Annotated in this window: 434 protein-coding genes, 11 tRNA genes, 1 other RNA gene, 3 pseudogenes and 2 riboswitches (2 of these 451 only partly in view); of the genes and pseudogenes, 168 read left to right on the plus strand and 281 right to left on the minus strand. The window is 70.6% G+C overall.

The features are described from left to right. The 4 genes from ABD663_RS03040 to ABD663_RS03055 form a co-directional block, all read right to left on the minus strand. On the minus strand, window positions 1-270 hold the 5' portion of the coding sequence (locus tag ABD663_RS03040) for an ATP-dependent Clp protease proteolytic subunit (protein WP_344736379.1). The gene continues 405 nt to the left of window position 1, outside the view; 270 of the gene's 675 nt are visible here — the first part of the coding sequence; it begins with the start codon at window positions 268-270; the stop codon falls past the left edge of the window. Between the two features lie 29 nt (window positions 271-299). Next, window positions 300-884: an ATP-dependent Clp protease proteolytic subunit gene (locus ABD663_RS03045; protein ID WP_344736380.1), complete on the minus strand. Its 585-nt coding sequence runs from the start codon at window positions 882-884 to the stop codon at window positions 300-302. 136 nt (window positions 885-1020) lie between these two features. Next, a complete protein-coding gene (gene tig / locus ABD663_RS03050; protein ID WP_344736381.1) occupies window positions 1021-2484 on the minus strand; it encodes a trigger factor in 1464 nt (487 codons plus the stop codon). Window positions 2485-2552: 68 nt separating this feature from the next. Continuing rightward, a tRNA-Pro gene (locus ABD663_RS03055) sits at window positions 2553-2626 on the minus strand. Window positions 2627-2822: 196 nt separating this feature from the next. Between ABD663_RS03055 and ABD663_RS03060 the strand changes: the two genes are divergently transcribed. Further along, window positions 2823-2896: transfer RNA gene (locus ABD663_RS03060), tRNA-Gly, on the plus strand. A 260-nt stretch (window positions 2897-3156) separates the two neighbouring features. On the opposite strand, the gene ABD663_RS03065 is transcribed toward ABD663_RS03060, so the two are convergent. Beyond that, window positions 3157-3687, minus strand: a complete 531-nt coding sequence (locus ABD663_RS03065) for a gamma carbonic anhydrase family protein (protein ID WP_344736382.1) — start codon at window positions 3685-3687, stop codon at window positions 3157-3159. A 9-nt stretch (window positions 3688-3696) separates the two neighbouring features. Then, the gene (locus tag ABD663_RS03070; RefSeq protein WP_344736383.1) at window positions 3697-5847 is read right to left on the minus strand and encodes an acyltransferase family protein; all 2151 of its coding nucleotides are present in this window, start codon (window positions 5845-5847) and stop codon (window positions 3697-3699) included. 165 nt (window positions 5848-6012) lie between these two features. Between ABD663_RS03070 and ABD663_RS03075 the strand changes: the two genes are divergently transcribed. Further along, the gene (locus ABD663_RS03075) at window positions 6013-6498 is read left to right on the plus strand and encodes a Dps family protein (protein ID WP_344736384.1); all 486 of its coding nucleotides are present in this window, start codon (window positions 6013-6015) and stop codon (window positions 6496-6498) included. A gap of 12 nt (window positions 6499-6510) precedes the next feature. On the opposite strand, the gene ABD663_RS03080 is transcribed toward ABD663_RS03075, so the two are convergent. The 6 genes from ABD663_RS03080 to ABD663_RS03105 form a co-directional block, all read right to left on the minus strand. Continuing rightward, on the minus strand, window positions 6511-7173 hold the full coding sequence (locus tag ABD663_RS03080; RefSeq protein WP_344736385.1) for a response regulator transcription factor: 663 nt from the start codon (window positions 7171-7173) through the stop codon (window positions 6511-6513). A gap of 20 nt (window positions 7174-7193) precedes the next feature. Next, the gene (locus tag ABD663_RS03085; RefSeq protein ID WP_344736386.1) at window positions 7194-8555 is read right to left on the minus strand and encodes a sensor histidine kinase; all 1362 of its coding nucleotides are present in this window, start codon (window positions 8553-8555) and stop codon (window positions 7194-7196) included. 96 nt (window positions 8556-8651) lie between these two features. Beyond that, the gene (locus ABD663_RS03090; protein WP_344736387.1) at window positions 8652-10139 is read right to left on the minus strand and encodes an amidohydrolase; all 1488 of its coding nucleotides are present in this window, start codon (window positions 10137-10139) and stop codon (window positions 8652-8654) included. Beyond that, on the minus strand, window positions 10136-10774 hold the full coding sequence (locus ABD663_RS03095) for an FMN-binding negative transcriptional regulator (RefSeq protein WP_344736388.1): 639 nt from the start codon (window positions 10772-10774) through the stop codon (window positions 10136-10138). Before ABD663_RS03095 ends, ABD663_RS03090 begins: the two co-directional genes overlap by 4 nt. A gap of 36 nt (window positions 10775-10810) precedes the next feature. Continuing rightward, on the minus strand, window positions 10811-11809 hold the full coding sequence (locus tag ABD663_RS03100; RefSeq protein WP_344736389.1) for an Fpg/Nei family DNA glycosylase: 999 nt from the start codon (window positions 11807-11809) through the stop codon (window positions 10811-10813). Window positions 11810-11817: 8 nt separating this feature from the next. Further along, window positions 11818-12363 (minus strand): ribose-5-phosphate isomerase, encoded by a 546-nt coding sequence (locus ABD663_RS03105; RefSeq protein WP_344736390.1) that lies wholly within the window; start codon window positions 12361-12363, stop codon window positions 11818-11820. Window positions 12364-12532: 169 nt separating this feature from the next. On the opposite strand from ABD663_RS03105, the gene pepN reads away from it, so the two are divergent. The 4 genes from pepN (at window position 12533) to ABD663_RS03125 (ending at window position 18304) form a co-directional block, all read left to right on the plus strand. Further along, entirely contained in the window at window positions 12533-15079 is a 2547-nt protein-coding gene (gene pepN / locus ABD663_RS03110; RefSeq protein ID WP_344736391.1) for an aminopeptidase N, read from the plus strand. A gap of 66 nt (window positions 15080-15145) precedes the next feature. Further along, a complete protein-coding gene (locus ABD663_RS03115; protein ID WP_344736392.1) occupies window positions 15146-16225 on the plus strand; it encodes a mechanosensitive ion channel family protein in 1080 nt (359 codons plus the stop codon). Beyond that, a complete protein-coding gene (locus ABD663_RS03120) occupies window positions 16222-16617 on the plus strand; it encodes a globin (protein ID WP_344736393.1) in 396 nt (131 codons plus the stop codon). The genes ABD663_RS03115 and ABD663_RS03120 overlap by 4 nt, the downstream gene beginning before the upstream one ends. 16 nt (window positions 16618-16633) lie before the next feature. Next, window positions 16634-18304, plus strand: coding sequence for an FAD-binding dehydrogenase (locus ABD663_RS03125; protein ID WP_344736394.1), 1671 nt, complete (start codon window positions 16634-16636; stop codon window positions 18302-18304). Here ABD663_RS03125 and ABD663_RS03130 read toward each other — a convergent pair whose 3' ends face one another. Further along, complete coding sequence (locus tag ABD663_RS03130; protein ID WP_344736395.1) at window positions 18305-18973, minus strand: DUF8185 domain-containing protein; 669 nt, start codon at window positions 18971-18973, stop codon at window positions 18305-18307. Between the two features lie 106 nt (window positions 18974-19079). Here ABD663_RS03130 and ABD663_RS03135 point away from each other — a divergent pair, with 106 nt between their 5' ends. Beyond that, window positions 19080-19937, plus strand: a complete 858-nt coding sequence (locus ABD663_RS03135) for an acyl-CoA thioesterase (RefSeq protein ID WP_344736917.1) — start codon at window positions 19080-19082, stop codon at window positions 19935-19937. On the opposite strand, the gene ABD663_RS03140 is transcribed toward ABD663_RS03135, so the two are convergent. The 4 genes from ABD663_RS03140 to ssb all read right to left on the minus strand — a co-directional run bounded on the left by ABD663_RS03140 (window position 19921) and on the right by ssb (window position 23201). Then, window positions 19921-20412 carry an acyl-CoA thioesterase gene (locus tag ABD663_RS03140; protein WP_344736396.1) on the minus strand — a complete coding sequence of 164 codons (492 nt, stop codon included), beginning with the start codon at window positions 20410-20412 and terminating at the stop codon, window positions 19921-19923. The genes ABD663_RS03135 and ABD663_RS03140 overlap by 17 nt on opposite strands. Then, window positions 20405-22084, minus strand: coding sequence for an energy-dependent translational throttle protein EttA (gene ettA / locus ABD663_RS03145; protein WP_344736397.1), 1680 nt, complete (start codon window positions 22082-22084; stop codon window positions 20405-20407). The genes ABD663_RS03140 and ettA overlap by 8 nt, the downstream gene beginning before the upstream one ends. An 85-nt stretch (window positions 22085-22169) precedes the next feature. Further along, on the minus strand, window positions 22170-22685 hold the full coding sequence (locus tag ABD663_RS03150; protein WP_344736398.1) for a DUF6993 domain-containing protein: 516 nt from the start codon (window positions 22683-22685) through the stop codon (window positions 22170-22172). Between the two features lie 24 nt (window positions 22686-22709). Beyond that, window positions 22710-23201 carry a single-stranded DNA-binding protein gene (ssb, locus tag ABD663_RS03155; RefSeq protein ID WP_344736399.1) on the minus strand — a complete coding sequence of 164 codons (492 nt, stop codon included), beginning with the start codon at window positions 23199-23201 and terminating at the stop codon, window positions 22710-22712. A 220-nt stretch (window positions 23202-23421) separates the two neighbouring features. Here ssb and ABD663_RS03160 point away from each other — a divergent pair, with 220 nt between their 5' ends. Beyond that, a complete protein-coding gene (locus ABD663_RS03160; RefSeq protein ID WP_344736400.1) occupies window positions 23422-23664 on the plus strand; it encodes a hypothetical protein in 243 nt (80 codons plus the stop codon). Between the two features lies 1 nt (window position 23665). Here the strand turns inward: ABD663_RS03160 and yczR are convergent, their stop codons facing one another. Next, entirely contained in the window at window positions 23666-25090 is a 1425-nt protein-coding gene (yczR, locus tag ABD663_RS03165) for a MocR-like transcription factor YczR (protein ID WP_344736401.1), read from the minus strand. 61 nt (window positions 25091-25151) lie between these two features. On the opposite strand from yczR, the gene yczE reads away from it, so the two are divergent. The 7 genes from yczE (at window position 25152) to ABD663_RS03200 (ending at window position 28024) form a co-directional block, all read left to right on the plus strand. Continuing rightward, entirely contained in the window at window positions 25152-25850 is a 699-nt protein-coding gene (yczE, locus tag ABD663_RS03170; RefSeq protein ID WP_344736402.1) for a membrane protein YczE, read from the plus strand. Between the two features lie 184 nt (window positions 25851-26034). Further along, a tRNA-Arg gene (locus ABD663_RS03175) sits at window positions 26035-26107 on the plus strand. A 43-nt stretch (window positions 26108-26150) separates the two neighbouring features. Then, window positions 26151-26777 carry an oligoribonuclease gene (gene orn, locus ABD663_RS03180; RefSeq protein ID WP_344736403.1) on the plus strand — a complete coding sequence of 209 codons (627 nt, stop codon included), beginning with the start codon at window positions 26151-26153 and terminating at the stop codon, window positions 26775-26777. A gap of 35 nt (window positions 26778-26812) precedes the next feature. Then, window positions 26813-26885, plus strand: a tRNA-His gene (locus tag ABD663_RS03185). Window positions 26886-26901: 16 nt separating this feature from the next. Beyond that, window positions 26902-27243, plus strand: coding sequence for a metallopeptidase family protein (locus tag ABD663_RS03190; protein ID WP_344736404.1), 342 nt, complete (start codon window positions 26902-26904; stop codon window positions 27241-27243). Further along, on the plus strand, window positions 27243-27536 hold the full coding sequence (gene clpS, locus ABD663_RS03195; RefSeq protein WP_344736405.1) for an ATP-dependent Clp protease adapter ClpS: 294 nt from the start codon (window positions 27243-27245) through the stop codon (window positions 27534-27536). Before ABD663_RS03190 ends, clpS begins: the two co-directional genes overlap by 1 nt. After that, complete coding sequence (locus ABD663_RS03200; RefSeq protein WP_344736406.1) at window positions 27533-28024, plus strand: DUF2017 family protein; 492 nt, start codon at window positions 27533-27535, stop codon at window positions 28022-28024. Before clpS ends, ABD663_RS03200 begins: the two co-directional genes overlap by 4 nt. A 9-nt stretch (window positions 28025-28033) precedes the next feature. Here the strand turns inward: ABD663_RS03200 and ABD663_RS03205 are convergent, their stop codons facing one another. The 6 genes from ABD663_RS03205 to gatC are packed head-to-tail and all read right to left on the minus strand — an operon-like array spanning window position 28034 to window position 33602. Beyond that, window positions 28034-28627 (minus strand): nucleoside/nucleotide kinase family protein, encoded by a 594-nt coding sequence (locus ABD663_RS03205; RefSeq protein ID WP_344736407.1) that lies wholly within the window; start codon window positions 28625-28627, stop codon window positions 28034-28036. Further along, window positions 28602-28922, minus strand: a complete 321-nt coding sequence (locus ABD663_RS03210) for a hypothetical protein (RefSeq protein WP_344736408.1) — start codon at window positions 28920-28922, stop codon at window positions 28602-28604. Before ABD663_RS03210 ends, ABD663_RS03205 begins: the two co-directional genes overlap by 26 nt. Window positions 28923-28960: 38 nt before the next feature. Further along, complete coding sequence (gene dinB / locus ABD663_RS03215) at window positions 28961-30217, minus strand: DNA polymerase IV (protein ID WP_344736409.1); 1257 nt, start codon at window positions 30215-30217, stop codon at window positions 28961-28963. A 50-nt stretch (window positions 30218-30267) separates the two neighbouring features. Next, complete coding sequence (gene gatB, locus ABD663_RS03220) at window positions 30268-31782, minus strand: Asp-tRNA(Asn)/Glu-tRNA(Gln) amidotransferase subunit GatB (RefSeq protein ID WP_344736410.1); 1515 nt, start codon at window positions 31780-31782, stop codon at window positions 30268-30270. Then, window positions 31782-33293 carry an Asp-tRNA(Asn)/Glu-tRNA(Gln) amidotransferase subunit GatA gene (gatA, locus tag ABD663_RS03225; RefSeq protein ID WP_344736411.1) on the minus strand — a complete coding sequence of 504 codons (1512 nt, stop codon included), beginning with the start codon at window positions 33291-33293 and terminating at the stop codon, window positions 31782-31784. Before gatA ends, gatB begins: the two co-directional genes overlap by 1 nt. A 9-nt stretch (window positions 33294-33302) precedes the next feature. Further along, window positions 33303-33602 (minus strand): Asp-tRNA(Asn)/Glu-tRNA(Gln) amidotransferase subunit GatC, encoded by a 300-nt coding sequence (gene gatC, locus ABD663_RS03230; protein ID WP_344736412.1) that lies wholly within the window; start codon window positions 33600-33602, stop codon window positions 33303-33305. Window positions 33603-33667: 65 nt separating this feature from the next. On the opposite strand from gatC, the gene ABD663_RS03235 reads away from it, so the two are divergent. Beyond that, entirely contained in the window at window positions 33668-35371 is a 1704-nt protein-coding gene (locus ABD663_RS03235; RefSeq protein ID WP_344736413.1) for a long-chain-fatty-acid--CoA ligase, read from the plus strand. Between the two features lie 37 nt (window positions 35372-35408). On the opposite strand, the gene ABD663_RS03240 is transcribed toward ABD663_RS03235, so the two are convergent. The 4 genes from ABD663_RS03240 to ABD663_RS03255 form a co-directional block, all read right to left on the minus strand. Further along, the gene (locus ABD663_RS03240) at window positions 35409-35990 is read right to left on the minus strand and encodes a hypothetical protein (RefSeq protein WP_344736414.1); all 582 of its coding nucleotides are present in this window, start codon (window positions 35988-35990) and stop codon (window positions 35409-35411) included. A gap of 63 nt (window positions 35991-36053) precedes the next feature. Then, window positions 36054-38321 carry an NAD-dependent DNA ligase LigA gene (gene ligA, locus ABD663_RS03245; protein ID WP_344736415.1) on the minus strand — a complete coding sequence of 756 codons (2268 nt, stop codon included), beginning with the start codon at window positions 38319-38321 and terminating at the stop codon, window positions 36054-36056. Between the two features lie 39 nt (window positions 38322-38360). Further along, window positions 38361-39458: a tRNA 2-thiouridine(34) synthase MnmA gene (gene mnmA, locus ABD663_RS03250; protein ID WP_344736416.1), complete on the minus strand. Its 1098-nt coding sequence runs from the start codon at window positions 39456-39458 to the stop codon at window positions 38361-38363. A gap of 10 nt (window positions 39459-39468) precedes the next feature. After that, the gene (locus ABD663_RS03255; RefSeq protein ID WP_344736417.1) at window positions 39469-40662 is read right to left on the minus strand and encodes a cysteine desulfurase family protein; all 1194 of its coding nucleotides are present in this window, start codon (window positions 40660-40662) and stop codon (window positions 39469-39471) included. Window positions 40663-40713: 51 nt separating this feature from the next. Between ABD663_RS03255 and glgX (ABD663_RS03260) the strand changes: the two genes are divergently transcribed. The 3 genes from glgX (ABD663_RS03260) to glgB are packed head-to-tail and all read left to right on the plus strand — an operon-like array spanning window position 40714 to window position 47086. Then, window positions 40714-42789 carry a glycogen debranching protein GlgX gene (gene glgX, locus ABD663_RS03260; RefSeq protein WP_344736418.1) on the plus strand — a complete coding sequence of 692 codons (2076 nt, stop codon included), beginning with the start codon at window positions 40714-40716 and terminating at the stop codon, window positions 42787-42789. Window positions 42790-42842: 53 nt separating this feature from the next. Next, complete coding sequence (locus tag ABD663_RS03265) at window positions 42843-44924, plus strand: alpha-1,4-glucan--maltose-1-phosphate maltosyltransferase (protein ID WP_425561748.1); 2082 nt, start codon at window positions 42843-42845, stop codon at window positions 44922-44924. Next, window positions 44921-47086, plus strand: coding sequence for a 1,4-alpha-glucan branching protein GlgB (glgB, locus tag ABD663_RS03270; protein ID WP_344736419.1), 2166 nt, complete (start codon window positions 44921-44923; stop codon window positions 47084-47086). The genes ABD663_RS03265 and glgB overlap by 4 nt, the downstream gene beginning before the upstream one ends. 47 nt (window positions 47087-47133) lie before the next feature. Here glgB and ABD663_RS03275 read toward each other — a convergent pair whose 3' ends face one another. Next, entirely contained in the window at window positions 47134-48075 is a 942-nt protein-coding gene (locus tag ABD663_RS03275; protein ID WP_344736420.1) for a tetratricopeptide repeat protein, read from the minus strand. Further along, complete coding sequence (locus tag ABD663_RS03280; RefSeq protein WP_344736421.1) at window positions 48072-49886, minus strand: DUF8094 domain-containing protein; 1815 nt, start codon at window positions 49884-49886, stop codon at window positions 48072-48074. Before ABD663_RS03280 ends, ABD663_RS03275 begins: the two co-directional genes overlap by 4 nt. Window positions 49887-50063: 177 nt before the next feature. On the opposite strand from ABD663_RS03280, the gene ABD663_RS03285 reads away from it, so the two are divergent. Then, window positions 50064-51122, plus strand: a complete 1059-nt coding sequence (locus ABD663_RS03285; RefSeq protein ID WP_344736422.1) for an AI-2E family transporter — start codon at window positions 50064-50066, stop codon at window positions 51120-51122. Between the two features lie 6 nt (window positions 51123-51128). Here the strand turns inward: ABD663_RS03285 and ABD663_RS03290 are convergent, their stop codons facing one another. From ABD663_RS03290 to rpsB, 9 genes are all read right to left on the minus strand, one after another. Further along, entirely contained in the window at window positions 51129-51845 is a 717-nt protein-coding gene (locus tag ABD663_RS03290; protein ID WP_344736423.1) for an alpha/beta hydrolase, read from the minus strand. Further along, a complete protein-coding gene (locus ABD663_RS03295) occupies window positions 51845-52129 on the minus strand; it encodes a hypothetical protein (protein ID WP_344736424.1) in 285 nt (94 codons plus the stop codon). Before ABD663_RS03295 ends, ABD663_RS03290 begins: the two co-directional genes overlap by 1 nt. 3 nt (window positions 52130-52132) lie before the next feature. Beyond that, window positions 52133-52876 (minus strand): aggregation-promoting factor C-terminal-like domain-containing protein, encoded by a 744-nt coding sequence (locus tag ABD663_RS03300; protein ID WP_344736425.1) that lies wholly within the window; start codon window positions 52874-52876, stop codon window positions 52133-52135. Window positions 52877-52942: 66 nt separating this feature from the next. Next, window positions 52943-53506, minus strand: coding sequence for a DivIVA domain-containing protein (locus ABD663_RS03305; RefSeq protein ID WP_344736426.1), 564 nt, complete (start codon window positions 53504-53506; stop codon window positions 52943-52945). Continuing rightward, window positions 53503-54549 carry a phosphatidate cytidylyltransferase gene (locus ABD663_RS03310; protein WP_344736427.1) on the minus strand — a complete coding sequence of 349 codons (1047 nt, stop codon included), beginning with the start codon at window positions 54547-54549 and terminating at the stop codon, window positions 53503-53505. Before ABD663_RS03310 ends, ABD663_RS03305 begins: the two co-directional genes overlap by 4 nt. A 9-nt stretch (window positions 54550-54558) precedes the next feature. Continuing rightward, window positions 54559-55113 carry a ribosome recycling factor gene (gene frr, locus ABD663_RS03315; protein ID WP_344736429.1) on the minus strand — a complete coding sequence of 185 codons (555 nt, stop codon included), beginning with the start codon at window positions 55111-55113 and terminating at the stop codon, window positions 54559-54561. A 52-nt stretch (window positions 55114-55165) separates the two neighbouring features. After that, window positions 55166-55885 carry a UMP kinase gene (gene pyrH / locus ABD663_RS03320; protein ID WP_344736430.1) on the minus strand — a complete coding sequence of 240 codons (720 nt, stop codon included), beginning with the start codon at window positions 55883-55885 and terminating at the stop codon, window positions 55166-55168. 81 nt (window positions 55886-55966) lie between these two features. After that, window positions 55967-56794, minus strand: a complete 828-nt coding sequence (gene tsf / locus ABD663_RS03325; protein WP_344736431.1) for a translation elongation factor Ts — start codon at window positions 56792-56794, stop codon at window positions 55967-55969. A gap of 89 nt (window positions 56795-56883) precedes the next feature. Continuing rightward, window positions 56884-57867 carry a 30S ribosomal protein S2 gene (gene rpsB, locus ABD663_RS03330; protein WP_344736432.1) on the minus strand — a complete coding sequence of 328 codons (984 nt, stop codon included), beginning with the start codon at window positions 57865-57867 and terminating at the stop codon, window positions 56884-56886. A 301-nt stretch (window positions 57868-58168) separates the two neighbouring features. On the opposite strand from rpsB, the gene ABD663_RS03335 reads away from it, so the two are divergent. Further along, window positions 58169-58702: a murein hydrolase activator EnvC family protein gene (locus ABD663_RS03335; RefSeq protein WP_344736433.1), complete on the plus strand. Its 534-nt coding sequence runs from the start codon at window positions 58169-58171 to the stop codon at window positions 58700-58702. Here ABD663_RS03335 and ABD663_RS03340 read toward each other — a convergent pair whose 3' ends face one another. The 10 genes from ABD663_RS03340 to ABD663_RS03385 all read right to left on the minus strand — a co-directional run bounded on the left by ABD663_RS03340 (window position 58703) and on the right by ABD663_RS03385 (window position 66299). Continuing rightward, window positions 58703-59185, minus strand: coding sequence for a hypothetical protein (locus ABD663_RS03340; protein WP_344736434.1), 483 nt, complete (start codon window positions 59183-59185; stop codon window positions 58703-58705). It abuts the gene before it with no gap. Between the two features lie 63 nt (window positions 59186-59248). After that, window positions 59249-60151 (minus strand): tyrosine recombinase XerC, encoded by a 903-nt coding sequence (locus tag ABD663_RS03345; RefSeq protein ID WP_344736435.1) that lies wholly within the window; start codon window positions 60149-60151, stop codon window positions 59249-59251. 51 nt (window positions 60152-60202) lie between these two features. Next, window positions 60203-61372 carry a DNA-processing protein DprA gene (gene dprA / locus ABD663_RS03350; RefSeq protein ID WP_344736437.1) on the minus strand — a complete coding sequence of 390 codons (1170 nt, stop codon included), beginning with the start codon at window positions 61370-61372 and terminating at the stop codon, window positions 60203-60205. Beyond that, window positions 61369-62898, minus strand: coding sequence for a YifB family Mg chelatase-like AAA ATPase (locus ABD663_RS03355; protein ID WP_344736438.1), 1530 nt, complete (start codon window positions 62896-62898; stop codon window positions 61369-61371). The genes dprA and ABD663_RS03355 overlap by 4 nt, the downstream gene beginning before the upstream one ends. Next, the gene (locus tag ABD663_RS03360; protein WP_344736439.1) at window positions 62895-63263 is read right to left on the minus strand and encodes a YraN family protein; all 369 of its coding nucleotides are present in this window, start codon (window positions 63261-63263) and stop codon (window positions 62895-62897) included. The genes ABD663_RS03355 and ABD663_RS03360 overlap by 4 nt, the downstream gene beginning before the upstream one ends. Window positions 63264-63365: 102 nt before the next feature. Beyond that, window positions 63366-63686 (minus strand): DUF2469 family protein, encoded by a 321-nt coding sequence (locus ABD663_RS03365; protein WP_344736440.1) that lies wholly within the window; start codon window positions 63684-63686, stop codon window positions 63366-63368. 33 nt (window positions 63687-63719) lie between these two features. After that, window positions 63720-64379: a ribonuclease HII gene (locus ABD663_RS03370; RefSeq protein ID WP_344736441.1), complete on the minus strand. Its 660-nt coding sequence runs from the start codon at window positions 64377-64379 to the stop codon at window positions 63720-63722. After that, window positions 64376-65143: a signal peptidase I gene (gene lepB, locus ABD663_RS03375; RefSeq protein WP_344736442.1), complete on the minus strand. Its 768-nt coding sequence runs from the start codon at window positions 65141-65143 to the stop codon at window positions 64376-64378. Before lepB ends, ABD663_RS03370 begins: the two co-directional genes overlap by 4 nt. 139 nt (window positions 65144-65282) lie before the next feature. Next, a complete protein-coding gene (gene rplS / locus ABD663_RS03380) occupies window positions 65283-65630 on the minus strand; it encodes a 50S ribosomal protein L19 (RefSeq protein WP_344736443.1) in 348 nt (115 codons plus the stop codon). 174 nt (window positions 65631-65804) lie between these two features. Next, on the minus strand, window positions 65805-66299 hold the full coding sequence (locus ABD663_RS03385; protein WP_344736444.1) for an MFS transporter permease: 495 nt from the start codon (window positions 66297-66299) through the stop codon (window positions 65805-65807). 115 nt (window positions 66300-66414) lie between these two features. Here ABD663_RS03385 and map point away from each other — a divergent pair, with 115 nt between their 5' ends. Further along, window positions 66415-67197 (plus strand): type I methionyl aminopeptidase, encoded by a 783-nt coding sequence (gene map / locus ABD663_RS03390; RefSeq protein ID WP_344736445.1) that lies wholly within the window; start codon window positions 66415-66417, stop codon window positions 67195-67197. Here map and pyk read toward each other — a convergent pair whose 3' ends face one another. From pyk to rpsP, 8 genes are read right to left on the minus strand one after another with little or no spacing between them, the layout of a single operon-like run. Then, a complete protein-coding gene (gene pyk / locus ABD663_RS03395) occupies window positions 67198-68619 on the minus strand; it encodes a pyruvate kinase (protein ID WP_344736446.1) in 1422 nt (473 codons plus the stop codon). Window positions 68620-68672: 53 nt separating this feature from the next. Next, window positions 68673-70427, minus strand: coding sequence for a malto-oligosyltrehalose trehalohydrolase (gene treZ, locus ABD663_RS03400; protein WP_344736447.1), 1755 nt, complete (start codon window positions 70425-70427; stop codon window positions 68673-68675). After that, on the minus strand, window positions 70424-72748 hold the full coding sequence (treY, locus tag ABD663_RS03405; protein WP_344736448.1) for a malto-oligosyltrehalose synthase: 2325 nt from the start codon (window positions 72746-72748) through the stop codon (window positions 70424-70426). Before treY ends, treZ begins: the two co-directional genes overlap by 4 nt. A 5-nt stretch (window positions 72749-72753) precedes the next feature. Beyond that, window positions 72754-74967: a glycogen debranching protein GlgX gene (gene glgX / locus ABD663_RS03410; protein WP_344736449.1), complete on the minus strand. Its 2214-nt coding sequence runs from the start codon at window positions 74965-74967 to the stop codon at window positions 72754-72756. A 54-nt stretch (window positions 74968-75021) separates the two neighbouring features. Then, on the minus strand, window positions 75022-75708 hold the full coding sequence (trmD, locus tag ABD663_RS03415) for a tRNA (guanosine(37)-N1)-methyltransferase TrmD (protein WP_344736450.1): 687 nt from the start codon (window positions 75706-75708) through the stop codon (window positions 75022-75024). A gap of 1 nt (window position 75709) precedes the next feature. Continuing rightward, window positions 75710-76336, minus strand: coding sequence for a ribosome maturation factor RimM (gene rimM / locus ABD663_RS03420; RefSeq protein ID WP_344736451.1), 627 nt, complete (start codon window positions 76334-76336; stop codon window positions 75710-75712). Then, window positions 76336-76566 (minus strand): RNA-binding protein, encoded by a 231-nt coding sequence (locus ABD663_RS03425; protein ID WP_344736452.1) that lies wholly within the window; start codon window positions 76564-76566, stop codon window positions 76336-76338. Before ABD663_RS03425 ends, rimM begins: the two co-directional genes overlap by 1 nt. A 4-nt stretch (window positions 76567-76570) precedes the next feature. Beyond that, entirely contained in the window at window positions 76571-77008 is a 438-nt protein-coding gene (gene rpsP, locus ABD663_RS03430; protein ID WP_344736453.1) for a 30S ribosomal protein S16, read from the minus strand. Window positions 77009-77195: 187 nt separating this feature from the next. Here rpsP and ABD663_RS03435 point away from each other — a divergent pair. Next, a pseudogene (locus tag ABD663_RS03435) lies at window positions 77196-78357 on the plus strand (glutamate--cysteine ligase). A 15-nt stretch (window positions 78358-78372) separates the two neighbouring features. On the opposite strand, the gene ffh reads toward ABD663_RS03435, so the two are convergent. After that, complete coding sequence (gene ffh, locus ABD663_RS03440; protein WP_344736454.1) at window positions 78373-79950, minus strand: signal recognition particle protein; 1578 nt, start codon at window positions 79948-79950, stop codon at window positions 78373-78375. 12 nt (window positions 79951-79962) lie between these two features. Further along, window positions 79963-80964, minus strand: a complete 1002-nt coding sequence (locus tag ABD663_RS03445) for a TetR family transcriptional regulator (RefSeq protein ID WP_344736455.1) — start codon at window positions 80962-80964, stop codon at window positions 79963-79965. Between the two features lie 97 nt (window positions 80965-81061). Here ABD663_RS03445 and lipB point away from each other — a divergent pair, with 97 nt between their 5' ends. Further along, window positions 81062-81700 (plus strand): lipoyl(octanoyl) transferase LipB, encoded by a 639-nt coding sequence (lipB, locus tag ABD663_RS03450; RefSeq protein WP_344736457.1) that lies wholly within the window; start codon window positions 81062-81064, stop codon window positions 81698-81700. Further along, window positions 81697-82713: a lipoyl synthase gene (lipA, locus tag ABD663_RS03455; protein WP_344736459.1), complete on the plus strand. Its 1017-nt coding sequence runs from the start codon at window positions 81697-81699 to the stop codon at window positions 82711-82713. Before lipB ends, lipA begins: the two co-directional genes overlap by 4 nt. Before the next feature lie 89 nt (window positions 82714-82802). On the opposite strand, the gene ABD663_RS03460 is transcribed toward lipA, so the two are convergent. From ABD663_RS03460 to smc, 3 genes are all read right to left on the minus strand, one after another. Continuing rightward, on the minus strand, window positions 82803-83303 hold the full coding sequence (locus ABD663_RS03460) for a DUF2004 domain-containing protein (protein ID WP_344736460.1): 501 nt from the start codon (window positions 83301-83303) through the stop codon (window positions 82803-82805). Window positions 83304-83374: 71 nt separating this feature from the next. Then, window positions 83375-84247: a signal recognition particle-docking protein FtsY gene (gene ftsY, locus ABD663_RS03465; RefSeq protein WP_344736461.1), complete on the minus strand. Its 873-nt coding sequence runs from the start codon at window positions 84245-84247 to the stop codon at window positions 83375-83377. A gap of 20 nt (window positions 84248-84267) precedes the next feature. After that, window positions 84268-87780 (minus strand): chromosome segregation protein SMC, encoded by a 3513-nt coding sequence (gene smc, locus ABD663_RS03470; RefSeq protein ID WP_344736462.1) that lies wholly within the window; start codon window positions 87778-87780, stop codon window positions 84268-84270. Window positions 87781-88263: 483 nt separating this feature from the next. On the opposite strand from smc, the gene ABD663_RS03475 reads away from it, so the two are divergent. Next, complete coding sequence (locus tag ABD663_RS03475; RefSeq protein WP_344736463.1) at window positions 88264-88509, plus strand: hypothetical protein; 246 nt, start codon at window positions 88264-88266, stop codon at window positions 88507-88509. Window positions 88510-88601: 92 nt separating this feature from the next. Continuing rightward, entirely contained in the window at window positions 88602-89684 is a 1083-nt protein-coding gene (locus tag ABD663_RS03480; RefSeq protein WP_344736464.1) for a GNAT family N-acetyltransferase, read from the plus strand. A 32-nt stretch (window positions 89685-89716) separates the two neighbouring features. On the opposite strand, the gene ABD663_RS03485 is transcribed toward ABD663_RS03480, so the two are convergent. The 7 genes from ABD663_RS03485 to ABD663_RS03515 all read right to left on the minus strand — a co-directional run bounded on the left by ABD663_RS03485 (window position 89717) and on the right by ABD663_RS03515 (window position 95416). Next, window positions 89717-90223 (minus strand): hypothetical protein, encoded by a 507-nt coding sequence (locus tag ABD663_RS03485; protein ID WP_344736465.1) that lies wholly within the window; start codon window positions 90221-90223, stop codon window positions 89717-89719. Window positions 90224-90267: 44 nt separating this feature from the next. Continuing rightward, window positions 90268-91188: a bifunctional DNA-formamidopyrimidine glycosylase/DNA-(apurinic or apyrimidinic site) lyase gene (mutM, locus tag ABD663_RS03490; RefSeq protein WP_344736466.1), complete on the minus strand. Its 921-nt coding sequence runs from the start codon at window positions 91186-91188 to the stop codon at window positions 90268-90270. Beyond that, a complete protein-coding gene (rnc, locus tag ABD663_RS03495; protein ID WP_344736467.1) occupies window positions 91181-91897 on the minus strand; it encodes a ribonuclease III in 717 nt (238 codons plus the stop codon). Before rnc ends, mutM begins: the two co-directional genes overlap by 8 nt. 19 nt (window positions 91898-91916) lie before the next feature. Then, window positions 91917-92126 (minus strand): 50S ribosomal protein L32, encoded by a 210-nt coding sequence (gene rpmF, locus ABD663_RS03500; RefSeq protein WP_050721097.1) that lies wholly within the window; start codon window positions 92124-92126, stop codon window positions 91917-91919. A gap of 2 nt (window positions 92127-92128) precedes the next feature. Beyond that, complete coding sequence (locus ABD663_RS03505) at window positions 92129-92626, minus strand: YceD family protein (protein ID WP_344736919.1); 498 nt, start codon at window positions 92624-92626, stop codon at window positions 92129-92131. A gap of 107 nt (window positions 92627-92733) precedes the next feature. After that, on the minus strand, window positions 92734-93231 hold the full coding sequence (gene coaD, locus ABD663_RS03510; RefSeq protein ID WP_344736468.1) for a pantetheine-phosphate adenylyltransferase: 498 nt from the start codon (window positions 93229-93231) through the stop codon (window positions 92734-92736). 28 nt (window positions 93232-93259) lie between these two features. Next, a complete protein-coding gene (locus tag ABD663_RS03515) occupies window positions 93260-95416 on the minus strand; it encodes an ATP-dependent DNA helicase RecG (protein ID WP_344736469.1) in 2157 nt (718 codons plus the stop codon). Between the two features lie 83 nt (window positions 95417-95499). Between ABD663_RS03515 and ABD663_RS03520 the strand changes: the two genes are divergently transcribed. Together ABD663_RS03520 and rsmD are read left to right on the plus strand one after the other, a co-directional pair. Next, on the plus strand, window positions 95500-96084 hold the full coding sequence (locus ABD663_RS03520; RefSeq protein ID WP_344736470.1) for a 1-acyl-sn-glycerol-3-phosphate acyltransferase: 585 nt from the start codon (window positions 95500-95502) through the stop codon (window positions 96082-96084). Window positions 96085-96115: 31 nt separating this feature from the next. After that, entirely contained in the window at window positions 96116-96676 is a 561-nt protein-coding gene (gene rsmD, locus ABD663_RS03525) for a 16S rRNA (guanine(966)-N(2))-methyltransferase RsmD (RefSeq protein WP_344736471.1), read from the plus strand. Between the two features lie 3 nt (window positions 96677-96679). Here the strand turns inward: rsmD and thiL are convergent, their stop codons facing one another. After that, window positions 96680-97678 carry a thiamine-phosphate kinase gene (gene thiL, locus ABD663_RS03530; RefSeq protein WP_344736472.1) on the minus strand — a complete coding sequence of 333 codons (999 nt, stop codon included), beginning with the start codon at window positions 97676-97678 and terminating at the stop codon, window positions 96680-96682. 56 nt (window positions 97679-97734) lie between these two features. Between thiL and ABD663_RS03535 the strand changes: the two genes are divergently transcribed. Beyond that, window positions 97735-98196: a DUF3515 family protein gene (locus ABD663_RS03535; RefSeq protein ID WP_344736473.1), complete on the plus strand. Its 462-nt coding sequence runs from the start codon at window positions 97735-97737 to the stop codon at window positions 98194-98196. 1 nt (window position 98197) lies between these two features. Here the strand turns inward: ABD663_RS03535 and ABD663_RS03540 are convergent, their stop codons facing one another. The 7 genes from ABD663_RS03540 to ABD663_RS03570 form a co-directional block, all read right to left on the minus strand. Next, window positions 98198-99280: a D-alanine--D-alanine ligase family protein gene (locus ABD663_RS03540; protein WP_344736474.1), complete on the minus strand. Its 1083-nt coding sequence runs from the start codon at window positions 99278-99280 to the stop codon at window positions 98198-98200. Next, window positions 99180-100316, minus strand: a complete 1137-nt coding sequence (locus tag ABD663_RS03545) for an NAD(P)H-dependent glycerol-3-phosphate dehydrogenase (protein ID WP_344736475.1) — start codon at window positions 100314-100316, stop codon at window positions 99180-99182. Before ABD663_RS03545 ends, ABD663_RS03540 begins: the two co-directional genes overlap by 101 nt. Further along, window positions 100306-101070, minus strand: coding sequence for a lysophospholipid acyltransferase family protein (locus ABD663_RS03550; RefSeq protein ID WP_344736476.1), 765 nt, complete (start codon window positions 101068-101070; stop codon window positions 100306-100308). The genes ABD663_RS03545 and ABD663_RS03550 overlap by 11 nt, the downstream gene beginning before the upstream one ends. Before the next feature lie 9 nt (window positions 101071-101079). Next, the gene (gene murA, locus ABD663_RS03555; protein ID WP_344736477.1) at window positions 101080-102450 is read right to left on the minus strand and encodes a UDP-N-acetylglucosamine 1-carboxyvinyltransferase; all 1371 of its coding nucleotides are present in this window, start codon (window positions 102448-102450) and stop codon (window positions 101080-101082) included. A 63-nt stretch (window positions 102451-102513) separates the two neighbouring features. Next, window positions 102514-103110, minus strand: coding sequence for a 3-isopropylmalate dehydratase small subunit (gene leuD / locus ABD663_RS03560; protein ID WP_344736478.1), 597 nt, complete (start codon window positions 103108-103110; stop codon window positions 102514-102516). A 1-nt stretch (window position 103111) separates the two neighbouring features. Continuing rightward, window positions 103112-104593 (minus strand): 3-isopropylmalate dehydratase large subunit, encoded by a 1482-nt coding sequence (leuC, locus tag ABD663_RS03565; protein WP_344736479.1) that lies wholly within the window; start codon window positions 104591-104593, stop codon window positions 103112-103114. 149 nt (window positions 104594-104742) lie between these two features. Further along, window positions 104743-105813: a TerC family protein gene (locus ABD663_RS03570; RefSeq protein ID WP_344736480.1), complete on the minus strand. Its 1071-nt coding sequence runs from the start codon at window positions 105811-105813 to the stop codon at window positions 104743-104745. A gap of 279 nt (window positions 105814-106092) precedes the next feature. On the opposite strand from ABD663_RS03570, the gene ABD663_RS03575 reads away from it, so the two are divergent. After that, on the plus strand, window positions 106093-106647 hold the full coding sequence (locus ABD663_RS03575; protein WP_344736481.1) for an RNA polymerase sigma factor: 555 nt from the start codon (window positions 106093-106095) through the stop codon (window positions 106645-106647). Continuing rightward, window positions 106644-107753 (plus strand): DUF4349 domain-containing protein, encoded by a 1110-nt coding sequence (locus ABD663_RS03580; protein ID WP_344736482.1) that lies wholly within the window; start codon window positions 106644-106646, stop codon window positions 107751-107753. Before ABD663_RS03575 ends, ABD663_RS03580 begins: the two co-directional genes overlap by 4 nt. Window positions 107754-107824: 71 nt before the next feature. Here the strand turns inward: ABD663_RS03580 and ABD663_RS03585 are convergent. Then, window positions 107825-107900 (minus strand) — tRNA-Glu (locus tag ABD663_RS03585). Window positions 107901-108007: 107 nt separating this feature from the next. Here ABD663_RS03585 and ABD663_RS03590 point away from each other — a divergent pair. Next, entirely contained in the window at window positions 108008-108646 is a 639-nt protein-coding gene (locus ABD663_RS03590; RefSeq protein WP_344736483.1) for an MBL fold metallo-hydrolase, read from the plus strand. A gap of 72 nt (window positions 108647-108718) precedes the next feature. On the opposite strand, the gene ABD663_RS03595 is transcribed toward ABD663_RS03590, so the two are convergent. Genes ABD663_RS03595 through ABD663_RS03610 form a run of 4 tightly spaced genes read right to left on the minus strand, consistent with a single transcriptional unit; the run spans window position 108719 to window position 112811 of the window. After that, a complete protein-coding gene (locus ABD663_RS03595; RefSeq protein WP_344736484.1) occupies window positions 108719-108988 on the minus strand; it encodes an HPr family phosphocarrier protein in 270 nt (89 codons plus the stop codon). Window positions 108989-109013: 25 nt separating this feature from the next. Further along, on the minus strand, window positions 109014-111053 hold the full coding sequence (locus tag ABD663_RS03600) for a PTS fructose transporter subunit IIABC (RefSeq protein ID WP_344736485.1): 2040 nt from the start codon (window positions 111051-111053) through the stop codon (window positions 109014-109016). 37 nt (window positions 111054-111090) lie between these two features. After that, on the minus strand, window positions 111091-112035 hold the full coding sequence (locus ABD663_RS03605; RefSeq protein WP_344736486.1) for a 1-phosphofructokinase: 945 nt from the start codon (window positions 112033-112035) through the stop codon (window positions 111091-111093). Then, a complete protein-coding gene (locus tag ABD663_RS03610) occupies window positions 112032-112811 on the minus strand; it encodes a DeoR/GlpR family DNA-binding transcription regulator (protein ID WP_344736487.1) in 780 nt (259 codons plus the stop codon). Before ABD663_RS03610 ends, ABD663_RS03605 begins: the two co-directional genes overlap by 4 nt. Before the next feature lie 88 nt (window positions 112812-112899). On the opposite strand from ABD663_RS03610, the gene ABD663_RS03615 reads away from it, so the two are divergent. Continuing rightward, entirely contained in the window at window positions 112900-113808 is a 909-nt protein-coding gene (locus ABD663_RS03615; RefSeq protein WP_344736488.1) for a phosphotransferase, read from the plus strand. Here the strand turns inward: ABD663_RS03615 and ABD663_RS03620 are convergent. The 8 genes from ABD663_RS03620 to ABD663_RS03655 all read right to left on the minus strand — a co-directional run bounded on the left by ABD663_RS03620 (window position 113805) and on the right by ABD663_RS03655 (window position 122266). Further along, window positions 113805-114596, minus strand: coding sequence for a hypothetical protein (locus ABD663_RS03620; protein ID WP_344736489.1), 792 nt, complete (start codon window positions 114594-114596; stop codon window positions 113805-113807). The genes ABD663_RS03615 and ABD663_RS03620 overlap by 4 nt on opposite strands. Window positions 114597-114702: 106 nt before the next feature. Then, window positions 114703-114774 (minus strand) — tRNA-Gln (locus ABD663_RS03625). A 74-nt stretch (window positions 114775-114848) separates the two neighbouring features. After that, window positions 114849-116363: a glutamate--tRNA ligase gene (gltX, locus tag ABD663_RS03630; RefSeq protein WP_344736490.1), complete on the minus strand. Its 1515-nt coding sequence runs from the start codon at window positions 116361-116363 to the stop codon at window positions 114849-114851. Window positions 116364-116374: 11 nt separating this feature from the next. Then, window positions 116375-117646, minus strand: a complete 1272-nt coding sequence (locus tag ABD663_RS03635) for an MFS transporter (RefSeq protein WP_425561749.1) — start codon at window positions 117644-117646, stop codon at window positions 116375-116377. After that, complete coding sequence (locus tag ABD663_RS03640) at window positions 117624-118406, minus strand: fumarylacetoacetate hydrolase family protein (protein WP_344736492.1); 783 nt, start codon at window positions 118404-118406, stop codon at window positions 117624-117626. Before ABD663_RS03640 ends, ABD663_RS03635 begins: the two co-directional genes overlap by 23 nt. Window positions 118407-118477: 71 nt before the next feature. Beyond that, window positions 118478-119590 (minus strand): branched-chain amino acid aminotransferase, encoded by a 1113-nt coding sequence (locus ABD663_RS03645; RefSeq protein WP_344736493.1) that lies wholly within the window; start codon window positions 119588-119590, stop codon window positions 118478-118480. A 48-nt stretch (window positions 119591-119638) separates the two neighbouring features. Then, window positions 119639-120691 carry a 3-isopropylmalate dehydrogenase gene (locus ABD663_RS03650; protein WP_344736494.1) on the minus strand — a complete coding sequence of 351 codons (1053 nt, stop codon included), beginning with the start codon at window positions 120689-120691 and terminating at the stop codon, window positions 119639-119641. Window positions 120692-120718: 27 nt separating this feature from the next. Then, window positions 120719-122266 carry an MFS transporter gene (locus tag ABD663_RS03655; protein ID WP_344736495.1) on the minus strand — a complete coding sequence of 516 codons (1548 nt, stop codon included), beginning with the start codon at window positions 122264-122266 and terminating at the stop codon, window positions 120719-120721. Window positions 122267-122342: 76 nt separating this feature from the next. On the opposite strand from ABD663_RS03655, the gene ABD663_RS03660 reads away from it, so the two are divergent. Beyond that, window positions 122343-122888 carry a TetR/AcrR family transcriptional regulator gene (locus ABD663_RS03660; protein ID WP_344736497.1) on the plus strand — a complete coding sequence of 182 codons (546 nt, stop codon included), beginning with the start codon at window positions 122343-122345 and terminating at the stop codon, window positions 122886-122888. Window positions 122889-122897: 9 nt separating this feature from the next. Here ABD663_RS03660 and serA read toward each other — a convergent pair whose 3' ends face one another. The 4 genes from serA to ABD663_RS03680 all read right to left on the minus strand — a co-directional run bounded on the left by serA (window position 122898) and on the right by ABD663_RS03680 (window position 126003). Beyond that, window positions 122898-124502: a phosphoglycerate dehydrogenase gene (gene serA, locus ABD663_RS03665; RefSeq protein WP_344736498.1), complete on the minus strand. Its 1605-nt coding sequence runs from the start codon at window positions 124500-124502 to the stop codon at window positions 122898-122900. Between the two features lie 131 nt (window positions 124503-124633). Beyond that, window positions 124634-125002: a bacitracin resistance protein gene (locus ABD663_RS03670; protein ID WP_344736499.1), complete on the minus strand. Its 369-nt coding sequence runs from the start codon at window positions 125000-125002 to the stop codon at window positions 124634-124636. Continuing rightward, window positions 124999-125544 carry a DNA polymerase III subunit gamma/tau gene (locus ABD663_RS03675; RefSeq protein WP_344736500.1) on the minus strand — a complete coding sequence of 182 codons (546 nt, stop codon included), beginning with the start codon at window positions 125542-125544 and terminating at the stop codon, window positions 124999-125001. The genes ABD663_RS03670 and ABD663_RS03675 overlap by 4 nt, the downstream gene beginning before the upstream one ends. 66 nt (window positions 125545-125610) lie before the next feature. Next, complete coding sequence (locus ABD663_RS03680; protein ID WP_344736501.1) at window positions 125611-126003, minus strand: hypothetical protein; 393 nt, start codon at window positions 126001-126003, stop codon at window positions 125611-125613. A gap of 144 nt (window positions 126004-126147) precedes the next feature. Between ABD663_RS03680 and ABD663_RS03685 the strand changes: the two genes are divergently transcribed. From ABD663_RS03685 to ABD663_RS03695, 3 genes are read left to right on the plus strand one after another with little or no spacing between them, the layout of a single operon-like run. Continuing rightward, window positions 126148-130359, plus strand: a complete 4212-nt coding sequence (locus ABD663_RS03685; protein ID WP_344736502.1) for an nSTAND1 domain-containing NTPase — start codon at window positions 126148-126150, stop codon at window positions 130357-130359. A gap of 58 nt (window positions 130360-130417) precedes the next feature. After that, the gene (locus ABD663_RS03690; protein ID WP_344736504.1) at window positions 130418-130930 is read left to right on the plus strand and encodes a hypothetical protein; all 513 of its coding nucleotides are present in this window, start codon (window positions 130418-130420) and stop codon (window positions 130928-130930) included. 43 nt (window positions 130931-130973) lie between these two features. Beyond that, the gene (locus tag ABD663_RS03695; protein ID WP_344736505.1) at window positions 130974-134315 is read left to right on the plus strand and encodes an AfsR/SARP family transcriptional regulator; all 3342 of its coding nucleotides are present in this window, start codon (window positions 130974-130976) and stop codon (window positions 134313-134315) included. 166 nt (window positions 134316-134481) lie between these two features. Here the strand turns inward: ABD663_RS03695 and ilvC are convergent, their stop codons facing one another. The 6 genes from ilvC to ABD663_RS03725 all read right to left on the minus strand — a co-directional run bounded on the left by ilvC (window position 134482) and on the right by ABD663_RS03725 (window position 141862). Further along, on the minus strand, window positions 134482-135507 hold the full coding sequence (gene ilvC, locus ABD663_RS03700; protein ID WP_344736506.1) for a ketol-acid reductoisomerase: 1026 nt from the start codon (window positions 135505-135507) through the stop codon (window positions 134482-134484). An 89-nt stretch (window positions 135508-135596) separates the two neighbouring features. After that, window positions 135597-136106 carry an acetolactate synthase small subunit gene (gene ilvN, locus ABD663_RS03705; RefSeq protein ID WP_344736507.1) on the minus strand — a complete coding sequence of 170 codons (510 nt, stop codon included), beginning with the start codon at window positions 136104-136106 and terminating at the stop codon, window positions 135597-135599. A gap of 1 nt (window position 136107) precedes the next feature. Continuing rightward, a complete protein-coding gene (locus ABD663_RS03710; protein WP_344736508.1) occupies window positions 136108-137910 on the minus strand; it encodes an acetolactate synthase large subunit in 1803 nt (600 codons plus the stop codon). Window positions 137911-137945: 35 nt separating this feature from the next. Then, a complete protein-coding gene (gene ilvD, locus ABD663_RS03715; RefSeq protein ID WP_344736509.1) occupies window positions 137946-139652 on the minus strand; it encodes a dihydroxy-acid dehydratase in 1707 nt (568 codons plus the stop codon). Between the two features lie 9 nt (window positions 139653-139661). After that, window positions 139662-140438, minus strand: a complete 777-nt coding sequence (gene otsB, locus ABD663_RS03720) for a trehalose-phosphatase (RefSeq protein WP_344736510.1) — start codon at window positions 140436-140438, stop codon at window positions 139662-139664. Beyond that, window positions 140435-141862, minus strand: a complete 1428-nt coding sequence (locus ABD663_RS03725; RefSeq protein ID WP_344736511.1) for an alpha,alpha-trehalose-phosphate synthase (UDP-forming) — start codon at window positions 141860-141862, stop codon at window positions 140435-140437. The genes otsB and ABD663_RS03725 overlap by 4 nt, the downstream gene beginning before the upstream one ends. 79 nt (window positions 141863-141941) lie before the next feature. Here ABD663_RS03725 and ABD663_RS03730 point away from each other — a divergent pair, with 79 nt between their 5' ends. Continuing rightward, complete coding sequence (locus ABD663_RS03730; protein WP_344736513.1) at window positions 141942-142202, plus strand: cytochrome c-type biogenesis protein; 261 nt, start codon at window positions 141942-141944, stop codon at window positions 142200-142202. 31 nt (window positions 142203-142233) lie between these two features. Here the strand turns inward: ABD663_RS03730 and ABD663_RS03735 are convergent, their stop codons facing one another. The 4 genes from ABD663_RS03735 to ABD663_RS03750 all read right to left on the minus strand — a co-directional run bounded on the left by ABD663_RS03735 (window position 142234) and on the right by ABD663_RS03750 (window position 145380). Continuing rightward, entirely contained in the window at window positions 142234-142677 is a 444-nt protein-coding gene (locus ABD663_RS03735; protein WP_344736515.1) for a GNAT family N-acetyltransferase, read from the minus strand. A 99-nt stretch (window positions 142678-142776) separates the two neighbouring features. Next, on the minus strand, window positions 142777-143961 hold the full coding sequence (locus ABD663_RS03740; RefSeq protein ID WP_344736516.1) for an acetyl-CoA C-acetyltransferase: 1185 nt from the start codon (window positions 143959-143961) through the stop codon (window positions 142777-142779). Beyond that, window positions 143958-144602, minus strand: coding sequence for a 3-oxoacid CoA-transferase subunit B (locus tag ABD663_RS03745; RefSeq protein WP_344736517.1), 645 nt, complete (start codon window positions 144600-144602; stop codon window positions 143958-143960). The genes ABD663_RS03740 and ABD663_RS03745 overlap by 4 nt, the downstream gene beginning before the upstream one ends. Window position 144603: 1 nt before the next feature. Beyond that, window positions 144604-145380, minus strand: coding sequence for a CoA transferase subunit A (locus tag ABD663_RS03750; protein WP_344736518.1), 777 nt, complete (start codon window positions 145378-145380; stop codon window positions 144604-144606). A 112-nt stretch (window positions 145381-145492) separates the two neighbouring features. Here ABD663_RS03750 and ABD663_RS03755 point away from each other — a divergent pair, with 112 nt between their 5' ends. Together ABD663_RS03755 and ABD663_RS03760 are read left to right on the plus strand one after the other, a co-directional pair. Then, a complete protein-coding gene (locus ABD663_RS03755; protein ID WP_344736519.1) occupies window positions 145493-146275 on the plus strand; it encodes an IclR family transcriptional regulator in 783 nt (260 codons plus the stop codon). Window positions 146276-146390: 115 nt separating this feature from the next. Beyond that, entirely contained in the window at window positions 146391-147263 is an 873-nt protein-coding gene (locus tag ABD663_RS03760) for an alpha/beta fold hydrolase (protein ID WP_344736521.1), read from the plus strand. A gap of 4 nt (window positions 147264-147267) precedes the next feature. Here ABD663_RS03760 and ABD663_RS03765 read toward each other — a convergent pair whose 3' ends face one another. The 10 genes from ABD663_RS03765 to ABD663_RS03810 all read right to left on the minus strand — a co-directional run bounded on the left by ABD663_RS03765 (window position 147268) and on the right by ABD663_RS03810 (window position 156146). Further along, window positions 147268-148173, minus strand: coding sequence for an alpha/beta fold hydrolase (locus ABD663_RS03765; protein ID WP_344736522.1), 906 nt, complete (start codon window positions 148171-148173; stop codon window positions 147268-147270). After that, a complete protein-coding gene (locus tag ABD663_RS03770; protein ID WP_344736523.1) occupies window positions 148170-148922 on the minus strand; it encodes a 3-hydroxybutyrate dehydrogenase in 753 nt (250 codons plus the stop codon). The genes ABD663_RS03765 and ABD663_RS03770 overlap by 4 nt, the downstream gene beginning before the upstream one ends. After that, a complete protein-coding gene (locus tag ABD663_RS03775) occupies window positions 148919-149605 on the minus strand; it encodes a TetR/AcrR family transcriptional regulator (protein ID WP_344736525.1) in 687 nt (228 codons plus the stop codon). Before ABD663_RS03775 ends, ABD663_RS03770 begins: the two co-directional genes overlap by 4 nt. Further along, on the minus strand, window positions 149589-151154 hold the full coding sequence (locus ABD663_RS03780) for a class I adenylate-forming enzyme family protein (RefSeq protein ID WP_344736526.1): 1566 nt from the start codon (window positions 151152-151154) through the stop codon (window positions 149589-149591). The genes ABD663_RS03775 and ABD663_RS03780 overlap by 17 nt, the downstream gene beginning before the upstream one ends. After that, window positions 151151-152275, minus strand: a complete 1125-nt coding sequence (locus ABD663_RS03785) for a branched-chain amino acid ABC transporter permease (protein WP_344736527.1) — start codon at window positions 152273-152275, stop codon at window positions 151151-151153. Before ABD663_RS03785 ends, ABD663_RS03780 begins: the two co-directional genes overlap by 4 nt. Further along, the gene (locus ABD663_RS03790) at window positions 152272-153147 is read right to left on the minus strand and encodes a branched-chain amino acid ABC transporter permease (protein ID WP_344736528.1); all 876 of its coding nucleotides are present in this window, start codon (window positions 153145-153147) and stop codon (window positions 152272-152274) included. The genes ABD663_RS03785 and ABD663_RS03790 overlap by 4 nt, the downstream gene beginning before the upstream one ends. Beyond that, on the minus strand, window positions 153144-153860 hold the full coding sequence (locus tag ABD663_RS03795; RefSeq protein WP_344736529.1) for an ABC transporter ATP-binding protein: 717 nt from the start codon (window positions 153858-153860) through the stop codon (window positions 153144-153146). Before ABD663_RS03795 ends, ABD663_RS03790 begins: the two co-directional genes overlap by 4 nt. Next, window positions 153857-154651 (minus strand): ABC transporter ATP-binding protein, encoded by a 795-nt coding sequence (locus ABD663_RS03800; protein WP_344736530.1) that lies wholly within the window; start codon window positions 154649-154651, stop codon window positions 153857-153859. The genes ABD663_RS03795 and ABD663_RS03800 overlap by 4 nt, the downstream gene beginning before the upstream one ends. A 14-nt stretch (window positions 154652-154665) precedes the next feature. Beyond that, window positions 154666-155868 (minus strand): substrate-binding domain-containing protein, encoded by a 1203-nt coding sequence (locus ABD663_RS03805; RefSeq protein ID WP_344736532.1) that lies wholly within the window; start codon window positions 155866-155868, stop codon window positions 154666-154668. A 202-nt stretch (window positions 155869-156070) separates the two neighbouring features. Continuing rightward, window positions 156071-156146: transfer RNA gene (locus ABD663_RS03810), tRNA-Lys, on the minus strand. A gap of 93 nt (window positions 156147-156239) precedes the next feature. Here ABD663_RS03810 and ABD663_RS03815 point away from each other — a divergent pair. Both ABD663_RS03815 and ABD663_RS03820 read left to right on the plus strand, forming a co-directional pair. After that, entirely contained in the window at window positions 156240-157076 is an 837-nt protein-coding gene (locus ABD663_RS03815) for an inositol monophosphatase family protein (RefSeq protein ID WP_344736533.1), read from the plus strand. Window positions 157077-157093: 17 nt separating this feature from the next. Beyond that, complete coding sequence (locus ABD663_RS03820; RefSeq protein WP_344736534.1) at window positions 157094-157675, plus strand: hypothetical protein; 582 nt, start codon at window positions 157094-157096, stop codon at window positions 157673-157675. Window positions 157676-157712: 37 nt separating this feature from the next. Here the strand turns inward: ABD663_RS03820 and ABD663_RS03825 are convergent, their stop codons facing one another. Continuing rightward, window positions 157713-157928 carry a hypothetical protein gene (locus ABD663_RS03825; RefSeq protein ID WP_344736535.1) on the minus strand — a complete coding sequence of 72 codons (216 nt, stop codon included), beginning with the start codon at window positions 157926-157928 and terminating at the stop codon, window positions 157713-157715. Between the two features lie 29 nt (window positions 157929-157957). Then, a complete protein-coding gene (locus ABD663_RS03830; RefSeq protein WP_344736536.1) occupies window positions 157958-159265 on the minus strand; it encodes a M23 family metallopeptidase in 1308 nt (435 codons plus the stop codon). A gap of 216 nt (window positions 159266-159481) precedes the next feature. Between ABD663_RS03830 and ABD663_RS03835 the strand changes: the two genes are divergently transcribed. Together ABD663_RS03835 and ABD663_RS03840 are read left to right on the plus strand one after the other, a co-directional pair. Next, the gene (locus tag ABD663_RS03835; protein ID WP_344736537.1) at window positions 159482-160183 is read left to right on the plus strand and encodes a hypothetical protein; all 702 of its coding nucleotides are present in this window, start codon (window positions 159482-159484) and stop codon (window positions 160181-160183) included. Then, entirely contained in the window at window positions 160180-160410 is a 231-nt protein-coding gene (locus tag ABD663_RS03840; protein ID WP_344736539.1) for a helix-turn-helix domain-containing protein, read from the plus strand. The genes ABD663_RS03835 and ABD663_RS03840 overlap by 4 nt, the downstream gene beginning before the upstream one ends. 27 nt (window positions 160411-160437) lie before the next feature. On the opposite strand, the gene ABD663_RS03845 is transcribed toward ABD663_RS03840, so the two are convergent. After that, entirely contained in the window at window positions 160438-161292 is an 855-nt protein-coding gene (locus tag ABD663_RS03845; RefSeq protein ID WP_344736540.1) for a sulfurtransferase, read from the minus strand. A gap of 259 nt (window positions 161293-161551) precedes the next feature. On the opposite strand from ABD663_RS03845, the gene ABD663_RS03850 reads away from it, so the two are divergent. Both ABD663_RS03850 and ABD663_RS03855 read left to right on the plus strand, forming a co-directional pair. After that, window positions 161552-162613, plus strand: coding sequence for a hypothetical protein (locus tag ABD663_RS03850; RefSeq protein ID WP_344736541.1), 1062 nt, complete (start codon window positions 161552-161554; stop codon window positions 162611-162613). Between the two features lie 56 nt (window positions 162614-162669). Beyond that, a complete protein-coding gene (locus ABD663_RS03855) occupies window positions 162670-163095 on the plus strand; it encodes a hypothetical protein (protein ID WP_344736542.1) in 426 nt (141 codons plus the stop codon). Between the two features lie 49 nt (window positions 163096-163144). Here the strand turns inward: ABD663_RS03855 and ABD663_RS03860 are convergent, their stop codons facing one another. The 5 genes and pseudogenes from ABD663_RS03860 to ssrA all read right to left on the minus strand — a co-directional run bounded on the left by ABD663_RS03860 (window position 163145) and on the right by ssrA (window position 165169). Then, on the minus strand, window positions 163145-163366 hold the full coding sequence (locus ABD663_RS03860) for a hypothetical protein (RefSeq protein WP_344736543.1): 222 nt from the start codon (window positions 163364-163366) through the stop codon (window positions 163145-163147). 8 nt (window positions 163367-163374) lie between these two features. Further along, entirely contained in the window at window positions 163375-164178 is an 804-nt protein-coding gene (locus tag ABD663_RS03865) for a nuclease-related domain-containing protein (RefSeq protein ID WP_344736920.1), read from the minus strand. A gap of 79 nt (window positions 164179-164257) precedes the next feature. Continuing rightward, window positions 164258-164521 (minus strand): OST-HTH/LOTUS domain-containing protein, encoded by a 264-nt coding sequence (locus ABD663_RS03870; RefSeq protein ID WP_344736544.1) that lies wholly within the window; start codon window positions 164519-164521, stop codon window positions 164258-164260. Between the two features lie 75 nt (window positions 164522-164596). After that, window positions 164597-164794 (minus strand): annotated as a pseudogene (locus tag ABD663_RS15615) (NYN domain-containing protein); the annotation flags it as partial. 4 nt (window positions 164795-164798) lie between these two features. Further along, window positions 164799-165169, minus strand: a transfer-messenger RNA (tmRNA) gene (ssrA, locus tag ABD663_RS03875). A 142-nt stretch (window positions 165170-165311) separates the two neighbouring features. Between ssrA and ABD663_RS03880 the strand changes: the two genes are divergently transcribed. Together ABD663_RS03880 and ABD663_RS03885 are read left to right on the plus strand one after the other, a co-directional pair. Next, the gene (locus ABD663_RS03880; RefSeq protein WP_344736545.1) at window positions 165312-165980 is read left to right on the plus strand and encodes an SIMPL domain-containing protein; all 669 of its coding nucleotides are present in this window, start codon (window positions 165312-165314) and stop codon (window positions 165978-165980) included. Between the two features lie 123 nt (window positions 165981-166103). Further along, window positions 166104-167438, plus strand: coding sequence for an HNH endonuclease signature motif containing protein (locus tag ABD663_RS03885; RefSeq protein ID WP_344736546.1), 1335 nt, complete (start codon window positions 166104-166106; stop codon window positions 167436-167438). Window positions 167439-167488: 50 nt separating this feature from the next. Here the strand turns inward: ABD663_RS03885 and smpB are convergent, their stop codons facing one another. From smpB to prfB, 5 genes are all read right to left on the minus strand, one after another. Continuing rightward, complete coding sequence (smpB, locus tag ABD663_RS03890; protein WP_344736548.1) at window positions 167489-167965, minus strand: SsrA-binding protein SmpB; 477 nt, start codon at window positions 167963-167965, stop codon at window positions 167489-167491. 71 nt (window positions 167966-168036) lie between these two features. Next, the gene (locus tag ABD663_RS03895; protein WP_344736549.1) at window positions 168037-168375 is read right to left on the minus strand and encodes a hypothetical protein; all 339 of its coding nucleotides are present in this window, start codon (window positions 168373-168375) and stop codon (window positions 168037-168039) included. A 96-nt stretch (window positions 168376-168471) separates the two neighbouring features. After that, window positions 168472-169386, minus strand: coding sequence for a permease-like cell division protein FtsX (gene ftsX / locus ABD663_RS03900; RefSeq protein ID WP_344736550.1), 915 nt, complete (start codon window positions 169384-169386; stop codon window positions 168472-168474). Beyond that, a complete protein-coding gene (ftsE, locus tag ABD663_RS03905) occupies window positions 169383-170570 on the minus strand; it encodes a cell division ATP-binding protein FtsE (protein ID WP_344736552.1) in 1188 nt (395 codons plus the stop codon). The genes ftsX and ftsE overlap by 4 nt, the downstream gene beginning before the upstream one ends. A 70-nt stretch (window positions 170571-170640) precedes the next feature. After that, entirely contained in the window at window positions 170641-171753 is a 1113-nt protein-coding gene (prfB, locus tag ABD663_RS03910; protein ID WP_344736554.1) for a peptide chain release factor 2, read from the minus strand. Window positions 171754-171835: 82 nt separating this feature from the next. Here prfB and ABD663_RS03915 point away from each other — a divergent pair, with 82 nt between their 5' ends. After that, on the plus strand, window positions 171836-173065 hold the full coding sequence (locus ABD663_RS03915) for an MFS transporter (RefSeq protein ID WP_344736921.1): 1230 nt from the start codon (window positions 171836-171838) through the stop codon (window positions 173063-173065). Further along, the gene (locus tag ABD663_RS03920; protein ID WP_344736555.1) at window positions 173062-173388 is read left to right on the plus strand and encodes a hypothetical protein; all 327 of its coding nucleotides are present in this window, start codon (window positions 173062-173064) and stop codon (window positions 173386-173388) included. Before ABD663_RS03915 ends, ABD663_RS03920 begins: the two co-directional genes overlap by 4 nt. A 21-nt stretch (window positions 173389-173409) precedes the next feature. Here the strand turns inward: ABD663_RS03920 and ABD663_RS03925 are convergent, their stop codons facing one another. Next, window positions 173410-173781, minus strand: a complete 372-nt coding sequence (locus ABD663_RS03925) for a rhodanese-like domain-containing protein (protein ID WP_344736556.1) — start codon at window positions 173779-173781, stop codon at window positions 173410-173412. Window positions 173782-173838: 57 nt separating this feature from the next. On the opposite strand from ABD663_RS03925, the gene ABD663_RS03930 reads away from it, so the two are divergent. Together ABD663_RS03930 and trxA are read left to right on the plus strand one after the other, a co-directional pair. Beyond that, window positions 173839-174183: a hypothetical protein gene (locus tag ABD663_RS03930; protein WP_344736557.1), complete on the plus strand. Its 345-nt coding sequence runs from the start codon at window positions 173839-173841 to the stop codon at window positions 174181-174183. Beyond that, on the plus strand, window positions 174180-174569 hold the full coding sequence (trxA, locus tag ABD663_RS03935) for a thioredoxin (RefSeq protein ID WP_344736558.1): 390 nt from the start codon (window positions 174180-174182) through the stop codon (window positions 174567-174569). The genes ABD663_RS03930 and trxA overlap by 4 nt, the downstream gene beginning before the upstream one ends. Before the next feature lie 176 nt (window positions 174570-174745). Here trxA and ABD663_RS03940 read toward each other — a convergent pair whose 3' ends face one another. The 7 genes from ABD663_RS03940 to ABD663_RS03970 are packed head-to-tail and all read right to left on the minus strand — an operon-like array spanning window position 174746 to window position 179142. Further along, complete coding sequence (locus tag ABD663_RS03940; RefSeq protein ID WP_344736922.1) at window positions 174746-175183, minus strand: pilus assembly protein TadG-related protein; 438 nt, start codon at window positions 175181-175183, stop codon at window positions 174746-174748. 8 nt (window positions 175184-175191) lie between these two features. Next, on the minus strand, window positions 175192-175671 hold the full coding sequence (locus ABD663_RS03945) for a TadE family protein (protein WP_344736559.1): 480 nt from the start codon (window positions 175669-175671) through the stop codon (window positions 175192-175194). After that, complete coding sequence (locus ABD663_RS03950; RefSeq protein ID WP_344736560.1) at window positions 175637-176038, minus strand: TadE family protein; 402 nt, start codon at window positions 176036-176038, stop codon at window positions 175637-175639. Before ABD663_RS03950 ends, ABD663_RS03945 begins: the two co-directional genes overlap by 35 nt. A gap of 4 nt (window positions 176039-176042) precedes the next feature. Continuing rightward, a complete protein-coding gene (locus ABD663_RS03955) occupies window positions 176043-176246 on the minus strand; it encodes a hypothetical protein (RefSeq protein ID WP_344736561.1) in 204 nt (67 codons plus the stop codon). A gap of 12 nt (window positions 176247-176258) precedes the next feature. After that, a complete protein-coding gene (locus ABD663_RS03960; RefSeq protein WP_344736562.1) occupies window positions 176259-177167 on the minus strand; it encodes a type II secretion system F family protein in 909 nt (302 codons plus the stop codon). After that, on the minus strand, window positions 177164-177994 hold the full coding sequence (locus ABD663_RS03965; RefSeq protein ID WP_344736563.1) for a type II secretion system F family protein: 831 nt from the start codon (window positions 177992-177994) through the stop codon (window positions 177164-177166). The genes ABD663_RS03960 and ABD663_RS03965 overlap by 4 nt, the downstream gene beginning before the upstream one ends. Beyond that, entirely contained in the window at window positions 177991-179142 is a 1152-nt protein-coding gene (locus tag ABD663_RS03970) for a TadA family conjugal transfer-associated ATPase (protein ID WP_344736564.1), read from the minus strand. The genes ABD663_RS03965 and ABD663_RS03970 overlap by 4 nt, the downstream gene beginning before the upstream one ends. Before the next feature lie 115 nt (window positions 179143-179257). Here ABD663_RS03970 and ABD663_RS03975 point away from each other — a divergent pair, with 115 nt between their 5' ends. The 3 genes from ABD663_RS03975 (at window position 179258) to ABD663_RS03985 (ending at window position 180457) form a co-directional block, all read left to right on the plus strand. Further along, window positions 179258-179470, plus strand: a complete 213-nt coding sequence (locus ABD663_RS03975) for a PLDc N-terminal domain-containing protein (RefSeq protein WP_344736566.1) — start codon at window positions 179258-179260, stop codon at window positions 179468-179470. 72 nt (window positions 179471-179542) lie between these two features. Then, window positions 179543-179624, plus strand: a tRNA-Leu gene (locus ABD663_RS03980). A 44-nt stretch (window positions 179625-179668) separates the two neighbouring features. Further along, window positions 179669-180457, plus strand: coding sequence for a DedA family protein (locus tag ABD663_RS03985; RefSeq protein ID WP_344736567.1), 789 nt, complete (start codon window positions 179669-179671; stop codon window positions 180455-180457). 26 nt (window positions 180458-180483) lie between these two features. Here ABD663_RS03985 and ABD663_RS03990 read toward each other — a convergent pair whose 3' ends face one another. Together ABD663_RS03990 and ku are read right to left on the minus strand one after the other, a co-directional pair. After that, window positions 180484-180858 carry a VOC family protein gene (locus ABD663_RS03990; protein WP_344736569.1) on the minus strand — a complete coding sequence of 125 codons (375 nt, stop codon included), beginning with the start codon at window positions 180856-180858 and terminating at the stop codon, window positions 180484-180486. Next, window positions 180855-181748, minus strand: a complete 894-nt coding sequence (ku, locus tag ABD663_RS03995) for a non-homologous end joining protein Ku (RefSeq protein ID WP_344736570.1) — start codon at window positions 181746-181748, stop codon at window positions 180855-180857. Before ku ends, ABD663_RS03990 begins: the two co-directional genes overlap by 4 nt. 69 nt (window positions 181749-181817) lie before the next feature. On the opposite strand from ku, the gene ABD663_RS04000 reads away from it, so the two are divergent. Continuing rightward, a complete protein-coding gene (locus tag ABD663_RS04000; protein ID WP_344736571.1) occupies window positions 181818-184301 on the plus strand; it encodes an ATP-dependent DNA ligase in 2484 nt (827 codons plus the stop codon). Window positions 184302-184304: 3 nt separating this feature from the next. Here the strand turns inward: ABD663_RS04000 and ABD663_RS04005 are convergent, their stop codons facing one another. From ABD663_RS04005 to murI, 4 genes are all read right to left on the minus strand, one after another. Continuing rightward, the gene (locus ABD663_RS04005) at window positions 184305-185225 is read right to left on the minus strand and encodes a cation diffusion facilitator family transporter (protein WP_344736572.1); all 921 of its coding nucleotides are present in this window, start codon (window positions 185223-185225) and stop codon (window positions 184305-184307) included. 82 nt (window positions 185226-185307) lie between these two features. Next, entirely contained in the window at window positions 185308-185907 is a 600-nt protein-coding gene (gene rdgB / locus ABD663_RS04010; protein ID WP_344736575.1) for an RdgB/HAM1 family non-canonical purine NTP pyrophosphatase, read from the minus strand. Between the two features lie 5 nt (window positions 185908-185912). Beyond that, window positions 185913-186650, minus strand: a complete 738-nt coding sequence (gene rph / locus ABD663_RS04015; protein ID WP_344736576.1) for a ribonuclease PH — start codon at window positions 186648-186650, stop codon at window positions 185913-185915. A 7-nt stretch (window positions 186651-186657) separates the two neighbouring features. Further along, window positions 186658-187485: a glutamate racemase gene (gene murI / locus ABD663_RS04020; protein ID WP_344736577.1), complete on the minus strand. Its 828-nt coding sequence runs from the start codon at window positions 187483-187485 to the stop codon at window positions 186658-186660. Between the two features lie 38 nt (window positions 187486-187523). On the opposite strand from murI, the gene ABD663_RS04025 reads away from it, so the two are divergent. Further along, window positions 187524-188876, plus strand: a complete 1353-nt coding sequence (locus ABD663_RS04025; protein WP_344736578.1) for a nicotinate phosphoribosyltransferase — start codon at window positions 187524-187526, stop codon at window positions 188874-188876. Here ABD663_RS04025 and ABD663_RS04030 read toward each other — a convergent pair. From ABD663_RS04030 to ABD663_RS04040, 3 genes are read right to left on the minus strand one after another with little or no spacing between them, the layout of a single operon-like run. Then, window positions 188858-189124: a DUF3039 domain-containing protein gene (locus tag ABD663_RS04030; RefSeq protein ID WP_344736580.1), complete on the minus strand. Its 267-nt coding sequence runs from the start codon at window positions 189122-189124 to the stop codon at window positions 188858-188860. The two genes, ABD663_RS04025 and ABD663_RS04030, sit on opposite strands and share 19 nt — an antisense overlap. 41 nt (window positions 189125-189165) lie before the next feature. Then, window positions 189166-190701, minus strand: a complete 1536-nt coding sequence (locus tag ABD663_RS04035) for a hypothetical protein (RefSeq protein ID WP_344736581.1) — start codon at window positions 190699-190701, stop codon at window positions 189166-189168. 8 nt (window positions 190702-190709) lie between these two features. Further along, a complete protein-coding gene (locus tag ABD663_RS04040) occupies window positions 190710-192110 on the minus strand; it encodes an ABC transporter ATP-binding protein (protein WP_344736582.1) in 1401 nt (466 codons plus the stop codon). A 194-nt stretch (window positions 192111-192304) separates the two neighbouring features. On the opposite strand from ABD663_RS04040, the gene ABD663_RS04045 reads away from it, so the two are divergent. The 3 genes from ABD663_RS04045 (at window position 192305) to ABD663_RS04055 (ending at window position 195425) form a co-directional block, all read left to right on the plus strand. Then, window positions 192305-192997 carry a phosphocholine cytidylyltransferase family protein gene (locus ABD663_RS04045; RefSeq protein WP_344736583.1) on the plus strand — a complete coding sequence of 231 codons (693 nt, stop codon included), beginning with the start codon at window positions 192305-192307 and terminating at the stop codon, window positions 192995-192997. 82 nt (window positions 192998-193079) lie between these two features. Further along, entirely contained in the window at window positions 193080-194039 is a 960-nt protein-coding gene (locus ABD663_RS04050) for a hypothetical protein (RefSeq protein WP_344736584.1), read from the plus strand. A gap of 33 nt (window positions 194040-194072) precedes the next feature. After that, complete coding sequence (locus ABD663_RS04055) at window positions 194073-195425, plus strand: maltokinase N-terminal cap-like domain-containing protein (protein WP_344736585.1); 1353 nt, start codon at window positions 194073-194075, stop codon at window positions 195423-195425. Here ABD663_RS04055 and ABD663_RS04060 read toward each other — a convergent pair whose 3' ends face one another. Then, on the minus strand, window positions 195426-196706 hold the full coding sequence (locus tag ABD663_RS04060; protein ID WP_344736586.1) for a CDP-glycerol glycerophosphotransferase family protein: 1281 nt from the start codon (window positions 196704-196706) through the stop codon (window positions 195426-195428). It abuts the gene before it with no gap. 40 nt (window positions 196707-196746) lie between these two features. Here ABD663_RS04060 and ABD663_RS04065 point away from each other — a divergent pair, with 40 nt between their 5' ends. Continuing rightward, a complete protein-coding gene (locus tag ABD663_RS04065) occupies window positions 196747-197841 on the plus strand; it encodes a glycosyltransferase (protein WP_486341540.1) in 1095 nt (364 codons plus the stop codon). A 4-nt stretch (window positions 197842-197845) separates the two neighbouring features. On the opposite strand, the gene ABD663_RS04070 is transcribed toward ABD663_RS04065, so the two are convergent. The 3 genes from ABD663_RS04070 to ABD663_RS04080 are packed head-to-tail and all read right to left on the minus strand — an operon-like array spanning window position 197846 to window position 202087. Next, a complete protein-coding gene (locus tag ABD663_RS04070) occupies window positions 197846-199294 on the minus strand; it encodes a CDP-glycerol glycerophosphotransferase family protein (protein WP_344736587.1) in 1449 nt (482 codons plus the stop codon). After that, window positions 199291-200562: a CDP-glycerol glycerophosphotransferase family protein gene (locus tag ABD663_RS04075; protein ID WP_344736588.1), complete on the minus strand. Its 1272-nt coding sequence runs from the start codon at window positions 200560-200562 to the stop codon at window positions 199291-199293. The genes ABD663_RS04070 and ABD663_RS04075 overlap by 4 nt, the downstream gene beginning before the upstream one ends. A 46-nt stretch (window positions 200563-200608) precedes the next feature. Then, the gene (locus ABD663_RS04080; protein ID WP_344736589.1) at window positions 200609-202087 is read right to left on the minus strand and encodes a S1C family serine protease; all 1479 of its coding nucleotides are present in this window, start codon (window positions 202085-202087) and stop codon (window positions 200609-200611) included. Window positions 202088-202203: 116 nt separating this feature from the next. Here ABD663_RS04080 and ABD663_RS04085 point away from each other — a divergent pair, with 116 nt between their 5' ends. Beyond that, on the plus strand, window positions 202204-203403 hold the full coding sequence (locus ABD663_RS04085; RefSeq protein WP_344736590.1) for an aminotransferase class I/II-fold pyridoxal phosphate-dependent enzyme: 1200 nt from the start codon (window positions 202204-202206) through the stop codon (window positions 203401-203403). A gap of 1 nt (window position 203404) precedes the next feature. Here the strand turns inward: ABD663_RS04085 and ABD663_RS04090 are convergent, their stop codons facing one another. After that, on the minus strand, window positions 203405-204214 hold the full coding sequence (locus ABD663_RS04090; RefSeq protein WP_344736591.1) for a carbon-nitrogen hydrolase family protein: 810 nt from the start codon (window positions 204212-204214) through the stop codon (window positions 203405-203407). After that, entirely contained in the window at window positions 204211-204717 is a 507-nt protein-coding gene (locus tag ABD663_RS04095; RefSeq protein ID WP_344736592.1) for a DUF6328 family protein, read from the minus strand. The genes ABD663_RS04090 and ABD663_RS04095 overlap by 4 nt, the downstream gene beginning before the upstream one ends. A 92-nt stretch (window positions 204718-204809) precedes the next feature. Between ABD663_RS04095 and ABD663_RS04100 the strand changes: the two genes are divergently transcribed. Further along, a tRNA-Met gene (locus tag ABD663_RS04100) sits at window positions 204810-204883 on the plus strand. Between the two features lie 52 nt (window positions 204884-204935). Here ABD663_RS04100 and ABD663_RS04105 read toward each other — a convergent pair. Continuing rightward, window positions 204936-205424, minus strand: a complete 489-nt coding sequence (locus ABD663_RS04105) for a MarR family winged helix-turn-helix transcriptional regulator (protein WP_344736593.1) — start codon at window positions 205422-205424, stop codon at window positions 204936-204938. Window positions 205425-205499: 75 nt separating this feature from the next. Between ABD663_RS04105 and idi the strand changes: the two genes are divergently transcribed. The 7 genes from idi to ABD663_RS04140 are packed head-to-tail and all read left to right on the plus strand — an operon-like array spanning window position 205500 to window position 211057. Further along, on the plus strand, window positions 205500-206051 hold the full coding sequence (idi, locus tag ABD663_RS04110) for an isopentenyl-diphosphate Delta-isomerase (protein ID WP_344736594.1): 552 nt from the start codon (window positions 205500-205502) through the stop codon (window positions 206049-206051). Next, entirely contained in the window at window positions 206048-207097 is a 1050-nt protein-coding gene (locus ABD663_RS04115; protein ID WP_344736595.1) for a polyprenyl synthetase family protein, read from the plus strand. Before idi ends, ABD663_RS04115 begins: the two co-directional genes overlap by 4 nt. Beyond that, on the plus strand, window positions 207094-207969 hold the full coding sequence (locus tag ABD663_RS04120) for a phytoene/squalene synthase family protein (protein ID WP_344736596.1): 876 nt from the start codon (window positions 207094-207096) through the stop codon (window positions 207967-207969). The genes ABD663_RS04115 and ABD663_RS04120 overlap by 4 nt, the downstream gene beginning before the upstream one ends. Beyond that, window positions 207966-209522 carry a phytoene desaturase family protein gene (gene crtI / locus ABD663_RS04125; RefSeq protein WP_344736597.1) on the plus strand — a complete coding sequence of 519 codons (1557 nt, stop codon included), beginning with the start codon at window positions 207966-207968 and terminating at the stop codon, window positions 209520-209522. The genes ABD663_RS04120 and crtI overlap by 4 nt, the downstream gene beginning before the upstream one ends. A gap of 1 nt (window position 209523) precedes the next feature. After that, window positions 209524-209865: a lycopene cyclase domain-containing protein gene (locus ABD663_RS04130; RefSeq protein WP_344736598.1), complete on the plus strand. Its 342-nt coding sequence runs from the start codon at window positions 209524-209526 to the stop codon at window positions 209863-209865. Continuing rightward, a complete protein-coding gene (locus tag ABD663_RS04135; RefSeq protein WP_344736599.1) occupies window positions 209862-210170 on the plus strand; it encodes a lycopene cyclase domain-containing protein in 309 nt (102 codons plus the stop codon). The genes ABD663_RS04130 and ABD663_RS04135 overlap by 4 nt, the downstream gene beginning before the upstream one ends. Further along, complete coding sequence (locus ABD663_RS04140) at window positions 210167-211057, plus strand: prenyltransferase (RefSeq protein WP_344736600.1); 891 nt, start codon at window positions 210167-210169, stop codon at window positions 211055-211057. Before ABD663_RS04135 ends, ABD663_RS04140 begins: the two co-directional genes overlap by 4 nt. A 32-nt stretch (window positions 211058-211089) precedes the next feature. Here ABD663_RS04140 and ABD663_RS04145 read toward each other — a convergent pair whose 3' ends face one another. Then, the gene (locus ABD663_RS04145) at window positions 211090-214014 is read right to left on the minus strand and encodes a UPF0182 family membrane protein (protein ID WP_344736601.1); all 2925 of its coding nucleotides are present in this window, start codon (window positions 214012-214014) and stop codon (window positions 211090-211092) included. Between the two features lie 106 nt (window positions 214015-214120). Further along, window positions 214121-215242 (minus strand): YlbL family protein, encoded by a 1122-nt coding sequence (locus tag ABD663_RS04150; protein ID WP_425561750.1) that lies wholly within the window; start codon window positions 215240-215242, stop codon window positions 214121-214123. A gap of 125 nt (window positions 215243-215367) precedes the next feature. On the opposite strand from ABD663_RS04150, the gene ABD663_RS04155 reads away from it, so the two are divergent. Further along, window positions 215368-216756 (plus strand): zinc-dependent metalloprotease, encoded by a 1389-nt coding sequence (locus tag ABD663_RS04155; protein ID WP_344736604.1) that lies wholly within the window; start codon window positions 215368-215370, stop codon window positions 216754-216756. A gap of 84 nt (window positions 216757-216840) precedes the next feature. Further along, window positions 216841-217590 (plus strand): hypothetical protein, encoded by a 750-nt coding sequence (locus ABD663_RS04160; protein ID WP_344736605.1) that lies wholly within the window; start codon window positions 216841-216843, stop codon window positions 217588-217590. Here the strand turns inward: ABD663_RS04160 and ABD663_RS04165 are convergent. Next, a complete protein-coding gene (locus tag ABD663_RS04165) occupies window positions 217484-219232 on the minus strand; it encodes an ATP-dependent helicase (RefSeq protein ID WP_425561762.1) in 1749 nt (582 codons plus the stop codon). The two genes, ABD663_RS04160 and ABD663_RS04165, sit on opposite strands and share 107 nt — an antisense overlap. Continuing rightward, window positions 219229-220125 carry an NAD(+) diphosphatase gene (gene nudC, locus ABD663_RS04170; protein ID WP_344736607.1) on the minus strand — a complete coding sequence of 299 codons (897 nt, stop codon included), beginning with the start codon at window positions 220123-220125 and terminating at the stop codon, window positions 219229-219231. Before nudC ends, ABD663_RS04165 begins: the two co-directional genes overlap by 4 nt. Before the next feature lie 76 nt (window positions 220126-220201). On the opposite strand from nudC, the pseudogene ABD663_RS04175 reads away from it, so the two are divergent. Further along, window positions 220202-220963 (plus strand): annotated as a pseudogene (locus ABD663_RS04175) (phosphotransferase); the annotation flags it as partial. A gap of 263 nt (window positions 220964-221226) precedes the next feature. Here the strand turns inward: ABD663_RS04175 and ABD663_RS04180 are convergent. Both ABD663_RS04180 and ABD663_RS04185 read right to left on the minus strand, forming a co-directional pair. Continuing rightward, window positions 221227-224880, minus strand: a complete 3654-nt coding sequence (locus ABD663_RS04180; protein ID WP_344736609.1) for an ATP-dependent helicase — start codon at window positions 224878-224880, stop codon at window positions 221227-221229. Beyond that, window positions 224877-228131, minus strand: coding sequence for an ATP-dependent helicase (locus ABD663_RS04185; RefSeq protein ID WP_344736610.1), 3255 nt, complete (start codon window positions 228129-228131; stop codon window positions 224877-224879). Before ABD663_RS04185 ends, ABD663_RS04180 begins: the two co-directional genes overlap by 4 nt. Window positions 228132-228258: 127 nt before the next feature. Between ABD663_RS04185 and ABD663_RS04190 the strand changes: the two genes are divergently transcribed. Continuing rightward, window positions 228259-228483 (plus strand): DUF3107 domain-containing protein, encoded by a 225-nt coding sequence (locus ABD663_RS04190; protein WP_344736924.1) that lies wholly within the window; start codon window positions 228259-228261, stop codon window positions 228481-228483. 11 nt (window positions 228484-228494) lie between these two features. Then, window positions 228495-228785, plus strand: a complete 291-nt coding sequence (locus ABD663_RS04195) for a hypothetical protein (protein ID WP_344736611.1) — start codon at window positions 228495-228497, stop codon at window positions 228783-228785. A gap of 9 nt (window positions 228786-228794) precedes the next feature. Here the strand turns inward: ABD663_RS04195 and ABD663_RS04200 are convergent, their stop codons facing one another. Further along, complete coding sequence (locus ABD663_RS04200) at window positions 228795-229511, minus strand: ferritin-like fold-containing protein (protein WP_344736612.1); 717 nt, start codon at window positions 229509-229511, stop codon at window positions 228795-228797. 172 nt (window positions 229512-229683) lie between these two features. On the opposite strand from ABD663_RS04200, the gene ABD663_RS04205 reads away from it, so the two are divergent. Continuing rightward, a complete protein-coding gene (locus tag ABD663_RS04205) occupies window positions 229684-231120 on the plus strand; it encodes a DEAD/DEAH box helicase (RefSeq protein ID WP_344736613.1) in 1437 nt (478 codons plus the stop codon). Window positions 231121-231184: 64 nt separating this feature from the next. Next, complete coding sequence (locus tag ABD663_RS04210) at window positions 231185-231607, plus strand: SHOCT domain-containing protein (protein WP_344736614.1); 423 nt, start codon at window positions 231185-231187, stop codon at window positions 231605-231607. Between the two features lie 60 nt (window positions 231608-231667). Here the strand turns inward: ABD663_RS04210 and ABD663_RS04215 are convergent, their stop codons facing one another. Further along, window positions 231668-232531: a PHP domain-containing protein gene (locus tag ABD663_RS04215; protein ID WP_344736615.1), complete on the minus strand. Its 864-nt coding sequence runs from the start codon at window positions 232529-232531 to the stop codon at window positions 231668-231670. A gap of 63 nt (window positions 232532-232594) precedes the next feature. On the opposite strand from ABD663_RS04215, the gene ABD663_RS04220 reads away from it, so the two are divergent. From ABD663_RS04220 to ABD663_RS04260, 9 genes are all read left to right on the plus strand, one after another. Continuing rightward, window positions 232595-233617, plus strand: a complete 1023-nt coding sequence (locus tag ABD663_RS04220; protein ID WP_344736616.1) for an endonuclease/exonuclease/phosphatase family protein — start codon at window positions 232595-232597, stop codon at window positions 233615-233617. Between the two features lie 33 nt (window positions 233618-233650). Next, window positions 233651-235066 carry an aminopeptidase P family protein gene (locus ABD663_RS04225; protein ID WP_344736617.1) on the plus strand — a complete coding sequence of 472 codons (1416 nt, stop codon included), beginning with the start codon at window positions 233651-233653 and terminating at the stop codon, window positions 235064-235066. Window positions 235067-235071: 5 nt separating this feature from the next. Beyond that, entirely contained in the window at window positions 235072-236844 is a 1773-nt protein-coding gene (locus ABD663_RS04230; RefSeq protein ID WP_344736618.1) for a gamma-glutamyltransferase family protein, read from the plus strand. A gap of 53 nt (window positions 236845-236897) precedes the next feature. After that, window positions 236898-237680, plus strand: coding sequence for a prolipoprotein diacylglyceryl transferase (locus ABD663_RS04235; protein WP_344736619.1), 783 nt, complete (start codon window positions 236898-236900; stop codon window positions 237678-237680). Further along, window positions 237673-238041, plus strand: a complete 369-nt coding sequence (locus ABD663_RS04240; protein WP_344736620.1) for a hypothetical protein — start codon at window positions 237673-237675, stop codon at window positions 238039-238041. Before ABD663_RS04235 ends, ABD663_RS04240 begins: the two co-directional genes overlap by 8 nt. Then, the gene (locus ABD663_RS04245) at window positions 238038-239681 is read left to right on the plus strand and encodes a radical SAM protein (RefSeq protein WP_344736621.1); all 1644 of its coding nucleotides are present in this window, start codon (window positions 238038-238040) and stop codon (window positions 239679-239681) included. Before ABD663_RS04240 ends, ABD663_RS04245 begins: the two co-directional genes overlap by 4 nt. Further along, complete coding sequence (locus tag ABD663_RS04250) at window positions 239678-240034, plus strand: hypothetical protein (RefSeq protein WP_344736622.1); 357 nt, start codon at window positions 239678-239680, stop codon at window positions 240032-240034. Before ABD663_RS04245 ends, ABD663_RS04250 begins: the two co-directional genes overlap by 4 nt. Window positions 240035-240128: 94 nt before the next feature. Beyond that, window positions 240129-240494, plus strand: coding sequence for a YciI family protein (locus ABD663_RS04255; RefSeq protein ID WP_344736623.1), 366 nt, complete (start codon window positions 240129-240131; stop codon window positions 240492-240494). Further along, window positions 240491-241729 (plus strand): RNA polymerase sigma factor, encoded by a 1239-nt coding sequence (locus tag ABD663_RS04260; RefSeq protein ID WP_344736624.1) that lies wholly within the window; start codon window positions 240491-240493, stop codon window positions 241727-241729. Before ABD663_RS04255 ends, ABD663_RS04260 begins: the two co-directional genes overlap by 4 nt. On the opposite strand, the gene ABD663_RS04265 is transcribed toward ABD663_RS04260, so the two are convergent. Together ABD663_RS04265 and ABD663_RS04270 are read right to left on the minus strand one after the other, a co-directional pair. Then, window positions 241726-242418 (minus strand): alpha/beta hydrolase family protein, encoded by a 693-nt coding sequence (locus ABD663_RS04265; protein WP_344736625.1) that lies wholly within the window; start codon window positions 242416-242418, stop codon window positions 241726-241728. The genes ABD663_RS04260 and ABD663_RS04265 overlap by 4 nt on opposite strands. Further along, window positions 242415-243077: a YflT domain-containing protein gene (locus tag ABD663_RS04270; RefSeq protein ID WP_425561763.1), complete on the minus strand. Its 663-nt coding sequence runs from the start codon at window positions 243075-243077 to the stop codon at window positions 242415-242417. The genes ABD663_RS04265 and ABD663_RS04270 overlap by 4 nt, the downstream gene beginning before the upstream one ends. Window positions 243078-243123: 46 nt before the next feature. On the opposite strand from ABD663_RS04270, the gene ABD663_RS04275 reads away from it, so the two are divergent. The 3 genes from ABD663_RS04275 to ABD663_RS04285 are packed head-to-tail and all read left to right on the plus strand — an operon-like array spanning window position 243124 to window position 246061. After that, window positions 243124-244404, plus strand: coding sequence for a magnesium transporter MgtE N-terminal domain-containing protein (locus tag ABD663_RS04275; RefSeq protein WP_344736627.1), 1281 nt, complete (start codon window positions 243124-243126; stop codon window positions 244402-244404). Next, complete coding sequence (locus tag ABD663_RS04280; RefSeq protein WP_344736628.1) at window positions 244404-244934, plus strand: DUF1003 domain-containing protein; 531 nt, start codon at window positions 244404-244406, stop codon at window positions 244932-244934. The genes ABD663_RS04275 and ABD663_RS04280 overlap by 1 nt, the downstream gene beginning before the upstream one ends. Continuing rightward, a complete protein-coding gene (locus ABD663_RS04285; RefSeq protein WP_344736631.1) occupies window positions 244931-246061 on the plus strand; it encodes an Mrp/NBP35 family ATP-binding protein in 1131 nt (376 codons plus the stop codon). Before ABD663_RS04280 ends, ABD663_RS04285 begins: the two co-directional genes overlap by 4 nt. 77 nt (window positions 246062-246138) lie before the next feature. Here the strand turns inward: ABD663_RS04285 and ABD663_RS04290 are convergent, their stop codons facing one another. Further along, window positions 246139-246510, minus strand: coding sequence for a twin-arginine translocase TatA/TatE family subunit (locus tag ABD663_RS04290; RefSeq protein ID WP_344736633.1), 372 nt, complete (start codon window positions 246508-246510; stop codon window positions 246139-246141). A 74-nt stretch (window positions 246511-246584) separates the two neighbouring features. On the opposite strand from ABD663_RS04290, the gene ABD663_RS04295 reads away from it, so the two are divergent. Continuing rightward, window positions 246585-247220, plus strand: coding sequence for an O-methyltransferase (locus ABD663_RS04295; RefSeq protein ID WP_344736634.1), 636 nt, complete (start codon window positions 246585-246587; stop codon window positions 247218-247220). 58 nt (window positions 247221-247278) lie between these two features. Here the strand turns inward: ABD663_RS04295 and ABD663_RS04300 are convergent, their stop codons facing one another. From ABD663_RS04300 to dapE, 3 genes are all read right to left on the minus strand, one after another. Further along, on the minus strand, window positions 247279-247452 hold the full coding sequence (locus ABD663_RS04300) for a DUF3117 domain-containing protein (protein WP_067875042.1): 174 nt from the start codon (window positions 247450-247452) through the stop codon (window positions 247279-247281). Between the two features lie 71 nt (window positions 247453-247523). After that, window positions 247524-248753: a hypothetical protein gene (locus tag ABD663_RS04305; protein WP_344736635.1), complete on the minus strand. Its 1230-nt coding sequence runs from the start codon at window positions 248751-248753 to the stop codon at window positions 247524-247526. After that, the gene (gene dapE, locus ABD663_RS04310; protein ID WP_344736637.1) at window positions 248735-249811 is read right to left on the minus strand and encodes a succinyl-diaminopimelate desuccinylase; all 1077 of its coding nucleotides are present in this window, start codon (window positions 249809-249811) and stop codon (window positions 248735-248737) included. Before dapE ends, ABD663_RS04305 begins: the two co-directional genes overlap by 19 nt. Before the next feature lie 43 nt (window positions 249812-249854). Here dapE and dapD point away from each other — a divergent pair, with 43 nt between their 5' ends. Next, window positions 249855-250811, plus strand: a complete 957-nt coding sequence (gene dapD / locus ABD663_RS04315) for a 2,3,4,5-tetrahydropyridine-2,6-dicarboxylate N-succinyltransferase (RefSeq protein WP_344736638.1) — start codon at window positions 249855-249857, stop codon at window positions 250809-250811. Window positions 250812-250846: 35 nt separating this feature from the next. Then, window positions 250847-251659, plus strand: coding sequence for a polyphosphate kinase 2 (ppk2, locus tag ABD663_RS04320; RefSeq protein ID WP_344736639.1), 813 nt, complete (start codon window positions 250847-250849; stop codon window positions 251657-251659). Window positions 251660-251665: 6 nt separating this feature from the next. Here the strand turns inward: ppk2 and ddaH are convergent, their stop codons facing one another. The 13 genes from ddaH to ABD663_RS04385 all read right to left on the minus strand — a co-directional run bounded on the left by ddaH (window position 251666) and on the right by ABD663_RS04385 (window position 267677). Continuing rightward, window positions 251666-252427 carry a dimethylargininase gene (ddaH, locus tag ABD663_RS04325; protein WP_344736640.1) on the minus strand — a complete coding sequence of 254 codons (762 nt, stop codon included), beginning with the start codon at window positions 252425-252427 and terminating at the stop codon, window positions 251666-251668. 5 nt (window positions 252428-252432) lie between these two features. Next, complete coding sequence (locus ABD663_RS04330) at window positions 252433-253731, minus strand: citrate synthase (protein ID WP_344736641.1); 1299 nt, start codon at window positions 253729-253731, stop codon at window positions 252433-252435. 201 nt (window positions 253732-253932) lie between these two features. Next, on the minus strand, window positions 253933-255045 hold the full coding sequence (gene dapC, locus ABD663_RS04335; RefSeq protein ID WP_344736642.1) for a succinyldiaminopimelate transaminase: 1113 nt from the start codon (window positions 255043-255045) through the stop codon (window positions 253933-253935). Between the two features lie 30 nt (window positions 255046-255075). Next, window positions 255076-255396 (minus strand): ferredoxin, encoded by a 321-nt coding sequence (fdxA, locus tag ABD663_RS04340; protein ID WP_344736643.1) that lies wholly within the window; start codon window positions 255394-255396, stop codon window positions 255076-255078. Continuing rightward, window positions 255393-255785 (minus strand): DUF6113 family protein, encoded by a 393-nt coding sequence (locus tag ABD663_RS04345; RefSeq protein ID WP_344736645.1) that lies wholly within the window; start codon window positions 255783-255785, stop codon window positions 255393-255395. The genes fdxA and ABD663_RS04345 overlap by 4 nt, the downstream gene beginning before the upstream one ends. Before the next feature lie 26 nt (window positions 255786-255811). Further along, on the minus strand, window positions 255812-256126 hold the full coding sequence (locus tag ABD663_RS04350) for an AzlD domain-containing protein (RefSeq protein WP_344736646.1): 315 nt from the start codon (window positions 256124-256126) through the stop codon (window positions 255812-255814). Continuing rightward, the gene (locus ABD663_RS04355; RefSeq protein WP_344736647.1) at window positions 256123-256884 is read right to left on the minus strand and encodes an AzlC family ABC transporter permease; all 762 of its coding nucleotides are present in this window, start codon (window positions 256882-256884) and stop codon (window positions 256123-256125) included. Before ABD663_RS04355 ends, ABD663_RS04350 begins: the two co-directional genes overlap by 4 nt. Window positions 256885-256915: 31 nt before the next feature. Further along, entirely contained in the window at window positions 256916-258829 is a 1914-nt protein-coding gene (gene typA / locus ABD663_RS04360) for a translational GTPase TypA (protein ID WP_344736648.1), read from the minus strand. 50 nt (window positions 258830-258879) lie between these two features. After that, a complete protein-coding gene (locus ABD663_RS04365; protein ID WP_344736649.1) occupies window positions 258880-259572 on the minus strand; it encodes an ABC transporter ATP-binding protein in 693 nt (230 codons plus the stop codon). After that, on the minus strand, window positions 259565-260563 hold the full coding sequence (locus tag ABD663_RS04370) for an ABC transporter ATP-binding protein (protein WP_344736650.1): 999 nt from the start codon (window positions 260561-260563) through the stop codon (window positions 259565-259567). The genes ABD663_RS04365 and ABD663_RS04370 overlap by 8 nt, the downstream gene beginning before the upstream one ends. Further along, window positions 260563-263280: an FtsX-like permease family protein gene (locus ABD663_RS04375; protein ID WP_344736652.1), complete on the minus strand. Its 2718-nt coding sequence runs from the start codon at window positions 263278-263280 to the stop codon at window positions 260563-260565. Before ABD663_RS04375 ends, ABD663_RS04370 begins: the two co-directional genes overlap by 1 nt. Beyond that, window positions 263277-265970, minus strand: coding sequence for an FtsX-like permease family protein (locus tag ABD663_RS04380; protein WP_344736653.1), 2694 nt, complete (start codon window positions 265968-265970; stop codon window positions 263277-263279). The genes ABD663_RS04375 and ABD663_RS04380 overlap by 4 nt, the downstream gene beginning before the upstream one ends. A 33-nt stretch (window positions 265971-266003) precedes the next feature. Then, a complete protein-coding gene (locus tag ABD663_RS04385) occupies window positions 266004-267677 on the minus strand; it encodes an ABC transporter ATP-binding protein (RefSeq protein ID WP_344736654.1) in 1674 nt (557 codons plus the stop codon). Window positions 267678-267725: 48 nt separating this feature from the next. Between ABD663_RS04385 and ABD663_RS04390 the strand changes: the two genes are divergently transcribed. Next, the gene (locus ABD663_RS04390) at window positions 267726-268322 is read left to right on the plus strand and encodes a PH domain-containing protein (RefSeq protein WP_344736655.1); all 597 of its coding nucleotides are present in this window, start codon (window positions 267726-267728) and stop codon (window positions 268320-268322) included. 11 nt (window positions 268323-268333) lie between these two features. Here ABD663_RS04390 and ABD663_RS04395 read toward each other — a convergent pair whose 3' ends face one another. From ABD663_RS04395 to ABD663_RS04405, 3 genes are all read right to left on the minus strand, one after another. Then, window positions 268334-269428 carry an ABC transporter permease gene (locus tag ABD663_RS04395; RefSeq protein WP_344736926.1) on the minus strand — a complete coding sequence of 365 codons (1095 nt, stop codon included), beginning with the start codon at window positions 269426-269428 and terminating at the stop codon, window positions 268334-268336. Window positions 269429-269543: 115 nt separating this feature from the next. Then, window positions 269544-271091: an ABC transporter permease subunit gene (locus ABD663_RS04400; RefSeq protein ID WP_344736656.1), complete on the minus strand. Its 1548-nt coding sequence runs from the start codon at window positions 271089-271091 to the stop codon at window positions 269544-269546. An 80-nt stretch (window positions 271092-271171) separates the two neighbouring features. Continuing rightward, complete coding sequence (locus tag ABD663_RS04405; protein WP_344736657.1) at window positions 271172-272962, minus strand: ABC transporter family substrate-binding protein; 1791 nt, start codon at window positions 272960-272962, stop codon at window positions 271172-271174. A gap of 169 nt (window positions 272963-273131) precedes the next feature. Between ABD663_RS04405 and ABD663_RS04410 the strand changes: the two genes are divergently transcribed. Together ABD663_RS04410 and ABD663_RS04415 are read left to right on the plus strand one after the other, a co-directional pair. Beyond that, window positions 273132-273959 (plus strand): CPBP family intramembrane glutamic endopeptidase, encoded by an 828-nt coding sequence (locus ABD663_RS04410; RefSeq protein WP_344736658.1) that lies wholly within the window; start codon window positions 273132-273134, stop codon window positions 273957-273959. A 192-nt stretch (window positions 273960-274151) separates the two neighbouring features. Continuing rightward, on the plus strand, window positions 274152-275099 hold the full coding sequence (locus ABD663_RS04415; RefSeq protein ID WP_344736659.1) for a hypothetical protein: 948 nt from the start codon (window positions 274152-274154) through the stop codon (window positions 275097-275099). A gap of 101 nt (window positions 275100-275200) precedes the next feature. On the opposite strand, the gene gcvP is transcribed toward ABD663_RS04415, so the two are convergent. From gcvP to ABD663_RS04435, 4 genes are all read right to left on the minus strand, one after another. Further along, window positions 275201-278038: an aminomethyl-transferring glycine dehydrogenase gene (gene gcvP / locus ABD663_RS04420; protein ID WP_425561764.1), complete on the minus strand. Its 2838-nt coding sequence runs from the start codon at window positions 278036-278038 to the stop codon at window positions 275201-275203. Window positions 278039-278091: 53 nt separating this feature from the next. Next, on the minus strand, window positions 278092-278475 hold the full coding sequence (gcvH, locus tag ABD663_RS04425) for a glycine cleavage system protein GcvH (protein WP_344736661.1): 384 nt from the start codon (window positions 278473-278475) through the stop codon (window positions 278092-278094). Beyond that, window positions 278472-279605: a glycine cleavage system aminomethyltransferase GcvT gene (gene gcvT / locus ABD663_RS04430; RefSeq protein WP_344736662.1), complete on the minus strand. Its 1134-nt coding sequence runs from the start codon at window positions 279603-279605 to the stop codon at window positions 278472-278474. The genes gcvH and gcvT overlap by 4 nt, the downstream gene beginning before the upstream one ends. 45 nt (window positions 279606-279650) lie before the next feature. Further along, a riboswitch (glycine riboswitch) is annotated at window positions 279651-279766 on the minus strand. A 1-nt stretch (window position 279767) separates the two neighbouring features. Then, window positions 279768-279861, minus strand: a riboswitch (glycine riboswitch). A 67-nt stretch (window positions 279862-279928) separates the two neighbouring features. Continuing rightward, window positions 279929-281101: a MarP family serine protease gene (locus ABD663_RS04435; protein WP_344736663.1), complete on the minus strand. Its 1173-nt coding sequence runs from the start codon at window positions 281099-281101 to the stop codon at window positions 279929-279931. 137 nt (window positions 281102-281238) lie between these two features. Between ABD663_RS04435 and ABD663_RS04440 the strand changes: the two genes are divergently transcribed. The 6 genes from ABD663_RS04440 to ABD663_RS04465 are packed head-to-tail and all read left to right on the plus strand — an operon-like array spanning window position 281239 to window position 287952. Further along, entirely contained in the window at window positions 281239-281967 is a 729-nt protein-coding gene (locus tag ABD663_RS04440) for an NUDIX hydrolase (protein WP_344736664.1), read from the plus strand. 5 nt (window positions 281968-281972) lie between these two features. Further along, window positions 281973-283325, plus strand: a complete 1353-nt coding sequence (gene nadA, locus ABD663_RS04445; protein WP_344736665.1) for a quinolinate synthase NadA — start codon at window positions 281973-281975, stop codon at window positions 283323-283325. Beyond that, window positions 283322-284968: an L-aspartate oxidase gene (nadB, locus tag ABD663_RS04450; RefSeq protein WP_344736666.1), complete on the plus strand. Its 1647-nt coding sequence runs from the start codon at window positions 283322-283324 to the stop codon at window positions 284966-284968. Before nadA ends, nadB begins: the two co-directional genes overlap by 4 nt. After that, complete coding sequence (gene nadC, locus ABD663_RS04455; protein WP_344736667.1) at window positions 284962-285822, plus strand: carboxylating nicotinate-nucleotide diphosphorylase; 861 nt, start codon at window positions 284962-284964, stop codon at window positions 285820-285822. The genes nadB and nadC overlap by 7 nt, the downstream gene beginning before the upstream one ends. Window positions 285823-285835: 13 nt before the next feature. Then, window positions 285836-286978 carry a cysteine desulfurase family protein gene (locus tag ABD663_RS04460; RefSeq protein WP_344736668.1) on the plus strand — a complete coding sequence of 381 codons (1143 nt, stop codon included), beginning with the start codon at window positions 285836-285838 and terminating at the stop codon, window positions 286976-286978. Beyond that, the gene (locus ABD663_RS04465; protein WP_344736669.1) at window positions 286975-287952 is read left to right on the plus strand and encodes a glycosyltransferase family 2 protein; all 978 of its coding nucleotides are present in this window, start codon (window positions 286975-286977) and stop codon (window positions 287950-287952) included. Before ABD663_RS04460 ends, ABD663_RS04465 begins: the two co-directional genes overlap by 4 nt. Window positions 287953-287962: 10 nt before the next feature. On the opposite strand, the gene ABD663_RS04470 is transcribed toward ABD663_RS04465, so the two are convergent. Then, window positions 287963-289867, minus strand: coding sequence for an ABC transporter ATP-binding protein (locus tag ABD663_RS04470; RefSeq protein WP_344736670.1), 1905 nt, complete (start codon window positions 289865-289867; stop codon window positions 287963-287965). A gap of 118 nt (window positions 289868-289985) precedes the next feature. Here ABD663_RS04470 and ABD663_RS04475 point away from each other — a divergent pair, with 118 nt between their 5' ends. Continuing rightward, window positions 289986-291500, plus strand: coding sequence for a DHA2 family efflux MFS transporter permease subunit (locus ABD663_RS04475; RefSeq protein WP_344736672.1), 1515 nt, complete (start codon window positions 289986-289988; stop codon window positions 291498-291500). Window positions 291501-291519: 19 nt separating this feature from the next. Here the strand turns inward: ABD663_RS04475 and ABD663_RS04480 are convergent, their stop codons facing one another. After that, window positions 291520-292332: a DNA-formamidopyrimidine glycosylase family protein gene (locus tag ABD663_RS04480; RefSeq protein WP_344736674.1), complete on the minus strand. Its 813-nt coding sequence runs from the start codon at window positions 292330-292332 to the stop codon at window positions 291520-291522. Between the two features lie 94 nt (window positions 292333-292426). On the opposite strand from ABD663_RS04480, the gene ABD663_RS04485 reads away from it, so the two are divergent. Further along, window positions 292427-292975, plus strand: a complete 549-nt coding sequence (locus ABD663_RS04485) for a type 1 glutamine amidotransferase domain-containing protein (protein WP_344736675.1) — start codon at window positions 292427-292429, stop codon at window positions 292973-292975. Window positions 292976-293041: 66 nt separating this feature from the next. After that, the gene (locus tag ABD663_RS04490) at window positions 293042-293509 is read left to right on the plus strand and encodes a CinA family protein (RefSeq protein WP_344736676.1); all 468 of its coding nucleotides are present in this window, start codon (window positions 293042-293044) and stop codon (window positions 293507-293509) included. Here ABD663_RS04490 and ABD663_RS04495 read toward each other — a convergent pair. Together ABD663_RS04495 and ABD663_RS04500 are read right to left on the minus strand one after the other, a co-directional pair. Beyond that, the gene (locus tag ABD663_RS04495; protein ID WP_344736677.1) at window positions 293499-293909 is read right to left on the minus strand and encodes an MmcQ/YjbR family DNA-binding protein; all 411 of its coding nucleotides are present in this window, start codon (window positions 293907-293909) and stop codon (window positions 293499-293501) included. The genes ABD663_RS04490 and ABD663_RS04495 overlap by 11 nt on opposite strands. A gap of 49 nt (window positions 293910-293958) precedes the next feature. Further along, window positions 293959-294525, minus strand: coding sequence for an alpha/beta fold hydrolase (locus ABD663_RS04500; RefSeq protein WP_344736678.1), 567 nt, complete (start codon window positions 294523-294525; stop codon window positions 293959-293961). 184 nt (window positions 294526-294709) lie between these two features. On the opposite strand from ABD663_RS04500, the gene ABD663_RS04505 reads away from it, so the two are divergent. After that, window positions 294710-295666 carry a class II glutamine amidotransferase gene (locus ABD663_RS04505; protein ID WP_344736679.1) on the plus strand — a complete coding sequence of 319 codons (957 nt, stop codon included), beginning with the start codon at window positions 294710-294712 and terminating at the stop codon, window positions 295664-295666. Between the two features lie 93 nt (window positions 295667-295759). Here the strand turns inward: ABD663_RS04505 and ychF are convergent, their stop codons facing one another. Together ychF and ABD663_RS04515 are read right to left on the minus strand one after the other, a co-directional pair. Beyond that, complete coding sequence (ychF, locus tag ABD663_RS04510) at window positions 295760-296833, minus strand: redox-regulated ATPase YchF (RefSeq protein WP_344736681.1); 1074 nt, start codon at window positions 296831-296833, stop codon at window positions 295760-295762. A 179-nt stretch (window positions 296834-297012) separates the two neighbouring features. After that, entirely contained in the window at window positions 297013-297762 is a 750-nt protein-coding gene (locus ABD663_RS04515) for a class I SAM-dependent methyltransferase (protein WP_344736682.1), read from the minus strand. An 84-nt stretch (window positions 297763-297846) separates the two neighbouring features. Here ABD663_RS04515 and ABD663_RS04520 point away from each other — a divergent pair, with 84 nt between their 5' ends. Both ABD663_RS04520 and ABD663_RS04525 read left to right on the plus strand, forming a co-directional pair. After that, entirely contained in the window at window positions 297847-298476 is a 630-nt protein-coding gene (locus ABD663_RS04520; protein WP_344736683.1) for an exonuclease domain-containing protein, read from the plus strand. Window positions 298477-298528: 52 nt separating this feature from the next. After that, entirely contained in the window at window positions 298529-299806 is a 1278-nt protein-coding gene (locus ABD663_RS04525; protein ID WP_344736684.1) for a DNA recombination protein RmuC, read from the plus strand. 27 nt (window positions 299807-299833) lie between these two features. Here the strand turns inward: ABD663_RS04525 and ABD663_RS04530 are convergent, their stop codons facing one another. Together ABD663_RS04530 and glpX are read right to left on the minus strand one after the other, a co-directional pair. Further along, window positions 299834-300055, minus strand: coding sequence for a UDP-N-acetylmuramyl pentapeptide phosphotransferase (locus ABD663_RS04530; RefSeq protein WP_344736685.1), 222 nt, complete (start codon window positions 300053-300055; stop codon window positions 299834-299836). Window positions 300056-300221: 166 nt separating this feature from the next. Continuing rightward, window positions 300222-301211 carry a class II fructose-bisphosphatase gene (gene glpX / locus ABD663_RS04535; RefSeq protein ID WP_344736686.1) on the minus strand — a complete coding sequence of 330 codons (990 nt, stop codon included), beginning with the start codon at window positions 301209-301211 and terminating at the stop codon, window positions 300222-300224. A gap of 88 nt (window positions 301212-301299) precedes the next feature. Between glpX and fbaA the strand changes: the two genes are divergently transcribed. Then, window positions 301300-302331 (plus strand): class II fructose-bisphosphate aldolase, encoded by a 1032-nt coding sequence (gene fbaA / locus ABD663_RS04540; RefSeq protein WP_344736687.1) that lies wholly within the window; start codon window positions 301300-301302, stop codon window positions 302329-302331. A 37-nt stretch (window positions 302332-302368) separates the two neighbouring features. Here the strand turns inward: fbaA and ABD663_RS04545 are convergent, their stop codons facing one another. After that, window positions 302369-302938 (minus strand): DUF6264 family protein, encoded by a 570-nt coding sequence (locus ABD663_RS04545; RefSeq protein ID WP_344736688.1) that lies wholly within the window; start codon window positions 302936-302938, stop codon window positions 302369-302371. Next, window positions 302935-303975 carry a 4-hydroxy-3-methylbut-2-enyl diphosphate reductase gene (locus tag ABD663_RS04550; protein WP_344736928.1) on the minus strand — a complete coding sequence of 347 codons (1041 nt, stop codon included), beginning with the start codon at window positions 303973-303975 and terminating at the stop codon, window positions 302935-302937. The genes ABD663_RS04545 and ABD663_RS04550 overlap by 4 nt, the downstream gene beginning before the upstream one ends. A gap of 80 nt (window positions 303976-304055) precedes the next feature. On the opposite strand from ABD663_RS04550, the gene xseA reads away from it, so the two are divergent. The 7 genes from xseA to ABD663_RS04585 are packed head-to-tail and all read left to right on the plus strand — an operon-like array spanning window position 304056 to window position 310483. Next, a complete protein-coding gene (gene xseA, locus ABD663_RS04555; protein WP_344736689.1) occupies window positions 304056-305351 on the plus strand; it encodes an exodeoxyribonuclease VII large subunit in 1296 nt (431 codons plus the stop codon). A gap of 1 nt (window position 305352) precedes the next feature. After that, the gene (locus ABD663_RS04560) at window positions 305353-305583 is read left to right on the plus strand and encodes an exodeoxyribonuclease VII small subunit (protein ID WP_425561751.1); all 231 of its coding nucleotides are present in this window, start codon (window positions 305353-305355) and stop codon (window positions 305581-305583) included. Further along, window positions 305583-306218: a DUF4245 family protein gene (locus tag ABD663_RS04565; RefSeq protein ID WP_344736691.1), complete on the plus strand. Its 636-nt coding sequence runs from the start codon at window positions 305583-305585 to the stop codon at window positions 306216-306218. Before ABD663_RS04560 ends, ABD663_RS04565 begins: the two co-directional genes overlap by 1 nt. Next, the gene (locus ABD663_RS04570; protein WP_344736692.1) at window positions 306215-306856 is read left to right on the plus strand and encodes a carbonic anhydrase; all 642 of its coding nucleotides are present in this window, start codon (window positions 306215-306217) and stop codon (window positions 306854-306856) included. Before ABD663_RS04565 ends, ABD663_RS04570 begins: the two co-directional genes overlap by 4 nt. Before the next feature lie 30 nt (window positions 306857-306886). Continuing rightward, window positions 306887-308281 carry a class II fumarate hydratase gene (locus tag ABD663_RS04575; RefSeq protein ID WP_344736693.1) on the plus strand — a complete coding sequence of 465 codons (1395 nt, stop codon included), beginning with the start codon at window positions 306887-306889 and terminating at the stop codon, window positions 308279-308281. A 46-nt stretch (window positions 308282-308327) separates the two neighbouring features. Further along, window positions 308328-309830, plus strand: a complete 1503-nt coding sequence (locus ABD663_RS04580) for a sensor histidine kinase (RefSeq protein WP_344736694.1) — start codon at window positions 308328-308330, stop codon at window positions 309828-309830. Next, window positions 309827-310483: a response regulator transcription factor gene (locus ABD663_RS04585; RefSeq protein WP_344736695.1), complete on the plus strand. Its 657-nt coding sequence runs from the start codon at window positions 309827-309829 to the stop codon at window positions 310481-310483. The genes ABD663_RS04580 and ABD663_RS04585 overlap by 4 nt, the downstream gene beginning before the upstream one ends. 117 nt (window positions 310484-310600) lie before the next feature. On the opposite strand, the gene ABD663_RS04590 is transcribed toward ABD663_RS04585, so the two are convergent. The 4 genes from ABD663_RS04590 to ABD663_RS04605 all read right to left on the minus strand — a co-directional run bounded on the left by ABD663_RS04590 (window position 310601) and on the right by ABD663_RS04605 (window position 314939). Then, entirely contained in the window at window positions 310601-311323 is a 723-nt protein-coding gene (locus tag ABD663_RS04590) for a hypothetical protein (RefSeq protein WP_344736696.1), read from the minus strand. Between the two features lie 119 nt (window positions 311324-311442). Continuing rightward, window positions 311443-312798 (minus strand): RNA 5'-3' helicase PhoH2, encoded by a 1356-nt coding sequence (phoH2, locus tag ABD663_RS04595; RefSeq protein WP_425561752.1) that lies wholly within the window; start codon window positions 312796-312798, stop codon window positions 311443-311445. A 178-nt stretch (window positions 312799-312976) separates the two neighbouring features. Next, window positions 312977-314098 (minus strand): aminotransferase class V-fold PLP-dependent enzyme, encoded by a 1122-nt coding sequence (locus tag ABD663_RS04600; RefSeq protein WP_344736697.1) that lies wholly within the window; start codon window positions 314096-314098, stop codon window positions 312977-312979. 55 nt (window positions 314099-314153) lie between these two features. Then, the gene (locus ABD663_RS04605) at window positions 314154-314939 is read right to left on the minus strand and encodes an isoprenyl transferase (RefSeq protein ID WP_344736698.1); all 786 of its coding nucleotides are present in this window, start codon (window positions 314937-314939) and stop codon (window positions 314154-314156) included. Between the two features lie 113 nt (window positions 314940-315052). On the opposite strand from ABD663_RS04605, the gene trhA reads away from it, so the two are divergent. Next, the gene (trhA, locus tag ABD663_RS04610; RefSeq protein WP_344736699.1) at window positions 315053-315796 is read left to right on the plus strand and encodes a PAQR family membrane homeostasis protein TrhA; all 744 of its coding nucleotides are present in this window, start codon (window positions 315053-315055) and stop codon (window positions 315794-315796) included. A 1-nt stretch (window position 315797) separates the two neighbouring features. Here the strand turns inward: trhA and ABD663_RS04615 are convergent, their stop codons facing one another. Continuing rightward, a complete protein-coding gene (locus ABD663_RS04615) occupies window positions 315798-316121 on the minus strand; it encodes a hypothetical protein (protein WP_344736700.1) in 324 nt (107 codons plus the stop codon). 67 nt (window positions 316122-316188) lie between these two features. On the opposite strand from ABD663_RS04615, the gene ABD663_RS04620 reads away from it, so the two are divergent. Together ABD663_RS04620 and greA are read left to right on the plus strand one after the other, a co-directional pair. Beyond that, a complete protein-coding gene (locus tag ABD663_RS04620; RefSeq protein ID WP_344736701.1) occupies window positions 316189-316584 on the plus strand; it encodes a DUF4307 domain-containing protein in 396 nt (131 codons plus the stop codon). A gap of 76 nt (window positions 316585-316660) precedes the next feature. Further along, entirely contained in the window at window positions 316661-317149 is a 489-nt protein-coding gene (greA, locus tag ABD663_RS04625; RefSeq protein WP_344736702.1) for a transcription elongation factor GreA, read from the plus strand. A 3-nt stretch (window positions 317150-317152) separates the two neighbouring features. Here the strand turns inward: greA and ilvA are convergent, their stop codons facing one another. After that, window positions 317153-318400 (minus strand): threonine ammonia-lyase, encoded by a 1248-nt coding sequence (ilvA, locus tag ABD663_RS04630; RefSeq protein WP_344736703.1) that lies wholly within the window; start codon window positions 318398-318400, stop codon window positions 317153-317155. Beyond that, window positions 318397-319590 (minus strand): AI-2E family transporter, encoded by a 1194-nt coding sequence (locus ABD663_RS04635; protein WP_344736704.1) that lies wholly within the window; start codon window positions 319588-319590, stop codon window positions 318397-318399. The genes ilvA and ABD663_RS04635 overlap by 4 nt, the downstream gene beginning before the upstream one ends. Before the next feature lie 79 nt (window positions 319591-319669). Between ABD663_RS04635 and ABD663_RS04640 the strand changes: the two genes are divergently transcribed. Together ABD663_RS04640 and ABD663_RS04645 are read left to right on the plus strand one after the other, a co-directional pair. After that, on the plus strand, window positions 319670-320947 hold the full coding sequence (locus ABD663_RS04640; protein ID WP_425561753.1) for a winged helix-turn-helix domain-containing protein: 1278 nt from the start codon (window positions 319670-319672) through the stop codon (window positions 320945-320947). Window positions 320948-320956: 9 nt separating this feature from the next. Continuing rightward, on the plus strand, window positions 320957-321865 hold the full coding sequence (locus ABD663_RS04645) for a hypothetical protein (protein ID WP_344736705.1): 909 nt from the start codon (window positions 320957-320959) through the stop codon (window positions 321863-321865). On the opposite strand, the gene ABD663_RS04650 is transcribed toward ABD663_RS04645, so the two are convergent. From ABD663_RS04650 to ABD663_RS04735, 18 genes are all read right to left on the minus strand, one after another. Continuing rightward, a complete protein-coding gene (locus ABD663_RS04650; protein ID WP_344736706.1) occupies window positions 321866-322945 on the minus strand; it encodes a DNA glycosylase AlkZ-like family protein in 1080 nt (359 codons plus the stop codon). An 8-nt stretch (window positions 322946-322953) separates the two neighbouring features. Continuing rightward, complete coding sequence (locus ABD663_RS04655) at window positions 322954-323844, minus strand: M48 family metalloprotease (protein WP_344736707.1); 891 nt, start codon at window positions 323842-323844, stop codon at window positions 322954-322956. A 101-nt stretch (window positions 323845-323945) separates the two neighbouring features. Beyond that, window positions 323946-324512: a LemA family protein gene (locus tag ABD663_RS04660; protein WP_344736708.1), complete on the minus strand. Its 567-nt coding sequence runs from the start codon at window positions 324510-324512 to the stop codon at window positions 323946-323948. A gap of 82 nt (window positions 324513-324594) precedes the next feature. Then, window positions 324595-325908, minus strand: coding sequence for a D-arabinono-1,4-lactone oxidase (locus tag ABD663_RS04665; protein WP_344736710.1), 1314 nt, complete (start codon window positions 325906-325908; stop codon window positions 324595-324597). After that, window positions 325905-327134 (minus strand): alanine racemase, encoded by a 1230-nt coding sequence (locus tag ABD663_RS04670; RefSeq protein WP_344736711.1) that lies wholly within the window; start codon window positions 327132-327134, stop codon window positions 325905-325907. Before ABD663_RS04670 ends, ABD663_RS04665 begins: the two co-directional genes overlap by 4 nt. A 66-nt stretch (window positions 327135-327200) precedes the next feature. Further along, a tRNA-Leu gene (locus ABD663_RS04675) sits at window positions 327201-327274 on the minus strand. Window positions 327275-327305: 31 nt separating this feature from the next. Then, on the minus strand, window positions 327306-328691 hold the full coding sequence (locus ABD663_RS04680; protein WP_344736933.1) for an NAD(P)/FAD-dependent oxidoreductase: 1386 nt from the start codon (window positions 328689-328691) through the stop codon (window positions 327306-327308). Between the two features lie 34 nt (window positions 328692-328725). Next, window positions 328726-330000: a S8 family serine peptidase gene (locus ABD663_RS04685; protein WP_344736712.1), complete on the minus strand. Its 1275-nt coding sequence runs from the start codon at window positions 329998-330000 to the stop codon at window positions 328726-328728. After that, entirely contained in the window at window positions 329997-330515 is a 519-nt protein-coding gene (locus ABD663_RS04690; RefSeq protein ID WP_344736713.1) for a DUF501 domain-containing protein, read from the minus strand. The genes ABD663_RS04685 and ABD663_RS04690 overlap by 4 nt, the downstream gene beginning before the upstream one ends. Window positions 330516-330553: 38 nt before the next feature. After that, the gene (locus tag ABD663_RS04695) at window positions 330554-331081 is read right to left on the minus strand and encodes an FtsB family cell division protein (RefSeq protein WP_344736715.1); all 528 of its coding nucleotides are present in this window, start codon (window positions 331079-331081) and stop codon (window positions 330554-330556) included. Between the two features lie 23 nt (window positions 331082-331104). Beyond that, window positions 331105-332385: a phosphopyruvate hydratase gene (gene eno, locus ABD663_RS04700; protein WP_344736716.1), complete on the minus strand. Its 1281-nt coding sequence runs from the start codon at window positions 332383-332385 to the stop codon at window positions 331105-331107. Window positions 332386-332504: 119 nt separating this feature from the next. Then, window positions 332505-333173 carry an O-methyltransferase gene (locus tag ABD663_RS04705; RefSeq protein WP_344736717.1) on the minus strand — a complete coding sequence of 223 codons (669 nt, stop codon included), beginning with the start codon at window positions 333171-333173 and terminating at the stop codon, window positions 332505-332507. 31 nt (window positions 333174-333204) lie between these two features. Continuing rightward, a complete protein-coding gene (locus tag ABD663_RS04710; RefSeq protein ID WP_344736718.1) occupies window positions 333205-334200 on the minus strand; it encodes a DUF1648 domain-containing protein in 996 nt (331 codons plus the stop codon). After that, window positions 334197-335177: a CPBP family intramembrane glutamic endopeptidase gene (locus ABD663_RS04715; protein WP_344736719.1), complete on the minus strand. Its 981-nt coding sequence runs from the start codon at window positions 335175-335177 to the stop codon at window positions 334197-334199. Before ABD663_RS04715 ends, ABD663_RS04710 begins: the two co-directional genes overlap by 4 nt. Next, entirely contained in the window at window positions 335167-335523 is a 357-nt protein-coding gene (locus tag ABD663_RS04720; protein WP_344736720.1) for a GntR family transcriptional regulator, read from the minus strand. Before ABD663_RS04720 ends, ABD663_RS04715 begins: the two co-directional genes overlap by 11 nt. 92 nt (window positions 335524-335615) lie before the next feature. Beyond that, window positions 335616-335783, minus strand: coding sequence for a methionine/alanine import family NSS transporter small subunit (locus ABD663_RS04725; RefSeq protein ID WP_344736721.1), 168 nt, complete (start codon window positions 335781-335783; stop codon window positions 335616-335618). Then, on the minus strand, window positions 335780-337387 hold the full coding sequence (locus ABD663_RS04730) for a sodium-dependent transporter (RefSeq protein ID WP_344736722.1): 1608 nt from the start codon (window positions 337385-337387) through the stop codon (window positions 335780-335782). The genes ABD663_RS04725 and ABD663_RS04730 overlap by 4 nt, the downstream gene beginning before the upstream one ends. Window positions 337388-337448: 61 nt before the next feature. Further along, window positions 337449-338234, minus strand: a complete 786-nt coding sequence (locus ABD663_RS04735) for an SGNH/GDSL hydrolase family protein (RefSeq protein ID WP_425561754.1) — start codon at window positions 338232-338234, stop codon at window positions 337449-337451. Window positions 338235-338329: 95 nt separating this feature from the next. Between ABD663_RS04735 and ABD663_RS04740 the strand changes: the two genes are divergently transcribed. After that, window positions 338330-339568 (plus strand): APC family permease, encoded by a 1239-nt coding sequence (locus ABD663_RS04740; protein WP_344736937.1) that lies wholly within the window; start codon window positions 338330-338332, stop codon window positions 339566-339568. On the opposite strand, the gene ABD663_RS04745 is transcribed toward ABD663_RS04740, so the two are convergent. The 3 genes from ABD663_RS04745 to nhaA form a co-directional block, all read right to left on the minus strand. Continuing rightward, window positions 339552-340805: a histidine--tRNA ligase gene (locus tag ABD663_RS04745; RefSeq protein WP_344736939.1), complete on the minus strand. Its 1254-nt coding sequence runs from the start codon at window positions 340803-340805 to the stop codon at window positions 339552-339554. The genes ABD663_RS04740 and ABD663_RS04745 overlap by 17 nt on opposite strands. Before the next feature lie 136 nt (window positions 340806-340941). After that, on the minus strand, window positions 340942-341538 hold the full coding sequence (locus ABD663_RS04750) for a nucleoside triphosphate pyrophosphohydrolase (RefSeq protein WP_344736940.1): 597 nt from the start codon (window positions 341536-341538) through the stop codon (window positions 340942-340944). 35 nt (window positions 341539-341573) lie between these two features. Next, a complete protein-coding gene (gene nhaA / locus ABD663_RS04755; RefSeq protein WP_344736723.1) occupies window positions 341574-342731 on the minus strand; it encodes a Na+/H+ antiporter NhaA in 1158 nt (385 codons plus the stop codon). Between the two features lie 134 nt (window positions 342732-342865). Between nhaA and ABD663_RS04760 the strand changes: the two genes are divergently transcribed. Continuing rightward, a complete protein-coding gene (locus ABD663_RS04760; protein WP_344736724.1) occupies window positions 342866-345535 on the plus strand; it encodes a phosphoenolpyruvate carboxylase in 2670 nt (889 codons plus the stop codon). A gap of 3 nt (window positions 345536-345538) precedes the next feature. Here ABD663_RS04760 and ABD663_RS04765 read toward each other — a convergent pair whose 3' ends face one another. Genes ABD663_RS04765 through mfd form a run of 3 tightly spaced genes read right to left on the minus strand, consistent with a single transcriptional unit; the run spans window position 345539 to window position 350517 of the window. Further along, a complete protein-coding gene (locus ABD663_RS04765) occupies window positions 345539-346138 on the minus strand; it encodes a gamma carbonic anhydrase family protein (RefSeq protein WP_344736725.1) in 600 nt (199 codons plus the stop codon). A 49-nt stretch (window positions 346139-346187) separates the two neighbouring features. Next, window positions 346188-346895: a nucleotidyltransferase domain-containing protein gene (locus ABD663_RS04770; protein ID WP_344736726.1), complete on the minus strand. Its 708-nt coding sequence runs from the start codon at window positions 346893-346895 to the stop codon at window positions 346188-346190. Window positions 346896-346905: 10 nt separating this feature from the next. Beyond that, window positions 346906-350517: a transcription-repair coupling factor gene (mfd, locus tag ABD663_RS04775; protein WP_344736727.1), complete on the minus strand. Its 3612-nt coding sequence runs from the start codon at window positions 350515-350517 to the stop codon at window positions 346906-346908. Window positions 350518-350568: 51 nt separating this feature from the next. Here mfd and ABD663_RS04780 point away from each other — a divergent pair, with 51 nt between their 5' ends. Continuing rightward, a complete protein-coding gene (locus tag ABD663_RS04780) occupies window positions 350569-351102 on the plus strand; it encodes a hypothetical protein (protein WP_344736728.1) in 534 nt (177 codons plus the stop codon). A gap of 1 nt (window position 351103) precedes the next feature. Here the strand turns inward: ABD663_RS04780 and pth are convergent, their stop codons facing one another. Together pth and ABD663_RS04790 are read right to left on the minus strand one after the other, a co-directional pair. Beyond that, the gene (gene pth / locus ABD663_RS04785) at window positions 351104-351688 is read right to left on the minus strand and encodes an aminoacyl-tRNA hydrolase (protein WP_344736729.1); all 585 of its coding nucleotides are present in this window, start codon (window positions 351686-351688) and stop codon (window positions 351104-351106) included. A 129-nt stretch (window positions 351689-351817) separates the two neighbouring features. Beyond that, a complete protein-coding gene (locus tag ABD663_RS04790) occupies window positions 351818-352459 on the minus strand; it encodes a 50S ribosomal protein L25/general stress protein Ctc (RefSeq protein WP_344736730.1) in 642 nt (213 codons plus the stop codon). Window positions 352460-352677: 218 nt separating this feature from the next. Here ABD663_RS04790 and ABD663_RS04795 point away from each other — a divergent pair, with 218 nt between their 5' ends. After that, window positions 352678-352800, plus strand: coding sequence for a hypothetical protein (locus ABD663_RS04795; protein ID WP_344736731.1), 123 nt, complete (start codon window positions 352678-352680; stop codon window positions 352798-352800). A 67-nt stretch (window positions 352801-352867) separates the two neighbouring features. Continuing rightward, complete coding sequence (gndA, locus tag ABD663_RS04800) at window positions 352868-354316, plus strand: NADP-dependent phosphogluconate dehydrogenase (protein ID WP_344736732.1); 1449 nt, start codon at window positions 352868-352870, stop codon at window positions 354314-354316. Between the two features lie 11 nt (window positions 354317-354327). Here gndA and ABD663_RS04805 read toward each other — a convergent pair whose 3' ends face one another. Further along, entirely contained in the window at window positions 354328-355677 is a 1350-nt protein-coding gene (locus ABD663_RS04805; protein ID WP_344736733.1) for an FAD-binding oxidoreductase, read from the minus strand. 65 nt (window positions 355678-355742) lie between these two features. On the opposite strand from ABD663_RS04805, the gene ABD663_RS04810 reads away from it, so the two are divergent. After that, window positions 355743-356735: an SDR family oxidoreductase gene (locus ABD663_RS04810; protein ID WP_344736734.1), complete on the plus strand. Its 993-nt coding sequence runs from the start codon at window positions 355743-355745 to the stop codon at window positions 356733-356735. Between the two features lie 101 nt (window positions 356736-356836). Here the strand turns inward: ABD663_RS04810 and ABD663_RS04815 are convergent, their stop codons facing one another. Next, window positions 356837-357613, minus strand: a complete 777-nt coding sequence (locus tag ABD663_RS04815) for an ABC transporter ATP-binding protein (protein ID WP_425561755.1) — start codon at window positions 357611-357613, stop codon at window positions 356837-356839. Further along, window positions 357610-359094 (minus strand): ABC transporter permease, encoded by a 1485-nt coding sequence (locus tag ABD663_RS04820; RefSeq protein WP_344736735.1) that lies wholly within the window; start codon window positions 359092-359094, stop codon window positions 357610-357612. Before ABD663_RS04820 ends, ABD663_RS04815 begins: the two co-directional genes overlap by 4 nt. A gap of 171 nt (window positions 359095-359265) precedes the next feature. Between ABD663_RS04820 and ABD663_RS04825 the strand changes: the two genes are divergently transcribed. Both ABD663_RS04825 and ABD663_RS04830 read left to right on the plus strand, forming a co-directional pair. Further along, complete coding sequence (locus ABD663_RS04825) at window positions 359266-360006, plus strand: response regulator transcription factor (protein ID WP_344736736.1); 741 nt, start codon at window positions 359266-359268, stop codon at window positions 360004-360006. After that, window positions 360003-361547: a sensor histidine kinase gene (locus tag ABD663_RS04830; RefSeq protein WP_344736737.1), complete on the plus strand. Its 1545-nt coding sequence runs from the start codon at window positions 360003-360005 to the stop codon at window positions 361545-361547. The genes ABD663_RS04825 and ABD663_RS04830 overlap by 4 nt, the downstream gene beginning before the upstream one ends. Here ABD663_RS04830 and ABD663_RS04835 read toward each other — a convergent pair. The 6 genes from ABD663_RS04835 to ABD663_RS04860 form a co-directional block, all read right to left on the minus strand. Continuing rightward, a complete protein-coding gene (locus ABD663_RS04835) occupies window positions 361541-363106 on the minus strand; it encodes an FAD-dependent oxidoreductase (RefSeq protein ID WP_344736739.1) in 1566 nt (521 codons plus the stop codon). The genes ABD663_RS04830 and ABD663_RS04835 overlap by 7 nt on opposite strands. After that, window positions 363103-363972: an FAD:protein FMN transferase gene (locus tag ABD663_RS04840; RefSeq protein ID WP_344736740.1), complete on the minus strand. Its 870-nt coding sequence runs from the start codon at window positions 363970-363972 to the stop codon at window positions 363103-363105. Before ABD663_RS04840 ends, ABD663_RS04835 begins: the two co-directional genes overlap by 4 nt. Further along, window positions 363969-364415 carry an FMN-binding protein gene (locus ABD663_RS04845; protein ID WP_344736741.1) on the minus strand — a complete coding sequence of 149 codons (447 nt, stop codon included), beginning with the start codon at window positions 364413-364415 and terminating at the stop codon, window positions 363969-363971. Before ABD663_RS04845 ends, ABD663_RS04840 begins: the two co-directional genes overlap by 4 nt. Window positions 364416-364491: 76 nt before the next feature. Then, entirely contained in the window at window positions 364492-365526 is a 1035-nt protein-coding gene (locus ABD663_RS04850) for a ribose-phosphate diphosphokinase (protein ID WP_344736742.1), read from the minus strand. Then, complete coding sequence (gene glmU / locus ABD663_RS04855) at window positions 365501-366967, minus strand: bifunctional UDP-N-acetylglucosamine diphosphorylase/glucosamine-1-phosphate N-acetyltransferase GlmU (protein WP_344736743.1); 1467 nt, start codon at window positions 366965-366967, stop codon at window positions 365501-365503. The genes ABD663_RS04850 and glmU overlap by 26 nt, the downstream gene beginning before the upstream one ends. 1 nt (window position 366968) lies before the next feature. Beyond that, window positions 366969-367040: transfer RNA gene (locus ABD663_RS04860), tRNA-Gln, on the minus strand. 64 nt (window positions 367041-367104) lie between these two features. Between ABD663_RS04860 and ABD663_RS04865 the strand changes: the two genes are divergently transcribed. Further along, a complete protein-coding gene (locus tag ABD663_RS04865; protein WP_344736744.1) occupies window positions 367105-367602 on the plus strand; it encodes a MarR family winged helix-turn-helix transcriptional regulator in 498 nt (165 codons plus the stop codon). A gap of 4 nt (window positions 367603-367606) precedes the next feature. Here ABD663_RS04865 and ABD663_RS04870 read toward each other — a convergent pair whose 3' ends face one another. Then, window positions 367607-369433 (minus strand): ABC-F family ATP-binding cassette domain-containing protein, encoded by a 1827-nt coding sequence (locus ABD663_RS04870; protein WP_344736745.1) that lies wholly within the window; start codon window positions 369431-369433, stop codon window positions 367607-367609. Window positions 369434-369547: 114 nt separating this feature from the next. On the opposite strand from ABD663_RS04870, the gene ABD663_RS04875 reads away from it, so the two are divergent. Genes ABD663_RS04875 through ABD663_RS04885 form a run of 3 tightly spaced genes read left to right on the plus strand, consistent with a single transcriptional unit; the run spans window position 369548 to window position 371711 of the window. After that, a complete protein-coding gene (locus ABD663_RS04875; RefSeq protein WP_344736746.1) occupies window positions 369548-371236 on the plus strand; it encodes an FAD-dependent oxidoreductase in 1689 nt (562 codons plus the stop codon). Then, window positions 371230-371520 (plus strand): metal-sensitive transcriptional regulator, encoded by a 291-nt coding sequence (locus ABD663_RS04880; protein WP_344736747.1) that lies wholly within the window; start codon window positions 371230-371232, stop codon window positions 371518-371520. Before ABD663_RS04875 ends, ABD663_RS04880 begins: the two co-directional genes overlap by 7 nt. Before the next feature lie 32 nt (window positions 371521-371552). Continuing rightward, window positions 371553-371711: a hypothetical protein gene (locus tag ABD663_RS04885; protein WP_344736748.1), complete on the plus strand. Its 159-nt coding sequence runs from the start codon at window positions 371553-371555 to the stop codon at window positions 371709-371711. 59 nt (window positions 371712-371770) lie between these two features. Here ABD663_RS04885 and ABD663_RS04890 read toward each other — a convergent pair whose 3' ends face one another. From ABD663_RS04890 to rsmA, 8 genes are all read right to left on the minus strand, one after another. Next, window positions 371771-372691, minus strand: coding sequence for an ABC transporter substrate-binding protein (locus ABD663_RS04890; RefSeq protein ID WP_344736749.1), 921 nt, complete (start codon window positions 372689-372691; stop codon window positions 371771-371773). A 38-nt stretch (window positions 372692-372729) separates the two neighbouring features. Then, entirely contained in the window at window positions 372730-373458 is a 729-nt protein-coding gene (locus tag ABD663_RS04895) for an ABC transporter permease (protein ID WP_344736750.1), read from the minus strand. After that, window positions 373455-374138, minus strand: a complete 684-nt coding sequence (locus ABD663_RS04900) for an ABC transporter permease (RefSeq protein ID WP_344736751.1) — start codon at window positions 374136-374138, stop codon at window positions 373455-373457. Before ABD663_RS04900 ends, ABD663_RS04895 begins: the two co-directional genes overlap by 4 nt. Further along, window positions 374135-374965, minus strand: a complete 831-nt coding sequence (locus tag ABD663_RS04905) for an ABC transporter ATP-binding protein (protein WP_344736753.1) — start codon at window positions 374963-374965, stop codon at window positions 374135-374137. Before ABD663_RS04905 ends, ABD663_RS04900 begins: the two co-directional genes overlap by 4 nt. Window positions 374966-375082: 117 nt before the next feature. Continuing rightward, window positions 375083-376429 (minus strand): GNAT family N-acetyltransferase, encoded by a 1347-nt coding sequence (locus tag ABD663_RS04910; protein ID WP_344736754.1) that lies wholly within the window; start codon window positions 376427-376429, stop codon window positions 375083-375085. Window positions 376430-376451: 22 nt separating this feature from the next. Further along, window positions 376452-377378: a 4-(cytidine 5'-diphospho)-2-C-methyl-D-erythritol kinase gene (locus ABD663_RS04915; protein WP_344736755.1), complete on the minus strand. Its 927-nt coding sequence runs from the start codon at window positions 377376-377378 to the stop codon at window positions 376452-376454. Next, the gene (mgrA, locus tag ABD663_RS04920) at window positions 377375-378439 is read right to left on the minus strand and encodes an L-glyceraldehyde 3-phosphate reductase (protein WP_344736756.1); all 1065 of its coding nucleotides are present in this window, start codon (window positions 378437-378439) and stop codon (window positions 377375-377377) included. The genes ABD663_RS04915 and mgrA overlap by 4 nt, the downstream gene beginning before the upstream one ends. Window positions 378440-378481: 42 nt before the next feature. After that, window positions 378482-379324, minus strand: coding sequence for a 16S rRNA (adenine(1518)-N(6)/adenine(1519)-N(6))-dimethyltransferase RsmA (gene rsmA / locus ABD663_RS04925; protein ID WP_344736757.1), 843 nt, complete (start codon window positions 379322-379324; stop codon window positions 378482-378484). A 115-nt stretch (window positions 379325-379439) separates the two neighbouring features. Here rsmA and ABD663_RS04930 point away from each other — a divergent pair, with 115 nt between their 5' ends. After that, on the plus strand, window positions 379440-380879 hold the full coding sequence (locus ABD663_RS04930) for a sugar porter family MFS transporter (RefSeq protein ID WP_344736758.1): 1440 nt from the start codon (window positions 379440-379442) through the stop codon (window positions 380877-380879). Window positions 380880-380933: 54 nt separating this feature from the next. On the opposite strand, the gene ABD663_RS04935 is transcribed toward ABD663_RS04930, so the two are convergent. Together ABD663_RS04935 and ABD663_RS04940 are read right to left on the minus strand one after the other, a co-directional pair. Further along, the gene (locus tag ABD663_RS04935) at window positions 380934-381284 is read right to left on the minus strand and encodes a YciI family protein (protein ID WP_344736759.1); all 351 of its coding nucleotides are present in this window, start codon (window positions 381282-381284) and stop codon (window positions 380934-380936) included. An 11-nt stretch (window positions 381285-381295) separates the two neighbouring features. Then, entirely contained in the window at window positions 381296-382630 is a 1335-nt protein-coding gene (locus tag ABD663_RS04940; RefSeq protein WP_344736760.1) for an RNA polymerase sigma factor, read from the minus strand. 277 nt (window positions 382631-382907) lie between these two features. Between ABD663_RS04940 and ABD663_RS04945 the strand changes: the two genes are divergently transcribed. Further along, on the plus strand, window positions 382908-383081 hold the full coding sequence (locus ABD663_RS04945) for a hypothetical protein (RefSeq protein ID WP_344736761.1): 174 nt from the start codon (window positions 382908-382910) through the stop codon (window positions 383079-383081). 58 nt (window positions 383082-383139) lie between these two features. Next, window positions 383140-384450 carry an MFS transporter gene (locus ABD663_RS04950; RefSeq protein WP_344736762.1) on the plus strand — a complete coding sequence of 437 codons (1311 nt, stop codon included), beginning with the start codon at window positions 383140-383142 and terminating at the stop codon, window positions 384448-384450. A 13-nt stretch (window positions 384451-384463) separates the two neighbouring features. On the opposite strand, the gene ABD663_RS04955 is transcribed toward ABD663_RS04950, so the two are convergent. From ABD663_RS04955 to rsmI, 3 genes are read right to left on the minus strand one after another with little or no spacing between them, the layout of a single operon-like run. Then, on the minus strand, window positions 384464-385357 hold the full coding sequence (locus ABD663_RS04955; RefSeq protein ID WP_344736763.1) for a TatD family hydrolase: 894 nt from the start codon (window positions 385355-385357) through the stop codon (window positions 384464-384466). Then, complete coding sequence (metG, locus tag ABD663_RS04960) at window positions 385350-386927, minus strand: methionine--tRNA ligase (RefSeq protein WP_344736764.1); 1578 nt, start codon at window positions 386925-386927, stop codon at window positions 385350-385352. Before metG ends, ABD663_RS04955 begins: the two co-directional genes overlap by 8 nt. A 9-nt stretch (window positions 386928-386936) precedes the next feature. Then, window positions 386937-387788, minus strand: a complete 852-nt coding sequence (gene rsmI / locus ABD663_RS04965) for a 16S rRNA (cytidine(1402)-2'-O)-methyltransferase (protein WP_344736765.1) — start codon at window positions 387786-387788, stop codon at window positions 386937-386939. A gap of 23 nt (window positions 387789-387811) precedes the next feature. On the opposite strand from rsmI, the gene ABD663_RS04970 reads away from it, so the two are divergent. Continuing rightward, window positions 387812-389410 (plus strand): dolichyl-phosphate-mannose--protein mannosyltransferase, encoded by a 1599-nt coding sequence (locus ABD663_RS04970; protein WP_344736766.1) that lies wholly within the window; start codon window positions 387812-387814, stop codon window positions 389408-389410. 1 nt (window position 389411) lies between these two features. Here the strand turns inward: ABD663_RS04970 and ABD663_RS04975 are convergent, their stop codons facing one another. The 3 genes from ABD663_RS04975 to ABD663_RS04985 are packed head-to-tail and all read right to left on the minus strand — an operon-like array spanning window position 389412 to window position 392470. Next, window positions 389412-391250, minus strand: a complete 1839-nt coding sequence (locus ABD663_RS04975; RefSeq protein ID WP_344736767.1) for a thioredoxin domain-containing protein — start codon at window positions 391248-391250, stop codon at window positions 389412-389414. Window positions 391251-391259: 9 nt separating this feature from the next. Further along, window positions 391260-392096, minus strand: a complete 837-nt coding sequence (locus ABD663_RS04980; RefSeq protein WP_344736768.1) for an aldo/keto reductase — start codon at window positions 392094-392096, stop codon at window positions 391260-391262. 20 nt (window positions 392097-392116) lie between these two features. After that, entirely contained in the window at window positions 392117-392470 is a 354-nt protein-coding gene (locus tag ABD663_RS04985) for a nuclear transport factor 2 family protein (protein WP_344736769.1), read from the minus strand. A gap of 72 nt (window positions 392471-392542) precedes the next feature. Between ABD663_RS04985 and hrpA the strand changes: the two genes are divergently transcribed. Beyond that, window positions 392543-396418 carry an ATP-dependent RNA helicase HrpA gene (gene hrpA / locus ABD663_RS04990; RefSeq protein ID WP_344736770.1) on the plus strand — a complete coding sequence of 1292 codons (3876 nt, stop codon included), beginning with the start codon at window positions 392543-392545 and terminating at the stop codon, window positions 396416-396418. Window positions 396419-396530: 112 nt separating this feature from the next. Further along, complete coding sequence (locus ABD663_RS04995) at window positions 396531-397472, plus strand: quinone oxidoreductase family protein (protein ID WP_344736771.1); 942 nt, start codon at window positions 396531-396533, stop codon at window positions 397470-397472. Between the two features lie 7 nt (window positions 397473-397479). On the opposite strand, the gene ABD663_RS05000 is transcribed toward ABD663_RS04995, so the two are convergent. Next, window positions 397480-398811, minus strand: coding sequence for a M20/M25/M40 family metallo-hydrolase (locus ABD663_RS05000; RefSeq protein ID WP_344736773.1), 1332 nt, complete (start codon window positions 398809-398811; stop codon window positions 397480-397482). A 57-nt stretch (window positions 398812-398868) separates the two neighbouring features. Here ABD663_RS05000 and ABD663_RS05005 point away from each other — a divergent pair, with 57 nt between their 5' ends. The 9 genes from ABD663_RS05005 to ABD663_RS05045 all read left to right on the plus strand — a co-directional run bounded on the left by ABD663_RS05005 (window position 398869) and on the right by ABD663_RS05045 (window position 408555). Then, on the plus strand, window positions 398869-399852 hold the full coding sequence (locus tag ABD663_RS05005) for a Gfo/Idh/MocA family protein (RefSeq protein ID WP_344736774.1): 984 nt from the start codon (window positions 398869-398871) through the stop codon (window positions 399850-399852). A gap of 1 nt (window position 399853) precedes the next feature. Continuing rightward, window positions 399854-400726, plus strand: coding sequence for an NYN domain-containing protein (locus tag ABD663_RS05010; RefSeq protein WP_344736775.1), 873 nt, complete (start codon window positions 399854-399856; stop codon window positions 400724-400726). A gap of 74 nt (window positions 400727-400800) precedes the next feature. Beyond that, window positions 400801-401988 carry an ROK family transcriptional regulator gene (locus ABD663_RS05015; RefSeq protein WP_344736776.1) on the plus strand — a complete coding sequence of 396 codons (1188 nt, stop codon included), beginning with the start codon at window positions 400801-400803 and terminating at the stop codon, window positions 401986-401988. Between the two features lie 17 nt (window positions 401989-402005). Continuing rightward, window positions 402006-403082 carry a sugar ABC transporter substrate-binding protein gene (locus tag ABD663_RS05020; protein ID WP_344736777.1) on the plus strand — a complete coding sequence of 359 codons (1077 nt, stop codon included), beginning with the start codon at window positions 402006-402008 and terminating at the stop codon, window positions 403080-403082. Window positions 403083-403095: 13 nt separating this feature from the next. Beyond that, the gene (locus ABD663_RS05025; RefSeq protein ID WP_344736778.1) at window positions 403096-403974 is read left to right on the plus strand and encodes an ATP-binding cassette domain-containing protein; all 879 of its coding nucleotides are present in this window, start codon (window positions 403096-403098) and stop codon (window positions 403972-403974) included. After that, window positions 403971-405173 carry a sugar ABC transporter permease gene (locus ABD663_RS05030; protein ID WP_344736779.1) on the plus strand — a complete coding sequence of 401 codons (1203 nt, stop codon included), beginning with the start codon at window positions 403971-403973 and terminating at the stop codon, window positions 405171-405173. The genes ABD663_RS05025 and ABD663_RS05030 overlap by 4 nt, the downstream gene beginning before the upstream one ends. A gap of 139 nt (window positions 405174-405312) precedes the next feature. Beyond that, a complete protein-coding gene (locus tag ABD663_RS05035) occupies window positions 405313-406398 on the plus strand; it encodes a substrate-binding domain-containing protein (RefSeq protein WP_344736780.1) in 1086 nt (361 codons plus the stop codon). Window positions 406399-406495: 97 nt separating this feature from the next. Next, window positions 406496-407284 carry an ATP-binding cassette domain-containing protein gene (locus ABD663_RS05040; RefSeq protein WP_344736781.1) on the plus strand — a complete coding sequence of 263 codons (789 nt, stop codon included), beginning with the start codon at window positions 406496-406498 and terminating at the stop codon, window positions 407282-407284. Then, window positions 407281-408555, plus strand: a complete 1275-nt coding sequence (locus tag ABD663_RS05045) for a sugar ABC transporter permease (RefSeq protein ID WP_344736782.1) — start codon at window positions 407281-407283, stop codon at window positions 408553-408555. Before ABD663_RS05040 ends, ABD663_RS05045 begins: the two co-directional genes overlap by 4 nt. Window positions 408556-408680: 125 nt before the next feature. Here ABD663_RS05045 and ABD663_RS05050 read toward each other — a convergent pair whose 3' ends face one another. The 6 genes from ABD663_RS05050 to ABD663_RS05075 all read right to left on the minus strand — a co-directional run bounded on the left by ABD663_RS05050 (window position 408681) and on the right by ABD663_RS05075 (window position 413727). Further along, window positions 408681-409376, minus strand: a complete 696-nt coding sequence (locus tag ABD663_RS05050) for an NAD-dependent deacylase (protein WP_344736783.1) — start codon at window positions 409374-409376, stop codon at window positions 408681-408683. Further along, complete coding sequence (locus ABD663_RS05055; RefSeq protein ID WP_344736942.1) at window positions 409373-410893, minus strand: ATP-dependent DNA ligase; 1521 nt, start codon at window positions 410891-410893, stop codon at window positions 409373-409375. The genes ABD663_RS05050 and ABD663_RS05055 overlap by 4 nt, the downstream gene beginning before the upstream one ends. Before the next feature lie 150 nt (window positions 410894-411043). Continuing rightward, a complete protein-coding gene (locus ABD663_RS05060; protein WP_344736784.1) occupies window positions 411044-411769 on the minus strand; it encodes a sulfate/molybdate ABC transporter ATP-binding protein in 726 nt (241 codons plus the stop codon). Beyond that, window positions 411766-412572, minus strand: a complete 807-nt coding sequence (gene modB, locus ABD663_RS05065) for a molybdate ABC transporter permease subunit (RefSeq protein WP_344736785.1) — start codon at window positions 412570-412572, stop codon at window positions 411766-411768. Before modB ends, ABD663_RS05060 begins: the two co-directional genes overlap by 4 nt. Next, a complete protein-coding gene (modA, locus tag ABD663_RS05070; protein ID WP_344736786.1) occupies window positions 412562-413305 on the minus strand; it encodes a molybdate ABC transporter substrate-binding protein in 744 nt (247 codons plus the stop codon). The genes modB and modA overlap by 11 nt, the downstream gene beginning before the upstream one ends. Before the next feature lie 8 nt (window positions 413306-413313). Beyond that, complete coding sequence (locus tag ABD663_RS05075; RefSeq protein WP_344736787.1) at window positions 413314-413727, minus strand: TOBE domain-containing protein; 414 nt, start codon at window positions 413725-413727, stop codon at window positions 413314-413316. Window positions 413728-413904: 177 nt separating this feature from the next. Between ABD663_RS05075 and ABD663_RS05080 the strand changes: the two genes are divergently transcribed. Genes ABD663_RS05080 through ABD663_RS05090 form a run of 3 tightly spaced genes read left to right on the plus strand, consistent with a single transcriptional unit; the run spans window position 413905 to window position 416414 of the window. Then, window positions 413905-414984, plus strand: a complete 1080-nt coding sequence (locus ABD663_RS05080) for a ThiF family adenylyltransferase (RefSeq protein WP_344736788.1) — start codon at window positions 413905-413907, stop codon at window positions 414982-414984. 7 nt (window positions 414985-414991) lie between these two features. After that, window positions 414992-415981: a bifunctional molybdenum cofactor biosynthesis protein MoaC/MoaB gene (gene moaCB / locus ABD663_RS05085; protein WP_344736789.1), complete on the plus strand. Its 990-nt coding sequence runs from the start codon at window positions 414992-414994 to the stop codon at window positions 415979-415981. Next, window positions 415974-416414, plus strand: a complete 441-nt coding sequence (locus tag ABD663_RS05090) for a molybdenum cofactor biosynthesis protein MoaE (protein ID WP_344736790.1) — start codon at window positions 415974-415976, stop codon at window positions 416412-416414. Before moaCB ends, ABD663_RS05090 begins: the two co-directional genes overlap by 8 nt. A 4-nt stretch (window positions 416415-416418) precedes the next feature. Here ABD663_RS05090 and ABD663_RS05095 read toward each other — a convergent pair whose 3' ends face one another. Both ABD663_RS05095 and moaA read right to left on the minus strand, forming a co-directional pair. Beyond that, entirely contained in the window at window positions 416419-416664 is a 246-nt protein-coding gene (locus tag ABD663_RS05095; protein ID WP_344736791.1) for a MoaD/ThiS family protein, read from the minus strand. Then, complete coding sequence (moaA, locus tag ABD663_RS05100; RefSeq protein WP_344736792.1) at window positions 416657-417724, minus strand: GTP 3',8-cyclase MoaA; 1068 nt, start codon at window positions 417722-417724, stop codon at window positions 416657-416659. Before moaA ends, ABD663_RS05095 begins: the two co-directional genes overlap by 8 nt. Window positions 417725-417814: 90 nt before the next feature. Between moaA and ABD663_RS05105 the strand changes: the two genes are divergently transcribed. From ABD663_RS05105 to ABD663_RS05125, 5 genes are read left to right on the plus strand one after another with little or no spacing between them, the layout of a single operon-like run. Further along, window positions 417815-418405: a molybdopterin-dependent oxidoreductase gene (locus tag ABD663_RS05105; protein ID WP_344736793.1), complete on the plus strand. Its 591-nt coding sequence runs from the start codon at window positions 417815-417817 to the stop codon at window positions 418403-418405. Beyond that, window positions 418402-419136, plus strand: coding sequence for an FAD-binding oxidoreductase (locus ABD663_RS05110; protein ID WP_344736795.1), 735 nt, complete (start codon window positions 418402-418404; stop codon window positions 419134-419136). Before ABD663_RS05105 ends, ABD663_RS05110 begins: the two co-directional genes overlap by 4 nt. Further along, window positions 419136-419408 (plus strand): DUF6510 family protein, encoded by a 273-nt coding sequence (locus ABD663_RS05115; protein ID WP_344736796.1) that lies wholly within the window; start codon window positions 419136-419138, stop codon window positions 419406-419408. Before ABD663_RS05110 ends, ABD663_RS05115 begins: the two co-directional genes overlap by 1 nt. A gap of 46 nt (window positions 419409-419454) precedes the next feature. Continuing rightward, window positions 419455-420273, plus strand: coding sequence for an MTAP family purine nucleoside phosphorylase (locus ABD663_RS05120; protein WP_344736797.1), 819 nt, complete (start codon window positions 419455-419457; stop codon window positions 420271-420273). Next, window positions 420270-421316 carry an NAD-dependent epimerase/dehydratase family protein gene (locus ABD663_RS05125; protein WP_344736798.1) on the plus strand — a complete coding sequence of 349 codons (1047 nt, stop codon included), beginning with the start codon at window positions 420270-420272 and terminating at the stop codon, window positions 421314-421316. Before ABD663_RS05120 ends, ABD663_RS05125 begins: the two co-directional genes overlap by 4 nt. Here ABD663_RS05125 and ABD663_RS05130 read toward each other — a convergent pair whose 3' ends face one another. Both ABD663_RS05130 and ABD663_RS05135 read right to left on the minus strand, forming a co-directional pair. Further along, a complete protein-coding gene (locus tag ABD663_RS05130) occupies window positions 421317-422495 on the minus strand; it encodes a sensor histidine kinase (RefSeq protein WP_344736800.1) in 1179 nt (392 codons plus the stop codon). It abuts the gene before it with no gap. Next, window positions 422482-423222, minus strand: a complete 741-nt coding sequence (locus tag ABD663_RS05135) for a response regulator transcription factor (RefSeq protein WP_425561756.1) — start codon at window positions 423220-423222, stop codon at window positions 422482-422484. Before ABD663_RS05135 ends, ABD663_RS05130 begins: the two co-directional genes overlap by 14 nt. 112 nt (window positions 423223-423334) lie before the next feature. Between ABD663_RS05135 and ABD663_RS05140 the strand changes: the two genes are divergently transcribed. From ABD663_RS05140 to ABD663_RS05150, 3 genes are read left to right on the plus strand one after another with little or no spacing between them, the layout of a single operon-like run. Continuing rightward, the gene (locus ABD663_RS05140; RefSeq protein WP_344736801.1) at window positions 423335-423994 is read left to right on the plus strand and encodes a glycosyltransferase family 2 protein; all 660 of its coding nucleotides are present in this window, start codon (window positions 423335-423337) and stop codon (window positions 423992-423994) included. Further along, entirely contained in the window at window positions 423991-424602 is a 612-nt protein-coding gene (locus ABD663_RS05145) for a TIGR04282 family arsenosugar biosynthesis glycosyltransferase (protein WP_344736803.1), read from the plus strand. The genes ABD663_RS05140 and ABD663_RS05145 overlap by 4 nt, the downstream gene beginning before the upstream one ends. After that, window positions 424599-425261 carry a class I SAM-dependent methyltransferase gene (locus ABD663_RS05150; protein ID WP_344736804.1) on the plus strand — a complete coding sequence of 221 codons (663 nt, stop codon included), beginning with the start codon at window positions 424599-424601 and terminating at the stop codon, window positions 425259-425261. Before ABD663_RS05145 ends, ABD663_RS05150 begins: the two co-directional genes overlap by 4 nt. On the opposite strand, the gene ABD663_RS05155 is transcribed toward ABD663_RS05150, so the two are convergent. The 8 genes from ABD663_RS05155 to ABD663_RS05190 form a co-directional block, all read right to left on the minus strand. Continuing rightward, window positions 425252-425713, minus strand: coding sequence for a hypothetical protein (locus ABD663_RS05155; protein ID WP_344736805.1), 462 nt, complete (start codon window positions 425711-425713; stop codon window positions 425252-425254). The genes ABD663_RS05150 and ABD663_RS05155 overlap by 10 nt on opposite strands. Beyond that, complete coding sequence (locus ABD663_RS05160) at window positions 425710-426999, minus strand: molybdopterin-dependent oxidoreductase (protein WP_344736806.1); 1290 nt, start codon at window positions 426997-426999, stop codon at window positions 425710-425712. Before ABD663_RS05160 ends, ABD663_RS05155 begins: the two co-directional genes overlap by 4 nt. Before the next feature lie 83 nt (window positions 427000-427082). Beyond that, window positions 427083-427868 carry an LLM class flavin-dependent oxidoreductase gene (locus ABD663_RS05165; RefSeq protein WP_344736807.1) on the minus strand — a complete coding sequence of 262 codons (786 nt, stop codon included), beginning with the start codon at window positions 427866-427868 and terminating at the stop codon, window positions 427083-427085. Further along, the gene (locus tag ABD663_RS05170; RefSeq protein ID WP_344736808.1) at window positions 427865-428746 is read right to left on the minus strand and encodes an LLM class flavin-dependent oxidoreductase; all 882 of its coding nucleotides are present in this window, start codon (window positions 428744-428746) and stop codon (window positions 427865-427867) included. Before ABD663_RS05170 ends, ABD663_RS05165 begins: the two co-directional genes overlap by 4 nt. 19 nt (window positions 428747-428765) lie before the next feature. Beyond that, the gene (locus ABD663_RS05175; RefSeq protein ID WP_344736809.1) at window positions 428766-431303 is read right to left on the minus strand and encodes an ATP-dependent Clp protease ATP-binding subunit; all 2538 of its coding nucleotides are present in this window, start codon (window positions 431301-431303) and stop codon (window positions 428766-428768) included. A gap of 102 nt (window positions 431304-431405) precedes the next feature. After that, window positions 431406-431870, minus strand: a complete 465-nt coding sequence (locus ABD663_RS05180) for a DUF3817 domain-containing protein (protein WP_344736810.1) — start codon at window positions 431868-431870, stop codon at window positions 431406-431408. Window positions 431871-431922: 52 nt separating this feature from the next. Further along, the gene (locus ABD663_RS05185) at window positions 431923-432303 is read right to left on the minus strand and encodes a DoxX family protein (RefSeq protein WP_344736811.1); all 381 of its coding nucleotides are present in this window, start codon (window positions 432301-432303) and stop codon (window positions 431923-431925) included. An 11-nt stretch (window positions 432304-432314) separates the two neighbouring features. Next, window positions 432315-432929, minus strand: coding sequence for a hypothetical protein (locus ABD663_RS05190; protein WP_344736813.1), 615 nt, complete (start codon window positions 432927-432929; stop codon window positions 432315-432317). 68 nt (window positions 432930-432997) lie between these two features. On the opposite strand from ABD663_RS05190, the gene ABD663_RS05195 reads away from it, so the two are divergent. Both ABD663_RS05195 and ABD663_RS05200 read left to right on the plus strand, forming a co-directional pair. Continuing rightward, on the plus strand, window positions 432998-433297 hold the full coding sequence (locus ABD663_RS05195) for a hypothetical protein (protein ID WP_344736815.1): 300 nt from the start codon (window positions 432998-433000) through the stop codon (window positions 433295-433297). Window positions 433298-433452: 155 nt separating this feature from the next. Then, window positions 433453-434676, plus strand: coding sequence for an alpha/beta hydrolase family protein (locus ABD663_RS05200; RefSeq protein ID WP_344736816.1), 1224 nt, complete (start codon window positions 433453-433455; stop codon window positions 434674-434676). Window positions 434677-434698: 22 nt separating this feature from the next. Here ABD663_RS05200 and nrdF read toward each other — a convergent pair whose 3' ends face one another. The 4 genes from nrdF to nrdH are packed head-to-tail and all read right to left on the minus strand — an operon-like array spanning window position 434699 to window position 438551. Beyond that, on the minus strand, window positions 434699-435673 hold the full coding sequence (nrdF, locus tag ABD663_RS05205; RefSeq protein ID WP_344736817.1) for a class 1b ribonucleoside-diphosphate reductase subunit beta: 975 nt from the start codon (window positions 435671-435673) through the stop codon (window positions 434699-434701). Between the two features lie 37 nt (window positions 435674-435710). Further along, on the minus strand, window positions 435711-437867 hold the full coding sequence (nrdE, locus tag ABD663_RS05210) for a class 1b ribonucleoside-diphosphate reductase subunit alpha (protein ID WP_344736818.1): 2157 nt from the start codon (window positions 437865-437867) through the stop codon (window positions 435711-435713). After that, window positions 437849-438310 carry a class Ib ribonucleoside-diphosphate reductase assembly flavoprotein NrdI gene (nrdI, locus tag ABD663_RS05215; protein WP_344736819.1) on the minus strand — a complete coding sequence of 154 codons (462 nt, stop codon included), beginning with the start codon at window positions 438308-438310 and terminating at the stop codon, window positions 437849-437851. Before nrdI ends, nrdE begins: the two co-directional genes overlap by 19 nt. A 7-nt stretch (window positions 438311-438317) precedes the next feature. Next, window positions 438318-438551, minus strand: a complete 234-nt coding sequence (nrdH, locus tag ABD663_RS05220) for a glutaredoxin-like protein NrdH (protein ID WP_344736821.1) — start codon at window positions 438549-438551, stop codon at window positions 438318-438320. Window positions 438552-438912: 361 nt separating this feature from the next. Here nrdH and ABD663_RS05225 point away from each other — a divergent pair, with 361 nt between their 5' ends. After that, on the plus strand, window positions 438913-440118 hold the full coding sequence (locus ABD663_RS05225; protein ID WP_344736822.1) for an MFS transporter: 1206 nt from the start codon (window positions 438913-438915) through the stop codon (window positions 440116-440118). 121 nt (window positions 440119-440239) lie between these two features. Here the strand turns inward: ABD663_RS05225 and ABD663_RS05230 are convergent, their stop codons facing one another. Continuing rightward, window positions 440240-440644 (minus strand): pilus assembly protein CpaE, encoded by a 405-nt coding sequence (locus tag ABD663_RS05230; RefSeq protein WP_344736823.1) that lies wholly within the window; start codon window positions 440642-440644, stop codon window positions 440240-440242. 48 nt (window positions 440645-440692) lie between these two features. Here ABD663_RS05230 and ABD663_RS05235 point away from each other — a divergent pair, with 48 nt between their 5' ends. After that, entirely contained in the window at window positions 440693-441859 is a 1167-nt protein-coding gene (locus ABD663_RS05235; protein ID WP_344736824.1) for an acyl-CoA dehydrogenase family protein, read from the plus strand. A gap of 48 nt (window positions 441860-441907) precedes the next feature. Here ABD663_RS05235 and ABD663_RS05240 read toward each other — a convergent pair whose 3' ends face one another. After that, the gene (locus ABD663_RS05240) at window positions 441908-443029 is read right to left on the minus strand and encodes a serine hydrolase domain-containing protein (RefSeq protein WP_344736825.1); all 1122 of its coding nucleotides are present in this window, start codon (window positions 443027-443029) and stop codon (window positions 441908-441910) included. Window positions 443030-443082: 53 nt separating this feature from the next. Here ABD663_RS05240 and ABD663_RS05245 point away from each other — a divergent pair, with 53 nt between their 5' ends. The 5 genes from ABD663_RS05245 to ABD663_RS05265 are packed head-to-tail and all read left to right on the plus strand — an operon-like array spanning window position 443083 to window position 446725. Beyond that, the gene (locus ABD663_RS05245) at window positions 443083-443646 is read left to right on the plus strand and encodes a PadR family transcriptional regulator (protein WP_344736826.1); all 564 of its coding nucleotides are present in this window, start codon (window positions 443083-443085) and stop codon (window positions 443644-443646) included. A gap of 4 nt (window positions 443647-443650) precedes the next feature. Beyond that, window positions 443651-444922, plus strand: a complete 1272-nt coding sequence (locus tag ABD663_RS05250) for a DUF445 domain-containing protein (RefSeq protein WP_344736827.1) — start codon at window positions 443651-443653, stop codon at window positions 444920-444922. Between the two features lie 54 nt (window positions 444923-444976). Beyond that, on the plus strand, window positions 444977-445318 hold the full coding sequence (locus ABD663_RS05255) for a gamma-glutamylcyclotransferase family protein (protein ID WP_344736828.1): 342 nt from the start codon (window positions 444977-444979) through the stop codon (window positions 445316-445318). 46 nt (window positions 445319-445364) lie between these two features. Then, window positions 445365-446258 (plus strand): arginase family protein, encoded by an 894-nt coding sequence (locus ABD663_RS05260; RefSeq protein WP_344736829.1) that lies wholly within the window; start codon window positions 445365-445367, stop codon window positions 446256-446258. Further along, on the plus strand, window positions 446255-446725 hold the full coding sequence (locus ABD663_RS05265) for a SixA phosphatase family protein (protein WP_344736830.1): 471 nt from the start codon (window positions 446255-446257) through the stop codon (window positions 446723-446725). Before ABD663_RS05260 ends, ABD663_RS05265 begins: the two co-directional genes overlap by 4 nt. A gap of 52 nt (window positions 446726-446777) precedes the next feature. Here the strand turns inward: ABD663_RS05265 and hutI are convergent, their stop codons facing one another. Next, window positions 446778-447947, minus strand: coding sequence for an imidazolonepropionase (gene hutI / locus ABD663_RS05270; RefSeq protein WP_344736831.1), 1170 nt, complete (start codon window positions 447945-447947; stop codon window positions 446778-446780). Continuing rightward, window positions 447944-449187: the 3' portion of a urocanate hydratase gene (gene hutU, locus ABD663_RS05275; RefSeq protein ID WP_344736832.1), read on the minus strand. The gene runs 412 nt beyond the window's last position; the window shows 1244 of its 1656 coding nt (coding positions 413-1656); the start codon falls outside the window, past its right edge; its stop codon occupies window positions 447944-447946. The genes hutI and hutU overlap by 4 nt, the downstream gene beginning before the upstream one ends.

A 449187-nucleotide genomic window follows, 5' to 3' on the forward strand; every position in this document is an offset into this window, starting at 1 on the left:
CGAGCCGCCGGGCGAGTTGATGTACATGATGATGTCGCGGTCGGGATCCTGCGACTCGAGCACGAGCAGCTGCGCCATGACGTCGTCGGCCGATGCGTCGTCGACCTGCACGCCGAGGAAGATCACGCGGTCTTCGAAGAGCTTGTTGTAGGGATCCTGACGCTTGTAGCCGTAGGCCGTGCGCTCCTCGAACTGCGGCAGGATGTAGCGGCTGCCGGGCATCTGCAGACCCTGCGGGGCGTTCGGGATGCCGAAAGTCGGGGTGTTCATTCGGGTTTCGCTCTCTTCTCTCGCCGCCGTCAGTTCGCCGTGCCGCCGCCGCCGACGACGTCGGTCGCCGATTCGCGGATGTGGTCCACGAAGCCGTACTCGAGCGCCTCGTCAGCCGAGAACCAGCGGTCGCGGTCACCGTCGGCGTTGATCTGCTCGACGCTCTTGCCGGTCTGCGCGGCCGTAATCTCGGCGAGGCGCTTCTTCATGTCCAGGATCAGCTGCGCCTGGGTCTGGATGTCGCTCGCGGTGCCGCCGAAGCCGCCGTGCGGCTGATGCAGCAGCACACGGGCGTTGGGGGTGATGTATCGCTTGCCCTTCGTGCCCGCCGTCAGTAGGAGCTGACCCATCGACGCGGCCATGCCGATGCCGACGGTGACGATGTCGTTGGGCACGAACTGCATCGTGTCGTAGATCGCCATGCCGGCCGTGATCGAGCCGCCGGGCGAGTTGATGTAGAGGTAGATGTCCTTCTGCGAGTCCTCGGCGGCCAGCAGCAGGATCTTGGCGCAGATCTCGTTCGCGTTCTCATCGCGCACCTCCGACCCGAGCCAGATGATGCGGTCCTTCAGCAGCCTGTCGAAGACGCTCGTCGCGACAAGTGGTTCGGCCATGTGACACTCCTGATTCCGTGTTCGTCGCACACGAATCTACCGGCGCGTCATCGCCGACCCGGCCGTGTTCGCCCTGGGCAGAGAGAACGGGGTGGATGCCGTGGCATCCACCCCGTTCGAAATCCGATCGAGCGCTCTACTCGGAGGCCTTCTTCTTCGCAGGGGCCTTCCTCTTGGGCTTCTCATCGGCGTCGGCGGCGGCGTTCGCGATCTCCTCCGCCTCCTCGACGACCTCCTCCTCGGCCTCGGCTTCGGCGTCGGCCGCGGCGTCCGCGATCTCCTCCGCCTCCTCGACGACCTCCTCCTCGGCGGCGGCCTCGTCCTCAGAGGCGATGAAGCCCGTGAGGTCGACCGGCTTGCCGGCGGTGTCGACGACGGTGACCTTGCCGAGCGCGACGGCGAGGGCCTTGTTGCGGGCGACCTCTCCGACCATCGCGGGCAGCTGGTTGTTCTCCTGCAGGGCGTTGACGAAGTCCTGCGGCGCCATGCCGTACTGCGACGCAGACTGCACCAGGTACTGTGTCAGCTCGTCCTGCGAGACCTGCACCTCGAACTTCTCCACGATCGCGTCGAGCACCATCTGCGTGCGGAACTGCTTCTCGCTCGCCTCGGCGACCTCGGCGCGGTGCTCGTCGTCCTCGAGTCGGCCTTCGGACTCGAGGTGATTGTGCACCTCGTCCTCGATGAGCTGGGGCGGCACGGGGATGTCGGCACCGTCGACCAGCTGCTCGACGAGCTTGTCGCGCGCGGCGGATGCCTGCGTGAACACCGACTGCTGGCCGACGCGGTCGCTCAGGCTCTCACGCAGCTCGGCGATCGTGTCGAACTCGCTCGCGATCTGTGCGAAGTCGTCGTCGGCGTCAGGAAGCTCGCGCTCCTTCACGGCCTTGACGGTGACGGCCACCTCGGCCTCGCTGCCGGCGTTGTCGCCGCCGATGAGCTTCGAGCGGAAGGTGGTGTCCTCACCGGCCGTCAGCGACTCGATCGCCTCGTCGATTCCCTCGAGCAGCTCGCCCGAGCCGATCTCGTACGAGACGCCGTCGGCGCGGTCGACCTCGGCACCGTCGATCGTCGCGACGAGGTCGAGCTCGACGAAGTCGCCGGTCGTCGCCGGACGCTCGACGGTCACGAGCGTGCCGAAGCGACCGCGCAGCTTGTCGAGCTCCTCGTCGATCGCGGCCTCGTCGACCTCGATCGCGTCGACCTCGATCGTGGTGCCCTCGAACGAGGGAAGCTCGAAGTCGGGGCGCACGTCGACCTCGATGTCGACCTCGAGGTCGCCGGTGAAGTCCTTCTCGCTCGGCCACTCGACGACCTCGGCGCTCGGGCGGCCGATGACGCGGAGTTCGTTCTGCTCGACAGCCGAACGGTAGAAGCCGTCGAGTCCGTCGCTGACGGCGTGCTCGAGCACGGCGACGCGGCCGATGCGCTGATCGATGATCGGCGCCGGGACCTTGCCCTTGCGGAAGCCCGGGATCTGCACGTCCTTCGCGATGTGCTCGTACGCGTGGGTGATGCTCGGCTTCAGCTCATCGGGGCTGACCGTGATGTGCAGCTTCACCCGCGTCGGGCTGAGCTTCTCGACGGTGCTGTTGACCATGCCTGCGTGTCTCCTCGTCGTTTCCGCGCGCACTCTCGCGCGGGGTGTGGTCGGTGGGGGCCGTGGCGTCGGGGCGACAGGATTTGAACCTGCGGCCTCCCGCTCCCAAAGCGGGCGCTCTACCAAGCTGAGCTACGCCCCGGGCGGGTGCGCACGCGCGCGTACGCCGATTCGGCCCTGAGAAGTCTAGCCGACGCTCGCCCCAGACGACGGATCGAGGCTCGGCGGGGGTTGCGCGGCACTTTCCTGCGACCGCTGCGTCGTTGGCGACAGCGCTCGCAGGAAACTGCAGCGCTCCCGTTCCACTACACTTGGGCGAGGCCGCGGCTCGCCGCTGCGGGGGCGTAGCTCAATGGTAGAGTCCCAGTCTTCCAAACTGGTTGTGCGGGTTCGATTCCCGTCGCCCCCTCCACTTCCCTTCCGTCACGCCCCCGGCGCCCTCCCGCCGGCACTACCAGGCGCGCAGATACCGGGTCAAGAGGCATCTTCACGGTCACCGTCGCCGTACCGTGGGATCACAACAACAGGTGAGCGACACAGGTCGAGCGAAGCGACGTTTCGGGTCGTCGACTTCACTCCCGACGCTCAGGATGGGTCCGGTCTCGGGTTCACCGGCACTCATCCGCCCCCGTCGACGGATCCCCCAGTCCCTCGGCGGGGGCTACTGGTGTGTCAGAGCGCCGAGCGGTGCTCCGCCGTGTGCCGGCGATACGCGTCGGCGTTGGCCCGGAGCTTCGCGCGCTCCTCGTCGGTGAGCGCCCGGCGCACCTTCGCCGGCACCCCGGCGACCAGGGATCCGTCCGGAACCTCGGTGCCCTCCAGCACGACGGCCCCCGCCGCCACGAGGCATCCGCCGCCGATCCGCGCACCGTTGAGGATGACCGCGCCCATGCCGATCAGCGAGCCGTCCCCGATCGTGCAGCCGTGAACGACGGCGTTGTGGCCGATCGAGACCTCCCGGCCGACGAGGACCGGCGACCCGCGGTCGACGTGGATCGACGCGCTGTCCTGCACATTGCTGTCGGCGCCGATCGTGATGGAGTCCCCGTCGGCCCGCAGCACCGCGTTGTACCACACGCTCGCGCCGGCACCGAGGGTGACCGCGCCGATCACGCGGGCGCCGGTCGCGACGAACGCCCCGTCGCCGAGCACCGGAGTGCGTCCGTTCAGGGAGAGGATCGAGGCACCGTCGGCGATCGTCATGTCCCGACCCTACGGTGTCCCGTCGGTCGCGCGCCCGAGGGCCTGCTCGACCGCTTCGGCGTACCAGGGTGCGAGGGTGTTCGCGAACGTGACCGTCACATGGTCCTGGTCCCGGTAGATGTTGGCACCGCCGACGACGGTGCGGCACTCCTCGACGCCGCAGTAGACATCGGTGAAGTCCAGCAGCGTCACCCGCTCCTGCGCCGCCGCGGCATCCCGCACCGGGTCGTCGGCCACGAGCACCTCGGAGCGAGGCCCGTCGCAGGTCGCCGCGTCACGCGTGCGCAGGCACTTGTTCGGGTCGGTCTCCCACACCGGATTGTCGACGACGGTGATCACCGGGATGCCCCGGTCGGTGACCTGAGCCCACGCGTCGCGGTAGCCGGCCACGGCGGCGTCGTGCGTGGAATCGAATCCCGCCGCCGAGTACGGCGTCGTCGCGAGCGACGCCGCGAACACCGCGTCGATGTCGGTGTCTGCCATCGCCTCCTCGACGGCGCCGCGCCACTCGGTGCACGCCTGCCCGAAGGCTCCGGGGGTCGACAGCGGCGTCGTGCTCCACGGGCACGCCCCCTTGAACCACGTCACCAGCCGCCATCCGTTCTGATCGGCGATGCGCTCGAAGGTCGACAGGAGCTGGTACGCGTGGCTGTCGCCGACCAGCGCGACGACGGGTGCGTCATCGGCGTCCGACCCGAAGGTGCATGACACCGGCCGCGCATCGTTCAGCTGCACGAAGCACTCCGGATGCTCCGGCCTGTCGGCGCCCGCGAAGCCTGGCGCGGGCAGGACGTCGGCGGTGTCGGTGCCGGCGCAGTCCGGCGACAGGATCGCCTCGGCGCCGAAGCACGGCGGGGCGGAATCGCGCAGCTCGACCAGCTGCCGCTCCCCCTCGGCGTAGGCCGGTGCGTTGATCAGCCACGCTCCGCCGGCGGTCGCGGCGACGACGAGCATCGCGCCGAGCGACGACCACAGCGTCACGCGCGGCGGCCGCGAGGTGAGGACCTTCCAGCTGCGCACCGGGTCTTCGACCAGACGCTTGGTGATCCACGCGAGCACGAAGCACAGGACCAGCAGCGCCACACGATGGTAGATCGTGAGACCCCAGAACGGCACCGACGGCGCGATGATGATCAACGGCCAGTGCCACAGGTAGAGCGAATACGAGATGTCGCCGACGAACTGAGCCGGCCTCAGCGACAGGATCCGCGTCGGATACCACCAACGGGCTGTGTTCGACGCGGCGATGACGGCGGCCGCGCCGAGCGTCGGCAGCGCCGCCGCGTAGCCGGGGAACGGCGTCTGCGCGTCGTAGGCGAACGCGGTGTAGACGAGCGCGGCGATGCCGGCCCAGCCGAGCACGAAGCTGCCGACGGCGTTGCGCACCTGAAGCAGCGGGATGAGGGCGATCATCGCGCCGACGCCGAACTGCCACATCCGCCCGAACGTGACGAAGTAGGCGGGCGCCGGGTCGGTGATCGTGAAGGCGACGCAGAAGACGAAGGATGCCACGGCCACGACGCCGAGCACGACGATCACGACCCGGCGGACGGAGCCGTGGAACCACCGCACGGCGATCCATGCCGCCAGCAGCATGATGAGCGGCCAGAGCACGTAGAACTGCTCTTCGAGCGACAGCGACCAATAGTGCTGCACCGTCGTGGGATCACCGGAGTGATTGAGGTAGTCGGCCGACGTGAGCGCGAGGTACCAGTTCTCGACGTAGAACGTGCTCGCGACGATCTCGCTCAGCTCGTTGGGCAGTGCCGACAGCGGCATGAGGTAGGGCGAACCGGCTACGACCGCGCAGAAGAGCAGGACCAGCAGCGCCGCAGGCAGCAGTCGCCGCGCTCGGCGCGCCCAGAACTGGCCGAGACGGACGCCACCGGTCGCCGTCAGCTCGCGCAGGAGATGACCGGTGATCAGGAAGCCCGAGATCACGAAGAAGACATCGACGCCGACGTAGCCACCGGGAAGTCGACCGGGCCAGAAGTGATACAGCACCACGAGCAGGACGGCGATCGCCCGCAGTCCCTGGACGTGCGGCAGGAAGCGGGACGGCTCTGCGTGCTCGGGCGAGCGATCGGCGGGCTGACGCGTCACGACACGGGGCGGAGATCCGAGATTCTGCGGCCCCAGATCGTGGTCGGCGGATGGCACGACACGACGTTAGCCCGGGTCGAGCCGAAACGGCGAAGCCGCGCGCCGGGGCACGGGTAAGCCGAGCCTGGGCTTGCTTGCGGAATATCGACGCGCGAGTAGCGTTGTAGGCGCATGGCGGGCCACCGCCCCCGTGCAGAAACCCCCGAACCGGAGGCGATTCAGATGACGAAGACCCAGACCACGCAGGCCACCGCGGCCGACCCCACCGCCGCCGCCGGTGCGGCGCAGTTCCTCACCCCCGTCGTCATCGGGCTCCAGGCGCTCGCCGTCAACGGCAAGCAGGCCCACTGGAACGTCCGGGGCGCGAACTTCATCGCGATCCACGAGCTTCTCGACACGATCGTCGACCACGCCGCTGCGGGTGCCGACCAGGCCGCCGAACGGATCGTCGCACTCGGCCTGCCGATCGACGCCCGTGTCGCGACGGTCGCAGAGAAGGCGACCGCGACGAAGGTGCCCGCCGGGTTCACCCCGTGGGACGACATCGTGCGCGACGTCATCGCCGACATGGACGCGGTCATCGCCGACGTCCAGGCCGCCATCGACGGCCTCGATGAGATCGACCTCACGAGCCAGGACGTCGCAATCGCGATCAAGGAGTCGCTCGAGAAGGACCGCTGGTTCCTCTTCGCGCACCTCGCCGAGTAGTCGCCGACGCGGTCACGACCGCTGCAGCCACGCGAGTACCGCCAGCACCCGGCGGTGCTCGGAACCGGAATCATCGAGCCCGAGCTTCACGAAGATCGAGCCGATGTTCTTCTCGACGGCGCCGACCCCGATGAACAGCCGCTCGGCGATGCTCGAGTTGCTGCGTCCCTCGGCCATCAGCTCAAGAGTGTCGCGTTCGCGCGGTGTGAGCGATGCCAGCGGATCCGGGCGCGCGGCGAGGAGCTCGCGCACGACGTCCGGGTCGAGCACCGTCCCGCCGGCGTGCACGCGGCGCACCGCGTCGGTGAACTCATCGAGGGATGCCACCCGGTCCTTGAGCAGGTAGCCGAGCCCGCCACCCCCGGCGAGCAGCTCTCGAGCATAGACGCCTTCGACGTACTGACTCAGCACCAGGATGCCGATCTTCGGCCGATGCGCGCGAAGGTCGAGCGCCGCCCGGATCCCCTCGTCGCGGTACCCGGGTGGCAGCCGTACATCGAGGACGACGATGTCGGCGTCGGCCGCGTCGACCCGGGCGACGAGATCCTCGGCATCGTCGAAGGCACCGACGGTGACATGGCCCGCCTCCTGGAAGAGGCGGACCAATCCCTCGCGCAGCAGCACCGAGTCCTCGACGAGCACGATGCGCAGCGGCCGGTGGGACGGATCGGGCATGGCGCCAGGATAAGGCCCGCTCACCGGTCCGACAGCGGGATGTGCACCGCGACCGTCGTCGGGCCCCCCGCGGGGCTGTCGACCTCCAGCACGCCTCGCAGCCCCGCAACGCGTGCACGCAGGCCCTCCAGACCATGTCCCTCGCGCAGCTGGGCTCCCCCACGACCGTTGTCGACCACCCAGAGATCGAGCATCCGGTCGGGGGCGGATCGCAGCGACACCGTGAGGTTCGCACCGGTCGCCTGGGCGTGCTTGACGACGTTCGTGAGCAGCTCGGCGGCGATGAAGTAGACCGTGCGCGCGACCTCTGAACTCGCGGCCGCGTCGACGGCCGGATCGACGTCGACCCCGACCACGAGGGGCGTGCCCGCCGCGAGGGCCGAGAGGGCCGCAGCGAGCCCGCGGTCCTGCAGGAGGGGCGGAGCGACGCCGCTCGACAGCGCGCGCAGTTCGTCGAGCGCCGCCTTGGCGTGCACCATCGCCTCGCGCGAGATCTCGACGGCGCCTTCGTTGTCGCCGGCTTCCGCGCGCCGCTCGACCGCGGCGAGGTCGAGCTGAAGGCGCACCAACCGCTGCTGCGGGCCGTCGTGGATATCGCGCTCGAGCCGACGCAGCGCCGCGTCCTCGGCCTGCACGGCCGCGCCGCGGGCCGCCGCTTCGGCTTTCACCTCGGTCGCGAGGTCGTCGGAGCGCCAGCGACCCAGCATCCCACGCGCGATGCCGTGGTGGGCGCGGGCGAGTCCGTGCATGACCCATGGCAGCGTGAACGCGAACACGACGCCCGCGACGAGGAAGAGCACGACCTCGACGGTCTCCGAGGCCCACCCGCCGAATATGCGGGGCATCGCGTCGGCGACGTAGTGGCCCCAGCGCCCGCCGTTCCCGCTCGGCAGGAAAGCGCTCCAGAACCAGTACGTGAGGCCTCCGAGGCTGAGGCTCAGCCAGACCGTCGTCAGCGCGAAGGTCACGGTCGCCACGATCGGGCTCACGATCATCCCGTGCACGAGGTAGAGCCAGTAGTGGGCGCCCCTCAACGGTCGCGACAGCGTGTACCAGAGGCTGGTGCGGGTCGGATCGTCGTGGTCCCACTCGGGTTCGGCGATGTCGGCGAGCCCGGTCAGGCGCAGCAGGTAGCGGTCCGCGACGCCGAATCCGCGCGCGACGATCAGGGTGACGACGATCAGCGGGACTCCCACGATCAGGATCAGCAGACCCACGCCCGCCCAGAACATGGCCGCGAGCACGCTCACGGCGGTCATGGCGAGCGCGAACGCGACGATCAGATAGGCGGCGCTGCCGGGCGTGTGCTTCCACAGCTTCCCGTAGGACGCCCAGAATCCGCTCGGCTGTGCGGGGGTCACGGTGGTCTCCTCGATGTCCATGGTCCCAGCCTGGCCACGCGCGTCCGCGAGCGGCATCCGATCCGCTCCCGGAGCCGTCGGGGGGCTGTCCCCCCGCTTCTCCATCGGGCGGCCTCCTCAGCCCGCGTGTGTGACCCGGCCGCCGAGCAACGTCGCCGACACCGCCATCGAACGCAGGCCGGCCTCCGTCGCGCCGAACGGGTCCGACCCGCAGAGGACGAGATCAGCGGTCGCACCCGGCTCGATGGCCGCGCTCGCCCCCCGATGGGACGAAGCGGTGAGCGCCGTGAGGACGTCGACCGTCTCCTCGGGATGCCACGGCTCGCGGCCGTCGCGGGTGCGGTGCACGGCGGCGGCGATCGCCGCCCACGGATCGAGGGGCGATACGGGGGCGTCCGACCCGAAGAGCACCGTGGCACCCGCGTCGACGAGCGAGCGCAGCGGGTAGGCGAGAGCGGTCTGGAACCGCCAGAGCCGATCGGTGAGATCCCGGTCGTCCACGGCGTGCTCGGGCTGGATGCTCGCGGCGACGCCGAGACGGGCGAACCGCGGGATGTCGGCATGCGCGATCAGTTGAGCGTGCTCGATCCGACCCCACGCTCCGCTGGCGGCGAAGGCGTCGAGGGCGTGCGCGTTGGCGACGTCGCCGATGGCGTGGATCGCGCATTCGATGCCCGCGCCCGCCGCACGGGTCATCCATGCGGTGAGGTCGGCGGGGTCGACGGTGAGCATCCCGAGGTCGTGCGGATCGCCGGGATACGGGTGGGAGCAGGCGGCGGTGCGCGTTCCGAGCGAGCCGTCGGTGATGACCTTCAGCGGGCCGACGTGGACGAGGTCCCCATCGGTGCCGTCGAGAGTCTGCCCCGAGCGCAACCCCTCGTCGACGGCACGGTCGAGGAGGTCCGGATAGATCCCGAACTCCACCCGCAATGCGTCGAACCCGGCAGCGAGTCGTCGCCGCCACGACTCGGCGTTCCATGCCATGTCGAGGTCGACGATGCCGACGACCCCGCGCGCGGCAGCCTCGTGCGCCATCTGCGCCACCAGCGCGTCGCCGGTCAGCGCATCGACGAGGTTCAGCCGGCGTGAGACCTCGAAGGCGGGGGTCTCGCGCAGCAACCCGTTCGTCGAGCGCATCCCCTCCCGCCGCAGCGCGGCCGAGTTCAGCCAGACGCTGTGCACATCCGCGTTGATGAGGTAGGTGGGGACGTCGCCGGTCTGCCGGTCGAGCAGGTCGAGCGACGGCGTGTCCGGCCAGAGCGCATCGCGGAAGCCCGTGCCCACGCGTCGGCCATCGCCGAGCACAGCGGCCCGCCCCATGATCGCGGCCGCCTCGGCGGCCGATTCCGCTGCGCCCAGCGGCTCGCGCTGGGTGACGAGCGCCCACTGCAGCACATGGACGTGGTGGTCCCACAGCCCGGGGACGAGCCAGCCGCCACCGGCATCGAGAACGAGTCCGCGGCGCGGAAGGGCGCCCGCGGGTGCGACGTCGAGCACGCGGCCATCCCCCAGATGCACATCGACGACTTCGGCCGCGCCGAGGCCTCCGGGCCCGGCGACGCGCACATCTGCGACGACGTCGATCCGGTCGCCGCGGGCGGTCACCGCTCGGCTCCGCGCGCGTCGAGTGCGCGCTGCATCTCTGCCGCCAGTTCGGGCTGCGCGTACGGTCCGCCCCCGGACAGCTCGCCGATGATGCGCTCGACGACGTCGGCCGACTTGTTCTGACTGAGTTTGCGCTTGGCGACCACGCGCGTGGGAGTGAGGCGGAATCCGACCGTGCCACGTGCGAGTCGCTCGATGTACGCCTCGTCGTTGGGTCGCTCCCACATCAGCCGCGGCTCGGTCAGGCGCGACTCGAAGTGTGCGACAAGGCGGTCGAGGACCCGCAGGTTCTCGTCGGGAGAGAGCAGCTCGGGGATGCCGGTGAGGTGCGCCGACACGAAGTTCCACGTGGGCACCGACGCCACATCGCCGTACCAGCCCGGCGAGATGTATCCGTGCGGTCCCTGCACGACGACGAGCAGTTCGCGTTCGCCGAGGCCGTGGATCAGGTCGTCGGGCTTTCCGACGTGCCCGACGATCGTGAGGTCGTCGCGCTCGTCGTCGAGCAGCACGGCGTAGTGGGATGCCACCGGACCGTCGTCGGCGGAGCTCACCAGCGTGGCCCACGGATTGCGGTCGACCAGTCGGCGGAGCTCTGACACATCCGTCATGGCGAAGCTGGGGTTCTGACGCACGGACTCAGCCTAGGACCGATGCTGCCCCGAGCCGCGTCAGGCTTGGCAGGACGGACACCAGTAGAGCTTTCGGGTCGCCATCTCCTCGACGACGATCGCGGTGCCGCACACGCGACACGGCAGGCCGGCGCGGTGGTAGACCCAGTGCCGATCGTCGCGGTGGGCCATCGCCCGCCGGTACGCCTCGGGGTCGAGGTCGTCCATCGTCATCATCTGACCGGTTTCGACGCCGATCCGCAGCAGGTCGACCCAGTCGCGCCAGATGCCGCGCACCGTCTCGCGGGGCACGTCCCGTCCCGGGGTGTGCGGGTTCTGACGCGCCCGGAACAGCAGTTCAGCGCGGTAGACGTTGCCGATTCCGCTGACCACTGCGGGGTCCATGAGCAGCTTGCCGATCGGCGTCGCTGTGCGGCCGACGGCGGTCGCGAACCGCTCCTCACCGTCTGTCGGATCGTCGACGAGCGGATCGGGGCCGAGCGCGGCGATCGTGGCCGCGACCTCGTCGGGTGTCTGCAGCACGCACGCCGTCGGCCCGCGCAGGTCCGCGCACGTCGACTCGGTGAGCAAGCGCAGCCGCACCTGGCCGACGACCGGCGGTGGCCACTGCTCGTCGTCGGCTGCGAGGCCCGTGGTCTGCTCCGACATCCGCACGTGCACACGCGCCCTGCGCGGCGCCCCGATCGAGGTCAGCGAGTTCTCGCCGGCGGCGTCGTACACCGCGTCGTCCAGATCGGTGCCGCGTTGATTGGTCTGCCCCATGCGACCGTTCGCCGAGGCGATCGTGGGGTCGACGAGGATCTCTCCGGCGAAGTCCCACGCACCGTACATGCCCAGGTGCACCCGCAGCCAGAGACCATCGTCGAACTCGAGGAACATCTGCTTGCCGACGGCACGCACCTCGGTGACGGTGCGACCGTCCAGCGCGGCGGCACCCTCGACGAAACGACCCTGCGGGCTGGAGGCTGCGACGACGCGACCGACGAAGTTGCGCTCGAACTGGCGGGCGATGCGATGGACGGAGTGGCCTTCGGGCATTCCTCGACTCAGCCGGCCTCGGGATCGAACGCGCTGTCGTCTGCAGCGAGCACATCGGGCGTCGTGCCGCCGGCGCGCGGGTCGGGCACGAGCGAACCGTCGTCCTCGAACGCGGCGATCTGCCCGATGCGCCGAACGTGGCGCTCTTCCCCCGAGAAGGGCGTCTCGATGAACCGGTCGATGAAGGCCGACGCTTCTTCGAACGTGTGCTGGCGTGCGCCGATGGCGATGACGTTCGCATCGTTGTGCTCGCGCGCGAGCTCGGCCGTGGCGAGGTTCCACACCAGCGCCGCGCGGATGCCGCGCACCTTGTTCGCCGAGATCTGCTCGCCGTTCCCCGATCCGCCGAAGACGACGCCCAGCGACTCGACGCCGTTCTGCCGGTCGGCGATCACACCCTGAGCGGCACGGATGCAGAACGCGGGATAGTCGTCCAGCGGCTCGTACTCGACGGGGCCGTGGTCCACGACGTCGTGTCCCTGTTCAGCGAGGTGATGCTGCAGACGGGTCGAGAACTCGAGCCCCGCGTGGTCGGTGGCGATGTGGATGCGCATGGCCCTCATCCTAAGAGCGCTGTGCGGCCGTTTCGCCTGTGCCGTCCCGTGCGCTGTGGACCGTGACGGGCCTGCGCGGGCCACACGACGTAAGCTTGCAGGGTTGTCAGCGGCGCCGACCGCGCCGTGACGATGCCCCACCCACCCAGCATCCACGGGAGACAGTTCAGTGCCTGGAGAGAATCTCACCCGCGTCGAGGCGCAGGAGCGCCGTGCGATCGTCGACACCCACTCGTACGAGGTCGAGCTCGACCTGACGAAGGGCGCCGAGGTGTTCGGCTCGCGCACGATCGTCCGCTTCGCGGCCACGCCCGGCGCCGCCACGTTCATCGATCTCATCGCCCGAGAGGTGCACGAGATCACGCTCAACGGCCGGTCCCTCGATCCCGCCGCGGTGTTCGACGACTCCCGCATCCAGCTCGACGACCTCGAGGTCGAGAACGAACTGGTCGTCGTCGCCGATGCGCTCTACACCAACACCGGCGAAGGTCTGCACCGCTTCGTCGACCCGGTGGACGGCGAGGTCTACCTGTATTCGCAGTTCGAGGTGCCCGACTCGCGCCGTGTGTACGCCGTCTTCGAGCAGCCCGACCTCAAGGCCACCTTCCAGTTCACCGTCACCGCACCCTCGGCGTGGAAGGTCGTCTCGAACTCGCCGACGCCCGAACCCAACGACCACGGCGACGGCGTGTCGACGTGGCGGTTCGAGCCGACACCCCGTATCTCGTCGTACATCACCGCGCTCATCGCGGGACCCTATGAGGCGACGTTCTCCGAGCTGACGAGCGCGTCGGGGCGGGTGGTCCCGCTCGGCGTCTACGGCCGCAAGAGTCTGTGGCAGCACCTCGACGCCGACTACATCTTCGACAAGACACGGCAGGGCTTCGCCTACTTCGAGGAGAAGTTCGACTATCCCTACCCGTTCGCGAAGTACGACCAGCTGTTCGTGCCCGAGTTCAACGCGGGCGCCATGGAGAACGCCGGGGCGGTGACCTTCACCGAGACCTATGTGTTCCGCAGCAAGGTCACCGACGCCGTCAAGGAGCGCCGCGTCGTCACGATCCTGCACGAGCTCGCGCACATGTGGTTCGGCGACCTCGTCACGATGAAGTGGTGGAACGACCTCTGGCTCAACGAGTCGTTCGCCGAGTGGGCGTCGACCATCGCCACGGCGGAAGCCACCGAGTGGACCGAGGCGTGGACGACGTTCAACGCGATGGAGAAGACGTGGGCCTACCGCCAGGACCAGCTTCCCTCGACCCATCCCGTCGTCGCGCAGATCAATGATCTCGAAGACGTGCAGGTCAACTTCGACGGCATCACCTACGCCAAGGGCGGGTCCGTGCTCAAGCAGCTGGCCGCGTGGGTGGGCGTCGAAGCGTTCTTCGCCGGCGTCTCGGCCTACTTCGCCAAGCACGAGTGGGGCAACACCGAACTCGTCGATCTGCTGACCGAGCTCGAGACGACCAGCGGACGCGAGCTTGCGACGTGGTCGAAGAAGTGGCTCGAGACGGCCGGGGTCAACACGCTCTCGCCCGACATCCGCACCGACGACGACGGCGTCATCACGCGGTTCGCGATCGTGCAGACGGCCCCCGCCGACTATCCGACCATCCGCCCGCATCGCCTCGGCGTCGGGTTCTACCGGCTCGAGGGCGATGCCCTCGTGCGCGTGCATCACGTCGAGCTCGACGTCGACGGCGACCTCACGGAGGTGCCGCAGCTGAAGGGCCGCGCGCGGCCCGACCTGGTGCTGCTCAACGACAACGATCTCGCGTATGCGAAGATCCGCCTCGACGACCGCTCGCTGCAGACCGCGATCGAGCACCTCGCCAAGATCAGCGATCCTCTCGCTCGCTCGCTCGTCTGGGGTGCGGCATGGGACCAGACCCGCGACGCGGAAGCCTCCGCCTCCGACTACGTCGATCTCGTGCTCGGCAACATCGGATCCGAGACCGAGTCGACCACGGTGCGGACGACACTCGCCCAGCTGCAGCTCGCCGCGAACTCGTACGTCGCGCCCGAACGCCGCGAGCAGACGCGCGTCAAGGTCGCCGACGCGCTGTGGGCGCTCGCACAGAGTGCCGCGGCGGGCAGCGACAGCCAGCTGCAGTTCACCACCGCGTTCGCCACGGCAGCGGCCACAGCGCAGCACTGGGAGACCGTGCGCGGCCTGCGCGACGGAGAGGTGACACTCGAGGGTCTCGAGATCGACACCGATCTGTCGTGGCAGCTGCTCGTCTCTCTCGCGGCCGGCGGGGTCGTCTCCGCCGCAGACATCGATGCCGCGCTCGCCGCCGACAACACGGCGAAGGGCGGCGAGTTCGCCGCCCAGGCGAAGGCCGCCCTGCCGACCGCCGAGGCCAAGCGCGCCGCCTGGGATTCCCTGGTCTCGAAGGCCGACCTGCCGAACACGATCGTGCGGACGACGAGCCTCGGCTTCGTGCATCCCGCGGGCGTCGAGCTGCTCGGCGAGTTCGTCGGGCCGTACTTCGACATGCTGCTGCCGGTGTGGGAGTCGCGGACGTACAAGATCGCCGAGTACCTCGTGCTCGGCCTGTATCCCGCGCCGCTGGCCAGCACCGACCTGCGCGACGCGACGCGCCGCTGGCTGGCCGACCACGCCGACGCCGCTCCCGCGCTGCGCCGCATGGTCGCCGAGAACCTCGCCGGCGTCGAGCGCGCCCTCGCCGTGCAGGAACGCGACGCCCAGTAGAGCCTCCACCGACGCCCCGGTCCGCGCTCAGGCGCGGCCGGGGCGACGGTGGTTAGGATCATGCCGATGAGCACCCTGCCGTTCGACGCCGACCCGGCCACCGAGCCGACCGCGCCGACGTGGTGGCAGCCGGTCACCGCGTGGCTCATCGAGGTCGGCCTCGACCTGATCACGGTCGGGATCATCCTCGTCGTCGCCTTCCTGCTGGCGTGGATCCTGCGTCTGGTGATACGCCGTGTCGTCAACCGCATCGTCAACGGCGCGAAGTCGAAGGCGAACGTCGTCGACACCCAGGCTCTCGAGCGTTCGCCGTTGGCTTCGGTGCGCGTCGTGCAGCGCACCCGCACCCTGGGATCCATCCTCCAGAACGTCGTCAACGTCGCGCTGGTGATCATCGTCATCCTGCTCGTCGTCAATGTGTTCGCGCCCAACGCCCTCGGTTCGCTGACGCTGCTCACCGCGGCCATCGGCGCGGGTCTCGGCTTCGGCGCCCAGAACATCGTCAAGGACGTGCTCAACGGCATCTTCATCGTCGCCGAGGACCAAGTGGGAATCGGCGACGTCGTCGACCTCGGCCTGGCCGCCGGCATCGTCGAGTACGTGAGCGTCCGGGTCACCCATGTCCGGGACGTCAACGGGACGCTGTGGTACGTCCGCAACGGCGAGATCACCCGCATCGGCAACCTCTCGCAGGGGTGGTCGCGGGTCATCGTCGACCTCGCCGTGGCGCTCGATGCCGATCTCGACCGGGTCGAGACGACGCTGATGGACACCGCGATCGCCCTCTCGGAGGATCCGAAGTGGCGCACCCGCGTCATCGAGAAGCCCGAGGTCTGGGGGCTCGAGTCGGTCTCGGGAGACGCGCTCATCGTCCGTGTCGTCATGAAGACGCGGGCAGGGGCGAAGGACGACGTCGCGCAGGAGCTGCGGCGCCGAGTGAAGACGGCGATGGACGAGGCCGGCATCCGGCTGCCGCAGCTGTCGACCGTCACGCTGTCGGGCCTCGAGGGCGCGCAGCGGGTGCGAGGCGCGAATCCTCCGAAGACCAAACCCAATCCGCTGGCGCCCGACACCGACGAAGTCCCCGCCCGGCCCGTGTGGCGTCCCAAGCGCGACAAGCCCGACACTCCGGAGGACTCCCCGTGACGACCGAACCCGTCTCGTTCTACGACGAGGTCGGCGGCGCCGATGTCTTCGACCGCCTCGTCGCCGGCTTCTACCGACGCGTCGCCGACGACGACGTGCTTCGTCCGATGTACCCCGAGGAGGACCTCGGGCCCGCCGCGGAGCGCCTGCGGATGTTCTTGGTTCAGTACTGGGGTGGGCCGATCGACTACAGCGCACAGCGTGGCCACCCCCGGCTGCGGATGCGGCATGCCGCGTTCCACGTCGACCCCGATGCGCGCGATCGCTGGCTCGCACACATGCGCGCCTCCCTCGACGACCTCGGGCTTCCGCCCCTGCACGACGCGACGCTGTGGGATTACCTGCAGCGCGCCGCCTACGCCATGGTGAACACCTTCGAGCCCCGCCCCTGACCGATCGGAGACACCGATGTCCGCCACGACCACCGCACGCACGACCGACGTCCTGGTCATCGGCTGGGGGCTGGCGGGACTCGTCGCCGCCTCAGAGGCGGTGGCGGCCGGCAAGAGCGTCGTGATCGTCGACCAGGAGCCGCGCACGAACCTCGGCGGCCAGGCGTGGTGGTCGTTCGGCGGCCTGTTCTTCATCGACTCGCCGGAACAGCGGCGCATGGGCATCCGCGACTCCCTCGACCTGGCGCGGCAGGACTGGTTCGGCACCGCGGGGTTCGACCGCGACGAGGACGCATGGCCGCGCCGCTGGGCCGAGGCGTACCTCGACTTCGCGCACACCGAGAAGCGGGCATGGCTGCGCGAGAAGGGCGTCGGCTTCTTCCCCGTCGTCGGCTGGGCCGAGCGCGGTGGCTACGGGGCGACCGGCCCCGGCAACTCCGTGCCTCGATTCCACGTCACCTGGGGAACAGGACCCGGGCTCGTCGCGCCGTTCCAGGCCGCCGTGGAAGCCGGCGAAGCAGCCGGCCGCGTCAGGATCCTCGCCCGTCATCGCGTGACGCAGCTGACCGTGCACGACGGCGTCGTCGTCGGCGCGAGCGGCGACGTGCTGGCACCATCGGGAGCGACTCGTGGCGTCGCGTCGTCACGCGAGGTCGTCGGCGCCTTCGAGGTGACCGCCGGCGCGACCATCGTCTCGTCGGGCGGGATCGGCGCGAATCACGACCTGGTCCGCCGCAACTGGCCGACGCGGCTCGGGACGGCACCGAAGACCATGGTCACCGGCGTTCCCGCGTACGTCGACGGCGCAATGCTCGCCGTCACCGAGAACGCCGGAGCCCGTCTGATCAACACCGACCGCATGTGGCACTACGTGGAGGGAATCCAGAACTGGGACCCGATCTGGCCGGGGCACGGAATCCGCATCCTCCCCGGCCCGTCGTCTCTCTGGCTCGACGCCACCGGTCGTCGGCTGCCCGTGCCGCTCTACCCCGGGTTCGACACCCTCGGAACACTCGCGCACCTGCGCGCGACCGGTCACGATCACTCGTGGTTCGTCTTGTCGCACCGCATCGTCGAGAAGGAGTTCACGCTGTCGGGCAGCGAGCAGAATCCGGATCTCACCGGCAAGGACGTTCCGCTGCTCGTTCGCTCGCGGCTCGGCAAGGGCGCGGCCGGCCCGGTGCAGGCCTTCCTGGACCACGGCGCCGATTTCGTCGTCCGCGACGATCTGGACTCGCTGCTGGAAGGGATGCGGGCACTCCCCGGCGGCGACCTCCTCGATCCCGACCTGGTCCGCGCCGAACTCGACGGACGCGACCGCGAGATCGGCAACGACTTCACCAAGGACGCGCAGATCGCGATGCTCCGCTCGGCGCGGGCCTATCGCGGTGACCGCCTTGTGCGCACGGCACCTCCGCACCGCATCCAGGATCCGAAGGCCGGGCCCCTCATCGCCGTCAAGCTGCACGTGCTCACACGCAAGTCGCTCGGCGGGATCGAGACCGATCTGGGCTCGCGCGCCCTGGGGGCCGACGGCCACCCGGTGCCGGGCCTCTACGCCGCCGGCGAGGCCAGCGGCTTCGGCGGCGGGGGCGTCCACGGCTATCGGGCGCTCGAGGGCACCTTCGTGGGCGGATGCCTCTTCTCGGGTCGCGCGGCTGGACGTTCGGCGGCAGCCGCGGTCTGACTAGGCGCCCGTCTCCCGCACCGCAGTGAGGCCCGACCGCACGGGTCCGCGCAGCAACACATGACCGCGCGCGAGACTGAGACGGGTCCACGGGCCGGCCGTACGGACGATCGCGCGCTCCTCGCCGCCGATGAACCCGAAGGCGAAAGCCGCGAACGCGACGCCGAGGGGAAGACCGCCGAGATCGTCGTCGCCCGGTGACCACACCGACGCCCGCAGCGCGCGGACCGCGTCCTCGCCGGGGTCCCGCGGCATGCCCTCGGCGACGGAGGCGATACCCCACTGCGCCCGAGCCGCGAGCGTCGCGGCGTCGATGGTGCCGGCATCGACCCATCCGCTGCGCGGCGGGGACACCCCCGCCCACGAAGCGGACACCGCGGTCTCGGGCAGCACGACCGCGCACGGATCGGCGGCGTCGACCGTCAGTTCCGCGGCCGTGACCACGACGTCTGTGACCAACTCCGGATCGACCGGCATCGCGCGCAACCCCAGGACGGTCGGCGTCGAGTCGAACAGGCCTCGCGGCGCGAGGGCGGCACCGGTGACGACGAGCGTGCCGGCATCGGCGCGCAGCCGGACGGCGCCGTCCGAGAGGGATGCCGTCCGCCCCGCGAACAGGACGAGGTCGGCGGCGGTCTCGGCGTCCGCGAAGAGGAGGCGGTGTGGCATCCGCCCTAGACTACCGAGCGAGCGGCACCCGACCCGAGACGGAGATCCTGTGACCGATGCCAGCCCGCGTCCCACCGAGGATGAGCGCCCCGATCCGGTGACCGCGATGCTGACCGTGCTGGACCTGGCCGCGTCGGAGGCCCGCACGTCGGAGGACATCTTCACGGGCATCTCGCACGCGATGCCCCTCGGCCGCGTCTACGGCGGGCAGGTGCTGGCGCAGTCCATCGTTGCCGCCGACCGCACGACGCCCGACGACCGGCACCTGCACTCCACACACGGCTACTTCCTGCGCCCCGGCGATGCGAGCAAGGGCATCACCTTCGCGGTCGACCGCATCCACGACGGGCGATCGTTCTCGACGCGCCGCACCCAGGCGTTCCAGGAGGGTGTGCCGATCTTCTCGATGATCGCATCGTTCCAGGACACCGATCCGGGGATCGAGCACCAGGCGGCGATGCCCACGGACATCCCCTCCCCCGAGGACCTCCCCGATGTCGAGCAGGCGATCGTCGCCGCCCACCCCGCCTCCAAGCGGCTGTTCCTCGACCGTCCGGTCGAACTGCGGCACGTGCCGTCGCCGATCTACCTCGCCGTCGATTCCGGGCACGTCGCGCATCAGGCCGTGTGGGTGCGCACGCGTCGCCGGATCGGCGACGATCCGCGGCTGCACCAAGCCGTCATGGCCTACCTGAGCGATCTGACGATCCAGGAGCCGATCCTTCGCGCCCACGGGCTGGCATGGTCGACGCCCGGGCTGAAGGTCGCGAGTCTCGACCACGCGATGTGGTGGCACCGGCCCGGTCGCGTCGACGAGTGGATCCTGTACGTACAGGAGTCGCCGAGTGCGCGGGGCGGACGCGGCCTCGGTCAGGGCCGCATCTACAGCCGCGAGGGCGTGCTGCTGGCGAGCGTGGCGCAGGAGATCATGGTGCGCGTACCCGATCTCATCGGCGGTAGGTGAGAGGATCTCCCACGAACGGGGCCCATACCGCCTTCTCGTCGTCGCTCAGACGCGTCGGGCGACCGGTGGCCGTGTCGACCAGCACCACCACGGCGGACGAGCGGGCATACAGAATCTGCGGGTCGTCGCCGACGGGGCTGTACACCTCGTAGCAGACCTCGATGCTGGAGCCGCCGATCCTTCCGATCCACATCTGCACGTCCAGCGGCCGGTGACCGTACGGCACCGGCCGCCGGTACTCGATCTCCTGGCGGGCGATGAGTGTCGCACGCTGGCCGCCGCCTTCGAGCACGGTCATATCGAACACGGCCGTCGGCGCGGCTTCCGATCCGTCCTCGGGCTTCCAGAACGCCCGCAGCCGCGCCTCTTCGAGGAGCTTGAGCATCGATGTGTTGTTCACGTGCCCGAGCGCGTCGAGGTCGCCCCATCGCAGCGGGATGGGAACGTGGAGGCGCTGCCCGCCCGTGTCAGTCACGCGTGAGCTTGCGGTACGTCGAGCGGTGCGGGGTCGCCGCGTCAGGTCCGAGGCGGTCGATCTTGTTCTCCTCGTAGGCTTCGAAGTTGCCCTCGAACCAGTACCACTTGTCCGGGTCGTCGTCGGTGCCCTCGTACGCGAGGATGTGCGTCGCGATGCGGTCGAGGAACCACCGGTCGTGGGTGATCACGACCGCGCATCCCGGGAACTCCAGGAGCGCGTTCTCGAGCGACTGCAGTGTCTCCACGTCGAGGTCGTTCGTGGGCTCGTCGAGCAGCAGCAGGTTGCCGCCCTCCTTGAGGGTCAGAGCCAGGTTGAGCCGGTTGCGCTCGCCGCCCGAAAGGACGCCGGCCTTCTTCTGCTGGTCCGGGCCTTTGAAGCCGAACTTCGAGACATAGGCCCGGCTCGGGATCTCGGTCTTGCCCACCGTGATGATGTCGAGCCCGTCAGACACGACCTCCCACAGCGACTTGTCGGGATCGATGTTCGAGCGCGACTGGTCGACGTAGCTGATCTTGACCGTCTCGCCGATCTTGAGCTGACCTCCGTCGAGCGGCTCGAGGCCGACGATCGTCTTGAAGAGGGTGGTCTTTCCCACGCCGTTCGGGCCGATCACACCCACGATTCCGTTGGGCGGCAGGCTGAAGCTCAGACCGTCGATCAGCGTGCGCCCGTCGAACCCCTTCTTGAGGTTCTTCGCCTCGATCACGATGCTGCCCAGTCGCGGGCCCGCGGGGATCTGGATCTCTTCGAAGTCCAGCTTGCGCGTCCGCTCCGCTTCGGACGCCATCTCCTCGTAGCGCGCCAGACGGGCCTTCGACTTCGCCTGTCGGCCCTTCTGGTTCGAGCGCACCCACTCGAGCTCGTCGGCCAGGCGTTTGGCGAGCTTGGCGTCCTTCTTGCCCTGGATCGCGAGGCGCTCGCGCTTCTTCTCGAGGTAGGTGGAGTAGTTGCCTTCGTAGCCGATGAGGCGGCCGCGGTCGACTTCGGCGATCCACTCGGCGACGTTGTCGAGGAAGTACCGGTCGTGCGTGATCGCGATCACCGCGCCCGCGTACTTCTGAAGGTGCTGCTCGAGCCAGAGCACGCTTTCGGCATCGAGGTGGTTGGTCGGCTCGTCGAGCAGAAGCAGATCGGGCTTCTGCAGCAGCAGGCGGGTGAGCGCCACCCGGCGCCGTTCCCCGCCCGACAGGTTGACCACCGGCGCGTCGCCGGGAGGCGTGCGCAACGCGTCCATGGCCTGCTCGAGCTGCGAGTCGAGGTCCCAGGCGTCGGCGGCCTCGATCTCCTCCTGCAGCGTGCCCATCTCGGACAGCAGCGCGTCGAAGTCGGCGTCGGGTTCGGACATGAGCCCCGAGATCTCGTTGAAGCGGTCGACCTTCGCCTTGATGGCGATGCCGTCCTCGATGTTCTCGAGCACGGTCTTGCTGTCGTCGAGCTCGGGCTCCTGCATGAGGATGCCGACGCTGAAGCCCGGCGAGAGCGTCGCCTCGCCGTTGGACGGCTGGTCGAGGCCGGCCATGATCTTGAGGATCGTCGACTTTCCGGCGCCGTTCGGGCCGACCATGCCGATCTTGGCACCGGGCAGGAACGCCATCGTGACGTCATCGAGGATCAGCTTCTCGCCTACTGCCTTGCGTGCACGGACCATCTGGTAGATGTACTCGGCCACCGGTGTTGCTCTCCTCGAAGTCGCGGACGTCAGCGTCCCAGCCTACCCGCGCGACGGCGGCACGCGATGCGCGCACGGTCGGTCGTCATTGCTCGATCTCGACGGTCGCCCCGATGAGACACCTGCCCTCGTCGAGGAGGGGTGCGACGATCGTCACCGGGGCCTCGAAGCCGGGGCCGACCTGACCGATCAGGCACTCCCCCGCCCACTGCACCGAGAACTGGATGCTCTCCGCCGGCGCCCCCACTGTGCTGAGGTCCGCCGTGCGCTCCATGTCGACCCTGCGGAAACCCGCCGCCACGAGGGCCTCGACGTACGCACCTCCGCGCAGGCGCGCATCCGAATCCCACACCGTGTCGACCGCCGCGGCGAACACCGGCAGGTTGTCGGCGGCGCTCCCCTCGGGCATCAGCACCACGACCGGTGGAGCGCTGGGCGCACCCGGCGACGCAGAGGAGACCACCGTCGGCGAGGCATCCGCCGTCGTGGGCGTGAGCGCCCCGTCTCCGACGCAGCCTGTCAGGGACGACACCGCGGCGAGAGCGACGACGGTGAGGCCCACCTGCCCGGCGCGCAGGGCGGCGGGGAGGCGACTCGACACACCGTGAGTCTAGGTCGGCGCCCGTCAGAACGGCGCGTCGGCGGGCTCGCCCGGCGACGTCGGAGTCGGCGCCTCCGCCGGGGAATCCGGCGACGGCGCAGCAGCCTCGCCCGGCACGGCCCAGGTGGTGGCCGCCGCAGCCGCCGGTCTCGCGGCCTTCTCGAACGTCGATGTGCCCCACCGCAGATCGTGGCCGATCGCATCGGCCTCGACCTCGGCCGCCGTCCCCGACGTCGTCCCGCTCTCCCACTTGCGCAGCTGAAGACGACCCGCCAGCACGACCCGGTCGCCTCGGTGGAGGGAGCGCAGGACGTGATCGCCGAGTCCACGGAAAGCGGAGACGGCGTAGAAGCTGGTCTCCCTGTCGACCCAGGCGTTCTGTGCGCGGTCGTAGTACCGCGAGGTGCACGCGAGCCGGAACGAGGCGATCGTCGCCCCGCTGCCGGTCGTACGGTGCTCGGGTTCGTTGGCGACGTTCCCGATGAGGGTGATGGCGGTCTCGTTCGCTGCGTTCATCGCGGCTCCTCTCGTGTGCCGGGCGGATTCCCGGATGCACCGGCGGCCCCGTGCCCGTTCGGGCCGCCGGTGCGTGATCAGGATGCCGCGGCGACTCGCCCGACCGAACCGGATCCGTCGTGCTGTGGACGACCACGGCGGAATCCGCCCCTGGGGAGGAGTCGGTGCGATCGGTCGATGTCCGAAGTCGTAGCTATGTTCGAACGCGAGAGGAAGCGACATGACCACCATCACCCCGAAGCTCCGCCCCAGCGCGAGTGCGCGGCTCGCTCCCGCAGCGCCATCCCTGTGGCGGGTCATCGATGCCGGCGGTCGGGTCATCGGCCACGTCCAGGCACGCGCCGACCGTCGCGGCACACGGTTCCGCGCGAGGCGCTATCACCCGCCGACACGGGCCTTCCGAGATCTCGGCGACTTCTGGTCAGCCGACGACGCCGTCGACTGTCTGCGCTTCTCGCGCTGAGTCAGACCAGGGCGCCGTCCATGACCGGGGCCGTCCGCGGGGCGGCATCCTTCACACGCGCCCACGAATCGGCGAGCCGATCGACCGCGACGGCGAGCCGTTCGGGAGAGGTGGTGAACGGCAGTCGCAGATGACGGTCGTACCCACCGTCGACGCCGAAACGCGCGCCCGCCGAGAGCAGCACGCCTCGTGCGCGCGCGTCCATCACCAGAGCAGCGCTGAAGGGAGCATCGAGCTCGATCCACAGGGCGACTCCGCCGTCGGGGCACGGAACACGCCATTCGGGAATGCGCGCGGTCACGCACTCGCGCAACGCGTCGCGCGATGCGCCGAGGACGTGCGCGCGCTGCGCGAGCACGTCGCCGAATCGCTCCAGTACGGTCGCGGCGACGGCCTGCTCGAAGTCAGGGCTGCCGAGGTCCCGCACCGGCCGTGCGGCCATGAGTCGGCGTACCAGAGGCTCCTCGCAGCGGATCCATCCCAGGCGCAATCCGCCCCACACCGACTTGCCGAGCGATCCGACCCGCACCACTCCGGTGCGGCGGACCGGGTCGAACGCGTGCCCGGGGCTCGCGCGGTCGATGTCGAGATCCGCCGTGGTCTCGTCGAGCACCAGGATGGAGCCGGTGCGGCGTGCGGCTGCGTCGATGCGCGCCGCATCGGCGGCGGTCATCGTACGGCCGGTGGGGTTCTGGAAGTCGGGCATGAGGTAGGCGAGGACGGGCAGCCCACGCGCGAATGCCTGCTCCGCACGATCGAGGTCCCACCCGTCGGAGGTGGTGACGGGAACGCCGATCAGCCGCCCGCCCGCGGCGCGCATCGCCTCGGCGGCGTGCGGGTACGTCGGGGTCTCGACCAGCACTCGGTCGCCCCTCCCGACGAGCACGGCGGCGAGCAGGTGCAGAGCGCTCTGCGCGCCGTTGGTGATGAGCACTTCGTCCGGTCGCGTCGGGAGCCCACGAGCGGTGTAGCGGTCGGCGATGTGCGATCGAAGGGTCGTCGAGCCGTGCATGTCGTAGCCGGTACCCGCGACCAGCGTCGCGGCGCTCTGCGCGACCTCGGTGAACACCCCCGCCAATCCCGGCCACGCGGGTGGACTCGCCTGCTGCAGGTCGATCGCGTCCGGCGCTCCCGACGTCAGACCGGGATCGTGCCTGCGCAACGGCAGCGTCACGCTTCCCGACCCACGCAGGCTTCGGATGTGGGCTGATCCACGCAGACTCTCGTACGCCGCAGCCACCGTGCTGCGGCTCAGGCCGAGCGCTGCGGCCAGCTCGCGCTCCGCCGGCAGCGTCGTGCCCGGCGCGAGGCGGTTGTCCACGCACAGGACGCGGATGCCGTCGGCCAGCGCCTCGTACGCGGGCTCACGGGTACGCCACCCCCCGAGCGCCGATGTGAGGGCACGTGCGGAGACGCGGGAGTCCATCCGGCCACCATAGTGATATTGGACTGCGCATACCAGTCCACTTGTCGGATTGGATGGTCACATGTCCCGTCGCGTCCTCCAGTTGCTCTTCGGACTCATCCTCTACGGCGTCGGCTGCGCCCTCACCGTCGAGGCGGGCCTCGGGGTCGACCCGTGGACGGTCCTCGCCGAGGGCATCTCGCTGCACACCGGGATCGGGATCGGATGGGTGACCAACCTGATCGGATTCGCGGTACTCCTCCTGTGGATCCCCCTGCGCCAGCGCCCTGGCGCCGGAACGCTCGCGAACATCCTGCTCGTCGGCACCGCGATGCAGTTCGCGTTGTGGATCATCCCGCCCCTGTCGGGCACCATCCTGCAGTTCGCCGTGCTCCTCGGCGGCATCGCCCTGGTCGCGATCGCCTCGGGCCTCTACATCGGCGCCCACTTCGGACCCGGCCCGCGCGACGGCCTCATGACAGGGCTCCACAGCCGGCTCGGCTGGCCGATCTGGGTGTGCCGCGCCGTCGTGGAGCTCATCGTGCTCGCCGCCGGATGGCTGCTGGGTGGCACGGTGGGCATCGGCACCGTGCTGTTCGCGGCGCTCATCGGTCCGGGTGTCCACCTCGCGCTGCCGCTGCTGGACACCCGGCGCGAGAAGGTCAGTGCTCGCGGAACTGCGGCCAGTCGCTCCCCGGCGTCATATGCGCATGGAGCGCCTTCTTCGCCACGTCCATGGACGGATACGTTCCGGTCGCGGCATCGGCACCCGCCATCGTGACGGTGTAGCCGTCCTCCGACTTTCGGATGCTGCCGACCACGCCCGACGGCGAGTAGGCCACCCAGAGGGGGTGGTGCGTTTCGGTGGTGCTCATGATCACAACTCCTTCCGTCACCACCGACGCTACGCCCGCCGGCCCCCGGACACCAGAGCCTTTCGGGTGCACGCGATACCCTGAGGGCGACCCCCAGTAGCTCAGTGGATAGAGCAGCGGCCTTCTAATCCGCCGGTCGCACGTTCGAATCGTGCCTGGGGGACGCGTCCCGAGGGCCGTGTCGCCCTCGCAACTAGGATGGTCGCATGGTGGGGTCCTCCGAGAACGACAGACTCGTCTGGATCGACTGCGAGATGACGGGTCTCGACCTCTCGGTCGATGAACTCGTCGAGATCGCCGTCGTGGTGACGGACTTCGAACTGCGCCCGCTCGATGCGGGTTTCTCCATCGTCATCAAGCCGGATGCCTCCGCGCTCGAGAACATGAACGAGTTCGTGACGGGAATGCACCGCTCGAGCGGCCTGCTCGACGAGATCCCCCACGGAGTGAGCCTCGCCGACGCCGAGTTCCAGGCCCTCGAATACATCCAGCGCTTCGTGCCGCAGGAGGGCAAGGCGCCGCTGGCCGGCAACACCATCGGCACAGATCGTATGTTCCTCGCGAAGTACATGCCGCGCATCGACCGCTGGCTGCACTACCGCAACGTCGATGTGTCGAGCATCAAGGAACTGTCGCGCCGCTGGTACCCCCGCGCCTACATCCACGCACCCTCGAAAGACGGTGGGCACCGCGCCCTGGCCGACATCCTCGAATCGATCCGCGAGCTCGCCTACTACCGCCAGGCCGTATTCGTCGCCGAGCCCGGTCCGTCCAGCGACGACGCGCGCACCGTGGCGGCATCCGTCGTGTCGTCGTTCACCTCCGACGTGTGAGAGAATCGTACGGTTGCCCGCTCCGGCGGGTCACGGTGGGTATAGCTCAGTCGGTAGAGCACCTGGTTGTGGTCCAGGGGGTCGCGGGTTCAAGTCCCGTTACTCACCCCGAATGATGCGCGACATGGACGTGGACTCCTTCGAGCAGCTCGTCACCGACGAGCTCGACCGTCTCCCCGACGAGATGGTCGACGGCCTCGACAACGTGGTCTTCGTGGTCGAAGACCGTCCCGAGGACGGCAGCCTCGATCTGTTCGGTCTGTACGACGGGCACGCGCTCACCGAGCGCGATCGCTACGGAGGCGGCGAGCTGCCCGACCGCATCATCGTGTACCGCGAGCCCCACCTGGCCGCGTGCGAGGACGAAGACGAGCTGCGCGCCGAGGTGCACACGACCCTCGTGCACGAGATCGCGCACTTCTACGGCATCGACGACGACCGCCTGCACGAGCTCGGGTGGGCGTGATGGCGCTGCTGTCCGCCCCCGACCTCGATGAGGTGCGCGACGTCGCCCGCGCGCCCGAGGGCCCGTGGCAGACGGTGGTCTGGAACGACCCCGTCAATCTCATGAGCTACGTCACCCACGTGTTCAAGGAGTACTTCGGGTTCCCACAGGCGACGGCCGAGAAGCTCATGCTCGCCGTCCATCACGAGGGGCACGCCGTGGTGGCAGAGGGCGCGCGCGAGCAGATGGAGCTGCACGTGCGCGCGATGCACGACTACGGTCTGTGGGCGACGCTGAGACGGGAACCGAGATGACCGGGAGTCCCGTCGTGATCGACCTCGCTCGTGTCGAGGCCGCGCACCTCGACGCCCTCGTCGCGCAATTCGTCGAGGTGCTCGATGCGACCGGATCCACCGCGGGCACCGATCCGGCCGTGGCCCGCCTCGTCCCCGATGCGTATCGCGACGACGCCGACGCTGCCGCGGAGTTCCGCTCGCTGACCGAGGCCGATCTGCTGGGGCGGAGGCGAGAGGATGCCGCCTCGGTGCGCGCGTCGCTGCGAGGTCTCACCGACCTCCCCGACGACGTCGGCGACCCGACGCTCGCGGAGGTGATGATCGTCGAACTCGACTTCGATCAGGCGCAAGCCTGGCTGCGCACCCTCGCCGCGATCCGCCTCGTACTCGCGTCCCGTCTCGGAATCGTCGAGGAGGACTCCCACGACGAGGACGATCCCCGTTTCGCGATCTACGACTGGCTCGGCTACCGACTGCAGAGCCTCGTCGAGACCATGGAGCACTGACCGACGCGCTCAGGGCACCGGATACACGTGCGTCGCGTGCCGACGCGGTTCGTCCCTGACGACGTGGCGTTCCTCCTGCCGCGCCCAGCGCTCCCAGTGCGGTGCGTAGAGGTCACCGTCGCGATCGAGCGCGCGACGCTTGCGCGACGGCTCGGGCGAGTCCAGCCAGACCCGGAGGTCGGCGAGCGGGGCGGTCGAGCCGTCGACGATGCCCGAGCCTTCCACGATGAGCGGAAGGCCGGGGTCGACGGCGTGCGCCTCAGCCGGCGCCTCCGTCTCCCAGTCCCATCGCTGCCACACGCCGATCAGCCCACGCGCGTGCGGCTTCAGGATCTGCTCCCGCGCCGTCTCGACACCGGCATCCAGCCCGTCCCACCCGGGGTACAGCGCGTCCAGAGCGACGACCTGCACCCGGCCGCGCAACGGCCAGCGGCGCACGAGCTCGCGTGCGAGACTCGTCTTTCCCGCGCCGCTGCGACCGTCCAGCAGCACGACCGGGTTTCCCGCGCCGAGACCGGGGAGCGCGGCGACGATGCCGTCCGCGGCAGCCGCGATCGAATCGGCGACGGGATCGCGGCTACTTCTTGAGGATGCGGATGACACGGCTGAGCGCGCGGCCGGCGACCCACACGAACGGAATCGCGACCGCCAGCAGAGCGACGATGTTGGGCTCGAAGCGCAGGTCGTCACCGCGGCGCACATAGGCACCCACCGGGATCGCGTAGCCGCCCCCGCCCCCGCCGCCGTTGCCCGAGTCATCCTCGCCGCCGCCGAAGCCCGACCACGTCACCGCGACCGGCACGAGGCGGACGCCGTCGACGTCCTGCTGCTCGCCGTACGCGCTCGTGACGCCGAACGTGGATGCCTGCTTGCCGAGTTCCAGTGCGATGTTGGGCATGGTGCCACGCTACCCCGCCGACGCGGATGTTCCCAGAGTCAGTCACGCGGCGGGAGGGGCTTCGAGGGCAATGCCCCGCCAGCGCGCGATCGCCCGATCAGCGCGGCCCGCGTCACGGCGCCCGCACCGAACCGCGCCGCCGCACCATCGACGGCCGAGTCGACCTGGCGCCACTCGGCGTCGTCGTCCCACAGTGCGGTCACCGACGATCCGGCGGGACGCAGGTTCTCGGCGCGCACACCGACCAGGCGCACCGGCATGCGCAGGTCGAGGGCGTCGAACAGATCGAGGGCCGCGTCGCCGACCCGTTGACTGACGGCAGTGGGCTCCGCGAGCGTCTGGGATCGTGTGATGGTCGCGAAGTCGGCGAAGCGCACCTTGATCGCGACGGTCGACGCCTCCCACCCGTGTGCGCGCAGCCGTGCACCGACACGGTCGGCGAGTCGTCGGAGCTCGGCGCGCAGGATCTCGGGCGCGGCGATGTCGGTGTGGAAGGTCTCTTCGTGACCGACGCTCTTCTCGACCCGCTGGGTGTGCACCTCTCGTTCGTCGATCCCGCGGGCCAGATGCCAGATGCGGTCGCCCATCGCCGGCCCCAGCGCACGGTCGAGCACCGGCCTCGGGGTCTCGCGCACATCGGCGACCGTGCGGATGCCGCGCGCTTCCAGCGACTCGGCGGCCTTCGGCCCGATGCCCCACAGCGCACGCACGGGGCGCGGTGCCAGGAACGCCTCGGTGTCGGACGCCGCCACGATGAGAAGGCCGTCCGGCTTGCTGATCGTCGAGGCCATCTTGGCGACGTGCTTGGTCGCCGCCGCGCCGATGCTGCAGGTCAGACCCGTCTCGTCGCGGACCCGACGCCGCAGATCGCGCGCGATCCTTCCCGGACTCCCCCACAGCCGGCCGGCGCCGCGCACGTCGAGGAACGCCTCGTCGATGGAGAGCGGTTCGACCAGCGGCGTGACGTCACGGAAGAGCGCCATGACCTTCGCAGACTCCTCGAGGAACCGTCCGAACTCGGGAGCGACCACGATCGCGGAGGGACACAGGCGCAGCGCTTGCCCGACCGGCATCGCCGACCGCACGCCGAACCGGCGGGCTTCGTACGAGGCGCTCGAGACGACACTCCGACCCTCGGGTGCCCCGACGATGATCGGCTTGCCGCGCAACGACGGATCGTCGAGCTGGGCGACCGATGCATAGAACGCGTCCATGTCGACGTGCAGGATGCCCGCACCGGTGTCGTCCGCGCCGTCGGGCGAGACCAGACGTCCTGTGCCGTCCGTGCGTCCCATGCCGCCATTGTCCCCCGACCGACCGACAGTCGGCCGGGAGGAGAGCACCGCTAGGAGCCGGCCCGCTCGAGGATGAGTTCGCGCACGCGTGCGGCATCCGCCTGCCCGCGCATCGCCTTCATGACCGCGCCGATGATCGCGCCGGCTGCCTGCACCTTGCCGTCACGGATCTTCTCGAGCACGTCGGGCTGTGCCGCCAGCGCTTGGTCGATCGCCGCGATGAGCGCCGAATCGTCGGAGACCACGGCGAGCCCACGCGCATCTACGATCTCCTGGGGCGATCCCTCGCCCGCGATCATGCCCTCCAGAACCTGACGGGCGAGCTTGTCCGTCAGCGTCCCCTCATCGACCAGCGCCTGCAGCGCGGCGACATCGCCGGGAGACACGAGATCGGCGGGGTCGCGGTCGGTCGCGTTGGCGATGCGTGCGATCTCGCCCGTCCACCACTTCCGCGCGGCAGCAGGAGATGCGCCTTCGGCGATCGTCGCCTCGACCTCGCCGAGCACGCCGCCGTTGACGATGCCCTGGAAGTCGATGTCGCCGAATCCCCACTCCGCCTTCAGACGACGCCGATGTGCGGAGGGTGCCTCGGGAAGAGTCGCGCGCAGCTCGTCGATCAGCGCGAGCGACGGCTCGACGGGCAGCAGGTCGGGCTCGGGGAAGTAGCGGTAGTCGTCGGCATCCGACTTGGGTCGCCCGGGAGAGGTCGTGCCGGTGTCCTCGTGCCAGTGGCGCGTCTCCTGCACGATCGCTCCGCCTGCGGCGAGGATCGCCGCCTGGCGCTGGATCTCGTACCGCACCGCGCGCTCGACGGAGCGCATCGAGTTCACGTTCTTCGTCTCGGTTCGCGTGCCGAGCTTCTCCTGCCCGCGCGGTCGCAGCGACACGTTGGCGTCGCACCGCAGATTGCCCCGTTCCATGCGGGCCTCGGAGATCCCGAGCGCGCGCACGATGTCGCGGATGGTCTGCACGTAGTACTTGGCGATCTCGGGTGCGCGATGCTCTGCGCCGAAGATCGGCTTGGTGACGATCTCGACCAGCGGCACCCCCGCACGGTTGTAGTCGACGAGCGAGTACTCCGCACCCTGGATGCGTCCGGTCGACCCTCCCACGTGCGTCAGCTTGCCGGCGTCTTCCTCCATGTGGGCGCGCTCGATCGGCACATCGACGATGGTGCCGTCCGACAATTCGACCTCGACACGGCCCTCGAAGGCGATCGGCTCGTCGTACTGCGAGATCTGGTAGTTCTTGCCGAGGTCGGGGTAGAAGTAGTTCTTGCGCGCGAACCGGCTCGACGGCGCGATCTCGCACCCGAGAGCGAGACCCAGGCTGATCGATGACCTGATCGCCTCACCGTTGACGACGGGCAGCGAACCGGGCAGTCCCATGTCCACCGGAGCGACGAGCGTGTTCGGTGCGGCGTCGTGGTGATCACGGTGCGCGGGGTTCGGCGCGGCCGAGAACATCTTCGTGTTCGTGTTCAGCTCGACGTGGACCTCGAAGCCGAGCACCGGCTCGAACATCTCGAGGGCGCGGTCGAAGTCCATCAATGCGTCGGCGGCCATCAGCGACCCCCTCCCCTCACCGGGGCGCGGTCCAGCAGCGGCCCGCCCCATTCGTCGACCAGGAGCGCCTCGAGCGCGGCGCCGACACGATAGAGGCGCGCGTCTTCGCGCGCGGGCGCGAGGAACTGGATGCCCACCGGCAGCCCGTCCTCGTCGGCGAGGCCCGACGGGATGGAGATGCCCGGGACGCCCGCGAGGTTCGCGGGAATCGTCGTGACGTCGTTGAGGTACATCTGCATCGGGTCGTCGAGCTGCTCTCCGAGGCGGAACGCCGTCGTCGGCGCGCTCGGAGTCGCGATCACATCCACGCGCGCGAACGCCTCAGCGAAGTCACGCTGGATGAGCGTGCGCACCTTCTGGGCCGATCCGTAGTATGCGTCGTAGTAACCGGCGCTCAGCGCGTAGGTGCCGAGGATGATGCGACGCTTGACCTCATCGCCGAAGCCCGCCTCGCGCGTGGCGGCCATGACGTCCTCGACGGTGCCACCGGCCACGTCAACGCGCAGGCCGAAGCGCACCGAGTCGAACTTGGCGAGATTGCTGGACGCCTCCGCGGGCAGGATCAGGTAGTAGGCGGCGACGCCGTACTCGAAGTGCGGTGCGCTCACCTCGACGATCTCGGCACCGTGCGCTTCGAGGGTCGCCAGGGCGGCACGGAACGACGCGGACACACCCGCCTGGAATCCGTCGTCGCCGAGCTCGCGGATGACACCCACCTTCAGCCCACGCAGCACCTCGCCGGATGCGCCCTCGCGCGCGGCCGCGGCGAACGACGGCCACCGGTCTGGCAGCGACGTGGAGTCGTGCGGATCGTGCCCGCCGATGACGTCATGCAGCAGACCGGCGTCGAGCACGGTGCGGGTGACGGGACCGACCTGGTCGAGACTCGAGGCCAGCGCGATCGCGCCGTAGCGGCTCACGGCGCCGTAGGTGGGCTTCAGACCGACCGTGCCCGTCACGTGGGCCGGCTGGCGGATCGATCCGCCGGTGTCCGAGCCGAGCGCGAGCGGAGCCTGGAAGGCCGCGACTGCCGCCGCCGAGCCACCGCCTGAGCCACCGGGGATCCGATCCAGATCCCACGGGTTGCGCGTCGGACCGTACGCGGAGTGCTCGGTCGATGATCCCATGGCGAACTCGTCCATGTTGGTCTTGCCGAGCGGAACCAGACCCGCGGCGCGGGCACGCGCCACGACGGTCGCGTCGTACGGTGACATGTAGCCCTCGAGGATGCGCGAGCCGCTCGTCGACGGCATGTCGGTCGTGACCAGCACGTCCTTGACCGCGAGCGGCACGCCGGCCAACGGACCGAGGGGGTCACCGGCCGCGCGCCGCCGGTCGATGTCGGCGGCGACGTCGAGCGCATCGCGGTTGACGTGGAGGAAGGCGTGGATGTCGCCGTCCGTGTCCTCGATGCGGTCGAGGTGGGCGCGCGTGGCGTCGACGCTGGAGACCTCGCCGGCGGCGAGGAGATCGGCGAGCGCAGCGGCGCTCAGCTTCGTGAGGTCGGTCACGGGCGGCCCTTACTGCTCTTCGCCGAGGATGGCGGTCACGCGGAAACGGCCGTCGGCGGCGTCCGGCGCGTTCTGCAGGACCTGCTCGGGCGACAGGCGCTCGGTCTCGTCGTCGGCGCGGAAGACGTTGCTCATCGCGATCGGGTGACTGGTGGCCGCGACCTCGGGCGTGGCGACCTGGGACACCTTCGCGATGTTGTCGACGATCACGTCCAGCTGGCCGGTGAGTCGCTGCACCTCCTCGTCGTCGAGCTGGATCCGGGCGAGCACACCGAGATGGCGCACGAGTTCGGGGGTGATTTCAGACACGTCCCCATTCTAGGCGGGCGGTGCCGCGCCCCAGCCGTCATGGCCGGCCGCGTAGGCTGTGCGGCGTGACCGCGTACGACCCGCCCCGTCCCTGGATCGCAAGCTACCCCGAGGGGGTGCCCGACGACCTCGCCCCCGTCGAAGGCTCCCTCGTCGACATCGTCTCGGCATCGGCGCGGGACTATCCCGACGCACCGGCGCTGCAGTTCTTCGGCCGCACCACGACGTACCGACAGCTCGAGGCGCAGATCGCCCGTGCCGCCGCAGGGCTGCGCGAACTCGGCGTCGGCGCAGGGGATCCGGTCGCCATCGTGCTGCCCAACTGCCCGCAGCACATCGTCGCCTTCTACGCGATCCTGCGCCTGGGGGCGGTCGTGGTCGAGCACAATCCGCTCTACACGCCGCGCGAGCTGCGAAAGCAGTTCGAGGACCACGGCGCCAAGCACGCGATCGTGTGGTCGAAGGTGGTGCGAACCGTGCAGGAGTTCCCGGCCGACCTGCGCGTCGACACGCTCGTGTCGATCGACATCACCAAGGCGATGCCACTGGGCACGCGGCTCGCGCTGACGTTGCCGATCGCCAAAGCGCGCGAGGCCCGCGAATCGCTGCACGAGAAGGTGTCGGGCACCGTGCGGTGGGAGGACGTGCTGCGCTCGGATCCGCTGCCGGCCACCTTCCCCGCGCCCGATACCGACGACCTCGCCCTGATCCAGTACACGAGCGGGACGACCGGCACCCCCAAAGGCGCGTCACTGACCCATCGGAACCTGCTCTCCAACGCCGCGCAGGCCAGGGCGTGGGTTCCGGCCATCACCCGTGGTGACGGATGCGTCGTCTACGCCGTGCTGCCGATGTTCCACGCCTACGGACTGACGCTGTGCCTCACCTTCGCGATGTCGATGGGTGCGCGGCTGGTGCTGTTCCCGCGTTTCGACCCCGACATGGTGCTCGAGGTCACCCGGAAGCATCCGGCCACCTTCCTGCCGCTCGTGCCGCCGATCGCCGACCGACTGCTGAAGGCCGCGAACGAGAAGGGCGTCTCCCTGGTCGGCACCGAAGTCGCGATCTCGGGCGCGATGGCGCTGCCGCATGAGCTGGTCGTCCCGTTCGAAGCGGCATCCGGCGGGTACCTCGTCGAGGGATACGGGCTGTCGGAGTGCTCGCCGGTGCTGATGGCGAACCCCGTTGCGGACAACCGCGTCGCGGGCACGATCGGTCTGCCGTTGCCCGGTACGGAGTGCCGCGTCGTCGATCCCGACGATCCGACCGAGGACGTTCCCGCCGGCGCGCCGGGCGAGCTCGTTGTGCGCGGGCCTCAGGTGTTCGGCGGCTACTACGGCAAACCGGAGGAGACCGAAGCGGTGTTCACGGACGGCTGGTTCCGCACCGGCGACATCGTGACGATCGACGAGCGCGGCTTCGTGCGCATCGTCGACCGGATCAAGGAGCTCATCATCACCGGCGGCTTCAATGTCGCGCCGACCGAGGTGGAGAACGCGTTGCGGCAGCATCCCGACGTCGAGGACGCCGCCGTGGTCGGTCTGCCCAGCGACCACTCGGGCGAGGAGGTGGTCGCGGCGATCGTGCTGGCGGAGGACGTCGATGACGTGGACGTCGAGGACGTCCGCGAGTTCGCCCGCGGCATCCTGACCCCGTACAAGGTGCCGCGCCGCGTGTTCGTCGTCGATGAGCTGCCCAAGTCGCTGATCGGCAAGGTGCTGCGGCGCCAGGTCCGCGACAAGCTCGTCGCGCTGACCTCCGGGGACTGAGCTCGCTCGGCGAGCAGAATGCGTCGAGAGAGCGTCGTCAGATGATGACCGTCGCGGTCGGAGTGTCAGCCGCCTGAGGTGACGCGGCCCACCAACCGACGGCGATCGGCGCGACCGTCGCGTTCGGCGTCGACGAGTCCCGCGCGGGGATCCGGAATTGGAGTGTCGGCGTCGAGCCCGACGACACGAGCACGCCGACCCACGTGAAGGTGTAGGTCGTCCCCGCCGCCGTCGCGGAGACCGCCGACGCCGTCCACCCGGCACCGCTGACGGACACCTGCCCGATGTCCGCCGTCATCGGGGCGGGTGCGGGGAACGTCAGCTTGAGCTCGAGCGCGAGCACCTGGGTCTGGCTCGCCTGCCACACGTTCTGGATCTGTGTCTTGCCTCGCGCGCCTGAAAAGATGTCCTGGGTCCACGGTGGCTGGGGCAGACTCACGACATCGATCACCCGTTGGACGGTCGTGTTGTTGTAGACGATCTGCGCCTCGCCGCGCGAGGCCGCGTACGCAGGCACCGGTGCCGCGAGCGCGATCGCGGGAACGGTCCACGCGGCCGCCTTCAGCGCGGATCTGCGCGATGGATTCCGCCTCTGACACTGCTCTGGCTCGCTTGCCATCTGTTCCCCCACATCGGATACGCCAGCCGCCAGCGTAGCCGTGATTCGTCTCGCGACCTGCACTCAGTTGTCGCCGAGAGCCGCCGGACCCTCGGTCACGAGCACGTGGAACTGTGCGGCATCGAGGATGCGCACACCGAGCTCTTCCGCCTTGTCGAGCTTCGAGCCGGCGCCCGGGCCGGCGGCGACGAAGTCGGTCTTCTTCGAGACGCTCGATGCCGCCTTTCCGCCCGCGCGGATGATGGCGTCCTTCGCGCCCTCTCGCGTGTAGCCGTCGAGGCTGCCGGTCGCGACGACCGTGAGGCCATCGAGCACACCCCCCGCAGCCACCGCCGCCCCGGGTCCTGGATGCCCGGGAGTGGCGAGTTGCGCACCGGCAGCCTGCCATCGCTCGACGATCTCGCGGTGCCAGTCGACCTCGAACCAGTCGAGCAGCGAATCGGCGATGATGCCGCCGACGCCCTCGACCGCGGCGAGCTCGTCGCGGTCGGCAGCGCGGATCGCCTCGACCGAACCGAACCATTGCGCCAGCGCACGGGCCGCGACCGGTCCGACGTGCCGGATGTTGAACGAGACGAGGAACCGCCACAGCTCCTTGGTCTTGGCGAGCTCCAGATTGGCGAGCAGCTCCTCTGCCGACTTCGACAGGATCGCCGACTCATCACCGTCGAACGGCCCCTCGGGGTCGAACGCACGGTCGGTCTTCCTGCGCTGCCGACGGAACGGCGACCGCGTGTCGGGCGTGCCGTCCTCGAGCAGTCGCGCCAACCCGGTCTCGGCATCGCGAACGACCACGTCGATGCCGAAGAGATCCTCTGCGGTCAGCTCGAACAGAGCTGCTTCGGTGACCAGAGGCGGGACATCCGGACGGACGGGCTGGGTCAGTGCGGCAGCCGACACCTCGCCGAGACCCTCGATGTCGAGCCCGCCTCGCGATCCGATGTGCTCGACGCGACCGCGCACCTGCGCCGGACACGACCGCGCGTTGGGACAGCGCAGGTCGATGTCACCCTCCTTGGCCGGCGCGAGGGGGAAACCGCACTCGGGGCAGTGCTGCGGCATGACGAACGCACGCTCGGTGCCGTCTCGCAGCTCGACGACGGGACCGAGCACCTCGGGGATCACGTCACCCGCTTTGCGCAGCACGACGGTGTCGCCGATGAGCACTCCCTTGGCCTTGACGACGTCCTGGTTGTGAAGCGTGGCCTGCCGCACGACCGACCCCGCGACCCGCGTGGGCTCCATCACGGCGAACGGGGTCGCGCGACCCGTGCGCCCGACAGACACGACGATGTCGAGCAGCTTGGTGTTCACCTGCTCAGGCGGATACTTGTAGGCGATCGCCCATCGCGGCGCGCGACTGGTCGCCCCCAGCTCATCGTGCAGGGCGAGCTCGTCGACCTTCACGACGATGCCGTCGATCTCGTGCTCGACGTCGTGGCGATGTTCGCCGTAATGACGGATGAAGTCATCGGCGCCGGCGCCCGAGTCGACCACACGGAAGTACGGACTCGTCGGAAGCCCCCATGCGTGCAGCAGGCCGTAGACCTCGCTCTGCGTCTCGACCGGCGGATCGACCCATGCTCCGATGCCGTGGACGGTGAGCCGCAGCCGCGACAGCCGCTCGTCCATCGCGCGCAGCTGCCGTTCGTTCTTGCCCTCGCTCTTCTGGCGCAGCGAGCCCGATGCCGCGTTGCGCGGATTGGCGAACAGGCGGTCGCCGTGCTCCTGCTGGAACGCGTTGAGCGAAGCGAAGTCCGCAACGGTGAAGAACACCTCGCCGCGCACTTCCACGAGGTCGGGATGACCGGAGCCTTCGAGCACATGGGGGATCCCCGCGATCCGCAGCACGTTCTCGGTCACGTCCTCGCCGACACGGCCATCGCCGCGCGTGGCCGCGGTCACCAGTCTTCCGCGTTCATAGCGCAGCGAGAGGGCGAGCCCGTCGATCTTGAGCTCGCACAGGTAGTGCGGCGCGCGGCCCGCATCGCGCTCGACCCGCGCCGTCCAGGCGAGGAACTCGTCGTCGCTGAACACGTTGTCCAGACTCAGCATCCGCTCGGCGTGCTCGACCGGTGCGAACAGCGTCCCCGAGGCGGCGCCGACGGTGAGGGTCGGCGAGTCCTGTCCCTGCACCTCGGGATGCAGCCGCTCCAGCGCCTCGAGGCGATGCATCCATCCGTCGTACGTCGCATCGTCGACGACCTCGGCGTCGGCGCCGTAGTACGCGTCGCGTGCCGCGAGGATCCGTTCGGTGAGCCGCTGCGCCTCGGAGCGGGCGTCGTCGAGACTCAGCGCCTCGAGGTCGTCGGTCGATTCGACTGCTGCCACCACGTCAGTCTAGAAGCGGCATGCGACACCGCCAGACGGTCAGACGCCGACGGGAACGGCCGAGACGGTGCGGTCGATCGTGAACTGGCCGATGACGCGCGTGCCGTCGTAGAGCACCGCCGTCTGACCCGGAGCCACCCCGTCGAACGGCTCGTTCGGACGAACGGTGACGACCCCGTCGCTCAGCGTCGCATCGGCGGGTACCGGGTCGGCGTGCGCGCGGATCTGCACGTCGCACACGAACGCACCCTCCGCCGGTGCGCGCCCTGCCCACGTATGACGCTGCCCCGCGATCTCGGCCGTCGCGAGCGCCTCCTTCGGCCCGACGACGACGGTGTTCGACACGGGTCGCACTTCGAGGACGAAGCGCGGCTTGCCGTCCGGCGCCGGGACGCCCAGCGACAGCCCCCGCCGCTGACCCACCGTGAACGCGTGCGCACCCTCGTGGGTTCCGACGACCGCGCCCGAGCGGTCGACGACCTCGCCGTGCTGCGCGCCCACCTTCTCGGCCAGCCAGCCGCGAGTGTCACCGTCGGGGATGAAGCAGATGTCGTGGCTGTCGGGCTTGCTCGCAACGGTGAAACCGCGCTGCTCGGCCTCGGCGCGCACGAGCGCCTTCGACGGCGTCGCCCCGAGCGGAAAGAGCGTGTGCGCGAGCTGCTCCGCCGTGAGGACACCCAGCACGTACGACTGGTCCTTCGCGGCATCCGAGGCCCGGTGCAGCTCGCGGCCGTCGGGCGTGTCGACGAGACTCGCGTAGTGACCGGTGCAGACCGCGTCGAAACCCAGCTCGATCGCGCGCTCGAGCAAGGCGGCGAACTTGATCTTCTCGTTGCACCGCATGCACGGGTTGGGTGTGCGGCCGGCCCGGTACTCGGCGACGAAGTCGTCGATGACATCGTCGCGGAACCGCTCGGAGAAGTCCCACACGTAGAAGGGGATGCCCAGGCGGTCGGCGACGCGCCGGGCATCCATGGCGTCCTCGATCGTGCAGCATCCGCGGCTGCCGGTGCGCAGCGTGCCGCCCGCGCGGGAGAGCGCCAGGTGCACGCCGACGACGTCGTGACCCGCGTCGACCGCGCGCGCCGCGGCCACCGCGGAGTCGACTCCGCCGCTCATCGCCGCCAGAACACGCATGCACACGATTCTACGAGCGCGCGCCTGGACGGCGCCCGGACGCCGCGCGCGCCCTCTCGACCGCGGGTCCGATCGCCGCGACGGCCGCGTCGACGTCTGCTGTCGTCGACGTGCGTCCCAGCGTGATCCGGAGCACCTGCGACGCTTCCCGTGTCGATCGACCCATCGCCAGCACCACATGCGACGGCTCGGCCACGCCCGCCTGACACGCCGACCCGGTCGACACCGCGATCCCCGCGGTGTCGAGCAGGAACAGCAGCGTCTCCCCCCGCGCGCCGGGGAAGAGGAGGTGAGCGTTGCCCGGCAGCCGGTCGGCAGGGTCTCCGAGCAGCTCGGCGTCGGGCACGGCCGCGCGCACTCCGGCGACGAGCCTGTCGCGCAGGGTGGCGACGCGGACGCTCTCGGCCGCGCGCTCCGACTCGGCCAGCTCCGCCGCCACCGCGAACGCCGCGGCCCCGGCGACGTCCTGCGTACCCGACCGCAGCCCGCGCTGCTGCCCGCCGCCATGGAGCACCGCCTGCAATTCGGCGTCGCGCGAGACGACGAGTGCTCCGACCCCGGCGGGGCCGCCGACCTTGTGAGACGAGACGCTCAGCGCCACCAGTCCTGCGGATCCCGATGCCGCACCCCGCAGCGTGCGGAACGACAGTGGCAGGTGCCCCAACGCGCCCACCGCGTCGACGTGCGCCGGAACGCCGGCCTCGGCGGCAGCCGCGACGGCCTCGGCGAACGGCTGCACCGTACCCACCTCGTTGTTCGCCGCCAGCAGGGTTGCCGCGACCACCCCGGGCCGCGCGAGCGCCGCCGTCCACGCCTCGAGGTCCATTCGCCCGACGCCGTCGAGGGGCACCGCGCGCACCTCGGCCCGTCCGGCCCGCTCGAGCCACGCGAGCGTGTCGACCGTGGCGTGGTGCTCGCCGTCGGGAACGACGACGCCGTGGCCGCGGGCGCCCGCTGCCGCGAGCATCCCCTGCAGCGCCAGGTTCACCGACTCGGTGCCGCCCGAGGTCAGAACGATCTCGATCGGATCGCAATCGAGCACGCCGGCCAACCGCTCGCGCGCGTCTTCGAGCAATCGCCGCGCGGTGCGCCCAGGACCGTGGATCGATGAGGGGTTGCCGAGCGACGCGGAGGCCTCCAGCCACGCGTCACGGGCCTGGGACCGCAGCGGCTCGGTGGCGGCGTTGTCGAGATAGACCGTCATCGCACCCCCTGCCGTCACGAGTCGGTCCGCGGCGTCACTACTCTAGAGCGCATGCCCAGCGCTCCCACCCCCGTCCTGGCGGGACTGCATGATCCGGCTCTCGACGGACTCGGGGTCAGCCTGGGGGTCGACGGTGGCACGATCCGAGTCTGGTCGGGCGCGGCCGACGCGATGGAACTCGTCGTGTTCGACGATGCCGACCTCGACTGGGCCGTCGAGACCCTGCCGATGCAGCAAGTCGGCGGCGGGGTCTGGCAGGCGACGAGCCCGCTGCTGCGGGCGGGAACCCGCTACGCCGTGCGGGTGGACGGACCGCACGGCGCGGGCAACACCTTCAATCGCGGGTCGCTCCTGGTCGAACCGTACTCACGAGGACTCGCCGGCGATGGTATCTCGGACTGGCGGTCGGTCGTCGTCGACGGTGGCTTCGACTGGGGCGGCGTCGCCAAGCCTGCCGTCCCACTCGACCGCACGGTGCTCTACGAGGGCCATGTCAAAGGCATGACCAAGCGGCATCCCGGGGTTCCCCCCGCCCTGCACGGCACCTACGCGGGTCTGGCGCACCCCGCCATGATCGAGCACTTCCTCGACCTCGGCGTCACCAGCATCGAGCTGCTGCCCGTCCACGCGTTCGCGAGCGAGCCGAGGCTGCTCCAGCTGGGACTGACCAACTACTGGGGCTACAACACCGTGAACTTCTTCACGCCGCACGCCCCGTACGCCACCGAAGCCAGTCGGCGCGAGGGTCCCGCGGCCGTCCTGCGCGAGTTCAAGGGCATGGTGCGGCTCCTGCACGAGGCGGGCCTGGAGGTCATCCTCGACGTCGTCTACAACCACACCGCGGAAGCCGAGATCGGCGGCCCGCGGACGAGCCTGCGCGGTCTCGACAACCGGGCGTACTACCGTCAGACGGCCGACGGCACCTACATCGACGTGACCGGGTGCGGCAACGCGGTGAACACGACGTCGGATGCCGCAGCCCGGCTCGTGCTCGACTCTCTGCGCTATTGGGCGCGAGACGTCCAGGTCGACGGCTTCCGCTTCGACCTCGCCGCGACGCTCGGCCGTGACGGCGAGCACACCTTCGACCCCGAGCATCCGCTGCTGCGCGCCATCATCGACGATCCCGAACTCGCCGACGTCAAGAAGATCGCCGAGCCCTGGGACGTGGGAATGGGCGGCTGGCAGACCGGCAACTTCGGGGACGGGTGGCTGGAGTGGAACGACCGTTATCGCGACCGGGTCCGCAACTTCTGGCTGAGCGACGTGGACTACGCCCGCCGCGCCGGGGTCTCGCCCGTGGGCATCGGCGGCTTCGCGACGCGTCTGGCCGGATCGTCCAACACGTTCTCGGAGGAGCGCGGTCCGCTGGCGGGGGTGAACTTCGTGACCGCCCACGACGGCTTCACGTTGCGCGACCTGGTCTCGTACGACGTGAAGCACAACCTCGGCAACGGCGAGCACAACCGGGACGGCGCCGACACCAACCGGTCCTTCAACCATGGCGCCGAGGGCCCCACCGACGACGAACGGATCCTGGCGACGCGTCGCCGGGCGATGCGGAATCTGCTCGGAACGCTGCTGCTGTCGGCCGGCGTGCCCATGCTGACCGCCGGCGATGAGTTCGCCCGGACGCAGCGCGGGAACAACAACGCCTACTGCCACGACTCGCCCCTCACCTGGCTGTCATGGGAGCACACGCCGAGCCAGCAGCAGCTGTACGCGCACGTCCGACGGCTCATCGCCCTGCGCGCGGCGAATCCGGCGCTGCGTCCGCGGCGGTTCGCCCGGCTCGGCGAGCGCACGCCGTCCGCGTCCGAAATGGAGTGGTACGACGAGCGCGGCCACACCATGTCCGGTCAGCGGTGGACCGATCCCACGCACCGCACGCTGCAGTACGTCGCGTCGTCGACCCCCGAGACCGAGGAGCCCAACCGCATCCTGCTCATCGTCCACGGCGACGAACGCCCGATCGACGTGACACTGCCCGTGCTCGAAGGCGTCCGCCGATACGTCCGGCTCTGGAGCAGCGAGGACGAGGAGCCGCTCTCCGACGAGACGATGCACCGTCCCGGAGAGATCCTGACCGCGGCGGGTACGACGATGCACCTGTACCGGGCCGAGTGAGTCGACGCGCGCGGCGCCTGTCGTCGCTTCCGGTCGCGCGATAGGTTCGAAACGTGGTCACGTCGTCTCGTTCCGCTTCCCGCCCCTGGCGCAGCGCGTCATCGATTCCGGTGCGCGATGCGCGGCCGTTCCAACCGGATCGCGACACCACGGCAACACGCATCCCGCTGTCGGAGCCGGCGCCGACCGTGCCTTTCGGCGCCTACCGCCCCAAGGCGTTCGCGGGCGAGGCGGTGCCGTTCCGCGTCACCGCGTTCCGTGAGGGCCACGACATCATCGGAGTGCACGTGCGGCTCACCGCGCCGTCGGGCGACGTCTCGCTGCACCGCCTGCGCGCGCTCGGTGATGGTCTCGACCACTGGCAGACACTGGTCGCCCCCCTCGAGGAGGGTGACTGGTCGTTCCGGTTCGAATCGTTCGCAGACGACTTCGCGACGTGGCAGCACGCCGCCGACCTGAAGATCGCAGCGGGCGTCGATGCGCCGCTCATGCGCGAAGCGGGTGCCCGGCTCTTCGAGCAGGCCGCCCGAGAGCGTTCGCGCCCCGTCGCGCACAAGCGCACTCTGAAGGGCGCCGCCGAGGCGCTGCGCGATGAGACGGTGCCGGATGCCGCGGCCCTCGACATCGTGCGCGACGACGCGATCGCCCACGGGTTCGCCGAGCGGCCGCTGATGTCGCTGGTGACGATCGGCGAGCAGCAGACGCTTCGCGTCGAGCGCGAGCGAGCCGGGGTGGGCGCGTGGTACGAGTTCTTCCCGAGGTCGGAGGGGGCGCGTCGACTCAAGGACGGCACCATCCGCCCCGGCACCTTCCGCAGCGCGATCAAGCGGCTGCCCGCCGTCGCCGAGATGGGCTTCCAGGTGCTCTACCTGCCGCCCATCCACCCGATCGGCCGGCGCAACCGCAAGGGTCGCAACAACACCCTCGATGCCCGCCCGGAGGATCCCGGGTCGCCGTGGGCGATCGGCTCGGCCGAAGGCGGCCATGACACCGTGCACCCGGATCTCGGTTCGATGGCCGACTTCCGCGCCTTCGTCCGCGCCGCCCGTGACGCCGGGATCGAGGTCGCACTCGACCTCGCCCTGCAGGCCGCCCCCGACCATCCGTGGGTGGCCGAGCATCCCGAGTGGTTCACGACCCTGCCCGACGGCTCGATCGCCTACGCCGAGAACCCGCCGAAGAAGTACCAGGACATCTATCCGGTCAACTTCGACAACGACCCCGAAGGCATCCGCGCCGAGGTGCTGCGCATCGTGCTGCTGTGGATCTCGCAAGGGGTGAAGATCTTCCGGGTGGACAACCCGCACACCAAGCCGCTCCAGTTCTGGGAGTGGTTGATCCGCACGGTGAACGCGGCGCACCCCGAGGTCGTCTTCCTGGCCGAGGCCTTCACGCGCCCCGCGCCGCTGCTGTCGCTCGCGGCCGCGGGCTTCCAGCAGAGCTACTCCTACTTCACGTGGCGCAACACCAAGGCGCAGCTCGAGGAGTTCCTCGCATGGATCTCGGGCGACATCGCCGACTACATGCGTCCGAACCTCTTCGTCAACACGCCCGACATCCTCACCGAGTACCTGCAGTTCGGCGGCCGGCCCGCCTACCGTGTCCGGGCCGCCCTCGCAGCGACGGCAGGCGGCTCGTACGGGGTCTACGCAGGGTACGAGCTGTACGAGAACGTCGCCCGGCCGGGGTCGGAAGAGAACATCGACAACGAGAAGTACGAGTACAAGGTGCGCGACTGGGCCGGCGCGATCGAGCGCGGCGACTCCCTCGCTCCGTTCCTCACACGCCTCAACGAGATCCGCGCCGCGCACCCCGCTCTGCGGCAGCTGCGCAATCTCGCGATCCACTGGAGCGACGACGACGCCATCCTCGTCTACTCGAAGCACCTCGACGCGGCGTTGTCGCCGACGGGCCGCAACGACACCATCATCGTGGTGGCCAACGTCGACCCGCACTCGGTGCGCGAGACGATGGTGCACCTCGACACGCGCATCTGGGGCGTGGAACCGGGTACGCCCTTCGAGGTGCGCGATCTGGTCACGGGGGCGGAGTGGACCTGGTCGGATCACAACTTCGTCCGCCTCGACTCCTTCCACGAGCCCGTCCACATCCTGCACGTCAAGGAGTCGCAATGACGCATCCGCCCGACACCCTGCTCGACACCGTCGCGGCCGGTGCCCATCACGACCCGCACGGCGTGCTCGGCATCCACGAGGGCACCGACCGCGAGGGCGCGGTCGAGTGGACCGTCCGTGCCCGTCGTCCGCTCGCCAAGAGCGTCACCGCCGTGTTCTCAGACGGCACCCGCGTTCCCCTCGAGCACGTGCGATCGGGGATCTGGGAGGGCACGCGCGGCGGCGAGCCCGGCGCCTACGAACTCGTCACGACCTACGACGACGGCCCCGACTACGTCGCCGACGATCCCTACCGGCACTCGCCGACCGTCGGCGAGCTCGATCTGCACCTGATCACCGAGGGACGCCACGAGCAGCTGTGGAACGTGCTCGGCTCGCATGTGCGCGAGCACGGCGGATCGCACGGCACGTCGTTCGCCGTGTGGGCGCCGAATGCGCGCGCGGTCCGCGTGATCGGAGACTTCAACGGCTGGGACGGCCAGGCCCACGCGCTGCGATCGATGGGTGCCAGCGGCGTCTGGGAGCTGTTCGTGCCGGGACTCGGCGCCGGTACCGCGTACAAGTATCAGCTGCTCACGCGAGGCGGAGAATGGGTCGTGAAGGCCGACCCGATGGCGCGGGAGGCCGAGGTGCCCCCGGCCACCGCGTCGATCGTGACCGAGTCCGCGTACACGTGGTCGGACCGCGCGTGGATGAGCCGGAGGGCCGCGAGCACGCCGGTATCGCAGCCGATGTCGGCCTACGAGCTGCACCTCGGCTCGTGGCGCCCGGGGCTCTCCTACCGCGAGGCCGCCGATCAGCTCGTCGATTACGTGAGCGCCCAGGGATTCACCCACGTCGAGTTCATGCCGCTCGCCGAGCATCCGTTCGGCGGGTCGTGGGGGTACCAGGTGACCGGCTACTACGCCCCGACGAGCCGATTCGGACATCCCGACGACCTCAGGTATCTCATCGACCGACTGCATCAGGCCGACATCGGCGTGATCATGGACTGGGTGCCGGGCCACTTCCCCAAGGACGAGTTCGCCCTTGCGAAGTTCGACGGCGAGCCGCTCTACGAGCATCCCGACCCACGCCGCGGCGAGCACCGGGATTGGGGAACGTACATCTTCGACTACGGCCGCAACGAGGTGCGCAACTTCCTCGTGGCCAACGCGCTGTACTGGCTCGAGGAATTCCATGTCGACGGGCTGCGCGTCGACGCCGTCGCCTCGATGCTGTACCTCGACTACTCGCGCGAAGAGGGTGAGTGGGCGCCCAACGTGCACGGCGGCCGCGAGAACCTCGAGGCGATCCGCTTCCTGCAGGAGGTGAACGCCACCGCCTACAAGCGGTATCCGGGCATCGCGATGATCGCTGAGGAGTCGACGAGCTTCCCCGGCGTCACCGCACCCACAGACCGGGCCGGCCTCGGCTTCGGCTTCAAGTGGAACATGGGCTGGATGAACGACTCCCTGCAGTACATCAAGCGTGACCCGATGTACCGCTCACACCACGAGGGCGAACTGTCGTTCTCGTTCGTGTACGCCTTCAGCGAGAACTACGTGCTGCCCATCAGCCATGACGAGGTCGTGCACGGCAAGGGGAGCCTCTTCGGACGCATGCCCGGCGACCACTGGCAGAAGCTGGCGAACATGCGCGCCTTCCTCGCCTACATGTGGGGGCACCCCGGCAAGCAGCTCCTGTTCATGGGCCAGGAGTTCGGGCAGATGTCGGAGTGGTCCGAGGCGCGCAGCCTCGACTGGTGGCTGCTCGACCAGCCCTCGCACGCGCAGCTGCAGTCCTTCGTCGCCGCGATGAACGGGGTGTATCGTGCGCACTCGGCGCTCTGGGCCCGAGATGCCGACGGCCGGGCGTTCACGCGCCTGGGCGCACCCACGTGGAATCCGAACGTCATCGCGATGACCCGTCGCGACTGGCACGGCAACACCGTCGTCGTGGTCGCGAACTTCTCCGGCGTCCCCCTGCACGGGTACGAACTGGATCTGCCCGAGAAGGGCGTCTGGCAGGAGATCCTCAACACGGATGCCACCGACTACGGCGGCTCGGGAGTCGGCAACTTCGGCTCGGTCCTCGCGAACGAATCCGGACGGTCCACTCTCGTGCTGCCCCCGCTGGGCGTGCTCTGGCTCGCCCACGACCGCGCGGCGTCGGCCCGCTAGCTCAACCTGACTGCCAGGTTCAGCTAGCTCGCGGGGGGTGGGGCGCGTCAGAACAGAAGCGATGCGAGCCGCCCGCGAGCGGCGAGCACGCGGGGGTCGGCGTCGCCGATGAGGCCGAACAGCTCGAGCAGCCGCTCGCGCACCGGAGCCCGCTCGTCCGAGGGCAGCGCTTGGAACAGATCGAGCAGGCGCGCGAACGCATCCTCGACGTGCCCCCCGGCGACGTCGAGGTCGGCGACGGCGAACTGGGCGTCGACGTCCGTGGGCGCGGCAGCGGCGGCATCCCGGGCCGCCTGCAGATCGGCGTCTTTGACACGCTCGAGAAGGCGCACCTGCGCGAGGCCCGCTCTCGCGTCTTCGTCGCGGGGGTTCTCGGCGATGGCGCGCTCGTAGGCGGCGATCGCCGTCGGGTAGTCGCCGGCCTCGATCGCCGCGAACGCCTCGGCGTGGTGCGGCGGCAGCGGCGGCTCGGTCGACTCGTCCTCGGCAGGCGCGTCGTCGGACGGGCCGACCGGCACGGTGCCGGTCACACCGTTCTGCGCCGCGAGCTGCAGCAGCTGCGCGAAGACCTCGCGGATCTGCTGCTCGGGAACGGCGCCGGTGAACAGCGGAACCGGCTGCCCCGCCACCAGCGCGACGACCATCGGAATCGACTGCGCGCGGAACGCCTGCGAGAGCTGCGGGTTCGCGTCGACGTCGACCTTGGCGAGCACGAGACGACCCTCGAGTTCGCGGACGACCTTCTCGAGCGCGGGGCTCAGCTGCTTGCACGGCCCGCACCACTCCGCCCACAGGTCGACGACGACGGGCACGGTGCGCGACAGCTCGAGGACCGTCGGGAACGACTCGTCCGTCGCGTCGAAGACCAGCGGCGCCCCTGCACCGTCCGCGGTCGCGCCAGGTGTCGGCGCCGACTCGGCAGGGCGGTTGCGCAGCGAAGACAGGTCGACGGCGCCGCGCAGCGTGGCGGGGAGGGTGGGGTCGGTCACTTGATCACCTTCGCACTGAGGATGTCGGACGAGTAGCCGAGCAGGCGGATCTTCTCGGTGGATCCCTGCCCCGGCACGTAGAAGAAGAGCTGGTCGCCGAACGTCGTCGTGAATCCGCTCGCGGACTCCTCGGCGCCGGAGAGCGTCTTCGCGGTCGGATTGCCCGACAGCTTGATGACGGCGTCCTCGTTCGTCGGCTTCACCGTGTCGATCTCGTTCATGCTCACGGCGACGATCGCGCCGCTTTCGAGCGTGGCCAGCGCCACCGGGTCGTAGGCGCCCGCCGCCGACGAGAAGCTCAGGCTTCCGGTCTTCGAGCCGGTCTCGTTGAACTCCTCGAGACGACGCTTCCGGTCGGCCTCCACGCTCGCGCGGAACTCGTCGCCCTCAGCCTCGAACATGGCGGCGTACTCGCTGTCCTCGCCGTTGTCGAGTACGTCGGCGTAGGCAGCCGCGACCTCTTCCGGCGGCATGATGAGGAACGGCGAGTCGGGCGCGACGCCGGTCGCGCCGATGTACCACGGGGCCAAGGCGGGCATCGCCGTGTCGGCTTCGAGGTTCCCCTGATAGGTGAGCTTGTACTCCGACCACGGATCCTGCTGGGTCATCACCATGATCGACGACGTCTTCGCCTCGCTGTCGTCGACGACGGCCATCACCGTGCGCGGCCAGCCGTCGAACGCCTGCGGGAGGGTGATCTCAAGCGGGTCGGTCAGCACCGGCGCCGGTGCGGCGTAGTCGTCGATGGCACCGCGAAGCTTGTAGTTGGTCGCGCGCGCCGCGAGCATCGCTCCGTCGAGCCGTGTGGCCGCGAGGTCGCCGTCGCGCGCCTCGTCGGCCTCGGCGACGACCGCGGCGATGCGGTCGAGGATGCGCTCGGCCTGCGCTTTGGTCACCGCCGGCGCCTGCTGACCCTCGGGTGCGACGACGGTCTCAGTCGGGGTGGGGGTCGGGGATGCCGCGAACTGCGGCCAGGCGTCGGATGTGCAGCCGGTGAACAGCAGCGCCGAGACCGCGACGGCGGGCACGACGATGAAACCTCGACGACCGCCGCTGAGCGCGCGCCGGGTGGGAGCTGCGCTGATGACGCCCTTGTCCTCGCCTTCGACGCTCAGGTCGATCGGCTCGGTCGGCGGCACGGGCAGGCCCTTGCGACGCGGGCCGCGCGAGCGACGGACGTGGCGGAACCCCAGGATGTAGAGGAAGACCCCTACGGCCATGAGGATGCCTCCTCCGACGATCAGCGGTCCCGCCCACGGGGTCGCGTTCGTGATCGGCCAGGTGACGGTGACCCGCGACGGCGCCGCTGCGGTGCCGTCGGTGGCGACCAGGACGCTCATGTCGTCGGGCAGCTGCAGCGGCGCGATGAGGATGTCGCTCTGCTGGAACTCGTCGAGCCACAGGTCGGAGCCGACGGGGCTGCGACCTTCGACGACCTCGTCGTCGCTCGCATCGTCTGCGGCGTCCGCGTTCTCATCGCCCTCCGCAGGCTCGTCCGGCACGATCTCGGGCTCGACGTACGCGGTGTCGAGAACACCCTCGCCTGCGGCCGTCACGCGATTGTAGGAAGCATCCGACAGCCACGCCTCGACATCCATCGTGCGTCCGTAGGCGGCGAAGATCTCGCCCTCGCCCTGGGCGCGCAGCGTCTGCGTTCCGGGCAGGCTGTTGAGTACGGCTCCGTCGATCAGCAGGTACGGCGCGTCCTGCTCCGTCGAGATCTCGACCGTCTCGCTGCGGGGTCCCTGGAAGACCGTCCGCTGGGCGATGCCCGCACCGATCATCAATGCGGCCAGCACGAACGCAGCCACAGCCCACACGAAACGCAACGAAACACCTCTCCTGGCCCGCCCGATTGATGCGGCGAGCCGACGACTCGACGTTTCAGACTAGCGAAGAACACCTGAAAGGCGCCCGGGAGGCGCCATTGCGCAGATCGAGAGGTGGCAATGCGTATCCTGACCTGAACGGCACACATCAGGAGTCGCATGAAGATCCACAACCCGTTCCGGGTCGCGTTCGTCGCCACGCTCGGTGTGGGTCTGGGCATCCTCGTGATCACGAGTGTCCAGACGCTGTCGACGATCCTGCTGTACGTCGGGACGGCGCTGTTCCTCTCGCTCGGTCTCGACCCGATCATCTCGTGGCTGGAGCGGCGTCGGCTGCCGCGCTGGGCGGCCGTGCTGATCACGATCCTCGCGCTGCTGGCGGCGTTCGCGGGCATCATCCTGATGGTGGTGCCCATCATCGTCGGGCAGGTGACACAGCTGGTCACGACCATCCAGGAGCTCGTCGAGGACGGGACGTGGGACCCGGTGAGCGAGCTGCGCGATTGGCTCCACGCGACCTTCCCGCTCCTGGACGTCGAGCAGCTCTTCGCGTACCTCCAGGAATGGGTCGACTCCCTCGACCTCGGGGCGATCGGCGGCAGCCTGATCGCGATCGGCGGCTCGATCCTCGCGGGACTCGGCGGAGCATTCATCGTGCTCATCCTCACGATCTACTTCACCGCGTCGACCACATCGCTCAAGAAGGCCATCTACCAGATGGTTCCCGCCTCGAAGCGTCCGCGGTTCATCGACCTCTCGGAGCAGATCACCGACTCGGTGGGCTTCTACGTCATCGGCCAGGTCAGCCTGGGTGTGATCAACGGCGTACTCAGCGCGATCTTCCTCACGATCATCCAGGCGCCGTTCCCCGCGGTCCTCGCGGTCATCGCGTTCTTCTTCTCGCTGATCCCGCTGGTGGGAACCCTCACCGGCTCGACGATCATCGTGCTGACCTGTCTGATCCCGGGGCTCGGCTCGCCGACGACCGCGCTCATCGCCGCGATCTACTACCTGGTGTACATGCAGATCGAGGCGTACGTCATCTCGCCGCGCATCATGGGTCGCGCGGTCTCGGTGCCGGGCGCCGTCATCGTGATCGCCGCCCTCGCCGGTGGTTCGCTGCTCGGCCTGCTGGGCGCCCTCGTCGCCATCCCGGTGGCAGCCAGCGTGCTGATCATCTACCGCCAGGTGCTGATCCCCCGTCAGAACGAGAGGTGATCACCGTCAGGCGTGCCCGTGCCATTCGGTGGGCAGGGGCAGGGCGTCGGGGTTGACCGCGGCGACGATCTCGGTGAGCACGCGGCGGGTCTGATTCTCACCGACCCAGAGGTGCTTGCCGCCCTCGACGGGGATCAGCACGGCATCGGGCACGACCGAGAACCGCTCGCGGGCGGCATCCGGCTTCAGATAGTCGTCGAACTCGGGCACGAGCACGATCAGCGCGCGGTCGTCGTCGGCCCAAGCGGCCAGCTCGTCGTCGGTGGTCCGATGCAGCGGCGGCGAAAGCAGCACGGCGCCCTCGACATCATGGTCGCGCCCGTACTTGAGTGCGAGTTCGGTGCCGAAGGACCAGCCGACCAGCCACGGCCGCGGCAGGCCCCGCTCGTGCACGAAGTCCATGGCGGCTGCGACGTCGAACGCCTCCGCGCGGCCGCCGTCGAAGGCGCCGTCGCTCGTACCTCGCGGCGACGTCGTGCCGCGTGTGTTGAAGCGCAGGACCGCGAGGTCGGCCAGCGCGGGCAGCCGGCCCGCGGCCTTGCGCAGGATGTGCGAATCCATGAAGCCGCCGGCGGTGGGCAGCGGGTGCAGTGTCACCAGCGTCGCGACCGGTTCGCGCTCGAGCGGCAGGGCCAACTCACCGACGAGTGTGAGGTCGTCGAGCGTCGTCAGCTCGATGTCCTGCCGTCGCGCGGGCAGCTGCATCGGTCCACGGATCTCCATCAGCCGATCCTCCAGCAGTGGGTGTGCCAGTGGCGACGCGCGGCGAGATCGGCGTGGTCGCCGAGCACGCCGTCGGCACGCCAGGCCACCACATGGGCGACGCCTTGATCGATCGTGCCGCCGCAGCCGGGACACGTGTACGCCTTCACGGCGCGTTCGGCACCCACCGGCTGAACGCTCCATTCGACGCCCCGTCTGATTTCGGTGCGCTTCCACCCGGCGAGCAGGCGCTCGAACGAGTCGTCACCTGCCGCTTCGGGGCGACGTCGATGGGAACGCGGCATCCGTCAATACCAGCCGACGCGCACCGAATGATCCCACGCACCGCAGGGGGTGCCGTACCGCGCCCCGATGTAGCCGAGACCCCACGTGATCTGCGTGGCGGGGTTCGTCTCCCAATCGGCACCCGCGGAGGCCATCTTGCTGCCGGGCAGGGATTGCGGGATGCCGTACGCACCGCTCGAGGCGTTGTACGCGTTGACACGCCATCCCGACTCCTTGTTCCACAGCGCCACCAGACACGCGAACTGGTCGTCTCCCCATCCGCGGGCCTTCACCATGCCGTACGCGATCGACTGAGCGGTGCCGGGGTCGGGCGTGACGAACGGCGGGCGCCATCCCGACGACGACGACGAGGAGGAGGACGCCGAGACGACGACGGGCGTCGGTGTCGGCGTCGGCTTGGGGGTGACGTACACCGTGTATCCGTCGCGGTCGAGCTCGGTCGGTTCAGCCGGGTCTGCGCCGGCGACGACGGTGTGCGACTGGATGTCGCCCAGCGAGCTGGCGTAGAGCGAGATCGGCGCGGCGACTTCGGCCTTGGCCTCGGGAGTCGACAGGCCGGTGGGGCCGATCCACGCGGCGGCGAAGGCGACGGCCGCGAAGCCGGCGAAGACCGCGAGCACACCCCGTCGGCGCGACCACCGGGGCTGGGCGGCCGGGGTCGGCGCGCGGCGGGCACGCGAACTCGGCACGGCGGCCACCTCGGCGGAGGCGCGGCGCGCGAGAGTCTGGTCGTCACCGGAGTTCACGATGCGCCCGAGTCTACCGGCCGCCTGCTGAGCGTGCCATCCGAGGGACGGCAGACGACGCGCCGGTCACGTGACCGCCAGCATCACCTCGACCACGGCGTCGAGCACGGCGTCGACCTGCGCCTCGCGATACCCTCCGCGCTCCATGCGAAACGCCACCGAGCGGACCTGCGCGACCGTGACAGACTCCCCCGTCTCGAGGTAGCGCGCGATCTTGTCGGCGACCAGATCGACCTCATCGACGCGATAGCCGTACCGCAGTGCTCCGACACGATCGAACCGCTGCTTGGCGGGGCGCGACAGCCGGTCGAGGATCTCCTGCGCGCTGGCACGTGTCTGCTCGACCCACGCATGCGTGCCGCTGCCGTCGAGCGCCCGCTCGCGCTCCTTGGCGGCGAACGCGTCCTCGATGCGGCCGAGCGCCGCATCGACCGCCGCGATCGCGTAGCCGTGGCGCACCAGCCGGAAGCCGACGCGACGCACGTCCTCGGCGGTCATCTCGGTCGCCCCGGCTTCGAAGGCCGCACGGGCCCGCAGCAGGAAGTCGTCGACGGATGCCTTGTCGTAGCCCTTCTCACGCCCCCGGGTCGTGGGGAACGGGGCGAGCGGTGCGGTGTCTGCGGTGGTCACGATGCGGTCAGGGGGGTCAGCAGATAGAACAGGGCGAGCGCGGCCACCGCGGACGGGAGGATCGAATCCAGCCGGTCGAGGACCCCGCCGTGTCCGGGCAACCACGAACTCATGTCCTTGATGCCCAGGTCGCGCTTGATCATCGATTCTCCCAGGTCGCCGATCGTGGCGGTGATCATGATGACGCCGCCGATGATCAGTCCCGCCCACCAGGGCAACCCGAGCATGAACAGTGCGAGCAGCACGCCCGCGAGCAGGGCGACGACGACGGCGCCGGCGAAACCCTCCCACGTCTTGTTCGGACTGATGCGCGGCGCCATGGGGTGCCGACCGAACGACACCCCGGCCGCGTACGCGCCGGTGTCGGCGGCGACGGCGACGATGACGAAGGCGAGCACCCACCACTCGCCGCCGTCCTGACGCACCAGCACGACCGTCATGCTCGCGAGGAACGGCACGTACAGCTGGACGAGCCCTCCGACGAGCACGTCGGAGAGCACGTCCGCGTAGGTACGACCGTCCGCGACGATCATCTGGGCGACCAGGCGCCACACCAGCACAAGCGCCACGGCGACGAACAGCGCGACCCAGTGCAGCCACAGGTCGAGGAAGTAGCCGGTCAGGACGATGATCGCACCCGCGACGAGCTGGGGAACGAGGTCGATCCGCCGGCCCGAGGCGCCCAGGGCACGCGAGAACTCGAAGACTCCCAGCAGCGTCGCGCCGAGCGCGAACAGCACGAACACCCACTTGACGAAGACGAGCGAGGCGACGACGACGACACCGATCGCGACGCCGATCAGGATCGCGAGGATGAGGTCACGACCGGTGCGCTCTTTGATGCGCTCGTTGACCTCTTCGAACTCCGCGCGCGCATGCGCGACCTGGCCCTGCAACTCGGAGCGCGCGGCACGCAGGTTCGCCTGGAACACCGCCGTGGGGTCGGCCGCACTCGCGGCACGACGCGCCGCGGCGTCCCGCCGGGTCAGTGGGGCGTCCGACGCGGTCGGGTCCTGCGGCTCGCCCCCGGATGCATCGGACATCGGTGGGCCTCAGACTTCGAGCAGTTCTGCCTCTTTGCGCTTGAGCGCCTCGTCGATCGCATCGACGTGAGCGCGCGTGAGCGCATCGAGTTCCTTCTCGGCCCGAACCAGTTCGTCCTCGCCGACATCGCCCTTGAGGGCGTCGAGGTCGTCCTTCGACTTCCGGCGGATGCCGCGCACGTGCACTCGCGCATCCTCGCCCTTGGCCCGCACGAGCTTGACGAACTCCTTGCGACGCTCCTCGGTGAGCTCGGGAAGCGTGACACGCACGATGGTGCCGTCGTTCGTCGGATTCGCACCGAGGTTCGGCGTGTCGCGGATGGCCTGCTCGATCGCCTTCAAGGCGGACTTGTCGTACGGCGTGATCACGAGGGAGCGCGCCTCCGCGTTGTTCAGCGACGCGAGCTGGGCCAGCGGCGTCGGCGAACCGTAGTAGTCCACGAGGATCTTCTGGAACAGCTGCGGGTTGGCGCGGCCGGTGCGAACGGTCGCGAAGTCGTCCTTCGCGGCCTCCACGGCGCGGTCCATGCGCTCTTCGGCATCGGCCAGGACGTCGGCGATCACGGTGTCTCCTTCGCGTTGGTCAGCGTCGACAAGTCTATCGGCGCGGTGTCGGTCACGCCGTGACCAGCGTGCCGATCGATTCGCCGAGCAGCGCCCGGGTCACATTCCCGTCGGGCTCCATGCCGAACACGCGCATGTCCATACGGTTGTCCATGCACAGGCTGAACGCCGTCGAATCGACGACCTTGAGTCCGCGCTGCAACGCATCGAGGTACGTGATCTCGTCGATCTTGGTGGCGGAGGCATCCGTCTTCGGGTCGGCGGTGTAGACGCCGTCGACGCCGTTCTTGGCCACGAGCACCTGGTGCGCCCCGATCTCGAGCGCCCGCTGCGCGGCGACCGTGTCGGTCGAGAAGTACGGCAGACCGGCGCCGGCACCGAAGATCACGATGCGTCCCTTGGCCATGTGCCGCTCGGCACGACGTGGGATGTAGGGCTCGGCGACCTGGGTCATCGAGATCGCGGACTGCACCCGGGTGGCGGCTCCGGCCTGCTCGAGGAAGTCCTGGAGCGCCAGCGCGTTCATCACGGTGCCGAGCATGCCCATGTAATCCGCGCGGCCTCGGTCCATGCCGCGCTGGCTGAGCTCAGCGCCGCGGAAGAAGTTGCCTCCGCCGACGACCACCGCGATCTCGACCTGGTCGACCGCCGCCGCGATCTCGCGGGCGATCTGGCTGACCACATCGGGGTTGACCCCGAGCTGGCCGCCTCCGAACGCCTCACCCGACAGCTTCAACAGGACGCGGCGGCGCCCGGTGGCTTCCTTGATCACGGTGTTCCTCTCTGCGCACAACCTATCGAAGAGCATGACGAGAGGCCCGCATCGACGAGCGATGCGGGCCTCTGCGTCATGTCAGGCGCCGACCTTGAACCGGGCGAAGCCGGTGAGTGTCAGTCCTGCGTCCTGGGCGACCTTGGCGACGGACTGCTTGTTGTCCTTCGCATAGTCCTGATCGAGGAGCGAGACCTGCTTGAAGTAGGCGTTCACGCGACCCTCGACGATCTTCGGCAGCGCCGCCTCGGGCTTGCCCTCGTTGCGGGAGATCTCTGTGACGATCTCGCGCTCGCGGTCGACATCGGCCTCGGGGACCTGGTCGCGCGTGAGGTACGACGGATTCGCAAAGGAGATGTGCTGGGCGATGCTGCGGGCGGTCTCGGCGTCGGCACCCTCGTAGGCGAGCACCACGCCGACCTGCGGCGGCAGATCCTTGTTGGTCTTGTGCAGGTAGACCTCGAACGACGCGCCGGTGACGGTGCGCACGCGGCGCAGCTCGACCTTCTCGCCGATGATCGCGGCTTCATCCGAGATGAGCTGCTCGACAGTGACGCCGCCGGCATCCGCCGCGAGAGCGGCCTCGACGGTGTCGGCCTTCACGGCGGCGGCCGCGTCGACGACCTTGTCGGCCAGAGCGATGAAACGGTCGTTCTTCGCCACGAAGTCGGTCTCGCACGCGAGCTCGATCATCGTGACGGCGCCGTCGCTCTCACGCGCGGCGATGAGGCCCTCGCTCGTCGAGCGGTCGGCTCGCTTCGCGTTGCCCTTCGCGCCCTTCAGACGCAGGATCTCGACGGCCTTCTCGACGTCGCCGTCGGCCTCTTCGAGCGCCTTCTTGGTGTCGACCATGCCGGTGCCCAGCTGCTCGCGCAGGGCCTTGATGTCGGCGATCGTGAAGTTTGCCATGGGTGGCGGCTCCTTGCCTTGGATGGGTTCTCGTGGATGCCCCGGCGGGGCCGTCCAGGGACGGCCGCGCCGGGGCGACAGGGTGGAGGTTACTTGTCGGCTGCCTCGGCGGCGGCCACCTCGTCGGCGGTCTCGCCCGCGGCGGCCGCGATCGCCTCGTCGTGCGCAGCGGCACCGGCCTCGTCGGCGGCGGACTCCGTGGCGGTCTCACCCTCGGACGCCTGCTCGGCGGCGACGATCTCGTCGGCTTCGGCGGCGGCCTCGGCGACGTCGGCGACCTTCTCGGTCTCGGCCGACGACTGCTCGGGGGTGGCCTGCTCGAGCAGTTCGCGCTCCCACTCGGCGAGGGGCTCGGCTTCTTCGGCCTTGTCGTCAGCCGGCTGGTGGCGCTGGATCAGGCCCTCGGCCGCGGCATCGGCGACGATGCGGGTGAGCAGGCTCACCGAGCGGATCGCGTCGTCGTTCCCGGGGATCGGGTACTGGAACTCGTCCGGGTCGGCGTTGGTGTCGAGGATGCCGATCACCGGGATGCCGAGCTTGGTCGCTTCGTCGACCGCGAGGTGCTCGCGCTTGGCGTCGACGACCCAGATCGCCGACGGCGTCTTCTGCAGGTTGCGGATACCACCGAGCGACTTGTGCAGCTTGTCGAGCTCGCGCTTCTTGATCAGCAGCTCCTTCTTGGTGAAGCCGCTGGCAGCCGGGTCGTCGTAGTCGAGCTCCTCGAGCTCCTTCATACGGGCCAGGCGCTTGCTGACGGTGGCGAAGTTGGTGAGGAGTCCGCCCAACCAGCGCTGGTTCACGTAGGGCTGGCCGACGCGAGTCGCCTGCTCGGCGATGACTTCCTGAGCCTGCTTCTTGGTACCGACGAAGAGGATGGTGCCGCCGTGGGCGACGGTCTCCTTGACGAACTCGTAGGCCTTGTCGATGTAGGCCAGCGACTGCTGCAGGTCGATGATGTGGATGCCCGAGCGCTCGGTGAGGATGAAGCGCTTGACTTTCGGGTTCCACCGACGGGTCTGGTGCCCGAAGTGCACGCCGCTGTCGAGCAGCTGGCGGATGGTGACGACGGCCATGGCCGTTCTCCTGTTCTGGCGCTCTCGCGCCTGTTGCGGTTGTGTTCGCGCCGACGAAGCCGGCGAGCCTGGTGCCCGGCGCACACCCGCCCGTACAACGGGACCGATGGGAGTGGATGCCGCGCAGCGGGGATCTGCGATCCCGCCGCGCTCTGGGCACGCGTAGTCATCCCGTCTGCACGGGATGCGACCACAAGTGTACCAGTCGGCGGCTCCTCCCCAGCCGCCGCGGCGACCCCATCCGTGCACCGATCACCGCGGAGGCGCCCGGAGCGACGGGCCGCGGTGCGAGTCTGTCCGGGTGACCACCGAGGGGACGACGCGTGCGGCAGGGGCGTTCGCCCTTCTCGCGCTCGTCGGCTTCGCTCTCACCAGCCCGCCCGCGCGGGCGCAGCCCGCACCTGCCGATGACGAGGGCTCCGGGCGGGCGACCTGGGCGTGGCCGCTGGATGACGCCGCGCTCGCGGCCCCGTTCGTGGCTCCCGCTCATGAGTACGCACCGGGGCATCGCGGCGTGGACCTCGCGTCGGCGAGCGGCGTCACCGTCGTGCGCGCTCCCGACGACGGTGTGGTCGCGTTCGTCGGCACCGTGGGCGATCGAGAGGTCGTCACCATCGACCACGGCGTCGGGGTGGTGTCCACGCTCGAACCGGTGCGGCCGGTCGTCGTCGCAGGTGATCGCGTCGGTCGCGGTGACGTGGTCGGCGAACTGTCGCTCGGCGGTCACGCGCCGCCGGGCACGCTCCATCTCGGCGCCCGTGTGCACGGCGCCTATGTCAACCCGCTGCAGTTCCTCGGCGGGACGCCTCGCGCGGTGCTGCTCCCGTGCTGCTGATCAGTCGTCGGAGCCGATACGGTTGCCCTGCCCGCGATCGACGACCTCGCCGACGGACTGCCCTTCGACGTCGTTGTCGTTGCCCTGGATGGACACCGAGCCGATGATGCCGGTGCTGTCGAGGGAATTGCGGTCGCCGCGTATCGCCACGACGTCGATCGACGTCGCTTCGATGTCGTTGTCCTGGCCGGCGACCTGCAGGTCCGACACGTCTGCCGCGTCGATCTCGTTCCCGTCTCCCCGCACGACGAGCGCACCGACCTCGGCGCCTTCGAGGTCGACCTCGAGGTCGTTGCCGTCGACGTGCACGCGGGGGCACACGCCGGTCACGCGATAGTCGCCCGTCCCCGAACTGATCGCGACGTCGCCGCCGTCGCACGCCAACGACTGGTCTCCCCCGCCGACGATCGTCGGTATGGAGCACCCGGTCAACACCCCGGCGCAGAGGATGAGGGTCGCAGCGAGGATCTCAACGCGTCTCATGATCTCCACGCTAGACGTCACCCCGGAGGGAAGGGGCGGGGTTGCCCGATGGACGTCGACCTACTATGCGCGCGGGTGCGCGAGTCGGTAGGTCGCCGCGAGACGCTCGGCCGACACGTGCGTGTAGATCTGCGTCGTGCCCAGGCTCGCGTGCCCCAGCAGTTCCTGCACCGTGCGCAGGTCCGCGCCGCCGTCGAGGAGGTGGGTCGCGGCGGAGTGCCGCAGCGCATGGGCGCCCACAGGCGTGCCGACGAGGGGGCCGACGTTCTTCGACACCACGTCGTACACGGTTCGCGGGCCGAGCCGGCCGCCTCGCGTACCGAGGAAGACCGCGCGCGCCGCCGCACCACTTCCGCGAGCCGCGAGCGCGGGGCGACCGCGCGCAAGGTAGGCGTCCAGAGCAGCACGTGCCGGAGCGCCGAAGGGAACGACGCGCTCCTTCGAGCCCTTTCCCGTCACGCGCGCGGTCGAGCGGTCGCGATCGAGGTCGTCGAGATCGAGCCCGCAGGCCTCGCTCACGCGCATCCCCGACCCGTAGAGCAGCTCGAGCAGGGCATGGTCGCGCAGGGCGGTCGCGTCGCCCTCCCCCGCGCGTCCGGCCAGGCTGTCGAGCATGCCGGCGAGCGCCGGCGCCTGCGCGACGTGGGGCAGCGCGCGGCCGCGCTTGGGCGAGACAAGCCGCACAGCGGGATCGGCGTCGAGGCGTCCGCTCTCGACCGCCCACGCGAAGAACCCGCGCGCAGCGGCCGTGCGCCGCGCCAGGGTCGACCGCGCGTCCCCGCGCCGCGTGGCCGTCCACAGCCACTCCCGCAGTGCCTCGAGGTCGAGATCGGCGAGCGGCGGATCGTCGGTCGCCGCGGCGAGGTCGGCGAGATCGGCTCGGTAGGCGCGCACCGTCGCCGGCGACAGCCGGCGGACGTCGGCGAGGTGCCGTGCATAGTCGTCGACCGCCTCAGAGAGCCTCACTGCTCCAGGATGCCCGCGCCACGCACGCTGCGGGGTGCGAAACACCGGGCATCATCGAGGGCGCCGGCGCCATCCGCTCTCGGTCGGCTCGACATCGCCGGACAGACGGAGAAGTCCCAGCCTCGCCTCGACGTCCGCCGGCGCGTGGCCGCTGCGTCGGGCGATGTCGTCGACGGTCCTGCTCGTGCGCACGCTCATGGCGTCGAGCACACGGGTGTCCTCGGACACGCGCGGGCCCGCCTCGGCGTCGACGCGCGCACGGGGCGCTTCGCCGAGCAGTTCGAGCACGTCATCGGTGCCCGTGATGCACACCGCGTCGTACTCGCGCAGCAGCCGATGCGTTCCCGCGGAGGCGGCACTCGTGATCGGCCCCGGAACCGCGCCGATCGGTCTGCCGAGCGAGGCGGCATGCCCCGCGGTGTTCAACGAGCCCGACCGCCACCCCGCCTCCACCACGACGGTGGCATCCGCCAGTGCCGCGATGAGTCGGTTCCGCTGCAGGAAACGCCACTTCGTCGGCGCGGCCCCGCACGGCACCTCGGCGATCACTGCTCCGCCGGATGCGACGATGCGTTCGACGAGGTCTGTGTTCCCGCTGGGGTAGGTGCGATCGACACCGCCGGCCATGACCGCGACGGTCATGCCCCCGACACCGAGCGCCGCCCGATGGGCGGCTCCGTCGATGCCGTACGCCCCACCTGAGACCACGGCGATTCCCGCGCCGCAGAGGTCGGCGGCCAGCTCCGCCGCCGTGTGCTCGCCGTACGAGGTCGCGGCGCGCGCGCCGACGAGGGCGACACCCGGAGACAGCTCCACGAGCGCAGTGGGGTCGCCGCGCGTCCACAGCGCGATCGGTGCATGGTCGCCGAGGTCGTCGACGGCACTCGGCCAATGAGGGTCGCCCGGCACGACGAGGCGGATGCCTCGGCGCGCGGCCGTGGCAAGGGATCGGGCGATCGGCTCATGTACCAGTCGCGGGCGCCAGCGCCGGCGGCCCTCCTCGAGCATCTCGTCGACGAGTCCGCCGGTGTCCGCGGCCGCGTCCAGCGCCGCAATCGGACCCAGCGCCGCCACCAGGGCGCCTGCCGTGGACTCGCCGGGCTCGGCGAGGTGACTCCACACGGCGCGTGCGTAGCGCTCGGCGTCGGGCACCCCGCTCTCGCGCGGCGCGAGCGCGCGAGCGAGGCGGATGCCTGCGGCATCATGCGCGTCGAATATCACTGGGTGAGCCCCTTCTTCAGGAACAGCGCGCGGCCGATGTCCGCGGCGGTGAGTTCGCGTCGGCCGGCGATGTCCGCGCACGTCCATGCGACTCTCAATGCCCGGTCGTAGCCGCGCAGGGTCAGGATGCCGCGCTGAAGGGCCTGGTCGAGCGTGCGCCGCACCGGCAGCGGCGGTGCGAAAGGACCGTCGCGCAGCCATCCGCCGGGAACCTCGGCGTTGGTGGTCCACGCCGTGCCCGCCAGGCGCACCCGAGCGCGCCGACGGGCCTCGTCGACGAGATCACGGGCCGCTGCCGACGTGAGCGTCGATCCTTCGACCGCGGTGCGCTGTGCGACGGAGACCCGACGCAGGGACAGCTCGATGTCGACGCGGTCGAGCAGCGGACCCGACAGGCGAGTTCGGTACCGGCGGATCGCAGCGGGCGGGCACGTGCAGGCGCCGCCGCGGATGCCGTACTCGCCGCAGGGACACGGATTGGTCGCGAGCACGAGCTGGAACCGCGCGGGGAACTCGGCGCGTACTCCGACGCGGTCGATCACGATCGAGCCCGACTCGAGCGGCTGCCGCAGCGCATCGAGGGCGACGCTGGGGAACTCCCCCGCCTCGTCGAGGAACAGGATGCCCGAGCTCGCCCGCGCCACAGCGCCCGGTCGAACGACCCGCGACCCGCCGCCCACCAGTGCCGCGACGCTCACGCTGTGATGCGGCGCGATGAACGGGGGGATCCGCGACAAGCTGCTCACGGTCTCTCCCGAGAGGGAGCGCACCGACGCGGCGCTGAGCGCGGCTTCGTCGTCGAGCTCGGGCAGGATTCCGGGCAGGCGCCGCGCCAGCATCGTCTTGCCGGCGCCCGGCGGCCCAGACATGAGCAGGTTGTGGCCGCCGGCAGCGGCGACGACCAGGGCGTCGACCGCGTCGCGCTGACCGATGACGTCACTGAGGTCGGGCGTGTCCACCGGCGCCTGCGTCGGTGCGGCCAACGGCACCTCCGCCTGGTCGGGAACGACCACGTGTGCGCCGTGGAGCGCCGCGACCTGCGCGAGGTTGACGGCTCCCACGACCTCGACCGTGTCCACGAGCGCCGCCTCGGCCCGACAGGCAGCCGGCACGACGACGCGCGCGAACCCGGATCGCGCGGCGGCGACGACGGCCGGCAGGATGCCTGGCACCGGCCGGAGCCTGCCGTCGAGCCCGAGCTCGCCCACGTGCACCGTGTTCGCCAGCGATGCGGCATCCATCTCGACCTCGGTCGCGATGGCGGCGATCGCGATGCCGACGTCGAACCCTGAGCCCTGCTTCGGCAGATTGGCAGGCGAGAGGTTCACCGTGATCCGCCGGCGCGGGAGCGCCAGTTCGCTGTTCGCGCAGGCGTTGTGCACGCGCTGCACCGCTTCTTTGAGCGCACGATCGGCAAGTCCGATGAGGCGGAATTCGGGGGTCTGGTTCGACAGGTCGGCCTCGATCTCGACGAGGTCTCCGTCGACGCCGGTCAGCGCGACCGACCAGGTGCGCGCGACGCTCACGGCACCTCGATGTCGGTGAGGTGCTCGAGTCGCCCCGCGGCCGGATCGTCGCCGACGATCGCGATGGCGTCGATCCGCAGCCGCCGACCGAGCAGCCTGTGCGGGTGCTGTGCGGCCCATGTGCACGCGAGTCGCCACAGACGCGCGCGCTTTCGCGCGTCGATCGCCTCGAGCGGATGCCCGTACAGCTCGGAGCGACGCGTCTTGACCTCGACGATCGCGATCACCGTGTCGGTCTCGGCGACGACGTCGATCTCACCTGCCGGGCAGCGCCAGTTGCGCTCGACCACGCGATATCCGTTCTCGATGAGGTGCGCGACGGCGCGGTCCTCGCCTGCACGGCCCAGCACATCCTTCGCTCGCATGCACCGATGGTGGCGTTCGCGGCGTCGCCGGAGCGGCACGAACGGGCCCGACGTGGACAGCCTGCCCCCGGAATGCCGCTGGGGAGGAGGCGATGGGCTCAGTCAGTCGAGCGAGAGCTCTTCGGGGAGTTGGAAGTCGCCGCGTGAGAGCTCTTCGACGTTGACGTCCTTGAACGTGAGGACCCGCACCGACTTCACGAAGCGGTCGGTGCGGTAGATGTCCCACACCCAGACATCGTTCATCGAGATCTCGAAGTAGAAGTCGTGCTCGGTATCGCGCCTGACCACATTGACCTCGTTGGCGAGGTAGAACCGCCGCTCGGTCTCGATCACGTACTGGAACTGGCGGACGACGTCGCGATACTCGCGGTAGAGCGCCAGTTCGAGCTCGCGGTCGTAGTCCTCGAAGACTTCGTCATCCATGGTGAGTCCACTCTAGAACGCGGGGGCGTGCGCTCAGAACAGGGTGGGCGTCGGGCCGATCGACCATGAGGCGCGGTGATGTCGGGTCAGCCCCATCCGGTCGATCGCGTCGCGGTGGTCGGCGCTCGCGTACCCCTTGTTGCGTGCCCAGCCGTAATCGGGCGCCTCGTCGTGCAGGTGGGTCATGAGCGCGTCGCGGGCGACCTTCGCGATGACCGATGCCGCGGCCGCACTCGCGCAGTCCCGATCGGCCTTGATCACCGGTCGAACGCGCAGGCCACGCGCGCCCGCCGGCGTGATGTAGTCGTGGTTGCCGTCGAGGATGACGATGGCCTCCTCGGGGACGACGCCGTGCGCACGCAGGTCGGCCAGCGCGCGGATGGTGGCGAGTCCGAGGGCGCGCATGATGCCGACATCGTCGATCTCAGCGGCGCTGGCCCAGCCGACGGCGCTCGCGGTGACCCACGACGCGGCGCGCGCGGCGACGGCCGGCCGCTTCGGCTCGGGCACCAGCTTGGAATCGCGCAACCCGGCGGGCACGCGCTTGCGCGAGAGCGCCGGATCGACGACGGCGGCTCCGACGGCCACGGGTCCCGCGAGCGCACCGCGCCCGACTTCGTCGCACGCGATGACGATCGGATGCTCCTTGAGCAGACGCCGCTCGAGGGTCAGACGCGGCTCGACGACCGTCATGGTGTCGCGGCCGCCGGATCGGGGACGCCCGCGAACACATCGTGGTGGAAGTCGATCGTTCCGATCCGGTCGAGCGGCCACGTGATCAGGAAGGCCCGGCCGACGACGTTCTCGATCGGCACGAAGCCCTTGCCGGGCTGGTCGGTGTTGTACCGCGAGTCCTTCGACCGGTAGCGGTTGTCTCCGAGCACCCAGAGCGAGTCCTCGGGCACGACGACGTCGAACGCATCACCCGAGGCGAAGGTCTCGCCCGAGGGGAGCTCGATGTAATCGCTCTCGTCGATCGGCACGCCGTTCACGGTGATGTGCCCGATCGCATCGCAGCACACGACCTGATCACCCGGCACCCCGATGATCCGCTTCACGAGATGGTCGTCACTGTCGGGGGCGGACAGGCCCACGAGCGAGAGCACCCAGTCGATCGCCTCGACGATCGGTGCGCGAGCGGGTGCGGTGCTGGGCGGAAGCCAGCCGCCCGGGTCGCGGAAGACCACGACGTCACCGCGCTCGTACCCCGAGAACGGCGGGGTGATCTCGTCGACGAGGATGCGATCGTCGACCAGGAGCGTGTCCTCCATCGATGCGGAGGGGATGTAGAACGAACGCACGACGAAGGTCTTGACCAGGAACGAGACCAGCACGGCGACCACGACGATCACGAGCACGTCGCGCAGCAGCGTCACCCAGCCGCGTCGGCTCGCCCGCGGCTTCGACGCGCTCGCGGCGCCGCCGTGCGCCTCGGCTGCCGTCTTCTCGGTGGTCATCTCGTCCCCTGGCGGCATCCGGATGGACGGTTCCCGCCCCTCAAGGTTCGCACACTCGTCGCGCCGAACCCACGCCGATGCGCCGACACGACGAAGCCCCCCGCAGCGGAGGCGCGGGGGGCTTCGGAAGATCGGGAGCTCAGCTCTCGCGCTTCTCCTTGATCTTGGCCTTCTTGCCGCGCAGCGAGCGCAGGTAGTACAGCTTCGCGCGACGCACGTCGCCACGGGTGACGACCTCGATGTGGTCGATCACGGGGCTGTGCACGGGGAAGGTGCGCTCCACCCCCACCTGGAAGCTGATCTTGCGGACCGTGAAGGTCTCGCGCACACCGTCGCCGGAGCGGCCGATGACCACGCCCTGGAAGACCTGGATGCGGGAGCGGTTGCCCTCGGTGATGTTGACGTGCACCTTGATGGTGTCGCCGGGGCCGAACTCGGGAATGTCGGAGCGGAGGGAAGCCGCATCGACGGCGTCGAGGATCTGCATGATCGTCTCTCTCTGCGCCAGCCTCAGGTCTGGTGCGCACGGAATGGAAGGAAGGAAGTGAGTGCGTGCCCCGGGCCGTCCGGCACGGTGGCCGTCGGCGACTCCCCTGAGGCAGAACCGGTCAGGGCACAAACATCCATTCTGCCATGGATGGCGCACCCGGCCAAAACCCGCTCAGCGCGCGGGCGGAGCCTGCTTCTCGGTGATGACGAACACACTGGGGTCGACGTGCTCTGCGTCCGGGCGCGTCGGCGGGATGTAGGCGACGCCTTCCGCGGTGCGCAGCACCATGCGGGACGGCCTCGCCTCGCGCCACAGCTGCCACAGCTCGAGCCAGAAGACGCCGACGCCGACCACGATCGCCAGGACCATCACCGGCGCCCACCAGGCTTCGACGAAGAAACCCAGCGAGATCAGCAGGCCGTGCCAGACGCTGAACGCGAGGACATCCCACCACGACACCGCACGCTGCGCACGGGTCGTGCCCCTCGCCCGGACCAGGAGCGTGAGGATGAGCTGCCAGATGAAGACGCCGGGGATCGCGAGGAGGATCACCCAGAGGAAGGCCCAGCCTCCACCGTTGAACACCCCCCACCCGACCAGCATCCACAGCGGCAGCACGAAGGCCGAGGGGATCAGCCACCCGAAGAACGCGCGTCGCAGCCACATGACCCCGATGCTACGCCTCGCCGGCATCCGGTGGGACGGCCTGCCGCCCACGCGGAGAAAGCTCCCAGCCGAGAGGCCGCGCGTCGGCCACAATGGGGAGGTCGAGAGGAACTGAATGATCGAACTGCGCACCCCCGCCGAGATCGAGGCCATGCGCCCCGCGGGACGCTTTGTGGCCGAGACCCTGGCGACCCTGCGCGATGAGACCGCGGTGGGCACGAACCTTCTCGCGATCGACCGACGCGCGCACGACCTGATCCGCCGCGCCGGCGCCGAGTCCTGCTACATCGACTACCACCCGTCGTTCGGCGCGCGGCCGTTCGGAAAGGTCATCTGCACGTCGATCAACGACGCCGTGCTGCACGGTCTGCCCTTCGACTACGCGCTGCGCGACGGCGATCTGGTGTCGTTGGACTTCGCCGTGGCCGTCGACGGCTGGGTCGCCGACTCGGCGATCTCGTTCGTCGTCGGCACCGCGCGCGACGAGGACCTCGCCCTCATCGACACGACGCAGCGGGCTCTCGACGCGGCCATCGCGGCGGCCACGGTGGACAACCGCATCGGCGACATCTCCCACGCGATCGCGGGCATCGCCCGCGCCGATGGATACGAGATCAACACCGACTTCGGCGGCCACGGTGTCGGACGCGTGATGCACGGCGACCCTCACGTACCCAACGACGGCAAGGCAGGTAGGGGCTATCCGCTGCGCGCAGGGCTCGTCCTCGCCCTCGAGCCGTGGTTCCTGCAGACGACAGACGAGCTGGTCACCGACCCTGACGGCTGGACGCTGCGCAGTGCCGACGGATCGCGGGGCGCGCACTCCGAGCACACGATCGCCATCACCGACGACGGGCCGATCGTGCTGACCGATCGGTCGTTCCTCGGCGTCGACTGATCAGGAGCCGTTCGTCGCGCCCACGGTGTGCACGCGGACGTTGTTCGTCGACCCGGCCACCCCGGGGGGCGCACCGGCCGTCACGACGACCTTGTCACCCGGTTCGGCGAGACCTTGCCCCAGCAGCACGTCGTCGACGATGCCGATGAGCTCATCGGTGTCGCGTCCGCGCGGCACGAGGTACGTCTGCACACCCCAGGTGACGGCCATCTTGCGGCGGGTCTCGGGCAGGTCGCTGAAGGCGATGATCGGGACCGGCAGGCGCAGGCGTGACATCCGGCGGGACGAGTCACCGGACTGGCTGAACACGCACACGTATCGCGCATCGACGAACTCCGCGATGGCCGCGGCGGCGAGTGTCATGACGCCGCCCTGCGTGCGCGGCTTGCTGCCGAGCGGCGGGATGCGGTCCAGCCCGTTCTCCTCGGTCGAGGTCACGATGCGCTCCATGGTCTCGACGACATTGACGGGGTCGACGCCGACGCTCGTCTCGCCGCTGAGCATCACGGCGTCGGCACCGTCGAGCACCGCGTTGGCGACGTCGCTGGTCTCGGCGCGCGTGGGCACGGCGTTCTCGATCATCGACTCGAGCATCTGGGTCGCCACGATGACCGGCTTCGCCCACCGCCGCGACTTCTCGATCGCCTCCTTCTGCACGATCGGCACCGCCTGCATGGGCAGTTCGACCCCCAGGTCGCCGCGGGCGATCATCAAGCCGTCGAACGCGTCGATGATCTCCTGCAGACCATCGACCGCCTCGGGCTTCTCGATCTTCGCGATGAGCGGCACGAAGCGCCCCTCCTCGGCCATGATCACCCGCGCCCGCTGCGCGTCCTTCGGGCTGCGCACGAACGACAGCGCGACCAGGTCGACGCCCAGCCGCAGCGCCCACCGCAGGTCGATCTCGTCCTTCTCGCTCAGCGCCGGGGTGCGCAGTGCGACGCCCGGCAGATTGATGCCCTTGTTGTTCGAGACCTTCCCGCCCACGACCACTTCGGTGCGCACCCGCACCCCGTCGGTGTCGAGAACGCGCAGGCGCACCTTGCCGTCATCGACGAGGAGGGTGTCGCCGGCTGAGACGTCGGTGACCAGGCCCGGGAAGGTCGTGCCGACCGTCTCTGCGGTGCCGACGACGTCCTCCGACGTGATGGTGAAGACATCTCCGGGGGCGAGCTCGTGCGGTCCGTCGGCGAACCGGCCGAGACGGATCTTGGGCCCCTGCAGGTCGGCGAGGACGCCCACCGCGCGACCGGTGGCCTCGGCCGCTCGACGGACGTGCGCGAAGGCCGTCTCATGGCCGGCGTGCTCGCCGTGGCTGCAGTTGATGCGCGCGACATCCATGCCCGCGCGCACCAGACCCTCGATGACCTCGTACGAGGAGCTCGCAGGCCCCAGGGTCGCCACGATCTTCGCTCGCCTCATCGGTGTCCTCCAGGTCGACTCGACCAGTCTGGTGTGCGGGGGCGTCCGAGCGGTTACCCGGACGTAACGACCGCGTGACGAGCCACGCGGACCACCGCAGCGGAATCGGGAGGCAGCGTCAGCGTGTCGTCGTCGGCCACGGCCCCGGCATCCGTCCGCAGCAGCACCTCGGCGACATCGCCGAAGGCCAGCGGCCCCTCGGTGAGGTTGACGAGCACGTCGACGGCGCCGCGCGCCAGACGGTACGCACGGCGGTCGGCAGCGGCATCTCGGTGCAGCACCCGTGCGCGCGTGTGCGCACTGTCCGGATCGGTCAACTCGGGAATCCGGCGCCTCAGTGCCACGAGGTCCCGGTACAGCGCGAGCAGACGCGCATGGTCGCCCTCGCCGGCCTCCCGCCAGTCGAGCTTCGAGCGGCGGAAGGTCTCGGGGTCCTGCGGATCCGGCACGAGGGACTGATCCCAGCCCATCCGTGCGAACTCCGAGCGTCGGCCGGTGCGCACGGCGTCGGCGAGCCAGTCCTCGGGATGCGACGTGAAGAACGCCCATGGCGTCGAGGCACCCCACTCCTCGCCCATGAACAGCATCGGCGAGCCCGGCGCGGTGAGGGTGAGGACCGCGAGCACCGCCAACCGCCCGTACGGCAGCGTCTGACTGAGCCGATCCCCCGCTGCGCGGTTGCCGATCTGGTCGTGATCCTGGGCGAACGTCACCAGTCGCCAGGTCGGCACGTCGCGCGGCACCGGCCGGCCATGGGTCCGACCGCGGAACGACGAGAAGGTGCCGTCGTGGTAGAAGCCGCCCGTCCAGGTCTTGGGAACAGCGTCGGGATCGGCGAAGTCGGCGTAGTATCCGGCGGTCTCGCCGGTGACGGCGACGTGGACGGCGTGGTGCCAGTCGTCGCTCCACTGCGCGGTCACGCCGTACCCGCCCGCCTCGCGGGGCAGGATCAGCCTCGGATCGTTCATGTCCGACTCGGCGACGAGCGTCAGCGGGCGGCCGAGTTGAGCGGACAGCGCATCGGATGCCTCGGCGAGCGCCTGCAGGATGTGGACAGGACCGTCATCGTGCAGCGCGTGCACGGCGTCGAGTCGCAAGCCGTCGACGTGATAGTCCCGCAGCCACATCAGCGCATTCTCGATGATGAACGACCGCACGGCGGGCTGGTCGAGATCGACGCTGTCGCCCCAGTCGTTGCGGGATCCTTCACGCAGGTAGGGACCGAACTCGGGCAGATGGTTTCCGCTCGGCCCGAAGTGGTTGTACACGACGTCCTGGATGACGGCGAGACCGCGCGCGTGCGCCGCATCGACGAAGCGGCGATAGCCGTTCGGGCCCCCGTACGCTTCGTGGACGGCGTACCAGAGCACGCCGTCGTACCCCCAGTTCCACTCGCCGTTGAACGCGTTGACGGGAAGCAGTTCGATGTGGCTCACGCCGAGGTCGACCAGGTGGTCCAGTCGACCGATCGCCGCGTCGAGCGTTCCCTCGGGCGTGAAGGTGCCCAGGTGCAGTTCGTAGACGATTCCACCCGCCAGCTGCCGCCCGGTCCAGTCGGCGTCGGTCCACGCGAACCCGCTGTGATCGACGTGGGCCGACAGGTCGTGCACGCCGCGCGGCTGTCGCCGCGACCTCGGGTCGGCTCGCGCCTGGTCGCCGTCGCCGAGCACGAACCCGTACTCGTCTCCGTCCGCGAGCGCGACATCGACCGTCCACCACCCGTCGGCGCGTGCGGTCATCTCGTGGTCATCATGGCCGGGCCGACGCAATCGCACCCGGTCTGCGCGCGGCGCCCACACCTCGATCAACCCGGCACCCCTGTCTCGAGCGGCCTGAGCAGCGCGACCGGATAGTCGGCGAAGAGGTCGGCGAGCGGGATCCCGGTCCGGTCGAACCGGCGCCCTGTGAGCACGTCGACGGCGGGGCCGCTCTGACGCAGCAGCATCGTCTCCCCCCATCCCCCGGATGCCGCCAGCCCGGCAGGCAGCCGGGTCGCCGCGGCGAGCGCGCCGCCGCGATCGTACGCGAGCACGTGGTCGGCGGCCGGGCCGACGGCCCACATCGGCGTGTACCGCGTGAACAGGTCGGGCCGATCGCGTCGTAGGCGCAGCGCGCGCGAGGTCACCAGCACTTTGGCATCCCCGGATCCGGGCGCGGGGCGTTCCCCGGCATCCACACGGGCGAGGGCCGTGGCGAGCGCGGCGAAGTCGACCGGCCGGCGGTTGTCGGGATCGACCAGCGACAGGTCCCACGACTCGGTGCCCTGGTACACGTCGGGCACGCCCGGCCCGGTGAGCTGCAGCAGTTTGGCCGACAGCGCGTTCGACCAGCCCCATGGGGAGATCTCGTCGACGAACTCCTCGAGGATCGCGGCTGTAGCGGGGTCGTCGAACGCTGCGTCGACGGTCGCCTCGACCCGCGCCTCGAACGTCGCGTCGGGAGCGATCCACGTGGTCATCTCGCCCGACTCGCGAGCGGCCTTGACGGCATAGTCCCGCAGGCGTTCTCGCGAGGCAGGCCACGCCCCCACGATCGCCTGCCAGACGAGTGCGTCGAACGGGCCGTGACCGGTGGATCCTGCGGCGCGCAGTCGCTCGAGCACGTCCGCCCATCGGTCGGGCAGTTCGCTGATCACCGCCAGACGCGCGCGCACGTCCTCGCTGCGCTTCGTGTCGTGCGTCGACAGAGCCGTCATCGTGTGCGGCCACACCGACTGCCGACGCTCACGGGCGGCGTGGAAGGACCCCGGGTCGAGCGCGAAGTGCGACGGGTCGCCGCCCACCTCGGTGAGGGAGGTCAGGCGGGTCCAGCGGTAGAAGGCGCTGTCTTCCACGCCCTTGGCCATGACCGGACCGGCGGTCTGAGCGAATCGACGGGACGCCTCGCTCGCCGGATCCAGCAGCTGCGGGACGATCTCGTCGATCACGTCGGCGAGATCCGGGCGATGAGCGGATGCCTCCGCCGCCGCGGCGGCGACATGTTCGGCGCCGACGGGCGGGTACGAGCGGTAGACCGGAAAGCAGGCCAGCAGTTCGGCGAGCGCCTCCGGAGCGCGCCGCGGCGCAGCGACCAGGCATCGGGCGAGGCGCGCCACTTCGGGATGCAGCGCGCCGGTCGCGTTCGCGAGCTTGCGATCGTGCACCAGCCGGTGCCAGCTCAGCCGAGGTTCGAGCCCGGTCTCAGCGCTGAGCCTGGCCTCCAGCGCAGCGAGGGGCGCCTCTCCTGCGGGGTCGGTGAGCACCCGATCCACCTCGGCGAGCGCGTCATAGCCGGTCGTCCCGTCGGTGTCCCACCACGGTGGGAGCTCCTCCCCGGGCTCGAGGATCTTCTCCACGACGACGTACGCGCCGTGCGTGATCTCAGCGAGGTCGGCGAGGTATCCGCCCGGGTCGGCGAGTCCATCGGGGTGATCGATGCGCAGTCCGTCGACGAGCCCCTCCTCGACCCAGCGCCGCACCTCGACGTGGGTCTGGTCGAACACCCGCGACTCCTCGACCCGGACACCCGCCAACCCCGTCACGGTGAAGAACCGGCGATAGTTCAGAAGCGTCGCCTCGTCGCGCCAGTAGACGGCCTCCCAATGCTGGTGTCGCAGCACCTCGCGCACGTCCGCGTCGGGGGTGCCCTCCGCCAACGGGAGGGCGTGGTCGAAGTACCGGACCACGCCGGCGTCGCGATCGACGGTGATGTCGGCGATCGCCTCGTCGAGCGGTGCACCCAGCAGGGGCAGTCGCACACGGCCCCCGCCGGCATCCCAATCGATGTCGAACGCCTCGGCGTACCTCGACCCCCGGCCGCGACGCAGCACGTCCCACCACCAGGCGTTCTGCTCGGGCGCGGCCACGCCCATGTGGTTCGGCACGATGTCGACCAGGACGCCCATTCCGCGCGCGTGCGCGGCATCCGCCAGGCGCTTCAAGCCGTCCGACCCGCCTCGGGCCGGGTCGACGACTGTCGGATCCACCACGTCGTAGCCGTGGTCCGAGCCCGCGGTCGCGGTCAGCAGCGGTGAGAGGTAGACCCAGTCGGCTCCGAGACGATGCAGATGATCGAGCGCCGCGGTCGCGGCATCCAGGTCGAAATCCGCCCGGATCTGCAGGCGGTACGTCGAAGCGGGAGACCGGCCCATCGTCGTCAGGTCGCCTCCTGCTTGGGGGCCGCTGCAGGCACTTCGTCGATCTGGATCGCTCCGGTGATGACGGCGAGCGAGGCGGCGACCGAGTGGTCGGGATGGGGCTCGGGCGGGGTGTGCTCGCACATCACGATGAGCGCCTTCTCGGCCAGCGGCACCGTCGCGCCCGGGCGCAGGGTCTCGCTGTCGGCGAGACGGCCCGACGTGTCGACCAGCACGTCCCAGCTGGGGCTGTAGTCCATCGCGGGCAGCAGGAAGTCGACCTCTTCGTCGCCGGCGTTGAACAGCAGGGCGAAGTGGCTGTCGACGATCTGCTCGCCTCGGCGGTCGCGCTCGCGGATGCCGCCGCCGTTGAGAACCACGCCGATCGCGCGTCCGAAACCGGAGTCCCAGTCCTCGGGTTGCATCTGCGTCCCATCGGGCCGCATCCACACGATGTCGGGCACCGGAGCGCCCTCCTCCCGACGGACCGGACGGCCGTTGAAGAACCGGCGGCGTCGGAACGTCGGGTGCTCCCGGCGCAGACGAGCCAGCGCCGCGGTGAACTCCAGCAGCGGCTGGTCGGCCGACGCCCAGTCGATCCAGGTCGTCTCGTTGTCCTGCGCGTAGCCGTTGTTGTTACCGCCCTGGGTGCGGCCCAGTTCGTCGCCGTGCGACAGCATCGGCACGCCTTGCGAGAGCAGCAGGGTGGTGATGAAGTTGCGCTGCTGGCGAGCCCGCAGGGTCAGGATCGCGGGGTCGTCGGTGGGACCCTCGACCCCGTGGTTGTAGCTGCGGTTGTGCGACTCGCCGTCGTTGTTGTCCTCGCCGTTGGCGAGGTTGTGCTTCTCGTTGTACGACACGAGGTCGCGCAGGGTGAAGCCGTCGTGCGCGGTGACGAAGTTGATGGATGCCACCGGGCGGCGCCCGGAGTGCTCGTAGAGGTCGGCCGAGCCCGTGAGACGGGAGGCGAACTCCCCCAGCGCCTGCGGTTCGCCGCGCCAGAAGTCGCGGACGGTGTCTCGGTACTTGCCGTTCCACTCGGTCCACTGCGGCGGGAAGTTGCCCACCTGATAGCCACCCGGTCCCACGTCCCACGGCTCGGCGATGAGTTTGACCTGCGACACGACCGGGTCCTGCTGGACGAGCTCGAAGAATGTCGACAGGCGGTCGACGTCGTAGAACTCGCGCGCCAGCGCGGATGCGAGGTCGAAGCGGAACCCGTCGACGTGCATCTCGAGCACCCAGTAGCGCAACGAGTCCATGATCAGCTGCAGAGCGTGCGGGTTCCCCGCGTTCAGGCTGTTGCCGGTGCCCGTGTAGTCCGTGTAGTAGCGCGGGTCGTCGGCTTCGAGTCGGTAGTACGCCGCGTTGTCGATGCCGCGCATCGACAACGTCGGGCCGAGATGATTGCCCTCCGCCGTGTGGTTGTACACGACATCGAGGATGACCTCGATGCCGGCGGCGTGCAGGGCGCGCACCATGCCCTTGAACTCCTGCACCTGCTCACCCCGCTGGCCGTTCGAGGCGTAGGTGTTCTGCGGAGCGAGGAAGGCGATCGTGTTGTACCCCCAGTAGTTCGACAGGCCCTGCTCCTGCAGGATCGAGTCGTTCACGAACTGGTGGACCGGCATGAGCTCGATCGCCGTGACGCCGAGCTTCTTCAGGTGCTCGATGATCGCCGGGTGCGCGAGCGCACTGTACGTCCCTCGGATCTCCTTCGGGATCGCGGGGTGCAGCTGGGTGAGCCCCTTGACGTGGGCCTCGTAGATCAGCGTCTCCGACAGCGGCGTCTTCGGCTGACGGTCTCCCGCCCAGTCGAAGAACGGGTTGACGACGACGCCCTTCATCATGGCGGCGGCCGAGTCGTCGTCGTTGCGCGAGTCGGGGCGGCCGAAGTCGTAGCCGAACACCGACTGGCCCCACGCGACCTGACCCTCGACGGCCTTCGCGTACGGGTCGAGCAGCAGCTTGCTGGGGTTGAAGCGCTGACCGCTCGCCGGGTCGTACGGACCGTGCACGCGATAGCCGTAGCGCTGGCCGGGCTGGACGTTCGGCAGGTACACGTGCCAGACGTACGCATCCGTCTCGACCACGTCGATGCGGGTCTCGGCGCCGCGCTCGCCGAAGAGGCAGAGTTCGACACGGGTCGCGCCTTCGCTGAACAGGGCGAAGTTGGTGCCGCTGCCGTCGAAGGTCGCCCCGAGTGGGTAAGCCGAACCGGGCCAAGTGTGCATCGAGGATCCCTTCCGAGGGGATATCACCCTATCGGTGACGCGTGACGGGAAGTGTCACGCGAGAAGATCGGGGCGGCGCTCGCGGGTGCGCTGCTCGCTCTGGCGTGCACGCCACGCGGCGATCTCGCCGTGATGACCGCTCAGGAGCACGTCGGGCACGCCGAGCCCGCGCCAGGAGGCGGGCTTGGTGTACGACGGATGCTCGAGCATCCCGCCCTCGTGCGACTCCTCCGCGAGGCTGTCGGGGTTGCCGACGACACCCGGGATCAATCGGCCGACGGCCTCGATCATCGCCATCGCGGCGACCTCGCCGCCGTTGAGCACGTAGTCACCGAGGCTCAGCAGCTCGACGCGCCCGACCGACGCCGCGTAGTCGAACACCCGCTCGTCGATCCCCTCGTAGCGGCCGCAGCCGAAGAACAGGTGCGGTTCGGTCGCCAGCGCCCGCGCCGCACGCTGCGTGAACGGACGACCAGCCGGCGTCGGGAAGACGAAGACGGGCGGCCCGGAGGCATCCGCCCGCACGGCATCGATCGCCTCACCCCAGGGCTCGGGCTTCATCACCATTCCGGCGCCGCCGCCGTACGGTGTGTCGTCCACCGTGCGGTGGCGGTCGTGCGTCCAGTCGCGCAGGTCGTGCACGCGGATGTCGAGCAGACCGCGGCCGCGCGCCTTGCCGAGCAGTGACACCTCGAGCACGTCGAAGAACGCGGGGAAGATCGAGACGACGTCGATGCGCACGTCACTCCTCCGTGATGTCGGCCTCGGGTTCGGGCTCGTCCTCGTCCGTCGTGGGGACGTCCTCGAACAGACCCGTCGGCGGTGTCACGACGACGCGGCCGGCCGTGAGATCGACCTCGGGCACGATGGCCTTGACGAACGGGACCAGCACCTCTCGTGCACCGGCCTTGACGATGAGGAGGTCCTGCGCGGGAAGGTGGTCGACCCGCACGACCCGCCCGACGTTCTCCCCGTCACGGACGACGTCGAGACCGACGAGCTGGTGGTCGTACCAGGCGTCCTCTTCGGAGGGCGCCGCTTGGACGTCCTGGGCGATCCACAGGATCGCGCGCACCAGGCTCTCGGCCTCGGTGCGGTCGTCCACGCCCTCGAAGAAGGCGACCGGATGCGAGTTCATCCATTTGAACTCGCGCACCGTCAGGGTCTTGCCGTGCCAGGGCGAGGACTCCGGCACCTGCAGCGTGAACTCCGCACCCGGCACGAACCGGCCGTCGGGATCGTCGGTGTACAGCTCCAGCTTGAGAGCACCCTTGAGCCCGTGGGCCTTCACCAGGCGACCGACGCGCAGCTGCGTTCGCGGGCGTCCCGCCGTGGCGGGTGAGGCGGCGGACTTCTTCGCGACCCCCATCAGTCGTCCGCGACGTCGACGCGCACGCGCCGGCCGTCCGCGAGCGCGCTGATGAGGGTGCGCAGCGCCTTCGCCGTGCGGCCGCCGCGCCCGATCACGCGACCCCGGTCATCCGGGTGAACGTGGATCTCCAGCACGTCGCCGCGCGACGACGAGGCGGAGTCGATGCGGACGTCGTCGGGGTGATCGACGATCCCCTTGACGACGTGCTCGAGCGCGGTGGCCAGCAACGGATTACTCTGCGGGCTCGGCGGCGGGCGCCTCGTCGGCGGCAGCCTCGTCAGCGGGCGCCTCAGCCTCGGCGGCCGGCTCGGCCGGCTTGTCGGCCTTGGGCTTGACGACCGACTTCTTCGAGGTTTCGGCGACGAATTCGGCCTTGCCCTCGGGCGTCTTCACGGTCGACACGGCGTTCTCGTCTCCCTGGAAGCGCCCCCAGTCGCCGGTCAGCTTGAGGATGGCGAGCACCTGCTCGGTCGGCTGCGCGCCCACGCCGAGCCAGTACTGCGCACGATCGGAGTCGACCTCGATGAACGAGGGCTGCTCGGTGGGGTGGTACTTGCCGATCTCTTCGATGACGCGCCCGTCGCGCTTGGTGCGCGAGTCGGCGACGACGATGCGGTAATACGGCGCACGGATCTTGCCGAGGCGCTTGAGGCGGATCTTGACAGCCACGATTCTCCTGATGTGTGGAAAGGGAATGAACGTCGCCTGGAGCGTGGGGTGCACACCCGGCGGGAGCTCTGGGATGGTCGCGGCGCCGGATAGAGGGTCGAGCGCTGCGTACGACCCTCTATTCTGCCAGATCGAAGACACGCCCGCGAACCACCGCCGCTGTCGCCCTGCGTGCCAGACTGTGCGGATGACGGTGCCGTTCGCGACATCCGCCCGCTCGTCCGTCGGCCTGGAGTGGGAGGTCATGCTCGCCGATCGCGGCGGCGAGCTGGCACCACGCGCGCCCGAGGTGCTCGCGGCACTCGCGGAGTCGACGGCCCTCGCGCCGTACACGGTGACCGGGGAGCTGCTGACCAACACGGTCGAGGTCACCAGCAGCGTGGGCGCCACGGTGGCCGACGCGGTGCATGACATCGCGGATGCCATCGCAGCCGTGCGCACCGTCACCGACCCGCTCGAGATCGATCTCCTCTGCGCCGGCAGCCATCCCTTCGCACAATGGTTCACGCAGCAGGTCACCGACAACACGCGCTATCACGCGTTGATCGACCGCACGCAGTGGTGGGGTCGCAACATGATGATCTGGGGGATCCATGTGCACATCGGCGTCGACGACGTCGACAAGGTGCTGCCGATCGTCAACGCGTTGAGCGTGTACCTGCCCCACCTGCAGGCGCTGTCGGCGGGCGAGTCCGTTCTGGGCGGGCGAGCGCACCGGGTACGCGTCGAACCGTGCTCTCGTCTTCCAGCAGCTGCCGACGGCGGGACTGCCCTGGCCCCTGGAGGACTGGGCGCAGTTCGAGTCCTATCTCGACGACATGGTGCGCACCGGCGTCATGGCCGACTCCACCGAGGTGCGTTGGGACATCCGACCGGCTCCCCGCTGGGGAACCGTGGAGGTGCGCGCGTGCGACGGCATGTCGACGCTGCCCGAGCTCGCCGCGGTGGCGGCGCTGGTGCAGACGCTCGTCGAGCACTTCTCGCGCGAACTCGACGAGGGCCGCCCACTCACCACGATCCAGCCGTGGTTCGTCCGCGAGAACAAGTGGCGGGCGGCGCGCTACGGCCTCGACGCCACGGTGATCGTCGACCGCGCCGGCACGCAGCGACCGGTGCGCGACCACCTGCGCGAGACGCTCGAGCGACTGCGTGGCATCGCCGTCGAACTCGACTGTTCCCGCGAGCTGGAGGGCATCGAGCGGATCCTCAGCGACGGAGCGAGCTATGCTCGGCAACTCCTCGTCGCCGAAGCCGCCGACGGCGATCTGCGCGAAGTCGTCCGGCACCTGGTGCGCGAGTTCCGCGCCGGTCCGACCCTGCGCGACCACCTCGCCTCGTTGGGCGGCTGAGCCGCGGTCGGCCGGTCAGCCCCGGCCGAGCATCCGCTGCAGTTCGGCGAGATCTTCGGCACTCGGGGTGCCGCCGGCGGCGCCACCGCCTGCGCCCAGGCCGAAGCCCGAGCCGGTGGGCTGCTCGGCGGCGGCCGCGGCGATGCCCGCGTTTTCGGCCGCCCGCTTCGCCGGATTGCCCGACCGTGAGCCCGTGCTCTTCTTCTTGCCCTTCGCCCCGCGCTTGCTCGATGCCCCGGGGCGCCCCGCGCCGGGCACCGGGCCCATGCCGGGGATGTTGGGCACGCCGCCCTTGGCGACGGTCTTCATCATCTTCGCGGCCTGGTCGAATCGCTGGACCAGCTGATTGACATCTGTCACGGTCATCCCCGAGCCGCGGGCGATGCGCAGGCGACGCGAGCCGTTGAGCACCTTGGGGTTGCGGCGCTCACCGGGCGTCATCGATCGGATGATCGCCTCGGTGCGATCGATCTCGCGCTCATCGAAGTCGTCGATCTGCTGCTTCATCTGGCCCATGCCCGGCAGCATGCCGAGCATCTTCTTCATCGAGCCCATCTTCTTGAGCTGCTGCATCTGCTCGAGGAAGTCCTCGAGGGTGAACTGCTCGGTCGCGATCTTCTCGGCGACCTTCATCGCCTCGGCCTCGTCGAAGGCCTGCTGAGCCTGCTCGATCAGGGTGAGGATGTCGCCGAGGTCGAGGATGCGGCTGGCCATGCGGTCGGGGTGGAACGCCTCGAGGTCGTCGAGACCCTCGCCGGTGGACGCGTAGATGATCGGGCGACCGGTGACGCTGGCGACCGAGAGGGCCGCGCCGCCGCGCGCGTCGCCATCGAGCTTGGACAGCACCACTCCGGTGAAGTCGACGCCGTCCTGGAAGGCCTTGGCCGTGTTGACGGCATCCTGACCGATCATCGCGTCGATGACGAACAGCACCTCGTCGGGTTCGGTCGCCTTCCGGATGTCGGCGGCCTGCTTCATCAGCTCGGCGTCGACGCCGAGCCGGCCGGCGGTGTCGATGATGACGACATCGTGCTGCTGACGCCGCGCGACCTCGACGCCGTCGCGGGCGACCTTGACGGGGTCGCCGACGCCGTTGCCCGGCTCGGGGGCGTAGATCGCGGCGCCGGCGCGGTCGGCGACGACCTGCAGCTGGTTGACGGCATTGGGTCGCTGAAGGTCGGCTGCGATCAGGAGCGGTGTGTGGCCCTCCTTCTCGAGCTGGTGCGCGAGCTTGCCCGCGAACGTGGTCTTTCCCGAGCCCTGGAGGCCGGCGAGCATGATGACCGTGGGCGGGTTCTTCGCGAACTGCAGACGACGCTGCTGGCCCCCCAGGATCGCGACGAGCTCCTCGTTGACGATCTGCACGACCTGCTGCGCAGGGTTGAGGGCTCGGTTGACCTCGTCGCCGAGCGCACGTTCGCGCACCTTCGCGGTGAAGTCCTTGACGACCACGAGCGCGACGTCGGCGTCGAGCAGCGCCCGTCGGATCTCGCGGACCGTCCCGTCGACGTCCGCGGGCGTGAGCTTGCCCTTGGTGCGGAGATTGCGGAAGGTCTCGGTGAGCCGGTCGGAGAGGGTGCCGAAAGTCGCCATGATCCCCCGATTCTACGGGAGCACGCTCGGGCCCCCGCCGAGCTCCTGGAAGAGGGTCAGCTGCAGACCCGCCGGACCGCGCAGTCGTGCGTTGACCGAATCCCAGGGCGTGCGACGGGCGGATGCCTCCACCACCGCCCCGCCCTCGTCGAGACGCGACTGGGCGGCGTGCGTGTCGTCGACCTCGAGGGCGATCCGGATCGGATCGCTCGGCGCATCGCCGTCGGTCTCGACGCGGTCGATGAAGGTCACCTGCTCGGGGTTGGCGATCTCGAGGGTCGCCCGCCCGGCGGCGAGGATCGCCACGCGCGCGCCCCCGTCGGCTTCGTACGCCTCGGCTTGCGGCATGCCGACGACGTCTCGATAGAAGGCGAGAGTCTGCTCGAAGGCGGACGCCTGCACCACGACGCGCAGCTGTCGCACCGCACCGATCGGCGCGGCGCCCGACACGAGCGCTGCGGACTCGCCCGCCATGGCCAAGAACCGTGACAACGCGGTCCGACCTGCGCCGTCGTGCGCCCAGGCCTCGATCGCCGACAGGACGGCGCCGCCCCAGGCCGCGCCCGCCACGTCGGCATGAAGGCGATCGGCCCCACCCCGCTCGAGACGGTCAGCCACCGAGCGGGCGACGCGGCCGCGCCGCAGCGCGCCCTCGCGCTCGAGTTCCGCGTCCAGACCCATGGCAGCGGCGTTGACGATGCCGAGCGCGAGGCTGTCCGGGGCGAAGTCGTCGGCGAGGCCGAGCACAGCCGCGCGCACCGCTCGCGGGGCGTCGGTCTCCTCATCGGCCTCGAGTCGGGTCTGCATGTGCGTGAGCCGTTCGTCCAGTCCCGCCCACAGGACGGCGGACTTCGACTCGAAGTAGTTGAAGAAGCTCGAGCGGCTCACTCCCGCCCGCGAGGCGATGTCGGCCACCGAGGTCGCTTCGAAGCCGCGCTCGAGGAACAGCTCGCACGCCGCTTCCGCCAGGGTTTCGCGCGACGATGCGCGGGGACGTCCGATTGCGGGGGCCATCGATCCAGCCTAGGGCCGCGGAGCACGCGTCGTCGGCTCGAGCGGGTATTGTTGGACCGCATCCATAAACACCGGACCGACGACCCCGAAGGACGCCATGCTCGAGATCACCACGGTGGGCCTGTCCCCCGCACCGGTGCCGTACACCGACGGCTGGGCGCTGCAGCGTCGCGTCCACGCCGAGGTGGCCGACGGTACGCGACCCGACACGCTCCTGCTGCTCGAGCACGAGGCCGTCTACACCGCGGGCAAGAGGACCGAAGATCACGAGCGGCCGGTCGACGGCACGCCGGTGGTCGACGTCGACCGCGGCGGCAAGATCACGTGGCACGGGCCCGGCCAGCTCGTCGGCTATCCGATCGTGCGGCTCGGGGAGCCGATCGACGTGGTGGCGCACGTCCGCCGGCTCGAACGTCTGCTCATCGCAGCGCTCGCCGAGCTCGGCGTCGACGGGTATCAGGTCGACGGACGCAGCGGCGTGTGGGTGCGCCGCCCCCTCTCCGAGGACAAGGTCGCGGCGATCGGCGTGCGCGTCGAACGCGGCGTGACGATGCACGGTTTCGCGATCAACTGCGACAACTCGCTCGCCGCATTCCGCGGCATCATCCCGTGTGGGATCACGGATGCCGGTGTCACGACGGTCAGCGAGGTCGTCGGCCGTGACGTCGGTGTGCGAGACGTGATCCCGAGTGTCAGCCGCGTGTTCGCGGCCGAGTTCGCGGGAGTGCCCGCATGAGCGGCTGCGCGACCCCTGCGGCATCGACGTCGGGACCCGGCGGCCGCAAGCTGCTGCGGCTCGAGGTGCGCAACGCGCAGACCCCGATCGAGCGCAAGCCGGAATGGATCCGGACGAAGGCCAAGATGGGGCCCGAGTACCAGGCGCTGCACGCGCTGGTCAAGAGCGAAGAGCTGCACACCGTCTGCCAGGAAGCGGGGTGCCCGAACATCTACGAGTGCTGGGAGGATCGCGAGGCGACGTTCCTCATCGGCGGCTCGCAGTGCACGCGCCGGTGCGATTTCTGCCAGATCGACACCGGCAAGCCCGCCGACTACGACACCGACGAGCCCCGGCGCGTCGCCGAGAGCGTCGAGCGGATGCAGCTGCGCTACGCGACGGTCACCGGCGTCGCCCGCGACGACCTGCCCGACGGCGGCGCGTGGCTGCACGCCGAAACGGTTCGGGCGATCCATGGGCGCAACCCGAACACCGGTGTGGAGATCCTCGCGACCGATTTCAACGGAGATGCGGCGCTGCTCGGCGAGGTCTTCGACAGCCGCCCCGAGGTGTTCGCGCACAACGTCGAGACCGTCCCCCGCGTCTTCAAGCGGATCCGCCCGGCCTTCCGCTACGAGCGCTCCCTCGACGTGCTCACGCAGGCGCGGGCCGCCGGACTCATCACCAAGTCGAACCTGATCCTCGGCATGGGCGAAGAGCCGGAGGAAGTGGTGCAGGCGCTGCAGGACCTGCACGACGCCGGCACCGACATCATCACCATCACGCAGTACCTGCGTCCGTCCCCCCGGCACCTTCCGGTGGCGCGATGGGTCAAGCCGCAGGAGTTCGTCGAGTTCAAGGAGGTGGCCGAACGGATCGGCTTCCTCGGAGTCCTCGCCGGGCCCCTCGTGCGTTCGTCGTACCGCGCCGGCCGCCTGTGGGCGCAGTCGATGATCTCGAAGGGCCGCGAGATCCCTCCGCATCTGTCCCACATCGCCGAAGGCGTGGAACAGGGGTTCGCTCAGGCGGTGTGAGGAGATCTCGATACGCGCGCTTCGCGCGCTCCTCGATCCAGACACGCAGACGCGTCGACGCTGCTTCGCAGCATTGCCCCGTCTCGTGTCTAGTCCGCCGAGGTCACCGACAGCACGGCGCCGTCGGAATCCAGGTTCACCAGCAGCACGTCGTCGGTGGCATCCGGATCCAGCGCGTACTCGAGCACCACGAACGGGTCGTTCGACCCGTGCTCGTCGGCGAGGATCGTCATGCTCATCAGCTGAAGCGACCGGATGACATCGACGTGCAGGTCACCCGAGACGTCGACGAGCATGTCGTCGATCTCCTCGCCGAGCTCCTGCTGCTGCTGCAGGATGTACTCGGTCACCTCGCTGGTGCGGTCATCGAGTTCGCCGACCATCGCGTTGCGCGCCGACCGATCGATCTCTTCCAGTGACGAGATGAGCCCGGCGGCGACGTCGAGGGCCGTCGGGGCGATGTCGTCCTGATCGGGCGCTGTCAGGTCGACCGTCACCGACTGATCGCCGAGCTCGACGTTCTCCGACCAGAAGATCGAGCCGTCGGGGCCTGACTCCAGCAGTCCGAAGAAGTCGTGCTCGATCGCCATGTCCCCATGAAACCAGCGCTCGGCGCGAGACGGTAGTCCCGGCACGCCGATGACGCGCCCTCGGGTGCGGCTCAGCCGACCAGCGCGGCGGCGAACACGTGCGGAGTGAAGCCGGTGAGGTCGCCGATGCCCTCACCCTGACCGAGCAGTTTGACGGGAATGCCGGTGCGCTCCTGCACCGCCAGGACGAAACCGCCCTTGGCCGAGCCGTCCAGCTTGGTGATCACCAGGCCCGTGACGCCCGCGTGCTGCAGGAAAGCCTCGGCCTGCATGACGCCGTTCTGACCGGTCGTGGCGTCGAGGACCAGCAGCACCTCGCTGATCGGCGCCTGCTTCTCGATCACACGCCGGATCTTGGTCAGTTCGTCCATGAGCCCGCCCTTGGTGTGCAGGCGCCCCGCAGTGTCGACGAGAACGATCTCGGTGCCGGTCTCGATGGCATGGCTGATCGTCTGGAAGGCCACGGATGCCGGGTCCTGGCCCTCGCGCTCGGGGCGCACGATGGCCGCGCCTCCCCGTTCGGCCCACGTCGCGAGCTGATCGACCGCCGCGGCGCGGAACGTGTCGGCTGCCCCGACGACGACCGAACGGCCGTAGCGCTGCAGGAACTTCGCGAACTTGCCGATCGTCGTGGTCTTGCCGACGCCGTTCACGCCGACCACGAGCACGACCGCCGGGCGTTCGGTCAGCCGCAGGGTCGTGTCGAACTTCGCGAAATGCTCCTCGAGCGTCTCGACGAGCATCCGCTGCAGGTCGCGGGGATCCGTCGTGCGGAAGCGCTCCACCTTGTCGCGGAGTTCGTCGACGATGCGCTCGGTGATGTCGGGACCGAAGTCCGCCGTCAGCAGCGCGGTCTCGAGGTCTTCCCATGTCGTCTCGTCGATCGTCGGCTTGACGAACACGCCGCGCAGCGCGCGACCCAGCGACCAGGAGCTCTCAGCCATGGGTCCAGCGTACGGGGCGGTCAGCTCGCCGCGCGCTCGGCCAGTCGCTGACCGACCACGGCAGACACGCCGTCCTGACGCATCGAGACGCCGTAGAGCGCGTCTGCGATCTCCATCGTCCGCTTCTGGTGGGTGATGACGATCAACTGACTCGACTCGCGCAGTTGCTCGAACACGCCGAGCAGACGGCCGAGGTTCGCGTCGTCCAGAGCCGCCTCGACCTCGTCGAGGATGTAGAACGGGCTCGGGCGGGCCTTGAAGATCGCCGTGAGCAATGCGACCGCGGCAAGCGACCGCTCGCCACCGGACAGCAGCGAGAGGCGCTCGATCTTCTTGCCGACCGGACGCACCGACACCTCGATGCCCGTCGTCAGCGGGCTGTCGGGATCGCTCAACGCGATGCTGCCCGTTCCGCCGGGGAACAGCACCGGGAAGACTTCCCCGAAGGCGGCGCGGGTGTCTTCGAATGCGGCCAGGAAGATCGACTGCATCCGCTCGTCGAGCTCCTCGATGATCGTGATGAGGTCCTTGCGGGTCTGCGTGAGGTCGGCGAGCTGTTCGGTCAGGAACGCGTGACGCTGTTCGAGCGCCGCGAACTCCTCGAGGGCGAGCGGGTTGACCCTGCCGAGCTGCGACAGCGTGCGCTCCGCCTCCTGCAGCCGACGGCGCTGGCGCGCACGGTCATACGGCTCACTGCTCTCCTCACCGTCATCGGCCAGGACAGGGACGCCCTGATCAGGGCCATATTCCGAGATGAGAATGTTTTCGTCTAGTCCGAGCTCGCTCGTCGCGCGCTCGACCAGTCCGGTCACGTGGAGCCGTTTCTCGTGGATCTGGAGCTCGATCGAGTGAACGCTCTCGGTGAGTCCCGCGAGCCGCTCGCGCGCGGCGCTCTCCTGACTGCGCAGCTCGGCGAGCTCCGCCGTGACGGCCGTGCGCGCCGACTCGGCGGCGGCCAGTTCGACGCGTGCCTGCGACACCGAACGATCGACCGAGTCGAGGACGGCGGGCAGGTCGCCCGCGACGCCGGCTGCGACGTCGCGCTGAGCGCGCCGCAGCACAGCGCGGCGGGCCGCCTCCGTCGCCGCGTCGCGCTCCCGCTCGCGCTGTCGCTCGAGCTGTGTCGCACGCGCCTGCTCGGCGCGGATGCGCTCCTTGAGCGTCTCGACGTCCAGCCGCGCACGCATCTCTGCATCGCGGGCCGACTCGAGCGCTTCGAGCAGTCCCTCGCGCGCCGACGCGTCCAAGATCGGGCGGGGCGCCTCGAGAGCCGATGCGAGCTGATCCGCCGCCGAGCGGGCGGCATCCCGGGCATCCGCGACGGCCGTCTCCGCCTGCGCGAGTCCCGACGCCAGACGGTCGCACTCGGCGACCGCCGCTTCGTGGCGCAGGGTGGCTCGATTGACCTGCTCGGTGTGCGCGGCCAGGGCGGCGTCGTGCGCGCGCAGGGTGGCCAGGGCGGCCTTGGTCCGCTGCCGCGCGGCCTCGAGGTCGGCGACCGTCTCTGCCAGCGCCTCACGCAGGGAGTCCGCGACGACGGTCAGCTCGTCGCGGCGCGTGGCCGCGCTGTCGCGTTCGGCGGCGAGCTCGAGTCGCGAGCGCCCCTGGCCGGACCCCGCACGCACCGTGTGCTCGGTCACCACCTCACCGGCGGTCGTGACGATCGTCGCGCGCACGCCGGCCTCGGCGAGTTGCGAGGCCGCCCTGCCCGCGGACGCCAGATCGTCGGCGACGTAGACCGCGGCGAGCAGACCCCGCACACCCCGGGGCGCCGTCACGACATCGCGCGCCGCGCGCACGCCCTCGGGGCCGTCCGCCTCGAGCGCACGATCGGGGGCGTCGGCGATCGCGATGTCGACGATGCCCAACTCGTCGTCGCGAGCCTGCGCGGCGACGGCGTAGGCATCGTCGGCCGAGTCCACCAGCACGCCTTCGGCGACCGGTCCCAGCGCGGCGGCGATCGCGGCCTCGAAACCGGGGGTGACCTTGACCGCATCGCCGAGAAGCCCGTGGACGCCCTTCGACCCCCGCGCGACGATCTCGGCAGCCGCGTTCTTCACCTCGAGCGCGCGGGTCAGCGCCGACGTCTGCGCCGTGAGCGCCTCGACCTCGCGCTCGACGGCGTGCAGTCGCTCGCGCAGGGCGGCCGCCCCCGACTCGGCATCGGCGGCCTCCCGCTGCGCGGTCTCGTAGGCGGCCGCGTACTCGGCCGACGTTCCCTCCGGAGCGAGGTCGGGGTCGACGCCGGCGAGCTCCCGCTCGGTCTCGGCTCGCCGCGCGAGCGCTGCATCCAGGGCACGCTGCTGCCGTTCGACGGCCCCGAGCACCGCGCTCAGCGCCGATTCGGCGGCCTCGGCCGACCCGCGCAGCGCGGTGATGCGCATGTCGTGCTCCGACACCAGAGCGCTCTGCGCTGCGATGTCCGTGTCGAGCGCGTCGAGTTCTCCGCGCGCGCGGACGACGTGACGGGATGCCTCGCCGGCGGCATCATGGGCCCGCTGGAGCGCGTCGCCGAGAGTCTCGATCTCGGAGTGGACCTCGTCGATGGTCGCCTGCGACACAGTCGGGGCCGCCGCAACCGCGTCGTCGTCCTCTCCCAGCAGCGCGAGTCGCTGACCGGCGAGGGTGTACAGCCCGCGCAGACGCTCCTGCACGCGCTCGAGCCCGAAGGCCGTGCTGCGGGCGGCGTCGACCGCATCGGTGCGCTGCTGCGCCTCCAGAGCCTCGATGCGGGCGCGCACGTTGTCGACCTGATCCTGCAGCACGAGCCGCTCGGTGTGACGCTCCTGCTCGGTGCGGGTGTGGTCGGCCAGTTGGGCGCGCAGCTGCACGAGCTCGTCAGCGAACAGCCGCGCCTTGGCGTCGCGCACGACCGCTGCGATCGTCGCCGCCTCGCGCGCGATCTCGGCCTGCTTTCCCAGCGGCTTGAGTTGGCGGCGCAACTCACCGGCGAGATCACTCAGGCGCGTGAGGTTGGCCTCCATCGCCTCGAGCTTGCGAAGGGTCTTCTCCTTGCGACGCCGGTGCTTGAGGATACCGGCGGCCTCTTCGATGAATCCCCGACGATCTTCCGGTGTCGCCTGCAGGACACTGTCGAGGCGCCCTTGCCCAACGATGACGTGCATCTCACGCCCCAGGCCCGAATCGCTCAGCAGCTCCTGCACGTCGAGCAACCGGCATGTCTCGCCGTTGATCGCATACTCGCTCGCGCCGTTGCGGAACAACGTGCGGCTGATGCTGACCTCGGAGTACTCGATCGGAAGCGCGCCGTCGCTGTTGTCGATCGTCAACTGCACCTCGGCGCGACCCAGAGGTCCGCGCGTCGAGGTTCCGGCGAAGATGACGTCCTCCATCTTGCCGCCGCGAAGCGTCTTGGCGCCCTGCTCGCCCATCACCCACGCGAGGGCGTCGACGACGTTCGATTTGCCGGATCCGTTGGGTCCGACGATGCAGGTGACACCCGGCTCGAGCGCGAAGGTGGTCGGCTGGGCGAACGACTTGAAACCCTTGAGCGTCACGCTCTTCAGGTGCATGGATGCGCCCTTCCGCCCCGGCCGATTACCCGGACACGCTACCTTGAATTCCCCCGATCCACGACGCACGTCGACGGTGCGCCGAGGATGCCGCGACACGCCCGCCGGCGACCGAAACCGAGAATCCGCTTGACGTCGGCATCACCGAGCCGCTAGTGTCACTCTCCGCATCCGAAGTAGAGAAAGGAGGTCCTCAGCCATGATGATCATGAACACCACCGGAGTCGCCGCGCCGATCGGCGCGCCCACCCGTGTCTGCCTGCCGAGGACCGTCTCCTTCGGCATGTTCCAGAACGGTCGCGCTCACACCGCCTCCTGAGTCCCGCGCAGGGGACGAGTCTGCCCATCTCCGGGAGAAGACTCCCATCGCGCACCTGATCACAGGTCCGCTCCCCTTCCGCGCATCCGCCCGTCGTGCTGCGGCACGGCATCTCCGCCTCGTCATCCTTCGAGGCATCCCTCTCCATCGAAAGAGCATCGAAAATGAACACCCTCACCGCGCCGCAGCGCCCGTCGGATTCCTCCGATACGCTGCGGCTCCCCCGCCGCGACACCCGCATCTCGCTGATCGACCGCCTCACCCTGAGGCTCGCGCTGCGCCTGATCCTCTGGAGCACCCGCAACGCCGCCGACCGCGAGCGACACTCGCTCGCCCACCGTGCGCTGATCGATCGCGAGCGCCGGGAACTCGCCTACGAGCGCGAGGCCCACCTCGCGCACCGTCGATGACGGCACCACGGGTCCGTCGGCTCCCATCGCCGACGGACCCGGCATCCGCCCCGCACACCGAAGAAGACGACGTCACCGAGGAATCACCGACCATGACCACCACCCTTTCCGGACTCGAGATCCGGCCTCTCGCCATTCCCGCGTCGATCGACGCCGACGACGCAGGCGACTTCATCGCGATGGTGCGCGTGCGCAACGCCGTCTACCGCGAGATCACCGGCAACGACGACGACGGCATCGCCGCCGATGAGCTGTTGCCCTACTACCGACCCGACCCCGATGAGCGCCGGCTGGTGTGGGTCCTCGCACTCGACGGCGACGTCGTCGGACGCGCGGGCATCGACATGCCCCAGCATCCTGGTTCGAAGAACGCGTACTGGCTCATCGAACTGCTGCGTCGCGCGCAGGGCCGCGGCGTCGGAGCGCGTGCGTACCAGCTCGTCGAGCAGGCGGCCCGTGAGCACGGTCGCACGGTCCTCCAGTCGTGGGCCGAGCACCCCGCCGCCGACGGACCTCAGCTGGACGCGCCGACCGGATTCGGCAGCATCCCCGAAGACCGCGTGGCCCGGTTCTACCTCGACCGCGGGTACGTGCTCGAGCAGATCGAGCGCAAGAGCGCGTTCGACATGAGAGGCGACTTCGCCGAGGTCGAACGCCTGGCGGCCGATGCCGAGCGCGCCGCCGCCGGCTACCGCGTCGTGCAGTGGTCGCCGCCCACCCCACCGGAGTTCGCCGAGGGCTACGCCTGGATGAAGTCGCGCATGAACACCGATGCGCCGTCCGCGAACCTCGAGTTCGACGAAGAGGTGTGGGATGCCGCGCGCATCGCACGGCACGACGCCACCTACACCGACTCCGGCCGGCTGCTGTTCGTCACGGCGGCCCAGCACCTCGAGACCGGAGAACTGTGCGCCTTCAACGAGCTCGTGATCGGCAAGGACCGCAACGAGGCCTCGCACCAGGAGGACACCCTGGTGCTCAAGGAGCATCGCGGCCATCGGCTCGGGATGCTCGTCAAGTGCCGCGGCCTGCAGGCGTGGCGCGACATCGCGCCGGGGACGCCACGGGTGATCACCTACAACGCAGAGGAGAACCGCCCGATGCTCGACATCAACGAGGCCATCGGGTTCGTACCGGTGTCGTACCTCGGCGCCTGGAAGAAGGTGCTGTCATGACCGACGTCCGGAGGAGGGCGCTCGTCTGACGATCAGCCGACCACGGAGCACATGTAGTTGTCGCTGTTGCCGTTGCGGCGCTTCGATACGGCGGCGCTCAGGTCTCCCGCGAGCGGGGTGCCTGACAGTGCCGAGATCGTCGCCGTGACGGTGGCGACTCCGTTCTGTCCCAGGTTGTAGTTGGCGACGACCGTGCCGGAGAGCGCACCGTTCAGTGTCGGCGCGATGTAGGTGTAGCTCGATGCAGTCGCGTTCGCGAGAACCCACCCGTTCGGCGCGGTCACGCCGAACGAGCCGTCGCCACTGTGCTGAAGCACGATCTGTATCGACGTGCCGAGGTCGGCCTGAGTGACCACGACGTCGAAGTCCGCCAGAACCCCCGAGCGGCATCGGCCGGTGATCGATCCCGCCGCACCGCTTGCGGCGTACGCGGGGACCGCCGCGGCGACGGCGATCGCCGGCACCGACCAGGCAGCGGCACGGGTCACGGCACGTCGGCTGACGAGCGGCTGTCGCTCGGTCTTCTCGTAGTCGGTCATACTGCCCCCGATAGTCGATGGCCACGTGTGCGGCGATGGGTCAACTATTGCACACCCCGCGCCCGCTGGCAGCGCGGGCAGAAATGACTCGAACGATTCGTGAACGACACGCGTACGATCGGCCCTCCGCAGCGCGGGCACGGCTGGCCGGTCCGGCCGTAGACATTGAGCGAGTGCGCGAAGTACCCCGCCTGCCCGTTGACGTTGACGTACTGGGCGTCGAAACTCGTGCCGCCTTCGGCCAATGCCTTCTCGAACACGGCGCGCACCTCGGCGATCAGGCGCCGGACGGCGCGGGTGGACAGGTCGCGCGCAAGACGCTCGGGGTGGATGCGGGCCGCCCACAGCGCCTCATCCGCGTAGATGTTCCCGATGCCGCTGGCCACCGTCTGGTCGAGCAGCACGCGCTTGATCGCCGAGTCCTTGCGGGCCAGCCGCCGGCGGAATGCCTCGTCGTCGAACGCGGGATCGAGCGGATCCCGTGCGATGTGTGCGACCTGACCCGGGACCAGCGGCTCCGGCGATCCCCGGCCGGCAGGAGCGGCATCCGAGGTCGGGATCAGATCATCGATCGCGAGGGATCCGAACGTGCGCTGGTCGGCGAAGACCAGCGCCAGTTCGCCGTGCTCGGGATGCTCGACATCGATCCTGATGCGCTCATGCCGCTCGGGCGGCGCACCCGCAGTGCGCAGCAGAAGCTGACCGCTCATGCCCAGGTGCCCCAGGATCGCCCGAGTGCTCGGAAAGTCCTCACCGAGCGGCGCGAGTGGCAGCCACAGGAACTTGCCCCGCCGCACCGCCCCGCGCAGCAGCCGCCCGGTCAGTTCCGCTTCGAAGTCGGCCCCGTCACCGCTGTGCCGCGTCAGCGCACGGTCATCGAGAACGCTCACCGCGGCGATGCGCGCGTTCCGCACGGCCGGCTCGAGGCCTGCACGCACGACTTCGACCTCGGGCAGTTCAGGCACGCGCCGACAAGGTCGTCCACGCAGCCAGCGCCGCAGCCATCTCGGCCTGCTTCTTGCTCGTGCCGGTGCCGGACTCGGCGACGTCGCCGACGGTCACCGTCGCGGTGAACACCCGGTCGTGGTCCGGACCGGCGGCGACCACGGCGTAGACCGGAGCGGGGTGCCCTCCTCGTGCGGAGAGCTCCTGAAGACTCGTCTTCGGATCCATCGCGACCCCGAAGCGCTCCGGATCGTCCATGAGCGGTTCGAGCAGTCGCAGCACCAGCGCCGTCGCGGCGTCGGCGCCGAGCGAGAGGAACGTCGCGCCGAACACCGCTTCCATGGTGTCCGCGAGGATCGAGTCCTTGTCGCGTCCACCGGTCTGGTCCTCGCCGCGGCCGAGCAGGATGTGCTCTCCGAGTCCGATGCGTCGAGCCACCTCGGCGAGCGCGACCGTCGAGACGACGGCGGCGCGCCGCTTGGCGAGCGACCCTTCGTCGAGCTCGGGATGCCGTGTGAACAGCCGAACCGTCACCGCCTGCCCGAGCACCGAGTCGCCGAGGAACTCGAGGCGCTCGTTGTGGGGCGCCTGGCCGTGCTCGTACGCCCACGAACGGTGCGTGAGAGCCAACGACAGAAGCTCGGGGTCGATGTCGACTCCGAGCTTCTGTGCGAGTCCGGCGGCGTCGGCGGCGCTGAGCGCCCCGGACGCCGGCGTGAGATCGGTCATGATCCGCCGCGTGCGGGGATCAGACGTCAGCGACCTTGCGGCCCTTGTACTCGAGGAACAGCTCGGTGCCCTGCGAGTCGGTGACGACCTTCGCCTGGTGCGGGCGGCTGTAGACGACCTTGCCGTTCTCGACGGTCTTGACGAGTGCGGGCGCCTCCGCCTTCCACTGCGCGCGACGCGAGCGGGTGTTCGAGCGGGAGACCTTCCGCTTGGGGGGGTTACCTGCCATGGCTAGCTCTCTTCCGTGTTCTCGGCGGCGCGCACTGCGTCGACGCCGGGGTCTGGGGTGTAGTCCTGGAGCGCCGCCCACCGCGGATCGATGTGTGGAGCCGACGCCGTGCCGGGGGTTTCGGTCAACCGCTCGCCCGTGACCGGGTCGAGGCCGGGGCAATCCGGCTGACACACCGGCTGAAACGGAAGCGACAGGACGATCGCATCCCTGACCGGAGTTTCAAGATCCACGTGGTCGTCTTGAACCTCGAAGTCAGTTGCTTCCGCTCCAGGATACGCGAAAAGCTCCTGAAACTCGACTTCGAGCGGTTCGGCGACGTCGCGCAGGCAGCGGCCGCAGACACCCGTGTAGCGCGTGCCGACCGATCCGGACACGAGAATCCCCTCGTGGACCGACTCGAGACGCACATCCAGGGTGATCGGCTCGCCCTCGGCCACCGAGACCAGCCCCTCGCCCCACTGCGCCGGAGCGTCAGGGTCGAGTTCGTGCTCGCGCATCTCGCCGGGCCGGCGGACGATGTCGCGGACGGGCACCACGAAAGGACCGGATACGTGCTTTCTCACGGTCACCCATCGTAATCGCAGCGACCGGACCGGGGCCCGGCTCAGACGCCGCGCGCGCCCGTGTCGAGGAACCGGGCGACGGCGGGCGGCACATACGGCGACACGTCGCCGCCGAGCGCGGCGACCTGACGGACGAGCGAACTCGACACCAACGCATGAGCCGGGTCGGGAAGCAGGAAGACGGTCTCGACGTGCGCGAGGTGCCGGTTGACGATCGCCATCGGCGTCTCGTACGCCACGTCGACCTGCGAGCGGATGCCCTTCACCAGCACGCCGGCGTCGACGTCCACGGCATAGTCGACGAGCAGTCCCATGCTCCACGAGGCCACGACCACCTCGATCTCGATGTCGCTCTCTTCGATCGACTGCTCCAGCAGCGCGAGCCGCTGGGCGATCGGGAGCATCGCCTCCTTGTCGGGGTTGTGCACGACGAGCACGTGCACCTGGTCGTACAGCTGGGAGGCGCGGCGGATGACGTCGAGATGGCCGAGGGTGGGAGGGTCGAACGACCCCGGCACGACGGCGATCCGGCTGTTCATGCGACCAGCCTATCGAGGCACGTCCCCGTCACGACTTCGACAGGGCGGCTCGTTCCTGCTCGTTCACCCGGCGGTCGATCGCCGCGGCCAGACCCGGGTGATCGACGAGGCTGCGATCCTGGTCGATCACCGCACGCGCCGCCTCGCGCGCGCGGGCGATGAGCTCGGCATCGGCGACGACGCGCAGCAGCCGCAGCGACGACCGCACACCCGACTGCGTCGCACCGAGCACGTCGCCCTCGCCCCGCAGCTGGAGGTCGACTTCGGCGAGTTCGAATCCGTCGACCGTCGCGGCGACCGCCTCGACCCGCGCGCGCGCCGGCGACCCCGGCGGCGATTCGGTGACGAGAAGGCAGAGGCCGGGAACCGATCCACGGCCCACGCGGCCGCGGAGCTGATGCAGCTGCGACACGCCGAAACGGTCTGCCTCGAGAATCGCCATGGTCGATGCGTTGGGCACATCCACGCCGACCTCGACCACGGTCGTCGCGACGAGCACGTCGATGTCTCCGCGGGCGAAGGCCTGCATGATCGCGTCCTTCTCGTCGCCGGGCAGGCGTCCGTGCAGCACCTCGACTCTCAGAGACGCGAAGGACGGATGCCGCGCGAGCACGTGCGCGGTCTGCACCACGCCCCACCGCGTGGGCGTGGGCGCCTCGTCGTCGACCGTCTCGTCGGCGGTGTCGTCGGCCGCCCCCGAGTCGGCGTCGATCGCGGGGCACACCACGAACGCCTGGCGGCCCAGTGCCACTTCTTCGGCGATCCGCTCCCACACGCGGCCCAGCCACGCGGGCTTCTCGGCGATCGGCGCGACGAACGTCTCGACGCCGGCACGCCCGGTCGGCATCGTGCGGATCGTCGAGACGTCGAGGTCGCCGAACACCGTCATCGCCACCGTGCGCGGAATCGGCGTCGCGGTCAGCACCAGCGCGTGCGGGGCCGTGCCCTTGGCGCGCAGCGCCTCGCGCTGCTCGACGCCGAACCGGTGCTGCTCGTCCACGACGACGAGGCCGAGGTCGGCGAAGGTCGTCTTGTCGCTCAGCAGTGCATGCGTGCCGATCACGATGCGCGACTGACCGGACGCCACACGCAAGGCTGCGCGGCGGCGTTCGGCGGCCGTGAGCTGCCCGGTCAGAAGGGTGGGGATGAGCTCTGCCGACAGGTCGGGGCCCAGCATCTTGGTGATCGTGCGCAAGTGCTGCCCGGCCAGCACCTCGGTCGGTGCGATGAGCGCCGACTGACCGCCGCTGTCGGCGACCTGGAGCATCGCGCGCAGCGCGACCAGGGTCTTGCCCGAACCCACCTCTCCCTGCACGAGCCGATTCATGGGCTGCTCCGACTGCAGATCCGCGGCGACGATCTCGCCGACCGTGGCCTGATCAGGGGTGAGTTCGAAAGGCAGGGCCCCGTCGAAACGGGCGCTCAGCGCGCCCGGTTCGCGCGACACCGCCGTCATCGCGCGGACGTACGCCCGCTGCTGCAGCAACGCGGCCTGCAGCACGAAAGCCTCGTGGGCACGCAGCGTCTCGCGCGCGGGGGCGATCTCTTCGGTGCGGATCGGCCGATGGATGCGCTCGAGCGCGACCCGACTCTCGAGCAGCCCCCACTCGGCGCGCAGTCGATCGGGCAGGGGGTCGAGCACGGTGCCGAGACCGTCGAGCACGATCCCGCTGATCGAGGCCACCTTCCAGCTGGGCACGGCGGCGGTCGCGGGATAGATCGGGATCGGCACGTTCGCGTACGACTCCGCCGTGCGCCGGGCGGTCTCCTCGTCGTCGAACAGTTCGTAATCGGGGTGGGTGAGCTGCTTCGCGCCGCGGTACTCCCCCACCTTGCCTGCGAAGAAGCCGCGACGCCCGGGCAGAAGTTCGCGCAGCCGCCACTGCTGGTTGAAGAAGGTGAGTGTGAGCTCGCCCTCGCCGTCGCTGATCACGATCTCGACGATCGAGCCGTTGCGCTGACGCATCCGCCGCTCGCCGACGCGTCTCACCTCGGCGACGATCGTGACGGACTCGCCGACGGGCAGCGAGGAGATCGGGGTGAGTTCGCCGCGCAGCGCGTACCGCCGCGGGTAGTGCGCGAGCAGATCGCTCACGGTGCGCATGCCGAACGCCCGCTCCAAGGCCTTGGCCGTCTTTCCCCCCACCGCGCCGTCAAGGCGATCATCGAGGGTGAGAGCCGGCATGGAACGAGTCTAGGTCGGCGCCGCGACACGGTGCCGTCCGAGACCACCGGCGGTCTGACAGCCGCACCGCCTAGGGTGTGCCCATGATCCGACGCCTCCTCGCGCGCGCCTACTGGGCTGTCAGCCGCTGGACGCTCGTCTCGGAGCCGGCGCCGCCGCGGCCGACCGTGCTTCTCGGCGTACCCCATACATCGAATTGGGACTTCGTCCTCATGCTCGCGATCGCGTGGCGGCTCGGGATGAAGGTGCGGTGGCTGGGGAAGGCGAGCCTGTTCCGCGGGTGGCGTCGATCGATCATGCGCGGACTCGGCGGCATTCCGGTCGACCGTGCGGATCCCGCCCGCGTCGTCGGCGAGGTCGTGGAGGGGATCCGCGCCGGCGACACCTTCGGACTGGTGGTGACCCCGGAGGGGACGAGGGGGTCGGGCACCTACTGGAAGTCGGGCTTCTACCGGATCGCGCGCGAGGCGGGCCTGCCGGTGACGCTCGGCTACGTCGACCGTACGACCATGACCACCGGCCTCGGCCCGACGATCGAGCTCACCGGCGTCGTCCGCACCGATATGGACGTCATCCGTGCGTTCTATGCCGACAAGTCCGGCTTCCGACCCGAGATGCGGACCGAGCCGCGGCTGCGCGAAGAGGGCGCGCCACCCCCGGCGCCGTGAGGCGCCCCGGCGCGAGGGCTATCGTGAAACGGTGACGCGCATCATCTCGGGAGCCGCGGGTTCGCTGGCGCTCGCCGTGCCGGACGCCGGCACGCGACCCACGAGCGATCGCGTGCGCGAGTCGCTGTTCGGTGCTCTGGAGTCCGCCGGGGTGCTCGGCGGCGCCGCCGTGATCGACCTCTACGCGGGGTCGGGCGCCCTCGGGCTCGAGGCGCTCAGCCGCGGCGCGGCATCCGCCGACCTCGTCGAGAAGGCGCCCCGCGCAGCCTCGGTCGCCGAGCGCAACGCGCGCACGGTGACCGCGGCGATCGGAGGCCACGCGGTCGCGCGCGTGCACCGCACGGCCGCGGACGCCTATCTGCGCACGGCACCGGGACCCTTCGACCTCGCCTTCCTCGACCCGCCGTACGATCTCGGCGACCCCGAGTTGGCACACACGCTCGAGCTGCTCACCGAGACCCTCGCGCCGGGTGCGCTCGTCGTCGTCGAGCGCGCGTCGCGCTCGACGGAACCGCGGCTGCCCGCCGAGCTCGAACCGACCCGCAGCAAGCGCTACGGCGACACGACCCTGTGGTGGTCGACACGCGCCTGACGATCAGCCGGTCGTCGCGTCCCAGTCCCGGTAGGGATCCCACCCACCGCGCCCCGCGAAGGGACGCCCGTCCACCAGCACCCGGGCCGAGCCGGCCGACCGGATCACGCCGATGATGCGGAACCCGTCGGGCGCAGCCGCGGCTGCCGGGAACGTCGCCAGCAGCGCGTGGTCCTCCCCGCCCGCGTAGACGAGGGGATCGTCACCGAGCGCAGCCGTGTCCAGATCGACGGTGACGTCGGAGGCCTCGGCCATCCGGGATGCGTCCAGGACGAGCCCGTCCGACACGTCCATCATGGCGGTGGCACCCGCGGCCGCGGCGACCGGGCCGAGCCCGATGGGCGGGTTCGGGCGCAGTTGGGCGGCCAGAGCCCGGCGCTCGGCGTGCGACAGCCCGGCGAGGTGATCCGGTCCGAGAGGAACCGGCGTGCCGGCCGCGTCCCGGAAGCGGTCGAACAGCAGTCCGAGCCCTCGTGCGGCCAGGCCCGCGTCTCCGGCGAGCGTCACGACGTCGCCCGGACGGGCGCCGTCGCGGCGCACGGGCTCGCCCTCGAGCACGCCGAGTGCCGTCACGGCGATCGTGAGGGTGTCGGACACCGTCAGGTCGCCGCCTTCGACGGCACAGCCGGGCGCGAGGCGATCGCACGCAGCGCGCAGGCCGTCGGCGAGCGCTTCGACGAAGTCGATGGGCGTGTCGTCGGGCATCGCGAGGGCGACCAGCAGCGCGGTCGGTCGCGCGCCCATCGCCGCGATGTCGGCGAGGTTGACCGCCGCCGCCTTCCAGCCGAGATCGTGGCCGCTGGACCATGCGAGACGGAAGTCAGGCCCGTGTACGAGCGTGTCGACGGTCGCCACGACACGGCCACCCGGTGCGGCCAGGACCGCTGCGTCATCACCCGGGCCCACCGGCGCGGTCGACGGCGCGAGCCGGCCAAGGATGCGCCGCAGCACCTCGGCTTCGCTCAGCGCGCCGACCCTCGTCTCATCCTCATCGCCTCGCATCCCGACCACGGTACTCCGCGCCGGTCGACGCCCCCGCACACAGGTAGCCTGGAGGGGTGACCCGCCGTGCCCTCGCCACCGTGACCCTGCTCGCGGCCGTGGGCCTCGCGGCGACCGCCTGCAGCAGCACCGTGGCGCTGGAACCCGCTGCCGGGGCCAATGATCCCGAGTGCGCCGAGGTCACCGTGCGGCTCCCGGCCGAACTCGCCGGTGAACCCCGCAGGTGGACCGACGCCCAGGCGACCGGAGCCTGGGGCGATCCCGCCTCGATCCTGCTCACGTGCGGCGTCGACGAGCTCGGCCCCACCACGCTGCCCTGCCAGACGGTGGGCGGCGTCGACTGGGTCATCGACGACGCCGACGCCCCACGCTACCGGGTGACCTCGTTCGGCCGGCAGCCCGCGGTCGAGGTCTACCTCGACAACGACATCGTCTCCAGCGCCGAGGTGCTCGATTCCCTCTCGCGCCTGGTGGTGCTCCTGCCCACCGATGGCTCGACCTGCACGGTTCGCGGCTGACTCAGCGCGCGCGTGCCGATTCGATCAGCTCGTCGATCAGCTGCGGGTACGACAGGCCCGACGCGATCCAGCAGGTCGGGAACATCGAGATCGGCGTGAAGCCGGGCATGGTGTTCACCTCGTTCACGAAGAACTCGGCACCGGTGTAGAAGAAGTCGACCCGGGCGAGCCCCTCGCCGCCGAGCGCTTCGAACGCCCGTGCCGCGATGCGCTGCATCTCGGCCAGCTCGCCTTCGCGCAGATCGGCGGGGCACACCAGCTCGACGCCGGCGGCATCCCGGTACTTCGCGTCGAAGTCGTAGAACTCGCGACCGGTGACGACGATCTCTCCCGCGACGCTCACGCGCGGGGCGCCGCCGCCCACCCCGGGGAGAACGCCGCATTCGATCTCGCGGCCCGACACAGCCTGCTCGACGAGTACCGTCTCGTCCTCGGCGAAGGCGACCTCGAGCGCGGCGGGCAGCTCGTCCCACTCGGAGACTTTGCTCACACCCACGCTCGATCCGGCCCGCGCGGGCTTGACGAACACCGGCAGACCGAGTGCGCGGATCCTGCGCTGCCACAGGTCTGCAGCCGAGCGCATGCCCTCCGCCGTGACGGTCACCCACGGAACGACGGGGATGCCCGAGGCCTTGAGCAGGCTCTTGGTGGCATGCTTGTCCATCCCGATCGCCGACATCAGCACGCCCGCGCCGACGTAGGGCAGGCCGAGCAGTTCGAGCATGCCTTGGATCGTGCCGTCCTCGCCGTACCGGCCGTGCAGAATCGGGAAGACCACGTCGACCTCGCCGAGAGAGCGCTCGCCGTCCGCGTCGACCACGCGAAGCTCGCGCGACCTCGCCGAATCGGGCCATCGCACGCGCGTTCCGTTGTCGACGACTTCGGGCAGCCGTGCGGCATCCAGAGCGAACTTGTCGGGGTCGTCCTGTTCGAGGACGAAAGCGCCGTCGCGGGTGATGCCGACCGGGATCACCCGATAGCGGTCACGGTCGATCGCCTTCAGCACCCCTCCCGCCGTTGCGGAACTGATCGAGTGCTCGCTGGAGCGACCGCCAAAGAGCACCGCCACCGCCCGCCTGTCCATTCTGAGTCCTCTCGCCCTTGGGTGTGTCGTCGTCGGTGGTCAGATGCGGCGCGATGTCGCGCGGGTCCATCGTGCCGTCGAGCACCATCTTGACCTGCTCGACGATGGGCATCTCGACCCCGACCTCTCGTGCCAGCTGCAGAACGGGAGCGACCGATGCCAGCCCCTCCGCGGTCTGGTTCATCTGCTTGACGACGTCGTCGAAGCGGTAGCCCTGGCCGAGCAGGCGGCCGGCGGTGTTGTTGCGGCTGAGCGGCGACTGGCAGGTGGCGATCAGGTCGCCGAGACCTGCGAGGCCCTGGAGCGTCTCGTGATGCGCGCCGAACGCCACGGCGAAGTCGGTCATCTCCACCAGGCCGCGCGTGATGATCGACGCCTTCGTGTTCTCGCCGTATCCGACACCGTCGACGATGCCGATGGCCACCGCGATGAGGTTCTTGAGCACACCGCCGAACTCGGTGCCGATGACGTCCGTGTTGACGAACGAGCGGAAGTAGCGGTTCCGAGCTCTGCGGGCGACCGCATCGGCCGTCTCCTGACTCGTGGACGAGATCACCGCCGCCGTCGGCTGCTCCCGTGCGATCTCGAGGGCCAGGTTGGGGCCGGATGCGACGGCGATGCGCGCCGGGTCGCAGTGCAACTCCTGCTCGATCACCTGACTCATGCGCAGGCCCGTGCGCCTTTCGACGCCCTTCATGAGCGAGACCACCGGGACATCCGAGTCGATGAGCAGCGGTCGGATCGCCTTGAGGTTCTGCCGCACCGCCTGGCTGGGGATCGACAGGTAGACCTGCTCGGCACCCTCCACCGCTTCGGAGAGGTGATGGGTCGCCGACATCTCGCGGGGCAGGTTGATCCCGGGCAGGTACTCGCTGTTGCGCTTGGCCTCGTGGATCTCGTGCGCGAGCTCGGGGCGACGGGCCCACATCGTGACGTGCGCGCCGCCGTCGGCGAGGATCTTCCCGAACGTCGTGCCCCAGCTGCCGGCGCCGATGACGGTGACCCGCGGTCGCGCGGAATCGGATCTACGGCTCAAGGCGACCCGTCTCCTTCTGCCCGTGGGCGCTCGGGTTCCACCGCTCGGGCGGCGCGGGCTCATCCCGCAACCGCGAGAGCAGCGCTGAGACGTCGGCCATGACGACGTCGGTCGCCGCGATGAGATCGGCCGGTTTGCCGCCCGAGTCGCGGAAGCTCGAGAGGTCGACGGGGTCTCCGACCACCAGACGCACCCGACGCCGCAAGGGCCAGAGCTTGAGCTTGCCGTAGCGCGGCAGCACCTGCTGCACGCCCCAGTGCGCCATCGGGATGAGGGGGATGTCGCCGGCCAGTGCGAGGCGGACGGCCCCGGTCTTCCCGCGCATCGGCCACAGGTCGGGGTCACGCGTGAGCGTGCCTTCGGGGTACACGATCACGCCTCGGCCGAGATCTGCCAGCATCTGCGCGTTGTCGAGGGTCTGCCGTGCCGCTGCGGCCGATGAGGCGCGGGCGACCGGCACCATCCCCGTCATCCGCAGGATCCAGCCGAGAACCGGGACGCGGAACAGGCTCTCCTTGGCCATGAAGCGCGGTGCGCGGCCCATCTTCCAGACCGAGAGGGCGACGGCGAGAGGGTCGAGCTCGGAGTAATGGTTCGGGGCGAGCACGTAGGGCCCCTCGCGGGGCAGCTTGTCGCCGTCTTCGATCTCGAGCTTGAGGACGAGCGAGATCAGCGGCGCTGCGGTCGCGGCGAGGAACCAGTAGAAGCTCGGGCGGGTCTTCTCCTGCGAGGCGCGCAGGCGTCGGGCGGTCACGCTACCGTTCTACCCGATGACGTCGAAGTCGGCACCGAGGGTGTCGAGCTTCCTGAAGAGCTTCTCGTAGCCCCGGCGGATGATCCCGACATTGCGGACGGTCGATTCGCCCTCCGCCGTGAGTGCCGCGATGACGTGGCTGTACCCGCCGCGCAGGTCGGGCACCACGATATCGGCGCCGCGCAGCGGAGTCGGCCCGTTGATGACTGCGGCCTGCTCCAACTCGCGGCGCGGCACGCGGCGCGCCCCGCCGGCGAGGCCGCGGGGGTGCACCACGATGTCGGCGCCCATCTGACGCAGCGCCTCGGTGAACCCGAAGCGGTTCTCGTACACCGTCTCGTGCACGATCGACTCGCCCTGGGCCTGGGTCAGCGCGACGATGAGGGGCTGCTGCCAATCGGTCATGAAGCCGGGGTGCACGTCGGTCTCGACGACGACCGGCCGCAGGGCGCCGCCGCGGCGGAAGCGGATGCCGTCCTCGTGGACGTCGAAGTCGCCGCCGACCTTGCGGAAGACGTTCAGGAAGGTGAGCATCTCCTGCTGCTTGGCGCCGCCGACGTAGATGTCGCCGTCGGTCGCGAGAGCGGCGCATGCCCACGATGCGGCCTCGTTGCGGTCGAAGATGCAGCGATGGTCGTAGCCGCGGAGGGAATCGACGCCCTCGATGAGGATCACGCGGTTCGGCTCGTAGGAGATGATGGCGCCCATCTTCTGCAGCACCGCGATGAGATCCATGATCTCGGGCTCGATCGCCGCATTGCGCAGCTCGGTGATGCCCTTCGCGCGCACGGCCGTCAGCAGCACCTGCTCGGTCGCCCCGACACTCGGGTACGGCAATTCGATGTCGGCCCCGTGCAGTCCGTCGGGTGCCGAGAGGCGGATGCCGCTGGGGAGCTTCTCGACCACGGCGCCGAACGAGCGGAGCGCGTCGAGGTGGAAGTCGATCGGACGGTCGCCGATGCGGCATCCGCCCAGATCGGGGATGAACGCCTGCCCGAGCAGGTGGAGCAGCGGACCGCAGAACAGGATGGGGATCCGCGATGCCCCCGCGTGGGCGTCGATCTCCTCCATGTGCGCCGAGACGGCGCCCCGCGGGTCGAGAAGGAGCGTGCCGCGCTCCTCGCCGTCGGTGACCGTGACTCCGTGCACCTCGAGCAGCGAGCGGACGACCTTGACGTCGCTGATGTCGGGGACGTCGCGCAGCACGCTCGTCGTCTCGCCGAGGAGCGCGGCGACCATCGCCTTGGTGGCCAGGTTCTTCGCGCCCTTCACCTCGACGCGTCCGCTCAGCGGTCGCCCGCCGCGGATCGAGAGCACTTCGCCGCTGAGCTTGCGGGCGCGCGCTCCGGAGCCCGCGCTGTCGTCGAGAAGGGTCTTCATCCGGTGGTCCTCACTTGTGGCGGCTGGGCGGGACGGCGGGCCCGGATCGGGCGCCTGCCGTGCTCACGGAATTGGGGTGGTCCGCGGCCGCCATGATTCGCGGCGGGCCTCGAATTGCGCGATCTTCGCTTCGTCGCGCAGCGTGAGCCCGATGTCGTCGAGCCCTTCGAGGAGCCGCCACCTAGTGTAATCGTCGATCTCAAAAGGGATCCGAAGGTCGCCGACACGCGCGTGACGGGCCTCGAGGTCGATCGTCACCTCGATTCCGGGCTCGGCCTCGAGCGCTTGCCAGATCGCCTCGACATCGGCATCCGAGATGACACCCGTCACGAGTCCCTGCTTGCCGGCATTGCCGCGGAAGATATCCGCGAACTTCGGGCTGAGCACGGCGCGGAAGCCATAGTCCCGCAGCGCCCAGACCGCGTGCTCACGACTTGAGCCCGTGCCGAAGTCGGGACCGGCCACCAGCACGCTCGCACCCTGGTACTCCGGCTGGTTGAGGATGAAGTCGGGGTCCTGCCGCCAGCTCGCGAACAGCGCGTCGTGGAAGCCGGTCTTCGTCACGCGCTTCAAGTACACCGCCGGGATGATCTGATCGGTGTCGACCGCCGAGCGCCGCAGCGGCACCGCGACACCGGTGTGGGTCTGGAACTTCTCCATGTCAGATCTCCGCCCCCGTCGTCGCGACCGGTTCGGCGAGGGGCTCCAGATCCGCCGGCGCGGCCAGGTGGCCGAGCACCGCGGTCGCGGCGGCGACCAGCGGCGAAACCAGATGCGTGCGCCCGCCCTTGCCCTGGCGTCCCTCGAAGTTGCGGTTCGACGTCGACGCGCACCTCTCGCCCGGCGCCAGCTGATCCGGGTTCATGCCGAGGCACATGGAGCATCCGGCGAAGCGCCACTCGGCGCCGAACGCCTCGATGACCTTGTCGAGGCCTTCGGCCTCGGCCTCGAGGCGCACGCGGGCCGAGCCCGGCACGACCATGACGCGCACGCCGTCCGCCTTCGTTCGCCCTTCGATGATCGACGCGAACGCGCGCAGGTCCTCGATGCGGCTGTTGGTGCACGAACCCATGAACACCGCGTCGACCGGGATCTGCTTCATGGGCGTGCCTGCCGCGAGATCCATGTACTCGAGAGCGCGTTCGGCGGCCGCCCGCTCGTTCGGATCGGTGAACTCATCAGGAGAGGGCACGACGTCGCTCAGCGACACACCCTGCCCCGGGTTGGTGCCCCACGTCACGAAGGGCTCGAGCTCGTTCGCGTCGAGGAACACCTCGGCGTCGTACACGGCGCCCTCGTCGGTCGGGAGGGTGCGCCAGTACGCGACGGCATCCTCCCAGTCCTGTCCGGTCGGTGCGTGGTCGCGACCCTTCAGGTACGCGAAAGTCGTCTCGTCGGGTGCGACCAGTCCGGCGCGGGCGCCCGCCTCGATCGACATGTTGCAGATCGTCATGCGACCTTCCATCGAAAGGGCGCGGATCGCACTGCCTCGGTACTCGAGCACGTAGCCCTGACCGCCGTTCGTGCCGATCTTGGCGATGACGGCGAGGATGATGTCCTTCGCGGTGACGCCGGGGCGCAGTTCGCCTTCGACGGTGATCGCCATCGTCTTGAAGGGTGTGAGCGGCAGAGTCTGGGTGGCCAGCACATGCTCGACCTCGCTCGTGCCGATGCCGAAGGCCATCGCCCCGAAAGCGCCGTGCGTCGAGGTGTGCGAGTCTCCGCACACCACGGTGATGCCCGGCATCGTCAGTCCCAGCTGCGGGCCGACGACGTGGACGATCCCCTGCTCCTTGTGGCCGAGGGAGTGAAGCCGAACGCCGAACTCGTCGGCGTTGCGACGCAGGGTGTCGATCTGCGTGCGGCTGGTGGGGTCGGCGATCGGCAGGTGGATGTCGATCGTCGGCGTGTTGTGGTCTTCTGTGGCGATCGTGTGCTCGAGCCGCCGCACCGGACGCCCCTCCGCGCGCAGGCCGTCGAAGGCCTGGGGACTGGTCACCTCGTGCACGAGGTGCAGGTCGATGTAGATCAGGTCGGGGCGGCCGTCTTCGCCCTTGACGACGACGTGGTCGTCCCACACCTTCTCGGCGAGCGTGCGAGGCCGGTCGGGGACGACGGCGTCTGCGGGAACGGGAATGGTCATAGCTCTTCGGTCTCCTCGGGATGGGGATCAAGCCCGCGACGAAACTCCGCGACGAGGAAGGCCTGGGTCAGAACTCGCCGCGGCCGCTAAGGAGAAGACGAGCGATCCGCACGAGGCCCAGACTACCACCGCGCAGGAAGCGGCCGCCGTCAGCGACCGGCGTCGCCGGGTGGCTCCACCGTCGGGGGCGTGCCCTTCTCGTCGGCGACGGCGGCGGCCGCATCCGTCACTCCCGCTGCGCGCTTGTCGCGCGCCGAGGCGATGAGACTGGCGACGGTCGCGACGGTCATCGCGACGACGATGACCCCGAGCGACATCCACGTCGAGATCTCGGGCGCCCACTCGATGTGCTCACCGCCGTTGATGAACGGCAGCTCGTTGACGTGCATCGCGTGGAAGACGAGCTTGACTCCGATGAAGGCCAGGATGAACGCGATCCCGTAGTGCAGGTACCGCAGCCGGTCGAGGAGATCGCCGAGCAGGAAGTACAGCTGGCGCAATCCCATGAGCGCGAAGATGTTCGCGGTGAACACGATGAAGGCGCTCTGCGTGATGCCGAAGATCGCCGGGATCGAGTCGATGGCGAACAGCAGGTCGGTCACGCCGATCGAGACGAAGACGATGATCATCGGCGTCCACATCTTCTTGCCCCCGACGACGGTGCGGATCTTCGCGCCGTCGTAGTGGTCGGAGATGTCGATGAATCGGCGGAGCAGGCGGACGACGAAGGTCTCCTGCTTGACGTCGTCCTCGTGGTCGCCGCCCGGGAACGCCTGCCGGATGGCGGTCCACACCAGGAACGCGCCGAAGATGTAGAAGACCCAGCTGAACTGCTCGATGATCGCGGCGCCGGCGAGGATGAACAGTCCGCGGAGCACGAGGGCGATGATGATCCCCACCATCAGCACTTCCTGCTGGTAGCGCCGCGGTACCGAGAACTGCGTCATGATCAGCACGAACACGAACAGGTTGTCGATCGACAGGCTGTACTCGGTGAGCCATCCCGCGACGAACTGCCCGGCGTACTCGCCGCCCGCGAAGATCCACATGAGCACCGCGAACACGAGCGCGAGCGTGACGTAGAACACCACCCAGAGCGTGGACTCGCGCGTCGACGGGATGTGCGGACGCTTGAGGATGATCAACAGGTCGGCGATCAGGATCAGCGTCAGCACGACGAGCGATCCGATCTCGAACCACAGGGGGAGTTCCAGGTCCATCCAGGGCCTTTCGGGGTCGATGAGCTCCGAAAGTCTCTCCCCGCCCGGATCGGCCGGCGCACACCCGGAGTCGCATGATCGGGACCCGTGATGACGGATGCGCGCGTCGGGATACTCCCTCTCGCCGTAACAGGATACAGGCCGGATTCCCCCACCCCGGCCCTTCCCGCCGAGCGGACGGGGTGATGTGAGACGATCCGGGCTGCGGCGACACTCACCCGGTGAGAGACAATGAAGCTCCGCGCCGGTGCGACCGGACCGCGGGGCCCGGAGGATCGGATGCAGACGCACGAGCGCGACGACGTCGAGCTGGTCGCCCAGGCGGCCGGCGGCAGCGAGCACGCGTTCCGTGCGCTGTACCGTGCCTACGTACGACCGGTGTACTGGCTCGCCCATGGCCTGCTGGGCACGGTCGCCGATGCCGAGGACGTGACGCAGGAGACCTTCCTGGTCGCGTGGCGCAAGCTCCCAGGTATGGAGCTGGCCGGCACCTCGCTGCTGCCGTGGCTCGTGACGATCTGCCGCTTCCAGGCGGCCAATCGCATCCGCTCCCTGCGACGCGATCGCGAGCACACCGCGGCGGCCGCCGACGAGACGCTGCCCGACACCGTCGATGTCGAACAGCAGGTCGTGGACGGCGAACTGGCCGACCTCATCCTGCGCGAGCTGCAGGATCTGAGTCCGCTGGACCGAGACATCTTCCGGCTCTGCGCCGCCGAGGGCTACGCCTATCAGGCCGCGGCCGAGCAGCTGGGTGTCGCCCACGGCGTGGTCCGCAACCGTCTCTCCCGCATCCGCACACGTCTGCGGACCGTTGTGAAGGAGAGCACATGAACACGTCACCCACCGCGAGCGCGACCCTTCCCGAGCTGAGCGACGAGCGCGTCGACGCGATCGAGGACGAGCTGTTCGCCCGCATCGCCGACGACCGCGCCGACGACCGCCGTCGCAGCGCGCGCCGCGGGCGGCTGTGGCTCGTCGGCGGTGCTGCCGCGGCGATCATCGCAGTGGCGGCCATCATCTCGCCGGCCGTGGTCCCGCTCGTCTCCCCTTCCGGCTCGGACCGGGCGAGCGTCGCCGACGGGCCGGCCTTCGCGCCGGACGCGGGCGGCGCCGACGCATCCATCATCGAGGGCGGCGTCGCCGCGGAGGAGACCATCCGCGACGAGGGGTCGGCGGGAGCCGCCGAGCGCGACATCATCACGAACGCGTCGGCGACCATCGTGGCCGACGACGTCGCCGCGGCCGCGCAGTCGGTCGGCGAGGCGGCGGTCGCACACGGCGGCTACGTCGAGTCGATGAACGTCGGCACGATCGGGATGCCGGTCGAGCCGATGCCGATGGACGGCTCCGACATGTACTACCCCTCCCCGTACCCGCAGGACGGCGCGTGGATCACCGTGCGGGTGCCGAGCGATCAGCTCACCGCGGTGATGGGCGAGCTGTCGGAGCTGGGCGAGGTCACCCAGACCTCGATCAACCGCGCCGACGTCACCGAGCAGGCCGTCGATCTGCGTGCGCGCATCGACGCCGCCCAGGCATCCGTCGACCGGCTCACCGAGTTGATGGCGGAGGCAGGCGATCTCTCCGATCTCATCGCCGCCGAAGCGGCACTGTCGGAGCGCCAGGCGATGCTCGAGTCCTACCAGCAGCAGCTCGAGTCGCTCGAGGACCAGGTCGCGATGTCGTCGCTGAGCGTCACGATCACGCCCGTTCCCGAGACGGTCGAGGCGGACCCCGCGGGCTTCACCGACGGCTTCGTGGCCGGCTGGAACGGCCTGATCGCGACCCTTAACGGCATCGTGATCGCACTCGGCTTCCTCATCCCGTGGCTCGTGGTGCTCGGCGTGATCGGACTCGCCGTGTGGGGCGTCGTGGTGCTCCTGCGTCGCCGCCGCCGAGCGGCAGCCCGCACCGCCGACCACGCCGACGCCGACTGACCGTGTCCTGGCACCGGCCGGCACCTCCGCCGACGAAAGAAGCCCGGCACATGGCCGGGCTTCTTTCGTGCTGGTGACCCCAGCGGGATTCGAACCCGCGTTACCGCCGTGAGAGGGCGGCGTACTAGGCCGCTATACGATGGGGCCGCAAGACAACCGTTCGATTATGCCATGGCGTATCGGCGCCGACCAAATCGGGGCCGGGGTCCGGCGGCGGGCTTGCCGCGACCTTCACGGCGAGGTTGACTCGGAGTATGCGCCTGACCAAGCACGAGCACGCCGCCCTGGTCCTCGAGCAGCCCACGGGCACACTCGTGATCGATCCCGGGTCGTTCACCTCGCCCCTCGTCGGCCTGAAGAACGTCAAGGGCGTCGTGCTCACCCACGAGCATCCCGACCACTGGACGGCGGAGCACCTCGAGCGCATCCTGACGCAGTTCCCGGGAACGCCGATCTACGGGCCGGAGGGTGTGGCGAAGGCCGCCGCCGGATTCGACATCACCGTCGTGAAGCCGGGCGACACGGTGCGTCTGGACCCCTTCGTCCTCGAGTTCTTCGGCGGCACGCACAATGTCATCCACGAGTCGATCCCCGTCATCGACAACGTCGGCGTCCTGGTCGACGGGTCGTTCTACTACCCCGGCGACTCGTACGCGGTGCCGAAGGGCGTCTCGGTCGATGTGCTGGCGGCACCCATCGGGGCGCCCTGGCTGAAGATCGGCGAGGCGATGGATTTCGTCCTCGCCGTGGCGCCGCGCCGCGCGTTCGGCACCCACGATATGACGCTCTCGACAGTCGGGCTCGCGATGCACCGCGCGCGCCTCACCTGGGCGGTCGAGCAGGGTGGCGGGTCGTTCGTCGAGTTGGCCGCGGGTCAGTCGATCGACCTCTGACCGCACACAGACGGGGGCGGATGCCGCGCCGGCTTCGGCTCGCGCAGCATCCGCCCCCGCGGTCTGTGTCCGCTATTCGGCGTCGAGATCCGTCTCGAGCAGGGCGACGAGTTCGTCGAGCGCCTTGTCGGCGCCCTCCCCCTCGGCCTTGAGCGTCACGACGGTGCCGTGCGACGCACCCAGGCCCATGAGCGACAGGATGCTGCCGGCGTTCAGATCGGGTCCGCCCGGAACGGCGATCGTGACCGGAACCGGCTGGGACTGCACCGCCTGCACGAACAGCTTCGCGGGGCGCGCGTGCAGGCCCGAGCTGCTCGCGATGGTGGCTTGACGTTCTGCCATGGCGTCCTCCTCCTCGTCGACGCGACTACGCGGCGACGGTCTCGGCGTCGGCGATCGCCTCGGCCTGTTCCAGTTCGGCTCGCCCGACCCACTTCTTCAGCGCGATGACGGCGAGCGCGCTCACGACGGTACCGGCAGCCAGGGCCACGAGGAACCCCCAGATCGGGTTGATCGCGAAGAACACGAAGATACCGCCGTGCGGCGCGAGTGATTCGACGGCGAACGCCATCGACAGCGCACCGGTCACCGCGCCACCCAGCATCGAGGCCGGGATGACCCGCAGCGGGTCGGCGGCGGCGAAGGGGATCGCGCCTTCGCTGATGAACGCGGCACCGAGCAGCCAGGCGGCCTTGCCGTTCTCGCGCTCCACCGGGGGGAACAGCGGGCGGGCGAGCACCGTCGAGGCGAGCGCCATCGCGAGCGGGGGCACCATGCCGGCAGCCATGACCGCGGCCATGATCAGGTACGGCGTGGTGTTGGTGGCCGACGCGGCGGCGAGCCCCGTCGTGGCGAAGACGTACGCGACCTTGTTGACAGGACCGCCGAGGTCGAAGCACATCATGAGCCCGAGGATCACGCCGAGGACGATGACGCCGGTGCCGCTGGCGGCGAGGCCGTTCAGCCAGTCGGTGAGCCACACCATGAGGGTCGCGATCGGGCGGCCGAGGAAGAGGACCATCAGGCCCGAGGCGAAGATCGAGCCCAGCAGCGGGATGATGACCACGGGCATCAGACCGCGCAGCCAGCGCGGTGCGGGCAGCCGTCCGAGCCACCAGGCGATGAAACCGGCGAGCAGTCCGCCGACGATGCCGCCGATGAAGCCCGCATTCATCAGCACCGCGACCGCGCCGGCCACGAACCCGGGTGCGATGCCCGGCCGGTCGGCGATCGCGAAGGCGATGAAACCGGCGAGCACCGAGACGAGGAAGCCCATGCTCGTCACGCCGATGACGAACGCGACCGAGCCGAAGTACTGACCGAGGCCGCCGGCGGGCAGGGCCCACAGCGAGTTCTCGATGACGACGGTGAACGCCTCTTCACCGACCTCGTAGCCGCCGAGCAGGAAGCCCAGCGCGATGAGCAGACCGCCACCGGCCACGAACGGGATCATGTAGCTCACACCGGTGAGCAGCCAGCGCTGGATGCGTGCACCGACCGAGACCGGCGCGGCAGCCGCGCTCGAGCCGGCCGCTGCGGCGGCCCCCGTCACGCGGGTCGCGTTCGGGTCGGCCGCGGCGGCGAGTGCCTCGTCGATGAGCTGCTTGGGCTGTTCGATGCCGCGTTTGACGCCGGATCGCACCACCGGCTTGCCGGCGAACCGTGCGATTTCGCGCACGTCGACGTCGGTCGCGAAGATCACGGCGTCGGCGTCGTCGATGAGCTGACGCGGCAGCGCCTGGTAGCCGCTCGAACCCTGCGGCTCGACGACGAGGTCGATGCCCGCTTCCTTTCCGGCTGCCGTGAGCGCGTCGGCCGCCATGAAGGTGTGGGCGATACCCGTCGCGCACGACGTGACGGCGACGATCCGCGGTGTGCGCCCCTCGATCGTGGGGCCGGATGCCGCGGCGTCCGCGGCCGGGGCAGCACCCGCGGGCGCAGCTGCCGGAGCCGCGTCGCCCGAGATCGCTTCGTCGACGATGCGCACGACCTCTTCGGGTGTGATCGCCGCTCGCAGTCCCGCGGTGAAGTCGTCGCGCATCAGGCTGCGAGCCAGTCGCGACAGGACCGCGAGGTGCTCCTCGGCGGCGGTGTCGGGAGCCGCGATCAGGAAGACGAGGTCGGCGGGCCCGTCGTCAGCGCCGAAGGCGACGCCGGGCTTCAGCCGAGCGAACGCGAGCGAGGCCTGCGTGACCGCTGCGCTCTTGGCGTGCGGGATCGCGATGCCGCCCGGCAGGCCGGTCTCGTCTTTCTGCTCGCGCGCCCAGGCGTCGGCGTAGAGAGCGTCCCCGTCGGTCGCGCGGCCCTGCGCGGCGACGCGCGCGGCGAGCGATCGGATGACCGCTGCTTTGTCGCCTCCGAGGTCCACGTCGAGGCTGACGAGGCCTGTGGTGATGGTGTCGGACATGGTGAGTGACCTCCAGTGGTCGGTGTGGTGAGGGGTGTCAGGTCAGGGTTTCGATGGCGACGTCGCCGGTCGGCAGGTCGTGCGGGCGCGGCGGCTGGGTTCCTGCGAGTGCCGCCGCGGCTGAGCCGTAGCGGATGGCGTTCTCGAGCCGCGCGGCGGGGCCTGCGTGGTCGAGCGAGGCGAGCAGATACCCGGCGAGCGAACTGTCGCCCGCGCCGACCGTGCTCGCGACGGTGATGGGAGGGGGCGTGCCCAGCCAGGCGCCGTCTGCGTCGACGAGCAGCGCGCCCCGGGCACCGAGGGTGACGAGCGCGGTCGACACGCGGGTCGGCACCACCTCGCGCGCGATGCGGAGGATCTCGTCGTATGAGGCATCCGGCGCGAGGTCGCGCCCCGCCAGATCGGCCAGTTCTTCGTCGTTGGGCTTGATCAGATCGGGATGCGCATGCGCGACGACGGCCGTCAACGCGGCGCCCGACGTGTCGACGGCGATGCGCGGAGCCGCATCACCCAGAGCCGCACGCACGGCCACGATCACATCAACGTAGAAATCGTCGCCGGCGCCCGGGGGCAGCGACCCCGCCAGCGCGAGCCAAGCGGCGCCCTCGCTGGCGGCCACCACCGCCGCGATGAGCGCTGAACGATCGGTCACGCGCAGGGCGGCCCCGGGCAGGTTCAGCTTGGTGGTGGTGCCGGCAGGATCGGTGATCGTGAGATTCGCACGGACATGACCGGTGATCGACACGCGTCGCGCCGGCAGACCGGTGGCGCGCAGTGCCGCGTCGAACGGGTCGCCGTCGGCGAGGGGAAGCACAGCGAGCGTGTCGATGCCGGCCATCGCGGCGACGCGGGCGACGTTGATTCCCTTGCCGCCCGGGTCTTCGCGCGACGACGACGCCGCCTGCACCTGGCCCGGGCGCAGCGGCTCCTCGAGGAGGATCGCGCGATCGAGCGACGGATTCGCGGTCAGGGTGACGATCATGCGACCCGCACCTCCACATTGTTCTCGGCGAGCGCTGCGGCCAGATCGGCCGGCGGCGCGGCATCCGTCACGAGGATGTCGACGTCATCGAGCCCGGCGAAGCGCACGAGCAGCTCGGTGTCGAACTTGTCGGCGTCGGCGACGACGACGACGGTCCGCGCCGCGGCGACGATGGCCGACTTGGCGGCGGCCTCGTCGGGGTCGGGAGTGCTGAGCCCGAAGCCGGCCGAAATGCCGTTGGTGCCGATGAAGGCGATATCGGGACGCAGCGACGAGATCTCGCGGACCGTCCCTGCGCCGACGGCCGCGGCCGTCGCCCCCCGCACCCGCCCGCCGATGGCCGTGAGTGCGATCCCCGGAATCTGCGCGAGGCTGCTCCCGAGGCTGAGCGCATGGGTGACCGCCTCGATCCGGCCCTCCCCCAGCCGCGCGGCGAGCGCCGCGGCGACGGCGGCGGTCGTGGTGCCCGCGTCGAAGTAGACCGATCCGTGGAAGTCCTCGGCGAGCACTCGGGCGGCGCACTGCCCGATCGCCGACTTGGCCGGGCCGTGGCGCAGCATCCGCTCGGTGAGGGTCGGCTCGACGGTGCTGGCGTGCTCGCGCGGCACCGCTCCGCCGTGGACGCGACGCAATGCCCCTGCCGCTTCGAGCTGATCGAGGTCGCGGCGGATGGTCTCGGTGGTGACGTCGAACCGACGCGCGAGCTCGACGACGCCGACGCGCCCCTGCTCGATGAGCGTTCGCTCGATCGCGTGCTGTCGCTCCGCTGCGTACATGCGTCCTCCTTTGGATTCCCACATGTTACAACACATACACAGATATAACAATCCATTCGCAGATGCTCCTCCCGACTAAGGTCGAGGAGTGCCGAACAAGCCACGTGCCGAGGTCGACATCGACGAGCCGCTCGTGCGCCGCCTCGCCGCGGGAACCCGGTTCGGATCCGCCACGGCGCGGATGCCTGTGCGCAAGGCCGCCGAAGGCTGGGACTGCGAACTGTGGCGCATGGGTGACGACCTGGCGGTGCGCCTCCCCCGTCGAGCCGCCTCCGCGCCGCTCATCGCTCACGAGGCGCACGCGCTCGGCGAGCTGGGGCCGTGGCTCGCCGCCGTCGACGTGCGGACCCCCGTACCCGTGCATGTCGGTTCTCCGGATGCCGGTTTCCCCTGGGCGTGGTCGATCGTGCCCTGGATCGCCGGTCGGGCGGCGATCGGACTCCCCCGAGCGGATGCCTCTGCCTGGGCGGCCGCACTCGCCCACGCGCTCGGGGTCGTGCATGTGGCGGCACCCGCCGATGCCCCGGTGAACCCCTTCCGCGGTGGTGCGCTCGCCGCGCGCTCAGACGCGTTCACGGAACGGCTGAACGGGCTGCTCCGACGCGGCGCGGTCACGCCCGACGTGGCGGCAGCGGTTGACGACGTGTGGCGGCACGGTCTCGCAGCGAACCCCTGGACGCAGCATCCGGTGTGGATCCACGGCGACCTGCATCCGGGCAACATCCTCGTCGACGGGGGTCGCCTGTCGGGACTGATCGACTTCGGCGACGCGACCGGCGGCGACCCCGCCTACGATCTCGCGGTGGCGTGGCTCGCGTTCGACGCCGCAGGACGATCTGCGTTCGCCGAGGCCACGCAGGGTCGCTACGACGCCGACACCTGGATGCGCGCGCACGCGTGGGCGGCGGCGATCGCGCTCATGCTGCTGGCGCACAGCGACGACGTTCCCGACCATGCCGCGGCCGGGGCTGCGGCATTGCGCGAGGTGCTCCCCTAGCGGCCGTCGAGCGGAGCCCCCGGTGCCCGCACCCAGACCTCCACCGTGTCGGGGCGGGCGACGAACCGCACCACCGTGCCGGGCTCGAGGTCGTCGCTGAAACTGATCGGCATGTCCTCGTCGATCGTGAAGTCGAACACCGGGTCGAAGCCGGCGTCGGCGCACGAGGCCATCACCGCCTCGTCCTGATACGACAGCACGAGGCAGCGCGATTGCTCCGAGCCCCGCGCCGTCCACACGCCCATGGCGTCGAACGGCTCATATGCCTGCAGCGAGTCGGGCTCGAGGCCCCAATACTGCAGGCGGTCCTCCCAGGGGCCGGAATCGACGCCGTCGGTCGTGCGCGCGAGCACGGCGTCCGCCCGCTCGCTGTTCGCGGCGAGGACGGATGCCGTGACCGCCCCGCCTGCGATCGCCCCGACCGCGAGCCCTGCGACGGCCCACACCCACGGCGGCGTGCGGCGCGGTGGTGCCGGCGACCCTGGGGCGTCGGCGGCCTCGGCGCCGGAGACATCGGCTCCCGACTGCGCCGCCGGCTCGGGTTCCGGGTCGCGGCGGATGCGAGGGGCCGGAGCGTCGTCTTCATCGGGGGGATGCTGCGCCGCGGCGACCTGCTCCTCGATGACCGTCTGCTCGGCGGGCTCATCCCCGCGCGCGAGCTCTTCGAGCTCCCGCAGACGCGCGAGCGCCGCAGGATCGGAGGCGATGTCGGCGCCGGGCCCGTACGCGCGCGACCGCAGGGCGGCGAGCTCGCGCGAACGATCGGGCGTCATCGGCGGCGCATCCATGCACCCATCCTGCCACCCGCAGGGGTCTGTCGGGCTGTCGCCCACCGTCGGCGAAGGCGAACGCTGCACCAAGCAAAAACCCCCGTTGAACGGGGGTTTTTCAGCGCTGGGGTACCTGGACTCGAACCAAGAACAACTGAACCAGAATCAGCCGTGTTGCCAATTACACCATACCCCACCGGTGTCGACCGGAGTCGTGCCGAAGATCAAGTCTAGACGACGCGCGCGACCCCGCAAAACCGGCACAGCAGCTCAGCCACGGTGCTCGACCAGCGCGCCCAGCCGCCTCAGGGTCTCGGACTTGCCCAGCAGCTCCATCGACTCGAACAGCGGCGGCGACACCCGACGGCCGCTGAGCGCCACACGCAGCGGGCCGTAGGCGATGCGCGGCTTGAGTTCGAGGCCCTCGACGAGCGCGCGCGTGAGTGCCTCCTGCACGGCGGCGGCCGTGAACTCCGTCTCGGGTACCAGCTCGAGTGCGCCGACCGATGCGACCAGTACCGCCCCGGCATTGTCGGGCAGCGATCGCAGCGCATCCTCCTCGTACGCCACCTCGTCGCGGAACAGGAAGCCGAGCATGCCGGGAACGTCGCCCAGCAGCTGCACGCGCTCCTGCACGAGCGGGGCCGATGCCTCGATGAGCGCTTGCTGCTCGGCGGTCGGTGTCGCGTCGACCGCCCCTGCCGCGGCGAGATACGGCACGATGCGGGCGGCGAAGTCGGCGGGCTCCAGCATCCGGATGTGGTCGCCGTTGATCGACTCGGCCTTCTTCTGATCGAACCGCGCCGGGTTCGGGTTGACGTCGGCGATGTCGAACGCCGCGACGAGCTCGTCGAGCGAGAACACATCGCGATCGGCGGCGATCGACCAGCCGAGCAGGGCGAGGTAGTTGAGCAGACCCTCGTGGATGAACCCCTTCTCACGCTGCAGGAAGAGGTCGGCCTTGGGGTCGCGCTTGGAGAGCTTCTTGTTGCCGGTCTCGCCCAGCACGAGCGGCATGTGGCCGAACCGCGGCACGAAGTCGGTCACGCCCGCTTCGATCAGCGCGCGGTAGAGCGCGAGCTGCCGTGCGGTCGACGGCATGAGGTCTTCGCCGCGGATGACGTGGGTGATGCCCATCAGCGCATCGTCGACGGGGTTCACGAACGTGTAGAGCGGGATGCCGCCGGCGCGGACGACCACGAAGTCAGGGAAGGATCCCGCCGGGAAGGTCACCTCGCCGCGGATGAGGTCGACGTACGTGAGGTCCTCATCGGGTACGCGCAATCGCCACGCGGGCTCGCGACCTTCGGCACGGAACGCCGTCCTCTGCTCGTCGGTGAGATCGCGGTCGAAGTTGTCGTAACCGAGCTGCTTCGCGCGGCCGTTGGCCTCGTTGCGCGCATCGATCTCTTCGGCCGTCGAATAGCTCTCGTACACGACACCGGCCGCCACGAGCTTGTCGAGCACCTCGCGATAGATCTCGTGACGCTGGGACTGCCGGTAGGGAGCGTGGGGGCCGCCGACCTCGACACCCTCGTCCCAGTCGATCTCGAGCCACCGCAGCGCGTCGAGCAGCTGCTGGTAACTCTCCTCGCTGTCACGGGCGGCATCCGTGTCTTCGATGCGGAACACGAGCTTGCCGCCCTCGTGGCGGGCGTACGCCCAGTTGAACAGGGCCGTGCGTACGAGCCCCACGTGCGGAAGACCGGTCGGCGAGGGGCAGAACCGAACGCGGACGTCGGCTCCGGAGGCGGTGGTGGTGCGGGGATCGGGTGCGCTGGACATCGCCCTCAAGTCTAGTTGCGCGGCTCCCGCTTGCCTGCCGGGAGGCGCCCGAGGGGCGAGAGCAGCACCGTGGCAACGACGAGCACCGAGACGACCAGGGCGAGCCCGCCGTAGCCGATCCAGCCGAGGATCACGCCGGCGAGCACGGCGCCGGCCGCCCCGACGATGCTCATCGTGAAGTCGCTCGCGCCCTGGCGCCGTGTGCGCTGCGCCTCGGAAGATGCTTCGGTCAGCAACGTCGACCCCGCCACCGTCGATGCGCTCCACCCCAGACCGAGCAGGATGAGCGCCACGGTCACGGCGACGGTCGACTCCTGGCCGAACGACGCGGTCACGAGAGCGGCGGCGAGCACCGCCTGCCCGACGAGGATCGTGGGCACCCGCCCGATCCGGTCGGCGAGGATTCCGAAGACCGGCGCGAGGGCGAACATGCCGGCGATGTGCAGGCTGATCGTCAGCCCGATGACCGTGAGCGAGGCACCGTGGTGCAGCAGATGCACCGGCGTCATGGCCATGACCGAGACCATCGTGCCGTGCGCCGCCGCGATCGCGAAGATCGCGAACCGTGCGGCGCGAGCGTGGTCGGCGCGCACGATCGCGCCCGCCTCGACCGGGGTCGCCGCGACGACCTGCTGCGCCAGCAGCAGCGGGTCCGGTCGCAGCGCGGTCAGCAGCAGCACGATCGCCAGCACCTGAGCGACGACGGTGAACAGGTACGGACCTGTCAGCGGCGGCATCCCGACCGCGTCGCCGAGGATCTCCCCCGGGCCGGTGAGATTCGGACCGAGCACCGCGCCGATCGTCGTCGCCCACACGACGATCGACAGGTCGCGGCCGCGCGTGGCGTCGGTGGCCAGGTCGACCGCCGCGAAGCGCGACTGCAGGTTGGCCGCCTGCGCGGCGCCGACGAGCAGGAATGCGATCAACAGCAGCGCGAAGGCATCGATGGCGACCGCCAGCACCACGAGGACCACCCCGACCAGGGCGATCGCCATGCCGGTGGTGAGCGACACCCGCCGTCCGCGGGTGCGCGCCAGGCGAGCCAGCGGCACCGCCACGAGAGCGGTTCCCAGCGTCACGGCCGCGGCCGCGAGCCCCGAGAAGGATTCGTCGCCCGACAGTTCCGCGGCGAGGACCGCACCCAGCGAGATGGTGGCGCCGAAGGCGAGACCCCCGAGGATCTGGTTGAGCGAGAGCACCCAGACGGCCCGGCGCTGGGCGCGCGCGACGGATGCCGCATCGAGCGTGGTGGCGCCCCGATCAGACACCGGCGGGAGCGGCATCCCGTGCCGGATTGCGCAGGATGCCGAGCCCGCTGATCTCGACCTCGACGGTGTCGCCCGCGAGGAACGGGCCCACTCCCGCCGGCGTGCCGGTGAGGATCACATCGCCCGGAAGCAGCGTGAACGCCGCCGACGCATAGGCGATCACCTCGGCGAGCGAGAAGATCATGTCGCTGATGGGCCCCTGCTGACGCACCTCGCCGTTGACGCGGGTCGTCACGACGGCATCGCCGGTCGGATCGAAGTCGGTCTCGATCGCGGGCCCCAGCGGGCAGAACGTGTCGAACCCCTTCGCGCGTGCCCACTGCCCGTCGGTCTTCTGCAGGTCGCGCGCGGTGACGTCGTTGCCGATCGTGTAGCCGAACACGTGGTCGAGCGCGCGCTCGGCCGGCACGTTCTTCGCGATGCGTCCGATCACGGCCGCCAGTTCACCCTCGAAGTCGACGCGCTGCGATTGCGGCGGCAGCACGATCGCGTCGCCGGGGCCGATGACCGACGTGTTCGGCTTGAAGAAGAGCATCGGCGCCTCGGGCGCGTCGTTGCCGAGTTCGGCGGCGTGATCTCGGTAGTTGCGCCCGACGCACACGATCTTGGAGCGCGGGATGACCGGTGCCAGCAGTGCGACATCGGCGAGCGGCACCCGCTCGCCCGTGGTGTCGAATCCGGCGAACATCGGGTCGCCGGCGAGCACGACCAAGTCGCGGTCGTCGACGATGCCGTAGCGGATGGCGTCGTTGTGGCTGAAGCGGGCGATCCTCACCCGTTCAGACTATCCACCCGCCGTCGCCCGGATCAGGTGGTCCGCCCTGCACGGGACGGATATGGCAGGAATCAGCCTGTCGCGTCCAGGCGGACGAGCCAGTTGTGCTTGTCCTCGGCGCGCCCGTACTGGATGTCGGTCAGCTCCTGACGCAGCTCGAGAGCCAGCGAGCCGGTGGGCTGCTCGTCGATGAAGTCGGTGCCCTTCAGCATCCCGATCGGCGTCACGACCGCGGCAGTGCCGCACGCGAACACCTCGACGATGTCGCCGGACGCCACGCCTTCGCGCCACTCGGTCAACGAGACCGCGCGGCCCTCGACCTTGTGGCCGCGGTCGCGCGCGAGCTGCAGGATCGAGTCGCGCGTGATGCCCTCGAGGATCGACGGCGATTCAGGAGTCACCAGCGTGCCGTCCTTGTGGACGAACACGACGTTCATGCCGCCGAGCTCCTCGACGTTGCGGTCCTGGTCGAGGAAGACGACCTGGTCGCACTCGTTCTCGTACGCCTCGGACTGCGGCAGCAGGCTCGCGGCATAGTTGCCACCGGTCTTGGCCGCACCCGTGCCGCCCTTGCCGGCGCGCGCATAGTCCTCGCTCAGCCAGATCGACACCGGCTGCACGCCGCCCTTGAAGTACGCACCCGCAGGCGAAGCGATCACGTAGTACCCGACCTTGTGCGCCGGGCGGACGCCCAGGAACGCCTCCTTGGCGAACATGAACGGGCGCAGGTACAGGCTCTGGTCTTCGCCTGAGGGGACCCAGTCGCCGTCGACGGCGATCAGCTCGCGCAGTGACTGGATGAAGTACGTCACCGGCAGTTCGGGGAGGGCGAGTCGACGCGCGGATCGCTGCAGCCGGCGACCGTTCTGATCGGGACGGAAGGTGTGGATCGATCCGTCGGCGTGGCGGTACGCCTTGATGCCCTCGAAGATCTCCTGCCCGTAGTGCAGCACGGCGGCAGCAGGGTCGAGCGAGAGCGGGCCGTACGGCTGCACACGCGGACGGTGCCATCCGCCGCCGACGGACCAGCAGATGTCGACCATATGGTCGGTGAAGTTCGTGCCGAATCCGGGGTTGGCGAGGATCTCGGCTCGTCGGGCCGGCGATGCGCCGTTGAGATTGCGGGAGACGCTGAACTCGAGCGGGGCGAGTCCGGTGTCGGGGTCGGTGCCGATGAGGGTCATGTCACATCCTGGCTGTGTCGGGCGGCGGCGCTGAGCCTGACCCCAAGACTACGCCTGGAGCCGGGCGCGGATGGCGTCGCCGATCTGCGCGGTGGTTCGGGGCTCGCTCCCTCGCGCCGCGACGTCGGCTTCGACCGCGCTCGTGACACGTGCGGCTTCGTCCCGCAGCCCGAGATGATCGAGCAGCAGGGCGACCGAGAGGATCGCGGCCGTGGGATCGGCCTTCTGCTGACCTGCGATGTCGGGCGCCGAACCGTGCACGGGCTCGAACATCGAGGGGAACGTGCCGTCGGGGTTGATGTTGCCCGAAGCGGCGAGGCCGATGCCACCGGTGACGGCGCCGGCCAGGTCCGTGAGGATGTCGCCGAACAGGTTGTCGGTGACGATCACGTCGAAGCGGCCGGGGTTGGCGACCAGGAAGATCGTGGCCGCATCGACGTGCAGGTAGTCTACGGCGACGTCGGGGTGCTCGGATGCCACCGCATCCACGATCCGCTTCCACAGGCCGCCGGAGTGGACCAGGACGTTCGTCTTGTGCACGAGTGTCAGCCTCTTCGAGCGCCGCTCGGCGAGCGCGAACGCGTAGCGCACGACCCGCTCGACACCGAAGGCGGTGTTGACCGACGTCTCGTTGGCGACCTCGTGCGGCGTGCCGCGGCGGACCGACCCGCCGTTGCCGACGTACGGTCCTTCGGTGCCCTCGCGCACGACGACGAAGTCGATCTCGCCCGGGTCGGCGAGTGGACCGGATGCGCCGGGGTAGAGCTTCGACGGTCGCAGGTTCACGTAGTGGTCGAGCTCGAAGCGCAGGCGCAGCAGCAGCCCGCGCTCGATGTTCGCGTCTTTCAGGCGCGGATCCCCGGGCACACCGCCCACGGCGCCGAGAAGGATCGCGTCGTGACCGGTGATCGCCGCGAGGTCGTCGTCGGTGAGCGTGTCGCCGGTCTCGAGGTAGCGGGCCGCGCCGAGCGAGAAGGTCGTCTTGTCGAAGCGGATGTCGGATTCCGCCGTCGCGGCATCCAGCGCACTCTCGGCCTCGGCGACGACTTCGGGTCCGATCCCATCGCCGGGGATGAGGGCCAGCTTCACGACACGCGACATTGCACTCCTTGGTCGGGATGCGCCGGATCAGCGTTCTGCCGGCGCGCTGCGTCCTCCCAGAGTAGTGGCCGCGATGACGCCCGCGATCGCGACGAGCGCCGCACCGATGAGTGCGGTGGCCGTCATGCCGGAGTCGAACGCATGAGCCGCCGCGTCGCGCAGCGCGGCGCCCGTCTCGCCACCGAGGACGTCGGCCGCGTGCGCGGCTCCGGCGAGGGTCTCGCGGGCCGCGTCGGCGGCGGCCGTCGGCACATCGGCGGGAATGGCGAGGCCCGACCGGTACAGAGCCGTGAGCATTCCGCCGAGGACGGCGGTGCCCAGCACCGCGCCCAACTCGTATGCCGTCTCGGACACCGCGCTGGCGGCGCCCGCCTTGTCCGGCGGCGCGCTCGAGAGGATGAGCTCGTTCGACACGGTCTCGGCCATGCCGATGCCGACACCCAGCGCGACGAACGCGACGATGATGGCACCGGTGCTGTCGGCGCCGGCGGCGACCGCCACCGTGACGTATCCCGCGATCGACAGGATCAGCCCTGCGGGCACCAGCAGACGCGGCGGGAAGCGCTTGGACAGGGGCACGACGGCCAGCCCTGCGAGGATCATCGCCGCCAACCCGGGCACGAGGGCGAACCCGGCCTCGATCGGCGACAGCCCGACGATGAGCTGCAGATGCTGCGCCACGAAGAACAGGAAGCCGACCAGCGCGATCACACTGAACAGGTTGACCAGCAGAGCACCCGAGAAGGTGCGGCGCCGGAACAGGCGCATGTCGAGCATGGGGGTCGACATGCGCAGCTGGCGACGGACGAACAGCGCACCGAAGGCGAGCCCGGCCGCGAACAGCACGAGAATCGGCAGGCCGAAGCCGTGGACGGCCCCCTCCTTGATGCCGTAGACGATCGGCACCAGCGCACCCAGCGACAGGCCGATGCTGACCGGGTCGATGCGACCCGGTGAGGGGTCGCGGCTCTCGGGCACCAGCAGCGGTGCCAGCACGAGCAGCGGCAGCAGCACGGGCACGGCCATGAGGAACACCGACCCCCACGCGAAGTGTGCGAGCAGGATGCCGCCGACGATGGGCCCCAGCGCGGCCCCGGCCGAGAACATCGACGCCCAGATCGCGATCGCCAGACGCCGCTGGTCGCGGTCGGTGAAGATGCTGCGCAGCAGCGACAGGGTCGACGGCATGAGCATCGCGCCGAACACGCCCATCGCCGCGCGGGCGCCGATGAGCCACTCCGCGCTCGGCGCGAAGGCTGCCGCGGCGGACACGGCCGCGAAGCCGGTGGCGCCGATGAGCAGCATCCGTCGCCGGCCGAAACGGTCGCCGAGGGTGCCCATCGTGACCAGCAGGCTCGCGAGGACGAGCGGGTACGCGTCGATGATCCACAGCTGCTCGGTGCCCGACGGCCCGAGGTCGAGCGCGATCTGCGGGAGCGCGAAGCTCAGCACCGTGTTGTCGACCGAGACGAGCAGCACGGGCAGCATGAGCACGACCAGGGCCGCCCAGCCGCGCCAGCCGACCCGCGAGCCCTGCTCGTCGGCGATCCGGAGTTCCTGTGTGAGAGTCATCATTTCTATACCGTCCAGCCGGTATAGTAACATGGCCCGCCCGCGCATTCCCTCGCACCTCGACGGCTACGATCGACCCATGAGCCGACCTCCCCACGCCCGCGAGGGCGTGCTCGACGCGTTCGAGGCGCTCTTGGTCGAGCACGGCGAGCGGTCGGCGACGATGGATGCCACAGCCAAGGCGGCAGGAGTGTCCAAAGGCGGCCTGCTCTACCACTTCGGCTCGAAGGAGGCGCTGGAGTCCGGCTTGATCGACCGGCTGACCGCGCTCGTCGACGAGGACATCGCCGCGATCGAGTCGTCACCGGAAGGACCCGTCGCCTACTTCCTGCGCTCATCCGCGATGGCGAACGATCCCCTCGACCGCGCGCTCGTGGCCGTCTCGCGCCTCGCGCAGGCGGGGAACGCCTCGGCGAGCGCGGCGTTGCGCGTCGTGCGCGACCGGTGGAGCGAGGCGATCCGCCCGCACGTCGGCGGACCGGTGGAACACGACCTGGTGATGCTCGTCAGCGACGGCCTCTACTACAACAGCGCCCTGGCCGGCAGCGGGGTCTCCGGTCCCGTGCCGACCGGCGCCGAGATGGACCGCCTCATCGCGCTTGTCGAACGGTCGGCGAAAGGCTGACGCCTCGGCTCAGGGCTCGGTGATCTCGATCTGCGCGAACAGGTCGGCGGTGACGGCCTCCCGCATCTCGGCCACCAGCTCGTCCGGCACGCGCGAGTCGACGGTCAGCACCGACAGTGCGCGGCCGCTGGCGTCTGGATGCGCGACCTGGAGTCCCTCGATGTTGATACCCGCGTCGCCGAGCTTCTGGCCGTAGATCGCCACGATCCCGGGGCGGTCGGCGTAGCGCATCACGAGGTGGTACCGCTCCAACGACACCTCGATCTCGTAGTCGTTGACGCCGACGACCTTGGGCACCATGCGTGTGCCGGCGAGCGTGCCCGACACGGTGAGCACCGTGCCGTCGGAGAGCGTGCCGCGCAGCACCGTGATGTTGCGGTACTGCGGGCTCTCGCTCTCGACGATGAGGCGCGTCTCGATGCCGCGCTGCTCGGCGAACAGCGGCGCGTTCACGTACGAGACGTTCTCGCTGACGATGTTGGTGAAGATGCCCTTGAGCGCCGCCAGGCGATACACGCTGACGTCGTACGCCGCCAGCTCGCCGCGCACCTCGATGTCGAGGCTGGTCACCGCGCTGTGCGCGAGGCCCGTGAAGAACTGACCGAGCTTCTCGACCAATGCGATGCCGGGACGCACGAACGGGTCGATCACGCCGCCCGCGACGTTGACGGCATCCGGCACCAGGTCGCCCTCGAGGGCGAGCTTGACCGACTTGGCGACCGAGACGCCCGCCTTCTCCTGCGCTTCGTCGGTGGATGCTCCGAGGTGCGGAGTGACGACGACGTTCGGCAGCGACAGCAGAGCGTGCGCGGTGCCGCCGTCGGCCGGGGGCTCGCTGGTGAACACATCGAGCGCGGCGCCGGCGATCGTGCCCGCCGTGAGCGCCTCGTGCAGGGCGGCCTCGTCGATGAGCCCACCGCGGGCCACATTCACCACGTACGCGGTGGGCTTCATGATGGCGAACTGCTCGGCGCCGATCATCCCCGTCGTCTCGGGCGTCTTCGGCATGTGGACGCTGACGAAGTCGCTCTGGCGCAGCACGTCGTCGAGCGAGAGCAGCTCGACCTGCAGCTGCTGGGCGCGCGCCGGGGTCACATAGGGGTCGAAGCCGACCACGCGCACACCGAAGGCGCGCAGCCGGTCGGCGATGAGGCCGCCGATGCGACCGAGACCGACGATGCCGACGGTCTTCTCGAAGAGTTCGGTGCCGGTGTACGCGCTGCGCTTCCACTCCCCCGCGGCCAGAGATGCGTGCGCGGCCGGGATGTGGCGGGCGAGGCTCAGGATGTGGCCGACGGTCAGCTCAGCGGCCGAGATGATGTTCGAGGTCGGCGCGTTGACGACCATGACGCCGGCTGCGGTCGCGGCCTTGATGTCGACGTTGTCGAGACCGACCCCCGCGCGCGCGACGACCTTCAGCACAGGAGCGGCCGCGATCGCCTCGGCGTCGATGCGGGTGGCCGAGCGGATGAGCACCGCGTTCGCGTCGGCGAGAGCGGCCAGTAGCGCGGGGCGATCGGTGCCGTCGACGCTGCGCACGTCGAAGTCGGGACCGAGCGCATCGATCGTAGCGGGAGAGAGCTGTTCGGCGATGAGGACGACGGGCTTCGTCACGGTGGATCCTTCGGGGCGGAGCGCGTCGAGGCGCAAGACGTGCGGGATGCCGCGCCGCTCACCATCGGGGGCGGGCCGTGAGCCAGCCTAGCGCGGGGGCGCGGTCGACCTCGAACCGATGACGCGCGCGGTCAGCCGACCATCGAACTCGTGTTGAGTGTCGTGAAGGCGACCACATTGAGCCAGAACACCGCGACGAGCGCGAGACCCGTGATCATGATCAGCAGAAGCTCGTGCGCGGGGCGGCGGTATCCGAGCGCGAACGCCCCGCCCCACACGAGCAGCGGGAACACCGCGGCGAAGATCCAGACGAACCACCCCAGACCGTTGAGCGCCAGTCCGTTCTCGCCGAAGAAGGCGACAGACTCGATCAGGTTGCCGATCGCGTTCCAGACGGCGTACGCGTAGAACAGGCCGACGAGTGCGCCGATCGTGGCGATGAGCCACGTGGGGGCTCCTGCGCGGCGCGGCGGCGTGGCATCCATCGACGGCGCGCTCATTGGCCTACCGTCCCGATCGCGGCGAACGGCCACGGCACGAGCAGGATCAGCCCGGCGGCGAGCCACGCGAACCGCACCCACGGCTTCGACCGGCGCGTGAGCAGGAAGGTCGTGCCGAACCACAGCGCGGGCGCGAGGATCGCCAGCCACAGACTGCCCTGGTACATCGCGTCGGTCACGAGGAACGGCCGCCACCCCTGCAGGCGAAGGCCGCCGATGATCCAGCCGATCGTCCACAGCGCGTAGACGCCGCCGATCACGCCGGTCGCGATCAGCGCCGCGTTGCCCATCGGCGCGCGCGCGTGGGGCGAGGACCGGTCATCGGATGCCTCGGGCCCGGTGACCGGCTCGTCCTCGCCGGGCGCCAGCGAGTCGGCGCCCCTGCCGACGGCGGTGTAGCCCTCCGGCAACGCCGTGGCGGAGGCATCCGTGGTGGATGCATCCGCAGCGGTGTCAAGCTCGTCAGACGCACCGCCGACCTCGAGGGTCGGATCGTCGTCGCCATCCCAGGAGAGGGCGTCGTCGTCGCGGGGCGTGGTCACCTGTCCAGCGTAGCCGCCGGTCAGCACGTCAGTGCGAGGGCGCGCGCCCAGGCGAACTCCCGCGCGTCAGTCCGGCGCGACCTCGACCTCGCGCTCCAGGCGGTCGGCTGGAGGACCGACGGGGACGTCCACGACCGCGCCGGTGGACGCGTCGCGCGCCAGACGATCCGCTGTGAGCCCGACCGGCGAACCGGCGGCACACTCGAATCGCGCGATGCGCTCGGCTAGGTCCGATAGACGCTGTCTTTCCTGCTCGATCAGGTCTGCCGAGGTGATCGGCGGCACGGACTCGGATCGCTCCCCCGCGTCTCCATTCGACTGCTCGACGCCGGACGTGTCGATCGGGGTGTCTGTGCTCGACGCGCACGCGGCAGCGCCTCCGACGATGCCGACGGCGAGTGAGATCGCGACCGCCCAGCGTGTCCGACGGTGCAGCGCGTCGATGTTCTTGATATTCATGATGACTTCTTCCTGCCGGCTCTATGCCGACGCGGTTTCACGCTCGCAGTCGGCGATATCGCGCCTGCATCCGCTGATATCCGCTCGATATCCGCCGAAGGGCTCGTCGTTGACCCGTTTCCGTCGGCGGGACAACCTGGAGTCATGGCGATCCGCATACTGGGGCCGCTGGACGCCGGGGGTCCCGAACTCAGCCCGCGTGAACGGACTGTTCTGTCCGCTCTCATCGTCCGCCGCGGAACGGCGGTGTCACCCTCCGAGCTCGCCGATGCCTGCTGGGGCGAGACGCCACCGGCGACGTGGCCGCAACAGTTACGCAACGCCGTCGCGCGCATTCGGGCGAAGCTCGGCCCGCAGGCGATTCGCACCGTCCACGCCGACTACATGCTCGGCATCGCCTCGGAGCGGATCGATGCCGTGGAGTTCGAGGGGCTCGTGACCGACGCGCGTCGACTCTCCCTTGAGGGCTCCCCGGACCGCTCGGCCGCAGCCTATCGACGAGCCCTATCGCTGTGGCGCGGAGCACCGCTCGCCGATCTGACATCGTGGCCTCCGGCCGCGACCGAGGTTCGACGCCTCGAGGAGTTGCGAGCGAGCGCCGAAGAGGAGCTGCTCGACGCACGACTGCGCACCGGTGAAGCCGTCGCCGTCATACCTGAGGCGGAGCGGTTGGTGCGGGAGGAACCTCTGCGAGAGAACCGGTGGGCGACCCTCGGCCTCGCGAACTACCAGGCCCAGCGCCAAGCAGATGGCTTGGCGGTCCTCCGTGCGGCGCGCGCTCGCCTCGCGGACGAACTCGGCGTGGACCCCGGCCCTCGCTTGCGCGAGCTCGAAGCGGCCATGCTGCGTCACGACCCCCTGCTCACGCCTGATGCCGCAACTTCCTCGGTCGATGCCGGTGAGTCGCCCTGCCCCTATCGAGGGCTGCAGGCGTATGACGCTCGAGACTCCGCGCTGTACTTCGGCCGCGAAGCCGACGTCGCGCAGCTCACGGATCGCTGTCGACGCCGCTCGGTCGTCACGGTCGTCGGCCCGAGCGGGTCGGGCAAGTCATCACTTGTGCGGGCCGGCCTGATCCCTCGGCTGCAGGAGAACGGCCACGACGTCCACGTGATGACGCCAGACGCCGACGGCCGCATCGACTCGACGAGTGCCTCGGGTGCCTCGGTGCTGGTCGTGGATCAGGCCGAGGAGCTGTTCATCGCACGATCGGGCGAGCGCGGGGCCGACCTGCGCGAGCTCTCACAGTGGGTGGATGCCGGCGGATGCCTGGTCCTGACGCTGCGGTCGGACTTCCTGGACCGCGCCACAGGGCTTCCGAGCATCGGCTCGGCGATCGGTCGCGGCCTGTACGCGCTCTCACCGCTCGACGAGCTGGGTCTGCGCGACGTCATCGCACGACCGGCCGCCGAATCAGGGCTCGAACTGGAATCCGGACTGATGGAGCTGATCCTGCGAGACGCCGGTGACCCGACCGGCATCCTTCCCGCACTCTCTCACGCTCTCGAGGCGACATGGCAGCGCCGCGAGGGTCACACGCTCACCGTCTCGAGCTACGAGGCGTCCGGGGGGATCGCGGGTGGCATCGCGCAATCGGCTGAGAGCGTGTTCAGCCGCCTCACCCCGGGCGAGGCCGACGTGTGCCGGTCGCTCATGATGCGATTCGCGGAGCGGACACCGACAGGGGGCACCGTGCGTCGTCGGGTTCCGATCGCGACGCTCACGGAAGATCCGACACGACGCGCGGTCGTCGAGCGCTTGGTCGCCGCACGACTCGTGACTCTCGATCAGGACAATGCCGTGATCGCCCACGAAGCCGTCGGCAGGGCATGGCCGCGGCTCGACCACTGGCTGAGCACCGATGCCGAGAACGCGCGCATCCTGCGCTCGGTGGAGTCGGCCTCTGTCGCGTGGGAGACCGCCGGTCGAGACGACGAAGACCTGATGCGCGGAGCGCGTCTGCAGGCGACCGAGGAGTGGCTGGAGGCCAGCACCCCCGATCTGACCGAGACCGAGAATGCGTTCATCGCCGCCTCCCGCGCGCGGCACGCGGACGAGTTGCGCGAGCTTGAGCAGCGTTCGGCGCGGGAACGCACCAGCAACCGGCGCCTTCGCTTCGCCCTCGGCGGTGCTGCGGGCCTCCTCGTGGTCGCGTTGGTATCAGGAGGCCTTGCCGTCGTGCGGGGCGGAGAAGCCGTGCGCGCCGGCGAGGATGCGAAGGTCGAGGCGCTGGCGGCGACGTCGCTGGCCATCCGCGACAGCGACCGCGACGTCGCCGCGCTCCTCGCGGTTGAGCTCTACCGTCGCTGGCCGGATGACTCCCGCGCCCGATCCGCACTTCTCGGATCGCTCACCGAGGCGGGCGGACTGACGCGACGGGTCGTGTTCGGCGAAGAGTCCACCGCGAACGGCGCCGCGATTCCCGGCACGCGCACCGTCTTCGTCGTCGCCGACGATCGGCCGGATGCCGACGGCGACCCGACGACGTTCGTCGGCCTGGTCGATGTCGACTCCGGCGAGACCGTGCGTGAGTTCGATGTCGAGCTGCCGCGACTGGATTTCAGCATCGAACGCGATGTGCGGGTCAGCGCCGACGGGTCGACCGCGTTCATCCAGTCCGGTGTCCTCCGTCCCGGGTTCCAGTGCTGCATGAACCACATGAACGCCATCGATCTGGAGCTCGGCACCAGCAAGTTCGACACCGTCACGGTCGATTCGCGGACAGGGCAAAAGCCGGCGCTCAGCCCTGACGGGTCGAAAGCATACTTCCTTCACTTCATCACCGGCGAACCGTCGTGGATCGACCTCGACACCGGGGAGGTGCGCCATCGCGTCGAGCACGACCCCGAGGACTTCGCCGACGTTCCGCCGCGGTTCAACGGCATCGCGCTGCTGGGCGACCGACTCTACGCGAGCGCGGACGACGGCATCCGCGTGTACGACGCGGCGACCCTCGCCCACACGGACACGATCCCGCTCGGCGGCCCCAGCCTCAGTGACACGTTGCTGCTCCCCGATATGACGGGGGGACTGATCGCGGCAGGGGCCGACGGAGCCGTGCGGGTGAGCCTTCCCTCCGGTGAGGTGGTGTGGCAGCGCAGCCGTGGAGAGATCCGCTGCGTCGACGGTGCCGTGACCGATTCCCGCTTGCTGTGCGTCACTGCGGTCGGCGCGGTGTGGGCCCATGACCTCGAGACGGGCGCGCGCACCGACACCGTGTTCGACACGCGCTCGGATGTCAACCGAACGATCGACGTTCTCGACGGAGGCCTCGACTTCGTCACGTTCACGTCACGCGAACCCGCCGCTGTCCAGCTCTGGCGGATCGACGGCATGCCCGCCATCGCGGACGCGGTCGCATCCGGCCACGCCCTGGCCGACGGGTTCGGCGACGCAGGGCGGCTGGTGGTCGTGGGCACCCCCGACGTGCGTGAGACAGCCGGGATACCGCGAGAGGGGCCCTCCGAAGAGGGCGCTCAGCTGCTGTGGGATGTCGTCGCGGATCGCCCGACGGGCGAGCCCTCCGCGATCATCCGATGGATGACGGACTCGATCGTCGCGCGGCTCGGAGCAGACGGGCTCGAATTCGAGGATGTGCGAACCGGCGAGCGCCATCCACTCGCGCTCGACATCGACACGCCGGAGTTCTGGCTGGAGTCGGGTGGCCCCGGGGGCCACGCCTTCGTCGTGTTCTCCGACCGCCTCGTTCCCTTCGATCCCGCGACCGGCTCACCGAGCGGAGCGACGATCGTCACGCCGTACAACGGGCTCACGGATCGAGCCAGCGTGAGCGACCTCGGCGAAGATCACGTCGTGGTCACGTGGTGGGACCTGGACGCACAGCTTCCGGTCACCTCGGTGTACGACCTGACGACGGGGGCCGAACTCGCGCGAGGACTGGAGTTGGACACCCGGTCCGTCGGCATGCCCGACGGGTCGGTGATCAGCGCGAACGCGTCCCGGCTCACGCATTCGAACTCGATGCTCACCGACAGCCGAGCACTGTCGAGGTCGGGAACCTCCCCGGCGCACATGAGCGCGAGTAACGACGGCAATACGCTCCTGATCGTCACGGAGGATCAGCGCGTCGCCCTGTACGACACGCGCGACTCCCGCCGGCTCGGCGACGAGATCGCCACGCCGCTCGATTCCCGCAACCTCTGGCCCGCCGGATTCCTGCGTGGCGACGGAGCCGCAATGGCGACGATGTCGTCGGAGGGAGTCCTGGTGTGGTCGCTCGAGCTGGCCGACCTGCGTGACGCGGCGTGCGCAATGGTCGGGCGGGACTTCACCGGGCTGGAGTGGCGCACCTACTTCGGTGACGACCCCTTTGCATCCACGTGTGGCGACGGGTAGTGAACGGATAGCGCCCGGCGGCAACCTCTCACCACAGATGACGGGAAGGACGTCGACCATGTTCACAACAGTCAGCAACCACCGCACGCGGCGCCTGCACGGTGTCGGAGTGGCTCTCGCTGGGGCGCTCCTGTTCGCGGGATGCACATCATCGAGCGCGGGTGACGATCCGCCCGGCCCGTCCGCGGCCGAAGAGGTCACCGGCACAACAACGGTCACGTGGGAGGACGTGTGGGACGAGGCGTTCGGAGACGACGGCGAAAACGTCGAGGAGATCGACGGCGTCGCCGAGGACTTTCCCGCCGAGATCCCGCTCCCCGAGGGCGACCTCGTGTTCTCAGTGGCGGGAGACGGCGTCTGGGACATGATCTTCGAGACCGAGAACGCCGAGGCGGAGGCCGAGCGAATCGTGGCGTCGATCGGTGAGATCGTCGCCGCGGAGGCGGACGGCACCACCCCCGACGACGGCGAGTACTGGGTCTTCCTCGACGAGCGCTACATGATCCAAGTGCAGATGCAGCCCGGCCCGACGCCGCCGGCGATGGTGGGCATCACCGTCGTCGAGCGGTGACAGCCGGGTTGACGCGTCGGACGACCCGGCGGACACTGCCAGCATGACCGTGTGCGTGCTCGGTCCCCTCGAAACCGACGGACCGGGCCTGAGCCCGAGAGAGCGGACGATCCTCTCGGCGCTCGTCGTGCGAAGGCAGCGCACCGTGTCGAGAGACGAGCTGGCCGACGCGTGTTGGGGCGACCGCCCACCGCAGACGTGGACGCAGCAGATCCAGAACGCGATCGCGAAGATCCGCTCGCGGCTCGGCCCCGACGTCGTGCGAACGATCGGCACCGGCTACCGGCTGGGTGTCCCCGACGAGGCCGTCGACGCGGTGCGGTTCGAGCAGGAGGTGTCGCAGGCGCGCCGGCACGCGCTGGAGGGCGCCCACGATCGCGCCGCGGTCGCCTATCGGCGTGCGCTCGAGATGTGGCGCGGCGACCCCTACCTCGATGTGCCGGACTGGGCCCCGGCGCAGGCGGAGGCGATCCGGCTGCGCGAGATCCATGCCGATGTCGAGGAGGAGCTCCTCGACGCCCGGCTCCGGCTCGGCGAAGACGCGACCGTGATACCCGATGCCGAGCGGATGGTGCGCGCCGCGCCGCTGCGCGAGCACCGGTGGTCGTCGCTCGCCCTCGCGAACTACCGCGCCGGACGCCAAGCAGAGGCGATCGCCGTCGTGCGTGCGGCACGCGCCCGATTCGTCGAGGAGCTGGGGATCGACGTCGGGCGGGAACTGCACGACCTCGAGATCGACATCCTGCGTCAGGATCCGTCGCTGGAGCCCGCGGTGCATGCCGCCCCGGGTTCGATCGACGACGACGCCGTGTGTCCCTACCGGGGCCTGGCGCCATACGACGCCGACGACGCCGCACTGTTCTTCGGGCGCGACCGAGACGTCCAGTCCCTGCTCGAACGGGCGCGACCGGGCACGATCGTGACCATCGTCGGACCGAGCGGCTCGGGCAAGTCGTCGGTACTGCGGGCCGGTGTCGTTCCGCGGCTGCGCGACCAGGGACGACGGGTCGCCGTCGTCACCCCGGACGCCGCCGGCATCGCCGAGCTGCGCACCGCCATCGCAGAGGACGCATCGGTCGTCGCCATCGATCAGGCCGAAGAGCTGCTGACGTCGTCCGCCGACGACGTGCGCGACCTCGCAGCGCACCTCAGGCCCTGGATCGATCGTGGCGGGACACTGCTCCTCACCCTCCGCTCCGACTTCCTCGACCGCGCGACCGCCCTCCCCGAGCTGGGGACGCAGATCGGTCAGATCGTCTATGCCCTCTCCCCGATGGATGCAGATCGCCTGCGCCGCGCCATCACCGGCCCCGCCGAGGCCGTCGGGCTCGCCCTCGAGACGGGCCTGACCGAGGTGATCCTGCGCGACGCGGGCACGCGCAGCGCCATCCTTCCGGCGCTGTCGCACGCGCTGGCGGCGACCTGGGCGCGCCGTGACGGCAACACCCTGACCCTCGCCGGGTACGAGGCGTCGGGTGGGATCGCGGGTGCGATCGCGCAGTCCGCCGAGCGGGTCTATCTGGCGCTGAGCGAACCGGGCCGGCACGTCTGCCACTCCTTGCTGTTGCGGCTGATCGAACGGACGCCCGAGGCGGCGACCGTGCGACGGCGGGTTCCGTTGGAGGCCCTCACGACGGGCGCGATGCGCCGCAGGGTCGTCGAGTCGCTCGTGGCAGCGCGGCTCGTGACGATCGACCGCGACTCCGCGATCATCGCGCATGAAGCCGTCGGTGAGGCCTGGCCGCGGCTGGATGCCTGGCTCACCGCCGACGCCGAGGACGCGCGGATGCTGCGGCAGATCGAAGGGGCGACGACCGGATGGGACGCCACGGGGCGGCAGGACGACGACCTGTTGCGCGGAGCGCGCCTGCAGGCGGTTCGCGAGTGGCGGGAGAGAGCCTCGCCCGAGCTGACGAGCACCGAATCGGAGTACATCGAGGCATCCGTCGCGGCGCATCGCGACGAACTGCGCGAGCTGGAGGAGCACGCGCTCCGCGAGCGCGCGAGCAACCGTCGACTGCGTGTGACGCTCGCCGGTGCGGCGATCCTCCTCGTCGCCACCGTCGTCGCATCGGCCGTCGCCGTGGTTCGCGGCACCGAGGCCGAGGCGGCCGCCGAAGATGCCCGCGTCGAGGCGCTGACCACCACGGCGCTGAGCACGACGACCGACCGCGAGACGGCGGCCTTGCTGGCCGCAGAGATCCACCGGCGCTGGTCCGACGACCCCCGCGCCTTCACAGCGCTGCAAGGCGTCCTCGACCAGGCCGACGGCCTGGTCCGGACCATCCACTTCCCGGACGACTCCCGCGTCGCCGCCGCCGTCGTCCCCCGCACCCGCACCGCTCTGGTGGCGATCGACCGGCCGACCGGCGCGGGCGGAGGCGTGAAGGCGGCGCTGCAGCTCGTCGACCTCACCACCGGCGAGGTCGTGCGCGAACTCGACGCGACGCTGCCGCCACTCGGCGCCCAGAGCGCGACCGCTCGCGACGTGACCGTCAGCGACGACGGGTCGACCGCGCTCATCGTCTCGGCGACCGCGCCCGCGCCGACCGACGACGGATGCTGCACGAGTCTCACCGCGGTTCCGCTGAGGGAGGGCGGGATCGGACTGGACCCGATCGACCTCCCGACAACCGTCGCCGACACCCCGGTGCTGTCCACCGACGGCACGGCCGCGTACCTCCTGCTGCAAGACGCGGCGACGCCGGCGCGACTCGACCTGCGTACCGGTCGTCTCCACCACGGCGCGGATCCTGCCTCCGCCGGCGGCGAACGCGACCTGCAGCGCCTGACCCTCATCGACGACCGGTTGTATGTGGGCGCCCGCGACCACCTGCGCGTCTACGATCCCGGCACGCTCGCCCTGATCGACGAGATCGGCCTGCCGGTCCGCCGCAACGTCTCGATGACGTCGGGACACCTCGGTTCGGACGGCGCCGACGGCGTGCTCGCCCTATCGCCGATCTGGGCCGCGCGCGTCACCGTCCCGTCCGGCGACGTTGTCTGGGCACGCTCCGACCTCAGCTGTTCCGCGCCCATCGTGCTCCCCGAATCGACGTTCGTGTGCACGCGGGCAGACGGGCTGTGGGTGCACAGCCTCGACACCGGCGAGCCTCTGCGCCGGGTGCTGCCCTCTCTGCCCTCCGGTGCCCGAACGGTCGCCTGGATGCCCGGGGTCGCCGAACTCGTCACGCTGACCGCGGAGCCCGCCCTGCTGCACCGCTGGCGCCCGGCAGGCGGATTCGCCGTCCAGACCGCGGCGGACATGCGCGATGTCGCCTGCGGGATCGCGGGGAGGCAGTTCACCCCCGAGGAGTGGGCGCGCTACTTCCCCGACGACGAATATCGCCCGACCTGTCCGGTCGCCTCCGCGCCGACGCCCTGAGACGAACCGAGCCCGGCCCCTTGTAGGGACCGGGCTCATCGTGGCTCTTGCAAGCCGTACTCGGCGGATCGCCGAGGGTCTCAGGTTCGGAGAATGTCGCGAAGTTCGGAGCATCCGCAGCGTCGGGCTCCGAGTTTCGCGCGCTTCTCCGAGGTTCGTGCGTCGGTCAGCGCGCGGCGCTGCCTTCCACGTAGTCGGAATCCTGCTGCTTCCAGGCGAACAGCGAACGCAGGTCCTTGCCCACCGCCTCGATCGGGTGCTGCGCGGCCTTCTCACGCAGCTCCATGAACTCGACGGCGCCGTTGTCCTGATCGCCGATGAAGCGCTCGGCGAACGCACCCGACTGGATCTCGGCGAGCACGCCCTGCATGTTCTCCTTGACGTGCGGGTCGATCACGCGCGGGCCCGACACGTAGTCGCCGTACTCGGCGGTGTCCGACACGCTCCAACGCTGCTTCGCGATGCCGCCCTCCCACATGAGGTCGACGATGAGCTTCAGCTCGTGCAGCACCTCGAAGTAGGCGATCTCGGGCTGGTAGCCGGCCTCGGTGAGCGTCTCGAAGCCGTACTGGATCAGCTGAGAGACACCGCCGCAGAGCACCGTCTGCTCGCCGAAGAGGTCGGTCTCGGTCTCTTCGGTGAAGGTGGTCTTGATGACGCCGGCGCGCGTGCCGCCGATGGCCTTCGCGTACGACTTGGCGAGGTCCCACGCGGTGCCCGAGGCGTCCTGCTCGACGGCGATGATGTCGGGGATGCCGCGACCCGCGACGTACTCGCGTCGCACCGTGTGCCCGGGCGCCTTCGGCGCGACGAGGATCACGTCGACCCCCTCGGGCGCCTGGATGTAGCCGAATCGGATGTTGAACCCGTGCGCGAAGGCGAGGGTCTTGCCTGCGGCCAGGTGCTCCTTGATGTGGTCGTTATAGATGCCGCGCTGGTGCTGGTCGGGCGCGAGGATCATGATGACGTCGGCCCACTCGGCGGCGTCGGCGACGGACTTCACCTCGAAGCCGTCCTCCTGTGCCTTCTGGGTCGACTTCGACCCGTCCTTGAGGGCGATGACGACCTCGACGCCCGAGTCGCGCAGGTTCTGGGCGTGCGCGTGACCCTGCGAGCCGTACCCGACGATCGCCACCTTCTTCTCCTGGATGAGGCCCAGGTCGGCGTCGGCGTCGTAGAAGATCTCTGCCATCTCGTGTTTCTCCTTGATCGATGAAGGTCGTTGTGATTCTGCTCGCTTCGTCCACTCAACGACCGGGGAGCGTGAAGCGAAATCCGCGGTCAGCCCCGCAGCACGCGCTCGGTGATGCTCTTGCCCCCACGGCCGATCGCGAGCAGACCCGATTGGGCGAGCTCTTTCACGCCGAACGGCTCGAGTGCGCGCAGGAACGCCTCGACCTTGCCCTTGTCGCCGGTGACCTCGACCACGAGTGCGTCCGGTGCGTAGTCGACGATCTGGGCGCGGAACAGGTTCACCACCTCGAGCACGTTGGAGCGGGTCTGGTTGTCGGCGCGCACCTTGATCAGCATGTGCTCGCGCTGCACGGATGCCGCGGGGTCGAGCTCGACGATCTTGATGACGTTGACGAGCTTGTTCAGCTGCTTGGTCACCTGCTCGAGCGGGAGCGCATCGACGTCGACGACCACGGTGATGCGCGAGAGCCCCGGCACCTCGGTGACCCCCACGGCGAGCGAGTTGATGTTGAACCCGCGACGGGCGAACAGCCCGGCGACACGGGTGAGAAGCCCCGGCTTGTCCTCGACGAGCAGGCTCAGAACGTGCGTCGACATGTCACTCCTCCCCCGAGAACGCCGGCGCGTGGTCGCGCGCGTACTGCACGTAGCTGTTGCTCACGCCCTGCGGCACCATGGGCCACACCATCGCATCGGCGCTCACCACGAAGTCGATGACGACGGGGCGGTCGTTCGTCTCGAGCGCGGTGCGGATCGCGTCGTCGACGTCCTCCTCCTTCTCGACCCGCAGACCGAGGCAGCCGTACGCCTCGGCGAGCTTGACGAAGTCGGGCACGCGCATCGTCCCGTGACCGGTGTTGAGGTCGGTGTGCGAGTAGCGTCCGCCGAGGAACAGCGCCTGCCACTGACGCACCATGCCCAGCGACGAGTTGTTGATGATCGCGACCTTGATCGGGATCTTGTTGATGACGCAGGTGGCGAGTTCCTGGTTGGTCATCTGGAAGCATCCGTCACCGTCGATCGCCCACACCACACGGTCCGGCTCGGCGACCTTGGCGCCCATCGCTGCGGGCACCGCGTAGCCCATGGTGCCGGCGCCGCCGGAGTTCAGCCACGAGTTGGGACGCTCGTACTTGATGAACTGCGCCGCCCACATCTGGTGCTGGCCGACTCCCGCGGCGTAGATCGCTTCGGGGCCGGTCAGTTCGCCGATGCGCTGGATGACGTACTGCGGGGCGATCAGCCCGTCGTCGGTGGACGAGTACCCGAGCGGGAACTCGTCGCGCAGTCCGTCGAGATACGCCCACCATTCGTCGGTGTCCGGCGTGCCGGCCTCGGATGCGCCACGGAAGGCGACCTCGAGGTCGACGAGCACGTCTCGCACGTCGCCGACGATCGGCACGTCGGCCATGCGGATCTTGGAGATCTCGGCGGGGTCGATGTCGACATGGACCACCTTGGCGTTCGGCGCGAAATGCTCGGCCTTGCCGGTGACGCGGTCATCGAACCGAGCGCCGAGCGCGACGATGAGATCGGACTCCTGCAGCGCCAGCACGGCCGGGACCGTGCCGTGCATTCCGGGCATGCCCAGGTGCTGCCGGTGCGAGTCGGGGAACGCACCGCGGGCCATCAGGGTGGTCACGACCGGCGCTCCGGTCGTTTCGGCCAGCGAGAGGAGCTCGGCCGACGCCCGCGAGCGGATGACGCCGCCGCCGACGTACAGCACCGGCTTGCGCGCCTCGGTGAGCATCTGCGCGGCGGCCTGGATCTGCTTCCCATGCGCCTTGGTGACCGGTCGGTACCCCGGCAGGTCGATCTTCGGCGGCCACTCGAACGGCGCCTCGGCCTGCTGGGCGTCTTTGGTGATGTCGACGAGCACCGGGCCGGGGCGGCCTGTTCCCGCGATCTCGAACGCCGCGGCGATCGCACCGGGGATGTCCTCGGGGCGCTTGACCAGGAACGAGTGCTTGGTGATCGGCATCGTGATGCCGACGATGTCGGCTTCCTGGAAGGCATCCGTGCCCATGAGGTGACTGAACACCTGGCCTGTGATGCAGACCAGCGGCACCGAGTCCATGTAGGCGTCGGCGATCGCAGTCACGAGGTTGGTCGCGCCCGGGCCGCTGGTCGCGATGGCGACGCCGATGCGGCCGGTGGCTGCCGCGTAGCCTTCGGCGGCGTGACCGGCGCCCTGCTCGTGGCGCACGAGGTAGTGCCGGACGGCCTTGTCGTCGAGCAGCGGATCGTAGACGGGCATGATCGCGCCCCCGGGGAGGCCGAAGACGTCGGTCACCCCGAGCAGTTCGAGTGAGCGGACGACCGCCTGCGCACCCGTGAGCACGGGCGCGGACGCGGTGCGGGAGGGCGGCCGGGGAACGGCCTGGAGCGATTCAGCAGGCATGGTGATTCGAGTCTCGATCTGTCGGTGCGGACGGACTAGCCCGTCACGGCGCCCTGGGCGGCAGAGCGCACCAGGCGGGAGTACTTGGCAAGGACGCCACGGGTATAGCGCGGGGGAAGGGGCTCCCAGCCGGAACGGCGGGAGGTCAGCTCCGCTTCGTCGACGAGTAGGTCGAGAGAGCGAGCCGCGATATCGACCCGTATCAGATCACCATCGCGCACGAAGGCGATCGGACCTGCGTCCACCGCTTCGGGTGCTATGTGGCCGATGCACAGGCCGGTTGTGCCGCCTGAGAATCTGCCGTCCGTCAAGAGTAGTACATCTTTTCCGAGCCCTGCGCCCTTGATGGCGGCGGTGATGGCGAGCATCTCGCGCATGCCCGGTCCGCCCTTGGGGCCCTCGTAGCGGATCACGACGACGTCGCCGGCCGAGATCTCGCCCGCCTCGAGCGCGTCCATGGCGGCGCGCTCGCGCTCGAAGACGCGCGCGGGACCCTCGAAGACCGCGGCGTCGAAGCCCGCCGTCTTCACGACCGCCCCATCGGGGGCGAGCGATCCGTGCAGGATCGTCAGACCGCCGGTGGCGTGGATCGGGTCGTCGAAGCGGTGGATGACATCGCCGTCGACCGGGTCGGGGTCGAGGTCGGCGAGGTTCTCGGCGAGCGTCTTGCCCGTCACTGTGAGGGCGTCGCCGTGGAGCAGGCCCTCGTCGAGCATGGCCTTCATGACGACCGGGATGCCGCCATGTCGGTCGACGTCGTTCATGACGTACTTGCCGAACGGCTTCATGTCGGCCACGTGCGGCACCTTGTCGCCGATGCGGTTGAAGTCGTGGAGGGTCAGCTCGATGTCGGCCTCGCGCGCGATCGCCAGCAGGTGCAGCACGACGTTCGTCGAGCCGCCGAGGGCCATCGCCAGCGCGATCGCGTTCTCGAACGCCTCTTTGGTGAGGATGTCGCGTGTCGTGATGCCCTGACGCAGCAGCTCGACGACGGCCTCGCCCGAACGGCGCGCGTAGTAGTCGCGCCGACGGTCCGCCGAAGGCGGGGCCGCCGAGCCGGGGAGGCTGAGGCCGAGGGCTTCGGCGACGGAGGCCATGGTGTTGGCGGTGTACATGCCGCCGCAGGCGCCCTCACCCGGTGCGAACGAGCACTCGATGCGCTTGAGGTCGGCCTCGGTCATGCGGCCCGCCAGACACGCGCCGACTCCCTCGAAGGAGTCGATGATCGTGATCTCCTTCTCGGTGCCGTCGCTGAGCTTCACCCAGCCGGGCGCGATCGATCCGGCATAGAGGAACACGCTCGACAGGTCGAGGCGCGCCGATGCCATCAGCATCCCCGGGATCGACTTGTCGCAGCCCGCCAGCAGCACGGTGCCGTCGAGCCGCTCGGCCATCACCACGGTTTCGACCGAGTCGGCGATCACCTCGCGGCTGACCAGCGAGAAGTGCATGCCCTCATGACCCATCGAGATGCCGTCGGACACCGAGATCGTGCCGAACTGCAGCGGATAGCCGCCACCGGAATGCACGCCCTCCTTCGCGCCCTGGGCGAGGCGGTCGAGGCTCAGGTTGCAGGGGGTGATCTCGTTCCAGCTGGACGCGATACCGATCTGCGGCTTGTCCCAGTCCTCGTCGCCCATCCCGACGCCGCGGAGCATGCCGCGCGAGGTCGTGGCTTCGATGCCGTCGGTGACCACGCGACTGCGCGGCTTGATGTCGATCGTCGGTTCGGAGTGGGGCATCCTCGAAGTCTATTCCCGCCGGGCGGCGGCGCGTTCGGCCGCGAGGCGGGACAGCAGGGCCGCCATCGCCGGGATGTCGGCGACGCGCACCGACGCGGCCGTCGCCCCCTCCCCCACCCGCACGCCGAGATCGCCGTCGCCGAGACTGCGCAGCGCGTCCTCGTCGGTCACGTCGTCGCCGGCGAACAGGGCCGCATCGGCGCCCTCGCGCTCGCGCAGCGCCGCGACCGCGGCATCCTTGCCCTCGTGCCGGAAGGCGTACTCGGCGATGTTGTGCCCGGTGCGCCGGCGCCAGTGGGGCGCGTTCGCACGCACGATGGCATCGACGGCGTCACGGCCGCGCTCGCCCGTCTCGGCGTCCGCCAAGCGCGTATGCACGGCGAAGCCGTAGCGCTTGGGCTCGATCCACACGCCGTCGAGGTGCGCGGTGACGGCCTCGGCGCGCTCGCGCAGATCGTCGCGCAGCGCGATGTCTGCGGGGTCGTCGTCGGCGGGAACGAGCCCGGACCCGGGCAGCCAGAGCTCGGCGCCGTGCGAGCCGGCCAGCCGCAGCGGCGAGTCGTCATCGTGTTCGGCGATCACCCGCAGGTCATCGAGAGACCGTCCCGAGACGAGGGCGACCACGGTGTCGGGGGTCGCGACGAGCGCGTCGACCGCCTCGCGCGCGACCGGCAGCATCCGCGCCTTCATCGGCTCGTCCTGCAGCGGAGCGAGCGTTCCGTCGAAGTCGAGCGCAACCAGGAGCCGGCCCGCCCCGACGAGGCGCGTGAGGTCGGCATCGCTCATGCGGCGTCCTTCCCGTCCTTGACCCTGCGGGCCTCGACGAGCGCGTCGAGGAACGACCGCGACCACCGGCCGACGTCGTTGTCGAGCACCTTGCGGCGCAGCGACCGCATGCGGCGACTCTGCTCGGCCGGCGACATCTCGATGGCCCGGACGATCGCCTCCTTGAGGCCGTCGATGTCGTGCGGGTTGACCATCACCGCGCTCGACAGTTCGTCCGCGGCCCCCGCGAACTCGCTCAGCACGAGCACCCCGCGGTTGTCGGTGCGGGTCGCGACGTACTCTTTCGCGACGAGATTCATACCGTCTCGCAGCGCCGTCACCAGCATGACGTCGGCGGCGAGGAAGAGCGCGACCATCTCCTCGCGCGGGTAGGAGTGGTGCAGGTAGCGCACGGCGGTGTGGTCGAGAGTGTCGTAGTCTCCGGCGATGCGGGCCACGGTGAGCTCGATCTCGTCGCGCAGCTGCATGTACGCCCCGACGCGCTCGCGGCTCGGACTGGCGACCTGCACGAGCGTCACATCGGCCACGTCGACCTCGCCGCCGGCCAGCAGTTCGCCGAAGGCCTTGAGCCGATGCCGGATGCCCTTGGTGTAGTCGAGACGGTCGACCCCCAGCAGGATCGTGCGCGGGTTGCCGAGCCCTTCGCGGATCTCGGCGGCGCGCGCCTGGATGTCCTCGCGGCGGGCCATCTCGACGTAGGCCTCGCTGTCGATCGAGATGGGGAAGGCCCGCGCCACCGCGACACGCGTCGAGCCGTCGTCCTCGGGGATGTGGATGCCCGAGCCCTTGGTCGTGTAGTGCAGCACGCGCCGCACCGCACGGGCGAAGTTGCCGGCATCCGCGACCCTCTGGAAGCCGATCACGTCGGCGCCGAGCAGTCCCTCGATGACCTGTCGGCGCCACGGCAGCTGCGAATACAGGCCGTATGCGGGGAACGGAATGTGGTGGAAGTAGCCGATCGTCAGGTCGGGGCGCCGCTCGCGCAGCAGCCGCGGCACGAGCTGGAGCTGGTAATCCTGCACCCAGACGGTGGCGCCTTCAGCCGCGGTGTCGGCGGCGGCCTCGGCAAATCGGCGGTTGACCTTCACGTAGGCGTCCCACCACTCGCGGTGGTACTGCGGGGCCGAGATCACGTCGTGGTACAGCGGCCAGAACGTGTCGTTCGACATGCCCTCGTAGTACAGCTCGACCTCTTCAGAACTGAGGGCGACCGGGACGAGATGGGTGCCGTCGAAATCGAAGGGCTCGACGTGGTGATCGGCTTGACCGACCCAGCCGACCCACGCCCCATCGGCGCGTCGCATGACCGGCTCGAGTGCGGTGACGAGCCCGCCGGGTGAACGGCGCCAATCGTCTTCACCGCCGCCGGGCACGCGGTCCACGGGGAGCCGATTGGCCACGACGACGAATTCAGCCTGCGTCACGGGGGTCCTTCCGCCGGTCGGGATCCCAGGCTAACAGCGACGGGATGCCGGTCCGTGGCCGGACGGGTAGCGTGGGCGCATGCGCAAGTACCTCTTCGGCACCGGCATCATCACCGCGATCACCGGCGGGATCACCCTGTTGCGGGGACTGCGCGAGGACTCGCCCTTCACGTGGCGCACGGCGCTGGCGTGGCTGAGCTGGGGCATCTCGCTCACCCTCGCGATCGGCGCGATCGTCGACGTGCGCCGCGCCTCGCGCGGCGAGACCGTCGACCCCGACTCCCCCGTCTCGGGTCAGGAGCAGAAGCTGCTCAAGGCGCGCATCCGCCGCAACCGTTGAGCCGCAACCGCGCTCGTCTCGAGCGCGACGGTCAGTCCAGGCTGATCTCGTAGTGGCGTGACCCGCTGTTGGTCGCGACGCGGTCGTACAGCGCGCGCGCCGTGGCGTTGTCGTGGTGGGTGAGCCAGTACACCTTCGAGGCGCCCCGCACGACCGCGCGGGCACGCACGTGCGCGATCAGCGCCTCGCCGACGCCGCTGCGACGCGCCCGCGGTGCGACGAACAGGTCCTCGAGGTAGCAGTAGGGCCCGATGCTCCACGTCGCCGGGTGGAAGAGCCAGTGCACCAGCCCGATCGCGCGACCGTCGGCATCTCGTGCCAGGGCGCCATGGATGCTGTCGTCGGCGACGATGCGCGCGAACGTGCGGTCGGTGACGGCGTCGGGGATGACGGTCTCGTAGAACTCGAGATAGCCGCGCCACAGCGGCATCCACTCTTCGCGGTCGTCGGCGGTGACAGGGCTGATGGTGGCCATGCCCCGACGCTATCCCAGCAGCGTTCCCCCTCGAGCGGACGAGTATGCCCGGCTGCACCGGCGTGTCGCGTGCATACTCGTCCGCTCGACGAGGGGGCGTCAGCGGGTGAGGATCAGCGCGTCGCCCTGGCCGCCTCCGCCGCACAGGGCGACCGCGGCCGTGCCGCCGCCGCGTCGGACCAGCTCGTGCACCGCGTGCACGACCAGGCGGTTGCCGGATGCTCCGATCGGGTGGCCGATGGCGATGCCGCCGCCGTGGGGGTTCACGATGTCGTCCGACAGACCGAGCTCGCGCCGCGACCGCGCCACGACCGCTCCGAAGGCCTCGTTGATCTCGACGAGGTCGAGATCCGCCACGGCGATGCCCTGCTTGGCGACGGCCTTCTCGATGGCGCGCGCGGGCTGCGCGTGCAGCGAGTTGTCGGGCCCGGCGACCTGTCCGGAGGCCCCGACGACGGCCAGGACCTCCCATCCCTGCTCGTCGGCGTGTGCGCGGCTCGTCAGCACGACAGCGGATGCGCCGTCCGAGATCTGCGACGAGTTGCCCGCCGTGATCGACCCGCCCTGCGCGAACGCGGGGCGCAGGCCGGCGAGTGTCTCGACGGTGGTCGCCGGCCGCACGCCCTCGTCGGCGGAGACGACGACGGGGTCGCCCTTGCGCTGCGGGATCTCGACGGAGACGATCTCGGCGTCGAAGACGCCCTCGGCCTGCGCGGCCGCGGCGCGCTGGTGCGAGTTCGCGGCGACGGTGTCCTGATCTTCGCGTGTGATCTCGAGGCGCTCGTTGTGGCGCTCGGTCGACGCGCCCATGCTCTCGCGGTCGTACGCATCCGTGAGCCCGTCGTGGGCCATGTGGTCGAGCACCTCGACCGAGCCGTACGCCCAGCCGTCACGCGATCCCATCAGCAGGTGCGGCGCGCGTGTCATCGATTCCATGCCTGCGGCGACGACGACGGTCGCATCGCCGAGGGCGATCATGCGCGCGGCGTCGATGACGGCGGTCAGACCCGAGAGACACACCTTGTTCACCGACGACGACGGCACGTCCCACGGGATGCCCGCACCGACGGCCGCCTGACGGGCCGGGTTCTGACCCGAACCGGCGGGCAGCACCTGGCCGACGATCACCTGGTCGACGGCCTCCGGCGGGATGCCGCCGCGCTCGAGTGCGCCGCGGATCGCGGCGCTGCCCAGCTGCACGGCCGTGAGCGGCGCAAGCTGGCCCTTCAGTCGCCCCTGCGGTGTCCGCGCGGCAGCGACGATGACGACGTCGTCGTGGTTCATACTCCGATTCTCCCTGTGTCCAAGGGCGGCTGGGTCGCCGCCACGACCTCGTCGACGGTCACGCCGGGCGCGACCTCGACGAGAACGAGTCCGTCGTCGGTCACATCGATGACCGCGAGATCGGTGATGATGCGGTCGACGACGCCGCGGCCGGTCAGCGGAAGGCTGCACTGGTCGACGATCTTCGGCGATCCGTCGCGCGCGACGTGCTCCATGAGCACGATGACCTTTCCGGCGCCGTGGACGAGGTCCATCGCCCCGCCCGGGCCCTTGACCATCTTTCCGGGGATCATCCAGTTCGCCAGATCGCCCGTGACCGACACCTGCATCGCACCGAGGATCGCGGCGTCGATCTTGCCGCCGCGGATCATGCCGAAGCTCGTCGCCGAGTCGAAGAACGCCGCGCCCGCGAGGGTCGTGACCGTCTCCTTGCCTGCGTTGATGAGATCGGGATCGACGTTGTCCTCCGTCGGGTACGGTCCCACCCCGAGGATGCCGTTCTCGGACTGGAGGACGACGGTGACGTCGGCGGGCACATGGTTCGGGACGAGGGTCGGCAGCCCGATGCCGAGGTTCACGTACGAGCCGTCGGCGAGCTCTCGCGCGGCGCGGGCGGCCATCTCGTTGCGGCTGAGCGCCATGTCAGGCTCCTTCCGGCGTCGAGACGGTTCGCCGCTCGATGCGCTTCTCGATGTCGCCGCCCACCTCGACGACGCGGTGCACGTAGACCCCGGGCAGATGGATGCAATCGGGGTCGAGCTCACCCGGTTCGACGAGTTCCTCGACCTGGGCGATGCACACGCGTCCGGCCATGGCGGCGAGCGGGTTGAAGTTGCGGGCGGCCTTGTTGAAGATCAGGTTGCCGTGGCGATCCCCCCGCAGCGCGTGGACGAGGGCGTAGTCGGTGACGATGGCCTCCTCGAGCACGTAGTCGCGTGCGGTTCCGCCGACCTCGAAGGTGCGGACGTCCTTGACGGGGGATGCCACCGCGATGCCGCCGGCGCCGTCGTATCTGCGCGGCAGTCCGCCTTCGGCGACCTGGGTGCCGACTCCCGTCTGCGTGTAGAACGCGGCGATGCCCGACCCGCCGGCGCGCAGCTTCTCGGCGAGTGTGCCCTGCGGCGTGAGCTCGAGTTCGAGCTCACCGGAGAGGAACTGCCGTTCGAACTCCTTGTTCTCGCCGACATACGACGAGGTCATCTTGCGGATGCGCTTGGCGTTCAGCAGGACGCCGAGCCCCCAGTCGTCGACGCCGCAGTTGTTGCTGACGATGCTGAGGTCCGTCGTCCCCTGCGCGAGCAGCGCCTCGATCAGGGCGATCGGGTTGCCGGACAGTCCGAACCCGCCGACGGCCAGTGAGGCCCCGTCCGCGATGTCGGCGACGGCCTCGGCGGCCGACGTCCACGTCTTGTCGATCACGTGCCACTCCTTTGTTGCGTGCTGACCCGATCCTCGCCCGGCCACGTCACCATCGCCGCATGCCCGTTTGCCATGTGGAGCGCGAACGCCATCCCGTCCATATAGTGGACACATGAGCGATACGCGCACGATCCCCGGCGCCCAGTCGATCGCCCGCGCGGCGGCGTTGCTGCGCTTGGTGACGTCCGCCGGCGAATCCGGGATGGCGGTGGCCGAACTCGCGCGACGCGCCGGGCTCACCAGGCCCACGACGCACCGTCTGCTCACCGCGCTGCGGCACGAAGGTCTGGTCGACCAGGACGAACGCAGCGGACGCTGGATGCCCGGCCCCGAGCTGTACCTCATGGGCACCGTGGCGGCATCCCGCTACGACATCACCGCCGTAGCCCGCGACATCGTGCGCTCGCTCGCGGTGCGCACCGAAGAGAGCGCGTTCCTCTCGGTGCGCCGCGGCGACGAGACGGTGTGCCTGCTGCGCGAAGAGGGCAGCTTCCCGATCCGCTCGTTCGTCCTGTCCGAAGGCGTGCGGTTCCCGCTCGGTGTCGCCTCCGCGGGCCTGGCGATCCTCGCCTTCCTACCGTCCCACGATGTGGACGCGTACTTCGAGCGGCATCCCGAGCTGGCCACCGAGTGGGGGGCGTCGCACTCTCCGCAGCGTCTGCGCGCGCGGCTGCGCGACACGCAGGAGCGCGGCTACGCGGTCAATCCGGGCCTCATCGTCGAGGGCAGCTGGGGAATGGGTGCCGCGGTGTTCACCCGCGAGGGGCATGCGCAGTGGGCACTGAGTCTCACCGGTGTCGAGTTCCGCTTCGGTCCCGACCGGCTCGCCGAGCTGGGCCGCACACTGCTGGCGCACGCCCACCAGCTCACGACGCGGATCGCCGCCGGGCGCTGACGCGCGCTGTGCCGACGCGTGAAGAGTTCACGCGACGTCGTGGCGCTCGGCGGACGGTGGGAGTACCGTCTGCGGCGGACACCGGGGTCCGCCCGGTGGATCGAAGGAGACGCCGATGCAGACGATGACCCTCGCTGATGACCGCACACTCGCCTACGACGACTACGGCGATCCCGCCGGCTCGCCGGTGATCTTCTGCCACGGGTTCTCGGACTCTCGACTGATCCGAAACCCCGATGAGGCGCTCACCGCCTCGCTCGGCGTGCGGATGATCGCCGCCGATCAGCCGGGAGTGGGCGGCTCCTCACCACAGCCGGGCCGGACCATGGCCGACTGGGGTCCCGACATGGAGCAGCTCGCCGACCACCTCGGCCTCGAGCGGTTCGCGATCGCGGGACACTCCGGCGGCGGGCCGCATGCCCTCGCCGTCGCGCACCGCCTCGGCGACCGGGTCACCCACGGCGCCCTGGCCTCGCCCGTGGGCCCGCTCGACGAGGACGGCTTCGCGAAGATGCTCGTGATGCGCGATCTCAAGCTCATCGTGAAGCTGCGCCACTTCCACCACATCATCCGCTGGGCCTACAAGGCCGATGTCTCCAAGGCCCGCAGGGACATCGGATCGTTCGTGTCGGCGATGGCCGAGGAGGACCCCGGCGACGCCGCGACCTTCCAGCGGACCCCGGCCCAGGAGGCGATGTTCGAGGCCAACTTCACCGACGGCATGGTGCAGGACGAGGAGGGGCTCTACGAGATGACCATGGCCCTGTGGAACTGGGGCTTCGAGATCGAAGAGGTCACCCAGCATATGGACGTGTTCTACGGCGACGCCGACGACATCATCTCGCCGCGCATGCCGCAGCGGGTCGCCGAGCGGCTTCCCGACGCGACCGAGCACGTGTGGGAGGGTGCGGGCCACTATGGCTTCGTCGACCGCGAGCGGTGGATCCAGTTCCTCACGGCGCTGCGCCCCACCGGTCGCGCGGGCTGATCCGTCAGACCGAAGCCGGCGTCGCGAGCTCGTCGCGCACGACCTTCGCCACGATCTCGGCGCCGGCCGGCGCCATCACGATCGTGTAGTGGTTCAGGTCGTCGACGCGCTCGTGGACGATGTCGGGATGCGAGGCGAGGATGCGCTCGAGGTGCTCGGGGGCATAGAGCCCCGGCTCTTCGTCCTGCAGTCCGCGCGGCGCGGTCAGCACGTGCGTCGGATGCCGCAGTTCGGCCAGGGCGTGCAGCAGCAGCGGACCCGTGTTCATGTCGACGGTGTCTTCGGCTGTCGTCTCGTAACTCGTGGCCGGCCGCAGGCGACCAGCGCCGTCGGGCACGAGGTCGTACTCGATGTATCGCTCCAGCTCGGCGGTCCAGGCCTCGCGGAACGCGGGGTGCGCGCGCCAGAAGTCCCGGTATTCGGCGGGGTCGTCGAACCGCATCGACAGCCGTGCGGCCGTCGGCCCCAGGATGCCGGCGACCAGCGCGTCGGCGTCGAGGCCGGCGGGCACATCCAGCGGCAGCCCGCCGTCGACGAGCACGAGTCGCTCCACACGGTCGGGGTACAGGTGGGCGAACGCGAGCGCGACGAACGCCCCCATCGAGTGACCGACGACCACGATGCTCTCGATGCCGAGCGCGTCCAGTGTCGCGGCGAGGTCCTCGGCATGGGCGCGCATTCCGGCGGGCCCCTCGAGCGCGTTGCTCGCGCCACGACCGCGCAGGTCGGGAGCGACGGCACGCACGCCCGGCAGCCGCTCGACGACGAACGGCCACGCGAGGTGCGAGCTGGTCACGCCGTGCACCAGCAGCACGTCCGCCGTCGCGGCTTCCGTCGGATCCCACACCGCGACGCGCAGGTCTCCGCCGTTCACGGGCACATCGATCGTGCGGTAGGCGTGCCCGGTCATCGCGCAGTCCACCCGCCGTCCATGGTGTAGCTCGCACCCGTGACCATGCCGGCGGCCTCCGACGCGAGCCAGCCCGCGAGCGAGGCCACCTCCTCGGGCTCGATGAGCCGCTTGATCGCGGTCTCGGTGAGCATGATCTTCTCGACGACCTCGTCCTCGGGGATGCCGTGCACACGCGCTTGGTCGGCGATCTGCTTCTCGACCAGCGGCGTGCGCACGTATGCGGGGTTGATGCAGTTGCTCGTGACGCCGTGGGGTCCGCCCTCGAGGGCGGTGACCTTCGAGAGACCCTCGAGTCCGTGTTTGGCAGAGACGTACGCCGACTTGAAGGCGCTCGCCCGCAGCCCGTGCGCACTCGAGATGTTGATGACCCGGCCCCAGCCGCGCTCGTACATCGTGGGCAGCGCGGCGCGGATCAGGAGGAACGGCGACTCGAGCATCAGCCGCATCATGAGCCGGAAGGCATCCGGATCGAAGTCGGGGATGGGGCTCACCCGCTGGATGCCGGCGTTGTTGACGAGGATGTCGCAGTCGAGCGTCAGATCGTCGAGCGCAGCGGTGTCCGACAGGTCCACCACCCACGCCTCTCCCCCGACCTCGGCGGCCGCGGTGGCCGCGGCGTCCGCGTTGAGATCCGCGACGACGACATGGGCGCCGCGGCGCGCGAACTCGTGCGCACACGCGAGACCGATGCCGCTGGCCCCTCCGGTGACGAGGGCGCGTTTGCCCGTGAGGTCGTCGATGCTCATGACCGTCCGCCTTCCTGATCGTGCCGTGGTGCCAGCGCATTGTCGATGAACATTGCCATCGCGTCGAACACGGCGGGGTCGAGTTCGGCGGGGGGCACACCGTCGGCGTCGCGCTCCCACAGCAGGAAGCGCATGCCGATCAGCTCGCCCATGCCCATGAGCGCCCATGCGGCGACCGCGGGATCGAGTCGACGATCGACATCGCCGGTCTGCTGCGCCGAGCGCAGCCCTGCCTCGTACCCTTCGACGATGCGGCTGTAGTGCAGTCTCAGCACCTCGGGCGAGACGAACTCGGCTTCGCGCACCACGCGATAGAGAGCGGGATGCTGCGCGGTGAAGCGGAAGAATCCCGCAAATCCGGCCCGTTCGGCGTCCAGCCTCGATGCGGCACCCTCCATCGCCTCGGACATCGAGTGGCGCACGCGCCGGTTGAGGTCGATCACGAGGGCCTCGAAGATCGACTGCTTGCTGTCGAAGTAGAGATAGAACGTGCCCAGTCCGATGCCGGCACGCTCGGTGATCTTGACGATCGACGCCTCGTGATAGCCCTGCTCGGCGAACACCTCCTCAGCGGCTTCCAGCAGCCGCCGGCGGGTCGCTTCACCGCGCTTGGTCAGGGGGCGTCCCGTCGCCGGAGAGATCGGGGTGGCCTCGTCGTCGAGGACGTCACCGGGTGTGCTCATGGCGCACCTCCTCCATGAGGTCACGGGCGCGCTCGCGCAGTCGCGCGCGTGCCACCTTCTCGATCGTGGACTTCGGCAGCGACTCGACGAACTCGATGCGCGCCGGCACCTTGAACGCCGCGAGTCCGCGGCGCGCGTGCGCGAGCACCTCATCGGCCGAGAGGGCGGCGCCCGCGGCGGGCACGACGAACGCGAGTCCGCGCTCGCCCCATACCGGATCGGGCACGCCGACGACGGCGGCGGCGGCGATGAGCGGATGCTGGACGAGGGCCCGCTCGACCTCGGCGGGTGCGACGTTCTCGCCGCCCGAGATGAAGATGTCCTTGAGTCGGTCGACGACGCGGTGCACGCCGTCGGCGTCCCGGTGGACGAGGTCGCCGGTGCGCAGCCACTCGCCCTGCATGGCGCGTGCGGTGGCATCCGGGTCACCGAGGTAGCCCGCGAAGACGCTGGGCCCGCGCACCCACAGCTCCCCCGTCGCCTCGCCGTCGAGGGTGAGGCCGGTCTCGGGGTCGGCGAGGCACACCGACACGTGGGGGTATGGTCGGCCCACAGCGCCGGGGTGGGTCATCGCCTCGTCGGCGGTCAGGTGCAGAACGTTCGGCGCCGCCTCGGTGAGGCCGTAGCCCTGTGTGAGTGCGACGCCGCGGTCGGCCCAGATCTCGCGCAGTCCCGAGGGCGTGGTCGCTCCGCCCACCAGCGCGAGGCGCAGCGAACTCAGGTCTGCGGCATCCCACCCCCGGTCGGCGGCCAGCAGTGCGTACTGCGTCGGCACGCCCATCATCGCCGTCACCCCGCGACCCTCGATGAGCTGCAGCACACGACCGGGCTGGAACGAGCGCTCGAGCACCACGGTCGCCCCCGTCCACCAGGCCAGCAGCGGCTGGCAGTTCCACGCGGCGACATGGAACTGCGGCAGCATGGCGAGCACCACGTCGTCGCGCGTCAGCGGCAGCGCCTGGGCGAGCGCGAGGTTGTTCCAGAAGCAGTTGGCGTGGGTGAGCACCACGCCCTTCGGCGACGCCTCGCTGCCCGAGGTGAAGATCACCAGCAGTGGGTCGTCGTCGCGCACATGGCGCGCGGGGCGCGGGTCGCGCGAGGCGGGAACGGATGCCTCCACTCCCGTCGTGCCGAGCGCGGCCACCGGCGGTGCGACCGACAGCGCGCGCAGCGCCTCTCCGGCGGTGGCCGCGTACTCGTCTTCGACCAGCACGAGCGCCGCATCCGCGCGGCTCAGGATGCCCGACAGCTCGGTGGGCGTGAGCCGCCACGAGAGCGGCACGAACGCGATGCCCGACAGGGCGCACGCGAAGAACGCGACGACGTGGTCCGTGGAGTTGCCCGACACCGTGGCGATTCGGTGGCCGGGTCCGTAGCCGCCCGCGCGCAGTGCTTCGGCCAACTCGGTCGCGCGACGGGCCAGCGTCGAGTAGTCGACGGTGACGCCGCGGTCGTCGATCGCGACGCGCCCGGGAGACCGTGTCGCCCGGTCGGTCAGCCACCGGCCGACCGTGTGCACGCCGTCTTCGACCGTCTCGTCCCAGGTCATGCCCGCGCTCCGACGCCCTCGGCCTCGCTGTCGGCGTCGTCCATCGTGCGCAGCGCACCGCGTGTGCGCTCGCCGTGGCGGCGGCGGAACCAGCCGTCGATCGTGCCGGCGATGCCGCCGGGAAGGAACATGACGACGAGGATGAACAGCACGCCCAGCAGGAACAGGGGTTCCGAGAGCGGGATGCGCAGCACGTCGGGCAGCGAGGCGATCGCCTCGGATCCGGCCAGCACGGTGAGGCGCTGGTCGAGCAGCGTGTACAGCACGCCCCCCACGATGGCACCCCAGCGGAACCCGACGCCACCGAGAACCACCATGACGAGGATCGTGATGGTGAGATCGGCCGAGACCGCGCGGGGCACGGTGCCCGATTGCAGCAGCATGTACGCGACGCCCGACAGGCTCGCCAGCACCGCGGCGATCACGAAGACGATCAGCCGCACGCGGTAGGGCGACAGGCCGAGCACGCGCACGCGCTGCTCGTTCTCGCGGGTCGCCCGCGCGAGGTGGCCGAGGCGCGAGGTGTCGACCCAGAGGGTCACGAGGTAGACGATCACGAGCACCGCGAGGGCGAACCAGTAGAGATTGCGGGTGTTGACGACGCCGATGAGGAAGTCGGGCACGCCGTCGGTGTTCAGCCGCAGCCCCTCCTCGCCGCCGGTGACGGCCGAGTTGCGGCGCACGAGCACCGAGCCCGCCTGCGCGAAGGCCAGCGTCACCATCGCGAACGGGATGCCCGAGACCCGCATCGATACCGCACCGGTGACCAAGGCGATGACCATGCCGCCGATGAGGGCGATGAACACGCCCGGCCACAGCGGCACACCGAAGTGCTCGAGCGCGATACCCAGCCCGTATGCGCCGGCGCCGAAGTACAGTGCATGGCCGAAGGAGAGCATCCCACCCGAGCCGAGCAGCAGGTTGTACGACAGGGCGAGGGCGGCGAACACCATGCACAGCGACAGCAGGGCAAGTGTGCCGGGCAGGTAGGTGGGCGTGGGCAGGATGCCGGGGATGGAGATGTTGAGCATCGGCAGGATCGCCATGAAGACGACCAGCACGACCCCGACGGCAGTGGGGACGAAGCGCTTCCAGGAGCGAGAGTCGGTCACGGTGGTCATGCCTTCCTCCCGAGCAGGCCGGACGGTCGCACGAGCAGCACCACCGCCAGCAGCACCACGACGATGAAGTCGCCGGTGCCGCCGAGGTACGAGTTGGCGAGCTGCTGCAGGACCGCGACGAGCACGGATGCCACGGCCGCGCCGGTGAGCGAGCCCAGACCGCCCACGACGGTGACGATGAACGCGAAGATCAGCAGCGTCGACCCCAGGTGGGCCGAGACGAACGTGGAGTAGTGCATCGCCAGCACGCCGCCGATGCCGGCGGCCGCACCGCCGATCGCGAACACGAGCGTGAACGAGCGACGCACGTCGATGCCGAGCGCCGTCACCATGCTGCGGTTCTCGACGCCCGCGCGGATGACCATGCCGTAGCGGGTCTTCTGCAGGAACAGCACGAGGGCGGCGAGCACCAGGATCGCGGCGATCATGAGAACCCAGTAGGTGTTCGGGATGCGCGCTCCCAGCACCTCGGTGGTCTCCTTGAGCCACGGCGGGCCCGCGATGTGGATCGGATCGGTCCCCCAGATGCCCTCGAAGAGGGCGACGGCGGCGAACGACAGTCCCACGGTGACGAGCACCTGTTCGATGTGCCGCTCGTAGAGCGGTCTGATGAGCACGAGTTCGGTGAGCGCCGCGAACACCGCGCCGACGACGGCGCCGACGAGGATCGACAGCAGGAACCCGCCCCACGATGCGGTGCCCACGGCCTGGGCGACCATCCAGCCCATGAACGCGCTCAAGGTGAGGAAGGCGCCGTGGGCGAAGTTCAGCACGTGCATGAGCCCGTAGATGAGGCTCAGGCCGCTCGCGACGAGGAAGTACAGGGCGCCGAGGCCGACGCCGGTGATGAGGGTGAGGACGAGGGTGCTCATGAGTGCGCCTCCGCGTGGACGCCGAGCAGGCGTCGGGTCAGCTCTTCATCGTCGAGGATCTCGTTCGCCGTTCCGGTGTGCACGACGCGGCCACCGCCGATGACGATCGCGTCGCCGGCCAGGCGGCGGACCACCTCGAGGTTCTGCTCGACGAGCAGGATGGGCACCGTCTTGGATGCCTCCTGCAGCGCGTCGGCGACCTCGGCCACGATCTTGGGCGCGAGGCCCTTGGTGGGTTCGTCGACGAGCAGGATGCGATTGTCGTTGATCAGCGCACGGGCGACCGAGACCATCTGCTGCTGTCCGCCCGAGAGCGTGCCGGCGACCTGGTCGCGGCGCTGTACGAGGTCGGGGAACAGTTCGGCGACGAACTCGCGGCGCGGCTCGCGCTGCCGCTCGGCGAGCGCGAGGTTCTCGGCGACCGTCAGCTTCGAGAAGATCTCGCGGTCCTCGGGCACGTATCCGACGCCGCGCTGAACGATGCGGTGCGTGGGCATGCCGTCGATGCGCTCCCCCGCGAGTGTCACGGTGCCGCGCCGGTGGATGAGGCCGAGGATGCCGCGCAGCGTCGAGGTCTTGCCGACGCCGTTGCGCCCGAGCACGGCGGTGATGCCGGTCGCGGGCACCGAGAAGGTGACCTCTTCGACGACCTGCTGGCCGGCGATCGAGCAGCGCAGGCCCTCGACGGTGAGAATCGGTTCGGCGGCGCTCATGCGGCATCCGTCCCGAGATAGGCCTGCTGCACGGTCGGGTTGTCCATGACCGCCTGGGGGGTGTCGAAGGCGATGATCGTGCCGAAGTACATGACGGCGACCTTGTCGACGAGCCCCATGAGCACATCGATGTGGTGTTCGACCATGAGGACGGTGCAGCCCTTCTCCTGCTGCATTCGACGGATGTTCTCGACCAGGCCGGGCACATCGCCCGATCCGACGCCGGCCATCGGCTCGTCGAGCAGGACGATGCCGGCATCGGTCGCGAGCAGCACGGCGATCTCGAGCTTGCGCTTGTCGCCGTGCGAGATGTCGCCGGCCGGCGCATCGGCCATGTGGGTGAGACCGACCTCGGCGAGCTTCTCGTCGGCGACCTCGGTGGCCGGGTCGCGCCGCGTCGGGAACCGCAGCAGTGACGCCGAGCCCCCGAGCGAGACCTGGGCGGCCAGTCGCACGTTCTCGCGCACCGAGAGGCGCGGGAACAGGCTCGACGTCTGGAAGGTGCGCCCCAGTCCCGCCCGCGCCCGGGCGGGCACGGACGCCGACGTGATGTCGGTGCCGTCCATGACGACCCGACCCGACGTGGGCTTCATCAGTCCGGAGATCACGTTGAACAGCGTGGTCTTGCCGGCACCGTTGGGCCCGATGACGCCGACCAGCGAACCGGCGGCGACGTCGAGGTCGACGTCTTTCAGGATGGTCGCGCCGCCGATCTGCAGGCCCACGTTCTCGACACGAAGTGCCGAGCCCGTGGGCGCCGCAGCGGGCGCGGACGGAACGGGAGTGCTCATCGCGGTCGTGCCTCTTACTGCGCTTCGGCGGGAGCGACGGCGTCGGCGGCGGCCGTGTCGATGAGCTCGGCCACGTACGAGTCGCCGTCGGCGACCAGCTTGACCTGGTACATCTCCTGGATGAGGGCGTGGTCGCCCTCACGGACGGTCATCGTGCCCTTGGGCCCCTCGAACGAGTAGCCCTCCAGCGCCGCGATCATCGCGTCGACGTCGCCCTGACCCTCGGCGATCGCGTGCACGATCATGAGCGCCGCGTTGAAGCCGTCGGGGCTGAACAGGTCGGGCGTGCCGCCCATGCCCTCGATCGCCTCGATCATGGCGGTGTTCACGTCGTTGTCGTTCGCACCCGGGAAGTAGTGGTTCAGGAAGTTGATCTGCTCGGATGCCTCGCCGTACGCGCCGAACGTGGCGGCGTCACCCAGACCCGTGACCACCGGAACCTCGTCGAGCACGCCCTGCTGGCTCATGGCCTGCCACATCGCACCCGACGTCGCACCGGCCCACGCCACGAACACGAGGTCGGGCGAACCGGCGAGCACCTGCTGTGCGAACGGGGTGAACTCGGTCACGTCCTCGGCGACGAGCACCGAGTCGACGGTCGCGCCCTGGGCGCCGAGGATCGCGTCGACGGCGGCGAGGTTGCCCTGGCCGAAGGCGGTGTCCTGGGCGAAGACGGTGATCTTCTTGCCCTCGATGTCATCGAGGAAGGTACCGGCGGTCGCGACGTCCTGCGCGCTCTGGCGACCCGAGCGGAACGTGTACTCGTTGATGCCGGTGATCGCGTCGGCGGCCGCGGGGCCCGACACGTACAGCACCTGGTTCTGGTCGGCCTGCTCGGCGACAGCGAGCGCGACGCCCGACGACGCGGTGCCGGCGATGATGTTGACGCCCTCGCCGATGAGCTCCTTGACGGCGGTGACGGCCTTGTCGGGGTCGCCGGCGTCATCGCGGTACTCGACGTTGATCGTCGTGCCGTCGATCTCGCCGGTGCCGTCGATCGCGTAGTCGAGGCCGGCCTTGAAGCCGTCGAGGTACTGCTTGCCGTAGCTGGCCAGCGGACCGCTCTCGCTCGTGACGATGCCGACCGTGATCTCGGCGAGGCCCGAGCCCTCGGTCTCTTCGCCGCCGCCGGCTTCGGTCGACGGCGCGCAGGCCGCCAGGACGAGGGCTGCCGTGGCGACCACGGATCCCATGAGCAACTTCTTCGTAACGCGCATGTGCGTGCCTTTCACCATTGGAAGGGGTCGGTGCCTGTAGCAATACCTGAAATCTGATTCAGGTCTTCGCAAATGTAGGAAACAGATGACCCGAGGTCAAGTCGGGGCCGGTGGAATCGGCGTGTCGTCACCGTTTCGTGACCATCCGGCGCGTCCACCCGGACAGACGAAAGGAGGGACCCCATGACGGGATCCCTCCGAGTGGTGCACCCCCAGGGACTTGAACCCTGAACCCACTGATTAAGAGTCAGTTGCTCTGCCGATTGAGCTAGAGGTGCGTCGTCCGCCATGGCGGACCGAGGGTCAACATTACCATCACGATCGGGTCTCCCTGAAATCGTGCCGGGGAACACTCGATTATCCTGGGAGGCGTGACCTCCCCCGCTTCGTCCGCGCGCTTCGACGCGCCCTATGACGGGGATCTCCGGGCCGATCTCGAGCTGGCCCTTCGGCTCGCGGATGCCGCGGATGCGGCATCCATGGATCGTTTCGACGCACCCGACCTGCAGGTGAGCACGAAGGCGGACGCCTCGCACGTCACCGAGGCCGATCTCGCCACCGAGCGCGCCATCCGCGACCTGCTCGCCATCGAGCGCCCGGACGACGGCGTCTTCGGTGAGGAGTTCGGCATCACCGGCGACTCGCCGCGTCGCTGGGTCATCGATCCGATCGACGGCACCGCCAACTACCTCAAGGGCATCCCGATGTGGACGACCCTCATCGCCCTCGAGATCGACGGCATCCCACGCGTGGGTGTCGTCAGCCATCCGGCGATCGGCCGGCGCTGGTGGGGCGCGACGGGTCTCGGCGCATGGACCGCAGGCCAGGATGGTCGGTTGCGCAGCCTGGCGGTGTCGGGCGTCGACACCGTCGCCGACGCGAGCGTCAGCTTCCAGAGCATCGGCCAGTGGCGGGATGCCGGTCGGCTGGACGCTCTGGAACGCGTCACCGCCGCGGTGTGGCGCGATCGCGCCTACGGCGACACGTGGCCCTACATGCTGCTCGCCGAAGGTCGACTCGAGTTCGTCGCCGAGTTCGGTGTCAAGGAGTACGACATCGCCGCACTGGTGCCGATCGTGCTCGAAGCCGGCGGTCGCTTCAGCGACATCGACGGCGACGACACCCTCACGTCGCAGTCGTCGCTGGCGACGAACGGTCGCCTGCACGCCGCCTTCCTCGACCTGATCTCTCCGCCCGCCCACTCCTGAACCCTCGCCGGAGTCCGATGCCCCCCACGATCGCGCGCGCCGCAGGCGCCGTCGCCCTCGCCGCTTCGCTGCTGGTGACCACCGCCTGCTCGACGGGTGAACCGCCGGAAGCCCCACCGGCGGCGAGCGCGTCGGCCGAGCCCGACGCGACGGACTCCGCTGCGCCGACCGCCGAGCCCACGACCGCGCCGGTCGCTGATCCGACGTGCGAGAACATGATCGGCGAAGACATCGTCGCGGACTTCACGGACGTGGGCTGGACCAGCCTCGCGCAGCCGTTCCAGATCGGCGATGTCGAGCTCGAATCGGGCCTGCAGTGCGTCTGGGCCGATTTCGAGGGCCCCGCCGGCGACCACCTCATCATCTTCGGCTGGGCGCCGATCGACGCCGACCGGGCACGCGACGTGCAGAACGCACTGGTGGCCGACGGCTGGGTGCGCGAGGACGAAGCGGCCGGCGTGTACATCACCGAGAACCCCGACACGACGATCTCGACCGATGACGAGGGCTACGGGCTCACGTACCTGTTCGGCGACGGCTGGGTGAAGCTCGCCGACACCAAGCAGGGCCTGGTGCTCATCGACTGGCCGCCGACCTGACCTTCAGGTCGCTGAGCGAGCGCAGCGAGACGCAGCGCTACTGTCCCTCCGACTCCTCCGACTCCTCCGACTCGACCTCGACCGGGATCTCGATCGACTCGATCGCGGTGCCCTGCACGAAGAGCCCGCCGAAGCCGGCGTCCACGGGTGCGGCATCCTCGAGCATCTCGGCCTCGGACTTCGAGTGCAGTGGCTCAGAGGGCAGCCCGGCCCACTCGGTCGGCTCTTCGGGGCGGTGCTGGAACAATCCCATGCATCCATTGTGTCCCCGCGACGGCGGATCTACTCCCCTGTCACCCTGATGACCGTACGGTCCATCGGAAGCTCATCGTGACGGAGGTCGGGGGTCACCGCCTCGAACGGCAGCTCACCGGTGGGCTGGAGCCCGAGGTCGTCGTCCCAGATCCGTTCGGTGATCGACCCGATGAGTTCGAACTCGGCGAACACATAGGGCACGCCGTCCGACGGGAAGAACGTCGGCTCGGTCTGCAGGTGGAAGTGCAGGTGCGGCGTCGTCGAGTTGCCGCTGCTCCCGATGAGCCCGAGCTCCTGACCCTGCTCGACCGTGTCGCCGACCTTGACCCGCACCGACCCCGGATCCATGTGCCCGTAGAGGGCGTAGAGCCCCGGCGCGATCTCGACGACGACGTGGTTGCCGACCGTCTCCACCACCGGCGGAATGGGCGGCGGGTCGGGCATCGCCGTCGAATTGGGGAAGATGTCGACCGACCTCACGACCGTGCCGGAGGCAGCCGCCAGGATCGGCTGTCGATACGAGAAATAGCTCGTGATCTCCGAAGGGTCTCCCTCCCACGTGCGGTGATCCTCGTCGAGAAGGAAGAAGTCGATCGCGAACCGCTGCGGCACGAGCGCCTGGCCGTTGACAGGCGCGAAACCGCGGCGATGGTGCGTGTCGTCGACGCAGCATCCCTCGCTCATGTACCAGTCCCCCGCGCCCACGGGCACGGCGACGGCGGTCGCCTCCTGATCCGACACCGCGACGCTGCCGATGGCCGCATCGACCTCGGCCGGGTCGCCTTCCGGTCGGATCAGCGCCCCGCTCGCGAGGTGTTCGACGTGGGCGGGAATCGCGGAGTCCTCGTCGATCTGCACGTCGAGCCACGCGATCCAGGTCTCGGCGCCGCCGATGCGAACGGGCCCGACCTCGGCGGTGCCCGCCGACGACTCGCCGAGTCGGATCACGGAGCGGTGCAGGTCCTCGGGGCCGATCACCAGCAGGATCTCGCCGGTCGAGGCATCCGCCACCTCGAGGCTCGTGACCTCGAACGGCAACGCGGTTGCGTTCGTCAGCAGCAGTTCGTAGGCGAGATGCACCTTGCCGTCCGTTCCCTTCACCGGGGCGGGCGTCGTGACCGTCGAGGCGATGAGGGGCGTGAAGGCCGTCCCGGGGGCGAGGTCCTCGCCGTCGGGCACCTCGACGGAGGCGTCGGGAACCGACGTCGCGCTCGGTGACGCCGCCGGGGTCTCGGCGGCGGGCGCACCGAACGTGCAGCCCGCGAGAGCCGCGACGGCGAGGAGCGCGACGCCGACTGCGACGGTGCGGGGCAGGATGCTGCGGGCACGGGCCATGGTGTTCCCTTCGATCCGCACACGACTCGCCGCATCGACCTCGGCGGACCCGTCGTGCCGGGCGGAGCGGCAGGACGAGATGGTGACTCCATCGATGGGAGCCGAGACTCCAGTCGCAGAGTACACCCGGCCGGCGAGCGCGCGAGTGTGCGCAGGGCGGGAACGGGATAGTACGATAATCAATATATCGATAAGCAATACACATTGGAGTGGCGTATGGGCATGATCTTGGCGTGGCTGATGACGCTGGTTCCGACTGCTGTCGGCATCGCAGGGGCGTTCGTCGCTTGGCGGCGCGTGCGCCGCGAGAACGTGGGCGGGATGCCGCTGGTGACGACCACGATGTTCGTGTCGGCCGCTGCGGCGGGGGCGTTCCTCACGCTGGCACTGCTCGCGATCACCGGGCCGTGGGCGCTGGGGCAGCCGACCCCGATCGCGGTCGCGCTCGACCCGGTGCAGCAGGAGGTCTTCCGAGAGGGTTCCGGCTTCGTCGGCGGCTACTCGGCCCTCGAGGTCTTCTCAGGGCTCGACGACGGCACCGTGGTCCTCGCCTCGCTGGGACTCGCCGCCGGCTACCTTCCGCCTGCGGCGATCGCCGCGCTGATCGCCGTCGGCGCACACGCGGTGCTGACGGGACGGGTCTTCCGCCGCTCGATCACCGTCGGCGCCGTGGCGACCGCGGGCATCTGTGTGGTCTTCGGCACTCTGCAGCAGGGCCTCGCGAATGCGGCCGGCAGTCAGGCGAGCCTGCAGCTGCGCGACGCCGTCGCGGGCATGACCGACGGGGGCTTCCTCATGCTGGTGCGGGTGCCGCAGTACAACCCCTGGCCCGTTGCCGCCGCCGTCGGGTTCCTCGCACTGGCGGTCATCGTACGTCGCGGTGCGCGGATCGCGGAGCAGTCACGAGGGCTCGTATGACGCCCGAGACGGAGGGACCGACCGGCATCCGCTGCCGACTCGGAGAGCTGCTCGACCAGCGCAGCATGACTCTGTCGAGACTGAGCCGCATCGTCGACATGAGCTACGCGAACCTGTCGATCCTGAAGAACAATCACGCGCGTGCCATCCGGTTCTCGACCCTCGTCGCGATCTGTCGGGCGCTCGACTGCGAAGTCGGCGATCTCCTGGTGGTCGACGACACCTGACCGTTCGCGTCGTGATCGCCCTGGACCTCACGCCGGATGCCAGCGTCCAGGCCGGGCGCCGGTCGCGACGGGCCTGTCCGGCGTGTTGGACCATTGGCTCCACGAACCGGGGTAGACCGCGACTTCCAGGCCCCCGGCCGCCCCGGCCAGCGCCGTGTGCGCGGCCGTGAGGCCCGACCCGCAGTAGGCGGCGACGGCCGTTCCCGCCGTCGCCCCGACGCTCTCGAACGCCGAGCGGATCACCCCCGGAGCCGCGAAGCGTTCACCGTCGAGCACAGCATCGGCGGGCAGATTCACCGCCCCTGGAATGTGCCCGGCGACGGGATCGTACGGCTCGGACTCACCTCGGTAGCGTTCGGCCGCCCGCGCGTCGATCAGCACCCCGTGCTGGGGCCATACGGCGGCCTCGTCCATCGAGATGCCGCTCCCCCACTGGTGGAGCGTGATCGACCCGCGGTCGGGTGCGACGTCGCCGGTCTCGAGCGGCAATCCGGTCGCCCGCCACGTCGCCAGACCGCCGTCGAGCACCCGTACGTCAGCGACGCCGGCGCCGCGCAGCATCCACCAGGCGCGGGCGGCGGCGACCGAGCGATAGTCGTCGTAGACGACGACCGCATCGCCGTCGTCGAGACCCCAGCGTCGCGCAGCCTCCTGAAACGTCTCGTGCGAGGGAAGCGGATGCCGCCCCTCTGACGGCACACCATGCGTCGCGAGTTCCGTTTCCATGTCGACGTACACGGCGCCCGGAAGGTGCCCCGCCACATAGTCGGCACGACCGTCGGGCTTGTCGAGGCGATAGCGGACGTCGAGCAGCCGGATGCCTCGTCCGGCCTCGAGCAGTTCGTGGAGTTCGTCGACCGAGATGAGCGGTGAGCCGGGCATACCAGCATCCTCACACGCACTGCCGCCTCGATCGTCTGCAGCCCGATCGATCCGGGCGCGGGCACTGCCTTCGAGTCAGCACGCCATACGACCCGTGATCCACGCGATGAAAGGCCCGACGTAAGATGCTGGACCTCGTCCCGTAGACGCCTCGAGGTCGCCGTCTGGTCGGCCCGGTCCACGTACGGTGGTGAGCGACCGGAGCGCGATCGGCACGGACATCTTGCCTGTGACGCTGCGGGGCTGGGAGGGTCATGGGATGCGTCGGGAAGCTGGTCGTTGGGTCGAGGTGACGGTCAGCTCTGCCGTGATCGCGGTGCACCGTGAGGACCCTGTGGCGACGGTCGACGCGATCGGGCGGGACCGTCAGGTCGTGTCCTGGCCGGATCTGCCTGTGGGTCGCCGGAGTGTGACCAGCACGGTGCTCGCTGGCCCGTCGGGAGCGTGGGTCGTCTATCAACCGATGGAATCAGAGGATCCCAGCTTCCCGAAGGGAGACGCCGCTGCCGTGCACGTCTGCGTCGACGGGAGCGTGACGCGCTTCACGATGCTCGAGGACACCCAGCCCGTCGGCGCGACCGGGCACGGCCTCTGGCTGACCTCGGGAGGGTTCCCGGACCCGAACGATCCGACCGAGTGGCACCAGCGGCAGCGGCTGTCCGTTCTCGCGACGGATGGCACTGCACACATCGTGCAGGCGGACCGCAAGGCGGCATTCGCCTTCGAAGAGCAGGCATCCGCTCATCTCGTGGTCTACGACGGGCCACCCGACGTCAACCGCGACGGGAGAGGCGCGACGTATGCATACCGCTACGCTGCGTGGCCTCTGCCTGCCCACCTACCTGCGCGCCTTCGCGCAGCAGACATGCACGCCGAACCCCTCGACGAGGGTGCACTGAGGGAAGCGCTGGCGGCCAAGGCGCCTGTCACCGCCGAGGAATCACCGTCTCGACCCGAACTGAGGTGGGACGTCATCCCGCTCGCTCCTGCCGACCAGGCCGCGGCGATCGATTCCGTGAAGCGAGAATTCGACAGCCTCGAAAACTACTGGCGTGCGCCCGACGGAAGAACGTCGCCGCTCTCGGACGGGCTCGCCGACTCGCACGTCGAGTCCATCGACGAATGGCCACGGACACGGGTCGAGGTGTCGTTCACGCATCCCTCCTATCGCGAGGGTCGCCTGCGCCGAACGCTCCGCGTCTTCGACGACGCCGGACGTGCCAGACCCGCGCTGTACGCCGCGATCCACCTCATGGAGGACCTCGACACACGAGCCTTGCCCGAGCCTGAGAAGGCGCGCGACGGGGTCCTCGACATCTGACACCGATCCGCCCGATCAACCACCCGGTTTCGTCCACCCATCGATAGATTCGTGTCGTGAGTAGTGTTCAGCGTGCCGTGCTCGTTTCCGTTGCGCTGGTGATGTCAGTGTCGCTGACGGGTTGCTCAATCGATTCGGTGGTCTGGGGAGCGGACGGCGCTCGCGTAATCCAGACGACCGAGGAGCTCATCGACGCCATGGCGGAAGGCGATACGACTGATCTCGTCTGCGCGGACTCCGTGGCGGAGCTCGGCGAACCGAGCGATTGGGTCGGTCTCTCGGCAGGTGAGCCCGAGCACTTCTTCGCTGACTATTGGGACGAGCAGGTGCCGCTCGATCCGCAATGGAACATCAACCTCGAGGGTCTGCCCGCGGGGCTGACGCCCGGTTCCGCCTTCCCGGGTGATGTCTTCTACCGAGAGACCGCTGCGGGCCTCTGCGTGATCGACATCGCGTGGTCGAACCTCGTTATCGAGGGTTGACGCTCACGCCCCGTACCGGGGCGGCGGATGCTGGGTCCACTGCCGGCGCTTAGCGCCAGTCGAGTCCGCGCGCTTCGAGATACGCCTTCGTCATCGGTGAGTCGATGAGGTAACGCTCGACGTTCCCGCGGGCGCCTGTGATGGTGATGAACCGGCCGCGCGCATCCTCGTGAGCGACGATCTCTTCGAGTCCGTTCTCGAACGTCGCTTCCTGCAACGGCCAGCAGCCCCGGCACTGATGGCCGTCGTCGAGTCGTGTGGCGAAGTCCATCGTGTCTCCTACGCGTGCCGCGGGAAGGCCGCAGCGAGCCGCCCCGAGACGACGTCGGGGTCGATCGGATCCGGCGTCGATTCAGCCGTTATTCGTTTGATGAGCAGACGTGGCCACAGCACGTGGATTCCGTTGACCTCGAAGCTTCCACCGATGAGCGGCCAGTCCGCCTCGAGGAAGCAGAGCACACCAGTCACCGTCACTGCGTCGTCAGCGACAGCGCCGGCGACTCGATCGACTTGAGATGCGACACCGGAGACGAGCTTGCTGGCGTCGCGGCCGCCGACCCGAAGCGACTCCGTGCGTGGGCGCAGGATGCCGCCTTCCACGTGCAGTTCGGGACGCTTGCTCTTGTACCGCTTCGCATCGATCACCCAGACGCCGGCAGGGGTGACGACGATGTGGTCGATGTTCGCCCGGGTTCCGGGATTGCGGCGGTCGTGCAAGACCCGCGCCGTCGCAGGAAGATCTTTCAACCGTTCGCCCAGGAGCTCTTCGCCGACCGCGCCACGCTCCCAGGCACGCGTGCTCTGCGGGTCGTCCGAGAGCGCCAGGATGAGGCCGCCGAGCTTCGGATGGCTCGCGCGGATGCGGTCTTCGCGGGCGCTCTTGCGTCGTTCGTACTCGCGCCTCGCCGACCCGCCGGCGACATCCGGCTGGGGCTCAGCAGGCATCCGGCACTCGACGCAGCGCACGGTCTTCGCGTTTCGCTCGTAGATCGCCTCGCCCCCAGCGGGTAGAGGCTCGCCGCAGGGGCGGCAGGTCCCGGCGTAGCGCAAGCGAATCTGTTTGTCGCTTCCGACCGGATCCATCGTCACGCGCTGAACGTAGCAGCGATCGACGACCCCAGTGAGAGAACCCAGCCGAGTCCGTTGCGACCAAGCGACCCACTCAGCCGGCGCTCTTCCGTTCCTTCGCCTGGACGCGCAATCCTCCACCCGGATTCTCCGCGACCGTGAACATTCCGACCTCGCGCACCAGATCTGAGAGCTTGGCGTACCCCCAGTTGCGCGAGTCGAAGTCGGGCTGCTGCTTGCGCATCATCGAGCCGACCGTCGACAACTGCGCCCAACCGTCCTCGCTCGAGGCGTTGCCGACGCTCGCGCGCAACAGCGAGACGAGTCGACCGTCTGTGCGCAGCTTCGCCGCGGGCACGCGCGGCTTGGCAGGCGGCGCGCCTTTCGAATCCGCTTCCGGCTCCGCGGCGACCTCGAGCACATCCAGGTAGGTGAACCGGTCGCATGCGTTGCGGAACGCTTCGGGCGTCTTGCGCTCTCCGAAGCCATAGACCGTGATGCCGTCTTCGCGGATCCGGGATGCGAGACGCGTGAAGTCGCTGTCCGACGAGACGATGCAGAAACCCCGAACAGACGAAGAGGGCCCGAAATCCGCGTGATTCCGCGGGTGTCGGGCCCTCTTCCGTGACAGCGGTTTGTGGAGATGGGGGGAATCGAACCCCCGTCCATCGCTGAGTTACTGCGTCTTCTCCGGGCGCAGTCTGTGTAAGCGTTCTGCTCGGCCCCGACCTTCAGCACAGACACACAAGTCGACGGGCCCAGCCTGAAGAAAGTCCCGCGTGACGCTCAGGCGACGTCACGCAGCAAGATCCCTAGATGACGCCAGGACCCGTGACGGAATCAATCACGGACTGACGGAGTCGGGCTCGCTGCTCAGGCAGCGAGGGCGAACTCGGACTGCTTCTTTTCGGCAGTTATTGGTTTGCAGGGGGCGTTCACGAGATAACCCTGCATCCTCGGCCCGCTTCTCGCAGATGCGCAGGCGATGTCGAAACCGATCATCCCCGTGATCCTTCTCGCGAAGGGAGCCGCTGTCACGCTGTGGAGTTGTCACGTCCGGACGCCGTGGCATCCGAGCACATCAGACTACAACGGAACTCCCCCTCCCGCCATTCCTCACGGTCGCCGGCCACGCGTACGATCGCGGTATGAGCGATGTGATCATCACCGTGCGCGGCGAGCACGAGACCCGCCGACCGCCCGAGCAGGGCGTCGTGCGCGTCTCGGTGCGCACCGAGGGCCCTGAGCGCGGAGCCGTCGTCGAACGACTGTCGGCCCTGTCTCAGCCGATCCGCGACGACCTGACCTCGCGCAAGGATGCCGGTGACCTCGCCGAGTGGTCGAGCCAGCGCGTCTCGATCTGGTCGAACCGCCCGTGGGCCTCGGACGGGCGCCAGCTCGCCCTCGTGCACCACGCCGCGGTCGAGTTCACGGCGACCTTCGAAGACTTCGCGGCCCTGTCGTGGTGGGTCAGCGAGATCTCGGCCCGTGACGGCGTGCAGATCGACCACGTCGCCTGGCAGCTCACCCCCGCGTCGGCCAGAGAGACCGAAGCCGCGACGGCCGCGCAGGCGGTGCAGGTCGCTGTCGATCGGGCGACCGCCTATGCGAAGGCGCTCGGCCTCACGACCGTCGAGGCCCGCGAGGTGGCCGACCTCGGCCTGCTCACCCGCGCCGAGGCTGCCCCGGCCCCCGAGATGCGGATGATGGCGATGCGAGCATCGGCGGATGCCGGCGGCGGCGCGCCCGCGGTCGATCTGCAGCCGGAAGAGATCGTGGTCACGGCCGGCGTCGAGGCCCGCTTCGCCGCCCGCTGACTTGATTGCCCCCGCGGCCGGCCTCAATGTCTGAGGTCGCTTATAGCGTGTAGGTAGCTGATCAGCCGAGTGCCCGCGTGCTGGTCGACGTTGTTCGTCGATGGCTGCCTGAGAGGGGCGCGCGTGGGGCACACAGGAGTTGACCCGTCTGGTGGGTGGGACGCGCTCGCTGACCTGGTCGAGCGGATGCTGCACACCCGGACCCAGATCGCGGCGCTCGAGGCCGAGCAGTCCACGCTGCTGGCCGAAGCGGTCGAGGTGTCGCAGGCGCGTGCAGCGGCCCGGCGCGCAGCGGGCAGGCGTGAGGGCACCGATCTCGCGCTGCGGGAGGTGACCGCCGAACTGGCCGCGGCGATGCGGCTCTCGGACCGGTCGGTGCAGGCGCGGATGTCGACCGCGTACACCCTCACCGATGCTTACCCGACCACCCTCGACCACCTCGCCGACGGCCGGATCGACCCCGCCCACGCCGCGGTCATCGTCGATGCCGGCACCGGCCTCACCGACCCTCACACCCGCGCAGCGTATGAACGGCTGGTGCTGGATGCCGCCACTGACCACACCCCGACGCGGCTGCGCGAGATCGCCCGCGCCATCGCCGCACGCCTGGACCCATCACTGCTCACCGACGCCCACCAGCGTTCCCAGGCAGACCGATGCGTGAAACTGACCGAGCTCACCGACGGGCTCTCCCGTATCATCGCCGACCTGCCCACCGTGAACGCGCACGGCATCCACGACCGGCTCACCCAGATGGCCCACGACCTCACCCGACCCGCCGCCGACACCACCGACGGTCCGGGCGACACGGATGCTGTCGACGACCCGCGCACGATCGACCAGCGCCGCGCCGACATCCTCACCGACCTGCTGCTGTCGGCCACCCCTGTTGCACACGGCACCCCCGATCGGATGTCGCGGATCCGCGCCCACGTACAGGTCACCATCCCCGTCACGACCCTCGCCGGGGTCGCCACGGAACCCGCCTTGCTCGCCGGGGTCGGCCCCATCGACCCCGACACCGCGCGTGCGCTCGCCGGTGCCGCCCCCGGCTGGGACCGCGTCCTCACCGACCCGCACTGCGGCGTCCCCCTCGCCGTCGACCGCTATCGACCCAGCACTCAGCTGCTGCGCTACCTCCGCGTCCGCGACGAGCGCTGCCGGTTCCCCGGCTGCGTTCAAAAACCTTGGCGGTGCGACGCCGACCACACCGCCGACCACGCCCGCGGCGGCGAGACGAGTGCGTGCAACCTGGCGCTCCTGTGCCGACGGCACCACACCGTCAAACACGCCACGGCCTGGACCGTGCGGCAACTCGACCACGGCGTCCTCGAATGGACCAGCCCCACCGGTCGTGCGTACCGCGACCGACCACCGGCATCCGTGCGCTTCGTCCCCACCCGACCACCCGAAACCGGCGCGCACGCAGACGAACGACAACCCGACCCGCCCTTCTGACCGGGGCGGGTGGGCGCAACGTTCGGGATCAGTCCCGATGGGCTCTCGGGTTACTCCCCGAGTCGGTTGCGCGTGCGCATCGCGCGTTCGGCCTCGCGCTTGTCCTGCCGTTCGCGCAGGGTCTGACGCTTGTCGTACTCGGCCTTGCCCTTCGCAACGGCGATCTCGACCTTGGCGCGCCCGTCCGAGAAGTAGAGCTTCAACGGCACCAGCGTGTAACCGCCCGCCGAGATGGCGTGCGACAGCTTGATGATCTCGTCCTTGTGCAGCAGCAGCTTGCGCACGCGGCGCGCCGAGTGATTCGTCCAGTTGCCCTGCGAGTACTCGGGGATGTGCACGGCGTCGAGATAGGCCTGACCGCCGTCGATGTACGCGTAGCCGTCGTTGATGTTCGCGCGTCCCTGGCGCAGCGACTTCACCTCGGTGCCGGTGAGCACGAGGCCCGCCTCGTACGTCTTCTCGATCGAGTACTCGAAGCGGGCGCGACGGTTGGTCGCAATGACCTTCTCACCGCGTTCCCTGGGCATGATGACTCCTCGACAGGCCGCGTCGACAGTCCTGATCGGGCGCGCGGCAGCCTGTCAGTCTAGCAACGGGATCAGAAGGGGCCGTCACCCGATTGGAATCCGACGACCACGACGATGGCCCACACCACGTACGAGATCACGCCGAACACGAGCGCGATCCACCCGACCGTCATCCCCCAGCGCCGCTGGTCGCGGCGCACGAGCAGAACGGCGAGCATGATCGCGAGCAGCGTCGACAGCAGAATCGGCAGCGTGTAGACCATCGCGGCGGTGCGCGGGCCGACGTTGGCGAAGAACGCCGCCCACGTCATCAGCAGACCGGGCCCGATCGCGAACATCACCCCGATCACGCCCAGCACGACGGCGGTACTGCCATCCATCTTCTGAGGTGTCGATTCGGGCTGCGACACGGATGCTCCTTCGCTGGATGCCGCAATAGTTGCTTGCCCGCCCAGCATGGCACAACCCCGCGCTCCGAGTGCGCCAGGCGCGCGATCGGCGATGCGTCAGGCGCGCAGCCAGCGGCGGATCGCGAAGCCCGCCGACAGCGCGGCCAGCACCACTCCGATCACGAGCAGCACGGGGATGACCAGCCAGGCGTCCGACATGCCGACCCACGTCGTCATGAAGGTGACGCGGCTGCGCAGGTACTGCTCCACACCGAAGTGCACGCCCGCGAGCACGGCACCGCTGGCGAGGATCGAGCCGATGAGCGCGGCGAACACGCCCTCGAGGATGAACGGCGTCTGGATGAACCGGTTCGAGGCGCCGACCAGTCGCATGATCCCCAACTCGCGTCTTCGCGCGTACGCGGACAGACGGATGGTCGTTGCGATGAGCAGCACGGCGGCGATCAGCATGAGCACGGCGATACCCACGGCGATGTACGTCGCGACGGTGAGCGCCGAGAACAGGGGCTCGAGGTACTGCAGCTCGTCACGCACCTGCTCGACGCCGTCCATGCCGGCGAAAGCCTCGACGATCGCGTCGGATTGCCGCTGATCGATGAGGTTCACACGGAAGGTCTCATTGAGCTGGTCGGACGTGATGACGCTCGCGTACTCCTCGCCGAGCAGCTCGATGAGGTTCTCGTACGCCTGCTCGCGGTCTTCGAACTCGACTTCGCGGATCAGCGGCGCCAGCGCTTCGCCGTCGAGGCGGTCGCGCACGATGTCGAGCTGCTCCTGCGTCGCCACGCCCGACGCGCACGTCGGCGCGCGCGACACCGAGGTGCACATGAAGATCGCGACCTGGGCGCGCTCGACCCAGAAGTCGCTCATCTTGACGATCTGCACCTGCATGAGGATCGCCGCTCCGACGAACGTCAGCGAGACGAATGTGACGAGCACGACCGAGATGACCATCGAGGCGTTGCGGCGCAGGCCCGTGAACGCCTCGCCGAGGATGAGGCCGAGCCTCACGAGGTCGGCCCCACTTCGTCGTCGCGGTCCTCATCGCCAAGGCCCAGGCGGTCGGCGACGCCGAGTTCGGCGATCTCGACCTCGGGCACGTCGGCGACCGGGATCGGAGCCGTCGGCGTCTTCTTGACCGGTGCGGCCTTCGCCGACGCCGCCTTCGCGGACGTGGTCGGTGCGGACGTGGCCGGTGCGGGCGCGGCCTTCGCAGGCGCGGTCGGTGCGGGCGAGGCTTCCGCGGTCGGTGCGGTCGGCTCTGCGGCGGATGCCGGCGCCTCGGCCGCCTGAGCGGCCTCGACCTCGCCGGGCTCGACCTCGACGGCTTCGAACTCGTCGGGCTCGGGATCGGGGTCGCTGGCGAGGTCTTCGACGACGATGGGCTCGTCGTCGACCGTCGACACGCCGGCCGCGGCGGCGGCCTCGCGCTGCATCTCGAGCACGGCGGTGAGCGCCGCGACGGCGGCCGCTCCGCGTTCGGGCATCGGCGCCAGGCTCGGCAGGCCCGACGTGTCGCCGTAGCCGCCGTGGCGCTCGTCGCGCACGATCTCACCGTGCTTGAGCTCGATGACGCGCCGCTGCATCTGGTCGACGAATCCGGCCTCATGGGTGGCCATCACCACGGTCGTGCCTCCGGCGTTGATGCGCGCCAGCAGCTGCATGATGTCGACCGACGTCGCGGGATCGAGATTGCCGGTCGGCTCGTCCGCCAGCAGCACCTGCGGCCTGTTCACGAGCGCCCGCGCGATCGCGACGCGCTGCTGCTCACCGCCCGACAGCTCGTGCGGCATCCGCTTCTCTTTGCCGCTGAGGCCCACGAGGGCGAGCACCTCGGGCACGGCCTGCTGCACGAAGCCGCGCGACGAGCCGATCACCTGCAGCGTGAACGCGACGTTCTGGAACACCGTCTTCGCAGGCAGCAGCCTGAAGTCCTGGAAGACCGCTCCGACATGGCGACGGAAGAACGGCACCTTGCGGTTCGACAGCGTGCGCAGATCGCGGCCGAGCACGAGAACGCGCCCGTCGGTCGGGATCTCCTCACGCAGGATCAGCTGCAGGCACGACGACTTGCCCGAGCCGGATGCACCGACCAGGAACACGAACTCGCCGCGCTGCACCTCGAAGTCCACACCGGCGAGGGCGGGACTGGCGGTGCCGCGGTAGCGCTTCGTGACGTTCTCGAAACGGATCATGGCGAGACGAGCCTAAGCGCGCGCCCTGTCACCGCGATGCGCGACACCCGGGGGCGAGGCATCCGTCGGGTCAGTCCTCGTCGTCGCGACGCTTGCGCCAGCGGATGCCTGCGGCGATGAAGCCGTCGATGTCGCCGTCGAACACGGGTGCGGGGTTGCCGACCTCGTACCCCGTGCGCAGGTCCTTCACCAGCTGCTGGCCGTAGAGGAAGTAGGAGCGCATCTGGTCGCCCCAGCTCGCGGTGATCGTGCCGGCGAGCTCCTTCTTCTTCGCCGCCTCCTCCTCTTTCTGCAACAGCATGAGGCGGGTCTGCAGCACGCGCATCGCAGCGGCCCGGTTCTGGATCTGCGACTTCTCGTTCTGCATCGACACGACGATGCCGGTCGGCAGGTGGGTGAGCCGCACGGCCGAGTCGGTCGTGTTGACCGACTGCCCGCCGGGTCCCGACGACCGGAAGACGTCGACCCGGATGTCGTTCTCGGGGATCTCGACCTCCTGCGCCTCCTCCATGACGGGGATCACCTCGACGGCGGCGAAGCTCGTCTGCCGCTTGTCCGCCGCGCCGAAGGGGCTGATGCGGGCCAGGCGGTGCGTGCCGGCCTCGACCGACAGCGTGCCGTAGGCGTAGGGGGCGTCGATCTCGAACGTCGCCGACTTGATGCCGGCGCCCTCGGCGTACGAGGTGTCCATGACCTTGACCGGATACTTGTGGCGCTCGGCCCACCGCAGGTACATGCGCATGAGCATCTCGGCGAAGTCGGTGGCATCGTCGCCGCCGGCACCCGAGCGGATCGTCACGACGGCCGACCGGTCGTCGTACTCGCCGTCGAGCAGCGTCTGCACCTCGAGTTCGCCGACGATGTCCTCGAGTTCGGCCAGCTCATGACGGGCCTCTTCGGCGGAGTCCTCGTCGTCCATCTCGTTGGCGAGCTCGACGAGCACCTCGAGATCGTCGAGGCGCTGCTCGATGTCGGAGATGCGCTTCAGCGACGCCTGACGGTGGCTGAGGGCGCTGGTGACCTTCTGCGCGCGCTCGACGTCGTCCCACAGATCGGGGGCGGCGGCCTGCTCGCTGAGGCGGTCGATGTCGGCCGAGAGCGCGTCGACGTCGACGACGGCCTTGATGTCGGCGAAGGTGGTGCGGAGCGCCTGAATGTCGGCGGACGGATCGAAGTCGAGCATGACTGTCCAGACTAACGTGGTTGTGGTGACAGACCGCCCCTCCGACGTGAGCGCACGCGAGGTTCTGTGGCGGTTCGGCCCGATGATCTACGGTCCGACCGTGCTGTTCGCCGTCGGTGAGGGTGCCGTGATCCCCCTCATCCCCCTGCTCGCGGCACAGCTCGGCGCCGACGTCGCCCTGGCGGCGCTGGTCGCCTCGGCGCTGGTCGTGGGACAGTTGGTCGGCAACATCCCCGCCGGCTGGCTCGTCGCCCGGTTCGGTGAGCGCGTCGCCATGACGGCCGCTGGTCTGCTCGCACTGGTCGGGGTCGCGGGCATGGCGTTTGCGCCGCAGCTCGGGCTCCTCGCAGCATCCGTCTTCCTGATCGGCTTCTGCGCAGCCGCCTTCGGCCTCGCCCGCCACTCGTTCATGACGACCCGCGTTCCGCTGTCGTTCCGCGCGCGGTCGCTGTCGCTGCTGGGAGGCACGTTCCGCCTCGGCATGTTCGTCGGCCCTTTCGCGGCGGCGGCACTGCTGGCGATCTTCGGCGACGAGCATGCCGCCGTGTGGTTCTTCGGCGCGTGCCTGGTCGCGACCGTGCTGCTCGTGATGCTGGGCCCCGACCCCGAGAAGTCGATCGCCGCGCCCGTGCGACCGAGGGATGCCGCGATCCGCCCGATGTCGGAAGACACCGGCGAGCCGGTGTCGGGCTCGATACCGACGGTCGAGCGCGCGGGGGTGTTCCGCACGATGTGGCGGTACCGCGGGGTGCTGGGCAAGCTGGGGCTCGCGGCCGCGTCCCTGTCGGCAGTGCGGTCGGCACGGCAGGTCGTGCTGCCCCTGTGGGGCGTGTCGATCGGGCTCGACGCCCAGACGATCGCCCTCGTGGTCGGCATTTCGGGCGCCATCGACTTCGCGCTCTTCTACGCCAGCGGCCAGGTGATGGATCGCTTCGGCCGCCTCTGGGCTGCCCTGCCCGCGATGACGCTCATGGGCGCGGGCTTCCTCGCGCTCGCGTTCACCCACGACCTCGACCAGGCCAGCATGTGGTTCGCGATGTTCGCCGCGGTGCTCGGCGTGGGCAACGGCCTGTCGAGCGGCATCCTTCTCACCCTCGGCGCCGACACCGCCCCCACGACCGACCCCGCGCCGTACCTGGGGTCATGGCGCACGCTCACCGATGCGGGCGGTGCCACCGCTCCCCTGCTGGTGTCGGCGATCGCCGCGGTGTCGTCGCTCGCGATCGCGACCGGCGCGATGGGCGTCATCGGGCTGCTCGGCGCTCTCGCCTTCGTCCGCTGGGTGCCCCGATTCGTGCCGAGGACGCGATGAGCGGCGTCGTCGCCTTCTGTCGCAGCCGCAACGACGGCCGCCGCTGCACGCGGCCGCTCGGTCACGCCGGGCTGCACCGCCACCGCTCGATCATGTGGACCGACGCCGGCGCCGATCCTGCGCACTGCCCCGGATCCGGCACGTCCGCCCCTGCGGCGCCCGAACTGCCGAGCGGCTTCCCGCACGGGCGCGCGCTGTGCCCGGTGTGCCACCGCTTCGTCGCGCTCCACGACGGAGCGCTCGCCGACCACGACACGTGGGACGCCGCCGATGACGCCGAGGCCGAACAGTCGCGCGAGTGGCTCAACACCCACGGCTGGTGAGCGCGGGGCGACCGGCGAACGTCAGTCGGTGACGATCGGGATGCCGGTGGCCGACGAGGAATCCTCGACGCCGCCGATGTTGTGCACGTCGTCGCAGCCCATCGACTCCATGATCGCGACGGCCTGGCCCGAGCGGTTGCCGATGCGGCAGTACACGAGGTACTCGCCGTCGACCGGGTACTCGCCGATCTCGTCTTCGAACGCCCCTGACTGCAGGTCGACGTTGACCGCGCCCTCGAGGTGGCCCTGCGCGAACTCCTCGGGCGTGCGCACGTCGACGATGACCGTGTCGGCGCCGACCTCGACGCTGCCCGCCGACGGCGAGCATCCGGCCAGCAGGGCGACGAGGCCCGCGATGGCGGCAGTGAGGGCGAGCGTTCGGGAGCGGCGCATGGGACGACCTTTCGTGGAGTTCGCCACCATTATACCCCCTGGGGTATCATCGAATCCATGAGCAGCCCCCGCTGGACCCGAGTGTGCGCCGTGACCCCCGGCGAGCGCCTCCTTCGCGGAGCAGGCGCGGTCTTCGTCGGCGCGTTCGCGCTGAGCATGGCCGACAACCTGTGGTGCGCGATCCCCGCGGGCATCTGCGCCGTGCTGCTCATGGTGGGTGCGATCACCGGCTGGTGCCCGACCAGCGTGATCCCCCGCCGGGCCGACGCGGTCGCCGAGAATACCCTCGGCATTCCCGACGCGCGTGGCCACATCGACCTGGAACCCGTCGGTGCGGGCTCGACGGCGGCGCAGAGCCGTCCGGAGCCCGGCCACAACAGCGAAGGTAGGCTCGAACAGTGAGCACGCGAGAGATCACCCTGCAGAACCTCGAGAACACGATCAGCGACAACGACATCGTCCTGCTCGACTTCTGGGCGGAATGGTGCGGCCCCTGCCGCGCGTTCGGCCCGGTCTTCGAGAAGTCGTCGGAAGACCACCCGGGCATCGTGTTCGGCAAGGTCGACACCGAGGCCGAGCAGCAGCTGGCCGCCGGCTTCCAGATCACGTCGATCCCGACGCTGATGGCCTTCCGCGAGGGCGTGCTCGTCTTCGCGCAGCCCGGAGCCCTGGCCGGCCCGCAGCTCGAGCAGGTCATCACGGCCGTCGAGGGACTCGACATGGACGACGTGCGCGCCAAGCTGGCCGAGCGCGCCGCCGAGGCCGAGCAGGCCGCCCCCAACTCCTGAGCCAGGGCCGACCGGAGCCGCCGGTCGTGCGACTCCGCTGCTCCCCTGTGGCCGCTGGTGTGCCTAACTCCTGTAATCCGCTGCCGACCCAGGCTCGATGAGCGGACTTCCGCGGGTTCGGCCCGTCGCCGCGCCCGGATTGCAGGAGTTGGGAACGTCCGACCGGTCCGAACGGCTCAGTCCAACGCGGTGCGACTGGTCGCCGTCGCCTCGAGCGCGACGCCGTCGGGCACGAACGGCGAGAAGACGACCGGATGCCACTGCCCGGCCACCGTCACGCGCGCCGATCGACCGTCGGGCGTTCCGGCCGAGACCAGGGCGGCGGCGGGCGTGACGGCGATGAGCGCCGCTGCCTGAGCGCGCACCTCGCTGTCGGTGAGGGTCGCGACCGGCTCGCCCGCGACGACCTCGAGCGTGAACCCGTCGGCGCCCGCGAGCGCCGCGGCATCCGCGATGCCGTCCAAGCGCTTCTGCGCGAGGTACAGGCTGGTCGCGTCGACGCACACGAGCACGAGCGCCATCGCGAGCAGGCCGTAGCCGAGGGTGAGCAGCAGCACGCTGCCCTCGTCGTCAGCCCGCCCACTGCCCGTCCGCCGTCGCGCCCGATCACGCATCCACCGCATCACGGCTCACCCCAGAATCGCGAGACGCGCTGCACCGAGGTCGCCTCGACGGGCACGCTCACCAGGCGCTCGAGGCCGAGCACCGGCGGCACGAGTGGCAGCGGCACCGCGGTGCGCAGCGTGACCATCAGCGTCGATCCCGCACGCGGGCACTCCCCTGCCGGTGTGCACGCCAGTGCGACCTCGACGGACGACGGATCGATGCCGTACTCCTCGACGATCGCCGTCACCACCCGGTCGACGCGGTCGCGAGCGGCTGCGGCATCCGGAGCCGTCGACACCGCGCGGGCGAGGTGACGGGCCCCGGTCTCGACACCGAGCGCCTGCCCCTGGATCTGCCCGAGCGCGACCACGAGGTACACGAGCGGCACGAGCAACAGCAGCCCGACGAGGATGAACTCCAACGCCGCGGCGCCGGAGTCGTCGCCGGCACGGCGAGGCCGGTCAGCCCGACGCGGCCAGCGATTCGAGCGGAGCATGCGCGGTCACCTCCAGCATCCCGGGCAGGCCCCACAGGCCCGCGAGCGGAAGCGTCGCCCGCACGGTCACCTCGACCACCGGGTGCCCCGCCTGCGTCGACTCACGCGCGGCGGCGGACTCGACGTACCCCTCGCCGACCGTCCGAGCGATCACGGTCCGCGCGCGCTCAGCCCCCTCGGCCGGAGCGGTGTCGGCGAGCGCGGCGTGGTACGCACCGTCGACCGCGGCATCGTGCACGACGTTGCGCACATACACGGCGAGGCCGAGCTGCATGACCGCGAGGGTGAGCACCGTCAGCAGCGCTCCGACCAACACGAACTCCACCGGACTCGACCCGGTGTCATCGTCGAGGCGGAGCGCGCGCACGGCGTCAGAAACCCGAGACCCGCGAGATCGCCTGCTCGAACAGGCTCGCGAGGGCCGGGCCGGCAAGCGCCCAGATCACGACCACCAGTCCCGCGGTCATGAGCGTGATGAGCACCCAGCCGGGCACGTCGCCCCGCTCGTCCTCCAGGAGCTCCCCCCACGCGCCGCGCAGCCTGCGCGCGACGCGCTCGATCGATGTGCGATTCATTTCTCTCCTTCGTCAGCCGATTCCGAGTCGAAGCATGAAGATCCCCGGGAACACCGCGAACACGACGCTCAGGGGAAGGATCAGGAAGACCAGCGGAACGAGCATCGCGATTTCTTTGCGGCCGGCCGACTCGATGAGCCGCCGTTTCGCGTCCTCCCGCGCGTCAGCGGCTTGCGCCTGAAGCACCTGAGCGAGCGGCGCACCACGGTCGATCGCGGCCGTCAGCTGGTCGACCGCACGCGAGAGGGCGGGAACGTCGAGCTCGCGGCCCAAGCGGCCGAGCGCGTCGCTCAGGCTGGATCCGGTGCCCGCAGCCACGACGACCTCGCCGATCGCCGCGGTCAGCTCTCCGGCGCCGACGCTTCCGACGCGCCGCAGCGAGTCGAGCATCCCCTCGCCTGCAGACAGGCCCAGCGCGAGGAACTCGAGCACCGTCGGCAGTTCCTCCTCGATGCGTGCCACGCGGGCCGCAGCGGCGTGCGACAGCCACAGATCGCAGGCGACCACGGCGGCGACCCCGAACAGGATCGGCACGACGGCGAGCGCCGGTCCGCCGTGACCCGCGAGCACGACGGCGACCACGACCATCCCGCCGATCGCCACACCCGCGATCGCCCAGGCGAGCTGGCGCCCGCGGAACGCAGCGGCGTCGATCGACCAGCCGGCCTGGCGCAGCCGCCGCTGCACGGACGGCGAGACGCTGTGCGCACCGGCGACTCTCACCGCGGCGCGCCATCGCGGCTCGATGCTGACCGGCACGATGCCGCGCGGGTCGGTGACGTCGCGCAGATAGGGCGCGATGCGTCGTGAGAGGGTCGGTGCACCCCACCGCGGCGTCACGGATGCCACCAGCGCGATGCCGACGCTCAGGGCCACGCCGAGCACGAGCGCGTAGGCGATATCGGTCAGCAGGGGCGTCATCCGAACCACCGCCGCGGCTCGGGGAGCCGGCCGACGCGCAGCATGATGCGGAACGCGACGAACGAGATGAGCGCACCGCCGACGATGAGGGCGAGCCCCGTCGGCGTCGAGTACGCGGCGGCGCCTTCGGGGCGCAGCGCCAGCAGCACGAGGATGATCCACGGCGCGGCGACGCTGAGCACCGCGGCGCCCCGGATCCACGACTGGCGCGCCTCCACCTCGGCGCGCACCGCGGTCTCTGCCCGCACCGACGCCGACAGCGACCGAAGGATCGACGTGAGCTCGGTGCCGCCGACCTGCCGTGCCATGCGCAGACTCTCGATGATGCGGTCGGCGATCGGGTCGGCGAGGGTGTCCTTGAGTCGCAGCGCGGCCGAGTCGAAGTGCCCGGATGCCGCGACATCGCGCGCGAACGCCGCGAAGGCGGGGCGCAGCTCGGCCGGTGCCGACCCGGCCAGGCTCGCGACCGAGTCGGGCAGCGACATGCCCGAGCGCACGGACGCGATGAGCAGGTCGCACACGTCGGGCCACATCGCCCGGCGTGCTCGCAGGGTTCGGGCCCGGCGTGCTCGCACCCACAGCGTCGGCGCGGCCCCGGCGACCCCCGCCGCCACCAGCACGAGGGCGAGGTTCTGCGCGAGCAGCCACGCGATCGCGCCCGCCACGACGGCTGCGACGCCCGAGACCGCGACCCGGCGGAGGGGAAGTCGACCAGCGGCGGGGGCCTGAGCGGCGTCCGTGTCGGAGTCCGCTCGCTTGGGCCACAGCCACGGCGACAGCACGAGCAGGATGCCGGCGGCGAGCACCGCGCCCCACACGAAGGTCATGCGCTCGTCCGTGCGTACAGGGTGTCGGCGATGACCGCACCGTCTTCGACCCTGGCAGGGGCGACGATCTCGACGATGCGGCGCGTACCGTCGGCGCCGCGCTCGCAGTGGACCACGAGGTCGACGCAGGACGCCACCGCGGGCAGCACGAACCCGGTGTCGATGTTGCGCCCGGCCAGCAGCGGCAGCGCCGCGAGCTTGCCGAGGGCCTCGCGCGCGGAGTTCGCATGGATGGTGGCGGCACCCGGCACACCGGTGTTCAGCGCGAGCAGCAGGTCGAGCGCCTCGGCGTCGCGCACCTCTCCGACCACCAGCCGGTCTGGCCGCATCCGCAGCGCCTCCTTCACGAGGCGTCGCAGCGTGACTTCGCCGGTTCCCTCGAGACTCGGCTGCCGGCCCTGCAGAGCGACGAGGTCGGGGGCGGCGACGGCGAGCTCGAACGTCTCCTCGACGGTGACGATGCGGTGCTCGGGAGGGCACGCGGCGATCAGCGCCCCGAGGAGGGTCGTCTTGCCCGCGTGGGTGGCTCCCGACACGAGGATGCTGCGGCCGCCGGCCATCGCATTCCGCAGCAGTCGCCCCGCCTCCGGTTCGACCGCACCGGCACGTTCGAGCGCGTCGAGGTCGCGGTAGGCCGGCAGGAACTTGCGGATGTTGACCGCCCAGTGGCGGCGCGTGATGTCGGGGATCACGACGTGCAGGCGACTGCCGTCAGGCAGCGACGCGTCGACGAACGGCTGGCTGAGGTCGACCCGTCGGCCGGTGGCGTGCAGCATCCGCTCGACGAGGTCGCGCACGGCCGAGTCCGTCAGGGTCAGCGGGACGCGCTCGGCGACCCCGTCGCGGGCGATGAAGATGCGGTCGGGGGAATTCAGCCACACCTCCTCGACGGTCGGGTCGTCGAGGTAGCGCTGCAGCGGCCCGTAGCCGACGACGGCGGCGAGCACGTCGCGCACGCACGCCGACTCGTCGTCGATCGGGGCGAGCCCACGCGCGAGGGCGAAGTCGTTGTGCCGCCTCACCTCGGCACGGGCGACGCCGGCGGCGAACTCGGGGTCGCGCGCGGGATCGGTGCGCTCGGCCCGCAGCCGCTCGCGCACCCGCTCGGCGACGAGCGTCGTCGGGGCGGTCGCGGTGGGCGTGGACACCGAAGCATCCTCGCAAGCACGCGCCGCGGCACCGCGAAGTTATCCACAGCACGGGGCCCCGCCACTGGGCGAACCCCCAGGTGCGCGATGGCCCACGCGGGGGCAGGATGGAGCCATGAGCGACGAGAAGAAGCAGCTGAATCCCGCCGGGCAGGTCGCGATGGGCCTGGTCGGGCTCGTGCAGGTCGTGTTCGCGTTCCTGGCGTTCTGGGATCTCGCCCACCGCGACGCACGCGAGGTCGCCGGCCCCAAGCCGGTGTGGATTCCCGTGATCCTGGTGAACTGGATCGGCCCCGCCAGCTACTTCCTGTTCGGCATCAAGCGCTGACCTGTCGGCCCGTGAAGTCGGGGGCACACCCCACAGCCGGTGCACAGGCCGCTCAGTAGACTGAACCCACTCGCGGGAGTGGTGAAACTGGCAGACACGCAGGATTTAGGTTCCTGTGCCTTCGGGCGTGTGGGTTCAAGTCCCACCTTCCGCACGCGCCAGCTGTGACGCTCCCACCGCCGACCGAACGGGACCTCCGTGCACCCCACCGCCCTCATCCCCTGGCTCGACCCGGCCGCCATCATCGACTGGGCCGGCCCTTGGGCGCTGTTCGTGGTGTGCTTCATCGTCTTCGCCGAGACCGGACTGCTGGTCGGCTTCCTGCTGCCCGGCGACACCCTGCTGATCATCTCTGGGCTGCTGTCGCACCCTCAGGACTACGCACCCCACGGCGTGTTCGGCGTGAGCGTGTGGTGGGTGGCGCTGCTCATCGGCCTGTCGGCGTTCGTCGGCGGTGAAGTCGGCTTCTACATCGGGCACAAGGGCGGACCCGCCGTGTTCGAACGCAAGGAATCCGGCCTGTTCAGCGTCAAGAACGTCGAGCGCACGAACGCGTTCTTCGAGCGGTTCGGAGGACTGACGATCATCCTCGCCCGCTTCGTGCCCATCGTGCGCACCTTCGCGCCCGTCGCGGCCGGCGTCGGCCACATGCACAAGGGCAAGTACACGCTCTACAACTTCATCGGCGCGGTCATCTGGGGCTTCGGACTCACGATGTTCGGCTACGTGCTGGGGTTCATCCCGCCGGTCGCATGGTTCGTCGAGCAGTACATCGACGTCATCCTGCTGGTCGCCGTCGGCGGCACCGCAGCGGTGACGCTGTGGCACTACCTGCGCGAGCGCCACAAGGCGCGCAAGGCGGAAGCCGCGGGCGAGGACGTCATCACCGATGCCGAGGAGGCCTCCGAGCTGGTGCTCGACGAGGATGTCTTCGAGCGCGGTCCCGAGCACGACCACCACGGCGACGGGCAGCGCGACCACCGCTGACGGCCGTCGACCGCCCAGCGCGCGTCTCAGCGGTGCTGGTCGATCAGGATGGTGTTGCCGTCAGGATCGGCGAGGGTGATGGATGCGGGGCCCGACCCGTCCTCGTCGACGGTGTCGGCGAGCTCCACCCCCGCCTGACGCAGGGATGCCTGGATGACGCGCACATCGTCCCACTCCCCCTCCACGGGTTCGCCTTCGCCGGACCATCCCGGATTGAAGGTGAGGATGCTGCCCTCGAACATGCCGTGGAACAGCCCGATCACCGCGTCGCCGTTGCGCAGCATGAGCCAGTTCTGCGCGGCGTCGCCGCCGAAGACCTCGAAGCCGAGCTTCTCGTAGAACTCCCGTGATGCGGCGAGGTCGTCGACCGCGAGGCTGACCGAGAACGCGCCGAGCCTCACGACGCCTTCTCCTGCTTGGCCGCCTTCTTCTTCGCGGGTTTGTCATCGGCCTTCTTCTTCGACGAGGAACCCGAGGCCGCGGCATCCGTCTTTCCCTCGCGCGACGCGCGCGACTTCTCGACGCTGGCGCGCAGCGCCTCCATGAGGTCGATGACCTCGCCGCCGGCCTCGCCCTCATCCTGGGCGCCGAAGGTCTCGGAGGTGTCGAGCGCGTCGCCCTTCTCGAGCTTCGCCTCGATAAGGGTGCGCAGCTCCTGCTGGTACTCGTCGGCGAACTCCTCGGGGTCGAAGTCACTCGCGAAGCTGTCGACGAGCGCCGCCGACATCTCGAGCTCCTTCGCCGAGATCTTCACCGACTCGTCGAGGGCGGGGAACGCCGCCTCGCGCACCTCGTCGGCCCACAAGAGGGTCTGGAGCACCAGCACGTCGCCGCGCACACGCAGCGCCGCCAGCCGCGTCTTCTGGCGCAGCGAGAACCGCACGATCGCGGTGCGGTCGGTCTGCTCGAGGGTCTTGCGCAGCAGCACGTAGGCCTTCGGCGACGCGGAGTCGGGCTCGAGGTAGTAAGCGCGGTCGAGCGTGAGCAGATCGACCTGCTCGCTGGGCACGAACTCGACGACGTCGATCTCACGGCTGCGCTCCGACGGCAGGGACGCGAAGTCGTCCTTGGTGAGGATCACGGTGCGCTCGCCGTCGTCGTAGGCACGGTCGATCTCGCTGTACGGCACGACCTCGCCGTCGATCTCGCAGATGCGCTGATACCGGATCCGGCCGCCGTCGGCCGCGTGCACCTGATGCAGCGGCACGTCGTGGTCTTCGGTGGCCGAATAGACCTTCACCGGCACGTTCACCAGTCCGAAGGTCAGGGCGCCCTTCCAGATCGCTCTCATCACTCCAGTACACACCTGTCACGCCCGTTCCTGCTACCTCCTCGCCTCGCGGGCGGGCAGGATGGAGCCATGCCGGGCGACGAGCAGCTGGTGCGGGTGGGCGGGCGCCGCCTGCGCGTGACGAACCTCGGCAAGGTGCTCTACCCGCGGACCGGCACCACCAAGGGCGAGGTCATCGACTATTACAGCCGTATCGCCGGAGTGATGATCCCGCACCTCACCGGGCGCCCGGTGACCCGCAAGCGCTGGCCCGAGGGCGTCGATTCCACGCCGTTCTTCGCGAAAGACCTCGAGAAGGGCGCCCCGTCGTGGGTGCATCGGCTGCCGATCGACCACTCGACCGGCGCGAAGGACTATCCCCTCGTCGGCGACGTGCCCACGCTGGTGTACCTGGCGCAGGCGGCCAGTCTCGAGCTGCACGTGCCGCAGTGGCGGTTCGACGCCGACGGCGGACGCGGTGACCCCGACCGCATCGTGCTCGACCTCGACCCGGGCCCCGGCACGGGCCTCGCGGAGTGCGCGCAGGTCGCTCGCTGGGCCCGCGAGATCCTGCAGGGTATGGGCCTGGACCCGCTGCCGGTCACCAGCGGCAGCAAGGGCATCCACCTCTACGCGGCGCTGCCGGGCACCCAGACCAGCGATCAGGTGACGATGGTCGCCCGCGAACTCGCCCGTGCGATCGAGGCCGACCATCCCGACCTCGTCGTCAGCCAGATGGCCAAGGCCGAGCGCACCGGCAGGGTCTTCATCGACTGGAGCCAGAACAACGGGGCGAAGACCACCATCGCCCCGTACTCGCTGCGCGGCCGACCGCACCCGACCGTCGCCGCCCCCCGCACATGGGACGAGCTCGACGACCCCGACCTGGACCACCTGCTGCTGGGCGAGGTGCTCGCACGCGTCGAGGCGATGGGCGACCCGCTCGCCGGGCTCGGGTTCCACGCGGGCGGGCGGGCGAGCGCGCACGGCCCGCTCGCCGCGTACATCGCGAAGCGGTCGGCCTCGCGCACGCCCGAGCCCGTCCCCGACAACGCCCTCGGCGCCACGTCGAACGGCGACGAGAAGCCGCGCTTCGTCATCCAGGAGCACCACGCGAGCCGCCTGCACTGGGACCTGCGGCTCGAGCGCGACGGCGTGCTCGTCAGCTGGGCCGTACCGCGCGGCATCCCGCCCACCCCGGGCCGGAACAACCTCGCGGTCATGACCGAAGACCACCCGGTGCAGTACGCGACGTTCGAGGGCACGATCCCGGCCGGCGAGTACGGCGCGGGCACGATGACGATCTGGGACGACGGCCGCTACGACCTCGAGAAGTGGCGCGACGACGAGGTGATCTTCACCGCCGAGGGGCGACCGGGCGGACCGCTCGGCAGGGTGCGGCTCGCCCTCATCCGCACCGAGGGCGACGGCGAGAAATCGTCGTGGCTGCTGCATCGCATGAAGACGGATGCCACCGGCCGCCCCCAGCCCGACGGCGCTCCCGTCGTCGCGACCGACGAGTCCGACGAGCGCGCGCCAGACCACGGGGCATCCGCTGCGCCCGCGACGGGGTCCTCGAAGAACGGCAGCGTGCCGCCGCCGTCCGAACTGCGGCCGATGCTGGCGACGAGCGCGACGCCCGGGATCGCGAACGGGTCCGCGCGACGGTGGGGCGAGGATGCGTGGGTCGAGGTGAAGTGGGACGGCGTGCGCGCGATCGGCGTGTGGGACGGGCGCCGGATGCTGCTGCGCGCGCGCAGCGGCAACGACATCACCGCCAAGTACCCCGAGCTCACCGAGGTGGACCTGGGTCTCGGCCCGACCCCTGCCGTCGTCGACGGAGAGATCGTCGCCCTCGACGAGAACGGCCGGCCGAGCTTCCCGCTGCTGCAGAACCGCATGAACCTCTCCAAGCCTGTCGAGATCCGTCGGGAGGCGCCGCGGACCCCGGTGCGCTACCACCTGTTCGACCTGCTCGCCCTCGACGGCCGCGACGCGTCGGCGCTCCCCCTGGCGCAGCGGCGCGAGCTGCTCGAGGGCATCGCCGACGGTATCCGCGATCCGCTGCACCTGCCGCCCGTGCTCGACGACCTCGACGAGGCGCTCGAGACGAGCCGCAGGTTCGGACTCGAGGGCGTCGTCGTCAAGGACCCGTCGTCGACGTACCGCCGCGGCGAGCGCAGCGACCGGTGGCTGAAGGTCAAGCTCACCCGTGCGCAGGAGGTCGTGATCGGCGGCATCCGCCCCGGTCGCGGCGGACGCACCGGGTCGATCGGCTCGCTGCTGGTGGGCATCCCCGGCCCGGACGGCATCCGCTACGCCGGGCGCGTCGGCTCGGGCTTCAGCGATGCGACCCTGCGACGCCTCGACGAGGTGCTGACGCCGCTGCGGACCGACGTCGACCCGTTCGTCGGAGTGCCGGACGCCGACGCGTCCGACGCACTGTGGGTGCGCCCCGAGATCGTCGCCGAGGTCGAGTACGCCGAGTTCACCCCCGGCGGCATCCTGCGTCAGTCCCGATGGCGGGGCCTGCGACCCGACAAGGATCCGGCCGACGTCGCGCTCGAGGCCTGACCGCTACGCGTGCGTCGAGTCGGCATCGGCATCGGCATGACCGGCGGGCTCGAGCTGGAAGGTCGAATGCTCGACGTCGAAGTGCGCCGACAGGCACTCCTGCAGGCGTGCGAGAACGTCGCCGGCTCCGCCCGCGCGGAACGTCTCGTCGGCGACGACGACGTGGGCGGTGAAGACCGGTGAGCCGCGGGTGAGCTGCCACACGTGGATGTCGTGCGCGTCGACGACGCCGGGTGTCGAGAGGATGTGCTCGCGGATCTCGGCGACCTGCGTGCCCCTCGGGGCCGACTCGGCCAGCACCGAGAACGCCTCGCGCAGCAGAGCGATCGCCCTCGGGATGATCATGGCGGCGATGAACAGCGACGCGATGGCGTCGGCCGGCAGCCACCCGGTGGTGAGGATGACGATCGCCGCGACGATCACCGCCGCTGAGCCGATCAGATCGCCGAGCACCTCGAGGTAGGCGCCCCGCACGTTGATGCTGGTGCGCTGCGCGGCGCTCAGCAGCCACAGGGCCACCGCGTTCGCCACCAGACCGATGATCGCGACCACCAGCATCAGCCCGCCGGCGACCTCGACCTCGTCGGGCCGCAGCAGCCGCTGCACGCCCTCGTAGGCGACCCACAGCGACAGCGCGATGAGGATCACGCCGTTCACGAGCGCACCGAACACTTCGGCCCGCTGGTACCCGAAGGTGCGGCGGTCGTTGGCGGGGCGGGCCGCGACGATGCTCGCCATCAGCGCGATCAGCAGCGCCGCGGTGTCCGTGAACATGTGCGCCGCGTCGGCGAACAGCGCGAGCGAGCCCGACAGCACCGCGCCGACGATCTGCACGACCATGACCACGGCGGTGATGCCGAGCGAGATCGCCAGCAGCCGGCGGTTGCCGGCACCGCGGATGCCGCTCGGCGCGTGGTCGTGCATGCCTCCAGGCTAGAGCGGCCGAGTGCCGCCGCGACGCGGTCGCGCGCACTCGGGAATGAGTCCGATTATCGGTTTCGGCCGGTCACAGCTCCTGCAGGATCGGCGCGAGCGCGACGAAGGCGAGGGCGCGGTGGGACGCGGCGTTCTTCTCGGCGGCGCTCCACTCGGCCACGGTCCGCTCGGCATCGGCCGGCTGTCCGTCGGGAACGAAGATCGGGTCGTACCCGAAACCGCCCACGCCTCGCGGCGCGGTCGCGAGCCGGCCCGGCCACCGGCCCTCGACCACGCGATGATCGCCCTCGGGGCTGACGAGCGCGATGGTCGAGACGAACTGCGCCGAACGGTGCGGATCGGAGATGTCGGCCAGCTGGTCGAGCAGCAGCTCGAGGTTCGCGGTCGCGTCTTTGACGTGCCCCGCCCAGTAGGCCGAGAACACCCCGGGCGACCCGCCCAGCACGTCGACGCACAGACCGCTGTCGTCGGCGAGGGCGAGCTGCCCGGTGTGAGCGCACGCGGTGCGGGCCTTGATGAGCGCGTTGTCGGCGAACGTCGTGCCGGTCTCGCGCGGCTCCGGGCCGTCGTAGCCGACGACCTCGAGATCGGGGCGCACCCGGGCGACGATCGCGCGCAGCTCCTCGACCTTGTGGGCGTTGTGGGTCGCCAGCACCACCTGCCGCGGCATCCGGCTCACTCCCCCGCGAGCGTCGCGGTCTGCAGGTCGCGCAGTTCGGCGCAGCCGGCGATGCCGAGTTCGAGCAGCGCGTCGAGCTCGCGCTTGTCGAAGGGGGCGCCCTCGGCGGTGCCCTGCACCTCGACGAACAGGCCGCGTCCGGTGACGACGAGGTTCATGTCCGTCTCGGCGCGCGAGTCCTCGACGTACGGCAGGTCGAGCAGGGGCTCGCCGTCGACGATGCCGACCGACACTGCGGCGACCGAATCGAAGAGCACCTGCGACTTCTGGCCGATGAACTTCTTCGCACGGCCCCATTCGATCGCATCCGCGAGCGCGACGTACGCGCCGGTGATCGCGGCGGTGCGGGTGCCGCCGTCGGCCTGCAGCACATCGCAGTCGATCACGATCGTGTTCTCGCCGAGCGCCTTGGTGTCGACCACGGCACGCAGCGCGCGGCCGATGAGTCGCGAGATCTCGTGGGTGCGCCCACCGACGCGACCCTTGACCGATTCTCGGTCGTTGCGCGAGTTCGTCGCGCGCGGCAGCATCGCGTATTCGGCGGTGACCCAGCCCTTGCCCTTGCCGGTGAGCCAGCGCGGCACGCCGTTGGTGAACGACGCGGTGCACAGCACCTTGGTGTTCCCGAACGAGATCAGCGCCGAGCCCTCGGCCTGGGTCGACCAGCCGCGCTCGATCGTGACGGGGCGGAGCTGATCGGCGGTGCGGCCGTCGGCGCGGACGAGGTCTGTCATGGCTCTCCTAGCGAGGGTGGGTGGGAAGGTCGATCGCGCCGGTCTGCACGAGGCGCACGTCGCGCACCTCGCGGCCCATGAGGCGGTGCGCGAGGTCGAGGAACTCGTCGGCCGATGCGCCGGTCGCTTCGTAGACGTGTCGGGCTGTGGCATCCGGGCCGGCCAGCAGGTCGCGTGAGACCAGCTGGCGGTAGACGTCCTTCGCGGTCTCGGTGTCACTCGAGACCAACGAGACCTCGGGACCCATCACGTAGCTGATGGCGCCCTCGAGGAACGGGTAGTGCGTGCAGCCGAGGACGAGCGTGTCGACCCCCGCATGGCGCAGCGGCGCCAGGTACTCCTCGGCGACGGCCAGCACCTCGGGCGAACCGGTGATGCCCTGCTCGACGAACGACACGAAGCGCGGGCACGCGGCGGCGAACACCGTGAGGCGCTCGTTGACCTCGAGCATGTCCTGGTACGCGCCCGACCCGATCGTGCCCGCGGTGCCGATCACGCCGATGCGCCCGTTGCGGGTCGTCGACATCGCGGTGCGCACCGCGGGGGCGATCACCTCGACGACCGGCACGTCGTAGCGCTCGCGCGCGTCGCGCAGCACCGCGGCCGACGCCGTGTTGCACGCGATGACGAGCATCTTCACGCCCTGGTCGACGAGGTCGTCGAGGATCTCGAGGGCGTAGCGGCGCACGTCGGCGATGGGCTTGGGGCCGTAGGGCGAACGCGCGGTGTCGCCGAGGTAGAGGATCGACTCGCGGGGCAGCTGGGCCGAGACCGCCCGCGCGACGGTGAGCCCGCCCACTCCGGAGTCGAAGATCCCGATCGGCGCGTCATCCACGGTCGTCCAGCCTACTTCGCCTCAGTAGAGTGACGGCCATGAGCTCCGCCCTGCACACCGACCGCTACGAGCTCACGATGCTCGAAGCCGGGCTCCGCGACGGCACCGCGCACCGCCGGTGCGTCTTCGAGCTGTTCGCCCGGAGGCTCCCGGGTGCCCGTCGCTACGGCGTCGTCGCCGGCACGGGCCGCCTGATCTCGCTGCTGCGCGATTTCCGCTTCGGCGATGACGAGCTGCGCTTCCTGCGCGACGAGAAGGTGGTGGATGCCGCGACGCTGCGCTTCCTCGAGGACTACCGGTTCTCAGGCACGATCACGGGGTACCGCGAGGGCGAGCTCTACTTCCCGGGGTCGCCGGTGCTGACCGTGGAGGGCACCTTCGCCGAGGCCGTCGTCCTGGAGACACTCGCACTGAGCGTGCTCAACCACGACTCCGCCGTCGCGACCGCGGCGGCCCGCATGAGCGTGGCCGCGGGCGGGCGTCCGCTGGCCGAGATGGGCTCGCGCCGCGCCGGCGAGGAATCGGCGGTCGCCGCCGCGCGCGCCGCCTACATCGCCGGGTTCTCGGCCACCTCGAACCTCGAGGCGGGCCGCGTGTGGGGCATCCCGACCATGGGCACGGCGGCGCACGCCTGGACGCTGCTGCACGATAGCGAGGAGGACGCCTTTCGCGCCCAGATCGACGCGCTGGGCATCGGCACCACGCTGCTCGTCGACACGTACGACACCCGCGCGGGAGTCGAACTCGCCGTCCGGGTGGCCGGCACCGGGCTCGGCGGCGTGCGCCTCGACTCGGGCGACCTGCCGGTCGTCGCTGCGCAGGTGCGCGCGCAGCTGGATGAGCTGGGCGCGACCGGCACCCGAATCACCGTCACCAGCGATCTGGACGAGTTCGCGATCGCCGCACTGGCGGCATCCCCGGTCGACGCGTACGGCGTGGGGACGTCGGTGGTGACGGGCTCGGGAGCGCCGACCGCGGGCATGGTCTACAAGCTCGTCGCGAGGCAGGATGCCGCGGGCGGATGGGTCCCGGTGGCGAAGGCCTCGGCGTCGAAGGCGTCGACAGGGGGACGCAAGGCGGCGTTCCGCGTGTGCGAGGACGGCACCGCCACCGCCGAGCTCATCACCGTCTCGGACGGCTTCGAGCCGCTCGACACCGCCGCCGAGCACGACGACGCCCGCCCGCTGCAGGTCACCCTCGTCGACGCAGGCGACCCCGACACCGCCGCCGAGGGCCCCTCCGGTGTCCGCGCAGCCCGCGCGCACCACGCTCGCGTCCGGGAGGAGCTGCCGGTGCGCGGACTCGCACTCAGCCGCTCGGACCCGGCGATTCCGACGGTCTTCGCCGACGCGGCATCCCGAGCTCGACGGGATCAGCCCGCGAGGGACTGATAGATCTCCTTGCAGCGGGGGCACACCGGGAACTTGTCGGGGTCACGGCCCGGGGTCCACTTCTTGCCGCACAGCGCACGCACGGGCTTGCCGGTGAGCGCCGACTCGAGGATCTTCTCCTTCTTCACGTAGTGCGAGAAGCGCTCGTGGTCGCCCGGCTCGATGTTCTCTTCGCGGATGAGCTCTTCGAGCTCGCGATCGAGAGTCGCAAGACCGCCCTGGTCGGGGGCGTCGAGGGGGGTGCTCATGATGAGCCAGTGTAGACCGCGTGCGCGCACCGCGGCCCGTCTCAGACCGACTCGGCGAACTCCATGATGCGGTCACCGCGTCGGCTGAACACGGCCGATCCGATGGCGACGCCGACCGCGAGGACGACGACGCCGGTGCCGACCCCCGCCCACAGGGCGACGGTCGCCGCTTCGATGTCGCCGGTCAGGGCGATCCAGGCGTACCAGAGCGTGGGAGCGCTGAGCACGACCACCCCGACCATCACGAGACCCTGCGCGATGGCACCCGAAGCGCCGGTGCGCTGAGGCTGACGGAAGGGACTCTCACCCGGCGGCGACACGGCGTACGGGGCGACGACCGACGAGATGCTCGACAGTCCGAGCCCCGTGAAGAACAGCGAGACGCACACGCCCACCATCGCCGGCAGCAGTGCCCACCGCCCGTGGATCGCGATCGAGATCGGAATCGCGAGTGCCAGCAGCGGCACGCCGATCAGCAGCACCGGAACGAGACGCCCGATGCGGTCGGAGACGCCGCGGATGCCGCTGGCGACGTGCATCCAGACGGCGGTGGCGTCGTACGCGACGTCGTTGTGCGGCAGCCAGCCGAGGAACAATGCGGCGAACGGCACGGGGATGAGCGCGACGAGATAGGGCGGCACGCCCGCGATCAGCAGCGGCACGATGGTGAGGGCCGCGGCGACCGGGATCACGAGCACGTTGACGATATGGCGCCGATCGCCGAGCCAGTAGATGAGGCTGCGTGCGGCGACCGCGCCACCGGGTGTTCCCGGGGCCACCGCGAACCAGCCGAGCCCGCCGCGCTCCCTGGTCGGCGCCGGCAGTGCGGTCGTGGTCAGCAGACGCCGCACGAGCAGCAGCCAGGCGCCCGCGAGCACGAAGACCGTCGCGAGGGCGACCAGCAGCGAGCCGACGGCGCCCGATGCTCCGCTCGCGGCGAGCCCCGGGTACGCCCACGCAGCGCCGAACGGCGTGAGCGCCAGCACCGACACCGCCTCGTACAGCTGGGTCGGCACCGCTCCGTCCCACTCGAGCGAGGACAGGAACACGCCCACGGGCACGACGACCACCAGGATCGCCATGATGAACAGGCCCGACAGCTCGCGGGATCGCCGCTCGCTCAGGAACAGCGTCGTGAGCGCCATGCACACGCGCGCGAGGAGCACGCAGGTCAGCACCGTGAGGACGACACCGGTGACGCCGGCCGCCGAGGATGCGCCGTGCGCGCCCCACGCGATCGATGCGCACACGGCGACGGCGGTCAGCGCCGCGACGGGCACGCTCAGGATTCCCGCGAGCACGAGGCCTCCGGCGAGCGAGGCGTGGCGCAGTCCGAGCAGCGCGAAGCGCCGTGGATCGAGCGGGTCGGTCGCCGACGCGATGATCGGCGCGAGCGCGAACCCGAGGGTCACCGCCGAGCCGCCGAGCACGATCACCGTGAGCGTGACGTCGTCCGAGGCCTCGGCCAGCGACAGCAGCGCCCAGCACGCGATCACCGTCGCCACGACGAGCACGACGATTCCCGCGATGAGTCGTTCGGCGCGGCCGGCATCGCCCCGCAGGGCGCCGACCAGCATCGTGAGCCTCAGTCGGAGTAGGTGTGCAACCACTCCAGGCCCTCCACGTCGCTGAGTCCGCCGGCCAGTTCCACGAAGCGCTGCTCGAGCGTCAGTTCGCCGCGCACCTGCTCGACCGTGCCCTCGGCGAGTACCTGGCCCGCGACGATCACGCCGACGCGCGAGCACACGCGCTCGACGAGCTCCATTCCGTGGCTGGACAGGATGACGGTGCCGCCGTGCGCGACGTAGGTCGAGAGGATGTCGAGGATGATCGCGCTCGAGACCGGGTCGACGGCCTCGAAGGGCTCGTCGAGCACGAGAAGCCGCGGAGCGTGGATGAGGGCGCCCGCCAGCATCACCTTCTTGGTCATGCCCGCCGAGTAGTCGGAGACGACGCGGCCGAGCGCCTCGGTCAGGTCGAAGGCTCGCGCGAGGTCGGTCGTGCGACTCTCCACGATCGCCGACGGCATACCGCGCAGCACGCCGTAGTAGTAGAGCAGCTGACGTCCGGTCAGCCGGTCGAAGGTGTGCAGCCGATCGGGCAGCACGCCCATGAGCTTCTTCGCCGACTGCGGGTCGGCCGTCGCATCGATCCCACCGACCTCGATGGCACCCTTGTCCGGGCGCAGGAGTCCCGCGATCATCGACAGGGTCGTCGTCTTGCCCGCGCCGTTCGGACCCACGAGGCCGTAGAAGGTTCCTGCCGGCACGGTCAGATCGATGGCCTCGACAGCGCGCGTCGACCCGAAGGACTTGGTGACCCCGCGCAGCGACAGCGCGGTCTCGCCGACGGCGTCCTCGGCGGCGGTGAGCACCTCGGGCACGTCGTCGTCGAACACGACGGCAGCGGTGTCGCCGACGAACACGAGCGGAGGCGCGGTGTCCTCCACCGGCTCGGCCACCTCGGGTTCGGCGATGACCGCCTCGGCCGCCTGAGCGTGCTGCTCCGTCTCGGTCGCGTCGGCGACATCGACGTCGGAGACGTCGCCCTCCTCGGCCTCGGCCTCTTCCTGGGCCACGGCGTCGTCGACGTCCGTCGCGGGGTCGACTCCGAGGGCCTCCTCGCCGGTGTCGTCGTCCAGATCGTCGGGGTCCTGGTCCTCGGCCTCGTCGGCCACCGGAGCGCCGACGGCGAGGTCCTCGACGTCCTCGTCTTCGGGCTCGGCATCCTCGTCGGCGAGGGCGTCGGCGACGGGGGCCACCGCCGGAGGCAGCGGAGGTCGTGGCGGAATCACCAGGTTCTCGCTCTCGTCGCGCAGATCGGGCGGCAGTGGCGGCGGCGGGCCGGGGTCGGCGGCCAGACGCTCGGCGATCAGACGCGCTGCGGCGCCCGCATCCGGCTTCAAGGGCACGACCCGGGCATGCGTATGGACGGGCGCCGCCTCGGGCGGTCCGTCGTCGCGGGGTGCCGGCAGGGATGCTGTCACCGATCAAACGTACCAAGCACCGGCGTCCGAGCGCCTGAGCGTTTGCCCGCAGGTCCGACGTGCCGACCATTACGAAACGGCAACGGGGGTCGGCATTGTGCCTGCTCACAGGTGAATTTCGCTAGCATGGCCGAGCACGACGGAGTGTCGATTCGGTGAACGACGGGTGAAACCCGCACTCCAGGAGCAACATTGTGACCATTCAGATCGTCATCCTCGCCGCGGGCATGGGCTCGCGGCTGGGCCGAAGCCTGCCCAAACCGCTCACGCGCCTCGCGGACGGGCGCAGCATCATGCAGCAGCAGCACGACAACGTGCGCGCGACCTTCGGCGACGCCGCACGCATCACCACGGTCGTCGGCTACCGCGCCGAGACAGTCGTCGAGGCCTTCCCCGATGTCGACTACGTCTACAACGACCGGTACGACCAGACCAACACGTCCAAGAGCCTGCTGCGCGCGCTGAAGGCGTCGCGCCGCGGCGGTGTGCTCTGGATGAACGGCGATGTGGTCTTCGACCCCATGGTGCTCGGTCGCGCGATCGCGCACATCGAGCGCGACGAGTCGTTCGTGACCGTCAACACGGCCAAGGTCAGCGACGAAGAGGTCAAGTACACGACCGACGACCGAGGGTTCATCCGCGAACTGTCCAAGACCGTCGTCGGCGGGATCGGCGAGGCGGTCGGCATCAACTACATCTCCGCCGGTGACAAGCGCGCGTTCATCCGCCACCTGTCGCGCGTCGACGACCAGGACTACTTCGAGCGCGGGCTCGAGCTGGCGATCGCCGAGGACGGCGTGCGACTGCGCCCCCTCGACATCTCGGACCTGTACGCCGTCGAGGTCGACTTCGCCGAGGACCTCGAGCGCGCGAACCTCTTCGTCTGAGCCCTGTCCGAGTCCATACCGATTGCGGCATCCTCCCGCAAGCCCTCAGCGGTCGCCCAGAGCGCACGCTTAGGATCACGGCGTGGCTGAGAAGGTGTATCGCATCGACTCGCTCCCCGACGGCTCTCCGTGGGCGAGCGGGCTGCCTCCCGCGGGTTCGGACGAGCATCCGTTCCTGATCCGCGCCCTCGACCGCGTCCTCGCGATCCAGCGGCCCGTCGTGCTCGCGCATCTGCGCAGCATCCGCCTGCGGCACCCGGTCAGCTCCAGTGCCGACGTCGTGCGGATGCTCGAGCGCCGCTACCTGGCGGCGGTCACGACCGGCGGTGCCGCGGTCGGGGCGACCGCCGTCGTTCCCGGGATCGGCACGGGCGTGACCCTCGCCCTCAGCGGTGTCGAGACCGTCGGCTTCCTCGAGGCGACGGCGCTGTTCGCCCAGTCGGTCGCCGAAGTGCACGGCATCCCGGTGAGCGACCCCGACCGCGCGCGCGCCCTCGTGCTCACCCTCATGCTCGGCAAGGAAGGCGTCGACCTCGTCACCCAGCTCGCCGGCCAGGCCACCGGCACGGGTGCGGGGCGAGACAGGTATTGGGGCGAGCTGGTCACCAAGTCGCTCCCCCGCGCGGCGATGGGCCCCCTCGTCGACCGCCTGAAGTCGACGTTCATCCGACAGTTCGCCGCGCGCGGCGGCGCGAGCTGGATCGGCAAGGCGCTTCCGTTCGGCATCGGCGCCGCGATCGGCGGCGCCGGCAACCACATCCTCGGCCGGCGTGTCCTGGTCAACTCCCGGCGTGCCTTCGGCCCGCCGCCGGTCGCGCTTCCGGTCGAGCTGGAGCCGAAGCCGGACGCCGCCCGCCTCGAGCACGCGGCCGCGCGCTCGGCCAAGCGCGCCGGCGACGCGCTCGCCCGGGGTGTGCAGCGCAGCGGACAGGCGATCGGCTCGGCCGCGCGCTCGGTCACCCGACGCCGCCGCGACGGCGGCGCCACCGACGGCGGCGCCACCGACGGCGAACAGGCGGCACTGCCCGGCGACACCGGCTGACCCGCCCCGCCCGCAGCGATACGCTCAGGCGTTATGGACAGCACCCTCGCGTGTCTGGCGGCCTGGATGCCCCGCCAGCGCTGGTACGCGGGCAAGGGCAGGCCGCCGAGCCTGCGCCTGGTGGGCTGGTGGGATCTCAGCGCGCACGACGACGCGAACGCGCGCATCCGCACCTTCCTGGTCGCCGATGAGGCGGCCCTGCCCGTCGTCCGCTATCAGGTGCCCGTCGTCATGCGGCCCACCGAGGCGGTCGACGCACCCGAGGCGACGTGGATCGGCAGCCCCGAGCCCGGGGTCACCTTCATCGACGGGCCGACCGACCCGGCCTACGCCCGCGCACTGCTCAGCCTCGCGACCGGCGATCGCACCGCCACCGGGCCGCAGATGACCGCGACGGGGCACCCCGCCGCCCACCTTGAGGAGGAGGTGCGCACGGCCGAGGTGCTCAGCGGCGAGCAGTCCAACACATCCATCATCCATCGCGCCGCGCACACCCCTGTCATCTGCAAGGTGTTCCGCCAGCTCAGCCCCGGCCTCAACCCCGACATCGAGCTCGCGACCGCACTGGCCCAGGCCGGCTCTCGGCACGTGCCCGCCTCATACGGCTGGGTCGAAGGGCGCTGGAACGACGGCGGCGGCGAGGCGACGGGGTCTCTCGCGTTCGTCCAGGAGTTCCTTCCCGACGTCGAGGACGCATGGCGCGTCGCTCTGCGCGCAGCCGCGCGCGGCGACGACTTCAGCGAACCGGCGGGTCGCCTCGGCGAGGCCACCGCGGAGGTGCACCTGCTGCTGGCCGACCTGTTCCCCACGCGCGAGAACTCGAGCGCCGACCGCGAGGCGACCGCGGCGACGTGGCACCGCCGGCTGACGATCGCGCTCGCGGAGGTGCCGGCGATCGCCGAGCGCGCAGCGGGGATCGAGGCGGTGTATCGTCGGGCGGCGGATGCCGCGTGGCCGCGACGGCAGCGCATCCACGGCGACTACCACCTGGGGCAGGTCCTGCATCACGCCGAGCGCGGCTGGGTGCTGCTGGACTTCGAAGGCGAGCCGCTGCGCCCGATGCGCGAGCGCATCGAGCCCGATCTCGCGATCCGCGACGTGGCCGGGATGCTCCGCTCCTTCGACTACGTGGCCGGCTCCCTCCGCCGCGACGACCCCGAGCGGTCGCCCGACGGAGTGCCGGCATGGGCCGCCCGCGCGCGGGCGGCCTTCGTGGCCGGATACGGCGCGCGCTCCGGTGTCGTGCTCGATCAGCGGGATCCCGTGCTCACGGCCATGGAACTCGACAAGGCCGTCTACGAGGCGATCTACGAGTCGCGCAACCGGCCCACATGGGTCGCGATCCCGTTGCGGGCGATCAGCCGCCTGCTCGAGTCGACCGACTGATCACGCCTCGATCTCATCGTCGAGGTCGGCCTCGTCGGCGTCGAGCTCGTCTTCGTCGGCGTCACCGGCGTGCCAGCGCTCCCACTCGGCCATGAGGTGCGCGACCGCCCCGTGGAAGCGGGCGGTCGCCGCACCGGGCGCGGTGTCGCCGAAGTAGTGGGCGACCCAGGATTCGAGGCGGGCGCGCGCCTGGTCGTCGCCCTGCACGCGGTCGGTCTCGGCGACCACGTCGCGCGCGGCCGCGGCATCCAGCCACTCGCACGCCGAGAGGTACCCGTGCGAGTCGACCACCGCGGCCGGATCGGCCGGCCGGGTCACCAACAGGGGCTTGTCGGCCGCCAGCCGGTCGTAGACCATGGCCGAGATGTCGACGATCGCCACATCGGCGGCGGCGAGCTGCCAACCGAGCTCGGGGCCGTCGTCGAAGACGTGCACCGCTGCGGGATCGGTGGCGTTCGCGGCCTGGAGCGCCTTGATGATGCGCCTGTTCGCCGCCCCGTACTCGGAGTCGACGACCCCCGATCGAGGATGCGGTCGGTAGATGACGCGGTGGCGACCGGTGGCGAGAAGCGCCGCGACGAGCGCCTCCCCATGGGTGCGGACCGACCCGTAGTGCGCAGACGGTCGGTCGCCCTCCCACGTCGGTGCGTACAGCACGACCGTGCGATCGTCGTCGGGGTAGGGCACGTCGCCCGAGTAGTGGTCGGCCTGGGGTCGGCCGATCTCGATGGTCCGCCGCTCGATGTCGTAGTCCCACAGCACGCGGGCGAGCCGCTCGCGTGCGGCGTCCCCTGCCACGAACGCGTAGTCGTACGCCTTGAACTGGTTCGTGGTCATGTACATCTTGTCGGACTCGCCGTGGTTGATGAACACGTGCCAGCGACGGCCGTAGCGGAACATCTGGAAGTTGCGCGTGTTCTGGTTGACGTACAGGACGACGCGGATGTCCTGCCGGCCGAGGAAGCGCTCGAGATCCCGCACCGTCGGCACGAAGGCCACCGGCGGTGAGTCCTCGGCGAGCAGAGCGCGCGCACCGGTCGCAGAGCGGCTGAGCACGACGACCGGCCATGTCTTGGCCAGCTCGGCCAGCGGGCGATACCACTGGCGCATCTGGTACATGTTGACCTCGCCGTCGGCGAAGTACACCGCAACCCGGTAGTGATCGTTCGGATGGGGATCGCGGGTGGCGAGCGTGCGGCGAACGTGGGCGACGGCCGAGCGGTTCGCCAGCGCCTTGCGCAGGAGCGCGACCGCCTTTCGCGCATCGGAGAGCAGACCCACGTTCCCCAGACTACCGACGGGGTCGTGACATGATCGACGCGTGCACGACGAGCAGCGCAGTCCCCGAGCCGCGCCGCGCGTGCCGCCCGGCGCGGGTGTGACGTTCGTGATGCCCGTGCTCAACGAACGGGATTACCTGCGCCGCGCCGTGGAATCCGTGCTGGCGCAGGAGCTCGATGTGCCGAGCGAGCTCGTTCTCGCCCTCGCGCCGTCGACCGACGGCACTGACGAACTCGCCGCCGAGCTCGCCGCGGCTGATGACCGCATCGTCCTGGTGCGCAACCCGGCCGCCCACATCCCGGTGGGGCTGAACATCGCGATCCGCGCCGGTTCGCACCCCACGATCGTGCGCGTCGACGCGCACTCCGAGCTCGAGCCCGCCTACACCCGCCGCGCGATGGAGACGCTCGACCGCGTCGGAGCCGCGAACGTGGGCGGCGTGATGCGTGCCGACGGACGATCGCCGTTCCAGCGGGCGGTCGCGCGCGCCTACAACTCCCCCATGGGGCTGGGCGGCGGCGCGTACCACGGCGGCACGCGCGAGGGCGAGGCCGAGTCCGCATACCTGGGCGTGATGCGCCGGGCCGTGCTCGACGAGGTGGGCCTGTTCGACGAGACCGTCCGACGCGGAGAGGACTGGGAGCTCAACCTGCGGATCCGGCGCGCCGGTTACCGGGTCTGGTTCGATCCCTCCCTCTCGGTGACCTATTGGCCGCGCGAGAGCTGGCCGCGCCTGGCGCGGCAGTTCTTCGCCACGGGACGCTGGCGAGGCGAGCTCGTGCGCAGGTACGGACGCGGCAACTCCCTGAGGTTCTTCGCGCCGCCGCTGCTCGTGCTCGCGATCGCCGCCGCCGTGATCGTCGGCGTGCTGCAGCTGACGGGCATCGCCGCGGGCGGCTGGGGCCTCGCGGCATCCGTCGTCTACCTGCCGCTGATCGCCTACGTCGTGCTCGTCGTCGCGACGGCCCTCGGCCGCGGCGGCGGCACGGGCTGGCGCGACCGGCTGTGGACCGCCGCGGTGCTGCCGACCATGCATCTGGCGTGGGGGTCGGGCTTCGTGGTCGGAGTGGTGCGCGGCGCGCACGACACGGTCGACACCTCGCGGTTGCGTGATCGCAACACGCCGCTGCCGTGACCGATCAGCGTTCGACGAAGCCCTGATCGAGGATGCGCGTGACGATCCGCTCGGCCGCGTGCCCGTCGTCGCGGGCGTTGAACCGCGCCCGCCACGCCGCGTACCGCTCGGCGTGGTCGGCCGGGTCGGTGCCGGTCAACGCCGTGACGAGCTCGTCCATGGTGCGCACCAGCGGCCCCGGCGCGTGGGCGGCGAGGTCGAAGTAGAAGCCGCGCAGCTCACCTCGGTAGTGCTCGAGGTCGGGCACGAGGAAGAACATCGGCTTGCCGGTGACCGAGAAGTCGAACATGACCGACGAGTAGTCGGTGACCAGCGCGTCGGCCGCCAGCAGCAGTTCGGCCGTGTCGGGATAGCCGGTCACGTCGATGACCCGGGGGCCTTCGGCGTCGCGCCCGGGCACCAGGGTGCGCGAGTGCCCGCGCACGAGCACGACGGCGTCGACCTGCGCGGCGAGCGCGGCGGGGTCGACGAAGTCCACGATCTGCTCGCGGTCGTCGCGCCATGTCGGCGCATACAGCACGACGCGCTCACCGGCGGCGATGCCGAGCGCTGCGCGCGCCGACGCGCCGTCACCGGTCACGAGAACGTCATTGCGCGGGTAGCCCTCGACCCACACCGGGCGGGTGAGGAACGCGTACGCCTTGGCGAGGATGCGCGCGGCGTACGGGTTCTGCGCCAGCAGCACGTTCCAGCGCCGCGACTCCTTGACCACCGCGGCCATGCGTCGCGGGTCGAACCCCGGCCGATGAAGGGCGAGCCGCTTGAGCGGCGTGCCGTGCCACGTCTGCAGCACGACCTGGTCGGGGCGACGCGAGAACCGCCGCCGCATCCAGTCGTTGATGACAAGCAGCCGTGCCGAGCCGCGCGCACGCCACCACTCCGGACTGCCGTCGACGACCGCCACGGCACCGTCGGGCACGCGGACCGACAGGTCGGTCACGCTCCAGTAGCGCACGACGTCGGGCGCGCGGCGGGCCAGTTCGCGGTCGATCGCCAGGGGATTGCAGCTGGCGTTGCGACCGTAGAAGCTCTCGAAGAAGACCGCGTTCTCGAGGCCCGTCGCGCGCGTGGCGTACCGTCGCTCGAGCGCCGCCTGGCCCTCGCCGGAGTCGTAGGCGGGATCGATGGGCGGGCCGACCGTCAGCGTGGCGCCGACCGCGGACGCGCGGATCGGACCGAGCTGGACGAGCTCGAGCGCGAGGTCGACCTCGATCGCATCGCCATCGGCGCCGGTCACCGCGATCGCGTAGTCGCCGACCGGCAACGGCAGGTCGGGTCCCGACCACCGCGACGCGTGCAGCGGCAGCACCGCCTTCCACGTCCTGCCGCGCCCGGTCAGCCGACCCGACACGCGCGCCCGCGGTCCGATCAGCTCGGCCGAGGTCGGCCGAGGCCCGGTGCCGCAGAGGACGAGCTCGCCGCCATGGTCCGAATCGAGACGGGCGTCGATCATCGTCGTCCTCTTCCCGCGGCACCCGTGCGCAGACCCGCCAGGATCGCACGGTACACCCTGATGCTGTTGCCGCCGTCGCGGTGGGCATGCACGCGCTCGCTCAGCGCTTCGGCGCGGGCACGACGGCGGGATGCCTCGGCGTCGTCGCCGAGCACGGCGTCGAGCTGCGTGGCAGCCTCGGCCCACGTCGTCGCCCACCCGTCGCCGGCGACCTCGGGATAGGTGCCGTAGAAGCCGCGCGTACGCGCGTAGCGGGCGACGTCGGGCGCGAGGAAGACCACCGGCACGGGCACCAGGGCGCTGTCGAAGACGAGCGACGAGTAGTCCGTGACCAGCACATCCACCCCGCTGAGCAACGGCGTCACATCGGTGACGACCTCGCTTCCCAGCATCCGCACGCGCTCGGTCGGCGCGGGCGGCGCGTACGCGCCCGACCCGAGCGGATGCGATCGCACCAGCAGGACCGCGTCGTGCCGGCGCAGCACATCCGCGATGGCGTCCCACTCGTCGGCATCCGGGATCGCGGGGTCGGGTTGGCCGTCTCGCCACGTCGGGGCGTACAGCACCACGCGCGTGCGCGCGTCGAACGAACCGGCCGCCTGCGCGATCGCGGCACGCGCGATCGACCGGCGATCGGCGGGCCGACCGCGCGAGAGCACGTCGACGCGCGGCTCGCCGGTGACCGGAACGCGGTCATCGGGCAGCGCGAACGCCGATTCGAGCCTGCCGCGCACGAGGTCGGATGCTGCGGGCAGCACGCGGATGCGCCGCGCGGCTGCGCGGTAGAGCAGACGCACCAGCTGCGACGCCGCCCGTGCGAGAACACCGCGGCCGAGCAGTGCGGGGGGCTGGGACGTCACGGGCGAGTCCAGGCCGATGCGCTTGAGCGGGATGCCGTGCCACAGCTGCACCACGAACGCGCCCGACACCGCGAAGCGGTTGACGTCGCCGAAGCCGTGGGTCACGACCACCACGGCGGCACGCGCCGTGCGCCAGAATCCGCGCAGCGAGCGCCGCGGCAGGGTCGGGATCCCGCGCGCCGCCGCTTCGGCCGCCTCGCGGGCCGAGCCGATCAGCCAGACGCAGCGACGGCCGTCGGCGACCGCGACGGGCCACAGTGCGAGCGCGCCGTCGCCGATTCCCGCCGCGCTGCCGAACACCCATTCGTCGCCCCGCGGCACGAGGAGCGTGACGAGGCGTCCGATCGCGTAGAGCGGGAGCGCGGCCAGCTTGGCCGCATTGCCCGCGTCGAACGAGAAGGACGCCATCCCGCGAGCCTATCCCGCGAGATGGCGTCCTCCGCCGTGGCGGCCGCTACTGGCCGAGGTCTCCGAGCACGACATCGATCGTGCGGGTCTCGCCGTCGCGGACGAACGTGACGGTGGCGTCGCTGCCGGCCGCGGCGGCACGGACCTGCGCGGTCAGGTCGACCGAGTCGGTGATCGGAACGCCGTTGAAGCCGGTGACGATGTCGCCGACCTGGAGTCCGCCCGCGGCGGCTGCGCCCCCCTCGACGACCTCGGCGATGTAGGCGCCGGTCATCGTGGAGCCCTCGACGTACTCGGCGGACTGCACGCTCGCGCCGAGCAGCCCGTGGGTGGCCGCGCCGTCGGCGATGAGGTCGTCGGTGATGCGCTGGACGATGTCGGACGGGATCGAGAACCCGACGCCGATCGAACCGGCCGCACCGGACGACCCACCGGCCGAGGCGATCGCGACGTTGATGCCGATGAGCCGACCCTCGTCGTCGACCAGCGCGCCGCCCGAGTTGCCGGGGTTGATGGCCGCGTCGGTCTGGATGACCGCGATCTTGATGGTCTCGGAGGCCTGCGCCTGTCCCTGCCCCTGACCGAAGTCGAAGAAGAACGGACTGTCCTGCTGCTGCTCCTGCGGGCTCTGGTCCTCTTCGTCTCCGGTGTCGGGCACCGCCGAGGAGGCGATCTCGATCGAGCGGTTCAGCGCGCTCACGATTCCGGTCGTGACGGTGTTCGACAGACCGAGTGGTGCTCCGATGGCGACCGTCTGGTCACCCACGTTGAGCTGCGAGGACGAGGCGAACTCGATCGGTGTCATGCCCTCTGCGCCCTCGAGCTTGATCACCGCGAGGTCGTAGGTGGGGTCGGTGCCGACGATCGAGGCGTCGTAGACGTCGCCGTCCGACGTGGTCACGCGGATGGTCGCGTCGCCACTTGCGCCGTCCAGGGTCACCACGTGGGTGTTGGTGACCACGTAGCCGTCCTCGGTGAGCACGACGCCCGAGCCGGTGCCCGATCCCGTCGAGCCGGACGCCTGGATCGTGACCACGCTCGGCACGACCTTCGCCGCGATCGCCGTGGTCTGGTTGACCGAGCCGGAGTCGTTGACCGTGACCGCCGAGGGACCCGCCGCCGGCAGGGTGCCCTCGGGAGCGAAGAGGGCGGTGCCGGCGTAGGCCCCGCCGAGGCCCGCCGCGCCGCCGACGAGGGCGGCCGCGACGAGGATGCCGGCGACTTTGCCCGCGCCGACCTTGCCCCGGGGGCGCGGCGGAGCGGTCACCGCGGCCGTCGGGATCGTGCCGGTTGCCGGGGCCGCGCCGAGGGGGGCGATCGGCGAGGTCGGACCGGTCTCCGTCGACGACGGGGTGGGGTACCCCTGCGGCGGCTGATACCGCGGCGTGGCCGCCGGCTGCTGCCATCCGCCTGCGGGCTGCGACGGGACCGGCGGAACGGGAGGAACGGTCGGCGCAGCGGCGACCTGCTCGGCGTCGCTGTGCGGGGTGGGGGTGTCGGGGCGCTCGCCCTGGGTGTCGGTCATCGCTGCTCCTTCGTGAAAGCAGTATCCAACCTGCCGCCGGTTCCTGTGCGTTCCTTATGCCGCGGATGGGACATGCCTATGCGAACCCGAAGAGCCGGGCGAGTAGCCTGTGCACGATGCGAGACATTCCGGGTGCCTGGCACCGCACCGCTGCGGGCGCGGGGCTCGTCGGCGACGACGGACGGATCCGCCCCACCATCTTCGCGGAGATGTCGGCACTGGCGGCGCGAACGGGCGCCATCAACCTGGGCCAGGGCTTTCCCGACGAAGACGGTCCCCCCGAGGTGCTCGCCGCCGCCGCAGAGGCGATCGCCGCCGGGGTGAACCAGTATCCGCCGGGACGCGGGAACGCGGTGCTCCTCGACGCGATCGCCGCCCACCAGTCCCGGTTCTACGGCCTCGACCCCGATCCGGCGCGCGAAGTGCTCGTGACGGCGGGGGCGACCGAAGCGATCGCCGCGACGCTGCTGGCGCTCGTGTCGGGTCCCGACGACGAGGTCGTCGTGTTCGAGCCGTACTACGACGCCTATGCGGCGCTGGTGGCCCTGTCGGGCGCCCGCCTGGTACCCGTCCCCCTGCATTGGCCGGACTTCCAGCCCGATCTCGACCGTCTGCGGGATGCCGTGACGGATCGCACGCGGGTGATCCTCGTGAACGACCCGCACAATCCGACGGGAGCGGTGTTCTCGAGGCACGCGCGTGGCGAGATCGTCGCGCTGGCCGAGCGACACGACGCCGTCATCGTGACCGACGAGGTGTACGAGCACCTCGTCTTCGACCGCTCGCATGTGCCGATCGCCACGCTGCCCGGAGCATTCGAGCGGACGGTCTCGATCTCGTCCGGAGGGAAGACGTTCTCGACGACGGGATGGAAGATCGGCTGGCTGACCGCTCCCGCCGACCTGGTCGACGCCGTCCTCGCCGTCAAGCAGTTCCTGACATACGTCAACGGCGCCCCGCTGCAGCCCGCGATCGCCGCCGGACTCGGGCTGCCCGACTCGTTCTTCAGCGGCATCGCCGCCGGGCTCCGCTCCAAGCGGGATCTGCTGGGCGCGGGCCTCGCCGCCGCCGGTTTCGACGTGTCGGTGCCCGCGGGCACCTACTTCACGGTCGCGGATGCCGCTGCGCTCGGCGCGTCCGACGCGGCGGCGTTCTGCCGTGAACTGCCGGCCCGGGCGGGCGTCGTCGCCATCCCGCTGACGGCCTTCGTCACGCGGGAGCGCCGTGCCGAGTATGCGACGCTGGTGAGGTTCGCCGCGTGCAAGCGCGTCGAGGTGCTCGCCGAGGCATCCGCTCGCCTCGCGGCGCTGCGCTGACTCAGGTGCGCGCGACCACGGTGTAGCGGCGCAGCAGCAACGCCGGATTCACACGGCGGACGCGATCCACCGTGTCGAGATCGAGGTGCGCGACCGCGACGTCGGTGGCCGTGCCCACGCCGGCCAGCTCGACACCCTGCGGATCCACGATCATCGAAGCACCCACGCCGAGGGGCGGCGGATGGTCGGCGGCGGCGACGAACACGGTGTTCTCGATCGCACGTGCGTGCACCAACGTGCGCCAGTGGTGCTCTTTCAACGGCCCGCGCACCCACTCCGCCGGGATGAGGAAGACCTCGGCACCGGCATCGGCGAGCATCCGCCCCACTTCGGGAAAGCGCAGGTCGTAGCAGGTCATGAGCCCGAACCGCAGCCCGCCGACGTCGAATGTCTGGGCCGCGGCGAGTTCGCCGGGCTGCACCCAGTCCGATTCGCGTTGACCGAACGCGTCGTAGAGGTGAAGCTTGCGGTACAGCGCGACCACGCCTTCGCTGTGGACGGCGACCGCGGTGTTGCGGACACGACCCGCCTCACCGCGTTCGAGCAGACCCGCCACGATGTGCACGTCGTGCTCGCCCGCCAGGGCGGTGAGCGCTCTCGTGAACGGGCCGTCGAGGTCCTGCGCGTTCTGCGCCAGCGACTCGTCGAACGGGTCGACGAAGTAGCTCGAGTACTCGGGGAAGACGATGACGCGGGCACCGCGCGACACCGCGGCTGCGGTCATGTCCGCGATGGTCTCGAGGTTGGCTGCGGCGTCGGCCGTCGGCGCGAACTGGGCCACCGCGAGCGCGAGCGTCTGCGAGGGGTTCATGATCTCCGATTCCCGAAGCGATGCCGGATCACCACCGGGGCCACCACCCACAGTGCCAGAAGCACCGAGCTCAGACAGGCCAGGATGATCCACGCCGCGTCGATGCCGAGCACGACGTCGAAGACGAAGGCGACCACGCCGAGCACGAGGGCCGCGACGGTGACCAGTGCCGTCACGAGCGCGGCGTGCCCGTACGAGACGACGTTGGGCTTGGCCTTCTGCTGGAACAGCGCGCGATGCAGCGCCACGGGCGCGAGGGCGATGATGGTGCTGAGTGCGGCCAGCACCACGAGGACCAGATAGAGCGACCGCTGCCCGTCGGTGAGGTCGTCGAAGGCCGGCTGGAACGCGAGCGCCAGCAGGAAGCCGGTGAGGATCTGCGTGCCGGTCTGCAGCACACGCAATTCCTGCAGCGCCTCGTTCCAGTTGCGGTCCGCCCGTTCGTCCTCGCTCTCGTCGCGACCGTCGGCGCGGTCGACGGCGGTGGTGTCGTCGCGACTCATGCGCTCATCCTCGCCCTGGCGACGCGGTGCAGACAAGGATCGACCGCGTGTCGCCCGCCACTTCGAAGCCGTGCTAAGCTTTTCTCTTGTGCCGCGGGGTGGAGCAGCTCGGTAGCTCGCTGGGCTCATAACCCAGAGGTCGTAGGTTCAAATCCTGCCCCCGCAACAGATGGAAGGCGTCCCTCACCGGGGCGCCTTCCCCCTTTTCGGGCAGGTGATCAGGTCTTCTCCGCCGCCGATTCCGGGTCCATCGCACCCGAGATGTCGCCGAGGAAGCGCATCACGACCCGCAGCTGCTCATCGTCGTACCGCTCGGCGACCGCCCGCATCGCCATCAGCCGCTCGCCGAAGTGACGGTAGAACTCCCGGCGGGAGGCATCCGTGAGTCGGAGCACGCGCGACCGGCGGTCCGTCGGGTGCGGATGCCGCTCGACGTGCCCCGACGCCACCAGCCGATCGACGAGCTTGGTCGTCGAGGCGGTGGTGATGCGCAGGTGTGCGGCGATATCGTGAGGACTCACCGGCGTCCCCCGCTGCTCGCGCATGATGAGCATGCGCAGCGCGGCCAGGTCGGTGACATTCATGTCCATGTCGCCTTTCATCCCGCCGTTCATCCGATCCATCGAGTCGGAGAACGCGCGGACGGCCACGAGCACGTCCATGATGGTCTCCTCATGGGCGGTGCGCGGAACCCACGGCTGCGTCATGTGGACACCCCCTCCCTCCCCTTGTATCATCGAGCAACGAATATCGCTAGATAAACTAGTGAATTGGGAGGCGAAATGACCGACATCGAGCAGGTGGTCCTCCTCGACGACGAGGGTCGCGCGATCGGCACCGCCCCCAAGAGCAGCGTCCACGGCACCGACACCGCGCTGCACCTGGCCTTCTCGTGCCACGTCATGAACGCCGAGGGGCAGGTGCTGGTCACCCGCCGCGCACTCGAGAAGCGCACGTGGCCCGGAGTGTGGACCAACTCGTTCTGCGGCCACCCCCGTCCGGCCGAGGCCCTGCTGCACGCCGTCGGCCGCCGCGGCGAGTACGAACTGGGCCTCACGCTGCGCGATATCGAACTGGTGCTGCCGCTGTTCCGCTACCGCGCGACCGACGCGAACGGCATCGTCGAGCACGAGGTGTGCCCGGTGTACATCGCGCGCACCGACGACGAGCCCACCCTCAACCCGCTCGAGGTGCACGACGCCCGCTGGGTCGACCCCGAAGAACTCGCAACCTCGCTCACCGCGACGCCGTGGGCCTTCAGCCCGTGGCTCGTCCTGCAGGCCCGACAGCTCCCCCTCTTCGGCGGGCGCGACCTCGAGAGCCGCGCATCATGATCGACCCCCCGCTGCGCGCCGAGGTCGACCAGGCGATCGACCGGGAGCTCGCGCGCGTGCGCGACCGCGCCGGCGCGATGTCCGAGCCGTTCGCGGCACTCGGCGACGCGACGGCGCGTGCGGCCGCAGGTGGCAAGCGGCTTCGGCCGGCCCTGGTGCTCGCGGCCTTCGACGCCTACGACGGAGCTCCCGCCCGACGACCGGCGGCCGTCGACGTCGCAGTCGCCTTCGAACTGCTCCACACGGCGTTCGTGGTGCACGACGATGTGATCGATCACGATGTCGTGCGTCGCGGCATCCCGAACATCGGCGGTGAGTTTCGCGTCCGCGGGCGCGGGCGCGGTGCGGATGCGGCGGGCGCGGCGACGCTCGGCGATGCGGCGGCCATCCTCGCCGGCGACCTGCTGCTGCACGAGGCTGCGCGCCTGGTCGCGCTCACCGACCTGCCGGGAACCGTGCGGCGCGACGTCTACGATCTGCTCGACGACGCCGTCTACGTGTCGGCCGCCGGCGAGCTATCGGACGTCGAGAACGCGGTGGCCGCGGTCTCGGCGGACACCGACGACGCTCTCGGGACCGCCTTCAACAAGACGGCGGTGTACTCCTTCCGCGCGCCGCTGTGCGCGGGCGCGCTGCTGGCGGGCGCCGACGCCGCGCAACGGGAGCTGCTGGCGCACGCGGGCGGACGGCTCGGGCTCGCCTTCCAGCTCGTCGACGACCTGATCGGAGCATTCGGCACGGCCGAACAGGCCGGCCGCGAGGTCGGCGGCGATCTGCGCGAGGCCAAGCGCACGCCGCTCGTGGCGATGGCCCGTGAGACCGCGCACCGCGCGCGCGTGGACGACGCGATCGCCCTGGCGCACACCGGCCCACTCGCCGTCGCCGATGCGCAGCGCGCGATCGAGGACAGCGGGGCGCGCGTCGAGCTGACCGTGCTGGCGGAGACGACGCTGGCGCGTGTGCGCGACGATGCGAAGCGCCTGCCGACCGAGGCGGGAGCGCTGCTGAGACAGCTCGCCGACCGGATCGAGGAGCGCATTCCGTGACCGACGACTCCGAGGCCACCGGCCTCGACCTCTACGACCGCGTGGCGCGTGACGCCGCCGCAGCGGTGATCGCCCGCTACTCGACCTCGTTCGCACTCGCGTGCCGGATGCTGGGCCGGCGGGTGCGCGCGGACGTGAAGAACGTCTATGCGCTCGTGCGCATCGCCGACGAGATCGTCGACGGCCCCGCCGTCGAGGCCGGGATGGACGTCGAGGCGGCCAGAGAGCTGCTCGACGACCTCGAGACCGAGGTTCACGCCGCCATCCACCGCCGCTACAGCACCAACCTGATCGTGCATGCGTTCGCCGGCACCGCGCGGGAGTGCGGCATCGGCGACGAGCTGATCGGCCCGTTCTTCGCTTCGATGCGAACCGACCTCGAGGCCACCGAGCACGACGCCGCCTCGCACGACATGTACGTCTACGGATCGGCGGAGGTGGTGGGACTGATGTGCCTGCAGGTGTTCGTCAACGCGGGCGGATCGGCACCCACCGCGCCCGACCCGGGCCTCGTCGACGGCGCCCGGCGCCTGGGCGCCGCCTTCCAGGACGTCAACTTCCTGCGCGACCGCGCCCACGACGACGCCGCACTCGGCCGCGACTACCTGGGTCTGCGCACGGGACGGTCCACCCGCGCCGATGTGCTCGACGGCATCGACGCCGACCTCGCCGCCGCAGCCGCCGTCATCCCCCAGCTGCCCGCCGACTGCCGCCGGGCCGTGACCGCCGCCCACGACCTGTTCCACGAGCTCGCACGACGATTGCGCGCGGACCCCGCCGACGACGTGCGGGTGCGCGTGCCCGATGGCGTCAAGGCTCTGCTCGCCGCGCGGGCCCTGGCCGGCCGTGCACCCCGGGGCGTGCGGGCATGACCGGCGGGCGCACCGCCGTGGTGGTCGGCGGCGGGATCGCAGGACTCGCGACCGCCGCGCTGCTCGCCGACGACGGATGGCGTGTGCAGCTGCTCGAAGCGCGCGACGAGCTCGGCGGGCGCGCCGGCTCGTGGCAGAGCGAGGGGTTCCGCTTCGACACCGGGCCCAGCTGGTACCTCATGCCCGAGGTCTTCGATCACTTCTTCCGGTTGCTGGGCACGACAGCGCACGCCGCGCTGGATCTCGTGCGGCTCGACCCCGCGTACCGCGTGATCAGCGATCCCGGCACCGGTCTCGCGCCCCTCGATGTGCACTCCGGTCGCGCGGAGGCCACCGCGCTCTTCGAGTCCGTCGAGCCCGGCGCCGGCGCCGCGCTGGACGCCTATCTCGACTCGGCGGGCGATGCGTACCGCCTGGCCGTGGGTCGCTTCCTCTACGACACGTACGAGACCACGGCAGGTCTGCGCGACCCGGCGCTGCTGCGCCGCGCACCGCAGCTGACCCGACTGCTGACGCAGACGCTCGCGTCGCGCGTGGAGCGCAGCTTCCGCGACCCCCGGCTGCGCCAGATCCTCGGCTACCCGGCCGTCTTCCTCGGCGGATCGCCGTACGCGATGCCCAGCCTCTACCACCTCATGAGCCATCTCGATCTCGACGAGGGCGTGCTCTACCCGCGCGGCGGCTTGGTCGAGGTCATCCGGGCGATCGAACGTCTGGCCCGACAGCGCGGCGTCGACATCCGGACGGGAGCCGAGGTGACCCGCATCCTCACCCGCGACGGGCGGGCCGTCGGCGCACGGCTGCGCGACGGGTCCTCCCTCGAAGCCGACCTCGTCGTCTCGACGGCGGATCTGCACCACACCGAGACGGCGCTGCTGGGCACGGACGAGCAGACCTACCCGCAATCGTGGTGGGACTCGCGCACCCCGAGCCCCGGCGCCCTCCTCGTGCTGCTGGGCGTCGAGGGCGAGCTGCCGCAGCTGGCCCACCACACGCTGCTGTTCACGTCCGACTGGCGCGCGAACTTCGACGCCATCTTCGGCGAGCCCTCGTCGATCCCCGACCCCGCATCGCTCTACGTGTGCCGTCCCAGCGCCACAGATCCGACAGTCGCGCCGCCGGGATGCGAGAATCTCTTCGTGCTGGTTCCCATCCCTGCCGATCCCGCCGTCGGACGCGGCGGCGTCGGGGGTGACGGCGACCCGCGCGTCGAGAAGGCGGCCGACGCCGCGATCGCCCAGATCGCATCATGGGCGGGCATCCCCGACCTCGCCGACCGCGTACGCGTGCGCCGGACGATCGCGCCTGGAGACTTCGCCGCCGACCTGCACGCCTGGCGCGGCAACGCGCTGGGCCTGGCGCACACACTGCGCCAGAGCGCTCTGTTCCGTCCACGCAACGCCTCCAAGCGCGTGCGCGACCTCGCGTACGCCGGCGCGTCGGCACTGCCCGGCATCGGGCTTCCGATGTGCCTGATCTCAGCCGAGCTGGTGCTCAAGCGCGTTCGCGGCGACCGCACGACCGGACCGCTCCCGGAACCGGCGGCGGTCTGACGTGCCGGGACTGTACCTCGTCGCGATCCTGATCTCGGCCGCCGGTGTCGCCGCGCTCGATGCCCGCTGGCGCCTGGCCGCGTGGGCGGCCCCCGGGCGCACGCTGGCGGCCGTCGGCCTCGGCACGGCGTTCTTCCTGGTGTGGGACGCCGTCGGCATCGCGGCGGGCGTGTTCGTCAAGGGCGGCAGCCCCCTGCTTCTCGGAATCGACCTCGCCCCGCACCTGCCGCTCGAAGAGCCGTTCTTCCTCGCGTTCCTGTGCTACCTCGCGCTCGTGTGCTGGTCGGGTGCGATGCGGCTTCGGGAGGCACGCCCGGATGCTGCGGCACGGGGCCGCTCGTGACGTACGCGCTGATCGTCCTGCCGTTCGCCGTGGCGACGGCATTGCTCGTGCTCGCCACGCTGTCGCACCCGCGCTTCGGCCGACGCATGGCCGCCTCGGGAATCACCGCGGGCGTGCTGGTGGTGCTCACCGCCGTCTTCGACAACCTCATGATCGCCGCCGACCTGTTCACCTACCCGGACGAGCACCTCAGCGGCATCCGGATCGGCCTCGCGCCGATCGAGGACTTCTCGTACGCGGTGTGCGCCGCGTTCGCCGTGCCGGCCCTCAGAACGCTGCTCGAACCCCGCGGGGACCGCTCGTGAACGCCACGCCGCTGCGCACCCGCGAGGTCGTGCGCCAGCTGCTGATCGCGTCGCGTCCGGTGAGCTGGATCAACACCGCCTATCCCTTCGCCGCGGCCTACCTGCTCACGACGCGCGAGATCGATGCGACGCTCGTGATCGGCACCCTGTTCTTCCTCGTGCCGTACAACCTGGCGATGTACGGCGTCAACGACGTGTTCGACTACGAGTCCGATCTGCGCAACCCCCGCAAGGGCGGAGCGCACGGCGCGGTGCTCGATCGGCGCATGCACGCGATCACCCTGTGGGCGGCCACGCTGTCGTGTCTGCCCTTCCTCCTCTACCTCGCCGTCGTCGGGTCGCCCTGGTCGTGGCTCGTCCTGGCCCTCAGCGTGTTCTTCGTCGTCTTCTACAGCGCCCCGCCGCTCCGGCTCAAGGAGCGGCCGTTCGCCGACTCGGTGACCAGCAGCATCCACTTCTTCTCCCCCGCCGTCTACGGCCTGGTGCTCGGGGGCGCAGTGTGGACATGGCAGCTGGCCGCGGTCATCATCGCGTTCGCACTGTGGGGCGTCGCCTCGCACGCGTTCGGAGCCGTGCAGGACGTGATCGCCGACCGCGAAGCCGGCATTTCGTCGATCGCCACAGCCCGGGGCGCCCGGTGGACCGTGCGATTCGCGCTCGTCTGCTATGCGGCCGCGGGCCTCGTGATGCTCGCCACGGCCTGGCCCGGCCCGCTCGGCGCCCTCGTCGCCGTGCCGTACCTCATCGCCGTATGGCCGTATCGCAGCATCACCGACGAGACGGCCACCACCGCGACGACCGGATGGCGCCGGTTCCTCTGGATCAATCAGCTCGCGGGGTTCCTTGTGACCCTGCTGCTCATCTGGTGGTGGATGCTGACGGCGTGACCGCCGCCCCGAGGAGGGCGGCGATCACCTGGTCAGCGACCGCTGAGATCGAGCAGTCGCTGCACCGCGTCGGTGAGCGCCTCATCGGCCTCGGCGAAGGCCTGCAGGTCGCCGGCCTTCAGCGCCGCGTCACGGTCGAACATCGCCTGCCGGGCGTCGTCGAGCGCCTGCTGGTACTCGTCCGTGGGCTCGGTGGGTTCGGTGGGCTCCGTGGGCTCGACCGGCTCGGTCGGCTCGGGGGTCGGGGTGGCGCCCGGGGTCGGTGCGACGTCGCCGTCGCCGGCATCCGCACCCGAGTCGCCGCCGAACAGCGCGTTCAGTGCTTCGTCGAGCGTGTCCTCGAAGGCGATGTTGTCGCCGAAGGCGACCAGCACCTTCTGCAGCGTCGGCAGCTGCGTGCCGCTGGACGCCTGGACGAACACCGGCTGCACGTACAGCAGACCGCCACCCACCGGCAGGGTCAGCAGGTTGCCGTTGAGCACGTCGGACTGCCCCTGACGCAGCAGGTTGATCTGCGCCGAGACCTGTGGATCGGAGTTGAACGTGTTCTGCACCTGGCCGGGACCGGGAACGGTCGTCTCGGCTGAGATCTCGAGCATCCGCAGTTTGCCGTAGTCCTCGGCCTTGACCCCCGCTTCGCTGCCGGCGTTGGCGTCGACCGCGAGGTAGCCCATGAGCACGTTGCGGCTGGCCGCACCCGACTCCGACGAGGGGATGAAGGTCGTGAACATCGAGTAGGTCGGCTCGTCCTGGCCGGGCATCTGCATCGTCAGGTAGTACGGCGGCTGCAGCCGTGCGTCGCTCTGCGGGTCGTTCGGCGTCGCCCATGCGTTGTCGCGGGCGAAGAACGCGCGCGGGTCGTCGACGTGGTAGACGCCCAGCAGCGCGCGCTGGATCTTGAACAGGTCCGTCGGATAGCGCACGTGGCTCATCAGCTCGCCCGACATCTCGCTGATGGGCTCGAGGGTCGAGGGATACACCTTCTGCCAGGCCTGCAGCAGCGGGTCCTCGGTGTCCCAGGCGTACAGGGTCACCGAGCCGTCATAGGCGTCGACGGTGGCCTTGACCGAGTTGCGCACATAGTTGATGTCGTCGAGCGAGAAGCGCGGTGCGGTGTTGTTCGAGTCGGTGATCGCCTGCTGCAGGCTCACCGTCGTCGAGTAGGGGTAGTTGGCGCTGAGCGTGTACCCGTCGACGATCCACACGATGCGCCCGTCGACGACGCTCGGGTACGGGTCGCTGTCGAGAGACAGGTACGGCGCCGCCTTCTGCACACGCAGACGCGGGTCGCGGTCGTACAGGATCTGCGACTCCTCGTTGACCGAGTCCGAGAACAGGATCTGCTCCGACTGGAACTTCAGCGCGTAGATCAGGCGGCTGAAGAAATCGCCCACGCTGGGCCCGCCGTCGCCGTCGAAGGTCGTCAGGGTCTGACTGCCGCTGCCCTCGCTGCCCGACGGGTAGTCGAGCTCGATCGGCTCGGTGCCCTCGGGCGCACCGACGATGGAATAGGTCGGCGAGAACTCGCCGAAGTACACGCGCGGCTGGAAGTCCGGCTCGTCCGACAGGAATCCCTGCGCCGGGATGCCGCGCTCGAGGAAGACCGGGTTGCCGTCGTCCGTGCGCTCGTTGCCCGCCGAGGCGACGATGCCGTAGCCATGGGTGTAGACGAGCGTCTCGGTCTGCCAGTTCGCACCGGCGCCGAGCTGATCCACATTGAGTTCGCGCACCGAGACGATCGTGTCCTGCGACTCGCCGTCGATCTCGTATCGGTCGACGTCGAGCGGGTCGGCGAACTGGTAATACGACCGGTACTGCTCGAGCTGGCGCACCGTCGGACCGATGATGGCGGGGTCCATGATGCGGATCGACGCGGTCGTCGCGGCGTCCTCGCGCAGCTGACCCGGCTCGACATCGGTCTCGGCGGTGAAGTCGCTCTTCTCCAGGTCGTCGATGCCGTACGCGACCTTGGTGCCGTCGAGGTTGCGCTGGTAGTACGGCGACTCGAGGACTTCCTGGTTGGGCTGCACCTGGAACGTGCGCACGACCCAGGGATAGCCGATCCCGAGCACGATGGCCGAGACGACCAGCAGCGCGGTGCCGATGAGGGGGTAGCGCCAGCGGCCGATGAACGCCGTGACGAAGAACAGGATCGCCACCACCACGGCCACGATCGCGAGGATCGTCTGGCCCTGGATGACCGCGTTGGCCTCGGTATATCCCGGACCGGTGATGCGGCCCTGCGCGCCGGGCTCGACGAGCGTGCGGTAGCGGTCGAGCCACAGACTCGCGCCCTGCACGATCAGATACAGACCGGCGAGCACAGCGAGCTGGATGCGCGCGGCCTTCGAGATCCGCAGCTCGCGCTGGCCGACGCGCACCGAGCCGTACAGATACGACACGAACGCCGTGACCAGCAGCGAGATGAGCAGCACAGCTGAGACGAAGCCCAGCAGCGCACCGTAGAACGGCATCGCGAACAGGTAGAAGCCCGTGTCGAGCCCGAACTGAGGATCGGTCTGATCGGTCGCGACACCGTTGAACCACAACCAGGTGGTCTCCCATTGGGCCGACGCGGCGAATCCGGCGAAGAAGCCGAAGAAGATCGGGATACCCCACATCGCGAGGCGGCGCAGCGGCTCGACGACCTCCTGGTAGCGGTCCAGCTGCGAGCTCAGTCGCGCGTAGACGGGTCGCAGTCGGTAGGCGAGCTGGATCGCGAGCCACACCGGCACGGCCATGCCGAGGAACCCGATGACGAACATCGTCACGCGCGCGACCCATTGGGTCAGCAGCACCGACTCGAATCCGACCTGCTCGTACCAGAGCCAATCGGCGTAGAGGCTCGCGAACACGAAGAACGCGACGACGATAGCGGCGATGATCGCGAGCGAGATCGCGACGGTGCGCCTTGTTCTGGAAGGTGTGGCCGGTGTCGGCGACGAGGTCGAGGTCACCGTCCCATCCTAGGCAGATGCTCGCTGGATCCCGGCCGAGTCCGCGCTGGGCGAAACCTGCCGATCGTGTGACGATGCGGTCACGATCCGCCGTTGCGCCGACCGGTCAGCTCTCGCAGGTGGGCAGGACGTCGAGATCTCCGTCTTCGCGGACGGCTTCGAGCACGTCGAGCGCGTCGTCGAGGGTCTCCACCGAGAACACCCGCAGGCCTCCGGGGATGTGCCCGACGACCTCGTCGCAGTTCGTCTCGGGTGCGAGGAACCAGTCTGCTCCGGCATCCTGCGCCCCCCACATCTTCTGTCGGATGCCGCCGATCGGTCCCACCGTGCCGTCGGCGGTGATGGTGCCGGTGCCCGCGACCACATCCCCGCCGTTGAGCTGGTCGGGCGACATGACGTCGATGATGCCGAGTGCGAACATCATGCCGGCGCTCGGACCTCCGACGTTGTTGAGCTGGATCGTCACATCGACCGGGAACTCGTAGTCGTTGAGCAGGGTGATCCCGATGAGCCAGGTGGACTCGCCGTCGACCTCGACCTCGTTCGGGGTCACCGAGACGTCGAGGATCTCGCCCTCCCGATCGATCTGCATCGCGACGGGTCCGCCGTCCTCGGCGTTGATGATCTCACGCAGCGTCGCGGCGTCCTCGATCGTCTCGCCCTCGGCCGTCAGGATCACATCGCCCTCCTCGAGGACGCCCGCCGACGCCGAGTCGTCCAGGAGCGAGTACACCGTGAGCCGGGGAACGACGGCGTATCCGAGTTCGGTGAGCGCTGCAGCGGTCGCCTCCTTCTGCGAGTCGATCATGAGCGCGGCCGACTGCTCGTTGCGCTCCTCGGCGGTCTGCCCGTCCGGGAAGACCGCGTCGATCGGCAGCACCGCCCTCCTCGGGTCGAACCACGCCGCCGCGAGCTCGAACCACGAGGGGGTGCGCTGACGGTTGCCGACGACCTGCACGGTCAGCAGGTCCAGCGCGCCGGCGGTCGGATACGTCGGCGCGTCGGCGACCGTGATGAGCGGCACGTCGGTGCCGTCGGCGGCGGTGGCGGTGCCGAGCGTGTTGTAGACGGGCCCGGGCTGTTCGATGACATACGACGTGGGAAGGAAGGTGATCACCAGCAGCACCCCGAGGGCGACCGCCAGGCTCCAGATGCCGGCGACCGTCCCGCGCGACAAGCGGCGGGGCGATTCGGGCGTCACGGAGGCGTTCTCGTCGAACAGCGCCAAGAGCGGGACCTTTCTGCTGGTCGTTCGCGACCGGCGTAAGGTGTTCGGGTCCCGGCCGGGGAGTGCGATAATCCGTGCGACTAGCGTAGAACGCGACGTCACGACCTGTCTGAAAGGCGGCTGAAGTGGCAGACGACGACCGCGGCGACGACGACTTCCAGGAACTGCTGCGCCGACTCCTCGGCGGAGCCGGCGACCTCGACCCCGACCAGCTGTCCCAGCTGTCGGGCATGGGGATCGACCCGGCGATGCTGAACACGGTGATGCAGCACCTGCAGAGCACCATGGCGGCCGCCGGCGACGACGGCATCCCGTGGGATGCCGCCAAGCGCCAGGCGCTGCACATCGCGAACCAGGACGGCCTGGGGGTGACCCAGGGCCAGCGCACCGATCTGGACGCGGCCTTCAACCTCGCCCGCCTGTGGCTCGGCGAGGCGACGACGATCTCGGAACTCGGCACCACCCCGGGCCCGATCACACGGGGGACGTGGGTCGAGAAGACGCTGCCGGTGTGGCAGGAACTGGCGGCACCGGTCGCGACGAGCATCTCGGACGCCATCACGCGCACACTCGAGGAGCAGACTCCCGAGGACATGCGCCAGCTGATCCAGGGGGCCGGGCGCATCATGCGCACGGTCGGCGGCACGCTCATCGCGACGCAGCTCGGACGTGTCGTCGGCGACCTCTCGAAGGAAGTGGTCTCGGGCGGAGACGTCGGCATTCCGCTGATGCCCGACGGCGAGGCCGGGATTCTGCCCCAGAACTTCGCCGACTTCGGCGAGGGCCTCGAGATCCCCGACGATCAGCTCGCGCTCTACATCGCGACGCGGGAGCTCGCACACGCGCGCCTGTTCCGCCATTCGAAGTGGCTGCGCCTGCACGTCATCTCGCAGGTGACCGACTTCGCCCGCGGCATCCACATCGACACGGACGCCCTCGAGGACCTCGGCTCGCGCATCGATCCGTCGCAGCCCGATGAGATCCGACGCATCGTCGAGAGCGGCGAACTGCTGCCGCCGCGCACCGAGGCGCAGAACGCCGCGCTCGCGCGACTCGAGAACCTGCTCGCGACCATCGAGGGCTGGGTCGACGTCGTGACCGAGGACGCCACGTCGAGGCTGCCCTCCGCTGACCGCATCGCCGAGGCCGTGCGCCGCCGCCGCGCCGTGGGCGGGCCCGCCGAGCGCGCACTCGGTTCGCTCGTCGGGCTCGAGCTGCGTCCGCGGCGGATGCGCGAGGCGGCGGCGATGTGGCGCGCGGTCACCGAAGCCGTGGGCGTGGCCGCGCGCGACGGGCTGTGGGACTACCCCGACCTCATGCCCGATTCGTCCGACATCGACGACCCGTCCGCCCTCGTGGCCCGTCTGCAGGCTCGCGCTCGTGGCGAAGCGGACCCGACCGACGAGATGGACGACGCGCTGGCGCGGCTGCTCGCCGGCGAGGACCCCGCAGCCCCGGACGGCGCCGAGGACGCGGGATCGGACGACGAAGGCGATGACCCGCGTCCCGTCTGACGTCGCCTCCTCCCCAGTCGTCGCGGCGCGCCGGATGCCTGTGGACAGCGGTCGCGCCGCCGGGCGGAGCGCCACACTCGGAGCATGCACCGACTGGATCCGCGCCACCCGCCGCTGTGGCGCACCGCCACGACCCTGCAGTTCGGCACCGACGCGGTCGCGGTCGTGCGCGATCCCGCGCCCTGGCAGGAACGGCTGATCGGCGCGCTCGCGACCGGGCTCGACGACGACGACGTCGACGCCACCGCGACCGCATGGGGCGCTCCGCCGCACGCCGGGCGTCGATTCCTCGCCCAGCTGCGGCCGGCTCTCGTGGATCCCGTCACGGCGGCCCCCCTCGTGCTGCGCACCGCGCTGCCGTACGACGAGGAGGACGCGCTGCGGCAGGCGCTCGGCGTGCGCGGCGCGAGCGTGCAGCTCGCGTCGGGATACGACGGATCCACGCCCGGCATCGTCGTGCTCGCCGCACGCCACGTCGTGGACCCTGCGCTCGGCGCGGCACTCATGCGCGACGACCGGGCGCACCTGCCGATCGTCGTGGGGACGGATCGGGCCGTGGTCGGCCCTCTCGTCGTCCCCGGCCGTACCGCGTGTCTGGCGTGCCTCGCTATGCAGCGCTGTGAGCGCGACGCGGCGTGGCCCTCGCTCGCCGCCCAGCTCCTGGCCTCGGCGGCGCCGGTGCCGAGGGCACTGGTCTGGGCTGCGGGCGACGCCGCCGCGCACGTGCTCAGCGTCGGCGCGGCGGGGCGGTCCGTGGAGCTGCGCCCCGGCTCGCTGCGCCGGAGGTGGCGCCACCACGCTCCGCACGCAGGATGCGGGTGCCGATCTCGGTGAGGAACCGCGACGCGCGGCGTTCGCGTGGGCCGCGGGCCCAGGACAGCGAGAGGGTGCTGCCCGCGCGGGTGATGCCCACGTACGCCAGCCGACGCTCCTCGTCGACCTGCTCGAAGGTCGTCGCGTAGGCGATAGGCAACTGCCCCTCAGCCACCCCGATGAGGTGGACGTGCGGCCACTCGAGACCCTTCGCGGCGTGCAGGGTGGAAAGGGTCACCGTGCGCAGCGCGGGCTCGTCCTGGGCCTTGGCGCGGGCGGCGAGCTCATCGGTGAAGGCGCGCAGCGTCGTCCCCTCCGGCGCCTCCTGTGCGAGGCGCAGGATGGCCGCCCGCGCCTCCCACGCGTCGCGCAGCGCGCCCCCGGCCTGCGGAGGATCGTCCGTGAGCCCCAGCGAGCGCAGCACGTCGCGCACCGCGTCGAGGAACGTCGTCTCGAGGGGTGCGACCGAGGCGCCCCGCAGCGCCATGATCGCCTGGCGCACCTCGGGCATGTCGAAGAAGCGACGACCCCCCAGCACGGTGGAGGGCACCCCGGCGTCTGCGAGCGCCCGCACGAGCTCGGCCGACTGTGCGTGCGATCGGTACAGCACGGCGATCGACGAGGGGTCGACCCCGTCCGCGATCCGTTGGGCGATGTGGCGCGCGACGCCGCGCGCCTCGGCTTCGTCGTCCGCGTACTCGGTGACCGTGGCCTGCTCTGCGGGTCCCGCATCCGCGGCGGCGCTCACCAGCCGCAGGGCCCCCGGCCGATCGCGCATGAGCTCATTCGCGACCGCGAGCACGCCGGGCGCAGAGCGGTGGTTGCGCTCCAGGCGCACGACGCGCGCATCCGGATGCCGGGAGCCGAACTCCAGCAGGAACCGCGCGTCGGCCCCCGCGAACGAGTAGATCGTCTGGCTCGCATCGCCGACGACGCACAGGTCACTGCGGTCGCCCAGCCAGAGCTCGAGCAGCCGGTGCTGCAGCGGCGAGACGTCCTGGAACTCGTCGACCGTGAAGTGACGGTACTGCTCGCGCACCTCACGCGCGACACGCGGCTCGGACTCGAGCATCCCGGCGCACGCGAGCAGCACATCTTCGAAGTCGAGCTGGCGTCGTTCGTCCTTGAGCTTCTCGTAGGCGCGGTGCAGCGCTGCGACTCGATCGCCGCTCAGGCGCCCGATCCCGTCCGGACGTGCGGCGATGTAGTCGTCGACGCTGCGCATGGTGACCTTGCGCCACTCGATCTCGGCGGCGACGTCGCGCAGCGTCGCGAGGTCGGGATCCAGCCCGATGCCGTCGGCGGCGTGGGCGAGCAGGCGCACCTTGTTGTCCACGATCTTCGGAACGGAGTCACCGGCGAGGGTGGGCCAGAAGTAGTTGAGCTGCGCGAGGGCGGTGGCGTGGAACGTGCGCGCGGCGACGCCCGAGACGCCGAGAGCCCGCAGCCGCCCACGCATCTCACCGGCGGCCTTGGCGGTGAAGGTCACGGCCATCACACGCCCGGGCGAGTACGCCCCCGTGTCGACACCGTGCGCGATACGGTGCGTGATGACGCGGGTCTTGCCGGTGCCGGCACCGGCGAGCACGACCACCGGGCCGCGCAGCGCCGTGACCGCTTCGAGCTGACGCTCGTCGAGGCCGGAGAGTGCCGGCGAGGTCACGCCTGCTCCGCGTGCCATCCGGCGATGAGCCGATGGGCGATGGAAGCGGGCCCCGGCAGCGCGAAGTCGGAGTCGCCGGACAGCGCAGCGCCGATCTCGTCGCGGTGGAACCAGCGCACGTCCACGATCTCCTCGCCGTCGGGACGGGCGAGCCCGTCGTCGATCGCCGTTGCGAGGAAGCCGCACATGAGCGATCGGGGGAACGGCCACGGCTGCGAGCCGCGATAGCGCACGTCGCGCAGCGCGACCCCGGCCTCTTCGGCCAGTTCGCGGTGCACCGTGGCCTCCAACGACTCCCCCGCCTCGACGAACCCGGCGAAGCACGAGTACATGCGCCCACCCCACGCCGCGTTCGCACCCAGCAGCAGCAGGTCGGGGTCGGCGGCACTGGTGACGCCGACGATGACCGCCGGGTCGGTTCGGGGGAAGTCCTCGAGTCCGCACGCCGGGCATCGTCTCGACCACCCGGCCGAACGCACCTCGCTGCGCGAGCCGCAGCGGACGCAGAACGGGGCGTCGCGCAGCCAGCGGCCGAGGCTCAGCGCCGTGATCACGGCGTCGACCTCGACAGGCGCCACCGCGGGGGCGACGGTGCGCAGCCCGCTCCACCCCGCCGCCGCCGCGAACGGCGGGTCCGCACGAGGATCGGCGAGCACGGCGACCAGCCGCGCGACGCCGTCCGCGGTGAAGCCCAGGAACGCCCACTCGGCGTCTGGGGCCACCGCATGGGGTGGCACCCAGGCGACCGATCCGGCCGATGCCAGCGGGACGGCGTCTCCGGCGACGACCACGACCCGCGACGTCCCGTCGGCACGCAGACGGTCCAGCAGTCGGTCCTCGGTGCGCCGCTCGGCGGCGCGGTCGAGCTGATCTACGCCGTCCTGCGGGGGCATCCGTGTCCTCGGCTCTCATCGTTCGGCCAGGGCGTGGCGCGGGGGCCCGGGGGCGCGCCCGACCTACCCTGGGCACATGGCACGCTCACCCCTCACTCTAGCCGCGTCGGTGACGTCGGCTCTGCCGCGGGTCGGCGTCGTGCGCGTCGGCACCCTCACCGAGGGGGCGACAGGCCGCTTCGACGCAGCCGTCGCCCAACTCGAAGACGGACGCAAGGTCGTCGTGCGCGCCGCCGTCGATGCCGGCGACGCACCCGAGCTCGCCGCCCAGGCACGCGCGCTGCGCGCCCTCACCCCCGGCGTGCGCGGACTGCTGCCCTTCCGCGCTCCGGAGCTGCTCGGCGAGACCGCCCTCGGCGACGGCAGCGCCCTCGTGGTCGACTTCCTGCCCGGCTACCGCGTCGACGCCGATCAGCTGCCGCCCGGCCGCGGTGCGGCGACGTCGATCGGTGCGGCTCTGGCCGCGCTGCACGGTCTTCCGCTCTCGATCGTGCGCACCGAGGGCCTCCCCGTGCGCACGCCGCAGCAGGTCCGGGACGATGCGGCGCGGGTGGTCGATCGCGCCCAGGCCACTCGCCGTCTCCCCGAGGCGCTGCTCGAACGCTGGCGACTGGCGGTCGCCGCCGACGCGCTGTGGCGCTTCGACCCTGCGGTCGTTCTCGGCGGAGCCGGCGCCGCCTCGTTCCTCTTCGAGGACGTCGAGGGCGTGCCGACCGTGACCGGCGTGCTCGACTGGCACGGGCTCTCGGTGGGCGATCCGGCGACCGATCTGCAGTGGCTCTCGTCGGCGCCGGCGGCCGCCGACGACGTCTACACGGCCTACGTCGCCCGCAGCGAGCGCGCCCCCGACGTCCACGCGCGCGAGCGCGCCCGACTCTACGCCGAGCTCGAATTCGCCCGCTGGCTCGTGCACGGCGTCGAGACGGGGCGAGAGGAGATCGTCGACGACGCCGTCTCGCTGCTGTCCTCCCTCGCCGAAGGCGTGCACGGCCAGACGCTGATCGTCGACGAAGGTCTCGACGTCGACGACGCGATCGCCCTGCTCGAACGGATGCCGGACGCGACGGCGGCAGCGGTCGACACCTCGATGCACACCGACGCCTACGACCCCGAAGAGCTCTCGCTGTGGGTGTCGGACGACGACGTCCCGGACGACGTCGAGGGTCGGGCATCCGCATCGGCGGAGGGCGCGGCAGGCACCGAGCCCGCCGAGTCGGCGGAATCGAGCGCGATCCCGCCGGCCGACGACACGTCGACGGCACCCATCGATCTCCCGTCGTCGGCGACGTCCGGCGCGGGATCGGAGGCCCCGGACGCGGATGTCGATGCCGACGAGCCCGCACGCGCATCGCGGGCGGCGTTCCAGCGCTGGACCAGCTCGGCCTCGGAGTAGACCCGCTCGGAGCGCACGACGAGATCGTGCGCGACGTAGTAGAGGGCGACGTCGATCTCGTCGAGCGGAACGCCACTGCGCTTGTGATAGGCGAGCCGGTAGAGCGCGAGCTGCAGCATCCGCTCGTCCTTCTCGGCATCATCGCGCGGCGGACGACCCGTCTTCCAGTCGACGATCTCGATGCGACCGCCGCGGTCCTCGCGGCGGTAGACCGCGTCGAGCTTGCACACCACGTGACCGAGCTCGCCGGCACCATCGAGCACGATGTCGATCTCGCACTCGACTTCGATCGGCTGCAGAGGTCCCCACTCCGAACTCTCGAAGGTGGCCTTGAGCGCCTCGAGGGCGACGCTCTGTTCGCGCGTGGGTTCGGCGTCGGGCGCGTCGTCGTCGTGCTCCCACAGCCCGTCGTCGAGCGAGGTCCCGCGGCCCGCGAGACCCGAACGCTGCTCCACCCATGCGTGGAACAGCGTTCCGCGCAGGGTCTCGGCGTACGGCCGCTCCGGCATCGGCCGCGCGATCGCACGCACCGCCGACCGGTAGTCGCCGAGGAAGTCCTTGAACCGCGATGCCCCGATGCGCGCAGGCGGCAGCGCGACGCGACCGCGCCGCCGCGCCGCGTCCTCTGCCAGGAGCCGCACCAGCGCGGCGTCCGGCTCGGCGGCGCCGTCGGCGGCTGCGACCTGGGCCGCGGCCCGTTCGACGGCCGCACGGCGGTCGCCCAGCGGATCCATCGGCCACTGCAGCACCCGACCGCCCTGATCGGCGTAGGGGTCCTCCCCCGGCTCGGATGCGACGGGATCGAGACCGAGGGCGTCGAGCATCTCGGCGAGATAGCGGCTGGGCTGCCGTGACGACCGTTGGCCGGCCCAGTGCGCCCCGGTCAGCAGCAGGTCCGAGCGCGCTCGGGTGACCGCGACGTAGGCGAGCCGCCGTTCTTCCCGCTCCTGGTGAGCACGGTCGGCGTCACGGAAGGCCTCGATGGCCGCGGGCAGGTCGGCGTCGTCGTCGTCCAGCTCCCACTCCAGCCGCGGCAGGGCCGCCCGGTCGCCGCGCATCGCGTACGGCAGCACCCCGAAACCCAGCCAGCCCGCGACCGTGCGCGCCGCCTTGGGCAGCTCCTGTTCGACCAGGCGCACCACCGCGACGGCGTCCCACTCGAGACCCTTCGAACCGTGGACCGACAGCAGCTGCACGACGCCGGGTTCGGGCGGCTCGGGGCGGGGCATGAGCTCGTCCGTCTCCTCGGCGTGGTCGAGCCACGCCAGCAGACTGCCGATCGAGCCGCGATCGTCGGCCAGGAGGAACGCGCGCACCTCGTCGAGGAAGGTGCGCAGTCGGGATGAGGCCAGTCGCGCCGGCCCGCGGGCCTCGTTCGCGGCGAGTTCGACGTCGAGACGCAGCTCGATCTCGATGAGCCGGATGAGGTCGGGGATCGGCTGACCGACCGAGCGGCGCAGACGATCGAACAGGTCACCCGCCTCGCGCAGCCGGCGCAGTCCCTCGTCGGAGAACCGCTCGAGCAATCGGTAGTCGCGCGGAAGCCGGCGCAGGGCGTCGAGCGCGTCGATGATCGACGCCTGCTCGTCGGTGCCTGCCGAGCCGCGCAGCCTCTCGGCGAGGGCGTCGTCGAACGGGGCCAGCGACTCGTCCCGGCGCGCGAGCGCCTCGGCGAGGTCGTTGAGCGCCGCGAGATCGGGCACGCCGATGGCGAATCGGGGCCCCGCGAGCACGCGCAACAGGGCGGATCCCTGGGTCGGATCGTGCACGACACGCAGAGCCGAGACGACGTCGACCACCTCGGGGGCGGACAGCAGCCCGCCCAGGCCCAGGATGCGGTTCGGGACGCCTGCGCGGTTGAGCGCATCGGAGAACAGCTGCATATGCCGCTTCGTGCGGAACAGCACGGCTCCGGAGTGCGGGACGCGCACGGGGTTCTCCCCGGGGGGCGCCTCGGCGATCCGGCGCTCCTGCTCACGGTCGTGGCGCGCCCGCACCTGCGAGAACCACGCCGCGACCTCGGCCGCCTCGTCGTCGACGCTCGTCGTGAACCGGCACTCGACCCGGCCGTCGCCTGCGCCGGGACGCGGAGCCAGCTCGGCCACGGTGACGCCGGGTGCGTCCGCGTGGACGAGCAGCGCATTGGCGGCCGCGAGCACGGCCCGGTCGTTGCGCCAGCTGGTCATCAGCCGGTGCTCGCCGACGGGACCCGCGTGCGCGAACGCCGCCGCGAAGGCACCGAGGTTGTCGGCGGATGCCCCGCGCCAGCCGTAGATCGACTGATGCGGGTCGCCGACCGCCATCACGGCGGTGTCGCGGAACAGGGTCGCGAGCAGCTGGGTCTGGATCACCGACGTGTCCTGATACTCGTCGAGAAGCACCACCGGGTAGAGCTCGCGCACCTCCTGAGCGACCTCGGGTGCGTTCTCGACGATGCGCAGCGCGCCGGCGACCTGGTCGGCGAAGTCGAGGGTGTCCTCGTCCTGTTTGACGCGGGCGTAATCCTCGGCCAGGCCCGCCAGGATCGGCAGCGCGCTCAGGTTGCGACGCGCGGCGTCGACGCGATCCTGCTCGCCCTTCAGCCGACATCGCACCGTCGCGAGTCGGTCGGCCCACCGCTGACCGAACGCCGCGAGGTCGGCCGAATCGACCCGGTTGTCGAGCAGCTCCCCCGCGACGCGGTGCACGGCGTCCACGACCGTGGTGAAGGCTTCATCGCGGTCGGCGAGCCGCTCGTCGGACGAGGCGACGACGACCCGGCGCGCCAGCAGCCACGACCCCGACTGGCTCAGCAGCGCAGAGTCGGGATCGCGGCCGATCCGTGCGCCGTGCTCGCGCACGATGGCGTCGGCGAAGGCGTTGTAGGTGGCGACCCGCGCCCGGTCGAGCAGCTCGTCGGCCGCGACGTCGGCGTCCGCGCGCGCGTCGGCGTCCACCGCGACCCGATCGAGCAGCGACGCGAGAGCGGCGTCGCGGGCCCGCGCGGGCAAGGCGGCGTGGTCGCGCCAGAACGCGGTGAGATCGTCGCGCGCCACGACGGCCCGCAGATGCGGCAGCAGGCCGCGGCGGCGGTAGAGGCCGATCGTCTCGAGGCGTCGCTGGATCCGCTCTGCCAGCTCGCCCGCGGCCTTGCGCGTGAAGGTCAGGCCCAGCACCTGGTCGGCGCGCACGAAGCCGTTCGCGACGAGCCACACCACGCGCCCCGCCATCGTCTCGGTCTTGCCGCTGCCCGCACCGGCGACGACGATCGCGGGCGACATCGGAGACTCGATCACGGCGACCTGCTCGTCGGTCGGCGGCGGCAGGCCGAGCGCGGCTGCGATCGTGCGGGCGGAGAGCCGCCCGTCCGCGGCGGCGGTCATGACGACGACACCGCCTTCACGGTGTGCAGTGCGCACACACCGAAGCGCGACGTGGCGCAGTGCGCATCGACGGGCGCCGCGAAGCTGGCGGCCGCCATCTCTCGCGCGACGCGCACGATGCGCTCGAGGAAGGCCGCACGCGCCGCCGCATCCATCGGCGGCTGGCGGGCGAGCCGGTACTGGGGCTCCGCCCGCGTGGTGTGCGAGAGCACGATGAGCCGGGCGCCGGCGTTGCGCGCACCCTCGGTGCCGGGGATCGATCCCTCCAGGAGGGCGAGCTGGTAGGCGGCGAGCTGCGGGTCGTCCACGACCTTGGCATCGGCGAGGCGCTTCTCCGACCGTCCGGTCTTCAGGTCGGCGATCACGACGCGGTCGGCGGGGTCGTCGGGGTCGATCGGCAGCCGTTCCCCCGCACCGGCAGCGAAGCGCTCCACCCGGTCGATGGATCCGCTGAGCACCGCCAGCCTGCCCTCGGGCCGCTCGGCGTCGGGGGCCAGCACGTGCACGGGTGTCGCGGCATCCGGCTCGGCGTCGAGTCCCACCGCGAGCCGGAACCGCGACTCGGCGCCGAGCGCGACGCCGCCGTGGCGGTGGAACTCCCGCAGATAGGCGTGCAGCCGTCCGGTGAGTACCTCGGCCCACGCGCGCTCTTTGCGCGAGAGCCAGTCCGCCTCGAACTCGAGTTCGCCCCACCGTGCGTCCACCACGGCGCGCAGGTCGTCCAGCTCGCCCGTCGGCACATCCTCCATCGCGGCGTGCAGGATCGTGCCCGCGCCCGCCGACCACGTCCGCACGTCGCCGCCGAGTGCGCGGATCGCCCAGTCCAGCGGGCACTCCTCGAAGGTCTTGAGCTTCGAGGGCGACAGCGGCACCGGCACCCGGTCGGCATCGCGCAGCGGCCCGGTCGCGGTCGGCGCCCGCAGGCCGAACCACTCGGACGGATCGGCACCGGGCACGCGCTCGCGCACCATGACGGCAAGCTGTGCGGCGGCCGCGGCCCTCTCATCGTCGGACGCGGAGACCGTGAGGGTCCGCCGGTGGCGCGCCACGAGTCCGCGCAGTGTGAACGGATGCTCCGCCTCGGCGTCGCGGCCCGGCTGGGGGTCCGGCAGAAAGCCGAACAGCGGACTGGGACCGAGATCGTCGTCGTCGACGGCCGTCACCGCGACGCGGGAACGGGCCCGCGAGACGGCACGCACGAACAGGCGCAGCTCATCGTGCAGCGCCGCACGTCGGCGGTCGACGACGTCGGGTGCCTCAGGGACGCCACCGGTCTCGCGCCACACGCGCACGTCGTCGGCGAGCCGCCATGACTCGAGGCTGCCGCCGCGCAGCCGAAGGTTCGGCCACACGCCGTCCTGCACGCCCGCCACGACCACTCCGTCGAATTCCGTGCCCAGGGCCGCGGCGGGCGTCAGCACGGCGACGGCGTCAGGTCGATCCGGCGTGGTGAGGGTGTCCTCGGGCACGGCGCTGTCGAGGACACGACGCACGAACACCTCGGGCCTCTCACCCGGCGAGCGCTCGACGAACCGCTTCGCGGCGTCGAAGAGCGCGACCAGGGCGTCCAGAGCCCGGCCGGTCTCGGCCGCGAGGGCTCCCGGGGCGGATGCCGCTTCTCCCCAGGCGTCGGCCAGCCGACGGCCGGACGGCGAGCGGGCGGCGTCCCACACCGTCCACAGCAGCCGGTGGATGTCGACGCCGCGCCGGCCCTGTGCGTGCACCGCGGCGAGCGTCTCGGCGAGCCGTGCCGCCGCGCGGCCCTCGGGCGCGGTCTGTCCGGCCAGTTCGATCGGGTCGGCCATGGCCTCGACGAGCAGCTCTCGCGCTGCGCGAGCGCCGCCGTCGGCGAGCTCCGCCTGGCGCAGGCGCGCCCGCAGCCGCCGCACGCTCACCGCGTCGAGTCCCCCGAACGGCGAGAGCAGAGCAGCCACGAGGTCGTCGTACTGCCGCTCCCCCGCCGGTGCGAGGCCGAGCGAGACCACCGACAGCAGGTCGCGCACCACCTGCTCGCCGCCGAGCGGCCGAGGAAGCGCGGCGGCGCGTGTGGGAACCTCGCGGGCGGCGAGCTCGACCTCGAGGTCGGAGACCTGCCGCGAGTCGTGGACGATCACCGCGAGCCGCCCCCACGGCGTGCCGTGCATGACATGCCACTCGCGCAGCAGGCGCGCAACGCGATCCACCTCTTCGAACGGCGACCCGAGCACGTGCGTCGTCACCCCGTCGCCCTCGGGGGCCGCACCCGGGGCACGGCGATGCTCGACGCGCCCGGCGACGCCGATGGCCGCGGTCACGGTCCGCACGAGATGCGTGATCTCGGGCGCCGCACGGTGCGGCGCGTCGAGCACCCACGTCGAGCCGAGTGTCGCGCACAGCCGGGCGAACAGCTCGGGACCCGAACCCCGGAACGCTCCGGAACCGATGTCGGGGTCGCCCAGTGCGAGCACCGCGACGCCGCGACGGCGCAGCGCAGCCACCAGGGCGAGACCGCCGGCCGACAGTTCCTGGGCGTCGTCGACGAGGACGACGCGCAGACGACCCGCGGGGCCGACCCGCGCGTCGGCGACCGGACCGGTGCCGGTCAGCAGCGAGGCCGCTTCGACGACCAACTCGGCCGCTTCGCGATGCGCCGCCCGCATCGCGCCGAGGGTGTCGCGGTACTCGGCGAAGAACGATCCGGCGGCCACCCACGCTGGACGCGACGCCGCGCGCCCCACTTCACCGAGGTCGGCGGGCGAGATCCCTCGCTCGGCGCACTCCGCGAACAGCGCCCGCAGTTCCGAGCGGAACTGGCGCGATCCGCGCAGCGCCGACCCCAGCCGCTCGGGCCACCGCGGTCGACCCGACGCGGCGTCCTCGTCGTCGCCGGCGAGCAGCTCGGCGATGATGCGGTCCTGGTCACCCGCCGTCAGCAGCTGCGGGAGGGGCTCCTTCGCGGCGACCGCGGCGGCGCGCACGACCTGGAAGGCGAACGAGGCGATGGATCGCGCCAGGGGGCCCGGTGTGGCGATGTCGAGCCCTGCCGCCAGGCGGTCGCGCAGCGCGGTCGCCGTCTGCCGTGTCGGCGTGAGCACCAGCAGCTCGTCCGGCTGCACCACGCCCGACCGCAGCAGCGTGGAGACCCTGGCGATGAGGGTCGCGGTCTTGCCCGTGCCGGGCCCGCCGAGAACGACTCCGGAGGCGCCGGCGGGCAGCGCCACCACCTCGGCCTGCCGTTCGTCGTCGACGAGCGGGGGCGGACCGGCGGGCATGCTCCGACGCTAGCGCGCCGCGCGGACATGGCGCGTTCGCCCAGAGCGTTCGCGATGGCCGGCGGTCGCCTGCCCGGCGTGACGTAGGCTGGCCATGCCCTCACCGGCAACGCAGAAAGGCACCCACGTGGAGATCCGCATCGGCATCGTCAACACCGGCCGCGAGCTCAGCTTCGAGACGAACGAACCCGCGGCGGCGGTGAAGAAGTCCGTCGCGAGCGCCCTCGACTCCGGAGCGACGCACGTGAGCTTCTCCGACACGAAGGGCAATTCCTACATCGTGCCCACAGCGGGTCTGGCCTACATCGAGCTGGGCACCGAGGAGTCCCGCCGCGTCGGCTTCGTGGCCTGATCGGCGGCGACGTGCAGATCCTCCTCGCCCTCCTCGTCGGCGCACTCATCGGCGTCGGCGTCCACTTCTCCGCCGCCGGGCGGGACACGCGCGGCCCCGTGCTCGCGCCCATGGTCGGCGCCGTCTCGGCAGGGCTCGCCTGGACGATCCTGACGTGGGCCGGCCTCGGCCTCGACAGTCCGTGGCTGTGGCTGTCGGCCCTCGTCGTGCCGCCCGCCGTCACCTACCCCGCCGTCATCCTGCTCACGCGCCTGCGTCGTCGGCACGACGCCGACGAGCGGGTGCGGCTCAGGATCGGCTGAGCTGCGCGGTCACGCTGCGAGGCCCAGCTCGTCCATGCGCCGCGAGTGGGCGGCCATCAGCTCGGTGAACACCGGTTCGACCTTCTCCTCGTCGGCGATCCTCAGATGGGCCGGTCGCAGCGCCGCCCGTGCGATGAGCAGGGTGTCGCCGACGAGGCGTCGGCCCCACATCGCCAGGAGCGACCGCCACTCCTCGTCGCCGGCGATCGACTGCCGGATGAGATCGGCGATGGCCTGCCGGTCGTTGTCCGCCTGGAGGATCCGTGCGACCTTGCGTCCGGTGTCGCCGTAGCTCGCCGACAGCGCGAGGTAGAAGTCATCCAGCATCCCGGCGATGATGTGCACCGAGAGCATCGTCTCGGGCGGTCGCACCCCATGGGTCGCACGCCGGAAGGCGTCGAGCGGCTCACGGAACGGCAGCATGAGCGTCGTCGGGTCCTCGTCCTTGTCGCGAATGAGCGCGACCAGCTCCTCGTGCTTGGTCAGCGCGGCGCCGGCCGCGCGTGAGAGCGACTCCTTCTCGTCGAGCTCGGGCGTCTGGGCGATCAGCTCGCTCAACGTCTCGAAGAAGCCGAGCTGCAAGTAGGCGGCCTGCCCCAGGAACGTGGCCTCGTCGGGCGCGAGCTCCTCGAAGTCGACACGCGTCGCCGTGCCGAGATCGCCGCGCGCACGCAAGGACAGCGCACGGTTGGCGGGGCGTTCGCGCTGCCAGAACCACTTCACCACGCGCTACAGCCTAGGACGCGCCCGTCCGCACCGTCATCGACGCGTCCCGCGCGCCGGTATTCTGGTACGCGGCCCCGGCGACGGATCGGGGCGTCCCGCGCCTGCGGCTGAGTGAAGGGCGTGGATCCCATCACCCACAGGCGGTCATCTCACCGCCGGACAGGCACCCATCGTGACGACCTTCGCCGAACTCGGCGTGGACCAGGACATCGTCGAAGCGCTCTCCGCGCGCGGCATCGTCGATGCCTTCCCCATCCAGGAGCAGACCATCCCCCTCGGCCTTCCCGGCCAGGACATCATCGGACAGGCCAAGACCGGCACCGGCAAGACGTTCGGCTTCGGCATCCCCGTGGTCCAGCGGCTCGGCTCCGCGCCCGAGCACGGGGTCAAGGCGCTCATCGTGGTCCCGACCCGCGAACTCGCCGTGCAGGTGTACGAGGACATGGACATGCTCACGTCCAACCGCAGCACGTCGGTCGTCGCCATCTACGGCGGCAAGGCCTATGAGGGCCAGATCGACCAGCTGAAGGCCGGCGCGCAGGTCGTCGTCGGCACACCCGGCCGCCTCATCGACCTGAACAACCAGCGACTGCTCGATCTGTCCGCCGCGACCGAGGTCGTGCTGGACGAGGCCGACAAGATGCTCGACCTGGGATTCCTCCCCGACATCGAGAAGATCTTCCGGAAGGTGCCGCCCGTCCGCCACACCCAGCTCTTCTCGGCGACGATGCCCGGGCCGATCGTGGCGCTCGCGCGGCGGTTCATGTCGAATCCGATCCACATCCGCGCCAACGACCCCGACGAGGGTCTGACGCAGGCGAACATCCGCCACCTCGTCTACCGCGCCCACTCGCTGGACAAGGACGAGGTGATCGCGCGCATCCTGCAGGCCGACGGCCGCGGCAAGACCGTCATCTTCACGCGCACCAAGCGCGCCGCCCAGAGGCTCACGGACGAGCTCAGCGACCGCGGGTTCAACGCGGCCGCGGTCCACGGCGACATGAGCCAGGAGGCTCGTGAGCGCTCGATGGCCGCGTTCAAGGCGGGCAAGCGCGACGTTCTCATCGCGACCGATGTCGCCGCCCGCGGCATCGACGTCGACGACGTCACGCACGTGATCAACCACACCATCCCGGACGACGAGAAGACCTACCTGCACCGCGCCGGACGCACCGGCCGCGCCGGAAAGACCGGTATCGCGGTCACCTTCGTCGACTGGGAGGACCTGCACAAGTGGGCCCTCATCAACCGCGCGCTGGAGTTCGGCCAGCCCGAGCCGGTCGAGACCTACTCGTCGAGCCCGCATCTGTACGCCGACCTCGGCATCCCCGAGGGTACGAAGGGTCGCATCGCGACGGCGCCGAAGACGCAGTCGGTCAAGACGACCGATGCCGCCGGTCCCTCCTCCGGCCCGCGCCGCCGCCGTCGCCGCGGACCGTCCGACGCACCGCGCACCGAGGTGCCCGCCGAGCACGGCTCGCCCGAGAAGACCGAGGGTGCGGGAACGCACGACGGTGCGGGCAAGGAGCACCACGACGGTCGTCCGGCCCCGCGTCGCCGCCGTCGGCGTCGCGCACCGCGCGCCGGAGGCGCGGCGCCGAGCGCCTGACCGCTATCCTGTTGTCCGCGGGGCGCGGACGCGCCTCGTCCCCTCGCATTGAGAAAGGCCTGCCGTGCGGTTCATCGAAGCTGTGACCACCTCCGCCTCCCCCGGATTCTGGGGATCTTTCTGGGACATCATCTGGTGGTTCCTGTGGATCTTCGTCTTCGTCGCCTACCTGATGGTGCTGTTCTCGATCATCGGAGACCTGTTCCGCGACCACAAGCTCAGCGGCTGGTGGAAGGCGCTGTGGATCCTGTTCCTCATCTTCGTGCCGTTCCTCACCGCGCTGATCTACCTCATCGCCCGCGGGCGCGGCATGGCCGAGCGGGGTGCCGCCGAGGCCGCTCAGATGAAGAGCGCGCAGGACGCCTACATCAAGCAGGTCGCCGGAGCGAGTCCGTCCGAGGAGATCGCCAAGGCCAAGGCCCTGCTCGACGCCGGCACGATCACGCAGGCCGAGTACGACGCCATCAAGGCCAAGGCGCTCGCCTGATCGCGTGAGAGCCTGATCGCTTCGCCGAAGCCCCGTCCCGTCGGACGGGGCTTCGGCCCGTCAGGGGTAGAACGGCGCCGTGCCGGTCGCGCGTTCGATGATGCGCTGCACCATGTCGGGCGCCGTGGTGCGCTCGCCGGGCCGATTCGGCTTGCCCTGACCGTGGTAGTCGCTCGACCCCGTCACGATCAGGTCGCGGTCGGCCGACAGCCGCTCGAGCGCGCGCAGTGCCTCGCCGACGTTCTCGCGGTGGCCGAGTTCGAACCCGCCCAGACCCGCGCGAAGCATCCGCTCCATGATCCCGTCCGGCAGCAGCCCGGCCCGCCCGGCGGGGTGCGCGATGATCGGCACGCCACCGGCACCGACGACGAGCGACACCGCCGTGACCGGGTCGGGCGCATAGAGGGCGACGTAGTAGTCACCGCCGGGGCTCAGGATCGTCGCGAACGCCTCAGCGCGATCGCGCACCAGCCCGCGCGCGACGAGCGCGTCGGCGATGTGCGGCCGGCCGATCGTGGCGCCGTCGCTGGTGTGGGCGACGATGTCGTCCCAATCGAGGTCGAAGTCGCGGGCGATGCGATCGGCCATCTGCCGCGCGCGATCCAGCCGCGAGGTGCGGATGCGCTCGGTCATCGCCCGCAGCGCCTCGTCGTCGGGGTCGACGAGATAGGCGAGCACGTGCACGCTGCGCCACTGGTGCCGCGCCGAGAGCTCCATGCCGGGAAGGAAGGTCATTCCCAGGGATGCCGCCGCCTCGGCGGCCTCGGCCCACCCCGAGGTCGTGTCGTGGTCGGTCAGCGCCGCGGTGCGCACGCCGTACTGGTGCGCGGCGGCCATCACCCGCGCCGGGGTCTCGGTGCCGTCGGAGTGGTCTGAGTGCAGGTGCAGGTCGGCCGGAGGTTCGACGCGACGGGACGTGTGCACGTTCCGAGGGTAGCCGCCGGGGCGGTGACCGATCTCCCAGACAGCTGACATAGAGTCGCCGACGTGCTGCGCAAGTCCGGGATCCTGGTCGCACTGCTGTGCGCCATCGGCGCCGCAGTGCTCACGTGGCCCTCGTTCTTCCGGGTCGACCGGCTCTCGCCGATCGCCCAGATCATCTCGTTCCGGCCCCTCGTCGCCCTCGCGTTCGCGGGTCTGGCGATGGTCGCCCTGCTGATCGCGCTCGTCCCGCCGTTGCGCCGCGGCGCGCTCGCCGTCACGCTGGTGTTCATCGTCGCCGCCGCGGCGAACGGCACGATCATCCTGTCGCGGGGCGTCACCGCAGACGAGCTGCCCGACAAGACGGCGACCAGCATCCGCGTCATGACCTGGAACACCGCCGGGTCCGCGACCGATCCCGACACCGTCGCGCGGATCGCCGTCGCCATGGACGCCGACATCGTGACCCTTCCCGAGACGACGATCGAGACCGGCGAGCAGGTCGCCCTCGCGATGCGCGACCTCGGGCACCGGATGTGGGCCCATCACGCGGAGTACGGCACCGACGGCTGGGATGCCCGCTCGACGACGCTGCTGATCAGCCCTCGCCTGGGCGAGTACTCGGTCATCCGGTCATCGCAGGACGGCTCCAGCAACACCTCCACCGTGCCCAGCGCCGTCGCCATGCCGGTGTCGGGTGACGGACCCATCGTCGTGGCGGCGCACGCCGTGGCCCCGCGGCCGAGCTATATGCAGCACTGGCGAGACGACCTGCAATGGCTGGCCGACCAGTGCGGCGGCGCAGACGTCATCATGGCCGGCGACTTCAACGCCACGGTCGACCACATGGGCGGACTCGGCGTGGACGGCGGCGACCTCGGCCTGTGCCACGACGCCGCGGTCGAGACCGGCGGCGGATCGGTGGGCACCTGGACGACCGCGCTCCCGGCCCTGCTGGGTGCGCCGATCGACCATGTGATGGCCTCGTCCCACTGGGAGGCGACCGGGTCGATCGTGCTGCGCGCCGACGGCGGATCCGAGAGCGACCACCGCCCCCTCGTCGTCCAGCTCGAGCCCGTCTCCCCCTGACCCGCACGGCCCTCGCGTGCGAGACTGGAAGGCATGAGCAGCAACGGCGACAGCGACACGATCGCACCCGCACGGGAGTCCACCAGCACGAACCGACGCCAGGGATTCGGACAGGGCTTCCTCGACACCATCGGCACCGGCTGGGCCGACCGCCCCGAGGTCGCGCGTCCGCGCCGCGAGCAGGCCGACTTCGCCGCCCGTCGGCGCGCCGCCGTGTCGGCCGCCTTCCCTGGCAAGCGTCTGGTGATCCCCGCGGGCGGGCTCAAACAGCGCAGCAACGACACCGACTACCCGTTCCGCGCGCACTCCGCGTTCTCGCACCTGACCGGCTGGGGCAGTGACGCCGAGCCCGACTCCGTGCTCGTGTTCGACCCCGCCGACGAAGGCCACGACGTCACGCTGTACTTCCGCGAACGCGCCGACCGCTCCACGCCCGAGTTCTACTCCAACGCGGCGATCGGCGAGTTCTGGATCGGTCCGCGACCGGCGCTCGGTGCGGTCGCCGCCGAGCTCGGCATGGCCACCGCGCACGTGGACGCGTTCGAGGGCGCCGCCGATGACGTGGTACTCGACGAGGACGACGACCTCACGCGCTTCCTCTCGGAGCTGCGGCTCATCAAGGACGAGTACGAGGTCGCACAGATGAGGCTCGCGGTCGAGGCGACCGCGCGCGGCTTCGACGACATCGTCGCCGAACTCGACCGCATCATCGAGCACCCGCGCGGCGAGCGCGTGGTCGAGGGAGTCTTCCACCAGCGCGCGCGCGGCGACGGCAACACCATCGGCTACGACACGATCGCGGCATCCGGCCCGCACGCGTGCTACCTGCACTGGACGCGCAACGACGGCGCGGTCGTGCCGGGCGACCTCATCCTGATCGACGCGGGCGTCGAGTTGGACAGCCTCTACACCGCCGACATCACCCGCACGCTGCCCGTCAGCGGCCGGTTCACCGACGTGCAGCGGAAGGTGTATGAGGCCGTGCGCGAGGCGGCGGACGCCGCGTTCGCCGCAGCCCGTCCCGGCGCGAAGTTCAGCGAGCTCAACCGTGCCGCGTGGGAGGTCATCGCCGCACGCACCGCGGAATGGGGCATCCTGCCGGTGACCGCCGCCGAGTCGATGGACCCCGAGACCGGCCACCACCACCGTCGGTACATGGTGCACGGCACGAGCCACCACCTCGGCATCGACGTGCACGACTGTGCGCAGGCTCGCCGCGAGCTCTATGCCGGCGGCACGCTCGAGCCCGGCATGGTGTTCACGATCGAACCCGGCATCTATTTCCAGATCGACGACCTCACCGTGCCCGAGGAGTACCGCGGCATCGGCGTGCGCATCGAGGACGACATCCTCATGACCGCCGACGGCCCGGTGAGCCTGTCCGCCGACATCCCGCGCACGGCCGACGAGGTCGAGGCCTGGATCGCGCGCGGGCGCGACCCGCGCTGAGCAGGATGGCGTTCACCCCGCCGCCGACCTTCACGACGCGCCCGACGCTGATCGGCACGATGGGCATGGTCGCGTCGACGCACTGGATCGCGACCTCGGCCGCGCAGGGCGTGCTCGAGCGAGATGGCAATGCGTTCGACGCGGCTGTCGCGGGCGGGTTCGTGCTGCACGTGGTCGAACCGCACCTCAACGGTCCGGGAGGCGATCTCGTCGGTGTCTTCGCAACCGGCGACGACCCGGGCCGCCCCGTGGTGCTCATGGGCCAGGGTCCGGCACCTGCCGGCGCGACGATCGACCGCTTCCGGGCGGAAGGCCTCGACCTCGTGCCCGGTGCGGGCGGCCTGGCCGCGGCGATACCGGCTGCGGTCGACGCCTGGCTGCTGCTGCTGCGCGATCACGGAACGATGGAGCTCGCCGACGTGCTGGCACCCGCGATCCGGTGTGCGCGCGACGGTGTGCCCGTGCTGCCGACGACCGCCGCGGTGATCGCGCGGGTCGCCGACCTCTTCCTCGATCACTGGCCCACCTCGGCGGCGCTGTGGCTCGCCGACGGCGCGGCGCCGCGCCCGGGCGCGCTGCACCGCAACCCCGCGTACGCCGATGCCCTCGAGCGCCTCGCCGCCGTCGATGCTCCCGATCGCCGCGGCCGCATCGATGCCGCCCGGCGCGAATGGGGGCGGATGCTGGGCGCGGCGGCATCCTTCCTCGCGACACCGCACCGGCACTCGTCGGGAGCCGATCACGCGGCGGTCATCACCGCCGATGACCTCGCGACGCAGCCGGCGCGTTTCGAGGACGCCGTGACGGCGCCGTTCCGCGACCGCGTCATCGCCAAAGCGGGCCCCTGGTCGCAGGGCCCCGCGCTGCTGGAGGCCCTGCGCATCCTCGACGGATTGCCCGACGACGTGCTCGATCCGTCGACCGAGGTCGGCGCCCACACCGTGGTCGAAACCCTCAAGCTCGTGCTCGCCGACCGCGATGCGCACTTCGGCGACGGCGCCGACGTCGCCCCGCTCCTCGGCGACGCCTTCGCGGTCGCACGCGCAGCCGAGATCCGATCCAGCGCCTCGCACGACTGGCGCCCCGGAAGACCGGCAGGCGGCGAGCCCTTCGCCGCGCCGCTCCTGCGAGCCCGTGACGGCGCGGTCGCCGGCACCGGTGAGCCCACCGTCGCACCGTCAGGTGAGACGCGCGGCGACACGTGCCACATCGACGTCGTCGACCGTTGGGGCAACATCATCGCCGTGACGCCGTCGGGCGGATGGCTGCAGTCGTCGCCGACGGTGCCGGACCTGGGCTTCTGCCTCGGTACGCGGCTGCAGATGACCTGGCTCGACGAGTCGGCGCCGTCGGCGCTGCGCCCGGGCGCGCGACCGCGCACCACACTGTCGCCCACGCTCGTGCTGCGCGACGGCCGGGCCGAGATCGCGATGGGCACCCCCGGCGGCGATCAGCAGGACCAGTGGCAGGTGCCGATGCTGCTGCGGATGATCGTCGGCGGCTACACCGCGCAGGAGGCCATCGATGCGCCGACGCTGCACACCACGGCGCTCATCGACTCGTTCTGGCCGCGCACATGGGACCCCGCCGGCGTGGTCGTCGAGGACCGATTGGGCGACGCCGTCATCGCGGGCCTCGTCCGCCGCGGACACGACGTGATCCGAGCGGGCGAGTGGCGCCTGGGCCGACTGTCGGCGGTGGGCATCGACCGTGACGAGGGCACGATGTGGGCTGCGGCGAATCCGCGCGGGATGCAGGGGTACGCCGGAGGCCGCTGAATCCCTGCGGCGTGCCGATGTGGACGACGCGAGCCCACCACTAGAGTTGCGCCATGATCGGCCTGGCCGCCGCGGGCGACGGTGTGGTGCACGCCGCGTTCCTCGCGCTGGGCATCCTTGCGGGGTGCGCGGTGTTCGCCTGGGAACTCCGCCGCCGCGGGCTGCGCGATGATCGCCTGTGGGTCATCGCCGGCACATGTCTGGCCTTCGGTGCCGTCGGCTCGCGCCTGGGCACCTGGTGGCAGTTCATCGACCCCGCCGCGAACGAGCCGCTCGCGCAGTGGTGGATGGATGGGAACCGCAGCGTGCTCGCGGGACTCGTGGGCGCCTGGATCGGCGTGCACGTCGGCAAGCTGATCACGCGGTACCGCTCGTCGACGGGTGACCTGTTCGCACCGGCGGTCGCCCTCTCCATCGCGATCGGACGCATCGGATGCCTGCTCACCGAGTTGCCCGGGCAGCCGACCGGTGGTCAGTGGGGCATCGTCCTCACCCCCGAGGAGGCCGCGCTGCTCGGGGGTCCTGCCGGCGTCGGCCTGCACCCCACCTACCTCTACGAGGCCCTGTTCCAGGCAGGGGCGTTCGTGGTGCTGTGGCGCCTGCGTGACCGGCTGCCGCATCCCGGCGATCTGTTCGTGCTCTACGTGGCCTCGTACGCGGTCTTCCGCTTCGCCGTCGAGTTCGCGCGTGCGAACGACCAGGTCTGGCTCGGCCTCACCCGTCCGCAGTGGTTCCTCCTCGCCGTCCTGCCGCTGCTGCTGTGGCGGCTGTCGCGCGTGTGGCGACCCGCATCCGTCTCACCCACCCCCACCCCGTCCGGAGGTTCCGATGGCTGACACTCCCCCGCCGCCCCCCGTCCCGCCGACCGGACCACCGGCCCCGCCGCCGTCGTACGGCGACGGCCCGCCGCCGCAGCCGCGCGGAGGGCGCGGGTCGATCTGGGTGGGCATCGGCCTGGGCGCCGCGTTCATCGCACTGCTGTGGGCGTCGACGATCGCGCTGTCGAACACCGACCGCTTCGAGGCCGTCGTGCTGCTCTGGCTCGGGATGCCGCTGATCATGCTCATCGCGGGCATCGTGCTCGTCGTGATCCCCCGCACCACGCGCACCGGCGCCGGAGTGCTCATCTCGATGGGCGCCGCGGTGCTCATCGGCGGCGGCGTGTGCGTCGCCCTGCTGACGGTCCCGATGGCATGACGACGACCTCGACGATGCGCGGCGTGCCGCTCGGATCCGGCCGCCCGCTGCGGGGCGACCGCATCCACCGCTACGTGACCGCCTACTGTCCGCACTGCCACGACCCGGCGGCCGACCTGTCCACCGTCCGACGACTGTCGGGCATGCTCATGGTGCGCGACGGTCGCGTGTGGCTCGAACGCGGATGTCCCGACCACGGACTCGTGCGGACGATGTACGACGAGGACCCCGAGATCCTCGCCTACCTCGAGCGCTGGCAGGCTCCGACCAAGGCGCACGTGCCCGACCGCCCCGGCAACTTCGCTCCGATCCCCGCCGCGTACGAACGCGGTCTGCCCGAGATGCAGACCCAGCACACCTGCATCCTGCTCCAGGACGTCACCGAGCACTGCAACCTGCGCTGCCCCACGTGCTTCACCTCGTCGGGTCCGCAGCTGCACGGCGTGGCCCCGCTCGAGGCGGTGCTCGCCAATGTCGACGCCCGGCTGGAGCGCGAAGACGGCCGACTCGACGTGCTCATGCTCTCCGGGGGCGAGCCGACGCTGTACCCGCGGCTCGAGGAACTGCTCGCCGAGCTGGTCGACCGTCCCATCGTGCGGATCATGGTGAACACCAACGGGATGCTCGTCGCCTCCGACGACCGCGTGCTCGACCTGCTGCGCCGACACCGTGATCGCCTGGAGGTGTACCTGCAGTACGACGGCCCGTCGGCGGAGGCATCCGTCCATCACCGCGGCGGCGACCTCACTCGCTTCAAGGAGCTCGCGATCTCGCGGCTGTCGGAGGCGCAGATCTTCACGACGCTCACGATGACCGCAGCGCTCGGGGTCAACGACCACGAGATCGGAGCCGTGGTGGGGCGGGCGCTGGAGACTCCCTTCGTGAGCGGCGTGGCGTTGCAGCCGGTGTTCGGTTCGGGCCGCGGCCGTCCCATCGACCCCTTGGACCGCCTCACCCACACGGGCGTCCTCGCCCGTCTCGGTCCGCAGACCGACGGCGTCGTCAACTGGCACGATCTGACCGCCCTGCCGTGCTCTCACCCGCACTGCGCGTCGGTCGGATACCTGCTGAAGGACGACTCCGGCGTGTGGCGGTCGCTCGTGGCGCTCGTCGGCCACGACGAACTCCTGCGCTGGCTCGAGATCGATCCCGACGGCATCGCCAACCGGGTCGCCGATCGGGCGATGCCTCTGCAGCTGCGCGAACTGGTGAAGAGCTCGTTCCTCGATCTGCTGAGCGAGCAGGCCTCACCGGCCGACTCGCGCACCGCGGCACTGTGGCAGAACATCTGCCAGCAATGCGATCTGGGCATCGGCACGCTCGCCACGCTCGCCGCGACGCGCCTGCCCGGCCACCGCGACCGGATGCGCCGGCTCATGGGCGAGCGCGTGAAGCGCATCACGGTCAAACCCTTCCAGGACATCTCGACGATGCTCGAAGAGCGGCTGGTGCAGTGCTGCGTGCACGTCGGCACGCTCGGCGACGACGGCTTCGACCAGTGCGCGCCGTTCTGCGCCGTGCAGGCGTGGACGCGGCTCGGCGACCAGCGCATGAGCACCGCGTCGGCCCGCCGTGCACACGCGGCACCCGTGCTCGCCACCGCCGAGGGTCTGCTCGCGACCGCCCGGAGGACGCCATGACCGACGACCGCGAACGCGCCGCCTCCGATGTGGCTCGCGGCCCGTCGCCGGGTGAGATCATCGCGCGCCGGCATGCGTCGCCTGCGCCCGGGCCGACCGCAGCCGCACCGCCGGACCCGCTGCGGTTGTGCGTGTACGCGACGATCGCGGCCCTCGGCTGGCTGCTGGGCCCGGTGGCGCTGGCGATCTTCGCCGTGGTGGCCTTCATCGGGTACGCCGCGGCCTGGCGGGCGGGACTGCGGGTCTCGCGCTGCTGGCTGCGCGACACGCGCCTGGTGCTGCTGTACCTCGCTCTGCTGGCCGCCGTGGCCCTCGGAGCCATGGCCGTGACGGTCATCCAGTGGATCGGCTGAATGTGGTGCGCGCACCGTGTCCATCTGGTCGACTGGTGTTCGTCAGGTCATTGAGGGGTCGCACCTGACGGCTCCCGCATCGAAAGGACCCACCATGCAGTACATGCTTCTTCTCACCAGCGCACCCGACGCCGGACCTCAGCCCGGAAGCCCCGAGGAGGCGGCCGAGATGGGCGAGTGGTTCGCCTACGACGACATGCTCAAGCAGGCGGGCGTGTTCGTCAGCGGCGAGGCGCTGCACCCGGTCGACACCGCCACCACGGTTCGCGTGCGCGACGGCGGCACGGTCGTGACCGACGGCCCGTTCGCCGAGACCAAGGAGTACCTCGGCGGCTACTACGTGATCGACGTCGACGACCTCGACGCCGCCGTCTCGTATGCCGAGAAGGTGCCCAACATCGGCTACGGATCCGTGGAGATCCGCGCCGTCGTGGACTTCTCGGCGCTCGAACGGTCGTGACGGCTGCCGGCGAGGTCGCCGAGGTCTTCCGCACGCAGTGGCCGCGGCTGGTCGCGGTGCTGCGCGCCGATCTCGGCGACCTCGACCTGGCAGAGGACGCCGCTCAGCACGCGTTCGCCGCAGCCGTGGACCGGTGGCCTGCGACCGGCGTGCCCGACGCACCCGGCGCGTGGCTGCTCACCGTCGCCCGGAACCGGATCATCGACCAGGCGCGCCGCGACGTGCGCTGGGCGCGCCGCGAGGACGACGTGCGGGCCGCCCTCGAACTGCCGCAGCGCACGCGCGGCGCGGTCGAGGACGATGTGCTCGCCATGATCTTCGGATGCTGCCACCGCGCCCTCGACGAGGCCGCGCGGATCGCCCTGACGCTGCGGTATGTCGTCGGCCTGCCCACCAGCGCGATCGCCGCGTCGTTCCTCGTACCCGAGGCGACGATGGCCAAGCGTCTGGTGCGCGCCAAGAAGAAGGTCGCCGCCACGCGGATCCCCTTCGAGGTGCCCGACCGGGAGCATCTCGCCGGGTCGCTGCACGAGGTGCTGCGCATCGTCTACGTGATCTACACGCAGGGTCACGCGGCGGCGACGGGAGAGCTCATCCGCGTCGATCTGTGCGAGGAGGCCCGCTGGCTCGCGGGCAACCTGTGCGAACTGCTGCCGCGCGAGCCCGAGACCTGGGGGCTCGCGGCGCTGCTCGCGTTCACGGACGCGCGACGACCGGCCCGCCTCGACCCCGAGGGAGAGATCGTGCTGCTGGCAGACCAGGATCGATCCCGCTGGGACTCCGGCACCATCGCCCAGGGGCGGGAGCTGCTCGCGCGCGCCCTGCTCCTGCGCCGCGTGGGGCCGTACCAGCTGCAGGCGGCCATCGCCGCGGCTCACGCCGATGCCGCCGACTTCGATGCCACCGACTGGCGCACGATCCGCCGCCTGTACGCGGTCCTCGGCCGCCTCGAACCGTCGCCGATCGTACGCCTGAACGAGGCGGTCGCCGCGTCGCTCTCGGAGGGGCCCGATGTCGGACTCTCCCTCGTGGCCCCGCTCGCCGCGCCCCTGGACGGGTATCACTACTTCCATCTGTCCCGCGCCGACATGCTCGCGCGCGCGGGCGATCGGGATGCGGCGCGCACGGCCTTCGACCGGGCTCTCGAGCTGTGCGACTCCGAAGCGGAGCGGCGCGCGATCCATCGCGTCGCCGCGACGCGTCTGGGCGATTCCGTCGCGGACGCTGCCGACTAGAACTCGTCTGCCGCTCGCGCCTGCGCGAGCACCCACTCGACGATCGTCGGAACGAGGTCGGCGGCGATCTGGGCGGCCGGCCGCCGACGACCCGCCACCTCGAACGAGTGACCACCGCCCTCGACCCACCGCAGTTCCGCATCGACGCACCCGTCGACCGCCGCGGTCAGCTGCTCGTGGGGGTCGACGAATGGGTCCCGCGTGCCCGAAACGAACAGCTGCGGCGCGCTGATCTTCGGCAGATGCTCGACGCGCGGCTTGTCGGGGCGACCCGGAGGGTGCAGCGGATAGCCCAGATAGACGAGGCCTGCGGGCGTGATCGCGCTGTCGGCCGCGGCCATCGACGCCATCCGGCCCCCGTAGGACTTGCCGGCCGCGAACGGCGGCAGCCCGGGAGCTCGAAGCGCCAGGGCGTCGGCGGCGGCGGCCCACGTCGCGACGGCGTGGGCGGCGGGGCCGGGCATGCGCCGACCGGCCTCCTGGTACGGGAAGGTGAAGCGCAGGGTCGAGACGCCGGCGACGCGCAGGGCGTCGGCGAACCCAACGAGGAACGGCTGGCGATGCCCGGCCCCCGCTCCCGGCGCGATCGCCATGACCGCGCGCGGTGTGGGAGCGGGCTCCCAGTCGGCGGAGACCTCGACCGACCCCGATGGCAGCGCGACGGGCAGACGCAGCGCCTCGGCGCTCATCGGCGTCCGTCGTCGTCCGAAGGGGTGCGGCCGCGCGTGCCGTCGGCCGGAGGATCGGCGGGCGGCTCAGCCGCGGGCGCATCCTGCTCTGCGGCATCCGGCGTTCGAGCAGCGGGCGCGATGCGCTCCCCGTACATCGGCGGCTCGTCCGGCACCGGCTCCGTCGCGGAGGGTTGCGCTGCTTCGGTGACGGGCGCGGGAGTCCCGAGCACCTGGCGGGCCCGATGAACGCTGCCCGCGGCGACGGTCACCTCATATCGGTCGGCGACGACCTGCATCACCGAGGCGAAGTCGCGCCGGCGGCGCACGAGCGAGTAGGTGATGATGCTCAGCAGCATCCCGATCGCGATGCCGACGAACAGGACGCCCACGAACGCCTGGATGGGCACCGACGGCGACCCGATGACCAGGATCGCCGAGAAGAGCAGGCCCAGCAGCAGGCCGTTGATCGCGCCGGACCGCGCTGCCGAGGCATAGCCCAGACGGCCGGTGACCCGCTCGATCGAGCGCAGATCCTGACCGACGATCGCGATGTCGCGCGCGGGGATGTCGGCGGCGATGAGGGCGGATACGGCCTTCTGAGCCGCCTCATAGCTGGGGAACGACGCGACCGCCGGACCCACGCTCTCCCGCCCCTGCGGCGGGCGTCCGCCGAACATGCTCACCTCCCCATCCTCGCACGGTCCCCGGGCTACGCTGGGACGCGTGAGCACGCAGAGGGTCTTCGTCGCGCGCCTGACCGGGTGCTCCGTCTTCGACCCCGCCGGCGACAAGCTCGGCAGAGTCCGCGACGTCGTCGTGATCTTCCGCAAGGACGATCCGCCGCGCGTGGTCGGCCTCGTCGTCGAGATCCCGGGCCGCCGGCACGTCTTCCTCTCGATCGGCCGCGTCACCTCGATCCAGACGGGACAGGTGATCACGACCGGGCTCATCAACGTGCGACGCTTCCAGCAGCGCGGCGGCGAGGTGCGCGTGATGGCAGAGCTCGTGGGCCGCAAGGTCTTCCTCACCGACGGCTCGGGCCGTGCCGTCATCGAAGACGTGGCGATCGAGCGCAACCGGCTCGGCGAGTGGGACGTCGGCCAGCTGTTCCTGCGTCGCCCCAAGACGAGCGGGTCGCCGTTCGCGAAGGGTCCGACGACGTTCGCCAACTGGGCCGACGTGCGCGAGGAGCATCAGCCCGGCGAGGCGCAGTCCGCCGAGCAGCTCGTCGCCTCGTACTCCGAACTCAAGCCGGCCGACCTGGCCAACACCCTGCTCGACCTGCCCGGCGAACGCCTTCTCGAAGTCGCCGAGGAGCTGCCCGACGACCGCCTGGCGGATGCGCTCGAAGAGATGCCCGAAGACGAGCAGATCCTCATCCTCGAGCAGCTCGGTGATGAGCGTGCCGCCGACATCCTCGACGCGATGGAGCCCGACGACGCCGCCGATCTGCTCGGCCAGCTGCCCGAGGGGCGCCTCGAGCAGCTTCTCGAGCTCATGGAGCCCGAAGAGGCCGAAGACGTCCGTGAGCTGCTCAAGTACGAGCCCGACACCGCGGGTGGGCTCATGACCAGCGAGCCGATCATCCTGCCGGCCGACGCGACCGTCGCCGAGGCGCTCGCGCTGATCCGCCGGCACGAGCTGCATCCTGCCCTCGCGGCATCCGTCTTCGTCACCCTGCCCCCGTACGAGACCCCCACCGGGCGACTGCTGGGCACGGTGCACTTCCAGCGGATGCTGCGCTACCCCCCGCACGAGCGCCTCGGCGCCATCATCGACGACAGCGTCGAGCCGGTGGCGTCCACGGCGAGCGCCGCCGAGGTCGCGCGGCTGCTGGCCAGCTACGACCTCGTGTCGCTGCCGGTCGTCGATCCCGCGCACCGCCTCGTCGGCGCGGTCAGCATCGACGACATGCTCGACTATCTGCTGCCCGACGACTGGCGCTCGCACGACGAGCACGTGCCCCCGCGCCAACCGCCCGTGACCGGACGGATCCAGCTGTGATGGCCCGCCCGGGCCGCCAGGTCGCCCTCGACGCCCCGCGCGGGCGGTCGGGCGTGCTCACGCGCACGCCGCAGCCGTCGCGCGACCGGTTCGGCAGGGCCACGGAGTGGATCGCCCGCGCGATGGGGACCCCGTGGTTCCTGGTCGGCCTCACCATGTTCTGCGTCGCGTGGTTGGCATGGAACACCCTGGCCGCCGAGGACCTGCGGTTCGACTCCGCGGCGAACGGGTTCACGGCGCTCACGCTCATGCTCTCGCTGCAGGCCTCGTATGCCGCTCCGCTCATCCTTCTCGCCCAGAACCGGCAGGACGACCGCGACCGGGTGCAGATCGAACAGGACCGCCAGCGCGCCGAGCGCAACCTCGCCGACACCGAGTATCTGGCGCGCGAGATCGTGGCGCTGCGGTTCGCGCTCAACGACTTCGCCGGCGAAGTCGTCACCCGCGACGTGCTGCGCGCCGAGCTGAAGTCGCTGCTGGAACGACTCGACGACGACGCGGATGCCGCCGAGGAGGACCGCGCCCCGTGAGCGCCCTCGCCGAGGCGGTGGCCCGCGCCGCGGGTGCCGTCAGCGACCCCGAGTTGCGCCGCCCGCTGTCCGAGCTCGACATGATCGCCGACGTGGTCGTCGACGGCGCACACGCCCGGGTGGACGTGCGGCTCACGATCGTCGGCTGTCCGGCATCCGATCGCATCGAGCGCGACGTGCGGGATGCCGCGCTGTCGGTGGACGGGATCGACACGGTCGACGTCGCCCTCGGCGTCATGACCGCCGAGCAGCGGCGGGCCCTCACCGACCGGCTGCGCGCGGGACGCGACCGCGAGAACCCCTTCGGACCGGATTCGCTCACCCGGGTGATCGCCGTGACCAGCGGCAAGGGCGGGGTCGGCAAGTCGACGCTCACCGCGAACCTCGCCGTCGCACTCGCCGCACGGGGGCTGGCCGTGGGGCTGATCGACGCCGATGTCCACGGCTTCTCGATCCCGGCCCTGCTCGGCCTCGTGGACGCCACCGGGCGAGCACCGCGGCCGACCCGTATCGACGACCTCATGCTGCCGCCGGTCGGCCACGGCGTGAAGGCGATCTCGATCGGCATGTTCCTGAGACCGGAGGACGACCCGCGGGGTGCCGTCGCGTGGCGCGGGCCGATGCTGCACCGCACGATCCGCCAATTCCTCACCGACGTGCACTTCGGCGACCTCGATGTGCTGCTGCTCGACATGCCCCCGGGAACCGGCGACGTCGCGATCTCGACCGGTCAGCTGCTGCCCCATGGCGAGGTCCTCGTCGTCACGACACCGCAGCGGCAGGCTGCCGACGTGGCCGTGCGCAGCGGACTCGTCGCCCGCCAGACCGGGCAGACGCCGATCGGCGTGATCGAGAACATGGCGCCGATGACACTGCCCGACGGAACGATGCTCGATCTGTTCGGCAGCGGCGGAGGAGCCGAAGTGGCTGCGGCCCTCGGCGTGCCGCTCGCGGCGACCGTGCCGCTGAGCCCCACGCTGCGCGCCGACGCGGATGAGGGCATCCCGATCGTCGTCGCCCACCCCGACGATCCGGCGGCCCGGTCGATCGCGGCGCTCGCGGCGCAGCTCGCGGCGCGTCCGCGCGGCCTGGTGGGGCGCTCGCTGCGGATCACCCCCGGCCCGTGAGAATCACCGCGCCGGTCGGGAATCGCCGGCGCGCCGCGGATTCCCATCCGGGATGCCGATTCTCGACGTGAGACGGGTCAGGTGGCTTCGCTGTCGAACGGCGGCGGCGTGCCGGGCGTGAGCGTCGACAGCGGCTTCGGGGCGCCGGCATTGACGGGCTTCACCTTCGCCGCGGCGGCGGGCGCAACCGGTGCGTCATCGAGCAGGGCCTCGCGGATGATGCGCCGCGGGTCGTATTGGCGCGGGTCGAGGGTGCGCCAATCGACATCCTCGAAGTCCTCGCCCATCTCGTCCTTGACACGGGTCTTGGCCGTCGACGCCCACTCCCGCGCCCTCTTGACGAACTGCGCGAGCGACTCCGCGTAGCGCGGCAGACGTTCCGGACCGATGACGAAGGCGGCGATCACCCCGATGAGCAGGAGCTTCTCGATCGTCAGCCCGTTGAACATGCGCTCAGACTACCCGCCGCGCCTGACCGTCGGCGCGCATTCCACGACGTAGGCTTTCGGCGAAGGAGTCACCGATGAGCGAGCAGAGCGCGAACCAGCGGTTCGCGGCGGAGTCGACGATCGAACCCGACCAGATCGCGCGCGCGCGAGCGCACGCACTCGAGGTGGGTGCCGACCCGATCAGCGCCGTCGTGGGAGCGCAGTGCGCCGTCCTGGCCGCCGCGTCGCGCGCGCTCAACATCGTCGAGATCGGCACCGGAGCCGGCGTGTCCGGGCTGTGGCTGCTGCACGGCTCACCGCGCGCAACACTGACGACCATCGACAAAGAGCCCGAGCACCTGGGCGTCGCGCGCCAGTCCTTCCAGGAGGCGAAGATCCCGCCCGCCCGCGCCCGGTTCATCACCGGTCGGGCAGCCGAGGTGCTCCCCCGCATGAACGAGGCGTCCTACGACATCGTGCTCGTGGATGCCGACCCCGAGGGCGTCATCGAGTACGTCGAGCACGGGCTGCGCCTGGTGCGCGCAGGTGGCACCGTGCTCGTGCCCCGCGTGCTGGCATCCGGCGCCGTCGCCGACCCGGTTCGCCGCGACCCCGTCACCAGTTCCTACCGCTCGCTCGTGCAGGAGACCCAGGCCTCGCCCGCGGTCCTCGGAGCGCTGTCGATCGCCGGAGAAGGCCTTCTGCAGCTCACCACGATCGCGACGGACTGACCCGTACATGCGCGAACGGCCGGTCCGAAGACCGGCCGTTCGCGGAACGTTGCGGACGTCAGGCGGGGTTCACCACTCCGCCCAGGACGTCGTAGAGCTCCTTGGCCTCAGCGTCGTTCACGGAGACGACGAGACGACCGCCACCCTCGAGCGGCACACGCACGATGATCAGGCGACCCTCCTTCACGGCCTCCATCGGCCCGTCTCCGGTTCTCGGCTTCATGGCTGCCATTGCGGCTCCTTTTCGTCGTGGGTCTGCACCCCCAGTTTAGTCCCGCCCGCGACATCGCCGACACGGTGGCGTCAGGGTATGCGCCAGAAGGTCTGCTCGAGCCCGTACATGTTCAGGATCCAGAACCACTGCGCGACCAGGCAGGCCACGAGCACGCCGACGCGCCACGGCGTCGAGCGGGGCATCGCCACGGCGCCCCACGCGGGCGAGATCGGCACCAGCAGCCGGAACAGGCTCGACTGCGGGAAGAACACCGCGAGCAGGTAGACGAGGTAGCTGGCCACCCAGAGCCGGATCTCGACACCGAGGCGCCTCACGTGCGGTTCGAACAGCAGCACGGCGGCGGCACCGACGACGGCGAGCGCGAGCGCGACGTAACCGACCACCGCCGGCATCCCCCACTGCCCGAACCAGAAGCCCGCCGCCAGCACGAACCCTTCGAACGGGATGAAATGCGAGCCGGCATCGCCGATCCAGTTGCGCCGCCACGCGAGCTCGGTGGCGAGGTAGGCGCCGGGGTCGCCCGTCGCGATGCCCGCGATGACCTGCCACGAGAAGCCGACGATCGTCGCCAGGGCTCCGAGGGCGACGATGTGCACGATCTCGACGGCACGCAGCGGGTCACGGGCGCGGGTGACCCATCGCGCGATGCCGTAGAGGCCCAGGAAGAGCGCGAAGGCGAGCACGCCGGGCCGCGTGTATCCCATCAACGGAATGAGCAGGTACAGCCAGCCGAATCGACGACGGGAGACGCACCACAGCGCCAGGAACAGCCACAGCAGGAACAGCGACTCGGCGTAGCCGACCTGGAACAGCGCCGACAGCGGACCTGCCGCGAAGAAGACGACCGCCCACGTCGCGGTGCCGATGTCCTGACGCTCGCGCAGCAGCCGGTACAGCACCAGAGAGGCGAGGTACCCCGCGACCAGCGACACGATCACCGCGCCGACGCCCCACGCCCCGAACGGCAGCCCCACCAGCGCGGCGAGGTGCGCGTAGAGCGGCATGAACGCCCACCCGTTCTCGGCGACGGCACCCGAATCAGTGAGCGGGAGCTCGTTCGGGTAGCCGTTGAGGGCGACGAACCAGTACCACTGCGCGTCCCATGCCAGCGCGATCGACCCGATCGAGCCGTCGGCACCGATGCGGGACGCGGGCGAGGCGATCGTCGCGACGACGAACAGGAACGCGGTCGTCACCACGCGAGCCGCGAGGTAGATCACGGCGACGCGCACCGCCGCCGGCGCGGCCGTCCATCCCCGCCGAGCGGGCACGGCGGTGGTCAGCGGTTCGCGAGCCACGCCCGCAGACCGTGCTCGACCGACTCGATCTGCGACACCGGCACGCGCTCCTCGTCGTGGTGGGCGAGATGCGGGTCCCCCGGTCCGTAGTTGACCGCGGGCACGCCCATCGCGCTGAAGCGCGCGACGTCGGTCCAGCCGTACTTCGGCCGAGGCTCGGCACCGACCGCGGCGAGGAACTGCTGCGCGAGCGGCGCATCGAGCCCCGGGCGAGCCCCCGGCGAGAGGTCGGAGATCTCGACGTCGAAGCCGGCGAAGACATCGCGCACGTGCGCCTCGGCCTCTTCGGCCGAGCGGCTCGGCGCGAATCGGTAGTTCACCTCGACGGCGCACACGTCGGGGATGACATTGCTGGCGACGCCGCCGCCGATGTGCACGGCGTTCAGACCCTCGCGGTAGGCGAGACCGTCGACGTCGATCTCCCGCGCGCGGTACTCCGAGAGGCGCAGCAGGATGGGAGCGGCTTTGTGGATCGCGTTCTCGCCGATCCAGGAGCGCGCACTGTGGGCGCGCACGCCGCGCGTGCTCACGACGGCGCGCAGCGTGCCGTTGCAGCCGCCCTCCACTTCGCCGTTGCTGGGCTCGCCGAGGATGGCGAAATCGGCCGCGAACAGATCGGGGCGCGTGCGCGCCAGCCGGGTCAGTCCGTTGCGCTCGGCGTCGACCTCCTCGTGGTCGTACCACATCCACGTGAGGTCGACGCGCGGATCGGCGAGCTCGGCGGCGAGCTTGAGCTGAACGGCCACCCCCGATTTCATATCGACCGTGCCGCGACCCCACAGGAACGCCTCGCCGTCGACCTCGATGTCGCGCGTAGGCACGTTGCCGTTGATCGGAACCGTGTCGATGTGCCCCGCGATCGCGACGCGCTGCGGGCGCCCCAGCTCGGTGCGGGCGACGATCGTGTCGCCGTCGCGGTGCACGGTCAGGTGCGGCAGTGCCCGCACCGCGTCATCGATGAGGTCGGCCAGGGTGGTCTCGTCGTCGGACACGCTCGGCACGTCGCAGATCGCGCGGGTGATGTCGAGGGATGTCGCGGTCAGGTCGAGCTGCGGCATCCCCCGAGTCTACCGACCTGCCCGGTGGCGCTAGCGTGGAGGCATGGGCGATGGACGATGGATTCACGGCGTGGGCCTGGCGACCCTGAGCGCGGACGGGACGGTGCTCGACACGTGGTTCCCCCGACCGGCCGACGGGCGGCTCCCCCTCGGATACGACCCTGCGAATCCTCCCGATGATCTCGACCGGCTCGCCGTGGCCGACGAACGCCGCGCGGTCACCGTCGACGTCGTCGCGATCGAGGTGGACCTCGACGCGGCCCCCGCGTCGACATCCGACGCGTACCTGCGCCTGCACGCTCTGTCGCACCGCGTCATCGCCCCGAACGAGGCGAACCTCGACGGGATCTTCGGCCATCTTCCGAACGTCGCGTGGACGAACGCGGGTCCGGTGCATCCCGACGACCTCGAGCGGCTGCGTCCGTTCCTGATGCGCGACGGCATCCAGGTGCAGGGACTCGACAAGTTCCCTCGCCTGCTCGACTACGTGACACCGCCGGGTGTGCGGATCGCCGACGCGTCGCGCGTGCGCCTGGGGGCCCACCTGTCGCCCGGCACGACCGTGATGCACGAGGGCTTCGTCAATTTCAACGCGGGAACGCTCGGCGCCTCGATGGTCGAGGGGCGCATCTCGCAGGGCGTCGTCGTCGGCGACGGCAGCGACATCGGCGGCGGCGCGTCGATCATGGGAACCCTGTCGGGCGGCGGCGCGCACCGCGTGTCGATCGGCGCGCGCACGCTGCTCGGCGCCAACGCGGGGATCGGGATCTCGCTCGGCGACGACTGCGTGGTCGAGGCCGGGCTCTATGTCACCGCCGGGTCGAAGATCGTGCTCGCCGATGAACCGGCGCGTGCCGATGGTTCCCGACCGGTCGTCAAGGGAGCCGAGCTGTCGGGTCGCGACGGCATCCTGTTCCGCCGCAATTCGCTGTCCGGTGCCGTCGAGGCCGTGCGGCGTGCCGGCGTGGGCGTCACCCTCAACGAGGCCCTGCACGCCTGACCGGTCGAGCGCGCGCACGCGGCTAGAGTGCTCGCATGACCGCGCGCATCCCCAAGAAGCTGTACGAGCACGAGCTCAAGCGACTGCAGGCGCAGCTCGTCGACATGCAGGCGTGGGTCCAGGCGTCCGGCGCACGCATCGTCGTCATCTTCGAGGGGAGGGACGCCGCCGGCAAGGGCTCCACGATCAAGCGGGTGTCGGAGTATCTCAACCCCCGCGTGACCCGCACCGTCGCCCTGCCGATGCCGACCGAGCGAGAGCGCACGCAGTGGTACTTCCAGCGTTACATCCCCCACCTGCCCGCCGCGGGAGAGATCGTGCTCATGGACCGGTCGTGGTACAACCGCGCCGGAGTGGAGCACGTCATGGGCTACTGCACCAATGTGGAGTACCACCGGTTCCTGCACCAGGCGCCGATCTTCGAGCGGATGCTCGTCGAAGACGGCATCCTTCTGCTGAAGTACTGGTTCAGCGTGTCACCCGACGAGCAGGAGGCCCGCTTCCGCTCCCGTGCCGAGGATCCGATGCGCCGCTGGAAGCTGTCGCCGAACGACGTGCTGTCGATCACACGCTGGGAGGACTACTCGCGGGCCAAGGACACGATGTTCGTGCACACCGACATCCCCGAAGCGCCGTGGTTCGAGGTGCCCTCCATCGACAAGCGGCGGAGTCGGCTGAACATGATCCACCACCTGCTCTCGCGCATCCCCTACGAGCACGTCGAGCGTGAGGAGGTGGAGATCCCCGTGCGACCGTCGTCCGGCGGCTACGAGCGTCCGCCGCGCAATCTCGAGAACTACGTGCCCGACTTCGCCGGGACCCTCGAGGGCGTCGAACCACGCGCCTGACGCGTCTCAGTCGCGGACGCGCACCGACAGGCAGGTCACGCAGCCCTCGAGCTTCTCGAACTCGCTCACCTCGACGGTGACCACGTCGAGTCCGCGGTCGCGGTAGAGCGCCGCGGTGTGCGGGGCGTCCGCCGACATGAGCACCGTCGAGGCGTCGAGGACGACCACCGCCGTGCCGTGCTCTTCGGGAACGCCGAGGAACTCCGGGAACGCGGACGCGTCGTCGACGAGCGGCTCGAACCCGACCACGGTGGCGTCGGGCAGGGCCGTGACACCCGACTTGAGATGCAGCACCCGGCGCACCGGCACGGCGACGACACGCCAGCCGCGCGGCTCGAGCAGCGCCCGCAGTTGCGCGATTCCCTCGGCGTTGGTCCGCGACGATGCTCCGACGTACGCGGTGCGACCGACCTTCAGCACGTCGCCGCCGTCGAGCGTGCCCGGCTCGTCGATCGCGACGACCGCGAGCCCGAGACGCTCGACCGAGGCACGCACGGTGGGCGCTTCTCCGCGCCGCGACTCCGCTCCGGCGCGACACAGCACCGCGAGGTCGCCGAAGACCACCACGGCGTCCTCGACGAACACGCCGTCAGGTTGCGTGTCGGCGGGCTCGACCTCGATGACCTCCCACCCGCGTGCACGGAAGGCGTCCACGTACGTCTCCCACTGCGTCACGGCGAGTGCCGGATCGACGGGCACTCGGTCGAGGTGGGTGAGCTCGCCGTCGGCGAGGCGTGTCGACGGACGCCGGACCAGCAGGCGCGGCATCGGCGTCAGCCGACGCCCGGGTAGCTGCGCTCGGGGGCACCCACGTACAGCTGCTGCGGCCGACCGATCTTGGTCTGGGGGTCGTTCTGCATCTCTCGCCAGTGCGCGAGCCACCCGGGCAGGCGGCCGATCGCGAACAGCACGGTGAACATGCGGGTCGGAAAGCCCATCGCCTTGTAGATCACGCCGGTGTAGAAGTCGACGTTCGGGTAGAGGCGGCGCTCCTTGAAGTAGTCGTCGGCCAGTGCGATCTCTTCGAGCTCCTTGGCGAGGTCGAGCAGCGGATCGCTGACGCCCAGCGCCTCGAGCACCTCGTCGGCGGACTGCTTGACGAGCTTGGCGCGCGGATCGTAGTTCTTGTAGACCCGGTGGCCGAAGCCCATGAGCTTGACGCCGTCCTCCTTGTTCTTGACGCGCTCGACGAAGCGCTGCACGCTCTCGCCGGACTCGTGGATGCGCGCCAGCATGTCGAGCACCGCCTCGTTGGCACCACCGTGGAGCGGGCCGTACAGCGCGTTGATGCCCGCCGAGATCGACGAGAACTGGTTCGCCCCGGTCGAGCCGACCAGGCGCACGGTCGAGGTCGAGGCGTTCTGCTCGTGGTCCTCGTGCAGGATCAGCAGACGCTCGAGCGCGCGCGACATGACCGGGTCGATCTGGTAGATCTCGCTGAGGACGCCGAAGTTGAGCTTGAGGAAGTTGTCGACGAAGCCCAGGCGGTTGTCCGGATACAGGAACGCCTGGCCGATGCTCTTCTTGTGCGCGTACGCGGCGATCACGGGGAGCTTCGCGAGCATGCGGATCGTGTTGAGCTCGACATGCTCGGGGTCGTCGGGATCGGATTCGCGCTCGTAGTACGTCGACAGCGCGGCCGTCGCCGACGACAGCATCGACATCGGGTGCGCGGTGGGCGGCAGCGCGGAGAAGAAGCGCTTGAGGTCCTCGTGGAGCAGCGTGTGGTGGCGGATGCGATCGTCGAACGCCGCGAGCTGGTCGGCGGTGGGCAGCTCACCGTAGATGAGCAGCCACGCGACCTCGAGATAGCTGGAGTGCTCTGCCAGCTGCTCGATCGGGTAGCCGCGGTAGCGCAGAATGCCCTGGTCGCCGTCGATGAAGGTCACCGCGGACTTCGTGGCCGACGTGTTGACGAAGCCGTAGTCGAGTGTGGTGTGGCCGGTCTGCCGGGTGAACGTCGAGATGTCGACGCTCGGGATGCCGTCGGTGCCGCGAAGCACAGGGAATTCGGCGGTGGAGTCTCCGATCGAGACGATGGCCTGCTCATTCCGGGTGCCCGCGTCGCTCACGGCGCCTCCTCGCGATTTCTGGTCGTGCCGGGGGTGTCGTCCTGCCGGGGGTGACGCCGTGGCGCCTCCGCGGCCGGTGCGACGGACGGAGGATACCGAGCCGCCGCGTCCTTACAGCCTAGTGGCCGCGTGCGCCTACCGCCGACACCGCCAAAGGCCCGTGCGAAGCGATGGAGGAACCCGTCAATCCGACCCGGGTAGTCAGCCCCCGGCTGCACGCAGCCGCGCGGCGCCGGCATCCACACGCTCGTCGGAGGCCGTCAGCGACAGCCGGATGTGCTGCGGGAAGTGGGGGCCGTAGAAGTGCCCGGGCCCCACGAGGATGCCGAGTTCCGCCAACCGCGCGACGCTCTCCCACGCGTCGCGCCCCTCGGTCGCCCACAGGTACAGGCCGCCCTCGCTCCCGTCGATGCGGAAGCCCGCCGCCTCCACCGCCGGGCGCAGGACGTCACGACGGCGGCGGTACAGCGCGCGCTGCGCGGCGACGTGCGCATCATCGGCGAGCGCGGCGGCCATCGCCGCCTGCACGGGCGCAGGCAGCATGAGGCCGAGGTGCTTGCGCGCGTTCACGAGCCGTGCCACGAGATCGGGATCCCCGGCGGTGAACGCGGCACGGTAGCCGGCCACGTTCGACTGCTTGCTCAGCGAGTAGACCGACAGGATGCCGGTGACATCGCCGTCGGTGACGGCCGGGTCGAGCGCCGACGGCACGGGTGCGGCATCCCACGGCGCATCCCAACCCAGCTCGGCGTAGCACTCATCGGATGCGAGCACCGCTCCCCGTTCGCGGACCCGCTCGCGCGCCGCGCGCAGCGACGCGACGTCGAGGATGCGCCCGTCGGGATTGCCGGGCGAGTTCACCCACGCCAGGCGAGTCTCTCGCGGCCACTGCGCCGGGTCGTCGGCGGCCACGGGAGTGGCCCCCACCAGCCGCGCCCCGACCTCGTAGGTGGGATAGGCCGCGCGGGGGTGCACCACGACGTCGCCGGGTCCGAGACCGAGCAGCAGCGGCAGAAGGGCGACGAATTCCTTCGATCCCACAGTGGGCAGCACGTGATCGGCCGTGAGGCCGGGCACTCCGCGTCGCCGGGCGAACCAGGCCGCGACCGCCTCACGCAGCTCCGACGTGCCCACGGTCTGCGGGTACGCGTGCGCGTCGGTCGCCGCGGCGAGCGCCCGCGAGACGACCTCGGGAGTCGGGTCGACGGGCGAGCCGATCGACAGGTCGACGATGCCGTCCGGGTGCGCACGGGCCGTCGCAGCGTACGGTGCGACGGCATCCCACGGGTAGTCGGCGAGGTCGGCGACTCCCACGTCAGCGCTCCGTCACGGGGTGCGGTCGGGTCACGGCGCCTGAGGGGGCAGCGCGTCGATGATCTCGTGGTCCTTGTGGATGACACCGACCTTGGCGGCGCCGCCGGGCGAGCCGACGTCGTCGAAGAACTCGACGTTGGCCTTGTAGTAGTCCTGCCACTCGTCGGGCAGGTCGTCCTCGTAGTAGATCGCCTCGACGGGGCACACCGGCTCGCACGCGCCGCAGTCGACGCACTCGTCGGGGTGGATGTAGAGCATCCGGTCGCCCTCGTAGATGCAGTCGACCGGGCATTCGTCGATGCATGCGCGGTCTTTGACGTCCACGCATGGGAGGGCGATCACGTAGGTCACGGGACCAGTCTATTCGCCGGGCCGGGCGGGTGAGGCCGGTGGCGGGCCTCGGGCCACACCACGACGACACCGACCAGAACCTGAACGGCGACCACCCACACGACGGCGAGTGTGCTCTCGGGGACGATGACCGACCCTCCGGGGCCGGGACCCGAGAACACCAGCGCCGCCGCGACCATGCCCACTCCGCAGGCCAGCGCGGTCCAGCGATCCGAGGTCAGAAGACGCACGGATGCCAGCAGCGCGGCGCACCCGATCAGCCCCAGGACCAGCCCGAGCGGGAACCACCCCCACGTGTAGGGGTGCGCGATCGTGCCGGCGAGGCCGTAGACGCCGCCGACGAGGAAGGCGACCAGCCAGGTGCCGAGGCGGGACCACACAGACGTCACCTGGACAGTCTAGGGATGACCGGCTGTCAAGCCGCCCAGCCCCACAGCCGCAACAGGGCCGCGGTGACCGCGGCGGCGGCGACGACGACCAGGAACGGTGCCCGCAACAGCAGCAGACCCGCGGCGACGAGCACCGCGGGAACCCTCGCGTCGACGACGATCGCCTGTCCGACCCCGAGCGTCTGCACCGCGACGAGCGCCGACAGCAGTGCAACCGTCAGCAGGTCGGCGATGCGAGCCGGGCGGGGCGCCTCGAGCCAGCGCGGAGGCACCAGGTAGCCGATCGTCTTCAGCGCCACGCAGATGATGGACGCGACGAGCACGGCGGTCCACAGCGTCACGGCAGTCCCTCCCGCTCAGGCACGTCCTCGGGTTCGGCCGGCGGCGCATCGCCGCGTCCCAGCCAATTCGCCCCGCCGACGACGACCGCGACCGCACCGGCGACGAGCACCGGGATGCCGGGCATCAGCAGCGGCGTCAGCACCGTGGCCACCACCGCCGCCGCGATCCCGACCGCGATGGGCTGCCGCCGGCGCACCCGCGGCCACAGCAGGGCGAGGAAGGCCGCGGCGGCAGCGGCATCCAGCCCCCAGGCGCGCGGGTCGCCGAGAACGTCGCCGAGAAGCGCGCCGGCCAGCGTCGAGAGGTTCCAGCCGACGTAGATGCCGATGCCGGTGACCCAGAATCCGATCGTCCGGGCGCGCCGGGTGGTCTGGGCGAGCGAGACGGCGGTCGACTCGTCGATCGTGAAGTGGGATGCCGCGGCGCGCCGCCAGAATCCGGGCCCGATGACAGGAGACATCCGCATGCCGTACGCCACGTTGCGCACGCCGAGAAGGGCGGCCGAGGCGATTCCCGCCGGGGCGGCCACCAGTCCGCCGGCGCCGATGACGCCGGCGAACGCGAACTGCGAACCGCCGGTGAACATCACCAGGCTCAGCACACAGGTCTGCCAGACGTCGAGGCCGGATGCCACCGCGAGCGCGCCGAACGAGATCCCGTAGGCGCTCGTCGCCAGCGCCACGCCGAGAGCCTGCCGCCATGCCCGCCGCGCGTGGCCGTCATCGGGCGCGGCGTCATCGAAGCGAGGCGCGGTCATGGTCGCGGACCGGGAGCGGCGGCGCTGGGGCTCAGGCGTTCGCGTCCTGGCGCTTCAGGCGCGCGGTGGCGCGGGCCCGCTCGGTCTGGTCGAGGACGACCTTGCGGATGCGCACGATCTCAGGGGTCACCTCGACGCACTCGTCATCTCGGGCGAACTCGAGCGACTCCTCGAGCGAGAGTCGGCGGGGCGGAGTGAGGCGCTCGAGCTCGTCGGCGGTCGACGAGCGCATGTTCGTGAGCTTCTTCTCCTTGGTGATGTTGACGTCCATGTCGTCGGCACGGGTGTTCTCGCCGACGACCATGCCTTCGTACACCTCTTCGGTCGGCTGGACGAAGAAGCTCATCCGCTCCTGCAGCGCCATCATGGCGAAGGGGGTCACCACGCCCGCGCGGTCGGCGACGATCGAGCCGCTCGATCGGGCGACGATGTGCCCGGCCCACTCGCCGTAGCCGTGAGAGATCGCGTTGGCGATGCCGGTGCCGCGCGTGACGGAGAGGAACTCGGTGCGGAAGCCGATGAGACCGCGCGAGGGCACGATGAACTCCATGCGCACCCAGCCGGTGCCGTGGTTGACCATCGTGTCCATACGGCCCTTGCGGGCGGCCATGAGCTGCGTGATCGCGCCGAGGTGCTCTTCGGGGGCGTCGATCGTGAGGTGCTCGAAGGGCTCGAGAACCTGCCCGTTCTCCCCCTTGCGGCTGACGACCTGCGGCTTGCCGACGGTGAGCTCGAAACCCTCGCGGCGCATGTTCTCGACGAGGATGGCGAGCGCGAGCTCTCCGCGGCCCTGCACCTCCCAGGCATCCGGACGCCCGATGTCGACGACGTTGAGCGAGACGTTGCCGATGAGCTCGCGGTCGAGACGGTCCTTCACCATGCGGGCCGTGAGCTTGTGTCCTTTGACCTTGCCCGCCAGCGGCGAGGTGTTGGTGCCGATCGTCATCGAGATGGCGGGATCGTCGACGGTGATGGCCGGCAGCGGACGCACGTCGTCGGGGTCGGCGATCGTCTCGCCGATTGTGATCTCCTCGATTCCGGCGATCGCGACGATGTCGCCCGGGCCCGCCGAGTCGGCCGGGTAGCGCTCCAGCGCGCGGGTCTTGAGCAGCTCGGTGATCCGGGCGTTGGCATGAGAGCCGTCGTGACGCACCCACGCCACGGTCTGGCCCTTCTTCAGCGTGCCGTTGAACACGCGCAGCAGAGCGAGACGGCCGAGGAACGGCGACGAGTCGAGGTTGGTGACCCACGCCTGCAGCGGGGCCTCGTCGTCGTACGACGGCGGCGGCACGTGGGCGAGGATCGCTTCGAACAGCGGCTCGAGGTCGTCGTTGTCGGGAAGGGTGCCGTCGGCCGGACGCGTCCGGGATGCCGCGCCGGCGCGGCCGGACGCATAGACGACGGGCACGTCGAGCAGCGCGTCGACATCGAGGTCGGGCACGTCCTCGTGCAGGTCGGACGCGAGCCCGAGAAGCAGGTCGTGGGCCTCCTCCTCGACCTCGGCGATGCGGGCGTCGGGCCGGTCGGTCTTGTTGACCAGCAGGATGACCGGAAGCTTGGCCTCGAGCGCCTTGCGCAGCACGAAACGGGTCTGCGGCAGCGGTCCCTCGGAGGCATCCACCAGCAGGACGACGCCGTCGACCATCGACAGGCCCCGCTCGACCTCACCGCCGAAGTCGGCGTGGCCGGGGGTGTCGATCACGTTGATCGTGACCGGGATGTCGGTGTGGGCACCGTCGTAGGTGATCGCCGTGTTCTTGGCGAGGATCGTGATGCCCTTCTCGCGCTCGAGGTCGTTCGAGTCCATCGCGCGCTCTTCGACGTGCGCATGGGAGCCGAACGAGCCGGTCTGGCGCAGCATGGCGTCGACGAGGGTCGTCTTGCCGTGGTCGACGTGGGCGACGATCGCGACGTTGCGGAGGTCCGGACGGAGGGCGCGCGCCATGAGGGATCCTTGAAGAGTGGGGAAATCGCCCGGAACCGGGCATTCCCAGTCTACCGGGCGGGTGTCGCCGCGCGGAGCACGCCGTCGTGCAGCTCCAGGACGCGGTCGGCGCGCTCGACGATCGACGGGTCGTGCGTCGACAGCAGCACCGCGAGTCCGTCGTCGTGGGCGATCGATCCGATGAGCTCGATCATGGCGGCAGCGGTGTGCGAGTCGAGCTGACCGGTCGGCTCGTCGGCGAGCAGGATGCGCGGAGAGCCCGCCAGCGACCGGGCGATGCCCACGCGCTGCTGCTGACCGCCGGACAACTCGTTCGGGCGCTGCGATGCGTGCTCGGCGAGCCCCACGCGCTCGAGCAAATGGGCCACCCGGCGTGCGCGCACGTCGGGGTCGGCGCCCTGGATGCGCAGCGGCAGCTCGACGTTCTCCTGCGCCGACAGCGCGCCGATGAGACCGAACGACTGGAAGACGTACCCGATCTCGTCGCGTCGGATGCGGTCGAGGTCGGCCTCCGCGGCATCCGCGAGGTCGATCCCGCCCACCCGCACCCAGCCGCTCGTGGGCGGCTGGATGCCCCCGAGTACGTGCAGCAGCGTGGTCTTGCCCGCCCCTGAGGGGCCGATCAGCACGACGAACTCCCCCGCCGCCAGCTCGAGCGACGCATCGGCGAGCGCCGTGACGTCACCGGCCGGCGTGCGGTGCACGACCGACAGCGCCGATGCCTCGATCACGGTGTCAGCCATCGTTCTGCTCCTCTCCGAGACCGCGCTCGCGACGACTGCGGCGCGTGTCACCCTCGCGCGGCCCATCGGCCGCGTCGAGATCCCCTCCTTCGGCGGGCTTCTCCGCCGCGGTGGTCCGGTCACCCGGCCACACCCCGACGTGGTCGTCTTCGAGCCGCAGCCGAACGCGGTCCCGCAGCGACAGGCGGTCCATGTAGTCGGTCGGCAGCTGCATGCGTCCGACGCGGTCGAGCACCGCGAACTCCTCCGCCATGGCGTGCTCGCGCCCCTCGTCATCGGTGTGCGTCCAGCGCAGCACCTCGGTCGATGTGCGCCCGTCGCGGATCTGCACGGTGCGCTGGACGTGCTCGGACACCGTCGGATCGTGGGTCACGATGAGCGCCGTCGTGCCGAGCTCGCGGTTGACCGCCTCGAAGGTCTGCAGCACCTCCACCGATGTGTGCTCGTCGAGGTCTCCCGTGGGTTCGTCGGCCAGCAGGACGCGCGGATCGTTCGCGAGGGCGACGGCGACGGCCACGCGCTGCTGCTGCCCGCCCGACAGCTCGGCCGGCCGCTGATCGGCGTGCTCCGCCACGCCGACCAGGTCCAGGAGCTCCGCGGCGCGCTCCGGACGGCTGCGATCGCCGCCGATCGCACGCGCGAGCTGCACGTTCTCGAGCGCGGACAGGTACGGCAGCAGGTTGCGGGCGGTCTGCTGCCACACGAAGCCGACGACCGCGCGGCGATAGGTCACGCGCTCGCGCGCCGAGAGCGAGGGGAGATCGCGTCCGGCGACGGTCGCCCTGCCGGCCGTCGGCGCATCGAGCGCCGAGAGGATCGACAGCAGCGTCGACTTGCCCGACCCCGAGGCGCCGACCAGCGCCACGAGCTCGCCGCGCTCGACGAGCAGATCCAGACCCTGCAGGGCCTGCACCTCGATGTCGGCGACGGTGAAGATGCGCACGAGACCCTCGCAGACGATGTCGGGGGCAGCGGGTGCGGTGGTGTTCATCAGTCCTCCTCGGTTCGGAGCACGGCGGGGATGGAGGTGGTGCGGGCGCTGAGCACCCCGCCGACGACGGCGAGGGCCAGAGCGACCACGACGGAGGCGATGAGCGCGCCCGTCAGGATCGGGTCGACCGAGAGGGCCGGTTGCGAGGCTCCACCCGTGAACGGGCGCAGGTCCACCGCGACGAGCACCAGCAGGGGCAGCACGGCGCCGAGCAGGACGCCGCCGACCAGAGCGGTGACCCCGAGCGGCACGAACTCCCACGCGACGATGCCGCGACCCTGGCGCCGGCTCAGGCCCATCGTCCGCAGCAGCGCGATGGTGCGCGAGCGCGCGTCTCGCGACACGCCCGCGACCAGCAGCATCGCGACGACCGACAGGGCGACGGCGAGACTCAGCGCCGCGAACAGCGCGATCCGAAGCGCAGTGATGGCCGGCGAGGCCTGGATCTCGGCCGTGCGGTCCTCGAGCAGCTGCGTCGCGTGGGCCGAGCCGATGATCACGTCGATGCCGGCCGCGACGGACGCGGCATCGGCACCGTCGTCGAGGGCGATCAGGACGATCCTCGGGAAGAAGCCGATCCCCGTCACTGCGCGGTAGTCCTGCGCGTCGACGACCGTGAAGTCGGCCGATGTGCTCACCCCCAGCACCCGGGGGACGGTGTCGACGACCGACAGCGCCGCCCGATCGGACTCGATGAGGCCGGCTCCCACCTGCGACGCCAGTGATGCGGATGCCACGGTGTCGACCGGATCCGTGCCCGGGGCGATCCCGCCCGGGAATCCTCCGTCCAGCGCGCGCTGCACGACCGCGAGCCGGTCGGACTCCGCAGCCAGGACGACCGTCGTCACGCGCTCCCCCTCACCCGCGGTCGTGACGCGGTCGCCCACCAGCACGCCGGCGGCGTCGGCCACCCCCGGAACCTCGCGGATCGCGTCGAGCTGATCGGGGGTGAAGAAAGGTCCCGACACCTGCATGTCGGCGCCCACCTGGCGCTGGGCGGCGGTGGCTGCGCCCTGATCGACGGTGGCGAGCACGAGCGAGGAGAAGACCGCGATCGCGACGGCGACGAGCATCGCGAGGACCGCGGTCGATCCGGCGGCCGCCTCACGGAGGTTGCGGGCGGCACCGACGAGGCCGACCACTCCCGGTCGGCGCGCCATCGCGCGCAATGCCGCCGCAAGGGGGACCGGATGCAATCGCACGACGATGAGGGCCAGGGCGACGGTCGCCAGCAGCGGTGCCGCGATGACGAGAGGGTCGACACCCGCCGTCGCAGGACCGATGCCGCGCACGATCAGCAGGCCCACGGCCATCACGGCCAGCAGCACGACCACACCCTCGAGGATGCTGCGGCCTCGGCGGCGTACCGGCGCGTCGAGGTCGGCGCGACCGCCGGTCAGCGTCGAGGGCCGCAGCGACAGGGCGAGGGACGCCGCCGGGGTCAATCCCACCAGGATCGCGGTGAGGAACGGCAGCGGGCCGGCGTCGAAGGTCGTCAGCAGCACCCCGACGACGATGCCGACGACGGCGGGGGGAAGCCCGACCGCCAGGCCCTCACCGGCGAGCAGCCGCCTGAGCCGCACCAGCGGCGCGCCGCGCGCCGACATCAGCACCAGATCGGCGCGTCGTCGCCGGATCATGAGCACCGAAGCGAGCACCACCAGGGCGACACTCACCGCGAGCGGACCGACCGCGGCGACGGCGAGGATGGCACTGGCGGAGTTCGACCGCGCCAGCGAGGTCTGCAGCACATCGACGACGGTGCTCGAGAAGCGCATGCGGGCGGTGCCGCCGGCATCCATCGGCACCGATTCCGCCGTCGCCCGACGCATCGCCGTATAGAGCGTCGCGGGGTCCTCCTGCGTCGCCGCCACGGAGTCGACCGTGTACCACGCCGTCGTCTCGATCTGCCCGCGCCGCAGCGAGGCGTCGATCGCGGGCCACCCGGCGACGTCGACGTAGGCGGCGCCGGTCGCCTCGGGCCGGCGGTTGCCGTCATCGAAGATCGTCGCGGTGAGGGCGGTCGGCGGCAGGTGCTGCCACCGGTCCGCATCGGGATCGGCCGCTTCGATGAGACCCACCAGCACGACCGACAACTCCACCCCCTGCTGGATGCCGAACTGGGACTGGAGCTCGCGCTCCTGCCCGACCGGCCAGTCCATTCGCTCCGCCCCCGTCGCAGCCAGCACGATCGGAATCGCCGAGGAGCCGTCCCATGCGGCCGGCCACTCCCCCTCGGTGAGAACCGTCGCCGACTGCAGGACCGGGTCCGCCAGCAGCTGCACGTTGCCGTTCGGCGCCACGGGACTCAGCACCTCGGGAACCGCCGCCAGCGCTTCGCTGCGGGTGTACAGCTGGGCGGGTTCGGTGAGCGCCGCCAGCGCCGGCTCGAAGCCTTCGCGGTAGTCGGCGAGCCGTTGCGCCAGGTCGCCGAGCACGTCGGGCGCTCCCGCATCCCACTCGGCTGTCAGCGCGGCATCCGCCGCCGGGCCGAAGTCGGGAGGGACGAGCATCGATCCCGTGAGATCGCGACCCGAGGGCGGCACCTCCCCGATCTGATACGCGACCTCGTCGCGGATCACGCCGACGAGCGCGCGCGGAGCCGCCGTCACCAGGAACGCCGCCAGCGCGGCGAGCGCGACGATCACCAGCGCGGCACTGCGCGGTGTCGCGAAGCGTCGACGCGTGAGGGAGACCAGGCCCGGCGACCGGCTCATTCGTCCTCCCTCACGAGAGGGGCCAACGTCCGCGGCGCGCGGATGCTGGCCGCCACGGCGCAGAAGGCGATCGACGCGAAGCCGACGCCGATGAGCAGCACCGCCAGGTCGGGCCGAAGCTCGACGACGAGCCCGTCGGGCACAGCCACGTAGGCAGCCCGGGCGAGCGGGGGCACGACCAGCCACGCGGTGAGTGTGCCGGCGGTCGCGCCGCCGGCGACCCCCATCGCGATCGCGAAGAGGTCCTCGCTCACGCGCACGCGGCTCGCCCCCGCGCGGCCGAGGCCCATCACCGCGAGCATCGCCAGCTCGCGCGCATCGCCACGGCCGCGCGTGCGGCGCAGCACCAGCACGACGACCGCGAGCGCGACCGCACCGGCAGCCGCCAGCAGGAACGAGACTCCGGTCGCCGCAGCGGACTCGGCCGCGCGCGGATCGGCGACCATGGTGCGCGTGGCCGGCGCGAGCGCGTCGATCTCGGCGACGACGGCCTGCGGCTGGTCCGTCGCAACCCACAGCTCGTTCGGGGCGATCCACTGGGCCGAGCTGAGCGACAGCGCGGCGAGGTCGGTCAGCACCCCCTGCCCGTCCGGGGTGCCCGGAAGCACCGGTATGACCGCAACCAGGTCGAGGTCGGCGTCGAGTCCGAGCGAAGAGAGTCGCAGCGACACGCTGTCGCCCGTCTCCACGGCGAGCGACTCGGCGAGGTCCGCGGTGATGGCCGCCGGTGCCGAGGTCGGCATGGAGTCGACCACGGCCCGCGTCGGCGAGAACTCGAACCCGTCGCCGTGGGCGAGGGTGAACACGAGGCCGGTGCCGTCGGTGGTCACATCCCCCGGCGTGCCGGGGGCCGGGTGCAGCGCCATGAGGTCGACGGGACCGCCGTCCGCATCGACGTCGACGCGCACCCCGGGGGCGTCGTTCCACGGCTGGATGTTCACCGCGGTGACGGCGACGATCGACCACGGTCCGCCGTCCGGCAGCGCGACAGTGGTCGTGCGGTCGTACGTCGGCTCGGTGCGCAACGACTCGCCGCCGTCGGCGGCGTCCTCGACAACGCTCTCGAAGCTCTCCGCCGACGCGACCACGACGCGTCCGCTCTCGTCGAGCAGCCAGACCGAGGCGTACACCGAGGGTGGCCCCACTTCGATGAGCTCGTCGTCGAGCACCACGGGCGGCATGTCCTCGACGCGGATGCGGATGCCGAGTTCGACGGCGTTCCCGGGCAGCGCGATGCCGACGATGTCGGGCGCCAGGTCGGCCGCGAGCGCATCCAGCCCGATCGCCCCGTCGGGATCGAGCATGACGTCCGGCAGGGCCGAACTCTCGGCCGCGAGCATCCGCACCGTCTCCCGGGAGCCGCGGGCGTCGGCGGCAAGCACCCCCATGACGGCGTCGACTGCGTCGAGCTCGGCCACCGGCGGCACGGGCTGGTCTTCGGGAACCGACGTCACGCGCACGTCGGCGCCCACCCGCACCGCCTCCGGTGTGCTTCCCAGCGCGTCCAGTGTGCCCACGTACGAGGCCGCGAGCACCACCGCACCGATTGCGAACGCCACCGTCGCCGTCGGCAGCGCGTGACGCCCGGGCCGCCGCGAGGCCAGTCGGAGCGGTGTCACCGGCGTCACACTCCGACCTCGCGCGGTGAGTGCCGCGACGCCCCGCGCGAGCGGACCGGCCAGCAGCACGGCGAGCAGACCCGCGAAGGCGAGGACGAGGGCGGGCGCGAGCATGACGAGAGGGTCCAGAACCAGGGAGCCGTCCCCGCGTTCGACCATCGGAGTGCCGGCCCGCAGGAACTGCCACGCGGCGACACCGGTGACGACTGCGGCCAGGACCGCCGCCGTCACCCCCGCGGTGAGGGCGACACGGCCCGTGGAGCGGTCGGCGCCGCGCATCGCCGCGATGCAGCCCGCGACGACGGCGACGGCGATCGTGGCGAGGGCGGCGACGGCGGCGACGAGCGGATCGACCGCTATTCCGGCGACGACGGCGACGAGCACCTGTCCGAGTGCCGCCCCGAGCACCGCTCCCATCCCGGCGAACACCGCGGTCTCGACTGCCGTGAGACCCACCAGCGAGCGGCGCCGCGCGCCGCGCGCGCGCAGCAGTCGATGCTCACCGGCCCGCACGCGCACCGGCTCCACGGCCACCGCGGCGACGGTCACGGCCGTCATGAGGGCGAGGACTCCGATGGCGACCGCCGTCGGCCCGCGCCGGACGACGAGTCCGTCACGCACGTCGAGCAGCGTCGTGCGCAGACCGCCCGAGACCTGGGCGTCGGCGTCGGCGCGAGCGTCGATCTCGCGCGACAGATCGGGCAGTCCCGCCACGAGGGCGATCGCGGCATCCCCGCTGAACCGGGCGGGATCGATGAACAGGACCAGTTCTCCGTCGCCGACCTCGGACGACAGCGCACCCGGCGCGCCGATGGCGGCAAGGGCCCCCTGCACCGCCTGCGGCATCTTCGGGGCATCCGCTGCGGAGGCGTCGTAGCGCACGACCACCCGATCACCCCCGTCTCCGGCAGCCTCGACCGCGAGCACCGCGGCACGGGTCTCGACGACGCGGACGACGGCGACCATGCCCGCCACGAGGGCGGCCGCGATCGCCGAGACGACGGCGAGGGCGATCAGCGGGGCGAGGTTCGCCCGGATGCGGGCACGGGCGAAGCCCGCACCGCCGATCATGCGCGCCTGTCGCTCATCATCGTGAGCGACCTGCTACTTGCCGAGGGTGGCCCGGCGCTGCTCGCGGCGCTCTCGCTGCTCGGCAGGGTCCGGCACGGGCACGGCGGCGATCAGGCGCTGCGTGTAGGGGTCCTTGGGGTTGCGCAGGATCTGGTCGCGCGTGCCCTGCTCGACCAGCTTGCCGTTGTGCATGACCGCGATGCGATCGGCGAGCAGGTCGACCACGGCCAGGTCGTGCGTGACGAACAGGCAGCCGAACCCCAGGTCCCTCTGCAGGTCCTGGAACAGCGCGAGCACACGCGCCTGCACCGACACGTCGAGCGCGCTGGTGGGCTCGTCGGCGACGAGCAGCTGCGGCTTGAGCGCGAGGGCACGCGCGATGCCGATGCGCTGACGCTGACCGCCCGAGAGCTCGTGCGGGTAGCGGTTGCGCATCGCGCGCGGCAGCTCGACGGCGTCCAGCAGCTCCTCCACGCGCAGGTTCATCGCCTTCTTGTCGAGCTCGCCTGCCAGCAGCAGGGGCTCGGCGATCGACTCGCCGACAGGGATGCGGGGGTTCAGCGACGACCCCGGGTCCTGGAAGACGATGCCGATGTCGCGGCGGATCTTGCGCAGGTCACCGCCCTTGACCCCGACCATGTCGTGTCCGGCCACGGAGAGCTCGCCCGAGTGCACCGGCATCAGGCCGATCGCGGCACGGCCGATCGTCGTCTTGCCCGAGCCGGACTCGCCGACGAGCCCCACGATCTCGCCGCGGCGGATCTCCAGGTCGACACCGTCGACGGCGCGGAACGCCGGCACCCGGCCGCGCTTGGGGTACTCGATGACGACGTCCTTCATGTGCAGGACGTGGTCGGTGTCGATCCGTTCGGCGAGTTCGTCCGGATCGATCGAGACGGTTCCCAGGTGCGGGACGGCGGCCAGCAGCGCCTGGGTGTACGGGTGCTTCGGCGCGTTGAAGATGTCGGTGATCGAGCCGTGCTCGACGACCTCGCCGTCCTTCATGACGATGACCTGGTCGGCGAGGTCGGCCACGACACCCATGTCGTGTGTGATCAGCACGATCGCCGAATCCAGCTCGGTGTGCAGGCGCCGCATCAGGTCGAGGATCTCGGCCTGCACCGTGACGTCGAGCGCCGTCGTGGGCTCGTCGGCGATGAGCAGCTTCGGATCGTTCGCCATCGACTGCGCGATCATCGCGCGCTGGCGCTGACCACCCGACAGCTGATGGGGGAAGGAGTCGAAGGCCTTCTTCGGATCGGGCATCTCGACCTGCGTCAGCAGCTCGATCGCGCGCGCCGTCGCCTGGTTGCGCCGCATCGACGGGTCGTGCACCTGCAGCGCCTCGACGATCTGGTATCCCACCGTGTACACGGGGTTCAGCGCCGTCATCGGCTCCTGGAAGATCACCGAGATGCCCTTGCCGCGCACCTTGCGAAGACGCGGCGTCGAGGCGCCGATGAGCTCTTCGCCCGCCAGCTTCGCGCTGCCGGTGGCACGGCCGTTCGCGGGCAGCAGCCCGAGGACGCCCATCGAGCTCGTGCTCTTGCCCGAGCCGGACTCGCCGACGATGGCGAGGACGTCACCCGGGTTGAGCGTGTAGTTGACTCCGCGGGCCGCGGAGACCCACTCGCCGTCGACCCAGAAGTCGATGCCGAGATCGCGCACTTCGAGCACCGGTGCGGTGCCGTTCTGCGTGTTGCTCACGTGCTGAGGCCTTTCAAAGCGTCACGCCGCGTCTGCGACGATAGAGGGATGTCCGAAGCGCATGTGCTCCGCTCCCGATTCGGTCGGATTCTGGCGGGGTCGATCGGCGCCGTCTGTGCGGCCGCGGCGATCATCCTGATCATCCAGTCGCCGCCCGACGCCTGGCGCGTCGTGCCGCTGCTGGCGCTGCTGGCCTTCGCCGCGTGGGCCGCCTACTGGGCGCCGTACGTGCGTGTCGACGACGACGGCGTCGCCGTCGCGAACGTCTTCCGCACGATCCATGTGCCGTGGGGTCAGATCCAGCGCATCGACACGCGGTTCGCCCTGACGCTGTACACCAGCCACGGGCGCGTGTCGGCGTGGGCTGCTCCCGCCCCCGGTCGTCACGCGCTGCTGTTCACCCAGCGCGAGCAGGGCAAGCATCTTCCCGAGACCAGCTACCTCGACGGCACCGTGCGTCCGGGCGACCTCGTCGGCAGCGACTCCGGTGCGGCGGCCTACGTCGTCCGACGCCAGTGGGAGAAGCTGCGTGACGCGGGCGCGCTCGTCGACGACGGCGCTCCGCGCGACGTCCGCCTGCACATCGCCACCATCACGACCGGTGCGCTCCTGGTGGTCGCCGTGGTGCTGAGCATGGTGTTGTAGCAGCATCCGCATCACCGCCTGCCGTCGGCGGGATCGTCCGGCTGACCCGCCGTGACGTCCGCACCCACGCGGTCGGCGCCGCGCGCCGCCCACCAGCGCCGCATCTCCTGCCACGGGCCGTTGAAGTTCGGCACGCGCTTCTGACGCGGGTCGAACGCGTCGCGCAGACCGTCACCGACGAAGTTGATGCACAGCGCGATGATGATGATGAAGACACCCGGCCACCAGAACAGCCACGGTCGCGTGGAGAATGCACCCTGGTACTCGTTGATGAGCTGGCCGAGCGAGATGTCCGGCGGCCGGATGCCGAAGCCCAGGAAGCTCAGCGACACCTCGATGAGGATCGCCGCGCTCATGAGCAGCGTGGCATTGACGACGATCACACCGACGGTGTTCGGCAGGATGTGCTTGAAGATGATGCGGCTGTCGCTCGCACCCGCCACTCGGGCGGCATCCACGAACTCGCGTTCTCGCAGGGCGAGGAACTCGGCGCGCACTAGACGCGCGAGGCCCGTCCAGGCCAGCGCACCCAGCAGCACGCCGATCGTCACGGCGTTCCCGCCGTAGGTGACCGCCAGCACCGCGCCGAGGACCAGGATCGGGATGATGATGATCACATCGGTGAAGCGCATCAGCGCCGAGTCGATGAAGCCGCGGTAGAAGCCCGAGACGGCACCGATGACCGAGCCGATGACGGTCGCCAGGATGCCGGCGAGGAACACCACCACCAGCGACTGCTGCGTGCCGCGCATGACGCGGGCGAACATGTCCTTGCCGAGGTCGTCCTGGCCGAAGGGGTGCTCGCCGAGCGAGAACGGCCACAGCGTGATGGTGGGCTGGCGGCCGTTGACGATGTCGTAGCGCGTCCACCAGTCCTTGTTCCACCAGCCGGGGATGCGGAACCCGTCGATGACGAGCTGCCCCGTGGCGGGATCGATCTTGTAGCTGCCGCTTCCGCCGATGACGGTGCCCACCGACGAGTAGGCGAGGATCACCAGCAGCGCGAACACGATCAGCGAGATCACGGCACCGCGGTGGCCGAAGAACCGCTTGCGGACGATCGCACCCTGGCTGAGACCGGCGACCGAGCGCTGCTCGATCGACATCTCCTGGCCGCGGTCGTCACGGTGAAGCGACTCGAAGTCGTCCTCGTTCGGGAGCAGTTGCTGCGGATTCGACTCCTGCGTCATCCGCTCGTTGTTGTAACGGTCGTTCGACATGTCAGCTCACCCGGATTCGCGGATCGAGCGCCGAGTACAAGAGGTCGGCGATGATGTTGAAGATGACGGCGAGGGTACCCGTGACGAGGAAGAAGCCCATCATGAGGTTCACGTCGATCGCTCTCAGCGCATCGGAGAAGACCGCACCCATGCCCTTCCATGCGAACACCGTCTCGGTGATCACCGCCCCGCCGATCAGACCGCCGAAGTCGAACGCGATGATGGTCGCGATCGGGATCATGGCGTTGCGGAAGGCGTGACGGGTGACGACGATGCGCTCCGACAGGCCCTTGGCGCGCGCGGTGCGCACGTAGTCCTGGTTCATGACCTCGAGCAGGCTTGCGCGCGAATAACGCGTGTACGCGGCCAGCGAGATGATCATCAGCGTCAGCGTCGGCAGGATCATGTGCGTGAGCGAGTCGAGCATCTGCAGCCAGTAGTCGTCCGTGCGGTCGATCGCCGGCGTCGAGGCCCCGATCGTCGAGATCACACCGCTCGAGAGCGGGATGATCGACTCGTACGTGCTCCAGCGCTGGAACATCTGGTCGAACACGAGCGGGATGGTGCCCAGTGCCGCGGCGAGGCCGACGATCCGAGCGAGGTACGGCTTGCGGTCGCCGCCGAAGAACCAGCCCACCACGACGCCGATCGCGGCGAGGATCACGACGGTGATCGCGATCGTCCACCACGCGTTGCCGAAGAAGAACAGGTACTGCAGCGGGTAGTACAGCGCGACGGGGGCGACGACGGCGGCCAGTCCGAAGGCCGTCAGCGCCTTGCGATCGCGAAGCCCGGACGTCAGGCTCGCGACGATCAGCGCGTTGCCCATCGAGAAGAGCGCGACGCCGACGATGCCGATCGACGGCTGGGCGAACCAGTCGGTGATCGCCAGCAGCGCCACCAGGATGCCGGTGGCCAGGCCCGTGAACACGAAGGTCTTGATGCGGGTCGACAGGCTTCCGCCGACGATGGCCATGAAGACGAAGCCTCCGACCAATCCCAGCACGATCGGCATCCACCACGGGATCACCGGATTGCCCAGGAACTGGTTGAACGCGATCGCCCCGTACTGCTTGAGGAGCACCGCGACCCAGAACACCGGCAGCGAGTAGAAGACGAAGGTCGCGAAGGTGACCGTGTAGTCGTACCCGCTGTACTGGCGGAGGGCCGTGGTCATACCGATCGCGACGCCGAAGAGGATGGCGAGGATGGTCGCGGCGGTGATCAACTGCAGTGTCGATCCCATGGCCGTCGCGATGACTTCGGTCACCGGCAGTTCGCCGCGGGCGACCGAGATACCCAGGTCGCACTGTCCGATGAGGCATCCGGCAGCGCCGCCGAGCCACTTGAAGTATCGGAGAACCGGGGGGGTTTCGAGGTCGAGCTTCTCGGTGAGGTTGGCGATCTTCGCCTGAGCGTCGGGATCGCGACTGCCTCTGAGCTCGAGGAGGGGGTCGCCCGCGTTGGCGGTCAGGACGTAGACGACGAACGACGCGACAAGGAGGACGAGAAGGGTGGCGACGAGGCGCCGGGCAACGAAGGAGAGCACCGAATGTCCTTACACAGATTCGACATGGCCGGTGGGCCGGACGCTCGCGCATCCGGCCCACCGGGTGTGGCGACGGCTGCTTACTCGGCGGCCGCGCCGGACACCGGCGCCCACTCCCAGAAGTTCCAGAAGTAGTACGGAGCCAGCGGCGCGGGGGCGATGCCCTCGACGCCCTTGTCCCATGCGGTCAGACCGGGGAACTGGAAGATGGTGATGCCGTAGCCATCAGCCCACAGCTCCTTCTCCACGTCGATGAGGATCTGCTGCTGCTCGCCCTCATCCAGCTCGGTCTCGAGGTCCTTCAGGCGCTGGTCGACGACCTCGTTGGAGTACCCACCGAAGTTCGACGGCTGGCCGGTACCGAGGTACTGGTCGCTGCCGGTCAGCGCGAGGCTGGTCGACGCCCAGGCGAAGATCACCGCGTCGTGCGGGTTGACCGGGAAGGCCGTGGTGTCGGTGAACTCCCAGTTGGGCTCGGAGTCGTCGACCACGTCGAAGCCGGCCAGCGCGGCCGAGGTCGCGATCAGCTCGTACTCGGCGGCACGACGGGCGTTGCCCTCCGGGTACCAGAACTTGACCTCGACCGGACCGGTCACACCGGCGTCGGCGAGCAGCTGCTTCGCACCGTCGATGTCGACCTCGGCGAACTCGGCCGAGCCGTTCTCGGTGACGATGCCGTCGTAGAACGGCGAACCGGGGATGGTCAGCGTGGAGTCGCGGACCTCGGCGGTCGGGTTCAGCGGGTGGATCAGCTTCTCGAGGATCTCCTGACGCGGGATGGTCTTGAGGAAGGCGATGCGGACCATCTGCGCCTTCTCCTCGTCGCCACCGTAGGTCGCCGGGTCGAACGGACCACCGTTGTTGAACGTCAGGTCGACGTGCTCGTAGGTGGCCTCGTCACCGGTGTAGTACTCGGCGGTGTCGGTCGCCTGGACGAGCTCGAGCACGTCCGGCGTGGGCTGACCCGACGCGACCTGCACGTCCTGGTTCTGCAGCGCCTGGACCTGAGCGGTCGGGTCGGCGATCTGACGCACGGTGATGCGCTGGTACTTGGGCGACGGGCCCCACGCGAAGCTCTCGTTCGCGACGAGGGTGACGTAGTCCTCCTCGACGAGCTCCTCCACGATGTAGGGGCCGTACGAGAGGTACTTCAGCTCGTTGTCGGGCGTGTTCGCCGACTGGAAGTCGCTGTTCCAGACATCCGCGACCGGGGTCAGCCAGTCCACGTCGTCGTTCTGGACGGCCTCGACGAACTGGTCCTTGGCCTCCTGCGGGTCCTCGATGTCGGGGTAGGCGAGCATCACCGCGGCGTGCGCGGCGACCTGGCCGACACCGAACTGGACCTCCCAGTCGACGAACGCCTTGTCGTAGACGAGGGTCAGCTTGCGGTCGTCGATCTCGGGGAGCTGCGTGGCGAGGTCGGGACGCGGGTTGGCGTGGTTGAAGAGGTAGGTCTCACCGTCTTCGCCCTCGGTGGTGAACGCTCCGAAGGTCGTCACCCAGGCGAGCAGCAGGTCGGCCTCGTCGACCGCGGTGCCGTCCGACCACACGACGTTGTCGTTGATCGTGTACTCGACGGTCAGCGGGTCGTCGCTGGTCTTCTCGTACGAACCGAAGTCGGTGTTCTGCACCAGGTCGGGCGAGTCGTTGTAGTAGTTGAAGCTCGCCGAGGTCATGTACTCGATGTTCGAGTTGGCGACGTTGTTGCCGGCGGTGCTGTCGGTGTTGAAGTTGTCGACGATGTCATTCCAGGACACCGTGATTTCGGTGTTCTCGATGACCTCAGATTCGTACGGGACCGAGCATCCGGCGAGGACGAGTGCCCCAGCCGCAACGACGCCCACTCCGGCACCCAGACGTGTGATCTTCACGCTGAATTCCTCCATGTGCAAGGGATGTAGGGATGTGCTGACGCCACACACGGCGACGTCGGCACGGATAGGAAGAACCATAGGCACGCTTACCGCGTTGATCAAAACTTCCAGCCAAAACGTTACATGGCCTTAACCGAACCGGGATGTGGTGTGGCAATCTGACAAGGTGGCGGAGATCACGCAGCAGAGGTCGCGTTCCCGCCTGTGGTGGGAGATCGCGATCGTCCTGACGCTGACGATCGGTCAGAACGCCGTCTATTCGGTGCTGCAGCTGGTCCGCCGCCTCACGCTCGAGGTGCCGCTGTCGGACCAATCCGCGCAGCTGAACCCGGTCCGCCCCGACCAGGCGATCTGGGACGCCGTCTACCTCGTGCTCAACGTCACGTTCGACTTGGCGCTGGTCGCGCTCGTCGTCTACCTGCTCTGGGAGCCCGGCTCGAACGCGCTGCGGCGCATCGGCCTCGACTTCAGCCGCTTCGGCGGAGACCTGGGGCGCGGGGCGCTCCTGTTCGCGGTGATCGGCGTGCCAGGACTCGCACTGTATGCGGCATCCCGGATGCTCGGGCTGAACGTCGCGGTCGCGGCATCCAGCCTCGACGCGGCGTGGTGGACGATTCCGCTGCTCGTGCTGTCGGCGGTGCGCGCCGGCCTGTACGAGGAGGTCATCGGCGTCGCGTGGCTGTATGACCGCCTGCGGCGGCTGGGCTGGGGCTGGTGGACGATCATCCTGTCGACTGCGGCGCTGCGGGGGGCGTATCACGCGTATCAGGGCTTCGGTGCGATCGTCGGCAACTTCGCGATGGGCGTCGTGTTCGGATGGTGCTACCGCCGGTGGGGCCGCATCATGCCGCTCGTGATCGCCCACGCGCTGCTGGACATCGTCGCGTTCGTCGGCTACCCCGTGGCCGCCGCGCTGTGGCCCGGTGTGTTCGCCCCCGCGCCGTCCCCCTCCCCCACCGGCACCCCGTCCCCGTCCCCGACGCCGACGCCCTGACCGCCTGACCGCCGAGAATCGGCATCCCGGCCGAGAATCATGACCGCGCCGGCGATTCTCACCCGGGCCGCTGATTCTCAGGGCGACGTCGCGAAACGGCGGCTCCTCCACAGGCCGAGGAAGGGGCCGATCCGTCCACAGTCGCGTGCAAGCCAGGTCTGTGGAACGCCCGGGCGTCGCAGTCTGCTTCGCATGACCAGGTCCTTCGTACCGAGCCCGGTGCCGCTGATCGTCGCCTCGGACGATGACATCGGCCCTCAGCCTCGACGCGACCTCGGCCTGACTCGCATCCGCCACCGGGTGTATGCGCCAACGGATGCCTGGCGCGCGCTGCCTCCGTGGGATCGATACCTGGCCCGGGTCCATGCACTCGCGACGGTACGGCCGGAGTCCGTCTTCTGCCTCGAGTCGGCCGCATCGCTGCACGGTCTGCCGGTCTTCGGCGAACCGCGTCAGCTGCACGTGATGGACACGCAGTGGCCGACATCCCATCGCTTCGGCGATGTCGTGCTGCACACCAGCCGCGACTCCCGGCACGTGGTCGAGGTCGGGGGCGTGAGGGCCACAGGCGCAGCGGATACCACGGTCGACCTGGCTCGCGCGCTACCGCCGGCATTCGGACTCGCCGTCGCAGACGCAGCGGTCTCGACGCGCCAGCTGGGCACGTGCCTTCTGGAGGAGCTGATCTCCATCGGTGATCGGCAGTGCAACCGACGCGGACGCGCCCGCATGAGGTGGGTGTGGTCGAGCGTCGACGACCGCTCCGAGTCGTCCGGCGAATCCGTGAGTCGCGCGGTGATCCAGTGGCTGGGGTTCCCCGAGGCCGAGCTGCAGGTCGGATTCCACCTGGAGGGTTTCCACGATCGCGTCGACTTCTACTGGCCGCGATGCCGGGCGATCGGCGAGTCCGATGGCTACGGCAAGTACGGCGATATCCGTGACCTGGTCGCAGAGAAGCGCCGCGAGGACCGCCTTCGTCGCCACAGCGACGGGTTCGCGAGGTGGGACTGGGGCGACGTGATGCGCGTCGAGCCGCTCAAGCGAGCGCTGCTCGGCGCCCGCATCCCGCTGGTGCGAGCACCGCAGCCGGTCATGCTCGCGACACTTCGGACCAACCCCCGCTCACTCCCTCCCCGGTGAGAATCGGCGCGCCGACCGACAATCACCGGCATGCTGCTGATTCTCATCCGGTGCACCGATTCTCAGCGATCGGGGGTTCGCGGGGACACGCGGTGCGCGGGCTACGCGAACGCCTCGGGCGGCGGGCACGCGCACACGAGGTTGCGGTCGCCGTAGGCCTGGTCGATCCGGCGCACGGGCGGCCAGTACTTGGTGCGCACCAGCGTGTGCACCGGGTAGAGGGCGGTCTCGCGCGAGTACGGATGCGTCCACTCGCCCACGACCGCCGCCTCGGCGGTGTGCGGGGCGTTCACGAGCGGGTTGTCGTCGGCGGGCCACTCGCCCGCCGCCACCCGATCGGCCTCGGCCTTGATCGCGATCATCGCCTCGATGAACCGCTCGATCTCGGCGAGGTCTTCGGACTCGGTCGGTTCGACCATGAGCGTTCCCGCCACCGGGAACGACATCGTCGGCGCGTGGAAGCCGTAGTCGATCAGCCGCTTCGCGACGTCGTCGACGGTGACCCCCGTGGCCTCGCGCAACGGGCGCAGGTCGAGGATGCACTCGTGGGCCACCAGGCCGCCCTCGCCGGCGTACAGCACGGGGTAGTGGTCCTTCAGCCGCACGGCGATGTAGTTGGCGGCGAGCACGGCGGCCGCGGTGGCATCCCGCAGACCTTCCGCGCCCATCATCCGCATGTACGCCCACGAGATCGGCAGGATGCCTGCGGAGCCGTGCGGTGCGCCCGAGACCGGCCCGCCGTCGAACACGCCACCGGCGTGGTCGGCGCGCTGCTGGAACGGGTGCGAGGGCAGGAACGGCGCGAGGTGCGCCTTGGCGGCGACGGGGCCGACACCAGGCCCACCGCCGCCGTGCGGGATCGCGAACGTCTTGTGCAGGTTGAGGTGCGACACGTCCCCACCCAGGTCGCCGAACCGGGCGAACCCGAGCAGCGCATTGAGGTTCGCGCCGTCGACGTACACCTGCCCGCCCGCGTCGTGCACGGCCTGCGTGATCGCGAGCACCTCGTGCTCGTACACGCCGTGGGTCGACGGATAGGTGATCATGAGCGCGGCGAGCGCATCGGCGTGCTCCGCGATCTTCGCGTGCAGGTCGTCGAGGTCGACATTGCCGGCCTCGTCGCACGCGACGACGACCACGCGCATACCGGCGAGCACGGCGGATGCCGCATTCGTGCCGTGCGCCGACGACGGGATGAGGCACACCGTGCGCTCGTCGTCGCCGTTGGTCCGGTGGTGACCGCGGATGGCGAGCAGCCCCGCGAGCTCGCCCTGCGATCCGGCGTTGGGCTGGAGCGAGACGGCGTCGTACCCGGTGACCTCGGCGAGCCACACCTCGAGCTGCTCGATGAGCGCGAGGTAGCCGCGCACGTCGGCCTCGGGGGCGAACGGATGCACGCGCGAGAACTCGGGCCACGACACGGCGGCCATCTCGGTGGCGGCGTTGAGCTTCATCGTGCACGACCCGAGCGGGATCATGCCGCGATCGAGCGCGTAGTCGCGGTCGGCGAGCGTCTTGAGGTACCGCATCATCGCCGTCTCGGAGCGATGCGTCGAGAACACCTCATGGGTGAGGTACTCGTCGTCGCGCCGCAGCGCGGATGCCACACCCGCGAGGGGGGTCACCTCGTCGAATCGCAGTTCGCGCTCACCCTGATCACCGGCACCGAGGAACTCGCCCTCGGGCAGGCCGAACGACCACGCGACGGCCGCGAGATCGTCGGCGGTCGTGGTCTCGTCGACCGAGACCCCGACGGTGGCGTCGTCGACCCACAGCAGCTGGTACCCGCGCTCGCGCGCACGGTCGATCACGCGCTTGGCCGGACCGGGCGTCGTCACCCGGATCGTGTCGAAGAACGCGTCGTGTCGAACGGAGAGCCCGTACTCGCGCAGTCGCTCCGCGAGCGCCTCGGCCTTGCGCGCGACGTCGGTCGCGATCGCCCGCAGCCCGTCCGCGCCGTGGTACACGGCGTACATCGCGGCCATGACGGCCAACAGCACCTGCGCGGTGCAGATGTTCGACGTCGCCTTCTCGCGACGGATGTGCTGCTCGCGCGTCTGCAGGGCCAGACGGTACGCGGGGCGGCCCGCGGCATCCTGCGACACGCCGACCAGGCGTCCGGGCAGCTGGCGCTCGAGGCCGGCGCGCACGGCGATGTAGCCTGCGTGCGGTCCGCCGAAGCCGAGCGGAACCCCGAAGCGCTGCGTCGTGCCCACCGCGACGTCGGCGCCGAGCGCGCCGGGCGAGCGCAGCAGCGTGAGCGCCAGCAGGTCGGCTGCGGCGACGACGAGGCCGCCCTGCGCCTGCACGGCCGCGATGACCTCGGTGGGATCCCACACGCGCCCGGATGCCCCGGGGTACTGCATGAACGCGCCGAAGACATCGACGTCGTCGGGCGCGCCGTCGCGTGCGAGGTCGACGACCTGCAACTCGATGCCGACCGCAGCGGCGCGGTGCGCGAGCAGCGAACGGGTCTGCGGCAGCGCGTCGGCATCGACGAGGAACACGTTCGATTTGGACCGCGACGCGCGGCGGGCGACCAGCATCCCTTCCACGACGGCCGTCGGCTCGTCGAGCATCGACGCGTTCGCCGTCGCGAGGCCCGTCAGGTCGGTCACCATCGTCTGGAAGTTGATGAGCGCCTCCAGCCGACCCTGCGAGATCTCGGGCTGGTAGGGCGTGTAGGCGGTGTACCACGACGGGTTCTCGAGCACGTTGCGCGAGATGACCGACGGGGTGAGCGTGTCGTAATAGCCGAGCCCGATCATGGGGCGCGCGGCGCGGTTCTGCGACGCGAGCATCCGCAGCTCGGCGAGCGCCTCGGCCTCGGTGGCGGCGGGCGGGAGGTCGCTGGTCTCGCGTTCGACGACCTGGATCGACGCAGGCACGGCCGTCGCCATGAGGGCGTCGACATCGTCGTACCCGATCGCGTCGAGCATCACGCGCTGCGCGTCGGCGTCGGCGCCGATGTGCCGCGCGACGAACGGACGGGTCACGCGTCGCCGCCGGCGAGCGCGACGTACGCCGCGCGGTCGAGCAGCTCGGCGACGGCGGCCGGGTCGACGGTGACCTTCACGAGCCAGCCCTCGCCGAACGGGTCGGAGTTGACCAGCGACGGGTCGTCGACGACGGCGTCGTTGACCTCGGCGACCTCGCCGTCGAGCGGTGCGTAGAGCTCGCCGACCGACTTGGTCGACTCGATCTCACCGCACACGTCTCCCGAGCTCAGCGCCGTGCCGGCGGCGGGCAGGTCGACGTACACGACGTCGCCGAGCTTGTCGGCGGCGTAGTCGGTGATGCCGATGGTGGCGACATCGCCGTCGAGTGCGACCCACTCATGCTCGGCGGTGTACTTGAGGGCGTCGAGATCGGTCATTTCTTCCTCCGGTAGAAAGGCGGGGCGGTCACGGTCGCGGGGATGCGCGTTCCCCGCACGTCGAGGTGCAGTTCGGTGCCGACGGCGGATGCCGCGGGGGTGACGTACGCGAGGGCGATCGGATGCCCGAGGGTCGGGCTGAGCGCACCCGAAGTGACGGTCCCGACCTGTGCGGCCTCGTCGCCGGCGCCATCGAAGACGGCGTAGCCGGCACGGCCCGCGCGGCGACCCTCCGACACCAGGCCGACGAGCACCGGCGCGTCGGCGGCGATCACCGCCGACAGCGCATCCCGACCGACGAAGTCGCCCTTGTCGAAGACGACCACGCGACCGAGGCCCGCCTGTGCGGGCACGACGTCGCGCGACAGTTCGTGGCCGTACAGCGGCATGCCCGCCTCGAGGCGCAGCGTGTCGCGCGCGGCGAGACCGGCGGGGACGAGGCCGAGCGGCTCGCCCGCCGCCGCGAGCGCGTCCCACACCTCGACCGCGGCCGTGACCGGCACATAGAGTTCGAAGCCGTCCTCGCCGGTATACCCGGTTCGGGCGACGTGCACGGGCGCCGCTGTGCCGTCGGCGAGCGCGAAGCGGGCCCCCACCTTGCGGTAGTAGCGCAGATCACCGAGCGCGCCGTCGACGTGCAGGGCCGGGGTGGACTCGAGCACGACCTGCGACACCGGCCCCTGTACGGCGATGAGCGCGAACTCGTCGGTGGCGTCGTGCACGGTCGCGTCGAAGTCGGCCGCACGCTCGACGAGCGCCTCGGCGACCGGATCGTGGTTCCCGGCGTTGGCGACGACGAGGAACGTCTCGGCGCCGTCGCGGTAGACGATGACGTCGTCGATGATGCCGCCGTCTTCGGCGAGAAGGAGCGAGTACTTCGCCTGATCGTCGACGAGTGTCGACAGCCGCCCGGCGAGCGCGTGATCGAGCAGGGCACCGGCGTCGGGGCCCTCGACGAGGAACTCGGCCATGTGCGAGATGTCGAACAGCCCGGCTGCTTCGCGCACCGCCTTGTGCTCGGCGAGATCGGACGTGTAGCGCACCGGCATCAGCCATCCGCCGAAGTCGGTGAACGAGGCGCCCAGCGCCTCGTGGCGGGCGTGCAACGGTGTGGTGCGGGGGTCGGTCATGAGTTCTCCCGTCGTGGTCGGGCGGGCGCCGGGGTCGGCGCCGGGAACTCCCCCTCTGTCATGGGCCTGAGAGCTTCGCGCGCCACCCGCTCGAAGAACGGATGCCGCGGCTTTCACCGTCGGCGGGCACCCGCGAAGCGGGTGCCGCTTTTCAGAGTCGGCCGGACGCGAACGGTACGCGGACCTGAGAGATTGGCGGGGAGGCTTGCTCCTTCGGTGTCCGGAGCGTGCTCCGGAGCTCTCCCGTCCGCGTCATGGGCCGGATGTTCAGTTGCGGGTCCCAGCATAGTGGGGGCCCGGCCGATCGCGTGGCATCCCGCCCGTCACGTCGTGCACGCGCCGGTCGCGACGGATGCCGACAGCCCCGCGGCCTGCGTCGCGACGGGCAGCAGCTCGGCCATCGTCATGGCGTAGCCGCGTTGGTCGTCGCCGTCGGCGCGGGCGAACACGACGCCGGCGACGGTGCCGTCGGCGGTCAGCAGCGGCCCGCCCGAATTGCCGGGCCGCACCTCGGCGGCGAGCGCGTACACCTCACGCGGGTTCCCGGTGTCTGCATAGATGTCGGGCACCGTGACGGTGCCGGCGGTGAGCACCTGGGCGGATGTCATCGTGAACGGACCCCCGTAGGGGTAGCCCTGCACGACCGCCGCCGCGCCGGGCGCGAGCGTCTCGCCCATCGAAAGCGGGGCGACACCGAGTGCGTCGACGGCGATGACGGCGAGGTCGTCGATCGGATCGAAGTACACGATGCGCCCTTCACGGGCGGCTTCGCCGGGCAGCTGCACCACGGGCACCTCGACGCCGGCGACCACGTGGGCGTTGGTGACCACGCGGTCGGTCGCGACGACGAAGCCGGATCCGGTCATGCTCGTTCCGCAGGCATAGGCGTTCCCCGAGATGCGGGCGACCGAGGCCGACGCGACCGTGAGATCGGGGTCGCCGAGGTCGGCGGGCGGCGCGAGCGGCGTGGGTCCCACTTCGAACAGCCGGCCGAGCCGGGGCAGCCCGTCGTCGAGCACGGCCGCGCGCACTCGGGCGAGCGCCTCGGACACCGGCCGCGGAGTGAACCGATCGACGGTCTGCAGCACGGTCGACGACGAGATCGCCGCGGCGATCGGCGGCGGCGCCATGGCCGCCACGGTCGAGCCCACGAGAGAGACGGACAGCAGCGCGACGACCAGGCCGAACACGCCGCCCAGCACGCTGTCGATCGTGCGAAGCGGCGTCGCCCCCACGCCTCGGCGCACCGCGCGCCCGATCGCCGCGCCGATCGCGGTCGCCGCGCCCACGATCACGAGCACCGCGACCAGGAGGGCGAGCATCCGCCACTCGGGCCACGGCCACACGGCACCGAGGATCGGCACCAGCCAGAAGGCCAGGAGCACCCCCGCGATCAGACCGATCAACACCCCCGCGCTGCCGGCGAGTCCGCGTCGGATGCCCACGACGAGCCCCGCGATGAGCAGCAGGACGAGCAGGACGTCGACGACGAGCAACGGAGCCTCCGGGTGCGGCCGGCGCACTGCCGGCGGGGCCGACCACATTACGTCGCCTTCCTTTGAATCCCCTTGCAGTCGCCCGGGTTGCCTTCTGGTCAACATGACTTTAAGATGGGGCGAACGGAGTTAGGGTCATGGTGACACGAACAGAGCTTGTGAGCCGCGATACGGCACGCGATTCCGCTGACGCGACGCGCGTCGCGGTCTCGACGGTGATCTTCACCGTGCGCCGCACCGCATCCGGCCGCGCCGCCGTCGCGCTGCCCGTCGTGCGCCGCACCCGTGACCCCTACGACGGGCTCTGGGCGCTCCCGGGCGGCTGGCTCGACGTCACCGAGAGCCTGGATGCGGCCGCATCCCGCACACTCGCCGAGACCACCGGGCTCGCGCCCAGCTACCTCGAGCAGCTGTACGCGTTCGGAGCGGTCGACCGCTCCCCCACGCGGGTCGTGTCGATCGTGTACTGGGCGCTGCTGCGCGCCGACGAGGTCGAAGCCGCCGACGCCCTCGAGAACGTCACATGGTTCGATGCGGACGCGCTGCCGCGATTGGCGTTCGACCACAACGAGATCGTCGAGTACGCGCTGTGGCGCCTGCGCAACAAGGTCGGCTACAGCCGCATCGCGCACGGCCTGCTCGCCGACGAGTTCACGCTCGCCGACCTGCGCGAAGTGTACGAGGCCATCCTCGGGCGGCGCCTGGATCCGGCCAACTTCCGCCGCCAGGTCGAGAACTCCGGCACCCTCCTGCCCACCGAGCGCTTCCGCACCGGAAGCCACCGCCCCGCCCGCCTGTACCGCTACAACCAGGACGTCGAGTTGGCCGACCGCGGCCCGCTCGCGTCCGACGACGAACCGAGGTGACCGCCATGAGCGCCGTCGACACCAGCATCCGCCCTCGCCCCGAGGTCGACCCGTCGGTCGACCACGCCATCCAGGCGATCGTCGCGGGGCGCTCCACCGACGAGACCTGCAACACCGACCTCGCGGCGGGGCCGTGGAACTTCGACGCGCGCCCGGGCTACGGACCCGGCTCGTCGATGGGCGACGTGATCCCCACCGGCGCCCCGCGTCAGGGCGAGCTGCCCGTCGAGTACCGCGAGGCGAGCGCCGACGAACTCGACGAGCGCATCCGCGCCGCCAAGGCGGCATTGGGCGACCGCGTCGTCGTGCTGGGCCACTTCTACCAGCGCGAAGAGGTCATCCGGCACGCCGACTACGTCGGCGACTCGTATCAGCTCGCCAACGCCGCTCTCGAGCATCCGCAGACCGAGGCGATCGTGTTCTGCGGCGTCCACTTCATGGCCGAGACCGCCGACATGCTGTCGCGCCCCGAGCAGGCGGTGATCCTGCCGAACCTCGCGGCCGGCTGCTCGATGGCCGATATGGCCGACATCGACCAGGTCGAAGAGGCCTGGGAGCAGCTCGCCGAGGTCTACGGCGACATGGACACTCCCGACGCCGACGGTCTGGTGCCGGTGATCCCCGTCACCTACATGAACTCGTCCGCGGCGATCAAGGGATTCGTCGGTCGCCACGGCGGCATCGTGTGCACGTCGTCGAACGCACGCACCGTGCTGGAGTGGGCGTTCGCCCGCGGCCGCCGCGTGCTTTTCTTCCCCGACCAGCACCTGGGACGCAACACCGCCAAGGCCATGGGCATCCCGCTCGAGCAGATGCCCATGTGGAACCCCCGCAAGCCGCTGGGCGGGTCGACCGAGGGCGAGCTCGACGACGCGCGCGTGATCCTGTGGCACGGCTTCTGCTCGGTGCACCGCCGATTCACGGTCGACCAGGTCGACCAGGCGCGGGCCGAGCACCCCGGCGTGCGGGTGATCGTGCACCCGGAGTGCCCGATGGACGTCGTCGACGCGGCCGACGAATCGGGGTCGACCGACTACATCCGTCGCGCGATCGAGGGCACGACCGAGCCGACGACGTTCGCGATCGGCACCGAGGTGAACCTCGTTCAGCGACTCGCCGCCGACAACCCGCAGCACACGGTGTTCTGTCTCGATCCGGTGGTCTGCCCGTGCTCGACGATGTACCGCATCCACCCCGGATACCTCGCCTGGGTGCTGGAGGGTCTCGTCGACGGCGAGGTGCGCAATCGCATCGCCGTGGCGCAGGACGTGGCGGATCCGGCGCGCGTCGCCCTCGAGCGGATGCTGGCGGCCAAGCCGCCGGAGGCCCCTGCGAGCGACTGGCAGTTCGCGTCATGAACCCTGTGCACGCGGTCGTCGTCGGGTCCGGCATCGCCGGGCTCACCGTGGCGCTGCACGCGGTGCGCGGCGGCTGCCGCGTGACGCTCGTGACCAAGGATGTGCTCGACCACGCCAACACCCGCTTCGCCCAGGGCGGGATCGCGGGCGTCATGTTCGCCGACGACAAGCTCGAAGACCACGTGCGCGACACGATGATCGCCGGGGCAGGCCTCAACGACGCCGCCGCCGTGCGGGTGCTGGTCGAGGAGGGGCCGGCGCGCATCCGCGACCTCATCGCGCTCGGCGTCGCCTTCGACACCGGCGCCGACGGCGACTTCGTCAAAGGTCTCGAAGCCGCTCACTCCTATCCGCGCATCCTGCACTCGGGAGGCGATGCGACCGGCACGGCGATCGAGCGGGCGCTCGTCGCCGCGCTGCGCGCGAGCGACGTCGACGTCGTGGAGCATGCGTTCCTCGTCGACCTGGTGCTCGACGGCGGTCGCGTCGCAGGTGTCGAGCTGCTCGTCGATGACGCACCCGGGGTGACCGGGTATCGCACGACGGTCACCGCCGACGCGGTGGTGCTCGCGACCGGGGGCGCCGGCGAGCTGTTCGCCTACTCCACCAACCCGGCGGTCGCGACGGGCGACGGCATCGCCGCCGCGATGCGCGCCGGCGCCGCCGTCGCGGATCTGGAGTTCTTCCAGTTCCACCCCACGATCGTCGCGGTCGGCGACCCGTTCCTGGTCTCGGAGGCGGTGCGCGGCGAAGGCGCGATCCTCGTCGACGAGCGTGGGCGGCGCTTCGCACGCGACGCGCACCCTGATGGCGAGCTCGCACCGCGCGACGTGGTCGCGCGGGCGATCGCGGCTGCGATGCGCGCCCAGGACGGTCGCCCCGTCCTGCTCGATGCCACGGCCCTGCACTCGACCGACCCGACCGCGCGCGCCGCGTTCCTTGCCGAGCGCTTCCCCACCATCGACCGCGCGGTGCGCGAGCGCGGCGTCGACTGGGCGAACGAGCCCGTGCCCGTCGCCCCCGCGGCGCACTACCTCATGGGCGGCATCGTCACCGACCTCGACGGCCGCTCGGGCGTTCCCGGGCTGTACGCCGTGGGCGAGGCGGCCCGCACCGGCGTGCACGGCGCGAACCGGCTCGCGTCGAACTCCCTCCTCGAGGGGGCGGTGTTCGGCGCCCGCTCGGGAGACGCGATCGCGACGGATGCCGCGTCCGGCATATGGCCCGCGGTGTCGGCCCCGCCGCCCGCTCCGCACGCCGCGGTGGCGCTCGCCGAGTCGGGCGAGCCGTTCTCGCGCGATGCGCTCCAGCGTCTCATGTGGACCGATGTGGGCCTGGTCCGCGACGCGGGAGGACTGCGCCATGCGGCATCCGTGCTGGCCGCATGGCGGTCGCACCGGCGCGAGCTGGTCGCCGAGAGCGAGTACGAAGACGAGAATCTGCTGCAGGTGGCCTCGGCGATGGTGGATGCCGCGCTCGCGCGGTCCGAGTCCGTGGGGGCGCACTTCCGCCGCGACGCCGAGGCGAGCCGAACTCCTGAGAAACCGGCCGCCGACACTCCCCCGCCGCCCGTTTCCCCCTCGGAGCACCCGGATCTCAGGAGTTCGGCACACGTGGCCGCGACGACGGGTGCCGCGTGCTGACCCGCGCGGCCATGGAGCGCGTCGTCGCCGCCGCGCTCGAAGAGGACGCACCGTGGGGCGATCTCACGAGCGAGTACCTGATCCCCGAGAACGCGACCGCGCGTGCCGAACTCGTCGCGCGCGAGAGCGGCGTCTTCAGCGGCGGCGAGGTCTTCGAGACCGCGTTCCGGCTCACCGATCCCGCCATCGAGGTCGACCTGCGTGTCGAGGACGGCGCCTGGTTCGAGCCGGGTGACGTGCTCGCGGTCGTCACCGGTCCGGCGCGCGGCGTGCTGACCGCCGAGCGGATCGGGTTGAACTTCGTACAGCGCATGTCGGGCATCGCGACGCTCACCGGCCGCTATGTGGCCGAGGTCATCCACACCGGATGCCGCATCGCCGACACGCGCAAGACGACGCCGGGGCTGCGCGCGTTCGAGCGCAAGGCGGTGCGCGACGGCGGCGGCCGCAATCACCGGGCGTCGCTGTCGGATGCCGTCATGGCCAAGGACAACCACCTGGCGGTGATCGCGCGGCAGGGTGCGTCGATCACCCAGGCGCTCGAGGCCGCGAAGGACCGGCTGCCGCACACGACCCACATCGAGGTCGAGGTGGACCGCCTCGATCAGATCGAGGCGGTGCTGGCGGCGGGCATCGACACGATCATGCTCGACAACTTCTCGCTCGAGGATCTGCGCACCGGCGTCGCGCGGGTCGCCGGCCGCGCGATCGTCGAGGCGTCGGGCGGAGTGTCGCTCGAGTCGGTGCGCGCGATCGCCGAGACCGGCGTCGATGTGATCTCGGTCGGCGCGCTCACCCACTCCGCGCGGGCGCTCGACCTCGGCCTGGACGTGCGGATCGACGCCGCGGGGTGACCCGCGCAGGACCATGCTGTACCTCGACAATGCGGCGACGACCCCGGTCCGTCCGGAAGTGCTCGAGGCGATGGCTCCGTACCTCACCCGCGCATACGGCAACCCGTCGAGCCACCACACGATCGGCGAGGCCGCGGCGGACGCGCTCGAGGACGCCCGCACGCGCATCGCGGCGGTGCTCGGGATGCGACGCACCGACATCGTCTTCACGTCGGGCGGCACCGAGGCGAACAATCTCGCGGTGAAGGGGATCGCGATCGCGGCACATCAGCGCCGCGGCGCGCGACACGTCCTCACCACGCCCATCGAGCACGAATCGGTGCTCGAATCCGCCGACTACCTGCACCGCATCCACGGGTTCGACGTCACATACGTGCCGGTCGACCGCGCCGCGCGCGTCGACCCCGCCGAGATCGGACGCGCGCTGCGCGACGACACCGCCCTCGTGAGCATCGGCTGGGCGAACAACGAGGTCGGCACCGTACAGGACGTGGCCGCGATCGCCGCGATCGCGGCCGAGCGCGGCATCCCGCTGCACCTCGACGCCGTGCAGGCGGCCGGCTGGCTGCCGCTGTCCGTCGAACCCGGCGTGGCGGCCGTCTCGGTCGCCGGGCACAAGATCGGCGCCCCCAAGGGCACCGGGGTGCTCGGCGTGCGGGGGCGCATCCCGCTGGAGCCGTTGCTGCACGGCGGCGGACAGGAGCGCGGCCGCCGCAGCGGCACCCCCGACGTCGCGGGCGCCGTCGCGCTGGCGACCGCCCTCGACATGGCCGCCGCCGAGCGCGCCGCGTCGGCGCCGCGCGTGGCCGCGCTGCGCGACGCATTCATCGCACACGTCCTGGCCGCCGTACCCAGCGCCACGCTCACCGGCGACGCGGTGCACCGCCTTCCCGGCACGGCCAGCTTCACCTTCGCCGGCACCAGCGGCGAGGCGGTGCTGCTCGAACTCGAACGCCGCGGGGTCGTCTCCTCGAGCGGGTCGGCGTGCGCTGCGGGCAGCGACGAACCCTCGCACGTGCTGCTCGCGATGGGGGTGGCGCCCGAGGTCGCGCAGACGGCGGTGCGCTTCACATTCCCGCACGACCTCGACCAACCCCTCGACGCCGTCGCCGCTGCGGTGGCGGCATCCGTCGCGGCGGTACGATCGGGCGGGTGAGTGCGCGAGGATCCGGCGGCCCGCTGGTCACGGTGATCGTTCCGGGATTCGACGTGGCGCCGTGGGCGCGCGATGCGATCGATTCGCTGCGCGCCCAGACGCTCGCCGACTGGGTCGCCGTGCTGGTCGACGACGCATCGGTCGACGGCACCGGCGACCTGTTCGACGAGCTCGCCGCCGAGGACGCCCGACTGCGCGTGGTCCACCACCCCGCCCGTCGCGGTCTCGGCGCGGCCCGCAACACGGGCCTGGACCTCGTCGACACGCCGTTCGTGGCGTTCCTCGACGCCGACGACGTCATGGCGCCCGGCGCCTTGGAGCGGCTCGTCGGCACGCTGGAGGCCACCGGCAGCGACTTCGCGGTCGGCGCCTACGTGCGACTGCGGCCGACCGGCGACGGCAGCGGCACGTATGCGGTCGGCGACGTGCAGCCGTGGGTGGCGGCGGCGACCGCACCCGAGCGTCGGGGCACGACGATCACGGCCCATCCCGAGGCATCCGGCAACATCGTCGCCTGGTCGAAGGTGAGCCGCACCGCCTTCTGGCGGCGCAACGGGATGCGCTTCCCCGAGGGTCGCCTGTATGAGGACCAGATCGTCGCCCAGCTCATGTACGCGAAGGCACGGCGCTTCGACGTGGTGCCCGACGTCGTCGTGCAGTGGCGCGAACGCGCCGACGGCTCATCGATCACGCAGCGCACGGCCGACGTCGCCGTGCTGCGCGACTACCTCGGCGCACTGGACGACGGGCTCGCGGTGCTGGATGCCGCAGGACTCACCGCCGCAGCCGAGGCGCGCGTGCGCCTCATCCTGGCGATGGATCTGCCGCCGCTGGCCCGCATCGCCGCGACGCATCCCGATGACGCCTACCGGCGAGCGCTCGGCGCGTTCGCGCGACGGCTCTGGCAGCGCCCCACGCGCCCGCAACTCGATGCCGGCACGATCGCGGTGGTCACCACCGCCACCCTGTGGTGAGACCCCGCGATCACTCCGCTCGGCGGCCGGCGAGTCGCTCCTCGGCGCGCAGCACGCGCGTCGCGGCGAGCTGCTCGGCGGCCAGTTCGGCGTAGAGGCCCTCGGCGGACAGCAGTTCGTCGTGCGTCCCGGATTCCACGATGCGCCCGCCGTCGACCACGTGGATGACATCGGCGTCGAGCACCGTCGACAGTCGGTGGGCGATCGTCAGCGTGGTCCTGCCGCGGGATGCGGCGTCCAGGGCCTCCTGAACGACGCGCTCCGACACGGTGTCCAGCGCCGAGGTGGCCTCGTCGAGCAGCAGCACGGGCGGATCCTTCAACAGCACGCGCGCGATCGCGATCCGCTGCTTCTCACCGCCCGACAGCCGGTATCCCCGCTCGCCGACGACCGTGTCGTAGCCGTCCTCGAACCCCTCGACGACGTGGTGGATGTTGGCCGCTCGGCACGCCGCCACCAGTTCGTCTTCGGTCGCATCCGGTTTCGCGTACCGCAGGTTCTCGCGGATCGTCGCATGGAACAGGTACGTCTCCTGCGACACGATCCCGATGTGGTCGATGATCGACTCCTGCGTGAGCTCGCGCACGTCGGCGCCCGCGAAGCGCACCGATCCCTCCGAGGCGTCGTACATGCGGGGCGTGAGATACAGGATCGTGGTCTTGCCCGCTCCGCTGGGCCCCACGAAGGCGACGTGCTGGCCGGGCTCGACGGTGAACGAGACGCCGTCGAGCGTCGGACGCGACTCGGGTGAGGCTCCCGGGTACCGGAACCCGACGCCGCGGAACTCGACGCGTCCGATCGGTCCCGGTGCCCGGTCGACGCTCGACGCATCGGCGGCATCCGTGAACGCGGGCTCGAGGTCGAGGTACTCGAAGATCCGGGCGAACAGGGCGCGCGAGGTCTGCACGTCGAGGGCGACGCGCATCAGCGAGATGAGCGGCCACAGCAGCCGCGCCTGCACCGTGGTGAACGCCACGATGACGCCGGCGGTGATGTCGGTGCTTCCGCCGGCCAGGAGCAGACCCGCCACGAGGTAGATGACGGCGGGCACGGACGACATGAGCACGGTCACCACGCCGAAGAACCATTGGCCGCTCATGGTCTGGCGGACCTGCAGGCGTACCTGGTTCGCCGTCTCGACCGCGTACCGGTCCTCTTCGGCGCGCTGCCGGTTGAACGACTTGGCCAGGAGGATGCCCGACACGCTCAGCGTCTCCTGGGTGATGGCCGTCAGCTGCGAGAGCGACTCCTGCGTCTGGGCGGCGATGCGGGCGCGCACCTGACCGACCCGGCGCTGGATGACGGCCAGCAGCGGCAGCAGGATCACCGCGATGATCGTGAGCCGCCAGTCGATCAGCAGCATGGCCACCAGCGATGCGATCACCGTGACGACATTGCCCAGGATGCTGGTGAGCGTGTTGGTGAGCACTCCCGCGACGCCGCCGACGTCGTTCTGCAGGCGGGACTGGATGACCCCCGTCTTCGTCCGGGTGAAGAACCCCAGCTCCATGTGCTGCAGATGCGCGAACAGCTTCATGCGCAGATCGCCCGTGATGCGGTTGCCGACGGACGACGTGAGCCACGTCTGCAGCACGTTCAGCCCCGACGAGACGAGGAACAGGGCGATCATGACGATGACGAGCTCGGTGAGCAGCCCGAGCTGCGGTCCGCCCTCCGGGGGGAAGAGCGCGTCGTCGAAGATGCGCTCGATGATGAGGGCGGGGATGACGGCGAGGGCGGATGCCACGACGACCAGCAGCGCGGTCAGCGTCAGCCGGGCGGCGTACGGGCGGAACAGCGCGATCACGCGACGGCCGAGGTCGGGCACGTGCGGCGCCGCCGCGTTCTGCGCGCGCTGCGCCTTGGCGTCGATGACCGCCCCGCCCGGGCGACCGCCTCGGAATCCCATGCTCATGATTTCCATGATCGGGGAATGGGATGTCGGCCGGGCCGGTTACGCTGAGAGCTTCCCCGCTCTCGACCTCGCCACGGGGCGAGGGCCGACGGCGTTCCGACAGTCGAGGAGACGACGCATGACCGCCGCCGGCACCGCACCCTCCACGGGTGAGATCCGCACCCAGGCACCCGCCGCGCTCCGTCCCGAGGACAGCCGCATCATCTGGCTTCTGCTCGCGGCCGCGTTCGTGACCATCCTCAATGAGACGACGATGGGCGTGGCGATCCCGCACCTCATCGACGACCTCGGCATCACCGCGCTCGCCGCGCAGTGGCTCACCACCGCATTCATGCTCACGATGGCCGTCGTGATCCCGATCACCGGCTTCCTGCTGCGCCGTTTCACCACACGCGCCATGTTCATCGCCGCGATGTCGCTGTTCTCCGCCGGCACGCTGCTGGCGGCCCTGGCACCCGGGTTCGAGATGCTGCTCGTGGCCCGCGTGGTGCAGGCATCCGGCACCGCGATCATGATGCCGTTGCTGATGACGACCCTGATGACGCTCGTGCCGCCGAAGATCCGCGGCCGCATGATGGGGCGCGTCAGCGTCGTGATCTCGCTCGCCCCGGCGATCGGGCCGACGCTGTCGGGATTCCTTCTCGACACCGTCGGCTGGCGCGCGATCTTCGTCGTCGTGCTGCCGATCGCGCTCGTCGCCCTCGCCGTGGGCGCGCGATGGATCCACAATCTCGGCGAGACGACGCGGGCCCCCATCGACGTGCTGTCGGTGATCCTGTCGGCGTTCGGCTTCGGTGGCCTCGTCTACGGTCTGAGCCAGATCGGCGGCGCGGCCAGCCACGGCACCACCGCCGCCGAGGTGGCCGCCGGCACCGTCTCGACGGTCTCGCTCATCGTCTCGCTCAGCGTCGCCGTCGTCGCGCTCGCCCTGTTCGTCTGGCGCCAGCTGCGGCTGCAGAAGGTCGACGACGCGCTGCTGGACCTTCGCGTGTTCCGTTCGGCGAACTTCTCGCTCGCCATCGGCCAGATGGCGCTGCTGTCCATCGCCTTCTTCGGCGTCATCACGGTCGTCCCGCTGTACATGCAGCGGGTGCTGCAGGTGTCGGCGCTCGAGACCGGTCTCGTGGTGCTGCCGGGTGCACTCGTCATGGGCCTTGCGGGCCCCGTCATCGGCCGGGTCTACGACCGGTGGGGCACACGCGTGCTGCTGGTGCCGGGAACGATCATCGCGATCGCGCTGCTGTGGGTGTACACGACCTTCGACGAGAACACGTCGGTCTGGGCGATCGCGGTCACCCAGACCGTGCTGTCGCTGGGCCTCGCCCTCTCGTTCACGCCGCTGTTCACGGCATCCCTCGCCTCGCTCGAGCCGCGCTTCTACTCCTACGGGTCAGCGGTGCTGGGCACGGTCCAGCAGGTGGCGGGTGCGGCCGGCATCGCGCTGCTGGTGACGATCTTCTCGGGCGTCGCGGCGAACGAGGTCGCTGCGGGAGCCGAAGAGATCGCCGCCGAGGCCGCCGGTGCACACGCGGCCTTCGTCGTCGCGGCGATCGTCGCGCTGCCGCTGCTGATCGGCGCGTTCCTGGTGCGCAAGCCCGCCGATGAGATCGGCGAGGGCCTGCCCGCCCACTGACCGGGCCGGCCTGCGTGTGTCACAACGGCGTGCCGTCCGTCTGACACGCCGGGCAGTACTGGGCGCCCGCCTTCGAGCCCGGCAGGTCGACGACCGCTCCCCCGCACACCGGGCATGTCAGGCCGGTGCGCCCGTGCACGCGCATCGCGGCGACCTTGGCGGTCTTCTGCTGCGAGAGCGGGATGCCACGACGTGCGCACGCGGCATCCCTCATCACCCCGGTGACCGCAGCGAGCAGGCGGGCGCGCTCGACGTCGTCGAGCGCGGTGGCATGGGCGGTCGGCGAGAGCCGCGCGACATGCAGGATCTCGTCGGAGTAGGCGTTGCCGATTCCCGCGATGCTCTCCTGCTCCTGCAGCAGCGCCTTGAGCTGCTTGCGCCTGCCGAAGGACGCAGCGGCGAACGCGGCGGCGTCGAACTCCGGATCCAGCGGGTCGGGGCCCAGTGACGCGATCGCGGGGATCTCGAACGGGTCGTCCACGACGTGCAAGCCGAGCGACAGCCAGTCGCCGCCGTCGGTGAATTCGAGCACCGCGCCGTCGAGGTCGATCCGCGCGATCACCGGGGCGTCGTCGGCAGCGGCATCCCCGTTCCACCGCGCCCAGCCCGCCCGGCCGAAGGTCACCACGAGGTGTCCGGCGTCCGTCGCGATGTCGACGTGTTTGCCGAATCTGCGCACGCGGTCGATCCGCGCACCCACGAGCGTCGCCAGCGGGCGATCCCGCGTCTTCTGGGCGCGGAACTCGGCGATGTCGACCGCCTCGACGCGTCGCCTCGTCGCGTTGTCGGAGAGGAACTCGGCGAGCGCCTGCACCTCGGGCGATTCGGGCATGCCGCCATCCTGCCACCGGGTTGTGACAGGGCGATCGGATCGCGACTTGTCAACCCCTCGATCCGACCGCGGCGCCGCGCGTAGCGTCGGGCCCATGACGGATCTCAACGGGAAGAAGGTCGCATTCCTCGCGACGAACGGCTTCGAAGACAGTGAACTCACCTCCCCCTGGAAGGCGGTGACGGATGCCGGCGCGACCGCTGTGCTGCTGTCGCCGAGCGCCGGATCGGTGGTCGGCAAGAACGGACACGAACAGGATGTCGACGCCGCCGTCGGCGGCGCGGTGGCGGCCGACTACGACGCGCTCGTGCTTCCCGGCGGCGTGGTCAACGCCGACCATCTGCGGATGGACCCCGATGCGGTCGAGTTCGCGCGCGCGTTCTTCGCTCAGCACAAGCCGGTCGCCGCGATCTGCCACGCGGCGTGGACTCTCATCGAGGCCGGCGTCGTCGACGGTCGCACGCTGACGAGCTACCCGAGTTTGAAGACCGACCTGCGCAACGCCGGGGCGACCTGGGTGGATGAGGAGGTCGTGGTCGACGAAGGACTCGTCTCGAGCCGCACCCCCGACGACCTGCCGGCCTTCAACGCCAAGGTGATCGAAGAGATCGCCGAGGGCGCCCACGCCGGCCAGACGGTCTGACGTGCGGACGGCGTGCGGGTCGGCCGCAGGGTCGACGACAACCGATGGACGTCGGTCCCTCACCTCGTGAACACCCCGGCTGCTCCGCTCACGCGCGTCTCGCAGACAGCGCTGCGCGACGGTGTGCTCATCGCGCTGGCGGAGTCCCTCACCAGCGGGCTGCTGGCCAGCCGGGTCGGCGCCGCGCCCGATGCGTCGTCGTGGTTCGCGGGCGGCGTCGTCGCATACCGCACGGCTGTGAAGGAGGATCTCCTGGGCCTTCCTCCAGGGACCGATCCCTGCAGTGCGGAGTGCGCCGAGCAGCTCGCACGGGGTGTGCGCACGCTGCTCGCGGCCGACGTGTCGATCTCGACGACCGGCGTGGGCGGACCCGACCCGCAGGACGGGCATCCGCCCGGAACGGTCTACCTGGGGTGGGCGACCTCCACCGGGTCCGGCCACCGCCTGCTGCGCATCGACGGCCCGCCCGAGACCGTGGTCGAGACCACCGTGGCCGAGGCCCTCGCCCTGCTCGACGGGGTGCTCAGTCGGTGACCTCTTCGGCGCACCCGTCCGCGCCGTCGAACTCGAGGCGCAGATACCTCGGCGCCTGCGTTCGCCAGGCATCCGTCACCAGCTCCGAGAGGTGATCGGGCGCGATCCGGGCCATGCGGAACGCGACCTTCGGCTCACTCCAGCGGGTCGTCGTACGCAGGAAGACGTCGGGCGCCATCTCGTGCAGGGCGAGCGCGTCCATCGGATCGGGCACCTTCACGGCGACCACGAGCTCCGACGCGACGATCTCGCGGATGTCGGGCGGGATGCTGGGCCAGGGGTGGCACTCCCACGCATACAGCTTGCGGCGCACGAACCACGCGGCGCCGCCGGTCGTCGCGCGCTCCTCGCTGCCGGGCAGCGTCGCGGTGATGCGACGAACATCGTGGATGGTGGCCATGCCGACATCGTGCCGTGCGGCGCCGACACACCGCCGGAGGCCGTCGGCGTCAGTCCCAGTCGAGGTAGTCCTCGATGGCCCACGAGGTGGCGCCGACGTGCGTCTCGGCGAACATGTGGCCCGCACCGTCGATCGCCACGACGCTGACCAGTCCGGGGGCGGCATCCTTCAGCGCCTCGCCGTTCGCCGGCGGCGTCACATCGTCGGCCTCGCCCTGGATCACCAGCACGGGGATGCCGTCGGCCAGTGTCGCCTCGGGGTCGTCCACACCGAGCAGCAGCACGCCGTTGACACGGTCGTGGTGCGCGTGCGAGACCGCACGCGCGACCGAACCGCCGAAGGCATGACCGCCCACCCACGCGTGGTCGAGGTCGAGCGCATCCATCACGGCGACGACGTCGGCCGCGTGGTCGGCCATGGCGGAGGCATCCGCGCCCGACTCGGGCCAGCCGATGCGCACGACGCGGAAATCCTCGGCGATCAGCGACGCCGCCAGCATCCCGAGGTAGTGCACGTCCCTTCCGCTGCTCGGCAGCAGCACCACAGCGGGGCCGCTCCCCTCGTCGACGTAGGGGATCGCCCCGCCATCGGCGTCGATCGTCTGCACCTCGGTCATCGTGTCGCGTCTTCCTCTCGTTCGCGGACGTGTCCGCACGCACATCGGCGCCTGTTTCCTGAATGGGCGCCGACGATTTCCAGCGCCGTACCAGGATAAAGGCGCCCGAAGCCGGATGCCGCGGGCGGCCGACACCGCCTCCGTGCGCCGAGGGTAGGGTGGCAGAGCCCAACGAAGGAGACCTATGTGCCGCGTGCTCGCCTACCTCGGTCCTGAGACGCCGCTGGAGAATCTCCTCCTCAAGCCAGAGAACAGCCTGATCAACCAGGCACTCGACCCCGAACGGCACCCCGAGCTCCAGCTGGCCGGATGGGGATTCGGGATCTGGGGCGAGCACCTGCTGAAGCCCGAAGAACCCTTCATCTACCGCCGACCCATGGCGGCCTTCTACGACGACAACGCCAGCCGGATCATCCCCAGCCTCCAGGCCGGCACGATGCTGGCGCATGTGCGAGCCGCGGCGTACGACGCGAAGGTCGTGATGGCCGACGAGAACTGCCACCCGTTCTCCTTCGAGGAGACCCCGTGGATCGTCGCTCAGAATGGCTACCTGCCCAATTGGCAGCTCCTGCAGCGCGAGCTGCTGGAGCACTGCGACGATCGGTATCTCACACAGATGCGCGGGAACACCGACACCGAGTTCATCTACGTGCTGCTCCTCTCGCTGCTCGAGGGTGACAGCAACGAGGACGTCCAACGAGCGATCGAGAAGCTCATCGAGCTGATCGCCCAGGCTATGAAGGACCTCGACCTCGGCGCTCTGACCAAGCTGAAGATGGCCCTCGTGTCGGCCGACCGCATCATCGGTGTCAACGTCGGCCTCGGTCACCACGGTGAGACCAGCCCCGCCGGCGACTGGCAGGAGCTGCGGAAGTCAGCCCCCGACAGCGACGACTTCGCGCTCTCGATGCTCCTCGAACCGATGTACCTGCTGATGGGGCGCAACTTCGAACACGACGCAACGACCTACGACTTTGAGGAGTGCGGCGAGAATGACGCGACCGGTGTCATATTCGCCTCCGAGCCCTTGACCGAGGGTGACGACTGGTCGCATCTCGAGTTCGGCGAGATCGTCTTCCTCGAGAACGACGGTGAGCGCATCACCAGAACCATCGACACACTGAAGGTCTCAGCGCGCTAGGACAGCACCCGCTCACGCCGCCACAGTCGTTCGGTGTCTGTGCTGCCGAACGATCTGATCGCGCTCACCGCACAACGAAGAGCGTTGTCAGCGCTATACGTTGAAGCGGAACTCCACCACGTCGCCGTCCTGCATGACGTAGTCCTTGCCCTCGAGCCGCGCCTTGCCCTTCGCACGGGCCTCCATGACCGAGCCGAGGGCGATGAGGTCGTCGAACGAGATCACCTCGGCCTTGATGAAGCCCTTCTCGAAGTCGGTGTGGATGACCCCGGCCGCCTGCGGCGCCTTCCAGCCCTTGCCGATCGTCCAGGCGCGTGCCTCTTTGGGGCCCGCCGTGAGGTAGGTCTGCAACCCGAGCGTTTCGAAGCCGATGCGGGCGAGCTGGTCGAGCCCCGACTCGTCCTGGCCCGTGGATGCCAGCAGCTCCGCGGCGTCCTCCGGGTCGAGGTCGATGAGCTCGGACTCGATCTTCGCGTCGAGGAACACCGCCTGCGCGGGGGCGACGAGCTCGGCGAGCGCAGCGCGACGCGCCGCATCCGTCAGCACCTGCTCGTCGACGTTGAAGACGAAGATGAACGGCTTGGCCGTGAGCAGGCCGAGTTCGCGGATCGGCGTCAGGTCGACCTCGGACGCCGACAGCAGCTCGCCGCGCTGCAGCACCTCCTGCGCGGCCAGGGCGGCGGCGAGCACCGACGGGTCGGTCTTCTTGGCCTTCACCTCTTTGTCGTAGCGCGGGATCGCCTTCTCGAGCGTCTGCAGATCGGCCAGTTGCAGTTCGGCGTTGATCGTCTCCATGTCGCCGGCCGGGTTCACATCGCCGTCGACGTGCACGACGTCGGCGTCGCTGAATCCGCGCACGACCTGCGCGATCGCATCGGCCTCGCGGATGTTGGCGAGGAACTGGTTGCCCAGCCCCTCCCCTTCGCTGGCCCCGCGGACGATGCCCGCGATGTCGACGAACGACACCGCGGCCGGAACGGTCCGCTCGCTGTGGAAGACCTCGGCGAGCTTGTCGAGGCGGGGATCGGGCAGGTTCACGACGCCGATGTTGGGCTCGATCGTCGCGAACGGGTAGTTCGCCGCCAGCACTTGGTTCTTGGTCAGCGCGTTGAAGAGGGTCGACTTGCCGACGTTGGGGAGTCCGACGATTCCGATGGTGAGAGCCACGGGGCCCAAGTCTAGGTGAGCGGATGCCCGCCCCCATGCCGCGGCGGACCGGCCGCGGCCCCGGAATCCGCCGTAGCCCCCGCCACGGCGTCGGATATCGCCACATCGGCGGCCGTCCGGCGAACGATCGATCCTGCGGTGGCGATCTCGGGCGTTCGGGCGCCCAAGCGGAGGCTGCGTCAGGCGCGCACCGCGCGGAACGCCCGCGTGACGTACGGCAGTCCGATCTCGGCGTCGCCGACGGCGCCGATCTCGTCGAGCAGGGCTGCGAGCCCCTGTTCGATGCGATCGCGCTCGCGCGCGTCCGCCGTGATGACAGCGCTGCGCGAGCGCGCCATGGCCAGCAGTGCGGCGCGCGTCATGCGTCGCGTCCACCGCCACGAGGCCTGCTCGAGCGCACCCAGCGGCGCGTGCACCTCGGGATCTCCTGCCGCCAGCATCTCCTCGGCGCGACTGCCGTGCATGATGTCGGTGAGTCGCCGCACCCACGGCACACCGTCGTCGCGGATGTTCCATACCAGTCCCGCCACGCCGCCGCTGCGCAGCACGCGGCCGATCTCCTCGGACGCGGCGACCGGGTCGACCCAGTGCCACGCCTGCCCGAGCAGGACGGCGTCGAGCGACGCCCGGGGCAGCGGCATCCGCTCGGCCGTGCCGACGAACGTGGGCACGCCGTAGACGTTCTCCCGCAGCACGGCGAGCATCTCGGTGTCCGGGTCGATCGCCACGACCTCGGCCCCCGCCTCGACGGCGACCCGGGACAGCTTGCCCGTGCCGGCGCCCACGTCGGCGACGCGCAGGGCGCGCCCCTCGCGTGCGACCGGATGAAGCATCCAATCCACCGCGACGGCGGGATACTCGGGGCGACCGACCTCGTACGTGCCGGCCGCCGCTCCGAACGACGTGGACAACTCCTCGCGGCGGGCCATGCATCGAGCCTATGCGCGACCCGATGCGACGGGCTCCCGGCGCGCCTGACCCGGCACGCCCGACGCCCGGGCGAGGCTCGGAGCGTGCCACTGGACTTCACCGCCATCGACTTCGAGACGGCGAACTCCAGCACCGCCTCGGCGTGCGCGGTGGGGCTGGTGCGCGTGCGCGGCGGGGTGGTCGTCGCCGAGACCGGCTGGCTGATCCAGCCCCCGCCCGGCCACGACCGGTTCTTCGACCTGAACATCCGCATCCACGGAATCCAGCCCGAGGACGTCGTCGGCGCCCCGACCTGGTCGGCGCAGCTGCGCGATCTCGCCCGGTTCGTGGGCTCCGACGTGCTCGTCGCCCACAACGCGGGCTTCGACATGGCCGTCATCAAGCGGGCCTGCGAGGCGACCGGCGACGAAGCCCCCGCGTACCGGTACGCCTGCAGCCTGCAGGTCGCGCGCCACGTCTACGAGCTGGATTCGTATCGGCTGCCTTTCGTGGCCGCCGAGGCGGGGTTCGCCGATTTCCCCCACCACAACGCCACCGCCGACGCGCTGGCGTGCGCCCATGTGATGATCGACGCCGCCCGACGTGTGGGTGCCGACGACATCGAGGACCTCGCCGAGCTGGCCGGGGTGCGCGTGTCGCAGATCGTCGTGGCCGCGCCGCCTGCCGCGCCGGCCGCCTCCGCCCCACCGGTCGCGGCGTCCCCCGTCGGGTGATGCCTGGCGCGCCGCGTGCGGCGATGTCGGAGACCCCCGGCATCCTGGGCGCATGGACCCATTCACGATCCCGCTGATCGTCATCGGCGCGCTCGCCGCGGGTGTCCTCGCCGGGTGGCTGGCCGGTCTCGCGCGCGGGGCGGCACGGGCCGAGCGCACGCACGCACGCCTGGCGGCCGATCTCGCCGCGAGCGAGGCGGCGCGCACCGCCGTGCAGGCGCAGCTCGACCATCAGCTGCACCTCTACCGCGAGCTGACGAACCAGACGCGCGCCGATCAGGCCGCGCGCGAAGAGCGCGAACGCCGCGACCAGACCGTGCTGCGGGCCCTCGCGCCGGTCCAGCAGACCCTTCATTCGATGCAGACGAAGGTCGACGAACTCGAACGTGAACGCGCGGCGCAGTTCGGCTCGCTCTCGGAGCAGCTGCGGCGCGCCAGCGAGGCCGATGATGCGCTGCGCGCGACGACCGAATCGCTCGCCGGCGCCCTGCGGTCGAATTCGACCCGTGGGGTGTGGGGCGAGACGCAGCTGCGGCGCGTCGTCGAGGCTGCCGGGCTCAGGCGCTACGTCGACTTCGACCTTCAGACGACGATCGCGACGGATGCCGGCACCGGCCGACCGGACATGGTGATCCGCCTGCCCGGCGACAAGGCGATCGCCGTCGACGCCAAGGTGCCGCTCGACGCGTACCTCGAAGCGAGCGCGATCCCGTGGACGGCGCAGGGCGCCGACGCCGATCACCGTCGCGCGCTGATGGAGCGCCATGTCAAAGCCATGCGCGCCCACATCGACGGGCTGGGGCGCAAGCGCTACTGGGCGGGTCTCGGGTCGAGCCCCGAGTTCGTGGTGTGCTTCGTTCCGAACGAGTCGCTGCTCGCTGCGGCCCTGGAACAGGATCCCGCGCTGCTCGACTACGCCTTCGGCAAGCGCGTCGCGCTCGCGTCGCCCGTGAACCTCTGGGCTGTGCTCAAGACCGTCGCGTTCACGTGGACCCAGCAGGACGTCTCCGAGCAGGCGCGCGAACTGCTCGAGCTCGGATCCCAGCTCTACGAGCGTCTCGGATCGCTCACCGGGCACGCCGAGAGCCTGCGTCGTGCGATCGAGCGCACCGTCGACAGCTACAACGGTCTCATCGGTTCGCTCGAGAGCCGCGTACTCGTCACTGCACGCCGGTTCCCCGGCATCGACGACACGAGGCTCGACGCCGTGGCGCCGCCCGCCGTGATCGAGTCCACTCCGCGGCCGCTCACCGCTCCCGAACTGATCCCCGTCGACCTCGACGAGGTGCGGCGGCGGATCGCGCCCAGCGAGGAGGACGCCCGGCGCTGACGTCCCGAACCCGCGACGGTGGTCGCCCTAGGCGCCGCCGGGAATGAAGCTCAGCACGGCGATGACGGCAGCCGAGACGCCGACGAACGCACCGATCAGCCACCACGCGCTGATCTCGTGACCCTCAGCACGCCGCTTGCGCAGCAGGACATCCGGACGACGGGCGGGATCGATCGCGTCGGCCACCACGGCCTGCGCCCCGGTCTGCACGGTCGGCTGCTGCGAGGTCCCACTTGCCTGTGCGGCCATCGAGGAGCACCTCCTGGTCATCTGGAACAACACCGTGTCCCCGTCGACACCGGTCGACATTCTGCCAGAGACCCGAACGGGTCGCACAGGCGAGTGTACCCGCGCCCGTGCCCCCGCAGACCTCACACGCCGTCGACGCTGCGAACCGAGGACGCTCGGTCGCGCGTCAGAACCACTTCGAAGCGAGGTGCTCCGAAGAGATGCGCCGCAGCGTGCCGGACGCGCCGCGCAGAACGACGCTCTCGGTGTAGACGAAGTCGCCCGCGCGCCGTACACCGGCGACCAACTCGCCGTTGGTCACGCCCGTGGCGACGAAGATCGTGTTCGACCCCTTGACCAGGTCGTCCGCCTCGTACACGAAGTCATCGACCTTCAGGCCCGCATCGACGCCACGCTGCTTCTCCTCGTCGTCGCGCGGCCAGAGGCGCCCTTGGATGTGCCCGCCGAGCGCCTTGATCGCGCATGCGGTCACGATGCCCTCCGGGCTGCCGCCGATCCCGACGCACATGTCGGTGCGGGCGTTGTGACGCGCGGCGTTGATCCCGCCCGCGACGTCGCCGTCGCTCATGAGACGCGTGCCGGCACCCGCCGCGCGGATGTCGTTGATCAGCTGCTCGTGGCGCGGGCGGTTGAGCACCGAGACGACCATCTCGTCGATCGGCTTGTCGAGGGCCTTCGCCAGTCGGCGGATGTTCTCGCCGACCGGCAGCCGGATGTCGACCACCCCGACGCCGGCGGGACCGGTGACGAGCTTGTCCATGTAGAACACGGACGACGCGTCGAGCATGGCACCGCGGTCGGAGACCGCGATCACCGAGAGCGCGTTGTTGCGGCCCTCGGCCGTCAGCGTCGTGCCGTCGATGGGATCGACGGCGATGTCGGCGCCGGGACCGCGACCGGTGCCGACGCTCTCGCCGTTGAACAGCATCGGGGCGTTGTCCTTCTCGCCCTCGCCGATGACGATCGTGCCGTCGAAGTTGACCGTCGACAGGAAAGCGCGCATCGCATCGACCGCTGCGCCGTCGGCGAGCTCCTTCTGGCCCCGCCCGATGAAGGGCGCCGATCGGATCGCCGCGGCCTCGGTCGCGCGAACCAGCTCGAGCGCGAGGTTCCGATCAGGATGCAGAGGACTCATGTCCTCGGTCAGACTCACCATGGGCTCAGCCTAGGGCCTGGTCCCGCACCGCGCCGTGGGCTTCGCTAAAGTGACGAGGGTACGCGCCACTTCGATCCGAGGAGCAGTCATGCCCGTCGCCACCCCCGACCAGTACGCCGACATGCTCGACCGCGCGAAGGCCGGCGGCTTCGCATATCCCGCCATCAACGTATCGAGCTCGCAGTCGATCAACGCCGTGCTGCAGGGTCTGACCGAGGCCGGATCCGATGGGATCATCCAGGTCACGACCGGCGGCGCCGACTATTTCGCTGGCCACACCGTCAAGGCTCGCGCCACGGGCGCCCTCGCCTTCGCGAAGTTCGCCACCGAGGTCGCCAAGAGCTACCCGATCACCGTCGCTCTGCACACCGACCACTGCCCGAAGGAGGCGCTGCCGAACTTCGTGATGCCCCTCATCGAGGCATCCGAGGAAGAAGTCCGGGCCGGGCGCAACCCGATCTTCCAGTCCCACATGTGGGACGGCTCGGCCGTGCCGCTGGATGAGAACATCGAGATCGCCGAGGAGCTGCTCCCTCGAATCAAGAACATCAACGGAATCCTCGAGGTCGAGATCGGCGTGGTCGGCGGCGAGGAGGACGGCGTCAAGCACGAGGGATCCAATGACGCGCTCTACACGACCGTCGCCGACGTCACCAAGGCCGTCGAGGCACTCGGCCTGGGTGAGAACGGCCGCTACATCTCGGCGCTGACCTTCGGAAACGTGCACGGCGTCTACAAGCCCGGCAACGTCAAGCTGCGTCCCGAACTGCTCGGCGAGATCCAGGAGGGCATCGCCGCGACGTTCGGCACCGGTCCGAAGCCGCTCGACCTGGTCTTCCACGGCGGCAGCGGATCCACCGACGAGGAGATCGCGCTGGCGGTCGCCAACGGCGTGGTCAAGATGAACATCGACACCGACACCCAGTACGCATTCACCCGCTCGGTCGCGGGCTTCATGTTCAGCAACTACGACGGCGTCCTCAAGGTCGACGGCGAAGTGGGCAGCAAGAAGGCCTACGACCCCCGGGCATGGGGCAAGGTCGCCGAGTCGGCGATGGCCGCTCGCGTCGTCGAGGCGACGCAGCAGCTCGGCTCCGCCGGCAAGAGCCTGGGGGCCTGATCCGCCGATCCCTGATCCGCCGATCGGGTCGCGGGCGTCAGCCCGCGACCTGATCGACCAGCGCGTTCCACACCGCGGGGTCGTTCATGATCGGGACCACCATCAGCGTGCCGCTCAGGAAGGTGAACAAGACGCCTCCGACCAGGGCGACCCACCAGGTGAGGCGCCCGCGGCGCGCTCTCAGCCAGCACAGACCCGCGGTGGCGATCCATCCCAGCGACAGCACGGCGACCGCCGCCACGCCCCATGGCTGACCGGTCGTGGGGTCGGACAGCGTCGCCTCCACCCCCATTCCCGCAATGACCTGCTCGGCATAGGCGCGATAGTCGATCATCGCCGGTGCGGTGAGGATGATGTTCAGCAGGCCGTACGCCAGCAGCACCATGGTCGCGACGCGGTCGACGAGCCGTCCTCGGCTGAGTGTCGCCGCGGTCCCGTCGGCACGCAGGGCCGGCGCGGCGACCGACACGGGTGCGGGCGCCGTCGTGGGCGGGGCGGGCTGCTCGGGCGCGGTCATCCACGACTCCGGCTCCTGGATGCGCGCACGCTGCTCTTCGGGCGTCGCGTACTCGCCGTACTGCGGTCGTGCGCGCTCGGGATCGCTCATGCGCGCGACCGCCCGCCGAGCGCCCGGGCGTCGCGGCGGCCGCCGGCACCCTGACGCAGCTCCTTGGGCAGCGAGAACATGAGGTCCTCCTCGGCCGTGCGCACCTCCTCGACGTCGAGATAGCCGGCGGCCGCGAGGTCGTCCAGCACCTGCTGCACGAGCACCTCGGGAACCGACGCACCGCTGGTGACGCCGATCGTCGCAACGCCGTCGAGCCACGACTGCTCGATCTCGTCGGCATAGTCCACGCGGTACGCCGCCTTCGCACCGTACTCGAGCGCGACCTCGACCAGGCGCACGCTGTTCGAGGAGTTCGATGACCCGACGACGATGACCAGGTCGGCGTCCGTCGCGACCTTCTTGATCGCGACCTGACGGTTCTGCGTCGCATAGCAGATGTCGTCCGACGGCGGATCCTGCAGCTGGGGGAAGCGCTCGCGCAGGCGTCTCACGGTCTCCATCGTCTCGTCGACCGACAGAGTCGTCTGCGACAGCCACACCACCTTCGACGGATCGCGCACCTCGACCGTGGCGGCCTCGGCGGGCGAGTTCACGACGGTCACATGGTCCGGCGCCTCGCCGGCCGTCCCCTCGACCTCTTCGTGGCCGTCGTGGCCGATGAGGAGGATCTCATAGTCGTCTCGCGCGAAGCGCACGGCTTCTCGATGCACCTTGGTGACGAGCGGGCAGGTGGCGTCGATCGCGTGGAGGCCGCGATCGGATGCCGCCGAGACGACGGCCGGAGACACCCCGTGGGCGCTGAAGACGACGTTCGCCCCCTCAGGCACCTCGTCGACCTCCTCGACGAAGATGGCGCCGCGCTGTTCGAGCTCGGTCACCACGTGGATGTTGTGGACGATCTGCTTGCGCACATAGACGGGGGCGCCGAAGCGCTCGAGCGACTTCTCCACGGCGATGACGGCGCGGTCGACCCCCGCGCAATACCCCCGCGGAGAGGCGAGGAGCACCCGCTTGGGTCGGTCCACCGGGATATCCTGGAGGCGCTCGCGTCGTCGAGGGACGCGGGGGACGGGCATGCGGACGGCGTGATCGGTCACATCCCGATTCTACGGTCGGGTCCGGTGAACCGGCCGGGAGCCCGCCAGGAGGGAAGCGCATGACGACGTTCCGCGCCGAGACGGCCCCCGGCGAGCAACCGCCCCCGGACGCCGTCGCACCGCGGGACTCGACCCCTCAGGCCCCGACCTCGGTCGCGCGTCTCAACGACACGATCCGCCAGTTCGTCCAGACGTGGGGGTCGGTGTGGGTCGAGGGCGAGCTCACCGCCTGGGATGTGCGCGGCAGCGTCGTCTTCGGTCAGCTCAAAGACGTCGGCACCGACGCGAAGCTGCGGTTCCGCATCTGGTCGAGCACGCGCGAGCGCCTGGCGTCCGATCTGTCCGCCGGCGACCGCGTCATCGCGTGCGTCAAGGCCGACTACTACCCGCGCGACGGATCGTTCACCTTCACGGTCAGCGCGATGCGGCACGTCGGACTCGGGGATCACCTCGAAAAGCTCGAGCGTCTGCGGTCTCAGCTGCGCTCCGAGGGCCTCTTCGACCCGGAACGCAAGAAGAGCCTGCCGTTCCTGCCGCACCGCATCGGGCTCATCACCGGGGCGGACAGCGACGCCGAGAAGGACGTGCACCGCAATGCCGAACTCCGCTGGCCGCGCGTGCGATTCCGCACGATCCACGCCGCGGTGCAGGGCGACCGGTGCGTTCCCGAGACCATCGCCGCCCTGAAGGTGCTGGAAGCAGATCCCGAGGTCGACGTCATCATCATCGCGCGCGGCGGCGGCGACGCGCAGAGCCTGCTGGGTTTCAGCGACGAGCGGCTCGTGCGCGCGGTGGCCGCGGCATCCACGCCCGTCGTGAGCGCGATCGGACACGAGAACGACCATCCGCTGCTCGACGATGTCGCCGACCTGCGCGCGTCGACACCCACCGATGCCGCCAAACGCGTCGTCCCCGACGTCGCCGAACAGCTGTCTGTGGTCCGCGATCTGCGCGCACGGCTGACCCGGCGGCTGACCGACCGCGTCGCCGCCGACATCCGTCAACTCGAACACGTGCGATCGCGCCCCGTGCTGCGCACCCCCGCGTCGCTGGTGATGAGCCGCATGCAAGAGGTCGAACTGGCCGTCGCCCGCGGCCGCTCGCTGATCGACCGGCTCGTCGACACCGACGCACGGCGCACCGGCGAGCTGCGCGCGGCCCTGCGTGCGCTGTCGCCGGCGTCGACCCTCGGGCGCGGCTATGCGATCGCACACCTCGCAGACGGCGTGATCGTGCGCGACGCGCACCAGGCGCCCGTCGGCGCGGGCGTGGTCGTCACGGTCGCGCGAGGGTCGTTCGCCGCCCGCAGCGAGGGCGAGGTCGTCGAGCGAAGCGACGACGCGCCCGCGATCTAGGATGGAACCCATGACCGACACGCCCGCAGCCGACGTCGCGACGCTGTCGTTCGAGCAGGCACGGGACGAGCTGATCCAGGTCGTCAGCCGACTCGAGCAGGGCGCACCGACCCTCGAGGAATCGCTGTCGCTGTGGGAGCGGGGCGAGGCCCTCGCCGCGCGGTGCGAAGAATGGCTCGTGGGCGCGAAGCGGCGGCTCGAGCAGGCGCGCGGCGAGAGCGCGGAGGCATGATGGCCCGCTCACCCCGCGTGGTCGCCGAGCTCGGCCGACCCGAGACGCCCGACGAGACCGCAGCTCGCCGAGCAGAGTCGTCGCGCGTGCACCGACAGGCGCAGAACACGCGCAACCTCGTCGCGGCGCTGCTGGTGACGCTCGGCGTGGTCGCCGTCATCGTCTTCGCCGTCCCCCGGGGCACCCCGCCTGCGGCCGAGCCGATCGACGTCGCAGCGGTCGCCGAAGGCATCGCCGAGGTCGAAGGGCGCGGCATCGTCGCGGCGACGGTTCCGGAGGACTGGCGAGTCAATTCGGCTCGACTGGAAGGCGATTCTCCGCGAACCTTCACCGTCGTCTATGCCCCCGACCAGGGCTTCGTCCGCGTCGTGCAGGGCTTCGATGCCGATGAGGGCTGGCCCTCACGCGTGCTGCGCGGTGCAGACGCCGACGGCACGGTGTCGATCGACGGCGTGACGTGGACCCGCTACGACATCCCCGACGCGGAACGGGCCGGGAACGTCTCGGCAGCCCTGTCCGCGCCCGCGGGCGACGACATCGTCATGATCTACGGCATGGCGTCAGACGACGTCCTCGCCGAGGTGGCGAGCGGCGTCGCCACGCAGGTGAAGACGCTGCAGGAGGAGCAGGGATGAACGAGTCGCGACCCACCCCGGCCGACGCATGGCGTCAGATGCGCCGCGGAAACGAGCGTTTCGTCGCCGGCGCACCCGAGCACCCGCGTCAGGACGTGGAACGGCGCACCGAGGTCGCCGCCGGTCAGCGCCCGAGCGCGGCGCTGTTCGGCTGCGCCGACTCGCGGCTCGCGGCCGAGATCATCTTCGACAAGGGCCTGGGGGATCTGTTCGTCGTCCGCAATGCCGGCCAGGTGATGTCGGAGTCGGTCGTGGGCAGTCTCGAGTTCGCTGTGGCGGTGCTCGAGGTGCCGCTCATCGTCGTGCTCGGCCATGACGCGTGCGGCGCGGTGGCGGCCGCGATCGACAGCACGGGCGACGACGCGCCGACCCTTCCCGCACACATCTGGCGACTGGTGGCCCCGATCGTCCCGGCCGTGCGCCGGGTGCAGCGCGAGTCGGCGGGCGCGCGCCCCGACCCCGAGCGGGTGGGCAGCGAGCACGTGCGCGACACGGTCACCGACCTGCTGCACCGCTCCGAGCTCATCAGCGAAGCCGTCGCCGAAGGCAGGCTGGGCATCGTGGGCGCCAACTACCGACTCACCGAGGGCGCGGTCGCCCCGATCGTCTGGGTCGGCGACATCGACGCCGACACCTGACACACCAACACCTGACGGAGGAACGACGACGTGACCGACACCGAGTACCGCATCGAGCACGACACCATGGGCGAAGTGCGTGTCCCGAAGGACGCCCTGTACGCCGCGCAGACGCAGCGGGCGGTGGAGAACTTCCCGATCTCGGGCGACCGTCTCGAGCCCGCCCAGATCGTGGCGCTCGCGCGCATCAAGAAGGCCGCGGCGCTCGCCAACCGCGACCTCGGTGTGCTGGATGCCGCGATCGCCGAGGCCATCGCCCGGTCGGCCGACCGCATCATCGCCGGCGAGTTCGCCGACCAGTTCCCGATCGACGTCTACCAGACCGGCAGCGGAACGTCGTCGAACATGAACATGAACGAGGTACTCGCCACGCTCGCCACGCGCGACCTCGGATCACCCGTGCACCCGAACGACCACGTCAACGCGTCGCAGTCGTCCAACGACGTGTTCCCGACCTCGGTCCACATCGCCGTGACGCAGGAGATCATCGACGATCTGATCCCCGCGCTCGACCACCTCGCGGTCGCGCTCGAGACCAAGGCCGAAGCATTCGCCGGCATCGTCAAGTCGGGCCGCACACACCTGATGGATGCCACACCGGTCACGCTCGGCCAGGAGTTCGGCGGCTACGCGCGTCAGGTGCGTCTGGGAATCGAGCGCATCCAGGCGGTCATCCCGCGCGTCGCGGAGGTGCCGCTGGGGGGGACGGCCGTGGGAACCGGCATCAACACCCCCGTTGGGTTCCCGCAGAAGGTCATCGAACTCATCGTCGGCGACACCGAACTGCCCGTCACCGAGGCGAAGGACCACTTCGAGGCTCAGGCGAACCGCGACGGTCTCGTCGAGGCATCCGGAGCGATGCGCACCATCGCCGTCTCACTGACGAAGATCAACAACGACCTGCGCTGGATGGGATCCGGCCCCAATACGGGACTCGGCGAGTTGCGCATCCCCGACCTGCAGCCGGGTTCGTCGATCATGCCCGGCAAGGTGAACCCGGTCGTCCCCGAAGCCGTTCTCATGGTCTGTGCACGGGTCATCGGCAACGACGCGACCGTCGCGTGGGCAGGTGCGTCGGGCAGCTTCGAGCTCAACGTGGCGATTCCGATCATGGGCACCGCGGTGCTCGAGTCGATCGAGCTGCTCGCCAACGCATCGCGCCTGCTCGCGGACAAGACCATCGACGGACTGGAAGCGAACGTCGAGCGAGCCGCCGCCTTCGCGGGAATGTCGCCGTCGATCGTGACGCCGCTCAACAAGCTCATCGGCTACGAGGCGGCCGCGAAGATCGCCAAGCATTCGGTCGCGGAGGGCATCACCGTCCGTGAAGCAGTGCTCGCGCTGGGTTACGTCGAGCGCGGCGAAGTCACGCTCGAGCAGCTGGACGACAAACTCGACCTGCTGTCGATGACACGACCGGGCTGATCCGACGGAGGTGTCCGAACCCGGGCCCGACGGCGATAATCAGGAGATGGCCCGCACGCACCGGCCGATCCCGGCCCGCGTCCGCATCCTCGCGGCGATGCTCGCGGTGGCGTGCGTGGGCCTCGCCGTCGTGGGCAGCATCACGTTCCTCGTCCAGCGCGACCGCGTGCTCGACGAGGTCGACGCGCGCCTGATCGCGCAGATCGATCGGCTCTCATCGGTGGCCGGGGTCGCCGATCCCGCAGACGACTCCGCCGCCGAGACCGCCGGGGAGCGGATCGACGTCGAGGACTTCGCCGACGTGGACGACTACCTGCACGCCGTCGTCTCACGGCTGGTGCCCGCGCGCAACGAAGCGTCGCTCGCGATCATCGACGGCGCAGCGCGCTATCGTCCGGCGACGCTGTCCGGGTTCGACGTCTCTCGCGACGACGAGCTCATCGCCCGTGCCGTCGCCGAGACCGAGGCCTCCGGGGCGGCCGTGCTCGGCACCGCCACGACCGAGTCGGGGGCGCTGCGCTACATCGCGATCCCCGTCGCGATGCCGGGCGATCCGCAGTCGGGTGTGTACCTGCGCGCCATCGACCTCGAAGCCGAGCTCGCACCCGTGACCGCGGCGATCATCACGTACGGGATCGCCGCAGGGATCGTGCTGCTCGCGGTCGGCGTCGTGGGGTGGGGTGTCACCGGGCGTCTGCTCTCCCCCATCCGGCAGCTGCGCGAGGCCGCCGAGGGCATCACGCTCGCCGACCTGTCGCCGCGCCTTCCCGCCGACGGCAACGACGACATCAGCGACCTCACCCGCACGGTCAACTCCATGCTCGATCGTCTCGAGGACTCGGTGGACGGGCAGCGCCGCCTGCTCGACGACGTGCGCCATGAGCTGAAGACCCCGATCACGATCGTGCGCGGCCACCTCGAACTCATGGATCCGCGCGATCCGCATGATGTCGCCACCACGCGCGAGATCGGCATCGCCGAACTCGATCGGATGACCCGACTGGTCGAGGACATCGACCTGCTCGCAACCGTGGAGTCGGACTCCTACACGATGATGGACGTCGACATCGAGGCGCTCACCGCACGGATGGGCGAACTCGTGGCGGTCATCCCCGACCATCGGTGGTTCGTCGAGCCCGGTGCGCAGGGCAGCCTCGTGGGCGATCCCGACCGGCTGCTGCAGGCATGGCTGCAGCTCGCCGACAACGCCGCGAAGTACACGCCGAAGGGGTCGCCCATCGAGATCGGAAGCGGTATCGACGAGGCGGGGGCGTCTCTCTGGGTGCGCGACCACGGGCCGGGAATCCCGGACGACTCGCGTGAACGGATCTTCCGCCGCTTCGATCGCGCGAGCGGTCGGAGGTCGGTGGGCGGATCCGGCCTCGGGCTCGCCATCGTCGAAGCGATCGCCAAGGGCCACGGTGGTCGCTGCGACGTCACCGAGACGCCGGGCGGGGGCGCGACGTTCGCCCTGCGGCTGCCGCTCGCAGCGACTGTGGCGCGGACGCCGGTGGAACCCGTCGTCGCCGATCGGGAAGGCACGCCATGACCAAGATCCTGATCATCGAAGACGAGCCGCGGATCGCGTCGTTCGTCAAGCGGGGGCTCGAGACCGCGGGGTTCGACGCCGAGACCGTCGAGGACGGCGCAGACGGACTCCAGGCGGCCCTGCACGGCGACAGCGACCTCGTGCTCCTCGATGTGGGCCTGCCGACCATGGACGGATTCGAAGTCCTCCGCGCGCTGCGGGCCGAAGGGTCGGGCATCCCGGTGATCATGCTCACCGCGCGGTCGGGCACGCGCGACACGGTCGACGGGCTCGACGCGGGGGCGAACGACTACGTGCCCAAGCCCTTCGTCTTCGAAGAGCTGCTCGCGCGGGTCCGCTCGCGGCTGCGGGAGCACGCGGCTCCGCTCGATGCGACGATCGGCAGTGGCGACGTCGTCCTCGACCTGCTCGCCCGGCGGGCCGTGGTGTCGGGCCGCGAGGTCGAGCTGTCCGCGCGGGAGTTCTCGCTCGCCGAGCAGTTCGTGCGCAACCCCGGCCGCGTCCTCAGTCGCGAGACGCTGCTGAGCAGCGTATGGGGATTGGACTTCGATCCGGGGTCCAATGTGGTCGACGTGTATGTGCGGTATCTTCGCGGGAAGCTCGGACCCGACCGAATCGTGACCGTCCGCGGCGCCGGCTACCGCTGGGAGTAGGCGCCGCGAACGAGGCGGCCCCCGGTGCCTGGGGGCACCGGGGGCCAGTGGGGGGCCGGCTTGGGGGAACCGGCCCCGGTCAATCGCGTCGGTCTGGGGAATCGCGCGATCGAGTCTTCATTCGTCCTTCTTCGAGCCCGGTGGGTCGGCCTTCCCGTTCGACGAACCGTTCCCGGCCTTCCCGTTGGACGATCCGTTTCCGGCGTTGCCGTTGGACGCCGCGCCCCCGGCATTCTCGGTGCCGCCGCCGTTCGCGTTGCCGTTCGAGGAGCCGTTGCCGTTCGAGGAGCCGTTGCCGTTCGAGGCGCTTCCTCCGGCGTTCGCGGTTCCGCCGCCGTAGGCGTTGCCGTTGCCGTTCGTGCCCTCGCCCGCGCCCCCGGCGTTGCCCGTTCCGGGCGCGTTCGCCGCTGCGTTGGACGAGCCGTTGCCGTTGCCGCCCGCGGCGGCAGCAGCGGACTGCAGACGCTCGACGAGGGCGTCCGCGCGTGCATCCGACCAGCCCTGCGACTGCGCCCATTCGCGGGTCGAGTCCCAGTCGCCGCTGGTCGCCGCAGCCGACAGCAGGTTCTGCTCGGTCGAGGACGGCAGGCTCGTGTCGAGTATGCCGTCGTCGCTGGGGAGGGCGATGACGACGGCCTCGGGTGCCGCCACGGTCTCGGTGCCGATCGTCTCCGTCGGCTCGGGGGTCGCCGCGGCGGATCCGGACGCCGGCACGACGACCGAGGATCCCGTGGTCGAGCCCGATGCGTCGGCCAAGGCGGCCGCATTGGACAGAGCGACCGCGCCGACGACCGCGACGCACGCTGCGAGAGTGGTCGTGCCACCGATCGCCAGACGCATCCGACCGTCCACGCTGTCCTCCGTCCCCAGCCGTTCGAGCGTGCATCCATGCTCGCAGACGGGGACGGGTTCGACCGCGCTCCGGGGATGAGACTCTTCTCATCCCCGGAGGGCGTCGATCATGCGAGTTCGCCGGCCTCCAGCAGATCGGTCACCAGGGCCGCGATCGCCGAGCGTTCCGAACGGACGAGCGTGACATGTCCGAACAGGTCGTGGCCCTTGAGCGTCTCGATCACCGAGGCGACACCGTCGTGTCGGCCGACCCGGAGGTTGTCGCGCTGACCGACGTCGTGGGTGAGCACGACGCGCGAGTTCTGCCCGATCCGGCTGAGCACCGTCAGCAGCACGTTGCGCTCCAGGGACTGCGCCTCATCGACGATCACGAACGCATCGTGCAGCGACCGGCCGCGGATGTGGGTCAACGGCAGCACTTCGAGCATCCCGCGCTCGATCACCTCGTCGAGCACGTTGCCCGACACGACCGAGCCGAGCGTGTCGAAGACGGCCTGGCCCCAGGGGTTCATCTTCTCCTGCTGGTCACCGGGCAGGTACCCGAGCTCCTGCCCGCCGACGGCGAACAGCGGCCGGAACACGATGATCTTCCGCTGGTGCTGACGCTCGAGAACGGCTTCGAGCCCCGCGCACAGGGCCAGGGCGGACTTGCCGGTACCGGCGCGCCCACCCAGCGACACGATGCCGACCTCGGGATCGAGCAGCAGGTCGATGGCGATGCGCTGTTCGGCGGAGCGGCCGTGGAGGCCGAAGACCTCACGGTCTCCGCGCACCAGGCGATACGCACCGTCGCCGGTGACGCGGCCGAGGGCGGAACCGCGCTCGGAGTGGATGATGAGGCCGGTGTTCACCGGCAGGCCCCTGACCTCCTCGTCGACGCCGATCTCGCTCTCGTAGAGATCCGCCATGTCGTCGCCCGAGACGTCGAGCTCGGCGATGCCGGTCCAACCCGAGTCGACCGCCTGCTCGGCGAGGTACTCCTCTGCGCTGACGCCGATCGAGGCGGCCCGCACCCGCATGGGCAGATCCTTCGAGACGACGGTCACCTCCTGGCCCTCCTGGGAGAGGTGCATCGCGATCGCGAGGATGCGGCTGTCGTTGTCGCCCAGCCGCATTCCGGCCGGGAGGACGCCCGCGTCGGTGTTGGCCAACTCCACCCTCAGCGTTCCGCCCTGTCCCACCGGGACGGGGAAGTCCAGCCGGCCGTGCTCGACGCGCAACTCGTCGAGATGGCGCAGCGCCTGCCGGGCGAAGTACCCGATCTCAGGGTCGTGCCGTTTGCCCTCGAGCTCGGTGATCACCACGACGGGGATCACGACGTTGTGCTCGGCGAAACGGAAGAACGCCCGCGGATCGCTCAGCAGCACGGACGTGTCGAGGACGTATGTGCGCAGGTCCTCCGCCGACGCGGCGGAGTCCTCGACCTCGATGCGGTGCTGCTTCTGTGGTGCTCGTGTGGTCACAACCCACTCCCGCCCCAGGCTCTGCGAGCCCGGCAGTCACGAGTCGACCGAGGTCACGAGTCGCGATCCAGAAGGCCGACTCGACCGGGCGCCTTGCCCGATGTCTTGACGCTACGACCACGTCTGGGCGCCGTCGACGGCGACACGCAGGATGCAGGTTACGGACTGATGAATTCCGTCACCACACGCGTGCGGAGGCGAAACCGGCCAGCGCGTCGCCGAACAGCCGCAGCGTGTCGGCGCCGGTTCCGACGTGCGGTGCCACGCGCACGAGGCCCTGGCGGACCGTGACGGTGAGCCCGTGGTTCGACAGAGCGGCCGCCAGCGGTGCCACATCGGCCGGAGCGGGTGCGAGCGTCACGATCCCCGCCCGCCGCGCCGGGTCACGCGGCGTGACGACGGGCACCTCGTATCGGTCGGCGACGAAGATCACGTCTGCGCTGCGTTCGGCGAGTTCGATCGCGAGTCGGTCCACGCCCACATCGCGCACCTCGCGCAGCGCCGTCGCGAGCCGCGCTGCGGCGAGCGGATCAGGATGACTCACATGGAAGGCGTTCGCCGACGCGGACGGCGGCGGGACCTCGTCGAGCGGAAGAGCGCCGTCGGTGCCGGCGAAGCCCGACAGCACCGGGGCGATGCGCTCGAGCGCGCGATCACCGAACCAGGCGAATCCCGTCCCGCGACCGGCGCGCAGCCATTTGTACCCGTTCCCGCACACCACGTCGGCCGCCGTGTAATCGGCGTCGACCACTCCGAAGCCCTGGATCGCATCAACCACCAGAAGGCGGTCTCCGATGGCCTCGCGGAGTGCGGCCAGATCGGCCACGTACCCGGTGCGGAAGTCGACCAGGCTGACCGCGACGCACGTCGTCTCGTCGGTCAGCGCGTCGCGCACCGCGTCGACCGTGACGAAACCGTCCTCGGGCTCGATCCACTGCACCTCGAGCGAGCCCAGAGCGTCCGCGGCGCGGGTCGCGGCGACGGTGAGACTCGGGAACTCGCCGCGACCCATGACGACGCTGCCGGCGATGCCGTAGAAGGCCTGCATGAGTCCGTATGTCGTCGACGGCTGCAGGACGACCTGCGAGGCGTCGCCGCCCACGAGTTCGGCGACCAGCGCCTCAGCGTCGCGCACATGGTCGCGCACCAACCGGATGCCGGAGCGACGGCCCGAGCCGAGCAGCTCGATGTCGGCCTGCGCTTCGGCGCGCACAGCCGGCGAGAGCGGTCCGAACGCCGCCCAGTCGAGGTACCCCGGTTCCGCGTCGAACGACGCGATGTAGGCGTCCAGTTCCACCACGTGCACATTGTGGCATGACACGCGTGCGCGTGCAGATCCGTCTGCTTCGGCCTGGTCAGCCGCCGTAGCGCCGGTCACGCGTGGAGAAGTCGCGGATCGCGCGAAGGAAGTCGACTTCTCGCAGATCGGGACCGAGGGCCTCGACGAAGTAGAACTCGGAATGCGCACTCTGCCAGAGCAGGAAGTCACTGAGTCGTTGCTCCCCCGACGTGCGGATGACGAGGTCGGGGTCGGGCTGACCGGTCGTGTAGAGATGCTCGCCGATCTGCTCGGGTGTGAGACTCGCGGCCAGTTCCTCGAGCGAACCGCCCTCGCGATCGTGCGTCGCGATGATGCTGCGCACCGCGTCGACGATCTCGCTGCGCCCGCCGTAGCCGACGGCGAGGTTGACGTGCAGTCCCGTGTGGTCGACCGTGCGGCGCTGGGCCTCGGCGAGCACGGACGCGAGCTCTGCCGGCAGCAGGTCTGCGCGACCGACGTGCTGCACCCGCCAGTTCCGCTCGTGCGAGAGCTCTTCGGCGAGCTCCGAGATGATGTCGATGAGGTCGGACAGCTCGCGGGAGTCGCGCTTGCGCAGATTGTCGGTAGACAGCAGGTAGAGCGAAACCACCTTGACCCCGACATCGTCGCACCAGCGCAGGAATTCGCGCATCTTCGCGGCGCCGGCGCGGTGCCCGTGGGCAGCCGAATCGAAGCCCAGCTGCCGAGCCCATCGCCGGTTGCCGTCGATCATCATCGCGACGTGATGGGGCACGCCGGCTTGCGGCAGCCGGTGCCGGAGGCGACGGATGTAGAGCCGGTAGAGAGGACCTCGTCCTTCGTTCCACCGCGTCCGCGCCACGTTCCTACGGTACTCCCCCCGACCGCGAAGGCCCGAGGGCGGGACTCGGTCTCGCGCTCTTCGGCACTGCGTACGTAACCCCGGGGGCATACGGATGCGCCTAGCCTGGGAGCATGAGCCGACGCGCACGCCATCCCGAAGCACCCGAGGTGCCCGTGCTCCCGCTGATGGATGCCGCGGCCGAGGACGCCGCGATCTCGGAGATCACGCCGACCTGGCGCGGCTGGATCCACGCCGCGACCGTGCCGGTGGCCATCGCCGCCGGGATCGTGCTGATCGCGCTCGCCCAGGGAACCCCGGGGAAGTGGGCGGCCGCCGTCTTCATGGCGACGTCACTGCTCCTGTTCGGCAATTCGGCGGTCTACCACCGGTTCGCGTGGGGCCCCCGCACGAAGGTCGTCCTCAAGCGCATCGACCACGCCAACATCCTGCTTCTCATCGCGGGGACGTACACACCCCTGTCGGTGATGGCACTCGATCCCGAACAGGGCACGATCCTGCTGGTGGCGGTGTGGAGTGGTGCCGTGCTCGGGATCCTCTTCCGCGTCTTCTGGATCCACGCGCCCCGCTGGCTCTACGTCGCGCTGTACCTCGCGCTCGGATGGGCGGCGATCATGTACATGGTTCCGCTGTTCCAGGCGAGCGTCGCGATGATGGTCCTGGTCATCATCGGCGGACTGCTGTACTCGGCGGGCGCCGTCGTCTACGCGGTGAAGAAGCCCAACCCGTGGCCGGGTACCTTCGGGTTCCACGAGATCTTCCACGTCTGCACCGTGCTGGCGTTCCTGTGCCACTGGACCGCGGCGCTCATCATCTCGCTCGATCCCGTTTCGCCCTCGCTGGGGATGCCGGGCTGAGTCAGGTCTCGCGGGGCGGCGTCGCCGCCTCGTCGCCGTCCGCGGCATCGGATGCCGGCGATCGTCCGCCTTCCTCCCCCTCGGCGGCATGCCCGTCGGCCGCGCGCTCCTCGTCGTCGAGCTCCTCGGCGATGTCCGCGCGGACGCGGCCGCGACGGATACGACGCAGCATGTCCCCGATCAGCAGGATGACGGCCAGAGCGAGGAAGACGATGACCGCGAACCCCCAGGGGCCGGGGGTGACCAGGTTCGGATCGACCGCCGGCGTCGGTGTCGGCGCGGGCGCGTCGGCCGCCCACGCGATCGCGGCGAGCGCGTCGTGCATCGTGTCCTCGTTCCGCGCGCAATGCGCATAGCCTGGAGTTCCAGCCTATTCTCCCCGGGACCCGACCATGACGACGACGCAGGACAAGCTCGACGACCGCTACGGCCGCCGTCGATCACGGTCGACCCCGTGGTTCATCGCCGGCTTCTCGGTGGTGGCGGCGGTCGCGCTGGGTCTGCTCACGTGGTCGACGGTCACCACAGCGGCAGACGCCGTCGACGTCGACACCACGGGCTACGCGGTGGTCGACGAGCGCACCGTCACCGTCAACTTCCAAGTGTCCGCGGCGGCGGGGCGCACGATCGCGTGCATCATCGAGGCGCAGGACGAAGAGCACGGCGTCGTGGGCTGGCGCGTCGTCGAACTCGCGGCATCCGACGATCATGCACGCGCATTCCGCGAGACGATTCCGACGGTCGCCCCGGCGACGACCGGGTTGGTCAACTCCTGCTGGGTGACGTAGTCTGTCCCGACAGTCCATCGACGCCCCGGCCCGGTGCCGGGGCGTTCGACATTCCCGCGATCGAAGGAGCATCCCCGTGTCGAACGACGCCCCCGTGACCTTCCTCACCCAGGAGGCCTACGACCGCCTCGCCGCCGAGCTCGAGCAGCTCTCGACGACCGGCCGCGAGGAGATCGCCAAGCGCATCGAGGCCGCCCGCGAGGAGGGCGACCTCAAGGAGAACGGCGGCTACCACGCCGCCAAGGACGAACAGGGCAAACAGGAGGCCCGCATCCGCACGCTTCAGCACCTGCTCAAGAACGCCACCGTGGGCGACGCGCCCGAGAGCACCGGGACGGTCGAGCCGGGCACACTGGTCACCGCCGACATCGCCGGCGGCGAGGAGACCTTCCTGCTCGGCAGCCGCGAGATCGGCGTGGGGTCCGACCTGGACGTCTACAGCGAGGCCTCTCCCCTCGGTGCGGCCATCATCGGCCTCAACGAGGGCGACGAGACCTCGTACACGGCACCCAACGGTCGCGAGATCTCCGTCGTGATCAAGAAGGTCGAGACCTACGCGGGCTGACGCTCAGTCCGGAACGACCGTCGGGTCGAAGCCGGCCCGCTCGAGCACGTCGATCACCTGGGCGCGGTGTTCCTCACCGCGGGTCTCGACGCTCAGCTGCAGGATCACCTCGCTGATCTGGAGCCCCTGCCCGTGACGCGTGTGCAGGACCTCGATCACGTTCGCGCCGGCGACGGCGAGCAGCTCCGACACCCGCGCCAGCTGACCGGGCCGGTCGGGCAGCGGGATGCGCAGGGTCATGTACCGGTCCGATGCCGCGAGCCCGTGGGCGACCACGCGCTGCAGCAGCAGGGGATCGATGTTGCCGCCCGAGAGCACCGTCGCCGTCGGCCCGGACGCGGGCACGTGGCCCGCGAGGATCGCCGCCACGCCGACGGCACCGGCCGGCTCGACCACCTGCTTGGCACGCTCGAGCAGCACCAGCAGTGCGCGCGCGATGTCGTCGTCACTGACGGTGACGACCTCGTCGACCAGCTCGGAGATGATGCGGAACGGCAGGTCGCCCGGCCGGGCGACCGCGATGCCGTCGGCGATCGTCGGCGTGGTGGCGACCTCGAGCGGATGCCCGGCCCGCAGCGATGGCGGGTACCCCGCCGAGTTCGCCGCCTGCACGCCCACCACGCGCACCGTCCGCCCTTCGGCGGCGGCGCGCGCTTTGACGGCGGCCGCGACGCCGGCGGCGTGCCCGCCGCCGCCGATGCCCACCACGACCGTCTCGACATCGGGCACGTCGTCCATCAGCTCGAGGCCCAGCGTGCCCTGACCCGCGATGATGTCGGGGTGGTCGAAGGGGTGGATGAACACAGCGCCAGTGCGTTCGGCGAACTCGGCCGCCAAGCGCAGCGGCGTCTCGACCGTCGCGCCGTCGAGCACGACCTCGGCCCCGTACCCGCGCGTGGCGAGGAGCTTGGGCACCGGAACTCCGAGCGGCATGAAGATGGTCGCGGGAATGCCGAGCTCCTGCGCCGCCAACGCGACGCCCTGCGCGTGATTGCCCGCAGACGCCGCGACGACGCCGCGCGCGCGCTCCTCGTCGGACAACCGTGACAGCCGATAGGTCGCGCCGCGGATCTTGAACGATCCCGTGCGCTGCAGGTTCTCGAGCTTGAGATGCACGGGCACGCCGAGCACGTCGGTGAGATGCAGCGATCGATCGACGGGCGTGCGCGAGATCACCCCCTCGAGCGCGGTCGCCGCCGCTTCGATCTCGGTCAGGGTCGGAGCGGCGGAGCCGACGGCGGGCACGGTCACGGGCGGATCCTCCTCGGACGGGGCACGGTCGACCAGATGAGGTCGCCGGGTGGGGGCGCGGCGCCGGTCTCCCACGCCCTGCCGCCGAGGTACACGGCGACGACGTTGACGAAGGCGGCGAGCGGCACCGCGAACAGGGCGCCGGGGATGCCGGCGATGAGCGCTCCGCCGGCGACGACGAGGACGACGGCGAGCGGATGCACCTTCACGGCGGAGCCCATCAACAGCGGCTGGAGCACGTGGCCCTCGAGCTGCTGCACGCCCAGAACGACCACGAGCATCCACAATGCGATCCACGGCCCGTTGTACACGAGCGCGAGGAACACCGCGAGCGCGCCGGTGACCACGGCACCGACGATCGGCACGAACGCGCCGAGGAACACGAGCACCGCGATCGGGATCGCCAGCGGGACTCCGAGCAGGAAGGCACCCAGACCGATGCCGATGGCGTCGATCGTCGCGACCAGCAGTTGCGTGCGGGCGTAGTTGACGACCGTCACCCACCCCGCACGGCCGGCGCCGTCGGCGGCAGCCCGGGCCCGCTTCGGGAAGATGCGCACCGTCCACCGCCAGATGCCGGCGCCGTCAGCCAGCAGGGTGAGCAGGATGAACAGTGCGAGGACCGCGCCGGTGAGAACGTGACCGACGGTCGTGCCGATCGCCAGGGCACCCGACCACAGCAGCTCGGCCTGCTGCTGAATGAGCGTCCACGTCTGGGCGAGCATGGCGTCGATCTCGGCTTCGGTGAGGTGGAGGGGGCCGTCGACGAGGTACTGACGGAACTGCTGCGCCGCCTCGATCGTGCTCGCCTGCACCGACGGCCACTGTCGGCCGATCTGCCACACGACCAGCCACATGAGTCCCGTGACGATGGCGAGCGTCCCGACCACCGAGATGACGATCGCGAGCCACCGCGGAACGCGATGCCGCAGCATCCAACTGAACACGGGCCACAGCAGCGCCGTGATGAGGATGGCCACCAGCAGCGGGATCACCAGCAGCTTGAGCTGGATGACCAGCCAGATGCCGACGCCGATCGCCGCTGCCACGACGAGGAACCGCCACGAATACGCGGTCGCCAGTCGCAGGCCGCGCGGCACGGAGTCGGTCAGCTCGCCGGTGACGACGCGGCTTCGGTCTCGGAGCGCGTCGAAGAGCGAGCCACGGGGCTTGTCGTCAGGGCCGCTCATCCCGCCAGTCTAGGCGCGGGGTATGCCGCGCCGAGGATACGCCCGAGCGGTGTCGGAGGGCACCGCTACGCTGACCGGCGTGACGATGACCCTCCGTGCGGCCGAGGCCCGCCGCATCGCACTCGCCGCGCAGGGGTTCGCGAAACCGAGACCCGCGTCGGCGGGCACACGGCAGCTCAATCTCGCCCTCGCGCGCATGTCGACGCTGCAGATCGATTCCGTCAACGTGTTCGCGCGGTCGCACTACATGCCGCCGTTCTCGCGCATCGGAGCGTACGACCCAGCCGCGTTGGACCGGCTGCTCTTCGCGCGCCGGCCGCGCTACGTCGAGTACTGGGCTCATGTCGCGGCGTTCATCCCCGCCGAGGACTGGTCGCTGTTCGGCTTCCGCATGCACGCCATGCGGGCGAAGTACGGGAGCGACCCCGACAGCTGGTTCCGCACGCACAGCGACATCGTCGACTGGGTGCGCGCCGAACTGTCCGACCGCGGCCCGTTGCGGCCCGCGCAGATCGAGCACGACGCCAAACGGGCCGCACGCGGGCCGTGGTGGGACTGGGACGTCGTCAAGCGCGCGCTCGAGCTGCTCTGGCTGTTCGGCGAGGTCGCGATCGCCGGCCGACGCGGATTCGAGCGCCGCTACGGGCTGGCCCAACAGGTCATCCCCGTCGATGCGTTGGGAATCGATGTGCCGCGCGCCGACGCGATCCGCGAGCTGGTCCGCCGCGCGGCGGGGGCGTACGGCGTCGCAACCGCGTCCGATCTCGCCGACTACTGGCGGATCACCGACCGCCCGGCGGTGATGGCCGCGATCGGCGACCTCGTCGACGCCGGTGACCTGTCACCGGTGACCGTGGACGGCTGGACGAGCGCCGGGCGCCCCGCCAAGGCCTGGCTGCATCGGGATGCTGCGCGACCGCGCCGCGTCGACGCGTCGGCGCTGCTCACACCGTTCGATCCCGTCGTGTGGTTCCGCGATCGCGCGCAGCGACTGTTCGACTTCGAGTACCGGATCGAGATCTACACGCCCGCCGCGCAGCGCCGATTCGGGTACTACTCCCTGCCGGTTCTGGTCGGCGACGACATCGTCGGCCGCGTCGACCTCAAGGCCGATCGGGCCGCTTCGACGCTGCTGGTGCAGTCGGCTTGGTGGGAGCACGGACGCCCGGCCGAGGCTGCCGAGCGGCTCGCGAACGAGGTGCGCCTGGCCGCGCGATGGCAGGGTCTCGAGCGCGTCTCGGTCTCGCACTGGGGCGACGCGACCGACGATCTCGCGGGCGCGCTGGGTGACGCATCCCGGCACGAGCGCTCGGCCGCCGAGCCCGTTCCGCTCGCCCCCGACGAACCGGCCCGATAGCGTGGTGGGGTGAAGCGCGGCGCGATCATCGGACTCGCCGCCGGTGCCGCCGCCCTCGTCGTGGCCGCCGGTGCGGCATGGTGGTTCCTGGGCCGACCGGCAGGCCCGGATGCCGCCGCGCAGGCGTACCTCGACGCGCTCGCCGCGGGTGACGCCGCAGGTGCGATCGAGCTGCTCGCCGCGAGTCCCGGCGACGACGCGGAGACGGCGTTCGCAGGGGCCGAGACGTATCTGGCCGAGCCGGCGGTGATCGCGACGACCGAGGACGACCGCGGCGGCGCCACCGTCGACGTGCGGTTCACCCTCGACGGCGACGAGGTGATGTCGTCGTTCGACCTCACCCTCGACGCCGACGGCTGGAGAGTGGATGCCGACGGCGTCGGCACCCTGCGCGCCGACGCCACCCTCGGAGACAGCGTCATCGTCGGAGGCGTGCTCCAACCGTCGTCCGAGTCCGCCCCGCTGCTGCCCGCCGTCTACCCCGTCACCGCCGCGCCGCGCGGCATCGTCGACGGCTCGACGTCGGCGATCATCGTCCCGGGGGCGGCGATCGACCTCGCGATCGAGGCGTCCCTGTCCGCCGACGCCACGGCCCTCGCCCAGACCCGGCTCGACGGCTACGCCGACGGATGCGCCGCTCCGGCGTCGGCCGTCCCCGACAACTGCGGCCTGCGGGTGCCGTGGGCGGCCGACCTCGCGACACTCGACGCGATCGCGTTCCGCATCGAGGCACATCCGATCATCACCCTCTCCCCCGACGCGACCGCGTTCGACGCGGTCGGCGGCGAGATCGTGGCGACCGCCACCGGAACCACGCGGGCGGGTTCGACGGCGAGCTTCACGTATCGCGCCGACGACTGGGCTCTACGCGGCTCGGTGCTGCTGACCGGCGACGAGATGGTGCTGTCCGTACGCTGATCAGGCCCGCTCGAGTCCGAGCCAGTCGGCGAGATCGGCGATCGCGGCGTCGACGCCCGCCGCGACCTCCTCGGTGAAACGCTCGTCCTCGTGGATCGCGTTGACGCGCAGCACCGCGGCCTTGCGGTCGGCTTTCGCGTCGAGCTTCCCCACGAGACGGTCATCGTGGAGGATCGGCAGCGCGAAGTAGCCCCAACGGCGCTTCGCGGCCGGCTTGTACATCTCGAGGATGTACTCGAAGCCGAACAGGTCGACCGCGCGGGCACGATCGAACACGAAGCGGTCGAACGGCGAGAGCAGCACCGTGCGCCCAGCTCGCGCGTCGTCCTGCGCGAGCTGGGCGGGATCGACCCGCCACGGGCCCTCGACACCGTCGACCACCGCCGGCTCCCCCGCCTCGCCGACGTCGAAGGGCTCGACCGGCTGCTTCGGCGCCTTCGGCCGCGCGATCCCGAGCGCACCGAGCCGCCGCTGCGCTCGCCGGTGTGCGGCGTCCTCGTCGGAGAGCAGCTCCTCGTCAGGCGGATAGATCCGCTCGGACAGGTCCCACAGCCGCTCGCGGCCGTCGCGGCCGGCGAGGGCCACCTCTCCGCCGAGCACCAGGAACTCGAGCATCTGCGACACGTTCCGATCGGCCGTCCAGCCGCTCGATCGCCACGAGACGGCGGCGGTGTCGGGGATCTCACCGGTGCGCAGAGGGCCGTCGGCCCGCAGTCGGTCGAGGACGTCCTGCCGGAACCGGGCGTTGGCGGCCAGCCACTCGCGATGCTCCCGGTAGGGCGGCCACGCCCGCATCAGCGGCCGGTACAGCGGCAGGTCCGTCATCGGTCGGAGGAACCCGGCCCACTCGAACACCGCGCGGTCGACTTCGACCGCGCGCGTGAGGTCGGCGGGCCGGTACGGCCATCCCAGGCGACTCCACAGCACGTGGTCGGCGCTCGGAGCGACGGCCGCCGTCGGATCGACATTGACGAGGGTGAGTGCGTCGATCGTCTCGACGATGCCCGCGGGCCGCGGCTCGGTCAGCAGTTGGGCCCGCACGGCGATACGGCGCGCCCGGTCGCGATCGAGACGATGCACGACCCCGCTCAGAACCGGCCGCCCATCGTCGTGAGGCGCTCGATGCGGTCCGGAATGGGCGGGTGGGTGGCGAACAGCCGCGCCATCGCCCCCTGCCGCAGCGGATCGGAGATCCACAGGTGCGCCATCGAGGTGTTCGCGCGCTGCAGCGGCCGGCCGTACTCCTGGAGCTTCGCGAGAGCGGATGCCAGGCCGTCGGGGTCGCGCGTGGTCATGGCGCTCGTGGCGTCCGCCAGGTATTCGCGCTGGCGAGAGATCGCGGCCTGCACCGCGCCGGCCAGCAACGGCGCCACCAGTGCGGCGACGATGCCGAAGATCATGAACAGCAGCTGCGCCTGTCCGTTGCCGCCCGAGCGGCGGCCACCGCCGAAGAACGCGAAGCGCATCATCATGTCGGCGAGGATCCCGACCGCGACCACCAGTCCGAAGACGATGAGCGACACGCGGATGTCGTAGTTGCGGATGTGACCCAGCTCGTGCCCGAGGACCCCTTCGAGCTCACGGTCGGTCATCAGCTCGAACAGGCCCGTGGTGACGGTGATGGCCGCCTCCTCGGGCTTGCGGCCGGTCGCGAACGCGTTGGGAGCCGGGTCGTCCACCACGTAGAGCTTCGGCATGGGCGAACCGGTCGTGATGCACAGGTTCTCGACGAGGCGGTGATAGCGCGGGGCATCCGATTTGCTCACCTCGACGGCGCCGCTCATCGCGAGCGCCTCGCGGTCGGCGAAGAAGTACTGGAAGGTCGCATACCCCGCGGCGAACACCAGGATGAACGCGGTGATCCACCAGTTGTTGCCGGCCAGCCATCCGGCGAGGGCTCCGATCGCGCCGAGCAGCAACACGAAGGCGATCAGGATGAACCACGTGTTGCGCTTGTTGCGCGCGATCGCGGTGTACATGGGCCTCCTGGAAGATCTCGATACGGCGCCCTGCAGGCGCCTACTCGATCTCTAGCCGCAACCGCATCAACGCGCGCTGCGCGCGCATTGATCCGGGTCGGCTAAAACTGCACCCTGGGGGGTTCCGAGATCGCCGCGCCGTCGACGACCTCGAAGAACTCGCGCTCGTGGAAGCCGAGGTTGCGAGCGAAGAGGTTGTTCGGGAACACCTTGATCTTGGTGTTCAGTTCGCGCACTCCACCGTTGTAGAACCGGCGCGAGGCCTGGATCTTGTCCTCGGTGTCGACGATGGACTGCTGCAGCTGCAGGAAGTTCTGACTGGCTTGCAGCTGCGGGTACGCCTCGGCGACGGCGAACAGCGACTTCAGCGCCTGCTGCATGTGCCCCTCGGCGACTCCCGCCTCGGCGGGGCCGCCGGCCGACAGCGTCTCGGCCCGCGCCCGGGTGACGTTCTCGAAGACCGCCTTCTCATGCGCCGCGTAGCCCTTCACCGCCTCGATCAGATTCGGAAGCAGGTCGGCTCGCCGCTTGAGTTGGACCGTGATGTCGCTCCACGCCTCGTCGACACGCACATTCAGCTGCACGAGCGAGTTGTACGTCGCCCACAGGTAGATGCCGACGATGACGGCGAGCGCCACCACGATGAGGACCGGGATCAGCCATTCCATAGCCGCGACTCCGTTTCGAGGTTTCCCTCATCCTAACGAGGCCGACCGCCGACGACACCCTTCGCGTGCGCACTCCCAGCGCTCACTCACCCAGGACGCGCTCGAGATAGGCGTTCGCGAACAGCCGATCGGGGTCGAGGCGGTCGCGCAGAGCGACGAAGTCGTCGAAGCGCGGATAGCGCTCGCGCAGCTGCCGGGCCGTCAGGGTGTGCATCTTTCCCCAGTGGGGTCGGCCGCCGTGGGCGAGCATGATCTGCTCGACGGCCTCGAAGTACTCGGCGGGATCCTCGCGCCAGTAGCGATGCACCGCGATGTACGCCGACGCCCTGCCGTGCGCGGTCGACAGCCAGATGTCGTCGGCCGCCGCGAAGCGCACCTCGACCGGGAACGAGATGCGCCACCCGCGGTCGTCGATGAGAGTGCGAAGCGCCTCGAATGCCGGGCGTGCCTGGTCGGCCGGGACGGCGTACTCCATCTCTCGGAACCGGACGGTGCGCGCGGCGACGAACACCCGCTCGGAGGCATCCGTGAACTCCCGATCACCCCACAGGCGGCTGGCCGTGCGGTTGATGAGGGGGACGGTACCGGGAGCGATCCTCCCGATGTCGCAGGCGACGCGGTAGACGGCGTTGCCGATCAGCGTGTCGTCGACCCATCGACCGACGGGCGCGAGCGGATGACGGGGCGCATCGACGGGCAGCCGGTTGTTCGTCTTGGTGAGCGCAGCGTCGGTGTGGGGGAACCAGTAGAACTCGAAGTGATCGGCTTCCTCGACCCGGCGATCGAGCGCGGGGAGCACGTCCGCCAGCGCCTCGGGTCTCTCGACGGCGTGCAGCACGAACTGCGGCACGCACTGCAGCGTCACGTCGACGAGGATCCCGAGCGACCCCAGGCCCAGCGCGACCGCGGGGAGCAGCTGCGCGTTCTCACTCTCGTCCACGCGCAGCAGCTCGCCCGTGGCCGTCACGAGGGTCGCGCCGACGACCTGTGTGGCGAGGCCGCCGAATCGAGCGCCGGTGCCGTGGGTTCCGGTCGAGATCGCACCCGAGATCGACTGACGGTCGATGTCGCCGAGGTTCGTCATCGCCAGGCCCGAGGAGGCGAGCAGTGCGGGCACGCGGTGCAGTCGGGTTCCCGCCAGCAGCGTGGCGCGCCCACGTTCACGATCGATGCCGACGAGCCCGGCGAGGTCGGTGAGGTCGAGCAGCACGCCGGGTGCCACGGCGATCGGCGAGAAGCTGTGTCCTGCCCCGACCGCCTTCACGCGCAATCCCTGTGATGCTGCGGCCTGCACGGCCCGCTGAACGGCTTCGATCGAGCGCGGGAACTCGACGCGCTGCGGGCGCACCCTCGCAGACCCTGCCCAGTTGCGCCACTGTCCGCCCGGCCGCGTCACAGGAACGCCCTGCCTTCGCCGCGATACGTCGGCGCGACGCCGACGAGCCGGCCGTTCTCGACGAGGTGGTACTGATCGACGCGCTCCGAGGCCTCTCCGCTCTTGGCGTGTCGGAACCAGACGCGATCGCCGATCCGAAGGTCGCGCGCCGCCTCGCCCCGCAACGGCGTCTGCACCTCTCCGGCCGCCTCGCGAGGCATCGTGTGCAGTCCTGGGGGCCACACGGGCCGAGGCTGACGCGACGCGGTCGGCGGTCCGGACGCGATCCATCCACCGCCGAGGACCGTTGCGATGTCGGGCCGGGGCTTGCGCACGACGTCGAGGGCGAAGGCGGCGGCGGGCGCCGGGTCGAAGGACCGGTAGCCGTCGAAGAGGTGTCCGGCCAGCAGCCCGCTGCCCGCCGTCAGCTCGGTGACCGACTCGTCGGCAGCGGTCGATTCGAGCGAGCCGGTGCCGCCGCCGTTGACGAACTCGAGCGCGGCGATGTCGCGCAACGAGGCGGTGATGGCCGCGCGGCGATGACGCAGTTCGTCCGCCGACCGTCGCTGCATCCAGCGGATGACCGGGTCGGCCGGGCCCTCGTCATCCGGCTGCCCGGCGATCTGGGCCTCGTACATCATGAGACCGACCAGACGGAACCCGGGCCTGTCTGCGATGACGCGCGCGAGAGCGGTGACTTCAGCGGGCGCATGCACGGGTGATCGGTACACCCCGACGTGGCCGAGACTGCGTGAACGGAAGCCGGCGTCGGCGTCGATCGCCACGCGCATCCGTGCACGTGACGTCGGCGGCGCAACCGCGTCGATGAGGTCGAGCTGCGCGAGGTCGTCGACCATGAGCGTGACGCGCTCGGCCGCGCGCTCGTCGGCGGCCAGGGCTGCGAGCGCGGTGCGGTCGGCGGTCGGGTAGCCCACCACGACGTCGTCATGGTCTTCGGCCAGCCACAGCGCTTCGGCGAGGGTGAACGCGAGGATGCCGCGATACCCCGGCATGCGCAGCACCGCGTCGACCACCTCGCGCACCCGCACCGATTTGCTCGCGACGCGGATCGGCAGACCACCGCCGCGGACGACGAGGTCGAGCGCATTTCGACGCAGCGCTTCCACGCCGATGGCGGCCACGGGTGCCGGCCGGTCCTGGACCGCCCTCGAGAGGGCGCGCCAGTATGACGCGGGGTCATGCCAGAGGTCGGCGGTGACCTCTGCGGGGAGGAGATCCAGGCTCATCGGGCTCGCTTCGGGTGCGTGCAGACATCTGCACCAGCGTCGGACTGCTCACGCTCACGCCGAGCGTACCCCCGCCGGGACTCGAACCCGGACTGGGGCGGGTTTAAGCCGCCTGCCTCTGCCGATTGGGCTACGGGGGCGTCGCGCACGGCGCTCGCACCCACGCTACCGTCAGGGCGTCGCGGCGGGCGCCTTGGTCGACGCCGGCTTCTCAGCCGTCGCTTCGGCAGGCTGCGGCGGTCGCGGCCGCGCCGCGAACTCCTCGAAGACGTAGCGCGGGCTCTGCACCGTCGACAGGTTGACCATGTCGCGTCCGAGCCAGAGGTTGTTCCACCATCCCCACAGCACGCGCCACTTGCGCTCCCACGTCGGCATCGCCAGGCCGTGGTAGCCGCGGTGGGCGAGCCAGGCGATGAAGCCCTTGAGCGCCAGCTTGCCCGACTGGAAGACACCGTTGTACAGGCCGAGACCCGCGACGGCCCCGAGGTTCTTGTGGAAGTACTCGCGGGGCAACTCGCCGCGCAGAACGGCGACGAGGTTCTTGGCGAGCAGCTTGGCCTGGCGCACGGCGTGCTGGGCGTTCGGGACGCAGTACCCGCCGACGCCGCCGCCCGACAGATCGGGCACCGCCGAGATGTCGCCGGCAGCCCAGGCGCCCTCGACGATCTCGTCCTCGGTGCCCACGCGCAGATCGGCGCGGGTCCGGATGCGACCGCGCTCCTCGACGGGAAGGTCACCACCGCGCACGACGGTGGGATTGGCCATCACGCCCGCCGTCCACACGATGAGGTCGCTGGGCAGCGTCTCGCCGGTCGACAGCTCGATGTTGCCGTTCACCGCGCCGGTCACCTGCGTCTCGAGGTGCACGTAGGCGCCGCGCTGAGCGAGGTCCTTGAGCACCCACTCGCTCGTCTTGAGCGACACCTCGGGCATGATGCGTCCCATGGCCTCGATGAGGTGGAAGTGCGTGTCGTCGAACGTGAGCTGCGGATAGCTCTTGATGAGCGACGACGCCAGGGAGCGCAGCTCGGCGAACACCTCGATGCCCGCGAACCCCCCGCCGATCACCACGACGGTGAGGAGGCGGTCGCGCTCGGGTCCGTGCGGCAGCATCGATGCCCGATCGAAGTTCGACATCAGGCGGTCGCGGATGGCGACGGCCTCTTCGATCGTCTTGAGGCCGATCGCGTTGTCGGCGATGCCCGGAATCGGGAACGTGCGCGAGACGGCGCCGGCGGTCACGACGATCTGGTCGTACTCCTGCTGGTACGGCTCACCGGCGATCGGGGTGATCGTCGCGACCTTGTTGGCGTGATCGATGGCTGTCACCTTCGCCGCGATGACGGTGGTGCGCTTCAGGTGACGGCGCAGCGCCACCACCGAGTGGCGTGCCTCGATGGATCCGGCGGCGACCTCGGGCAGGAACGGCTGGTACGTCATGTACGGCAGCGGGTCGACGATCATGACCTCGGCCTCGCCCTTGCGCAGGTGCTTCTCGAGCTTCCAGGCGGTGTAGAAACCGGCATAACCCGCGCCGACGATGAGGATTCTGGGCACGTTGTTCGTCACGGTGGGGAGAGCTCCTCCTGTGTCAGCGGCTCGGCGCACGGGACGCCAATCGGATGCGTCGGACAACAGCGGTGACGCCGAGCGCCACCAGTATAGCGGCGACGGTCGCGGCCATCAGCGGCACGGACCCGTAGATCATCGTCTCGTACGTGGGCAGCAGCGGCGAGGAGGCCTGCGGCGCGCTGTCGGCGGGAGGCAGCGGAGGGACGGTGACGGCCGTGCTGTCGGGCAGCGGCTGCGGGTCGATCTCCGCGCGACGGTAGAGGCGGATCCAGTCGGCGAGGCTTCCCATCGGGTTCGCAGTCACCTGGGGCACGTTCGCGGACACGGCGGCAGCGGCATCCACGAGTCCGTAGCCGTACAGCGGGTCGGGCACGGAGGTCGCCTGCGGCGCCGGGTCGGCGGTGCGGATGATGCGGTTGATCACGTTCGCCGCATCCAGGTCGGGGTAGGCCGAGCGCACCAGGGCGGCCACCCCCGCGACGATCGGAGCCGCGCCACTGGTGCCACCCCAGACGACGACGCTGCCGTCGGCCGACACGCCGATGAGGTCCTCGCTCGGAGCGGACACACCGATCGTGATTCCCTGCGTGGACGCCTCGACGCTCGCGCGCCCCTGCGGGTCGACGCCGCCCACCGTCAGCACTCCGGGGATCGTCGCCGGCGCACCCACGCGCGTGGTGCCGCTGCTGCGGTTGCCCGCCGCCACCACCACCACCACGTCGTTGTCGAATGCGTACAGGAAGGCCGAGTCCCAGCTCGGGTCCCAGTCGGGGGTGTTGGTGGTGAGGGAGAGGTTGATGACGTCGGCGCCGTTGTCGACCGACCACCGGATGGCGTCGGCGATCTGCTCGGTGAACGGAACGCTCACCGATGCGCCGAACCCGACCGACACCGACAGGAGCTCCGCTTCGGGAGCGACGCCGATCATGCCCGAGTCCGCTCCGGTCCCCCGCGCGCCGGCGAGCGAGGCGACCCAGCTTCCATGGTTCGAGTCGACGGCGCCGACGGGCGAACGGCCGTCGGGCGCCCCCATGCCCGAGACGTCGGTGCCCCCCACGACGCCCGAGAACTCGACGGGGTCCCGCCCCACACCGGTGTCGATGATCGCGATGCGAGCGCCCGCGCCCCGCGTGGTCTGCCACGCGTCGCGGATGCCGTAGTCGTCGAGCCAGTACTCCGCTTCGCGGACGGGGTCTTCCTCCTCTTCCGGTGCCGCAGCCGAGGCCGTGGCCGCCGGCGCCAGCAGGGCCGCGGCGGCGAAGACCGCGACGAGGGCGCGGGTGAGCCGATTCATAGACCGGATCCCGGTTCCGCGCAGGTGCAGCGCTCGGGCGACCACGCCGACATCGCGAGCGCGCGGTCGCCGATCGGGTTCACGCCCTCCCCCGCCGCGAGCGCGTGCGCCGCGAGGGCGTGGAGGCACTTGACGCGCGCCGGCATGCCCCCCGCGGAGATCCCGTCGATCTCAGGCACGTCGCCGAATCCTGCGCGGTCGGCGAGATAGGACTCGTGCGCGCGTGCATAGGCGGCGGCGAGCTCCTCGTCGTCGGCCAGGTCGGCGTTCATGCCCTCCATCGCGTGATCGGCCTCGAGCGCCGACATCGCCGCGGTCGCACCGGGATGCGTGAGGTAGTAGAAGGTCGGGAACGGTGTGCCGTCGGCGAGCCGCGGAGAAGTGGCGACGACCGTGGGATTGCCGCACACGCAGCGGGCGGCGATGCCGACGACGCCGCGCGCCGGGCGCCCCAGCTGACCGCGGAGCGTTGCGAGCTCGGCGTCGGTCACGGCTGCGAAAGGGGGTCTCGTCACGGCGTCCAGGCTACCCGCGACGCCGGGAACAGACCTGATCAACCGGTCGCCGACGGGGTCGGCTCGGGATCGGGTACGCCGATCGTCGGCGCCTTGACCGTGCGTGCCAGGCCCGCCTCGGTGACCGACCGCACGAGCTGGGTCATCCAGTCGGCGCGGGTGCGCTCGACCTCGTCGGGCACCGGCTCCTGCTCCTGCGGGAGGAGTTCGGCCGGCAGGTCGTTGTCGACGAGGTAGACGACCTCGCCGGGACGCACGTAGTACAGGCGTTCGCGCGCCTGCGTCGTGATGTAGGCGGGGTCGGACCAGCGGCCGCGCTGTGCCTCGAGGTCGGCGACGTCGTCGCGACTGACCTCGACCGCCGCCTCGAGCGCCGTGATCTGCTGCCGCTGGTCGAGATAGAGCCCGATCGTCGGCACGAGCACGAACGCCGCGAGCACGACGAGACCGAGCATGATCACCATGAAACCCGACAGACGGATGCCGCCGAGCCACCCGCGCACGTCCACAGGACGGCGCTGTGTGCGACGGCGGGCGGACGAAGGGGGAGCCGTTCTCGTCGCCACGGCTCCCCCTCTCGTGCGTTCGATCAGCCGGTGTAGCGCGGGAAGGCCGCGCGGCCGATGTACTCCGCCGCGTCACCCAGCTCCTCCTCGATGCGCAGAAGCTGATTGTATTTCGCGACCCGCTCGCTGCGGGCGGGCGCGCCGCTCTTGATCTGACCCGAGTTGGTCGCGACGGCGAGGTCGGCAATCGTGGTGTCCTCGGTCTCTCCCGAACGGTGCGAGAACATCGTGGTGTAGCCGGAACGGTGCGCGAGCTCGACGGCATCGAGGGTCTCGGACAGTGTGCCGATCTGGTTGACCTTCACCAGCAGCGAGTTGGCCACGCCGCGCTTGATGCCGTCGGCGAGCCGGGCCGGGTTGGTGACGAACAGGTCGTCGCCGACGAGCTGCGTCTTCGTCCCCAGCGCGTCGGTGAGGGCCTTCCACGCATCCCAGTCGTCCTCGGCGAGCGCATCCTCGATCGTGACGATCGGGTAGTCGGCGACCAGTCCCTCGTAGTACTCGGTGATCTCGGCGGCCGACCAGTCCTTGTTCTCGAGGCGGTACACGCCGTCGGAGAAGAACTCGGTCGCGGCGACGTCGAGTCCGAGCGCGATGTCGGAGCCGGGGGTGAAGCCGGCCTTCTCGATCGCCTTCACCAGGAAGTCGAGGCCTTCGCGGTTGCTGGGAAGGTCGGGGGCGAAGCCACCCTCGTCGCCGAGGCCGGTCGCGAATCCCGCGGCCTTCAGCTCGCCCTTGAGGACGTGGTAGGTCTCGGCACCCCAGCGCAGCGCTTCGGCGAAACTCGACGCGCCGATGGGGGCGAGGAAGAACTCCTGCATGTCGATTCCGTTGTCGGCGTGCTCGCCGCCGTTGATGACGTTGAACAGCGGCACCGGCAGGACGTGCGCATTGGGGCCGCCCAGGTAGCGGAACAGCGGCAGGTCGGCGCTGTCGGCGGCCGCCTTGGCGACGGCGAGGCTCACGCCGAGAATGGCGTTCGCACCGGTGCGCGACTTGTTCTCGGTGCCGTCGGTCGCGATGAGGATCTCGTCGACCACGCGCTGCTCGCTCGCCTCGACGCCCTCGATCGCGGGGCCGAGCTCGTCGATCACCGCGTTCACGGCCTTCAGCACGCCCTTGCCGCCGTAACGGCCCTTGTCGCCGTCGCGCAACTCGTACGCTTCGAACGCGCCGGTCGACGCGCCGGAGGGGACGGCCGCCCGCTGCACGATCCCATCGTCGAGGAGCACCTCCACTTCGACGGTCGGGTTGCCGCGCGAGTCAAGGATCTCGCGCGCGCCTACAGCCTCGATCAGTGCCACAGGATGTCTCCCTTGTTCGTGGAGGTGTTTCTCTCGGAGCATCGTCGGTCCGCTCCCGAGTGTAGTGACCACAACACCGCGGCCACAGGCATCCGCCCGTCCGCTGCCCGATCGGCGCGTCAGACGACGAGGGCGATCGCCACGCCGTCCCAGCCCTTGAGGTCGAGCGTCTGCAGCGCGGTCGCGTCGAATCGCGGGTCGCGGCCCAGCATCTCGAGCGCGCGCTGCGTGCCGATCACGTCGCTGCGCTCCGTCGCGGGGTTCGCCACCTCGCCGCCGCGCCCGACGTTGTCGACGACGACGACGGTGCCGGGATGCCCGAGCCGGGCCGCCCAGTCGAGATAGATCGTGTTGGACTCCTTGTCGGCGTCGATGAAGACCAGGTCGAATGGCTCGGCTCCCGCCAGTGTGGGCAGCACATCCGCGCCGCGACCCAGGAGGATCTCGACCCTCTCGCCGACACCGGCGCGGTCGAGGTTGGCACGAGCGATCGCCGCATTCGCGGGTTCGGCCTCGATCGTCACGACGGCGCCGTCGTCGGGCAGCGCACGCGCCATCCAGATCGTCGAGTAGGCGCCGAGCGTGCCGATCTCGAGGACGCGCCGTGCACCGGCGATGCGGGCGAGCAGGTGCAGGAATTTGCCGTTGACGGGCGCGACCTCGATGGCCGGCATCCCGGCCGCGTTCTGGTCGGCCACGGCGGCCTCGAGCGCGGGGTCGTGGCCGACGAGGGTCTCGGTGAGGTACGTGTCGACGCGCCGCCAGGCGTCGGGGGTGGGCTGTGTCATGGCACCAGCCAACAAGCGGCGCCGGTCGCCGTCAACCGCCTGCGCGTCGCTGTGCGAACGTCTCGAGCAGGCCGGCGGCGGTCGTCGCGTCGTCGACGGTCACGACGAAGCGGCGCCCGTCGCGCCGTGCGACCTCGAGCGCAGGGCCCGAGCGCAGGATCACGCCGAACCGTCCGTCGAGCGCCTTGCGCAGCCCCCACCCGCCGAACTCCCCCATCGCGGTGACCTCCACCGCCGACGCCGACGCGACGTCGGCGATCGGCACGGCGAACCGCGGCAGTCCGGCCACCGACACGACGTGCAGTCCTGTCGCGTCGACCCGCACACGGAAGGCGACCGTCATCGCCGCGATCGCCGCGACCAGCACCGCGACGCCCGTCACGACCCACGCGACTTCGACGGGAGCGCCGGCGAACCAGCATCCGACCGCGACGAGCACGAGGACGATCGAGATCGCGGTGATCGCGATGGCTCCGGCGGAGCGCAACGTGGCCGTACGAAGCCACACGGCCTGCTCGTGCGCGGCCAGATCGAGCGGCTGCGCGGGCGCCGGCACCGCGGGCTCGCGCCGATTCGCGGGCTGCACCGACCAGGCGATCACCCCGATGACGACCGCCGCGGCGAACGAGACGACCAGCACCGGCCAGATGCTCACGGTCGCGTCGTGCCCGGTCGTGCCCGCCTGTGCCGCATAGGTCCAGGTCATGAGCATCGCGATGAGCGTCGAGACGGCCGCGGCCATCGCTCCCATGAAGCGATACGTGGGCCCCCGGTCGCCGCGACGCAGGCCGGACAGCGAGGTGAGTGCCATCAACAGCGGGACGCCGTACCCCAGCGCCGCGGTGAGCACGGGTGGCAGCCAGGCGGGTGCGAAACCGTCCGCGACGCCCGCCGCGTTCCAGTGGACGGCGACGGTCGACGGCATCGACGGCAGCAGGATCAGCTGAGCGGTCACGGCCGCAGCGACCACGATCGCCGGGTAGACCATCGCGACGACGACGAACCGGCGTACGGCGACGGCGTTCATCGGACGACCTCGGCCTTCGGCACGGAGGTGGCGACGGTGCCGGGGCGGAACTGCCGCAGCAGTGCGACGACGAGGATCACGGCCGCGACGACCGCCCACGCGATCACCCCCAGCGGCCCGACGACGGCGAGGTCCGGTTCCTCGCCGAGCGCGATGAGGACGAGGATCAGCCCGCCGACGGCGTTGAGCGAGCCGTGGGCGAGCACCGCGGGCCACAGCGACGCGCTGCGCAGCCGCAGCCAGCCGAGCAGGACACCCCAGGCCAGGCATCCGCCGATCATGAAGAGCAGCCCCACCGCATCGGGACGCGCGAAGTTGTAGCCCAGCAGGATGACGGGCGCGTGCCAGAGACCCCACACGGCGCCGGTGATCAGCAGCGCCGGCCAGACACCCAGCGGCATGAGGGCCCCCTGGAGCCAGCCACGCCACCCCAGCTCTTCGCCGAACGCGACGATGCTGTTGAACACCGCGCCGACAGGGATCGCCAGAAGCTGCGCGACCACCAGCACGGCGATGGGGGGCAGGGCCCCGCCGCCCGAGACCGCGGCGACCTGTGAGGCGAACCCCGAGAAGTCCACGAGGTCGAGTCTCACGAGTCCGACGGCGGCCGAGATCCCGATCGTCACCACGACGATGACGATCGGCAGCGCCAGCCCGAGGGCGAGGAACAGGAGGAATCGTCCGACCGGACGCAACGGCGTCAGACCCAGTGCGCGGGCGCGCGGTGCGGTCGGAACGCGCAAGACCGCGATCACGATGAGGGTCGCAGCGGCCGGCGTGAACATCATCAGGGCGATGAAGACCGTCGCCAGGGGCGACGCGAGTCCGTCGCCCAGCCAGAGCGGCAGCGCAGCGAGCCATGCGAGCCCGCACGCGAGTACGACGAACGCGATCACCGCGCGCCAGGGGACGACCACAGGCGCATCGGACCCCGCGACCCGGTCGTCGGCGGAGGGTGTGGGCATGTCAGCGGTCACGGGAGATCTCCTTCACGAGAGAGGCGAGGGTGTCGGGTGAGAGTCCGAGGGCGCCCGCGCGGGCCACGAGCGCCGCGACGTCGTCGCGCAGGCCCGTCAGTGCGCCGGCCCGTTCGGTGACGGTCGCGCCGCGGCCGCGACGCATGTCGACCAGGCCCTCGTCGCGCAGATCCTGGTAGGCGCGCAGCACGGTGTGCAGGTTCACTCCGAGCCCGTCGGCGATGTCGCGGGCGGAGGGCAGCCGCTCTCCCGCGACGAGCCGACCGGCGGCGATCTCGGATCGCAGCGCCGCCGCCACCTGGGCGAACAGCGGCTCGTCCGAGCTCGGGTCGATGCGGATCAGCACGCAAGTATTCTATTACAAATAGAACAATGCTCAAAGTGGTGGGCGAGGACGACCGGCCGACGTCGGGCCGACGGGCCCCGCGAGGCACCGGCTCAGGTGTCGTGCTCGATGATCCCCTCATCCTCACGGTGGTCGTCGGACGCGCCCGGCGGGAAGTCTGCGACGTCGCCGCGCGAGCGCAGGAAGAACGCGCTGACGAGCAGCCCGCCCCACACGATCACGATGGACAGGACCATGAAGGTCACGGCGATCGGGGTCATGAGCGCACCTCCGGGCGACGGGTGGCACTCGGCTCGTCCGTGACCGGCGGATACGGGGGCCACGATTCGAAGTCATCGGGCGAGCGGCGCCACGGCAGGATCGAGAGCACGATCGCCCCGACGACGAGGACGAGGATCGCCCCCCAGCCGAACACGACGAGGTACCAGGGCGGCAGCCCCTCGTAGCCTTCGGCGATGAGGGTGATGATGCGCGATACGAGCATGTAGCCGAGGATCACGGGGCCGACGACGCCGACCAGGACGACCCACACCGAGCCGACCTTGAACGTCGACAGTGCGTTGAGGTGGTAGCGCAGCTCGCGGCCCCGACGCGCGACCCAGATCACCAGGATCGACGTCAGGACAGCGGATGCCACGATCCCGATGTTGTTGGTCCACTGGTCGACGACGTCCAGCGCGAGCAGGCCGGTCGTCGTGGCGAACACGAGCACCGACAGCACGGCCGACACCCCGCCGACGGCGAGCGCCGCGGCACGACGCGAGATCGCGAACTTCTCCTGGATCGCCGCAGAGACCACCTGCAGCACCGAGACGAGCGACGTGAACCCCGCGAGGGTGAGCGTGCCGAAGAACAGTGCTCCGAAGATCGGGCCACCCGGCATCTGCGAGACGATCGCCGGGAATGTGATGAACGACAGCCCGACGCCGGTGAGTCCCTCGAGCTCGTCGACCCCGATCCCCTGCTCGAACGCGAAGAACCCGAGCGTCGCGAAGACGCCGATCCCCGCCAGGATCTCGAACGACGAGTTCGAGAAGGCCACGACCAGGCCCGGGGTCGTCAGGTTCGACCGGCGGCGGCGATACGACGCGTACGTGATCATGATGCCGAAGGCGATCGAGAGCGAGAAGAAGATCTGGCTGTACGCCGCGATCCACACGTTCGGGTCGGCCAGCGCCGCCCAGTTCGGCGTGAACAGCGCGTTGAGTCCGTCGGCCGCGCCGTCGAGGAACAGGGCCCGCACCACCAGGACGACGAAGGCGACGATGAGGATCGGGAGCACGATCATGTTCACGCGCTGCACGCCCTTCGCGATGCCCGCGGCGAGCACGATGATCGTGAGCACCCAGACGAGCACGAGCGGGATCAGCACACTCGGGACGAACTCGAAACTGAACCCGGGATCCCCGACCTGCAGGTACTCGCCCACGAAGAACGCCGCCGGATCGTCACCCCAGCGCAGGTCGAACGAGAACACGAAGAAGCTGAGCGCCCACGCGATCACGACGGTGTAGTACAGGCCGATCACGAACGCGATCGTCGCCTGGAACCATCCGAGCGACTCCATCCAGCGGCCGGCGCGTCCGCCGAGGCGGCGGAAGGCCGTGGGCGCTGCACCACGGAAGCGGTGACCGATGGCGTAGTCGAGGAACAGGATCGGGATGCCGGCAGTCAGCAGGGCGACGAGGTACGGGATGAGGAACGCTCCGCCGCCGTTCTCGTACGCGACGCCGGGGAACCGCCAGATGTTGCCGAGGCCGACAGCCGAGCCGATCGCGGAGAGGATGAACCCCACCTGCCCGGTCCACTGCTCGCGTGGAGCGGCGGTGTGCGTCGGCCCGTCGGTGCGGTCGGTGCGAGTCATGGTGCCTCCTCGTCCTTGCGCGCAGGCTATCAGGGCGCGGGTCAGGGGTGGGAGGTCCGTGTCACCGTCGCGTGAGGGCGTCGGTGATCGACGGCACCAGCGCCTCGGCGGTGCGCCGGTAGCCGGCCGCGCTCGGGTGGAAGCTGTCGACGCTGAACATCTCGTCGGGCTCGGCGAGGAACACCTCGCCCACCGCGTCGCGCAGTGAGACCACGTGGGCGCCGGCCTCGGACGCCGCACGCGCCTGCGCAGCCGCGAGACGTCGCGACATCCGTGATCCCAGTTCGCGCAGCGGCTGGGGCACGCGGTGCAGTGCGCCGAGGTCGGGGCATGTTCCCACCACCACCTCGGCCCCCCGCTCGCGAAGCCTTCGCACGGCCTCCGCGAGGTACGCCGCCGACTGCGCGATCGGCACCCGATGCGTGACGTCATTGCCGCCGACGACGATCACGGCGACCTCGGGTCGGTACTGGTCGGGCAGAGCGTCCAGTTGGCCCGCGAGCGCCGAGGACTCCGACCCGACGACGGCGGCCACCCGCAGTCGCACCGGGCGACCGGAACGGCGCGCGACGCCCTTCGCGATGCGCCCTCCGAGGGTCTCCTTGCGGTGCTCCGCGCCCAGCCCCGCCGCGATCGAGTCGCCGAGCACGACGAGGTCGATCGGCGCGCCTGCCAGGCGCCGCCGCCACACGCGATCGGCATCGAGCGCCTTCTCGCCGAGCGGCTTGCCGATGCGCCGACGCGCCAGAGCCGCCTGATGGCGCAGCCACCACCCGCCCGCCGCGAGGGCGAGGGCAGCGCCGAGCAACAGCATCGCCGCACCGGCGAGGAACGTTCCCACGCGCATGGCGTCATGGCACCGCACGCAGGTGAACGTTGCGTGACGTGCGCGGTGGCGGGTTCATTCCCGACCGCTAAGGTGCGCACGTGAGTTCGCGCACGATGACCCGCCGGCTCGGACTCGGCGACGCCGTCTTCATCGGCATCGGCTCGATGGTCGGCGCCGGTGTGTTCTCGGCGTTCGCGCCCGCCGCGCAGGCAGCCGGCGCAGGGCTGCTCATCGGCCTGGGGCTGGCCGCGATCGTCGCATTCGGCAACGCGACGTCGTCCGCCCAACTCGCCGCCGCGCACCCGACCTCCGGCGGAACCTACGCGTACGGCCGCGCCGAGATCGGCCCCTGGTCGGGCTTCCTCGCCGGGTGGGGGTTCGTCGTCGGCAAGCTCGCGAGCGCCGCGGCGATGGCGCTCACCTTCGCCGCCTACGCCGCTCCGCCCGGCTGGGAGCGCCCCGTTGCGGCCCTCGCGGTGGTGGCACTCGCCTCTGTCAACTGGTTCGGCGTGACCCGCACCGCGCTGGCCACGCGCGTCATCGTGACGGTCGTGCTCCTGACGCTCGCTGTGGCGACCGCGGCCGCCACGGCGTCCCCCGCGGCCGCCGACCAGCTGACGGTCGACGGCCTGCTCTCCGGGGGCGCGTACGGCATCCTGCAGTCGGCGGGGCTGCTGTTCTTCGCCTTCGCGGGGTACGCGCGCATCGCAACGCTCGGCGAAGAGGTGCGCAATCCGACGCACACGATCCCCCGGGCGATCACCATCGCCTTCGCGGTCGCCCTGGCCGTCTACGCCGTGATCGGGGTCGTCGTGCTCACGAGCCTCGGCCCCGCGGGCCTGGCCGCCTCGTCGGCGCCGGTGGCGGATGCCGCGGCGGGATCGGGCTGGGCCTGGGCCGTGCCGATCGTGCGGGTCGGCGCCGCGGCCGCTTCCCTCGGTGCGCTTCTGGCCCTCATCGCCGGGATCGGGCGCACGATGCTCGCCATGGCGCGGGAGGGCGACCTGCCACGCCCGCTCGCGGCGCTGCATCCGCGATGGGACGTGCCCTACCGCGCCGAGGTCGTCGTCGCCGTCGTCGTGGTGGCCGCCGTGCTGCTGGTCGACCTGCGCGGAGCGATCGGCTTCTCGTCGTTCGGGGTGCTGGTGTACTACCTCGTCGCGAACATCGCCGCCTTCCGGCAGCGCGATTCCGCGCGCCGGTACCCCCGGGCGCTGCAGGCGGTCGGCGCGATCGGCTGCGTGGTGCTCGCGGTGACCCTGCCGTGGCAGGCGGTCGTCGGCGGACTGGTCGTCTTCGCCGTCGGCGTCGGCTACCGGCTGGTGCGGCTGCGGCTCACGCGAGGGGCTTGAGCTCGAGGTCGTCGGGCGTGGCGCCGGCCGACACGGTCGCGAAAGAGGTGTATCCGTCTGATCCGGCGCGGTCCAGGAGCGCCTTGAGGTTCTTGGTGCGCTGTTCGAGCCGTACGCGCGAACCGTCGGAGATGAGTGCCGACTTCAGCGCGAGGAGTTCCTCCCACGGCACATCGCGATCGTGCACGAGCACCACGGCGGGCACCCCGGAGTCGTCGGCGGCCCGGACGAGGTCGACGATCCGCTCGAAGCCGATCGAGAAGCCGACGGCGGGTGCGTCCTGCCCCAGGAACCGTCCGATCATCCCGTCGTAGCGGCCGCCGCCGCCCAGCGAGTAGTCGACGGACGGGTGGGCGAGCTCGAAGATCGTGCCCGTGTAGTACCCCATGCCGCGTACCAGGAACGGGTCGAACACGAGCGGCACGTCGTCGCCGCGCGCCGCCGACACCGCCGCGCCGATCCCGGCGAGGTCGGCGACGACGTCGTCCGGCGCGCCGTCGGGAAGCGCTGCGCGGATCTGTCCTTCCCCGAACGGACGGTGCTCGAGCGTCATGGGGCGGCCCAGGAAGGTCTCGAACGCATCGACGGCGGTGGCTGTGGCTGCGCGCTCGCGCAGTTCGGCGGCCACGCCGCCCGGTCCGATCTTGTCGAGCTTGTCGATCGTGATGAGGACACCCGGCCGCTCGGACGCGGCGAACCCGAAGCGGTCGAGCATCCAGTCCAGGATTCGCCGATCGTTGATGCGGATGCTGCCGCCTTCGAGACCGAGGGCGTCGAGGGTGTCGAGCGTCGCCACCGCGAGCTCGGACTCGGCACGGGGCGAGGCGTCGCCGATGATGTCGATGTCGCACTGGACGAATTGGCGGTAGCGGCCCTTCTGCGGCCGCTCGGCACGCCAGACGGGGGCGATCTGGATCGATCGGAACACCGCGGGAAGCTGCCCCCGGTTGCTCGCGTAGAAGCGGGCGAGCGGGACCGTCAAGTCGTAGCGCAGGCCGAGGTCGGTGAGCGACGCGGGATCGTCCGCCCCCGAACGGATCGCGTCGGCGTCGAGTCCGCGTTTGAGCACGTTGTAGGCGAGCTTCTCGTTGTCGCCGCCGAGACCGGCGTGAAGCCGCGCGTACTCCTCCATGACCGGCGTCTCGATCTCGTCGAAGCCGTGCGCGCGGTAGCGCTCACGGATGACGGCGAGCACGCGCTCTCGGCGCGCCTTGTCTGCGGGGAGGAAGTCGCGCATTCCGCGCGGCGGATTGACGGATGCCACGGTCCCATCTTTCCAGAGCGACCCGGCGCGGTGCCCCCTCACCCCGCCAGAGCAGGTGATCCGGCGGGGGCAGCACGCCCGGCAGCCGATCCGGTGCGTCCTCGCCGGATCAGGAGTTCTCGGCGGCGCGGATGTCCGCCGTCAGGCTGCGCAGACGCTCGCGCAGCGCGCGCTCGGCGTCCCACCCCTCGTCCCGCGCTCGCACCACGAGCGCGAGGAGCGCCTCGCCGAGCTCCGCCTCGCTGGCGGGCGAGGCCTCGCCGACCTCGACGGCCGTCCCCGCGGCCTGCGCCTTGCCGAGGAGCTTGTGCGCGAGCGCGAGCGACGGCATCCGCTCGCTCACGCCGTCGAGCACGCTCGTGCGGGAGCTCTTCTCGGCCGCCTTGGCCGCGTTCCAGTGCACGAGCACCTCGTCGGGGGTGGTCGCCACCGCGTCGCCGAAGACGTGCGGATGCCGGCGCACCATCTTCTCGGTCAGCCCGCGGGCGACGTCGTCGATGTCGAAGGGGTCGGCGGCGTCGCGCGAGGCGATCTCGGCGTGGAACAGCACCTGCCACAGCAGGTCGCCCAGCTCCTCACGCAGGTCGCCGCGGTCGCCCGCCTCCACGGCGTCGATGAGCTCTGCCGACTCCTCGACGAGGTAGGGCACGAGCGCGCGGTGGTCGATCTGCTGCGTCCACACGCACCGCTCCCGCACCGCGTGCATCGTGTCCGCGGCCTCGCGCAGCGGGTCGACCGCGGTCACGACGCCTCGGCCTGAACCGGATGCCTGCGGAAGTGACGGGCACGCCACGAGACGAGCAGACCCGCCAGCACGAGCGAGATCATCGATCCGGCGAGCACGCCCAAGGTGGCCTCGTCGCGCAGCTCCGGGTGCGTCGAGAAGGCGAGTTCGCTCAGCAGCAGCGACACGGTGAACCCGATGCCGCCCAGCGCTCCGGCGGCGAGCAGATCGCCGATGGTCAGGGCGGGTGCCTGACCGCGATGTCCGACGCGCAACGACAGCCATCCGAAGACGCCGATGCCGATGATCTTGCCGACCGGGAGCGCGACGAGGACACCCCAGAAGGCGGGGGTCAGTTCGCTCGGCGACACCTGCGGGATCGGCACGAGCGCCGCGTTGAGGGCGAACAGCGGCAGGACGATGACGTTCACCCACGGCTCGAGGGTGTGACGCACCCGCAGAGCGGGCTGCTGTGCCATCGCCAGGCCCAGGGCGACACCGGCGATGGTCGCATGGACCCCCGACAGGTACACGAGCACCCACGTCGCGATCGCCAGGATCACGAGCGCGACGATGATCGGGACGCGCGCCCGGGTGTCGAGCTGGCGGCTCAGCAGGCCGAAGGCCACCACCAGGAGTGCGGCCAAGCCCAGCAGACCGTAGTTGACATCGGTCGTGAAGAGCACCGCGATGAAGATGATGCCGACGATGTCGTCGAGGATCGCGAGGGCGAGCAGGAAGATCCGCAGCGCGGGCGGCAGGCCCTTGCCGAACACGGCGAGCACTCCGAGCGCGAAGGCGATGTCGGTCGCCGTCGGGATCGGCCAGCCGCGCGCCGACTCGGTGCCCAACGCGAAGATGAGATAGATCCCGATCGGCACGATGACGCCGCCGAACGCGGCGATCGCGGGCTGAAGCGCCTTGCGCGCCGAGTTGAGCTGGCCCGAGGTCAGCTCGAACTGCAATTCGACGGCGACGACGAAGAAGAAGACCGCGAGCAGGCCGTCGGCGATCCAGTGGCCGACCGACAGCTCGAAGACACCGGGGATACCGAGGTAGGCGTGCTGCACTTCGTCGGCGGCCGGTCCCAACGGAGAGTTGGCGATCACCAGCCCGAGCGCTGCTGCCGCCAGCAGCACGATCGCCGGGAACCGGGCAGAGCGGAGCAGGGTCATGCGGGCCTTCCGTGCGGAGTACGGAGCCCGCGCCTCACCGCGACCGGGCCGCGGACTCCCCGTTCGAGTCTACCGGGCGACCTCGCGGGCCTGCCCGTCACGTCCCGGAAACACCGCGGCGATAGCGTGGACGGATGCGCGAACCGACCCGGACCGAAGCGATCGACCTCGTGGGCCGATACGAGGCAGGACAGGAGATCCCCGAGCGGATGCGCGCCGACGTGAGAATGCTCGGGGCCCTGCTCGGACGCGTGCTGCGCGAGAGCGGATCGTCGGGCCTGTACGACGACGTGGAGCGCCTGCGCGTCGCGACCATCCAGGCGTACACCGACGAGACACCGGAGGCGGTCGCACGTGCCGCGGCCATCGCCGACTCGTTCACGGTGCGTCGCGCCGAAGAGGTCGCCCGCGCTTTCACCTGTTACTTCCATCTCGTGAACCTCGCCGAGGAGCACCAACGCGTGCGCGTGCTGCGCGAGCGCGACGGCCGCCCCGAGAAGGAGGCCGCCTCCGACTCGGTGGCCGCCGCCTACGTGCGTCTGGCGGCGGAGACCGGCGACGACACCGCGCTCGCACGACTGCGAGCGCTGCGCTTCCACCCCGTGTTCACCGCGCACCCCACCGAGGCGCGTCGGCGCGCGGTGAGCTCGAGCATCCGTCGTCTGGCCGCCCTGCTCGAGGAGCACGATGCGTCCATGCGCAACGGCGCCGATGAGCGGCGCGCCGAGCGCCGCATGCTCGAAGAGGTCGACACGCTGTGGCGCACCGCTCCCCTGCGGGCCGAGAAGCCGTCGCCGGTGGACGAGGTGCGCGCGGTGATGGCCGTCTTCGACGAGACGCTCTACACGGCGGTGCCGCACGTGTATCGCCGCCTCGACGACGCACTCCAGGGACCGGCCGCCGGCAGCCGAGCGCCGATCGTGAAGCCGTTCGTGCGACTGGGCACGTGGGTCGGCGGCGATCGCGACGGCAATCCGTTCGTGACGGCATCCGTCACCCGGAAGGCCGCCGCCATCGCATCCGAGCACGTGCTGCTGGGACTCGAGCGCACGGCGAGCCGCATCGGACGCGGGCTGACGCTCGACGGCTCGACGACGCCGGCCAGCGACGCCCTCGCCGCGCTGTGGAATCGCATGAAGGCGGCCGACGACGAGGCTGCGCGCGAGATCGCCAAGCGTTCACCCGACGAGCCGCACCGCCGCGTGCTGCTGCTGATCGCGCGCAAGCTGCAGGCCACCCGCGAGCGCGACGCCGATCTCGGTTACCGCGAACCCGGCCAGTTCCTCGCCGAATTGCGGATCGTGCAGGACTCGCTCGTCGCCGCCGGCGCGCCGCGCCAGGCCTACGGCCATCTGCAGCAGCTGCTGTGGCAGGTCGAGACGTTCGGGTTCCACCTGGCCGAGCTCGAGGTACGGCAGCACTCGGCGGTGCACGCGAAGGTGCTCGCGGCCCTCGAAGCCGGAGAGCAGCCCGACGAGCAGGGCGAGGAGGTGCTCGAGGTGATCCGCACGATCGCCTTCCTGCAGGACCGCTACGGACCGGCGGCGGCCGGACGCTACATCGTGTCGTTCACCCAGTCCGCCGACGACCTCGCGGCCGTCCACCGACTGGCCCGCTACGCCATGGGGCCCGACGCGGCGCTGCCCGTGCTCGACGTGATCCCCCTGTTCGAGACCTTCGCCGATCTCCAGGCCGCGCCGGCGATCCTGGCTGAGATCGTCGAGCATCCGGAGTTCGCGCGCCGCCTGGAACAGACCGGACGGCGCCTGGAGGTCATGCTCGGCTATTCCGACTCGTCGAAGGACGTCGGGCCGGTCGCCGCGACGCTCGCCCTGTACGAGGCGCAGGCTCGCATCGCCGCGTGGGCGCAGGAGGTCGGCATCGAGCTGACCCTGTTCCACGGCCGTGGCGGCGCTCTCGGCCGCGGAGGCGGTCCCGCGAACTCCGCGATCCTCGCTCAGCCCCCGCACTCGGTCGACGGACGGTTCAAGCTCACCGAGCAGGGCGAGGTGATCTTCGCCCGCTACGGCGATCCCGCGATCGCCATGCGCCACATCGACCAGGTCGCCGCGGCGATCCTGCTCGCCTCCTCGCCGTCGAACGAGTCCCGCAACCGGGCCGCCGCCGAGTCGTACGCCGACATCGCGGTGACGATGGACGCCGCATCGCGCGAACGGTTCTTCTCGCTCGTGAAGGCCGAGGGCTTCGCGCCGTGGTTCGCCCGCGTGACGCCGATGGAGGAGCTCGGTCAGCTCGCGCTGGGGTCGCGCCCTGCCCGCCGCGGGCTGTCGGTCGAGTCGCTCGCCGACCTGCGCGCCATCCCCTGGGTGTTCGCGTGGACGCAGGCCCGCATCAACCTCGCCGGCTGGTTCGGGCTCGGCACGGCGCTGGAGGCGGTCGGCGACGAGGAGCGTCTGCGCACCGCGTACCTCCAGTGGCCGCTGCTGCGCACGCTCGTCGACAACGTGGCGATGAGCCTGGCCAAGACCGACACCCGCATCGCACGGCGCTACCTCGATCTCGGCGACCGCGACGACCTCGCCCAGATCGTCCTCGACGAGATGGCACTGACCCGATCGTGGGTCGTGCGCCTCACCGGCGGTGACGAACTGCTGGCCGACAAGCCGATCCTGCAGCGCGCGGTGAAGCTGCGCAGCCCCTACGTCGACGCTCTCTCGCTGCTGCAGCTGCGCGCCCTCACCGCGCTGCGCGACGACGTCGAGGGCTCCGACGACGACGAGCAGCGGCGCCTGCTGCTGCTGTCGGTGTCAGGGGTCGCTGCGGGCCTGCAGAACACCGGCTGACCGTCAGTCGACGCGCAGGTCGTCGACGTGACGGGCGAGGCTGCGTCCGTAGCGCTCGGTCAGCTGCACCATGAGGTCGGGTGTCGAGCGATCCAGCCCGAACACATAGCCTGGGAAGTCGAGTTCGCGCTGGGCATCCCAGATCTCCTCGTGACGGTCGGGCGAGAGGATCTGAGGCGGCTCGCCCACGGCGACCCACCCGATCGGCACGGTCGTCTCGGGCGGCAGCGTCGTGCGCAGGTGGACGACGGCATTGATGCGCACCTCGCTGCGTGCGCCGACCCGAGCGCCATTGAACACGCGCGTGCCCGTCGCGAGGAACACCTCGTCGTCGATCGTCGCGCCCGAGACGCTGGCCATCGGCCCGACCAGGACGTGGTCGCCGATGTGCACCGGGTTGGTGGCGGTGGCGCGGATCAGGGCGTTCTCCATCACGATGACGTCGTGGCCGAGCGTGATCGGCCCGCCCTCCGAGGTGATCACCGCTCCGTGGAGCACTTGGCAGTCGGGGCCGATCTCGACGTCGCCGCTGACGACGGCGGTCGCGGCGATGACGGCGTCGGGGTGGATGCGGGGCTCGACCCCGAGGTGCTCGAAGCGCATGGCGGACCTCCTTGGCGTGGGGCCAGCGTAGCGCCGCGGGTGCCCGCGGTCAGCGCGGTGCGACGTCGGCGGACAGGATGCCCAGAGGCTCGGCGAGAGCGTCGGCGAGCGCGGCGTCGATGTGCCGCGCCTCGTCGAGCAGGAGGGCGAGCAGCCGCCGACGGGAGCCGTTGAGCTGCGCCGGGGTGAGCGCGACCGCCCGCGCGTGGCCGAGCGCGTCGCGGACCTCCCACGGCAGCTGGTCGGCGCCGCGCCCACCCCTGGTCTCGAGCCCGTGGCGCGACGCGCACAGCGCGACGACCCGGTCGCGCAGCGCATCGAGCTGGATCGTGGCCTGCCAGCCCCGACCCGCGATCAGCGCCGATCGCGCCTCGGCCGCGCTCAGCCACCCGCGCCCGACCTCGACGGCCGCGTCGAATCCGCGGACGGACGCCGCGCGGCGCGCGTGCGCGCGGAACGTCACGGCCATCACGAGCGAGGAACGCAGCAGGAGCACCCGTCGACGGGCCCCCTCCGACTCCTCGTCCAGTGTGTCCGCCACCCCGTGGGCACCGGCGACCTCGCGCGTCCAGTCGGCCACCACCGAGGACTCATCGGCGTCCGGCGACACATGCAGCGCCAGCTCGATGTCGGCCCACGCCTGCGCGGCTCGGCCCCGCCCACGACCCGGCAACGCGGCACCGATCACGCGATCGTCCGCGTCCGCCCACTCGATCAGGTCGTCGCGGATCGCATCCCGCCCCGCCTCCGTGAACACGGTCGAACCGTCAACCCACGACCGAGGACGCTGGCGCGTCCGTCTTCTGCGGCCACAGCTGGTCGAGCAGCTCGGTCACCCAGGCCAGCAGATCGGCGTCGCCGACCGGTTCGCCGCCGGCCGCGGGCAGCGGGACGATGAGCGCGTCTCCTCCGGAGAGCAGCTTCGCCTTGGGATGCAGGCGCTGCAGGCGCACGCGCATCGAATCCGGCAACCGGGCGGGGGCGATGCGCAGGTTCGGGCCCATCGCCACGACATCGACGAGCCCGGCACGGCCTGCGCGGCGGCGCAGCCGCGCGACGGCGACGAGGCCCTCGACCTCGGCGGGCGGCGCGCCGTAGCGGTCAGTGAGCTCGTCGACGACCAGGTCGATCGCGTCGTCGGCGGCCGTCGCCGACGCGGCGGCCGACAGCTTCTGGTAGGCCTCGAGCCGCAGACGCTCGCTCTCGATGTACGCGTCGGGGATGCGCGCCTGGACGGGCAGCTCCAGTCGCAGCTCCGCCGGAGTCTCGGCCTCTTCGCCGCGGAAGGCGGCGACCGCTTCGCCGATCATGCGCAGGTAGAGGTCGAATCCGACGCCCGCGATGTGGCCGGCCTGCTCGGCGCCGAGCAGGTTGCCGGCGCCGCGCAGCTCGAGGTCCTTCAGGGCCACCTGCATCCCGCTGCCGAGGTCGTTGTTCACGGCGATCGTCTCGAGCCGGTCGGCGGCGGTCTCACTGAGCGGCTTGTTCTCGTCGTAGAGGAAGTACGCGTATGCCCGCTCGCGCGCGCGACCGACACGGCCGCGCAGCTGGTGCAGCTGGCTGAGCCCGTACTTGTCCGCGCGATCGATGATGATCGTGTTGGCGTTCGAGATGTCCAGACCCGTCTCGACGATCGTCGTCGAGACGAGCACGTCGGCTCGGCGTTCCCAGAAGTCGTCGACGACCTGCTCGAGCTGATGCTCGCCCATCTGACCGTGCGCCACCGCGATCCGCGCCTCCGGCACGAGTTCGGCCAGGTGCGCGGCGACCCGCTGGATGGACTGGACCCGATTGTGGACGTAGAACACCTGCCCCTCCCGCAGCAGTTCGCGACGGATCGCCGCGGCGATCTGCTTGTCGTTGCGCGGACCGACGAACGACAGGATCGGATGCCGATCCTCGGGCGGCGTCTGCAGCGTCGACATCTCGCGGATGCCGGTCACCGCCATCTCGAGCGTGCGCGGGATGGGCGTCGCGCTCATCGCGAGGATGTCCACGTTCGTCTTGAGCTTCTTGAGCGCGTCCTTGTGCTCGACGCCGAAGCGCTGCTCTTCGTCGATGATGAGCAGCCCGAGGTCTTTGAACAGCACCTTCTCGGTCAGGATGCGGTGCGTGCCGATCACCATGTCGACCGAACCGTCGGCCAGGCCCGCGATCGTGTCGCGCGCCTGCTTGTCGGTCTGGAAGCGCGACAGGGCACGCACCGTGACCGGGAACCCGGCGAAGCGCTCGGTGAACGTCTCGAGATGCTGCTTGACCAGAAGCGTCGTCGGCACCAGCATCGCGACCTGCTTGCCCTCCTGAATGGCTTTGAACGAGGCGCGCACGGCGACCTCGGTCTTGCCGAAGCCGACGTCGCCCGAGAGCAGCCGGTCCATCGGCACCGGCTTCTGCATGTCGGCCTTGATCTCGTCGATCGTCTGCAGCTGATCGGGTGTCTCGGCGAACGGGAACGCCTCCTCCAGCTCACGCTGCCACGGCGTGTCAGGACCGAAGGCGTGGCCCTTCGCGGCCATGCGCGCCGAATAGAGCTTCACGAGCTCGACGGCGATGTCGCGCACCGCCTTGCGCGCGCGACCCTTGGCCTGCGCCCAATCGCTGCCGCCCATCTTCGAGAGCGTGGGGGCCTCGCCGCCCACGTAGCGCGACAGCAGGTCGAGCTGGTCGGTGGGCACGAAGAGCTTGTCGCCGGGATACCCGCGCTTGGCGGGCGCGTATTCGAGCACGAGGTACTCGCGCACGGTCTTGACCGGGTTGCGGCCGCCGGTCGACACTTCGCGCTGGGTCATCTCGACGAAGCGGCCGATGCCGTGCGTCGCGTGCACGACGACGTCGCCGGCCTTCAGCTGCAGCGGATCGACGACGTTGCGGCGGCGGGAGGCGAGCTTCTTGACGACGCGCTGGTCGCCGCCGATCGTGCGGCCGTAGAACTCGGTCTCGGTGAGCACCGCGAGCTTCGCGTCGGCGACCTCGAACCCGCGCTCGAGGGTCGCGACCACGAGGTGGGCGACACCGGGCTCGGGAGGCGCGTCCACGCCGTCGACGATGCGCCCGGCGACTCCGCGATCGGACAGCACGTCGCGGGCGCGCTCGACGAGCCCGCCACCCGATGCGGCCACGACGACGCTCCAGCCGTCCTGCAGCAGCGCGGCCACGTGCGAGATGGCCCCGTCGACGTTGCCCTGGAACGCGGGAACGGATACGCCGGGCACACGGATGTCGGAGGACCGCGCCGCATCCTCTTCGTCGAGCAGGCCCTCCGCCGCGGCGTCCGCCGCGCCGGAGTCGAATCCGCTGAGCGTCCACCACACGGCGCCGCGCGCGGTCGCCGCCTCCCGCAGCTGCGGCAGGGTGAGGAAGTCGCCCGCTCCGAGATCGATCGGGGCGCTCGCGCCCGCCGTCGCGGCGTTCCACGCGGCATCGAGGAACTCGCGATTCGTCTCACCGAGGGTGATGGCCCGCGTCACCGATCGCTCGGGATCGACGAGGGCGACCGCCGCGTCCTCGGGAAGGTAGTCGGCGAGCGTCACGAGGCGATCGGCGACGACGGGCATCACCGACTCCATGCCCTCGACCGGGATTCCCTCGGCCATGCGCTCGAACATCGCGCGCAGGGCGGGGAACTCATCGCGCAGGCGGGCGGCGCGGTCGCGGACGTCGGGGGTCAGCAGCAGCTCGCGGCTGGGCATGAGCTCGGCCTCGGCGATGTCGCCGGGCAGCGACCGCTGGTCGGCGACCGAGAACGCGCGGATCTGGTCGACCTCGTCACCGAACAGCTCGATGCGGAACGGATGCGGCGCTGTGGGCGGGAACACGTCGAGGATGCCGCCGCGAACGGCGAATTCCCCACGTCGCGAGACCATGTCGACCCGGTGGTACGCGCGCTCGACCAGCCCCGTCGCGAGGTCGGCGAGATCGTGGCCCCGGGATCCGACGGCGAGGCGGAGAGGTTCGGTGTCGGCGAGTCCGTCAGCGAGCGGCTGGATCGCGGCGCGCACGGACGCCGTCACCACCAGCGGCGCGGCGTCGTCGTGGTGGGCCACGCGGCGTAGAACCTCGAGCCGACGCCCCACCGTCTCGGCACTCGGGCTGAGCCGTTCGTGCGGCAGGGTCTCCCATGCGGGGAAGTGAAGCACCTCCGCCCCCGGGAGCACGGCCTCGAGCGCGGGGCCCAGCGACTCCGCGCGTCGGCCGGTGGGAGCGACCACGAGCAGGGCGCCCGCATGACCGGCCGCCTGCCGCCGTTCGAGCAGCGCCGCCAGGAGCGGGGCGTCGAGTCCGTCGACGAGCGAGAAGTCCGCATCGACGATCGCCGCGGACGTCGCATCGCCGAACGACTCGGATTGTTCGAGGGCGCGCACGATCCCGGGAACTGTCACCGGACGAGTCTACGGCCGACCCGACCCCACTCGCCCTCGTAGGATGAGTGCGTGACCGACCCCGGCGCCGCTCCCCCGCCTGTCCCGCAGGGACGCCCCGTCTACGCGCCCCCCGCCGGCTACCCCGCGCCGCCGTACACGGGTTCCGCACCGGCCGCTGCGCCCGCCTACGCGAACGCGATCTACGGGATGCCCCCGGGGCGCGCGTCCCAGGCGCTCGGGGTCGTGGCGCTCGTGCTCGCCCTCGCCGCCGCAGTCGTGGCATCCATCGTCGTCACGATCGCCGGGTTCTTCGTCGGGCTGGGCACCGCCCATGAGTTCATCGTCTCGCCGCCGGGACCCGACCTCGACTGGCGCGTGCTGACGCCGGTGCGCGGCTGGGTGCTCGCCGCAGAGATCGCGTTCTGGATCGGCACGGCGCTCGGTGTCTGGGCGCTCGTGCAGGGCATCGTCGCGATCGCGAAGGCGCGCGGACGCGGCGCCGGCATCGCCGCCGTCGTGATCGCGGGCCTCGGACCGGTGGTCTTCTTCCTCGGCCTGCAGCTCGGCCTGGCCGTCGGCTTCGCGACCGGCGCCGCCGGCTGACTCAGGCGCGCGGCGCGTGGTGGCGCTGCTGGGCGGCGACGAGACCCTCGCCGACGAGCTGCTCGACAGCGTCGGCGGCGTCACCCACGAGGATGCCCAGGTTCTGCCGCTCGGCCGCGCCGAAGGGGTCGAGCACCCAGTCGGCCGGATCCTGACGTCCGGGCGGGCGTCCGATCCCGACACGCACCCGTGCGAAGTCGGGGGTGCCGAGCGCCTTCGCGACGTCGCGGACGCCGTTGTGACCGCCATGGCCGCCACCGGTCTTCAGCCTGATCGTGTCGAACGGGATGTCGAGTTCGTCATGGACGACGACGACCCGCTCGGGGGGTACCGAGTAGAAGCCCGCGAGCGCGTTCACCGGCCCGCCCGACACGTTCATGAACGAGTTGGGCTTTGCGAGGATGAGCTTGTCGGCGCCCGGCGCCAGCCACGTCTCGACCACCCGCGCATTCGCCTTGTGTGCACGGAAGGTCTCGCCGCGCCGCGTGGCCAGCTCGTCGACGACCAGCTGGCCGACGTTGTGACGGGTGCGCTCGTAGCGCGGTCCCGGATTCCCGAGCCCGACGACCAGCCATGTCTGCGCCATGCTCTCATCCTCCCGCATCTTCCGCCCGGGCCCGGGCCCGCGCCTCACGGTTCGACCGCGCCGATCTGCGGGCGTCGGGCGCACCCGACCCGCGGTTCGGCGCGGTCGAACAGAGCAGTGGAGCGAGGCTTAGTCGGAGGTGCTGTCGCCCTCGGCGGCGTCCTCGGCCTGGTCCTCGGCGACGGCCTCGTCATCGGCCTCGATCTCGTCGGTCTCGGCGATCGTCGCAGCCGGGACCGAGATCGCGACCACGAGCGTCTCGGCGTCGGTGACGAGAGCGGCACCTTCGGGGAGGGTGAGCTCGCCCGCGGTGATGTGGACGCCCTCCTCGAGGCCCTCCACGTCGAGCGTGACGTACTCGGGGATGTGGGTCGCCTCGACCTCGAGCGAGATCGACGTGGCGTCGAGATTGGCGATCGTGCCGGGGAAGGGCTCGCCGACGACGTGCACGGGCACGTCGACCTGGATCTTCTCGCCCTTCTTCACGACCAGCAGGTCGATGTGCTCGATGATCTGGTGCACCGGGTCGCGCTGCACGTCCTTCACGAGCGTGAGCTGCGCGTCGCCCTCGATGTCGAGCTCGAGCAGCGCGTTCGCGCGGCGCACGAGCAGGCCGACCTGGTGGCCGGGCAGTGCGACGTGCACCGGATCGGTGCCGTGCCCGTAGATCACAGCGGGGATCTTGCCCGCAGCGCGCAGACGGCGGGCGAAGCCCTTGCCGAAGTTCGAGCGCACCTCGGCGTGGACCTTGGTGTCGATGTCCTTGGACATGATGGATTCTCCTTGCGGGCGCACGGCCCGATTCTGTGGGGTCTGGTTTCGACTCGAACGCGCACGCGTGAGGAAAGCCGTGAGCCTGCATCACCGCGTCGATCACGGATACCGCGGCCGCGGAGAACGCGGGCACGAGGCATCCCTCGCCGAAGTTGTGCGACGAGTCTATCAGCGCCCCCGCTAGCATGAGGAACGCATCCGATCGAGGAGGACCCATGGAATACGGCTTCATGTCACACGTGCTGCTCTGGGTGGTGGGCCTCATCGCCGCGGTGGGTCTGGTGGGCACCGTCCTCGGCTTCTGGTCGATGGGGCGTCAGTCGTACCGCAAGGACTGACACGCGCCGCACCGAGGCACCGGCACGCCCTAGGCTGGGTGGTCGTCGTCCGTGGTGAGGAGCAGTCGTGTCGGAGCAGTCAGCGAACATCGGAGTCGTCGGTCTCGCGGTGATGGGGTCGAACCTCGCCCGCAACCTCGCAAGCCGCGAGGGCAACACGGTCGCGGTCTACAACCGATCGCGCTCGAAGACCGACGATCTGGTCGCCGAGCACCCTGAAGCGGGCTTCGTGCCCGCGTTCTCGTACGAGCAGTTCGCCGCGTCGCTGCACAAGCCGCGCACCGCGATCGTCATGGTCAAAGCCGGCGGTCCGACCGACGCGGTCATCGACGCGCTGCTCGAGGTGTTCGAACCGGGCGACATCATCGTCGACGGCGGGAACGCCCTGTTCACGGACACGATCCGCCGAGAGAAGACGGTGCGCGAGACCGGCGTGAACTTCGTCGGCATGGGCGTCTCGGGCGGCGAGGAGGGAGCTCTGCTGGGCCCGTCGCTCATGCCCGGCGGCTCAGACGAGTCCTGGGTGACCCTGGGGCCCATCCTGCGCTCGATCGCCGCGGTCGCCGAAGGCGAGCCCTGCGTCACGCACATCGGCCACGACGGCGCGGGTCACTTCGTGAAGATGGTGCACAACGGCATCGAGTACGCCGACATGCAGCTCATCGCCGAGGCGTACGACCTCATCCGTCGGGGCACCGGCAAGAGCCCGGCCGAGATCGCCGAGATCTTCGCCGAGTGGAATCGCGGGGAGCTCGAGTCGTACCTGATCGAGATCACCGCCGAGGTGCTGCGCCAGACGGACGCCGCCACCGGCCGCCCCCTCGTCGACGTCATCCTCGACCAGGCGGGCGCCAAGGGCACCGGGGCCTGGACCGTGCAGACCGCGCTGTCGCTCGGCGTGCCGGTGTCGGGAATCGCGGAGGCGACGTTCGCCCGGTCGCTGTCGAGCCACCCCGAGCAGCGCTCCGTCTCGCGCAACCTCCCCGGTCCCGTCGAGGCGCTGCAGGTCGACGATGTGGACGCGTTCATCGAAGAGGTGCGCCTGGCACTGTACGCGTCGAAGATCGTGGCGTACTCACAGGGCTTCGACGAGATCCGCGCCGGCGCCGCCGAGTACGGCTGGTCGATCGATCTCGGCGCCGTCTCGAAGATCTGGCGCGGCGGATGCATCATCCGCGCCCAGTTCCTCAACCGCATCGCCGAGGCGTACGATGCGGCACCCGACCTGCCCGTGCTGCTGACCGCACCGTACTTCGTCGAGGCGCTCGGCCGCGCGCAGGATGCGTGGCGACGGATCGTGCAGACCGCGGCCGGCGCCGGCATCCCCGCGCCCGCGTTCTCGTCGTCGCTGTCGTACTACGACGGGCTGCGTGCGGAGCGACTGCCCGCCGCGCTCATCCAGGGACAGCGCGACTTCTTCGGCGCCCACACCTACCGCCGCGTCGACCGGGAGGGCACCTTCCACACCCTGTGGTCGGGCGATCGCACCGAGGTCGAGGCGGAAGACACCCACTGAGCGGCGGCGCCTCACCTCTCGGGCGCAGCGTCGGCAGTGTCCGGAGTGACGTTGTGGTTGCGTGAGAACACGTTGGCCGGGTCCCACGCGGCTTTGAGGCGTGACAGTCGGGCGAGAACGGCGGGCGGATACATCATCGCCACGACCGACGGGTCGACCAGCACCGCGAAGTTGCCGTAGACCCCGTCTCCCCGACGTTCGATCGCATCCCACGCGGCGGTCGCGGCGACACGCGCGGCATCGTCGAGCACTCCGGGGATGTCGAACGCGCCCGCCATCACGAACCACGTCGCGTCGCGCGATGGGAACGGGGTGGCGTCGGATGCCACCTCACCGAACGCACCGCCCAGCGAGCGCAGGAAGAGGACGGATGCCGCGTGGGACTCGCGGAAGTCCGCGAGCGCGTCGATGAGGTCGTCATCGAGGTCGACCACGAGCGCGTTGCCTCCCACGAAGCCCGGCATCGGCTGGTCGGGGTCGGCGGGCGGCGTCTCGAGGAGGATGTCGGGGTACGCGACGGCGCGCAGCTCGGTGAGCGTCGCGCCGTCTGCGTGCCACAGCGGCGCGAGCGCGACACGGGCCGCTGCCTCGTCGTCGCCCGCCCAGCACGCGGTGATGCCTGCGCCGGCGGGTCCGCTCGGATCCATCGGAGGCACGTCCATGTAGGTCACGGTGAGCTCGCGCGGGGCTTCTGCGAGCACGTCGCGCAGCGCGCGCAGCACGGGGCGCGCGTCGCCGGTGACCGCGATCGCAGCGTGCACGACGCGGGCGAGCCGGTGCGCGCGGAAGTCGAACCGCGTCACGACCCCGAAGTTCCCGCCCCCGCCGCGCAGCCCCCACATCAGCTCGGGGTGGGATTCGTCGTCGGCCTCGACGATGTCGCCCGCGGCCGTCACGAGCTGCACGCCGACCAGCTGGTCGGCGGCGAGCCCCCACGCGCGCACCATCCAGCCGATGCCGCCGCCGAGGGTGAGCCCGCCGACGCCGACCGAGGCGGTGTCGCCGGAGCTCAGCGCCAGGCCGTGCTCGGCGAGGGCACGGGCGACGCTCCCCCACGTGGCACCCCCACCGACCCGCACGAGGTCGTCGTCGACCTCGATCGCATCGAGCTCCGCGAGATCGATGGTCGTGCCGCCGGGGATCTCGCCGAAGCCGCTGTGACCGCCGCTGCGCACGAGCACCGCACGACCGTCGGCCGCGGCATCCGTCACCGCGACGGCGACGTCCGACACCGACGCGACGCGCACCACGAGATCGGGTTCGCCCGTGCCGGAGTGGAAGGCGCGGGCGGAGTCCCAGTCGGGATCACCCGGCGCGACGACGGTGCCACTGAGCGCGGCGCGCAGCGAGTCGAGGGTCATGGCGGTCACGATAGACCCGGGAGCGGACACGAGGCGAGCATGCACGGCCGCGTTAGTGTCGGGACGTGACTCGACGCGTTCTGTTCCTCGGCGGCACCGGCACCATCAGCGCGGCGGGGGTGCGGCGCGCGCGTGAACGCGGCGACGACGTCACCGTCCTCAACCGCGGCACGGGCCGCCGCCCGCTGCCCGACGGCGTCCGTTCGCTCGAGGCCGACCTGCACGAACCCGACGCCGTCTCGGCGGCCCTCGGCGACGAGGAGTTCGACGTCGTCGCGCAGTTCGTCGCCTTCACCTCCGATCAGGTCGAGGCCGACATCGCCCGGTTCGAGAACCGGTGCGGACAGTACGTCTTCATCAGCTCGGCGTCCGCGTACCAGAAACCTCCGGCCCGCCTGCCCATCACCGAGTCCACACCGCTGCGCAACCCGTACTGGCAGTACTCTCGCGACAAGATCGCATGCGAGGACGCTCTCGTGGACGCCTACCGCGAACGCGGCTTCCCGATGACGATCATCCGTCCCTCGCACACGTACGATCAGCGGATGCTGCCGACGCTGGGCCGGTGGACCGACGTCGCACGGATGCGCGCAGGTCGCCCGGTTGTCGTCCACGGAGACGGCACCAGCCTCTGGACGATCACGCACGCCGACGATGTGGCGGTGGGCCTGGTCGGGCTGTTCGGGCATCCGGACGCGATCGGCGAGGCATTCACGATCACCGGCGATCACGCCCCCACGTGGGACCGCATCTACGGCTGGCTCGCCGAGGCGGCCGGCGTGCCGCATCCCGAGTTCGTGCATGTGGCCAGCGAGACCCTGGCCCGCTTCGCGCCCGACCTCGGACCGACGCTCGTGGGCGACAAGGCGCACTCGGTGGTCTTCGACTGCGCGAAGGTACGGGCGCTGGTGCCCGACTTCGCCCCGACCATCGGGTTCGACGAGGGGGCGCGGCAGATCATCGCGCACCACGACGCGCATCCGCACCTGCAGCGCGTGGACGACGACCTCGATCGGCTGTTCGATCGGATCGTCGCCCACGCGCACGCCGCCGGCTGAGAACCCGCGATCCGGCGAGAACAGGCTGCGGAGAGGCTGGAACGGCCTGTCCGCGCCGGATCGGCTGATTCGGACGGCCGCGAGCGACCGCCGCCGACGGCTCACAACTCGGCGATCTTCCCCTTCGCCAATCGCAGGCGCCGGGTCGCCCTCCGAGCGACTGCCGAGTCGTGGGTCACCACGACGAGGGTGAGACCTTCGTCGTTGAGCCCCTGGAGCACATCGAGGATCTCGTCGCGCATGCGCTCGTCGAGGTTGCCGGTCGGCTCGTCGGCGAGCATGACGCGGGGCCGCTTCACCAGCGCCCGCGCAATCGCCACCCGCTGCTGCTGCCCGCCCGACAGCTCGCCCGGCCGATGGTCGGAGCGGTCGGCGAGGCCGACCCTGGCAAGCGCCTCGGCGACCCGCTCGGAGCGCTCCGCCTTCGACAGCCGTGCGGGCTCGAGCGCCATGTCGACGTTCTCGCCGGCGGTCAGCGTCGGAATGAGGTTGAACCCCTGGAAGACGAAGCCGATCTCGTGGGCGCGGATGCGATGCAGCACCCCACCGCCCGCGGTGCCCAGGTCCGTGTCGCCGAGCAGGATCGTGCCCGACGTCGGGCGGTCGAGGGCGCCGAGCAGCTGCAGCAGCGTCGACTTCCCGCCGCCGGTCGGGCCCTGGATGGTGGCGAAGTCGCCCGGGCGGATCTCGAGGTCGACCCCCGCCAACGCGTGGACCACGCGGTTCTTCTGTCGGTAGGTGCGGGTCACCTCGGCCAGCCGGTAGATCGGCAGGGCAGGGTGCCCGGGTGCGGTCGCCGGCGCGGCGCCGGTCTCTGCTTCCGTCATCGTCATGTCTTCTCCCGTGGTGTCGGTGATGGACTCGGATGCCGCGGTCATGCGACCGCTCGCAATGCTTCAGCCGGGCTGAGACGCGACGCGCGCCAGCCGCCGAACGCGCCCGCGACGACCCCGCCCACGACCGCGAGCCCGATGGCGGCGACGACGATCCACGGCGTGATCGGGGCGTTGAGCACGATCTCGGCGGATGTCTCGGAGACACCCGCGAACGCGCCGCCCGGTCCGCCGAATCCCCCGCCCGGTCCGCCCGTGCCGCCGCCGGGGCCGGCGGTCTGCGCGGCGGGTGCCGACGAGATGGTCGGTGCGATCGCGTTGACGATGGCGATCCCGGCGAGGCCGAGCGCGAGGCCGACCGCTCCGCCGAGCAGGCCCTGCACCATCGACTCACCGGCGACCTGGCCGACGACGCGGCGGTCGGACCAGCCGATCGCCTTGAGTGTGCCGAATTCGCGGGTCCGACGGGTCACCCCCGACACGGTGAACAGCACCGCCATGACCAGCGCGACGGCCAGCACGATGATCGACAGCCACGTGCCGAGGCTCGTGATCAGCGACGACGCGCTCGCCAGCGATCCCGACACCGTCGCGGCGAGGTCGGACTGCGACGAGACGGTCGCATCGGGCAGCTCGGTCTCGATGGCCGTCTGCACGGTGTCCAGCGACACGGCGGAGTCGGCCTGCACGTAGACGGTCGACACGACCTCCTCGAGACCGGCGAGCTGCTGGGCGACACCGAGCGGGATGTAGACGTTCGCCGCCGTGTCGGCCGACGTCGAGGTCGACGAGACGATCCCGACGATCTCGAAGTCCTCGCCGCCCACGTCGAGGGTGTCCCCGACGACGAGTTCGTTCGAGGTGGCATAGGCCGAGTCGATGACGGCGACCGCTGCCGCGACATCGTCCGAATCGAGGCCGCGGCCGTCGGCGAGAGTGACCGCCGACAGGGGGCCGACGGCGTCGGCGCCGGGGTCGATCCCGAGCACGGTGAACGAATCCACATCGAACGCGCTCCCGCCCGCGCCGTCGAAACCGCCCTCGCGAGGGCCACCCTGGCCGCCGCCGGGCGCGCCGTCCTGGGCCGACTGCTGCGTGGGATCGGGCAGTTCGCCCGAGAACGACGTGTTCGTCAGCGACAGTGCGCCGGAGGCGGCGGCGACGCCGTCGATCGCGGCAACGGCGCCGACCGACGACTCTTCGAGCGTGCTGCGGAAGCGCTCCACCGACAGCACCGACTGCGAGATCTCGGTCGTCCCGTCGTCGGTCTGGCCGGCGTCGGCTCCGAATTCGAACCGAGGCCCGCCTCCGTCGCGCTCGCCCGGCTGAGTCGCCGCGCCCGACACCGTCAGATCGGTGCCGACGCCGTAGACCGACTCGAGCGCCGCCGACTGCGCGTCGCGCACACCCGCCGACAATGCGTTGACGACGATGACGAGCGCGATGGCGATCGCCAGTCCGCTGGCGACGATGATCGTCTGCTTCGTGCGACCCGACAGCTCGCGACGCAGATACGTCCAGTACATGGGGCTCCTTCCGGGCGGCCGAGCGGCGACCCATCCCGAAACGTAGGGATGCCGCCTAGGAGCGGATTCAGACGGACCTATGCGTTCCTGATGTATCGGCGGACCGCGATTCACAGCCGGTCCATAGGTCACGCCATAGGAACCGCATAGGTTCCACCGCACAATGGGCACATGTCCACTCCCGCTTCCACCCCGGCTCCCGCCCTCACGCGCCCCGACGGCTCCGCGCTGCGCGTTCTCGTCGTCGACGACGAGCAGATGCTGACCGACCTGCTGTCGATGGCGCTGCGCATGGAGGGGTGGGAGGTGCGCACGGCCTCGAGCGGATTCGAGGCGCTCCAGGCGGCGCGCGAGTTCGAACCCGATGGCCTCGTGCTCGACATCATGATGCCCGACCTCGACGGCATGGCCGTCCTGCAGAGGCTGCGGCAGTCCGGCGACGACGTGCCCGTGCTCTTCCTCACCGCGAAGGACGCCGTCTCCGACCGCATCGCGGGCCTCACCGCCGGCGGCGACGACTACGTGACCAAGCCCTTCAGCCTCGAAGAGGTCGTCGCCCGTCTGCGCGGTCTCATGCGGCGGGCCGGCACCGCATTCTCGAGCGGAGCGGAGCCGATCCTGCGCGTGGGCGACCTCAGCCTCAACGAGGACAGCCACGAGGTCGAGCGCGGCGGCGAGCAGATCGAGCTCACCGCGACCGAGTTCGAGCTGCTGCGCTACCTGATGCGCAACCCGCGCCGTGTGCTGTCGAAGGCGCAGATCCTCGACCGGGTGTGGAACTACGACTTCGGCGGGCGCTCGAGCGTCGTCGAACTCTACGTGTCGTACCTGCGCAAGAAGATCGACGCGGGCCGCGAGCCGCTGCTGCACACCGTGCGCGGCGTGGGCTACATGATCAAGGCGCCGCAGTGACGGTCTCCGCCGATGCGCAGGAGTCCGAGGCCCCACCGCCGTCCACACGGCCCCGCCGCCGGCCGTGGAGCCTGCAGACCCGGCTGATCGTGACGGTCACCGCGATCGTCGCACTCATCCTCGTCGGCGTCGCGGTGGTCACGAGCACGATCCTGGGCCGCGTGATGCACGACAGCCTGGACGCACGGGTCGAATCCAGCGCCCGCCAGGTGCAGCTGTTCGAGCCGGGCCTGCCTCCCACCGTGCGCAGCGCCTACGACGTGCTCTCGTTCGGGCGCCAGCCGCCGGGGTTCCTCCTCGTGGTCCGTGACGGCCCGGAGACCACCGGCGCGTACGTCGACGAGGACTCCGAGGTGATGGAGCTCACGGACGCGCAGCTCGAGCAGATCGTGTCGGAGGTCGCACCCAGCGGCTTCTCGACGGTCGAGGTCGAGGGGATCGGCGCATACCGGGTCGTGCCCATCCGCGCCGCGGGAACCGTCGGCGTCGCCGGGCTGCCCGAGAACGAGGTGAACGCGACGTTGGCCGCGATGCTCACCACGATCGGCATCGTCACCGCGGTCGGACTGCTGGCGCTCGCAGGCGCGGTCGCCGTCGTGATCCGCGCGAGCCTGCGCCCGCTGCGCGCCGTCGCCGAGACGGCCACGCGCGTCGCCGGGGTGCCGATGGACCGCGGCGAGGTGTCGATCGCCGAGCGGGTTCCCGCTGAGCAGGCGGACGACCGCACCGAGATCGGCCGCGTCGGCGCCGCGCTCAACCGCCTCCTCGACCACGTCGACGAATCGCTGGATGCGCGACAGCGCAATGAGGAGCGGATGCGGCGCTTCGTCGCCGATGCGAGCCACGAACTGCGCACGCCGCTGGCCTCGATCCGAGGCTATTCCGAACTGTCGCTGCGCGACCGATCGCTCGCCGAGACCACCGCGTCGTCGCTGGAGCGCATCCAGGCCCAGTCGGTGCGGATGACCGCGCTCGTCGAGGACCTGCTGCTGCTGGCCCGGCTCGATGAGGGTCAAGAGCTCGTGTTCGGCTCGGTCGACCTCTCGCGCATGGCGTCCGAGGCCATCGCCGACGCCCGTGCCGCAGGGCCCGGGCACCGCTGGACGCTCGACGTCGACCCCGAGCCCGTCGTGGTCGCCGGTGACACCGGGCGCCTGCACCAGGTCGTCGTGAACCTGCTCGCCAATGCGCGCGTGCACACCCCGGAGGGGACCGCGGTCACGCTGTCGGTCTCGCACGACGGACAGCACGCCGTCATCCGGGTGTCCGATGACGGGCCCGGCGTCGACCCGGCCATCGCGCAGGAGCTGTTCGAACGCTTCTCGCGGGCCGACCGTTCCCGCGCACGCAAGACCGGCGGGACAGGTCTCGGCCTGTCGATCGCCCGCGCCATCGTCACCGCACACGGCGGGACGATCTCGGTGCAGAGCACGCCCGGCGACACCGTCTTCGAAGTACGGCTGCCCGCACGCCCGGACGACCCGGCGGCATCCGACGACGCGGCCCCGGCGGAGACGACCGGCGAGATCGCGGCTCAGTAGCCGCTGAACGCATCGGTCGTGATCGACCGGGCCCGCTCGAGGGCGGGCGCGAGGTCGGCGATGAGCGTCGGCGGTCCCGAGATGTACGCGTGACGGGACACGAGGTCGGGCACGACCCGCACGAGCCCGTCGGCGTCGAGCCGCACCCCGCGCGCCCAGGTCCACGTCGGCGGCAGGTCGTCCGGCCGGTCACGGGTGAAGACGACCACGGGCACACCCGACGCCTCGATCTCATCGCGGAAGGCCAGTTCGGCCGCTTCGCTCGCGATGTAGACGAGCACGATGTCGCGATCCTCGGCAGCGGCCACCATGTGCCGCAGCTGCGCGACGAACGGCGTCACTCCGATGCCGGCGGCCACCATGAGCACAGGTGCACCCGTGCGCGTCGGCAGCAGGAAGTCGCCCCACACCCCCGTGACGGCGAGCTTCTCGCCGGGCTGCACCGCCGCCAGCGCGCGCTTGTACGAGCTCTGCGGTGCGGAGGCCGATCCTTCGCGGAAGGCGACGCGCAGCTCGGGCAGGTCCTCGGGCGACGAGACGATGCTGAATTCGCGACGCGTGCCACGGGCATCCGGATGCGCGTGAGGCACCTCGAGCTCGAGGTACTGGCCCGGTGAGAACGCGAGCCGTCGTTCCGCGGTGAACGTCAGCTGGCGCACGGTGGGTGTGATCTCATCGCGGGCACGCAACGTCAGCCGCACCGCGGTGCGCACCGCGAACGCGAACGCGAGCAGGTTGCCGATCAGCAGGGCGCGCTCTTGGCCGAGGCTGATGGCGCCGAGGTCGATGGGCCATCCGGCCAGGAGGCCGACCAGCGCGGCGACTGTGAGCTGCTGCCACCGCCGCGGCGGCAGCGTGAGCGGCTCGGACAGCATGAACGCACCGAGGAAGAGGAACGGAGACGACAGCAGGATCGGCCAGAAGATCGCTCCGAGGTCGAGGGCGATGCCGGCTTCCTGGTATTGCGCGGACGTGCGCAGCACTGCCACCCCCACCGCGATCACCAGGAACACGGCGATCACCCGCAGCTTCTCGGTGCGCCACAGCACCGCGAGCCCGAAGATCGCGACCGGGGCGGCCATGGCGGGCGTGCCGACCCACCACGATGGCGAACCGAGCACCGGCGCGGCGATCCCTGCGAGCGCGAGCACCGTGGCGCCGACAGCGGCGGGGTTGAAGATGTGGCGTCCGCGCCACGCGAGGAGGTACTTCGACGCGGATGCCGCGACGGCGGCCAGCGCGATGCCGACCAGTCCCCACGGGTCCAGCGTCGGCCGCAGCACGAACAGCAGGATGGCGGCGGTGATGAGCGAGGATTCCAGTCGCCAGGTGAGCCGGACGACGCGATGGCCGACCCAGTCCGCGCCGGCGCAGACGGCGGCGAGCACCGCGTTCGTCACGATCAGTTCCAGCGGCGTGGGCGCCACGAGTCCGAACAGCGACAGCACGAGCGCGACGACGGCGAGGGCGGCGAGCGCCAACAGCACCAGCCGGTACATCGACACGCGCCCGAGCACCGCGAAGACGCGGTTCCACAGCGAGGTGAGTGCTCCGATCACGTGAACAACTCTGCCGTACTTCCGGGCGACCACTCGACCTGACCGTCCGTCGTCATCCGCACCCACTCCACGCCCCGCTCGTGGGCGAAGCGCGGCCCGCCCTCGAAGAAGAGCGCGGTCGCGGCCGCATCTGCGGTCATCGCATCGTCCGCGATCGCCCACGTCGCGGTGATCGTGCGCACCGGCGTCCCGGTGCGCGCATCGAGGACATGGTGCAGTCCGTCGCCCCACGCGCGGCGGTTCACCGCGGACGCGCACAGCGCGGCATCCGCGACCTCGACGACCCCGATCGCCCGCGTCGGGTCGTAGGGGTGCTCCAGTGCGATGCGCTCACCCCGTCCACGCAGGGCGATGTCTCCGCCGGCGTCGACGACCGCGTGCGCTCCCGCCAGCGAGACGATCAGGGCGAGGACGCGGTCGACGAGGCGACCCTTGCCGAGTGCTCCGACGTCGATGACCGCCGGTCGGTCCAGGCGCAGCATCCCGTCGTCCCACGTGAGCGCCCGCCGCCAGTCGGCGGGAGCCGGCACCCGGCCGATGGCGCGCAGCGTGACGTCGGCGTCGTAGCCGAGGACTTCGAGTGAGCGACCGACCAGCGGATTCACACCGCCGTGCGTCGCGTCGGCGAGGGCCGCGAACGCATCGAGCATGACATCGGCGTCGACCGGCAGCGGCACGCCCCCGCCGGCCGAAGAGAGGCGCGTGACGGTCGAGTCCGGCCGGAAGCGCGACCACGCGAGGTCGAAGGCGGCGATGTCGGCCGCGATCGCCTCACGCGCCGCAGGTGGCAGCGGCTGCGGTGTCTCGACCCGCCAGTGCGTGCCGATCGCCTCGAAGCGCCACACGTCGCGGCGCGTCGGCGTCATGCGGCCGCTTCGGCCTTGATGGTGTCGATCGCCTGGTTGAAGCCGCTGCTGGTCAGCGACGATCCGGCGACACGATCGACCGAGATCTCGTCGATGTCCTTGCCGACGACCTCGGCGGCGATCCCGCCGATGAACTGGCTCTGGAACTGCTGCGACTCGCTCTTCTGCGGGTCGCCGGCCACCTCGACCTCGGTGACGATGTCGTCGGCCAGGGTCACGGTGACCACGATCGTCTCGACCGACTCGGGCGTCGCGTAGGTTCCATCGGCGGTATACGTGCCGTCGACGTAGCCCGCCGAGCCACCGTCGGCGGAGTCACCGGCATCCTGTGCGGTGTCGCCGCCGTCGCCGGTCGCGGAGGCGCACCCGGCCAGAGCGAGGGCGCCGAGGACGCCGACGGCTGCGGCTCCGGCTCGGACGGGTCGGGATGCTGAGGGGGTCATCTCGTCCTCCTTCGCGCGCTCGGCGAGCGCTCGCGCCCATCGTCTCGGGCGAACCTATGAACGATCTGAGCGGGCGTCAGGCTGCGCCGTCGAACATGCTCGTGACCGAGCCGTCCTCGAACACCGCCTGGATCGCCCGGGCGAGCATCGGCGCGATCGGCAGCACCGTGAGCCCCGGGAACTGCTTCGCCTCGGGCACCGGGATCGAATCGGTGACGACCACCTCATCGATCGCCTCGCTCTGCAGACGCTGCGCCGCCGGATGGCTGAACACCGCGTGCGTGGCGGCCACGATGACCTTGCTGGCACCGTTCTTCTTCAGCGCCTCGGCCGCCTTCACGATCGTTCCGCCGGTGTCGATCATGTCGTCGACCAGCAGGCACACGCGGCCGTCGACGCGACCCACGATCTCGTTGACCGTCACCTGGTTCGCGACATTGGGGTCGCGACGCTTGTGGATGATCGCCAGCGGTGCGCCCAGGCTGTCCGACCACGTGTCGGCGACGCGGACGCGGCCGGTGTCGGGCGAGACGACCGTGAGCGCGTCACGGTCTTCGGGCGACAGCGTGCGCTGGAAGTACTCCAGCAGCACCGGCTTGGCGAACAGGTGGTCGACCGGGCCGTCGAAGAAGCCCTGGATCTGCGCCGCGTGCAGGTCGACGCTCATCACGCGGTCGGCGCCGGCCGTCTTGAGCAGGTCGGCGACGAGGCGAGCGCTGATCGGCTCGCGGCCGCGGCCCTTCTTGTCCTGCCTCGAGTACGGGTAGTACGGCATGACCACGGTGATGCGCTTCGCGGACGCGCGCTTGGCGGCATCCAGCATGATGAGGGTCTCCATGAGCCACTCGTTGACCGGGGGGCCGAAACTCTGCACGAGGAAGAGGTCGCAGCCGCGGATCGACACTTCGAACCGCGTGAGGATCTCACCCGACGCGAACGTCCGGTACTCGGTGGGGACGATCTGGGTGCCGAGCGCCTCGGCGACCTCAGCGGCCAGTTCGGGGTGCGACCTGCCCGATGCCACGACAAGCCGCTTCTTCGTCTTGGCGACCAGTCCCGGTGCGATGTCCTGATCGCGATCGAGATCAATCGTCTTGTTCTTGCGCCCCATCGCCCGCCTTCGATGTGGACCGAGCACGTCGCGCGACCTCTGCCGCTCGCGTACCCGGTCGATTGTCCTCGACCCACCCCTCGACGTTGCGCTGAGGAGCGACACTCAGAGCCAGGGCACCGGGGGGGACATCCTTGCGGATGACGGCCCCCGCGCCGGTCTTCGCGCCGTCTCCGATCCTAACGGGCGCCACGAAGACGTTGTGCGATCCGGTGTGCACCTCGTCGCCGATCTCGGTGCGATGCTTGGCGATGTCGTCGTAGTTCGCCGTGATGGCACCCGCGCCGAGGTTCACGCCGGCGCCGATCGTCGTGTCGCCGACGTAGGAGAGGTGCGGCACCTTGCTGCCCGCGCCGATCACCGAGTTCTTCGTCTCGACGAAGGTGCCGATCTTGCCGCCGTCGCCGAGGTCGGTGCCGGGGCGGAGGTAGGCGAACGGACCCACCGTCGCGCCGGCCCCGATCACGGCGAGGGTCGCGTCGCTGCGTGTGACCGTGGCGCCCTCGCCGACCTCGCAGTCGACCAGCGACGTGTCGGGCCCGATCGTCGCGCCCTCGGCGACGGTCGTGGCACGGAGGATGCGGGTGCCCGGCAGCAGCGTCACATCGGGGGCGAGGGTGGCCGTGACGTCGATCCACGTGGTCGCCGGGTCGACGACCGTGACGCCCTCGAGCTGCCAGTGACGCACCGTGCGGGCGTTGAGCGTGCGCGCGGCCTCCGACAGCTGTACCCGGTCGTTCACGCCGAGCGCGGCGGCCGCGTCCGGCGCACCGGCCGCGCTCACGGTCAGCTGCGCCGCGCGGAGCAGGCCGACGACATCGGTCAGGTACTTCTCGCCCTGGGCGTTGTCGGTCCCGACGGTCGCGAGCTGGGTGCGCAGCGAGGCCGCGGCGAAGACGTAGACACCGGCGTTGATCTCGCGCACGGCGGCCTCGTCGGGCGAAGCGTCCTTCTGCTCGACGATGCGGGCGACCGCGCCTGTCGCATCGCGGATGACGCGGCCGTAGCCGGTCGCGTCGTCCAGTATCGCGCTGAGGACGGTCGCCGCCGCCGCCGTCGACCGGTGGGCCTGGACGAGATCGGCGAGCGTCGGCGCCTCGAGCAGGGGCACGTCGGCCGACAGAACGAGCACGTCGCCGTCGAAGTCGGACATCGCCTCGAGCGCGACCTCGACGGCGCGACCCGTGCCCGGGATGTCGTCCTGGTCGACGATGAGCGCATCGACACCGGTGTCTGCGACCGCCGAGGCGACGAGATCGCGCTCGTGGCGGACGACGACCGCGATGCGCTCGGGGCCCAGGTGCGCAGCGGTGTCGAGGACGTGACCGACCAGCGGACGCCCCCCGATCGGGTGGAGCACCTTGGGAAGGCGCGACTTCATACGCGTGCCCTGACCGGCGGCGAGCACCACGACGGCCAGGCGGGAGCTGTTATCGGTCATGCTCCGCCGCCAGGACTCGAACCTGGACCTCACAGCTCCAAAGGCTGTCGTGCTGCCATTACACTACGGCGGACCGCAGACCGCGCCCGGGGCGTGGACCGCCCGTCAAGTCTGCCAGTCCGGAACATAATGGACGAATGGCGCACGAGTCCGATGAGGTCGACCGCATCGTCGGCGCCTGGCGCACCCAGCGACCCGATCTCGACTTCTCGCCGCTGGGGGTCCTCTCTCGCGTCGACCGGCTCTCGCGGCATCTCGACCGCGCGCGCCGCGACGCCTTCCGCCGCAGCGAGCTCGAGTCGTGGGAGTGGGATGTGCTCTCGGCGCTGCGCCGCTCAGGCGAGCCGTTCCAACTCAGCCCCAAGCAGCTGCTCCAGCAGACGCTGGTCTCCAGCGGCACGATGACCAACCGCATCGATCGGCTCGTCGGCCGTCGACTGGTGCGCCGCGAGGCCGACCCCGCCGACGGCCGCAGCGTGCTGGTCACCCTCACCGACGAGGGGCGCACCCGGGTGGATGCGGCCATCACGCGTCTGGTGGACGCCGAGGCGCAGCTGCTCGACGCACTCCCCCGTCCCGACCGCGAGAAACTCGCCGGCCTGCTGCGCAAGCTGAGTCTCGGATTCGACGGCTGACGCGTCAGCCGACCTGCTCGCCCAGCTCGTACCAGCGCTGCTCGATGCCGTCGCGCTCGGCCTCCAGCTCGCCGATCCGTGCCATCTCGGTGCCGAGACCGACGTAGTCCGACTGATCGTGGTCGGCCAGCGCCGTCCGCGCCGCCGCGATGTCGCCCTCGAGCTTCTCGAGTCGGCGCTCGAGCGAGGCCAGTTCCTTCTGAGCGGCACGCAATGCGGCGCCCGTCAGCGCCGCGGTGCCGGCGGATGCCGCCGGGGCCGCGGCGTCCGCCGACGCCGCGGCATCCGGCTGCGCACGCTCGCGCTCGCGCAGCCGCAGATACTCGTCGATGCCGCCCGGCAGATGCCGTAGGCGCCCACCGAGGATCGCGTACTGCTGGTCGGTGACCCGCTCGAGGAAGTAGCGGTCGTGCGAGACGACCAGCAGCGTGCCCGGCCACGTGTCGAGCAGGTCTTCGATCGCCGCCAGCATGTCGGTGTCGAGATCGTTGGTCGGCTCATCGAGGATGAGCACGTTGGGCTGCTCGAGCAGGATCAGCAGCAGCTGCAGCCGACGCTTCTGCCCTCCCGACAGGTCGCGCACCGGCGTCGAAAGCTGGGCGCTCGCGAAGCCCAGGCGCTCGAGCAGCTGACCCGGCGTGAGCTCCTGCGCGGACGAACCGGACCCGAACGTGTACGTCGACCGCAGCCGGCCGACCACGACGCGCACCGGATCGTCCAGGTGATCCTCGAGCTCGTCGAGCTGTTGCGACAGCGAGGCCACCTTGACGGTCTTGCCCCTTTTGACGCGACCGGACGTCGGCTGCACATCACCTGAGACGAGTCCGAGCAGCGTGGACTTGCCGGCACCGTTGACCCCGAGGATGCCGGTGCGCTCGCCCGGCGCGATCCGCCACTCCACCGGATGCAGCACCTCGCGCCCCTGCTGTGAGCCTGGCGTCGGGTACGTCACGGCCGCGTCGAGCAGGTCGACGACGTCTTTGCCCAGTCGTGAGATCGCGAGGGACTGCAGTTCGACGCGATCGCGGATCTCGGGCTCGTCGGCGATGAGGGCGTTGGCCGCATCGATGCGGAACCGGGGCTTCGACGTGCGCGCGGGTGCCCCGCGGCGCAGCCAGGCAAGTTCCTTGCGGGCGAGGTTGCGGCGCCGCGCCTCGATGGCGGCCGCCTGGCGGTCGCGCTCGACGCGCTGCAGGATGTACGCCGCGTAGCCGCCGTCGAACGGCTCGACGACCCGGTCGTGCACCTCCCAGGTGGTATTGCAGACCTCGTCGAGGAACCAGCGGTCGTGGGTGACGACGAGCACCGCCCCCGCCGACGCGGCCCAGCGCCGCTTCAGGTGCTCGGCGAGCCACGCGATGGCCTCGACGTCGAGGTGGTTGGTGGGTTCGTCGAGGAACAGCACGTCGTGGTCCTCGCTCAGCAGGCGCGCGAGCGCCACGCGCCGCCGCTGGCCGCCCGACAGCGCCGCGACGCCGGCATCCATCGGGATGCCCGAGAGCAGACCCGCGAACACGTCGCGTATGCGCGGATCGCCCGCCCACTCGTGCTCCGCGCGATCACCCACCACCGCGCGATCGACCGTGAGCGCATCGTCGAGGTGGTCACCCTGGTCGAGCACGCCGATGCGGACCCCGCCCCGCACGGTCACCCGCCCCGAATCGGGTGGCAGGGTGCCGGCCAGCATCGCGAGCAGACTCGACTTGCCGTCGCCGTTTCGACCCACGATGCCGATGCGGTCGCCTTCGTCGATCCCCAGCGAGACGCCGTCGAAGACGACCTTGGTGGGGAACTCGAGATGCAGGGCTTCGGCCCCCAGAAGATGTGCCATGTTCCGACCAGGCTAGGCGACGTCATCGACGCGAGTTGCACTCGCGATACCCCCTGGGGTATCTTTGGGAGCTCGTTCGAGTGATACCCCCTTGGGTATGAAAGGATGCATGGGATGCGGATCGTGATCGTAGGAGGCGTGGCAGCGGGAATGAGCGCCGCCGCGCGAGCGCGTCGGCTCGACGAGTCGGCCGAGATCATCGTGCTCGAGAAGGGACCCGAGGTGTCGTTCGCGAACTGCGGCCTCCCGTACCATGTCGGCGGCGAGATCGCGGACCCCGAGGAGCTGCTGCTGCAGACACCGCAGACGCTGCGGGCGTCGCTCGACCTCGACGTACGCACGCACCACGAGGTGGTCTCGATCGACCCGGTGGCCCGCACCGTGCGCGTCGTCCACCCCGACGGCCAGGACACGATCGCATACGACGCGCTCGTCCTCGCCCCGGGAGCCGTGGCCGTGCGCCCACCGGTCGACGGGCTCGACTCCCCCCGTGTGCGGACGCTGCGCACGGTCGCCGACGCCGTCGCGCTGCGCTCCGCCGTCGAGTCCGGCGCGCGATCGGCTGTCGTCCTCGGTGCCGGCTTCATCGGCCTGGAGGCCGCCGAGGCGCTCGCTCAGGAGGGACTCCGCGTCGCGGTCGTCGAACTCGCGCCGCACGTGCTGCCGCCGCTCGAGCGCGAGCTCGCCGCCCTCGTCCGCGCCGAACTGGTGCGACTGGGCATCGACGTGCACGACGGCGTCGCGGCATCCCGGATCGACACCGGTGCCGACGCCGACCGCGTCGTGCTCGCGGACGGCACCGCCCTCGACGCCGACCTCATCGTCCTGTCCGCCGGCGTGCGCCCCGATACGGCGTTCGCCGAAGCGGCCGGCATCGCGACGCAGCGCGGCGCCATCGTCGTCGACGCCCACGGCCGCACCTCGGTGCCGGGCATCTGGGCGGCAGGCGACGCCACCGTGTCGACGGATGCCGTGACCGGCGCCGCACGCCCGGTCGCGCTCGCGGGGCCCGCCAACCGCGCGGGTCGTCTCATCGCCGACGACATCCTCGGCGCCGGCACCGCCCGGGCGATCCCAACGGCCGTCGGCACCGCGATCGTGCGCGTCGGCTCGCTCACCGCGGCGCTGACCGGCGCCAACCGCGCCACCCTCGACGCCGCGGGAATCGGCTACCGCACGCTCCACCTGCACCCGAACCAGCACGCCGGGTACTTCCCGGGCGCGACGAGCATGCACGTGGTCGTGCACGTCCGCGCAGGCGACGGGCTGCTGCTGGGCGCGCAGGCCGTGGGCGCCGACGGTGTCGACAAGCGCATCGACGTCATCGCGACCGCGATCCGCGCCGGATTCGCGGGCGAGGATCTCATCGACCTCGACCTCGCGTACGCACCGCCCTACGGTCAGGCCAAGGACGCCGTCAACCTCGTCGGCATGGTCGCCGAGAACGTCGCCGAGGGCCGCCTGCGGCTCTGGTACGCCGACGAGCTCGACGAGGTGTCGCAGAACGCGCTCATCCTCGACGTACGCTCGCGTGCCGAGTACGCGCGCGGTCATGTCGCCGGCGCGCTGAATGTCCCGCACACCGAGCTGCGCGACCGCATCGCCGAGGTCACCGAGGCCGCCGAAGGACGACCGGTGCGCGTCCTGTGCGCCGCGGGCGTGCGCTCGAACATCGCCCACCGCGCCCTCGTCGGGCACGGATTCGACTCGGCGTCGCTCAGCGGCGGGATGCAGACGCTCGAGGCCTGGCATGATGCCGACATCTCCCGCATTCTCGTCACCGAAGGAGCCCTCGCATGTTGATCACCGGAACCCCTGAAGAGCAGGCGGCGGCGCAGAAGAAGATCCTGAACCGGCTGCGACGCGCCCAGGGCCAGCTCGGCGGCGTCATCAATGCCATGGAGTCCGGCGCGTCGTGCCGCGACGTCGTGACCCAGCTCGCCGCGGTCACCAGCGCGCTGGACCGCGCCGGCTTCGCGATCATCTCCACCGCGATGCGCGACTGCGTCATCGATCCCGAGAAGACGCAGGAGGTCGAGGGCCTCACCGCCGACGACCTCGAAAAGCTCTTCCTCTCGCTCGCCTGAGCCCGACCCGACCACCTGAAAGGACTCCCCCAATGTGTCAAGCCGTCACCTGCAAGACCTGCGGAAAGACGACCTGGGCCGGCTGCGGCCAGCACATCGACCAGGCCCTCGCGGGCGTTCCCGCGTCGCAGCGCTGCCCGGGCCACGATCAGCCCGCCAAGTCCGGCTTCCTCAGCTCGCTCTTCCGCTGAGCCCGCGACGACGAACGCCCCGGCCCTGCGGGGCCGGGGCGTTCGTGTCATGCGCGGGGTCAGAGGCCGTTCTCCTGCAGCCACTGCGCGGCGATATCGGCCGAAGACATCTCATCCTCGGTGCTCATCACGTTGAGGGCCACGAGCCCCTCGGGCGTCAGCGCGACACTGACGGCGTTGATGACGTCGGCGATCTCGTCGGCGATGTCGGCCGACACGACCGGCACGACGTTCGACGCGAGGAACAGCCCCTCGGGGTCGTCGAGCACCACGAGATCCTGCGTCTGGATGCGCGGATCGGCGGTGTACACGTTCGCGACGTTCACGGTGCCGGCGACCAGGTCCTCGACCGTGGTGTCACCCGTGGCCGAGAACCCGACCTCGATGCCGTACACGTCGAGCAGTCCCTGCGGGCCGTACGGACGTTCCGCGAGCTCGGGCGGTCCGCCCAGCGTCAGGGGCTCGGTCACGTTCGCGAGATCGGCGATGGTGGTCAGCGACCACTCATCGGCGAACGCGGCCGTGACGGTGTACGAGTCCTGATCGGTGGCATCCGACTGGTCGAGGACCACCAGACCTTCGGGCAGCGCGTCGCCGAGCGCGGCATACACGTCGTCGGCGGTGCGCGCCTCGGTCTCGGGGTCGAAGTACTGCAGCAGATTGCCGCTGTACTCGGGGAACAGGTTCACCTCGCCCGACTCGAGCGCCGGGATGTAGGCGTCGCGCTGGCCGATGTTGAACTGCCGCTCCACCTCGATTCCGGCGTTCTCGAGGGCCTGCGCGTAGATCTCGGCGATGATCTCGTTCGAGTAGTAGGCCTGCGAACCGACGACGATGACGCTGCCGGTGTCACCCGTGTCGCCGGTGTCACCGGCATCCGGCTCGAGGGGGTCGCCGCCCGAAGAGCAGGCGGTGAGGGCGAGCACCGCTCCCGCGGCGAGCGCCGCGAAGGCCGTGGCCCTGGTACGTGCTGTGGACATCTCTGGTCTCCTTCTGGGTGGGTGGTGCTGTGCGCGCCCTACGCGGGCGCGGTCTGGGCGGTCGCCGCGCGGACACGCTTCGCGCGCCCCGGGTCCTGCCCGCCCGCGCGGACCCCGCGCGGGACGACCATGTGCTGGGCGAGTGCGAACAGTCCGTCCAGTACCAGCGCGAGCACGGCGACCAGGAGCGCTCCCCCGAGCACGACGTCGATCTGCCGCAGCGCGATGCCGGTGATGATGTACTGCCCCAGTCCGCCCAGGTTGACGTACGCGGCGATGGTCACCGTTGCGACGATCTGCAGCGTCGCCGCCCGCAGTCCGGCGACCAGCAGTGGCAACCCGAGCGGCACCTCGATGCGCCACAGGATCTGCCACTCGGTCATGCCCATCGCCCGGCCCGCGTCGATGACGCGCCGGTCGATCGCCTCGAAGCCGGTGTACGCGCCGGCGAGGATCGACGGGATGCCGAGGATGACGAAGGCCGTCACCGCGGCCTCGGGCTTGTGAAGCACGCCGAAGACGAGCACGAGCAGCAGGATGAGCCCGAACGACGGCAGGGCGCGTGCCGCACCCGCGATGCCGACCGCGATCTCGCGGCCCTTGCCGGTGTGCCCGATGAGCCAGCCGACGGGGATCGCGATCGCGCCCGCGATGACGACCGACACGAACGTGTAGACGAGCTGCACGAGCACGGCGAGCCAGATCGGGTCGAGGGCCCCGGTATCGCCCGAGAAGATCCACGCGATCGCATCGATGAACAGATTCATGCCGCCGCCTCCGCAGGCCGCGCCGTGCCCATCCGCTTCGCGCTGCCGGCACGGCGGGTCCACGGCATCAGCAGCCGGCCCGCGAGCACGAGCAGCAGGTCGATGATCAGTGCGATGAGCATGACGGTCACCACGCCGGCGAGGATCTCGGGGATGATGCGTCGCTGATACCCGTTGGTGAACAGGTAGCCGAGGTTGGTCACGCCGACCAGGATCCCCACGGTCGCGAGCGAGATCGTGCTCGCCGCCGTCACGCGCAGGCCCGACAGGACCACGGGACCGGCGAGCGGGAACTCGACCGCCCAGAACCGCCGGAACCCGCCGTACCCGACGGCGGTGGAGGCCTGGCGCACCGAGGCGTCCACGCTGTCGAGGCCGTCTGCGACGGCGCGCACCATGAGTGCGATGGCGTAGATCGTCAGCGCGACGATGAGGTTCGTGTCGCTGAAGGCGCTGTAGGCGAAGGCACTCGGCAGGATCACGAGCAGGGCCAGCGACGGGATCGTGTACAGCAGTCCGGTGATCGTGATGATGCCGCTGCGCAGCAGCCGGTAGCGCCACGCGAGCCAGCCCAGGGGCACCGACAGGACGAACCCGAGCACGATCGCGAGCATGCTCTGGCGCAGGTGATCGAGCGACAGCTGCCCGATCAACCCGAGATTGTCGAGGACCCAGGTCACCGGGTCGCCCTCTCCTCCACGAGCGCACCCTGGGCGCGGCCCTCGGCGTCGACGACCACGGTGCCGTGGTCGGTGCGCTCGAGGTGCAGCGCGCGCTTGCCCTTCTCGGCCCCGATGAACATCGACACGAACTCGGTGGCGGGGTTCTCGATGATCTGCTCGGGCGTGCCCTTCTGCGCGATGCGGGCGCCCTTCTCGAGGATGACGACCTGATCACCCAGCAGGAACGCCTCGTCGATGTCATGGGTGACGAACACGATCGTCTTGTCGACCTCGCGCTGCAGCCGCAGCAGCTCTTGCTGCAGCTCGGCCCGCACGATGGGGTCGACGGCACCGAACGGCTCATCCATGAGCAGGATGTTGGGGTCGGCCGCGAGACCACGGGCGACGCCGACCCGCTGCTGCTGGCCTCCGGAGAGCTGACTCGGGTAGCGATCCGCCATCGACCGGTCGAGTCCGACCGTGTCCATGAGCTCGTGGGCGCGCTCGCGCGCGACCGAACGACGCTCACCCTGCAGCACCGGTACGGTCGCGATGTTCTGCCACACCGAGAAGTGCGGCAGCAGTCCGGAGTTCTGCATGACGTAGCCGATGCTGCGCCGGAGCTGCACCGGATCGCGCGATGCGATGTCGTCGCCGTCGATCTCGATCCGGCCGGCGGTCGGCTCGACCATCCGGTTGATCATCCGCAGCAGCGTCGTCTTGCCGCATCCCGAGGAGCCCACGAACACCGTCGTGCGATGAGCGGGGATGACCAGCTCGAACGAATCAACGGCGAGGGTTCCGTCGGCGAACCTCTTGCTCACGTCGACGAACTCGATGCCCATCGGTGCTCCCCCTCGTCGGCCTCGGGTCCAACCACGCTAGCGGACGTCGCCGACACCGAGGCCGCGCTGTGCCGGCTGTTGCCGGACCGTCACATTCCGCGTATCGTTCGCGCCCGGTCAGTACCAGAAGCTCAGGCGCGGCTGCACGTGCCAGCCGAAGATGCGCGAGGCCACGGCCACGTCCGAGCAGCGCACTCGCCCGGCCGCCGCGAGGGTGGCCACCGACACACCGCCCAGTGCGATCGCCGAGAGCTCCTCGACGCCGAGGACGAGTTCGACGGCCGCTTCGTCCTGCGCAGACCCCGCGCGCACCCGCGCCGAGCCGTTCGGATCCACGGTGAGCAGATACGGGCCTGCGCACAGGCCGAGGCGATCGTCGAGGTCGATCGCGATCGTGCCGGGTGCCGCGTACCGGCGGGATTCGAGCACGCCCGCGACGTCGAGCACGCGCACGTAGTGATGGTCGCCGAGCGTGATGGTCGCCGCGCGCTGATCGGAGATCATCCACAGCAGCGGCTCGTCGACCGCCAGCTCCCCGGCGCGCACCTCGGCGACGAGGTCGAGCTCGACGAAGAAACGCCACAGCGCCGCGTAGGCGTCGTCGGACGTCGCGACCAGGTACACGATCGACGCCGACGATCGGGCGAAGTCGTCGTGGTTCTCCTTCACGGTGTACAGCGCGACGCCCGCGGCGTCGCCGCCCTGGTCCGCGTAGCGCACGGCGCGGACGGCACCCGGGTCCTTCGCGTCGGGACGGGTGCCCGCCATGCTGTCCCATACGGCGTCGGGCACGGGCATCTCGCCGGCGATGCGCCGTCGCACGCGCGCGTGCAACCGCGGCAGCAGCTCGCGCGCCTCAGCGCGCGAGACGTAGTCGAGCCGGCCGGGTGGCACGGGACCGGTCCACGACGCCCGGGTCGTGTCGAGCCGCCACGCCGCGCTGGGCGCCGCCGGGGCGAACCCGAATCGGCCGTAGATCGTCGACTCGCTCACGGTCAGCGACGCGATCGGCACACCGACAGCGGCCGCTTCTCGCAGTTCGCCTTCGAGCAGCGTCCGCGCGACGCCCCGCCGGCGGTGGGTGGGCGCGACGGTGACCGCCGAGATCGCGCACGACGGGACATCGGTGCCGCCGGGCAGCGACAACGGCGCGATCCACGAGCAGATCGTGGCCACGGGCACGTCGCGCATCGGACCGGATCGGTCGTACACGCCGGTCATGCGGCGGTGACCCGCCCGCTCGCGCGCGGCCGCGATCTGCTCGTCCGTGCGCTCAGCATCGAGGAAGCCCCGCGATGCGGCCTGGAGCCATCCGGCGTACGCCGCCGGATCCTCACCGGGTGCGAGCACGCTGACGTCGAGACCACGCTCGGCGAGCGCCTGTCGCACACCGTCGGCGCGTGGAGCGATGAGCCACGCTGCGGCGCGCTCCTGGTCGCCGAGGTCGTGCGGCGCGGTCGTCATGTCGGTGTCCTCTCCGGATGGGTCAGGGCGTCGTCGCCCGGGCTCCCGGGACGGGACCGTGCACGTGCAGCGGCGCCAGACCGGACGCCGCGAGGGTGACCTGCAGCTCGAGCGCCTCCTCCGGACCGGCGGCGAGGAACGCGAGGGTCGGCCCCGATCCCGACACGATGCCCGCAAGTGCTCCGGCCCCGCGGCCGGCGGCGAGCACGTCGACGAGATCCGGACGCATGTCGAGCGCGGCATCCTGCAGATCGTTGCGGAGCGCGGCCGCCAGCGCCTCGGCGTCGCCGGAGCGCAACGCCTGCAGGACCTCTGCGGCGACCACCGGGTCCTGCGGGATGCCGCCGCCCCCGCGGCCGCGCAGCGCATCGAGCCGCCCGTACACCTCGGGGGTGGACAGCCCGTCGTCGGCGGGCACGATCACCCAATCGAACCGCGCTTTGGCGAGCGCCGGGCTGAGTCGGTCGCCGCGACCCATCCCGATCGCCGTGCCACCCATCAGCGCGAACGGCACGTCGGCGCCGAGGCGGGCCGCGAGCCGGTGCAGCTCGGCGGTGCCCAGCTCGGCGCCCCACAGCAGGTCGCACGCCACGAGGGCCGCCGCGGCGTCGGCCGATCCGCCGCCCATGCCGCCGGCGACGGGGACGTGCTTGACGATGTCGAGGTGGACTCCGCCGGGGTCACCGACACGACCGGCGACCAGGCGAGCCGCCCGCAGCGCCAGGTTGCGATCGTCGGCGGGCACGCCGGACACGTCGACCGAGCCCGACACGCTGATCGTGAAATCGTCGGCGGGCTCCGCCCACACCTCTTCGTAGAGCGACACGGCCTGGTACGCGGACGCCACGTCGTGGTAACCGTCGTCCTGGACGCCGCCGACCTCGAAGAAGAGGTTCAGCTTCCCGGGTGCCCGCGCGCGGACCCGATCGGCGACGAGAGGGGCCGTCACAGCTGGGTCGACTCCGCCCAGAGATCGACATCGATGCCGTCCGAGAGGGCGTCGATCCGTTCGAGCTCCTCGGTCGAGAACGCCGGACCCTGCAGCGCGGCGAGGTTCTCGTCGAGTTGCGACGGACGCGATGCGCCGATGAGCGCCGAGGTGACGACGTCCTCTCGCAGCACCCACTGGATCGCCATTTGAGCGAGGGTCTGACCGCGTTCCTTCGCGATGACGTCGAGGCCGCGCAGCGTCGCGAGACCCTTGTCGGAGAGCGTGCGGTCGGGCAGCGACGAGCGCCGCTGCGCGCGCTCGGCGGTGCCGTCGCCGAGGTACTTCGACGTGAGCAGGCCCTGCGCGAGGGGCGTGAACGCGATCGCGCCCATCCCCTCCTGCCGCAGCACGCCGGTGAGACCGTCCTCGACCCAGCGGTTGAGGATCGAGTACGCCGGCTGGTGGATCACCAGCGGTGTGCCGAGCGAACGGGCGACGGCGGCCGCTTCGGCGGTGCGCTCGGCGCTGTACGACGAGATGCCGACGTAGAGCGCCTTGCCCTGCTTCACGAGCGTGTCGAGCGCGCCGACGGTCTCTTCGATCGGAGTCACGGGGTCGACGCGGTGCGAGTAGAAGATGTCGACGTAGTCGAGGCCCATCCGGCCGAGCGACTGATCCGCGCTGGCCAAAATGTACTTGCGCGAGCCGAGGTCGCCGTAGGGCCCGGGCCACATGTCCCACCCGGCCTTCGACGAGATGATGAGCTCGTCGCGGTACGGGCGGAAGTCCTCGGCGAAGATGCGGCCGAAGTTCTTCTCGGCCGACCCGTAGGGCGGACCGTAGTTGTTCGCGAGGTCGAAGTGCGTGATGCCGCCGTCGAACGCGTGTCGCAGCAGCGCGCGCTGGTCGTCGAGCGGGATGTTGTCACCGAAGTTCCACCACAGGCCGAGCGAGATCGGTGGCAGGTACAGACCGCTGGTGCCGACCTGGCGGTAATCGGTCGAGCCGTACCGGTCGGCGGCCGCAGCGTACGGCCGGTGGAGCTCAGGGACGTCGGGACGCCAGCGCGCATCGGTCATGTGCCGAGCCTAGCCGCGGCACCGCGCGCGCGGGGCGCCGATTCAGACCGCCGATGCGATGCGGGCGAAGTCGTCCACGCCCAGCTGCTCGCCGCGCACGGTCGGCTCGACTCCGGCCCGTTCCAGCACGACGGAGGCCTCGGCGGCCGAGCCCCCGAGCACGCCCGCCAGCGCCTGGCGGAGCATCTTGCGGCGCTGCTGGAACGCGGCGTCGATCACGGCGAACGTCGCCCGCCGTTCATCGTCGGAACCGCGAGGCTCGGCGTCACGTGAGAACCCGACGAGCACGCTGTCGACATTGGGGACGGGCCAGAACACGTGTCGCGAGACCGTGCCGCACAGCCGCCACGCCCCGTACCACGCGGCCTTCACGCTCGGTGCTCCGTACACCTTCGATCCGGGCGGCGCGGCGAGCCGCTCGCCGACCTCGGCCTGCACCATGACCACACCGCGCTCGATGCGCGGGAACGTCTCGAGGAAGTGGAGCAGCACAGGCACGCTGACGTTGTACGGCAGGTTCGCCACCAGCACGGTGGGGTCTCCCGCAAGCTCGGTCACCCGCATCGCGTCGGCGTCGACGACGGTGAGCGCGCCGTCGGGCACGCCGTGGGCGGTCGCCGTCTGCGGGAGCCGCTCGGCGAGTCGGTGGTCGATCTCGACCGCGGTGACCGAGGCTCCGGTCTCGAGCAGTGCAAGGGTGAGTGAGCCCAGACCCGGACCGATCTCGACGACGCGTTCGCCCGTCTGCACGCCAGCCACCTGCACGATCCGGCGCACCGTGTTGGCGTCGACGACGAAGTTCTGTCCGAGCTTCTTGGTGGGCGTCACATCGAGCTCGGCCGCGAGGGTGCGGATCTCTGCAGCGCCGAGCAGGCTCACGGACATGCCCTGACCCTATCGGGGCCACCTGCGCCGACGAGACTTGACGGGCGGATGCCGCACGGCCAATGTGGTCGCAGGCGGCAGCGTCGCCGCCGGGGTGTGACCGAGAGGATCCTCCATGAGCTCCAGCGACACGTCGGGATCCGACGTCTCCGTCCCCATCGCCCGCGTCGTCCTGGTCGCGGCGACCGCCGCGCTCGGCGGTTTCCTGTTCGGGTTCGACACCGCCGTCATCAACGGCGCCGTGTCGGCCATCGGCGAGCAGTTCGCGACGGGCCCGGTGCTGCAGGGCTTCGCGGTCTCGTCGGCCCTGATCGGCTGCGCGATCGGCGCGTGGTTCGCCGGCCGCATCGCCGACCGGTTCGGTCGCATCAGGGTCATGGTGATCGCCGCGATCCTGTTCATCGCGAGTTCGATCGGCTGCGGACTCGCGTTCGGCGTGTGGGACCTGTCGTTCTGGCGCATGGTCGGCGGTCTCGGGGTGGGCGCCGCATCCGTCATCGCCCCCGCGTACATCGCCGAGGTGTCGCCTCCCGCGTACCGCGGCCGGCTCGGCTCGCTGCAGCAGATGGCGATCGTCACCGGCATCTTCGTCGCCCTCCTCACGGATGCCGCGATCGTCGGCGCCGCCGGCGCATCGACCACCGTGTGGCTGCTCGGCCTGGAGGCCTGGCGCTGGATGTTCCTGTCCGAGATCATTCCCGCCGTCATCTACGGTGTCCTGGCGCTGACGATCCCCGAATCGCCGCGCTATCTGATCGCCCGGGGGCAGATAGCGCGCGCGAAGGAAGTGCTCACCCGCTACGTCGGCGGCAATGTCGAGAAGACGACGACCGACATCATCAAGACGGTCGAGGGCAAGCCCGACCGGCCGCGGTTCTCGATCCTGCGAGGATCGAAGTTCGGCCTGCTCCCCATCGTGTGGGTCGGCATCGGCCTGTCGGTGCTTCAGCAGTTCACCGGCATCAACGTGATCTTCTACTACTCGTCGACGCTGTGGCAGGCGGTGGGCTTCACCGAGCAGGACTCGCTGACCATCACCGTCATCACCTCGGTGACGAACATCGTCACGACGATCGTCGCGATCATGCTCATCGACCGTGTCGGCCGCAAGCCGTTGCTGCTGGTGGGTGCGATGGGCCAGTTCGTGTGTCTCGCCGTGCTCGCGATCATCTTCGCGGCGGCGCCGATCGTCGACGGCGAGCCGGTGCTGCAGGGCGCTGCCGGTCCGATCGCGCTGATCGCGGCGAACCTGTACGTCGTGTTCTTCGGCGCGTCGTGGGGGCCGGTGGTCTGGGTGCTGCTGGGCGAGATGTTCAGCAATCGCATCCGCGCGGTCGCCCTGTCGGTGGCCGCAGCAGCCCAGTGGGCCGCGAACTTCGTCATCTCGACGACGTTCCCGTCGCTGGCCGCTGTGGGCCTGGGCCTGGCCTACGGCATCTACACGTTCTTCGCGTTCGTGGCCATCTTCTTCGTCATCAGGTTCGTACGCGAGACCAACGGGCGCACGCTCGAGTCGATGGTCGACTCGGGGGCGCCGACCCCGGCGAAGGGCTGATCGAGAGCGCGTGCCGCCGACCCGCGCGCCGACCTGCGTCGTGCGACTCGGCGGTCACTCCCACGGGTGTGTCACGACGGGCAGGATCAGGATCCGTCCGAGCACCGCACTGGGATGCTTCGACATGAACGCCGCCGCGTCGTCGATCGACTCCGCCTCGATGAGGTCGTATCCGGCGAACCACTCCTTGAACTCGGGAAACGGCCCGTCCGTCACGAAGGTCGTGCCATCGCGCACCACGACGGACTTCGCCCGGTCGGAGCCGGCGACCGGCGCTCCAGGCCCGAGCCTTCCGGCACCTGCGCCCTCGTCGGCCCAGGACTCCAGCATCCTCCGGTCCTGGTCGGGCGAAAGGGTCGCGCCGGACGAGTCGGTCATGTGGATGACGAGGTATTGCTGGGCCATTGTCGATCTCCTTATGTGTGGTGGTCGGGGGACGTCGGCACGTCGGGGATGTGGGGCGAACCCACGGACTCCTCGGCGAGTTGGTTGCGGCGACGAGAGAGGTGCGCGATCTCGGCGGGGTTGACCGCCAGCTCGATGGCCCGGTTGTACGCGGCACGCGCCTCGCGCCGGCGATCGACTCGGCGAAGCAGTTCAGCGCGCGTCGCGTGAAAGGCGTGATACCCGTCCAAGGTGCCCTTGAGCGGGGTGAGGAGGGCGAGACCGGCTGCGGGCGACCCGAGTTCTGCGATCGCGACAGCCCTGCCCAGCATGACGACAGGACTGGGATCGATCCGCTCGATCCGCTCGTAGAGTGCGGCGATTCGTGACCAGTCCGTGTCGAGCGGGGACGCCGCCGACGCGTGCACGGCGTTCACCGCGGCGAGAAGCTCATATCGTCCGGCCCCGTCGTCGACGTCGGCCCCCGCGTCGATCCGCTCCGCCTGCAGGATCTCGAGACCCTCGCGGATCATCGGTCGATCCCACGCGGTGCGATCCTGCTCGTCGAGCCGTACGAGTTCACCCGTCGCAGAAACGCGGGCAGGTGCGCGCGCCTCGGTCAGCAGCATGAGCGACAGCAGGCCCGCGGCCTCCCTCCGTGCGCTCGAACCGTCGGGGAGGAGATCGCGCATGAGTCGCGCGAGCCGGATGGCCTCGCCGGTGAGGTCTCGGCGGATCGATGCAGACCGCTCGCCCGAACTCAGATACCCCTCGTTGAAGACGAGATAGAGCACGGCCAGCACCCCCGCGGCCCGTGCCGGCAGATCCTCGCGGTCGGGAACCCGGTACGGGATGCGCGCCGCCCTGATCTTGGCCTTGGCCCGGCTGATCCGCTGACCCATCGTGGTCTCCTGCACGAGGAACGCCTTGGCGATCTCGGTCACGGTGAGTCCGCCGACGATGCGCAGCGTCAGCGCGACCTGCGCCGGGACGGGCAGGATCGGGTCGCAGCACGTGAAGACCAGCCGTAGCCGATCGTCGTCGATCACGCCCATCGGCGCGTGCGGAGTGTCGTCGCTGAGCCGGTGCGCCTCCTGCTGCATCTCCTTTCGGCGGGCTTCACCCCGGAGCCGGTCGATCCCCTTGCGATGTGCGGTCGTCATGATCCAGGCGCCCGGATTCGGCGGGACGCCCTCGCGCGGCCATCGCTCGACCGCTGTGGCGAAGCCTTCCGCGGCGGCTTCCTCGGCGATGTCGAGATCACGGAACCGCCGCATCAGGGCGGCGACGATGCGGGCCCATTCCTCACGATGGACGCGCTCGATCACGGCCTCGACCGCCGGGGAGTCGGCGCCGGCCTCAGCCATCGACGCGCGACTCTCCGCGCCGCGTGGCGCACACCTGCCCCCGACCGGTCGCGCGGTCGACAGCCCGGCGGACATCGCGCTTCATCCCTCGTCCTCTCCATCGACCGCCGGTGCGTCCGATGATCCTCACCATGTCTACGCCGACGACCCCGTCGATTCGACATCGCAGCCGAAAGAACCTGAAGAAAGTCCCCCCGGCGGCGTCGAGATCGTCTTCCGCCGCCCGTAGCGGGGGTGAGGGCGGATCGCCGATCCGCAACCCGGAAAGGGGAAGCACATGTTCCACGCCGAGATGCTCGCGGCCGAGAAGAGGGAATCCACCGATCGGGTCGTTGCGCTTCGACAGGCCCGCGCGGCACACCGGCGCGAACACCGCCGGGCACGACGACGGGCGTGGCAGCAGCTGCTCGAGTCGATCCCGCCCGGTATCGCGGTGCGCCTGGGAGGCTGAATCCGCTCGATCGCGGCGGCGTCGCAGTGATGCCGCCGGCGACGCCTAGGATGTCGTGGTGCCCACGCTCGGCGAGCTCATCGCACCCCGACGCCTCGGCCGAGACTTCCGCTGGCTCCTCGCCGCGACGTGGACGAGCAATCTCGGCGACGGCATCGCGCTGGCCGCGGCACCTCTGCTGATCGCGTCGATGACGTCATCGCCGATCCTGGTGGCCGCGGGCGCCATGCTGCAGTACCTGCCCTGGCTGCTGTTCGGCCTGATCGCCGGCGCTGTCGCCGACCACCACGACCGGCGCCGGCTGGTCATGCTCGCCAACAGCCTGCGCGCGGTCGTCGTCGTCGGGCTCATCGCGTTCCTGGTCACCGGCACCGCCAGCGTGTGGATCGTGCTGGTCGTGTCGTTCCTCTACGGCACGGCCGAGGTGTTCGCCGATTCCGCCGGCAGCACGCTCCTGCCGATGATCGTCCGGCCCGCCGACCTCGGTATCGGGAACGCCCGGATGCAGGCAGGCTTCCTCGTGGCCAATCAGCTCGCCGGCCCACCGCTCGGCGCCTTCCTCTTCGCGGTCGGCTCGTTCTGGCCGTTCCTGCTGCAGGTGCTCTGCGTCGGTCTGGCCGTACTGCAGATCTCGCGGATCGCGCAGACGCCGGTGCCGAGGCGTCCGGAGCGGGAAGGGGACACGCGCCGCCGAGCGACCACGCTGCGGGCGATCGGCGAGGGCCTGAGGTGGCTGCGCCACAACGCGCCGGTGCGCACGCTCATCGTCATCATCCTGGTGTTCAACGTGACCTGGGCCGCGCCGTGGGGCGTTCTGGTGCTGTACGCGACGGACTACCTCGGGATGGGACCGGTGGGGTACGGCGCGCTGACGACTGCGTCGGCGATCGGCGGGTTCATCGCCGTCTTCGGCTTCGGCTGGCTCGAGAGGCACGTCTCGTTCGCCGCCCTCATGCGCGTGTGCCTGTCGCTCGAGGTGCTGATGCACCTCGGGTTCGCGCTGACGACGTCGCCGGTCGTCGCGTTCCTGCTCATGTTCGGCTTCGGTCTCTACGCGTTCGTGTGGGCGACGATCTCGACGACGGTGCGGCAGCGCCTCGTGCCGATCGAGCTGCAGGGGCGCATCGCGTCGGTGAACATGATCGGGGTGTTCGGCGGCCTCGTGGTCGGCCAGTTCCTCGGCGGCGTGATCGCGCAGCTGTGGGGGCCCACCGCACCCTGGTGGTTCGCGTTCGGCGGGTCGGCGCTCACGCTCGTGCTGGTGTGGCGGTCGATCGCGCACATCGCCGCCGCGAAGCCCGTCCTCGACGACGGGGCGGACGAGATCGCCGAGGAACCCGGCACCGGCGGACTGCCGCTCATCGACTGACCGGGCGGGTCGGTCAGTCCTCGAAGGACCCGTACACCCGCACGGTGTTCTCGGCGACCTGAGCGCACAGCTCGTCGAGGTCGATCCCGAGCTCGACCGCCATGAACCGCAGCGTGACCGGTACGAGGTACGGGGCGTTCGGCCGGCCGCGGAAGGGCGCGGGCGTCAGGAACGGCGCGTCCGTCTCGACGAGGACCCGCTCGAGCGGGGTCACCGCGAGCGCATCGCGCAGGTTCTGCGCGTTCTTGAACGTGACGTTGCCCGCGAACGACAGGTAGCAGCCGCGGGCGGTGGCGATCCGCGCCATCTCGGCATCGCCCGAGAAGCAGTGGAAGACGGTCCGGTCGGGGGCGCCGACGCGCTGCAGCATCTCGAGCACCGCGTCGTGGGCGTCGCGGTCGTGGATCTGCATCGCGATGCCGTGCTTCTTCGCGAGGGCGATGTGCGCCTCGAAGCTCTCGAACTGCGCGGGCAGCCCGTCTTCGCCGGTACGGAAGAAGTCGAGCCCCGTCTCGCCGATCGCCCGCACCCGCGACTGGGAGGCCAGCTCGTCGATCACGGCGATCGCCTCGTCGAGCCGGCCGGCCGCCGCGTACGCCGGGGCCTCATTGGGGTGGATCGCGACGGCCGCCAGCACACGCGGGTGGGATGCCGCGGCATCCGCCGACCACACGCTCGACTCGATGTCGCCGCCGGCCTGCACGACGCCCCGGATGCCGACCGCCGCCGCCCGCTCGAGCTGCTCGTCGAGCGACAGCGGTTCGTCGCCGTCGCTGATCTCGAGGTGCGCGTGGTTGTCGTACACGGGCACCGCGAGCGGCTCGGGTGCCGCGGGCCAGCGCACGTCGCGCGAGCCGTCGTTGTGGCGCTCGCGCACGTACTGCGACGGGTCGGACGACTCAGGCATGCTGCTCGACGCGCGGGAACAGCGGTGCGAGGCCGTTCACCGATGTGCCCGGGCGCAGGATGCCCCAGCCGCCCGCCTCGCGGATCGGCTGATCGTGCAGACGTCCGAGCGACTCGGCGGCGCCGAGCGCGACCCACAGCTTCTCGGTGGCCTCGGGCATCACCGGCGACAGCAGCACCGCGAGGGCGCGCAGGCCTTCGGCGGCGGTGTAGAGCACGGTGCCCAGGCGCTCGCGCTGCGCGTCGTCCTTGGCCAGGGCCCACGGCTCGTTCTGGGTGATGTAGCCGTTGAGCGCGTCGACGATGGTCCAGATCGCGTCGATCGCCTCGTCGATGCGGAACCGCTCGATGGCCGCGTCGGCGTGCGTCGCGGCATCCGCCACCGTGCGCTGGATCGCCAGGTCGCCCTCGGTGTACTCCGCCGCGGGCGGCACCACGCCCTCGAAGTAGCGCTCGATCATCGCGGTCGTGCGCGACGCGAGGTTGCCGAAGCCGTTGGCCAACTCTGCCTGGTAGCGCGACGAGAGGTCCTCCCACGAGAACGACCCGTCCTGTCCGAAGGCGATCGCCGACAGGAAGTAGAACCGGTACGCGTCCGACCCGAAGACGTCGGTGATCTCGGTCGGCGCGATGCCGGTGAGCTTCGACTTCGACATCTTCTCGCCGCCGACCAGCAGCCAACCGTGAGCGAAGACTCCCCGGGGCACGTCGACGCCCGCCGCCATCAGCATCGCGGGCCAGATGACGGCGTGGAAGCGCAGGATGTCCTTGCCGACCACGTGGTACGCGGGCCAGCGGCGCGCGAACTCGTCGGGGTCGGACCCATAGCCGACCGCCGTGGCGTAGTTGAGCAGCGCGTCGACCCACACGTAGATGACGTGCGACTCATCCCACGGCACCTTGATGCCCCAGTCGAACGTCGACCGCGAGATCGAGAGGTCCTTCAGGCCCTGCTTGACGAACGAGACGACCTCGTTGCGCGCGGACTCGGGACGGATGAAGTCGGGGTTCTCGCGGTAGAGCTTCAGCAGCGGCTCGGCGAACTCACTGAGCTTGAAGAAGTAATTCTTCTCGTGCAGCAACTCGAGCGGGATCGAGTGGATCGCGCACACCTTCAGCCCCTCGAAAGGGCCGGAGCCGTCGAGGATCTCGGACTCGGGCTTGAACTCCTCGCAGCCCACGCAGTAAAGCGCCTCGTACTCGCCCGCGTAGATGTACCCGCGGTCGTACAGCGCCCGGAAGAAGGTCTGCACGTTGCGCTCGTGGCGCTCCTGCGTTGTGCGGATGAAGTCGTCGTTGGCGACGTCGAGGGTCTTCAGCAGCGGGAACCACGACTCGCTCACGAGCTTGTCGACCCACTGCTGCGGCGTGACGCCGTTGGCGGAGGCGGCGCGGAGCATCTTCTGGCCATGCTCGTCGGTGCCCGTGAGCATCCAGGTGTCGTCACCGGCCTGACGATGCCAGCGCGCGAGCGTGTCCACCGCCACGGTCGTGTACCCGTGGCCGATGTGCGGCACGTCGCTCGGGTAGTAGATCGGCGTCGTGATGTAGAAGGATCGGCCGGTGCTCACCCGAGGATTCTAGTCGGCGGGCGCGGGCGCCTCGGCGATGTGTCGGTCCCGCCGGGCCAGCCCCGCGGCGTACAGTTCCCGCTTGGAGTGCCCGGTGGCCTCGGCGACCTCGGAGGCCGCGTCCTTCAGGCGGATGCCCGTGGCCAGGAGCGTCGCGACCTGCTCGACGGCGTCGTCGAAGGGCACATCGCGGGCGCTCGCCCCGGCCACGACGACGACGATCTCGCCGCGCACACCATCGGCCGCCCACGCGGCGAGGTCGCCGAGCGGACCGCGGCGGACCTCCTCGTGCAGCTTGGTGAGTTCCCGGCACACCGCCGCCTCGCGATCGATGCCGAACGCGGCGCCCATCGCGGTGAGCGTGGCTGCCAGGCGCGACGGGGCCTCGAAGAAGACCATGGTGCGCTGCTCCGCCGCGAGCGCGCCGAACACGGTCGCGCGTTCGCCCGCCTTGCGCGGTGCGAAGCCCTCGAACGTGAACCGGTCGGTCGGCAGACCCGCCACCGCGAGCGCCGTGACGACGGCGCTCGGGCCCGGGATCGCCGTGACCTCGACGCCGGCCGCGACAGCCGCGGCGACCACACCGTAGCCCGGGTCGCTGACGGTCGGCATCCCTGCGTCGCTGAGCAGCAGCACATCCTCCTCGCGGGCGAGGTCGACCAGCACCGCCGCCTGCGTCTTCTCGTTGTGATCGTGCAGCGCGAGCAGTCGCGGTCTGTTGTCGATGTGCAGCGCGGCCAGCAGCCGCTGCGTCGTGCGGGTGTCCTCGGCGGCGATCACCGTCGCATCGCGCAGCGCGCCGATCAGTCGCGTCGAGGCATCGCCCAGATTGCCGATCGGCGTCGCCGCGAGGATGATCACCGACCCAGCATAGGCTGGGCGCTGTGACGACGACCGGCGAGCAGCTCCTGCCCGTCGCACCGCCTCCGAAGCCCACGCTCTACGACCGCTGGGCCGCGCGCGTCGCCGCCGATCCGCGGCTCGAACGGCTCTGGCGCTGGCTGGCGCCGACCGTGCTCACCGCTCTGGCGTTCCTGCTGCGCGTGATCAACCTGGGTCATCCGCACGACCTCGTCTTCGATGAGACGTACTACGTCAAGGACGCCTGGTCGGAGTGGAACCTCGGCTACACCGCGACCTGGCCCGAGTCGGCCGATGAGCGCTTCGTCGACGGCGAGACCGACATCTACACGACCCTCGGATCGTTCAGCGTGCATCCGCCGCTCGGCCGCCTGCTGATCGCGCTCGGTATGGCCGCGTTCGGAGCCGACAACGGCTGGGGCTGGCGCATGGCGGTGTGCCTGGCGGGCACCGCGCTCGTGCCGGTGCTGTACGTGATCGCGCGTCGCCTGACCGGCTCGATCGCGTTCGCGTCGATCGCCGCGCTGCTGCTGGCCGTCGACGGCATGGCGATCGCGATGAGCCGGGTCGCGCTTCTCGACGGTCTGCTCGCGCTGTTCGTGCTGCTGGCTTTCTTGTTCGTGCTGCTCGATCGGTCGCGTCATCTCGAACGCCTCGACGCCGGCATCGCCGCTCGACGCGCGGGCGACCAACCACCCGCGTGGGGACCTGTGCTGTGGAACCGTCCCTGGGTGATCGCCGCCGGTGCCGCCGTGGGTGCCGCCACCGCCGTGAAGTGGTCGGGGCTCTACGTCGCGGCCGGCCTCGGCATCTATCTCGTGGTGACCGACGCCCTCGCCCGGCGCCGCGCGGGCGTGGCGTTCTGGCCCACGGATGCGGTGCGCCAGGGTGCGGTGTCCTTCGTGCTGTTCATCCCGATCGCGTTCGCGGTGTACCTCTCGTCGTGGATCGGGTGGCTCACCAGCGACGGCGGCTACGACCGTCACGCCGTCGACGCGTCACCGGCGGAGGGGCTGTGGGCGTGGGTGCCGCTGCCACTGCAGAACCTGTGGAAGTTCCATCAGGACGTCTACGGCTTCCACGTCGGGCTGTCGAGTCCGCACGGCTATATGAGTCCGGCGTGGCAGTGGCCGCTGCTGGTGCGACCGACCTCAATGCACTTCGCACGCGACGAGTACGGCCAGAACGGCTGCCTCGCCCCGGAAGGCTGCGTCGAGAACGTCTACAGCATGCCCAATCCGCTCGTCTGGTACGCCGCAGTGGCGGCGGTGCTGTGGCTGTGCTGGCGGTTCGTGATCGCGCGCGACTGGCGGATCGCGTTCGCGCTGACCGGCGTGGCCGTCACCTACGTGCCGTGGCTGCTGTACGCCGAGCGCACGATCTTCCAGTTCTACACGGTCGTGATCGTGCCGTTCCTCATGCTGTCGCTCGCCTTCGCGCTGCGCGACATCGCGGGTCCGCCGGGGGCGGATGCCTATCGGCGGGCGACCGGCCAGCGACTCGTGATCGTCTTCCTCGGCGTCGCGCTGCTGGTCGCGGCGTTCTGGTATCCGGTCGTCGCGGGCATCCCGGTGCCCGAGTGGTTCTACCGCATGCACAACTGGATGCCCGGCTGGGTCTGAGTCAGTCGCGCAGATCCTCGGGATCGGTCACCGGCAGCTCGCACACGAAGTCGCGGCAGTCGTAGGCCGCCGCACGGCCGCCGCGCAGATCCTTGGCCTCGAGCAGCGCGAAGCCTGCGTCCTGCCAGGCCCGCGCCTGAGCCGGCGAGACGACGAGGACGAGGTCCGCGGCGCGGGTGCGCGCCACCTCCGCGAGCGGATGCCGCGCATCGGGCGCGACGACGACGAGCTGGCGCGGCGGCACGGCGGCCCGGGCGGCGACGCCGAGAAGAGCGCCGTACGCGAGGGGCTGCGTCACCGCGGTCGCCCCGTACGTGCGCAGCGCCCGCTCCGCGGTCCGGCGGAACGGGTCGCCGGCGCCGAGCTCCCACAGCGTCAGGGCCGCATCGGCGATCGAGGACGGACCCGAGGGCTCGTCGCCGTCGGACGCGGCGTCGACGGCCGCGATGCGCTGCTCGCGAAGCACCGGGTCTCCTCCGCCGGGCACGGTCGGCGGGCCGTCGTCCGGCGTGCAGGCGCGTACGAGGTCGCGCGCGGCGACCGCGTAGGCCACCTCTCCGGTCGCGACCGCGAGGGCGAGGAGTCCGCCCGCGAGCTGCCCGTAGTCGGCGAGCGTCGCGGTCGCGCGCGACGCGATCTCGTCGAGCGATGCGCGAACCAGGAGCCCGTCGTCGTCGACGTTGGTCTCGAGTACCGCATCGGCCGCCCGGCGCGCGGCCTGCTCGGCGCGGTCGTCGCCGGCGCGGGCCGCCGCGCGCGCCAGGGCGCCGATCGCCAGACCGTTCCAGCCCGTGACGACCTTGCCATCGACGGCCGGCGGATCCAGCTCGGCGCGTGTCGCGGCATCCCGGGCGTAATACCCGCCCTCGCTGCGGGCGCCGTCGATCGTCGACTCGGAGTCCTGCGCGGCGCCGAACCCGCCGGCGGGCTGCTGCAGCACATCGACGAGGAATCCGATGATGCCGTCGGCGGTCGCGGTGTCGCCCGCGTCGAGCGCGGCGTCGAGCAGCTGCGCGTTGTCGGTGAGCATCCGCTCGTAGTGCGGCACCGTCCAGTCGGGACGGGTGGCGTACCGGAAGAAGCCGCCTTCCACGCCGTCGCGCAACGGCGAGGCCGCCATGACGGCGAGTGCGCGATCGGCGACCGCCGCGGCGTCGGGCGCGCGTTCGCGCACCAATCGCGCCTGCAGGAACCGCACCGCCGTAGCGACCGGGAACTTCGGGCCGCCGCCGTCGCCGAAGCCGCCGTGCCGCGGGTCCTCACGAGCCGCGAGCGCGCGAGCGGCGTGCACCACGGCCTCGGCGTCGGGGATCGCGGCGTCTGCGTGCGAAGCGGCGGCGAGCGTCTCCTGCAGCGCCGACACCACCGCGTCGCCGGTCGCGGTCACCTCGTCCCGACGCTCGCGCCACGCCTCGGCGACCGCCGCGAGCACCTGCCCGAAGCCGGGCACCCCCGCGCGCGGTTCGGGCGGGAAGTACGTGCCCGCGTAGAACGGCCGCCCGTCCGGCGTCGTGAAGACCGTCAGCGGCCAGCCCAGGTTCGGCGTGAACGCCGCGGCGGCGTTGAGGTAGGCCGCATCCACTTCGGGGTGCTCTTCGCGATCGACCTTCACCGACACGAAGCCGCCCGCGAGCATCGCCGCGATCGCGGAGTCCTCGAACGACTCGCGCGCCATCACATGGCACCAGTGGCACGTCGAGTAGCCGATCGACACCATCACGGGCACGTCGCGCCGTCGCGCCTCGGCGAACGCCTCCTCGCCCCAGGCATGCCACGGCACCGGATTACCGGCGTGGGCGCGCAGGTACGGGCTGCGCGAACCGTCGAGGCGGGAGGCCATGGACCCGGCTCAGTTCACCTCGTCGGGGTGGGCGCTCACGCGCCCCGACCCGTCACCCGGATCGAGCGCGTCGATCGCCGTGAGCTCTGCGGCGGTGAGCGTGAAGTCGAAGACGTCGAGGTTCTCGGCGAGTCGCTCGCGGCGCACCGACTTGGGGAAGACGATGTTCCCCTTGTCGAGGTGCCACCGCAGCACGACCTGGGCGGGCGTCTTGCCGTGCGCGGCCGACGCCGCCGTGACCGGCCCGGCGCCGAAGAGGTCGTACTTGCCCTGTCCGAGCGGACCCCACGCCTCGATGCGCACGTCGTGCGCGGCCGCCCACTCGGCGACCTCGCGCTGCTGGTAGGCGGGGTGCACCTCGATCTGGTCGACAGCGGGCGTCACACCGGTCTCGGCGACGATGCGCTCGAGGTGCGGCACGAGGAAGTTCGAGACGCCGATGCTCGATGTGAGCCCCTTCTCACGGAGTTCGATGAGCTTCTGCCATGCGTGCACGTAGTTGTCACGGGCGGGAGTCGGCCAGTGGACCAGATAGAGGTCGACGCGGTCGAGCCCGAGCTTGTCGAGACTCTCGGCGATAGCGGCATCCGGCTCGTCGCCGTCGTGACGGTCGTTCCACAGCTTGGTCGTGACGAAGAGCTCGTCACGCGGGATGCCGCTCGAGGCGATGGCCGCGCCGACGCCCTCCTCGTTGCCGTAGATCGCCGCCGTGTCGATGTGGCGGTAGCCGAGCTCGAACGCCTCAGACACGGCGCGCTCGGTGTCGTCGGCCGGAACCTTGAAGACGCCGTAGCCGAGCTGCGGGATCGTGTGGCCGTCGTTGAGCGGAAGTGAGGTGATGGTCATGCCACCAGCCTACGAGCCGGTCAGTCCGTGGGCGCGGGCTCGACCATCCACCACTCGGTGAACGACGCGCAGCGGTCGCCCTCGAAGCGGAGGACCCAGATGTTGCGGTACGTATCGGCTCCGGGGTACACGGTGCGCCCCTCGATCACGGCGGTGTCCTCCTGCTGGGCGACCGGATGCCACGTGAAGGTCGGCACCGACGGCTCGTCCTCGTCGATCCACCACGCCACGATCGCGTCGCGGCCGCGGATCGGCTCGGCGTACGGCTGGGTCCGGTACTCGGCGTCTTCGGTGAACAGGGCGGCGATGTCGCCGGCGTCGTCGGAGGCCCACGCCGCCTCGTACCCGGCCATCCATTTCGCGATGTCGATCATGCCCACACCGTACGTCGCGTCGACGACACGGTGCCAGGCCCGCACGTCGACTCCGGCCTACGATGGAGGGCTATGTCCGCGCCCGATCCCGTGATCACATACCCGCCGGAGCTGCCCGTCAGCGCCGCACGGGACGAGCTCGCGCGGGCGATCACCGACCACCAGGTCGTGATCGTCGCGGGGGCGACCGGGTCGGGGAAGACGACGCAGCTGCCGAAGATCTGCCTCGAGCTCGGTCGCACCCGCATCGCGCACACGCAGCCGCGGCGGATCGCCGCGCGCACGATCGCCGAACGCATCTCCTCCGAGCTCGAGGTGCCGCTGGGTTCGACCGTCGGCTACACCGTGCGGTTCACCGACACGGTCTCGGACGACACGCGGATCGCCCTCATGACCGACGGCATCCTGCTCAATCAGATCCACCGCGACCGACTGCTGCGCCACTACGACACGATCATCGTCGACGAGGCCCACGAGCGGTCGCTCAACGTCGACTTCCTGCTCGGCTACCTCGCCCGCATCCTGCCGGAGCGACCCGACCTCAAGGTCATCATCACCAGCGCGACGATCGATCCCGAGAGCTTCGCCGCGCATTTCGCCGGGCCCGACGGTCCCGCGCCCATCGTCGAGGTCTCCGGCCGCACCTACCCCGTCGAGATCCGATACCGCTCGCCCACCGATGAGACCGAGGACGACGTCGACGGGATCACGGCGGCGCTGCGCGAGCTCGACCGCGAACCCGCGGGTGATGTGCTCGTCTTCCTTCCCGGTGAGGCCGAGATCCGCGACGCGATGGATGCCGTACGTGGCATGTACGCGAAGGATGCCGCGCCGACCGAGGTGCTGCCGCTGTACGGACGCTTGAGCGCGGCGGAGCAGCACCGGGTGTTCGAGCGTTCCCAGACGGCGGGCGTACGGCGACGGGTGATCCTCGCCACCAACGTCGCCGAGACGAGCCTGACGGTGCCCGGCATCCGATACGTGGTGGACACCGGCACGGCGCGCATCTCTCGATACAGCAATCGGGCGAAGGTCCAGCGCCTGCCGATCGAGCCCATCTCGCAGGCATCCGCCCAGCAGCGCTCCGGTCGCGCCGGCCGCACGTCGCCGGGCGTGGCGATCCGCCTCTACGGCGAGGACGACTTCACCACGCGCCCGGAATTCACCGAACCCGAGATTCTGCGCACGAGCCTCGCGTCGGTCATCCTGCAGATGCTGTCGCTCGGCTTCGGCGACATCGCCGACTTCCCCTTCCTCACGCCGCCCGACTCGCGCGGCGTGAAGGCGGCTCTCGATCTGCTCGTCGAACTCGGCGCGGTGCGGGACGATCGCGGCGGACGCACGAAGCTCACCGACATCGGGCGACGCATCGCGCGGCTGCCGATCGATCCGCGGTTCGCCCGGATGCTGCTGGAAGCCGAGCGCACGAAGGTGCTGCCCGAGGTGCTTGCGATCGTCGCCGGCATGTCGATCCAGGACGTGCGCGAGCGGCCCGAGGAGCACCGCGAGGCCGCTGACCGCCTGCACGCGCGGTTCGCCGACCCCACCGGCGACTTCCTCACGCTGCTGAACCTGTGGAACCACCTGCGCGAGAAGCAGGGCGAGCTCGGCTCGAGCGCCTTCCGGCGCCTGTGCCGCGCCGAGCACCTGAACTACGTGCGGGTGCGCGAATGGAACGACGTGCATCGGCAGCTGAGCTCGCTGATGGGGGTACGCCGTCGTGATGCGGCATCCGACTCACCCGATCCCGACACCGTGCACCGCGCGATCCTCGCGGGGCTGCTCTCGCATCTCGGAATCCGCGACGACCGCGGTGACGGCGCCCGCAGCGGACAACGGGCCGGGGGCAAGGGCAGACCGCAGGCGCAGTACCGCGGGGCGCGCGGAACGAGCTTCGCGATCTTCCCCGGCTCGGTGCTGCGACGCAAGAGCCCAGATGCCGTCATGGCGGCCGAGCTCGTCGAGACCAGCCGCCTGTTCGCCCGCACCGTCGCCGCGATCGATCCGGCCTGGGCCGAGCCGCTGGCCGGCGATCTCGCCAAGCGGTCGCTCAGCGAGCCGCACTGGTCGAAGGACGCCGGCGCCGCTTCGGCGTACGAGAAGGTCACGCTGTTCGGCGTCGAGATCGTCCCCCGGCGGCGGGTGCAGCTGGCGCGGTTCGACCGGCCGTTCGCACGCGAGCTGTTCCTGCGGCACGCGCTCGTGGAGGGCGAGTGGGATCCGTCCGGCCTGGACAAGCGCCTCAGCGCCTTCGAGCGGCGCAACCGCGAATTGCGGCGGCGCCTGGAGCGCGTCGAGGAGCGGGAGCGTCGGCGCGACATCCTGGTCGGCGACGAGGCGGTGTATTCGTTCTACGCCTCGCGCATCCCCCGCGACGTCTTCGACGTCCGCTCGTTCGAGACGTGGTGGCGGGAAGCCGCGACCCGCACCCCGCGGCTGCTCGACATGTCGGAGGACGATCTCGTCGACGAGGCATCCCGCGGCAGCGAGCGCGACTTCCCCGCGCGATGGCAGCAGGGCGACCAGGTGCTCTCGCTCGCCTACCGGTTCGAACCCGGCGCCCCGGACGACGGCGTCACGGCCGTCATCCCGTTGCCTCTGCTGGCCCAGGTTCGGCCCGACGGCTTCGACTGGCAAGTGCCGGGCATGCGCGACGAGCTCATCACCGCGCTCATCCGGTCGTTGCCGAAGGCGATCCGCCGGCACGTCGTGCCCGCCGCCGACTGGGCGGCCCGGCTGGGCGAAGAGCTCGCCGGAGTCGGGCCCGAAGATCACGGCGGCTTCCCGCCCACCTCACTGCGTGACGCGCTGGCCGACCGCATCCGGCGCGTGGCGTCACAGCCGGTGACCGCGGCCGACTTCGATCTCGCACGCGTGCCCGGGCACCTCGGGATCTCGTTCCGCGTCGTCGACGGCCGCGGACGCACCGTCGGCAGCGGTCGCGACCTCGTCGCGCTCCAGCAGCAGCTGGCAGGTCGCGCGCGCGACTCGGTGGCGCGCTCGGTCACGCAGCCCCCGCGCGGCCCGAAGCCGCGCCTCGGCAACGCACCGACGGCCGACGACAGCGCTGGACCTTCGTACGCCGAACGCACCGGCCTGACCGAGTGGCCGGGCGGCGATCTGCCCGCGGTCGTCGACACACGGGTCGCCGGCGGTGTCGTGCGCGGCTACCCCGCGCTCGTCGACGAGGGTGCCGCCGTGGGGGTGCGCATCGAGTCGACCCCCGATGCCGCGGCGACGGCGACCCGCGCCGGCGTGCGGCGCCTGCTGCTGCTGGCCGTGCCATCGGCGAGCACCTACGTGCTCGAGCACCTCACGCAGCCCGAGAAGCTCGCTCTCGCGGCGTCGCCCTATCCGTCCGCGCGCGCCCTGATCGAGGACTGCCGTGTCGCGCTCGCCGACGCCGTTCTCGACCGGGTCGCCGGCGACCTGCGCACCGAGCGCGCATTCACTGCCGCCCGCGACGCCTTCTCGGCCGGCGGTGTCGACGAACTGTTCGACGCGGTGTCGCTGACCGCACGCATCCTGACCGCGGCCCGCGAGGCCGAGAGGGCCGTGCGCGGGCAGAATTCGATGACGCTGCTCGGCGCCCTCGGCGACCTGAAGGCGCAGATCGGCGGTCTCGTGTTCGACGGTTTCGTCTCGCGAACGGGGGTCGCGCGGCTCGCCCATCTGCCGCGCTACCTGCAGGCCGCCCGTCTGCGCGCCGAGGGGCTCTCCGACAACCCGGGCCGCGACCGGCAGCGGATGACCGAGTTCGAACGCGCGTCGGCGATGTTCGCCGAGGCGGGGGGCACGGTCCCGCTCTCCTCGGATGCCCCGCCCGGCCTGACGCACGCCCGGTGGCTGCTCGAGGAGTACCGCGTCAGCCTGTTCGCACAGCAGCTCGGGACCGCCGAGCCCGTCTCGCTCCCCCGCATCCAGAAGGCGCTGCGCGCCCCCGCGTGACCCCCCGGGGGCCTTCCACCCTCGGTTTGGGGCGCATTTCCGGCATCGGGGCGCGGAAATTCCCGCCCCGAACCAGGGAATGCGCCCCGAACCCGTCACGTTGGCGGCGAGTATGGCTCACGCGATCACGTACGACCGCTTCGGCGGGCCCGATGTCCTCTCCCTCACCGAGATCCCCGATCCGGTGCCGGATGCCGGTGAGGTGGCGATCGCGGTCGAGGCGGCCGGCGTCAATCCCATCGACATCAAGCTGCGCACCGGCGCGCGCGCCTCGGCCCCGCTCGACGGTCCGCGCGGGGTCGGGTTCGACGGCGCCGGCGTGATCTCGGGCGTCGGCGAAGACGTGTCGGGGTTCGCGATCGGCGATCCGGTGGTGTTCTTCGGTGTTCCCGGTGCCTACGCGACCACGGTGGTGGCCCCCGCCGCGCACGTGCAGGCGCGACCGGCGGCGGTCTCGGCAGCGGAAGGCGCGGCAATCGGCATCCCGGTCGGCACCGCCTATCAGGTGCTGCGGTCGCTGCGCGTCCGCTCCGGCGACACGCTGCTGCTGCACGCCGGGTCGGGCGCCGTCGGCCAGGCGGCGATCCAGCTGGCCGTGCTGTGGGGTGCCCGGGTCGTCGCGACCGCCTCGCCGCGACGGTTCGCCCGCGTCGAAGAGCTGGGTGCGACGCCGGTCGCGTACGGCGACGGACTGCTCGGGCGCCTGCGCGAGGCATCGCCCGACGGCTACTCGGTCGCGCTGGATGGCGCGGGCACCGACGAGGCGCTCGACACCTCGCGCGCCCTCGTCGCCGACCACGATCGGGTCGCGACGATCGTGCAGGGGGCGCGCGCGGCCGAGCTCGGCATCCGTGCATTCTCGGGCGGCTCGCCCCAGCCCCTCACCGAGATCGAGCAGACATGGCGCCGAGAGGCCGTGCCGGTCGCGCTCGCACTGCTGGCGGCCGGTCGGTTCTCGATCGAGATCGCCGCGTCCGTCCCGCTCGCCGCCGCCGACGACGCGCAGCGCCTGGTCGAGTCGGGCGCCGACGGCAAGGTCGTCCTCACACCCTGACCCGGACTCAGGTCGCGTCGGTGAGGAACGCGCGGTAGAAGTCGATCCCGCGCAGCCACACCGCGACACGGATCCGCTCGTCGGGAGCGTGGAGCGCGTCGCGCTCGGCGCGCGTCAGGTGGAACGGCGTGAAGCGGTACACGTGGTCGCTGATCGGCGTGAACCACCGGCTGTCGCTCGCGCCGAGTTGCAGATAGGGCGTGGTGAGCACGTCGTCGCCCAATGTCGCCGACACCGCGCGCGCGATGCGCCGCCACTGCGGCCCCCGCCACGGCGAGACAGGCGACGGGTCGGATCCGTGGCGCACCTCGATCTCGACGTCGTCGTCGCCGATCACACGGCGCACCCGCTCGGTCGCGCCCTCGACGGTGTCGCCCGTCAGCAAGCGGATGTTGACGGATGCCCGTGCCGTCGTGGCCAGCACGTTCTCACCGGGCGCCCCGCTCAGCTCGGTGACGACCGCGGTGGTGCGCACGACCGCATTGGTCTCGGGTCCGAGGCGCGAGAAGACCGCGGCGACGGCCTGCCCCGTCACGGAGGTGCGACGGAAGGCCGTGCGCAGCGGTTCGGCGACGTGCGGAGCCACTGTCGCGAGCATCGCACGCACCGGCGGGGCGATGCGGCGAGGGAACGGCCGGCGCCGCAGACAGTCGATCGCCCGCGCCAGGCGCGCCGTCGCCGGCATCGCCGGCGGAGTGGACGCATGTCCGCCCTCGGTGCGGGCCGTCAGCACCAGCGTCATCACCCCGCGCTCGGCCACGCCCACCATCGCCGTCGGCCGCGCGAGGCCGGGCACGACGCCGTCGACGACCGCGCCGCCCTCGTCGAGTACGAGGTCGGGACGGATACCGCGCTCGGCCAGCAATGCGACGATCGCCTGCGCACCGTCGCCGGCGGTCTCCTCGTTGTGGCCGAATGCGAGGTAGACGTCACGCTCGGGCTCGAAGCCCTCGTCGATCAGGGACTCGACGGCCTCGAGGATCGCGACGAGCGACCCCTTGTCGTCGATGGCGCCGCGCGCGTGCACGACGGTGTCGTCGCCCTCGCCCGTCGTGATCGCCTCGAACGGCGGATGCTGCCACTCGGCCTCGACCACCGGCACGACGTCCTGGTGCGCCATCAGCACGACCGGAGCACCCGAGCCGCGACCGCTCCACCGGTAGAGCAGCGAGTGACGGGCGACCACCTCGCGATCGAGCCGATCATGGATGAGCGGATACAGACGCTCGAGGGCCTGGTGGAACCTGTCGAACGAATCGTGGTCGATCAGGCTCTCGTCGGCGTGCGAGACGGTGGGGATGCGGAGCAGTTCACGGAATCGGTCGAGGGGTCCGGACACCCGACGAGCCTACCCGCCGCTTCGCCTGAACCCGCGGCCGTCGCTACGCTCGACACCATGAACGGACTTCGATGGGGCATCCTCGGTCCGGGCGGCATCGCCCGAGCCTTCACTCGCGACCTGCGGCTCGCCGGACTCGACGTCGCGGCCGTCGGCTCGCGACGCGCCGAGGTGGCGACGGCGTTCGCCGAGGAGTTCGGGGTGGCCCGCGTGCACACCTCGTACGACGACCTCGTGGCCGATCCCGACATCGACATCGTGTACATCGCGACACCGCATCCCTTCCACGCCGAACAGGCGATCCTCGCGTTGCGCCACGGCAAGCACGTGCTCGTCGAGAAGCCGTTCACGCTCACCGGCGCCCAGGCCCGCGCGGTGCGCGAGGTCGCGCGCGAGACCGGCCTGCTCGCCATGGAGGCGATGTGGACGCGATACCTGCCTCACATGGAGCGGATCCGCGCCCTGGTCTCCGACGGCGCGCTCGGCGACGTGCGAGCCGTTCTCGCCGACCACACGCAGCGGATCTCATCCGACCCGTTGCACCGCTTGAACAACCTCGAACTGGGCGGCGGGTCGCTGCTCGACCTCGGCATCTATCCGATCTCGTTCGCGTGGGACATCCTGGGTGCGCCCACCGCCGTTTCCGCGGCCGCCCGCATCGGCGAGACGGGAGCCGACGTCGAAGTCGCGACGATCATGACCCACGCGGGCGGCGCGTTGTCGACCTCGCTGTCTGCGTCGCAGTCGGCGGGGCCGAACGTCGCCCACGTCGTCGGCACGGAGGCGCGCATCGACATCGACCGCGTCTGGTACAACGCGAGTTCGTTCCGCCTCACCCGCCCCGACGGCACCGTCCTGGAAGACTACGTGTCGCAGGTCGACGGCCGCGGCATGCAGTATCAGGCCCTGGCAGCCGAGCGTCTCGTGGCCGCCGGCGCCACCGACAGCGACGTCCTGCCGCTCGACGAGACGGTCGCGATCATGGAGAACCTCGACGAGATCCGCACGATCGTCGGCGTCGACTACCCCGGTCAGGAGTGACGTGCCCGAACTGCAGCCCGCCCGCGTCGCCGTCTACCTCGACTTCGACAACATCGTCATGTCGTGGTACGACCGCGTCCACGGAAAGAACTCGTACCAGCGCGACCGCCAGAAGATCGCGTCGGGTGCCGGCGACCCCGACGTCGCCGAGCGGCTCGGCGCGGCGACGGTCGATGTCGGGGCGATCATCGACTACGCGGCGTCGTTCGGCACGCTCGTGCTCACTCGCGCATACGCCGATTGGTCCGCCCCGGTCAACGCCGTGTACCGGTCGCAGCTCGTCGCGCGCGCCGTCGACCTCGTGCAGCTGTTCCCTGCTGCGGCGTACGCCAAGAACGGCGCCGACATCCGGCTCGCGGTGGATGCCGTCGAGGACATGTTCCGCCTCGACGACCTCACCCACGTCGTCATCGTCGCCGGCGACTCCGACTACGTGCCGCTCGCGCAGCGCTGCAAGCGCCTCGGGCGCGTGGTCGTCGGGGTCGGCGTCGCGGGCTCGACGGCGAAGTCCCTCGCGGCGGCGTGCGACCAGTTCGACTCCTATGACTCGCTCCCCGGGGTCCAGCCTCCGGTCGTCGAGAAGCCCGCGAAGACCGACACGGCGGAGTCGCGTCGCCGCAAGGCGAAGCCCGAGGCGGACCCGGCCGATGTGCTTCTCGAACGCGCGCTGCGTCTCGAGACCGAGCGTACGGACGAGGAGTGGGTGCACGCCTCGGCGCTGAAGAGCCTGCTCAAGCGGATGGACCCGTCCTTCAGTGAGAAGGGCCTGGGTCACAAGTCGTTCACCGACTACATCGCCGCGCACCCCAAGGTCGCCGAGCTCAAGGAGGACGGCAACATCCGGCTCGTGCGCCTGGCGCCCGACGCACGCTGAACCGCCCACTGCGCGGCATCCGACACCGAATCCGGCTCCGACCTGCTCGAAAGCCTGTCGGGTACAGTGTGCTCGTGGCCCGGCGCAGAGTTCCACCCGGCTCGCAGTCGTCGCTGCGAGAAGCCAATCGCGCGCGCCTGGTGGAATCCCTCAAGCGTCACGGGCGTCTGACGCAGGTCGAACTGGCCGGCAGCACGGGACTGTCACCGGCGACCGTCTCGAACATCGTCAAAGAGCTCACGGCCTCGGGTGTGCTGCACACGTCGTTCACGTCGCGCAGCGGCCGGCGCGCGACGCTGGTCTCGCTGGCACGGCAGCTCGGTCTCGTCGCCGGCGTCCACTACAGCTCGCGCCAGCTGCACATCGCGATCGCCGATGCGACCCGCACCATCGTCAGCCAGACGACACTGCCCCTGCCGATCGACCATCGCGCCGATGCCGAGCTCGACCGGCTGGCGATCCTGCTCGGCGAGCTCATGGAGACGCTCGGGGGCTCGGTGTCGGAACTGCTGGCCGTCGGTCTCGCACTTCCCGCGCCCATCGATCCGCGCACCGGAATGGTCTCCACTCCCGGCCTGCTGCGCGGATGGGAGGGCATCGACGTCGCCGCGAGTCTCACCGCGCGCATCGGCCGCCCCGTCTTCGTCGACAGTGAGGCCAATCTCGGCGGACTCGCCGAGGCACGCGAAGGCGAGGGCCGCAGCGCCGCATCATCGGTGTTCATCCGCATCGGCCACAGCATCAGCGCCGGACTCGTCGTCGGCGGCGACCTCTTCCATGGCGTCAACGGCAAGGCGGGTCAGATCGGACACGTGACGATCGACGAGAACGGCCCGATCTGCCGGTGCAGCAACCGGGGCTGCCTCGAGACCTACGCCGGCGGCCCCGCGCTGCTCTCGCTCTTCCCGCCCAGTGAGGGGATGCTGCGCCTGAGCGATCTGCTGCAGGCGGCCGACGACGGCGACGGCAGCGCGCGCCGCGTGATCGCCGATGCCGGCCGCCACATCGGCATCGCCGCGGCCAGCCTGTGCAACCTGTTCGACCCCGAGCTCATCGTGGTCGGCGGCGAGCTGGCCCAGGCGGGCGAGATCCTGATGGCCCCCATGCGTCACTCGCTCGAGCGGACCGCACTGCCGGCGGCCGCCGGCCTGCCCGAGGTGGTCGCCGCCTCCTTCGGCGAATGGGCCGAGACCCGCGGGGCGATCGCGATCGCGCTCGACCAGGTCACCGTCGCCTCCGACGTGATCGCCGTCACGGCCTAGGCCCGGAGCGTTCCGCCATGGGGTCGTCGAAGCGATCGGGTTCCGCCGTGCTCACCCGCGCGCTCGCCGTGGTGGCGGGCGCGGTGGCAGCCCTCGGCCTGCTCACGGCGTGCGCCACCATCGAGGACTCCGACGGCACGATCGCGCTGCTGCTGCCGGACGCGAAGACGGCGCGCTACGAGACGTTCGACCGGCCGTTCTTCGAGGAGCGGGTCGCCGAACTGGGCGACTACCGTGTGCTCTACACGAACGCCGATGGCGACGCAGCCGAACAGCAGCAGCAGGCCGAGTCGGCCCTGACCGCGGGCGCAGACGTGCTCGTGCTCGACCCGGTCGACTCCCGCGCCGCCGTCGTCATCGTCGACAGCGCGACCGCCCAGGGCGTGCCGGTGATCTCGTACGACCGTCTCATCGCCGGGGGCGACCTCGCCTATTACGTCTCGTTCGACAACGAGAAGGTGGGTCTTCTGCAGGGCGAGGCTTTCGTCACCGCGATGGCCGAACGCGGCACACCGACGGGAGGCATCCTGATGGTCAACGGCTCGCCGACCGACAGCAACGCCGCCCAGTTCCGCGAGGGGGCACGCCAGGCGATCGATGCGAGCGGGGTGCGCGTCCTCGCAGAATTCGACACGCCGGGGTGGAGCCCCGATCAGGCCCAGGACTGGGTCGCCGGGCAGATCGCCCTGTACGGCGACCAGATCGCGGGCGTCTACGCCGCCAACGATGGGACGGCGGGCGGCGCCGTCGCCGCGCTGAAGGCCGCCGACGCCGATCCGTGGCCGGTGATCACGGGTCAGGATGCCGAACTGTCAGCGGTGCAGCGCATCGTCGGCGGCGACCAGTACATGACCGTGTACAAGGCGATCCGCCCGCAGGCGCGGCTCGCCGCCGAGGTCGCGGTGGCGCTCATCGCCGGCGACGAGGTCACGGCCCCCCTCGAGATCGACGGCACTCCGGCGACCCTGCTCGATCCCGTCGCAGTGACCGTCGACAACATCCTGGAGACCGTGGTCGCCGACGGCTTCTGGACCGTGGAGCAGATCTGCACCCCCGAATACGCCGCAGCCTGCGAAGCGGCTGGCATCCTGTAGGGCGATGCCGAATATGCCCACCGCCCCCCGTGCCTATCGCAACCGTGTCCTCACCATGACCGGCATCGGCAAGCGGTTCGGCGCCGTCAAGGCCCTCACCGACGTCGACTTCTGGGTCAACGAGGGCGAGGTGGTGGCCCTGGTCGGCGACAACGGGGCCGGCAAATCGACGCTCGTGAAGGTTCTCGCCGGCGTGCACCCACCGGACAGCGGTGTCATCGAGTTCGACGGCGAGGCCGTCGACATCGAGACCCCTGCCGACGCGCAGGAACTCGGCATCGAGACCGTCTTCCAAGACCTCGCGCTGTGCGACAACCTCGACGTCGTCGCCAATCTGTGGCTGGGCAAGGAGATCACCAGCGGCGGCGGACTCGACGAGGTCGACATGGAGCAGCGCACGTGGACGCTGCTGCGCGAGCTGTCGGCGAAGATCCCGTCGGTGCGGATCCCCGTGGCCTCGCTGTCGGGCGGCCAGCGGCAGACCGTCGCGATCGCGAGATCGCTCATCGGAGACCCCCGGGTCGTCATCCTCGACGAGCCGACCGCGGCGCTCGGCGTCGCCCAGACCGCAGAGGTGCTCAACCTCATCGAGCGGCTGCGCGAGCGCGGCCACGGCGTCGTGCTCATCAGCCACAACATGGCCGACGTGCTCGCCGTCGCCGACCGCGTCGTCGTGCTGCGCCTCGGCCGCAACAACGGAGTCTTCAACGCCGTCGACGTGACCAGCGAGACCCTCATCGCAGCGATCACGGGGGCCGGCGAGCACGCCGTCGGCCGTGTGACCACTGAGACGACCCCGACGGTCGCCCCGCCGCCGCCCACCGGCCCCGAGGCCACGGTGATCCCGTTGGAGCCGGGCAGGCGGCGCCGCCCCAAGAGGGGCGACGGATGAGCGAGGGCATGGTGGACCGCGTCCGAGACGCGGCCGACGGCCTGTTCGCTCGCGTGCGCGGCGGCGACCTAGGCTCGCTGCCGGTCATCGTCGGGCTGATCGTCATCTGGACGGTGTTCCAAGTGCTCAACCCCGTCTTCCTGTCGAGCACGAACCTCGTGCTCCTGACGATGCAGTGCGCGGCCATCGGAACGATCGCGCTCGGCGTGGTGATGATCCTGCTCGTCGGCGAGATCGACCTCTCGGTCGGATCGGTGTCGGGACTCGCGGCGGCGGTGCTCGCCGTGGCCTTCGTGCAGCTGCAGTGGAACCTCGTGCTCGCGATCGTCGCCGGCGTCCTGGCGGGCGCCGGCGTCGGGGCGGTGTACGGCTGGCTGTACACGCGTTTCGGGCTGCCGAGCTTCGTCATCACCCTGGCGGGGCTCCTCGGCTTCCTCGGCCTGCAGCTGTGGGTACTGGGCGACACCGGGTCGATCAATCTGCCGCTGGACTCGTGGCTCGTCGAGTTCGCGCAGCGGATGTTCCTGCCCGCCTGGGCGTCGTATGCCCTGGCCGTCGGCGCTGTCGTCGTGTACGCCTTCGCGCTCGTGCGCCGCTCGCGGCGACGCACCGCGGCCGCACTGGTGGGACAGAGCTACCTCGAGATCGGACTCCGCTCCACGGGGTTGCTGGTCTTTCTGCTGGCGGCCACGTGGTACCTCAATCTGTCGCGCGGGGTCGGGGTGATGTTCCTGTTCTTCCTCGTGCTCGTCGTGCTCGCCCACCTCGCCCTCACCCGCACTCGATGGGGCCGCTCGGTCTACGCGGTCGGCGGATCGGTCGAGGCGGCGCGGCGGGCCGGAATCCGCGTCGACCGCATCTACGTCTCGGTGTTCATGCTGTGCTCCACCCTCGCGGCTGTGGGCGGCGTCCTCGCGGCCGCGCGGCTGGGTGCGGCGAACCAGAGTTCGGGAGGCGGCGACACGAACCTCAACGCGATCGCGGCGGCCGTCATCGGCGGCGCGAGCCTGTTCGGCGGGCGGGGCACGGCGTTCTCGGCGCTGCTCGGAATCGTGGTGATCCAATCGGTGTCGTCGGGGCTCACGCTGCTCAATCTGGACTCGTCGATCCGATTCATGGTCACGGGTGTCGTCCTCGTGCTCGCCGTCATCGTCGACTCGATCTCACGCCGGACGCGCGCGGCGACCGGGAGGGCATGAGTTCGGAGAACGAATCCTGCATCGTCGTTGCCAAAGCGTTACGTTCAAGTCTTGACGTCAAGAGGTGAACTCGGGAGGATCGCTTGCGAGCGCTCTGGCGTGCGAGGTCACTCGCGATTTCAACGACGAAAGGCGAACGATGAAGAAGTCTTCACTTCTGGCCGTGGCAGGAATCAGCGCTGCCGCGGCCGTCCTTCTGGCCGGCTGCGCCGGCTCCAGTGGGGGAACTCCGACCGACGGCGGCGATGGTGGCGGAGGTGAGGCAGCCGGTCGCGCGTGCGTGATCCTGCCCGACGCCGCATCCTCGCCGCGCTGGGAGAACTTCGACCGCAAGTACCTTCAGGAGGGCCTGGAGGGCGCTGGGTTCGAGGTCGACATCCAGAACGCCCAGGGCGACGTCAACAAGTACTCGACGATCGCCGACCAGCAGCTCACCCAGGGCTGTGGCGTCATGCTGTTGGTCGACTACCAGGGCGCGGCCGAGGCCGTCGCAGCGAAGGCCAAGGCCGAGGGCATCCCGGTGATCGCCTACGACCGGCCGTTCACCGGCGCCGACTACTACGTGTCGTTCGACAACGTCGAGGTCGGCCGCCTCGAGGGGCAGACGGTGCTCGACGGACTCGAGGCCGCCGGCAAGGACCCGGCCACCGCGGTCGTGGTCTACATGGGCGGCGACCCGACCGATGGCAACGCGGCCATGTTCAAGCAGGGCGCGGTCGAGGTCATGGAAGAGGCCGGCATCACCGCCGCGGCCGAGCCCCCGGGGGTGTGGGACCAGGCCAAGTCTCAGACCAACTTCGAGCAGGCGCTGACCTCGCTCGACGGCAAGGTCGACGGCGTCTGGGTCGCCAACGACACCAACGCGGCCGGTGTCATCAAGGTGCTGCAGGACAACAACCTCGAGGGCGTCGCGGTCTCGGGCCAGGACGCGAACGTCGCGGGCCTGCAGAACATCCTGCTCGGCTGGCAGACCGCCACGGTCTACAAGCCGGTCGCCGATGAGGCCGCCGCCGCCGTCGAGACGGCGATCGCGCTGCTCAACGGCGAGGAGGTCTCGACCGACGCGACTCTCGACGACGGCACGCCGTACGTGCAGGTCACCCCGATCCTGGTCGGCCCCGACGAGGTCAACCAGGTCGTCGCCGCCGGCGACGCGGCGTACGACGACGTCTGCACGCCGGATGTCATCGATGCGTGCGAGGAGTACGGGGTCACCGCTCCCTGATGATCCGCACTCCGGGGGCGCCGCGTCCTGATGGGCGCGGCGCCCCCGCGATGTGGACGACAGCGGGTGGATCATGGACCGATCGCGAGGAGGCGATATGTCAGAGCCGATCATCGAACTGGTCAACGTCAAGAAGTCCTTCGGACCGGTGAGCGTGCTCAAGGGGGTGAATCTCAAGGTCCGCCCCGGCAAGGTCACCGCGCTCGTCGGCGACAACGGTGCGGGCAAGTCGACGCTCATCAAAGGACTCGCGGGCGTGCAGCCCTACGACTCCGGCGAAGTGCTGATCGACGGCAAGCACCGCGATCTGCACGCCCCGCGGGATGCCGCGCACCTCGGCATCGAGGTCGTGTACCAGGACCTCGCCCTGTGCGACAACCTCGACATCGTGCAGAACATGTTCCTCGGCCGCGAGGAACTCTCGTTCGGCACGTTCGACGAGGGCCGCATGGAGAAGGAGGCATCCGACACCCTCCGCTCGCTCTCGGTGCGCACGGTCAAGTCGGTGCGGCAGAAGGTGTCGTCGCTGTCGGGCGGCCAGCGCCAGACCGTGGCGATCGCCCGCGCGGTGCTCAAGAACGCCCGCGTCGTGATCCTCGACGAGCCGACTGCAGCCCTCGGCGTCGCACAGACCGAACAGGTGCTGAATCTGGTCGACCGCCTCTCCGACCAGGGGGTCGCGGTCGTGCTCATCAGCCACAACCTCGCCGACGTCTTCGCGGTGGCGGACGACATCGCCGTGCTCTACCTCGGCCAGATGGTCGCGCAGATCCCCACCGAGCAGACCACGCGCGACGACGTCGTCGGCTACATCACCGGCACCAAGACGATGGACGGCATCGAGCACATCGGCACCTCGGCGATCGCGACGGGAGACCCCTCATGAGCAGCAACGCAACCCGTACCGAGGCATCCCCCGACCCCGTCGCCGGCGACCTCATCGGCAGCGGCATCGAAGGCGGCCTCATCGACCAGGTGAACGCCTGGTGGCAGCGCGTGCGCGGCGGCGACATGGGGGCGCTGCCCGCCGTCGGCGGGCTCGTGGTACTCGGCATCCTATTCTCGGTGTTGAGCCCCTTCTTCCTCACCGAGCGCAACTTCGCGAACCTGCTGAACCAGGCGGCGACGCTCGTCATGCTCGGCATGGCCCTCGTGTTCGTGCTGCTGCTCGGCGAGATCGACCTGTCGGCCGGCGTCACCGGAGGCGTCGCGATGGCGCTGTTCGTCGTGCTCAACGCTCAGTTCGGCATCCCGTGGCCGTTGGCGCTGCTGGTCGGATTCGGCTTCGGCATGGCCACCGGAGCGCTCATCGGCTTCTTCGTCGCGAGAGTGGGCATACCGTCGTTCGTGGTCACCTTGGGATTGTTCCTCGGGTTCCAGGGTCTCGCGCTGCTCATCATCGGCGACGGCGGCCTCTACCGCCTGCAGGTGCCCGAGCTCATCGCGATCCAGAACGGCAACCTGCCCACCTGGGGCGGCTGGGTCATGCTCGCCGTCATGCTCGCGGTCTCGGCGGGCACCTCGTTCTGGGACCGCGCCCGGCGCGCACGCGCCGGCGTGCCGAATCGGTCGCTGTCGCTCGTGTGGATCAAGCTCGGTGTGATCGCCGTCCTCGGCGGCATCGCGGTGTACCTGCTGAACCAGAATCGCGGCGTCTCCGTCGGCGTGGTCGAGGGCGTGCCGATCATCGTGCCGATCGTTCTGGTGATCCTGTGGATCGGCACATTCATGCTCGATCGCACACGGTTCGGCCGCTACATCTACGCGATCGGCGGCAACGCCGAAGCGGCTCGCCGTTCGGGTGTCAAGGTGCGCTGGATCAAGTGGTGGGCGTTCGTGATCTGCTCGAGCCTCGCCGTCGTGTCGGCGCTGTTCAGCGTCGCGCGCGTCGGGTCGGTGGATGCCACGGTCGGCCGCGACATCGTCCTGAGCGGCGTCGCCGCCGCAGTGGTCGGGGGTGTCAGCCTGTTCGGCGGCCGCGGCCGCCTCGTGCACGCGGCCATCGGCGCGTTGGTGATCGCCACGATCACCAACGGACTCGGCCTGCTGGGCCTGCCGGCCGGCATCAACCTGCTGGTCACCGGCGGTGTGCTGATCCTCGCGGCCACCGTGGATGCCCTCTCGCGACTGAGATCCGGCGGGGGTATGCGCATCTAGCGCGGCCTGCCGCAGCAGACCCGGCCCTCGCCGTCGCTCCGCGCGACGATCCGGTCCGCGTCGTCCTCCCCGTCAGGGGCAGCGACGGTGCGGGCCGGATTCGCGTGCGGGCACCCGGAAGATGCCTACGACGTCGACAGCACCTCGTCGACCCACGCGGGCACCAGCACGGTCGCCGGCCCGGTGCGCGCGTCGTCGAAGGGCACGAGCCCCTCACTCGACTCGAGGTTGAGCTCGACGGTGCGCGCCTCGAACGCCGCCGCCAACGCCGCATACCCCGCCGCGGGGTAGACCTGACCCGACGTGCCGACCGAGACGAACACGTCGCACGCGACGACGGCCTGCTCGATGCGGTCGAGACCGTAGGGCATCTCACCGAACCAGACCACGTCCGGGCGCAGCATCCGCTCGCCGCACACGGGGCACGGCGGCCGGTCGAGCAGGTCGGCGGACCATGCGGGCCGCGCCTCGCACGCCGTGCACCGCGCGCGTGCGAGTTCGCCGTGCATGTGCACCAGGTTGCGCGAACCGGCACGCTCGTGCAGGTCGTCGACGTTCTGGGTCACCACCAGCAGATCGTCGCCCCGTTCGGTCTCGAGCTGTGCGAGCGCGCGGTGTGCGGCATTGGGCTCGACGGATGCCAGCGCCCGCCGCCGCGCGTCGTAGAACCGCAGCACGGTGTCGGGGTCGCGTTCGAACCCGTCTGGGCTTGCGACGTCGTCGACGGCGTGGCCCTCCCACAGTCCCCCGGCGTCACGGAAGGTCGGCACCCCGCTCTCGGCCGAGATGCCGGCACCGATGAGCACGACGATGCGCGTCACCGCAGCATCCCCCGCAGCAGATCGATCGTGTCGGCATCGTCCGCCTGCTTGTCGGGGCGGTAGCGTTTCACGCGCGCGAACCGCAGCGCGACGCCGCCGGGATACCGGGTCGACCGCTGCACGCCGTCGATGGCGATCTCGACGACGGTCTCGGGTCGCACGTGCACGGCGTACGCGGTGCGGCGGGTCTCGATGGTCGGAAAGTGCTCGGTCTGCCACCGCAGAAGCTCGTCGGTGAGCCCCTTGAACGTCTTGCCCGCCATGACGAACCCGCCCGGCTCGCCGAAGCGGCCGTCGGGGTCGCGGGCGCCGAGGTGCAGGTTCGACAGCATTCCCGTGCGCCGCCCCGAGCCCCACTCGACCGCGAGCACGACGAGATCGACCGTGACCACCGGCTTGACCTTGAGCCAGCTCTTGCCGCGGCGACCGGCCGCGTAGACCGAGTCGGCGGCTTTGACCATGACCCCCTCGTGTCCGGCTGCCAGCGCGTCGCGCGAGAACGCGTCGGCGGCGTCGGGGTCGTCGGTGAGGATGCCTGGAATCCGCATGCCGCCCACCACGGCGTCGAGCACGTCGAGCCGCACCGTCAGCGGTTCGTCGATGAGGTCACGGCCGTCGACGTGGAGGATGTCGAAGAACCACGGATGCAGCGCGACGGCCGCCTCCGTCTCGGAGCCGAAGCGCGCCATCGTGTCCTGGAACGGCCGCGGCGCCCCGTCGTCGTCGATCGCGAGCGTCTCGCCGTCGAGGATCACCCGGTCGACGGGCAGCTCGCGCACGCGCGCGACGATCTCGGGCACCCGGTGGGCGATGTCGGCGAGCCCGCGCGTGAACACCCGCACGTCGTCGCCGTCGCGGTGCACCTGGATGCGCGCACCATCGAGCTTGTACTCCACCGATGCCGCCCCCGTCGCGGCGACGGCGTCCGCCGGCGATGCCGCGGTGGCGGCGAGCATCGGCAGGACCGGAGTGCCCACCCGCAGCGACACCGCCTCGAGCGTGTCGGCGGACTCGGTCAGCGCGACGCGCGCTGTCTCGCCGAGGTCGCCCGACAGCATGGCCGCGCGGCGCACCGCCGGACCGGCGCGGTCGGCGGCGCGGGCGATCGCGTCGAGCAGCACGCCTTCGAGCGCGCCGGTGCGCAGCTCGCCGAGGATCACGCGCGTGAGCAGATCCCACTCGGACGGTGTCGCCCGGGCGGCGACGGCATCGAGGGCGGCGCGACGCGCCGCGACCGAGCCCTCTCCCCCGGCGGCCGCGAGCGCGTCGAGCGCGGCGTCGACCTCGCCGACGGTGAGCGAGGGCTCGGAGGCGCCGCCGGCGTCGGCGGCGGCGAGACTCCGCCAGCCCACGCCGAGCCGGCCCTGGCGCGGGCGCGCGACGAGGAACCCGACGACCGGAGCGATCTCATCGGAGCCGAGTCTGCGCAACAGCTCGGCGATCGCGTCGACCTTGCCGATCCGCGACGACGTGGCGGCGACCCGATCGGCGGTGAGGGCGACCTCGGCGAAGAGCACGACGCCATCCTGCCACCGGCGACCGACACCCGGCCCGGAGCCGCCCGCGCGAGTCGACACGGCTCGTGCGAGTCGACAGCTTGCGCGCGTGCAGAACGCATCGACCCGCGCGGAACGTGTCGATTCGGCATCCGCGGCGCATCCGCGGCGTCACCCCGCGCGCAGCAGACGCTCCACGTAGGCGGTGGCCGGGGCGGCGCGAAGCTCGTCGAGCGTGCCCGTCTGGGTCACCCGCCCGTTCTCGAGCACGACGACGGCATCGGCAAGCGCGGCGACGTCGGCGGTGCTGTGGGTGACGAGCACGGTGGCGCCGCCGAACCCGCCGAGGTGCCGGGTGAGGTCGACGCGCACGTCGGCGCGCACCTCGACGTCCAGTGCCGCCATCGGCTCGTCCAGCAGCAGCACCTCCGGGTCGACGGCGAGGGCTCGCGCCAGCGCGACCCGCTGCGCCTGCCCGCCCGAGAGCGTGCCGGGCAGGCGCTCGGCGAGGTCCTCGAGCGCGAACCGGTCCAGCAGCGGTGCCACGGCGGCTCGGGCATCCGTCCACGACCTCCCGCGCATCCGGCCGGCGAAGGCGACGTTGTCGCGCACGTCGAGGTGGTCGAAGAGCAGGTAATCCTGGAAGACGACCCCCACGCGTCGGGATGCCGCGGGCAGGTCGATCCCGCGGCGGGTGTCGGTCAGCACACGACCGGCGGTGGAGATGCGGCCGTCGACGACGCCGATGAGGCCTGCGATCGCCGCGAGCAGGGTCGACTTGCCCGCCCCGTTCGGTCCGACCAGCGCCAGCGTCTCTCCCGGGGCCACCTCGAACGCGGCCGTGGTCGTGAACGCGCCGCGTCGCGCGGTGAGGTCGATGCTCAGCCCCGCGGTCATCGTGCCACCCCCGGCATCCATCGGTCGCGCAGCGCGAGCAGCACGACGATCGACACGGCGAGCAGGATCACCGCGAGCGCGATCGCCTCCGACGGGTCGGACTGCAGCGCCAGATAGCTCGCGATCGGCAGCGTGCGCGTGACGCCGGGCAGCGATCCGGCGAACGTGATGGTGGCGCCGAACTCGCCGAGCGCACGCGTGAAGCACAGCACCGCGCCCGCTGCCAGGCCCGGTGCGATCACGGGAACCGTCACGTACCGGAACACCTGCCCGCGGCTCGCGCCCAGGGTCTGCGCGGCGAGCTCGGCGCGCCGCGCAGAACTGCGCAACGCACCCTCGACGGCGAACACCAGGAACGGCAGCGACACGAAGGTCTGCGCGATGACGACGGCACCGGTCGTGTACGGCACGGTGACCCCGAGATCGGCCAGCATCGACCCCAGCAGTCCGCCACGGCCGAGCAGCGACAGCAGCGCGATGCCGCCGATCACCGGCGGCAGCACGAGCGGCACGGTCACCGCGACGCGCAGCGGACGGCGCGCCCAGGCCGACCACGACACCGCTCGCGTCAGCAGCACGGCCAGGGGAACCCCGAGCACCAGGCACAGCACGGTCGCGATGATGGCCGTCACGACCGACAGGGCCAGCGCCTCGAGCACGGCCGAGCTCGTCAGCAGCGCAGGCATCTCGGGCCACGGTGCGCGCAGCACGAGCGCGATCGGCGGCACGGCGAGCAGGGCCAGCCCGAGACCGGCGAGAACGAGGACGACGGGAGACAGCCGCTCGCGACGCTCAGGGCGCATCGAAACCTGCCTCGGCCAGCACCGCCCGGCCCTCCGCACTCGCGAGCAGCGCGATCCACGCCGCCGCCAGGTCGGGCTCGGCGGCATCCGCCAGGGCCATCACCGGGTAGCTGGTGCGTTCGTCGGCGAGGCCGGGCACGTCGATGGTCGCCACCTCGTCGCCGGCGGCGCGGGCGTCGGTGACGTACACCAGTCCGGCATCGGCCTCGCCGAGCACGACCTTGGTGAGCACGGCCTTCACGTCCTGTTCGAGCGTGTCGGGGCGCGCATCGACACCCGCGACCGAGAGGGCACGCTCGGATGCCGCGCCGCAGGGCACGACCGGATCGCACAGCGCGACGGCGAGATCGTCTCGCGCGAGATCGTCGAGGCCCGCGACGTCGGCCGGATTGCCGGCGGGCACGACCAGCGCGAGTCGGTTGGTGGCGAAGACGATCGGGGCCTCCGCGAGGCCGGCGTCGACGACGACCTGCGCGGCGTCGGCACTCGCGGCGGCGAAGACGTCGGCCCGCGCGCCCGACACCAGCTGCTGCGCCAGCGCCGGGCTGCCGGCGAGGTTCAGCACGACCGCGGTGCCGGGGTGGTCGCGCTCGAAGTCTGCGGCGAGCAGCTCGAACGACTCGGTGAGGGATGCTGCGGCGAAGACCGTGAGGGTCCGATCGGCGGGCGCCGTGCCCGACGCGCAGCCGGACGCGAGCAGCACCGCCGCGCCGAGCGCGGCCAGCAGCGGCATCCGTCGACTCACGGGCGCGCGACCGGCAGCTCGATGCCCACGTTGGTGGCCTTCGCGGTCGCGACGACCAGCATGCCGACCTCCAGTCCCAGGTCGTCGACGGCCTCGCGGCTGAGCAGCGAAACGGCGCGGAAGGGTCCTGCCTGCACGTCGACCTGCGCCATGACGGTGTCTGTGGTGATCGCGGTCACCAGGCCGACGAACCGGTTGCGGCTGGATGAGCCGGCGAGCGGGAACTCGTCGGCGAGCGCGACCGGCGGTGACGTCTCGGCCAGCACGGCCACGAGGTCGGCCCCGGCGACGGTCTGCCGCCCGTTCTCGCCGCGCATGACGGTGATGCGGCCCGTCTCTCCCCAGCGCCGAACCGTGTCGTCGCTGATGCCGAGAAGGGCAGCCGCCTGCCGCACCGTGAATTCGTTCATACCCGCATCCGCGCCCGCATCCCTTCACTCTAGCCGCATACGCGGCCCCACTCCCTGTCGCCCCCCGGTCGAGCGGACACGAATGCACGCGTTCCGCGGCGTGTCGCGGGCAATCATGTCCGCTCGACAGAGGGGGCGGGCGGTGCCGGCGGGCCGAGCGGGTGGGAGAATCGGCAGGTGACCGTCGACCCGCTCTCGCCCCGCTTCGCGCGCCAGCGCGTGCTGTCGGGCATCGGGCCCGACGGCCAGCGACGACTCGCCTCGGCACACGTCGTCGTCATCGGCGCGGGAGGGCTCGGCAACGCCGTGCTGCCCGTGCTGGCGGGCGCCGGCGTCGGTCGCATCACCGTCATCGACGACGACACCGTCGACGAATCGAACCTGCACCGGCAGGTGCTGTTCAGCGCCGCCGACATCGGCACTCCGAAGGCGGATGCCGCGGCCCGCGCGATCGCACGGCAGTCGCCCGACACCGAGGTCGAGTCCGTCGTCGTCCGGTTCGGCCCGGATGCCCCGCTGCCGCACGACGTCGACCTGCTCATCGACGGCTCCGACGTCGAGACGACCCGTTTCGCCGCCAACGACGCGGCGCTCGCCGCAGGCATCCCCCTCGTGTGGGGATCGGCGCTGCGGTGGTCGGGGCAGGTCGGAGTCGCCGTCGCCGACGCGGACTTCCGCGACCTGTTCCCCGGCGGTCCCGCGCTCGACGCCGACACCTGTGAGATCGCGGGGGTGTCGCCGACGGTGTGCACCGTGATCGGCGGCCTCATGGCGACCGAGGCGCTCAAGCTCGTCACCGGTGCCGGCGCGCCGCTCGTCGGCCGGGTGCTCGCCTACGACGGTCTGCGCGGCACGATCGATGAACTGCAGTTCGCCCGCGACCCCGACCGCACCATGACGCCCGCCCCCGCCGCACGGCTCGCGCAGGCGGCCGGGCTGTCCGACACCGTGACGGCAGCCGAGCTCGACGCCCTGCTCGACTCCGACGCTCCCCCGGTGCTGGTCGACGTGCGCGAGCCGATGGAGCTCGCCATCGCCGCCCTTCCCGGCGCGACGCACATCCCGCTCGGGCAGCTCGCGAGGCGGATCGACGAGCTCGATCCCGACGCCGACACGGTCGTGCTCTGTCATCACGGCGTGCGCTCCGAGGCGGCGCTGGCGCATCTGCGGCATTCCGGCTTCGCCCGCGCGCGCCACCTGGCCGGCGGCATCGACGCGTGGTCGCGCGACGTGGACCCGTCGGTGCCGCGATACTGATGGGACCATGAGCGGACTCACCCACCTCGACGACGACGGCCGCGCGCGCATGGTCGACGTCGGCGCCAAGCCCGTCACCCGCCGACTCGCTCGGGCCGCGGGCCGGCTCGACACGACCGCCGAGGTGGTGCGGCTGGTGCGCGCCGATGACCTGCCGAAGGCCGATGTGCTCGCCACGGCCCGGATCGCCGGCATCCAGGCCGCGAAGCGCACGAGCGAGCTCATCCCGCTCGCGCACATCCTGCCGCTCGAATCGGTCACCGTCGAGTTCGGGTTCGAAGACACCGCGATCCTCGTCGAGGCGACCGTCGCGGTCACCGCGAAGACGGGCGCCGAGATGGAGGCGCTCACCGCCGTGGCGGTCGCGGCATTGACACTGCACGACATGGTGAAGGCCGTCGATCCCGCCGCCACGACCGGCGGCATCCGACTCATCGAGAAGTCGGGCGGCAAGCACGGTCACTGGACGCGCGAACAGACGGATGCCGCGCCGTCGGGCACCCCCGCCCCCGAATCCGCAGAGAGCCACCGCCGCGCCGTCGTCGTGGTGTCGTCGACCCGCGCCGCCGCGGGCACCCGACCCGACCGCACCGGTCCCGTGATCGCCGACTGGCTGACCGGGCACGGGTTCGACACGGCCGAGCCCGTCGTGGTCTCGGATGCCGATGTCGCCGCCACCCTGGCGTCGATCGTCGCCGAGCGTCCCGCCGTCGTGCTCACCACGGGCGGCACCGGCATCCACCCGCAGGACCGCACGCCCGAGGCGACCCGCGCCCTGGTGCAGCGGGAGCTGCCGGGCATCGCCGAGGCCATCCGCGCTGCGGGACGATCGGCGACCCCGACCGCCGCGTTGAGCCGCGCCGTCGCGGGCCTCGCCGGCACCACGCTCATCGTCAATCTGCCCGGTTCGCCCGGCGGCGTCGCCGATGCGCTCGACGTGCTCGCACCGTTGCTCGACCATGCCCTGGAACAGGCGCGCGGAGGCGACCATGTCTGACGCACGCAACGACACGACGACGCGACGCGTGCTCGCCCTCGTGACCGACCGGCCGATCGACCGCGACGCCGCCGAGGCGTTCGCCGCGAGTGACGCCGACGGCGCGGTGGTCACCTTCGCGGGGGTCGTGCGCGACCACGACGGGGGTCGGTCCGTGTCGGCTCTCGACTACGAGGCCCACCCCGATGCCGAACGGTTCCTCCGCGAGGTGTGCGACGAAGCGGCCGTCCGCACCGGACTGCGCATCGCGGCGGTCCACCGCGTGGGCGCCCTGGGCATCGGCGACATCGCGCTGCTCGCGGTCGTCGCCGCACCGCACCGCGCCGAGGCGTTCGCCGCGATCGCCGACCTGATCGACCGCATCAAGGAGCGCGTGCCGATCTGGAAGCGCCAGCACCTCGACGACGGCCTCACCGAATGGGTGGGACTCTAGAGCGTCAGCCGCCCGAGAACCGCGGCAGCACGTCGACGTCGGCCGCGAGCACGTCGTCGTCGCCGCGGCGCACCACTCCCCCGACGAGCACCGATCCCGACGCGAGCACGCGCTGCATCTCGGCGCCGTGACGTTCGGTCAGCACACGGCGCAGCGTGCCGACGGTCGCCGGCTCGACGTCCAAGGTCTCGCTGCGGATGCCGGCGGCATCGACCGCGGCGGCGAAGTACCGCACCCGCACGTCAGCCACCGATGGCCCCCATCGAGCGCTCCGGGCGCGTGAACCCGCTGCTGTCGATGCCGTGACCGGCCTGCTTGCCCCACATCGCGGCGCGCCAGCGGTCGGCGAGCTCGGCGTCCGAGGCGCCGGCGCGCAGCATCCCGCGCAGATCGGTCTCCTCGTGGCTGAACAGGCACGCGCGGACCGTGCCCTCGGCGGTGATGCGCGTGCGATCGCACGCCTCGCAGAACGAACGGGTCACCGATGCGATCACGCCGACCGTTGCCGGTCCGCCGTCGACGAGCCACTCCTCGGCGGGCGCCGCAGGGTCGTCGCGTCCGACCGGGGCGAGGTCGAACTCGGCACCGAGCACGTCGAGCAGCTCACGGGCCGACACCATCTCGCCGCGCGCCCACGCCGCGTCGGCGTCGAGGGGCATCTGCTCGATGAACCGCGGCTTCACTCCGTGCGCGACGGCCCACCGCACGAGTGCAGGGGCGTCGGCGAGCGTCTCGCGCATGAGCACGGCGTTCACCTTGACCGGGCCGAGTCCCTCTCGCAGCGCCGCGTCGATCCCGGCGAGCACGGCCGGAAGCCGATCGCGTCGGGTGAGGTGGGCGAAGTGCGCGCGGTCGATCGTGTCGAGCGAGATGTTGACGCGCGAGAGGCCCGCCTCGCGCAGCGCCGCCGCCCGTCGGTCGAGTCCGATCGCGTTCGTGGTCATCGACAGCGACGCCGCAGGTGCCGCCGCGTGCGACAGACGCACGATCTCGACGAGGTCGCCGCGGGTGATCGGCTCACCGCCCGTGAAGCGCACTTCGCGCACACCGAGATCACGTGCGGCGATGCCCACGAGTCGTGCGATCTCGGCGGGCGTGAGCAGGTCATCGCGCGGGATCGAGGGCAGACCCTCCTCGGGCATGCAGTAGGTGCAGCGAAGCGAGCACTTCTCGGTGATCGACACGCGCAGGTCGCGCGCGATCCGGCCGAAGCGGTCGACCAGCTCGCCGGTGTCGGGGCGCCCCGCGGCATCCGGCATCGTCTTCGGGTCGTGCCGCACACGCGGCATCCCGAGCGACAGGGTCGACATGGCCCCAGCCTACGCGCGCCCCGGCAGACGGGACGCGTGACAGCGACGGCCCGCGGCGCTACTCTGAGCGCATCCGCAGAGGGGGGCGCCATGTCGTTCATCACCCGAGGCTTCACCGGTCGCTCCCGCGAACGCGACCCGCGCCTGCCGCCCGGGCAGACCCTCGCCCCCGATTGGCCGGTGCTCTCGGCCGGTCCGACGCCGCGGATCGACACCGACGAATGGGAGTTCGTCGTGCGCACCGAGAACGGCGACCGCCGCTGGGACTGGGAGGGACTGCGGGCGCTGGGCATCGAGGACGTCACGGTCGACATCCACTGCGTCACGCACTGGTCGAAGCTCGAGATGCCGTGGCGCGGAGTGTCGCTGGACCGCATCTTCGCCGAGGTCGAGAGCGAGCACGAGTTCGCCATGGTGCATTCGTACGGCGGCTACACCACGAACGTCCCGCTCGAGGATCTGCTCGACGGGCAGAGCTGGGTGGCCTTCGAGGCCGACGGCGAGCCGCTGCACCCCGAGCACGGCGGACCGGCCCGCCTGCTCGTGCCGCATCTGTACTTCTGGAAGAGCGCCAAGTGGGTGCGCGGGATCACCCTGATGCCCAGCGACGAGCCGGGTTTCTGGGAGCAGAACGGATACCACCTTCACGGCGACCCCTGGCGGGAGGAGCGCTACTGGTGATCGGCCGCCGCCCCGCGGCGTGGCACGTCGCGACCGTCGCCGAGGTGCGCCCCGAGACGGCCACCGCGCGGCGCATCGTGCTCGACGTGCCGACGTGGCCCGGCAACGACGCCGGTGCGCACGTCGACATCCGGCTGAGCGCGCCCGACGGCTACCAGGCGACGCGGTCGTACTCGCTCGCGTCGTCGGGCGGGGAGCATCGGATCGTGCTCGCCGTCGACGAGGTGCCGACGGGCGAGGTCTCGCCCTACCTCGTGCACGACCTGCAGGTCGGCGACCGCGTCGAGGTGCACGGGCCGCTCGGAGCGTTCTTCGTCTGGCGCCCCGGCCCCGAGCCACGACCGGTGCAGCTCATCGCGGGTGGATCCGGCGTGGTTCCGCTGTACGCGATGGCCGCGGCACGGGCCGTGTCGACGGATGCCTCGCCGTTCCGCCTGCTGTACTCGGCACGAAGCCCCGACGATGTGTTCTTCCGCGAGGAACTCGACGCGCTCGGCCCCGACGGACCCCGCATCGACTACGTGTACACGCGGCGGACGCCGCCCGACTGGCCGGTGCCGCCCGGACGCATCACCCCGGCCGTGCTCGCCGAGCGCACCTTCGCGGCACAGGAGCGGCCCGCCGTGTTCGTCTGCGGGCCGACGCCGTTCGTCGAGGCGATCGCCGCCGCGCTGGTCGACGCCGGGCATGACCCCGCGGACGTGCGCACCGAGAGATTCGGAGGAGCGTGATGGAGCCGATCGACGGGAATGCGCTGGCGGGCCGGCTGGCGGATCAGATCGGGTGGGATGCCACCTCGGCGCGCGCGCGCTGTCTGCACTGCGCCGCGATCGACGAGATCGCGCGCGCGGTGGTGTACGCCACGCGGATGGGCGAGGTCGCGCGGTGCGGTCACTGCGACGGCGTGCTCGCCGTCTTCGTCGAAGCCGCCGACGGCCGCTCGTGGTTCAGCATGACCGGTGTCGCCGCGGTCGAGCGGCCCTCGTCGATCATCGGTCCGTAATCTCGACGCTGGCTCGAACGACGCTGCGGGGTGTTCGATGGAGGGCATGGCCCCGCCGACACCGCCTCCGCCCGTTCCGATCGCCGTGATCGGGGGCTCGGGACTGTACTCGCTGCTCGATCCGGAGGCATCCCGCACGCAGCGGATCGTGACGCCGTTCGGGGCCGACGTCGACATCACCATCGGCGCGTACGCCGGCACCACGGTGGCCTTCCTCCCGCGACACGGTGCCGGGCACTCCGTGCCGCCGCACCGCATCCCGGCCCGTGCGATGCTGTGGGCACTGGCCCGCCTCGGCGTCCGGGTGCTCGTGAGCACGGCCGCGGTCGGCTCGCTCAACGAGCAGCTGCCGGTGGGCACGATCGCCCTCGCCGACCAGCTCGTCGACCGCACACGCGACCGCGAAGACACGTTCTTCGACGGCGACACCGTGCGCCACCTGCCGTTCGCCGACCCCTTCGCCCCGGCGCTGCGCGCGCTCGCGCTCGGCGCCGCACCCGAACTGGTCGACGGCGCGACGGTGCTGGTGATCCCGGGGCCCCGTTTCTCGACGCGCGCCGAGTCGGATATGAACCGCGCCGCCGGAGTCGACCTCGTCAACATGACGCTCTACCCCGAGATGGCCCTGGCCGCAGAGATCGGCATCGATGCGATCGCCCTGTGCGTGGTGACCGATGTCGACAGCGGCAGCCATGCCGGCGAGGCGGTGACCGCCGAGGCCGTCTTCGCACGGCTCGATGAGGCCCGGCCGCGCCTGGTCTCCGCGATCGAGCGGATCGTCGCCGCGGTGCCGGCCGACTACGCGCCCCGTGAGCTCATCGATCGCGCGGCGGTCGATGCCGTACTGCGCACCGAGACGCCGTGACCCGGCTGCTGATCACGGGCGGCGCGGGCTTCATCGGCTCGCGCGTCGTCGCCGCGGCGCTCGCCGACGGCATCGACGTGCGCGTGCTCGACACGATCAGTCCGCACGTTCACCGCGAGCCGCCGGCGCTGCCCGAGGGCGTCGTGTTGATACGGGCCGATGTCGCCGACTCCGACGCGGTCGGCGACGCCCTCGACGGCGTGGACGCCGTGTGCCACCTCGCCGCGAAGGTCGGCATGGAGACCGGTTTCGACGATGCCCCCGACTACGCCCGCGACAACGTCGTGGGCACGGCAGCACTGCTGCGGGCGATGGCGACCGCGGGCACATCCCGTCTCGTGCTGTCGTCGTCGATGGTCGTCTACGGAGAGGGGCGTTACGTGGACGAAGCCGGTCGCGACCGCGCACCCGCCCCGCGCGGCGAGGACGACCTGCGTGCCGGCATGTTCGAGCCGCGTGACATCCAGACCGGCGGGGTGCTGCGCCCGGCGCTCGTCGGCGAAGACGCACCGGTCGACCCGCGCAGCGTGTACGCGATCACCAAGCTCGCACAGGAGCAGCTCGCCGCGGCGTGGGCCCGCGAGACCGGCGGCTGCGTCGCCGCACTGCGGTACCACAATGTCTACGGCCCGGGGATGCCGCGCGACACCCCCTACGCGGGGGTGGCGGCGATCTTCCGCTCGGCTCTGGAGCGCGGAGAGGCACCCCGGGTGTTCGAAGACGGCGGCCAGCGCCGCGACTTCGTCCATGTCGACGACGTCGCCGCCGCGAACCTGGCCGCGCTGGAGTGGACGGACCGGCGACGCGGCATCCGTCCGTTCAACGTGGGCTCGGGCACCGTCTCGACCGTGCTCGACATCGCGCGTGCGCTCGCCGCGGCCTCCGGCGGGCCCGACCCGGTTGTGACGGGCCGCTACCGCGCCGCCGACGTGCGGCACATCACGGCGTCGTCCGCACGCGCTCGGACTGAGCTGGGGTGGAGCGCCCGCATCGGCCTGGAGGACGGGATGCGCGAGTTGGCGACCGCGCCGCTGCGGCGCTGATCAGGCCAGCACGGTGTCGTCGACCCCACGGGTGGCGGGGCGCGGCAGGCGCAGTTCGAACCGGCACCCCCCGGCCACGTTGCTGACGGTCACGTCGCCGTTGTGGGCCGCGGCGATCCCCCGCACGATCGCGAGTCCGAGTCCTGCACCGCTCGAGCGCAGCGAACCGGTCTCAGCGGTGTGGTGCGAGGGCGTGCGCGCTTCGGCCCCGCGCCAGCCCGGGTCGAAGACGCGGTGCAGGTCGTCCTCGGCGATGCCGCCGCCGGAATCGATCACCGCGATCGAGGCACGCGAGTCGCTCACCGACGCGGCGACCGTGATGGGCGAGCCGTCGGGCGTGTGCTGGATGGCGTTGAGCAGCAGGTTCGACACGGCGCGCGACAGTTCACGCGGATCGGCGCTGATGACGGCGTCGCCGTCCAGTTCGGAGCGGATGCGGATGTCGCGCCCCGCCGAGAGCGGCCGCAGGTCGGCGACCGTGTCCGAGATGACGTCGTAGAGCGACACCTCCTCGAGCGAGAGGCGCAGCGTGCCCGAGTCGATCTTCGAAAGCTCGAAGAGATCGTCGACCATGGCCGACAGGCGGGACACCTGCTCGCGCATCTGCCGGTGATACCGGCGCGGATCGGCGGCCATGTCGTCCTCGAGCGCCTCCGCCATCGACATGATGCCTGCGAGCGGGGTGCGCAGATCGTGCGCGATCCACGCGACCAGTTCGCGGCGGGACTCCTCGACGCGGCGCTGCAACTCGCGGGCCTGGTCGAGCTTGGCGCTCGTGGCGACCAGTTCGTCGGCCAGCGCGCGGAACTCCGCGCTGGACTGACCGGCGACCGCGTCGACGCGCTCACCCGCGCCGATGCGGCGCGCCGCGCGTGACAGCGCTTTCGCGTTGCGCACGACGACCGCGCCGAGGGCCGCCGACAGGGCGAGCGAGACGGCACCCGAGATCGCCGCGACGTTGAGCGCGACGGTGAGGTCGTGCTCCGAGAGGTACATGAGCTGCGCGGCGCCCACGATGCTGAGCGTGACCGACAGCAGCGCGGCGAAGACCAGCACGCACATCTGGACGACCAGCGACGAGCGCCGTACCGCCAGCAGCACGAGCACAGCCGCGCCGCCGACCAGGAGTGTGATCGCGAGCGACAGCAGCGCGACCTGCATCAGGTCAGGCCAGCTCATCGGAGCCCCCCGGGTCGAAGCGGTAGCCGACACCCCACACCGTCGTCAGCCACTGGGGTCGGGTGGGCTGCGGCTCGATCTTCTCGCGCAGGCGACGCACGTGCACGGTCACGGTCGACAGGTCGCCGTGCGTCCACCCCCACACGGACGAGAGCAGCTCTTCGCGGCTGAACGCCTGGTTCGGATGCCGCACGAAGAACGCGAGAAGGTCGAACTCGCGCACGGTCAACGCAAGCTCATCGCCGTCGAGCTTCGCGACGCGCGCGGCGGGATCCACGCGGAACGGCCCGCGCTCGACCGGCGACTGCGGAGCGTGCTCGGCGAGCGAGCGGCGCAGCACCGACTGCACGCGCAGCACGAGCTCGCGCGGCGAGAACGGCTTGGTGAGGTAGTCGTCGGCGCCCGCCTCGAGGCCGCGGATCCGGTCCTCCTCGGTGCCCAGCGCGGTCAGCAGGATCACCGGAGTGGGACCGGCGGCACGGATGCGGCGACATGCCTCGCTGCCGTCGATGCCCGGAAGCATGCGGTCGAGCACCACGATGTCGGGGGCTCCCCGCTGCACGGCCTCGATCGCGGCGAACCCGTCGGAAGCGTGCTCGACGACGAACCCCGCCGTGCGCAGGTAGTCCGTGACGACCTCCGACACCGTCGGGTCGTCGTCCACGACCAGCACCTTGCGATCGACGAGGTCCTCGTTCGCAAGGGCGCGCCCGGATTCCGCGATCACCTCCTCAGCGTACGTCCGAGACCCGTCCGAGACGGCGTCCTGACAGATGGCGTCCGCGATCCGTAACACTTCCCCTGTTCACCCGGACATCACGAACCCGTAACGTCAGCTCATGGCAATTGTCGATCTGGTGCTGCCGACGCTCGACGAGGCGCAGGCGCTCCCGTGGGTGCTGGGGCGTCTTCCCGACGGCTACCGCGCGATCGTGGTCGACAACGGCTCGGTCGACGGCTCGGCCGATGTGGCCCGAGCCGCAGGCGCCACGGTGATCTCCGAGTCCCGACGCGGCTTCGGTGCCGCGGTCGCGGCCGGCGTCGCCGCAGCGACCGCGCCGATCGTCGCCGTCTGCGATGCCGATGCGTCGCTCGACCCGGCCGAGCTGCCCCGCCTGGTGGCGATGCTCGATGGCGGGGCCGATCTCGTGCTCGGCCGTCGCGTGCCGACGACCCGCGGCGCCTGGCCGGCCCACGCCCGTCTCGCGAACCGCTACCTCGCTCGCCGCATCTCGAGGATCACCGGCTCTCGGCTGCGCGATCTCGGACCGATGCGCGTCGCACGCACCGCCGCACTGCAGAGTCTCGAGCTCACCGATCGGCGCAGCGGCTACCCACTCGAGATGGTGCTCACCGCGGCCGCCGCCGGCTGGCACATCGTCGAGATCGACGTGCCCTACGCTCCCCGAGCCGGCCGCTCCAAGGTGACGGGAACCGTGCGCGGTACGGCGACCGCCATCACCGACATGCGCCGAGTGATGAGAGAGGCGCGACCGTGAGCGCCGTGGTCGTCATTGCGAAGGAGTGCCGGCCGGGGCGGGTGAAGACCCGCCTCACTCCCCCGTTCTCGCCCGACGATGCCGCCCGCATCGCCGCGGCGAGCCTCGCCGACACCCTCGACACGGTGCGCGCCGTCTCGGGCGTGCGGCGCATCCTGTACTTCGACGGCGACGCGTCCACGGTCGACACGGCGGGGTTCGAAGTGATCCCGCAGAGTGCGGGCGGTCTCGACGAACGGCTCGCCGCGGTCTTCGACAGGCTCACCGAACCGACGCTGCTGATCGGCATGGACTCGCCGCAGGTGACCGTCGACGACCTCGTGCCGCCCGATCACGACGACGCCGTGCTCGGACTCGCGACAGACGGCGGCTTCTGGGCCATCGGCATGCGACGCCCCGACGGCGCGCCGATCCGCGGTGTTGCCATGTCGCGCGACGATTCCGGCGAGCGACAGCGGCACGCGCTGCGGGCCGCGGGCCTCACGGTGCGGATGCTGCGCGAGCTGACCGATGTCGACGACGCCGCCGATGCGGCATCGGTCGCCGCGCTCGTTCCGGACTCGCGGTTCGCACGTGCCGTCGCCGCAGCGGGGGTGCGAGCCGGATGAGCGTCATCGTGACCTTCGGCGGGGGCGGCGACGAGCCGTACGCGCTCACCCTCGGCGAGGGCGGTGGACGCCTGGCCCTGCACCGCGTCGGTGCGGAACACGGTGTGGAACTCGACGCCGCCGTCTGGCACGGTCCGGCCGATGCCGCCGACCTTCGCGTGCTGGCCGGGCTCGATGGACCGCTCCTCGACGTCGGCTGCGGCCCCGGGCGCATGCTGCGCGCCGCCGCCGAGCGCGGCATCCCGAGCCTCGGGATCGACGTGTCGCCCGCGGCCGTCCGGATCGCCGCGCAGGGCGGCACGCCCGTCCTTCATCGTTCGGTCTTCGATCGACTGCCGCTGGAGGGTCAGTGGCACGCGGTGCTGCTGCTCGACGGCAACATCGGCATCGGGGGCGACCCCGCCGCACTGCTGGCGCGGTGCGCCCGGCTGCTCGACGTCGACGGGGCGATCGTGGTCGAGGTCGACGCCGACCCCGACCTCGACGAGCGCGATCACTACCGTGCGATCCGCGAAGACGGCACCGCGAGCGCCGCATTCCCGTGGGCACGGATCGGCTCGACGGTGCTCGCACATGTCGCGAGATCGGTGCGCCTTCGCGTGGCGGATGCCTGGGCCGACGGAACCCGGCACTTCGTGGTGCTGCGGCTTCAGTCCTGAGCGGTGGCACGCCGCGCGAGCCGCAGGTGGAGCAGCACGCCCACGCCGGCGGCGATCGTGAGGACACCGAGCAGGACGGCGAGGTTGAGACCGTAGTCCAACGGCAGGATCGTCGGATTCGCGGTGCCGATGGCCTTCTTCACGATCTCGGGCACGACGACGAGCGCGGTGATGCCCGCGACCGCGAGCGCTCCCTGCACGACGAGGACCGCACCGTACGGCACCGGGGCGCGGCGCGAGAGCACCGCGACCGCCACGATGGTGCCGGCGATCAGCACGTCGTGCACGATCAGGGCGCCGATGAGCCAGGCCGCGATGGCCGGGTACTGCGACGGTCGCACGTCGGAGGCGAAGACGACGACGCCGACGATCGCCAGTCCGACGCCGACGACCACGAGTGCGACGCGCGACTCGGCCATCCCCCAGACGGGGGCGCGATCGCGATCGGTCATGCGATCACCTCGATCGAACTCAGCCACTTCGTCTGCAGCACACCGGGGCGCGCCGGAGCGATGATGCGCGCCGGATAGCCGTGGTCGAGGTCGAGCACCTCGCCGTTGAGCTCGAGCGCCACCAGAGTGAGCGGGTCGCGCACGAATTCCGGCGTCATCTCGGTCACCCCGAATCCGCCGCGTTGCTGCAGGCTCGTGATGCGCACCGTCGCCTCGGGCGGCGCGCCGACCGCGTCGAGCAGATCGCGCACGCGCGGGCCCCGCCAGGCGGCATCCTGACTCCATCCCTCAACGCACGCGATCGGCAGCACGACGTCGTGCTGCGGCAGCGCCCGCAGCCGCGACAGCGGGAACACCTCCCGCGTCTGGCCGTGGGCGACGGTGAGCGTCCAGTCCGGGGCGACGGCGAGGTCGAGCACGCCTGCGGCCGACGCCGTGCGGTTGACCGGGAGCGCCTGCGGGCCGAACGTGCGCTTGCGCGGTGCGAAGAGGTTCACCGGGTTCAGGGCACCGAGCGTCTGGCCGACCGTGAAGGTCACCAGCACCGCCGTCGAGGCGCCGACGGTCGCGAAGAAGGCGCGACGGCTCGTGGCCACGCGAGGGTCGTCGCCGGCGGGTGCGGGCGCCCGATCGATCCACGCGAACAGGCGACCGGTCATCCCCGCGGTCGGGCGAACGCCGGTGAGCCGCTGCAGTTCGTCGGGCGTGTCCAACGGCGGTTCGTCGTCGTCATCGTCGGCCGATCCGGATCGACGCTTCGTCCAGTGCGCCGCGATGACCGGCAGCTTCACGCCGATATGGATGAGCAGCGACCCGACCACGACCCACGCGAGCGCATAGTGGACGAGACGGAACGAGAAGCCGAACACCGGGAAGAGCTGGTAGGTGTTCAGCAGGCCGATCGCGAGCTGCATGAGCGACGCGGCGACGAACACGGCGATCGAGGCCCGCTCGACGAGGTGGGCGGCCGAGCGCACGGGAGGATGCTGCAGCAGTTGCGGGAACACCGCGTAGAGCTTCGCGAGCAGCAGCGGGATGCATGCCACTCCGGTGACCACGTGCAGGCCCTGCGTGAACTGGTAGAGCCAGACTGGTCGGGTCGGGAAGACCATCCACGGCAGCGGATCCTGGTGGAAGTGGCTGAAGACGCCGGTGACCATGCAGATCAGGAACCCGAGAGCGAGCAGTCGCCCGATGACGACGGCCGTGCGCGCGTTCCGCGACGGGGCGGCGACCGTCACGCGCGCCTGATGCAGCAGACGCTGCAATCGCGCGGTTGGATGCACGGCCCTCACCTCCCGTGCCCGACTCTAGGTCGAGCGGCAGCGGCGAGGGGGGCCGGGATGTGACGAAGTGCGGACGCCCGCCGTCACACGAGGTCACGCACCTCGTTGACGAAGGCGAGGTGCGCGTCGAGCCCGTCATCCGCCGGCACCGCCCGCAGCACCAGCTCGTCGACGGTCGCGCGGTAGGCCGCCAGGCGGTCGGCGGCCCTTTCTGGTCGGATCACCGTGTCCTGCGCCGTGATGCCGAGCGCGCCGAAGTTCGCCGCGTAGGCGGGGACGCGCGAGTACTTCGCGGCCTCGTCGACGAGGCGACCGCGAGCGTCGTCGTCGACCGCGGCACGCACGTAGAGCGCCGCGTGGGCGCCCGCCCGCTGGTCGTGGGCGCTCCGCGCCTGCGCGGCGGCGATCTCGGGGGTCAGCCAGCTGAGCAGCACCCCGTCGGCGTCCATCGCGCCGAGTCGACGCATCCGGGGGCCGAGAGCGCCGACCACCACCCGGCTCGGCAGCGCGGCTCGCAGCTGCGCCGCCGCGGTCGAGACCGCTTGAAGGGCTCCCCGCCGCATCCGTCCCGCACCGATGCCGATCGTCAGGCGATCGGTCGGGAGATCCAGCTGGGCGATGTCCGCCAGGATCGCCGGTGCCGGGCGCCGGTCGACCGGAATCGCGCCGACCGCGAGCTTCAGCCGCGCGGTCGCAGCCGCCGCGGACGCGAGGACCGCCAGAGCGTCGGCGTCCGGAGTGTCGTTGACCCACAGTGCGGTGAAGCCCGCTTGCTCGACCCGGTGAGCGAGCACGGCGACGTCGTCGAGCTCGAGCGAGGCCGCGGCGATGCCGATCGAGACCGCGGCGCCCACGGACGGACCGCTCACGCGGCGCCTCCGCGTGCGGCGACGAGTTCCGTGGCCTGCGCGGTCGCGTCGAAGAACGCGGCCGGGTCCACGCGCGTCGGCGGAAGCAGAACGACGTCGTCGACACCGGCGTCGAGATAGGCGCTGACGCCCGCGGCGACGCGTGAGGGGTCGCCCCACACACCGCGGTCGATGCTGTCGGGCTTCTCGGGCCGAGCCGCCCGAGCGAGCGCTTCGGGATCGTCGCCGAACGCGGCATCGACGTATGCGACGATGTCGTGCGCACCCTCGCGGCCGGCGGCTCGGCGGGCATCGCGGATCGTCGCGCAGAAGCCGGCCACCTCGTCGGGCGTATAGCCGCTGTTGAGCACGCTGCCGTCGGCGACCTCGCCGCTGAGTGCGAGCGTCTTGGGTCCCTCCGCTGCGGCGAGGACGGCGGGTGCGGTGGTCGGCGGCCACTCGAGCCGCACGTCGTCGAGCGTCACGTAGCGGCCCCTGGTCGTGACGGCCTCACCGGCCAGGAGCGAGCGCAGCGCGGGCACGTACTCGCGCATGAGGGTGAGCGGCGACGCGGCGCGGCCGCCGATCTTCGCCATCCACGGCAGGACGCCGTGTCCCACGCCGGGCAGCAGCCGCCCGGGGAACAGCCGCTCGAGCGTCGCGATCTCCATCGCCGTGGTGGCGACGTTGCGCAGCGGCAGGGGCGCGATGCCGATGCCGATGCGCAGTCGCTGGGTCCACGCCAGCGCCGCGCCCGCCGCGCCGAAGGCGGAGTGGCGGAAGCAGTCCTCCCAGATCCACAGCTCGGTGAGCCCCGACCGCTCCGCGGCCGCAACCGCGGAGCGGTACTCCTCGAGAGTGTGGGTGTAGGGGTTGAAGATCGCTCCGATGCGGGCCATACGCCCACTGTGCCACCGGTCAGGCGGCCGCGGCCAGACCGCCTTCCGCGCGCACCACCAGGCCGTCGCCCGTGGCATCCACCGTCACCGCACCGCCGTCGACCAGCTCGCCCGTGACGAACAGGTCGGCGATCCGGTCGTCGACCTCGCGCTGGATGAGCCGACGCAGCGGGCGCGCCCCGTACTCGGGCTCGTACCCGTGATCGGCGAGCCAATCCACGGCCGCGTCGGTGGCCGTGAACCCCACCTCGCGGCGCTGCAGCCGTGTGGCGGGCGCCTCGAGCAGCAGCCGCACGATGTCGCGCAGTTGCGCCTTCTCGAGCTTGCGGAACAGCACGATCTCGTCGATGCGGTTGAGGAACTCGGGCCGCATCGCCTCACGCAGCTTGCCGAACACGCGGTCGCGCAGATCCTTCTCGCTGCCGAACCCGGTCGGGCCCCCGCCGTCGGCGAGGAAGCCGATCGCACCGCCGCGCGACGCCAGGTACTCCGAGCCGAGGTTCGAGGTCATGACGACGACGGTGTTGCGGAAGTCGACGGTGCGGCCCTGGCCGTCGGTCAGGCGTCCGTCGTCGAGCACCTGCAGCAGCAGGTTGAACACGTCGGGGTGCGCCTTCTCGATCTCGTCGAACAGCACGATCGCGTACGGGTTGCGGCGCACGCGCTCGGTGAGCTGCCCGGCCTCGTCGTAGCCGACGTATCCGGGAGGGGCGCCGACCAGGCGCGACACGGTGTGCCGCTCGCCGAACTCGCTCATGTCGAAGCGGATCACGGCGGACTCGTCGTCGAACAGGCTCGCGGCGAGCGCCTTGGCCAGCTCGGTCTTGCCGACACCGGTGGGTCCGAGGAACAGGAAAGAGCCGACCGGCCGGCGGGCGTCGCCCATGCCGGTGCGGTTGCGACGCACCGCCTTGGCGACGGCGGCGACGGCCTCGTCCTGCCCGATCACGCGATCGTGCAGCTCGTCCTCGAGCGACGCGAGCCGCTCGCGCTCGGTCTCGGTGAGCCGGTTGACCGGGATGCCGGTGGCCCTGCTGATCACGGCGGCGATCTCGGGCTCGTCGACGACGGCCTTCGGCTGCTTCGGCGCGGTCGTGGCGGCATCGAGCTTCTGCTGCACCGCGGCGATCTCGTCGCGGATGCGCGAGGCCTCCTCGTAGCGCTCCGCCGACACGGCGGCGTTCTTGTCGGCCTCGAGCTCGGCGAGCGTCGTGAGGAGCTCATCGGTGTGCACCGGCACGCCCAGCTTCAGGCGCAGCCGAGCCCCCGCCTGGTCGATCAGGTCGATCGCCTTGTCGGGCAGCACGCGCTCGGTGAGGTACCGATCGCTCAGCTCGACGGCGGCGCGCAGCGCGTCGTCGGTGTACTCGATCGCGTGGTGCGCCTCGTACGCCGGGCGCAGGCCGCGCAGGATGAGCACGGCGTCCTCGATCGACGGCTCGCCGACCTTGACGGGCTGGAAGCGGCGCTCGAGCGCCGGGTCCTTCTCGATGGTGCGGTACTCGCGCAGCGTCGTGGCGCCCACGAGGTGCAGGTCGCCGCGGGCGAGGCGGGGCTTGAGGATGTTGCCGGCGTCCATCGCGCCGTCTCCGCCGCCGCCGGCGCCGACGACGGTGTGCACCTCATCGACGAACACGATGAGCTCGCCCGTGCGCGCGGCGATCTCGTCCATCGTGTTCGTCAGGCGCTCTTCGAAATCGCCGCGGTAGCGGGTGCCGGCGAGCATCGCGGGCAGATCGAGCGCGATGACGCGCTTGCCGATGAGCTGCTGGGGCACCTCACCCGCCACGATCGCGCGGGCCAGGCCCTCGACGATCGCCGTCTTGCCGACGCCGGCCTCGCCGACCAGCACCGGGTTGTTCTTGGTGCGACGGCTCAGGATCTCGATCGTCTGCTCGATCTCGTCGCTCCGGCCGATCACCGGGTCGAGCTCGCCCGCCTCGGCGCGCGCGGTCAGGTCGGTGCCGAACCTGTCGAGCATCGGGGTCTCGGATGCCGCGGCATCCGTCTGCTGCTCGGCGGGGGCACCCGACGGGGAAACCGTCTCGCGCATGCCCTGTGTGAGCGCCTCGGCGGTCACGCCGGCGCGCGCGAGCACCTGGCCGGCCGGGGTGTCCTGCGCGAGCACGATGGCGAAGAAGAGGTGCTCGGGGTCGACGTAGGTCGAGCCGGACGAGCGCGCAACCTGGTACGCGTGGAACAGGGCACGCTGCACCGAGGGTGTGATGACGGCGCCGTCGACGTCGGCGGCTGCCGACGCCTGCGGCAGGCGCTCCTCGGCCGCGCGCGCGATCGCAGCGGGGTCCACCCCCGTCCGCTCGACCGCGTCCTTCGCGGGCGTCTCGTCGACGAGCACGCGCAACACGTGCAGCGCATCCAGTTCACGTTGGCCGCGCTCGAGCGCGAAGCGCCCGGCGCGCTGCAGGATGTCCTGCGTGCGGGCGCCGAGGAATCGGCTCAGGTCGATCGAGCGCTCTGCGCGGGCGCGCTCGCCTGCAAGGTAGCGGGCGAGGAAGTCGTCGAACGCGCTGTCGCCGGGGGTGAAGTCGTCGGGCACGGTGCCTCCTGGAAGTCGAAGGGACCACGCGATTCTCGAAGTTGAGCGTGGCTCTGTCAACTTCAACGCGGTGGGCGGGTGCCTATTCCCCGCTCCCCCGACTCAGTGACGACCGCCGGGCGGCCCGATCAGCAGCAGCGCCACATAGAGCAGGACGACCGCGAGCGCGATCAGCACGCCGAGAACCCACGGACGGGCGAGGAACCACCGCATGAGGCGGTCGTGCCAGGCGGCATCCCTCGGATCCTCGGTCTGTGTGAGCCGCCAGGCGCCGCGCAGTCGGCCGCTGCGGTGCAGCCAGATCTCGGTCGGGATCGTCGCGTAGGGGATGACGGCGCTCGCGATGGCGACCGTGGCCGGCCACACACCCCAGCGCTGGTTCTTCGCGACGAGGATCGCCGTCGCGCCGTACGACAGGAACACGAACCCGTGAATGCCTCCCCCGACGGTCACCGCGATGGCGAGGTCCGACGTGGCTCGCAGGATCAACCCCGCGATCAGCAGCGTCCACGAGATCGCCTCGGCGATCGCCAGCACTCGGAACAGGTTCAGGGGCGTGCGGAACACCGGTCTCCTCGGGTCGGGGGTGTGCCTCCAGCCTAGGTGCGCACGATCGCGCTCACCTGCGCGTCGACCAGAGGGCCCACGCGACGAGCACAGGCTGGAAGAAGAGACGCACCAGCCGCTTGCGGTCGGTGTCGAGGCCGAAGCCGTCGCGGCGCCGGGTGTACTGCTCGACGTTGCCGGGGAACACGGCGACGAAGAAGGCCGCCAGGATGGCGCCGATCGTCGACCGCGAGCGCGGCAGGGCGACGAGCGCGGCGCCGAGCATCACCTCGACGACGCCGGATGCCACCACAACGGCGTCCTTGTCGAGGGTCGTGACCTCGGTCGTCCAGTCGGGCACCTGCGCCTGGAACTCCCTGCGCGCCCAGAACAGGTGACTGATTCCGGCGAACACCATGGCGGAGGCGAGCACCCACCGCGCGACGGTTCTCATTCGGGCGCCGATCAGGAGGTCGGGGACGGGGTCGGAGTGGGTGTGGGGCCGAACAGCATCCACTCGCCGCCGCTGCACTCGTAGAACACGAGATCCTCGGTGTCGATGTAGACATCGCCGTCGGCCTCGCAGGTGTCACCGTCGGGGGCGCCGAGGCCGAGGAGCAGCTGTGTTCCCGGTGCTCCCGGTTCGCCCGTCGGCCCGCTCGGCCCCTCGGGCCCCGCCTCGCCCGTGAGGTTCTCGGCCGCGGCCGTGCGGATGTTCGCCACCCAGGTCCAGTCTCCGTCGCGGAAGAGGTACACATCGGAGGTGAGGATGTCGATGTACGCCTCACCCTCGTACCCCTTGCCCGGCTCAGGCGCTCCGGTGCCCGCACGAACGGCGGCGCCGGCGGGAAGGATCTCGTCGAGGATGGCTTCGTAGTCGGGGGCGACCGACGCGGTCGGAGTGGACGTCGGCGTCGGGGAGTCGGCGGCATCCGCTCCGGCGTCGCGCCCGAGCCAGGCGCCGAGGAACGCCGCGACGAACGACAGGACGACGATTCCCACGCCGAACCAGATGAGCATCCCGCGGGTGACTCCGTTCGACGGGGACTGCGGGGCGGTCGGCGAGGTCTGCTCGGTCATCGTCATCCTCTCGGGGCGTGGCTCCACCGTAGCGACGCGATGCGGCCGTCGACGGATATCATCCCGGTGTGGCAGAACTCGATGATTTCGCGCATGCCCTCGAGAAGCTGACGGGCGATCCGATGGCGGAGTCCGTCGCGGGCACCGTCACGGTGCTCTCCGCTTCCGAGCCGGCACCGCGCGGGCGCTTCCAGGAGTGCGCACTCGAACTGCTCGCCGAAGCTCCGGGTGTCGACGAACGGATCGTTCAGACTGCGGTGGTCACGCGACCGCAATCCTGGCCTCAGGTCGGTCAGGTGCTGCCGGCCCGCGTCTCGGTGTCGCACCCGGGGGCGATCGACGTCGATTGGGACGCTCTCGGGCAATGACTTCGGCGGCGGCCCCGGTCGCGCGGTCGCGCGGTCGCGGCGATCGCGGCGATCGTCGCGCGGCGTTCGAGCTCGCCGGAGTCGCGCGTACCGATCGGGTCGTGCAGTCACGGCTCGGGTGTGATGTGCTGGGAGGGCACCGCGCAGGAGGACTGATGACCGACCCGCTCTCCACACCTTTCCGCGCGCCGTTCGCTTCGGACGACGGCTTCGACTTCGACGTGCGGCTCGCCCTGGGCCACAGCGTGCATGGTGGTGCCGAGCCCGGCGAGGTGCTCGCCGCCGTCGCCGAGGTGGCCGCCGGCGATCACGCGAAGTGGTTCGACGCCTGGCTCGGCCTGGGCGAACGCCTGCTGGCGCAAGGGGATGCTGCGGCCGCCGCAGGCCATCGCGTGACCGCGGCAGCGCGGCTGCTGCGGGCGGCCAACTATCTCGGATTCGCCGTGTCCGCGGCGGCGGCACTCGATCGACCGGAGACGCTCACGGGCACGTTCGGCCGCCACCGCCGAGCATGGACGGCCTTCCTCGCACAGAGCGATCTCACGATCGACGAGGTGCCGATCGCGTATGACGAAGCGGGGCTGACCGGGATGCTGTTCACCCCGGAAGCACCCGGTCCGCACCGCACGCTCGTCCTCAACAACGGCAGCGACGAGGCCGTCAGCCGCCTGTGGACCGACCTCGGCCGACCCGCCCTCGCGCGCGGCTGGGCCGTGTTCGTCTACGACGGGCCGGGCCAGCAATCCCAGCTCTTCGAGCACGGCGTGCCGTTCCGCCCGGATTGGGAAGCCGTGCTCACGCCGGTGGTCGACGCGCTCCGCGCGCATCCCGACGTCGACGCGTCGCGGCTGGCCGTCTGGGGGGTGAGCCAATCGGGCTTCTGGGTGCCGCGCGCCCTCACCGCCGAACACCGCTTCGCCGCGGCCGTGGCCGATCCGGGCGTCGTCGACGTCTCGGCGAGTTGGGTTCGGCGGATGCCCGCCGAACTGCTGGATCTGATCCGCGACGGGCAGGACGACACCTTCGACCGGATCATGGACGAGACGATGTCGCACGACCCGGAGACAGCCGCCATGTTGCGCTTCCGCGCCAGGCCGTACGGCGCGGACGCGCGCCTGAGCGTCGCATACCGGGCCGTGCTCGACTACCGTCTGACGGCGGAGCAGGCCGCGAAAATCGACACGCCGCTGCTGATCACCGACCCCGAGGGCGAGCAGTTCTGGCCGGGCCAGTCGGCCACACTCGCCGAGTGGACGCATCCGCACTCGACGCTCGCGTCGTTCCGCGCCGCTGACGGCGCCGCCCTTCACTGCCAGCCGATGGCGCGCGCCCAGACCGCCGAGGTCGGGCTCGACTGGCTCGAAGACGTGGTCGGCTAGAGATCACCCGACTCGGCGCGGCTCAGAACTCCCAGTCCTCGTCTTCGGTGGCCTCGGCCTTGCCGATGACGTACGACGAGCCCGACCCCGAGAAGAAGTCGTGGTTCTCGTCGGCGTTCGGCGACAGGGCCGACAGGATCGCCGGGTTCACGTCGGTGACGCTCGAGGGGAACATCGCCTCGTAGCCGAGGTTCATGAGCGCCTTGTTCGCGTTGTAGTGCAGGAACTTCTTGACGTCTTCGGTGAGGCCGACGCCGTCGTAGAGGTCCTGGGTGTACTGCACCTCGTTGTCGTAGAGCTCGTACAGCAGCGAGAACGTGTAGTCCTTGATGTCCTGGCGCTTGGCTTCGTCGACCTTCTCGAGTCCCTTCTGGAACTTGTAGCCGATGTAGTAGCCGTGCACGGCCTCGTCGCGGATGATGAGGCGGATGAGGTCGGCCGTGTTGGTGAGCTTGGCCCGGCTCGACCAGTGCATCGGCAGGTAGAAGCCCGAGTAGAACAGGAACGACTCCAGCAGCGTCGAGGCCACCTTGCGCTTGAGGGGCTCGTCGCCGCGGTAGTACTCCATGACGATCTGCGCCTTCTTCTGAAGGTTCTCGTTCTCGACCGACCAGCGGAACGCCTCGTCGATCTCCTTCGTCGAGCACAGCGTCGAGAAGATCGAGGAGTAGCTCTTGGCGTGCACCGACTCCATGAATGCGATGTTCGTGTAGACGGCCTCCTCGTGAGGAGTGATCGCGTCGGGGATGAGCGAGACCGCCCCCACGGTGCCCTGGATGGTGTCCAGCAGCGTGAGCCCCGTGAACACCCGCATGGTGAGCGTCTGCTCCTCGGGGGTGAGCGTGTTCCACGACTGGATGTCGTTCGACAGCGGCACCTTCTCGGGCAGCCAGAAGTTGTTCACGAGGCGGTTCCACACCTCGAGATCCTTGTCGTCCTGGATGCGGTTCCAGTTGATCGCCTGGACGTGGTCCAGGAGCTGCAGCTTCTCAGCCATGATTCCTTCTTCTCGAAAAAGCCTGATCAGACGTCAATCACAACATGCACGAGACGCACTCGGACATGTCCGTGCCCTCCAGCGCGAGCTGGCGCAGGCGGATGTAGTAGATCGTCTTGATGCCCTTGCGCCAGGCGTAGATCTGAGCCTTGTTGATGTCGCGCGTGGTCACGGTGTCCTTGAAGAACAGCGTGAGCGACAGGCCCTGGTCGACGTGCTGGGTCGCGGCGGCATACGTGTCGATGACCTTCTCGTAGCCGATCTCGTACGCGTCCTCGTAGTACTCGAGGTTGTCGTTCGTCATGAACGGCGCCGGGTAGTACACGCGGCCGAGCTTGCCTTCCTTGCGGATCTCGATCTTCGACGCGATCGGGTGGATCGAGCTCGTGGAGTTGTTGATGTACGAGATCGAGCCGGTGGGGGGCACCGCCTGCAGGTTCTGGTTGTAGATGCCGTGCTGCTGGATGCTCGCCTTGAGCTGCACCCAGTCTTCCTGCGTCGGCACGTGCATGCCGGCGAAGAGCTCCTTGACCTTCTCGGTCTGGGGCTGCCATGCGGCATCCGTGTACTTGTCGAAGAACTCGCCCGACGCATACGTCGAGTCCCAGAACCCGTCGAAGGTCTGACCGCGCTCGATCGCGATGCGGTTCGAGGCCCGCAGCGCGTGGAAGAGCACCGTGTAGAAGTAGATGTTCGTGAAGTCCAGGCCCTCTTCCGAGCCGTAGTGGATGTGCTCGCGGGCGAGGAATCCGTGCAGGTTCATCTGGCCGAGGCCGATCGCGTGCGACCGGTCGTTGCCGTCCTCGATCGAGCGCACCGACGAGATGTGGCTCTGGTCGCTCACCGCGGTGAGAGCCCGGATGGCGGTCTCGACCGTGGCGCCGAGGTCACCGCCGTCCATCGCGAGCGCGATGTTCATCGACCCGAGGTTGCACGAGATGTCCTTGCCGATCTGGTCGTACGAGAGGTCCTCGTTGTACGTGGTCGGCGTGTTGACCTGCAGGATCTCGGAACACAGGTTCGACATGTTGATCCGCCCCTTGATGGGGTTGGCGCGGTTCACGGTGTCTTCGTACATGATGTACGGGTAACCCGACTCGAACTGGATCTCGGCCAGCGTCTGGAAGAACTGGCGCGCGTTGATCTTGGTCTTCTTGATGCGCGGGTCGTCGACCATCTCGCGGTACTTCTCGGTGACCGAGATGTCGCCGAAGGGCACTCCGTAGACGCGCTCGACGTCGTACGGCGAGAACAGGTACATGTCCTCGCCGTTCTTGGCGAGCTCGAAGGTGATGTCGGGGATGACGACACCGAGCGACAGGGTCTTGATGCGGATCTTCTCGTCGGCGTTCTCACGCTTGGTGTCGAGGAACCGCAGGATGTCGGGGTGGTGCGCGTTGAGGTACACGGCACCGGCGCCCTGGCGCGCACCGAGCTGGTTCGCGTAGCTGAAGCTGTCTTCGAGAAGCTTCATGACCGGGATGATGCCGCTGGACTGGTTCTCGATCTGCTTGATGGGCGCGCCCGACTCGCGGATGTTCGACAGCAGCAATGCCACACCGCCGCCGCGCTTGGACAGCTGCAGCGCGGAGTTGATGCCGCGGGCGATCGACTCCATGTTGTCTTCGATGCGCAGCAGGAAGCACGACACCAGCTCGCCGCGCTGCGCCTTGCCGGTGTTGAGGAACGTCGGGGTCGCGGGCTGGAAGCGGCCCGAGATGATCTCGTCGACGAGCGCGGTCGCGAGCTCCTGGTCGCCGTCGGCGAGGCCGAGCGCGGTCATCACGACGCGGTCTTCGAACCGCTCGAGGTAGCGCTTGCCGTCGAAGGTCTTCAGCGTGTAGCTCGTGTAGTACTTGAACGCGCCGAGGAACGTCTCGAAGCGGAACTTCTTGCCGTACGCGCGGTCGTTGAGCTGCTGGATGAACTCGAACGGGTACTTCTCGAGCACCTGCGGCTCGTAGTACTGCTTGTCGACGAGGTAGTCCAGGCGCTCCTTGAGCGAGTGGAAGAACACCGTGTTCTGGTTGACGTGCTGCAGGAAGTACTCGCGGGCAGCCCGCTTGTCGGCGCCGAACTGGATCTTGCCGTCGGCGTCGTAGAGGTTCAGCATCGCGTTGAGGGAGTGGTAGTCCATCCCCTCGAACCGCGGGTTCGCCTTGAAGTCCGTGTCTGTCAGTGCCGCTTCCACCATCGTTCCAATCCGTCGCTCACGCGATCGACGTCTTCCGGCGTGCCGAACAGTTCTAGCCGGTACAAGTGCGGCACGCGGCACTTGCGGCTGATGATGTCGCCGGCGAGGCAGAAGTGCTCGCCGAAGTTGGTGTTTCCCGCGGAGATGACCCCGCGGATCAGGCTCCGGTTCCGTTCATCGTTGAGGAAGCGGATGACCTGCTTGGGAACAGCGCCCTTCTCCTCACCCCGCCCCTGGCCTCCGCCATAGGTCGGAGTGACGAGGATGTAGGGCTCATCGACCCGGAGCGGCCCGTCGGCCGCGTGGAGCGGAATCCGGATGCTGCGGGCGTCGAGCTTCTCGACGAATCGGGCGGTGTTGCCCGACACGCTCGAGAAGTACACCAGCAACGGCGCGGATGCCTCGGCGGCGACCGCGCTGCGCTCTGCCAGCCCGGTTGCCATCACCGAGTTATGCCAGACGCGTGGCGAGTTCGTCGATCTTGTCGGGACGGAAGCCCGACCAGTGGTCACCGTCGGTGATGACGACGGGTGCCTGCAGGTAGCCCAGCGCCTTCACCTGCTCGAGCGCCGCCGGGTCCTCCGACAGGTCGTGAATCTCGTAGTCGAGGCCCTTCGCGTCCAGCGCGCGGTACGTCGCGTTGCACTGAACACAGGCCGGCTTCGTGTAAACCGTGATCGCCATGTCGAACCGTTTCTCCCCTCACATCCGGTGATCTGTCGGGCAGTCCCCCCACCGGGAGACCAATACTACATATGGGTACGGACATTGGATAGCACCACAAGGGATAGTAGTTACATCCGTGTAGTTTTCCACCGTTGTCCTCATGTACAACACAGGTTCTCCACCGATCCATCCACAGTTCCGGCCTTCGCTGCGAACCTGGAAAACACCTGGATCATGCGGAATCCGGATGCCACGGCCGCATCCATCCACAGGTGGCATCCTGCGCGGGGCCTCCGACATCGGATCCGCCTGTGGATGACGCCGTTCGGCGTGTCGCGGCGTGTCGGATGTCAGCGCGTTGCGGCTGTAGCGTTTATCCGTGGCGGGCTACGGTGACCTTCTTCGCACCCAGGGGGTCGCGCGGATCATCGCCGCGCAGTTGACGGCCCGCCTGCCCGGCGGCATGACGAGTCTCGCGGTGCTGCTGCACATCGAGCAGGTGACCGGCTCGTACGGCGCCGCGGGCCTCGTGCTCGCGGCGGTCTCGGTCGGTCAGGCGGTCGCCGGACCCGTGACCAGCCGCTGGATGGGCCTATGGGGCATGCGCCGCGTGCTGACGATCACGGTCGTCATCTGCGCGATCGCCCTCACCACGCTCGCCCTCGTCGAGATGGTGCTCCCCGCCTACATCGCCCTCGGGCTGATCGCGGGGCTGTCGACGCCGCCGATCCAGTCGGCGGTGCGCACGATCTATCCGAAGATGGTGACCGCGCGTCAGCTCACACCGCTGTTCTCGCTGGATGCCTCGCTCCAGGAGATCATCTGGATCGTCGCGCCCGTGCTCATCACGTTCGTCGCCATCCAGGTCGGCACGGTGCCGGCGCTGCTGCTCATCGTCGTGATCCTCGTCGGCGGCGGCGCCTGGTTCATCCTGTCGCCCGAGGTCGGCCGCGTGCGCATTCCCCGCAGCCGCCGCAGCATCGGCCGCGTGCTCACCAAGACGCCGGTGCTGCTCGCCACCGTCGTCGGGTTCCTGCTCATCGGCGCGTGCGCGGCCGTCGAGGCCGGCGTCGTCGCGACGTTCGGGCACGACGGGCTCGAAGCCGGCCTCGTGCTCGCGGTGTTCTCCATCGGCAGTCTGGCCGGCGGCCTCGCCTTCGGCCACCTGCCGATCGGTCGCTGGGCGATGGCGCGCCGACTCGCCATCCTCGCGGGCGGGCTGGCGCTCACGATCGTCTCGCTCAACGTGTGGTGGCTCGGCGGCACCCTGCTCGTGGCGGGCATCGGCATCGCCCCGGCCCTGGCGGTGATCTTCGCGATGACCTCGGCGAGCGTGAAGTTCAGCGAGACCGCCGAGGCGTACGGCTGGATCGGAACCGGACAGCTCATCGGCGCCGCGGCGGGGTCGGCGGTCGCGGGCTTCCTCATCGACGGCGTCGGCCCGCAGGGCGCCTACGTCGCGGCGACCGCGTTCGCTGTCGCCGGCGTCGTCGTGGCGGTCGTGTTCGTGCGCGGCTTCCCCGACCTGCGCCACGGCAACGTGAGTCCGATGCCCGACACGCAACCGGTCTCGACGATCACCTGACGCGGCCGTCCCCGGCATCCGCTCGCTCGTGGGTTTGGGGCGCGATTCCCGCGTTGGGGCGTGAACTTCCGCGCCCCAACGCAGGAAGCCCGCCCCAAACCCCGAAGCCTGACCGACGAGGTCACTGCACGCGGCGCAGCAGCTCCAGCAGTGCGAGGGCGTACGCATCGGCCGGGGCCGGGTGATCGAAGACGAGCCGCTCCCCCGCCAGCTCGATCTCGACCTCGTACGTGTCGGCCCGCCGTCGCAGCATCCGGAACGCCCCGCGCAGCAGCTCGCGCAGCTGACTCTCGTGCGGCAGCCACAGCGCGTCCTCGAGTGCGACGGAGTCCAGCGCCCACTCGGTCGTGCCGTTGAAGGCGAGGATGCGGCCCGTCGGATACTCCCGTGGCTCGATGGTCATCTCGCTCACCGTGAAGACGTCCGCCTCGAACTCGGGCTCATCGAGCTGGAACCGGTCGCCCGAGTGCGGATGCCACACGAGCCCCGCATCCCGCAGTGCGGCGGCGAGGTCTGTCGAGATCATGTCGTCCATCCTGCCCCCGGCGGCGCCGATCGGCAGAACAATGGAAGAGTGACCGCCGCATCGTTCGACCCGACCGCCCTGCTGCCCGACGAGCTCCTGGAGCGCTTCCGCGAGCGCGCCGTCGTCCACGACCGCGAGAACACGTTCCCCGACGACGATCTCGCCGACCTCATCGCGGTCGGCTACACGGCAATCCTCGTCCCGCGCGAGCTCGGCGGTGCGGGACTCGGCCTCGCCGAGGCATCCGTTCTGCAGCAGCGACTCGCCGGCTCTGCGCCCGCGACGGCGCTCGCGATCAACATGCACCTGGTGTGGACCGGGGTCGCGAAGGTGCTCTCCGACCGCGGCGACGACGCTCTGCGGTTCGTGCAGGAAGGCGCGGTCTCGGGCGAGATCTTCGCGTTCGGCATCAGCGAGGCCGGGAACGACCTCGTGCTCTTCGGCAGCGACACGGATGCCGCCCCCGCGGCCGACGGCTCGTACGCCTTCACGGGCACCAAGATCTTCACGTCGCTGGCTCCGGTCTGGAGCCAGCTGGGCCTGCACGGGCTCGACACCACCTCGCCCGACGCGCCGAAGCTCGTGTTCGGCTTCGTGCCGCGTTCCGACGCCGTCACCACGCGCGACGACTGGGACACGCTGGGTATGCGCGCAACGCAGTCGCGCACGACGGTGCTCGACGGTGCCGTCGCGCCCGCCGACCGCATCGTGCGCCGCCTCGACCCCGGCCCGAACCCCGATCCGCTCGTCTTCGGCATCTTCTCGGTGTTCGAGCTGCTGCTCGCGTCGGTGTACACCGGCATCGCGCGGCGCGCGCTCGACCTCGCCGTCGACGCCGCACGGTCGCGCACGTCGAAGCGCACCGGCGCGGCGCTCAGCCAGGATCCCGACATCCGCTGGCGCGTCGCCGAGATGGCGCTCGCGTACGACGCGATCGTGCCGCAGCTCGCGTCGCTCACGCGCGATGTCGACGACCGGGTCGACCACGGGCCCCGGTGGTTCTCGTTGCTGTCGGGCGTGAAGCACCGCGCGGTCGCGACGGCGAAGCGGGTCGTCGATGACGCGATCCTCGTCTCGGGCGGCTCGTCGTACTTCTCGCGGAACGAGCTGAGCCGCCTCTACCGCGACGTGCTGGCCGGCCTCTTCCACCCCTCCGATCCGGAGTCGGCGCACGCGACGGTCGCGACCGCGTGGCTGGGACCGATCGAGAGCTGATCGTCGTCTCGTCGGGTGCCGCCCGCAGAGGGATGCCGAGGTTCCCGGTCAGCGCAGCGCGGCGACGGTCTTGCGCACGAGGTCGATGTGCAGACGGAAGCTGCGCACCATCTCGCGCGTCGAGTGCAGGTTGAGCACGACGTTCACCCCTGCCTGCGGCACACGGAACGCGTGCGCGGCGGTGACGCCGAGGTGACCGTGGGCGTGCGGCATCCCGAACAGGAACGGCGAGAGACCGCCGTACCGCACCGTCATGGCACCCGCGCCGTAGCGGATCCCGGGACGGAATCTGCCGTTGCCTGCGATCATGCGGTCGCGAACGGATGCCGGCACCAGCCGCCCCGCACCCCAGGCGGCGAGCAGGCGGTCGAGGTCGTCGAGGGTCGTCACGACGCCTCCGCCGCCCCAGTCGCACGACAGGCTGGTCGCACGGCTGAGCTCCGCGCGACCGATCCACAGCGGCGCGATGTCGAGGTCGGCGGCCGGCGTCGCCGACGTGCTGGGTGCACCGCCGGGGAGCGTGTGGAACAGCAGCGCCGACTCGGTCATGCCGGTCGGGGCGAAGACGTCGCGGTGGAACTGCTCGCCGAGGCTCGCACCGCCGGCCTCTTCGAGGATGCGCGCGAGCAGCACGTACCCGGTGTCGGAGTACGAGAACCGGCCGCCCGGCACACCCACCGGCCGCTGATGGCGACGCGTGTAGTCGAGCAGGTCGTCGGGTGACCAGCGCCGGTCGGGGTGGTCGGCGATCTCGCGTTCGAACGGGATGCCGGTGTCGGCGCGACCCTCGAAGTAGTCGGCGACGCCGCTCGTGTGCGTCAGCAGGTGCCACGGCGTCGCCTCGCGGGCGCGATCGCGACCGTCGACGACGAAGAGCCCCCGCCACTCGGCGCCGGGCAGGAGCTCGGTCACCGGCGCGTCGAGGTCGAGCGCGCCGGTCTCGGCGAGCTGCATCGCGCGGATCGCGGTGACGAGCTTGCCGACGCTCGCGCTGTGGAAGCGCCGAGCGCGATCACCCGACGCGAACTCGAACCCGGGCGCGGTGACCAGCACCTGGGCGGACGGCAGGTCGCGCTTGCCGCGTGCGCGGTCGGCACGCGCGACGACCCGGCGCAGCTGATCGGTGAGTCGCTCGGTGCGCTCGGCGGTCGGTGTGGCATGATCGGTCACTGTAATATCCCTCATAGGTATCTCTCATAGAGATATCATTCCGGAGGCCATCGATGCAACACGTCATCCTCGGGATGCTGCTCGTCCACGGTCCGCTGACGCTGTACGCCGTGCAGCGACAGTTCACCGCGGGCGTCTCGCTCTTCTACAGCGCCAGCTTCGGCAGCATCCAGCGCGCGCTGCGCCAGCTCGTCGACCGCGGCCTCGTCAGCGTCGCCTCTCCCGGCGAGCGCGGGCAGAAGCCCTACTCGATCACGGCCGACGGCGAGCGCGAGTGGCGGGAGTGGATGCGGCATCCGATCACCGGCTCCGACGCCGAGACGACCGCGCTCGCGAAGGTCTTCTTCCTCGGCGCCGTCGACTCCGCAGAGCGCGCGGCGGTGCTGTCGACCATCCGCGAGCGCATCACCGCCGACCTCGCCGAGCTCGACGGCACCGCCGACGGCATCGATCGCCTCGACGTGCCGGCCGAGTCCGCCGAGGTGCTGCGCTTCCAGCGCGCGACGCTCGACTACGGCATTCGCGCGCATCGGCTGGCGCTGGAGTGGGTCGACGAGCTCGACGACGTGGCACCGGCAGCGGGCCGGATCGCCCCGCAGGCCGCCGTGCGAGGATGACCGCATGCCGCCCACGCCGACCAGCCTGCTGAGTCCCGCCGACCAGGAGCGGCGACGGGCCCTGCGCCTCATGAAGGGCGTCGCTCTCGGCGCGCTCATCCTGATGGCCGTCGTGTTCGCCGTCGCGTTCACGTTCCAGGACTCGATCCCCGCACTCGGCTACGTGCGCGCCGCGGCCGAGGGCGGCATGGTGGGGGCGCTCGCCGACTGGTTCGCGGTCACGGCGCTGTTCCGGCATCCGCTCGGGATCCCGATCCCCCACACGGCGATCATCCCCAAGCGCAAGGACGAGATCGGGCGGAACCTCGGTGAGTTCGTCGAGACCGAGTTCTTGCGCGGCGACGTCGTGCGCACCAAGCTCGAGGCCACGTCGATCGCGCTGCGGCTCGGCGAATGGCTGCGCGAGCCCGCCCACGCACGCCGCGTCGCCGACGAGGGCTCGGCGCTCGCGGCCGCCGTGCTGCGCGCCGTGAGCGATGACGATGTGCGCGACATCGTCGAGGACCTCGCGCGCGAGCACCTCATCGCCCCCGAGTGGGGACCGCCGCTGGGCGCGTGGCTCGAACGGCTGGTGGCATCCGGCGCCCACCACAGCGCCGTAGACCTCGCCGCCGACAACGTCGCCGCCTGGCTGCAGGCGAACCGCTCCGCCTTCCAGGGCCTGGTCTCGCGCCGACTGCCCGGCTGGGTGCCGTCGTTCGCGCACCGGCTGGTCGACGACGCCGCCTACGGCGAGGCCGTCAAGTTCGTCGCGGCCGTGCAGGCCGACCCGCAGCATCCCGCCCGCATCGCGATCGACGGCTACCTCGCGCGACTCGGCGACGGCCTGCAGCACGACCCGGCGATGGTCGGACGGTTCGAAGACGCGAAATCGGCGGTGTTCGACTCGCCGCGCGTGCGCGAACTCGCCGGACGCGCCTGGGAGACCGCGAAGAGCGGCCTGCTCACGACTCTCGACGACCCCGGCAGCGGGCTTCGGCGGCGCGCGACGGAGGCGCTGGCCGAAGTCGGTGATCGCCTGACGACGGACGCCGCACTGCAACGCCGCGTCGACGGGTGGATCACCGATGCCGCCGTGTTCGTCGTCGACCGGTACCGGCACGACATCGCCTCGATCATCACCGACACCGTCGAGCGGTGGGATCCGCACGAGACCACCGAGAAGATCGAGCTCATGGTCGGCCGCGACCTGCAGTACATCCGGCTCAACGGCACGATCGTCGGCGCCCTCGCCGGCGTCACGATCCACACGATCGCCGTGACGCTGCTGGCGTGACGGCGTGTGTCGCACGCCGTTCCCACGGCGCCGGCCAGAGGCTAGCCTGTGCCCGTGGACGCGGATCAGCTCCTCTTCAGCTACGGCACGTTGCAGCATCCTGAGGTTCAGCTCGACACCTACGGGCGCCTGCTGCAGGCCGAGGCCGACAGCCTGCCCGGCTACACGGTCGATTACACCGAGATCGAGGACCGCCGCGTCGTCGACCTGTCGGGACTCGCTGTGCACCCCGTCGTGCGGTCGACCGGCAACCCGCTCGACCGGGTCGTCGGCGTCGTCCTGCGCATCACCGAAGACGAACTCGACGCGACCGACGAGTACGAGGTCGCGCTGTACCGCCGCGTGTCGGTGAGGCTGGCCAGCGGCCGCGCCGCATGGGCGTACGTGTCGGCGTGAGGCTGCTTGCGCGCGCGAGGCAGGGTGGAGCGATAGCGTCGGGGGTGTGAGCCTGTCGCACGATCCCCTGTGGCCCCGCGCGGGCGGCTGGCCTGCGGCATCCGAGGTCGACGGGGCGGTGGATGCCGCGATCGTCGGCGTTCCCGCGTGGCGCACATCGCTCTCGCCGACGGGGGCGCATGCCACCCCCGCCGCGATCCGCGAGGCCCTGCCCCGCTATGGCGCGACGCTGCTCGGCCCGCCGCCGATCGACCTCGGCGCGGTGCTGCGCATCGTGGATGCCGGTGACATCGCCGAGCCCGACGGACCCGACGGCGAGGCGTCCGTGCACACGGCCGTCGCCGCCCTCGCGGCGCGCGCCCGCCTGGTGATCGCACTCGGCGGCGACAACTCGATCACGTACGCCACGGCGCGCGGCGCGGGCGCCCAGGGGCTCATCACGCTCGACGCGCACTTCGACCTGCGCGACGGCGTCTCGAACGGCTCGCCCGTGCGCCGCCTCGTGGAGGGCGGGCTCGATCCACGGCGCATCGTGCAGATCGGCATCGCCGACTTCGCGAACTCGGTCGCCTACGCGCAGCGCGCCGCCGACCTCGGCATCACGGTCATCACCCTCGACGACGTGCGCCGCCGCGGCATCGGCGAGGTGGTCGCGTCGGCCCTGCGCACGGCAGGCGCCGGCGACGGACCCGTGCACCTCGACATCGACGTCGACGTCTGCGACCGGTCGGTGGCACCCGGGTGCCCCGCGTCGGTGCCGGGCGGCCTGCAGGCATGGGAGCTGCGCACCCTCGTCCGAGCGATCGCGCACGACGACCGGGTGTCGAGCGCCGACATCGCCGAGGTGGATGCCACCGCGGACACCCCCGACGGACGCACGGTGCGGCTGGCGGCCCTGTGCGTGCTCGAGCTGCTGGCGGGGAAGGCGGTGTCGGCATGATCCGACTGGTGCTGGTGCGGCACGCGAAGTCGGACTGGGGCGACCCGGGTCTCGACGACCACGACCGTCCGCTGAACGATCGCGGGCGGCGCGACGCCCCGGTGATGGCGGCACGTCTGGCCGAGACGGGATTCCGCCCCGACGCGATCCTGTCGAGCTCGGCGCTGCGCGCGCGCACCACCGCCGGTGTCTTCGCCGAGGCGCTCGGACTCGCTGTGCAGATCGACCCCGAGCTCTACGGCGCCCCGGCGGCGACTCTGCTCGGCGCTGCGGCCGCGAGCGGTGCGGCATCCGTCGTCGTCGTCGCGCACGATCCGGGCATGAGCGTGCTGGCCGGCCGCCTGTCGGACGGCGGCATCGGCCAGATGCCCACGTGCGCGGTCGCGCGCTTCGAGTGGGTGGCCGACTCGTGGGACGTCGCGACCGCCCTCGATCCCGACGACTGGTCGATCGACACCCCGCGCTGAGTCCGGGCGAGCCGGTCGGGGCGGGCGCGGCGCCAGTCGGCCGTGACGGCGGTCAGGCCGTCGCGACGCCGTCCTTCCAGACCTGCGCGACCAGCGGCACGCCGGGGCGGTAGGCCAGGTGCACGCGCGTGGGAGCGTCCAGCAGCACGAGGTCGGCCCGCATGCCCGGCGCGATCATGCCCACATCGTCGCGGCGCAGGGCCCGGGCGCCCCCGGCGGTCGCCGCCCAGACCGCCTCGGCGGTGGTCATGCCCATCTCGCGGACGGCGAGCGCGATCATCAGCGGCATCGAACTGGTGAAGCTCGACCCCGGATTGCAGTCGCTGGCCAGAGCCACCGTCACGCCCGCATCGAGCATCCGTCGCGCGTCGGGGTAGGGGTGGCGCGTCGAGAACTCGACGCCCGGCAGCAGGGTCGCGACGGTGTCGGATGCCGCGAGGGCGGCGATGTCGGCGTCGTCGAGGTACGTGCAGTGATCGACGGATGCCGCACCCATCGACGTCGCGAGGCGGACACCCGCGCCCGGGCCGAGTTGGTTGCCGTGCACACGGGGCAGCAGTCCCCGCGCGATGCCCGCTTCGAGCACCCGCCGCGACTCGTCGGGCGTGAACGCGCCCCGCTCGCAGAAGACATCGACCCACCTGCTGTGGGGGGCGCAGGCATCCAGCATCGGGCCGCAGACGAGGTCGACGTATGCGTCGCGGTCATCGGCGAACTCGGCCGGCACGACGTGGGCGCCGAGGAACGTCACCTCGGGCGTCGCCTCGGCGGCGAGCCGCGCGAGTCGCTCTTCGGTCTCGAGGTCGAGCCCGTAGCCGGTCTTCACCTCGAAGGTCGTGGTCCCCTGGGCGCGCAACTCGGCGGCGAAGCCCGCGAGTCGGGCCCGCAGTTCATCGTCGGTCGCCGCGCGGGTGGCGGCGACCGTGCGCCGTATGCCGCCGGCGGCATAGGGCGTGCCGGTCATACGCGCCTCGAACTCGTCGGCGCGGTCGCCGCCGAACACCGTGTGGGTGTGGCTGTCGACGAAGCCCGGGATGACCGCGCGCCCGCCCGCGTCGACGACCTCGAGCTGCCCCGAACCGTCGCTATCCGGCCCGACCCAGGCGATGCGGCCGTCCTCGATGAGCACGGCGGCGTCGCGCAGCGTGCCGCACGGGTCGCCGTCGGCGGCGACGTTGGTGGTCAGCTCGCCGATGTTGCGGATCAGGGTCGCGGCGCTCACAGCATCGGCACCTTCAGGCCGCGGTCGCGTGCGACCTCTCGCGCGCGGTCGTAGCCGGCATCCACGTGGCGCATGACCCCGGTGCCCGGATCGTTGGTGAGCACGCGCTCGAGCTTTTCTGCGGCGAGCGGAGTGCCGTCGGCGACGGTGACCTGCCCGGCATGGATGCTGCGGCCGATGCCGACCCCGCCGCCGTGATGCAGCGACACCCAGGCGGCGCCCGATGCGGTGTTGAGCAGCGCGTTCAACAGCGGCCAGTCGGCGATCGCATCGGATCCGTCGGCCATCGCCTCGGTCTCGCGGTACGGCGAGGCGACAGAGCCCGAGTCGAGGTGGTCGCGGCCGATCACGATCGGCCCCTTCAGCTCGCCCGAGGCCACCATCTCGTTGAACTTCAGCCCCGCGAGGTGGCGCTCTTTGTAGCCCAGCCAGCAGATGCGCGCCGGAAGGCCCTCGAAGTGCACCTTCTCGCCGGCCTGCTCCAGCCAGCGGTGCAGCGCGGCGTCCTCGGGGAACAGCTCCGCGACCGCGCGGTCGGTCTTGGCGATGTCCTCCGGGTCTCCCGACAGCGCCACCCACCGGAACGGGCCCTTGCCCTCGGCGAACAGCGGGCGGATGTAGGCGGGCACGAAGCCGGGGAACGCGAACGCGCGGTCGCAGCCACCCAGTTCGGCTTCACGGCGGATCGAGTTGCCGTAGTCGAAGACGGCGGCGCCGGCATCCTGGAACCCGACCATCGCCTCGACGTGCGCGGCCATCGACCGGCGGGCTCGGGTCGTGAAGCCCTCGGGGTCGGCGGCGGCCGCCGCCTTCCACTCGTCGACCGAGATGCCCACGGGCAGGTACGCGAGCGGGTCGTGGGCGCTGGTCTGATCGGTGACGATGTCGATCGGGATGCCGCGGCGCAGCAGCTCGGGGAAGATCTCGGCGGCGTTGCCGACCACCCCGACCGAGAGCGCCTCGCCGGCGCCCTTGGCGGCGACGACCCGCTCGATCGCGGCGTCGAGGTCGGTGGCGTACTCGTCGAGGTAGCCGTGCTCGACGCGACGGGCCAGGCGCGACTCGTCGACGTCGACGATCAGCACCGTGCCGCCGTTCATCGTGACCGCCAGCGGCTGCGCGCCGCCCATGCCGCCGCATCCGGCCGTCAGGGTGAGGGTGCCGGTCAGCGAGTCGCGGCCGAGCGACTGCGCGACCGCGGCGAAGGTCTCGTAGGTGCCCTGCAGGATGCCCTGCGTGC

Source organism: Microbacterium awajiense, from assembly GCF_039536545.1.
In the GTDB taxonomy this organism is placed as follows: domain Bacteria; phylum Actinomycetota; class Actinomycetes; order Actinomycetales; family Microbacteriaceae; genus Microbacterium; species Microbacterium awajiense.

What these genes read in the sequence shown, in the direction of transcription:
- ABD663_RS03865 (WP_344736920.1), bottom strand. Translation starts at nt 164,178, where the DNA reads ATGGATCCGGTCGGAAGCGACAAACAGATTCGCTTGCGCTACGCCGGG.
- ABD663_RS04805 (WP_344736733.1), bottom strand. Translation starts at nt 355,677, where the DNA reads ATGACCCTCGACTCGCTGCGCGCCGCGCTCAGTGGCACCGTCGTCGCG.
- ABD663_RS05140 (WP_344736801.1), top strand. Translation starts at nt 423,335, where the DNA reads ATGGCAATTGTCGATCTGGTGCTGCCGACGCTCGACGAGGCGCAGGCG.
- ABD663_RS04850 (WP_344736742.1), bottom strand. Translation starts at nt 365,526, where the DNA reads ATGGGGCGCAAGAACAAGACGATTGATCTCGATCGCGATCAGGACATC.
- ABD663_RS04005 (WP_344736572.1), bottom strand. Translation starts at nt 185,225, where the DNA reads ATGCACGACCACGCGCCGAGCGGCATCCGCGGTGCCGGCAACCGCCGG.
- ftsY (WP_344736461.1), bottom strand. Translation starts at nt 84,247, where the DNA reads ATGGCTGAGAGCTCCTGGTCGCTGGGTCGCGCGCTGCGCGGCGTGTTC.
- ABD663_RS04295 (WP_344736634.1), top strand. Translation starts at nt 246,585, where the DNA reads ATGAGCGAGCAGAGCGCGAACCAGCGGTTCGCGGCGGAGTCGACGATC.
- ABD663_RS03460 (WP_344736460.1), bottom strand. Translation starts at nt 83,303, where the DNA reads ATGGCGATCGAGCACGACTTCTTCGGACTGCTGGAGTCAGGCCCCGAC.
- ABD663_RS05105 (WP_344736793.1), top strand. Translation starts at nt 417,815, where the DNA reads ATGTCGTTCATCACCCGAGGCTTCACCGGTCGCTCCCGCGAACGCGAC.
- ABD663_RS03290 (WP_344736423.1), bottom strand. Translation starts at nt 51,845, where the DNA reads ATGGAGATCCGTGGACCGATGCAGCTGCCCGCGCGACGGCAGGACATC.
- ABD663_RS04585 (WP_344736695.1), top strand. Translation starts at nt 309,827, where the DNA reads ATGACCAAGATCCTGATCATCGAAGACGAGCCGCGGATCGCGTCGTTC.
- rpsB (WP_344736432.1), bottom strand. Translation starts at nt 57,867, where the DNA reads ATGGCCGTCGTCACCATCCGCCAGCTGCTCGACAGCGGCGTGCACTTC.
- ABD663_RS05245 (WP_344736826.1), top strand. Translation starts at nt 443,083, where the DNA reads ATGCAACACGTCATCCTCGGGATGCTGCTCGTCCACGGTCCGCTGACG.
- gcvH (WP_344736661.1), bottom strand. Translation starts at nt 278,475, where the DNA reads ATGACCGATCTCGACGCCCTCAAGTACACCGCCGAGCATGAGTGGGTC.
- ddaH (WP_344736640.1), bottom strand. Translation starts at nt 252,427, where the DNA reads ATGCCGCGCCTGCTGGTCCGGCGTCCGTCGACACGCCTCGCCGACGGC.
- ABD663_RS04930 (WP_344736758.1), top strand. Translation starts at nt 379,440, where the DNA reads ATGAGCTCCAGCGACACGTCGGGATCCGACGTCTCCGTCCCCATCGCC.
- ABD663_RS04355 (WP_344736647.1), bottom strand. Translation starts at nt 256,884, where the DNA reads ATGACCGCGCCTCGCTTCGATGACGCCGCGCCCGATGACGGCCACGCG.
- ABD663_RS04975 (WP_344736767.1), bottom strand. Translation starts at nt 391,250, where the DNA reads ATGGCCTCCCGCCTCGACGGTTCGCGCAGCCCGTACCTGCGCGCCCAC.
- coaD (WP_344736468.1), bottom strand. Translation starts at nt 93,231, where the DNA reads ATGAACAGCCGGATCGCCGTCGTGCCGGGGTCGTTCGACCCTCCCACC.
- ABD663_RS04470 (WP_344736670.1), bottom strand. Translation starts at nt 289,867, where the DNA reads ATGAGCATGGGATTCCGAGGCGGTCGCCCGGGCGGGGCGGTCATCGAC.
- ABD663_RS03190 (WP_344736404.1), top strand. Translation starts at nt 26,902, where the DNA reads ATGGACGTGGACTCCTTCGAGCAGCTCGTCACCGACGAGCTCGACCGT.
- ABD663_RS04300 (WP_067875042.1), bottom strand. Translation starts at nt 247,452, where the DNA reads ATGGCAGCCATGAAGCCGAGAACCGGAGACGGGCCGATGGAGGCCGTG.
- pyk (WP_344736446.1), bottom strand. Translation starts at nt 68,619, where the DNA reads ATGAGGCGAGCGAAGATCGTGGCGACCCTGGGGCCTGCGAGCTCCTCG.
- ABD663_RS05200 (WP_344736816.1), top strand. Translation starts at nt 433,453, where the DNA reads ATGACCGACCCGCTCTCCACACCTTTCCGCGCGCCGTTCGCTTCGGAC.
- ABD663_RS04565 (WP_344736691.1), top strand. Translation starts at nt 305,583, where the DNA reads ATGGCCCGCTCACCCCGCGTGGTCGCCGAGCTCGGCCGACCCGAGACG.
- rnc (WP_344736467.1), bottom strand. Translation starts at nt 91,897, where the DNA reads ATGACCGATCTCACGCCGGCGTCCGGGGCGCTCAGCGCCGCCGACGCC.
- trhA (WP_344736699.1), top strand. Translation starts at nt 315,053, where the DNA reads ATGAGCCGACGCGCACGCCATCCCGAAGCACCCGAGGTGCCCGTGCTC.
- ABD663_RS03255 (WP_344736417.1), bottom strand. Translation starts at nt 40,662, where the DNA reads ATGACGGTCTATCTCGACAACGCCGCCACCGAGCCGCTGCGGTCCCAG.
- ABD663_RS03880 (WP_344736545.1), top strand. Translation starts at nt 165,312, where the DNA reads ATGAGCGATGTGATCATCACCGTGCGCGGCGAGCACGAGACCCGCCGA.
- ABD663_RS04280 (WP_344736628.1), top strand. Translation starts at nt 244,404, where the DNA reads ATGGCCCGCCCGGGCCGCCAGGTCGCCCTCGACGCCCCGCGCGGGCGG.
- ABD663_RS05150 (WP_344736804.1), top strand. Translation starts at nt 424,599, where the DNA reads ATGAGCGTCATCGTGACCTTCGGCGGGGGCGGCGACGAGCCGTACGCG.
- dapD (WP_344736638.1), top strand. Translation starts at nt 249,855, where the DNA reads ATGGGCGATGGACGATGGATTCACGGCGTGGGCCTGGCGACCCTGAGC.
- ABD663_RS03515 (WP_344736469.1), bottom strand. Translation starts at nt 95,416, where the DNA reads ATGCCGGCTCTCACCCTCGATGATCGCCTTGACGGCGCGGTGGGGGGA.
- ABD663_RS05250 (WP_344736827.1), top strand. Translation starts at nt 443,651, where the DNA reads ATGCCGCCCACGCCGACCAGCCTGCTGAGTCCCGCCGACCAGGAGCGG.
- ABD663_RS04760 (WP_344736724.1), top strand. Translation starts at nt 342,866, where the DNA reads ATGCGCGAACCGACCCGGACCGAAGCGATCGACCTCGTGGGCCGATAC.
- ABD663_RS05265 (WP_344736830.1), top strand. Translation starts at nt 446,255, where the DNA reads ATGATCCGACTGGTGCTGGTGCGGCACGCGAAGTCGGACTGGGGCGAC.
- rph (WP_344736576.1), bottom strand. Translation starts at nt 186,650, where the DNA reads ATGACAGACCTCGTCCGCGCCGACGGCCGCACCGCCGATCAGCTCCGC.
- ABD663_RS04095 (WP_344736592.1), bottom strand. Translation starts at nt 204,717, where the DNA reads ATGAGTCGCGACGACACCACCGCCGTCGACCGCGCCGACGGTCGCGAC.
- smpB (WP_344736548.1), bottom strand. Translation starts at nt 167,965, where the DNA reads ATGCCCAGGGAACGCGGTGAGAAGGTCATTGCGACCAACCGTCGCGCC.
- ABD663_RS03485 (WP_344736465.1), bottom strand. Translation starts at nt 90,223, where the DNA reads ATGACCGACTACGAGAAGACCGAGCGACAGCCGCTCGTCAGCCGACGT.
- ABD663_RS04515 (WP_344736682.1), bottom strand. Translation starts at nt 297,762, where the DNA reads ATGGCCCGCCGCGAGGAGTTGTCCACGTCGTTCGGAGCGGCGGCCGGC.
- ABD663_RS03740 (WP_344736516.1), bottom strand. Translation starts at nt 143,961, where the DNA reads ATGAACCACGACGACGTCGTCATCGTCGCTGCCGCGCGGACACCGCAG.
- ABD663_RS03960 (WP_344736562.1), bottom strand. Translation starts at nt 177,167, where the DNA reads ATGACGCCCCTGCTGACCGATATCGCCTACGCGCTCGTGCTCGGCGTG.
- rdgB (WP_344736575.1), bottom strand. Translation starts at nt 185,907, where the DNA reads ATGCCGCGGCAGGTGGTGCTGGCGACCCACAACGCCCACAAGGTCGAG.
- ABD663_RS04815 (WP_425561755.1), bottom strand. Translation starts at nt 357,613, where the DNA reads ATGACCGCGGCATCCGAGTCCATCACCGACACCACGGGAGAAGACATG.
- ABD663_RS03285 (WP_344736422.1), top strand. Translation starts at nt 50,064, where the DNA reads ATGAAGATCCACAACCCGTTCCGGGTCGCGTTCGTCGCCACGCTCGGT.
- ABD663_RS03075 (WP_344736384.1), top strand. Translation starts at nt 6,013, where the DNA reads ATGACGAAGACCCAGACCACGCAGGCCACCGCGGCCGACCCCACCGCC.
- nrdF (WP_344736817.1), bottom strand. Translation starts at nt 435,673, where the DNA reads ATGGCTGAGAAGCTGCAGCTCCTGGACCACGTCCAGGCGATCAACTGG.
- ABD663_RS04415 (WP_344736659.1), top strand. Translation starts at nt 274,152, where the DNA reads ATGACCAGGTCCTTCGTACCGAGCCCGGTGCCGCTGATCGTCGCCTCG.
- ABD663_RS04885 (WP_344736748.1), top strand. Translation starts at nt 371,553, where the DNA reads ATGTGTCAAGCCGTCACCTGCAAGACCTGCGGAAAGACGACCTGGGCC.
- ABD663_RS03580 (WP_344736482.1), top strand. Translation starts at nt 106,644, where the DNA reads ATGAACACGTCACCCACCGCGAGCGCGACCCTTCCCGAGCTGAGCGAC.
- clpS (WP_344736405.1), top strand. Translation starts at nt 27,243, where the DNA reads ATGGCGCTGCTGTCCGCCCCCGACCTCGATGAGGTGCGCGACGTCGCC.
- ABD663_RS05155 (WP_344736805.1), bottom strand. Translation starts at nt 425,713, where the DNA reads ATGACCGATCGCGATCGCGCCCCCGTCTGGGGGATGGCCGAGTCGCGC.
- ABD663_RS04550 (WP_344736928.1), bottom strand. Translation starts at nt 303,975, where the DNA reads ATGCCCGTCCCCCGCGTCCCTCGACGACGCGAGCGCCTCCAGGATATC.
- ABD663_RS04390 (WP_344736655.1), top strand. Translation starts at nt 267,726, where the DNA reads ATGTCCGAAGCGCATGTGCTCCGCTCCCGATTCGGTCGGATTCTGGCG.
- tig (WP_344736381.1), bottom strand. Translation starts at nt 2,484, where the DNA reads ATGGTCAACAGCACCGTCGAGAAGCTCAGCCCGACGCGGGTGAAGCTG.
- dinB (WP_344736409.1), bottom strand. Translation starts at nt 30,217, where the DNA reads ATGGGACGCACGGACGGCACAGGACGTCTGGTCTCGCCCGACGGCGCG.
- ABD663_RS05035 (WP_344736780.1), top strand. Translation starts at nt 405,313, where the DNA reads ATGAAGAAGTCTTCACTTCTGGCCGTGGCAGGAATCAGCGCTGCCGCG.
- ABD663_RS04545 (WP_344736688.1), bottom strand. Translation starts at nt 302,938, where the DNA reads ATGAGCGATCCCGAGCGCGCACGACCGCAGTACGGCGAGTACGCGACG.
- ABD663_RS05025 (WP_344736778.1), top strand. Translation starts at nt 403,096, where the DNA reads ATGCCCACCGCCCCCCGTGCCTATCGCAACCGTGTCCTCACCATGACC.
- ABD663_RS04845 (WP_344736741.1), bottom strand. Translation starts at nt 364,415, where the DNA reads ATGACCCCCTCAGCATCCCGACCCGTCCGAGCCGGAGCCGCAGCCGTC.
- ABD663_RS04880 (WP_344736747.1), top strand. Translation starts at nt 371,230, where the DNA reads ATGTTGATCACCGGAACCCCTGAAGAGCAGGCGGCGGCGCAGAAGAAG.
- nudC (WP_344736607.1), bottom strand. Translation starts at nt 220,125, where the DNA reads ATGCCCCCGCAGGACGGCGTAGATCAGCTCGACCGCGCCGCCGAGCGG.
- ABD663_RS05005 (WP_344736774.1), top strand. Translation starts at nt 398,869, where the DNA reads ATGAACGGACTTCGATGGGGCATCCTCGGTCCGGGCGGCATCGCCCGA.
- ABD663_RS04090 (WP_344736591.1), bottom strand. Translation starts at nt 204,214, where the DNA reads ATGAACCCCTCGCAGACGCTCGCGCTCGCGGTGGCCCAGTTCGCGCCG.
- ABD663_RS03805 (WP_344736532.1), bottom strand. Translation starts at nt 155,868, where the DNA reads ATGCGCGTTACGAAGAAGTTGCTCATGGGATCCGTGGTCGCCACGGCA.
- orn (WP_344736403.1), top strand. Translation starts at nt 26,151, where the DNA reads ATGGTGGGGTCCTCCGAGAACGACAGACTCGTCTGGATCGACTGCGAG.
- ABD663_RS05020 (WP_344736777.1), top strand. Translation starts at nt 402,006, where the DNA reads ATGGGGTCGTCGAAGCGATCGGGTTCCGCCGTGCTCACCCGCGCGCTC.
- ABD663_RS04590 (WP_344736696.1), bottom strand. Translation starts at nt 311,323, where the DNA reads ATGCGTCTGGCGATCGGTGGCACGACCACTCTCGCAGCGTGCGTCGCG.
- ABD663_RS04940 (WP_344736760.1), bottom strand. Translation starts at nt 382,630, where the DNA reads ATGGCTGAGGCCGGCGCCGACTCCCCGGCGGTCGAGGCCGTGATCGAG.
- gatB (WP_344736410.1), bottom strand. Translation starts at nt 31,782, where the DNA reads ATGGCCGCCGACGCATTGATGGACTTCGACCGCGCCCTCGAGATGTTC.
- ABD663_RS03695 (WP_344736505.1), top strand. Translation starts at nt 130,974, where the DNA reads ATGACCGTGTGCGTGCTCGGTCCCCTCGAAACCGACGGACCGGGCCTG.
- otsB (WP_344736510.1), bottom strand. Translation starts at nt 140,438, where the DNA reads ATGAGCGATGCCGACCTCACGCGCCTCGTCGGGGCGGGCCGGCTCCTG.
- ssb (WP_344736399.1), bottom strand. Translation starts at nt 23,201, where the DNA reads ATGAACGCAGCGAACGAGACCGCCATCACCCTCATCGGGAACGTCGCC.
- ABD663_RS04955 (WP_344736763.1), bottom strand. Translation starts at nt 385,357, where the DNA reads ATGCCTGAGTCGTCCGACCCGTCGCAGTACGTGCGCGAGCGCCACAAC.
- ABD663_RS03605 (WP_344736486.1), bottom strand. Translation starts at nt 112,035, where the DNA reads ATGATCGTCACCCTGACCGCGAATCCGTCGCTCGATCGCGCGATCCTC.
- ABD663_RS03445 (WP_344736455.1), bottom strand. Translation starts at nt 80,964, where the DNA reads ATGGCCCCCGCAATCGGACGTCCCCGCGCATCGTCGCGCGAAACCCTG.
- leuD (WP_344736478.1), bottom strand. Translation starts at nt 103,110, where the DNA reads ATGGAGAAGTTCCAGACCCACACCGGTGTCGCGGTGCCGCTGCGGCGC.
- ABD663_RS04370 (WP_344736650.1), bottom strand. Translation starts at nt 260,563, where the DNA reads ATGAACACCACCGCACCCGCTGCCCCCGACATCGTCTGCGAGGGTCTC.
- ABD663_RS04560 (WP_425561751.1), top strand. Translation starts at nt 305,353, where the DNA reads ATGGAACCCATGACCGACACGCCCGCAGCCGACGTCGCGACGCTGTCG.
- ABD663_RS03765 (WP_344736522.1), bottom strand. Translation starts at nt 148,173, where the DNA reads ATGACCGGGCACGCCTACCGCACGATCGATGTGCCCGTGAACGGCGGA.
- ABD663_RS05185 (WP_344736811.1), bottom strand. Translation starts at nt 432,303, where the DNA reads ATGAGAACCGTCGCGCGGTGGGTGCTCGCCTCCGCCATGGTGTTCGCC.
- ABD663_RS03505 (WP_344736919.1), bottom strand. Translation starts at nt 92,626, where the DNA reads ATGCGCGAGCACGAACTCGACCCTGACGCTCCGGCGCAGTGGGGCGAG.
- ABD663_RS05115 (WP_344736796.1), top strand. Translation starts at nt 419,136, where the DNA reads ATGGAGCCGATCGACGGGAATGCGCTGGCGGGCCGGCTGGCGGATCAG.
- ABD663_RS04790 (WP_344736730.1), bottom strand. Translation starts at nt 352,459, where the DNA reads ATGTCCAAGGACATCGACACCAAGGTCCACGCCGAGGTGCGCTCGAAC.
- ABD663_RS04655 (WP_344736707.1), bottom strand. Translation starts at nt 323,844, where the DNA reads ATGTACACCGCGATCGCGCGCAACAAGCGCAACACGTGGTTCATCCTG.
- ABD663_RS04895 (WP_344736750.1), bottom strand. Translation starts at nt 373,458, where the DNA reads ATGAATCTGTTCATCGATGCGATCGCGTGGATCTTCTCGGGCGATACC.
- ABD663_RS03115 (WP_344736392.1), top strand. Translation starts at nt 15,146, where the DNA reads ATGAGCACCCTGCCGTTCGACGCCGACCCGGCCACCGAGCCGACCGCG.
- ABD663_RS04795 (WP_344736731.1), top strand. Translation starts at nt 352,678, where the DNA reads ATGGAATACGGCTTCATGTCACACGTGCTGCTCTGGGTGGTGGGCCTC.
- ABD663_RS03240 (WP_344736414.1), bottom strand. Translation starts at nt 35,990, where the DNA reads ATGGCAAGCGAGCCAGAGCAGTGTCAGAGGCGGAATCCATCGCGCAGA.
- gcvT (WP_344736662.1), bottom strand. Translation starts at nt 279,605, where the DNA reads ATGACCGACCCCCGCACCACACCGTTGCACGCCCGCCACGAGGCGCTG.
- rimM (WP_344736451.1), bottom strand. Translation starts at nt 76,336, where the DNA reads ATGGGGGTCGCGAAGAAGTCCGCCGCCTCACCCGCCACGGCGGGACGC.
- ABD663_RS03800 (WP_344736530.1), bottom strand. Translation starts at nt 154,651, where the DNA reads ATGAGCACTCCCGTTCCGTCCGCGCCCGCTGCGGCGCCCACGGGCTCG.
- hrpA (WP_344736770.1), top strand. Translation starts at nt 392,543, where the DNA reads ATGTCCGCGCCCGATCCCGTGATCACATACCCGCCGGAGCTGCCCGTC.
- ABD663_RS03540 (WP_344736474.1), bottom strand. Translation starts at nt 99,280, where the DNA reads ATGGACAGGCGGGCGGTGGCGGTGCTCTTTGGCGGTCGCTCCAGCGAG.
- ABD663_RS04105 (WP_344736593.1), bottom strand. Translation starts at nt 205,424, where the DNA reads ATGACGCAGCCGTGGGTTCCGCGCACCGCCCATGAGGAGACCATCATG.
- ABD663_RS04440 (WP_344736664.1), top strand. Translation starts at nt 281,239, where the DNA reads ATGGTGACACGAACAGAGCTTGTGAGCCGCGATACGGCACGCGATTCC.
- ABD663_RS03365 (WP_344736440.1), bottom strand. Translation starts at nt 63,686, where the DNA reads ATGGATGACGAAGTCTTCGAGGACTACGACCGCGAGCTCGAACTGGCG.
- xseA (WP_344736689.1), top strand. Translation starts at nt 304,056, where the DNA reads ATGACGACGTTCCGCGCCGAGACGGCCCCCGGCGAGCAACCGCCCCCG.
- ABD663_RS04495 (WP_344736677.1), bottom strand. Translation starts at nt 293,909, where the DNA reads ATGGCCACCATCCACGATGTTCGTCGCATCACCGCGACGCTGCCCGGC.
- ABD663_RS04480 (WP_344736674.1), bottom strand. Translation starts at nt 292,332, where the DNA reads ATGCCCGAATCGCCCGAGGTGCAGGCGCTCGCCGAGTTCCTCTCCGAC.
- nadA (WP_344736665.1), top strand. Translation starts at nt 281,973, where the DNA reads ATGAGCGCCGTCGACACCAGCATCCGCCCTCGCCCCGAGGTCGACCCG.
- ABD663_RS04660 (WP_344736708.1), bottom strand. Translation starts at nt 324,512, where the DNA reads ATGGAATGGCTGATCCCGGTCCTCATCGTGGTGGCGCTCGCCGTCATC.
- tsf (WP_344736431.1), bottom strand. Translation starts at nt 56,794, where the DNA reads ATGGCAAACTTCACGATCGCCGACATCAAGGCCCTGCGCGAGCAGCTG.
- moaCB (WP_344736789.1), top strand. Translation starts at nt 414,992, where the DNA reads ATGAGCGGACTCACCCACCTCGACGACGACGGCCGCGCGCGCATGGTC.
- ABD663_RS03645 (WP_344736493.1), bottom strand. Translation starts at nt 119,590, where the DNA reads ATGACCCTCATCGGCACCGACCCCGACACCGGACTCGCCCCGCTCGAG.
- ABD663_RS03065 (WP_344736382.1), bottom strand. Translation starts at nt 3,687, where the DNA reads ATGACGATCGCCGACGGTGCCTCGATCCTCTCCCTGAACGGACGCACT.
- ABD663_RS03915 (WP_344736921.1), top strand. Translation starts at nt 171,836, where the DNA reads ATGATCTACGGTCCGACCGTGCTGTTCGCCGTCGGTGAGGGTGCCGTG.
- ABD663_RS04620 (WP_344736701.1), top strand. Translation starts at nt 316,189, where the DNA reads ATGACGACGACGCAGGACAAGCTCGACGACCGCTACGGCCGCCGTCGA.
- ABD663_RS03650 (WP_344736494.1), bottom strand. Translation starts at nt 120,691, where the DNA reads ATGTCGCGTGTCGTGAAGCTGGCCCTCATCCCCGGCGATGGGATCGGA.
- ABD663_RS03520 (WP_344736470.1), top strand. Translation starts at nt 95,500, where the DNA reads ATGATCCGACGCCTCCTCGCGCGCGCCTACTGGGCTGTCAGCCGCTGG.
- gcvP (WP_425561764.1), bottom strand. Translation starts at nt 278,038, where the DNA reads ATGCTCGACGCGATCGGGTACGACGATGTCGACGCCCTCATGGCGACG.
- ABD663_RS03790 (WP_344736528.1), bottom strand. Translation starts at nt 153,147, where the DNA reads ATGAGCACCCTCGTCCTCACCCTCATCACCGGCGTCGGCCTCGGCGCC.
- ABD663_RS03955 (WP_344736561.1), bottom strand. Translation starts at nt 176,246, where the DNA reads ATGAATCGCACATCGATCGAGCGCGTCGCGCGCAGGCTGCGCGGCGCG.
- ABD663_RS03570 (WP_344736480.1), bottom strand. Translation starts at nt 105,813, where the DNA reads ATGGACCTGGAACTCCCCCTGTGGTTCGAGATCGGATCGCTCGTCGTG.
- ABD663_RS05060 (WP_344736784.1), bottom strand. Translation starts at nt 411,769, where the DNA reads ATGACCGCGGGGCTGAGCATCGACCTCACCGCGCGACGCGGCGCGTTC.
- ABD663_RS04570 (WP_344736692.1), top strand. Translation starts at nt 306,215, where the DNA reads ATGAACGAGTCGCGACCCACCCCGGCCGACGCATGGCGTCAGATGCGC.
- ABD663_RS04980 (WP_344736768.1), bottom strand. Translation starts at nt 392,096, where the DNA reads ATGACCATCACCTCACTTCCGCTCAACGACGGCCACACGATCCCGCAG.
- ABD663_RS04910 (WP_344736754.1), bottom strand. Translation starts at nt 376,429, where the DNA reads ATGACGACCGCGCCGCACGACCTCGGCGACCAGGAGCGCGCCGCAGCG.
- glgB (WP_344736419.1), top strand. Translation starts at nt 44,921, where the DNA reads ATGACGCATCCGCCCGACACCCTGCTCGACACCGTCGCGGCCGGTGCC.
- ABD663_RS04235 (WP_344736619.1), top strand. Translation starts at nt 236,898, where the DNA reads ATGATCGGCCTGGCCGCCGCGGGCGACGGTGTGGTGCACGCCGCGTTC.
- rsmA (WP_344736757.1), bottom strand. Translation starts at nt 379,324, where the DNA reads ATGTCCGTGAGCCTGCTCGGCGCTGCAGAGATCCGCACCCTCGCGGCC.
- ABD663_RS03930 (WP_344736557.1), top strand. Translation starts at nt 173,839, where the DNA reads ATGAGCAGCCCCCGCTGGACCCGAGTGTGCGCCGTGACCCCCGGCGAG.
- ABD663_RS03860 (WP_344736543.1), bottom strand. Translation starts at nt 163,366, where the DNA reads ATGGACTTCGCCACACGACTCGACGACGGCCATCAGTGCCGGGGCTGC.
- ABD663_RS04085 (WP_344736590.1), top strand. Translation starts at nt 202,204, where the DNA reads ATGCGAGACATTCCGGGTGCCTGGCACCGCACCGCTGCGGGCGCGGGG.
- murA (WP_344736477.1), bottom strand. Translation starts at nt 102,450, where the DNA reads ATGAAGACCCTTCTCGACGACAGCGCGGGCTCCGGAGCGCGCGCCCGC.
- ABD663_RS03945 (WP_344736559.1), bottom strand. Translation starts at nt 175,671, where the DNA reads ATGCTCCGCTCGAATCGCTGGCCGCGTCGGGCTGACCGGCCTCGCCGT.
- ABD663_RS05130 (WP_344736800.1), bottom strand. Translation starts at nt 422,495, where the DNA reads ATGAGCTGGCCTGACCTGATGCAGGTCGCGCTGCTGTCGCTCGCGATC.
- mgrA (WP_344736756.1), bottom strand. Translation starts at nt 378,439, where the DNA reads ATGACCGATGCGCGCTGGCGTCCCGACGTCCCTGAGCTCCACCGGCCG.
- ABD663_RS03925 (WP_344736556.1), bottom strand. Translation starts at nt 173,781, where the DNA reads ATGCGCCGCTCCCGAACGCTCGCCCTCACTGCCGCCATCGCGGGCCTC.
- ku (WP_344736570.1), bottom strand. Translation starts at nt 181,748, where the DNA reads ATGAGAGCGATCTGGAAGGGCGCCCTGACCTTCGGACTGGTGAACGTG.
- dapE (WP_344736637.1), bottom strand. Translation starts at nt 249,811, where the DNA reads ATGCCGCAGCTCGACCTGACCGCGACATCCCTCGACATCACCCGCGCG.
- ABD663_RS04035 (WP_344736581.1), bottom strand. Translation starts at nt 190,701, where the DNA reads ATGCTGGTCGGCGCCCTGCGGGGCGATGCCGGCCGCGCCGAACGACTC.
- nrdH (WP_344736821.1), bottom strand. Translation starts at nt 438,551, where the DNA reads ATGGCGATCACGGTTTACACGAAGCCGGCCTGTGTTCAGTGCAACGCG.
- ABD663_RS03795 (WP_344736529.1), bottom strand. Translation starts at nt 153,860, where the DNA reads ATGAGCGCCGCCGAACCGATTCTCACCGTCGAGGGCCTGCGCTGCTCG.
- ABD663_RS03135 (WP_344736917.1), top strand. Translation starts at nt 19,080, where the DNA reads ATGCTGACCGTGCTGGACCTGGCCGCGTCGGAGGCCCGCACGTCGGAG.
- ABD663_RS03785 (WP_344736527.1), bottom strand. Translation starts at nt 152,275, where the DNA reads ATGACCACCGTGACCGACTCTCGCTCCTGGAAGCGCTTCGTCCCCACT.
- ffh (WP_344736454.1), bottom strand. Translation starts at nt 79,950, where the DNA reads ATGGCGACTTTCGGCACCCTCTCCGACCGGCTCACCGAGACCTTCCGC.
- ABD663_RS03655 (WP_344736495.1), bottom strand. Translation starts at nt 122,266, where the DNA reads ATGATGACTCTCACACAGGAACTCCGGATCGCCGACGAGCAGGGCTCG.
- crtI (WP_344736597.1), top strand. Translation starts at nt 207,966, where the DNA reads ATGACCGGCGGGCGCACCGCCGTGGTGGTCGGCGGCGGGATCGCAGGA.
- ABD663_RS03660 (WP_344736497.1), top strand. Translation starts at nt 122,343, where the DNA reads ATGAGCCGACCTCCCCACGCCCGCGAGGGCGTGCTCGACGCGTTCGAG.
- ABD663_RS04865 (WP_344736744.1), top strand. Translation starts at nt 367,105, where the DNA reads ATGGCGCACGAGTCCGATGAGGTCGACCGCATCGTCGGCGCCTGGCGC.
- ABD663_RS03085 (WP_344736386.1), bottom strand. Translation starts at nt 8,555, where the DNA reads ATGGACATCGAGGAGACCACCGTGACCCCCGCACAGCCGAGCGGATTC.
- ABD663_RS03820 (WP_344736534.1), top strand. Translation starts at nt 157,094, where the DNA reads ATGCCCCCCACGATCGCGCGCGCCGCAGGCGCCGTCGCCCTCGCCGCT.
- yczR (WP_344736401.1), bottom strand. Translation starts at nt 25,090, where the DNA reads ATGGACTCCCGCGTCTCCGCACGTGCCCTCACATCGGCGCTCGGGGGG.
- ABD663_RS03975 (WP_344736566.1), top strand. Translation starts at nt 179,258, where the DNA reads ATGAGCGACGAGAAGAAGCAGCTGAATCCCGCCGGGCAGGTCGCGATG.
- ABD663_RS03760 (WP_344736521.1), top strand. Translation starts at nt 146,391, where the DNA reads ATGCAGACGATGACCCTCGCTGATGACCGCACACTCGCCTACGACGAC.
- ABD663_RS04685 (WP_344736712.1), bottom strand. Translation starts at nt 330,000, where the DNA reads ATGAATCGGCTCACCCGCGCCCTCGTCGCGGTCTTCGCCGCCGCGGCC.
- ABD663_RS03635 (WP_425561749.1), bottom strand. Translation starts at nt 117,646, where the DNA reads ATGCCGCTCCCGCCGGTGTCTGATCGGGGCGCCACCACGCTCGATGCG.
- ABD663_RS04460 (WP_344736668.1), top strand. Translation starts at nt 285,836, where the DNA reads ATGCTGTACCTCGACAATGCGGCGACGACCCCGGTCCGTCCGGAAGTG.
- ABD663_RS04740 (WP_344736937.1), top strand. Translation starts at nt 338,330, where the DNA reads ATGACCCGCCGGCTCGGACTCGGCGACGCCGTCTTCATCGGCATCGGC.
- treY (WP_344736448.1), bottom strand. Translation starts at nt 72,748, where the DNA reads ATGGGCCGGTCTCCCGCTTCGACGTACCGCCTGCAGATCCGGGCGGAT.
- ABD663_RS04230 (WP_344736618.1), top strand. Translation starts at nt 235,072, where the DNA reads ATGGCGTTCACCCCGCCGCCGACCTTCACGACGCGCCCGACGCTGATC.
- ABD663_RS04875 (WP_344736746.1), top strand. Translation starts at nt 369,548, where the DNA reads ATGCGGATCGTGATCGTAGGAGGCGTGGCAGCGGGAATGAGCGCCGCC.
- ABD663_RS04375 (WP_344736652.1), bottom strand. Translation starts at nt 263,280, where the DNA reads ATGAGCCGGTCGCCGGGCCTGGTCTCCCTCACGCGTCGACGCTTCGCG.
- ABD663_RS03835 (WP_344736537.1), top strand. Translation starts at nt 159,482, where the DNA reads ATGGGCATGATCTTGGCGTGGCTGATGACGCTGGTTCCGACTGCTGTC.
- ABD663_RS03130 (WP_344736395.1), bottom strand. Translation starts at nt 18,973, where the DNA reads ATGCCACACCGCCTCCTCTTCGCGGACGCCGAGACCGCCGCCGACCTC.
- glmU (WP_344736743.1), bottom strand. Translation starts at nt 366,967, where the DNA reads ATGACCGATAACAGCTCCCGCCTGGCCGTCGTGGTGCTCGCCGCCGGT.
- ABD663_RS03590 (WP_344736483.1), top strand. Translation starts at nt 108,008, where the DNA reads ATGCGCCTGACCAAGCACGAGCACGCCGCCCTGGTCCTCGAGCAGCCC.
- ABD663_RS03845 (WP_344736540.1), bottom strand. Translation starts at nt 161,292, where the DNA reads ATGCCCGGCTCACCGCTCATCTCGGTCGACGAACTCCACGAACTGCTC.
- lipA (WP_344736459.1), top strand. Translation starts at nt 81,697, where the DNA reads ATGAGCGGCTGCGCGACCCCTGCGGCATCGACGTCGGGACCCGGCGGC.
- ABD663_RS03840 (WP_344736539.1), top strand. Translation starts at nt 160,180, where the DNA reads ATGACGCCCGAGACGGAGGGACCGACCGGCATCCGCTGCCGACTCGGA.
- ABD663_RS03370 (WP_344736441.1), bottom strand. Translation starts at nt 64,379, where the DNA reads ATGACGGTCGTCGAGCCGCGTCTGACCCTCGAGCGGCGTCTGCTCAAG.
- ABD663_RS03710 (WP_344736508.1), bottom strand. Translation starts at nt 137,910, where the DNA reads ATGCCTGCTGAATCGCTCCAGGCCGTTCCCCGGCCGCCCTCCCGCACC.
- glpX (WP_344736686.1), bottom strand. Translation starts at nt 301,211, where the DNA reads ATGGTGAGTCTGACCGAGGACATGAGTCCTCTGCATCCTGATCGGAAC.
- ABD663_RS03920 (WP_344736555.1), top strand. Translation starts at nt 173,062, where the DNA reads ATGAGCGGCGTCGTCGCCTTCTGTCGCAGCCGCAACGACGGCCGCCGC.
- ABD663_RS04705 (WP_344736717.1), bottom strand. Translation starts at nt 333,173, where the DNA reads ATGACACAGCCCACCCCCGACGCCTGGCGGCGCGTCGACACGTACCTC.
- ABD663_RS03680 (WP_344736501.1), bottom strand. Translation starts at nt 126,003, where the DNA reads ATGAATATCAAGAACATCGACGCGCTGCACCGTCGGACACGCTGGGCG.
- ABD663_RS04255 (WP_344736623.1), top strand. Translation starts at nt 240,129, where the DNA reads ATGCAGTACATGCTTCTTCTCACCAGCGCACCCGACGCCGGACCTCAG.
- ABD663_RS03100 (WP_344736389.1), bottom strand. Translation starts at nt 11,809, where the DNA reads ATGCCCGAAGGCCACTCCGTCCATCGCATCGCCCGCCAGTTCGAGCGC.
- smc (WP_344736462.1), bottom strand. Translation starts at nt 87,780, where the DNA reads ATGCACCTGAAGAGCGTGACGCTCAAGGGTTTCAAGTCGTTCGCCCAG.
- ABD663_RS03480 (WP_344736464.1), top strand. Translation starts at nt 88,602, where the DNA reads ATGACCACCACCCTTTCCGGACTCGAGATCCGGCCTCTCGCCATTCCC.
- ABD663_RS03965 (WP_344736563.1), bottom strand. Translation starts at nt 177,994, where the DNA reads ATGACCTTCGTGTGGGGCGCGGTGCTCGCCGCCGGCATCCTGCTCGTG.
- ABD663_RS04070 (WP_344736587.1), bottom strand. Translation starts at nt 199,294, where the DNA reads ATGATCGACGCCCGTCTCGATTCGGACCATGGCGGCGAGCTCGTCCTC.
- ABD663_RS03310 (WP_344736427.1), bottom strand. Translation starts at nt 54,549, where the DNA reads ATGTCCGATGCATCCGGGGGCGAGCCGCAGGACCCGACCGCGTCGGAC.
- lipB (WP_344736457.1), top strand. Translation starts at nt 81,062, where the DNA reads ATGCTCGAGATCACCACGGTGGGCCTGTCCCCCGCACCGGTGCCGTAC.
- rplS (WP_344736443.1), bottom strand. Translation starts at nt 65,630, where the DNA reads ATGCAGATCCTCGACGCCGTCGATGCGGCTTCCCTCCGCTCCGACATT.
- ABD663_RS03780 (WP_344736526.1), bottom strand. Translation starts at nt 151,154, where the DNA reads ATGACCTGGGACGAGACGGTCGAAGACGGCGTGCACACGGTCGGCCGG.
- ABD663_RS03575 (WP_344736481.1), top strand. Translation starts at nt 106,093, where the DNA reads ATGCAGACGCACGAGCGCGACGACGTCGAGCTGGTCGCCCAGGCGGCC.
- ilvD (WP_344736509.1), bottom strand. Translation starts at nt 139,652, where the DNA reads ATGCCCCACTCCGAACCGACGATCGACATCAAGCCGCGCAGTCGCGTG.
- ilvC (WP_344736506.1), bottom strand. Translation starts at nt 135,507, where the DNA reads ATGGCAGAGATCTTCTACGACGCCGACGCCGACCTGGGCCTCATCCAG.
- map (WP_344736445.1), top strand. Translation starts at nt 66,415, where the DNA reads ATGATCGAACTGCGCACCCCCGCCGAGATCGAGGCCATGCGCCCCGCG.
- nrdE (WP_344736818.1), bottom strand. Translation starts at nt 437,867, where the DNA reads ATGGTGGAAGCGGCACTGACAGACACGGACTTCAAGGCGAACCCGCGG.
- ABD663_RS04250 (WP_344736622.1), top strand. Translation starts at nt 239,678, where the DNA reads ATGACCGACGACCGCGAACGCGCCGCCTCCGATGTGGCTCGCGGCCCG.
- ABD663_RS04000 (WP_344736571.1), top strand. Translation starts at nt 181,818, where the DNA reads ATGCCGGGCGACGAGCAGCTGGTGCGGGTGGGCGGGCGCCGCCTGCGC.
- ABD663_RS03340 (WP_344736434.1), bottom strand. Translation starts at nt 59,185, where the DNA reads ATGAGACGCGTTGAGATCCTCGCTGCGACCCTCATCCTCTGCGCCGGG.
- ABD663_RS04025 (WP_344736578.1), top strand. Translation starts at nt 187,524, where the DNA reads ATGAGCTCCGCCCTGCACACCGACCGCTACGAGCTCACGATGCTCGAA.
- ABD663_RS04080 (WP_344736589.1), bottom strand. Translation starts at nt 202,087, where the DNA reads ATGACCGACACCCAGGGCGAGCGCCCCGACACCCCCACCCCGCACAGC.
- ABD663_RS05190 (WP_344736813.1), bottom strand. Translation starts at nt 432,929, where the DNA reads ATGACCGAGCAGACCTCGCCGACCGCCCCGCAGTCCCCGTCGAACGGA.
- ABD663_RS04365 (WP_344736649.1), bottom strand. Translation starts at nt 259,572, where the DNA reads ATGGCTGACACCGTGATCGAGGCATCGGCGCTGTCGGTCGTGCACCGC.
- ABD663_RS04500 (WP_344736678.1), bottom strand. Translation starts at nt 294,525, where the DNA reads ATGACCGAGGTGCAGACGATCGACGCCGATGGCGGGGCGATCCCCTAC.
- ABD663_RS04270 (WP_425561763.1), bottom strand. Translation starts at nt 243,077, where the DNA reads ATGTTCGGCGGACGCCCGCCGCAGGGGCGGGAGAGCGTGGGTCCGGCG.
- ABD663_RS03745 (WP_344736517.1), bottom strand. Translation starts at nt 144,602, where the DNA reads ATGGCGCTCAGCCGCAACGAGATGGCCGCCCGCGCCGCGCGAGAGCTC.
- ABD663_RS03610 (WP_344736487.1), bottom strand. Translation starts at nt 112,811, where the DNA reads ATGTACGCAGCGGAGCGACAGCACGCGATCGAGCGAACGCTCATCGAG.
- ABD663_RS03600 (WP_344736485.1), bottom strand. Translation starts at nt 111,053, where the DNA reads ATGTCCGACACCATCACCACAGGCCTCGTCAGCCTCGACGTGGACCTC.
- ABD663_RS04245 (WP_344736621.1), top strand. Translation starts at nt 238,038, where the DNA reads ATGACGACGACCTCGACGATGCGCGGCGTGCCGCTCGGATCCGGCCGC.
- ABD663_RS04055 (WP_344736585.1), top strand. Translation starts at nt 194,073, where the DNA reads ATGGACAGCACCCTCGCGTGTCTGGCGGCCTGGATGCCCCGCCAGCGC.
- ABD663_RS05045 (WP_344736782.1), top strand. Translation starts at nt 407,281, where the DNA reads ATGAGCAGCAACGCAACCCGTACCGAGGCATCCCCCGACCCCGTCGCC.
- ABD663_RS05040 (WP_344736781.1), top strand. Translation starts at nt 406,496, where the DNA reads ATGTCAGAGCCGATCATCGAACTGGTCAACGTCAAGAAGTCCTTCGGA.
- ABD663_RS04290 (WP_344736633.1), bottom strand. Translation starts at nt 246,510, where the DNA reads ATGTTCAACGGGCTGACGATCGAGAAGCTCCTGCTCATCGGGGTGATC.
- ABD663_RS03080 (WP_344736385.1), bottom strand. Translation starts at nt 7,173, where the DNA reads ATGCCCGATCCGTCCCACCGGCCGCTGCGCATCGTGCTCGTCGAGGAC.
- ABD663_RS04635 (WP_344736704.1), bottom strand. Translation starts at nt 319,590, where the DNA reads ATGAGCGGCCCTGACGACAAGCCCCGTGGCTCGCTCTTCGACGCGCTC.
- glgX (WP_344736449.1), bottom strand. Translation starts at nt 74,967, where the DNA reads ATGCACACTTGGCCCGGTTCGGCTTACCCACTCGGGGCGACCTTCGAC.
- ABD663_RS03105 (WP_344736390.1), bottom strand. Translation starts at nt 12,363, where the DNA reads ATGCGCATCCACATCGCCACCGACCACGCGGGGCTCGAGTTCTCGACC.
- ABD663_RS03755 (WP_344736519.1), top strand. Translation starts at nt 145,493, where the DNA reads ATGAGCGATACGCGCACGATCCCCGGCGCCCAGTCGATCGCCCGCGCG.
- ABD663_RS04380 (WP_344736653.1), bottom strand. Translation starts at nt 265,970, where the DNA reads ATGATCGGCGGTGCGGGCTTCGCCCGTGCCCGCATCCGGGCGAACCTC.
- ABD663_RS03125 (WP_344736394.1), top strand. Translation starts at nt 16,634, where the DNA reads ATGTCCGCCACGACCACCGCACGCACGACCGACGTCCTGGTCATCGGC.
- ftsE (WP_344736552.1), bottom strand. Translation starts at nt 170,570, where the DNA reads ATGATCCGTTTCGAGAACGTCACGAAGCGCTACCGCGGCACCGCCAGT.
- ABD663_RS04905 (WP_344736753.1), bottom strand. Translation starts at nt 374,965, where the DNA reads ATGGGCATCGAGTTCGTCGACGTGAGCAAGAGGTTCGCCGACGGAACC.
- ABD663_RS05075 (WP_344736787.1), bottom strand. Translation starts at nt 413,727, where the DNA reads ATGAACGAATTCACGGTGCGGCAGGCGGCTGCCCTTCTCGGCATCAGC.
- thiL (WP_344736472.1), bottom strand. Translation starts at nt 97,678, where the DNA reads ATGCGAGGCGATGAGGATGAGACGAGGGTCGGCGCGCTGAGCGAAGCC.
- rpmF (WP_050721097.1), bottom strand. Translation starts at nt 92,126, where the DNA reads ATGGCAGGTAACCCCCCCAAGCGGAAGGTCTCCCGCTCGAACACCCGC.
- ABD663_RS05030 (WP_344736779.1), top strand. Translation starts at nt 403,971, where the DNA reads ATGAGCGAGGGCATGGTGGACCGCGTCCGAGACGCGGCCGACGGCCTG.
- moaA (WP_344736792.1), bottom strand. Translation starts at nt 417,724, where the DNA reads ATGTCGACCCTGTCGCTCGGGATGCCGCGTGTGCGGCACGACCCGAAG.
- ABD663_RS04820 (WP_344736735.1), bottom strand. Translation starts at nt 359,094, where the DNA reads ATGTACTGGACGTATCTGCGTCGCGAGCTGTCGGGTCGCACGAAGCAG.
- ABD663_RS04525 (WP_344736684.1), top strand. Translation starts at nt 298,529, where the DNA reads ATGGACCCATTCACGATCCCGCTGATCGTCATCGGCGCGCTCGCCGCG.
- ABD663_RS04475 (WP_344736672.1), top strand. Translation starts at nt 289,986, where the DNA reads ATGACCGCCGCCGGCACCGCACCCTCCACGGGTGAGATCCGCACCCAG.
- ABD663_RS04750 (WP_344736940.1), bottom strand. Translation starts at nt 341,538, where the DNA reads ATGCACGCGGTGCGGGAGCGGTGCGTGTGGACGCAGCAGATCGACCAC.
- ABD663_RS04485 (WP_344736675.1), top strand. Translation starts at nt 292,427, where the DNA reads ATGACGGATCTCAACGGGAAGAAGGTCGCATTCCTCGCGACGAACGGC.
- modA (WP_344736786.1), bottom strand. Translation starts at nt 413,305, where the DNA reads ATGCCGCTGCTGGCCGCGCTCGGCGCGGCGGTGCTGCTCGCGTCCGGC.
- ABD663_RS03775 (WP_344736525.1), bottom strand. Translation starts at nt 149,605, where the DNA reads ATGAGCACACCCGGTGACGTCCTCGACGACGAGGCCACCCCGATCTCT.
- ABD663_RS03160 (WP_344736400.1), top strand. Translation starts at nt 23,422, where the DNA reads ATGACCACCATCACCCCGAAGCTCCGCCCCAGCGCGAGTGCGCGGCTC.
- ABD663_RS03850 (WP_344736541.1), top strand. Translation starts at nt 161,552, where the DNA reads ATGCGTCGGGAAGCTGGTCGTTGGGTCGAGGTGACGGTCAGCTCTGCC.
- ABD663_RS03475 (WP_344736463.1), top strand. Translation starts at nt 88,264, where the DNA reads ATGAACACCCTCACCGCGCCGCAGCGCCCGTCGGATTCCTCCGATACG.
- ABD663_RS03045 (WP_344736380.1), bottom strand. Translation starts at nt 884, where the DNA reads ATGGCCGAACCACTTGTCGCGACGAGCGTCTTCGACAGGCTGCTGAAG.
- ABD663_RS04180 (WP_344736609.1), bottom strand. Translation starts at nt 224,880, where the DNA reads ATGACCGCCGCCGCGGACGGGCGGCTCTCCGCCCGCACGATCGCAGCC.
- glgX (WP_344736418.1), top strand. Translation starts at nt 40,714, where the DNA reads ATGCCCAGCGCTCCCACCCCCGTCCTGGCGGGACTGCATGATCCGGCT.
- typA (WP_344736648.1), bottom strand. Translation starts at nt 258,829, where the DNA reads ATGGCGCGCGCCCTCCGTCCGGACCTCCGCAACGTCGCGATCGTCGCC.
- ABD663_RS04935 (WP_344736759.1), bottom strand. Translation starts at nt 381,284, where the DNA reads ATGGCCCAGCAATACCTCGTCATCCACATGACCGACTCGTCCGGCGCG.
- ABD663_RS04995 (WP_344736771.1), top strand. Translation starts at nt 396,531, where the DNA reads ATGGCTCACGCGATCACGTACGACCGCTTCGGCGGGCCCGATGTCCTC.
- ABD663_RS04530 (WP_344736685.1), bottom strand. Translation starts at nt 300,055, where the DNA reads ATGGCCGCACAGGCAAGTGGGACCTCGCAGCAGCCGACCGTGCAGACC.
- prfB (WP_344736554.1), bottom strand. Translation starts at nt 171,753, where the DNA reads ATGCTCGACTTCGATCCGTCCGCCGACATTCAGGCGCTCCGCACCACC.
- ABD663_RS03360 (WP_344736439.1), bottom strand. Translation starts at nt 63,263, where the DNA reads ATGCGAGCGAAGGATGTGCTGGGCCGTGCAGGCGAGGACCGCGCCGTC.
- yczE (WP_344736402.1), top strand. Translation starts at nt 25,152, where the DNA reads ATGTCCCGTCGCGTCCTCCAGTTGCTCTTCGGACTCATCCTCTACGGC.
- ABD663_RS03825 (WP_344736535.1), bottom strand. Translation starts at nt 157,928, where the DNA reads ATGGGATTGTTCCAGCACCGCCCCGAAGAGCCGACCGAGTGGGCCGGG.
- ABD663_RS04725 (WP_344736721.1), bottom strand. Translation starts at nt 335,783, where the DNA reads ATGACCCCGATCGCCGTGACCTTCATGGTCCTGTCCATCGTGATCGTG.
- ABD663_RS03690 (WP_344736504.1), top strand. Translation starts at nt 130,418, where the DNA reads ATGTTCACAACAGTCAGCAACCACCGCACGCGGCGCCTGCACGGTGTC.
- ABD663_RS04030 (WP_344736580.1), bottom strand. Translation starts at nt 189,124, where the DNA reads ATGAGCACCCCCCTCGACGCCCCCGACCAGGGCGGTCTTGCGACTCTC.
- mnmA (WP_344736416.1), bottom strand. Translation starts at nt 39,458, where the DNA reads ATGCGTGTTCTGGCGGCGATGAGCGGCGGAGTCGACTCCGCGGTGGCC.
- modB (WP_344736785.1), bottom strand. Translation starts at nt 412,572, where the DNA reads ATGCGCCCTGAGCGTCGCGAGCGGCTGTCTCCCGTCGTCCTCGTTCTC.
- gltX (WP_344736490.1), bottom strand. Translation starts at nt 116,363, where the DNA reads ATGTCCAGCGCACCCGATCCCCGCACCACCACCGCCTCCGGAGCCGAC.
- ABD663_RS03210 (WP_344736408.1), bottom strand. Translation starts at nt 28,922, where the DNA reads ATGCCCAACATCGCACTGGAACTCGGCAAGCAGGCATCCACGTTCGGC.
- ABD663_RS04825 (WP_344736736.1), top strand. Translation starts at nt 359,266, where the DNA reads ATGTCCACTCCCGCTTCCACCCCGGCTCCCGCCCTCACGCGCCCCGAC.
- nrdI (WP_344736819.1), bottom strand. Translation starts at nt 438,310, where the DNA reads ATGGCAACCGGGCTGGCAGAGCGCAGCGCGGTCGCCGCCGAGGCATCC.
- ABD663_RS04160 (WP_344736605.1), top strand. Translation starts at nt 216,841, where the DNA reads ATGCACCGACTGGATCCGCGCCACCCGCCGCTGTGGCGCACCGCCACG.
- ABD663_RS03670 (WP_344736499.1), bottom strand. Translation starts at nt 125,002, where the DNA reads ATGAGCGCGCCGTCGATGGATGCCACGCCGCCGCGCCGCGCAGGAGCC.
- ABD663_RS04615 (WP_344736700.1), bottom strand. Translation starts at nt 316,121, where the DNA reads ATGCACGACGCGCTCGCCGCGATCGCGTGGGCGGCCGACGCGCCCGCG.
- ABD663_RS03685 (WP_344736502.1), top strand. Translation starts at nt 126,148, where the DNA reads ATGGCGATCCGCATACTGGGGCCGCTGGACGCCGGGGGTCCCGAACTC.
- ABD663_RS04735 (WP_425561754.1), bottom strand. Translation starts at nt 338,234, where the DNA reads ATGCGCGTGGGAACGTTCCTCGCCGGTGCGGCGATGCTGTTGCTCGGC.
- ABD663_RS03770 (WP_344736523.1), bottom strand. Translation starts at nt 148,922, where the DNA reads ATGAGCATCGACGACCTCACGGGCAAACGCGCCCTCGTCACCGGAGGG.
- ABD663_RS04240 (WP_344736620.1), top strand. Translation starts at nt 237,673, where the DNA reads ATGGCTGACACTCCCCCGCCGCCCCCCGTCCCGCCGACCGGACCACCG.
- ABD663_RS04115 (WP_344736595.1), top strand. Translation starts at nt 206,048, where the DNA reads ATGATCGACCCCCCGCTGCGCGCCGAGGTCGACCAGGCGATCGACCGG.
- pth (WP_344736729.1), bottom strand. Translation starts at nt 351,688, where the DNA reads ATGGCGCAGACATGGCTGGTCGTCGGGCTCGGGAATCCGGGACCGCGC.
- ABD663_RS05230 (WP_344736823.1), bottom strand. Translation starts at nt 440,644, where the DNA reads ATGATCTCGACAGACCTCGCCGCCGCACTGCGGGATGCGGGGCTCGTG.
- ABD663_RS04985 (WP_344736769.1), bottom strand. Translation starts at nt 392,470, where the DNA reads ATGATCGACATCGCGAAATGGATGGCCGGGTACGAGGCGGCGTGGGCC.
- ABD663_RS04745 (WP_344736939.1), bottom strand. Translation starts at nt 340,805, where the DNA reads ATGCGCGACTTCCTCCCCGCAGACAAGGCGCGCCGAGAGCGCGTGCTC.
- ABD663_RS03830 (WP_344736536.1), bottom strand. Translation starts at nt 159,265, where the DNA reads ATGGCCCGTGCCCGCAGCATCCTGCCCCGCACCGTCGCAGTCGGCGTC.
- ABD663_RS03735 (WP_344736515.1), bottom strand. Translation starts at nt 142,677, where the DNA reads ATGGCCACCATCAGCCCTGTCACCGCCGACGACCGCGAAGAGTGGATG.
- ABD663_RS04395 (WP_344736926.1), bottom strand. Translation starts at nt 269,428, where the DNA reads ATGTCGATCGAGCAGCGCTCGGTCGCCGGTCTCAGCCAGGGTGCGATC.
- ilvN (WP_344736507.1), bottom strand. Translation starts at nt 136,106, where the DNA reads ATGTCGACGCACGTTCTGAGCCTGCTCGTCGAGGACAAGCCGGGGCTT.
- ABD663_RS05170 (WP_344736808.1), bottom strand. Translation starts at nt 428,746, where the DNA reads ATGGCCCGCATCGGAGCGATCTTCAACCCCTACACCCACACTCTCGAG.
- ABD663_RS03730 (WP_344736513.1), top strand. Translation starts at nt 141,942, where the DNA reads ATGCGCAAGTACCTCTTCGGCACCGGCATCATCACCGCGATCACCGGC.
- ABD663_RS04265 (WP_344736625.1), bottom strand. Translation starts at nt 242,418, where the DNA reads ATGAGCGCCGAGGCGCTGCGTCTGCCCGTCGCGCTGCCATCGGGGTCG.
- ABD663_RS04670 (WP_344736711.1), bottom strand. Translation starts at nt 327,134, where the DNA reads ATGAGCCTGGATCTCCTCCCCGCAGAGGTCACCGCCGACCTCTGGCAT.
- ABD663_RS04890 (WP_344736749.1), bottom strand. Translation starts at nt 372,691, where the DNA reads ATGTCCACAGCACGTACCAGGGCCACGGCCTTCGCGGCGCTCGCCGCG.
- ABD663_RS04505 (WP_344736679.1), top strand. Translation starts at nt 294,710, where the DNA reads ATGTGCCGCGTGCTCGCCTACCTCGGTCCTGAGACGCCGCTGGAGAAT.
- ABD663_RS04945 (WP_344736761.1), top strand. Translation starts at nt 382,908, where the DNA reads ATGTTCCACGCCGAGATGCTCGCGGCCGAGAAGAGGGAATCCACCGAT.
- idi (WP_344736594.1), top strand. Translation starts at nt 205,500, where the DNA reads ATGACCGACATCGAGCAGGTGGTCCTCCTCGACGACGAGGGTCGCGCG.
- ABD663_RS04765 (WP_344736725.1), bottom strand. Translation starts at nt 346,138, where the DNA reads ATGCGCTTCGAGCACCTCGGGGTCGAGCCCCGCATCCACCCCGACGCC.
- ABD663_RS04185 (WP_344736610.1), bottom strand. Translation starts at nt 228,131, where the DNA reads ATGCCCGCCGGTCCGCCCCCGCTCGTCGACGACGAACGGCAGGCCGAG.
- ABD663_RS04730 (WP_344736722.1), bottom strand. Translation starts at nt 337,387, where the DNA reads ATGACTCGCACCGACCGCACCGACGGGCCGACGCACACCGCCGCTCCA.
- ABD663_RS03940 (WP_344736922.1), bottom strand. Translation starts at nt 175,183, where the DNA reads ATGCGTGATCGGGCGCGACGGCGGACGGGCAGTGGGCGGGCTGACGAC.
- leuC (WP_344736479.1), bottom strand. Translation starts at nt 104,593, where the DNA reads ATGACCATTCCCGTTCCCGCAGACGCCGTCGTCCCCGACCGGCCTCGC.
- fbaA (WP_344736687.1), top strand. Translation starts at nt 301,300, where the DNA reads ATGCCCGTCGCCACCCCCGACCAGTACGCCGACATGCTCGACCGCGCG.
- nadB (WP_344736666.1), top strand. Translation starts at nt 283,322, where the DNA reads ATGAACCCTGTGCACGCGGTCGTCGTCGGGTCCGGCATCGCCGGGCTC.
- ABD663_RS04075 (WP_344736588.1), bottom strand. Translation starts at nt 200,562, where the DNA reads ATGGCGTCCTTCTCGTTCGACGCGGGCAATGCGGCCAAGCTGGCCGCG.
- ABD663_RS03200 (WP_344736406.1), top strand. Translation starts at nt 27,533, where the DNA reads ATGACCGGGAGTCCCGTCGTGATCGACCTCGCTCGTGTCGAGGCCGCG.
- ABD663_RS03295 (WP_344736424.1), bottom strand. Translation starts at nt 52,129, where the DNA reads ATGCCGCGTTCCCATCGACGTCGCCCCGAAGCGGCAGGTGACGACTCG.
- ABD663_RS03595 (WP_344736484.1), bottom strand. Translation starts at nt 108,988, where the DNA reads ATGGCAGAACGTCAAGCCACCATCGCGAGCAGCTCGGGCCTGCACGCG.
- ppk2 (WP_344736639.1), top strand. Translation starts at nt 250,847, where the DNA reads ATGACCGCGCGCATCCCCAAGAAGCTGTACGAGCACGAGCTCAAGCGA.
- ABD663_RS03620 (WP_344736489.1), bottom strand. Translation starts at nt 114,596, where the DNA reads ATGGATGCGCCGCCGATGACGCCCGATCGTTCGCGCGAGCTCGCCGCC.
- ABD663_RS05120 (WP_344736797.1), top strand. Translation starts at nt 419,455, where the DNA reads ATGGCCCCGCCGACACCGCCTCCGCCCGTTCCGATCGCCGTGATCGGG.
- ABD663_RS04580 (WP_344736694.1), top strand. Translation starts at nt 308,328, where the DNA reads ATGGCCCGCACGCACCGGCCGATCCCGGCCCGCGTCCGCATCCTCGCG.
- nhaA (WP_344736723.1), bottom strand. Translation starts at nt 342,731, where the DNA reads ATGACCCTGCTCCGCTCTGCCCGGTTCCCGGCGATCGTGCTGCTGGCG.
- ABD663_RS04840 (WP_344736740.1), bottom strand. Translation starts at nt 363,972, where the DNA reads ATGACGCCGACGCGCCGCGACGTGTGGCGCTTCGAGGCGATCGGCACG.
- ABD663_RS05090 (WP_344736790.1), top strand. Translation starts at nt 415,974, where the DNA reads ATGTCTGACGCACGCAACGACACGACGACGCGACGCGTGCTCGCCCTC.
- ABD663_RS03385 (WP_344736444.1), bottom strand. Translation starts at nt 66,299, where the DNA reads ATGTGGCTGCGACGCGCGTTCTTCGGGTGGCTGATCCCCTCGGCCTTC.
- ABD663_RS04870 (WP_344736745.1), bottom strand. Translation starts at nt 369,433, where the DNA reads ATGGCACATCTTCTGGGGGCCGAAGCCCTGCATCTCGAGTTCCCCACC.
- ABD663_RS04710 (WP_344736718.1), bottom strand. Translation starts at nt 334,200, where the DNA reads ATGAACGCCGTCGCCGTACGCCGGTTCGTCGTCGTCGCGATGGTCTAC.
- ABD663_RS04225 (WP_344736617.1), top strand. Translation starts at nt 233,651, where the DNA reads ATGAGCAGCAACGGCGACAGCGACACGATCGCACCCGCACGGGAGTCC.
- lepB (WP_344736442.1), bottom strand. Translation starts at nt 65,143, where the DNA reads ATGACCACCGAGAAGACGGCAGCCGAGGCGCACGGCGGCGCCGCGAGC.